The following is a 453,796-nucleotide window of genomic DNA, read 5'->3' as shown; positions in this document are numbered from 1 at the left end:
CCTTCCCGCCGGTCTGCGTCGTCACGATCCAGCGGTTCGGTGCTCCGACGCGGTCGAGGATCTCCTCGACCGCGGGCTGCAGGACCGGGGTCGACTGCGCGGCGAGCTCCCGCTCCACCTGAGCACGTGCGACGTCGAGCGCTGCCGCCGACTCCGCGCTCAGGTCGGTGCGGTCGTGGTGCCGCTTGTTGAGCCCGTACTGCGATGGGCTGTCGCCGCCTGGGCCGGCGCCGTCCCCGGAGGCGGCGTACGTGCCCGCGGCGCCCATCGGTTCTCCGGTCGTGGTGCCGGCCTGCGCGCTGCTCGTCGACGGGGCGCTCGAACCCGTGCTGCTCTCGACCGCGCAGCCCGTCAGCACGATCAGCGCGAGCAGCGCCCCGGTCACCGATGCGGTCGTTCTGTGGTCCCCCATGGGCGGCATCCTGACAGAGCGCGGGGAGAGCACGGGGCTCGTCACCGGATCGTGATGCGGGAGCGTGGCCGCGACATCGCTCCCGGGCAACCCGGGGACGATGAGGGCCACCGCGACGATGACAGGTGACTCCCGGCGCCTGGGTGGTCATCGGCGTCGTCGTGGCATTCTTCGTCATCACCACGATCTTGAATGCGACCGGGGTGTGGTGACTTCGAACAGATCGACAGGATCGGCTTGGCCTCTTACCTGGAGGAGGTCACTAGGATCGCCTAACCGTCGCGGTTCGTTCCGCGAAGAGCGGATCGCCACAGTCTGAAGCCGGTGTAGAGCAATAGGGCGCCGAAGACGATGTTCAGAACCGCGAGCAGGACGTCGAGGTCTGGACGACTCAAGCGCACGATGGACGTCACGATGAAGACGAGCCCGAACACGACCGCACCTGTGCCCAGTACTTTCGCGCTGACGGTGTCCATTCGCCGAAGCTACTGCTTCCGAGCGCCCGGCGAGTGATCGGCTTCCGGACGGCAGCGTTGCCGCGGACGAGGTACTCATCAGCTTTGGACGCGGACGATCCATCCGATGATGTCGCCGCGGTGCGGTCGGCGGTCGGACAGTGACGAAACGCTGTGCTGCTGTCCGCCGTTGGTCTCGGGCACGGAGATGCCACGGCCATCCGGATCGTTGACGAACCGCACCGAGACCTGGTCGATGCGGACGATGGTCCCGCGGAGGTCTCTCCGAATCGCTCGATCCACTTCGGTGAGTTCGTGGGCGTAGAAGTCGAGCTGCAGCGGGACGTTTCGACGCGCTTCGAGGATGCGGTCGACCCACAGCTGGTCCATCGCGGACAACGCCCAGGCGATCTCATCGCCGACCGCTACGACGTAGCAGTCTTCCTCGATCTGCCACTCGGTGAGCCAGACGTCTGTCTCCCCTTCCCTGAGGGCTGGCACCGTGTCCACGGGCGGCACCGGCGGCGTCGGCGTTCGTGGGACAAGTGACGGACGAGTGACTCCCGACGCGGACCCGAAGATCGACTCGTACAGGCGCCGGGGCAGCACGACTCTGTCCGACCGCGGGCGCTCCGGCTCGTCCTCTGGGCGCATGGCGTCAGCCTATGCCTGCCCAACGAACGAAAGCCCGCCCAAGCAGCCGAACCGTCCGGCTGCCGATCGTCGATCGGGACACCGCGACGCCGGGCTGTGTGGCACGGCCGGGCGTTTCGTGGTGCGCCAGCCAGATGCGCGTCAGATCAGCGGCGAACTGCGTGAGGAGACTGGCCTTGAGGCGAGCATCGGCGATCTACCCGGACCACGCTGCGCGGTAACGTGCCTTCGTGCAGAACGTCGAGGGCGAGTGCGTCTGGTGGAGCGATGAAGACGGATGGGGTGCGCTCCGTTCGGACGATGTCGAGTCGGAGGTGTTCGCGCACTTCTCGAACCTGAGCATGGACGGGTGTCACACGCTCCAGCCCGGGGATCGCGTTCGGTTCGACGTCGAGGGGTACCCACCGGGGCAGGACGGCTACTTCTTCCGCGCGCACGACGTCACGCCCGTCTGAGCCGTGCGCAGACGGGTAGACCGTTCCGCGCCGGTGGATCCATGGCCTCCGCAGTCTGCACAAGCTCGGCTCACACGGTGGAGCCTCGCCTTCGGCTTGACCGTCGCGGGTCGCGACGTCGTCACTGAAGACGATGTCGCGGTGGTCGCGATGCCACTTGGTCCGTCGAGGAGCCGATCGGCTGGTGGACGCTCCGCTCAGCGCGCCGCGGCTGCGCGGTCGGCGTAGGCGGCGGCGTACCAGCTGACAGTCGAGTCGCCCGACGTGGGCCCGATGGTGATCGAGTCGGCCGACGTCTCGACGTAGAGGTCTTCGTCGTGGCCGCACTGGACCGAGCGCGCCGCGAGCTTCCTGCCGGTGTCTGCGCCGTCGGCGATGCGACCGCCCCAGACGGCCATACGGATGGTTCCGTGTCCCTGGCAGGTGACGGACACGCGGACGTGTGCGCGCTCGCCGCCGTCTGCGATGCCCAGGGACAGCCGACTCGACGCGTCGTTGGTCCCGGCACCAGCGCCGAGTTCGCCGGGCTGTTCGGCCCACCGATCCTGGACGTTCTCCATCCAGGCTGAAGCGTCGTCGACCGGCGTCGCACGGCCGGAGCAGGCTGTGAGCGACCCCACGATCACGAGCGTCAGCCCGATGACGCAACTCCATCGGCGGCGGCGAAGGCGGTCGTGCACAGACGAGGCATTCATGTCGATCACAGTGTCGTGCACGCCGGCCGCGCCCGCACCCTCCCGTTCTGGCGTCGTACGCTGGGCGAGTGGTGAGCGCGATCGTCCTCGTGATGGCCGAGTAGATGGTCGACGACTCCCCGCTCTGGTTCCGCGGGTCGCGCGAGTGCATCGGGAGCGTTGACGCGGGAGCTCTCGGGCTGAGCAGGCCGCTGCGCGATGACCTCAGGGCGTGGAACGACGTCTTCGATTCCCGCGGGGAGCCCGACTTCGACTGGCCTTCCGGAGCGGTCCGTGACGCTCATCGCGTCGAAGCGTTCGTGCTCGCGAGCCGTGTGCAACTCGAGCTCGGTGACAACGCTCATGTCTGGTGCGGAGCCGGCGGCGGCATCGACACGGTGGCCGAGGCGGGTACTGCCGTCGTGCTGCCGAGTGCACGACCCGGAACCGATGTCGAGTTCTTGCGTGACGGGGAGCGGGACGTCCGGTCGGCACGCGCCGCGGGTACTGGTGATGGCACCGCCAAGGCGATCGTGCACCGGCGTGCCCTCACCGAACGAGTCGGGACGCCGTTCGGTGATGCCGAGACCCGCGCCGTCGGGCTGCGGACGGCGGCGCGCATCCAAGCCGATGTCGGCGTTGGCGCCCAGGTCGCCTTCTTCGCCGGCGCATCGGGGCCGTACCGGCACGACGAGTCCGACTGAACGCACCCCGTACGGCCGGATCGCGCCTCCTGCCCGGTAGCGTCTTCCGCGTGAGCATCCCCGACTTCGACGTCGAGCCCGCCGTCGGGCCGCGGTTCTGGATGGTGCTGCTCGGCGTGGGGAGCGCGGTCACGGGGCTCCTCGCTGTCATCGGTTGCCCGCTGCCCCTGGTCTCGGGGCGAGGCGGCCCGGATCGGCACGCATGGGCTCAGACAGTTCGTTCGGTCCGGGACTGGTTCGCGTACGACGGCTGGCGCATGTCCGGCGCTTCTTGGTTCTACGGCGCCCTGGCGGCCGCGGCGTTGGCCGGCATCCTCGTGCTCCGCAACCCGGCCTGGAGCGGCACCCGGTCGTTGCTCGTCGTCGTCGTCCCAGCCGCCGCGCTGCTCGTGCTCGGCCCCGCGGCGCAGTGGGCGCTCGGGCTGCCGTGGTCGAACTACGGGGCCGGGTCGACCGGCGTGATCGCAGTCGGCATGATCGTCGCGGTCATCGTCGGTGCCGCGATCACGTGGTTGCCCCGAGCCTTCCGGCGGAGCGTCCGCTCCGACGACGACGTGAACCCGCCGCCCAGGGGCGTGCACTGAAGCCCGAGCGGCTGGAGCACCGCATCGTTGCTCCGGCCGCTGTCCCGCCTCAGTAGTCGGGGTCCTGGCGATCCTGGTCCTGCCAGGGCAGCATCCGGCCGGCGACCAGCGACAGCACGCCCCCGAACATGAAGACAAGCAGCACCGCCCACCAGGGGTTGCGTCGTTCGCGCGGCTGCTGTCCGTCCATGCCGTCACGATAGCGGGTCAGTCGGTCGCACCCCGGGGCGGTTCGACGAGCAACCCGACGCGATCGGCCAGGTAGTCGGCGAGCGGGACGGCGGAGCCCGCGGCCGGTGACCAGCGGACGAGCGGCACGTCGTCCTCGACGAAGAGCACCCCGGTCGAGCCGACGAGCGTTCCGTCCAACGCGACCGCCGTGGCGCCGTGGTTGACAGTGTCGCCGGCCGCGAAGTGTCCCTTCGCCGCAGCAGCGCGGTAGGCCCGACGGACCTCGGCCGAGACCGACTGGAATTGCGCTCGGCCTGGATCGGTCACACGGGTGATCGACCCGGTGGCCCAGACCCGACCGCCGGACTCGAGCGACGAACCGATGAGCAGGGCACCGACGCGCCACACACGGCCGAGGGACCGCATGGTCGCTTCGCGGCGGATGCCGAGCACCGCCCTCGGCTGCGCGTACTCGCCGAGCGCTTCGTCCGGTACCCCGGCGGAACGGAGCCGTCGTGCGGCGTCGTCGAGCAGTTCTCTCGCTCGCTGCACTCCGTCGGTCACGTCCACCGAGCCTAGACCGGGGCCTGCCCTGAGCCCCGGGGCGATGCGCTGCGGCGCCCGCGACCGGACGTCGCGCGCCGCCCGCGACTGGACGTCGCGCGCCGCCCGCGACTGGACGTCGCGCGCCGCCCGCGACTGGACGTCGCACGTCGCCCGTGGCCGGTCGTCGAACGTCGCCGGCGGGCGGCCGCGACGGTGCCGATGGTGATCATCACGCCGCCGTACGCCAACAGGACCCCGGCGACGGTCGGGATGAGCCAGCTCCGCGACCCGTTGACGAGCTGGTTGACGACACCGATCTCGGGGATGCTGTACCAGACCACGCCCCGGATCTGCGCGGCGGAGACGGGGTGCGGGTCGGCCTCCGCGTTGTTGTCGCCCTTGAGGACGAAGGTGCGTTCGCCGTTCGACGCCGAGGACACCGAGACCACGCGGTGGCTGATGACGGCCGGCTGGCCGGAGACGATCTGGTAGGTGACGACGTCGCCCACCTCGATGTCGTCGACGGCGGTGGGACGGACGACGAGCAGGGTGCCCGGGGGCAGCGTCGGCTCCATCGACTGGGTCAAGACCGTCAGCGGCATCGAGCCGGTGGCCTTGGGCACCACGATGAGCACGACGGCGAGGGCCGCGACGAGCAGGAGCAGTCCGGTGCTCACGCCGAGGACGACGGCGTGCACGACGGCGCGCGCGCCGGAGCGCTCGGCACGTTCGGGACGGGCGGTCGCGCGGGTCATGCGCCACACCGGATCGCCGCGCCGTTGTTCTGCGTGAAGAGCGTGACCGGGCCGCTGCCAGCGACGGTCGAGGTCGGGTTGCCGCCGCTGTCGAGGACCTTGACGGTCACGGTGAGCGTCCCGGAGGTGCCGGCGCTCGCCGGGACGTCGTTCGGGGCGATGGTGATGAACGCCGAGTAGTCCTGCGCCTTCTGGCCGACCGCGGTGGTGCCGACGAAGGCGCCGTACCAGGTGTCCTTCGGTCGGTTCGCGGCGTCCCAGCGCACCTCGACGTACCAGCCGTCGTGGTCCGTGCAGACCAGAGCGGGACCGGTGTCCGCGGCCGTCGCCGGGGTGGTCAGGGTGAAGCCACCCTGCACGACGCCCGAGGTCCAGCTGCCGCTCGCCACGGTGAGGTTGACGTTCACGGTGGCCGTGGCGGACGCCGGCGCCGACGACTTGGGGGTGCTGCGGGTGCACCAGATGGCCGAGGCACCGGCGGTGAGCTTGGACGTCATGCTCGGCAGCGATGCCCAGGTGCCCGTGACCGATCCGCTGCCGACCGCGGCGCTCGTCGTGCACGCCGCGGTCGCGGCGACGGGCCACGCGACGACGGTGACGGCCTGGGCGAGCGCCGCCGAGCTGCCGGAGACGACGGACACGGTGGTCGTCGCGGTGCCGGCGATCGTGCCCGAGTCGGTGAGCGTGATCGGCTTCGTGACCGACGTCACCGTGGACGAGAAGGTGGTGGTCAGCGCGCTCGTGCCGGTGATCGAGGCGGAGAGCTTGCCGATGGTGACGCTCGAGGCCGTGGTGCCGGACGCGCTCCACAGTGCCCAGGCGGCGCTCGATCCGCCGCCGACGAACACGGCGGTGAGCAGCACGGCGACGACGAGTCGGAGTCGGCGGTTCATGCGGAGACCTGCGTTCCCGTGACGGTGAGGGTGAAGTCGGTGACGGCGCCGGAGACGCTCTGCGGCGCGTCAGCGTCGAGGACCAGCTCGACACAGCCGACGGAGCTCGCACCGGGCTGCAGCGTGAACGAGCTGCTGCCGGTGTCGAAGGCTGCGAGACGGCCGCTCGCGCCGGACAGCCCGGCGGTGCAGGCCGCAGCTGATGACACGTTGGTCAACCGGAGCGTCAGTTCGCCGAGCACGGCTGCCGACGACGCGTTCGTCGCGGAGGCGACGTTCGTGGACGTCGTCGCGACGCGCATCGACAGCGGGATCGAACCGGTGTTCTTCACTGCGAAGGTGCCGGTGACGCCGGTCCCCGGTGCGAGCACGGTCGTCTTCATCGTCGACAGGGTGCCGACGGTGATCGTCGCCGTCGCGGACTTCACGGTCGTGGCAGCGGTGGTGGCGGTGCCGTTCCAGAGGGCGTAGGTCCCGCCGACGCCCAGGAGCGCCGTGGCGACCGCGACGACCAGGGCGAGCGCGACGGGCGGGACCCACCGGTGGCGTCGTGCTGCGCGGTGGCGGCCCGCCGTCGTCGGTGTCCCGGTCATGTGCGTCCCCTGGTGCTCGTGAGCCTCTGCTGGTGCGGACCACACGTGGCCCAGACGGACCACAAGGGGCCCAGACGGGCCACAAGGACCCGGGCGGGCCGCGACCGGCGGATCAGGGGCCGGTCGTGGCTCGCGTCAGTGCGATCGGTGGATCAGGAACCGATCGCGGTCTGGGTGAGCGTGAAGGCCAGGGCGCCGACGTTGATCGACCCGTTCTGTCCGGTGGTCGCCGAGGACGGCAGCGTGATCGTGAAGACGACCTTGACGGTCGAGGTGGACGCCGACGGCGAGACGACGAAGGTGTTCGCGTTCGACGTCGACTGCACCACGGTGGCGCTCGAGGACGTCACGGCGAGGGTCTTCTGCGTCGCGGCGAGGAGTGCGGAGTCGCCGGTGATGGACTGGCTGGCGTAGGTCAGGTTCGCCTTGAGGTCCTGGCCGGTCGCGCCGATGTTCAGCGTCTGCGTGAACTGGAACGTGTTGCCCGGCACCATCAGGGCGGTGCTGGGGTTGATCGCGGTCGAGCGGCCGTTGGTGATGTCCGTCCAAGCGCCGTCGTTGTTCGCGCTGAGGGTCAGCGTGCCGGAGCTCACCGAGGACGCCGCGCTGGAGGCGCTGGCGTTCCAGAGGGCGAAGGTACCTGCTCCACCGAGGAGGAGGGCGATGCCGGCTGCGCCGGCGATGGTGCCGGTGACGATCTTGTGCATGGGGGAGTGGTCCGTTCTGCGCTTCGGGGCGCGCTGAGCACCACCGGCTCGTGATTCGGGTCGTCGTGCCGGTGGGACGGTGTCATCGACCTCGCGGGTGAGGGGTCGCGGCTGACCTTGCCGAGAGCGGTCGCCGGGCTCCGGAGCGCAGATCTGCTGCTCGGGCGGGCTGGACTCGCTCTGGTGACGACGGTACTCGTCCCCCAAAGTGCGGACAAGTGGGAACATGCTTTCGCATGGACCCAAAACGGGGGTGATTTCTGTCCACCCTGTGGAGGACATGTTTGTACCCCGATCATCACCGGAATGCCGGACGTCCCCCGACCGTTGCACCGACCGGAAACGAGGAGGGCCCATGGGCATCGTGCGCTGGCTGTTCGACGCGCAGATCGTCATCGGCGACCAGACGGTGCTCTGGCGCGAGGTGATCGGCAACGTCTTCGGGCTGCTCAGTGCGCTCGGCGGGATGCGCCGCAAGGTCTGGGCCTGGCCCGTCGGGCTGGTCGGCAACGCGCTCCTGTTCACCGTCTTCATGGGCGCACTGTTCGACACCCCGAACCCCGTCAACCTGCTCGGCCAGGCCGGCCGCCAGGTGATGTTCATCATCGTGAGCATCTACGGCTGGTACCGCTGGACCCAACGCCCTGACGACACGTCCACCGTGATCGAACCGCACTGGGCGTCGTGGCGGACCCGCGTCCTGCTGATCGTCGGCATGGTCGGTGGGACCGCCCTGCTCACGCCGGTGTTCCGCGCCCTCGGGTCGTACGAGCCGGTGTGGAGTGACGCGTGGATCTTCGTCGGCTCGCTGCTCGCCACCTACGGCATGGCGAAGGGCTGGGTCGAGTTCTGGCTCATCTGGGTCGCGGTCGACCTGGTCGGTGTCCCGCTCCTGTTCTCGGCCGGGTACTACGCGTCGGGTCTCATGTACGTCTTCTACGGCGTCTTCACGCTGACCGGCTTCTTCGTCTGGGCGAAGCAGCGGGTGAAGCCCCCGGCAGCCCCCGTCACCGTCGGCTGACGACCCGGCTGAACGGCCCGCCCACGCCGAGCCGGTCCACGCCAACCCGGCGTGGATGTGACGGCCCCCGGTCTGGGACGAGACAATGGGGTACCGCACACGATGGGATGGTCGGATGGAACCCCTGCACGGCGAACGCGTCGAGGACGATGAGTCCCTCGCCGAGCGCACCGTCCGCGGAGCGATCCGCGCCTACCGGCTGCACTCCTTCGACGCGGTCGACGCCTCGGTGGTCGCCGAGGTCGCGGGCATCCCGCTCGAGACCGTGGAGCGGTTGTTCCCCGCGTGGGAAGCCCTGTTGCTGGTGACGTACGACCGGTGGACGCAGCTGCGTGGCACCCGTCGGAAGACCCCGCCGGCGTGCACGATCGACCACGTCCGGCTGACCCTGGCCGAGGACGTCGCCGACCCGGGGCTCGTCCGCGTCCTCGCGGGGGTGATCACCGTCGCGAGCTCGGAGTCCGGCTTCGCCGAGCTGTTCCGCAAGCGTTTCGACGAGTACGTCGAGCAGCTCAGCGACGGTCTGCAGCGCGACTTCGACAACGGTACCGAGGAGTCGGCGATCCCGGCGTACCAGGCGGCCACGCAGCTGCTCGCGGTGTACGAGGGACTGCAGATCCAGATGCTCGTCCGGCCACACATCGACGTCATGGTGGAGTTCGACCGGTCGGTCCGGACGCTCCGACAGGGCTGGAAGCAGCACGAGCTGCCGTCGTGGGACCTCGACGCCGACGTTCCCGAGCGCGAGACGCCGCAGCGCCAGCGATCGGCGGAGCACCAGCAGACCGCTCCCGAGCCCGAGCGGGAACCCCAGAGCCGTCCCTAGCGGGAGACCGACCGTCGTCGCCACGACGCGATCTGCCGCAGCGTCACCTTCGACCCGTACTGCGCGACCGAGTGCCGGAACAGGTACTCGGCGAACCAGAGCAGCAGGCCGGCGGCGACGAACACCTCGACGATGCAGACCACCGACTCGACGACGTTCAGCGAGCCGACGGCGTTCCGCACCATGGCGGTGATGGGTGTGAACGTCGGGAAGTACGTGAAGAACGCGGCGACGGGCGACGTCGGCGTGGTCATCACGAAGAACGCCGCGTAGAGCGGGATGATCAGGGCGAAGATCGCCGCGGACTGCAGCGCTGAAGCGTCCTTGATCGACGGCACCGCGGCACCGACGGCGACGAACAGCCCGGACGCCAACAGCACGCCGCCGACGAGCAGCAGCGCACCGACGAGCATGCGCCACGGGTCGATCGTCAGCCCGCCGAGCTGCGAGGCGACGAGTGGCAGGACGGCGAGCATCCCGACCAGCCCCGGGACGACGAACACCCCGACCTGCACGAACCCGACGAGCAGCATCGCGATCACCTTGCCGCGGATCAGGTCGCCGGCGGTGACGGCGGTCAGGATCATCTCGGAGATGCGGTTCTCCTTCTCCTCGACCACGACGGTCACCATGCGTGCCGCGAGCAGGATGACGAGGCCGAAGAAGGCGGCGACGTACAGGAACGGCGGCACGATCGACAGCCAGCCCGGCGCGACCTGCCCGTCGGCGTAGGTCGTGACGTCGGTGGCCGGTGGGGAGCGCAGGAGTTCGACGGTCTGGGGGTCGTCGACGGTCGCGGCGACGCTCTGTTCGAGCACCCGTTCGGCGAGCGAGGAGTAGCCGCCGTTCGCGAACAGGCCGCGGTCGGCGGCGTCGACGGTGATCGGCGAGTTCGAGGGTGACGACGGGAACGAGATGAAGGCGTCGAGCTTCCCGGAACGCACGGCGGCTCGATCCGCGTCCGCGTCGGTGGACGGCGACCCGCCCCACTTCGCCGCGACGGACTCGGACACCAGCCCGGAGTGGTCGACGTAGCGGAACGGGGTCTTCGTGGCCGACGAGCCCGAGACGACCGAGTCGGTGCCGGCCGCCTGTCCGATGCCGACGAGCAGGGACACGATGACGATGACGACCGGCAGCGCGAGCGTGCCGATCCAGAACGCGGGCTTCTTGACCGCGCGGACGAACTCGAACCGGACGACGGTTCCGAGGCGGCTCATGCTGCTGCCCCCGCGGCGGCGAGCGCGTCGTGGCCGTAGACCTGCACGAAGATCTCGTCGAGCGGGATCCGACGCATCTCGAACGCGGTGACGCGGACACCGTCCGCCACCAGCGCGGCGAGGATGTCGGCACCGTCCGGCGCAGCGGCGGACGTCGGCACGAGGTAGGCGACGTGCCCCTCGTGCCGCGCGAGCTTGTAGAGCGGTGAGCGGGGGACCGGTCCGTCGAGACCGACCCGGGCGACGGCGCCGCCGAAGGCGTCCTGCACGTCGGGGATCGACCCGTAGGCGGCAGCGGTGCCGTCCTTGAGCAGCAGGATCCGGTCGCAGAGCCGCTCGACCTCGTCCATGTGGTGGGTCACGAGGACGACGGTCGCACCGTCGGCCTTCCGTTCGTCGACCAGGTCGAGCAGCAGCCGTCGGTTCACGGGGTCGAGGCCCTTCGTGGGTTCGTCGAGGATGAGCAGCCGTGGCCGGTCCATGATCGTGATGCCGAGCTGCACCTTCTGCTGCTGCCCGCCGGAGAGTTTGTCGACGCGGAGCTTGGCGCGGTCGGCCAGGCCCACGCGTGCCAGGTAGTCCATGCTCCAGGCCGTCGCCTCGGGACCCCGGAGCCCGCGGAGGCGTCCGAAGTAGGACATCACGTCGATGACGGATTCCTTGCGGTAGAGCCCTCGCTCTTCGGGCAGGTACCCGATGCCGCCGGTGGCCGGTCGGTACGGCTGGCCGTCGATGGTCAGGGTGCCGGCGGTCGGGGTCGTGATGCCGAGCAGGGCACGGATCGTCGTGGTCTTGCCGGAGCCGTTGCTGCCGAGCAGGCCGAACGTCTCGCCGGCGGCGACGTCGAACGACAGTCCGTCGACCACGTTCCGGTCCCCGAACCGCATGACGAAGTCCTGCACGCTGATGGTCGCCCCGCTCATGCGGCGACCCTACCGGGGCCGGCTGACGTCTCGTGTGCCGGTCGCGGCCCGAGATGGTGACCCCACGGCGGACGGGAGGCACGGTGCCTGCCTGCACCGAGCCTCCCGTCCGTCACCTGGTCGCGTCCACGACGCGCACCCTGCGTCAGGAACGCAACCAGGCCGTCCCCACGCCCGGGAGGGCACCGTCTGCCACCGGTGCCGAGGCGAGCAGCAGCTCGCCGGCGGGGAGTTCGTAGGGGTCGTCACCGAACACCGTCACGCTCGTCCAGCCGTTCGGGCGTCGGAACGCGAGCACGTCGTCGCGGCCGGTCTCGAGCCACTCCAGGTGCTCCTCGGACTGCAGCTGGCCGCGCAGCCCGAGGGCCTTCCGGTACAGGTTCAGGGTCGAGTCGGGGTCGGTGTCCTCGGCCTCGACGCTGGCGTCCGCGAACCACGCCGGCTGCGGCAGGTGCGCGGAGCCGTCGCCGAAGCCGAACGACGGGCCGGACCGGGTCCACGGGATCGGGACACGGCAGCCGTCGCGGCCGACGTCGACGCCGGGGTTCCGGAAGAACGCGGGGTCCTGGCGGTCGGCATCGGGGATGTCGCCGACCTCGTGCAGCCCGAGTTCCTCGCCCTGGTACAGGTAGGCAGAGCCCGGCAGCGCGAGCTCGAGCAGGGTCGCGGCCTGCGCGCGGCGCAGCCCCAACGAGCGGTCGAGGGCGTCCTGCGAACCGCCGGCGAGCAGCCACGCGCCGCCCTGCTTGTCGGGGGAGCCGTTCCGCGCCGGCAGCGCGTAGCGGGTCGCGTGCCGGACGACGTCGTGGTTCGAGAACACCCACGTGGTCGACGAGCCGGACTGCTCGGCCAGACCGAGGTTGAACTCGATGATCTCCTTGAACGACCCGGCGTCGAAGTCGGCCTCGAGCAGGTCGAAGTTGAACGCCTGCCCCAGACCGTCGGCGCTGGCGTACCGGGCGCGGCGGTCGGCGGCCACCCAGGCCTCGGCGACCGCGGTGCGCGCCGGCGTGTACTCGTTGAACACGGTCCGCCACTCGGCGTAGATCTCGTGCACGTCGTCGCGGTCCCACAGCGGGTGCGAGCCGTCCTTCGGGATCTCGGCCAGCTCCGCCCAGGTCGGCAGGGCTCCCGACGGCAGGTCCTTCGCGAGCCCGTGGGCGACGTCGATGCGGAAACCGTCGACGCCACGGTCCGACCAGAAGCGCAGGGTGTGCAGGAAGTCGTCGCGGACCTCGCGGTTCGCCCAGTTCAGGTCGGGCTGCTCCTTGGCGAAGGAGTGCAGGTACCACTGGCCGTCGCCGACCGCGGTCCACGCCGGGCCGCCGAAGATCGAGATCCAGTCGGCCGGCGCCTGTTCGCCGGACGGTCCGGTGCCGTCGCGGAAGACGTACCGGTCGCGCGCGGGGAGCCCTTCGGCGCGGCGAGCGCCTCGCGGAACCACTCGTGCCGGTCGCTCGTGTGGTTCGGCACCACGTCGACGATCACCCGGATGCCGGCGGCGTGCAGCGCCTCGACCATCCGGTCGAAGTCGTCGAGCGTGCCGAGCTTCGGGTCGACGTCGCGGTAGTCGTCGACGTCGTAGCCGCCGTCGGCGAGGGCGGACGGGTAGAACGGGCTGAGCCAGACGGCCTCGACACCGAGCGACGCCAGGTACGGCACGCGCTCGGTGATGCCGGGCAGGTCGCCGATGCCGTCGCCGTTCGCGTCCGCGAAGGACCGCGGGTAGATCTGGTAGACGCTCGCCTGGCGCCACCAGGTCTCGTCGGCGCTGGTGGTGGCGGGCTGGGCGAGGGTGTCGGTCACGACGGGCCTTTCGTGGTTCGTGGGGTTCGTGGTGGTGTCGGTCGGTTCGGTCGTGCCGGCCGGGTCGGTCGTCTTGCTCACTTGATGGCGCCCTGGGTCACACCGGCCATCACCCATCGCTGGGTCACGAGGTAGACGATGATCGCCGGGGCCATCGCCATCAGGTACGAGGCGAACGAGACGTTGTAGTTGTTGCTGAACTGGGTCTGGAACATCTGCTGCAGCACCGGCAGGGTCTGCAACGCCGGGTCCGAGGTGATCAGCGACGGCATCACGAAGTCGTTCCACGACGCCAGGAACGCGAAGATGCCGACGGTGGCGCTCATCGGTGCCAGCAGCGGGAACACGAGCCGCCAGAACACCTGGCCCGTGCTCGCGCCGTCGATGCGGGCGCTCTCCTCGAGCTCGGCCGGGATCGACCGCAGGAACGCGGTGAAGAGCAGCACGCTGAACGACAGCTGGAACATGACGTGCAGCAGCGCGACGCCGAACGGGTTGTCCAGGTGTGCGAGCCCGGTGAGCTTCACCTGCGACAGCGCGAGCACCGGGAACGGCAGGAACATCGCGGCGAGCAGGTAGAAGAACGACCAGCGGAACAGCCGACGGTCCCAGTTCCGGGCGATCGCGAACGCGGTGAACGACGCGAGCAGGATCGTGCCGACGACGGTGATCGCGGCGACGAGCACCGAGACGCCGAACGCCCGCGGGAAGTCGGTGAGCTCCCACGCCTGCACGAAGCCGTCGACGCTGAACGGAGCCGGCAGCGAGAACGCGTTGCCGTCGACGGCCTGGCCGGTCGTCTTGAACGCCATCGTCAGGGTGACGTAGAGCGGCACCAGGATCGAGAGCGCGCAGAGCACGAGGACGACGGTGACGGGCCAGTTGGACCGGCCGCCCCGGCGGCCGGCGGTCCGGTCGGCGTCGACCGATCTGATGCTGCCCGTCTTCGTCGTCCCCGGACGGAGGGGTGTCTGGATGGTCATCAGAGCGCTGCCTTCCCGCGGGTCGCCCGCAGCTGGATCACGGCGATGACGACCGCGATGATGAAGAAGATCGTGGCGTTGGCCATCTGGTAGGCGTAGTCGCCGCCGTTGAAGCCCTTGAAGATCGACATCGCGACGCTCGTGGTCGAGGTGCCGGGGCCACCGTCGGTCAGGCCGACGATGATGTCGTACGAGTTCAGGAAGTTCTTGAACCCGATCACCAGGTTGATCAGGATGTAGCCGGCCGTCAGCGGCGCGGTGATCGAGATCAGCTGACGCCAGGCGCTCGCGCCGTCGAGGGCAGCTGCCTCGTAGACCTCGCCGGGGATGGACAGCACCCCGGCGATGTAGATGAGGAGCGTCGACGGGATCGCCTGCCACGCGGTGACGATCACGATGGCGACCCACGCCAGGTCGGGGTTCGCCAGGATGCTCTGCTCGAGCGGACCGAAGCCGATCGCACCGGCCAGGGCCGGCAGGCTGTTCGCGAACAGGAACGAGAACACGTACGCGATGACGATGCCCGAGATGACCATCGGCAGCACGAACACCGCGCGGAGGGCGATCTTGCCGCGGATCTTCGACGTCAGCGCGATGGCGAGCAGGAACGCGACCGCGTTGACGACGATCACGGTGACGAGCGAGAACCCGAGGGTGAACAGGTACGCCTGCAGGATCGCGGGGTCGGAGAACACCGCGACGTAGTTCGTGAGCCCGATGAAGCGGAACTCACCGAACCCGACGGAGTTCGTGAAGCTGAGCACGATGCCCATCACGGCCGGCAGCGTGATGGCGAGCGTGAAGAGCAGCAGGGTGGGGAGCAGGAAGGCGAGGAAGAGCGGTTCGATCCGCTTCCGCTTGTGGGTGACGGACTGGAGGCCCGGGGCGGCTCCGCCACGTCGGCGGCTGTCCGCCGTCGTGATGGCTTCGGTGGTCGTGGTTGCCATGGGACGTCTCCTTACGCGGCCGTGCGGAGCGCGAGACGCGCCCAGTCGGCGTCGAGGGTGCGGAGCTGGCGCTGCGGGTCGCCTCCGAAGGCGATCGACTGCGCGTAGTTCGCGACCGGGATCTCGGCGGGGATGAGCTGCGACGCACCGAGGTAGAAGGCGGCGTCGTCGTAGTACGACTGCATGCCGGTCAGCGCCGGGTTCGACGCCGGGGAGCGTCCTTCCGGACACCGAAGCCGTTGTTGTCGGCGTTGTACTTGTCGTTGACCTTCGACTGCATCAGGAACGTCAGGAACTCGCGGGCGGCCTCCTGCTTGCGGGACGCCTCCGGGATCCAGAGCGCCAGGTCGACGTTCACCCGCACCTTGTTGTCCGCGGCGTCGTCGGTGACGGGCAGCGGGAAGGTGCCGAGGTCCATGTCCTTGTTCGTCTTGGCGATCTCGCCGAGCGCCCACGGCCCCTGCAGGTACATCGCGGCCTTGCCCTGTGCGAACGCGAGGTTGCCGTCGCCGTACCCGCGGCTGGCGGCACCGTCCTGGTGCCACGCCCGCAGCTGGGTCATGCGTTCCATCGGCGTCCGGAGGTCCTTCTCGAACGACACCGACGAGTCCTTGCCGACGCTCGTGCCCTCGCGTCGCAGTGCGTCGAACGTCTTCGGGGTGTCGATCGCACCACCGACCGTGTAGTCGAACATGCCCTGCGCGATCGTCCAGTTGTCCTTGAACGTCCCGTAGATCGGGGCGATGCCGGCCTGCTGCAGGCGCTCGCAGAGGTCGGCGAACTCGCTCCAGGTCGTCGGCACCTCGAGCCCCTGCTCGGCGAACAGTGCCTTGTTGTAGATCACCGAGGCGGCGGTCACCGAGTACGGCAGCGCGCTCTTGCGGCCCGGGTAGTCGGCGGTCTGCTGCATGAGCGGCCACAGGTCCGGGTTGATCGTGTCGGCCTGCGACAGGTCGGAGAGGTCCGTCAGGGCTCCGTGCTCGACGAACGGCACGACCGAGAAGTTGTAGTTCCAGCAGCCGAGGTCCGGCGGCCGGTTCCGGACGAAGTTCGCGGACATGCTCGAGGTCGAGTCGCGGACGACCCGCACCTTCGACTGGCTGTCGTGGAACTGTGCGATGACGCCGTCGAAGTACCCGATGACCTCGGGCTTCGAGACGTAGAACGTGATGGTCTCCGGCTTGGCGCTCGAGGACCCGATCGGGGCGCACCCGGCGAGCGCGAGGCCCGCTCCGATGCCGCCGGCTCCGAGCAGGAACGAGCGTCGGCTCACCGATGCCGCCGTCCTGGTCGTGGCGTGTGGTTGCACGTCGTCTCCGTCCGTCCGGACCCGGCAGCCCTGCCGTTCCGTCCTGCGATCGGCTCCGATGCCGACTGCGAGACTAAATCTAGCGACAAAATCTAATTACGCAAGGAACTCGTTGCGCGATAAGGTCGCGGCATGCCACCACCCCGTCGAACGAGCGCCGAGACACTGCTCGCGCACGCCTTCGACGCTGGCGCCTTCACCGCGACCGAGGCCATCGACGCCACCGGCCTGACCCGCTCGACCGTGCTGGCCGCGTGCGAGGAACTCGTCCGGCTCGGCTGGCTCCACGAGCTCGACGACGCCCGTGCCGCCGGGGAGTACCGGATCGGTCGGCCCGCCCGGCGCTACGAACTCGACACCGCCGCCGGGGTCGTGGTCGGGGTGGACGCTGGACAGCACCGGGTCACCGCCATCGTCGCCGACCTGCGGGGCGCCGTGCTCGGTCGCGCCGAAGGAGCACTCGGTGAGTCGGGACTCGAGGTCCCCGTCCGGCTCGCAGTCCTCGCCGACACCGTGGACGACGCGCTCGCCGCCGCCGGTGCCGATCGTTCCCGCGTCCTGGTCACCGTCGTCGGCATCCCCGCGCCGGTCGACGCCGGCGGCGCATCGCCGGGCGACGGTGGCTTCTGGGACCGGATGAACCCGGGCTTCGTCGGCGCCGTCCCGCACGGCCGCGTCGTCGTCGAGAACGACGCGAACCTCGCCGCACTCGCCGAGCGGCCGTCCTCGGGGGACGCCTCGTTCGCCGCGCTGCTCTCCGGCGAGCGGTTCGGCAGCGGCCTCGTGGTCGACGGTGTCCTGCTCCGCGGTGCCCACGGCGGCGCTGGGGAGATGCGCGTGCTCGACATCGTCCAGGGGGCGGGTCGTCGGACGGCATCGGCGCGACGGCGCGGACGCTGGTCGCCGAGGCCGTCGCCGCGGGCGAGGTCCGGCCGGGCAGCCCGCTCGCGGTGGACGCCGGCGCCTCCGCCGTGTTCCGCGCAGCGCAGGACGGCGACACCGTGGCGCTGGCGATCGTCGACCGCCTCGGCGACCGACTGGCCCGCGTCTGCGTCCTGCTCGCCAGCCTGCTCGACATCGACCGGGTGGTGGTTGCGGGTGCGATCGCCCAGCCTGCGGTCGCCGTCATCGACCGTGCCCGCGCGCTGCTCGACGGCTGGCACTTCGACCCCGTGCCCGACCTGGTGGCGTCGACGCTCGGGGGCGACGTCGTCGTCATCGGGGCCGTCGCCCACGCGGTGGACGCGGTCCGTGCCGACCCGCTGTCGTTCCCGCTGGGCGGTGTCGATCGGATCAGTACCGACGGTCGAGCGGCAGTTCCCGCTCCCGATCCCAGTCCTCGGTCCACCCGAGCCGGTCGAACAGCGCATCCAGCAGCATCGCGGTGAACCCCCACACCAGGTGGCCGCCGCCGTCGGGGTGCTCGCTGTCCTCCGCATCGACGGTGAAGCCCGGTCCGCGCCACTCCTGACCACCGCGTCGGATCACCGTGACCCCGCGGTTCGCCGGGTCGAGCAGGTCCGCAACCGGCACCCGGAACACCGCGGCCGACTCGCGCTCGTCGACGACCCGGATCGGGGACGGCTCGCGCCACCACCCCAGCACCGGGCGCACCAGGTGGTTCGAGAACGCCAGCGGTACGGCGGGCAGCGTGCCGAGGACCTCGACGCCCGTCGGGTCGAGCCCGGTCTCCTCACGCGCTTCGCGGAGGGCTGCGGCAACGGCGTCGGCATCGCCCGGGTCGATCCGTCCACCGGGGAACGCGACCTCGCCCGGGTGCGCGCGCAGGGTCGTGGCACGGGCGAGCAGCAGGACGTCCAGGTCACGCGGGACGTCGGCGGCGACGGCCGGGCGGTCGCTGGGGGTGCGGTCGAGCGCGCCGAAGAGCATCAGGACGGCGGCGTGCCGCGGGCTGGCCGTGCCGCCCGGTTCGACGAGCGGCTCGGCGTCGCCCCACCCGGTCGCCGCGACCCCCGCCAGTGCCGCCCGTGCGCGCCCGTCGTCCATCACCCGCCCACCCTAGGCGTTGGCCACGAGTCGTCCGGCGATCGGTAGGTTCGACCCATGGCAACCGAACGTGTCGACGAGAGACCCGCCGACGAGCACGATCCCTACGCCCGCCGCCCCGGCTACGTGACGGGCGTCGACGGTCGAACCGACCGGACCACCACGGCGATGGTCGTCGGCATCGTGGCCGGCTTCCTCGCGCGGGTCGTCCTCGGTTTCCTCGGCCTGGCCGAGTGGGCCGCGCTCCTCGGTGGCATCGTGATCGGCCTCGTCGTGTGGCTCGTCCTCCGAGCGCTGCGGCGCCGTGCAGACCGGATCGCGGGTCGGTCGCCGGACGCCGTCCCGCAGGCTCGCGACCGTGCCATCGCCGAAGCGAACGGTGGGCGCCGGTTCTTCATCGCCCCGAACCCGATCGTGGTCATCGTGATGGGCGGGATCTTCGTCGCCGTGGGCGTCGCGCCCCTCGTGTTCGACGGTGCAACGGTTGCCGGGCTCCTGACAGCGGTGCTGGTCATCGCGAGCGGCCTGTGCTTCGTCGTGCAGGGCATCGGCACGCTCGTGGTCCGCCGGCGGGAGCGCAGCGGCCAGTAGCAGCGCGAGTACCCAGCGGACTCCCGGATGCCGTCGGCATCGTGGAAGAACCGAGGACGACTCGAACACGACGAGGGGACACCGTGGACCGCTTCCGAAGGCTGCCGTTGCCGGCGCTGCTGCCCATCCTGTTCGTGGTGCTGTGGTCGGTGTGGTTCGCGACGGGCCTCCTCACCGGCTCCGATGACTTCGCGCCTTTCGAGCGGGCGATCGGTGCGATCGCGTACGCGACGATCGCGACCGCGGGGTTCGGCATCGCGATCGCGGTCCGACGACGTCGAGCAGGCGGCACTGAGACGGCGGTGGGCATCCAGCGCGCCGTCCGGACCGGCGTCCTGCCGGAGTCTGCCGATCCCGTGGTGTGGGCACGCGAGCTCGACTCGACCCGGTGGCGGTACCGCAACAACCGGGTGGTCGTCCCGATCGCGGGCGTGCTGTTCGCAGCGTTCTCGATCTGGGCAGCACTCGTGATCAGCCCGTGGTGGTGGTTGCTGCTGGTGCTGTTCGTGGGGATGTGCGCGTACTCCGTCTGGGAGACCCGACGGGCACTGCGGAACATCGACCACCTGCTGACCACCCTGCGCGGAACCTGGACCGTCCGGCAGTCCAGCAGCCCGTGACCCAGGACGTCCCGCATCCGGAGCGGCGCTGGAACCACAACACGCACTTCCACGCCCGGGTGCTCGATGCCGTGCCGGAGGGGGCGCACACCGCCCTGGACGTCGGGACCGGCGACGGTCTGCTCGCCCGTGACCTGTACGACGCGGGGTTCGACGTCACGGCGATCGACATGGATGCGGACGTCCTGCGCGCCACCCGCACCGCGAACGCCGACACCGGGATCGAGTGGCTGCACGGTGACGTGATGGGACACGACTTCGGTCGGCAGTTCGACGTGGTGGCCTCGGTCGCGACGGTGCACCACCTGCCGGACCTGTCAGCCGGGCTCGCTCGCCTCGCAGACCTCACGGCGCCAGGCGGCACCCTGGTGGTCGTCGGACTCGCGAAGCCCACCCGGCTGCGTGATCACGTCCTCGGGTTGGCTGGTGTCGTGCAGCATCGTTGGTTCTCATGGCGGCGCGGCTACTGGGAACACTCCGCGCCGACGTGCTGGCCACCACCGCACTCGTACGCCCAGGTCCAACACACCGCGCGTGCAGTCCTGATGGGCTCCGAGTACCGCCGACACCCGCTGTGGCGGTACGTGATCACGTGGCGGCGCCCGCGTTGACGCACGGATGACGGGATGGAGTCGGAATGCGCTCGACCAGGCGAATCGTCTGAAACCAGGGCACGGTACCCACCCATGGTCCCGGCGGTCGTACGAGGTGTCCCGCAAGCCGATCTCGGGTTCAGGGACTACTCTCATCGCTTGCGCTGCGCGACCGCACTACGCTCAGCGAGGTGGGCGTGTTCTTGGTCGGGCTGGCAGTGCTCGGCGTCACATGGGGCTGTATCCTCATCCTCTTCCCGAAGCCGATCGCCCGCTTCGCGCGGAAAGTGCAAGGGGAGTTCTGGGGAGGCCAGTTCACTCCGGAACTCACACGATTCGCAGGCTGTGGATTTGTTCTCGGAGGCGTCATCGCAGCTGCCACGCTCGTCGCCGAGTTCCTCAGGCGCTGAGGGGCGGTGGAGCGCCCCGTACCGGATCGGCTAGCGAACAGCGCGCCCCTACACTCTCCCTCGTGAGTAGACGGAGCCCGGGGCCACGCTTCTTCCGACGCCCGAAGCCCTTCGCCGGCGGGGAGGTCTGGATCGTCCAGCACGACGAGTCACCGGACAACACGGTCCTGGGCGTCTTCGCCACAGACGACGAGGCGTACGCCTTCATGGACACGGTCAAGGACGACTACGAGAACGGCGTGATCTGCTCGAGCTTCTCGATTCCGTACCGGTCCACCGATGGCGCCGTTCGGTATCAGGCCATGGACTGAAGTCGGCCTCCGTCGGCCTGTCGGTCACCCTGCGAGCGAGGTCCCAGTGAGCAGAAGACGTCGGGTACCCGTGCGGGACCCGACGTCTTCTGCTCACTCAGCGGCCGAATGCCCACGCAGTGGGCCGAACGCTCACTCCGTGGTGGAGACCCAGTCGATGAGCAGGTTGCCCTGCTCGCCCCAGTTGCCGACCTGGAACATGAAGCGGTGCGGGGTCGTCGGCACGTCGTGGGTGATCGTGTCGAGGACCTTGCCGTCGACGCTGTAGGTGACCGACTCTCCGGGCACCCAGTCCACCGTGTAGGTGTGCCAGTCGCGCCACGAGACGCCGGTGCCGATCTGGACGCGGTCGGCCTCCTTGCCCGGGGTCATCGAGTGGTGGAAGGCCGAGGGGCTGTCCTCGAAGTTGCCCTCGGGGAAGTCGATCTCGCCGTCGGACCAGGTGCCCGACGTCGGCCACAGCATGAACGCCGCGCCGTTGCCGTCGCCACCGGTCGCCTTGGCGCGGACGGAGAACGATCCGCCGACGTGGTCCCAGGCTCCGGCGGAGGAGCCGAACGTGCCGGCCGCCCCCGCTCCGGTGCCGAGGGCGACGTCCATGACGCCGTCGTGCACCGAGACGGTCTTGCTCGGCGCGTAGATGCCGGAGGTGCCGTCGGGGTAGGGCTGCCACGACTGCGGGTAGAGCCGCGAGACGAGGCCGGTGACGGCGTCGGTGGTGAAGTCCTCGACGAACGAGGCGGCCGGCGCAGCGGAGGTGTCGGCGACCTCGTTCTGCGGTTCGGCCGAGGCCTCGGCCTCGGCGTCCGGCTCCGCGGCTTCGGTCGGGGTGGTGTCCTCGATCGGTGCGGCCTCGGCGGTCGGCGCGGGCGTCTCCGTCGGCGTCGCGTCCGACTCCTCGTCGTCCGAGGGGGCCGGGGTCGCAGTGTACGAGGGGGCGGGAGTGGGGGTCACCGGGGCGTGCTGCCCGTGGCGGTGTCCGCCCCAGCCCCACCAGCTGTCAGCGGAGGCGGCGGAGGCGGTGGGGACGCCGAGTGCCAGGCAACCGGCGGTCGCTGCCGCCAGGATCGCGCGACGGCGGCTCATCGGGTGTGCCGTTCGGTGGTGGGGGTGATGGGCGTGGTGGTCGCGGGGGTCGTGCCGCGCATGGGCGTGCACGTGCTTCGGGTCGAGATGTCGGGCTCCTCGTGGTGCTCGGGCGCAGGATGCGGGGAGGGGACGGCGCGCCAGGGGCAGGATGCCGAGGGGTTCGGTGACGCGTCCACGGACATCTTGCATCATTTGTGCCCCGTTCGGGGGTAATCGCCCGAATCGGCACTCGAACGCGCGGTGAACGGCGGGCACACGAGACTCGGGGTGGGCGACCGGACTCGCGGCCGAAGCCGCGGGAACCGTCGCCCACCCCGAGTCTCGGGCCAGCCCGCAGCCTCAGCCGCGCGGCACCGGCTGCAACCGCTGCAGCTGCGTCACGTGCCCGGGCTCGAGCTCGTCGAGCGACGTGACCCCGAGCAGCCGCATCGTGCGCTCGATCTGCTCCGACAGGATCTGGATCATCCGGTCGACGCCGGCCTCGCCGCCCGCCATCAGCCCGTACAGGTACGCGCGGCCGACCATCGTGAACTTCGCACCGAGCGCCACGGCGGCGACGATGTCCGCGCCCGACATGATGCCGGTGTCGAGGTGCACCTCGGTGTCCATGCCGACCTCCTTGACCACGGAGGGCAGCAGGTGGAACGGCACGGGTGCGCGGTCGAGCTGGCGTCCGCCGTGGTTCGACAGCGTGATCCCGTCGACGCCCATGTCCGCCAGACGACGCGCGTCGGCCAGGGACTGCACGCCCTTGACGACGACCTTGCCCTTCCACTGGTCGCGGATCCAGGCGAGGTCCTCGTAGGTGACGGTCGGGTCGAACATGTGGTCGAGGAGCTCCCCGACGGTGCCGGACCACCGGTCGAGCGACGCGAACGCCAGCGGCTCGGTGGTCAGGAAGTCGAACCACCACCACGGCCGCGGGATGGCGTTCAGCACGGTCCGGGCGCTGAGCTGCGGCGGGATCGAGAAGCCGTTGCGCTTGTCACGCAGTCGCGCGCCGGCGACGGGCACGTCCACCGTGACGAGCAGTGTGTCGAACCCGGCCTTCTCGGCGCGGGAGACCAGCGCCATCGACTTCTCGCGGTCCTTCCACATGTACAGCTGGAACCAGTTGCGGCCGTTCGGGTTGGCGTCGCGGACGTCTTCGATCGCCGTGGTGCCCATGGTGGAGAGCGAGAACGGGATGCCCGCGCGTCCCGCTGCCCGGGCCCCGGCGCGCTCGCCCTCGGTCTGCATCATGCGCGTGAACCCGGTGGGGGCGATGCCGAACGGGTACGCGACCGGCGCGCCCAACACCGAACGCGAGGTGTCCACGGACGACACGTCACGCAGGATCGCGGGTGTGAACTCGATGTCCTCGAACGCCTGGCGGGCGCGGGCGAGCGAGATCTCGGCCTCGGCGGCGCCCTCGGTGTAGTCGAACGCGGCCTTCGGCGTGCGGCGGGCGGCGATGTCGCGCAGGTCCCAGATCGTCAGGGCCTGTTCGAGGCGCTGACGCCGACCGGGCAGCGAAGGCTTCTTGAACTGCATGAGCGGCGCGAGGTCACGCACCGTCGGCAGCTGCCGCTTGATCGGTGTCCGCCGGGTCGACGGTGCCCCGGGGGTCGCTGCCGGAGCCCCGGTTGCGGGGTCGACTCGGTGCTGGTCGTCGATCGAGGTCATACAGACATCCTACGTCTCGGAGCGGATTGTGGGGAGGTGTGATCGGCCCGCGGGGTGTACCGGACGGGCTCGACGGTGCGGGCGATCGTTGCGCGCAGAGCCTCGAGCGATGCGCTGCGCAGGCCGCCGAGTCCGGATGCCCGCGCCTGCACCAGGATGTTGCCGAGCGCTGTCGCCTCGACGGGCCCGGCCAGGACGGGCAGCCCGGTGCGGTCGGCCGTCAGCTGGCAGAGCAGTCGGTTCTGCGATCCGCCGCCGACGATGTGCACCTGTCGGACGTCTTTGCTCGTGATGGTGCTGATCGTCGCAAGTGTCTCCGCGTACGCGGCGGCCAGTGACTCGAGGATCGAGCGTACGAACTCGGCCCGCGACGCGGGCGCGCTCAGCCCGTGGTCGCCGCACCAGGCGGCGATGCGCGCGGGCATGTCGCCAGGCGCCGTGAACGACTCGTCGGCGGGGTCGAAGACGGGGACCGGGGCCGTGACGGCCGCGGCGGAGGCGAGCAGGGCCTCCAGGTCGATGCCCTCGCCGTCACGCTCCCAGGTGCGGACGCTCTCGGAGAGCAACCACAGTCCGGACACGTTCTTCAGGAACCGGACGCGGCCGTCGACCCCGCTCTCGTTGGTGCAGTTCGCGTCGCGCGCCGCGTCCGACAGGACGGGTGCGTCGAGCTCGACGCCGACGAGCGACCAGGTGCCGGAGGAGATGTACGCGAAGTCCGGTTCGGTCGCGGGGACCGCGACGACGGCGGAGGCCGTGTCGTGCGAGCCGACGAGCGTGACGGGTGCCTGCCCGCCGACGGCGTCGGCGACGGACGGCAGCAGGGGCCCGAGTCGGTCGCCCGGGTCACGCAGGGTGGGCAGGAGGCCTGCCGGGAGGCCCGCAGCAGCCCGCAACGCCGGGTCCCACCCGCGGGTCGTCGCGTTCAGGACGCCGGTCGTCGACGCGTTCGTACGCTCGGCCGCCTCGACACCGGTGAGCCAGTAGCCGAGCAGGTCGGGGACGAGCAGCGCCCGCTGCGCGAGCTGCAGCGACGGGTCGGCCGCGAACTGGAACATCGTGTTGAAGGCCAGGTGCTGCAGACCGTTCCGGGCGTACAGCTCGGCAGCGTCCATCCGTCGGTGCACACGGTCGACGCCGCCCTCGTGCCGCTCGTCGCGGTAGTGGTACGGCAGGCCGAGCAGCCGACCGTCGCGCAGCAGACCGTAGTCGACCGCCCATGAGTCGATGCCGATGCTGACGATCGCCGGGTGCATGGCGAACGCCTGACGGAGGCCGTCGGTCACCTGTCGGTGGAGCTCGACGACGTCCCAGTGCAGGGCCTCGTGGTCGTGCTCGTGCAGGGTCACGGGGCCGTTCGGGAACCGGGCGACGTGCTCCATCCGGACGCCGTCGGTGTCGACGTGCCCGAGGATCACCCGGCCGCTGGTGGCCCCGAGGTCGACGGCGGCGACGGTGCCACTGTTCGTCATGTCGCTACCTCTCGTGGGACATCAGCGGAGGAACGCCGCGGCGACGCCCGCGTCGACGGGCACGTGCAACCCGGTCGTGTGCGAGAAGTCGTCGGTGCAGATGGCGTAGACGGCGTTCGCGACGTTCTCCGGCACGACCTCGCGCTTGAGGATCGTGCGCTGGGCGTAGAACGCGCCGAGGTCCTGCTCCTCGATGCCGTAGGTCTTCGCACGGTTCGCTCCCCAGCCGCTCGCGAAGATCCCCGAGCCACGGACGACGCCGTCGGGGTTGATCCCGTTGACGCGGACGCCGTGCTCACCGAGCTCCGCCGCCAACAACCGGACCTGGTGCGCCTGGTCGGCCTTGGTCGCCGAGTAGGCGATGTTGTTCGGACCGGCGAACACCGAGTTCTTCGACGAGATGTACACGATGTCGCCGCCGAGGCCCTGCTCGATGAGGACCTTCGCCGCCGCCTTGGACACCAGGAACGACCCCTTCGCCATGACGTCGTGCTGCAGGTCCCAGTCCTGTTCGGTGGTCTCGAGCAGGCCCTTGCTGAGCGACAGTCCGGCGTTGTTGACGACGAGGTCGAGGCCGCCGAAGTGCAGCAGCGTCTGCTGGACCGCTTGGTCGATCGCGCCGGCGTCCGTCACGTTCGCCGCGACGCCGATCGCCTGGTCCGGGCCACCGATCTCGGCTGCGGCTTCCTGCGCCTTCGTCAGGTCGAGGTCGGCGATGACGACCGCGGCGCCCTCGGCAGCCAGGCGCTTCGCGATCGCCTTGCCGATGCCGCTCGCGGCGCCGGTGACCAGGGCGATGCGGGTGGCGAGCTTCTTGGGGGCCGGCATCCGCTGCAGCTTCGCCTCTTCGAGGGCCCAGTACTCGATGCGGAACTTCTCGGCCTCGTCGATGGGGTCGTAGGTGCTCAGCGACTCGGCGCCGCGCATGACGTTGATCGCGTTGATGTAGAACTCCCCGGCGACACGGGCCGTCTGGGCGTCCTTGCCGTACGAGAACATCCCGACGCCGGGCACCAGCACGATGAGCGGGTCGGCGCCGCGGATCGCCGGGCTCGTCTCGTCGGCGTGACGGTCGTAGTAGGCCTGGTAGTCCTCGCGGTACTGCTGGTGCAGCGTCCGCAGCCGCTCGATGGTGTCGTCGATGCTCGCCGAAGCGGGCAGGTCGAGGATGAGCGGCTTCACCTTGGTCCGCAGGAAGTGATCCGGGCAGCTCGTGCCGAGGGCCGCGAGTTCCTCGGCCCGTTCACTCGCCAGGAAGTCGAGCACGACGTCCGAGTCGGTGAAGCGACCCACCACGGGCTTGTCGTGCCCGGCGATGCCGCGGATCGTCGGTGCGAGGGCGGCGGCACGTGCGTGGCGTTCGTCGGTCGGCAGTGCGTCGAAGCCTGCTCGGGTCCCGCCGAACGGGTCGGCCTTCCCGTGTTCCGCGATGTACTGCTCGGCGGTGTCGATGATCCAGCGCGAGTTCGCTTCGGCCTCCTCACTCGTCTCGCCCCAGGCCGTGATCCCGTGGCCGCCGAGGATCGTGCCGATCGCCTGCGGGTTGTCCCGCTTGATCGCGGCGATGTCGAGCCCGAGCTGGAACCCGGGTCGGCGCCACGGTACCCACACCACCGTGTCGCCGAAGATCGTCGACGTCAGGGCCGGTCCGTCCGCCGCCGTCGCGATCGCGATGCCGGCGTCCGGGTGCAGGTGGTCGACGTGCGCGGCGTCGACGAGGGCGTGCATCGCCGTGTCGATCGACGGCGCAGCACCGCCCTTGCCGTGCAGCGTGTAGTCGAACGCTGCGACCATCTCGTCCTCGCGCTCCACCCCCGGGCCTGTGTCTGATGCGTACATGTCCTGGAGGGCACGGACGCGGTCGACGCGCAGGACTGCGAGGCCCGCCGGGGTGAGGGTGCCGAGGTCGCCCCCGGAACCCTTCACCCAGAGCAGCTCGACCGGTTCGCCCGTGACCGGGTCGGTGTCGGTGCCCTTCGCCGAGGTGTTCCCGCCGGCGTAGTTCGTGATCCGCGGATCGGAGCCGAGCGCGTTCGAGCGCGCGATGAGCGCACTGATCGTGGTGTCTGCATCCGTGAGGTGCGTTGCGGGGTCCACCCGAGCCTCCAGTCCTGTGGTCATCTGTCTACGCGCCCCAACCGGCCTGGACGCCGCCGACGCGGTCCTCGGCGATCGACTGCTGGTACCCGGAGTCGAGGTACGCGCGCATCGGGTTCGCCGGCAGGCCGCGTGATTCCCGCCACGCGGCGAGGTCCGCCCGGACGTCGGTCTGGTATGCGTCCATGAAGACCTCGTTCGCGCCGAGGACGTCGTGGGCCTCCTGCGCCGCCGTCAGGGCCACGCGGTCGAGGAGCAGCGCCCAGGCCGTCATCTCCTGCACGTTGAGCACGGAGCGGATCTGACCGGGGATCTTGTCCTCGATGTTGTGGCACTGGTCGAGCATGAACGCGACGTCGTGGTTGTCGTAGCCGCCGCCGCGGATGACCTCGACCAGGATGCGGAACAGCTGGAACGGGTCCGCTGCGCCCACGATCAGGTCGTCGTCGGCGTAGAACCGCGAGTTGAAGTCGAAGCTGCCGAGCTTGCCGAGGCGCAGGAGCTGCATCACGATGAACTCGATGTTCGTGCCGGGGGCGTGGTGGCCGGTGTCGAGGCAGACCATCGCCTTGTCGCCGAGCGCGGCCGTCTGCACGTAGCTCGTGCCCCAGTCCGGCACGTCGGTGTGGTAGAACGACGGCTCGAAGAACTTGTACTCGAGCACCAGGCGCTGGTCGGCACCGAGGCGGTCGTAGATCGTGCTGAGCGACTCGTGCAGGCGGTCCTGGCGGGAGCGCATGTCCTCCTGCCCGGGGTAGTTCGAGCCTTCGGCGAGCCAGATCTTCAGGTCGCGGCTGCCGGTGGCGTCCATCACGTCGATGCAGCGCAGGTGGTGGTCGATCGCCTTCTGCCGGATCGTCTCGTCGACGTGGGTCAGCGCGCCGAACTTGTAGTCGTCGTCCTGGAACGTGTTCGAGTTCACGGTGCCCAGGGAGACGCCGTGCTCTTCGGCGTGCCGCTTGAGGTCGCTGAAGTCGTCGACGAGGTCCCACGGGATGTGCAGTGCCACGGTCGGTGCGAGCCCCGTGTACTCGTGCACCTGGGCGGCGTCGGCGATCTTCTCGTACGGGTCGCGCGGGGTGCCGGGCGTGCTGAACACCTTGAAGCGGGTGCCGGAGTTGCCGAAGGCCCAGCTGGGCAGCTCGATCTGCTGTCGTGCGAGCTGGTCGGCGATGCCGGTGAAGGTCGGGGTCGATGTCATCGTGTCACTTCCTCGTGTGCGATTGAATCGTTTCATACAGTACGGGTCGCGGCGGGCTGCCGCAACCGTGTGGGGTGGTGCTGCGTCGCGCGCCCCGTTGCGGTCTTCGCGCCCCGGAGAGTCGGGGCGCGATGCGCGCACGGGGGCGCGGGACGGGCGCGGGACGGGCGCGGCACGGGGCGCGATACGGGCGCGGGACGGGCGCGGGACGGGCGCGGGCTGCGCGCCCGTTGCGGTCTTCGCGCCCCGAAGAGTCGGGGCGCGAAGACCGCCCGGGGGCGCGACGCCGGGCGAGCGCCGTCAGGCGTCCCACGCGCCCACCGTGACCGGCCATCTTCCGCCCCCGCGCTACGCCGCGGGGACGGCAGCCGGCGCGCGCAGCTCGTGCGAGCCGGCGCCGAGCCGCTGCTCCGCAGCACCCGGCAGGCGCACCACTGCGGTGACGCCCTCGGGCACCACCGCGCGCACGAGCAGCTCGCCGTCGACGAGCTCCCACCGCACCGCGATGTGCCCGTGCACGGAGTCGAGCGACGTCGACGCCCACGTCAGACCGCCGCCCGGCTGGGGTGCGATGAGCACGGAGGAGTACCCCGGCTCGAGCGCCGACAGACCGCCCACCACCCGGTGCATCCAGTCCGCCACGGCACCGAGTGCGTAGTGGTTGAACGAGGTCATCTCACCCGGGTTGATGGTGCCGTCCGGCAGCATCGAGTCCCAACGCTCCCAGACCGTCGTCGCGCCCATCGTCACCGGGTACAGCCACGACGGGCACTCCGTCTGCAGCAGCAGCCGGTACGCGTCGTCGAGGTGGCCGGTCTGCGTCAGCGCGTCGGTGATGAACGGCGTCCCCGCGAAGCCCGTCGAGATCCGGTACCCGGACTGCTCGGCCAGCTCCGCCAGGCGGTCGCCCGCACGGCGCTCGTCGTCCTCGTCGAGGATGCCGAACACGATCGCGAGCGCGTAGACGGTGGTGCAGTCGCTCCGGATGCGGCCGTCGGTCACGTAGTGCTGACGGAACGCGGCCTGGAGGCCCGTGGCGAGCTCCTCGGCTTCCGTCGCCTCCGCCTCGTGGCCCGTCAACCGCGCCGCCTGCGCCACCAGGGTCGCGCTGCGGTACGCGCACGCCGTCGCGACGACGCCCGGGTCGGCCTTCGCCTTGGCCGCGTCCTCCGGCGGGGCGTCCGGGTCGAGCCAGTCGCCGAACTGGAAGACGGTGTCCCACAGGCCCTCGGGGGACAGGTGGCCCTTGATCCGGCGGAGGTGCGCCGTCATCGAGTCGAGCTGCTCCTCGAGCACCGCGGTGTCGCCGTAGGCCTGGTACAGGGTCCACGGCACCCAGACGCCGGCGTCCGACCAGATGGCGGTGGCGTCGGGGGTGCCGAAGTCCTCGGCGGGGGAGTACTTGAGCACGTCCGGCACCACGAACGGGATGACACCGTCGGCGTGCTGCTGCTCGAGCCACACGTCGCGGAGCCAGTCGCCCAGGAACGCGCGGGTGTCGAACAGGTAGGACGCCGTCGGCGCGAACGCCGCGATGTCGCCCGTCCAGCCGAGGCGCTCGTCACGCTGCGGGCAGTCGGTCGGGACGCTCAGGAAGTTGCCCTGCATGCCCCGGATGACGTTGTCGTGGAACGTGTTGAGCAGCTCGTGGCTGGACTCGAACGTGCCCGTCCGGGTCAGGTCGGAGCCGACCTGCACCGCGGTGACGGCCGATCGGAGTTCGTCGAGCGTGCCGGTCCAGCCGTCGACCTGGGCGTACCGGAAGCCGTGGAAGGTGAAGCGGGGCTCGAACACGTCCGGGGTGCCGGAACCGTCGACGCCGCTTCCGCTCAGGGTGAAGTGGTCCGTCGCCTTCGCGGTGCGCAGCGGGCGGGTGCCGAGCTCGTCGTGTTCGAGCACCTCGGCGTGCTTCAGGGTCAGGACGGTGCCGGCGGGCCCGCTCGCGGTCAGGCGGAGCCAGCCGACCAGGTTCACGCCGAAGTCGATCAGCGTCGCGCCGGACGGACTCGTCCAGACCTCGACGAGGGCGATCTCGGCGAGGGCCGGACCGGCGGCACGGTGTCGGCGACGAGTTCGCGCTCGCCGATGTCGACGGTGCGCACGGCGCTGGTGCGTCCCTCGTGGCCGTCGATGCTCGGTGTGGTGACCTCGCCGGGCGTCAGGAAGGAGCCGTCGCGGAGCCGGGCGTCGATGTCCTCGCCGTCGTACAGCTGGTCGGCGGTGATCGCGCTGGACAGGGCCTGCCAGTCCGTGTCGGTGGCGACGAGCTGTTCGTGGCCGTCGGCGAACGTGATGCGGAGCTCGGCGAACCCGGCGGGCTCGTCGGCGTACCAGCCGCCGCCACCGCCCCAGGCGAGCCGACCGGCGGCCCAGCCCTTGCCGAGCACGAGTGCGAGCACGGCGGCGCCACCCGCGGGCGTCTCGGTCAGGTGTGGCGTGACATCGTGCGAGACGACGCGGATGCGCCACTCGTAGCTCGTCCACCCCGGTTCGAGCAGGTGGTCGGAGACGCGTTCGCCACCGAGCCACGCCTCGACGACGCCGAGGGCGCTGACGTCGAGGGTCGCGCTCGTGACGGCGCCGTGGCCGTCGTCGAGGGTGAACTCGCGGCGCAGGATCGGTGCGCTCCCGAGGTCGGCGTCGCTCGTGATGAACGGTGCTGTCCAGGCGGTCATGTGGTGTGTCCTTTCACGCGACCGGTCGTCGTCGACCGGTGCGGGGTCGTGGGACCGGCCGTCCCGTCGAGGTGGGACGACCGGAGGAGGCGAGCCGCGCCTCCAGGCCGGGGTCGGGCGTCAGCCCTTGACGGCGCCGCTGGTCATGCCGGCGACGATCTGTCGGTTGAAGAAGATGTAGAGGATCAGCGGCGGGATCGTGATGAGCAGGACGTCGGTGAACAGCAGGTTGAGCTGGCTGACCGACTGGCTCTGGAACGAGTAGAGCGTCTGCTGCACCGTGGCGTTCTCGGACCCCGGCAGGAAGTACAGCGGGTTCGTGAAGTCGTTGAACACCGTGACGGACTGCACGAGCACGACCGTGATGATGACCGGCTTGAGCAGCGGCAGCACGACGCCGAAGAAGAGACGGATCGGTCCGGCACCGTCGAGGACGGCTGCTTCGTCGAGCTCCTTCGGGATCGTCGCCACGAACGCCCGGAAGAGCAGGATGCAGAACGACAGGCCGAAGGTCGCCTCGATGAGGATCATCCCGCCCATGGTCTTGAACAGGTTGAGCCCCTGCAGCACCCAGATCGTCGGGACGATCGCCGGCGGGACGATGAGGCCCGCCAGGACGAAGAAGTTGATCACGCCGTTCCACTTGCTCGGACGACGCTGCAGCACGTACCCGACCATCGCGGAGAACACGACCATCACGAGCACGCTGCCGACGGTCAGGACCGCGCTGTTCAGGAACGCGCGGACGATCACGCCGTCACCGGATCCGAACACGGCCTGCAGGTTCTGCCAGAGCTGCCACTCGGTCGGCAGGCTGAAGCCGAGCTGGTTCGCCTCGGCCGGGTTCTTCATGGCCTGCAGCAGGACGAAGACGAACGGCACCAGGAACACCACGAAGCTGACGACGATGGCGATCGAGCCGATGATCCACCGGCGGGTCCGGCCCGGTGGCGGTTCCGGCTCGCCGGCGTCGGCGCACGGCCGGCGGTCCGGCGGGGGCTGGTGACGGCGGTCACAGGTCCGCCTCCTTGCGGTTCAGGAGCCACGAGATCGGGACCATGATCGCCGTGACGACCACGAACAAGACCACGTTGCCGGCGGTCGACAGGCCGTAGAACCCGGCCTGGTACTGCTTGTAGATGACGCTCGCGATGACGTCACTGGTGAATCCTGGCCCACCGCCGGTCATCGCCCAGATCAGGTCGAAGGACCGCAGCCCGCCGATCAGCGACAGGATGATGACGGTGCCCATCGCGGGACGCGACAGCGGCAGGGTGATGTTCCGGAAGATCGACCACGCGCTGGCGCCGTCGACCCGTGCGGCCTCGAAGTACTCCTGCGGGATCGCCACGATGCCGGCGATGAAGATGAGCGTCGCGATGCCGACGCCCTTCCAGACGTCCACCGCGGCGACGCTCCACAGGGCGAGGGCCGGGTCGGTCAGCCACCCCGGAGTGGGGAGGCCGACCGAACCCAGCACGCCGTTGATGATCCCGTGGAACGGGTCCATCAGCGCCTTGAACGTGATGCCGATGCCGATCGTCGACGCGAGCACCGGGAAGAACACGACCGCCCGCAGGTAGCCGCGCCCCAGCACGGGCGACGTGAGGAGCAGGGCGAGGGCGAGTCCGATGACCACCTTCGCCGCGCTCGTCACGAAGCCGTACTGGAACGTGTGCACGAACCCGGAGACGAGCTGCGGGTCCTGGAAGAACCGGACGAAGTTGTCGAAACCGATGAAGGTCTGGTCGAACAGCGTCCAGCGGGTGAGGGAGAAGTAGAACCCGGCGAAGGTGGGGACCGCGAAGAACACGACGTACAGCGCGATCGCGGGGATGAAGAACCACGCGGGGTAGAACGAGCGCATCCGCTTGCGCGCGGGACCGGTCCCGCCGGAACCCGCTCGGGTCTTCGCCGGCTCGAGTGCCGTCGTGAGTGTCGCGGTCACCGTGTCACCAGCCCTTGATGCCGAGCTGCTGCGCCTGCTGGACGACGTCGTCGTCGTACTGGTCAGCACCCTTGGCCGCGTTGGTGATGCCCGAGCCGACCTGCACGCAGATCTTCTCGAGGTTCGGGCCCTTGATCGGGGACAGGAACTCGAGCGCCGGGCTCGCCTTGCCGTCGTCCAGGTACTTCTGCAGGTCGTCGATCATCGGGGGCACGTCGTCCGGCAGCGAGCAGGTCGAGATGACGTACGGGCCACCGGGCGTTCCGGTGTCGTTCTGCACCTTGCAGCCGTCGGCCGAGTTCGCGAAGGCGATGAACTTCTTCGCCGCGGCGAGCTCGTCACCCTCGGTGGTCTTCGGGATGTACAGGCCGTTCGGTTCCCAGATGGTCAGGTTCGTGTCGTCGGCGTCCTCGGCCGGCAGCGCGAACAGCTCCGATGTCCTCGACCGCGTCGGGGCTGTCCTGCTGCAGGGTCGAGATCGCGTTCGTCAGCATCGGGTACTGCGCCCCGGTGCCGTCGGCGAGCATCTTCAGGCCGTTCGCCTGCGTGGCCGAGGCGTAGTCCTCGTTGTAGAGGTCCTTGTCCTTGCCCTCGGCGAGGTGGTCGAAGCCGGCGAGTGCGGGGTCCTTGGCGTAGGACTCCTTGTTCGCGGTGTAGTTGTCCGCCCAGTCCTTGTCCTGCGCCGTGATGTTGGCGAAGTCACCGAGCACGAACAGCTGGCTGGTCCAGGTGTCGCCGTACGTCTGGATGATCAGGGCGACCTTGCCGGCGTCCTTGATCTTCTCGCTGTTGCTGATGAACTCGTCCCACGTGGTGGGGACGCTGAGTCCGAGGTCGGCGTAGACCTTCTTGTTGTACATGACGCCGCCGCCGAAGCTCGTTCCGAAGGGTGCGCCGTAGACGCCCTTGTCGGTGCTGACGACCTTGGTGAACTGCTCGTCGACGTCCTTCGTCCAGCTCTCGTCGGACAGGTCCACCAGGGTGTTGTCCGGGTTGAGGGCCTGCATGAGCGAACCGGAGTTGTAGTTGAAGACGTCGGCCATCTCGCCGGTCGACAGCTGGGTCTTCACCAGGTTGTCGCCGTCGGTGCCCTGCGGGCGGGTGTCGAACTTGACCGTGATGTCGGGGTTGGCCTTCTCGAACGCCGTGATGAGCGGCTCAGCGGTGGCTGCGGTCGCGGGTGAGTTGTCGGCCTGGTAGGTGATCTGCACCTTGCCGCCGCCTTCGTCGGCGGAACCGCCGGACGAACACGCCGCGAGCCCGCCGATCAGGACCGTGGCGCCGCCGATGGCGACGAGCCGTTTGACGACGGCGCGCTTGGTGAGCGTCCTCGTGGTCAGGGAACGAGCTGACATTCCTTACCTCCTCGTAAGGCCCGGGGCGGGGTACCCCGGGTGAAACGGACCCGGATCCCGCGTCGTCGTGGGCTCCGGTTGCTGCTGTTTAGAACGTTTCAATCAGGATGGAACCACGTCGATTGAAGCGTGTCAATCGCTGTGCCGATTTCGTTACGGGAACGCGTGTGCCGGGTGCGCGCGGTCCCGAGTCTCGGGGTGCGCGACAGTCCTCGCGCCCCGCAGCCCGCGAACTGTCGCTCACCCCGAGACTCGGCGCCCCCGCCCCAAGACTCGCGCGCTCAGGCCTCGGTACGGCGCGGGTCGCTCGGCGCCGTGGCCCGCGCGGCTGCTGCACCCGCTCGACCGAGGGTGCTCTCGCGGGGGACGAGCTCGCTGCCGAGCACGACGGTGCGGTGGACGTGCATCGGGTCCGTGAGCTCCTCGAGCAGGAGCTCGACGGCAGCCGCGCCCATCTCCGCACCGTGCATGGTCACCGAGGTCAGCGGCACCGCGCCGCCCCACGCCACCGAGTTGTGGTCGCACCCCGACACCGGGATGTCCTCCGGCACGCGGATGCCGGCGGCTCGGAGCTCGGAGACGACCGCCATCGCGAGCAGGTCCGTGACGCCCAGGACGCCGTCGGGCCGTTCGGCGACCGGCATCGCGGCGATGCGCGCGCCGGCGTCGGTGCCGCCGGGTGGGTCGATGTCACCGGCGTCGATGTCGATGAGTTCCACCCCCGGGTGGCCAGCGATCGCCCGGAGCACCCCGGTGCGGCGGAGCGCAACCGGCTGCAGCTCGGCGCGCGCGCTCACGAAGCCGATGCGTCGGCAGCCGCAGGCGATCAAGTGCTCGGTGGCGAGGAACGCCGCCTGTTCGTTGTCGACGACGACGGAGCAGGCGTCGACGGTCTCCGGCGCGAAGTTGACGTAGACGACCGGCCGACCGTGTCGGCGAGTGAGCTCGACCTGATCGCGCGACTCCGTCATCGAGGCGAGCAGGATGCCGGACACCCGAGCGCTCTCGAGGTACGCGAGGTGTTCGCCCTGCGCCTGCAGGTCGTCCTCGCTGCTCGCGATGAGGAGCGTGAAGCCCCGTTTCCGCGCCGCGAGCTGCGCACCGTTGACCATGTCGCTGAACAGCGAGTTCCGCAGCGACATCACGACGAGTCCGATCGAACGACTGCTGCCGGACGCCAGCACCCGGGCATTGCGGTTCGGCGTGTACCCGAGTTCGGCGATCGCGTCGTGCACGCGCGCGGCGGTGGAGTCGGCCACCCGCTCGGGATGGTTCAGGACGTTCGACACCGTCGCCAGCGAGACGCCGGCGCGAGCTGCGACGTGGTGCACGCTCGGCGGGCCGTCGCGCCGGGGGACATGCACCATGATCCGATCGTAGGCCGCAGCAGCTGCCGGTCCGTGCCGCGGGGCCGGGCAGGGTGATGGGCAGGCGCGAGGCGGTCGGCTACGCGTCGGCGACGGAGGACTGCCGGACCACGAGTTCCGGCGTGAACTCGACGTGCTCGAGGTCGATGCCCTGCCCGAGCTCGACCTGCTTCGTCAACAGCTCGATCGCCTGACGCCCGAGGTCTTGCGCGGGCTGGCGCACCGAGGTCAACGGGACGACGGCCGCCTCGGCGAAGGCGATGTCGTCGTAGCCCACGATCGCGATCTCGTCCGGCACCGCGATCGTGCCGCGCATGATGAACGCCTGTTCGAGGCCGACCGCGAGCAGGTCGTTCGCCGCGAACACCGCGTCCGGCCGTTCGGCGCGGGGCCGTGCCTGGAGTTCTTCGCCGATGCGACGCCCTTCGAGCACCGACAGTGACGCGGTCGGTAGGACCTCGAGCTCGATGCCCGCTGCCCGGGCCGCCGACAGTGCCCCGGCGTGCCGGTCGGCCACCTGACGGATGCTGGACGGGCCGCCGACGAACGCGATGCGCGTCCGCCCGATGGCCGCGAGGTGCTCGACCGCGATGCGACCGCCCGCGACGTCGTCCACCGACACCGACGCGAAGTGCTCGTCGTCGGCGCGTCGGTCGACGAGCACGACGGCGGTGCCCTGGTCGCGCAGGCGGGCGAGGCGGGACAGGTCGTCACCGGCGGGGGAGATGAGCAGGCCGGCGACGCGGCGTTCCTCGAACAGGTCGACGTAGGTGCGCTCGCGGTCGGTGGACTCGTCGGAGTTGCCGATCAGGACCGCCAGGCCCTTGTCCATCGCGGCGTCTTCGGCACCGCGCGCGACGTCGGTGAAGAACGGGTTGCCGCCGTCGAGCACGATCAGGCCGACGGTGGAGCTGCGGCCGGCCCGGAGCTGGCGTGCGGAGTCGTTGCGGACGAACCCGAGCGCGGCGATGGCCGACTGCACCCGGTCGACCGTGGTCGGAGTCACCTTGTCGGGGCGGTTCAGGACGTTCGACACCGTGCCCAGGGACACGCCGGCGAGCGCTGCTACCTCTCGCACACTGACCGCCATGTGGCCATCCTGGCATCGCACCTGCGCTTCCGGGCGGTGCGCGCCGTGATCTGTGGAAAACGGCGGACGGGAGGCGCGGTGCGGGCTGGACCCGGGCCTCCCGTCCGGTGGGTGGGCAGGTCCACCGCACGGTGCGAGATTGTGGGTGCGGCCGCGCCCCGTGCGTGCTCCGCTCCGGCGTCGCACCGTGCGTGCTGCGCCGCCACGTGCGAGGTTGGCCGCTCGGTGCGCGCCTGCAGCGCCGCATGGAGCGGGCAACCTCGCACCGAGTGAGCGACCGCGCACCGTGCGGACGCGGGCGCGCCGCGCGCGCACGCGCACGCGGACGCGCACAGCACGGACTTGCCAACGCCCGCCGGGGCGCACTATCGTCTCGCTGTCCCGTTGAAACGATTCACTGACGAACACGCGAACGGAGGACCAATGGCGGTCCGAATCGGAGCCCGGAGCACCACGGGCTGGAAGGCGACCGTCTCGGTCGCCATGTCGAACTACATCGAGTCCGGGTCGATCATCGCGATCGCCACGAGCCTCAGCCTGTGGCAGGCGCAGTTCCACGTCGGCGACCTCGAGGTCGGTCTGCTGGCGAGCCTGTCGGCGAACGCGTTCGGCGCGGCCGCCGGCGCCATCATCGGCGGACCGCTGTGCGACCGCTACGGCCGGAAGTTCATCTACACCTACGACCTGCTGCTGTACATGCTCGGCATCCTGCTCGCGGTCTTCGCCGGCAGCTACGGCATGCTGCTGGTCGGCTTCATCCTGACCGGCATCGCGGTCGGCGCCGGGGTGCCGGCGAGCTGGACCTACATCGCCGAGCAGGCCCCGGCGGACAAGCGCGCCGCCCACGTCGGCACCGCGCAGCTCGCCTGGTCGATCGGCCCGATGGTCGGCTTCGCGTTGGCCATCGCCGCCGCACCCTCGGACTGCTCGGCAGCCGGCTCATCTTCGCGCACCTGTTCGTCGTCGCCGCCGTGGTCTGGTGGCTCCGCCGCGGGCTGCCGGAGTCGGCGATCTGGACGGACGAGCGCGCCGCGACCGGCACCGCGAACTTCTTCCACGGGATCACCCAGCTGTTCAGCCGGCGTCGGAACCTGACGGCGATGCTGTTCCTGTTCGGCGTCTACGCGCTCTGGAACACCGTCGCCGGGCAGGCCGGCATCTTCCAGCCGCGGGTGTACTCGGCCACCGGGGTCACGAGCGTCACCGAGCAGTACGGCCTGCAGATCCTGGTGTGGGGCTGCACCGTCGCCGCCACCTACTTCGGCTTCATGCGCTACGGCGACCGGGTCAGTCGACGGTTGCTGTTCGCCCTCGGCGCGGTGCTGGCGATCGTCGCCTGGGCCGTCCTGATCTACGCACCTGCGAACCTCGGGACGCTGCTGTTCTTCGCCGTGGCGTGGGGCATCTCGTCGGGCATCGGTGCCCAGGCGTTCTACGGCCTCTGGACGAGCGAGCTCTTCGCCACCCGCTACCGGGCCAGTGCGCAGGGCGTGCTCTTCCTCGCCGCGCGGGTCATGGTCGGTCTGCTGAGCATCTGGTTCCCGCTGCTGCTGTCGGACATCGGACTCCGTGCACTCGGTGGACTCATCCTGGGGCTCCTCGCGATGTCGTTCCTGGTCGGCACCATCTGGGCGCCGCGCACGCAGGGCAAGACGCTCGAGGCGATCGAGGCCGAGCGGTACGGCACCGTGACCACCGTCACCGGTACCGTGCGCACCGCCGACGAGCGCGCCGTGCAGGACGCCGAACAGCGTCGCCGCGCCGAGGCCGACCGGTGACCCGCGTCTGCTTCCGACTGCAGGTGCAGGCCGAGCACCTGGACGCCTACCGCGAGCGGCACGCCGCGGTCTGGCCGGCGATGCTCCGGGCGATCGCCACGGCGGGTCGGCGGAACTACTCCCTGTTCCTCGACGACGACGGCCTGCTGATCGGCTACTACGAGACCGACTCGGTGGCCGATGCCGACGCGTCGCTCGCGGCCTCCGAGGTCGCGAGCGCATGGGAGGCGCACATGCAGGACCTGTTCGACGGTGCCACGGGCCGGGCGGACCAGACCGCGCGGGTGCTGCCCGAGGTGTTCAACCTGGAGGACCAGCTCGCCGCCGCCGCCGAGTGAGGAGCGCTGGACACCTCGAACGGGGAGTCGTGCGTCGTCGGTCCGCAGCCCTACGGTGGCGGGATGCGATTCCTGCGTGGCCGAAACCCGTTCCAGTTCGCCCTCGGTGCCCTCGCGATCCTGGGTGCGGTGATCCTCGTCGTGCGGTGGATCACGAGCTTCGTCGCGCCGCACACGTACAGCTACGCCTACATCGCGGGCGCCGGTGTCGCGATCGACCTGCCGTTCATCGTGGTCGTCGAGCTCGTCACGATCCTGTCGTTCGTCGGGTGGCTCGTCGTCGGCGCGCTGCACGGGGGCCGCGGCGCACCGACGGCTGAACACCACGGGTAGCGTCCGGTCCATGGCCGACGTGACCCACGCCGCGGACCTCGGGATCGACCTGTCCGACGGCAAGCCCCAACAGCTCTACCGGTGGTTCCTCGCGAGCATGCTCTTCGGCCGGCCCATCCGGCAGGAGCAGGCGGCGGCGACCTACCGCGTCCTCATCGACCACGGGTTCACCAGCCCGGGGAAGTTCGCGGGCGCCGGACGCGAGCAGCTGCGGAGGGTCCTGGACGAGGGCGGCTACGCGCGGTTCGACTACCAGATGACCGATGCCCTGCACGAGACGATGCACACGCTCGACGCCGACGAGGGCTCCGTGTCGCACCTGGTGAAGACCGCGGCGTCGCGGAAGGACCTGCGCGAGCGACTCGGCGCGCTCAAGGGGATCGGTCCGAAGACGATCGAGATCTTCCTGCGGGACATCCCGGACGCGGTGCTGCCGGACTGACCGCCGGTGCGTGCCCGGGTGACTTCGTGAGCAGAAACGGTCGAGTCTGACGCCCCGACCCGACCGTTTCTGCTCACGAAGCGCCCACGACCCGCCACGAAGCGCCCCCGCCCCGCCCAGCCCACCCATCACCCCCGTGGCTACCGTGGACCGCATGCAGCCGCCCGCAGCAGGAACCCTCCGCGTCCTCCACCTCTCCGACACCCACCTGACCGGCGACGGCGCCCTGCACCAGGGGTCCGTCGACACCACCGCAGCGCTGGACGGCGTGCTCGCCCGCGTCGACGGAGTGCCCGGCATCGGCCTCGTCGTCATCTCCGGCGACGTCTCCGAGGACGGCAGCCCCGAGTCCTACGCCGCCGTCCTCGAGCGGGTCGGCGGATGGGCCGAGCGCCACGGAGCCGCCCTCGTCGCGGTCCCGGGCAACCACGACCTGCGCGAGGGCTTCCGCCAGGTGCTGTCCAACGGCCACGTCCTCGGCGAGGGCGGCCGCCCCGTCATGCACACGATGGAGTACCACCCGCCGACCGTCCCGGTGTGGGGGCAGTCGCTCGTGGCCGGCCGGAGGATCGTCACGGTCGACACGAGCGTGACGGGTGCCGGCTACGGCGAGCTCAGTGACGCCAGCCTCGAACGGCTCCGCACCGCGCTCGCCGGGGACCACGCCCCGCACGGCACGGTCGTCGTCCTGCACCACCCGCCCCTGCCGGCCCCGACCGAGCTGCACGAGGCGCTCCGGCTGCAGAACCCCGAGGCGCTCGCCGACGTGATCCAGGGGTCCGACGTCCGCGTGGTCCTGGGCGGGCACTACCACCACCACTTCGCCGGATCACTGGCCGGCGTCCCGGTCCTCGTCGCTCCCGGGGTCGCGAACGACACGGACGTCACCGGTGCCTACGACGAGGAATCCGCGTACGCCGACAGCGGCGCCCTCGTCGTCGACGTCGCCGAGGACGGCTCCGTCCTGGTCGACGCCGCTGCGCGTCCCGCGCCCCGACGCCGACCCGCTCGCGTTCCACCTCGACGCCGAGACCGTCGCGTCCGTCATCGCGGCAGCCGGCAAGCACTGAGCGGCAGCCGGCAAGCACTGAGCGGCAGCCGGCAAGCACTGAGCGGCAGCCGGCAAGCACTGAGCGGCAGCCGGCAAGCACTGAGCGGCAGCCGGCAAGCACTGAGCGGCAGCCGGCAAGCACTGAGCAGCCAGCAAGCACTGAGCGGCCGGCGTGCAGTGAGCGCGCGACGCGTACCGAGCGCGCGAGGCGCACTGGACGTGCGCGACCGACGGACGGGAGGCCCGTGGCGGCGCCGCCACGGGCCTCCCGTCCGCTCGTCGGTCCCGCCCACGGCCGGTACCCCGCCTGCTCGGGCTGCACGCGGGGAAACCGAGTAGGCCGGAGGCACACGCCAGCGAAGGAGCACCCATGCGGAACGGCAAGGCAGTCCAGTACGACCGGTACGGCGACTTCAGCGTGGTCGAGCTCGTCCCGCAGGAGAAGCCGACGGCTGGCCCCGGCGAGATCGTCGTCGAGATCGTCGCCGCCGGGCTGAACCACATCGAGCGCTTCCTGCGCGAGGGGAAGCTCCGGGACCACATCGAGCTCGAGTTCCCGGCACGGCAGGGCGTCGACTTCGCCGGCATCGTCCGGGCGCGGGGCGACGGCGTGAAGGACCTGCGGGTCGGTGACGAGGTCATGGGGCACGCACCCCAGGGCGGCTCGCACGCGAACTGGATCGCGGTGCCGCGTGGTGCCGTCATCAAGAAGCCCGAGTACGTCGGGTGGGAGGTCGCCGGTGGCCTGTACCTGGCCGGGTGCACGGCGGTGTCGGTGGTGCGATCGCTCCGCCTCGGACCGGACGACACCGTCGTCATCACCGCTGCAGCGGGCGGTGTCGGCCACATCGAGAGCCAGCTGGCGCACGACGCCGGTGCGACCGTGATCACCCTCGGCAGTGCGCGCAACCACGACTACCTGCGGCAGATCGGCACGCTGCCGGTCGTGTACGGCGAGGGCGAGGAGGACCGCATCCGAGCGATCGCGGACGGCCGACCGATCACCGCCTTCATCGACAACCACGGCGAGAGCAACGCCGAGCTCCTGGCGGATCGCCTGGGGGTCGGGGCCGAGCGCTTCGTGTCGTCGGACGAACGCCGCGACATCGAGCTCCGGTTCCTGCGCGCCCCGGCAGAGGACGAGGAGACCCAGGAACTCCTGACCCTGCTGGCGAAGGCCCTGCAGGAACGTCGCTTCCAGGTGCTCATCTCGGGCTTCTACCCGTTCGAGTACATCGTCGAGGCGTACGAGGACCTCGCCGAGATGAAGTCACGCGGCAAGGTCGTCATCGGGATGCAGACGGTCGAGACCGGGGCCCGGCTCGACTGGTACCGCTCCGAGAAGGCCCGCGACCTGCGGGACCGGTACGCGGATGCGCGCGGCTCGGAGGCGGAGACGATGGCGGGCGGCTCAGCGACCCCGGCGAGCTGACGGCGGTCGGGCCCGGCGGTCGGGCACGGCGGTCGGACCCGGCGGTCGGACCCGGCGGTCGGGCCCGGCGGTCGGGCCCGGCGGTCGGGCTCAGCTCAGGATGTCCTTCGAGGCGAACCGGCTGTACGCCAGCGCGCCGAACACGACGACGTAGCCGAGCTGCAGCAGCGCGTTCGACCCGAACGAGTCGAACGCGATCGGGTCGCGGAGCAGGTCGCCGAACCCCAGCCACTGGTGCGAGAACAGGTACGGGTGCAGCCAGTCGAGCTGGGGCAGCTGGTCGAGGACCTGGGAGGCCCCGGCCAGCACCACCGTCGCGGCCATCGCCCCGACCGGCACGTTCGTCAGTGTCGACGCGAACATGCCGATCGCCACGAGTCCGAGCATCGACATCGCCACGTACAGGGCGAGGAGCAGTGCCCGACCGGCGTACGACGCTCCGCCGACCTGGGTGCCGGACAGCAGGGTGACCGGACCGATCGGGAACAGCACGGCACCGATCGCCGCACCGACGAGCACCACGAGCAGCGTCGCTGCCAAGCAGAACGCGACCGCGCCGGCGAACTTGACCAGGATGAACCGCACCCGGCCGGTCGGGGCGACGAGCAGGTAGCGGATGGTGCCGTGGCTGGCCTCGCCCGCGACGGTGTCGCCCGCGACCACGCCGACCGTGAGCGGCAGGAACAGCGGGATCGACACCGTCAACGCGGTGAACGCCACGAACAGGCCGTTGTTGGTGATGTCGCCGAGGAACGCCGGGCCGCCGTCGTCACCGTCGGTCGTCAGCTTCACGGCGACCGCGATCAGGATGGGGACGAGCGCGAGCGCCCCGAGCATCGCCCAGGTCCGGCGGCGGCGGAACACCAGCGCGAGTTCGGAGCCGAGCAGGGCGAAGGGACGCTGGCGGCGCGGTGTCCCGGCATCGGCCTCGGCGTCGGGCAGTGCACGGGCAGTGTCAGGCAGCGACATCGAAGCCCTCTCCGGTGAGCGCGACGAACAGGTCCTCGAGCGTGCCGCCGCCGACCGTCAGCCCACGGACGCGGACGTCGGCGCGGACGAGTTCGGCGGTGATGGTCTCGGGCAGCAGCTCGTGCGGCAGGTCGGCGACCAGGACGTCCGCGCCGCCGTCGTGGCGGGGAACGAGCCCGAGCCGGCTCAGCACGCTGCCGGCCTGCCCGACGTCGGGCGTGCGGACGGTCACGGTGCGCGCCCCGGCCGAACGGAGTTCGTCGAGTTCGCCCTGTGCCACGAGCTTGCCGGTGCGCATCACCGCGGCGTGGGTGCAGACCTGCTCGATCTCGGCGAGCAGGTGACTCGACACGAACACCGTCGTGCCGTCGTCCGCCAGGGACCGGATGAGGTTGCGGACCTCGCGCGTGCCCTGCGGGTCGAGGCCGTTCGTCGGTTCGTCGAGCACCAGCAGGTCGCGCGGGGACAGCAGGGCGTTGGCCAGGCCGAGCCGTTGCTTCATGCCGAGCGAGTACGCGTGCGCCTTCTTGTCCGCCGCGTGCGTCAGGCCGACCCGGTCGAGGGCACTGGCCACGCGGGCCGAGCGGGTGCGCGGGTCCGACGTGGGGTCCGCCGCGTCGAAGCGCTGCAGGTTCGCGCGCCCGGACAGGTACGGGTAGAAGGCCGGCCCCTCGACCAAGGCACCGACGCGCGGCAGCACCTGGTGGAGCGCCTTCGGCATCGACTGGCCGAGCACCTCGATCGTGCCGCCGGTCGCGCTCGACAGCCCGAGGAGCATCCGGATCGTGGTCGTCTTGCCGGAGCCGTTCGGCCCGAGGAACTCGAACACCGCACCGCGCGGCACCGACAGGTCGATGCCGTCGACGGCGCGTTGCTTGCGGAAGACCTTCTGGAGGCCCGTGGTGCGGATCGCGAGGTCCGTGCCCGTGGTCGGACGGGTCGGGTCCACGGCGGCTGGGTCCGTCGTGCGCGCGGGTTCCGGTGTGCTCACTTCGCGGCGGCGACCAGCGACGACACCGGCACGGCGCCGGCGAGGACCCGGCCGTCGTCGGTCAGGTAGACCGACACGAGCGAGGTCTGGACGGCACGGCCGCCGTCGACGGCCTTCGTGAGCTGGCCGAGCAGGCCCGACGCCTCGTCGCCGAGGGACGACTGGTCCACCGTGCGGGCGGGGAGCTCGGCGATCGTGCCCCAGCCCTCGCCCGTGAAGGTCGGCTCGTCACCGTCGTGCGCACCGCGGGCGTGGTCGCCCTTCGCGTGCGTACCGTGCTCGGCGTCGGACAGGTCCTTCTCGGTGACCTTCGCGTTCGACGGGGGCGTGAAGTCGAAGAGCCGCGCGGCCGGGGCGCCGTAGTCGAGGCTCGTGAACCCGACCTGCACCGCGGAGTCGTCCTGCCCGGCGGCCTGGATCGTCGCGCGCAGCGGGAGTCCGGTCTGCTGGTCGACCGCCAGTCGGACGGTGCCGACCAGGGTGTCGGAGGACTTCGGCGTCAGCGTGATCTGCCAGGCGTCGTGACCCGCGACGCTGACCTCGATCGGCTTCGAGACCGTGGTGCTCGGGGTGATGGCGTCGATCGCCTGCTCGGCGATCTCGGTCGGCGTGGTGGTGCCGTCCTGCGGGTCCTTCGCCGAGTCGGAGGGGAGGGTCACGTGGGTGGCCGTGCGCTCCTTCGAGTCCCAGGTCCAGACCTCGGATCCGTTGCGGACCACGTCCTGCTCGGCGAGCTGCTGTGTCAGCTGGACACGCTGCTTGTCGGGGCCGTCGACGTACACGCGGGCGGTGTGCGATGCGGTGAGCAGCCCGAGCACGTCCGAGGCGTCGCCCTCGAGCGAGGAGCCGCCGGAACCGGTCGGCAGTTCGGGGAGTCCGAGGTCGCTCGACTGCGAGAGCTTGCCGGAGTACTGCGCGTCCGAGGACTTCGCGATGCTGGCGATGACGTCGGCCGCGGTCGGGTTCGTCCCCGCGATCGGGTCGTTCGCCGCGTTCGCGATCATCGGGGCGGCGACGGCGCCGGCGACGACCACCGGCGCGATGACTGCTGGCAGCCAGGCTGACTTCTTCATCGGGTTCCCCTCGTGGAGCATCGGAGTCGTGAGTACGGTACGTCCGGCCCCCGACAGGACGCTGGGCGTCGACGGATCGCGATCGTTCGTAGACTCGGGAGGCGACCGACGGCGGTCGTGTGGCGGCGAAGGAGGCGGCATGCGGGCGGTGCTCGGTCTGGACATCGGGACGTCGAGCACGAAGGCGCTGCTGGCCCGGTTCGACGGCACCGTGATCGCCGAGGTGAGCCGCCGACACGACGTCGACCGTCCGGCCCAGGGTCTGGTCGAGATGGATGCGGCCGTGTGGTGGGACGAGTTCACGACGTTGACGCACGAGCTCCTCGCGCTCGTCCCCGATGCCGACGTGCAGGCGGTGGGGGTGAGCGGCATCGGCCCCTGCGTCCTGCTGACCGACGACGCGGGTGATCCGCTGCGCCCGGCGGTCCTGTACGGCGTCGACACCCGGACGGCCGACCTGCTCGACGAGGTCACGGCCGAGCTCGGGGGCGAGGACACGATCCGCGCCCGGTGTGGCTCCGGGCTGAGCACCCAGGCGGCCGGGGCGAAGCTCGCGTGGCTTGCCCGGCACGAGCCCGACGTCTGGGCGAGTGCGGCCCGGTTCACGATGCCGGCGTCCCGCGTGGTCGAGCTGCTGACGGGGGAGTACGTCCTCGACCACCACTCGGCCAGCCAGACCACGCCGCTCTACGACGTCCACGAGAACACCTGGATCGCCGAGTGGTGCGAGCAGCTCGCGCCCGGCATGCCCCTGCCGCGGCTGCTGTGGTCCGGCGACCAGGCGGGCGTGGTGACGCGCGAGGCGGCCGCGGCCACGGGCCTCCCGGTCGGCATCCCCGTGACGGCCGGGACCATCGACGCGTGGGCGGAGGGCGTGAGCGTCGGGGAGTCCGTGCCGGGCCGGATGTTCCTGCAGTACGGCACCACGATGTTCATGATCGCGCCGACCGCCGAGCCGACGCCGGTGCCGGGCATGTGGACGACGGTCGGGACGCACCCGGGGCAACCGAGCGTGTCGGGTGGGATGGCGACCTCCGGGGCGATCACCGACTGGCTGCGTCGGCTGGTCGACGGCGAGTGGCCGACGATGCTCGAAGAGGCTCGGTGCGCCGGGATCGGCGCGAACGGGCTGCTGATGCTGCCGTACTTCGCGGGGGAGCGGACGCCCATCGCCGATCCGGACGCGCGCGGGGTGATCGCCGGGCTGACGGTGCGGCACACGCGTGGGGACATCTACCGGGCGACGCTCGAGGCGACGGCCTACGCGGTGCGGCACAACATCGAGGTGCTGCGTGCGGCCGGGGTCGAGGTCCGCGAGCTCGTCGGGGCCGGCGGCGGGTTGCTCGGACGGCTCTGGCCGACGATCGTGTCGGACGTCACCGGGCTGCGGCAGACAGTGCCGAGCGTGACGATCGGGGCGTGTTACGGCTCGGCGTTCCTGGCGGCGCAGCTCGTGGCCGAAGCGGGCGACCCCGTCGACATCACCGCGTGGAACCCGCCGGCCACCGTCATCGAGCCCGACCCCGTCGCGACGGCGGCCTACGAGCCCGGGTACCGCGACTACCGCGAGCTCTACGAGGCGACGAAGGCCGTCGTGCACCGGCTGGCCGCGCGCAGCTGACCGTTCGACCCCGCGCAACGGACACAGCACCGCGCAGGTGCACGGTGCTGTGTCCGGAACCTGGTTCCGCGGGAGTGCGCTCGCGCCTACGCCGGGGCGTCGACGCCGGCCGGGGCGCTGCCGTCGTACTCGCAGATGGCCTGGACCTTCGACGCGCTGGCGCTGGAGCGGTCGAACTCGTAGCCCAACCACTCGCGAGCCATCCGGCGCGCGACCTCGACGCCGACGACGCGCTGGCCCATGCAGAGGACCTGGGCGTCGTTCGACAGGACCGAACGCTCGACGCTGAACGAGTCGTGCGCCGTGACGGCCCGGATGCCGGGGACCTTGTTCGCCGCGATCGCGACACCGAGTCCGGTGCCGCAGATCAGGATCGCGCGGTCGGCCTCACCGTTCGCCACGAGTCGCGCCGCGTCGACGGCCACGTGCGGGTACGCGGTGTGCCCGTCCGCGTCGACACCGACGTCGACGACCGACGCCACCCGCGGGTCGGCCTGCAGGTCCTGCTTGATGATCTCCTTGTAGTCGAACCCGGCATCGTCCGAGCCGATCACGAGACGGTACGTCATGCGTGTGTTCCTTCCAGTTCGTTCGCACGGGCAGCGAGGACCTCGCCGACCCGCGTGAGGATCATCCCCATCGAGGTGGCACCCGCGTCGGGTGTCCCCAGGCTCTTCTCCGCCAGCGGTCGGGCGCGCCCGACCTTCGGCGTGAGGTCGGCTGTCTTGTCGGCCTCGTCACGAGCGACTTCCGCTGCAGCCTGCCACGCGTCGGTGAGCGAGGAGCCAGCCGACACCGAGGTCCGCAGTGCATCCACGAACGGCAGCAGTGCGTCGAGCAGCGTCTTGTCCCCGCGGGACGCTCCGCCCAGGTGGACGATCGAGTCGGCGAAGGCCTGCGCGGCCTCGACGACGTCGGACGCCTCGTACGCGGAACGGTCGTCGCGCAGCGACCGTCCGAAGGCCTCGAGTGCCGCACCCCACAGGACGCCGGAGGTGCCGCCCGCGAACTCAGCCCACGCGTCACCGGCGCGTCCGAGGACGAAGGCGACCCCTGCCTCCTGGCCGGCCCGGTCGACCGCCTTCCGGGCCGCGCCGATCCCCTTGACCATGCCGCGTCCGTGGTCGCCGTCGCCGGCGACGGCGTCGATGCGGCCGAGCTCCTGCTCGTGCTCCCGCAGGAGCGCGTCGATCGCCTCGATCGCGTCGCGTGCCGTCTGCGCGGCCTGCCGGGAGGCATCACTCGCGTCCGGTACGGCCGTCGCCTCGTCCTCGGCGTCGTCCACGGCGTCGGCCGGCAGCAACGCCGCGATCGGCGCGGCAGCCTTGCGGTAGGCCGGCGTGTAGGTGTCGGCGCGCCACAGGGGGTCGAGCTCGTCGTCGAGCCACTGCAGGGTCAGCGAGCAGCCGCCCATGTCGAGGCTCGTGACGAGTTCGCCGACCTCGGGTTCGACGATCTCCGAGGCCGGCGTCCTGCAGCAGCGGGAGCACGCGTCCCCAGAGCAGGAACAGTTCCTCGTACTTCGTGTCGCCGAGGCCGTTCAGGATCGGGGCGACCCGGGTGCCCGCGCTCGCCGGTCGGTCGGCGAGCAGCCGTTCGACGAGCAGCGCCGCGAGTTCGGTGGCGCGGAGCAGTGGGACGTCCTCGATGCCGGGTTCACCGTGGATGCCGAGCCCGAGTCCGAGGTGGCCGTCGGGCACGGTGAAGAGCGGCTCGGTCGCGCCGGGCATGGTGCACCCGGAGAACGCGACACCGATCGTGCGGGTGGCGGCGTTGCTGGCGTTGCCGAGGCGCTCGACCTCGTCGAGGTCCGCGCCCGCGGCGGCTGCGGCACCCATCGCCTTGAACACCGAGAAGTCCCCGGCGATGCCACGGCGCTTCGACTCCTCGTCGGCGCTCGCGATGTCGTCCGTGACCACGACGATCCGGGTGTCGATGCCCTCGGCACGCAGCCGCTCGGCGGCGAGCCCGAAGTTCATCGTGTCACCGGCGTAGTTGCCGAACGACAGCACGACGCCCTTCCCCTGGTCGGCCGCCTTGGCGACCGAGTACACCTGCGCGGTGGACGGCGAGGTGAAGACGTTGCCGACGACGGCGCCGGTGGCGAACCCCGGGCCGACGATCCCGCAGAACGCGGGGTAGTGGCCGGAACCGCCGCCGACGACCACCGCGACCTGGGGTTCTGCGCCCTCGGTGGGCAGGGTGACGACGCCGCCGTGGACGCCGCGGACGCGGTCGGCGTAGAGCGCGAGCCAGCCAGCGAGCTGGTCCTCGGCGAACTCGTCGGGGGCGTCGTGGATCGTGGTCATGCTGGAGTCCTTCAGTGGGAGGTACGGGTGCCCTGCGGCACCTTGAGGAAGTGGATCATCACGAACGCGCAGGCGTACAGACCGACGAACGTCCAGGTCGCGGCCTGACCGCCACCGCCGAGCGCGAAGACCGCGGCGACCACACCGGTGCCGAGGAACGCCGCACCACCGGCCGCCGTCGTGTACATCGCCATCGCGGCGCCCTTGTGCTCGGGGGCGAGCGCCGGCATGATCGCGCCCATCGGCACGAAGCCGGCGAGCAGGCAACCGAACACGCAACCGGCGACGACGGAGAGCACGTAGCCCCAGTCCGACCCGGCGGGGACGAGCTGCGGGACGTACCACCAGGCGATGAGGCCGAGGGCGGACCCGACGATGCCGAACCACTTGACGGTGCGCTGCCAGCCGATCTTGTCGCCGACCCAGCCGAACAGCGCGTTCACCAGGATGTTCGTCGCGTAGACGCACACGGTCATGAGCAGCCAGCGGCTCTGGCCCCACCCGCGCTCGTTCGCGATCACGGCGGGCAGGACGACGAACATGCCGAACTCGGGCGCGGTGTTGATCAGGCGGACCAGGAAGCCCATCAGGATCTTCGGCCGGGTGACGGTCAGGCGGATGCCGCTCGTCAGCACCTGCAAGGCGCTCTCGCCGGCCGGGGCGATGCGGGAGAACCCGTTCGGCAGCCGGACGCCGAACAGCATGATGAGGAACCCGATCACGACCAGGCCGATCGAGGCGACCATCGCGCCGGTCTCACCGATCGTGCCGCCGCCGAACACCGGGATGGCGCCGATCGCGAAGAGCGAGCCGAGGGTCGGCAGGCCGCCGGTGAAGGCGACGTAGAACCAGCCGACGGCCGACCCGTTCCGCTCGACCGGGGTGGTGATGTTCACCCAGACCAGGAACGCGAACGCGAAGAGCGGGTAGCCGAAGCCGCGGACGGCGTAGGCGACGGCCGCGAACGGCACGCTGCCGATGTTCAGCGCGAGCAGGAACAGCACCTCGAAGACGACCCAGACGGCAAACCCGAGGATCATCACCCGGCGCGGCCCGATCAGGTCGGAGAGGGCGCCGGAGACGTAGCTGCCGATCAGGGCGGCGAGGCTGTAGAAGGTCACGATGGTCGCGACGGTGGCCTCGGGGCTGCCGAGGACCGCGACCATGTGCGGGGTGATGAAGTTCGACTCGACACCGTTCCCGGTCATGAAGACCAGGACGGCGACGAACCCGAGGGCGAGCGGGCGGGGGATCCCCATCCGGTCGAGGCGGCCCTCGGCGCGAGGGTCGTGGGCGCACCGGTGGCGCGCTGTGTCGTCGTTGACATGCTTGCTGACTCCAGGGGTCGGTGGGCTCAGGCCTGCAGGGACGGGAGGATCGAGACCTTGACGCTCGCGCCGGCGGAGTCGCCGACCAGGTCGAGGGCCTCTTGGAACCGCTCGAGCGGGAACTGGTGCGTGCAGATCTCCGACATCGGCAGGGTCTCGGCCTCGAGCAGCTTGATCGCCGCCGGCCAGGTGTGCGGGCCGAGGTGGGCACCCCGGACGTCGAGCTCCTTGTCGTCCGAGATGATCGACCAGTCGACGGAGACGGCGTCCTTGAACACCGAGTACTCGACGAAGGTGCCGAGCTTGCGCAGCAGGTTGAGGCCCTGGGGGACCGCGGACGGGTGGCCGGTCGCCTCGATGTAGACGTCGGCGCCGTACCCGTCGGTGAGCTCCTTGACCCGGGCGACCGCGTCGTCCTCGGCGATGTTGATCGTCAGGTCCGCGCCGACCTTGCGGGCCAGCTCGAGCTTCGCCTCGACCACGTCGAGCGCGATGATCCGGAGCGGGTTCTTCTGTCGAGCACCGGCGATGGCGGAGAGGCCGATCGGCCCGGCGCCGGCGATCACGACGGTGTCGCCGAACTTGATGTCTCCGCGCTCGACGGCGTGGAAGGCGCAGGACAGCGGCTCGGCGAACGCGGCGACCTGACCGGGCAGGGCGCTCGACACCGGGTGGGTCAGGGCCTTGGCGGGGACGAGGACGTACTCGGCCATCGCGCCGTCGTAGCCCTTGAACCCGAACATGTCGTGGACGTTGCACATCCAGTACGCGCCCTCGAGGCAGTAGCGGCACTCCCAGCACGGCACGATCTGCTCGCACGCGATGCGGTCGCCGAGCGAGACCTTCCGCTTCGCCAGGGTGTCGTCGTCGCCGGACACGATCGTGCCGACGAACTCGTGCCCGGGGATGCGGTCCGTCTCGGCCCAGGCGGCGCGGTTCTCGTCACCCCAGAACTTCGCGGCGCCGTGGTAGCACTTCAGGTCGCTCGCGCAGATGCCGACGGCGTCGGTGCGGAGGAGGAGCTCGCCGGGGCCGGGCGTCGGTACGGGGCGTTCCTCGAGCCGGTAGTCGCCCGGGCCGTGGACGACGACGGCTCGCATCGTCGTGGGGATGGTCGTGGTGGCGGTCGTGGCCGCGTTCTCGGTCGTCGTCGACATGCGCTGCTCCTTCGTTGGATGGCTTCGGCGACGACTGTACACCTCGCAGAACGTTTGTCCAGAACACAATTTCTGCTAGGTTCGACCCGACGCAAAGGAGCGAACATGACGACCAGCACCACCACCGACTTCGCCGCGGCCCTGCGCCCGGGCCCGGACACCGTCGACCTGACGAACGACTTCACCGGCCGCACCGCGGTGGTGACCGGCGGCGCGTCCGGCATCGGGAACGCCATCGCTCGGGCTCTCGCCGGACGGGGTGCGCGGGTCGCGATCGTCGACGTCCGTGCCGACGGCGCCACGGCGGCGGCGGCCGGCTGCCGGGCGCGGGCCTCCATGCCGGGTTCGGCTGCGACGTGACGGACGAGACGTCCGTGGCGCGCACCGTCGCCGACGTCGTCGCGCACTTCGGTCGCGTCGACGTGCTCGTCAACTGCGCCGGGATCGCCGCCCTCGCTCCGGCGGACGAGCTGTCCGCCGAGACCTGGTCGAGGACGATCGACGTCAACCTGACCGGCACCTTCCGCGTCGCCCAGGCCGTCGGCCGGCACATGCTCGCCGCCGGGTACGGGCGCGTGGTGAACATCGCCTCGCAAGCCGCGCACGTCGGCATCGACGGGCACGCCGCCTACTGCGCCTCGAAGGCGGGCGTCATCGGCCTCACCCGGGTCCTCGCGCTCGAGTGGGGCGGGCGCGGCGTCACCGTGAACACCGTGTCGCCGACCGTCGTGCTCACCGACCTGGGCCGTGCCGCGTGGGCGAACGAGAACGGCATCCGGCACCAGGACGAGATCCCCACCGGCCGCTTCGCCACCCCCGACGAGATCGCCGCCGCGGTGCTGTTCCTGGCGGGGAGTCGAGCGCGATGGTGAACGGCGCCGACCTCCGGGTGGACGGCGGGTTCACGATCCGCTGACGTGTGCCAGGGATACGATCGGCGCATGTCCGCCGAGAACCCTGCCGCCGAGGGTGCCCGGACCCGGTTCCCGCTCGACACCGTGTACCAGGCGGCGCGGATGTACTACCTCGAGGACGCCACCCAGGTCGAGATCGCTTCGCGCCTCGGTGTCTCGCGTCCGACGGTGTCGCGGCTCGTGGCCGAGGCGCGCAAGGCCGGACTCGTCCGCATCGAGGTCGTCGACCCGTTCCAGGACGAGACCGTCGCGCTCGCCGAACGGCTGCAGGTCGTGCTCGGCATCCGAGCGGTGCACCTGGCCGCCGTCACGCACACCGCCACGCTCGGCGCCGACCTCGCCGCACCCCTCGCCGCTGCGGTCGAGGGCATGGGGCTCGTCCCGGGTGACGCCGTCCTGATGTCGTCGGGCCGCACGGTGTACGACGTCGCACACGCCGGCATGCCGAGCCTGCCCGGCGTGCAGCTCGTCCCGACGGTGGGCGGGCAGGCCGACCCGATGCCGTGGTTCCAGACGAACGAGATCACCCGGACCGCCGCGGAGCACTCCGGAGCGATCCCCGCCTTCCTGTTCGCGCAGGCGCTGCCATCGCCCGCGATGCGCTCCTCCCTCGACGAGGACCCGGCCTTCCAGCACGTCGTCGGGCTCTGGGGTCGGGCGAAGGGTGCGATCCTCGGCATCGGGGCGCCGACCCCGACGCGCGACGCGCTGGCACGGGGCGTCCCCGTCGAGGACGCCGCGTTCGACCACGCTGCTGGTGACGTCTGCCTCAACTTCTACGCCGCGGACGGTTCGCCCATCGAGTTCCCCGGCAGTGACCGGATGGTCCGGACCTCACGCGAGGTCCTGTCCGGTGTGCCGCACGCCGTGGGCGTGGCCGTCGGCGCCGCCAAGGTCGGCAGCATCGTCGGCGCGGTGCGCGGAGGGCTCGTCAACGAGCTGGTGTCGGACGCCGCGACGGCCCGCGCCCTGCTCGACGCGCTCGCCTGAGCGGTCTGCTCGGCGCCTGGCAGGTGCGCGTTCCTTCCCAGAACGGGTGCGGTGGAAAGCGCTTTCGGGCATACCTGGTCGTTTCTTCGGGGCAGGTACGCCCGATTCCGGCAGGTACGCCCGAACCTGGTGCGTGCGCCGCACGTCCCAGAGGTGGTGGACGGGGTCGTGCGCGTAGTACGTCGCGAGGCTCGCGACGGTGAAGGCACTGCCGTCCGACCGCAGCCCGGTGCGCTCGAGCTGGTCGTCACGGACCTCGTCGAACGCCCGCGCTGCCCGGTGTGCGGCCTCGCCGAGCTCCCGGACGACGACGGCCGGGTCCTGCTCGCCGTACTGGTCCTGGACCGCGGTGGCGTCCTGGTCCCAGTTCGGGAACGTCGGGGCGTCCTCGGCGAGCATCAGGGCGAGCCGCTCGGTCATCTTCCGGTGTACGTCGCGCACGTGGGCGCCGTACTCGAGTGCCGACCAGGTGTGGTCGTCGGGACGCTCGCGCACGTCGGCCCGGCCGAGTTCGGTCGGCCACGCGGTCGTGTTCGCGTCGATGATCCCCGGCACGTCGCGGATCGACACCGTGGTGCCGTCGTAGCCGCACTCGGGGCAGGTGCCCTCGATGACCCAGGTCCAGCTCTTCGTCTCGGGTTCGATCGCCATGCGCCGATGTTATGTCCTCGTTACTCAGCCTGGCGGATCCGCAGACGCATGCGGATCGGGCACTCCCCCGTTCGGGTGACACGCCGCTGCCTGAGAATCACCGGCCAATGACATTTCGGTTGCTCGGTAACGTCGCTCGCTGTTCCCGAGCCGGTCTCCACCGGCTCGAGCCGGTCCCTGCCGGCTCGTCACGATCCTCGAGGAGAGACATGGGCTCCGATCCCAGCCACACCCCGACCCGGCCGCACCGACGTCTGCGTGAGAGCGACGTCACCGTGGTCGACAAGAGCATGATGCGCCGCGCGGTGAGCGGCATGGTCGTCGGCAACACGATGGAGTGGTACGACGTCGGTGTCTACGGCTACCTGGCGGTCACGATGGGGAAGGTCTTCCTGCCGACCGCCGAGCCTGCCGTGCAGATCCTGTTCAGTCTCGGTGTCTTCGCTGCGACGTACATCGCCCGGCCGCTCGGCGGCATCGTCTTCGGCCGTCTCGGCGACCGCATCGGGCGCCAGAAGGTGCTCGCGACGACGCTCATCATGATGGCGGCGTCGACGTTCCTCATCGGAGCGCTGCCCGCCTACGCGACGATCGGGGTGTTCGCACCGATCGTGCTGGTCGTGTTGAAGCTGGCGCAGGGGTTCTCCACCGGCGGTGAGTACGCCGGCGCGACGACCTTCGTGACCGAGTACGCCCCGGACCGTCGCCGCGGGTTCTTCGCGAGCATCCTGGACTTCGGCAGCTACCTGGGCTTCGCGCTCGGTGCGACCGTGGTCTCGGTGCTGCAGATCACCCTCGGCGAGGACGCGATGGTGGCCTACGGCTGGCGCTTCCCGTTCCTGGCAGCCGGTGTGATCGGCGTCGTCGCGATCTGGTTCCGTCTGCGCATCGAGGAGTCGCCGGTGTTCCAGGCGACCCAGGCTGCGCAGGAGGCCGCGTCCGAGACCCGTGCGTCCTTCGACGGGGAGCGTCCCGCGAACGTGCTCGTGATGGTCCGGGACCACTGGCGGCCGATCGTCATCGCGATCATGCTCGTCGCGGCGTCGAACACCGTCGGGTACGCCCTGACCTCGTACATGCCGACCTACCTGACCGACTCGCTCGGGTACTCCCCGCTCGACGGCACACTGCTGACGATCCCGGTGCTCCTGCTGCTGGCGGTCATGCTCCCGCTCACCGGCAAGTTGTCCGACAAGCTCGGTCGACGCGTCGTGATGTGGATCGGTGCCGCGACGACCGTGGTGCTCGTGGTGCCGGCGTTCATGCTGATCGGGCACGGTGCGCAGTGGTCCACGCTGGCCGGACTCGGGCTGCTCGCACTGATGACCGCACTGTGGGTGTCGAACCAGGCTGCGTCGCTGCCGGCGCTGTTCCCGACCTCGACGCGGTACGGCGGCATGGGCTTCGCCTACAACATCGCCATCGCGGTCTTCGGTGGGACCACACCCTGATCGTGCAGGCGCTGCTGACCGTGACCGGGGACGAGCTCGCTCCCGCGTACTTCCTGATGGCGATGAGCGTCGTCGGTGCGATCGGCGTCTTCTGCATGAAGGAGTCCTCGCGGCGTCCGCTGCCGGGTTCGATGCCGGCGGTGGAGACCGAGGCCGAAGCGAAGGAACTCGTGCTCACGCAGGACACGAACCCGAACCTGGACCTGGGGGACCTGCCGTTCGCCGCCCAGGACGCTGCTGCCCGGGCCGCGGGCGACGCCGCCGAGGCCGAAGCCGTGCCGGCGCGCTGACCCTGGGGCGCTTGCGGGTCGCTCGACTCGGAACGACGAGGTCGATGTCGTACGACATCGGCCTCGTCGTTCGTTGCACGCGCGGGCTGTTGCACGGGAGTGGGAACGACATCGTGGTCGTCGCACGACGTCGAGGATGTCGTTCGGAGTCGGAGTCGGAGCAGCCGCTCCCGCCTCACTCGTGCCGGTGCTCCGACGCCGGGTCCACCGCCGGCCACACGGGGAACGGGTCCGCCCACCCGCGCCACAGGTCCGGCCCGGCCAGCAGCTCCGGCGGCGTGAGCAGTGCCCCGTCGAGGGCCCGTTCGATCGCCCGCACGTCGAGCCGCTCGCCGACGAACCACAGCGCCTGCCCGATCGGGGCGTCGGCGTCCCACGACGGGTTCGCGGTGGGGTCGAGCGCCAGCATCGCCCCGAAGCTGGACCACGAGCCGACGTGGTCCGGACGTGATGCCAGCCGGAAGAACCCCTTCGAGCGGAGCACTCGGCCCGAGGCCCCGGCGGCCAGGTCCCGCTCGATGACGGCTGCCAGTCGCCCGGGGTGGAACGGCAGCGGCTCCCGGTAGCGCATCGCGACCAGGTCGTCGCGGGCGTCCCGGCCGGTGTCGGCGCCGCTCGACAGGGCGCGCATCCACCCGGCACCCGAGGCCAGGACCCGAGCGGCCCCGCCGTTCGACGCGGGCAGGTCGCGCGCGGTCCGGAGTGCGGGCAGCGCCACGATCACGGCCTGCGGCGCGAGCCGGTGCAGCAGTGCGACCAGTGCGCGACGGCGGCGCAGGGACAGTGGCGCGAGACGGTCGAGCGCGATGACGGTCGCGTACTCGACGAGTGATGCGACCCGGTCGGCGGCCACGAAGGCGTCGTCGACGTCCGACCAGAGCAGGTGGGCGACGTCGTCGGCGCGCAGCACCCCGACCACGTGTCGGAGCACCCGGTCGTCGCCGGTCTCGCTCCGGGCGGCGTTCGCGAGCATCATGCCCACGGCGCGGGCGTCGGAGCCGGGTCGCAGGGTGACGACGAGGCCGTGGTCGGCGTCGGGGCCGCAGGCGCGGTCGAGGTGGTCGGCCCGCTCGGCGACCGCGCGGGCCGCGGCGAACGCACTCCCGTCGACGTGCATCCGGTGCCCGGTGGTGATCCGGGCGGCGACGCGGTCGGCGTCGGCCTCGTGGAGGGCGGTGACGAGGGTGATGGCAGCAGCACGCATGTCGGGTACCCTACCTGAAAACCGTTCTCAACAAGAGAACGCCGACGGAGGAGAACCATGAAGGTCCGCAACTCGCTCAAGGCACTCAAGAAGATCCCCGGCTCGCAGGTCGTCCGTCGCCGCGGCCGGGTCTACGTCATCAACAAGCAGAACCCCCGCTGGAACACCCGCCAGGGCTGACGTCGGCGGTGGTCCGTAGGGTGGATCCATGCGACTGCTGCTCATCCGCCACGGCCAGACCCCCGCGAACGTGAACGGTGTCCTCGACGCCGTGGTGCCCGGACCCGGACTGACCGAGCTCGGCCAGCAGCAGGCGGACGCCCTGCCGGCAGCCCTGGCCGACCGGGGCATCGAGCGGCTCTTCGCCTCGACCATGATCCGGACGCAGGTCACCGCGGCACCCCTGGCGGCGTCGCTCGGGCTCGAGCCCGTCGTGCTGCCCGGTCTGCGTGAGATCGAGGCCGGGGACACCCAGGGCAAGAGCGACACGGTGTCCGTGCAGCTGTACATCTCCACCGTGCACGGCTGGTCCGGCGGGGACCGCACGACCCGGATGCCGGGGGCGGAGAGCGGGCTCGAGTTCTTCGAGCGGTACGACGACGCCGTGCGGCAGATCGAGGCCACCGGCGTCGGCGTGGCGGCGGCGGTGAGTCACGGTGCGGCGATCCGTACCTGGGCGAGCGCGGCCGCCGACAACACCCCGGACCACTTCGGCACCAAGCGCCACCTGGAGAACACCGGCATCGTCGAGCTCGAGGGGTCCTTCGCCGACGGCTGGCACCTGGTCGACTGGGAGGGCGAGCCGATCGGTGGTGACCAGCTCATCGACCGGACCGCGCTGGACCCGACCGGCGAGCGCTACTCGACGCGCGATCGCGACCGGGCGAACGGAACGAGACCAGACGAACGACGGGAGGTGGGCCCCACCCGCCGGTACCGGCGCACCGCGCCAGCGGGGTGACGGCCGAGACGGGAGGGACGGTACCAGCTGGTACCGGGCCTCCCGTCCGGATGCGGTCGCGTCGACTACGCGAGCTGCGACGCCGACGCCTGTGCCGTTGCGGACGTCAGCGGCACGATCACGCGGTGCGCCTCGCGCAGCACGTCGAGCGTGCGCTGGACCTCGTCCGCGCGCTCCTCGGGCGTCCAGTCGAGCGCCCCGGCGAGCACGTCGGCCAGCTCGTCGAGCAGATCGATCGTGACACCGCCGACGAACGCGAGGTTCGTGCGGCGCAGCACCACGTCGACCAGGTGGACGGCCTGCTCGTGCTCGGCGAAGTACGCGACCTCGGCGCGGGTGAGCGACGGGTCGGACTCGAGCGCCTCGACGGGGCCGTCGGTCAGGACGTCCACGACCTCGGCCGCACGGGTGCCGTAGCGCTCCAGCAGACCCTCGACCAGGGACTCGTCCAGACCGTCACGGTGCGAGGTGATCCACAGGGCTCGCTGCGCGTCGGTGGTCGGGAACTCCTTGCCACCGCCGATCGCCATGCCGGTGGTGTCGACCTTGCGGGTCATCCCGAGCTTCGTGGTGGCCTCGGTCGACAGGTGTGCGGCGAGGGCCCGGAACGTCGTCCACTTGCCGCCGACGAGCGACAGCACGGTCGAGTCCGGCAGTCCGGCGATCTGGGTGTCCACGATCCGGTAGTCACGCGACACGAAGCCGGGGGCGGTGTCCTCGTGGCGGGGAGCGGGCGGATGCCGGAGTAGCTGTAGACGATGTGGTCGCGGGTGACGTCGATCTGCGGGAACACGTGCTGCACGAGCCCGAAGAAGTAGTCGATCTCCTCGTCGGTGGTCGTGACCGGCTTCGAGGGGTCGGCGTCGATGTCGGTCGTGCCGATGAGGACCCGGCCCTTGAGCGGGTAGATGAGGACGATGCGTCCGTCGTCGTTCTCGAAGAACAGTTCGCGGCCCTTGGTGGCCTCGAGCAGCTCGTCGTTCTGGACGACGATGTGGGAGCCCTTGGTGCCGCCCATGAACTTCGTCTCGCCGCCGAACGCCTCGTTCGTCAGGTCGGTCCAGGGGCCGGACGCGTTGATGACGACCTCGGCGGAGAACACGAACTCCTCGCCGGTCTCGCGGTCGCGCAACAGCACGCCACCGTCGCGGGTGCCGGCTGCCTCGACGTAGTTCGTCGCGCGGGCGGTCGCGGCGGAACCGGTCCCGGTGCCCGCGGCGATGCCGTCCTTGAGGACGTCGAGGGCCAGGCGCTCGGGCTCGTGCACGCTCGCGTCGTAGTAGGTGCCCGTGTACTTCAGGTCCTTGTTGAGGGCGGGCATGTCCTCGAGCGCGGCCTTCTTGGTGCGGAAGACGTGCTTCGGGACGGAGCCGCCGTCGCGCGAGAAGGAGTCGTAGATCGTCATGCCGATCTTGATGAGCATCGCGCCGCGCTCCTTGGTGGAGCGCTGCTTGTGCGTCAGCATGCGCAGCGGGGCGTTCATGATGCCGGAGAACGTCGAGAAGATCGGCATCGTCGTCTGCAGCGGCTTGACGTAGTGCGGGGCGATGCGGATGAGGCCGTTGCGCTCCTGGACGCTCTCGCGCACCAGGCGGAACTCACCGTTCTCGAGGTAGCGGATGCCGCCGTGGATCATGTGGCTCGACGCAGCGGACGCACCGGAGGCGTAGTCGCCGCGCTCGACCAGGGCGACGTCGACGCCCTGCAGTGCGAGGTCGCGGAACGTGGCGATGCCGTTGATGCCGCCGCCGACGACGAGGACCTGCGCGTTCGGGCGCTCGGTGAGGGCGGTCACCGTGTTCCGGGGCTGTGTCTTCTTCGACATGGTTCGTCGCTTCCTTCGTCGGTTCTCGTGGTCAGGATCGATCGTGCGCCGGTTTGGGAGGTCGGGCAACTCGCGTGCACGAACGTGCAGCACACGTGTCGTGCACTCGGATTCGGGGGCCGGGAGGCACGACAGGGGTTGCAGAGGCCGTGCACGTCCGTGCATGGTTGCGTTCGACAGATCGGAGCACCATGAGCGATGCGGCTCAGCCCATGCGCACGCAGCAGGCGCTGCGCGCCGCCCACCTGTACTACCTGCAGGACCTGACGATGGACGCCATCGCGGACGAACTCGCGACCTCGCGCTCCTCGGTGTCGCGCCTGCTGAAGTACGCCAGGGACACCGGTCTCGTCGACATCCAGATCCGCTCACCCCTCGACCAGGCGGCCGCGCTGAGCCGCAGCATCCGCTCGCGGTTCGGGGTGCACGCGCACGTCGTGCCGGTGCCGGACCACACGAGCGACGTCGACCGCCTGGAACGGGTCGCCCTGTCCGCCGCCCGGATCCTGACGCAGTACGTCGAGTCGAACATGGTGATCGGGATCTCGTGGGGCTCGACGGTGAGCGCGGTCAGCCGGTACCTGGTGCCGAAGACCACGCACGGGTCGACCATCGTGCAGATCAACGGCGCCGCGAACACCCGGACCACGGGCATCGTCTACGCCTCGGAGATCCTGCGGCGGTTCGGCGAGGCGTACGGCGCGTTCGTGCAGCAGTTCCCGGTGCCCGCGTTCTTCGACGACCCCGCCACGAAGGAGGCGCTGTTCCGCGAGCGCTCGATCCGCCGTGTGCTCGACCTGCACGAGCGGATGGACCTGGTCGTGTTCGGTGTGGGCGCCCCGCAGGCCCCGGTGCCGTCGCACGTGTACTCCGGCGGCTACCTCGACCCCGCGGACCGCGACGAGCTGACGAAGGCGCAGGTCGTCGGCGACGTCTCGACGGTGTTCTACCGGGCTGACGGGTCGTGGCGGGACATCGGCGTGAACGCGCGCGCCGGCGGGCCGGACCTCGACACCATCAAGCGCGCTCCGCGTCGGGTGTGCGTCGTCGCGGGCCGCTCGAAGGCGGCGTCGTTGCGGGGTGCGCTGGCGTCCGGGCTCGTCACGGACCTGATCCTGGACGAGAGCGTCGGGCAGGCGATCCTGCAGCCCTGAGTCAGGATGTGACCCGGTTCTGTCGGAGGTGCCGGGTACGGTCTCGGCCATGGTGATCTCGATGGACCGACCGGGCGGCCGGTACTCCCGACGCGTGGTCGGCAGTGACGTCGACCAGGCGCTCGCGTTCTTCGGGCGCGACTACGACTTCCGGGCGCCCACGGTCCGGCGCACCCGCCCGACCGCGCACTGGGACTTCGCCGGCGTCGGCGACGACCGGATGTCGCTGCGGTCGTCGCGGTTCATGGTCGACCTGCGCAGCGAGAGCCAGGTCGACGACGAGTTCCTGGTGGCCTGGATGCGGAGTGGCTCCAGCAGGATCACCTGCGGCGGCGAGACCTGGGCGCTCGAAGCCGGTGTGCCCGTCGTGCTGCCGTTCGCCGAGCCGTACTCCCTGCACCACCGCGACATCGCGCTGAACCTGGTGCACCTGGACCGCGACTTCGTCCGGGCGTTGGTCGGCGAGGACGACTTCGCCTTCGAGCCGATGCAGCGCCCGACGGCTGCGGGGTCGGCCGCGTGGCAGGACGTGGTCCGGACGCACTCGTCGACGTGGCTCGACGTCGACCACGACCTCGACCCGATCGCGCAGCGCGACATCGCCGAGGCCTTCGCGACCGCTGCGATCCGTGCGTTCCCGCAGCGCGACCGCTGGCGCTCGACCGTGGCCGGCGGCGGTCCGGAGCACGGCCGCGTCCGGCGGGCGCTCGACTTCGTGCACGAGCACGCCCGCGAACCCATCGGCACACCCGAGATCGCCGCGGCGGCGGGCTGAGCCCGCGTGGGCTGCAGCAGTCCCTGCGGCGGCACCTCGACCAGACGCCCGGCGACCTGCTGCGCGGGGTGCGGCTCGACGGTGCGCGGGCGGACCTCGTCGGGGGTGCGCGCGACGAGACCTCGGTGGCCGAGATCGCCCGGTCGTGGGGCTTCGGGCACCTCGGGCGGTTCTCGGCGACGTACCGTGCCCGCTTCGGCGAGCTGCCGAGCGAGTCGCTCCGCACGCGCTGACCGCGGTGGGACACCGAGCCGAGGGTCCACCCGGCGGCGGTAGCGTGACGGCATGGACACCGTCGTCACCGCGCTCCGCGCCGCCCTGCAGGACCCCGACGGCACCGTCGTCCGGACCGAACCGGGCGTGCTCGACGCCGCGCGGACCGACAAGTCCGGCTGGATCGCACCCGGCGATCCGGTCGCGGTCGTCGAGGCCCGCACCGTCGAGCACGTGCAGGCCACACTCCGCACCTGCTCGGCCCTGGGCGTCCCCGTCGTCCCGCGCGGCGCCGGCACCGGTCTGGCGGGTGGCGCGAACGGCACCGAGGGCACGGTGGTGCTCAGTGTCGCGCGGATGGACCGCATCGTCGAGGTGTCCGTCGAGGACGAACTCGCCGTCGTCGAACCCGGGGTGCTCAACGGTGCGCTGAACGCCGCCGTCGCCGAGCACGGGCTGCGCTTCGCACCGGACCCGGCGAGTGCGGCGATCGCGAGCGTCGGCGGCAACATCGCCACCAATGCCGGTGGCCTGCGGTGCGTGAAGTACGGCGTCACGCGCGAGGCCGTGCTCGGGCTCGACGTCGTGCTGGCGGACGGGCGGCTCGTGTCGACCGGCCACCGCACCGTCAAGGGGGTGACCGGTCTCGACCTGACGGCGTTGCTCGTCGGGTCCGAGGGCACGCTCGGTGTCATCGTCGGCGCGACGGTCCGACTCGTCCCGATCCCGGCGGGGAGCCCGCGACCCTCGGGGCCGTCTACCCGACCGTGCAGCAGGCCGCCGCCGCGGCAGCGGCCGTGGTGGCGGGAGCGGATCGGCCCTCGACGGTCGAGTTGCTGGACGCTCTGGCCCTCGAGGGGATCGCGGCGTACCTCGGATCCGAGGTGATCGTCGAGACGGTGGGGAGCACCGCGGCGGGCGGGGTCTTCCTGCTCGTGGAGTTCGACGGTCCGGGCGCGACCGAAGCGGCGCTGGGAGCCGTGCCGCGCCTCCAGGCCGAGGGCGGAACCGTGCACCTGGCCGGGTCGGCGGCGGAACGCGAGCGCCTGCTGACGATCCGCCGGTCCTTCCACGCCGCGATGGAGTCGCGCGGTCGGGTGCTCATCGAGGACGTCGCGGTGCCGCGCAGCCGGCTCGCCGAGATGTTCGCCCGCGTGGAGGAGATCGGCCGCGAACACGGCGTCCCGATCCCGACCGTGGCGCACGCCGGTGACGGCAACCTGCACCCGAACTTCGTCTTCGACGGCGACGAGGTGCCTGCTCACGTCTGGGAGGCCGCCGATGCGATGTTCCGGGCGGCGATCGAGCTGGGCGGGACCCTGACCGGCGAGCACGGGGTGGGGGTGTTGAAGCGTCGGTGGATCGGTGACGAGCTCGGGGACGACGTCCTCGAGCTGCAGCGGGGGATCCGACGGGTGTTCGACCCGGCAGGTATCCTGAACCCGGGAAAGGTCTTCTGAGTGGCCGCCCGCCGAATCCGATCGCACGGATGTGCCGCGCATCGTTCGAACATTCGGCCGTAACGTCACCGCAACGAATCCGGCGCTGAATGGTGTGGACGAGAGCACCACCCACGAAGGAGTCTGCGATGCGCATCGGCGTCCCCACCGAGATCAAGAACAACGAGTACCGCGTGGCGGCCACCCCGGCGGGTGTCGCGGAGCTGGCGCTGCACGGCCACCAGGCCCTGGTGCAGGCCGGGGCCGGCACCGGGTCGGCGTTCCCCGACGACGAGTACCGCGCCGCGGGCGCCGAGATCGTCGACACCGCGGACGAGGTCTGGGCGCGCGCCGAGCTGATCCTGAAGGTCAAGGAGCCGGTGGCGTCCGAGTACCCGCTCATCCGTCCGGGCCAGGTGCTCTTCACGTACCTGCACCTGGCGGCCGACCGTCCGCTGACCGATGCACTCATCGACTCCGGGGCCACCGCGATCGCCTACGAGACCGTGCAGCTGCCGGACCGCTCGCTGCCCCTGCTGTCGCCGATGTCCGAGGTCGCCGGGCGGCTGTCCGCCCAGGTCGGCGCCTACAACCTGATGCGCACGAACGGCGGACGCGGGCTGCTGCTCGGTGGGGTGCCCGGAACACCGAAGGGCCGCGTCGTCGTGATCGGCGGTGGCGTCGCGGGGGAGCACGCCGCGACGATGGCGCTCGGGATGGGGGCCGACGTGACGGTCTTCGACATCAGCCTGCCCCGCCTGCGCGCGCTCGATGCCCGGTTCGACGGGCGGATCACGACGCTGCGGTCGTCGGCGCACGCCATCGCTGCAGAACTCAGAGAGGCCGACCTGGTGATCGGATCGGTGCTCATCCCCGGGGCGTCCGCGCCGAAGCTCGTCACCGACGCCATGGTCGCGGACATGCGGCCGGGATCGGTGCTCGTCGACATCGCGATCGACCAGGGCGGCTGCTTCGAGGGCTCGCACCCGACCACCCACGACGAGCCGACGTTCGCGGTGCACGACACCGTGTACTACTGCGTGGCGAACATGCCCGGCGCCGTCCCGCGCACGAGCACGATCTCGCTGACGAACGCGACGCTGCCGTACGCCGTCGCGATCGCCGACCGGGGGTGGGAGGCCGCGCTGGCCGCCGACCCGTCGCTCGCCCTCGGCCTGAACGTGCACGCCGGCCAGGTCACGAACGAGGCCGTGGCGGCTGCGCACGGCTTGCTGGCGTCCGCGCGGTAGAGCCCGAGTCCCGAGACTCGGGCTGGGCGACAGTTCTCGCAGCCGAGCGCCCGAGAAGTGTCGCTCAGCCCGAGACTCGGGCCAGGCCACGCGCGCCGGACCACCCCGCCCGCGCCCGCACGGCGACCGTCACCACCACGACGGCGGCGGCTGCGACCACCGCGGCCACGGCGGTCGGCGTCGACACCAGCGGACCGTCGAGCCGGGCGACCGCCACCCACGCCAGTCCCCAGGCCAGGGAGAGCATCGGCGCGAGGCGACCCCGACCCCACACGGCCAGGAGCAGCCCGACGAGCCCGGCCAGCGCTGCGACGAGCACACCCCAGACGTCCTGCCCGAGGTCGAAGCCCCGGAAGCCCGCTGCCGTCAGCACCGCGGCCGTGTTCGCCGCCGTCGCGACGCACACCCACCCGAGGTAGAGGCCGAACGTGCCGTCGGTGACGATCGCCTCGACGACGCCGGACGGCTTCGTCCGCCGCAGGATCGTGAACGTCCAGACCAACACCGCGAGCAGGGCCACGATGATCGGCTCGCTCGCCCACAGGAACCCGAACTGCACCGACAGGATCCACGCCGCGTTGAGCAGCAGCGACAGGATCGCCGGCACCGCCAGCTTCGCGTGCCGGTCATCGTCCGACGTGCGGAAGAGTTGGCGGATGGCGTAGGCGATGAGGCCGACGTAGACGACGCTCCAGATCGAGAACGCCGGACCGTCCGGCGCGATGGCGGTCGACGACGCAGACAGCGCGCCGCCGGCAGCGTCCTGGATCGGTGTCCCGCCGGCCGCGCCGGACCCGACGAACGCCCCGACCACCGCGACGACGGCACTCACGGCGACCGCGATGCGCTTCCAGATCCTCTTCATGACCGTTCCTTTCGTCAGCATGCTGATCACCTGCACCGTAGGCGGGCGGTCCTGTCGGGTGCGCAGCGTGCGTTCAGCCTGTGGGGGACGGCGGACGGGAGGCCCGTGGCGGGCCCGCCACGGGCCTCCCGTCCGAAAGCCGGTCACCTGCGTACGGTGGTCGCGTGAGCGTCGAGATGAACACCGTGTACGTCGACCGGATCGCCCCGATGGCGAGTCCGTCGCTGGACGACACCTTCCGGATGCTCGACGAGCAGGGCGCGAGCGCGTGCATCGTGCTGTACCAACCGGACGCGCAGGAGCTCGGCGACGTCGCGGTCGCGCTCGGCCTGCACGAGCTCGCGGTCGAGGACTCCGCCGAGGGCACCAGCGACCGAAGCTCGAGCGGTACGGCTCGACGCTCTTCGTGGTCCTCAAGCCCGCGCTCTACAACGACGGGCAGGAAGAGGTGGCGTTCGGTGAGGTGCACGCCTTCGTCGGAGAGGACTTCTTCCTCGTCGTGGTGAAGGCCGACCCGCGCGGCAAGCCGACCGTTCCGCGAGCGCTGCAGCGGATGAGCGGCAAGCCCGGCCTGGTGACGGTCGGACCGCAGGCGCAGCTCTGGGCGCTCATGGACACGATCGTCGACGGCTACGTGCCGGTGATCGACGGGCTGGAAGAGGACATCAACCAGATCGAGGACCAGCTGTTCGCGGGCGAGGCCGGGGTCTCGCGGCGCATCTACGAACTCTTCGGCGAGGTCGTCGACTTCCAGCGTGCGGCCCGCCCGCTCATCCACATCATCGAGAACCTGCACCGCGGCGCCGAGAAGTACCACCTGCCGATCGAGATGCAGCGCCGGTTCCGCGACGTCCTCGACCACGCCATCCGCACGGTGGAGCGGCTGGACACGTTCCGGCAGCTGCTGCAGAACGCGCTGACCGTCGACTCCACCCTGGCGGCACAGAAGCAGAACGACGACACGAAGCGGATCTCCGGCTGGGCGGCGATCCTGTTCGCCCCGACGCTCATCGCCGCCATCTACGGCATGAACTTCACGCACATGCCCGAGCTGACGTGGACCTGGGGCTACCCGCTGTCGATCGTGGGGATGGTCCTGTTCGCCGCGATCCTGTGGGTCGTGTTCAAGGTCAAGCGCTGGTTCTGAGGAAGACTGGGGCCGTGACCTCGTCCGACCTCGTCCACCTGACCGCCGGTGGCGTCTCCCTCGTCCTCGACTGCCGTGACGACGCGCTGCCCGCGGCGGTGCACTGGGGAGCAGCCCTCGGACCACTCGACGACGACGCGCTCGTCGCACTCGCCGACGCGGACGTCGCCCCCGTGGCCCAGAACGAGATGGACGACCCCGTCCGTGTCGCCGTGCTGCCGGAGCCGAACCGCGGGTGGAGCGGACGACCCGGCCTGGCCGGACACCGCGACGGCCACGACTGGTCGCCGGCGTTCACCGTGCGGTCGCTCGACGTGACCGACACGACCGTCACGGCCGAGGCTGCCGACGACACCGCGGGGCTCGCCGTCCGGCTGACGATCGAGGTGCTCGTCTCCGGACTCGTCCGTGCCCGGGCTGCCGTCACGAACACCGCCGACGGCGTCTACACGGTGGACGACCTGACGGTGGCGATGCCGATCCCGTCCGGTGCGCGCGAGGTCCTGGACTTCGCCGGCCGATGGGGCAAGGAACGCACCCCGCAGCGCCGCGAGCTCGTCGTCGGCACCCACCAGCGCGAGAGCCGGAAGGGCCGGACCGGTGCCGACGCCGCGACCGTCCTGACGGTGGGGGAGCCCGGCTTCGGCTTCGCCCGCGGTCAGGTGTGGGGCGTGCACACCGGGTGGAGCGGGAACCACCGGCACCACGCCGAACGCCTGTCGACCGGGCGCCAGGTGATCGGCGGAGGTGAACTGCTGCTGCCGGGCGAGGTCCGGCTCGGCACGGGCGAGACGTACGAGGGGCCGTGGGTGTGGTTCGCCCACGGTGACGGGCTCGACGACCAGGCCCGACGCTTCCACCAGTGGCTCCGCAGCCGGCCGCAGCACCCGACGACCCCGCGGCCGATGACGATCAACGTCTGGGAGGCCGTGTACTTCGACCACGACCTCGCCCGGCTGACCGATCTGGCGGAGCGCGCCGCGGCCCTCGGCGTCGAGCGGTACGTGCTCGACGACGGGTGGTTCCGCGGCCGCCGGAACGACCACCTCGGGCTGGGCGACTGGTACGTCGACGAGGACGTCTGGCCCGACGGTCTGGGCCCGATCGTGGACCGTGTCCGGGCGCTCGGCATGGAGTTCGGCCTGTGGTTCGAACCCGAGATGGTGAACGAGGACAGCGACCTCGCCCGCGCCCACCCGGAGTGGATCATGCAGGCGGACGGCCGACTGCCGATGCGGTCCCGCGACCAGCAGGTGCTCGACCTGGCGATCCCCGAGGCGTACGAGTACGTGCTCGAGCGGATGACGGCGATCATCGGCGAGTACGGCATCGACTCCGTCAAGTGGGACCACAACCGCGACCTGGTGGAGGCCGGGTTCCCCGGTGCCGGCGCGGCGGTGCACGAGCAGACCCTGGCGACGTACCGGCTGATGGCGACCCTGAAGGAGCGCTTCCCGACGCTCGAGATCGAATCGTGCGCGTCGGGCGGCGCACGGGTCGACCTCGGCGTGGTCGAGCACACCGACCGTGTCTGGGTGTCCGACGACATCGACCCCCTCGAGCGGCAGCAGATGCACCGGTGGACGCAGCAGCTCCTGCCCCCGGAACTCCTCGGCGCGCACATCGCGAGCGGCAGGAACCACTCGACGGGCCGCGTGCACGACCTGGCCTTCCGGGCCGGCACCGCGCTCGTCGGGCACCTGGGCATCGAGTGGGACCTCACCGAGGCCACGGCGGAGGAGTCGGCGTCGCTGGCGGAGTGGATCGCGCTGTACAAGGAGCTGCGCGGGCTGCTGCACGGCGGCGACCTGGTGCGCATGGACGAGGTCGACGACTCCCGGCTCGTGTACGGCACGGTCACGCCGGACCGGCAGCAGGCCGTCTTCTTCCTGGCGAGCATCGGGCGGTCCGAGGTGTCCGGCACCGGTCGGGTCACCTTCCGCGACCTCGACCCGGACGCCTCGTACCGCGTCGATCCGATCGTGGTCGGCGACGGGCACGGGATCGTCCGACCGGACTGGTGGAGCGGCGCACGGGTGTTCAGCGGTCGCGTGCTCGGCACGGTCGGCCTGCACCCGCCGCTCATGCCCGCCGACTGCGTGGTCCCGTTCCGTCTGACGGCCGTCTGACGGCAGGTGGGACGACCGGGAGGCCCGGTGCCGGTGATCGGAGCCGCTAGGGTTTTCGACATGCCGCGCTCCGGACACGCGACCCCCGTCTGGGCGCTCAAGCTCGCCGTCGTCACCGCCCTGGTGGGCGTCTCCGGCGGCATCGCCGGCATCGCCGTGTGGCTCGCGTTGCAGCTCATCCAGTTCGTGGCCTTCGGGTACGGCTTCGGGGGGCACCTCGAGGCGGCGGACGCCCCGTCGGCGCTGAACCGGTTCCTCGCGCTCGTGGCCGCCGGTGTCCTGACGGGCGTCGCCTGGTGGGCGCTCCGGCGCTGGGGGCGTCCGATCGTGTCGGTCACCGCGGCGGTCGGCGGCAAGCGGATGCCCGCACTCGCGACCCTGGCGAACGCCGGGGTGCAGATCCTGGCGGTCGGTCTCGGCGCCTCGATCGGCAAGGAGGTCGCCCCGCGCGAGGTCGGCGCCTGGCTCTCCCAGCTCGTCACCCGTCGTGCCGGTCTCACTCCGCGCGAGACGAAGATCCTGGTCGCCTGCGGAGCGGCGGCGGGTCTCGCCGCGGTGTACGACGTCCCGCTCGGCGGTGCGCTGTTCGCCGTCGAGGTCCTGCTCGGCGAGATCAGCTTCGCCACGGCCCTGCCCGCGTTCGCCACGAGTGCCGTCGCCGCGTTCGTCGCCCGGCTCGTGATCCCGGACGAGGTGCTCTACCACGTGCCGGCGATGCACATGTCGCCGTCGCTGCTCGTCTGGGCGATCATCGTCGGGCCGGTCCTCGGCCTGGCCGGCGTCGGGTTCGTGAAGCTCACCAACCGGCTGCAGGGCATCGCGCCCAAGGGCTGGCACCTGCTCGTCGTGCTGCCGGTGGTGTTCGCGATGGTCGGGCTCATCGCGGTGCCGTTCCCCGAGATCCTCGGCAACGGGCGGGCGTTGGGCCTCGTCGCCATGAACGCCTCGCTCGACGACGGCACCGTCGCCGGCCTGGCGCCGATCGTGCTGCTCCTGCTGCTCGGCGTCGTCCGCACGATCACCACGTCGGCCACCATCGGTGCCGGCGCGGTCGGCGGCACCCTGACGCCGTCGATCGCGATCGGTTCGGCGATCGGCGGCGGCCTCGGTGGCGCGTGGCTCCTGCTCTGGCCGGCTGACGGCCCGGGCCTGGCGGCCTTCGCGTTCGTCGGCGCCGCGGCGTTCCTGGCGACCACGATGCGGGCCCCGTTCACGGCGCTCGTCCTGGTGGTCGAGTTCACGCAGGAGGGCACCGACATCCTCATCCCGTCGCTGCTCGCGGTGTCCGGGGCGGTCGCGGTCGGGTACGTCCTGGCACGTCGACGCAGCGCACGGATGGTGTGAACACTTCGTCACGTTCCGGGACAGACGGCGGCTCCGCGGCCTACCATCTGCGGCATGACGGAGCGACGGGCTCCGCACCGAGCTGAGGAGCAGGCCATGGCGGGGTTCGACGACATCACGAAGAAGGCCCAGGACTTCCTGAAGGACAACAAGGTCCAGGACGCCCTGAAGAGCGAGAAGGCCGAGGACATCAGCGACAAGGTCCTCGGGGGCGTCGCCGACGCGGTCAAGAAGGCCACCGGCGGCAAGTACGACGACAAGATCGACGGTGCCCGCGACGCTGCGGACAAGAAGATCGGCAACGAGTAGCCCCACCGTGCGACGGCCCAGGACCCGGCGCGGTCCTGGGCCGTTGCGGTGCCGACTGGACGCCATCGGGAACAACGGCCACCATTGACGGGTTGCTCCGGACAGCAACACCAGGAGGACGAGACGTGACAGTCGTGGCGCCGAACCAGCCGCTCACCGAGGCCGAGGTCGAGACGATCAAGTCGGACTTCCCGATCCTCGCGCAGGACGTGAACGGGCAACCGTTGGCGTACCTGGACTCCGGGGCGACGGCGGAACGCCCGACCCAGGTCCTCGACGCCGAGCGCCGGTTCCTCGAGCACGACAACGCCGCCGTGCACCGCGGCGCGCACACGCTCGCGGCGCTGAGCACCGATGCCTACGAGGACGCCCGTGCCACCGTCGCCGACTTCATCGGCGCTGCCGGTCCGAGCGAGGTCGTCTGGACCGCGAACGCCACCGACGCGCTCAACCTCGTCGCCTACGGCATCGCGAACGCCAGCCGTGGCCGCGGCGGGGTCGACGCCGCCCGCTTCCGCATCGGACCGGGCGACGAGATCCTGGTCACCGAGGCCGAGCACCACGCGAACCTGGTGCCCTGGCAGGAACTCGCCGCGCTCACCGGCGCGACGCTCCGCTGGGTCCCGGTCGCCGACGACGGCACCTGGACCGCCGAGGACGCCGCAGCCCTGATCACCGACCACACCAAGGTCGTCGCGTTCGCGCACGTCTCGAACGTCACCGGCATGGTCGCCCCCGTCGAGCAGATCGTCGGTCTCGCCCACGCCCGTGGCGCACTGGTCGTCCTCGACGCCTGCCAGTCCGCGCCGCACCGGCCGCTCGACGTGCAGCAGCTCGGCGTCGACTTCGCGGCGTTCTCCGGGCACAAGATGCTCGGCCCGAACGGCATCGGCGTGCTCTGGGGCCGCAGTGAGCTGTTGAACGCGTTGCCCCCGTTCCGCACCGGTGGGTCCATGATCACCACCGTGACCATGCAGGCGTCGGAGTTCATGCCGGCGCCCGAGCGGTTCGAGGCCGGCACGCAGCCCGTCTCGCAGGCCGTCGCCCTTGCCGAGGCCGTCCGCTACCTGCAGGGCATCGGCATGGAGCGGGTCCGCGCGCACGAGGAGCACCTCGCCCGGCGCATGCTCGACGGCCTGGCCGCCGTCCCCGGTATCCGCGTGGTCGGTCCACCGGTTGGCGTCCCGCGATCCGGGCCTGGTGTCGTTCGACGTCGACGGCGTGCACGCCCACGACGTGTCGCAGTACCTCGACGCGCAGGGCATCGCCGTCCGCTCGGGGCACCACTGCGCCCAACCCCTGCACCGCCGACTCGGCCTGGTCGCCACCAGCCGCGCGAGCACCTACGTCTACACGACCGAGCACGACGTCGACCGGTTCATCGCGGCCGTCGGCGAGGTCCGCGGCTACTTCGGAGCGACCGCGTGAACGCCCTCGACAGCCTGTACCAGCAGGTCATCCTCGACCACGCGAAGGCCCGGCACGGCGACGGCGACCTGCCCGACGCCGACGCCTCGCACTTCGAGCGCAACCCCACGTGCGGCGACGAGATCACCGTCCGCATCCGCCTCGAACCGGGCACCGACCGCATCGCCGGTCTCGCCTGGCAGGGCGACGGCTGCTCGATCTCGATGGCCTCGGCATCGGTCCTCACCGACATGGCCGTGGGCCGCACGGTCCCGGAGCTCCTCGCACTGACCGACGAGTTCCGCACGATGATGCGCTCCCGCGGCGTCGGCAAGCCCGACGAGGACGTCCTCGAGGACCTCATCGCCTTCCACGGCGTCTCGAAGTTCGTCATGCGGGTCAAGTGCGGCATGCTCGCCTGGGTCGCGGCGGAAGCCGCTGCGCGTGAGGCGACGGCGTCCCGCTGAGCCGGGTGCGGCTCGCGATCGCGACCACGTGACGGCCAGGAGGCCCGGTGCGGGCCCGCCACGCGCCTCCCGTCCGTCGCCGGGAGCGTCTCGAGCGTCCGGAGCGACGAACGGAGGACAGCAGTGATCGTCGAGGTGCGCCGCCCCGGAGGGGCGGAGTCCGACCTGATGGTGCGGACGTACCTGACCGAGGTGGCCTCGCGCTGGTACGGGCGCGACGCAACGCCTGCCGAGGTCGATCTCGCACTGGCCGACGAGCCGTACGACGACCTGGAGGGCGACAGCGGCGTGTTCCTGGTGGCGTCCGACGGTGGACGGCCGATCGCGTGTGCCGGCGCCCGGTTCCTCGGCGACGTGGCGGAGCTCACGAAGGTGTTCACGCTGCCGAGCCATCGTGGGCAGGGCATGGGGTCGGTGCTCCTGCGCCGGCTCGAGGCGGAGTGTCGTGCGCGGGGGATCGCGTCCCTGCGACTGGACACCCGGGCTGCGCTCGCCGAGGCCTGCGCGCTCTACGAACGGCTCGGCTTCGTGCGGGTGGCACCGTTCAACGACGACCCGTACTCGGACCGGTGGTACGCGAAGGTGCTGTAGGCCCGGCTCAGGGGCGGTACTCGTCCCGCGACTTCGTGGATCGGGTGGGTGGCTGGGCCGGGGCGGTGGCACCGCCGGAACCGATGGCGCTCAGTACGGCGGCCAGGTACTGCAGCGTGGTCAGCATCACCCGGCCGATGGATCGCAGGACGTGGCTCATGCGTCGAACCTATCGTTCAGACGTGACGATGCGTCATGAAGACGTCGACGTCGTCCTCGGTGTCCACGACGAAACCGTGCCGTTCGTAGAGCCGGCGCGCGGCGCTGCCCTGGAGGACGTTGAGTCGCGCGGGTCCGGCGTGTGGTTCGTCGAGGACGCTCCGCAGCACCACCGAGCCCACGCCTCGGCCCTGGACGTCCGGCGCGAGGTAGAAGTGCTCGATCCACCGGGTGTCGGCGTCCGGACGCACGGTGATCGAGCCGCGATCACACCCGTCGACCACGACGACCCGGGTGTGCTCGGGCGCGAAGGCATCACGCATCCGCCCGCGGACCCGGACCGCGTCGAAGCGGCCGAGACGCTCCAGGTCTGCACGGAGGACCTGCGCACGCAGCTCCACAAGCCACTCGATGTCCTCGGGGATGCTGTTCCGCAGTGTGACGTCCACCCGTCGAGCCTAGGAGTCGTCGGCGCGGATCCCGTGCTGGTGATCGGCTCGTACGCTGGTCCGATGGATCAGGAAGGTGTCATCGACCTCGTGGCGGCACGCCGCGCCTCGGCCGGGCACCCCATCGTCGTCGGCATCTCGGGGTACTGCGGCTCCGGGAAGTCCACGCTGGCGCGCAGTCTCGCCGGGACGGTGCCGGGCGCGGTGCGGATCCGTGGGGACGACTTCCTCGATCCGGAGCGGTCCCACCGGCGGTCGGCCGACTGGGACGGTGTCGATCGGGAGCGTCTGACGTCGTCCGTCCTCGAACCGCACCGGACGGGACGAGCGAGCACGTTCCAGCGGTTCGACTGGTCGGTCCGAGCGCTCGGTCCCGCGGAGCCACTGCCGACGACGGACGTCGTGGTCGTCGACCTCATCGGCCTCTTTCACCCCGACGCGATGCCGCACATCGACGTGGCGGTCTGGTGCGACGTGGACCTCGACACCGCTGCTCGTCGTGGCATGGCCCGCGACCGCCGGCTCGGACGTGAGCACGACGACCTGTGGCGGGACGTGTGGATCCCCAACGAACGCGACTTCGAAGCGCAGTTCGCCCCGATGGACGGTGCCGTCGCCTACTCTGCAGGGTGACCTGACGAGGACTCACCGCGGCGAGACCGGCCGGAAGGGGCGCTCGACGACATCGCTGTCGACCGTCACCGTGAGCGCCGACCCGGCCGGGACCTCGCGCCACAGACCCGGCAGGGCGGCCAACGGCTCGGACACGACGACGCGCGCGTTGTCGGGGACGTGGGAGAGTCGGCCGATCTCAGGGTAGAGCTGACGTACCGCACCGACGTCGGTACTGACGAACAACGAGTTCGCCATGCCCGCAGTCGCGTACCGCACCGCGGTCAGCGAGTGTCCGTCGGTGAGCCCGATCGTCATCTGCAGGGCCGCGTCGATGCCCGCCTCGCGCGCGAGCGACTCCACGAACCCGGCCATGCGCTCCAGGCCGCCGATCGGGTCCTCCTCGAGCCCGAACGTCAGGGCGAGGTGGAACATGAGCTCCGAGTCGGTGGACCCGAGAATGCACGGGAACAGGTCCTCCCGTACTGCCATGAGGAGTTGCCGCCGCAGCGTCGGGAACTCCGCGATGAAGCCGTTGTGGACGAAGAGCCGTTCGCCGTACCGGAAGGGGTGGCTGTTCGTCTCCTGCACCGCGGTTCCGGTCGCTGCTCGGACGTGTGCAAGGAAGAGACCGCTCGTCACCTCGGCCGCGAGCTCCCGCAGGTTCTCGTCACCCCAGGCGGGCGTGGCGCTCCGGAACAGTGTCGGTCGCGCGCGACGCCCGTACCAGCCGAGGCCGGTGCCGTCGCCGTTCGGCGCCGGCGTCTCGGGGAGTGGAAGCGACTCTGTTCGATCAGTGAGCGCTCGGTGCCGTAGAGCAGCTCGCGCGGCTCGATCGGATCTCCGACGTACCCCAGCCATCGACACATCAGCGTCTCCTCGTCTGCGCTGCCCGCGGCCGTGGGTCAGGCATCGTCGTCATCGGACTCGGACGCCGATCGGGCCGCGGACCCATCGCCGTTCGCCGCGCTCTCGGGGATCGTCCCCGGCACCAGCCTGGGCAGCCGGCTCGACGGCAGGATCGCGAGCGCACTGATCGCCGCGAGTGCGAGGAACCCGAGTCGGAGGGTGCGGAGGCGGACGTCGGTGTTGATCCTGACCGCCGCGTCCACCTGGGCCGCGGTGGCATCGGTCTCGGCGAGCACGGCACGCAGGTCGTCGTTGCTGGTGAAGTTGATGCTGTCGAGATCGACCTGCGACTGCAGCGCAGGGGTGAGCACCGTCTCACGGGCGACGGCCTGTGTCACACCACTGCTGAGCAGGGTGACGAGCACCACGCCGATGAGCGCCGTCCCGACCGCCGAGGCCAGGTTCTGCGCGGTGCCGCGCACGGAACCGACGTCGCCGGCGAGCTGCTTCGGCGACGAGGTGACGAGCACGTTGAACAGGACGGTCACGAGGGCGCCCTGCCCGGTGCCGAACACGATGAGACCGAGGATCGTCGGCACCGTCTCCCAGTCGTTCGTCACGACAAAGGCGAGCCAGAGCAGCGCGACGGTGCTCAGGACGAACCCGAACCGCGCGATGGTCCGCGGACTGAACCGGGGGTAGAACCGGACGACCACGAGCGCGGACACGAACACGGTGAGGTTGAAGGGGAGCATCGCGAGCGACGTGTCCAGCGGCGTCCGGCCCTGCACGATCTGGATGTAGAGGGGGACGCTGAAGTTCACGGCGGCCTCGATGGCGACGATGACGAACAGCGCGGCGATCGTCGCGCGCTCCCGCGACGAGCCGATGACCGAGAGGTTGATCAGGGGCACCCTGCCGGTCCGTGCCCGACGTCGCGTCCACAGGAAGAAGGCCTGGCCGAGGACGACACCGACGACGACGACGATCGGTGCCGGGGACACCCCCGCGACGTCGAACGGTGCGCCGGCGGTGGCCCGGAAGAACCCCCACCCGTTCATGTTGTTGAAGCCGAGGGTGATCCCGACCACGGCGAGCCCGATCAGGACCGCGCCGACCAGGTCGATGCGCACGCGCGGGTTGCCGGCGTCCGACCGGAGCCGGAAGCTCAGCACGAACACGACGACCGCGAGGGCGATGAGGATGGCGAACACCGGACGCCAGCCGATGAACGTGCCGAGCAGACCACCGATGACGAAGGCGCTGACGCCCGAGGCCGCGCGTGCGGAGCCGAGCGACCCGACCGCGGTCGCCTGCTGGGACCCCTCGTAGTTCTCGGCGATCAGCGCGACGAGGCTGGGGACGATGATCGCCGCCGACGCGCCCGCGAGCGCCTGTGCCGTGATCATGACGCCGACGTTCGGCGCGATGGTCATGAGCACCATCGCGACGAGGAACACGCCGATGACGAGCCGGAACACCCGGACCCAACCGAAGCGCTGACCGAGTTTCGCGCCGGTCATCACGAGTGCGGCGACGACCAAGCCGTACGTCACGATCCCGGTGCTCACCGTCGTCGGGGGGACACCGAAGTCCTGCACCATCCCACCCAGGGACACCGGGAGCGCTGCGACGTTGAACGACATCAGGACCTGGGCCAGTGCGAGGGCGACCATCGGAGCCCACGACGCGCGCTTCGTGTCGCCGATGGTCGTGGTGGTCGTGGAGCCGGTCACGGTGTCTCCGATCGGTGCAGGTCGGCCGAGGCGAACAGGTTGAGACCGAGCGTCCGGGACAGCCAGGTGGTGGCGCGGACTCCGCGCACGCTGTTGCCGGCGGGGTCGAGCGGCGGCGAGAAGGTGGCGAGGCCGCCCTTGCCCGGCGCGATCGTCAGGATCCCGCCGCTCACGCCGCTCTTGCCCGGCAGACCGATGTCGTAGAGCCAGCCGCCGGACCGCTCGTACAGCCCGGACGTCGCCATGGCGGCGAGGACGTGCTGGCAGACCTCGGGGTCCACGACCCGCTCCCCGGTCACGGGGTTGACGCCGCCGTCGGCGAGGGTCGCCCCCATCACGGCGAGGTCTTCGGCGGTGACGGCGAGCGAGCACTGCTTCGTGTAGACGTCGGTCGTGGCGAGCGGGTCGAAGGCGAGCCGGTCGTAGCTCTCGAGCAGCCGGGCGATGCTCCGGTTCCGGAGGTTCGTCGCGGCCTCCGACTCGTACACCTCGACGTCGAGGCGCAGCGGTCGACCGGCGAACGCGGAGAGGCCGTCCTGCACCGCCTGCCACTTCGCCGCACTCGTCGCACCCGGCACGAGTGCCGTCGCGGCCAGGGCGCCGGCGTTGACCATGGGGTTCATCGGGCTGCCGCCGTTGAACTCGATCGCCGTGACCGAGTCGAACGGCAGGCCGGTGTTGTTGACGCCGATGAGCTCCGCCGCGCGACGGTGTCCGAGGTCCTGGCAGACGAGGGCGAAGACGAACGCCTTCGAGATCGACTGGACGGAGAACTCCACCCCGGCATCGCCCTCGGTGTGCCGCGCGCCCGTGACCTCGGCGACGCTCAGCCCGAAGAGTCCGGGATCGGCACCCGCGAGCGCCGGGATGTAGTCCGCGACGACCCCGGTGGCATCGGGCGCGAACCGTTGCCGGGCCTCGGCGAGGAGCTCGTCGACGCGGCGGCCGTCCGGCAGGGCGCCGGTCGAGACGAACCGTGTCTCTGCAGGTGTCGGTGCGTCCATCTGCTCGCCTCCGTCCTGCTGGTTGGTCGTGCCGGTCAGGCCGCTCGACCGGCGGTCGTGGCGGATCGGTCAGCGCGTCCGACGGTGACCCCGAGGGCAATCTGCACGATGCCGAACAGGATCAGGAAGCCCGCGATGGCGACGACGGCCAGCGCTGCCCCGATGGACGGCAGGTTGATTACCAACACGCCGATGACGATGCTGAGCACCGCGGCACCGATCGTCAGAGCACGGTTCGTCGGTGTCGGGGCGTAGAGCAGGGTGATGCCCTCGACCAGCCAGGCGAAGCCGATCACGAACGCGATCCACCGCACCCCGACCGGCGGGGCGACGAGCGCCACGATGCCCCCGGCGAGGATCAGCGCACCGAGGACGACCAAGCCGATGCGGCGGCCGGTGCCGATCCCGCGGGCGAACGCACGGACGATCATCGACAGGCCGGACACCAGCAGGTAGATGCCGAACACCCACGCGACCGCGAACAGCGTCGCGTGCGGGAGGCACGAGTGCGGCGACACCGACGAGGACCGCCACGATGCCGACGATCAGCAGCGCGGTCCGTAGTCGTCGATCCCCGCCGACGTCGGTGACGACGTCGTCCTGCAGCGCCATGGTGTCCGCCCTTCCCTGAGAGGATCTGGTCCTGCGCGCTTCTGCGTCAGGGCTACTCCTCGGAACCGCCCGTGTCCGGTGCCCATACGGACGCATCGGTCCGCACGGGGTCGGTGCGGCGCGGCGGACGCGCCGGCCACGTGACGAGCAGCAGCACCGCGAGCGGGCCGAACAGCAGCGTCAGGAGGAACCAGGTCCACGCCGACCGGTTCCGGGTCCGGGCGTACCCACCGGCGAGCATCGCGACGCTGAGCCAGACGCTCGACAGGTACAGGCCGGTGAAGTCCTCGTGCACGCTGTCACCCACCGACCACGCTGAAGGAACCGCGGGACGTCCAGAAGGTCGCGTCGTACTGGACGGTCACGTACGCCGCGAGCGCCTTGAACGTCGCAGACCTCGAGAACTGGTGTGACCGCGTGTTCAGGATGCCTGACGACACGTCCTTCGAGTACACCACGCCGAACCCACCGGAGCCGACGAGCCCGTAGGCGCGGATGTGCTCGGCGGCGCGGAGCTTGCGGACCTGCGAGTTCCCGGTCGCGGTGTAACCGGTTCGCCAGCTGTTCGTGATGCCGTTGCCGATGACGGATCCGTGGCAACCGTGAGCGCGTCCCCGGCCGTTCACGCCGCCGGTCCTCAGCGTGTTGAAGCAGTTCGCTGCGGCGCCGAGGGTTCCGGAGGCCGAGACCGGCGTGCCGATCGACTTGATGAACCGCTCGTCGTCAGGGGTGAGCTCGTCGCCCACCTCGTAGCGCTCCGCGATCTCCCGCAGCCGGATGTCGTTCGGCGGATCGGTCTGGTCGGCCACGGCGTGCGCGGGTGCGGCGATGCCCACCGAGATGAACGCTGCGGTGGCTGCCGCGATCAGCCCGACGCGCAGGACGGTGCGAAGTGAAGTCGTCATGATCTCTCCTCTGTTGGATGACGACGACAGCTTGTGACTCATACAAAAATGTCAATAACCGACACGCTGGAATGCTGAGGTTGAGTACAACATGTTCTACGGGCGATCCGCAGGAGATCACCTCGAGGCGCGGAGTGCGTGCACCATGCTGCGCAACGCCCCTCGCGCCGCCACCTGCTCCTCGTCCGACAATCCGTCGAGCATCCGGACCTCGACACCACGGACGGCCGCGCTCGCCCGCTCGAGGCTCGCGCGGCCGCTCGCCGTCAACCGCGTCGGGAGCGCCTTGCCCACCGGCGCCTCGGAGGCCCGCGTCACGAAGCCGTCCCGTTCCAACGCCTGCAGCAGGACGTTCATCGACTGCCGGGTGACGAAGGCGCCGCGTGCGAGCTCGGAGTTCGACAGTCCGGGCCGCTGTGCCAGCAGTTCGAGGCACGAGTAGTGCGTCATCGTCATGCCGAGCGGGCGCAGCACGGCCTCCATCGCAGCGCGGAGCGCGCTCGCGGCTTCCTTGAGCAGGTACCCGAGTGACGTCTCGAGGTCGATTCCGTCTTGACTCATGTCAGGAGTCTGACATAGATTGCTCCGTGTCAGAAGACTGACACGACACGAAGGAGCACCACATGCCCGTCACCGGCCCAGACTTCATCTCCCTGCAGACCCGCGACCTGACGACGTCGCAGGCGTTCTACGAGCAGTACCTCGGTCTGGTCCGCTCGCAGGCCGGCCCGCCGCACGCCGTCGTCTTCGAGACGACGCCGATCGCGTTCGCGCTGCGGGACGTCGTCCCCGGCACCGACCTCGACGCGGTGTCGCAGCCGGGCATCGGCGCGGCGATCTGGCTGCACGCGACCGACGTGCAGGCCATCCACGACGCCCTGGTGGCCGACGGCCACACCATCGTCGCGGCGCCGATCGACGGCCCGTTCGGTCGGACGTTCACCTTCGCCGACCCGGACGGCTACCAGGTCACGCTGCACGACCGCGCCTGAGCTGCGGCCGTCATGCTTCGTCACGATGCATGACGGACGCAGACCCGCACGTAGCGTCACGGCGTGACCAGCAGCAGCGAGCCCCGGCAGATCCGCTTCAACGCGTTCGACATGAACTGCGTCGCGCACCAGTCCTCCGGGCTGTGGCGGCACCCGCGCGACCGGTCGCGGGACTACCGCGACCTGACGTACTGGACGGACCTGGCGAAGACGCTCGAGGGCGGGGCGTTCGACGGCATCTTCATCGCCGACGTCCTGGGCACGTACGACGTGTACGGAGACTCGAACGAGGCCGCACTCCGCACGGGCTCGCAGGTGCCGGTCAACGACCCGATCCTGCTGGTGTCGGCGATGGCGTCGGTGACCGAGCACCTCGGCTTCGGGATCACGGCGGGTACGGCGTACGAGCACCCGTACCCGTTCGCTCGGCGGATCTCCACGCTCGACCACCTGACCAAGGGACGCGTCGGCTGGAACGTCGTCACCGGGTACCTGCCGAGCGCCGCGCGGAACATGGGGCAGACCGACCAGCTGTCGCACGACGACCGCTACGACGTGGCCGACGAGTACCTCGAGGTGCTCTACAAGCTGTGGGAGGGCTCGTGGGAGGACGACGCGGTCGTCGCCGACCGCGCGTCCGGCGTCTTCACCGACCCGGCGAAGGTGCACCCGATCGAGCACCACGGCAAGCACTTCGACGTGCCGGGCATCCACCTGTCCGAGCCGTCGGTGCAGCGGTCGCCCGTCATCTACCAGGCGGGCGCGTCGCCGCGCGGCATCCGCTTCGCAGCGGAGAACGCCGAAGCCGTCTTCGTGGGCGCACCGACCGTCGAGCAGCTCGCGTCGACCGTCGCGAAGGTCCGTGACGCCCTGGAGGCAGCTGGTCGCGACCGCTACGCCGCTCGCGTCTACACGCTGCTCACCGTGATCACGGACGCCACCGACGAGCTGGCCCAGGCGAAGTACGAGGACTACCTGTCGTACGCGTCGGAGCTCGGTGCGCTGGTGCTCAACTCCGGCTGGATGGGCGTCGACCTGTCGCAGTGGGACCTCGACGAGCCCCTCGGTGACGTCGAGTCGAACGCGATCCAGTCGGCCGCGGCCAACATCGCGGCGGCCACCGGCGAGGACGGCAGCTCGTGGACGATCCGCGACCTCGCCCGGCACACCGCGATCGGCGGCCTCGGGCCGGTCGCCGTCGGCGAGGGCGCGACCATCGCCGACCGGCTGCAGGAGATCCAGGAACGCACCGACGTCGACGGGTTCAACCTGGCGTACGCGGTGACCCCGGGCACGTGGGAGGACGTCATCGAGTTCGTCATCCCCGAACTCCGGGCGCGCGGGGCCTACCCGACCGGCTACGAGCCCGGTTCGCTGCGGCACAAGCTGCACGGGCGCGGTGACCGGCTGCCCGACGAGCACCGTGGGGCGTCGTTCAGGATCGGCAGCAGCGCGGTCGTAGGCTGACCGGGTGATCGAACCGTCCGTGTCCGTGCGTCCAGCGGCCCCGGACGAGGTGTCGGCGTGTGTCGACCTGTGGGTCGCAGCAGTCGCGGCACGGGACGGCGTTCCGGAGTCCGACGCGGTGCGGGCCGCGCGGCGTCGAAGTTCGCCGTGCCGCGGGTCGCCCTGCTCGTCGCTGCCGGAGCGGCCGGTGCGATCGACGGCTTCGCGCTCGTGACGGCGCCGGGGTCCGGGCGTCCGACCGACCCGTCCGACGCCGCCTACCTGTCGCTGCTCGCCGTCCGCCCGGACGTGCAGGCGCGGGGTGTCGGGCGTGCGCTCCTGGCCGCGTCGGTCGACGCGGCGTCGGCGGCGGGACACCCCGCGGTGGTCCTGCACGCACTCGCCGGCAACGAGCGAGCGCTGCGGCTCTACGAAGCCGGCGGGTTCCGGGCGGACGGGGTCGAGTTCCCGCACGCCCTGACGGGCGGGCCGACGCGGACGTACATCGCGACGGCCCCGGCGCGCTGAACGGTCAGACGCGCCACTTCGGTCGCGGGGCGTGGTCCTCGTACGACTGCCGACTCGGGTAGGTGATCAGCTCGATCGTCGATCCCCACGGGGTGCCGACGTAGACGAACCGGTTGCCGAACCCGCCCTCGTTGCCGCCCAGGTCCCGCGGGTCCGAGTACCGCTGGCCGCCCGCCGTCTCGATGTGCGACAGCGCGTGGTCGATGTCGTCGACGTAGAACGCCACGTGCTGCCAGCCGAGGTCGCTCGCGCGGACGGCCGGGCGCTGATCGGGGCCGTGGTACTCGAAGAGCTCGAGTCCCGGACCGTTCGGCAGCGCGAGCATCCGCAGCGCCCCCTGGGCCATGGTCTTCGGGATGCCGAGGCGGCGCTGGACGTCGGGTTCACCGCGGAGCGGTTCGCTCCGGAGGAACCGGTCGTACAGGGGGACGGCGTCGAGTCCCAGGACGAAGAAGTCGGTGGCCTGGTCGATGTCGGGCACGGTGAGGCCGATGTGGTCGATGCCGTGTGCGGTGCTGGGGGTGCCCGTCGGGGTGGTGACGGTTGCAGGACGTGTCGCGGTGGTGCCGGATGGGCGTGGCGCAGTGTGCATGGTGCCGTCTCCCCTGAGTTCGGCTCGGACGTGGATCACCCGAGTAGAACGGCTGCGCGCGGGGGAGGACAAGCGGAGCGCGGGACGCGTGCGGAGAACCGCCGCGATCGTGCGTGATCAGTCGACGGGGGTCCACGCCGGGTAGGTTGCCGAGCGTCCGTCGCCCGACGACCGCCGGGTGACGCGACGCTGCACCCACGGCAGGACGTGCTCGCGGTAGTAGCGGAGTTCCTCGGAGAGTCGGGTGCGACCGGTCTGTTCGGACGCCGGCTCGATCGGTGCCGGTCCGTCCTCGATCGCGTGCAGGGTGAGGTCGGCGACGCGTTGGTGGCCGGTCGAGTTCATGTGCAGTCGGTCGTCGGACCAGAACTCGGCACGGCGCAGGTGTGGATCACGGGACACGTCGACGAAGGGCAGGTCGTACCGGTCGGCGAGGTCGGCGAGGGCGTCCGCCCAGGCGTCACCGCGCGCGTTGATGAGGCGTCCGAGGGGAAGCCGGGCGCTCGGGTCGGCGGGGCTCAGCAGCGCCAACCGGACCCCGCGGCCCAGGACCGTCCTGACCGCTGCCTCGAGCGGGGCGGTGAGGGCGTGGGCGTCGAAGCGTGGCCGCAGCAGGTCGTTGCCGCCCGCGCAGAACGTGATCAGGGTCGGTGCGGGGTCGAGTGCGAGCGCCGCGTCGAGCTGCTCTCCGAGGACCCCGGCGAGCAGGCGCCCGCGGACCGCGAGGTTGGCGTACCGGACGTCTGCGTCGTGCGCACGGGCCATGCCGCTCGCGAGTCGACCGGTCCAGCCGGGGAACGGTACGGCGCCGGCGTCGCCGATGCCCTCCGAGAAGCTGTCGCCGATCGCGACGTAACGGATGGTGTCGGACATGGGGCCATCATCGTGCACATGTCTGTGCACGTTCTGGTGTGGAACGAGCGTTTCAGGAGAGCACTCACGACACACGACCGTTACACGAGGGAAACGGCGGGCGCGAAGAGGCTCCCTAGCTTCTGTGGTGGAGGCGATCACCGCCTCCCCCACCCCACTCCCTCGGAGGACGCCATGGCTACCGATCTCGTGACACCCGTCGCAGCGCCCCACGCCCCCACCACGACCGCCGCACCCGCTGGTGCCGGCGTCGTCAAGCCCGGGTACGACCCGGCCCTCACGAACGAGGACCTCGCCCCGCTGCGCAAGCAGAGCTGGACGAGCTACAACTTCTTCGCCTTCTGGATGTCCGACGTGCACTCGGTCGGCGGCTACGTCACCGCCGGGTCGCTCTTCGCACTCGGCATCGCGAGCTGGCAGGTGCTCATCGCCCTGGTGGTCGGCATCCTGATCGTGCAGGTCTTCGCCAACCTCGTCGCCAAGCCGTCGCAGCGCACCGGCGTGCCCTACCCGGTCATCAACCGTGCGGTGTTCGGGGTGCTCGGGGCGAACGTGCCCGCGATCATCCGCGGGCTGATCGCGATGGCCTGGTACGGCGTGCAGACGTTCCTCGCCGCGCAGTCGCTCAACATCATCTTCCTGAAGTTCATCCCCGCCTCGGCCGGGCTGCTCGACCACTCGTTCCTGGGGCTGTCGGCGCTCGGGTGGATCTCGTACGCCATCCTGTGGGTCGCGCAGGGGGCCCTGTTCTGGATGGGCATGGAGGCCATCAAGAAGTTCATCGACTGGGCGGGCCCGGCGGTGTACGTCGTGATGATCGCGCTGGCGATCTACCTCGTCAGCCAGGCCGGCATCGGCAACATCTCGTTCACGCTGTCGGTGGGGGAGCCGCTCTCGTTCGGTGCGTCGATCCCGGTCATGCTCTCCGCCGTCGCCCTGGTGGTCAGCTACTTCTCCGGCCCGATGCTCAACTTCGGTGACTTCTCGCGCTACGGCAGGTCCTTCGCGGCGGTCAAGCGGGGCAACTTCTGGGGCCTGCCGATCAACTTCCTGTTCTTCTCGGTGCTCACCGTGCTGTGCGCGAGTGCGACCGTGCCGGTGTTCGGCAAGCTCATCACCGACCCGATCGAGACCGTGCAGGCGATCGGCGCCCCGTTCGCGATCCTGCTCGGCGGCCTGACCTTCGTGACGGCGACGGTCGGCATCAACATCGTCGCGAACTTCATCAGCCCCGCGTTCGACTTCTCGAACGTCGCGCCGCGCAGGATCTCGTGGCGAGCCGGCGGCATGATCGCCGCGGTCGGCTCCGTGCTGCTGACCCCGTGGAACTGGTACGGCAACGACCAGGCCATCCTGTACACGCTCGGAGTGCTCGGTGCCCTCATCGGCCCGCTGTTCGGCATCCTGATCGCCGGCTACTACATCGTCGGGAAGCAGCGCATCGCCGTCGACGACATGTACACGAAGGACACCTCGGCCCGGTACTGGTACCGCGGCGGCTTCAACCCGAACGCCATCGGTACCCTCGTCGTCACCGGCGTGGTCTCGGTCGCCAGTGCGGTCCTGCCGCCCGCGCTCGGGATCCTGCCGGGGCTGAACAACTACAGCTGGTTCATCGGCTGCGGCCTGGGACTCGTGGTCTTCTGGGGCCTCGAGCGGGTCCGGCCGAGCATGCCGGAGCTCGCCTCGGACGACCCGACGGTCGACGACGGCGCCGCCGTCGGGCGAGCCTGACACGCCCCGCACCACCAGCGACACCCGCACCGCCCGCACCACCGGAAGGACCCCGATGCGCATCCGCGTCGTCAACCCGAACGCCACCGCCTCGATGACCCGCTCGATCGGCGTCGCCGCCACCGCGGTCGCCGGCCCGGGAACCATCGTCGAGGCGGTGAACCCCACGATGGGCCCGGCGTCGATCGAGAGCCACTACGAAGAGGCGCTCGCGGTGCCGGGGCTCCTCGAGCAGATCGCGCTCGGGGAGCAGGACGGCGTGGACGCCTACGTCGTCGCCTGCTTCGGTGACCCGGGCCTCGACGCCGCGCGGGAGCTCGCCGCCGGGCCGGTCATCGGGATCGCCGAGGCGGGCTTCCACGCAGCGGCGATGCTCGGGCGCCGGTTCGGCGTCGTGACGACCCTGGCGCGGACGACCGGACGGGCCCACGAGCTCGCCGAGCGCTACGGCTTCGCGTCGCTCGTCACCGAGATCCGGGCGTGCGAGGTCGCGGTGCTCGAGCTCGACGACCCCGCTTCGGGCGCACGCGCCCTGGTGATCGAGGAGTGCCGGGCCGTCATCGCCGGCGGAGCCGACGCGGTCGTGCTCGGCTGCGCGGGGATGGCGGACTTCTGCGCCGAGGTCTCGCGGGCGATCGGGGCACCGGTCGTCGACGGCGTCGCCGCGGCGACCGTGCTCGCCGAGTCGCTCGTGCGGCTCGGCTCTCGACGGGGAAGCACGGCGAGTACGCCACCCCGCCGACGAAGGCGATGTCAGGTCTGCTGGGGGGCTTCGAACGCCGGCCGGCGGCGGCCGCGACGGTCGGGGCGGGCGCATGACGGGCCTCCCGGCCGACGGCAGCACCGGGTCCCGCACCGACGTCGACACCGACACCGTCGCGGACCTCGTCCTGCGCGCAGACCGCGCCTGGATCGACGGAGCCTTCCGCCCCGCAGCGGTCGTCGTGCGCGACGGCCGCGTCGACGGCGTCCTGCCGGTCGACGCCGTGGTCCGGACGCTCGACGACCGCACCGTGCCGGACGACCAGGTCCTGCTGCCCGGCCTCGTCGACACCCACGTGCACGTCAACGAACCCGGACGCACCGAGTGGGAGGGCTTCGCGTCCGCGACCCGGGCCGCCGCCCTCGGCGGGGTCACGACCATCATCGACATGCCGCTCAACTCGATCCCCGCGACGACGACGGTCGAGGCGCTCGCCGTGAAGCGGGCGAGTGCCGAGGGGCGGGTCGCCGTCGACGTCGGGTTCTGGGGCGGGGCGGTCCCCGACAACGCCGGCTCGCTCGGCGCGCTGCACGACGCGGGCGTCTTCGGGTTCAAGTGCTTCACCGCGCCGTCCGGGGTCGACGAGTTCCCGCACCTGGACGCCGACCAACTGCGCGCCGCGATCGAGGAGGTCGCCCGGATCGACGCCCTGCTCATCGTGCACGCCGAGGACCCCGAGTTCCTGGTCGACCACGCCGCGCTCGGCGGGCACTACGAGGACTTCCTCGCCACCCGGCCGGTCGACGCCGAGCGGTCCGCCATCGCGCGGGTCATCGACGGCGCACGGGCCACCGGCGCGCGGGTGCACATCCTGCACCTGTCCGACGCCGGAGCGATCCCGATGATCCGCGCCGCGAAGGACGACGGCGTCCGGATCACGGTCGAGACCTGCCCGCACTACCTGTCGTTCGAAGCGGGGTCGATCCCCGACGGCGCGACCGAGTACAAGTGCTGCCCACCGATCCGTGACGACGCGAACCGCGACGCCCTGTGGGCCGGTGTGCTCGACGGCACGATCGACATGATCGTGTCGGACCACTCGCCGTCGACCGCCGACCTCAAGGTCGACGACTGGGGACTCGCCTGGGGCGGGATCGCCGGCCTGCAGGTCGGCTTCCGGGCCGTCTGGACCGAGGCCCTCCGCCGCGGCGTCCCGCTCGAGGCGCTGCTGCCGCTGTTCACGACCGGTCCGGCAGCACTCGTCGGCTTCCCCGACCGCGGGGTCATCGCCCCCGGCGCGCTGGCCCACTTCGCCGTGTTCGACCCGTCCGCCACGGCGGTCATCGACGTGGCCGGCCTCGCACACCGCAACCCGGTCTCCGCGTTCGCCGGCCTGGAGGCCCGTGGCCGCGTGACCGAGACCTGGCTGCGCGGGCGCGTGGTGGCGTCCACCGCGTCCGGCGTCACCGCCGTCGAGGGGCAGCTCGTCGCTGCGCCCGCGACCGCGGATGCCCGGGCCACCGAAACACGTCTGTAACGATCGTTCCGGTACGCTCGTGACCGGAACGGAAGGACCAACCATGCACCCCGTGAACCCGCCAGCCCGCCTCCTCATGGGCCCCGGCCCGATCACCGCCGACCCGCGTGTGCTCCGCGCCCTGTCGACCCCGCTCGTCGGGCAGTACGACCCGTGGATGACCTCCGCCATGACCGACACCCAGGAGCTCTACCGCGGTGTGTTCGGCACCACGAACGACGCCACCGTGCTCGTCGACGGCACCTCGCGCGCCGGGATCGAAGCGGTGCTCGTCTCCTCCTCGCACCCGGAGACCGCGTGCTCGTGCCGGTGTTCGGTCGGTTCGGGTACCTGCTCGCCGAGATCGCCGGCCGTGCCGGTGCCGAGGTCCACACCATCGAGACCGCGTGGGGGCAGGTGTTCACGCCGTCCGCGATCGAGGACGCCATCGTCCGCGTCCGGCCGAAGGTGCTAGCGATCGTGCAGGGCGACACCTCCACCACGATGAACCAGCCGCTCGACGAACTGGGCGCGATCTGCGAGCGGCACGGCGTGCTGTTCTACACCGACGCCACGGCGACCGTCGGCGGCAACCCGCTCGAGGTCGACGCGTGGGGCATCGACGCCGTCAGCGCCGGCCTGCAGAAGTGCCTCGGCGGCCCCTCGGGCAGCGCACCCGTCACCGTCTCGCCGCGTGCGACCGCCGTGCTCGACGAGCGCCGCAGTGTCGAGGCGGGCATCCGCGAACCCGGTGACGACGTCGCCGACGAGCCGATCCGCTCGAACTACCTCGACCTCGCGATGATCCTCGACTACTGGGGTCCACGGCGGCTGAACCACCACACCGAGGCCGCGTCGATGCTCTACGCCGCCAACGAGTGCGCCCGCATCCTGCTCGACGAAGGGCGCGAGCAGGCGATCGCTCGGCACGAACTCGCGGGCCGCGCGATGCTGCAGGGCGTCCAGGCGCTCGGGCTCGGGGTGTTCGGTGACGTCGCACACAAGATGCACAACGTCGTCGCCGTGGAGATCCCGTCCGACGTCGTCGGCGACCAGGTCCGTGGTTCGATGCTCGACGACCACGGCATCGAGATCGGCACCTCGTTCGGACCGCTCCACGGCAAGGTCTGGCGCATCGGCACCATGGGCTACAACGCCCGCAAGGACACCGTCGTGACGACCCTCGCGGCCCTCGAGCACGCGCTCCGCCGGGCGGGGCACGCCGTCCCGCACGGCGGTGGGGTCGACGCGGCCCTCGACGCCTTCGCCGGTGCGCCGGTCGGGGTGCTGGCGTGAGCTCGGCCCCGGTCGTGACCGCCACCGCCCTGGGCACCGCCGACGCCGAGCTCGTGGCGCGCTGGTGCGACGAGCTCTCCCTGGTCACCGAGGAGACCGGTCGGATCACCCGCGTGTACCTGTCGCCCGAGCACGCCCGCGTCAACGGGATCGTCGCCGGGTGGATGCAGGACGCCGGACTCACCACCTGGCAGGACGCCGCCGGCAACCTGCACGGACGGGTCGACGGCGCGACGCCCGACGCCCCCGTGCTGCTGCTCGGCTCGCACCTCGACACCGTGGTGGACGCCGGCCGCTACGACGGGATCGTCGGGGTCCTGATGGCCATCCGCACCGCTGCGCGACTGACGGCCGCGGGACCGTTGCCCGTCGCGCTCGAGGTCATCGCGTTCTCCGACGAAGAGGGGACGCGGTTCGGCAAGGCCCTGCTCGGGTCGTCCGCCGTCGCCGGGGTGTGGGACGAGTCCTGGTGGGACCTGGCGGACGGCGACGGCGTCACCCTGCGCGAGGCCTTCACCCGGTTCGGGCTCGACCCGGCCCGGGTGGGTGACGCAGCGGTCGACCCGACGACGCTCGCCGGGTACCTCGAGGCGCACATCGAACAGGGTCCGTACCTCGAGCAGGCCGGTCAGGCGCTCGGCGTCGTCACGAGCATCGCGAGCGCCCGACGCTTCTCGGTCGAGGCCGTCGGCGAGGCCCGGCACGCGGGCGGGACCCCTACGAGCGCCGCCACGACGCGCTGCTCGCCGCGGCCGAGGCGGCCTCGCCGTCGAACGCATCTGCCGCGCGTCGCACCACGTCGGCACCGTCGGCACGATGACCGTCGAACCGGGCGCGGTGAACGTGGTCCCCGGGCTCGCGCGGTTCTCGGTTGACCTGCGCGGCGAGTTCGACGACGAGCCGCGACGCGGTCTGGGACGAGCTCACGAAGGCGTTCACGGTGATCGGGGAACGGCGCGGGGTCAGCGTCACGCCGACCGAGGTGCACCGGGCACCGGCGGTGTTCTGCGCGCCGCGGCTGATGGACGCCGTCCGCGCCGGCATCGAGTCGACGGGCGAGGCCGCGCCGATTGAGCTGTTCTCGCGAGCTGGACACGACGCCATGTCGCTCGGGCTCGTCACCGACGTCGCGATGCTGTTCCTGCGCAACCCGGACGGCATCAGCCACCACCCGGACGAGTTCGTCTCGACGCCCGACATCGCGCTCGGGCTCGACGCGCTCGCCGTCGCGGTGGAGCGGGTGGCCCGGGCATGAGCACCGCCGGACCGGACGTCCGCGCCCGCATCGACTCCGTCTGGGAGCAGCTCTCGCCCGCCGAACGCCGCGTCGCCGCGATGGTCCGGCACGACCCGGAACTCCTGCTCGTCGGCACCTCGGCCGAACTCGCCGCCGAGTCGGGCACGTCGAAGGCCACGGTGTCCCGACTCGTCCGGTCGCTCGGGTTCCAGGACGCGGCCGAGGTCCGGCAGAACCTGATGTCCGCGCGCGGCTCCGGTCTGCCGTGGGTGGCGGAGGACGCCGCCCACGTCGACCAGCGCGCCGTCGAGGCCCGCAACCTCGACGCGGCCTTCGCCTCGCTGGCCCGTGCCGATCGTCCGCGACTCGCGCGCCGCATCGTCCGCGCCCGTCGCGTGCTCGTGTTCGGGGAGCGTGGCGCCTACCCGGTGGCGCTGCAGCTCCGCGCGCAGCTCGCCCAGGTCCGCTCCGACGTCCGGGTCGGTCCGGCACCGGGGCAGCGGCTCGGCGAAGAGGTCGCCGACCTCGACCGCCGTGACCTCGTGGTCCTGGTGACCGTGCGTCGGCACACGGCCGGGGTCGACCGGATCGTGCGGCACTGCGTGTCGACCGGCGCCGACGTCGTCGTGCTGGGCGACCCGACCGCAGCCGTCATCGCGGCACCGGCGAACACCGCGATCCTGTGCCCGGTCGATTCGCCGGCGGCGTTCGACTCGATGGCGGCCCTGTTCGCGGTCGTCGCGGCCATCGCGAACGACGTGTACGAAGCCTCGGGACCGGCCGGCCGCGCGCGGGTCGACGCGGTGGCGAGTGCCTACGACGCGCTGGGGGAGCTCGCAGCGCCCTGACCGTCGGGGCCGTCGTGGCCGTCGGCGTGCAGCTCGGTGGCGAGCGACGCGTTGCGCTCACGGATGAGCCGCGGCAGGTAGCGCTCGAGGGCGACGACCTCGGCCAGACGACCGAGCGGGCCGAACGGTGCGCGGAACGTGATGGTGTCGACCATGCGCGTGCCGCCGGCCGACGGCTCGAACCGGTGCTCGTGGTGGAAGCGGGCGAACGGCCCACGCACCTGTTCGTCGACGAACCGGTGTGGGGCCTCCAGGCTGGTGATCGCACTCGTCATCCGCCAGACGATCCCGAAGTGCCGCGCACGCCAGGTGACGGACTCGCCCAGGCCGATCGTGCCGGACGTCGTGCCGGCGACGGCGCGCTCGTCGGTCGCGGCCATCGACCGCTCGTGCGCGCCGATGTCGAGCGACAGCGCGAACGCGCGCTCGGGCGGTGCCGCGAGCTCGGTCACCACGCGGAACGTCACCGTCACGACGCGGGCCAGACCGTCGGCGTCGAGCGGTCGTCATCGTGCAGAGCAGCCGCGATGAGCTGGTCGTGGCGTCGTCCGCGGTGGAACACGCCGGACCGGAGCCGTCCCTCGTAGCGGAGCCCGAGCCGCTGCGCGATCGCCGCGGACGGGGCGTTCGCCGCGATCGCCCGCCACTGCACGCGGACGAGCGCGAGTCCGTCGGGCGACGGCGCGAACGCCCACGCCAGGACGGCGGCTGCGGCCTCGGTCACGAAGCCGTGGCCGCGACCGTCCGGGTGCACGGCGTAGCCGACCTCGGCCGCGCCGTCGACGAACCCGAACAGTCCGATCGTCCCGAGCAGCCGGAGGTCGTCGGCTCGCCGGATGCCGAACTCGTAGCGGGAGTCCGTGGACCAGCCCGCGCGCACGACGTCGGTGATCCAGTGGTGCGCCTCGGCGTGGCCGTACGGCACCGGTACCGGTGTGTAGGCGACGACGTCGGGATCGTTCGCGTAGGCGATGACGTCCTCCGCATCGGACGGTTCCGGCACGGAGAGCACCAGGCGATCGGTCCGGAGGGTGACGGGGTCCACGGACCGAGCCTAGCCACGGGGACGTGCGCGGTACCGTCGGGAGCATGACGTTCGACGCGATCCCGTTCCCGGTCATCGACGGCCACAACGACCTGCCCTGGGAGCGCCGCGAGACCCACGACTCCGGGGTCGAGGGCATCGACACCGAGGTCGACTCGCTGCACACCGACTTGCCGAAGCTCCGCGCCGGTGGGGTCGTCGGCCAGTTCTGGTCGGTCTTCGTGCCCGTCGACGAACCGGACCCCGTGCGGACGACGCTGCAACAGATCGACCTGGCGCACCGGATCATCGCGCGGTACCCGGAGTCGCTCGCACTCGCCCGGACGGCGGCCGAGGTGCGGGCGGCGGTCGAGTCCGGCCGGATCGCGTCGCTGCTCGGCGCCGAGGGCGGGCACTCCATCGGCGACGACCTGGCGGTGCTCCGCGACTTCGCCCGACTCGGCGTCCGGTACATGACGCTCACGCACAACGACGACACCCCCTGGGCCGACTCGGCGACGGGCTCGCGTCCGCACGGCGGGCTGACCGACCGCGGCCGACAGGTGGTGGCCGAGATGGAACGGATCGGCATGCTCGTCGACCTGTCCCACACCGCACCGGCGACCATGCGGGACACCCTCGACGTCGCCACGCAGCCCGTCGTCTTCAGCCACTCGTCCACCGTCGCGGTCGACGACCACCCGCGGAACGTGCCGGACGACGTGCTCGCCCGGTTGTCGGACAACGGCGGCATCGTGATGATCACGTTCGTGCCGAAGTTCGTCTCACGCGACTGGGCGGACTGGGAGGACGCCGGCTCGGTGGGGGAACCGCCGCTCGTGGCGGTGTCGGACGTCGCGGACCACGTCGAGCACGCCCGCGACCTCGCCGGCGCAGCACACATCGGCCTCGGCGGGGACTACGACGGCACCCCGGTGCTGCCGCCGGACCTGCGCGACGTGTCCCGGTACCCGGTGCTCGCGGCCGAGCTGCAGCGGCGCGGGTGGGGAGCGGATGACCTGCGGGCGCTCGCCGGGGGCAACGTGCTGCGGGTCCTCGAGGCGACCGACGGGCGGTTCGCGCGGACGGCGTTCGTGCGCTGAGACATCGTCAATAGGTCAACAGCCTGTTGACCGACCGGCATCGAGCGCCGGAGTCAACCGTAGGTAGGGAACTGCGGCCAGCCCTCGGGGCTGTCCTCCCAGTCCTGCTGGCGGCCGTACGCGGTGCGGTCCATGATGTGCGCGACCGGCAGGATGGCCTCGGTCCCACGCGATCCGGTGGCGTACGTCAGGTAGGGCACTCCGTCGCGCAGCAGGTAGTACGAGTAGCCCGGCACCGGACCGTCGTAGTCGTCGTGGTGCAGGGTCCACCCCCAGTCGTCGTGGTAGCTCGTGGCCCCCGACGACACCCACCGGTGCGGCCAGCCGCGCAGCTCCCGCCAGCGCTCGAGCTTCTCGATCGGGGCCTGCGAGACCATGGCGAACGCGATCCCTTCGTCGTCGAGCCGGCCCGTGTTCGCCGGCAGGTTGTCCACCGCCCAGGTGCAGCTCGGGCAGCCGTCGTCCCAGTCGGGCGCGAACATCACGTTCTGCACGAGGAGCAGGTAGCGGCCGTCGAACAGCTCCGAGAGCCGGACCGGGCCGTCGGCGCCCTGGAACTCGTAGTCCTCCACCTGGACCATCGGGAGTCGGCGGCGGGCGGCGGACACCCGGTCGCCGTGCCGGGTGAGTTCCTTCTCGTCGCGGACCTGGGTGGCGAGTGCCTCGTCGAACGCGGCACGATCGACCACGGGCGGTGCGGCCTCGGGTTGCTGCAGCTTGGACATGGCGACCTCCTCGTCGTTGCCCGGCACCGTACGCCCAGGTGGGCCACACGGCAACGGGGGACCGACGCCGTGGACAGGACCACCTGGGGTCCGGTCGCTAGGATCGGGCGCACACCGCGCCTCCAGGAAGAGCGATGCGCGACCTGACCCGATGAGGACGGACCGGATGAGCGGCACGATCTACGACAACATCTCCCAGGCGTTCGGCAACACCCCGCTCGTCAAGCTGAACCGGCTGCCGAAGGCGGGCGGCGCCGAGGTGCTGGCCAAGCTCGAATTCTACAACCCCGGCGCCAGCGTGAAGGACCGCCTCGGCGTCGCGATCATCGACGCGGCCGAGCAGTCCGGCGACCTGCAGCCGGGCGGCACCATCGTCGAGGGGTCGTCGGGCAACACCGGCATCGCCCTCGCGCTCGTCGGTGCGGCCCGCGGGTACAAGGTGATCATCACGATGCCGGAGACGATGAGCGTCGAGCGTCGTGCGGTGATGCGCGCCTACGGTGCCGAGATCGTGCTCACCCCCGGTCCCGAGGGCATGAAGGGCGCGGTCGAACGCGCCACCGCGATCGTCGACGAGACGCCCGGAGCGATCCTCGCCCACCAGTTCGAGACCGCCGCGAACGCCGCGATCCACCGGAAGACCACCGCTGAGGAGATCCTGCGCGACACCGAGGAGCACGTCGACGTGTTCGTCGCCGGCGTCGGGACCGGTGGCACGATCACGGGTGTCGGCCAGGTGCTCAAGGAGCGCGTGCCCGGCGTGCAGATCGTCGCGGTCGAGCCGAAGGACTCCCCGCTCCTGACCGAGGGCAAGGCCGGACCGCACAAGATCGCGGGCATCGGTGCGAACTTCATCCCCGAGGTCCTCGACCAGTCCGTCATCGACGAGGTGTTCGACGTCGAGCTCGACGACGCCCTGCGTGTGGCGCGGGCGCTCGCGACCGACGAGGGCATCCTCGCCGGCATCTCGTCCGGTGCGATCATCCACGCCGCACCTCGAGATCGCCGCACGACCCGAGAACGCCGGCAAGCGCATCGTCGCGATCGTCTGCGACACCGGGGAGCGCTACCTGTCGACGGTGCTCTTCGAGGGACTCACTGCGTGAGTCGTCCCGTCCGACGGGGCGTGCTGCGGACGGTCCGGGAGGACCTGGCCGCGGCACGCCGCGGCGACCCCGCCGCCCGTGGTGACCTCGAGAACGCGATCGTCTACTCCGGGCTGCACGCCATCTGGACCTACCGTGTGACGCACCGGCTCTGGCTCGCCAGGAGCCTGCCCGGAGCTCGGTTCGTCGCACGGGTCATCGGCCAGGCAGCGCGATCGGTGACGGGCATCGAGATCCACCCCGGCGCCCGCATCGGACGACGGTTCTTCATCGACCACGGCATGGGCGTCGTGATCGGGGAGACCGCGGTGATCGGGGACGATGTCGTGCTGTTCCACGGGGTGACCCTGGGTGGGCGCGGCGGCGACCACGGCCCAGGAGCCCGACGGCACCCGGTGGTCGGCGACCGCGTCGTGCTCGGCGCGGGATCGTCCCTGATCGGGGCGATCAGCATCGGGCAGGACTCCGTCGTGGGTGCGAACACCGTGGTGACGAAGGACGTCCCCGCGGGGTCGGTCGTCACCGGGGTCGCCGGGGTCGCCCGCCCGAGGTCCGGGCACGAGGGCGTCCCGACGCTCTGACGGGTGCGCGCCGCAGCCTCCGCGTCAGCTCTTCTCGCAGGCGATGCCGTCCTTGTCGCGGTCGAGTTTCGCGTTCGCCTTGTACAGGGCGTCGTCCTTCTTCACCGTGCCCTTGAGCGCACGGGTCGTGGTCTTGCCGCCGGAGACGACCTTGTTCTTCGTGACGGACTTCTTCGCGATGCCACCCGAGTACACCTTGTGCACCGCCGTGCAGTTGGCGTAGGTCTTCGGGGCGGCCTGCGCGGTGGAGGTCCCACCGACGACGACGGTGGTGGCGAGGACTGCGGTGGCGGCGGCGATGCCGAGGGTACGGATGATGCGCACGGGTTCCCCCTGGAACGAGTGGGTGATCGCCGGAGCGACCGCCGCGTCGGGTACGCGGCGAGCTGATCCTACGATGTGAACGACGCTCATGACATGCCCCCGAACAGGTCCGATCCGCGAGCCGCGGTGTCGGGCGTCTGGGGCATGCTGGGTGCATGGACGGCGCGCAGTTGCACGAGATCGCGAGTCGCACCGCGATGGGCCTGCCCGCGGTGTTCGAGACCGAGCCCTTCGGCGAGGGCGCCGTCGTCTACAAGGTGGTCGACAAGATGTTCGTGATGACGAGCGAGCTCCGGGGGTGCCGATCGTCAACCTGAAGTGCGCGCCGCCGCACGGGGCAGCACTCGTCCGCGACCACGCCGAGATCACACCGGGGTGGCACATGAACAAGCGCCACTGGATCACGCTCGCTCCCGGCGACGGCATCGACGAGACCCTGGTCGAGGACCTCGTCGCGAACGCCTACGACCTGGTCGTCGCCGGGTTGCCCCGCGCGAAGCGGCCCTCGACCCGACGCGCGGCGACTGATCAGGAGCTGGCGGCTGCCGAGGAGCTGGCGGCTGCCGAGGACCGGGCGAGCACCTTCGACACGTCGCGGACGACCTTCGGCGCGAGTCGCTCCCCGGACTCGAGCACCGCACGGGCACGCTCGGGGGTGAGCCCCGCGAAGACCTCGCCGATCGTCACGCCGTGCTCCGGCCGGTACGTCACGACGACCGGGTCGCCTGCTGCCACCGGGCCGGACTTCACGACCCGCAGGTACGCGCCCGGACGGCCTTCCTCGGTGAACCGCCGGACCCACTTGTCGACGCCCATCCGGCGCGCGAACGTGCCGCACGGGATCCGTGGGATCGTCACCTCGAGCTCCAGCGTCTCGCCGATGCGCCACCGCTCGCCCGTCACGGCCCCGGTGACGTCGACACCCGTGGTCCGCAGGTTCTCGCCGAACATGCCCGGCGGGATCTCGCGCTCCAGCGACGCGGCGAAGTACGCGGCGTCCTCGTCGGCGTAGGCGTACACGGCCTGGTCCTCGCCACCGTGGTGCTTCCGGTCGGCCTGGACGTCGGCGTACAGCCCGAGCGGTCGGACCCGGACCCTCCCGTCGACCGGACGCTTGTCGATGGCGGTGACGCCGATCGTGCCGGAGTCGGGCAGGAGGCGGTCGACGCGGCAGACGGCGGTGACGAGCGACATGCCACAACTCTGGCGCAAGTGTGACGAGAAGTGTGACGATCCGCCGTCCTCGCGCGTCCCATCAGCGACCGACCTCGTTCCCAGCCCCGACCAGTAGAAGGAAAGCGTGCACCACCAGTCCCTCGCCGAGCTCGACGACGCGGTCCTCGCCGGCCGGTCGTCCGATGGCGACGTCCGGGCCTTCGAGGTCCTGATCCGCCGCTACACACCGCTCCTGCGCGCCTACGCCCGTCGGACCCTGGGATCGACCGACGAACTCGACGACGTCGTGCAGGAGACCTTCATCACCGCGTGGGACCGCCTGGACCGGCTCGAGGACCACGCCAAGGTGAAGTCCTGGCTGATGCGGATCCTCAGCCGGAAGTGCCTGGACCGCATCCGGGCCCGACGGTTCCACGACGACGTCACCGAACTCGAGGTCGCCGCACCCGCCGACGACGCCCCGGACCGGGTCGCCGAAGCCCGCTCTCGCGAGGAAGCGGCGGAGGCGGCGCTCGCCGAACTGCCCGAAGCCCAACGACGCTGCTGGATCATGAAGGAGGTGCTCGAGTACAGCTACGACGACATCGCCGCCGAACTCGACCTGCCCCCGTCGACGGTCCGCGGACTCCTGTCCCGAGCGAGGAAGAACATGATCCGACTCATGGAGGGATGGCGATGAGCGACCTCGACGCACTCGAACTCGACGACCTCGACGGCCACTCCATCGACGAGCTCGCCGACTACCTGGACGCCGGCATGCAGCCGCCGGACCCCACCATCGACGGCTCACCCGCGTGCCAGAACGCCCTCGCGGCGATCCTGCGGGTGCGGCACGCGTCGCTCGGGTCGCTCGAGGCCGCCGCCCGCGACGAAGCCCCGGCCGACGAGTCGTGGATCGGCGGGGTGCTCGCCAACATCTCGTTGGAGTCCCGCTCCGGACGGGACGTCCCGCTCCGAGCGCAGTCCGAGTCGGAGCGCCCGGTGATGACCGAGGGAGCGATCCGGTCGCTCATCCGCCGGACCGGCGACGGTGTTCCCGGCGTCCTCGTCGCCCGGTGCCGGCTCGACGGCGACGTCACCGAACTCGCCGCACCGGTCCGCGTGGTCGTCGAGGTCGCGATCATGTCCGGCCCGTCGATCGTCGCGACGGCGGACCTGGTCCGCACCGGGGTCGCCCAGGCGCTCGCCGAGCAGACCGACCTGGTCGTCGAGTCGATCGACGTGGTGGTCCGCGACCTGCTCGAACCGCAGCCCGACGCCGACGACCCACACACCGACACCGACACCGACACCGACACCGAGGGGACCCGATGAGCACCACCGACGACACCCTCGCCGCGATCGAACAGGCCGTGGTCGACGTCCCCGGCGTCACCGACCTCTACCGTGCCCGCCCGACCGTGGCCAGCACGGTCAGCGCCGTCCGCGGCATGGCGTCCAGCACGACCCCGCACGCATCGTGGTCGACGACGGCGTCCTGCGGGTCGTCATCGGCACCGACGGACACCGCCCCGCGCCCGAGGTCGCCCGCGCCGTGCACGACGTCGCCCTGACGGCGGCGTCGGCGCACGGCCTGGCGCTCACGCGGGTCGACGTGCGGGTCGCGCGGGTGGGGTGAACCCGGCTCACTGACGGACGGGAGGCCCGTGGCGACACCGCCACGGGCCTCCCGTCCGACCTCCGGTCGCGTCCTCAGCGCACGCGGTGCGTCCCCGGCCGCCGCTCGGCGACCTCGAGCACCACGACGATCGCGGCGACGAGCAGTGCAGTCGCGACGAGGGAGACGTCGGACGCCGCGATCGTCGCGAGGATCGCGACGGCGAGCACGACGACGATCGCGTTCCACCCGGCGGACAGCGACGGCCGGAGTGCGAGCGCCCAGATCGCGAGCACGAACAACGCGACCGGGACGGCCACGGTCGCAGCGACCGTGGCGTGCGACAGGTCGGCCTCGCCGGCGTCCGCGCTGACCGCGACCTCGATCCCGGCCGGCAGCGCACCCGCGGCGGCGAAGACGAAGTAGTGGCCGTAGCCGAACACGAGCGCGCTCGGCAGGTTCCGGATGTGGTCGTGCTGCTCGCGCGAGAAGTAGATCCACCAGAGTCCGGCGACGATGACGAGCCCGGCCGCGGCCAGCACCAGCAGCGACGCGAGGTGGTCGGCCTGGGCGATGCCGTCGATGACCGCGTTCGCCGAGGCGACGAGTCCTTCGCCCAGCACGATGAGGGTGAACAGCGCGTACCGCTCGGCGATGTGGTGCGTGTGCCACGGCGTCGTCTCGCCCGTGCCCTCGGCGATCGGCGGAACGAGGACCTCGAGCAGGACGAGGACGGGGAACGACCACGCCGTCGATCCCTGCGGCAGCGCGAGCATGCCGACCCAGAGCGCCTGCACGACGACGATGCCCACGGCGTACCGGAGTGCGGTGCGACGGTACCGCGAGGACGACACGGCGACGCGGAGCCACTGCGCCACCATCGCCAGGCGCATCACCACGTAGCCGATCACCGGGACCGTGAAGTCGCCCTCGGTCATCGCGGCGTGCACCCCGGCGGCGAGCACGAGCACGCCGGCCATCTGCACGAACGTCGTGATGCGGTACAGCCAGTCGTCGGTGTCGAACGAGGTCGCGAACCAGCTGAAGTTCAGCCACGCCCACCAGATGGCGAAGAACACCATGGCGTACGCCACCACCGCGGAGCTGACGTGCCCCTCGGTCTCGATCTCGTGCAGGTTGGTGGCGGCGAAGCCCACCGCGACGACGAACACCAGGTCGAACAGCAGTTCCAGGGGGCTCGCGGCACGGTGTCCCTCGGCGGGGTCGCGGGGCGCCATCCGGCGCAGTCCGATCGTCGTCACCCGGCATGCCTACAGGACGAACGGCCCCGGGCGGTACCCGAGGCCGTTCGACGTGCAGGTGCGTGGTCCAGCAGACGGCCGGCCCGCGCCGCTCAGTAGAAGTTGCTCGCCTGCGAGTGCGCCCACGCCGAGCACGGGGTGCCGTACGCGGCACTGATGTACTGCAGGCCCCACTTGATCTGGGTCGTGGCGTTGGTCTGCCAGTCGGAGCCGATGGTCGCCATCTTCGAACCGGGCAGCGCCTGCGGGATGCCGGTCGCCCCGCCGTTGGCGTTGACGGCCTGGTAGTCCCAGCCGGACTCCTTGGTCCACAGGTTGTCGAGGCACTGGAACTGGTCGGAGCCCCAGCCGTACTCGGAGGACGCCAGCGAGGTCGCAGTCGCCTTGGCGCCTGCGACGGTGTTGCCCGCCGCCAGCTTCTGGGCGGCTTCCGCTGCTGCTGCGGCGGCCCGCTTCTCGGCGGCGGCCTTCGCGACGGCGGCCGCCTTCGCGTCGACGTCGCGCTTGTCCTGCGCGGCGCTGGCCTGCGCGACGTGCGCGGTCGACTCGACGGTCGACGAGATGCGCGTCGTGAGCGCGGCGCCGGACAGCTCCGGGTAGTCACTGAGCGCGTCGATGTGCTGCTCGAGCGAGGCCGTGTCGGTCTTGGCGTTCGCCGTCGTCATCACGGTCTTCGCGGTCGAGATGGTCGCCGCTGCCTGGGCACGGTCGAGGGCGGTGCCGCGCAGGGCGGGCTGGGCCGTCGCGGACGCGCTCGCGGTACCCGTCGGCATGCCGAGCGCTTCACCGATGGCGGGCTGGGTGCCGATCGTGAGGGCACCGCCGGCGACAGCGAGGACCGCGGCGCCGCCGACGATCAACGTCGCACGGTGTCGGAGCGCGCGGTGGCGGAGGGCGCGGCGCACGCGCCGGCTGGGGGAGTTCAGGGCCTCACGTCGGGTCGAGGCGGTGGTGGTGGGGAGGTCGGGGGTGTGTCCTGGCATCGGTTCCGGTGGTCGGGCGGTTCGTGGTGCGGGACTCCGGGCTGCGCGGCACGTCGGGGCCGGTGAGCGATGCTGCGCGCGTCGAGGTGCGCGGAGCATGGGGGAGTCCGGCGAACCGGGGAGGACCGGACGGTGGTGTGGGGCCCGTCCGTCCGCCGCGACCGGCCCTGGGGAGGCCGCCGTCGGGCGAAGCCGACACGATGACTCGTCAGACTGGACGACGCGTCCAGGATCGCTGGCAGAACCGTCCGTCCACCCATTGGTAACGGTTCGGTAACGGCCCGTTCGGACCTAGAACGTGTGAGGTTCCTGGGTGCGGTCGCCCTGGGCGACGCGCTCGAGGGCATCGAGCGCTCCGGCGATCGCGGTGACGTCGGACTCACCGAGCTCGGCGATGAGCTCCGCGACGATCCCGGTGCGGTCCGAACGTGCCCGTTCGACCGCCGCGATGCCCTCGTCGGTGGCCGACACCATGAAGGCACGGCCGTCCCGGGGGTCGGCTTCGCGCTCGATGAAGCCGCGCTGTTCGAGCTCGGTCAGGATGCGGGTCATCGTGGGCTTCGTGACCACCTCGATCCGCGACAGGTCGCCCGGGCGCAGGGGTCCTTCGCGCTGGATGGTGGCGAGTGCGGACACGATCCCGTACCCGAGCGAGGCCGAGTCCGTCCGTGCGCGCCGGTTGATCCGTCCGACCGCCGCAGCCAGACGTGCGGCGACCTCGGTACGGTCCGTCGATCGAGGACTCATGTGCTGCTCCGGGTGGGCGATCGGGTGGTCGCCAGCGATGCTATCGGCTCGCCGGATCCGCAGTCTGGGAGCGTCGCGCGCGTCGGTCGCGGGTCCGGACGGGGTGTCCGGGAGGCCCGTGGAACGCGGACCGCCCGCCTCGCGTGCGCGAGACGGGCGGGTTCCTGTACGGGGGTACAGCCGGACTCAGTGCTTCTCGCCCGGCAGCTGGTGGATCGCCTCGGTCGCGAGCTCGGCGGCGACGTTGTCGCCGGACTCGGTCGCGGTGCGCAGCCGACGGAAGTCCGCGGTCATCCGGTCCCAGTCGACGAGCTCGTCGAGGTTCGGCAGGCGCAGGCGGAACGCCAGGCCGTCCATGGTGTCGCGGCACACGCGCTGCAGGTTCTCGTTGCCGCACTCGGCGACGTAGAGCGCGAACACGTCGAGCGCGTCGTGGTTGACCGCGGGGACGTCGTGCGACTCGAGCTCGGCGATCGTCGTGTCGATCTGCGTGAGGATCTTCTTCCGAGCGCCGGCACCGAGGCGGGGGACCGCCAGTCGGACGACTCCGCCGAACAGCACCCCGAGGGTCTGCATCGCCTCGATCACCTCGGTGGGCTGGGGTGTCGTGACGCGCGTGTACCGGTTCGGCGCCATCTCGATGAGGCCGGCGCGGGAGAGCTGGCTCAGCGCCTCGCGGATCGGCGTGCGGGAGACGCCGAGCCAGGCGATGAGCTCATCGTCGTTGAGCCGCTCGCCGGGGACGAGCGTGCCGTCCATGATCGCATCGTGGATCTTGTGCCGGACGGTGTCGCGGAGCAGCTGGTGCTCGGTCGGGGCGCTGCGGGGGACCGGCATGCGTTCTCCTTCGATCGGGGCGCGGTCAGTGCACGCGCACCGATCAACGTACCTGATATGAGACCGGCGTTCCGCTCGGCTCAGCGCGTGTCACCGGTCGCCCGCGCGCCCGCGTCCAGCAGCCGGACGGTGACCGGGTCCTCCGCCCCGCCGTACCACCGGTCGAGCACCGCTGCGAAGGGCTCCGGGCTGGTCGCGGCCCGGGCGAACAGCGTCATCGAGGACCGGAGCTTCAGGGCGTCCGTCCCACCGAGCAGCGCCTCGGCCGACGGGGCCGGCGCCGCCGCGGCGACGGTCGCGGCGGTCCGGAGTCGGTCCCCGAGCACCGGGTGTGCGAGGTACGCGCGGGCCTCGGTGAGCCCGCGCACGCCGTAGCGCTCGGCGGTGGCGCTCCGTCCGAGACCGGCGAGCTGCGGGAAGACGAACCACATCCAGTGCGAGGTCTTCCGTCCACGCCGCAGCTCGGCGAGGGCGTCGTCGTGCACGCCGTCCTGCGCCCGCACGAAGCGGTCGAGGCCGTCCTGGGCGGCATCGTCCGTGGCGTGGTCGCTCACCGCACGACCCCGCCCCAGGCGTACCGCACCGTGGTGCCGTCGACGACGAGCAGCGAGTCGGGTGGCCGATCGAACAGCCCCGGCATGCCGACGGCGTCGGGCAGGTCTCCCTCGAGCCGGTCGAGGTGCGCGGCCCGCACGGTGAGCGGCGGGTGCTGTCGCTGCCAGAACAGCGTCTGGGCCAGGTACCGGGCGTGGATGCCGGCGCGGGTGGTGAGTTCGGCGGCCAGTGGCGTGTCGACGACGTCACCGGCGGTGACCCGGATCGAGGCCGCGTGCCGGGGTCTGGCCGTGCCCGAGGGGCGTTCCTGCCGCAGCGACCGCGCCCAGCGCACCGGGTGCAGTGCACGTGCGGGGTGCCGGACCGACCGGTGCGCGACGACCTCGCCGCGGCGGCGCGACCGGGAGTGCGCGAAGGTGTACGGCACGCCGAGCAGCGCGTGTGCGGCCACGATCGCCGGCACGTTTGCGGTGTCCACGGTGCGGTACGCGACCCCGCGCCGGCCCTGGTCGTCCACGGTCAGGACCTCGATGGTGACCTCGGTCATGCGGCCGAGGCGGCCGGCGGAGGGGAACGGCGGCACCCGCGTCTCGTGGAAGACGTAGGCCGTGAGTCCCACCCAGGCGCTGCCGTCGACCACGTCGGGACGTGTTCCCCGCGGGACGAGTCGCGCCAGCGAGCCCGGGTCGTGTCGCCAGTGCGCGAAGACGACGTCGTCCCACGCGTGCTGGGTCACCGGCCGGTGCAGCAGCGGTGCGGCCGCACGGGTCCAGGACGGCTGGGTCACCGCTTCGGTGCGTGCCGACCCACGCGCACGGCCCACAGGACGAGCGGGGCCTGCAGCGGGAGCCGCAGCACGGAGACGAGCCGCATCGCCCGGGTCGACCGCGGGCTGTCGAGCAGGTCGTTCGCCATCTTCACGTTCGCGGGGAAGACCGCGGCGAACAGCGCAGCTGCGGCCCACCCCGAGGCCCGGCGAGTGGCCGGGAACGCGAGTCCGGCGGCGATGCCGAGTTCGGCCACGCCGGACGCGACCGTCGTCAGCCGCGGTGGCAGTGTGTCCGGCACGATCCGGTCGTAGTGGCGCGGCTGCAGGAAGTGGGTGACGCCGGCCCCGCCGAGCAGCACCGCGAGCAGTGTGGCAGTCCGGGTGGCTCGTCTGATCCGCTCACGTCGTCGCATGCCCCCATCGTGCTCGCCCGTCCTCGGAATCAGGTCAGTGCGGTCGCGACGAGGTCGAGGACCGCCGCCGCCACCTCGGCCTTCGTGCCCGACGTCTCGCGGACCACCTCGCCGCCCGGCACCAGGACCTCGATCGCGTTCTCCTCGCGCTCGAACCCGGCCGACCAGCCGACGTGGTTCACGACGAGCAGGTCGGCGGGCTTGCGGGCGATCTTCGCGCGGCCGAGTGCGATGCGGGCGTCGCGGTCGGGTTCGGTCTCGGCGGCGAACCCGACGATGACCTGCCCGGTGCGCCGCGCCGCCACCAGGTCGGCGAGCACGTCGGGGTTCCGCACCAGCTCGAGCGTCATCCGCTCGCCCTGGGCGTCCTTCTTGAGCTTCTCGGCGAGGACCTCGGCCGGCCGGTAGTCGGCGACGGCAGCGGTCATCACGACGACGTCGGCATCGACCGCCGCGGCGTGCACGGCCTCGGCGAGTTCGAGCGCTGACCCCACCGGCACGACGGTCGCGTCGATGCCCGCGGTCAGGCCGGCCTCGACGTTCGCGGCGACGACGGTGACGACGGCACCGCGCGCTGCGGCGTCCGCGGCGATCGCCAGGCCCTGCCGACCGCTCGACCGGTTGCCGACGAAGCGCACCGGGTCGAACGGCTCGCGGGTGCCGCCCGCGCTGACGACCACGCGGACGCCGGACAGGTCGCCCTGCTCGCCACGGGCCCCGGCGCCGGACTGCGTCCCCCCGTCGGTGCCGGCGCGACGCCCTGCCGCCGCACCGGCCGGGCCGTCCAGCACGGCGAGCGCGGCGGCGACGATGTCCTCGGGTTCCGCCATCCGGCCGATGCCGGCGTCGTCGCCCGTCAGAGCGCCGACCACCGGTCCGACCAGGTGCACGCCCCGCTCGCGCAGGACGGCGACGTTGGCCCGGGTCGCGGGGTGCTCCCACATCTGCGGGTGCATCGCCGGCGCGACGACGACCGGGGCGTCGGTGGCGAGCAGCGTCGTGCCGAGCAGGTCGCTCGCCAGGCCGTTCGCCATCCGTGCCAGGGAGTCCGCGGTCGCCGGGGCCACCACGACCAGGTCCGCGCGGCGGCCGAGGGCGACGTGGCGGACCTCGGAGACGTCGTCCCAGACGCTCGTGGTGACGGGGTTGCGGCTGAGCGCCTCGAGCGTCGGCAGCCCGACGAAGCGCAGTGCCCCCTCGGTCGGGACGACGTGCACCTCGTGCCCGCGCTTGACGAGGTCGCGGACCACGCCGACGGCCTTGTAGGCGGCGATGCCCCCGGTGATCCCCACGATGACGGTCAGGGTGCGCTCTGCTGCTGCGTTCACGCCGCTCACGCTACCGGGGGCACGTGCGAGGATCGACGGCATGTGCACCGTCGTCGTCCGCGTCGACCCCGGGTCCGCGTGGCCCGTCACCGTCCTCGCCCTGCGGGACGAGTCACCCGAGCGTCCGTGGGACCCGCCCGCTGCGTGGTGGCCCGATCGCGACCCCGGGGTCCGCGGTGTGCGCGACCGTGCCGCCGGCGGTGCGTGGCTCGCCGCCTCGGACCGCGCCGGACTGGCGGTCGTGCTCAACCGCGGCGAACCGGTGCCGAGTGTCGACGGCACGTGGACGACCCGCGGCGTGGTGCCGGTCGACGCCGTCGCCGACGACCTGTTGCCCGGACACGACGGCACGCTGCCGACCACCCGCGCGTTCAACCTGGTGCGGGCGACCGCCGACGGCGCCGCGGTCCTGACCTGGGACGGCACACGGGTCCGCACGACCGAGCTCGGCCCCGGCGTGCACATGGTGACGCACGGCGAACCGGACGACCCGGCGGCACCGCGCATCGGACGGTGGCTCGAGGCCTTCCGTGCCGCGGACGCCCCGGTCGGGCCACCGGTGCTCGGGCCCTTCGACGAACTCCGGACGGTGGACGCGGGCGACGACGCCGGAGACGGGTGGGGCGGCTGGTTCGGGGTCCTGGCCGAGTCCGCTGCGCTGCCGAGCGACCACCCGGACGCGATCCTCCGCGACGCGCACGAGGCCGAGGGGCACATGACGACACTGTCGATCGTCGCCGCGGCGATCGGTCCGGACCGCACGGTCCTGCAGCACGCCCGCCTGACCGAACCCGGACGGCTGGACGGGTCGGTGGAGCTGCACCGCGCCTGACGCGGGCGGCCCGCCGGACGGACCACGGGCCTCCCGGCCGCGCCCCGAGCCCCGCGCTCAGAGGGGCGGCCGTGTCCCGGTGAGGTCCTCGGCGACGGCCCAGAGCGAGCGGGCGAGGTCGGCGCTCCGTGCCGACCCGGGGATCGAGACGGCGGTCGTCGGTCCGGTCAGACCGAAGGGCCGGCCGGGCCGTAGTAGGCGCCGCCGACCGCGTTCGGGCCGACCACGGCGTAGAGCAGCGGCTCGGTGCCCTGCTCGACCGCCTGGGTGAAGGGGAGCGCGCGGTTGCTGGGCCGCACCGGCTTGGCGCGTCCGAGCGAGCGCCCGGCCGACTGCAGGTTCGTGCGGGTGTAGCCGGGGTGCGCCGCGGTGCTGACGAGGGGGACGTCCGCCTCGACGGTCAGTCGGTGCAGGTGCAGCGCGAGGAGCAGGTCGGCGAGCTTGGACTGGCCGTAGGCACGCCAGCCGTTGTACCCGCGTTCCCACTGCAGGTCGCCGAAGCGGATCCGGCCGGGGATCGCGGCGAGGCTCGACATCGTCGTGACCCGCGGTGTCTCGGCGCGCAGCAGCGACGGCAGCAACAGGTTGGTCAGCGCGAACGGGCCGAGGAAGTTCGTGCCGAACTGCAGCTCGAACCCGTCGACCGTCTCGAAGCGCTTCGGCGGCGCCATGACCCCGGCGTTGTTCACCAGGACGTCGATCGGGCGGTCCTCGCCGACGATGCCGTCGGCGAAGCGGCGCACGCTCGCCAGGTCCGCGAGGTCGAGTTCGCGCACCTCGACGTCGGCGTTCGGGTGGGCTGCGCGGATCTCGGCCGCGGCGGCATCGCCCTTCGCGGTCGTGCGCACGGCGAGCACGACGCTCGCGCCGGCGGCCGCGAGACGGGTCGCGGCTTCCTTCCCGGTGCCACTGTTGGAGCCGGTGACGACGATCCTGCGTCCGGTCTGGTCAGGGAGCTTCGGCATGCGGGCGACCGTACACGCGGGCGCTGGCCGTGCTGGAGGGCCGGCCTGGCCCTGCTGGCCCGATCGTGGTAGTTTGATGCAAACGCATGAAAGTGCGACCAGGAGGAACCATGAGCAACGCATTCGGCACCGACCGCCCCTCGGACGTCCCGCCGCCCGCACCCGAGCGGATCGGCCCCGTGGAGCTCGGCATCGACACCTTCGGCGACGTCACCGAACTCGCCGACGGCAGCCTGAAGTCCGACGCGCAGAGCATCCGCGACGTCGTCCCCCAGGCCGTCCTCGCCGACCAGGTCGGCATCGACTTCATCGGCGTCGGTGAGCACCACCGCGCCGACTTCGTGGTGAGCGCACCCGAGGTCGTCCTCGCCGCGATCGCCGCCTCGACCTCCCGCATCCGGATGGGCTCCGCCGTCACGGTGCTCTCGTCGGACGACCCCGTGCGCGTCTACGAGCGCTTCGCCACCGTCGACGCGATCTCGGACGGCCGCGCCGAGGTCATCCTCGGGCGCGGCTCCTTCACCGAGTCGTTCCCGCTGTTCGGCCACGAGCTGTCCGACTACGAGGTCCTGTTCGAGGAGAAGCTGCAGCTCTGGGCGGCCCTGCGCGGTGGCGACGCCGTCACCTGGTCCGGCACGAAGCGCGCGAGCCTGGTCGACCAGGACGTCTTCCCGAAGCTCGAGCACGGTGCCATCCCCACCTGGATCGGCGTCGGTGGTTCCCCGCAGTCGGTCATCCGTGCGGCGTCGTACGGCCTGCCGCTGTTCCTCGCCATCATCGGCGGGCAGCCGGCGCAGTTCGCCCCGTTCTCGCGGCTGTACCGTCAGGCGCTCGCCCAACTCGACCTGCCGCAGCAGCCCATCGCGATGCACTCGCCGGGCTTCGTCGCGGCGACCGACGAGGAAGCCGCCGAGCGCTACTGGCCGTACCACAAGGCCGTCACCGACCAGCTCGGCCGGGAGCGCGGCTGGCCGCCCCTCGACGTCGCCGGGTACCACGCGGGCCTGTCCGCCGGTGGCTCGCTGTACGTCGGGTCGCCGGAGACCGTGGCGCGGAAGATCGCCCGGAACATGCGGATCCTCGGCGCCTCGCGGTTCGACATGCGGTACGCGACCGGTCGCCTCCCGCACGAGGACATGCTGCGGTCCATCGAGCTCTACGGCACCCGGGTCGCGCCGCGCGTGCGCGAGCTGCTCGCCGAGCCCGTCCCCGTCCCGTAGGCGATCACCCCGGCGGGCCCACCCGCGAAAACGACAGATCGCCGCGGAACGTTCGCGGCGATCTGTCGCTTTGGCGCACCTGTCGGCCGGGAGGCGCGGGCCGGCTCCGTCGGTCCGCCTCACGGGCGCGCCGGGTACGGTCCACGGCATGCCGTCACGTCCCAGCACCCTCCCGTCGAGCGCCGGTTCCGCGGCCGGATCATGGGCGTCGGCACCACGTCGGGCGTCCGGATCGTCGTCGGGATGTGGGACCGCTCGCCCTTCGGGGCGTTCACCGACGTGTTCCTCGAGCTGCCCGACGGCACCAGCGTGCTGCTCGCGCCGGACGAGATCGTCGCCGCCTACGTCTCCGGCACCTACCGGTTCGACACCGTGTCCGTGGTCGACGTGCGGGCGCGACGGACGGCCCGTGGCCTGGAGCTCGACGCCGGCGCGCTGCAGGTGTCGGTCGACGTCGGCACGATCTCACCGCTCGGCCGGGTGCTGCGCGTGGTCCCGAAGCCGATCGCCCGCGACCCGCGGTGGCTCGCCGCGATCGACCCGATCGCCCGGCTCGTCGCTCCCGGATCCGGCACCGCCGGCTCGGCTGGGAACGGCCGCCGCGAGTACTACGGCGTGACCGGGGCGCACGACGTCACCGGCGTGCGCGGGACCTGGGCGGGGAGCCCCTCGGCACCCTGGCGCCGCTCGACCCGCCCGTGGCGTTCGGCTTCGCCTCGATGCCGCGGGTGCCGCAGGTCGTCGACGTCGAGACCACCATCCGCGAGCCCGCCTGACGCGTTCCGTGCGGGTGCACCTTCCGACGATCCACCACCGGATCGACTCGTGGAGTGTCGCTCGTTGCGCATGCATCCGGTGCGTGTGCATGTTCCGACGATGCACGCGGTGATCGTCTGGTGGAGTGTCGCTGTGTGCGGACGCATGGAGTGCGCCGGACCGGGTGCGGGCACTGCGGACCGGCCACCTGCGTGACCGGACGTGTCCGGGGAGTCGGCACGGGCCTCCCGGTCGGGGTGGTGCTGCCGTGTGCCGGACGCGCCCAGCGTCGAGGGGCACACTGGCGGGAACGGTACGGCCCCGCCGGACCCGCGGTCGAACGTCGGGACGGGTGGGGCGCACGACGCAAAGGAGCATCATGACCGACACGCAGACCGACCAGCGCGCCGCCATCTCGGACATCGTCCACGGCGCCCACACGGCCCTGTTGACGACGGTGAGCGAGGACGGCCAGCTGCACGCCCGGCCCCTCGCCGTGCAGGACAAGGCGTTCAACGGGACCCTCCGCTTCCTGGTGCAGGACGGCAGCGAGAAGGTCGACGACATCGCCAGGAACCCGCACGTCAACGTCTCCATCGAGTCGCAGGGCGGCTACCTGTCCATCGCCGGCACCGCCACGGTCACGCAGGACAGCGCCGTGATCGACGAGCTGTGGTCGCCGTTCGCCGAGGCCTGGTTCCCGGACGGTCACGACGACCCCTCGATCCGACTCCTCACCGTGTCGGGTGACTCGGTCGAGTACTGGACGCAGGACACCGGCCCGGTCGGCAGCCTCGTGCAGACGCTCAAGGCCGCACTCGGCAAGCAGAGCCAGCCGGACACCGGGGACCACGGGACCGTCGAGCTCTAGGCGCGGGCGGGGCGGGGCGGCTCGATCTGACTCCGAACGACGGGACCGATGTCGTACGACGTCGATCCCGTCGTTCCGCGTCGGAGCTGTCGTCGTGCCGGGGCCGATGCCGGGGCCGCTGCCGGCGTCGCCGCTACGGGGGCCCGAGCAGCCAGAGCACCGCGACGAGCACCGGCTGCCCGGCCAGCGCCGCGGTGACGAAGGTCCACCGCATCCACGGCTTCGCGACGAGCTCCGGCGAGCCGAACAACGGCGCCAGGGGCATGAGCAGCCGCGGGGTCGAGGCCATCGGCAGCGACACCGCGAAGATGTAGAGCGCGTAGGCGGCCGAGTACAGCACGGTCGTCGACCCGAGCCGCTTCGTCGACCGGCGGAGCAGCCAGATCGGGAACCCGACGAGCAGGAACACCACGATCAGGATCCCGCCGACGCCGAGCCAGCGCCCGGCGATGAGGAACCACGGCGACAGCGGCACGAAGTCCACGCGGCCGATGAAGTTCACCCACCACGACATCTCGGTCTCGAGGTAGGCGTTCGGCGTGCCGGTGACGTGCGACGCGATGACCGGCCACGCGAGGCCCGCCGCCACCATCACGGCACCGGCGGCCACGACCTGCACCTGCTCGCGGAGCGGGAAGGTGTCGAGCACCCGCCCGGTCTCACGACGAGCCCGGACCCACCGCACCAGGGCGATGACCCCGAGCACGAGCGGGACGGCCAACGCACCCGGACGGGTGAAGGCAGCAGCGACCCCGAGCACGGTGAGCAGCCCGTACCGGCGACGCTCCAGGGCGAGCAGTGCGCCGAACGTGAGCGCGAGGAACATGCTCTCCGCGTACCCGACCTGCAACAGGAACGACAGCGGCCCGCACGTGAAGAAGAACACCGCCCACATCGCGGCGGCGTTGCCCGCACGGTCGCGGACCAGGCGGTGCAGCAGGTAGGTCGCCACCAGCCCGGCCAGCACGGAGATGAGCGGGGCACCGACGGTGAACGGCAGCCCGGTCGAGGCGGTGAGCATCCGGATCGTGAACGGGAACGCCGGCAGGAAGGCCCAGGCGTTCTGCGCCACGTTGCCGACGGCGTCGAGCGGCAGCACGTCGGGGTACCCGTGTAGCGAGATCTGCTCGTAGTACTGGCCGTCCCAGGCGGTGAGGAACGCCGTGAAGCCGTGCCCGTTGCCCCAGATGGCGTTGTCCGGCATCGCCCGTCCGATGAGCGGGTACGCGAGTGCCAGCCACAGCGTCGACACGATCCGGCCGCCGGTCCAGACGAGCAGCACGGCCGCCCACGCCGGCAGGGAGGTGACGGTGTCGAGTGCGCGACGCCTTCCGGTCGAGGCAGTCCCGGTGACCGCGCCGTCGAGCCGGCTCATGCGCGTGCTCGGCGCGAGCCCGCGCGCGCTCGGCGGCGTTCGGGCAGGGATGACGGCACCCGGCCAGGGTAGTCGCCCTCCACCTGGGTGGTCGGTGCGGCACCCCGGACGGGAGGCCCGACTCGCGTTCTGCAATGCGGAATGCGCGGGTCGGGTGGTCGGCCCCACCGCGTGGCGTCCGCCTAGCCTGGAGTCTCCGCCGACGACCGACGAACCCCAGGAGCAACCGTGCCGAACCCCACCGCGCCGAAGACCGCCATCGTGACCGACGACGCCCCGAAGCCCGCCGGGCCCTACAGCCAGGGCATCGTCGTTAACGGCTTCATCTACACCGCCGGGTTCGGCCCGCAGGACCCCGCCACGGGTGCGATCGCCGACGACGTGGCCGGTCAGACCGCGCAGGTGCTGGCCAACGTCGCAGCGGTCCTGGCCGAGCACGGTGCCACCCTCGACGACGTCGTGAAGTCCACGGTGCACCTCGAGCACTCCGACCGCGACTTCCCGGCCTTCAACGAGGAGTACGCGAAGCACTTCTCGCAGCCGTACCCGGTCCGCACCACCGTGCAGTCGCACCTGGCGAACATCCTGGTCGAGATCGACGTCGTGGCGGTGCTGCCGAGCGCTTCGTGACGTCGGCGCAGGCTGTGTGAAGCCTCACCGAGGCGCCTCGCCACGCTGGATCACCGACCCCCGGTGCCCGCTGCTCCCTGCTCGTGGTCGATCCGGCCCGAGTGGCGACGCAGCCCGGCCCCGGGGGTCGCGTGCGTCAGGGCGCCCTCGGCCAGCACGGGGACACCGGCGACGAGGACGTCGTCGATGCCCTCGGCCAGGCGCATCGGTTCGTCGTAGGACGACCGCGCCGCGACCCGATCGGGATCGACGACCACGAGGTCGGCGACCGCCCCGACGGCGACCGCGCCACGTCGGCCGAGGCCGAGCCGATCGACTGCGGTGGTGGACAGGTGCCGCGAGGCCTCGAGCCACGTCAGGAGCCCCGTGCGGGCGAAGTCCTGCAGGTAGCGGGCGAACGTGCCGTACGCCCGCGGGTGCGGGTGGGTTCCCACGAAGATGCCGTCGGACCCGGCCGTGTGCCCGGGCAGTCGGAAGAGCGGCGCGAGGTCGTCGGCAGTCCGGGGACGGGGCACGCGCATCACGGCGGTGACCTGCAGTGCCGAGTCGACCAGGACGTCCAGGGCCAGGTCCACCGGATCCGTCCCGGTCGCCTCGGCGGCGTCGGCGAGGGTGCGGCCCTGCAGCGCGTGGAACTCGGCGGCGGGCACGTGCGACAGCGTGATCTGCTCCGCCCAGCCGGTGCCGAGGTCGGCGCGGGACAGCACGCGGTCGAGCACGGCCGCCCGGACCGCGGCACGACCTCGTCGTCGGCGATCGCGTGGGCGAGGTCCTCGGTGCCGGGGCGGGCGAGGGCCGCGGGCAGCAGCAGCATCGACAGGATCGTGCAGCCACGCGAGTACGGGTAGGCGTCGAACGACATCGGGGCGCCCTCGGCCTCGAGCTCGGCCAGCGCGGTCACCGCGAGGTCGACGGGCGCGTGCAGGTGGGAGACGTGTGCGCGGACGCCCGACGCGTGGACGATCTCGGCGATCTCGTCGAGGCCGGCGCGGGCGTTCCCCTCGTAACCGCCGCGCATGTGCGAGACGTACAGCCCGTCGACGGCAGCGACCTCGGTGCAGAGCGCAGCGAGTTCGGCGGTGCCGGCGAACAGGCCGGGGACGTAGTCGAGCCCCGTCGCCAGGCCGACCGCACCGTCCGCGAGGCCGTCGCGCACGAGCTCCCGCATCGCGGCCAGCTGTGCGCTGTCCGCCGGCTCCGGGTCGTCGCCCATGACCTGGTGCCGGACCGTGCCGGCGGGCACGAGCGTCGCGACGTTGATCGGGGTCGTGCCGTCGTAGGTCGTCAGCAGGCCGTCGACCCCGCCACCGCGGTACGTCGGGTGCGGACCGTCGATGGCGGCGAAGGAGGTGTCGGCGTACGAACCGTCGCCCGGTGCCGGCCCGACGCCGTCCTGTCCGGTCACGATCGTGGTCACGCCCTGGCGCAGGAGCGCGAGCTGCACGCCCTCGTCGAACACGAGCGACCCGGCGTGCGAGTGCGCGTCCACGAAGCCCGGCAGCACCAGGCGTCCGTCGCAGTCGATCACGTGCGCGTCGGCAGGGGCGTCCAGGTCGGCACCGACGGCGCGGATGACGGCGTCGGCGACGAGGACGTCGGCGTGCACCGGGGCCCCGTCCGCACCGAGGACCGATCCGCCGCGCAGCAGGACGCCGCCGCTGGTGGGCTGCTCCCCGGTCATCGGTCGAGCGCCGCGACGAGGCGGCCGGCCCGCTCCCGCAGGGCGTCGAGGTCGCCCGAGGTCAGCGCGTCGCCGACGAGGGGTGACCCGAGTCCGACGGCGACCGCACCGGCGGCCAGGTAGTCCGGGGCGTCGTCGACCCCGATGCCCCCGGTCGGGATGACGTCGACGAAGTCGAGCGGTGCCAGGACCTGCTTCAGGAACGCGGGGCCGCCGAGCTGTGCCGCCGGGAAGACCTTCACCGCACGGGCGCCGAGCCGCCACGCGCGGACGATCTCGGTCGGGGTCGCGGCGCCGGGGTACCAGCCGAGGCCACGCTCGTGCGCGCGCTCGCCGAGTTCGGCGTCGAGGTGGGGACTGACGGCGAACGAGGCACCGGCAGCAGCGGCCTCGTCGAGCTGGCGGACGTCGAGCACCGTGCCGACGCCGATGGACGCCGCGGAACCGTACCGCTCGACCGCCCACGCGATGCCCTCGCGCCAGCGCGGGGTGTTCGTGGTGATCTCGATCGCCGTCACGCCGGACTCGACCAGGGTGGCGATGACGTCCTCGACGTGGTCGCCGGTGCCGCCGCGGAGGATCGCGATCGCCGGACCAGCCTGGTGACGGTGCCGTGCGGCGGCGTGCTGTTCGGTGCTCGTGGTGTCGTTCGTCATGCTGCGCTTCCTCGAGTGGTGGTGTTCAGCGGACACGGTGTCGTCGGACACGGCGTCAGCGGTCGACGTGGTCGTGCACGGTGTGGTCGGTGTCCGACGGATCCGGGGCGTGGTGCAACGCGGCCGGGTCCGGTCGGCGCCAGTCGCTCTCGACGGTGCAGGCGAGGGCGCCGGCGTCGGCGGCCCGGTCGAGTGCCTCGGCGGCGTCCGCTCCGCCCAGACTCGCCGCGAGCCAGCCCGCGACGAACGCGTCACCGGCACCCACCGGGTCGACGACGCGCACCGGGGTCGCGGGCCGACGCACGAACACGCCGTCGATCGACGCCACGGCGCCGCGGGAGCCGAGCTTCACGACCGCGCGGCCCCGTGCCAGCGCGGCGAGGTCGTGCGCGAGCGCTTCCTCGTCGTCGTCCTGGTCGTCGCGGCCGAGCACGAGCCGGGCTTCGTCGTCGCCGGCGAACACCACGGCGGACCGTGCTGCGACGGCCCGGTACCGGTCTCGTGCAGCGTCGGCGCCGATGAGCTTCGGCCGGTGGTTGACGTCGAACGACACCGGCACACCGGCGGCGGCCGCCCGGTCGAGCGCTGCGGTCACGGTGTCGTGTGCGGACTCGGAGAGTGCCAGGGTGATCCCGGTGACGTGCACGAGCGCAGCGGTCTCGACGATGCTGCCGGGCAGGTCCGTCGCGGCCAACGCCGAGCCGGCCGAACCACGGCGGTGGTACGTCACCCGGGTACGGCCGTCGAGCAGCCGCTCCTTCATCATGATGCCGGTGGAGCGCTCGGCGTCGGGGACCGCGAGCACGTCGACGCCCTCGCCACCGATGTCGGCGGCCACCCGGTCGCCGGCGGGGTCCGTGCCGACCCGACCGATCCACGTGGCCGGAACCCCGGCGCGGACCAGGCCGATCGCGACGTTGCTCTCGGCTCCGCCGGTGTCCACCCGCATGTGCTCGAGGTCCGGCACTGCGCCGACGTCGCGCCCGGTCAGGAGCAGCATCGTCTCGCCGAACGTCAGCACCGAGCCGGTCACCGCGCACCCCGCGCGAGGGCGAGCTGCGCCGACGAGGACCCCAGCGCGACCGAGATCTCGTGGGCGGTCCGCACGACCCCGTCGCCGAGTTCGCGGACCGCCGCTGCGGGGAACCGGGAGGCCAGCCCGGAGATGCTCATCGCGCCGACCACCTGGTTCGCGTGGTCGAACACCGGGGCGGCGACGCACCGGATGTCGGGCTCGTTCTCGCGGTCGTCGATGCCGTACCCCCGTCCGTGCGTGCGGTCGACCTCGTGCCGCCAGCGGTCGTCGTCGGTGATGGTGTGCTCCGTCATGACCTGGGCCGGTTCGGCGAGCACCCGGTCGAGCAGCTCCGGTTCCCCGAACGCGACGATCGCCTTGCCGGACGCCGTGTTCCGCATCGGCAGGCGGTTCCCGATCCGGGAGCCCATGCGGACGGTGCCGCGGGTCTCGACCTTGTCGACGTAGACGATGTCGGTGCCGTCCGGCACGACGAGGTGGCACGTCAGGCCGGTCTGCTCCGCCGTCCGACGCAGGAACGGCGCCGCGGCGGAGCGCAGGTCGATCCCCTCGAGGTAGCTCTGCCCGAGCAGCAGGGCGCCGAGGCCGAGCGTGAAGCCGGCGTCCGGGGTTCGGCGCAGCAGGTCGTTCTCGAGCATCGGGGCCGTCAGGCGGAGCACCGTCGACTTCGAGGCGCCGAGCTCGGCGGCCAGCACGGACAGGCTGACGGACACCGCGCCGCTGCGGGTCCGGTCGGCGATGCAGTCGAGCAGGCGCAGCCCGCGACGCAGGGACAGTGCGGCGTTCCGGGCAGGACCGTCGCCGTCCGTCGGCACCGGGGCCGCGGTGGTCGCGCGCATCAGAACCACGTCGCGATCGTCCGGAGCACGGTGTCGTCGTCGGCGAGGACGTGCACCTGCCGCCACTTGTCGAACACCGTGCAGGGGTGCGAGATGCCGAACACGACGACGTCGCCGGGCGTCAGCTCGGGGGCACCGTCCGCCATCGCGAGGTAGCAGTGCTGGTCGTCGAGGCGGGTGACGGTGACCGCCCCGGGCGGCGGGACGACCTGTGGGGCGCCCACCGGGCCTCCTGGCAGGGCCGGCCGCACCGACCGCACCACCGGCAGCCCTTCGTCGAAGGAGATGTCGCGCTTGCCCACGGCGACGAACGCGAGCCCGGGCTCCGGGCAGGACGTCACGCGTCCCCAGACCTCGATCGCGGCGACGAGCGAGCCCTCGGCCGGGTGCCGGCCGAACGGCGTGCGCTCGGCGTAGAAGCCGTCGTCGTGGGTCAGGTACGCACCCGACCGCAGCAGCACGTCGAGGTCGTCGGTGCGGGCTGCCACGGCGTCCACGACGGCGTCGAACCAGGCGCTGCCGCCCATGCTGAGGAGCCCGCGACCGTCGACGAGCCCGCGGACGTCCTCGGCGACGTCGAGCACGCCGGCGACGTACTCGCGCGCAGCATCGACGCCGGGCAGTCCGCCCTCGTACCCGGAGACACCGCGGAGCACGAGCCCGGCGTCGTGGGCGAGCAGCGCGAGGGCACGCGCGTCGTCGGGGAGCGGACCCCGGTGCGCCCGCCCGGGAACCCGAGCTCGACCAGGACGTGCAGTTCGCCGGCGACGCTGCCCTGTGCGGTGACGGCGGCGGTGACGCCCGCGGCGGAGTCGACGTAGCAGAGGACGTCGGCGTCCGGGGCGACCGTGCGCCGGGACGCGAGCCAGGCGAGGCCGGCGGGGTCGAGGACCTCGTTCGCGACCAGGATCCGGTGGACGCCGTGCTCCCACGCGACCATCGCCTGCTGGACGGACGCGACCGTCACACCCCACGCTCCGGCGTCGATCTGCCGCGCGGCGAGGTCGGGCGCCATGTGCGTCTTCATGTGCGGCGCGAACAGCAGCCCGTGGCGGTCGACGTAGGCCTGCATGACGGCGGTGTTGTTCGCCAGGGCGGACTCGCGCAGGGTCATCACGGGCAGGTGGGCGTGGTCGAGGACGTGGTGCGGAGTGCCCGTTGCCGGGTCCCAGGCGCCCTTCGTGGTCACGGTCCCGGTCGTCGTGTCGGCGTCGGTCATCGGTGAGCCTCCTGTCGTCGCGCAGCCTCCACGCTCCCGCTCGGCGGACCCGCAGGGCAACGCTGTGGTGCGGATCATTCTGCAATGCACAACACGATCGCGGAACCTCCTGACACGATCCCCCCGCGACCCGGCACCGGGCATAGCCTTTGACGCGACATGGCGACGACGATGACGACACCCAGACGGCGGACGGGCAGCACGGCGGTCGCCGTGCTCGTGGCGGGGACCTTCTTCATGGAGCTCCTCGACGGCACGATCCTGGCGACGGCGGCGCCCGCGATGGGACGCGACCTCGGCGTCGACTCGGCCGCCGTCGGCGTCGCGATCACCGCGTACCTGGTCACCCTGGCGGTGTTCATCCCCGTCTCGGGCTGGCTCACCGACCGGATCGGGTCCCGCACCGTCTTCGCGGGCGCGATCGCGCTCTTCACGATCGCGTCGGCACTCTGCGCGATGTCGACCGGCCTCGTCGACCTGACGCTCTGGCGCATCCTGCAGGGGCTCGGCGGTGCGCTCATGGTGCCCGTCGGCCGCCTCGTGGTGCTCCGGAGCGCCGGCCGCGAGCAGCTCGTCACGGCGATCGCGATCCTCACCTGGCCCGCCCTGGCCGCGCCGATCATCGCCCTGTTCATCGGCGGCGTGCTCGTCGACACCCTGACGTGGCACTGGATCTTCCTGATCAACATCCCGCTCGGCGTCATCGCGTTCGTCGCCGCGCTCGTGCTCGTCCCGCAGGAGCGCGCCGCGCAGCGTGTGCCGTTCGACTGGTTCGGGTCGCTGCTCGCGTGCTTCGGCCTCGGGTCGCTCGTCGTGATGGCGTCGCTGCTCGCGCTCGACGTCATCCCGGTCCTGGCCGTCGTGGTGTCCGGTGTCGTCGGTGCCGTCTGCTGCTGGTTCGCGATCCGGCACTTCCGCCGGGCGCCGCACCCGATCATGGGGCTCGAGGCGTTCCGGCTCGAGACGTTCCGGGTCTCGCACGCCGGCGGCAGCCTGTTCCGCCTGGCGGTCTCCGCGGTGCCGTTCGTGCTCCCGCTGCTGTTCCAGGACGCCTGGGGCTGGAGCGCCGTGCTCGCCGGGTCCGCCGTGCTGTGGGTCTTCGTCGGCAACCTCGGCATCAAGCCGATGACGACGCCGTTCCTGCGCTGGTTCGGCTACCGCCCGGTGATCATCGTGTCGAGCGCGATCGCGGCGCTGACCGTCGTCGCGATGGCCTTCATGACCGAGGACACCCCGTTCTGGCTGCTCGCGGTGCTGCTCGTCGTGAGCGGAGCCGCCCGCTCCGTCGGCTTCACGGCGTACAACACCATCGCCTTCGCCGACGTCGAGCAGGCCGACATGACCCCGGCGAACACGCTCTCGTCGACGCTGCAGCAGACCGCCGCCGGGTTCGGCGTCGCCGTCGCAGCGGTCGTCATCCGCGCGGCCGGCGGGCTCGGTGGCGACGGCCCGTACACCGTCGCGTTCTGGGTGATCGCGGCGCTGCTCGCCGTCGCGTGCGTCGAGGGCATCCTGATGAGCCGCACAGCGGGGACACCGTCCGCCCCGCCCGCCGGGTCCGCGCCTGACCCGGGAGGTTCCGCGCAGCCCACGACTGTCCGTTTCCGTCACGGTCACACGCGCGAAACCCGACAGGCGTTACAGTCTCAGCATCCGTTTGCGAACGCCGAGTACGGTTGCCGCGGCAGGGTGACCCGGACCACCCGGACAGGAAGGCAGCATGGCCGCGCCAGAACAGCAGAGCACGATCGCCACCGACGCAGGCGTGCCGCCCACTGCCCTCCGGGTCGTCAGCTACAACCTCCGCGAGCACACCGCGAACGGTGAACTCGCCGCCCTGGCCGAGGCCTCAGACGCCGACGTCCTCTGCGTGCAGGAGTGCGACAGCAACGACCTGGCCCCGTCGATCGGTGGGCTGTCGCTCGCCGCGTCGACCCGCACGAACCGCCTCGGACTCGCCATCTACAAGCGCGACGACCGCTTCGAGGTGCAGGACTTCAGCATCCACTCGCTGCAGAAGTCCCTGCACGACCGGGTCCTCGCACCCGCGCACGAACGGCTCATCGCGATGCACCTGCGCGACACCGAGGCTGACGCCGAGGTCGTCGTCGCCTCGTTCCACGCCCTCACCGCTGACCGCGACGAACTCCCTGCGTCGCAAGCAGATCGAGGCGGCGCACCAGTTCCTCCGCGAGCTCGCGAAGGACGTCCCCGCGGTCATGGTCGGCGACTTCAACTACCCCTGGTTCCAGACGAACCTGCGCCGGAAGATCGAGCAGGGCGGGTTCGCACTGTCGCTGTCCGACCAGCCGACGTACCTGCGCTACCGCAAGTTCACGGGCCACTTCGACTTCGCCACGAGCGTCGGGCTGCACATCGCCGGCGTCGAGACCCTGCCGGCGGGCATCTCGGACCACCGTCCGATCCTGGTGCGCGCACACTACGAGCACCCCGGAGCGACCGGCACGATCGAGACCGTGGAGTCCCCGGCCGCCTGACCCGCGCGCCCCCGAGCGCGCCCCGCCCGTCCCGCTGCTCCCGAGGTTCCGAAATCTCGGCATCTCGGCGCTCGCAGCGGGCGTTCGTGGAACCTCGGCGGATCGCATGCGGCGAGTCGTGGAACCTCGGCGCCGGACCGAGCCGAGACAGCATCGAGCGGCGCCCAGGCCCCGTCCCACCAGGCCCCGTCCCACCCGGCCCGTCCCCGCCCCGCCCGCCCGGGGCCCGTCCCGGCCCCCGCCCCGCCCGGCCTGCTGCCCCCCGACACTCCGAGATTTCGGAACCTCGGGGGCCCCAGCGGGCGTTCGTGGAACCTCGGCGGAAGGCATGCGGCGAGTAGTGGAACCCCGGCGGACGTGAGCGGCGCGTCGTGGAAGCCCGAGACCGCTCGGCGGACGACGCGGGGTGCGCCCGCAACGCGGAACGCACTGGAGGCCCGGCGCCGGTTCCAGGAACCGGCACCGGGCCTCCAGGCAGTCACGACCACGGCACGTGCCGAGGTCGCAGCACACGCCGCGCGCGGCGCGCCCGCGTCAGCGACGCAGGGTCGCGCGCGCCAGCCGGTTGCCGACGAACTGGCCGAGCTGCACGATGACGACGATCGCCGCCACCGAGACGTACACGATCCACCAGTCGTACCGCTGCGATCCGTAGGTGATCGCGTACTCACCGAGTCCACCGCCGCCGATCAACGCACCCTGCGCCGTCATGTCGACGATGCCGATGTAGATGAACGTGTAGCCGAGGATGAGCGGGCCGAGGCCCTCGGGGATCAGGACGGTCAGCAGGATCGAGATCGGGTGCGCACCCGATGCGCGAGCCGCCTCGACGACGCCGGGGTCGACCGCGAGCAGGTTCTGCTCGACGATGCGCGACACCGCGAAGGCCGCGGCCAGCGAGATCGCGAAGGTCACCGCGGGCACGCCGATCGTGGTCTGCACCACGACGCGCGACAGCGGGGCGATCGCGGCGAGGAAGATCACGAACGGGATCGGCCGGACCAGGTTCACGACGACGTTGATGATCGTGTACGCGGTGCGGTTGCCGAGCAGGTTGCCCGGACGGGTCGCGTAGAGCAGCAGCCCGAGGGCGAGCCCGATGACGCCGGCGATGACGAGTGACACGAGCGACATCACGATGGTGTCGCGCATGGCGGCGAGGAAGACGTCGAACGTGTCGATCACGCTCTGGAACGAGTTGTTCACGCTGCTGCCTCCTCGTCGGTCGTGACGCCGTCGGCGCGCAGGGCGGCGACGGCGCGGTCGATGGCGTCCGGTGCACCAGCACCAGCACCGGCACCGGCACCGGCACCAGTACCGGCAACCCCGCCGGCCGTCAGCTCGTACGTGAGCGAACCGATCCGACGCTCGCGGATCTCACCGACCCCGCCGTAGACGAGCTCGGCGGTGACCCCGGCGGACCGGAACACCGCGTCGATCCGGTTCTGCAGCCCGGCCTCGTCGGTGATCTGCACGGTCACCAGTCGCCCGGGGTGGCGTTCCCGCAGGCGAGCGAGCGTGTCGACCGAGGGGCGGTCGTGCAGCGCGGTACGGACGAACCGCTGCGCAGCACCCGTCTTCGGCGCGGAGAACACGTCGTAGACGTCTCCGACCTCGACGACGCGACCCTGCTCCATCACGGCGACGCGGTCGGCGATCTGGCGGACGGCGTCCATCTCGTGCGTGATGACGATGATCGTGACGCCGAGTTCCTTGTTCACCCGGCGGAGCAGCCCGAGCACCTCGGACGTGGTCTCCGGGTCGAGGGCGCTGGTGGCCTCGTCGGCGAGCAGCAGGTCGGGCGACGCCGCGAGGGCCCGCGCGATGCCGACGCGCTGCTTCTGACCGCCGGACAGCTGCTCCGGGTAGGCGTGGGCGCGCTCGAGGAGGCCGACGAAGTCGAGCAGCTCGGCCACGCGACGGTCCCGCTCGTCCTTCGGCACACCGGCGACCTTGAGCGGGTACGCGACGTTGCCGGCGATGGTGCGGGACCGGAACAGGTTGAACTGCTGGAAGATCATCCCGATGTTGCGACGCGCCAGACGGCGATCCCGCTCGGGGATCGCCGTCAGTTCGCTGCCCGCCACGGTGACCGTCCCGGAGCTGGGCAGCTCGAGGGCGTTCACCAGGCGGACCAGGGTGGACTTGCCGGCACCGGAGTACCCGATGACGCCGAGGACCTCTCCCTGGTGCACGTCCAGGGAGACGTCCTCGACGGCCACCACGGTCTCGCCGGTGTCGGCGCGGCGGTAGTGCTTCGAGACGCCGCGGAGTTCGACGAGGACCGGCACTACTCCGCTGCCGCCTTCGCGTCGGACTCGACCGTGGTGAGCGCCTTCTGCAGCGAGGCGGCGCTCTCGTCGCTCGGGACGGCGTCCGGGTAGTCCTTCGCGAAGACCTTCTGCACGGCCTCGTCCTGGAACAGCTTCGCCAGGTCGAGGTACGTCTTGTTGGTCTTGTCGGCGTCGCGGACGGCGAAGACGTTCACGTACGGGGCGGCGGAGGCGCTCTTCGGGTCGTCCTGGAAGATCGCGTCCTTGGTGTCGAGCCCGGCCGAGGTGGCGTAGTTCACGTTGACGATCGCGCCCTCGACGGAACCCTGCTGCAGGGCGTTCGCGGTCTGCGAGGCGTCGAGCGTCTGCACGTCGACCTTGTGCGAGGTGATGTCGGCCGTGGTCGAGAAGGCGTTGCCGCCGTCCTTGAGCTCGAGCAGGTCAGCGGCCTGCAGGACCAGGAGCGCACGGGCCTCGTTGATGGCGTCGTTCGGGATCGCGACCTTCGCGCCGTCCTCGAAGTCCGCGACGTCGGAGACCTTCGTCGAGTACAGCGGCAGCGGGTAGACGGCCGTCGCGCCGATCGGCTGCAGGTCGTCGTCCGAGGTGACGTTGTAGTTCGCCAGGTACTGGATGTGCTGGAACTGGTTGATGTCGATCTGCTTGTCCTTGAGCGCAGGGTTCGGCAGCGAGTAGTCCGAGAAGTTCTGGAGCTTCACGGTGACGTTGAGCTGCTCCTTGGCGGCCTTCACGTAGGTGTTCCAGTAGGGCAGCGACTTGTCCGAGACACCGATGGTGACGGTCTTCGGCGCAGCGTCACCGGCGGCAGCGCCACCACTGTCGCCACCGGAGCGCACGACTCCGACGATGACGGCGACGACGATCGCCACGACGACGATGACGGCGGCGATGATCCAGCCGATCGGGCGCTTGCCCTTCGGCTTCTCGGGCAGTGCGGGGGCTGCGGACATGCTGGTGCTCCTCGTGGGCCGTGCTGTGCGGGGGAGCCGCGGTGGTCCGCGGCGTGGAGTCGAGTGTGACGGGCGTGCGTCCCCGGTGCGAGTTCCGTTCCGCCGTGTTACATCGCCGTCACGGGGTGCATTGGTTCACTCGGTACGTGCGCAGCATCGAATTCGTCCTCGACGGCCCCTCCGACCGAGCGGTCCGGGCACTCTGGCAGACCCTCGTCGCCGCGGAACTGCCGAGCCTCGGCCACTCGGGGACGAACGACCCGCACGTCACCCTCGTGGCCGGCGAGGCCGTTGCCGTCCCGACGGACCTCGAGGCCGCGGTGCCCGAGGCCCTGCGCGTCGCCGGTCTCCTGCTCTTCCCGGCCGGGCCCGGTCGGCACGTGCTCGGCCTCGGTGTGGTCGTCGACCAGCCACTGGCCCGCTTCCACCACGCGGTCGACGCCGCCGCTCCGGGCTCGGTCGACTCGTCGCTGCCCGGTCGGTGGGCGCCGCACGTCACCCTCGCTCGGCGGATCCGCGACGTCGACCTGCCGGCGGCGCTCCGGGTCCTCGCTGCGGACGCGCCCCTGCCCGAGGTGCTCACCGTGGGCGGTCTCCGGCACTGGGACGGGGATGCGAAGGTGGTCACCCGCCTGCGCTGACGCGCCCTGCGGACCGGCACCGGGCCTCCCGGACGGTGAAGGGCATGCGGGACCTGGTTCCGGGGCGTCGGGTGCGCGGGTGCGCGGGTGCGCGGGTGCGAAGGGGCGCATGGGCGCAGGGGCGTCGGACTGGAGGCGCGGGTCAGGCCCGCAGCACCCGCTCGCCGAACGAGGATGCGAACGTCCGGTCCGGGTCGGCTCGTGCGATCAGCTCACGGACGTCCGCCACCCGCGGGTACAGCTCCGCGATCGCGTCGCCGTCGAGCGAGCTCATCTTGCCCCAGTGCGGTCGCCCGTCGAACGGTGCGAGCCGCGCCTCGAGGTCGGGCAGCAGCGCAGCGACCGCCTCCGGGTGCTTCTGCCAGGTGAACGCGATGCAGAGCACGTCCTCGCCCTGGGTCGGGCTCAACCAGAGGTCGTCGGCCGCCATCGTCCGGAGCTCGCACACGTGCAGGTGCGGCTGGATGCGGTCGGCCAGCCCGCGCAGGGCGTCGAGCGCCGCCGCCGCGTGCCGGAGCGGGACGAAGTGCTCGCTCTGCACCTCGGACCCGTGGCTCGGCACGGACTCGATGGGGAAGTGCGGCAGCCGGTCCCACCAGGGGCCCACCGACCCGTCGCGGGCCGTGTGGTGGCCGTCGCCGGGGGAGCCGGGCAGCCGGGGAGCGCCGAACAGGTCGCCCGGCACGGCGACGTCGTCGGCGCCGTCGGGGACCCGAGACTTCACGAGCGCCTCGCTGATCTCGTCGCCGAAGACCGTGTAGGCGCACACCGAGTACCCGGCTGCGTGGACTGCGGCGACGTGGTCGGTGAACGTGCTCCACGGGAACGGCCCGTACGAGTCCTGCCGCATCCGGTACGTGGGTTCGAGGTCGAGCGTGACCCGGGTCACGACGCCGAACAGCCCGAGGTGCAGGACGGTCCCGGGGAACGCCGGGTCGGTGCGGTCGACGGTCCGGAGCGAGCCGTCGGGACCGAGCAGTTCGAGGGACCGGACCGCGGTGGTCAACGAGCCGAGGGTGGTGCCGGAGCCGTGGGTGCCGGTGGCGACCGCGCCGCCGACGGAGATGTGCGGGAGCGAGCCCATGTTGTGCAGCGCGAACCCCGCGCGGTCGAGGTCGGGGGCGACGACGCCGTAGCGGGTGCCCGCTCCGAGCGTCGCCGTCCGCTGGTCGGGGTCGACGACCAGGTCGGTGGGGATCGCGGTCAGGTCGAGCAGGACGCCAGGGGCGTCGGCGGAGTCGTTGAAGGAGTGCCGGGTGCCGAGCCCGTGCACCCGGGGGAACGTGCGACGACCTCGGCCGCTTCGTCGATCGAGCCCGGTCGGAGTACCTGCTCGGCCGTGTAGGTGACCGTGCCGGACCAGTTCAGTTCGCTCGCCGTCGACCGCATGCCGCCCACGATGCCACGTGGACCCGTGGGCGGCACCGCGGTCAGTGCGCGGGCGGGGGCGTCGGCGCGCCTTCGGGCACCGCCGGACGGGTGACGAAGACCGATGCCAGGATGCCGAACAGCGAGATCACCGCGCCGACCAGGAACGCGGTCTTCACGCCGGAGGCGGTCGCTGCGGCCACGGCGTCCGCACCCGCGCCGGTCGCTGCCGTGGCGGCGCCGATCGTGAGCAGGGTGACGAACAGGGCGGTGCCGGCGGCTCCGGCGAGCTGCTGCGCCGTGCCGAGGACCGCGCTGCCGTGGGAGTAGAGCTTCGGGGGCAGGCCACCGAGCGCCGCCGTGAACAGCGGGGTGAAGGTGAGCGCCAGGCCGATGCTCAGCACGACGTGCGCCCCGAGGACGAACCACACGCTGGTGTCCACGCCGACCGTGGAGAGCGCCCAGAGCACCGCGCTGACGATGATCGAGCCGGGGATGAGCAGTACGCGCGGTCCGCGACGGTCGTAGATGCGTCCGACGATGGGGAGAGGAGCCCCATGAGCAGCCCGCCGGGGAGCAGCAGCAGTCCGACGTTCAGGACCTCGAGCCCGAGGACGCGCTCCAGGTAGATCGGCAGCAGGATGAGCGTGCCGAACATCGCCATGAAGCTCAGCGCCATCGCGACGATCGGGACGGTGAAGCCGCGGGTCTGGAAGGTGCGCAGGTCGAGCAGGGCGCTGTCGGTGCGCTGCAGTCGGGTCTGTCGGACGATGAAGACCGCCAGGGCGACGGCACCGACGACGAGCGCGGTGACCGGGACGAACAGGCCGGTGGTGCCGGCCTCGCCGATGCTGGACAGGCCGTAGACGATCCCACCGAACGCGAACGCGGACAGGATCACCGAGAACACGTCGAGCGGTGCCCGGCGGGGCGTCGAGACGTTGCGGACCTTCACCATGCCGAGGATGAGCGCGGCGATCGCGATCGGCAGGACGAAGCCGAACAGCCAACGCCACGAGAACGCGTTGAGGATGAGCCCGGAGATCGTCGGGCCGATGGCCGGCGCGACCGAGATGACGATCGAGATGTTCCCCATGATGCGGCCACGGTGGGCCGGGTCGACGAGGGTGAGCACCGTCGTCATCAGGAGCGGCATCATGATCGCGGTGCCGCTGGCCTGGACGATGCGGCCGACGAGCAGCAGTGTGAACCCGGGTGCGAGCAGGGCGATCAGGGTGCCGGCCGAGAACAGGCCCATCGCCCAGACGAAGACGGGGCGGGTGTTGAACCGCTGCAGCAGGAACCCGGTGATCGGGATCACGACCGCCATGGTGAGCAGGAAGCCGGTGGTCAGCCACTGCCCGGTCGCCGCACTGATGTCGAGGTCGTCCATCAGCCGCGGCAGCGCCACGCCCATGATCGTCTCGTTGAGGATGACGACGAACGCGGACACGAGCAGCAGCCCGATCACGAGTCGGGTCTCGGCAGCGGTCGGTTGCGAGACGCTTCCCGTGCGGGGGGCGGAATCGACGGCCTGGGTCATGCGGGAGCTCCTGGTGGATCACGTCTGGTGGAACGAGGTGGCGCAGAACGCGCAGACAGGGCAACCGCCTGAGTGGATTCGATTATTCCGCTCCGCACCGACATCCGCAGGTGAACGGTCGGTGTCGGCGGGTCAGTGCAGGATCGCGAACCCGTCGGCGTCGCCGTGCGGCACGACCGGCCGGAGGTCGACGTCCGTCACGGTGGCCGACGGCGGCCCGCTCCGCAGGCACTCCATCAACGTCTCCACCGCGACCGACGGCCCCTCGGCCTCGACCTCGACGGTGCCGTCCCAGAGGTTCCTGGCGTACCCGACGAGGTCGAGCCCGTCGGCCTTCCGTGCCGTCCAGTACCGGAACCCGACCCCCTGGACGGTCCCCGACACCACGGCATGCATCCTCGTCACCGTCGTCATGGTCCTCACCGTATCCACGCGGGGCCTCCCGGAGTTTTCGGCCTCGTGACGATCTGTTTCCGGTTCGTGACGACCCGGAGTCCCTCACGGGCGCAACACACCGCGCAGCGGTGATAGTGTCATCGCAACCCGAACACTTCGAGTCAGATTGACATTAAGGTCCACCATGGACGAAGCAGGCATCCGCGTCGCGGTCTCGACCGTGATCGTCGCGCTGCGCCCGCACCCCGACACCGGGGCACCGGCGCTGTGGATGCCGCTGGTGCGTCGGGTGGCCGAACCGTTCGAGGGGTCGTGGGCGCTGCCCGGCGGCTGGGTGGGCGTGGACGAGGGACTCGAGGACTCCGCCGCAGCCCGCCTGCGCGAGACGACGAACGTCCAGCCCCGCTACCTCGAACAGCTCTACGCGTTCGGCGACGTCGGCCGCTCACCGAGCCGGGTGGTGTCGATCGTGTACTGGGCGCTCGTGCACCCGGACGAGGCGAACGTCGTGCCGGACGACTGGAACGTCCGCTGGTTCCTCGCCGACGAGCACCCGCCGCTCGCCTTCGACCACGACCGGATCGTGGAGTACGCGCTCTGGCGGCTCCGCACCAAGATGTCGTACTCCCGCATCGCCCAGGCCTTCCTGGGGGACCGGTTCACCCTCGCCGAGCTGCGCGGGGTGTACGAGGCGGTGCTCGGGCGCGCGCTCGACCCCGCGAACTTCCGTCGGCAGGTCGAGAAGACCGACGCGATCCTGCCGACCGACGAGACCACGAGCGGGGTCGGCACCGTCCGGCCCGGCTGTACCGCTCGAACCCCGACCTGGCCTACGCGGACAACGGCCCGCTGCAGCAGGGCACACGACCGCAGAACCGATAGGAACCACCGTGTCCATCGCGACGACCATCGACCTCATCTCGAACGGCAAGGCCGGCGGCAGCACCTGCACGCCCGACCTCGCCATGCCCACGTGGGACTTCGACTCCCGGCCCGGGTACGGCCCGGGCTCGTCGATGACCGACGTCATCCCGACGAGCGCACCGCGCCAGGGCGTGCTGCCGGACGAGTACAAGACCGCGCCGACCGACGAGCTGCACGCGCGCATCGAGCGGGCGAAGGCGACGCTCGGCGACCGGGTCGTCGTCCTCGGGCACTTCTACCAGCGGGACGAGGTCGTCCGGCACGCGGACTTCCTCGGTGACTCCTTCCAGCTCGCCAACGCGGCGTTGACGAAGCCCGACGCCGAGGCCATCGTGTTCTGCGGCGTGCACTTCATGGCCGAGACCGCCGACATCCTGGCCCGCGACGACCAGCGCGTCATCCTGCCGAACCTGGCCGCTGGTTGCTCGATGGCGGACATGGCCGACATCGACAGCGTCGAGGCCGCCTGGGCCGAGCTGACCGCCGTCTACGGCACCGAGCCCGACGCCGACGGCCGGGTGCCCGTCATCCCCGTCACCTACATGAACTCCGCTGCCGACCTCAAGGCGTTCTGCGGGCGCAACGGCGGCATCGTCTGCACCAGCTCGAACGCCGCGACGGTGCTCGAGTGGGCGTTCGAGCGCGGGCAGCGCGTGCTGTTCTTCCCCGACCAGCACCTCGGTCGCAACACCGCCAAGGCCATGGGGATCAGCACCGACCTGATGCCGATGTGGAACCCCCGGAAACCCTCGGTGGCAACGAGCAGAGCGACCTCGAGGCGGCGAAGGTCATCCTCTGGCACGGCTTCTGCTCGGTGCACCGCCGCTTCACCGTGGACCAGATCGACCAGGCCCGACGCGAGCACCCCGGTGTCCAGGTCATCGTCCACCCGGAGTGCCCGATGGCCGTCGTCGACGCCGCCGACCACGCCGGCAGCACCGACCTGATCCGGAAGACCGTCGCCGCGGCCACCGAACCGACCACGTTCGCGATCGGCACCGAGATCAACATGGTGAACCGGCTCGCTGCTGAGTACCCGCAGCACACGATCTTCTGCCTCGACCCGGTCGTCTGCCCGTGCTCGACGATGTACCGGATCCACCCGGGCTACCTCGCCTGGGTGCTCGAGGCCCTGGTGCGTGGCGAGGTCCTCAACGAGATCGTCGTCCCCGCCGAGGTCCAGGCCGACGCCAAGGTCGCGCTCGAGCGCATGCTCGCGGCCAAGCCCCGCGGCTGACCCCCGAGCCCGACCCCGAACGACCGAGGGAGACCACCGTGCACGTCGTCATCGTCGGCTCCGGCATCGCCGGACTGACCGCAGCGATCCGTGCCAGCGCCGTCCACGACGTCACGCTGGTGACGAAGGGCGCGCTCGCCGACAGCGCCACCGCGTACGCCCAGGGCGGGGTCGCGGTGGCGCTCGGTGCCGACGACTCGCCGGCGCTGCACCAGGCCGACACCCACGTCGCGGCGGCCGGCAGCGCGGACGTGCGCGCCGTTGAGGTCCTCTGCACCGACGGACCGGCGCGGGTCCGCGACCTGCTCGCCCTCGGTGTGCCGTTCGACCGCTCGACCGACCCGTCGGCACTCGACCGGTACGGCGACGACCTGGCCCGCGGGCGCGAAGCCGCGCACGCACGCTGGCGCGTGGTGCACGCCGACGGCGACGCGACCGGCGCCGCGATCGAGCGCACGCTCATCGACGCGCTGCACCGCCAGCACGTCACGATCCTCGAGCGCACCTGCCTCACCGACCTGGTCGTGCGCGACGGCACCGTCGTCGGCATCGACGTCCTCGACCTGCTCGGCGAAGCCCGACGGATCGACGCCGACACCGTCGTGCTGGCCTCCGGGGAGCGGGACACCTGTACCGCGAGACCACCAACCCGCTCGTGGCGACGGGGGACGGCGTGGCCGCCGCGTGGCGTGCCGGAGCGGTGGTCGCCGACCTGGAGTTCGTCCAGTTCCACCCGACCCGCCTCGCAGTGCCGGACGGCGGGCTCGTCTCCGAGGCTGTCCGCGGCGAGGGAGCCGTCCTCCGTGACGCGCGCGGACGCCGCTTCATGACGTCGGTGCACCCGGACGCCGAGCTGGCACCGCGCGACGTCGTCGCCCGCGGCATCGCCGCCGCCGTCCGCGACCAGGGCGGCGCACCCGTGCTCCTCGACGCCACCGGACTCGGCGCGGACTTCCTGACCGGACGGTTCCCCGGACTCACCCGGGCCACCCGTGCGGCCGGTTTCGACTGGACCCGACAGGGTGTGCCGGTGTCCCCGGCGGCCCACTACTCGATGGGCGGCATCGCCACCGACGCCGAGGGGCGCACCAGCCTGCCGGGGCTGCTGGCCATCGGCGAGGCCGCCTGCACCGGGGTCCACGGAGCGAACCGACTGGCCTCGAACTCCCTGCTCGAGGGACTCGTCTTCGCGGTCCGCGCAGCGGACGCGGTCGCCGGACCCCGGCCCGGCCTGCTCCGCCTGCGGGGGAACGCAGACCTGCGCGTGACCAGCGTTCCCCGAGCGGCGGACGTGATCCGCGCCTCCCGTCAGACCTGGCCGGGAGGCCCCGATCACCGTGACGGGTCCACCGACGTCCGCCAGGCGGTCCAGGCCGTCATGACCGACCGCGTCGGGCTGCTGCGTGACGCGACCGGACTGGCGAGCGCCCGGCGCGAGCTCGACGCGCTCACCGCGCCCGCCACCGGCGGCGTGCGCGAGCACGAGGACCGCGCACTGCTCGACCTGGCACGGCTGGTGGCGCTCGCCGCCGAGACCCGTACCGAGTCCCGCGGCGCCCACGCCCGCACCGACCACCCCGACACCGATCCGGCAGCCCCGGCCTCGTACGCCTGGGTCGCCGAGACGGTCACTCGACACATCGCCGTTCCGCAGGAGGTTCCCGCATGACCATCGACCCCGGCACCATCCCGCCGCACGCCCTGCGCCGCGTCATCGAGACCGCGCTGGAAGAGGACGCGCCCTGGGGCGACGTCACCAGCGAGACGCTCATCCCGGCCGACGCGACCGCGACGGCGACGCTCGCGGCCCGCGAGCCCGGAGTGCTGAGCGGCGGGACCGTCTTCGTGGCGGTCATGCACGCGGTCGACCCGTCGATCCGGGCGGCCCTGCACGCCGACGAGGGGTCCGCGTTCACCGCCGGCGACACGCTCGCCACCGTGACGGGGTCGGCGCGTTCGGTGCTCCGCGCCGAGCGGGTGGCGCTGAACCTGGTGCAGCGCATGTCGGGCATCGCCACCGCCACCGCGGCCCACGTCGCGGCCGCTGCGGGCACCTCGGCGCGGATCGTCGACACCCGGAAGACCACGCCGGGCCTCCGTGCGCTCGAGCGGTACGCCGTGCGCTGCGGCGGCGGGCACAACCACCGCACGTCGCTGTCCGACGCCGTGCTGGCCAAGGACAACCACCTGGCCGTGCTGCTCGCCGGCGGCATCGGCATCGGCGACGCGATCACCGCCGCACGGCAGCGGCTCGGGCACACCGTGCACGTCGAGGTCGAGGTGGACCGCATCGACCAGATCGAGCCCGTCGTCGCGGCGGGCGTCGACACGATCATGCTCGACAACTTCACGCCGGCCGAGCTCTGGACGGGTGTCGGCATCGTCGCGGGTCGTGCGCTCGTCGAGGCGTCGGGCGGGGTGTCCCTCGACACCGTCGCGGCCATCGCCGCGACCGGGGTCGACGTCATCTCGGTGGGGGCGCTCACGCACTCGGCCCGGGCGCTCGACCTCGGGCTCGACATCGCGGTGGCGGCCGGGGACTGACCGTGTTCTACCTGGACCGGGCGGCCACGACCCCGTCCGCCGCGAGGTCCTCGAGGCGATGTGGCCGTACCTGACCGGGGTGTTCGGCAACCCGTCGTCGACGCACGGTGTCGGGGACGAGGCCGCGCGCGGGCTCGCGGCCGCACGGGCCACTGTCGCCGGCGTGCTCGGCTGCCGACCGGCCGAGGTCGTCTTCACCACGGGTGGGACCGAGGGCGCGAACACCGCGGTCAAGGGGATCGCGCTCGCCGCCCCACGCGGACGCCACGTCGTCACCAGCGCGATCGAGCACGAGGCCGTGCTCGAGAGCTGCGCGTACCTGGCACGCTTCCACGGCTTCGACGTCACGGTGCTGCCGGTCACGTCGGACGGCCTGGTCGACCCGTCGGTGCTGCGCGCGGCGCTCCGGCCGGACACGACCCTCGTGTCGATCGCGCACGCCGACAACGAGATCGGCACCGTGCAGGACGTCCCGGCGCTCGCCGCTGAGGCCCACGCGGTCGGCGCGCGCTTCCACACCGACGCCGTGCAGTCCGCGCCGTGGCTGCCGATCGGGCTCGACGTCCTGGGCGTCGACGCACTGTCGCTGTCCGGGCACAAGCTCGGGGCGCCGAAGGGGACCGGTGTGCTCGCGGTCCGGTCGGGGGTGCCCGTCGAACCGTTGCTGCACGGCGGGGGACAGGAGCGGGGCCGACGCTCCGGCACCGAGGACGTCGCCGGCGCGGTGGCGGTCGCGACGGCGCTCGGGCTGGTGGCCGCCGGTGGTGCTGCTGCCTCTGGTGGTGGTGCTGCCTCGGATGCTGCTGCTGCCTCTGGTGGTGCAGCTGCCGCCGCGACGGCCGTCCGTGACGCCGTGCTCGACGGGGTGCTCGCCGCCGTCCCCGGCGCGTTCGTGACCGGGTCGCGCGCGCACCGGCTGCCCGGGCACGCGTCGTTCTGCTTCCCCGGGGTCAACGGCGAGACCGTGCTGCTCGAGCTGGAACGGCGCGACGTCGTGTCCTCGTCGGGCAGCGCCTGCGCCGCTGGCAGCACCGAGGCGTCGCACGTGCTCACCGCGCTCGGGATCCCGGACGAGGTCGCCCGGACCGCGCTCCGACTCACCTTCGACGGTTCCCTCGGTGTCGAGGACGTGCCGGTCGTCGTCGGAGCGGTCGCGGACGCCGTGGCCACGGTCCGCGCACTCGGCTGACACATCGCATCCTGGGTGTACTAGACGTTCTACTCCATGAGTGGGGTCGTGTCCCCCCTTATGCGGACACGGAATCTGCGCCAGAGTGTCCACATGGCAAACGTGATGATGACCCGGACGCGACGGGACGACCGCTTCCGAGCGGTGCAGCTCCTGCCCGCACCGGCGACCCTCGTCGCGCTCGCCCTGGCTGCGCAGCACGACCTCGGCACCGCCCCCCTCGGGCTGATCGCCGCCGTCGGAGCGCTCGCGACCGTCGGGAGCGCCCTGCTCCCCATGATCCGACCCGCCGCCGCTCGACGATCGATGCCCGCACCGATCGAGACGGACCGGTACCGAGAGGACACCGAACACCCTTGAGGTCCGACACCGCCCGGCTCCTCCCGTGACCCGGCCGGTGCCCCAGACCGGATGTCGATACCCCTGATCGACATCCGGAGCGGGGCGCGACGTTCCCCCTGTCGTCGCGTCCCGCCACACACCGCGACCCGCCGTGGGCCGACGTCGACCCCCTGAACGACGTCAGTTCCCCTGCAGCCCACGGCGGGCTCCCGGTGTCTCCCGCTCCCGCTACCGTCGGGGCATGCCCTCGTACCGTGTGACCCTGGCGATCGGCGCACTCGCCGCCGGCACCGCGCCCGACGCCGTCCTGCCCGCTGCGGCCCGGCTGGTCGCCGAGCACGCCGTGGTCGAGGCGCAGGACGTCCGCCTGCTGCGCGGTGTGCCGTGCGCGGTCGTCCGGTTCGAGTCCGACGACGACGCCACGGCAGTGGTCGTGCGCGATGCGACCGTGCACGGCCTTCGCGACGTGGTCGAGATCCGCTCCGACGTCGTCACGCGCCGCGACGGTGCGCGGTGGATCCCGGTGGCGTGACGACTGCGGCCGTGCCTGGTGCGTCCGGCGTGCCGGGTGCGTCCGGCGTGCCCGGGGTGTCCGGCATGCCCGGCCAGACGTAGTCGAGGTCGTCGGGTGCGTCCGGGAACAACTCGCGGTAGTGCTCCGGCGCCTTCTGCACCAACTTCGAGCGGTGTGACGCGTGCAGGGCCTCGTCGTCGTTCCACGGCGGGATCGGGACCTCACCGCGCTCGTACGCCGCCAGGTCCTCCGGGACCCGCCCGAGGTCCAGCAGCGTCTTCTCCCGGCAGGTGTCCACGTGCCCGCGGTCGAGCCAGACGCGGCACGTCGCTTCCTGGTACGCCATCAGCGCCGGACGGTAGCCGCGCCACATCGCGGTGACCGGGTGGTGCTGCCAGCCGTACCCCGGCAGCGTCAGCGCCCGCATCACCTGCAGGGTCTCCACGCGCTGCTTGCCGAGACGCCGGTCGTCGAGGACCTCGGCAGAGGCCCGGAAGTCGGCGTACGGCAAGAACGTCTGCATGCCGCGGGACGGTACCCGCGGGGCCTGGCACCCGACACATGTCGTCACACGCGGACCGCTCCCGTGGCAGGCGTGTGAGCATCGACCGCATGAGTGGAGAACTGGTCGTCGGCGTCAGCGGTAGCCCTTCGGACCCCTCGAGGACGTCCACCCTGGTCGCCGCCACGGTGGCACGCCTCGGGCAGGAGATCGAAGGTGCCCGCACCGAGACCATCGAGATCGGCCCGCTCCTGGCCGACCTCGGTGCCGCGTCCTCGCGTGAGGCGATGTCCGAGCGCACCCGCGCGGCACTCGAGACCGTCGAGGCCGCCGACGTGCTCGTCGTCGGCAGCCCGGCGTTCCGCGCCGCCTACTCGGGCGCGTTCAAGCTGTTCTTCGACTGGATCGGGCAGTACGACCTCGTCGACACTCCGGTCCTGCTGACCGCGACGGGCGGCAGCGACCGTCACGCCCTGCTCGTCGAGCACCAGATGCGCCCGCTGTTCGGCTTCTTCCAGTCGACGACGCTGCCGATCGGGGTGTTCGGCAACGAGCGCGACTTCACCAAGCGCGAAGGTGGCTACGGCATCGGCAACGTCGACCTCGAACTCCGCATCGACCAGGCCGTGCGCCGGGCGATCCCGATCATCCGCGGGGCTTCGCCACGGCCGGCCTGACCGACGTGCGGCGCCCCGCCGACTTCTGACCCTTCTGCGCGTTCCTGGCCGATTCGGGCGTACCTGGTCTGAAGTTCTCACCAGGTACGCCCTATTCGACCTTGTATCGCAAGTGTTGTGGGAAAGAACGCCTACGGAGCGGGGACGGTGACCGTCTCGCCCGACGCCGCCGACCGGCGCGCCGCGTCGAGCACCTCGACCACGTGCACCGCGTCGTCGACGGGCACCGGCACCGGACCGAGCCCGCGGACGGCCCGTGCGAACCGCTCGTAGTAGTCCGTGTAGGAGCTCTGTGCCGACGGGACGTCGACCGTGCCGGACTCCGTCGTGAGGTCCCGGACGAGGGCTCGACTCCCCAGGCCGACCGGTCGTCGGCAGGTGACGCACCCGCCACGGCTGCCTGTGCCTGCACGTCGGTGCTCGTGGCCTCGTACGTGCCGTCGACACCGTCGAGGCGGAGCTGCCGTGCGCCCAGCCACCCGGCCTTGTTCGACGTCAGGACGGACTCGACGCCGGACACGTGCGTCGCTGCGAGCGTGAAGCCGGCGTCGATCTGGCCGTCCTGGTCGCGGCCGAGCGAGCGGGCATCGCGGACGTCGAGCGTGCAGGACACCCGGGCGATCGGTCCGAACAACGACACGGCCTGGTCGACCAGGTGCGAGCCGATGTCGGAGAGCACGCCGCCGCCGATGCCGGTCGCGATGCCGTGCCGCTCGACCAGGTCGAAGCGGGAGCAGAAGCGGAGCGGCGCCCCGACCCGTCCGGCGTCCAGCACACTCCGGAGGGTCGCGAGGTCGGTGTCCCAGCGGCGGTTGTGGAAGGGCGTGATCACGACGCCGGCATCGGCCGCGGCCTGTCGGATCTCGCGCGCCGTGGCCGGGTCCGGGGCGAACGGCTTGTCCGCGACGACGGCGATCCCGGCGGCGATCGCCTGCAGGACGAGTTCGCGGCGGGTGGACGGGGAGTGGTGACGACGACGGCGTCGACGCCCGCGGCGATCAGGTCACCGAGGGAGTCGTGCACGGTGACGCCGGGCAGGTCGGTCGCGAGCTGCTCGTGCTTGGCGGCCGAACGGGCGACGACACCGACGAGGTCGACGCCCGTCGCGTCCAGCAGGAACGGGCGGTGGAACGCCCGCCCTCCGATGCCGTAGCCGACGAGTCCGATGCGTACTTTGTCCATACATATGAACCTAGCGCGTCCGGCCAGCGTTGGGAACGTTCCAACGAGGCGGACGGGAGGCCCGCTGCGGCCCCGCCACGGGCCTCCCGTCCGCCTCGTGCGCACGTGTCGGGCGCGACGTGCGCGACGTGCGCGACGTGCGCGACGTGCGCGACGTGCGCGACGTGCGCGACCGCCGGGTTCCACGACTTGCCGTCCGCGTGACGCCGAGGTTCCACTCCGAGGCGGCAGCGGCGCCGAGGTTCCGAGATCTCGGAACCTCGGCGGGGCGAGAGACGCCGGTGCGACGTGACGGGCGTCAGGCGATGAGCGACGCGACGTGTGCGACCGCCAGGCGGTAGCCGTCGGCGCCCGCGCCGGCGATGACCGCGGTCGCGGCGGTGGCGACGTGGTCGACGTGCCGGAAGGGCTCGCGCTTCCACGTGTTCGACAGGTGCACCTCGACGACGGGGACGGACAGTGCCTCGACCGCGTCGTGCAACGCGACCGAGGTGTGCGCGTAGGCCGCGGGGTTGATCACCACGGCGGCGAAGTCGTCGAGGGCCTCGTGCAGCCATTCGACGAGTTCGCCCTCGCGGTTCGTCTGGCGGAAGTCCGCGTCCAGTTCGTGCACGGCCGCCTCGGTGTGCACGATCGCCTCGAGCTCAGCGAGCGTCACGGTGCCGTACTGCTCCGGGTCGCGCCGCCCGAGGATGTCGAGGTTCGGTCCGTTGAGGACGAGGATTCGCGCCTGGTCGGTCATGGGGCGAGCCTAGCGATCGCGGGCCACGGAGTGCCGCCGGCAGACACATGCCTCGGCTATGTGAACGGTCACAATTCGGTGTAACATCTCCGTCCGGGTCGGCGGAGTTGTCGACTGCAACACACTGACGTGGAGATGTTGAATGGTTCTCGCTGCAGCGAACGAAGGGATCCGGCTCGACTTGGGCTGGGTCGACTACCTGATGATCATCGTGTACTTCGCGGTCGTCATCGGGATCGGGTTCACCGCCCGCAAACAGGTCCGGACGAGCATGGACTTCTTCCTGTCCGGGCGCTCGATGCCGGCGTGGATCACGGGCCTGGCCTTCGTGTCCGCGAACCTCGGTGCGACCGAGATCCTCGGCATGGCCGCCAACGGTGCCCAGATCGGCATGGCGACCCTGCACTACTACCTGGTCGGCGCGGTGCCGGCCATGGTGTTCCTCGGGCTCGTGATGATGCCCTTCTACTACGGTTCCAAGGTCCGGTCGGTGCCGGAGTTCATGCTCCGCCGCTTCGGCAAGGCCCCGCACCTGGTGAACTCGATCGCGTTCGCCGTGTCGAACGTCCTCATCGCGGGCATCAACCTCTACGCCATGGCCATCGTCATCGAGGCGATGCTCGGCTGGCCGGAGTGGCTGGCCATCGTCGTGTCCGCCGGCTTCGTGCTCGTCTACATCACCCTCGGCGGGCTCTCCAGCGCGATCTACAACGAGGTCATGCAGTTCTTCGTGATCATCGCCGGGCTCATCCCGCTGACGATCGTCGGTCTGCACCGCGTCGGCGGCTGGGACGGGCTCAGCAAGGCGATCACCGAGACCCAGGGCGTGCAGCATCTGCAGGCCTGGGCGGGCACCGGCTTCGGTGACGTGACCAACCCGATCGGCGCCAACTGGCTCGCGATCGTGCTCGGTCTGGGCTTCGTCCTCGGATTCGGCTACTGGACCACCAACTTCACCGAGGTGCAGCGCGCGTTCTCGGCGAAGAACATGTCCGCAGCGCGCCGGACCCCGCTCATCGCCGCGATCCCGAAGCTGTTCATCCCGGCCATCGTCGTGATCCCCGGTCTCATCGCCGCGGCGGTCGTCGGCAACCAGTTCGCCGACGGCTCGCTCACCTACAACGACGCGATCCCGAAGCTCATCCAGATGTACCTGCCGACCGGTGTGCTCGGCGTCGCGGTGACCGGTCTGCTCGCGTCGTTCATGGCCGGCATGGCGGCCAACGTCTCGTCGTTCAACACCGTCTTCACCTACGACATCTGGCAGCGCTACATCAAGCCGAACATGCCGGACATCCACTACCTGAAGACCGGTCGTTGGGTCACCGTCGTCGGCGTCCTGGTCGGCATCGCGACCGCGTTCATCGCGGCCCAGGCGTCGAACATCATGACGTACATGCAGACGCTGTTCTCGTTCTTCAACGCGCCGCTGTTCGCCGTCTTCATCCTCGGTCTGCTCTGGAAGCGGATGACCACGCAGGGTGCGCTCTGGGGCTACGTGCTCGGTATCGTCACGCCGACGATCACCTGGATCGCGTACCTCGTGAACCCGGACCTGTTCGCCACCGCGACCGCCGAGACCCTGTACGGCGCGATCATCTCGTTCGTGACCGTCCTGATCGTCGGTTTCATCGTCTCGATGTTCACCACGCCCAAGGACGAGAAGGAGCTCGGCGGTCTGGTCTACGGCATCGGCAAGATCGACCTGCACGGCGACTCCGTGGCGACCGACACCGCCTGGTACCGCTCGCCCGCACTGCTCGGCACCGTCGCACTGATCCTGTGCGTCGTCCTGTACCTGCCGTTCCTCTGATCCGCGAAGGAGATCACCGACCATGAGTGACACCACCACCCCCGGCGCGCTGACCGAGGAGCAGAAAGCCGCCCTCGTCCGCTCGACCCGTCGTCTCGACCTGCGCCGCATCCTCGGCGGCCTGTTCGTGCTCTACGGCGTCATCGTGACGATCGTCGGCATCGTCCACTGGGACAGCGACCCCGAGAAGACCGGCGGCATCCACATCAACCTGTGGGTCGGGCTGTCGATGCTCGTCGGCGGCCTGCTGTTCTTCCTCTGGGACCGCCTGAACCCGGTGCCGGCCGAGGACATCATCGGCCAGGCCGAGGCCGAGGCCGACCAGAAGGCCGCCGGCGAGGGTCGAGCGTCCGCCTGACCCCGGTCGCGCGCCACTGAGCCGACTCGAACGACGACGTCGCTGTCGCACGACAGCGGCTTCGTCGTTCCGGGTCGGTGTTCAGGATCACTTGACGTGGCCCGCGCTGGGCTCGTAAAATTGATATGTCGACCGCGTGCTGCTCGGTCGAAAGTGAGCCCCGGAGAATCCTGCAGCCAGCGCGGGACCGGGGTTTTGCGCTGTCCAGGCTCGTTCACCCCACGCGGACAACGGTGCTGTCGAGCTCGTCGTCGAGGCCCGCCACGTGCGCACCGCAGGCAAGGTCAGCCAGTGCGACCAGTGGTTCATCGACCCCGCAGACGTGCTCGTGTCGCACCGGAACGCCGACTCCTCGTCGTCGAAGGGCATCGAACATCGACCGGTCGCCGTCATCGCGTGCCCTCCCTCGCGATTCGAGGACGAGGAGTGTGACGCCCCGCAACTCGAGCTCCCAGACGAGTCGCTCCAAGCACCGGCGTCGTCGCCGTTCGGCGCGCGCAGCCGCGCCCTCGTAGCGGACGACGACGATCTCGACCGCCCGCTCGGAGGAGGTCGAGCCACGAGAGCCGCTGACCGGGGAGGGCTTCGTACCAGTGCAGCTTCCGCATCCGCCTCGGTGTCGCTGCCCGGACGTCCGCACGTGCCGCTTCGCAGGCGGACGCCGTGATGACCACGGCAGCCATGAAGTACGTCGTGTGGTCGCGTCCGCCGCCCGGCTCCGATTCATCGACGTACGCCCGCATCGGATCAGCATATTGCGTATCAGTTCGTACCGCGACGGAACGGTTGCGCATCGTCGCACCACGGGCCAGGTTGAGCGTGACGAAAGGAACCTCCCCATGGACACGATGGTCTTCATCAACCTGCCCGTCACCGACCTCGACCGTTCGAAGGCGTTCTACGAAGCCCTCGGCTACTCGATCAACCCGATGTTCAGCGACGACACCGCTGCGTGCATCGTCGTCAGCGACACGATCTACGTCATGGCGCTCACCCACGCGAAGTTCGCCGACTTCACCGACAAGACGATCGCCGACGCCGGCACCGTCGAGGTGATCAACTCGCTCACCGCCGGGTCGAAGGACGAGGTGTACCGCATCGTCGATGCCGCCGTCGCGGCCGGCGGGAGCGAGGACCGCGCGCCGATGGACCTCGGCTTCATGTTCCAGCGGAGCTTCACCGACCCGGACGGCCACCGGTGGGAGTACGTGTGGATGGACCCGCAGGCCGCCCAGGACGGCCCGCCGGCCAGTGACCACACGGTCGACAACGAGGGTGTCGGCGGCGCACGCCAGGATGGTGCGATGAGCACCGAGCCCGCAGCCACCGAGCCCGCAGCCACCGAGCCCGCAGCCACCGAGCCCGCAGCCACCGAGCCCGCAGCAGGCGCCCCACTCCGACCTGGTGATCGGCGACGACGGACTCGCCCGGCCGGTGTGGGCATCGACGGACGAGCTGCTCCGCGACTACGACACCGAGTGGGGCATGCCCGTGCGGGACGAGCGCGGGGTGTTCGAGCGGCTGTCACTCGGGCGTTCCAGTCCGGCCTGTCCTGGCGCACGATCCTGGCGAAGCGTCCGGCGTTCCGTGCGGCGTTCGCGGACTTCGACCCCGACACCGTCGGGCTTCGGCGAGGACGACGTCGCCCGGCTGATGGCCGACGCCGGCATCGTCCGGAACCGGGCGAAGATCCTCGCGACCATCACCAACGCGAACGCGACGGTCGCCCTGCGGCAGGACGGCGGGCTGTCCGACTTCGTCTGGTCGTTCCGTCCGGCGACGACGCCCGAGCCCGAGTCGTACGCCCGGGTCCCGACGACCTCCGACGAGTCCGTCGCACTGTCGAAGGCGCTGCGGAAGCGCGGCTTCGCGTTCGTCGGTCCGACCACGATGCACGCCCTGATGGAGGCGCTCGGCATCGTCGACACGCACCTGCTCGGCAGCCACCGGCGCGGGACCTCGGGCGTCTGGAACTGACCCGGACGCCGTCCACGCCGCCAGCGAGCGCACCGGGCTAGGGTCGCGGCATGGAGCACCGACCAGCCGAACCCGCGCGTGCGTCCCGTCCACCCGGTCGACGCCGACGTCGTCGCCGTGCCCGTCGACGTGCCCGCTCCCACGCCGGACGCGGCCGGGGACTCGGCGACGGAGCCGGGCCACGACCCCGCCGAGGTCCGGATCGCCTTCCTGCTCTTCCCGGACCTGACGCAGCTCGACTTCACCGGTCCGGCGCAGGTGCTCTCCCGGGTACCCGGCGCACGCGTCGAGTACGTGGCGGCGACGCTCGATCCGGTGCCGACCGACTGCGGGTTCGCGCTGGTCCCGACGACGACCATCGCCGACGCGGGTCCGGCGGACGTCCTCGTGGTCCCCGGTGGCGACGGTGCCTTCGATGCGATGCTCGACCCAGAGCTCACCGGGTTCGTCCGGCGCGAGGCCGAGCGCGCCACCTGGGTGACGTCGGTCTGCACGGGGGCGTTCGTCCTCGGTGCCGCGGGGCTCCTCGCCGGCAAACGGGCGACCACCCACTGGGCGTCGAAGCCGATGCTCGAGGCGTTCGGTGCGCAGCCGGTCGACGAACGGATCGTCGACGACGCGCGATCGTCACCGCGGCCGGCGTCAGTGCGGGCATCGACATGGCGCTGTGGCTGGCGGCCGAGCTCGCGGGGCAGGCAGCGGCCGAGGCGATCCAGCTGCAGATCGAGTACGACCCGCGGCCGCCGTTCGACGCGGGCTCCGCGGAGCCGCGCCGACGCTGTCGTGGTCGCCCGCGCACGGGCCGCGGCCGAGGCGGCTCGCGGGGACCGCGTCACCCGCGCAGCGGCTGCCGTCCTGCCGTGACGACACAGATGCCCTGACGACACAGATGCCCTGACGAAGCACGCGCCGTGACGACGCGCCCGCAGTGACGACGCGGCAGAGCCCTCAGACCAGCGGCTTCTGCATCTGCGTCGCGGTGACCTCGTACCCGAGCGAGGCGTACAGGTCCTGCGCGCCGGTGTTGTAGCCGAACACGTTGAGCCCGATGCTCGTCGCCCCGTGCTCCGCTGCAGCCCGCTGGCCGAGCTCGAGGCACGTCGGGCGTGTCCGCGACGACGGTGCGGCTTCGTCGATCTCGACGTCGAACACCCACCAGTCGGTCCCGCCCGGAGCGAACGGGCCGATCCAGAGGTACCCGACCGTGGTGTCGTCCTGGTCGAGGACGTCCCACACCAGGTGCCCGTCGGCCGGGGCCCCGCCCGGGAACCACTGGTCGAGCGACTTCTGCTTGTTCGCCTCGGCCTGTTCGCGGGTCTCGCCCGCCTGCATCCGCGACGCCACGTACTCGGCCATGGTCCGGTCGAGCCAGGCCGGGAGGCGCGTGGCCGGCATCTCCTGCAGGCGCGTGTCCGTCATCGGTTGCCCTTGGAACCCCGGCTCGGCTTGCCGCGCATCTTCCCGCGGCCGGGGGTGGGGCCCTTGCCGGTGTTGGACTTCTTGCCGCTTCCGGACTTGCCGCTGCCGGGCGACTTGGCCTTCGCCTTGCCGCCGGCGCTTCCGGCACCCGCTCCGCCCTTGGCGGACCCGCCCTTGCCCGACCCGCCGCCGGCCTTCGAGCCGGCCTGCGTCGCACGCAGGGCCTCTTCGACGTCGCGATCGGTGCCGGTCGGCTGGTTCCGCGAACTGTTGGCGGTGCGTCCGCGCACCACGCCGATGAACTCCTCGGTCGTCTCGGTGGCGTCCTCGTCTCGCCAGACCAGCGCGATCTGCGTGCCGGGGGCGCCGAAGAGCAGGCGCGCGACGAGGTCCTTGCGGCTCGCCGCGCGGAAGAGCGACTGGGGGAGCACGACCACGCCGACGTTCGCCTCGACCAGGTCGAGCGCGGCGGCGATGTCGGCCGGCACCGGACCGGCGTCGACGACGTGCACCTCGGCGTCCTCGAGGTCCACCTCGGCCAGGTCGGCGAGGGGAGTCCTTCGGCATCGCGACCACGGCCGTCTCGGTCCAGAGCGGGATGGCGTTGTGCTGCTCGGAGACGGGCATGCGTGCGAAGACCATGTCGACCTCGCCGTCGAGCGTGTCGTCGACGTCGTCGGACCCGATCGGCCGCAGCCGCAGCTCGATCGAGGGGTGTCGATCCCGCCAGACACGGGCCCACTTGGCCGGGGAGACCCCGGGCACGAATGCGATGGTGAGTGCCGCGGTCATGCAGACGAGCATAGGGGCCGTACTCTAGGGGGCATGGCGCAGGAACAGACCATGAAGCCCGAAACGGCTGCGAAGAAGCTCGGCATCTTGCTGGCGGCCGCTCCGAGTCCTTCCAGGGCGCTCCCGTCACACGGACCGCCTTCGACGAGCTCCGGACCGAACCCCCGACGTGGCTCGAGGACCTCCGACGTGACGGCCCGCACCCGCGTCCCGTCGTGGCGCAGAAGCTCGGCGTCTCCATCTCGGGCCTGACCCGTGCGGGGATCGACGACGCGCTCACCACGGCGGAGATCAAGACGCTGCTCGAGCAGAGCCCGAGTGGCTCGTCCGCGAGCGCGAGACGCAGGCCGCCGTGCACGCGGAGAACGCCCGTGTGAAGCAGGAGCGCGCCGCCAAGGCCGCTTCCCGCGCCGAGGACTGACCCGCCCGGCACCGCGCCGGGCGCAGCTGGAGGACCCGCCGTGCACGAGACCGTCGCCGACGCCATGCTCGTCGTGCCGCAGTTCGCGTCGGTGTGCTGCATCGTCGGCGACCGCTACCGACCGCGCCCCGGCGTGATCGTGCCGGCCGCGGTGATGCTCGTCGCGATGCTCATGCCCGTGGTGCACGCGGGTGCGGTGTGGACGCTCTTGGCGGCGACGCTCCTGCTGTTGCTCGCACCGCTGCCGGTGATGCGCCGACGCCGTGCCGACGGCCGCCGCGCCGAGCCGATGGACGTGCACCGCGCGCTGTCGGCGGTCGTGATGGCCGGCATGCTCCTGATGGGCCACGCGACCGGCGTCGCCGACGGGCACGCGGGACACGGCATCGCGTTGTCCGCGGTGCTCGGTGCCGGCGTGATCGGCTACTGCGCGTTCAGCGGGTGGCTCCTGCGGTACGAGTGGGCGCAGGAGGACCGGCGCGCCGTGCGCAGCGGCGAGGTCTTCGCGATGACGGTCGCCGTCGTCGGCATGACCCTCGCGATGTAGCGCGGGAGCGCCCGTCGGGGCTCAGTCGGTGGTGGCCGACGAGTCGCCCGTGTGCGTGACACGGTCCTTCGCTGCGCGGAGGGTGTCCTTCGGCACCGGCGGCACGCCCCGTCGGAGCCCTCGGAGTCCGACCACGAACAAGATCGCGGTGACGACGGCGAACACGGCGAACGTGATCCCCGTCGCGGCCCAGACCGGCAGCGCCAGGGCCAGGAGTGCCACCACGAGTCCGGCCAGCAGCACGAGCGTGGTCAGTGCGAAGGCCGCCGCGGCGCCGGTGAGCACCAGCCCGGTCTTCGCGCCGTTCGCCCGCTCGCTGATCTCCCGCCGAGCCGAGGCCACCTCGTCACGGACGGCGCGCAGCACGGGTTCCAGCGCCTTCTGCACCAGGCCGGCGGTGACGGTGTCGCGGAAGGACGGCTTGCTGCTGGTCGTGGTGTCGTCGTGGTCCGTGGTGCTCATGGGTCTCCTGTCCGGGACGCGGTGATCGCGTCCACCTGCTGTGACGCGTCCGGTCCGATGATCGTCACGTCGGTGGCGGCGTGCTCGGTCGCTTCCCAGCTTGCGGAGCCGCCGGTGGCGGTGGGCGCGTCGCCGGGAGGCCCGCCCGCGTCGACGACGCAGGACGGGCCTCCCGGGGTGGTCGGGCCGAGGGCCCTACTCGGCGATCTCCTCGAGGTCGTCGATGCCACGGGCCGGCACGCTGCGCGCGCGCGCGCATCGACGGGGCCGCGAGGGCGGCGAGGACGGCGAGGACCGCGACACCGGTGCACGCCCAGAAGCCGATGGTGAAGGCGTCGTCGGTCGGCAGGCCCTGCGGGGTGCTGTGCGAGGTGATGAGCGCCGCGATGACCGCGGTGCCGACGCTCGAGCCGATCGTGCGGACGACGGTGTTGGCGCTGATGGCCTCGCCGGTCTGGTTCGCGGGGACGCTCTCGATGATGGCGTTCGAGCAGGCTGCGAGGGCCAGGCCGATGCCGATGCCGGTCAGGATGCCGGAGACGACGACCTGCCAGAGCTCGCCGTGCGCGATCGCGGGCAGCAGGAACGCGGCGACGATGGCGATCCCGCCGAGCAGCATGGGCGGCTTCGGACCGACCTTGCGCACGAGGATGCCGGCGATCGGCCCGGCGACGATCATCATGGACGGTCGGCAGCAGGAAGAGACCGGCCTGGGTGACGTCCTTGCCGAAGCCGTAGCCCAGTGCGCTCGGCAGCTGCAGCAGGGTGGGCACGAGCACGAAGGTGCCGAACATCGCGAACCCGAAGACGAGCGCGACGACGTGGGCGGTCCAGACGCCGCGGACGGCGAACAGACGGACGTCGATGAGCGGTTCGGCGACACGGAGCTCGACCAGGACGAACGCGACCAGTGCCACGGCGCCGAGGACCAGCAGGCCGATGGTCTTGCCGTCACCCCAGCCCCAGGTCTCGCCCTCGCTGACGGCCAGCAGGATCGACACGAGCGAGACGGCGAGGACGAACGTGCCGACCATGTCGAGGCGGCCGGGCTTGCGGACCGGCGACTCCGGCATGCCGAAGATCGCGCCGAGCAGCGCGATGACGACGAGCACGGCGGGCAGCCAGAACAGCCAGTGCCACGACAGGTGCTCGACGATCGGTCCGGCGGCGACGATGCCGACGCCGGCGCCGATGCCGAAGATCGCGGAGAGCAGACCGATCGTGACGCTGACCTTCTCCTTCGGCAGCTCGTCGCGGACGATGCCGATCGACAGCGGCATCACCGCGCCGGCAGCGCCCTGCAGCGCACGGCCGACGATGAGGACGCCGAGGTTCGGTGCGAGCGCGGCGAGCACGGCGCCGACGAGCAGGATCGACAGCACGACGATCAGGACCTTGCGCTTGCCGATCATGTCGCCGAGGCGGCCGAGGATCGGCGTGAGCACCGACGCGGAGAGCAGGTAGGCGGTGAGCACCCAGCTCGTCGCGCTCGTCGAGGCGCCGAGGTCCTGTCCGATGGTCGACAGCGCCGGCGCGACGAGCGACTGCAGGACCGCGAACGACAGGCCGCCGAGGGACAGGTAGACGATGATCGCCGTGCTGTCCGGCCGGTGCCCGGCGGTGGTGGGGTGCGCCCGTGCGGGGGCTCTGCATGGTGTCGGTCATCGTGCTCCGTGTCTCGGGTGATGTAAACAATTGCTGACTTGACGAGGGTACGCAGTTCTCACGTGATGTCAACACTTGCTTACATCCCGGGTCCGGCCGGTACGCTTCGACCATGAGCAAGGACGCCGCCGCCACCCGACTGCTGCTCGTGCGGGCGGCGCGGCACCGGTTCGCGTTCGACGGGTACAAGGCGACGACGGTGCGGGACATCGCCGCCGACGCCGGGGTCAACGTCGCGCTGATCAACCGCTACTTCGGATCGAAGGAAGGGCTGTTCCGCGCCTGCCTCGACCGGGTGGTGCAGGACCTCGGGGTCGAGCAGCCCGTCGAGCGTGGCCTCGAGCGCGCGCTGGCCGGCCTGGTCTCGCACGTGGTGCGCGCGCCGACCGACGACGACTCCCTCCAGCTCATGCTGCTGCTCCGGTCCTCCGGCGACGACGGTGCCGACGCCATCCGCCGAGAGACCCTCCGCCGGTACGCGGAGCGTCTCGCCACGGCCGTCGGCGGCGAGGTCTCCGAGGAACTGCTCGTCCGGGCCGAGATCGCGCTGTCGGTGGTGCTCGGGATGACGATGCTCCGGCGGTCCACTGCGGTGGAGCCGCTCGCGTCGGCCGACGACGACGTCGTGGCCGGGGCACTCGACGACGCGCTCCGCGCCCTGCTCGCACCGTCGCGGTAGCGTCGAGCCGTGTCCGACCGACCAGCTCGCCGTCCCGACCCCGCCCCGCGCCTCGACGAGGTCGACGAGCGCATCCTCTGGACCCTGGCCGGCGACGCCCGGATCCCGAACAACCGGCTCGCGGCAGCCGTGGGCATCGCGCCGTCGACGTGCCTGACCCGGGTCCGGGCCCTCGAGGACGCCGGGGTGATCCGCGGCTACCGGGCCGAGGTCGACATCGCGCGACTCGGCTTCTCGATCGAGGCGATGGTCTCCGTCCGGGTTCACGCCGCGGCCCGCCACGAACTCCGGGACTTCGCGAAGCGACTGCTCCGGGTGCCCGTCGTGCAGGACGTCTCGTTCCTGGCCGGCGACAAGGACTTCCTCGTGCACATCGCGTGCGAGTCGACCGAGCAGCTGCGGGACTTCGTCGCCGACGAGCTCAGCGGCGACCCGTCGGTGGCGACGACCCAGACGAACATCGTGTTCGAGCGGCTCGTCGCCGACCGGTCCACGCAGGGCCGCTCGTTCGACGAGCTCCGCCGCTGGCGCGCCTGACGCGGCCGCCCACGCAGACGCGCCTGACGCGCCGGTCCGGTCAGCGCTGGCGGGTCATCGGGACGTGCGGGATCCGGTCCTCGAGGTACTCGTCCCCGGAGCGCACGAACCCGAAGCGGGCGTACCACTGCTCGAGGTGCGACTGGGCGCCGAGGGCGATGCTCGCGGAGCGGGACTCGGCGATCGCGGCCTCGATCAGCTGCCCCGACAGGCCCTGCCCGCGGGCGTGCGCCGCCGTGACGACCCGGCCGATGCGTTCGGTGCCGTCGGGTTCGCGCAGGAGCCGGAGCGTGGCGTCCACCGAGCCCTGGCCCGCCCAGAACTGCACCGTGCCGGGCTCGAGGTCACGCCCGTCGATGTCGCCGTAGGCGGCCCCCTGCTCGACGACGAAGACGTCCTGTCGCAGGCGGAGGATCTCGTGCAGCGTGACGATGTCCAGGTTGCGGGTCGGGGCGGAGAAGATCGAGACCACGGACGGCCTTTCCTGAGAATTTCTTCCAGAACGGGGTGCGTTCCGGAACGGACCGGCGTACATTGCCGGTCAACCACTCTACGTGCGCAGCCGAGTTCAGGAGGTGAGCGCATGGACACGACGTCGCGCGCACCCTGGCTCGCGGTGCTCGGGATCGCCCTGCTGGGCGTCGGGACCCTCGCTGCCCTCGTGCTGCTGTCCCTGGCGTTCGGGGCCCGTCCGGCCTCGGCTGCCGAGGCAGCGTCCACTCCGCCCGCCCAGACGCAGCAGCGCGGGCTCGTCAGCGGTGTGGTCGACGGGCTCGGCGAGACCGTGCACGACGTGTCTGGCGGTGTCGGACAGGTCGTCGGCGGCGTCGTGGACCCCGTCCGCAAGGCGGTCGCGTCAGTTCCGAAGCCAGCACCGGCACCCGCACCGGCACCCGCACCGGCACCCGCGCCGGCACCGGCACCCCCGAAGCCGGCCCCGGCAGCCTCGGCACCGCGTCGGCTCCCGTCGCCCCCGCCCCAGCAGCTCCGACCCCCGCAGCTCCGACCCCGCCGCTCCCGCGGTGCCGGCCACGACCGCCCCTGCGGCCGAACCGGCCACGCACCCGGTGCAGGGCGTCGTCGAGCACGTGGGCACCGCCTCCCGGCCCGTCACCGACACCGTCGCGACGGTGCTGCGTCCCGTCACCGGGACCGTGCAGACGGTCACCGACGCGCGACCCGTGACCACGGTCGTCGACACACTCGACCACGTGGTCGGCAGCGCCCCGGTGGTCGGCCCCGTCGTCGGTGACGACACCCTCGGCACGGTCACCGCTCCGGTCACCGGCCTGGTCGACGACACCCTCGGCGGTGTCGGCACGATCGTCGGACAGGTCCCCGACGTCGTCGCGGGCGTGGTCCCGTCGGTCGGTGGCGTCCTGCCAGGAGGCACGGATCCCGTCATCGACGTCCCGCACCTCCGGTCGTCGTCGGCACCACCCCGTCCGGCGTGCCCGGCTCGGCTGTCCCGTCCGCGCGACCGCCGCAGGCTGCCGCCCCGGCGACGACCGCGGCCACGTCGACGGGTGCGGGCGTGACGTCTGCCCCGGACGCCGAGCGCCGGTCGGCCGTGACCGCGCCGTCCACCCTCGTGACCGGATCGCTCGCCGGCCCCCGCGCTGGTGCCGTGCAGGACGCGACCCTGGGCGGCACCGCCCTGCTGGTGCCCGAGCCGGGCGACGGCCACGCGCCGTCCGACGGCCCGGGCGGCGCGGGCGTCCTCGGGGGCAGCGCCACCTCGACTCCCGGCGGCGCCGCAGCCGTCGGCATCGTCGGCTCGACCGACGACATCGTCTCCCTCGCCGCGGGGTCTCGCGGCACGCTCTCCGACGACGCGGTCCCCGCATCCTTCGTCGGCGAGCACGACGTCGCCCCTGACTGAGATCGGTGCGCCTGTCCGCCACGGCAGGCACGCACACACCGACCGCGACCGCGGTCGGCCAACGATCTCGATCAGGGAGTACGACCATGAACAAGTACGTCTCGAGAGGGCTCTGGTTCGCCCTCTTCGTCGGCGGCCTCACGCTCGGAGGGGCGGCAGCGGCGAACGCTGCCACGACCTCCGGGGCGGACGGCGCCGTGTCCGGAACCCAGGTGGTTCCCTCGGTGGACGCTCCGGTGTCCCTCACCGGCAACGCCCTCGGGGTGCTCGGCGACGCGGTGTCGTCGGTGACCGCGCCCGCCGCGGCTCCTGCGGCCCCAGCGGCCGCTCCGGCGCCCGCGCCCGCTCCGGCTCCTGCTCCAGCTCCTGCCCCGGCGCCGACGACCTCGGGCGCTGACGGCACGGCCTCCGGCACCCAGGTGGCGCCGGCCGTGACCGCCCCGGTCTCCGTCGGTGGCAACGCCGTCGCCGTCGGTGGCGACGCGGTGTCGACCCCGGCTGCTGCTCCGGCCCCGGCGGCACCCGCCCCGGCGCAACCGGCCGCTCCCGCCGCTCCCACACCGGTCACCTCGGGCGAGGACGGCACGGTCTCGGGGACCCAGGTCGCCCCGGTCGTGTCGGTCCCGGTGACGGTGTCCGGCAACGGCATCGCAGTCCTCGGGGACGGCGCCGCTGCCGTGTCCGGCCCGGCGACGACGCCGGCACCGGCCGCTCCGGCAGCGGCCGGGCCGAGCACGTCCGGCGACGACGGGCTGCTCTCGGGCACGCAGGTCGGCGGACTGGTCGACGTTCCGGTCACGGTCGGCGGCAACGGCATCGGGCTGCTCGGTGACGGCACCTCGGCGGGCACGACGCCCGCTGCGGGGACCGGCACGGCTGCCGGTCCGGCTCCGGCTGCCGGTGGCACGACGGACGGGTCGAACGGGACTGCCTCGGGCACCCAGGTGTCCCCGGTGGTCGCGGTCCCGATCACGATCGGTGGGAACGGCATCGGCGTCGTCGGCGACGGCACCGCCACCACCCCGGGCACCGGCACCACCCCGGGCAGCACGACCCCGTCGACCGGAGGCTCGACCTCCGGCGACGACGGTCTGCTCTCCGGCACCCAGGTGGTCCCGGTGATCAGCCTGCCGGTCACGATCGGTGGGAACGGCATCGGCGTCCTCGGTGACGGCACCGCCGCCACCCCGGGCAGCACCTCGCCCGGCGACGGCACGGACCCGGGAACGGACCCCGGCACGGACCCCGGGACCGACCCTGGCACGGACCCCGGGACCGACCCCGGCACGGACCCCGGAACCGACCCGGGCACGATCCCCGGTGACGGCACGGATGCCGGGAACGGCACCACGCCCGGCGTCGTGACCACCCCGGCCGGCGCCACCGGCTCGGACGGGCCGACCCGGGCCTCCGCGACGGGTGTGGTGGCCACCGCGGTCGCCGCGACCAGCGGGATCCCGGCCGTCGCGCAGACCGTGGCGGACACGGTCGCCAGTGGCGACGGTGCGACCGAGCTCGCGTACACGGGAGCGACCTCGCCGGTCGTCCCCTCGGGTTCGCGCTCCTGCTGCTCCTCGCCGGAGCGGGGACCCTGGTGCTGCGCACGCGGCACTGACACGAACGGGGCTCGAGGGGCACCGCACCTGCGGTGCCCCTCGTCCCCCTGCCCGCGGCTGGGAGGATCCCGCCAGGCCGCTGTGACCGGACGGTGGCGAACCTGTGCGCAGCCGAAGCGCCTCGACGGCTGGCCAGCAGCGGGGTGACGCCACGATGAGACCGTGTTCCACGACCTGCTGCGCCTCTCCGTCACCAGCCGCGACGTCCTCGTCCCCGTGGACGTCCTCGCGGTGCTGCTCACCGCCTGGGTCGTCACGGCCCCCGTGCTCCGACGCACCCGTGCGCACCCCGTCCGGGCCGTGCTCACCCGGCTCGCGGCGTTGCTCGTCGGCGCCGGAGCCGGGCTCGTCGCGGTCTGGTGGACGGGCGACGTCCAGGACCTGTTCGGCGTCGCGTTCACCCCGGTCACCCGGATGTGGATCGCCTTCGCGTTCGCCGCGGTCGCCCTGCTGCTCGTCGTCCTCGTGCAGGGCGGCTGGACGCTGCGGGTGGTCGCCGTCGGTGCGGCCGCCGCGGTCGCGCTGTCGGCCGGTCTCGGGGTGAACGTGGACTTCGGCTTCTACAAGGACCTCGAGCAGGCGGTCGCGACGAACCCGTACGCGACGCGGTCCCTCACCGTCCAGCAGCACGGTGCGCACGACGGGGCGGTGGTCGACGCCGCGCGCTGGCGGGCTCCGGCGCGCATGCCGCGCGAGGGCGAGACCCTGAGCGTCCGGATCCCCGGCACGGTGTCGCACTTCCGCGCCCGGAAGGCCGTGGTGTGGCTGCCGCCGGCCGCCCGGGTCGCCCACCCGCCGACACTGCCCGTCCTCGTGGCGCTCTCCGGCCAGCCCGGGCAGCCGGCGGACATGTTCCAGACCGGTGACCTCGGCCGGTACCTTGAGCGCTATGCCGACGCCCACCACGGTCTCGCCCCGATCGTCGTCTCCCCGGACCAGCTCGGTGCTCCTGAGCGCAACCCGATGTGCGTCGACTCCCGGCGCCTCGGCCGGAGCGCGACGTACGTGATGACCGACACGGTGCGGTGGATCCGGGAGCACCTGCCGGTCGCGACGGCGCCGAGCGCGTGGGGGATCGTCGGGTTCTCCCAGGGGGCGACGTGCGCGATGCAGTTCTCGACCGCGCACCCGGACGTCTTCGGGTCCGCGCTGGCGATCTCGAGCGAGGCCGGACCGCGGAACGGCACGGTCCAGAACACGATCGCCCTGGGCTTCGGCGGGTCGGCCGCCGCGTACCGCGCAGCGTCGCCGAGCGCGATCATGACCGCGCACGGCCGGTACGGCGACCACCTGACGGTCTTCGGGTTCGGCCAGGACGACGCTCCGTACCGGGCGTCCACCGATGCCCTCCGAGCGGTCGCCGAACGCGTCGGGATGCAGGCGCCGCTCGTGGTGTCACCGGGCTCCGCGCACGACTGGAACACCGTGCGGTACGTCCTGGCACACGGTCTGCCGACGGTCATCGCACACCTCGGGCTCCCCGCGACGACGGGCGCCCTGTGACCCGCACCGGGTGGGGCTGGCGCGGACCACTGCGGGCGGTCCGTCGCCACCCGGTGACGACCGCGATCGTCGTCCTCGTGCTCGCCACCTCGGCCGCCGCGGTCGTCCTCCGCGTGCTGCACGGCGGCGGACCGGTGTCGTACGGCCCGTTCCGGGTGTTCGCGGTGTCGACCGGGGTCGTCGCCCTGCTCGTCACGCTGGCCGGGGTGGTGGTCCTCGTCGGTGCGGCCGAACGGCTGATGGGGTCGTGGCGGACCGTCCTCGCGTTCGTGGTGACGACGACGGTCGGCACCGGGATCGGTGCGCTCAGCGCCTTCGTCGACTCCGACGGGCGCGACGTCGGGTCCTTGCTGCTCGGTCGTGCGACGAGCTTCGACCCGTGGACCGCGATCGTCGGGACGATCGTCACCGCGAGCGCCTTCGCCGGACCCCTGTGGCGACGCCGGATCCGGGTGAACGCGCTCGCCGTGGTGGCTGCGCTGCTGCTGTACGCCGGACACGCCTCGGACCTCTACGCCGTGCTGGCCGCCGGTGCCGGCTGGCTGCTCGGCGAGCTGCTCCGTCGGACGCCGAAGCGCAGCGGCTGGGTACGGAGCTCCCACCGCGAGACCCGGGTGCTGCTCGGCACCGTCGTGCTGGTGTCCGCCGTCGGCCCCGTCATCGCGCTGGTCTCGCGCGCACGGGTCGGCATCCTCGCGCCGATCGCAGCGGTGGTGGGCGCCGGTCCGGTCACGCCGGTGCACGGGTGCCGCGCCGACGGGGTCGCGGGGAGTGCCTCCGCGCGCTGCTCGCGTACCGCGCGACCGACCCGTGGAGCCTCGTCCTCGCTGCCGCACCGCTCCTCGTGCTCGTCGTCGGTGGCCTCGGCCTGTTCCGGGGCAGCCGGTTCGCCGTGTGGCTCGTGGTCGTGGTCGACGTCGTCACGGCGATCGCTGCGGCCGTCACGTACGGCGCGGTGCCGGGACGGATCGAGCAGCTGCGCGGGCCGGAGGACCGGTTCGTCGTCGACGTGTCCATCGCCGCGTCGATCGTCGTCCCGCTCGCGACCGCCGTGGTGCTCGTGCTGCTCCGACGGTCGTTCACCGTGTTGCCGTCCCGCCGCCGGGTCGTCACCTTCGCGGTGACGGTGCTCGCCGCCGCGGGCGTCGTCGTGACCGCGGTCCTGGTCACGGCCGCCTCGTCGCCGCAGCACGTCGAGGACCCCCTGCGCCTGGCCGTGGCCGCGCTCGGTCCGATCGCGCCGGTGACGTTCTGGGACCGGCTCCCGTCGCTGCACCCGATGCTCCGCGTCGTGATCGGTCTGGCCGGTCCGCTGCTCTGGTTCGTCATCGCCTTCGCAGCCGTCCGGCCGACGGGGGCGGTCGAGCCCGAGGCGGACGGTGACCGGACCCACGGCGACCGTGAACGCGCCAGGGCGCTCCTCGAGGCCGGCGGCGGTGACGCGTTCGGGTGGATGACGACCTGGCAGGGCAACGCGTACTGGTTCGCCGCGGACGGCCGTGCCGGTGTCGCCTTCCGCCGGAACGGCCGGGTCGCGGTGACGGTCGGCGGTCCGTTCGGCTGGCCGGACGCCCGCGCCGACGCCATGACGGCGTTCGCGCGGTGGTGCGACGACGTCGGCTGGACGGCCGTCTTCTACGGCATCGGCACGGACACCGCCGACACCCTCACCGCCCAGGGGTGGAGCACGCTGCCGGTCGCCGAGGACGCGGACCTCGACCCGGAGGGTCTGGACGACGAGCGGCAAGCGCAAGCAGGACGTCCGGACGGCGGTGAACAAGGCGAAGCGCGACGGCACGACGGCCACCTGGTCGTCCTGGCAGGAGCTGCCGGGCTCGACCACGCGGCAGATCGAGGCGATCTCCGAGGAGTGGGTGTCCGAGCGGGACCTGCCGGAGATGGGCTTCACGCTCGGCGGCGTCGACGAGATGCGCGACCCGGCGGTCCGCGTCCTCGTCGCGCAGGACGCCGCGGGCACGGTGCTCGCCGTCACCAGCTGGCTCCCCAGCCACCGCGCGGGCCGCGTCGTCGGGTGGACGCTCGACGTCATGCGCCGGACCGGTGCCGCCCCGAACGGCGTGATGGAGTTCCTCGTCGCCAGCGCCGCGGAGCGGATGCGCGAGGACGGTGTCGAGCGGCTCAGCCTGTCGGCGGCGCCGCTCGCACAGGCGGGTGAGAACGCTGCGCCGAGCGATGGCGTGCAGAGCCTGCTGGACCTCGTCGGGGGCGTCCTCGAACCGGTCTACGGGTTCCGCTCGCTGCTCCGGTTCAAGCAGAAGTTCGGCCCGGAGCTGCACCCGCTCGTCCTCGCCTACCCGGACCCGGTGGCGCTGCCGTCGATCGGCCTCGCGGTCGTGCGCGCGTACCTGCCGGACCTGTCGCTGCGGCAGGCGGTCGCGCTCGCGCGCGGACGCGGCTGACCCGGCACCGTCGACGGGGCCGGTGCGGTGGACGCGACCGGGCGGCGGACGGGAGGCGCGGTGCGAGCCCGCCACGGGCCTCCCGGTCGTGCGCCGCGTCGCCCCGTTACGTGCCCCGCGCCGGCCCGACGCGTCCGTCACCGGTCTGGGGTATCGTTCCGACTACGCAAGCGCTCCGGGGTCGGTGTAATTCCGAACCGGTGGTGACAGTCCACGAACTGATGACGGGTGCGAACCCGGCAGAGGTTGACTCGGTGAAACTCCGGGACCGACGGTGAGAGTCCGGATGGGAGGCGCGCTGGCGGACGAGACGACCCACCCTGCGTGGGACGACCCGTCCGTCGATGCCGACGATCGTCGAACACCCCCGGAGTCCCGTTGAGAGGACACCAGTGTTCACCGGCATCATCGAGGAACTCGGCACCGTCACCGCCGTCGAGCAGCACGGCGACTCCGTCGCGCTCACCGTCCGCGGGCCGATCGTGGTCGCGGACGCCAGCCACGGCGACTCCATCGCCACCAGCGGCGTCTGCCTGACCGTCGTCGAGCAGACTCCCGACTCCTTCACCGCCTTCGTCATGAAGCAGACGCTCGACATGAGCGCGCACGGAGCGTTGCGGGTGGGCGACCGCCTGAACCTCGAGCGCGCCGCGTCGGTCGGCGACCGCCTCGGCGGCCACATCGTGCAGGGCCACATCGACGGCACCGCCACCGTGCTCGAGACCGCGGACGGCGACGGCTGGCGCCGGGTGCGGTTCTCGCTCGCGCCGGCGCTCAGCCCGCTCGTCGTCGACAAGGGGTCGATCGCGCTCGACGGCGTCTCGCTCACCGTCAGCGCCGTCTCGTCCGAGGACACCGCGCCGGACGCCGCCTGGTTCGAGGTCAGCCTGATCCCGGAGACGCTCGAGGCCACGACCCTCGGCCTGCGCGTGCCGGGCGACCGGGTGAACGTCGAGACCGACGTGCTCGCGCGGCACGTGCGCCGGATGCTGCGGCTCGACGCCGCCGTCGGCTCGCTCGAGACCGTCGGATCGGAGGCCCGGTGATGGTCGCCGCGGTCCCGCAGACCCTCGGCTCGTCGAGCATCGAGGCCGCGCTCGCGTCGGTCGCGGCCGGCCGCCCGGTGATCGTCGTCGACGACGAGGACCGCGAGAACGAGGGCGACGTCATCCTGTCCGCCGAGCTCGCGACGCCGGAGTGGATCGCCTGGACCGTGGCGCACTCGTCGGGGTTCATCTGCGCGCCCGTGAGCGCCGAGATCGCCGACGCCCTCGACCTGCCGCCGATGGTCCAGCACAACGAGGACGTCCGCGGCACCGCGTACACCGTCACCGTCGACGCAGCCGTCGGGGTCACCACGGGCATCAGCGCCCACGACCGAGCGCGCACGCTGCGGGTCCTCGCCGATCCGACCTCCGTGCGCGACGACCTGCACCGTCCCGGCCACGTCGTCCCCCTGCGGGCACGACCGGGCGGTGTCCGCGAGCGTGCGGGACACACCGAAGCCGCGATCGAGCTCGTCACCGCAGCCGGGCTCCGGCCCGCCGCGGCGATCTGCGAGATCGTCGACGAGGACGGCAGCATGATGCGGCTGCCGGCGCTCGTCGCACTCGGGGCGCGCGAGGGCGTGCCCGTCATCACCATCGCCGCGCTCGTCGAGTGGCTGGACGCGGCAGACCGGACGGCGGCAGCAGCTGCCCTGTCCACGGAAGGAACAGCACGATGAGCGGAGCAGGCGCGGCGGACCGCGACCACGTCGACGGCACCGGGATCCGGGTGGCCATCGTCGCCGGGCAGTGGCACGACACGATCGCGGCGGGCCTCCTCGCCGGGGCGCAGCGCGAGGTCGAACGGCTCGGCGCCACCGCGTCGGTGTTCCCGGTCCCGGGGAGCTTCGAGCTGCCCGTCGTCGCGAAGACCGCCCTCGAGGCCGGGTTCGACGCCGCGGTCGCGCTCGGCGTGATCATCCGCGGCGGCACCCCGCACTTCGAGTACGTGTCCGACGCCGCCACGAGTGGGCTCACCCGCGTGGCGATCGACACCGGCAAGCCCGTCGGGTTCGGCGTGCTCACCCTGGACGACGAGCAGCAGGGCATCGACCGGGCCGGGCTGCCCGGCTCGAAGGAGGACAAGGGCGCCGAGGCCGTGCACGCCGCGGTCGCGACCGCGGTGATGCTGCGCTCGTTGCGCGTGCTCGCGTAGCGCGGCTGGTTCACACGGCGCTCGCACGCAGAACGGCCCCGCACCTCGAGAGGTGCGGGGCCGTTCTGCGTGGCGGAGTTGTTACCGCTTGCCGAACACGTGGATCGGCAGGAAGAAGGAGAGGGTCATCAGGATGAGGCCACCCATGAAGATGAACGCCTGGCCCGAGTCGACCTGGAACGCGAACCCGAACAGGTACATCGACACCAGCAGCAGCAGGATCGAGAAAACAGCGGCGATGACGCGGCCCACGGGATACCTCCGGGTGTCGACGAGTGGAACGTCGCCAAGTCTATCCCCAGGAACGGGGATGGTCGTTCACACGCCGGGCTTCGTCGCGATCAGCCGGTCCACGACGGCGAGGAGCGCCTCCATGTCGACGGTGCTGCGCTTCGGCCGACCGTCGCTCGCGGCACCGAGGGAGGCCTGGTGGTACAGGCCGTCGCCGAGGAGCTTGACCGCCTGAGCGGTGGGCTCGTCGTGCAGCGCGTCGACGAGGGTCACGAGCCACGCGTTCTCGGTGTCGTCGAGGGTCCGGCCCGCTTCTTCGTAGCCGGCCTGCTGCAGGCGGCTCGCGGCGAGGAGCGCGAGGTCGAGCTCGCTGCCGACGAACAGGCAGTTGCGGACGAAGTAGCGGGCGGCACCGTCCTCGGCCTCGGCCATGCGCTCGACGTCGATCGCGGACAGGTCGGAGAGTCGCTCGCACAGCCCCTCGACCAGGGCCGCCTTGGAGCCGAAGTGGTACAGCAGCCCGCCCTTGGAGACACCGGCGCGGGCGGCGACGGCGTCGAGCGTCGCGGGACGTTCGCCGTCTTCGCACACGATGGCGACGAAGCTGTCGAGGACGCGGTCGCGGGCACTGGCCATGGGCACGAGTCTAGGAGGAGTTGTGCACGAGCAGGTGCAGGCGTCGCGGGCCGTCCCGTGACGCCTGCACCCGGCCGGTCGGGGCGCTCGGCCCGTCAGCCCTTCAACGCTCCTGCGGCGATGTTGGCGATGAAGTGGCGCGAGCCGATGATGAACACGCCGATGAGCGGGAACACGCTGATCACGGCGCCGGCCATCACCGCCCCGAGGTCCGTCGCGTTCACCGAGCTCAGTCCGGCCAGGGCCACCTGCAGGGTCTGTCCCTTCGGGTCGATGAGGACGATGAGCGGCCAGACGTAGTCGTTCCAGGCGGTGATGAAGGTGAAGATGCCGAGGAACGCGAGCCCGCCGCGGAGCATCGGGACCGCCACCGACCACCAGGTGCGGAAGAACCCCGCTCCGTCCACCCGGGCCGAGTCGATCACCTCGTTCGGGATCGACGAGGTGGCGAACTGCCGGAGCAGGAAGATACCGAACGCGTTCGCCGCCCCCGGGATGATGAGCGCCTGCAGACCACCGATCCACCCGAGGTTCGCCATGAGCACGAAGCTCGGCACCAGCGACAGGCTGCCCGGCACCAGGAACGTGGCGAGCATGACGGTGAACAGTGTGCGCTTGAACGGGAACTCGTACTTCGCGAAGGCGAACGCGGCGAGCGAGTCGAACAGCATGACCAGGACGGCGGTGCTGCCGGCCACGAGCACGGTGTTCAGGAGTGCCCGCAGCATGTCCACGTTGCTGAAGACGGATGCCACGTTCGCGAGGGCGTTGTCCCCGAACCAGAGCGACGGCGGGTAGCCGAAGATCTCGGCGTTCGTCGACGTCGACATCACGAGGAGCCACCAGAACGGGAAGATCGACAGCAGCACCCCGACGATCAGGCAGAGGTGCGTGACGGCGGTCCCGAGCCAGCCGCGGCGGAACCCGCGGCCACGGTCGTTGCCCGCGGCGCCCGGTCGCCCGAGTGCTGCGGCGGTGTTGGTCGTCGTCGTGGTCGGTGTCGCGGTCATGCGTCGACCCCCTTCGTGCTGGTGCGGACCGTGCGGGCCACGCGGAGTCGTCGTGGGGTCTTCAAGCCGTCGCGTTCACTGAGCAGACGCCAGTTGATGATCGCGAACACCACGGAGAACAGGAACAGCACCCAGGCGATCGCCGAGCCGTACCCGAAGTCGAACTGGTTGAACGCCTGCTCGTACTGGTAGAGCACGATCGTCATGCCGGCCTCGTCGGGGCCGCCCACCGCTTGTCCGTTGAACAGGATCTGCGGCTCCGTGAAGAGCCCGAGCCCACCGATCGTCGACGTGATCAGGGTGAACAGGATCACCGGGCGCAGCAGCGGCACGGTGATGCGCGAGAAGATCTGCCACGCGTTCGCGCCGTCCACCTTCGCGGCGTCGTACAACTCGGTCGAGATGGACTGCAGTCCGGCCAGGTAGATGATCGCGTTGTAGCCCGTCCATCGCCAGATCACCATCACCGAGATGGTGACCTTGATGCCCCAGTACGACGACAGCCACCCGACCGGGTCCGCGCCGAGCGCGCGCAGTGCCGCGTTCACCAGGCCGAAGCCGTCGGAGAACACCGAGCCGAACACGATCGCCATCGCGACCATGCTCGTGACGTTCGGCACGAAGAACGCGACGCGGTAGAAGCCCTTCGCCCGGATGTTGCCGTGCAGCAGGAACGCGAGCACGAGTGCGAGGAACAGCATCGGGATCGTCGACATGACCCAGATGAGGAACGTGTTGCCGACGGCGTTCCAGAACCGCGGGTCGCCGAGCAGGTACTGGTACTGGGCCAGACCGACGAACGCGGGGAGCCGACCCCGTCCCAGTCGGTGAACGACAGCACGATCGAGAACACGATCGGGAACAGCCCGAACACCAGGAAGAGCACGTAGAACGGCGCGATCGCGACGTACTGCGGCCAGAACCGGCGGAACCCGTACCGCTTGCCGGTCGCTGCGGTGGTGATGGAGGACGTCGGTGTCCCGACGACCGCGGGGATGCTCGTCGTCGGGGGCGCCTGCTTGGTGCTCATGCGCGGACCCCCCGCTTGTCGAGGACCCGGTTGGTCTGGTCGACGGCGTCCTGCCAGGCGCGGTCCGGGTCCTTGCCCCCGGCCTCGACGTTCGTGATCTCGGTCGCGAACGCACCGATGAACCGTTCGGAGTTCGAGATGTACGTCACCGGCACGTCCATCGCCGAGGCGTTGAAGAACGCCAGCGGGTCCTGGTCGCCGAAGTAGTCGCCGGGCTTCCGCATGATCCCGTTGTCGAACGACGCCGGGGTGGAGGGGAACAGCTGGATGTCGTTGTACGTGTGCGACTGCACCTCGGGCGAGGTGATCCACTGCGCGAACGCGGCGGCCGCGGCCGGGTCCTTCGAGGTCTTCGGGACGGCGAGGAACGACCCGCCGCTGTTGCCCGGGCGATCCGGTTGCCGGGCGACCCGCCACGTGCCGGCGGCGTCCGGAGCGGTGTCGTGGATGACCTGCGTCCACCACGCGCCCTCGATCTGTCCTGCGACCCGGCCGGACACCCACCCGGCGTTCTGGTCGGTGCCGGACTGCAGGTTGCCGGTGAGGCCGGAACGGACGCAGGCGACGGCGTTCTCCCACGCCTGCCGCACCGAGCTGTCGTCCTGCTCGAAGACCGGCTGGTCGTCGCGGTCGAAGTACCGCGTGGGGCTGGCGTAGATGTACTGGTTGAAGAGCTGGTTGGCGGTGATGACCGTCGCGGCGTCCGCACCCTTCCGGATCTTCGCGCCGAAGGAGCGGAACCCGTCCCACGTCGCGATCGCGTCGGAGACCTCGTCCGGGTCGGTCGGCAGCCCGGCCTTCGCCAGGACGTCCTGCCGGTAGAAGAAGCCGGTCGGTCCGGTGTCGACGGGCCAGAAGCACTGCCGGCCGCTCGGCGTCCGGCCGAGCGCGCTCTTCCAGTCGTAGTACTCGTCCCGCTTCGCCGCGCCGCCGTGGTCGTCGAAGTCGGTGAACAGGTCTTCGTCGGGGAAGTACAGCCAGCAGTTCGAGTTGACCATGAGGACGTCGGGGATGAACGCGTTCCCGGCGAGTGCGGTCCGGAACTTGGTGTCGTACGAGGCACCGCCGATCAGGTCGGGGCGGAGCCGCTTGGACCCCTGCCCGGCGATCCCCCCGGCGGCCTGCCGCAGGAACTTCGGGTCGAGCGACCGGTTCCAGTACCAGAGGACGAGTTCGTCAGGGTCCTTGGAGATGGCGGTGCTCGTGGAGCACCCGGCCAACAAGGCGGTGGTGGCGAGGGCTCCGAGGGCACCTGCGCCGGCGAGGAACCCCGCCTGCTGAGACTGATCGATGGAGATGACGTCACGAAACTACCTGCTCTCGTCGTTGAGATCGGGTTGGACACAGCGATACCGGGTCCCCGGAGCGTTCGACCGTGAACGCTCACGAAGTGGTCCAGAGCATCCTCTGTGAGACACGCCGTGTCAAGCACTTCCGCATTGATCCACCGGGCGTGTGGCACTAGCGTCGTCGTGACCGTGAAGGTTCACGAGACGACAAGGATCCGCATGTCAGCGCAGACCGCGAACACCGCCAGCACCACGACCCCGACGGTCGCCGACCGCCCCGGCTGGGCCGTCCTCGGCCCCGGGGGCATCGCCCGCCGCTTCCTCTCCCAGCTGCCCGCGAGCGGTGGTGCACTCGTGGCTGCCGGCAGCTCGTCCACCGAGCGGGCGCAGACCTTCGCCGACGAAGCCGCGCAGCTCGGGTTCGCCGACGTCTCTGCAGCGACCTACGACGAGGTCCTCGCCGACCCGCGCGTCGACGCCGTGTACGTCTCGACCGTGCACACCGGGCACGCGCGGCTCGTCCTCGCCGCGCTCGAGGCCGGCAAGGCCGTCCTGTGCGAGAAGCCCCTCGCCCCGAACCACGGCACCGCCATGGCGCTCGCCGATGCCGCACGCCAGGCCGGCCTGCCGCTGGTCGAGGCGTTCATGTACCGCTTCCACCCGCAGACCGCCGCACTGCTCGACCTCGTGCAGGACGGCGTGATCGGCGAGGTCACGCACATCGACGCCTCGTTCGCGTTCCGTACCGGTGAGCGGACCGGCCGACTGTTCGACGTCGACACGGCCGGCGGCGGGATCCTCGACGTCGGCGGGTACCCGGTGACGATGGCCGCCGCGATCGTGCAGGCCGCGACCGGTGTCGCCGTCGCCGAGCCGACGGAGCTCACTGCCACCGGCACCCTCGGGCCGACCGGCGTCGACGAGTGGACCGTCGCGCAGCTGACCTACCGCGGCGGCATCACGGCGTCCGTCCGCACCGGCGTCTTCGTGCAGGACGACAACGCCGTCGCGGTGTACGGCACGCGCGGTCGCCTCCTGCTCGCCGACCCTTGGACCCTCGGCGCCGACCCGACGATCGAGGTGCACACCGTCGACGAGGACCCGCGCACGCTGTCCTTCGCCGGCGAGCACCCCTACGCACGTGAGGCCGACGCCACCACCGACGCCCTGCGTGCCGGTGCGGTCGAGGCAGCACAGATGACGATCGACGAGTCGCTCGCGACCGCCCGCACCCTCGACAAGTGGCGCGCCGCGATCGGCCTGCGCTACCCGTTCGAGGCCGAGTCCGCCGACATCCCCACCGTGAGCGGCCGGCCGCTCCGGGTGCAGGACGGCAACCCCATGCAGTACGGCGAGATCCCGGGTGTCGGCAAGCGGCTGTCGCGCCTGGTGATGGGCGTCGACAACCAGCCCGACCTGGCGCACGCCAGCGCGATCTTCGACCTGTTCGTCGAGCAGGGCGGCAACGTGTTCGACACCGGCTACATCTACGGCGGCGGGGTGCTCGAGGGCCGGCTCGGCAAGTGGATCCAGAACCGCGGCGTCCGCGAGGACGTGGTCGTCATCACGAAGGGTGCGCACACGCCGTTCTGTGACCCGGAGTCCCTGACGAAGCAGCTGCTCGAGAGGCCTCGAGCGCCAGGGCACCGACTACGCGGACATCTACATGATGCACCGCGACAACCCGGACATCCCGGTGGGGGAGTTCGTCGACGTCCTCGACGAGCACCGCCGCGCCGGCCGCATCCGCGTGTACGGCGGGTCGAACTGGACGCCGGCACGCTTCGACGAGGCCAACGCCTACGCACGGGCGAACGGCAAGCACGAGTTCGAGGTCCTCAGCAACCACTTCGGCCTGGCCGAGGCCTACGACGTGCCGTGGGACGGCTGCGAGCACGCGACCGACGCCGCGTCGAAGGCGTGGCTCGAGGAGCGTCAGGTCCCGCTGCTGCCGTGGTCGTCGCAGGCCCGTGGCTTCTTCACCGGTCGTGCGACGCCGGAGGACACCAGCGACGCCGAGCTCGTCCGCTGCTACTACAGCGACGAGAACTTCGAGCGGCTCCGTCGCGCGCGGGAGCTCGGCGACCGGTTCGGCGTCCCCGCCACGGCGATCGCCCTGGCGTACGTGCTGAACCAGCCGTTCCCGACGTTCCCGCTCTTCGGACCGCGTACGATCGCGGAAGCCCGATCGTCCATGACGGGCCTCTCCGTCGACCTCACCCCGGAACAGGTGGCATGGCTGGACCTCCGCGACTGACCCAGTCGCCACCGGACGGCCCGCACTCCGGCGGCCGCGCGACGATCATCGACGTCGCCGCGGCCGCCGGGGTGTCCCGGCAGACCGTCACCCGCGCGATGAACGGCATGTCCGGCATCAGCGCGACCACGAAGGAACGGGTGCTCGCCGTCGCGGCGTCGCTCGACTACCGGCCGTCGCGGTTCGGCCGCGGGCTGGTCACCGGCGGGGACCACCAGCTCGGGCTCGTCGTGAACGACCTGCGGAACCCGTACACGCCCCAGCTCGCGTCCGCCGTGTTCCGGCTCGCCGCCGAGCAGGGGTGGAACGTCATGCTCGCCGACGTCGACCTGGCGAGCGACGCCGACCGGATGGTCCAGGCGCTCGGTGCGCAGACCGACGTGGTCATCGGCTACCTCGGCTCGCGCCGGCACCGGTGGAGCGAGCTCCTCGGCAACGTGCCGATGGTCGAGCTCGACCCGTCATCCGACCCGCCCACGGCTGCGGTGTGGATCGACCCCGCCGACGCGATCGAAGCGCTCGCCGATCACCTGGTGGCGACCGGAGTGCGGCACCCGGTCGTGCTCGACAACTCGTCGGCGGACCACACGAGTGCGCGCGGCCTGCTCATGCTCGACGCGCTGCGCCGCCGCGGCTACCTGCCGGAGCTCGTGCACGCGCCGCACGGCACCGCCGAGTGCGGTGCCGACGAGACGGTGCGGATCCTGGCTCGGAAGCGCCGACTCGACGCGATCCTGGCCTTCAACGACGTGATGGCGCTCGGCGTGCTGCAGGCCTGCCGCCGCGCGGGCGTCGACGTCCCCGGTGAGGTCCGGGTCGTCGGCGTCGACGGCCTGCCGCTCGGCGCACTGGTGTCGCCGATGCTGACGACCCTGGCGGTCGATCTCGACGCCGTCGCGCGCGAGGCCCTCACGCTCGCGCTCGGCATGCTCGCCGGTGAGCTGCCGCGGCACGGTGCCGCGGTGCAGCGCACCGTGCGCCACAGCCTGCTGGTCCGCGACTCCGCCTGACGGCGCGCCCCGCCCCGCCCGGCCCGGCCCCGCCCTGCCCCGTCCGGCCCCGCCCCGGTCCTGCCCCCGAGGTTCCGAAATCTCGGCATGTCGGCGCTCAAGCCGCCCGACATCGGAACCCGGGCAGAGTCCACGCGGCGTGTTGTGGAACCCCGGCACCGGAACCCCGGCACCGGACGCAGGTGGTGCCGTCGCTCCAGCCTCCCGCCCTGGGCGGGACCAGCCATCGAACGGGAGGCCCGTGGCGAGCCCGCCACGGGCCTCCCGTCCGCCTGTTGGTTGCATTTGCAACCATAACCGTCCAGACGGTACACTGACGGAGTCCTGACGGGGCGCGTGTCCATCCCGCGTCCCGTCTCGTCTGCCCCACGCACCGCCCGCCGTCGACCAGGTCCGGCTCGAAGTCCCAGGAGTCCGCCGTGTCCGCACTGCTCACCAGCCCCATCGCCACCCGCGTCACCAGCAGCCGCGCCCGACGGTTCCTCGCGCTCGCCGTGCTGATGCTGCCGGTCCTGCTCATCTCGGTGGACAACACCGTGCTGAGCTTCGCGCTGCCGTCGATCAGTCGTGAGCTCAACCCGGACGCCACCACGCAGCTCTGGATCGTCGACGCGTACCCGCTCGTCCTGGCCGGGCTGCTCGTCGTGATGGGCAGCATCGGTGACCGGATCGGCCGCCGTCGGATCCTGGTGATCGGGGCCACCGGCTTCGCGCTGTTCTCCGTCGCCGCGGCCTTCGCGACCGACGCCTGGATGCTCGTCGCCGCACGGATCGCGATGGGGGTGTTCGGCGCGATGCTCATGCCCGCGACGCTCTCGATCATCCGCAACGTCTTCGTCGACGCGGGGGAGCGGCGCATGGCGCTGGCCGTGTGGTCGACCATGTTCGCGGCCGGCAACGCCCTCGGTCCGCTCGTCGGTGGCACGCTGCTCGCGCACTTCCACTGGGGCAGCGTCTTCCTGGTCGCGGTGCCGATCCTCATGCTCATGCTCGTCGGCGTCCCGTTCTGCGTGCCGGAGTCGCGCGACCCGATGCCGGGGCCGGTCGACGTGCCGAGCATGTTCCTGTCCCTCGGTGCGCTGGCGCCGATCGCCTGGGCGATCAAGTCGTTCGTGCACCCGGAGGAGCGCGGGTTCGCGGTCGCGATGCTCGCCGTCGGGGTCGTCTGCGGCATCGCGTTCGTCCGCCGGCAGCTGCGGTCCCGCACGCCGATGCTCGACCTGCGCTTGTTCCGCAGCACGGCGTTCACCGGCAGTGTGCTCATGAACCTGATGGCGATGTTCTCGCTGACCGGCTTCCTGTTCTTCATCGCGCAGCACCTGCAGCTCGTGGCGGGGCTCGACCCGTTCGCCTCCGGCGTCGTGCTGATCCCCGGATCGGTGCTCACGATCGTCGCCGGCCTCGCGGTGGTGCCGGTCGTCGCCCGGGTCGCACCGCGCTGGGTCGTGTCGGTCTCGCTGCTCTTCTCGGCTGCCGCGTACGCCCTCGTGGCGGTCCTCGGGCACCACGCGTCGATCGCCGCACTGGCGTTCGCGTTCGTGCTGCTCGGCATCGGGATCGGCGCATCCGAGACCGTCACGAACGACCTCATCATCTCGACCGCTCCGGCGGACAAGGCCGGTGCCGCGTCCGCGATGTCCGAGACGGCGTACGAGATCGGTGCGGTCCTCGGCACGGCCGTCCTCGGCACGATCCTGGCGACCACCTACCGGGCGCACGTCGTGGTGCCCGGCGGACTGAGCTCGACCGCGCACACCGCTGCGCAGGAGACGCTCGGCGGTGCGGTGTCCGCCGCGTCGTCCCTCGGTGGCGGTGCCGGCCAGGCGCTCCTCGAGTCGGCACGGGCGGCGTTCGACTCCGGCGTGACGATCACGGCCGGCGTCGCCGCGGTGCTCATGGTGATCGCTGCCGCAGGCGCCGTCGTCATGCTCAAGCGCCGCTGACGCGCCGCTTCGTGAGCGGAAATGGTCGGGTTGCGCCACGCGACCCGACCATTTCTGCTCACGAAGTCACCGCCACGGCGCGCCCGGGAGCCGTCGAACCTGTGAATCGTTGACCTCAACCATGGTTCAGGTCATACGTTGGGACATGCCCGCCCAGTGACGGCACACCCCGCACGAAGGAACGACGACGAACACCATGCCCGACGAAGCCCCGGCGAACATCGCCGAAGCGTACAAGTCCGCGTTCCGCGGGCACCCGGCCGGCGTCGCCGTCATCACCGCCGAGGGCCGGACGGTCCGACCGGACTCACCGCCTCGAGCGTCGCGAGTGTCGCGGTGGACCCGCCGGTGCTCGTCTTCTCGCTGTCGACGAACTCCGGGTCCGCCGGGGCCGTGCTCGGCGCCCCGGTCTTCGTCGTGCACCTGGTCGACTCGCTCAGCGTGGCGCTCGCCCGGCGCTTCGCCTCGACGGGCAGCCCGACCGCCGACGACCCGATCTGGGGCACCCTGCCCTCGGGCGACCGCTACCTGCCCAGTGCCGCGAGCGCGTTGCGGTGCCGCCCGCTCTCCACGACCCCGATCGGCAGCTCGACCGTCGTCGTCGCCGAGGTCCTCGACATCGTCGTCGGCCTCGAGCACGGCGAGCCGCTGGTCTACCACAACCGGGAATTCCACTCCCTCACCGATCGTTCCCGGCTCTCGTGAGCCGCGGAATCCCATCCGCAACCCACTGATCGAAAGGACCTCACATGGCTGAGTACACCCTGCCGGAGCTGCCGTACGACTACGCCGCACTCGAGCCGCACATCAGCGGCAAGATCATGCAGCTGCACCACGACAAGCACCACCAGGCCTACGTGACCGGAGCGAACACCGCGCTGCAGCAGCTCGGTGAAGCGCGCGAGTCGGGCAACTTCGGTGCGATCAACAAGCTCGAGAAGGACCTGGCGTTCCACCTCGGTGGCCACGTCAACCACTCGATCTTCTGGACCAACCTCGGCCCGGACACGAAGGTCCCCGAGGGTGAGCTCGCCGCGGCGATCGACGAGTTCTTCGGCTCGTTCGACACCTTCAAGGCGCAGTTCGCTGCCGTCGCGAACGGTATCCAGGGCTCCGGCTGGGCCGTCCTGGCCTGGGACACCGTCGGCCAGAAGCTGACCACGTTCCAGCTGTTCGACCAGCAGGCCAACGTGCCGTTCGGCCTCGTGCCGATCTTCCTGCTCGACATGTGGGAGCACGCCTTCTACCTCGACTACCTCAACGTCAAGGCGGACTACGTGAAGGCCGTCTGGAACATCGTCGACTGGGAGAACGTCGCGGCGCGCTTCGCCAACGCGAAGTCGCAGTCGTTCGTGACGCTCTGATCCACCGACCGCGGGTCGCGTGACGCGACCGACGGACGAACGGGAGGCACGGTGCCAGCTGGCACCGTGCCTCCCGTTCGTGCATCACGCCGCGGTGACTGCCGCTCCGGCGGCGAGCCGGTCGGCGATCGCCCGGAGCGCGGCGTCGGTGTCGGCGCGCTCCCGGTCGACGATCGCGGTCCACTGGGATCCGCGGGCAGTCGTCACGGCGTCGCGTGCGACGCGATCGGCGGCCTCGGCGTCGTAGCCGTGTGCGAGGCACCACGCGGCGACCGCTGCCACGTGGTCCCGGTGCAGACCGCGTTGCCGGACCTGGCCGTCCATCGCCTCGACGCACCCGAGCTCGAAGGTGAGCCGGGCGGCGAGGGCTCGGCGCGGGTCGTCGAGGCGACCGAAGCTGGTCACCAAGTAGTCAGCGAGGGCGGAGCGGTCAGCCGCGGGATCGAGCGCAGCGTGGCAGACCGTGTCGGCCAGGTGCACGACGACGGAGTCGATGAGTGCGTCGCGGGAGCCGAAGTGGTAGACGATCGGGTACGCACTGGTGCCCAGGATGCGACCGAGGCTGCGGACCGAGACGTCCTCGAGCTTGGTGTCCAGCAGGTGCAGGGTGACCTTCTCGAGGATCGCCGGCTTGAGCGTCGGGTCGGGCTTCCGGGGCATGGCATCTCCGTCGGATCGTCAACGGCGGTCACTCGACCTGCCGCGTGGTGGCATGGAGTATGTTACCGGTCGTACGCTCGACGGGCCACCGGTTTGGATGGGCTGTGCGGTCCCGAAAACGGAGCTTTACTCGGTTCCCCGTAGACTGAGGCAGATGTCCATGCCGCAAGAGGCCTCCGTGCCCGTGTCGCAGCCCGAGGGCACCCGTGCCGGACGGGTGGTCGCCGGCCGCCGTCGCGGCGCCGGAAAAGCGGTTCCTGGTCGTCGGCGACGTCCTGGACGGCGTGCTCGTGCAGACCACCGCACACACCGTCGGGGCGCACGACCCCGCCGCCGTGATCCGCCACCGACCGACCGGTGCAGCCGGCAACACCGCCGCCTGGCTCGGCTGGCTCGGTGCCGAGGTGGACCTCGTCGCGCGGGTGGGCGTCGACGACGTCTACCGGCACGAGCGGTCGCTGGAGGACGCCGGTGTCCGTCCGCACCTGCGCTACGACGCGATGACCTCCACCGGGGTCGTGGTGTCGGTGCGCAACGACAGCGGCCGCACGGCGATGTCCGACCCGGCCGCGAGCGGGAAGCTCACGGCTGCCGACGTCCCCGAGGCCGTGGCCCGACGCGCGGACATCGTGCACCTGACCGGGCACGCGATGCTCGGTGGTGGCGCCGACCGCATCGCGTCCCTGGTCGCCCGCGCCCGGACGGGATCGGCCCGGGTGTCGCTCGACCCGTCCTCGGCAGCGATCGTACGGTCGGTCGGTGCCCACGCCTTCCTCGAGTCCCTCGTCGGAGTCGACGTCCTCTTCCCCGGCCGGCAGGAGGCCCTCGAACTGACCGGGACGACCGACCTCGACGACGCGGTGCGGCGACTCACCGAGCACGTGCCGCTCGTGGTGGTCACGGTGGGCGCCGACGGCGTGCTGGTGGGGCGACGCGGACGGAGCGTGCACCGCGTCCCCGCGACGCCGGCCACGGTCGTCGACACGGTCGGCGCCGGTGACGCGTTCGCCGCGGGCTTCGTGCGTGCCTGGGCGACCGATCCCGTGCGCGTCGGAGCGGCTGCACGTGAGGGCACCGCGTGGCGGCCCGAGCACTCGGGTTCGTGGGTGGTCGCCCACCGGTGTGACGGTCGGTCGCCGGCGCAGCCCCGCCGCGGTGCGGCCCGTCGGCGCCCGCCCTGTCAGCGCTCGGCGGGCTCCGCCACGACGGTGAGGGTCTGGACGCGTCCTGCCGCGGCAGGGGCGAGGCGGATCTCGACGCGCAGGCGCCCGCAGGCGCCGGGCAGCCACCACCGCAGGTGCGACGGCGCCGACGACTGCTCGGCGACGGGAGCGGCGGTCAGGTCAGCACCCACCTCCGCCACCGCCGCCGCGATCGCCCGACGGCGTCGGTCGTAGGGGACGTCCATCGCCACGTTCGGCGTGCAGACCGCGTCCGCCACGTCGTCCTGCCAGTCGGCCAGGAGGCCCGTCACGGCAACCTGCGCGGCTCGCGTCGCCCGGATGGTCGGCTCGGCGCCGGGGCGGCGCACCGGTCCGGTCGTCGTGTCGGGGTGCCCGTCGGACGCCGCCGGACGCGTTGCGTTCAGGAGCAGGTCGTGTGCCTGCTGGGCAGCGGCGGAGACCTTCGCCTGCGTGGCGTTCTCGAACGCGACGACACCGAGACCGGTCTGTGCGGACCAGCGCATGTGTGCGGAGAACCCCGGGTAGCCGCCGGAGTGCGAGACGAGTTCGCCGAAGTGGTCGTCCTGCTCGACGAACAGCCCGAAGCCGTACGCCGTGGCGCGTGACGAGCCGGAGACGACGGACGACGGCACGACCCGCATCGCCTGCTGCATGAGCCGGCGGTCGGCGGGGAGACCGGGCCGGGTTCCGGGGCGTCGGAGGACGCCGACCCGAGGTGCGTCGCCCACCGCGCGAGGTCGCGGACGGTGGAGAACAGTCCGCCGATCGACGAGAACGCACCCGGGCCGGTCATCGGCAGGGGCTCCCAGTCGCCGTCGTGCGGGCGGAACCCGGTGACGACCGGTCCCTGCGCCTCGGCCGCGCTGAACACCGTGTGGTCGAGACCGAGCGGTCGGAGCACGGTGTCGCGTGCCGCCTCGGTGAACGGACGGCCGGTGACGACGGCGACGACCCGCCCGAGCAGGGCGTAGCCCAGGTTCGAGTAGGCGAACCGGGTGCCGGGCACCGAGTCGAACAGCAGCCCGCCGCGCAGGACCTCGTCGAGCTCGGCGTCGCTGATCGACTCCTGCCGGTCCGCCCAGGGGTCGTCGGTGGGGAAGCCGGCCGACATGGTCAGCAGCATCCGCACGGTCGGCACGGGGGAGTCCGGTGTGGGCAGGGGTACGGCGCCGAACGCCGGGACGAACGCGGTGATCGGCGCGTCGAGGTCCAGCCGACCGTCGGACACCAGCGTCAGCAGCGTCGCCGCGGTGACGCTCTTGGTGCACGACGCGATCCGGTAGACGGCGTCGGCGTCCGGCCGCTGCCCGTCTCCGCGATCGCCGTGGCCCCCGGAGGCGACGAGGCCGGTCCGGTCGAACACACCCCACGCACTGCTCGGCGCGACGCCACGGTCGACACGGTCACGGAAGAGCGCGTCGACCTGCGCGACGGCGGCGTCCCACGGACTCATGACCGACGCATCTCGGCGTACGCGTCGAGCGCGCGCTGCCGGGTCGCCTTGAGGTCGACCATCGGCTCGGGCCGGAGCTCCTCCGACGGCACCCACCGGTGCACGTACTCGCGGTGCGGGTCGAAGCGCTCGAGCTGCCGGTCGGGGTTGAACACCCGGAAGTAGGGCGCCGCGTCGAAGCCCGACCCGGCGACCCACTGCCAGTTCGCGGCGTTGTTGGCGGAGTCGGCGTCGACGAGGGTGTCCCAGAACCACTGCTCACCCACCCGCCAGTCGACGAGCAGGTTCTTGACGAGGAAACTCGCGGTCGCCAACCGGACGCGGTTGTGCATGGCGCCGGAGTGCCACAGCTCGCGCATGCCGGCGTCGACGAGGTCGAACCCGGTCGTCCCGGTGCGCCACCGGTCGACCTCGGCATCGGGGGCGTCCCGCCACGGGAACGCGTCGAACTCGCGACGCACGTTCACCGTCGTGATGTCCTCGCAGTGGAAGTACTCGTTCCAGTTGAACTCGCGCCAGGCCAGCTGCCGCAGGAAGGCCGAGGCGTTCTGGCGCTGCTCGGGCTCGAGCGCTCCGTGCAGCCGGTGCCACACCTGGTACGGGCTGACCTCGCCCCAGCGCAGGTGCGGGGACAGGTCGCTCGTGGCGGCCATGGCGGGTTCGTCGCGCTGGTCGTAGTCCTCGAGCGCATGGGTGACGAAGTGCTCGAGCCGCTGGTGTGCGCCGTGCTCGCCGGGCTCCCAGGCGTCGCGGAGTCCGCCGGCCCAGTCGGGACGGGTCGGCAGCAGGTCCCACTGGCTCAGGTCGTCGCTCGCGACCCGGGCCGGGGCGGGCAGGTCGCGGGGCTTCGGGAGCGGGTGCCGTGGTTCCGGCATCGCCTGGGCAGCGCGCCAGAACGGGGTGAACACCTTGTACGGCTCGCCCTGTCCGGTGCGGACGGTCCACGGTTCCCAGAGCAGGCTCGCCGCGAAGCTGTGCGCCTCGATGCCGCGGTCGTGCAGGGCGCTCTTGATGCCGGCGTCGACCTCGCGCTCGGCCGGACCGTACCGACGGTTCCAGAACACGGCGTCGGCACCGGTGTCGGCGACGAGGGCGTCGATCACCGCGGCGGCCGCACCCCGTCGCAGCACCAGCCCGCGAGTCACGGTCACGCAGTTCGCCGTCCAGCGCGGTGAGCGAGTGGTGGAGCCACCAGCGGCTCGCCGCGCCCGCGGGACGGATGCCGGGGGATTCGTCGTCGAGGACGTAGACCACCGTGACGTCGCCGCCGTGGTCGATCGCGGCACGCAGTGCGGGGTTGTCGGCCAGCCGCAGGTCGTCGCGGAGCCAGACCAGTGCGCCGGTCACACCGCTGCCGGGTCCGACTCGGAGACCGAGCGCGCGACGGCCCGTCGGCCCGGGGCGGTGCCGACCGCGAGGCGCAGCTTCGTGCAGAGCTCGGTGAGGGTGCGGAGTTCGGCGTCGGACAGTCCGGCGCCGACCTGCTGCGCGATGCTCGCCGCGTGCTGCACGGCCACGTGGCGGTAGACGTCGAACCCGTGCGGGGTGAGCGCCACGATGACGCCGCGGGCATCGGACGGATCCGGCTGCTTCTCGACGATCCCGCGGGCGAGCAGACGATCGACCAGACGACTCACGCTCGGCTGGGTGAGGAGCAGGTGGCCGGTGAGGTCACGCATGCGGCAGCGTCGACCGGGCTGCGTCGACAGGTTGAAGCAGACGTCGTACTCGTTGAAGGAGATCTCGCCGCCGGGGAAGTCCGCGTTGAGGCTCCGCATCACGGTGACCTGGGCGCGGAACAGTGATTCCCAGGCGGCGACGGCGGTCGCCTTCTCGCTGCGGCGTGACTCGCTCACGATGGCGCTCCCCTCTGGTCGGACGGTCCGTCCACACTACCGACGGCCCCCGACAGGCGCGGGTTCGACATGCATGCGCTCCGACATGCACGAGGGCCGGCCGCTCTTCCGAGCGACCGGCCCTCTCCCTTGCACCAAGAGTTTCCTGCAATCACATTCCGCAGGCGGTGCCACGGCAAACACCGTCTGCACGACCGACTGTATAACGAAGCGGTAACGGCGCGCTAGCCTCCCGCTGCGTCGTTCGCTGCGAGTTCACCAAGAGCGACCGATCAGGATCAGAAGAGGTCGGGCGAGGGCGTCGAGGCGTAGCGCACGGCCACGTCGGCGTGCCGGTCGAACCGGTAGCCCACACCGCGGACGGTGCGGACGATCTCCTCGAACGCGCCGAGCTTGGAGCGGAGCCGGCGCACGTGCACGTCGATGGTGCGCTCGTTCGGGGTCTCGTCCTCGCCGTCCGACCACAGGCCGTCGATGATGGCCGAGCGGTCCACGGTCTGGCCCTCGCGCAGCACCAGGAACTGCAGGAGTTCGAACTCCTTGTAGGTCAGGGGCGCTGCGTCGCCGTCGAGCGTGACGCGCTTGCGGGAGATGTCGATGACGACCCCGGTCTCCTCCGGCTCGGGCTTCTCGGCCTGCTTGCGGGCGGCGACCGCGGACCGGTCCTGCAGGGCCAGGCGGACGACGTCGACGTCACGGCCACCGGACTGCTCCGCGGCGACGGCGACGGCCGCGTAGGTCTCCGAGTTCGGCACCAGCTGCGCGGTCAGTGCCTTCAGCTGCTCGACGACGGCTGCGAGCGTCGTGCCGGCCGCTGCCGCCTTCGCCTCGTCGATCCCGACGTAGAGCGCGAAGCCACGGGCCTCGGTGCCCTCCGGCAGGGAGCGGTTGCGCTGCGGTGCGACGACCGGGCTGGTCGGCACGCTCGTCTGCCCGGTCGTGGCCGGCGTCGCGGGACGCGGACGGATCGGGGTGACCGTCCCGAGGTCGGTCGGCGCCGGAGCGGCGGTGCGGAGCGCGGTGCGGGGCTGGGCGATGGTGAGCGACATGGTGGTTCTCCGGGCGATGTGGCCGGTGCGCGTGTGGCGCTGGCGGCGGTGTCGAATGCGTCGACCCGGGTACGGCTGGATGCCGATGTGCCCTGCGGTCCGGCTGCGGACCGGGGCGGACCCGGGGGAACGGGAGACAGACCTCGTGACGTGGTGCGCGTCGCCGACGGTGTCCGTCACCCGGGGATCACACGCTCGCGACCGGGGTGGTGTCGCGGGGGATCCGGCTGGAACGGGTGCCGATCAGGCACACATTCGACAACGCATGACGGCGACCGGCATCATCATGCCGGCAGTCCCCTGGACCTCGGAGAGGACGCGGGTGGACACGGTTGCAGTCATGGGATGAGTATCGGCGGTATACCAAGGCGGTGTCAACCGTCCGAGCAGACGGTGCGTTCCGCGCACCGGTGGCGGTGGACCGGGCTGACGGACGACGGGAGGCCCGTGGCGGTGTCGCCACGGGCCTCCCGTCGATCGTCGGTGACGTCGACTGCCTACTCGGCCAGACCGTAGAGGCGGTCGCCGGCGTCGCCGAGACCGGGCACGATGTACCCGTTCTCGTCGAGCTTCTCGTCGAGGGCACCGAGGACGATCGAGACGTTGCGGTCGCCGACGGCCTCTTCGACCATGGCGAGCCCCTCCGGCGCACCGAGGATGCACACGCAGGTGATCTCCTCGGCGCCGCGGGCGAACAGGAAGTCGATGGCAGCGGCGAGGGTCCCGCCGGTGGCCAGCATCGGGTCGAGCACGAAGCACTGACGGCCGGACAGGTCGTCGGGCAGGCGCTCGGCGTAGGTCTGCGGCTCGAGCGTCTCCTCGTTGCGGGCCATGCCGAGGAACCCGACCTCGGCCGTCGGCACGAGCTTGACCATCCCCTCGAGCATGCCGAGGCCGGCACGCAGGATCGGGACGACGAGCGGACGCGGCTTGGCGATCGAGACGCCCATGGTGTGCGCCACGGGGGTGTCGATGGGCGTCGCGGTGACCCGGACGTTCCGCGTGGCCTCGTACGCGAGGAGCGTGACGAGCTCTTCGGTCAGGGCGCGGAACGTGGGGGAGGGTGTGGTCCGGTCGCGGAGCACCGAGAGCTTGTGGGTGATGAGCGGGTGGTCGGCGACGTGGACTCGCATAGGGTCGAGCCTACCGTGCTGCCGACCACCTGGAGGTCCCGTGGAAGCGCCCGCTGCCCGCCCGTTCGTCCCGGCGATGGAGCGCGCGCTCGACGAGGCCCGGGCCTGCCTGGCGACCGGCGACGTGCCCGTGGGGGCGGTGGTGCTCGACCGCGACGGCGTCGTCGTCGCCGTCGGCCGGAACGAGCGCGAGGCGCTGCAGGACCCGACCGCCCACGCCGAGGTGCTCGCGCTCCGCGCGGCCGCCGCGGTCACGGGGGACTGGCACCTCGACGAGCACACGCTCGTCGTGACCCTCGAGCCGTGCCCGATGTGCGCCGGGGCGATCCTGGCCGCACGTGTGCCGCGGGTCGTGTTCGGCGCCTGGGACCCGAAGGCAGGCGCGACCGGCAGTGTCTACGACATCGCCAGGGACCGCCGACTGCCGCACCGCTCCGAGGTCGTCGGCGGCGTGCTCGAACGCGAGTGCGCCGCGCTGCTCGACGCGTTCTTCAGTCAGCGGCGAGGATGACGATCGCCTCGGTCGGCGGACGCGGACCGGTGCGGAGCACGTCGGGCTCGACGTAGATGACCCGGGCGATCGGCACCGCGGAGCGCACCCGGTGCTCGACCGTGTCGATGCCCGCGGCGACGTCCCCCAGGCGGCGGTCGCCGTCGACGGCGACCTTCACGCCGACCATCAGCTCGTCCGGACCCAGGTACAGGGTCTTGATGTGGATGATCGAGTCGACCTCCGGGCCGTCGAGCACCGCGTGCTTGATCCGCTCGACGTCGGCGGCGGTCGCGCCCTCGCCGACGAGGAGGCTCTTCGTCTCGATGCCCAGGACGACCGCGACGGCGATGAGCAGGGCGGCGATGAAGATCGTGCCGATCGCGTCGAACACGCCGTTGCCGGTGATCGCGGTCAGCCCGACGCCGAAGAGCGCGAACACCAGGCCGAGCAGCGCCGCGGTGTCCTCGAGCATGACGACGGGCAACTCCGGGGCCTTGGCGCGGCGGACGAACTGGACCCAGCTGAGCGTGCCCTTCTGCGGGCGGGCTTCCCGCAGCGCGGTGCGGAGCGAGAAGCCCTCGAGCCCGATCGCGATGACGAGCACGACGAGCGGCAGCCACCAGTTCTCGAGCGGGTGCGGGTGGGCGAGCTTCTCGATGCCCTCGTAGAGCGAGAAGACGCCACCGACGGAGAACAGGATGATCGAGACGACGAAGGCGTAGACGTAGCGCTCGCGGCCGTAGCCGAACGGGTGTTCCTCGTCGGCAGCACGGCGCGCCCGGCGACCACCGAGCAGCAGGAGGAGCTGGTTCGCGGAGTCGGCCAGGGAGTGCACACCCTCGGCCAGCATCGACGCGGACCCGCTGATCGCCGCCGCGACGAACTTCACGATTGCGATGCCGACGTTCGCACCGAGTGCGGCGAGGATCGCCTTCGTGCCTCCTGAAGCGCTCACAGCTGTCCCCTTCTCCCGATCTGGAAGACGATCCTAGGCGAGGCCGGTCGGTAGGGTCGGGAGCATGACGATCGACCTGCCCCGTACCGCTCTTCTCGGCGTCGGCTCCATGTCCGGCTCGGTCCTCGACGGCCTGCTCGCCGCCGGACTCGACCCGGCGACCGTGACCCTCACGACGAAGTCCGAGGCGTCGGCGGCCGCCCACCGGGAGCACGGCCTCGACGCCACCGCGAGCGACACCGACCCCGACGCGAACCGCTCGGCCGTCCGCGGCGCGGCACTCGTCGTCGTCGGTGTGAAGCCGTACGTGATCGCGGACCTGCTCGACGAGGTCGCCGCCGACCTGGAGCCCGGTGCGGTGTTGGTCAGCGTGGCGGTCGGCACCACCACCGCGAGCATGGAGGCGCGGGTGCCGGCCGGGGTCCGCGTCGTCCGAGCGCTGCCGAACACGCCGATCGGCGTCGGCCACGGTGTCACCGGGATCAGCGCCGGGGCCTCGGCGGACGCCGAGGCCGTCGCGCTCGCCTCGTCGGTGTTCACGGCGTCAGGACGGGTGATCGAGGTGCCCGAGGCGCAGCTCGACGCCCTGTCGGCGGTGTCCGGCTCGGGCCCGGCCTACGTCTTCCTGCTCGTCGAGGAGTGGCAGCGATCCGCCGAGGCGCTGGGCTTCAGCCCGGAGCAGGCGGCCACGATGGTGCAGGGCACGCTCCGGGGTGCCGTCGAGCTGCTCGACCGGTCGGATCGCGGACCCGCAGACCTGCGGCGCGCCGTCACGAGCCCGAAGGGCACCACCGAGCGGGCCGTCGCGGTGCTGCAGGACGCCGACCTCGCCGACACCTTCCTGCGCGCGTCGCGTGCGGCGATCGCTCGCGCGGAGGAGATCGCGGCGTCCTAGCCGCGTCCGGGACTACTCGTAGGCGGCGAAGCGCTCCAGGTCCGTCTCGGACCCCGAGACGATGATCACGTCGTTCTCGCCGATGATGCTCTCCGGGGTCGCCGGCACGAACGGGCTGCCCGGCGGCTTGATGCCGAGCACCGTCAGGCCGAACCGCGTGCGGATCACCGTGGTCGCGAGGTCCTTGCCGCGCACCGCCCGCGGCGGGAACATCTTCACCACCGCGAAGTCGTCGTCGAACTCGATGAAGTCGAGCATGCGCCCGGACACCAGGTGCGCCGTGCGCTCGCCGGCCTCGCGCTCCGGGTAGACGACGTGGTTCGCGCCGATGCGGGACAGGATCGTGCCGTGCGACCGGCTGATGGCCTTCGCCCAGATCTGCGGGATGCCGAGGTCGACCAGGTTCGCGGTGATCAGCACGCTCGACTCCAGGTCGCTGCCCGTGCCGACGACCGCGATCGCGAAGTCCTGTGCACCGATCTGGCGCAGGGCGTCGATGTCGGTCGCATCGGCCTGCACGGCGTGCGTGACCCGGTCGGACCACTTCTGCACCAGGCCCGGGTCGGTGTCGACGACCAGCACCTCGCGGTCCTGCCGTTCGAGCTGACCGGCGGTGGCGGCGCCGAACCGGCCGAGGCCGATGACGAGCACGGGTGCGTCGTGACTGATCGCACCCATCGGGTGCGGGGGACGGGTTCGGTCAGCCAACGATCGGCCTCTCCTCGGGACGGCGGAACAGTTGCCGGCTCTGACTCGCGGCCAGGGCTGCGGCGATGGTCACTGTACCGACCCGGCCGAGGAACATGGTGGCGGCCAGGACGTACTTGCCGGACTCGGGCAGGTTCGCGGACACACCCGAGGACAGCCCACTGGTGGAGAACGCCGAGATCACCTCGAACAGGACACGGTCGAGTGAATCGTCCGTGATCTGCAGGAGCACCACGGTCGCCACGGCGACGATCGTCGCCCCCCAGAGCACGATGGCGACCGCGACCCGCAGCACGTCGCTCGGGATGCGGCGCCCGAACGCCTCCATGCTCTGCCGGCCCTGGGCCTCGGCGACCGCGGCGAGGAACAACACGGCGAGCGTCGTGACCTTGATGCCGCCGGCGGTCGAAGCCGACCCGCCGCCGATGAACATGAGCATGTCGGTGACGAGCAGGCTCGACCCGTTCAGCTGGTCGAAGTCGACGAGCGAGAAGCCACCGGACCGGGTCATCGTCGACAGGAAGAGGGCCTGGAACGCGGTCCGGCCGGCTCCTTCCTCGCCGAAGGTCGTCGGGTTCGACGCCTCGAGCGCGGTGTAGACGATCGCGCCGCCGACGAGCAGGACGGCGCTCGTGGCCAGCGTGAGCTTGACGTGGATGGGCCACCGACGCGGCGTGCGGAGCTGCTTCGTCAGGGTGCGGATGACCGGGAAGCCGATCGACCCCGCGACGACACCGATCATCAGGAGCGTCAGGAACCAGTAGTCGTGGGCGAACGGGTCGAGGCCGTCCGCGTTCGGCGAGAAGCCGGTGTTCGTGAACGCCATGGCGGCGTAGTAGAAGGAGTCACCGACCGCGGTCCAGAACGGGATGCCGGCGATCAGCACGGACGGCAGCAGCAGCAGGCCGAGGACGATCTCGATCGACAGGGTGCTCACCGCGACCGTGGCGAGCAGGGTGCCGACCTCGCCGAGGCGGACGGCCTGCCCCTCGGGGACGGCCCCGTGGTGCGTGCGGAGCGGGTTCGAGTCGCCGGCGGCCATCAGCTTCGCGCGGAGCCCGAGCTTGCGGGTCACGAAGAGCCCGAGGATCGACGCGAAGGTCAGGACGCCCACCGCACCGATCTGCGTCCCGATCACCACGAGGACCTTGCCGAACACCGACCAGTGCGTCGCCATGTCGACGGTCGCGAGGCCCGTGACGCAGACCACCGAGGCCGCCGTGAACAGCGCGTCGGAGAAGTGCGTGCCGGTACCGTCGGCCGCCGCCCACGGGGTCATGAACAGTGCCGTGAACACGAAGATGAGGGCGACGAACACCAGGATCGCCAGACGCGACGGCGACGAGCGCAGGACCGTCGCGATCCGTCCGCCGCGTCGTCGGGTGACGGTCACGTGCCGCGGGAGCGGCTCGGTACGGTCGAGCATCGTATGCCTCCGAGGACATGGGCCGGGACGGTTCGTCATGGTACATCCGTGGTGCCCCGGCTAGCCTTGCCCGCATGGCCGACATCTTCTCCGTCGTGGCGGACCCCACGAGGCGCGAGCTGCTCGGGACCCTCCTCGCCGCGTACGGATCGGACGTCACCGGCGGGGAACTCAGCGTCGGGCAACTGGTCGAACGACTGGGCGTCAGCCAGCCGACGGTGTCGAAACACCTCCGGGTCCTGCGCGACATCGGACTCGTCACCAGCCGTGAAGAAGGGCAGCACCGCTTCTACCGGCTCGACCCGGAACCGCTCGTGTCGCTGGAGGACTGGGTCCTGCCCTTCACCGGCGCGGTCGACGCCGACGGCATGCCCGCGACCACGGCCTGGACCCCCGACGGTCAGCCCGTGTCCGTCCGCCGGAACGGTGCTGCCGGCAAGACCACCGTCGAGGTCGGGACCGAGCTCGGGCGTGTCATGGCCGAGGCGTCCTACCGGGCCACCGCGGCGATCTCCGGTGCGCAGCAGGGCTGGGAGCGTGTCGTCGACCGCAGCCGCAAGCGCTTCACGCGCCGCGGCGACGAAGACTGAACCTGGACACCGGGTCGCACGCGCCTCTACAGTTGCCAGTGACCACACAGGTCACACCAAACCCGTGCGCGGATCGCGTGCGAGCCACCGAAGGCGGATCATGACCGGCAGTTTCGACGACGTGCGCTTCCTCACCGTCGCTGAGGTCGCCGAGATGATGCGTGTCTCGAAGATGACCGTGTACCGCATGGTCCACGCCGGTGAGCTCCCCGCCATCCGTTTCGGCCGGTCCTTCCGTGTCCCCGAGTCAGCCGTCGCCGACGTGCTGCGCGGCGGCATCGCAGACGTCGGCTGAGCGCACACCCGTCCGTTCCGGGCGCGTTCGACATCGCGTCAGCCCTCCGGTAGACTCGGCCGGGTTGATTTTCCGCGGTCTCGACGGCCCGGTGTCCGATACATCAGCACAGTCCGAGCGAGGTCCACATGGGTTCTGTCATCAAGAAGCGTCGCAAGCGCATGGCGAAGAAGAAGCACCGCAAGCTGCTTCGCAAGACGCGCCACCAGCGTCGCAACAAGAAGTAGGCCCCGAGCCTGCAGCGTCAAGCCCCGGTTCGCCGGGGCTTTCGCATTCCCCAGGGGACGCGGACCGCGGGCTACGCTGGAGCCATGCCCGCAGTGACGTTCCTGACGAAGCCCGGATGCCACCTCTGCGACGACGCACGGCCCGTGGTCGAACGCGTCGTCGCCGAACACCCCGGCGTGACGCTGCAGGAACGCTCGATCCTCGACGACGACGCCCTCCGCCAGGAGTACGCGGAGGACATCCCCGTCGTGCTGGTCGACGGGAGAGTCCACAGCAACTGGCACGTCGACGCCGACCGGCTCGCACGTGCCCTCGAGAAGGCCGGTTCCCCGCATGATCTCCCACGTCGTCGCCTGGACCCTGCGCGAGGACCTCGACCGCGCCGCGTCCATCGCCCGGATCCGTGAACTCCTGACCGGCCTGACCGGCACCATCGGGTCGATCCGTTCGCTCGAGGTCGTCGAGAACGTCGCCTACCCGGAGAAGAACAGCGACGTCGCCGTCGTCGCGTCGTTCGACGACCTCGCCGGACTCGACGAGTACCAGGTGCATCCGGACCACCAGGCTGCCGCAGCCGAGATCCGTGGACTGGTCACGGGGCGGGCTGCCATCGACTGGCAGCGCTGAGCCGGGCCTCCCGTCCGCCCCCGGCTCTGCGTGCGCTGCGGCGCTGCGAGCAGAAATGGTCGCCTCCCACATCGGGAGGCGACCATTCCTGTTCACCATGTGCGCTCGCGCGGGGCGACGCGTGACGTACCTACGGCGTCAGGCGCGTCGGTCCACGGAAGAGGTACGTGACCTCGCGGATGGACGGCTCGCCCAACATGAGCATGAGCACGCGCGCGAGGCCCATGCCGAACCCACCGTGCGGCGGCACGCCGTAGCGGAAGAAGTCGAGGTACCAGCCGAGCTCCTCGGGGTCGAGGCCCTTCTCGACGGCCTGCGCCTCGAGCACGTCGACGCGGTGCTCGCGCTGCGCGCCCGTGGAGATCTCCGCGCCGTTGAAGATGAGGTCGTAGCTGTTCGTGAGCGACGGGTCGCCGGGCTTCCGCATGTGGTAGTACGGCCGGATCGAGGCGTCGTACTCGGTGACGAACACGAACTCCGAACCGTGGTGCTCCTTCGCCCAGGCGGCGACGCGGCGCTCGCCCTCGGGGTCCAGGTCGCCGTCGGCGCGGACGACGTCGTGTCCGCTCTCGGCCACGATCTTCCGGGCCTCGGCCAGGGTCACGCGGGGGAACAGGGTCGCGGGGACCTGCAGCTCGAAGCCGAAGACCTCCTCGATGTCCTTGCCGTACTTGTCCTTGACCGCGGTGATGCCGGCGACCAGGACCTCTTCGTGCATCGCCATGACGTCTTCGTGGGACTCGATCCACGAGAACTCGGCGTCGACGCTCGTGAACTCGGTCGCGTGACGGCTCGTGAACGAGGGTCCGCGCGGAACGCGTCGGCGATCTCGAACACGGCGCCGAAGCCGGCCGGCTGGGCCATCTGCTTGAAGTTCTGCGGCGACTGCGCCAGGTAGGCGGTCGTCTCGAAGTACTCGAGCTGGAAGAGCTCGGCGCGCGACTCGGACGCCGACGCCATCAGCTTCGGGGTGTGGATCTCGATGTAGTCGCGGTCCACCCAGTAGGTGCGGAACGCGTGCTCCAGGGTCGTCTGGATGCGGAAGATGAGGTTCTGCTTGCGGTTGCGCAGGTCGAGGAAGCGCCAGTCGAGCCGCTTGTCGAGCGACGAGTCGTCGGCGATCGGGGTCTCCGGGATCGCGGCGCTCACCACCTCGAGCGTGCCGACCTTGACCTCGAGCCCGCCGAGCTTGACGCGCTCGTCGTGCTTCAGGGTGCCGGTGGCGTGGATGAAGGTGCCGTGGGCGAGGGCCGAGATCTCGGTGGTGGTGGCGAGCGCGGCCTGGGCGGCGTCGTCACCGTCCTCGGCCTCGCGCGTGGCGGGGTTCACGAGCTGGACGGCGCCGGATTCGTCGCGGAGGACGACGAACTGCACCTTCTTCTGGTCTCGGACGGTCTCGACCCATCCGGCCACGGAGACGGGGCCGTCGGGGAGGGCAGCGAGGTCGGCGATGCGGGTGCGTTCGATCACGGTGGTCGAGTCTAACCGTCTGCGTCCGGCGGCGTCGGTCCGCAGGGTGTTCCCCTCCACAGGGCGGCCCGCTGCCGGCGTCGTCCACAGGTCGGCCGGGAGGCCCGTGGGGCGTCGAGCGGGTCCGTAGCGTTCTCGACGTGGCCGGGTCGCGAGACGAGAGGGGGACCGGGTGGGGACGGGGACGGGGGAACTCGCGACCCGAGCGCCTGCGGCGGTCGCGGTCGTGGCAGCAGCGCTGTGCACGGCGGCGTTCACGCTGCTCGCGGCGTTCGTCGGTGGGCTGTGGGCGGTCATCCGGTGGCGGCGGGACGTCGCGCGCGAGCAGCGGGACCGCTACTGGACGCGGCTGACGGTGGTCTTCGACCTGATCACTGCGAGCGAGGTCGGACGTCGCGAGATCGGACGCAATCTGGCACAGGCGATGTACGACATGCAAAAAGTGCCCGCCGGAGAAGAACCCGCTGCAAGGGTGCTGGCGGAACTGTTCATCGAGAAGAGGAGACCGTGATGACGACTCGTCTGCGTCGTGCTTGGCGAGAACTGGTACGGAAGGAAGCGGCTCCTGCCGAGCGGCCGCACATCGGTCCTGCGCCCGGCGAGAGCATGTGGGACTGGGCGCAACGAGGAGCGATCGACTGGCAGCTGCACGTCGAAGAAGGAGAGCTGAAGCTCGAGCTCGAGCGGCAGCGCATGCGGGCTCGGGTGCTCGCCGAGGACAGCGGGGTGTCAGGGGAGTGAAGCGCGGAGTGACCCCAGGGTGCCGATGAACTCCTCGGCCATGCCGGCGCGCTCGACGAGCTTGGCGTGCCGGGCCCGGGCGTCCTCGAGGTACTCGTCGAGGCGTGCAGCCAGCGCGGGCTCGTCGTCGGGGTCCTTCGCCGCCAGCACATCGACGACCCGCAGCAGATCCGCCATCTCGTCGAGCGTGAACCCGAGCGGCTTCATGCGGCGGATCACGAGCAGCCGGTCCAGGTCCTGCGCGGTGTAGACCTGGAACCCGCCCGTGGTGCGGCCGCTCGGCACGAGCAGCCCGACCTCGTCGTAGTGGCGGATCGTCCGCAGGGACATGCCGGCACGGTCCGCCAGCTCGCCGATGTGCATCGTGTCCGGGGTGTCGGTGGTGCTCACGGTGCACAACTCTACCCTCACGTGAGGGTAGAGTTCCGAGCGATGTCCGTGATCACACATGCGCCGGCGGCCCCGAGCGTCCTCACCGCCCTCCGCTCACCCCGCATGCTGACCCGCGAGGTCCTCGCCGGTGTCGTCACCGCGCTCGCGCTCATCCCCGAGGCGATCTCGTTCTCCGTCGTCGCCGGGGTCGACCCCGCGGTGGGCCTGTTCTCGAGCGTCATCATCGCCGTCGTCATCTCGATCGTCGGCGGCCGTCCGGCGATGGTGTCCGCCGCGGCTGGTTCGGTGGCCCTGGTCATCGCGCCGCTCGTCCGCGAACACGGCATCGAGTACCTCGTGCCCGCGATCGTGCTCGGTGGCGTGTTCCAGCTCGTGCTCGGGTTCCTCGGGGTCGCCCGCCTGATGCGCTTCATCCCGCGCAGCGTCAACGTGGCGTTCGTCAACGCGCTGGCGATCCTCATCTTCACCGCGCAGCTGCCCAACCTGCTCGGCCCCGACGTCCCGTTCGTCGTCTGGCCGCTCACCGCCCTCGGCATCGCGATCATCGTCGGCTTCCCGTTCCTGACCAAGGCCGTCCCGGCGCCGCTCATCGCGGTCGTCGTGATCACCGGCATCACCATGCTCTTCAGTGTCGTCGTCCCCACGGTCGGCGACGAGGGCGAACTGCCCACCGCACTGCCCGGGTTCAACGGCATCCTCACCCCGTTCTCCTTCGAGACGCTGCAGATCATCGCGCCGTACGCGTTCGGCGTCGCGATCGTCGGCCTCATCGAGACCCTGTTGACCGCGCAGCTCGTCGACTCCATCACCGAGACCGGCTCGAGCAAGTGGCGGGAGTCCTGGGGCCAGGGCATCGCCAACATCGCGTCGGCGTTCTTCGGCGGTACGGGTGGTTGCGCGATGATCGGCCAGACGGTCATCAACGTGAAGACCGCGGGCGCACGGACCCGGATCTCGACCTTCGTCGCCGGTGCGTCGGTGCTCGTGCTGACGATCGTGCTGCACGACCTCGTGGCCGAGATCCCGATGGCCGCGCTGACCGCCGTGATGCTCATGGTGTGCGTGGCGACCTTCGACTGGCACAGCATCCGTCCGCGAACCCTGCGGCGGATGCCCCTCGGGGAGACCGCCGTCATGCTGATCACCGTCGTGGTGGTCGTCGTGACCGAGAACCTCGCGACCGGCGTGCTCGTCGGGGTCGTCGTCGCAGCACTGGTCTTCGCTCGCCGGGCGGCGCACGTCGTCACCGTCGTCCGCGAGCCGGTCGACGAGCGCACCGTGCGGTACCGGGTGCGCGGCGCCCTGTTCTTCGCGTCGTCGAACGACCTCGTCACGCGGTTCTCCTACGCCGAGGACCCGGAGCACGTGGTCATCGACCTGTCCGACGCGCACGTCTTCGACGCCTCGACGGTCGCGGCGCTGGACGGCGTCGAGCAGCGGTTCGCCAAGCACGGGTCCACGGTCGAGGTCGTGGGCCTGAACACCGGGTCGGTGGCCATCCACGGGCGGTTGTCGGGCGAGCTCGGCTGAGCGCTTCCGCATCCGGTGAATCGGCTGTGGGGCCGGTGAGCACCGGTGGGCGACCTACACTGGAACCCATGCCCGCCACCCGACTCCACCTCGTCCGGCACGGTGAGGTGCACAACCCCGACCGCGTCCTGTACGGGCGGCTCCCGGGCTTCGGACTGAGTGACCTCGGCAAGCAGATGGCCCTCGCTTCGGCGACCACGTGGAAGGACGCCGGTGTCGACGTGCGCCGGATCGTCGCCTCGCCGCTGCAGCGCACGCAGGAGTCCGCGGCGCCGTGGTCGGCCGCGTACGGGCTCGACGTCACGCTGGACGAGCGCCTCATCGAGCCGACGAACCGTTACGAGGGGCAGCCTCCGGGCTTCACGAAGCGTTCGCTCGGCCGTCCGGCGGAGTGGCCCTGGATCGCGAACCCGTTCCGGCCGAGCTGGGGCGAGGCGTACGAGTCGATCGCGAACCGCATGCTCGCGGCGATGACCACGGCGTGGGAGAGCGTGGACGGCGGCGACGTCGTCCTGGTCAGCCACCAGCTGCCGATCTGGACGGTCCACCGGAAGCTCGCGGGGAGTCGCTCTGGCACGACCCACGCAAGCGCCGCCGCGACCTGTCGAGCATCACGACCGTCGAACGGGTACCCGCCACGTCGACCGGTCGGTTCACCGAGGTCGGGTACACGGATCCCGCGCAGGAGCTGCGCGCGACCGCCATCGACGAAGGAGCAGTGTGAACGGCACGAGCAGTGTGAACGGCACGAGCAGTGTGAACGGCACGCGCAGTGTGAGCGTCATCAGCAAGCGGTTCGCGGTCCTCGCAGCGACGGCGGTCGCCGCGGCGCTCGTCCTGTCCGGGTGCTCGTCGGACAACGGTGGCCTCGCCAAGCAGTACGGCAACGGCACCACCCAGAACTACATCTCCGGCGACGGCGCGGTGACCGAGGTCACCGCCGACAAGCGGTCCGACGCGGTCGACTTCGAGGCGAAGGACTCCGACGGCGACACCGTCTCGTCGAAGGACCTCAAGGGCAAGGTCGTCGTCCTGAACTTCTGGTACGCGAGCTGCCCGCCGTGCCGCGCCGAGGCGAAGTACCTCAACGAGGTGCACGAGTCCTACGCCGGTGCCGACGACGTCGCGTTCATCGGCGTCAACGTCCGCGACGAGGCAGCGACCGCAGCCGCCTTCGAGCGCACGTTCGGCGTCGACTACCCGACCGTCCTCGACCAGAAGACCGGCACGATGCAGCTCGCCCTGTCCGGTCAGATCGCCCCGAACGCCGTGCCGGCCACGATCGTCCTCGACACCAAGGGCCGCGTGGCTGCCCGTGTGCTCGGCGCCGTCGACGGCACGAGCATCCTGAAGACCCTGATCAGCGACGAAGTCGACGCCGGCAAGGCCTCCTGACCCGTGGCCTCCAACCCCTTCGCCGAGGCGATCCTCAGCGGCCAGATGGCCGTTGCGCTGCCCGTGGCGGCGCTCGCGGGACTCGTCTCGTTCCTGTCGCCCTGTGTGCTCCCGCTCGTGCCCGGCTACCTCGGGTACGTCGGTGGGATCGCCGAGGGCGGGCAGCGCCGCGGGCGGGTCGTGCTCGGCGTGCTCCTGTTCATCCTCGGCTTCACGGCGGTCTTCGTCGCGTACACGACGGTGTTCGGCGCGCTCGGGTTCTGGCTCGTGCGCTGGCGCGACCTCATCACGCAGATCCTGGGCGTCGTCGTCATCGCGATGGGGCTGGTGTTCGTCGGCCGGTTCACGTTCATGCAGCGCACCATCAAGCCGAGCTGGACGCCCGCGACCGGACTCGTCGGCGCCCCGCTGCTCGGCATCGTGTTCGGCCTCGGCTGGACCCCGTGCCTCGGCCCGACCCTCGCGGCCATCAACCTGCTCAGCGTGCAGTCGGGCAGTGCCTGGCAGGGCATGTGGCTCGGCGTCGCGTACTGCCTGGGCCTCGGCATCCCGTTCGTCCTCGTCGCCCTCGGGGCCGGCTGGGCGACCGGTGCGATCCGCGCCGTGAAGCGGCACATGCGCACCGTCAACATCATCGGAGGAGCGATCCTGATCGTCATCGGTCTGCTCATGGTCACCGGAATCTGGTCGGCCGTCATGTCGAGCGTCGGGGCGGTGATCCAGAGCTTTGTCCCCGCGGTCTGATCCCGAAACCGAAGCGACGGGCGCCGACACCACGTCGGACCCGCAGCGACCGTCCGACCACGTCGACGGCTCCGGCCCCGGCGACGCCGGCATCAACCAGCCGAAGCTCGGCTTCGTCGGCACCCTCCGGTTCTTCTGGCGACAGCTCACGAGCATGCGCACCGCGCTGTTCCTGCTCATGCTGCTCGCCCTCGCGGCGATCCCGGGCTCGCTCGTGCCGCAGCGCACCGCCGACCCGAACGGTGTCGTCCAGTACAAGGCCGACCACGCGACGCTCTACCCGATCCTCGACAAGCTGCAGGTCTTCGACACCTACACCTCGGTGTGGTTCTCGGCGATCTACCTGCTGCTGTTCGTCTCCCTGATCGGCTGCATCGTGCCGCGCACGAAGCACCACTGGCAGGCGCTCCGGACCCGTCCACCCTGGACCCCGGCCCGCCTGACGCGACTGGCGGGCTTCCGCACCGTGGCGGTGCAGCCCGACGCGATGATCGACGGCACCACCGGGATCGACGCGGCCACGGGCCTCCCGTCCAGCGAGCACGCGGTGACGCGCGCGATGGCGATCCTGAAGCGCTCCGGGTACCGCGTCGAGCGCTTCGGCGACTCGGTGAGCGCGGAGCGCGGCTACCTGCGCGAGACCGGCAACCTGGTGTTCCACGCGGCGCTCGTCGGTGTCTTGCTGGCCGTCGGTGTCGGTGGCGGGTTCGGGTTCACGGGCCAGCGGCTGCTGGTCGAGGGGCAGACGTTCTCGAACGTCCTCGGCTCCTACGACTCGTTCAACCCGGGTCGCTGGTTCCAGCAGACCGACCTCAAGGGCTACAACCTGACGCTCGACAAGTTCGTCACGAAGTACGAGGAGCGCAACCTCGACGCCCTCGGCCAGGCGCTCGACTACTCGGCGACCGTGACGAGCAAGGAGAAGGGCGGCGATTCGACGACCAGCCGTCTGGGCGTGAACGACCCGCTGCACGTGGGCGGCACCAACGTGTACCTGCTCGGCAACGGCTACGCGATGAACGTCACCGTACGCGACGGCGAGGGCAACGTGGCGTTCCAGGACGTCGTGCCGTTCCTGCCCGAGGACGCCAACTACACGTCCACCGGCGTCATCAAGGTGCCGGACGCGCTGCCGGACCAGCTCGGCATGGTCGGGTTCTTCTACCCGACGGCGTCGAAGCTCGCCTCGGGTGCGTACACGAGCGCCTACCCGGACACGCAGAACCCGCTGCTGACGCTGCAGGTCTACACCGGCGACCTCGGCCTCGACAGCGGCGTGCCGCAGAGCGTCTACACGCTCGACACCAAGGGCCTCACGCAGATCGCCGGCCGTCAGTCCGACACGGCGAGCATCGCGCTCGAGCCCGGGCAGACCAAGAAGCTGCCGAACGGTGCCGGGTCGATCACCTTCGACGGCGTCAAGCGCTACGTGTCGCTCGACGTGCACCACGACCCGTCGCAGGCGTGGGTCGCCGCCTTCGCGCTGCTCTCCACACTCGGGCTGCTCACGTCGCTCTTCGTCCCGCGCCGACGCGTGTGGGTGAAGGTCGTCCCCCGCAAGGGCGCAGAGCACGGCGAGTACGACTTGGAGTACGCGGGCCTCGCCCGCGGTGAGGACCTCAACCTCGAACGAGCCGTCGCGGACATCGCACAGCGCCACACGTCGGACCTCGGAGTTAGGATGCCCCAGTGAACGACATGACCACGAACCTCGCGACCTACTCGGTCGTGCTGACGTACTCCGCGATGGCGGTCTACGTCATCGCGTTCATCTCGTTCGCGCTGGACATGGCGAAACGCTCCGGCGAGGTGACGGCCGCGGCGAAGAACGCTGGTGCGGACTCGGACGACGCTGCGGCGACCGCCTCGGTGGGCGCGGCCCGCTCGGCGAAGACCGTCGCCACCGTCCGGGGCGGCACCGTCGTGCTCGAACCGGTCGCGGCACCCCTCGGCGAACGCCGGCGGCTCGACCGGGCGCGGCACGAAGTTCGAGCGCGTCGGCATGGCCATGACCGTGCTCGCCCTGGTGCTGCACGTCGGCTCCGTGGTCCTGCGCGGCATCGCGGCCGACCGTGTGCCGGGGCAACATGTTCGAGTTCTCGCTCACCGGCACGGCGCTCATCACGCTCATCTTCCTGCTCGTGCAGTTCTGGCAGAACCTGAAGTTCCTCGGCGTCTTCATCACCGGGCTGACGATCATCCTGCTCGGCATCGCGACGGTGAACTACTGGGTCCCTGTCGTGCCGCTGCAGCCGGCGCTGCAGTCGTACTGGCTCGTCATCCACGTCTTCGTGGCGATCGCCGGCACCGGGTTCTTCGCGCTCGGTGCGGGACTCGCGGTGGCGCAGCTCGTGCAGACGTACCGCCAGGGCCGGACCGCCTCGGCAAGCTCCGCTTCATGGCGACCCCGCCGGACGCCGACCGCCTCGAGGTCCTGACCTACCGCGTCCTGCTCGTCGGCTTCGTCCTCTGGACCTTCACCCTGATCGCCGGTGCGGTGTGGGCGGAGCGTGCCTGGGGACGGTACTGGGGTTGGGACACCAAAGAGGTCTGGACCTTCATCATCTGGGTCGTCATACGCCGGGTACATCCACGCCCGTGCGACCCGCGGCTGGCGCGGTGCGCGGTCGTCGTGGCTGGCGCTCATCGGCTTCGCTGCCGTGATGTTCAACTTCTCGGTCGTGAACGTCTTCTTCAAGGGCCTGCACAGCTACTCGGGCCTGTGAGCGACGCGCGTCACTGACGCGGTGCTTGGTCGCGACCAGGACCGGACGGGAGGCACGGTGCCAGCTGGTCCGCCGTGCCTCCCGTCCGTCGTCCAGGTCGCGTGCAGGGCCGGGAAGACGGGTCTACGCGGCGGCCAGTACGGCGTGCACCCGCGCCACCCGGGCGAGCCACCACGCCGTGCGCTCCGGCGACGCGGCGTTCCGGTCGAGCAGGTCCGCCGACACCGCGACCCGTCGCACCGGCACGCGGCCCCCGACCGGCAGCAGCGGGTCGGCGGTGACGTCGGACGCGAACATCGCGGCGGTCCCGAGCCCGGCGGCGTACCCCGGGGACATCGCAGCCGCGGCGAGGAACGCGCCCATGCCGAGTCCCACCGAGGTGTCGAGCGCGCTGGAGACCACGCACGGCAACCCGGCCTCGGCGATGACCGTACGCGCCGCGGTGATGCCTCCGAGGGGCTGTGCCTTGACGACGAGGACGTCGGCAGCCCCGGCCCGCGCGACGGCGAGCGGGTCCGCGGCCTTGCGGACACTCTCGTCCGCAGCGATCCGGAGGCCGAGTCCGTCGATCCGTGCCCGCAGCGCGGCGAGCTCCGGCACGGTCCGACAGGGCTGCTCGGCGTACTGCAGGTCGAAGGGGGCAAGCCGTTCGAGCGCCTCGGTGGCCTGGTCGACGCTCCACAGTCCGTTGGCGTCCACCCGGACGGCGGCCGCGGGGCCCATCACCCGTCGGACCTCGGCGACCCGGGCGACGTCGTCGTCGACGGTGGTGCCGGGTTCGGCGACCTTGACCTTCGCGGTGGTGCACCCGGGGTAGCGCGCGAGCAGCGCGGCGACCTGGTCCGGGGCGATCGCCGGCACCGTGGCGTTCACGGGCACGGAGTCGGCGGCGGCCTCGTGCTCGGTCCACCCGAAGTCGATCAGCGCCCCGGAGCCACGCGGCGTCTTCGGCGTCGTCGTGCTCGACGAAGGGCGAGAACTCGGTCCAGCCCGAGGGCCTGCGCGGAGGACGACCGCCTCGCGCGTGGTGATGCCGCGGAACCGCACCCGCATGGGCAGGGCGACCACGTGCGCGTCGGCGGTGAGTTCGGCGAGGTCGGGGAGCACGTCGGCCATCCTCCCACCGCACCCAGGGCACCTGCCGGTTCCTCGGAGGGGGACCGCCAGGGCAGGGCATTAGCATGCATCGGTCGGCCCCGGTCGGCACTGGTCACGACCCGGATCGAACCGTCCGGAACGAGGGAGGCGCGGTGGCGCGGGAACCGCAGCAGCGTGCGCAGCGCCCTGGTCGTGACACCGACGAGTTCGCCCGGCTCATGCAGCAGAACACCGTCGACGTCCGCCAGACGGCCGGGTCGCGGCGCCGCAGCCCGATCGTCGGCAAGATCGCCCTCGGCCTCGCGGTGGTGTCCGCCGCGGTGGACGCCAGCGCCTTCGCGGTCTTCATGGGCGGTGACACCGAGTTCGCGTTCGGGATCTGCTTCGTCGTGGTGTTCCTGACCCTCATCGCGGCGGTGCTCGGCTTCGTCGCCGCCGTCGGTGGCCTCGGCCGGTGGTACGGGGCGATCGGTGTCGTGGTGGCCTTCTTCGCCAACCCGGTGATCCTCATCGTGATCATGGTGTTCGTCGCGCCCGAGGTCCTGACCGGCATGGGCGCCTGACCGGCATGGGCGCCTCGACGACGGCGGTACGCTGGGGGCATGGCTGCTCCCGTCTCCGACCTGTTCGACCCCGACGTCTGGACCGCGGCTCCGATCGCGGAGCAGTTCCGGACATCACGTACCACAAGCACGTCTCGAAGGGGATCGTCCGGGTCGCGTTCGACCGGCCCGAGGTGCGGAACGCCTTCCGTCCGCGCACCGTCGACGAGCTCTACCGGGCGCTCGACGACGCCCGTCAGGACCCCCGCGTCGGCGTCGTCCTGCTGACCGGCAACGGCCCGAGTCCGAAGGACGGCGGCTGGGCGTTCTGCTCCGGCGGCGACCAGCGCATCCGGGGGCGCAGCGGCTACCAGTACGTCGGCGACGAGGGGCACCGCCCGACGGGTGTCGACCCCGCGGCCGCGCAGGCGTCGATGGGACGACTGCAGCATCCTCGAGGTGCAGCGCCTGATCCGCATGATGCCCAAGGTCGTCATCGCCGTGGTCCCCGGCTGGGCCGCCGGCGGCGGGCACTCGCTGCACGCGATCTGCGACCTGACCATCGCCAGCGCCGAGCACGGCAGGTTCAAGCAGACCGATGCCGACGTCGGGTCGTTCGACGGCGGCTACGGCAGCGCCTACTACGCCAAGCAGATCGGCCAGAAGTTCGCGCGCGAGGTCTTCTTCCTCGCACAGGAGTACTCGGCGCAGCGCGCGTACGAGATGGGGGCCGTGAACGCCGTCGTCCCGCACGAGGACCTGGAGCGCGAGGCGATCCGCTGGGGCGAGATCGTCCTCGGCAAGTCCCCCGACGGCGATCCGGATGCTCAAGTACGCGTTCAACGCCGTCGACGACGGGATGGTCGGCCAGCAGGTCTTCGCGGGCGAGGCGACGCGGCTGCCTACGGCACCGACGAGGCCGTCGAGGGCCGCGACTCGTTCCTCGAGAAGCGCGCCCCCGAGTGGACGTCGTTCCCGTGGCACTACTGGAGCCCGGCGGTGCCGGCATGACCCGTCCACTGGTCGCGCTGGGCACGTCGGATCCGCTGGCGGTGCTCCGCGGTCTGGAGGCAGCGCTCGCCGGCGGTCCCGCGCTGCTCCCCGTCGCCGAAGGGCACCGGCGCTGCCGACCCCGCCACCTGCCGACGTCCGGCAGCGGGTCGCCCTGGTGGTCGAGACGAGCGGTTCCACCGGCACCGGCAAGCGCGTGGCCCTCTCGTCCGAGGCCCTCCTCGCCGGTGCCGCAGCGGCGGACGCAGCGCTCGGCGGACCGGGCAGCTGGGTGCTGGCACTGCCACGCACTACATCGCGGGCCTCAACGTCCTGACCCGCTCGATCGCCGCGGGGACGACGCCGGTCGTCGTGGCACCGGGGCACTTCGGTGCCGCGGCGTTCGCGGACGCCGCGGACCAGCTCGTCACCGGTCACAGCGGCCCTGGCTCAGTCGCTCGTCCCCGTGCAGCTCGCCCGCGTGCTCGACGACGACCGCGCGACGGCTGCGTTGGCAGGTTCGACGCGGTCCTCGTCGGCGGGCAGGCGACCCCGGCGGCGCTCCGCGAGCGAGGCGGTCGCCGCGGGCGTGCGCATCGTGACGACCTACGGCGCCAGCGAGACGAGCGGCGGCTGCGTGTACGACGGCGTGCCGTTCGGGACCGTCCGCCCCGCGGTGGACGACGAGCTCCAGTTGTCGGGACCGATGCTCGCCGAGGGGTACCTCGGCGACGACGACCGCACGGCCGCGACGTTCGTCGAGCGCGACGGCCTGCGCTGGTACCGCACGGGTGACGCCGCCACGGTGTCCGACGGCGTGGTCCGGGTGCTCGGACGCCTCGACGACGTGGTGATCTCCGGCGGCGAGAAGGTCCGGCTCGGCGCGGTGGAGCGGCTCGTGCGCGACCTGCTCCGACCAGCACGGCGATCGTCACCCGACGAGGCCTCGGGGAGTGGGGCGAGGTGCCGGTCGTCGTCACCGAGCGACCGCTCGACCTCGACACCGTCCGGTCCCACGTGGGCGACGCCCTCGGCCGCGCCGCCCGTCCGGCCGCGGTGGTGGTGGTCGACCGGCTCCCCGATGCTCGCGTCCGGCAAGCCCGCAACCGGCGGACGATCCAGGACCTGGCGCGCGCGGTAGGTCGGCACCGCGCACGGCACCGCGATGCAGTGCGACGCGGCGCGGATAGGATCGGTGGTCATGGCGCGAACGAAGAACACGACGCGCAAGCAGGGCCGTCGAGCAACCCGGCGAAGGCTGCGGCCCCGGTCCGCTCGAAGCGCCGGGCGACCGCGCGGGACTGGATCGGCGGGGCACGGCTCCGCACCCTGACGCTCGGCGTCGTCCCCGTGGTGCTCGGCACCACCGTGGGCTTCGTCGACAGCGGCACAACGGGCGACTTCGGTGCGTTCCTGGCGCAGGACGGCCACCTCACCATCGCACTGCTCGCCCTGGCGGTGGCACTGTTCCTGCAGATCGGCGTGAACCACAGCAACGACTACCTCCGACGGGGTCCGGGCACCGACGAGTACCGCGTCGGCCCGGCTCGACTGACGGGGGCCGGCCTCGCGAAGCCCGGACGGTGCTGACCGTCGCGCTGACGTTCTTCGGGCTGGCTGCGGTCGCCGGCATCGTCATCGTGGTGCTCACCCAGCTGTGGTGGCTGCTGCGTCGGCGCGCGCCGCCATCGTCGCCGCGTGGTTCTACACCGGCGGCAAGAAGCCCTACGGCTACAACGCGCTCGGCGAGGTCTTCGTCTTCGTGTTCTTCGGCCTCGTCGCCGTGCTCGGCACCCAGTACGTGCTCATCGGCCAGGCCACCTACGAGCGGGTGGGCCGCCGCGGTCGCCGCCGGGTTCTTCGCCTGCGCGGTGCTGATGGTCAACAACATCCGCGACATCGACGAGGACCGTCTCGCCGGCAAGCGCACCCTGGCCGTCGTCGTCGGACGACCGGTGGCGCGGGTGCTGTACGGCCTGTTCCTGCTGCTGCCGTACGTCGTGCTGCTCTGGTTCGTCCTGCTCTACTTCCGCACGGGCTTCACGTACTTCTCGCTGCTGCTGGCCCTGCCGGCACTCGCGATCGGGGTGTCGTCCCGCAAGCCCCGTGAACTCATCACGGCACTGCAGCTGTCGTCGTTCGCGTCGCTGGTCTTCGGCGTGGTGCTCGGCATCACGCTCGCCGTCCAGCCGCGGACTACTCCGCGTCGGCGTCCCGGCGCGCGGCGTGCCGGTCGGCGTCCGACACCGGGCGCACGGTCGGGGCGTCCGCGGCGTCGGTGTCCGCCGCGTCGACGAAGTCGTCCTCGAAGTCGGTGTCCGCATCGCGCTCCGGGCCACCGCGGCGGTTGGCCAGGCTCAGGGCGACCTGCGTCCGAGCCCAGCGCGATGTAGGACACCAGCAGCCCGACGAGGGCGGCGATGATCGTCGCCCAGTACCAGGGCATCGGGGTCAGGAGCAGGAGGAGCACGAGCGCCGCCGCGAAGATGCCGAGCCGGGCCAGGGTGTACAGGAGCCACGCTTTCACCCTGCGAGTCTACGGACGGCCGACCGGCAGGGTCGTCACAGGCTCGCGACCTAGACTCCTGGGCATGGTCCGCTTGTGGTTGATCGTCGTCGTCGCCGCTGTCGCCTTCACGGTGTACGCGGCCATCGACTGCGCGACGATGCCCCGCGAACGTGTCCGATCCCTCAGGCGGGGTGTCTGGATCCTCCTCGTGATCGTCCTCCCCGTCCTCGGTGGGGTGCTCTGGTTCCTGCTCGGCCGCTCGCCGGCGTCCCCGGCACGACCGCCCGGTACCGTGGACCCGAAGACGACCCGGACTTCCTCGGCACCACGCCCGTTCCGGGGGACACCCTCACGGACAAGGACCAGGACGACGCGACCCTCCGAGACCTCGAAGACCAGTTCCACGACCGAGACGACGACGGCCGCACCGATCGCTGACGGTCCCGCCGGATCGGGCAGTCCGGCGACGGACGCTGCCCTGACGCTGCTGCAGGAACTCGTCCGCGCCGGTGTCATCGACGTCGTCGTCAGCCCGGGCTCGCGGTCCCAGGCCCTGGCGCTCGCGGCCGTCGCCCTCGAGCGTGCCGGCGGCCTGACCGTCCACGTCCGGCTCGACGAGCGCACCGCCGGGTTCTTCGCCCTCGGTCTCGCGGTGGAGTCTGGTCGACCGGCCGCGGTCGTGACGACCTCGGGCACCGCCGTCGCCAACCTGCACCCCGCCGTCCTCGAAGCGCACCACTCCGGTGTCCCGATGATCGTGTTGAGCGCCGACCGGCCGGACGAGCTCCGTGGCATCGGCAGCAACCAGACCACCGTCCAGCCGGGGATGTTCGGCGACGCGGTCGCCTTCGTCCGCGACGTCGAGGCACCGTCCGCGCACGGAGCCGGCCCCTCGGTGCGTGCAGCGCTCCGTGACCTGGCCCGTCAGGCCGTCGCCGCGGCCGCCGGACACACCGGGCAACCGGGGCCCGCGCAGCTCAACGTCGCGTTCCGTGAACCCCTGTCCGCCGGCCTCGACGCCGAGCGCGTGCAGGGCGTCCCCGACGACGAGGTGGACACCGCGTTCGCCACCCGTCGTGCGCACGGCGGACTCCCGGTGGCCGAGCTGTCGCCGGACGACGAGCCGGGCACGGTCGTCATCGCCGGGCACGACGCCGGCGAGGACGCCGAGCGCATCGCGTGGGAGCTCGGGGCACCCTCCTCGCCGAGGTCTCCAGCGGCGCACGGTTCGGCCGGAACCTCGTCGTCACCTACCGCGAACTCCTGCGCGACCAGGACTTCGGCGGCGCGGTCCGTCGTGCCGTCGTGCTCGGCCATCCCACCCTGAGTCGTGAGGTCCCAGCGCTCCTGCAGCGGCAGGGGGTCGAGACGTTCGTGGTCCGCGGACACGCGGCCGACCCCTTCGACCCGGCCCGCGCCTCCCGGCCCTCCGACACCACCTTCGTGTCCGACGTCCGCGTGACGGGCCGGACCCGGCCGGAGCACCGTGCGTGGGTCGGCCGCTGGGTCGGTGCGAGCCGGCAGCTGCTCGGCGACGGTGACGCCGGACCCGACCTCGGCGCCAAGCGCTCCCCGGACCGCGCCGAACGCAACAAGTTCCTGCGCGACGAGGTCGCCCTCCGCCGCCGACCCGTCGACCGCGCGATGCTCGCCGACGCCGTGTGGGGCGTGACGTGGCCGCACGACCGGCTCGTGTTCGGTGCCTCGCAGATCATCCGCGTCGCCGACGGGCGCGTGCTCGGCAAGAAGATCCGGGTGCACGCGAACCGTGGGCTCGCCGGCATCGACGGCACCGTGTCGACGGCCCTCGGGATCGCCGCGGCCCTCGAACAGTCGTCGGCGTCGGTCGGCACCACGCGCGTGCTGCTCGGCGACCTGACCCTGCTGCACGACCTCGGGGCGTTCGTCACCGGGACAGAGGAACGTACGCACCGGGTGCAGGTCGTCGTCGGCAACGACCACGGCGGCGCGATCTTCCGTGGGCTCGAGGTGGCACGCACCACCCCACCAGAGGAAATGCGCCGGATGATGTCGACCCCGCAGCACGTCGACCTCGAACGGGTCGTGACCGGCCTCGGCTGGGAGTACCGCCGCGCGGAGACGTGGGGCGACCTCGAGCGGGTGCTCACCGACCCGGCCGAGCGGGTCGTGATCGAGGTCCCGCTGGCCGACTGACGCGGTGAGGGGCCGGCGCAACGCGGTGAGGGGCCGGCGCAACGCGGCGCGGGGCCGGCGCAGCGCGACCGCGGGGCCGCGTGGCCGCCGCGCCGCTCAGGCCAGCGCGTCGGTGACCGGTCGGAACTTCAGGGCGGTCTCGGCGACCTCACGCGCGGGTTCCGACCCCGCGACGACGCCCGCACCCGCCCAGGCCCGGACGGTGCCGTCGTCGTCGATCCGGGCGCTGCGGAGCGCCAGCATCCACTCACCGTCGCCGGTGGCGCTCATCCAGCCCACCGGGCCGGCGTAGCGGCCGCGGTCGACGCCCTCGAGCTCGGCGACGAGCCGGACGGCCACGTCGGTGGGGGTGCCCGCGACGGCGGCCGTCGGGTGCAGGGCGTCGGCGACGTCGAGCGAGGTGGTGTCGGGCGGCAGCGTCGCCTGCACGTCGGTCGCCAGGTGCCACAGGTTCGGCAGCTGCAGCCGGAACGGCTCGGGATCAGCGCGCAACTCGGTGACGAGCGGGCGGAGCGAAGCGAGCAGGCTGTCGATCGCGAACGCGTGTTCCTCGACGTCCTTCGCGCTGGCGGCGAGGGCTTCGGCAGCGGCGCGGTCCGACACCTCGTCGGCACCGCGTGCAGCGCTGCCGGCCAGCACCCGCGCCGTCAACCGGGTGCCGTCGGTGCGGGCGAGGGTCTCGGGGGTCGCGCCGACCAGGCCGTCGACGGCGAACGTGACGCACTGCGGGTAGGCGGCGGCGAGGTCGAGCAGCACGGCACGACGGTCGGCGTCCGCTGGCAGCACGCCGACGAGGTCGCGGGCGAGGACGACCTTCTGCGCGCTCCCGGCGGCGATGCGCCGCACGGCCTCGGCGACGTTCGCGGCGTAGGCGGCCTCGTCGATCCGGCCGGGGCGCAGTGCGACGGAGACGTGCGGTCCGACGTGGGGGACCGGTACCGAGGTCCGTGTGAACGCGAGCGGCTCGGCGCCGACGGTCGTGTCGATCGCCGTGAGCCAGGCCTTGCCGCGCCGACGGCCGATGACGACGCGCGGGACGATCAGGACGCTCTCGTCGGCGGAGTCGTCGGCGAAGGCGAAGGAGCCGAACGCGACCAGGCCCGAGCCGCGCAACTGCACCGGGTCGTCGACGACGGCCGACTCCACGACGGTGCGCCACACCGCGGCGGCATCGCGCATCCGGTCGGGTCCGGTGAACGTGAACCGCAGCGCTTCCCCGATCCCGACGATGCCGTCGCCGTTCCGGACGAAGGCCAGGGGACGGTCGCGCAGGGTGTGGCGGAGGACGGTGCCCGGGTCGTCGAGGATCCGGGTGGAGACCGTCAGCGGGGGCGCCGCCGTGGTGGTTCGGGTCACGACTCCGATGCTACGCGCGGTCGGTCGGACGCCCGGCCGTCCGCCAGTCACGCGAGCCGTTGCTGCGAGTCCGGTGAACGTACGGTCGGGACCTCTAGGATTGGTCGGGTGAGCAGAGCGGACCTGAACAAGCGGCCGGACGAGGTGGCGGCGATGTTCGACGACGTCGCGGCCAAGTACGACCTCACGAACGACATCCTGTCGGCGGGCAACGCACCGCTGTGGCGTGTCGCCACGGTGCGCGCGGTCGACCCCCAGCCCGGCGAGAAGGTCCTCGACATCGCCGCGGGCACCGGGACGAGTGCCGCGGCCTTCGCGAAGAAGGGGCAGAGGTCAGCGCGCTCGACCTCTCCGCCGGCATGATCGCGGTCGGTCGCGAGCGGCACCCAGAGATCACCTTCGTCGAGGGCGACGCCGAGCACCTGCCCTTCGACGACGACACGTTCGACGCCGTCACGATCTCGTTCGGGCTGCGCAACGTGAACGACCCGAAGCAGGCGCTCGCCGAGATGCTGCGGGTCCTCAAGCCCGGTGGCCGCGTGGTCATCTGCGAGTTCTCGACCCCGCCGCGCGCGCTGCTGCGCCTCGGCTACGGCACCTACCTGAAGCGCGTGCTCCCGGGCATCGCGAAGCTCTCGAGCAGCAACCCCGCCGCCTACCGCTACCTCGCCGAGTCGATCGACGCGTGGCCGGACCAGCAGGTCCTCACCCAGTGGCTGCGCGGCGTCGGGTTCTCCGTGGTCGCCTACCGCAACCTCACGGCCGGTATCGTCGCACTGCACCGTGGCCGCAAGCCCGTCGCCGACACGGTGCGCGAGTCCGCGGCCCGTCGTGCGAAGGCACGCCGCGACCACCAGAGCACCGGCGAGCAGCCGCGCGTCGACCCGGCCGACGACTGACCGGTCACCATCCCCCGAAGACGGAGCAGCACTTGAATCCGAGCGTCCCGGTCGCACGTCGCGCGCCGAGCCTCCGCGCCTCGCTGGGCATCGGCGAGCGGTTGTTCGCCACGCCCGCCGACCGCCGCTTCATCGCCGCCGTCGACGACGGTCTCGAGCTCGTCGAGCAGGGACTCGAGGACGCCATGCGGTCCACGGACACCCTCGCCGACACCACGAGCCGCTACCTGCTGTCCGCGGGCGGCAAGCGGATCCGTCCGACGCTGACGCTGCTCATCGCGCAGCTCGGCGACGGGGTGACCGACGCCGTGGTCAAGGCCGCCGTCAGCATCGAGACGACGCACCTGGCGTCGCTCTACCACGACGACGTCATGGACGAAGCGCCCGTCCGCCGCGGGGTCCCCGCAGCGCAGATCACGTACGGCAACAACGTCGCGATCCTGACCGGCGACCTGCTCTTCGCCCGCGCCAGCCTCATCACCGCCGACCTCGGCACCGAGGGCATCCGGATGCAGGCCGAGACCTTCCAGCGCCTCTGCATGGGGCAGCTGCACGAGACCACCGGCCCGCAGCCCGACGACGACCCGGTCGAGCACTACATCCAGGTGCTCAGCGACAAGACCGGCTCGCTCATCGCGACCGCAGCCCGCGCCGGCGTCATGTTCTCCGGTGCCGACCGTGCCTACCTGGACGCCGTCGGGACCTTCGGCGAGAAGGTGGGCGTCGCCTTCCAACTCGTCGACGACGTCATCGACCTGGCACCCGCGACGGACAAGACCGGCAAGATCGCCGGCAACGACCTCCGTGCCGGCGTCGACACGCTGCCGATGCTGCACCTGCGGCGGCACGCGGCGACCGACCCGGCGGCGCAGGACCTCGTCCAGCGCATCGAGCGCGACGTGAACGGCGCCCCGGACGACGCGGTCGGCTCCGTGCCGTACCAGTCGGCCGTCGCCGCACTGCGCGACCACGAGGCGACCGCGTCGACGCGCACGGTCGCGGTCCGCTGGGCCCGCGACGCCGTGGACGCCCTCGCCCCGCTGCCCGACGGCACCGTGAAGCGGGCACTCACCCGCTTCGCCGACTCCGTCGTCGACCGCAGCCGCTGAACACCACCCGCGACCGGACGGCCCCACGGTCGCCGCGCGGGACGCACCACCGGGAGCACCCCACCCGAACGAACTGGAGACGATCAGTGCCCACCCTCCGAATCGCCATCGTCGGCGCCGGACCCGCCGGCATCTACGCCGCGGACATCCTGCTGCGCGAGGCCCACGGACACGACGTGTCGATCGACCTGTTCGAGCAGCTCCCCGCGCCGTACGGACTCGTCCGGTACGGCGTCGCCCCCGACCACCCGCGGATCAAGGGCATCGTCAACGCCCTTCGCGACGTGCTCGACCGCGGTGTCGTCCGGCTGTTCGGCAACGTCCGCTTCGGCGAGGACATCACCCTCGAGGACCTGAAGAAGCACTACAACGCGGTCGTCTTCTCGACGGGCGCGATCAAGGACGCCGACCTGGACGTCCCCGGCGTCGACCTCCAGGGCTCCTACGGTGCCGCCGACTTCGTCAGCTGGTTCGACGGCCACCCCGACGTCCCGCGCACCTGGCCGCTGACGGCGGAGAGCGTCGCGGTGATCGGCGTCGGCAACGTCGCGCTCGACGTCTCCCGCATCCTCGCGAAGCACGCCGACGACCTGCTGCCGACCGAGATCCCGGCGAACGTGTACGAGGGCCTCAAGGCGTCGCCCGTCACGGACGTCCACGTCTTCGGCCGCCGTGGTCCTGCCCAGGTCAAGTTCACGCCGCTCGAGCTCCGCGAGCTCGGCGAGGTCCGTGACGTCGACATGGTCGTCTACGACGAGGACTTCGACCACGACGAGGCGTCGAAGACCGCGATCGCCACGAACAAGCAGGTCATGGTCATCAACCGGGTGCTCGAGCAGTGGCGCACCCGCGAGACCGGCCAGGCGAGCCGGCGGCTGCACCTGCACTTCTACGCGAAGCCGACCGAGTTCGTCGGCGACGAGCAGGGCAACCTCACCGCGATCCGGTACGAGCGCACCCGGCCGAACGGCGAGGGCGGTGTCGAGGGCACGGGCGAGATCCGTGAGATCCCGATCCAGGCGGCCTACCGTGCCGTCGGCTACTTCGGTTCCCCGCTGCCCGGGCTGCCGTTCGACGAGCGCCACGGCGTCATCCCGAACCACGAGGGCCAGGTCCTCGACGACGACAACCAGCAGATCCCGGGCGTCTACGCCACCGGCTGGATCAAGCGCGGCCCGGTCGGTCTCATCGGCCACACGAAGTCCGATGCCATGGAGACCGTGCAGCACATCGTCAACGACCAGGCGAGCTGGTGGACGCCGGAGGACCCTCCGAGGGTGCGATCCCGGCGCTGCTCCGCGAGCGCGGTGTCGAGTACACCGACCTCGCGGGCTGGCACCACCTGGACACCCACGAGCTCGCGCTCGGTGCTGCCGAGGGCCGTGAGCGCATCAAGGTCGTGCCCCGCGACGAGATGATCGACGTGTCCCTCGGTCGCGTCGACGTGCCCACGAACTGACACCGATGACCGACACGCGCCCGTCCCGCGCACCGCGGTGCGGGCGCGTCCGCGTCCGGCGTGCGACTGCAGGGCGTCGACGTCGCGCGGGCCGTCGCGCTGCTCGGCATGATGGCCGCACACATCGGCGGCATCGCGGACCAGCTCGACTGGTCCGATCCCTCGACGTGGTCCGCCGTGGCGCACGGGCGCCCGTCCACGCTGTTCGCCGTCCTCGCCGGCGTCTCGATCGGGCTGACGAGCGGTCGCACGACTCCGCCAGGACCCCGACGATCGGGCGGGTCCGGGCGCGCCTGGCGGTCCGGGCCGCGGCGGTCGTCGCCATCGGCTTCGTGCTCATCGCGTTGGACACCCCCGTCTACGTCATCCTGCCGACGTACGGAGTGCTGTTCCTGCTGGTGATCCCGGTGCTCCGGGTCCGCCCGGCGTGGCTCCTCGCCATCGCGGGCGCCTGCGCCGTGCTGTCGCCGATCGTCGCCGTCGCGACCGCACCGGCCTACGCCGATGCGGGCATGGTCGGACAGCAGCTCGGCCTGGTCTACCCCGTGGTCACCTTCCTGGCGTACGTCCTGGTCGGTCTCGCCGTCGCCCGGTCCGGTCTGGAGGATCGTGGCCGGCAGGTCGTGCTCCTCGCGTCCGGCGCACTGGTCGCCGCCACCGCGTACGTCGTCGGCACGGTCATCGCGCCGCTTCCGTCCGGGGCCGCGTTCGCGTTCCCGGGGGTCCCGTACGCCGCCGAGGGCAGCACGCCGGCCGAGGCCCTCGCCCAGCTCTTCCTGTCACCGCGCGACCACTCGTCGACGACGGTCGACGTGATCGGCACCGCGGGGGTGGCGGTGGCGGTCATCGCGCTCTGCACCCTGCTGTTCGACGGGCGCGGGCGGCTCGCCGAGCGGATCGCGTTCCCGCTCGCCGCCGTCGGGTCGATGCCCCTGACGATCTACTCGGGACACCTCGTGGTGATCGCGATGCTGTCCGAGTACCCGGAGTCGGCCGAGGCGTGGGGTTGGTTCGCCCTCGGCTCGGTCGTGTTCGCGATGGTCTGGCGCCGGTTCCTCGGCCGGGGCCCGCTCGAGCGGGCCGTCGCGGCCCTGGCGTCCACCGTCCCGATGCGCTGAGCGCCCCTGCCGGGCCGAGCCGCGCCTCCCGGTCGTCCGCTACTGCAGCGCTGCCGTGAGCCGCGCGACGTTGTCGAGCACCTTGGACCGGCGCGGACGGTCGACCCACTCGTCGAGCGTCAGCTCGAAGCTGTGCTCCTTGTAGGCGTCCTGCACCTCGCGCAGGGCGTCGACGAAGCGGTGGCCTCGGACCATCACGGAGACCTCGAGGTTCAGGCTGAACGAGCGCATGTCCATGTTGCTCGACCCGATCACCGACACCTCGTCGTCGATGGTGAAGTGCTTGGCGTGCAGGATCGTCGGTGCCCGGTACAGCCAGATCCGCACGCCGGCGCGGAGGAGTCCTCGTAGTACGAGCGCTGCGCGTGCCACGTCATGGCGTGGTCGCCCATCTCGCCGACGAAGAGCTCGACCTCGACGCCGCGTTGGGCGGTCGTCGTGATGGCGTAGAGCATCGAGTCGTCCGGCACGAAGTACGGCGAGGTGATCGACACCTTCTTCTGCGCTGAGTAGAGCAGCGCGTTGAACAGGCGCAGGTTGTTCTCGCCGTCGAACCCGGGCCCGGACGGCACCACCTGGCAGTCGAGGGCGTCGCCGCGGTCGGCCCGCTGGACGGGGTCGCTCTCGCGGAGCAGCAGTTCGTCGGTCTCGCTGTACCAGTCGGTGACGAACAGGGCGTTCAACCCCGCGACGACCGGTCCCTCGAACCGGGCGAACAGGTCCTTGTAGACCATGCCCTTCTCGATGTGCGACTTGATGTCGTACGAGGGGTCGATCAGGTTCTGCGACCCGGTGAACGCGACCGAGCCGTCGATGACCATGATCTTCCGGTGGTTGCGCAGGTCGGGGCGCTGGAACTTCCCCTGCAGCGGCAGCAGCGGGAGCATGAGGTGCCACTCGATGCCGGCGCGGTCCATGAACGCCAGCGTGTCCTTGTACCCGGGGTAACCGCGGCTGGCCCAGTGGTCGAGCAGGAACCGGACGGTGACGCCGCGGGCCTGTGCGCGGGCGAGCGCGTCGAAGAACGGTCGCGTGGTGTCGTCGAGCGTCGCGATGTAGAACTCGACGTGGACGAACTGGCGCGACTGGTCGATCGCCCGGGTCATCTCCGCGATCGACTCCTCGGAGTCGGGGTAGAGCTCCGCCGAGTTGCCGCCGACCAGCGGCATCGCGCCGAGTTCGCGGTTCAGCGTGGTGATGCTCTCGAGCCACAACGGCCACGGGTGGTCACGGCGCACGCGTTCGATGCCCTCGGTCTGCTCGAGGATGTACGCGTTGATCTCGGTCTGCTTCTCACGCCGCGCACGCGGCAGCTTCGTCGACCCGATGACCAGGAAGACGATGAAGCCGATGTAGGGGATGAGGAAGATCGCCAGCAACCAGGCGGTCGCCGTCTGCGGCTTCCGGTTGATCGGGACGTAGATGATCGAGAAGACGCGGATCGCCAGGTCCAGCAGGACGGCCAGGACGGTGATCGCGACGGTGAGCCAGTGCTCCACGGACGTCAGCGGAAGTTGATGTACTGCAACGGGACGTCGAACTCTTCACCCTTGAGGAGCTGGATCGTGTTCTGGAGGTCGTCGCGGCTCTTCGAGGAGACCCGCAGTTCGTCGCCCTGGATCTGGCTCTTCACGGTCTTCGGGGCGTTGGCCCGCAGGAACGCACCGATCTTCTTCGCGACGTCCTGCTCGATGCCGTTCTTGAACTTCACCTCGATGCGGTACTCCTTGCCCGAGGGGTAGGGGTCGCCGGCGTCGAGGCTCTTCAGGCTGATGTTGCGCTTGATCGCCTTGCTCTGCAGGACATCGAGGACGGCCTTCGCGCGCTCTTCCGAGTTCGCCTTGATGAGGACGTCCTCGCCGCTGAAGGCGACCGACGCGTCCGCGCCCTTGAAGTCGTACCGCTGCTCGATCTCCTTGGCCGCCTGGTTGAGGGCGTTCTCCGCCTCCATCTTGTCGACCTTGCTGACCACGTCGAAGGAACTGTCTGCCATGCCGGACAGCCTAACGGCGGACTGGAGGCACGGTTCCGGTCGCGCGGATCGGCTCGCGGTGGTCACGACCACCGTTCCGGATCCGCTATGCTTTTGTGCGCGCCTTCGGTTGGTGATCACACCGGCTGGGTGCGCATGGCAAGTTACCCAAGCGGCCAAAGGGATCTGACTGTAAATCAGCCGGCGTAGCCTTCGGGGGTTCGAATCCCTCACTTGCCACCATCGCGAAGCCCCGTCCGACCCGGACGGGGCTTTCGTCGTCCCTGGCAGGATCGGTGCATGGCATCCGACTGCACACCGTCCCAGTTCGCCGACCTCGCCGAGATGATCGCGCGCGAAGCGGCCACGCTCGCCGCACGACGACGGGCCGAGGGGGTCGAGGTCGCCGACCGGAAGTCGAGCATCGTCGACGTGGTCACGGCGGCGGACCGCGAGGTCGAGGCGCTCATCCGCGCCCGGATCGCCGAGGCCCGGCCGGACGACGCGTTCCACGGCGAGGAGTCCGGCTCGGCGTCGGGGAGTCCGGCATCACCTGGGTCGTCGACCCGATCGACGGCACGGTGAACTACCTGTACGGCAGCGCCGAGTACGGGGTGAGCATCGGCGTCGTGCGGGGCTCCGCCGACCCGACGACGTGGAGCCGATCGCCGGTGTCGTCGTCGCCCCCGCGACCGGGGTGGTGTTCCGTGCCGCCGCCGGACAGGGCGCCACCCGTGACGGCGTCCCCCTGTCCGTTAGTGCTCCGGCCTCGCTCGCCGAGACACTCGTGGCGACGGGCTTCGGGTACACGGCGGACCGTCGCCGCGAGCAGGTGTCCGTGCTCGCCGGGCTGATCGGCGAGGTGCGGGACATCCGACGCGGGGAGCGGCCTCGCTCGACTGCTGCGCGGTCGGTGCCGGGGTCGTCGACGCCTACTACGAGCGCGGGATCAACCCGTGGGACATGGCCGGCGGCTCCGTCGTCGCGCGCGAGGCCGGAGCGACGGTCCGCATCTGGGAGGCCGGCGGCACCCGCTCCTTCCTGTTCGCGAGCCCCGCGGTGGCCGACGACCCGAGGCGCCGCTGCGCGGGCTGGAAGCGGAGGCGCTCGGCGTCTGACGTCCGTCGGTCCCTCGCTCTGGGGTGCCCGGTGGACATGACCACGACTGGCGACGTGCGACGACGTTTGCTACCGTGCTCAGGTCCCGTTATCTGCTCGTTACCAACGAGCGCACCCCTTCCCCGATCAGGATCGCCACCGCACGCATGCCCCACTCCCCACTGACGTCCGTCCCCACCGGTCCCGTCGACGCCGCCACCCCGGTCGTCCACCTGACCCGACGAGCACGGATCGAGGCGGAGCGAGCGGCTGCGAAGGGTGCTCCCGTCACGCAGGACCACGCGCAGGACGTCGCACCCGACCGTGCCGTGGGTCCGTCGTTCGACGAGGTCGTCGGGCTGACCACGCCGTCGTCGGCTGCCGCTCCCGTGTCGCCGATCGACCTCGCACCGGTGTCGCCCGCGCTGCCCGAGTCGGCGGTCCGCCCGGCCTCGCGCATCACGACGCCGCCGGCTCCCACGTCGCCGGACGTCCGCGCCACCGCACCGCGCACCGCGCCCGCCGCGGCCCGGAGCTCGGTGCACCGCAGCCCCGTCGTGTCATCGGCCAGGTCCCGGCGTCCCGTCGGCGGACCGGCCGTGCCGCATCCACTGCAGGTCGACCGCGCCACCCGGCACATCGCGGCCGGCCGCACCGCCGCCGTGCCCGCCGCTGCTCCCGCTGCCCGGAAGCAGGGTGCCTCGTTCCGCCGAGCGGCCTCGCGTGTCACGGCCGTCGGTGCGCTCCTCTTCGTCGCCGGCCTCGTCGTCTCGACGTCGCTGCCCGCCCAGGCGCTCTACGTGCCGGAGACCGGTTCGACCGCGGTCCGGTCGACGGCGAGCGGTGCGACCCAGTCGATGAGCGTCAGTGCCGCAGCCGACGGGTCGACGACCCGCGACCAGTACACGGTGTCGGACGCCACGCAGTACAAGAACGTCGACTCGTCGAGCTTCACCAACGACCCGACCGGCACGATCCAGTGGCCGTTCCTCACCGGCGTCCCGATCACCTCGGGCTTCGGCGGTCGTCAGGTCGCGGGCTGCTCGTTCTGCTCGACGAACCACATGGGTGTCGACTTCGCTCCCGGCGAGGGCACCTCGATCCGGGTCATCGCCGCCGGCACCGTCATCAAGGTCCAGGCGAACGACGGCGGCTTCGGCAACGACGTCTGGGTGGAGCACGACGTCGACGGCAAGCAGTTCGTCAGCGTCTACGGCCACATGGAGGACAACTCCTTCAAGGTGGTCACCGGTCAGCAGATCGAGGTCGGCGACGAGCTCGGCCTCGTGGGCAGCACGGGCAACTCCACGGGCCCGCACCTGCACCTCGAAGTGCACGTCGACGGGGTCCCCGTGGACCCGCTGGCGTGGCTCCAGACCAACGCGAACTAGCGGTCCTGGGCGCGGCACGCCCGGGCGTCTCGTCCGGTTCCGGAGCAGCGTCGGGGTTCTGCTATCCTCGGTGGTGCCGTTCGCGGCACATCGCCCCGATAGCTCAGTGGTAGAGCACCTCCATGGTAAGGAGGGGGTCGTCAGTTCAATCCTGACTCGGGGCTCCGACCCGGTGCGCGTGTCGCTCCGGATCTCTGGCGGGGTAGCTCAGTTGGTTAGAGCACACGACTCATAATCGTGGGGTCGCGGGTTCAAGTCCCGCCCTCGCTACAGCAAGCCCGGCGATCTGTTCGCCGGGCTTTCGTCGTTCCCGGGCTGTTCTGTGCAGTCATGAGACGCCGCCGTCAGGAGACGCGGCCGTCACGAGACGCCGTCGTCCCGGCGAGACGCCTCGACCGTCGCGGCACGCCTCCAGATCCGGCGGCGTCTCGCTTGGTCGGGGGTGTGCCGTGGACACGACGGCGTCTCGGCCAGGAGGCACGTGGCGGACGCGCACCGGGCCTCCCGTCCGCCCTGGGGTCGGTCCTACGGCGCGGAGTGCGACCCGGTGTCGGTCCGCGTCTGCAACACGCCGGCTGCGCGCAGCGCGCGCTCGATCGCCGCGTTCACCTCGTGCCACGCGGCCGTCGCCGGCTCGCGCCGATGCTGCCGCCGGAGACGGCCGTGCCGTGTCCGCTGTGCCGCAGTGTGATCGTGGTGGAGGCCCCGGTGACGGTCGTCGACAACTCGTAGCGGCGGAACTCGCGGGAGGGGTGCACGAGCGCGCCGAGCAGGATCGTCAGCAGCCGGTTGCCGGTCGTCGCGGTGAGGGTCCCACCGGTCGACTCGACGTGGTGTCCCGCCGTGCGGAGCGCCGCGCCGGCGACCTCCATCGCGGTGCACCGGTCGCCCGTGTGCACGGCGAACTCGGTCCTGGTGTCCATCGTTGCTCCCCGTCCCCTGATCCGGTGTCGCGACCGGACCGCCGATTCCCCGAACCGGTCCGGCAAGCCTAGCCGATGCATCCTCAGCATCGACAGGCCCCCGGACGGGCGTCGGTAGACTGCCGACGTGTCAGTGAACCCCGAGCTCGTCGGCAGGACGTTCCCGCCGGCCCTGCCCTACCTGGTCGGTCGCGAGAAGGTGCGCGAGTTCTCGCGCGCGGTGTTCGCGACCAACCCCGTCCACCACGAACCCGACGCGGCCCGCGCCGCCGGGTACGCCGACGTCGTCGCCCCGCCGACCTTCGCGGTCGTCGTGCAGGAAGCCACGCTCGCGCAGCTCCTCGCCGAGCCGGACGCCGGCATCGACTTCTCCCGTGTCGTCCACGGCGAGCAGTCCTTCACCTACGACCGGCCCATCGTGGCCGGCGACGAACTCACCGCGACCCTGACCGTGACGAGCGTCAAGACGCTCGGCGGCAATGCGATGGTCACGGCCCAGAGCACCATGAACGACGCCGCGGGGAGCACGTCGTCACGGCGACGTCGACCCTCGTGGTCCGAGGAGACGACGCATGACCGCCGCACCCGCCACCGCGATCGAGGTCGGCACGGTGGTCGCCGAGCGCGAGGTGCACGTCACCCGCGACTCGCTCGTCCGCTACGCCGGCGCCTCCGGTGACTTCAACCCGATCCACTACCGCGACGACGTCGCGGCCTCGGTCGGTCTGCCCGGCGTGCTCGCGCACGGCATGCTCACGATGGGCCTCGCCGTGCAGCCGGTCTCCGAGTGGCTCGGCGACAGCGGCTGGGTCGCTGGCTACGGCGTCCGCTTCACCCGCCCCGTCGTCGTGGACCCGGAGCAGGGCGCGACCATCGGCATCGTCGCCAAGGTCGGCACCGTCGACGACGACGGCCGACCGAAGCGCATCGACCTCACCGTGACCGCCGGCGGGCAGACCGTGCTCGGCAAGGCGCAGGTCACGGTGGCGTTCCGCTGACCGTGCACGAGCCGGTGCTCGCCGACCTCACGACGCTCGGCGTCGGTGGGGCGGCCGCCCGGCTGCTACGGCCACGACGACCGACGAGCTCGTCGCCCACACGCGCTCCGCGTGGGACGACCACGAGTGGCTGGTCCTCGGCGGCGGCAGCAACGTGCTGGTCGCCGACTCCGGCTTCGACGGCACCGTCGTCCTGGTCCGCACGTCGGGGGTGGACGCCGACGCGGACGCCGACGGCGTCACCGTCCGCGTCGCCGCCGGCGAACCCTGGGACGCGTTCGTCGCCACCACCGTCGCGAACGGTTGGACCGGCCTGGAGGCCCTCAGCGGCATCCCGGGCACCGTCGGCGCCGCCCCCGTGCAGAACATCGGCGCCTACGGGGTCGAGCTCTCCGACGTGCTCACCCGGGTCGAGTTCCTCGATGCGGCCACGGGGAGCGCACGTGGGTGCCCGCGGCCGAGCTGGCGCTCGGCTACCGTACGTCGACCCTCAAGCACGGACGCCGCGGTGTCGTGCTGACGGTCGAGTTCCGGCTCGGCACGGCGGGGAGCACGGCGTGCCGGTGCGGTACGCCCAGCTCGCCGGTTCGCTCGGGGTCGACCTCGGTGCCCTCGTGGAACCCACGACGGTCCGCGACGAGGTCCTGCGTCTGCGCGCCTCGAAGGGCATGGTGCTCGACGCCGACGACCGGGACACCTGGAGTGCCGGGTCGTTCTTCACGAACCCGATCGTGTCCGCGGCCTTCGCCGAGACCCTCCCCGCCGACGCGCCACGGTGGCCGGCCGCGACGACGTCAAGCTCAGCGCCGCCTGGCTCATCGAGCACGCGGGGGTGCACCGTGGCTACGCCGTGCCGGGGTCGCGCGCGGCGATCTCGTCGAAGCACACCCTGGCCCTGACCAACCGTGGCGGCGCGACGGCGGCCCAGGTGGCCGAGCTCGCACGGTACGTGCAGGTCACGGTCCTGAACCGCTTCGGGGTGTCGCTCGTGCCGGAGCCCGTCGTGGTGGGGGACCTGCTCGACTGAGAGCACGAGCACGAGCACGAGCACGAGCACGGGCACGGGCACGACCCGGCCACGGGCCTCCGGAACGCAGAACAGGGCCACCTCGACGAGGCGGCCCGTTCTGCGTTCGGCGGGACTACGCGAAGAACTCCGCCAGGCGGGCCACACCCTCGGCGATGTCGTCGTCGCCGAGCGCGTACGACAGGCGCAGGTAGCCGGACGGACCGAACGCCTCGCCGGGGACGACCGCGACCTCGGCGTGCTCGAGGATCAGGTCGGCCAGCTCGAGGGTCGTCGTCGGGGTCGAGCCCGCCCACTCGCGACCGAGCAGTGCGGTGACGTCGGGGTAGACGTAGAAGGCGCCCTGCGGGGTCGGCGTGACGAAGCCCGGGATCGCGTTGAGCCCGGCGACGATGGCCTGGCGACGGCGGTCGAAGGCCTCGCGCATGGCCGCCACCGGCTCCTGCGGCCCGCTGAGGGCGGCGATCGCGGCGCGCTGGGACACGTTCGACACGTTCGACGACAGGTGCGACTGCAGGTTCGACGCGGCCTTGACCGCGTCGGCCGGGCCGATGAACCAGCCCACGCGCCAGCCGGTCATCGCGTAGGTCTTCGCGACGCCGTTGACCAGGATGGTGGTGTCGGCGAGGGCCGGTACGGCGTCGAGGATGCCGGTGAAGCGGAGTCCGTCGTACACGAGGTCCTGGTAGATCTCGTCGCTGATCACCCAGATGCCGTGCTCGAGTGCCCACTCGCCGATGGCCGTGGTCTGCTCGGCGGTGTACACCGCGCCGGTCGGGTTCGACGGCGAGCAGAACAGCAGCGCCTTCGTCTTCGGGGTGCGCGCGGCCTCGAGCTGCTCGACGGTGACGAGGTAGCCCTGGTCGCTGCCGGCGAAGACCTCGACCGGCTCGCCACCGGCCAGGCGGATGGCCTCGGGGTAGGTGGTCCAGTACGGGGCGGGAGCAGGACCTCGTCGCCGGCGTCGACGATCGTCTGGAACGCCTGGTAGACGGCCTGCTTGCCGCCGTTGGTGACGATCACCCGCGACGGGTCGACGGTGATGCCGGACTCGCGTGCGGTCTTCTCGGCGATGGCCTGCTTCAGCTCCGGCAGCCCGGTCGCCGGCGTGTACCGGTGGTTCTTCGGGTCCTGTGCGGCCTCGACCGCGGCGGCGACCACGTGGTCGGGCGTGGCGAAGTCGGGCTCGCCGGCGGCGAAGGAGATGACGGGTCGGCCCGCGGCCTTCAGGGCCTTGGCCTTCGCGTCGACCTTGAGCGTCGCGGACTCGGCGATCGCCGCGATGCGGGACGCGATGCGCGGCCGATCGGTCGGCGCGGCGGCGGGGTTGCGGTGGACTCGGGGCCGGGGGCTGCGGTGCTCACGGGTGCCAGCCTATCGGCGCGGCACGCCGTGGAGGGGGCCAAGTGGACACCGTGTGACGGACTCCCGTACACTCGACCACCGGAACACGATCGGTGACGGACGTGCTCTGAAGGGCGGTGGCTCAATTGGTAGAGCAGCGGTCTCCAAAACCGCAGGTTGCAGGTTCGAGTCCTGTCCGCCCTGCAAATCTGGAAGGGTAGAAGTTGGCGAGCAAAGACATGGAGACGACGGCGGACGACGTCGTTGCCAAGGCGAAGCAGGACCAGGCCGAGCGCCGGGGTCCGATCGCTGCCATCGTGCTCTTCATCCGTCAGGTGATCGGCGAACTGCGCAAGGTCGTGACGCCGACCCGCAAGGAGCTCTTCAGCTACACGCTGGTCGTGCTCGTCTTCGTCGTCGTGATGATGATCCTGGTGTCGATCCTCGACTTCGTGTTCGGTCTCGGCGTCGGGTACGTCTTCGGCAACGGGCCCACGGCCTGACCCGGACGTCGACTGCCGAGTGCGGCAGTCCACTGGAGTACGGTCGCCCGAGACGGTGCCGATCGTGACCAGGACCGTCCGCCATCCCGACCCGCACCACCGAACGGAAAGAATCGACTGTGTCTGACTACTCCCGCGACGACATCGACCTCGCGACGGCTGCCGAGCAGTCCTCCGAGGTCGAGGAGAACCAGGAAGGCGACGTCGAGACCGGCGAGGAGCGCTCCGCCGAGTCCGCCGAGGAGCGCGCGATCTCCGTCGAGTCCGAGGACGACGAGTCCCTCGGCATCGACGAGGAGCTGACGGCACTGCAGGAGTCCAAGGACCCCGAGGCCGACGCCGTCGTCGAGGACGCCCTCGAGATCGACTCCGCCGACGAGGCCGAGGCCGCCGTCGAGGCGGTCGAGGACGAGGAAGAGATCGAGCTCGAGTCCGAGACCGCCGAAGAGGCGAACGAGACCCTCGCCGCCGACGAAGCGATCGACGCCGAGGACGACGACGCCGAAGAGGCCGAGGTCGACCCGTACGAGGCCTTCAAGGTCGAGCTGCGGATGAAGCCGGGCAAGTGGTACGTCATCCACTCCTACGCGGGCTTCGAGCGCCGCGTGAAGTCGAACATCGAGAACCGCATGGTGTCGATGTCGATGGAGGAGTCGATCTACCAGGTCGAGGTCCCGATGGAGGACGTCGTCGAGATCAAGAACGGGCAGCGCAAGCTGGTCACCCGCGTCCGGATCCCCTCGTACGTGCTCGTCCGCATGGACCTCAACGAGGACTCGTGGTCCGTCGTCCGGCACACCCCCGGTGTCACCGGCTTCGTCGGCAACGCCCACAACCCGACGCCGCTCCGTTTCGACGAGGCGTTCGGCATGCTCAAGTCCCTCGTGCAGGTCGCCGAGGCCGCCCCGACCAAGGGTGGCTCGAAGTCCGGCGGTTCCCTGCAGGCGCAGCCCGCTGCCGAGGTCGACTTCGAGGTCGGCGAGACGATCACCATCAAGGAAGGCTCGTTCGCGGGCCTGCCGGGTTCGATCTCCGAGATCAAGCCGGAGAGCGGCAAGCTCACCGTGCTCGTCTCGCTGTTCGAGCGCGAGACCCCGGTCGAGCTCAGCTTCGACCAGGTCACGAAGCTCTAGTCCAGGTCTCCCCGTTCGGGTAGACTCATCGAGTTTGGGCCCGCACGCCTCGTGCGTGTGGGCCTTCACCGCGGTCCGGAACGGCCGGACCAGCGGGAGAGTGCACGGATCCCCGTGCGTTCGATTCCAGGAGGAAGACAAGTCATGGCACCGAAGAAGAAGGTCACGGGCCTGATCAAGCTGCAGATCAACGCGGGAGCCGCCAACCCGGCCCCGCCGATCGGTCCGGCACTCGGTCAGCACGGCGTCAACATCATGGAGTTCTGCAAGGCGTACAACGCGGCGACCGAGTCGCAGCGTGGCAACGTCGTGCCGGTCGAGATCACCGTCTACGAGGACCGTTCGTTCACGTTCGTCCTCAAGACCCCGCCGGCCGCTGAGCTCATCAAGAAGGCTGCTGGTGTGCAGAAGGGTCCGCGACCCCGCACACGGTCAAGGTCGCGAAGATCTCGATGGACCAGGTCCGTCAGATCGCCGAGACCAAGCAGGCCGACCTGAACGCCAACGACATCGAGCAGGCCGCGAAGATCATCGCCGGCACCGCACGCTCGATGGGCATCACGGTCGAGGCCTAAGCACCGATCGGGCTCCGGCCCACACCCAGACACCTTTCCGTGGGAGAGCCGCGCCGGCTCGTCAACCACGTATCTCGCAAGGAGACCACCATGGCGAAGAAGTCCAAGGCCTACGAAGCCGCGGCCGCGAAGATCGAGGCCGACAAGTTCTACACCCCGACCGAGGCAGTCGCCCTGGCCAAGGAGACCGGTTCTGCGAAGACCGACTCCACGGTCGAGGTCGCGCTGAAGCTCGGCGTCGACCCGCGCAAGGCGGACCAGATGGTCCGCGGCACGGTCATCCTGCCGCACGGCACGGGCAAGACCGCCCGCGTCATCGTGTTCGCGACGGGTGCAGCGGCCGAGGCCGCGATCGCAGCCGGCGCCGACGAGGTCGGTGGCGACGAGCTCATCGCGAAGGTCGCCGAGGGCTACACGTCCTTCGACTCCGCCGTCGCGACGCCCGAGCTCATGGGCAAGGTCGGTCGTCTCGGCAAGGTGCTCGGCCCGCGTGGCCTCATGCCGAACCCGAAGACCGGCACCGTGACGCCGAACGTGGCGCAGGCCGTCAACGACATCAAGGGCGGCAAGATCGAGTTCCGCGTCGACAAGCATGCCAACGTGCACTTCGTCGTCGGCAAGGCCTCGTTCACGCCGGAGCAGCTCGACGAGAACATCTCGACCGCGCTCGAGGAGATCAACCGCCTCAAGCCGAGCTCCTCGAAGGGCCGTTACGTCATGAAGGGCGCCGTCTCGACGACCTTCGGCCCCGGCATCCCGCTGGACGTCAACAGCATCTGATCTCCTGATCAGTCTCGAAGAGGCCCGCACCGGTTCCGGTGCGGGCCTCTTCGCATGTCGGGGCGTGCGTCCCGGTAGCGTGGTCCCGTGCGCACCCTCGTGAACTCGCTCCGGCTCATCGCCGTCATCGCCGTCGTGGTCGCGATCGTCGCCCAGTGGCTCGTCAGCTCCAAGACGGACGTCTACAACCCGTGGAACTTCTTCGGCTACTTCACGATCCAGTCGAACGTCATCATCGCCGTGGCCCTGGCGGTGACCCTCGTCGCCTCGGCCCGCCGCAAGCGTGGGGATCTGCGGGTGAGCCTGCTCCGGGGTGCCGGCACGGTCTACATCGCGACGACCGGGATCGTCTACAACACCCTGCTGACGAACGTCGACGTGTCGGCGAGCGTGCAGTGGTCGAACGACGTGCTGCACAAGGTCATCCCCGCGTACGCGGTGCTCGACTGGCTGCTGTTCTCCGACCGGTCGAAGCTGCTCCTCCGCCACGTCTGGTGGTTCCTGATCTACCCGGCGGTCTGGACGATCGTCATTCTGATCCGGGGCGCGACCGACGGCTGGGTGCCGTACCCGTTCCTCGACCCGGCGCAGGGGTACGGCGTCGTGGCGATCTACTGCGTCGGCGTGGGCGTCTCGATCGGGTTGCTCGGCGTCCTGGTCGTGGGGATGAGCCGGCTGCGACTGGTCAAGGTCTGAGCTGACGGGCTACGAGCGGAAGTCGCGCAGCTTGTCGAGCACCAGGTCGGCGAGCTGCACGAGCCCCCGGATCTGGTCGTCGTCACGGTCGACCCAGCGGCACTCGGGCTCGTCGGCGACGGGGACGAAGCCGTCGTGGCGCTCCCAGACGAACAGGGTGCGATCGGCGCCGAGCACGTACTGCTGCCACCAGATCTGCCGCAGGTAGTGCCGGGGGATGCTCCGCCAGCCCTTCGCGGTGGTCTTGATCTCGGCGAGCACCACGCGTGAGCCCTGGACACCGACACCGTCCGGGGTGGCGAGGTGCGCCCGGTTCGCAGCGGCGTGGAACAGGTGCGCCGAGGGCTGGATGCCGTGCGTGGCCGCGACCCAGGCGGCGATGTGGGGCTCGCGGTCCTTGCCGTGCTCGGTGAACGCGTTGCCGGAGAACCGTGAGCCGTAGCGCTTCTCGGTGACGACGGCCTCGACCGCGTGCAGCGAGGCGAGCCGGGCGACGTCGGTCGCGGTGATGCCCGCGGCGCGGGCGCGGAGCCAGGCGAAGCGGTCCGAGGAGTGCGCGACGATCCGCTCGGTGTGGCCGCGCAGGGCGGTGAACGCGTCGCGCCCCGGGACCGCAGCTGGCGTGGCGGAGGCAGAAGGCGCCTCTCCCCACGAGCTCGGCCCGCCCGCCGCTTCGCGACGCCCGGGTACCGGCTCGCGTGGGCCCAGGCCGGGGTCCAGGTCGCCCCACAGGGTGGGCTGCACGATCGTCACCCGACGATTCTCCCCCCGACCACCGGCAAGACCGAATCCGACGCGCTCACGAGGCGCAGCGCACCCGTCAGGAGACCAGCTCGCGCCCTTCGGCGTAGGCGACCAGCTCGTCGACGCCGGCGGGGGAGAGCGCGTAGCCGATCGCGAGCGCCGCTGCTCCCTGCAGCGCGGCGAGCGACCCCGCACGCGACTGGGCGATGACGAGGTGCTCGGTGGCGAGCGGCATCGACCGCGAGTAGACGACCTCGCGGACGCCGGCGAGCAGGTGCTCCCCGGCCTGCGTGATCGAGCCGCCCAGGACGATCACCGACGGGTTCATGAGCGAGACGCACGTGGCGAGCACCTCGCCGATGTCGCGGCCCGCCTGTCGGACGGCGTAGATCGCGTCGAGGTCGGAGCGGTTCACCAGGTCCAGCACGTCGGCGCCGGTGTGGGCGTCGTGCCCCTTCGCGCGCAGGGCACGGGCGATCGCCGGACCGGACGCCACCGCCTCGAGGCACCCGGTGTTGCCGCAGTGGCAGGGGACGTCGCCGGCGCGGGACACCCGCACGTGGCCGATGTCACCGGCGGTGCCCTGGGCGCCGCGTTGCAGTTCGCCGTCCGACACGATGCCGGACCCGATGCCGGTGGCGACCTTGACGAACAACAGGTGGTCGACGTCGGGCCAGCCGTGCTCCCGTTCGCCGAGGGCCGCGATGTTCACGTCGTTGTCGAGCAGGACGTGCGCCGCGATGTGCTGGCGGAGCCACGACGGCACGTCGAAGCCGTCCCACCCGGGCATGATCGGCGGGTTCGCCGGGCGTCCGGTCGAGAACTCGACCGGACCGGGCACGCCGATGCCGATGGCGATGACGTCCTGTCGGGCACGGCCGACCTCGTCGAGCAGCTCGTCGATGGTGGCGACCAGCCACGACAGGGTCTCCACCGGGCCGGCGGCGATGTCGATGCGTGCTTCACGGGTGGCGAGCGGGGCGGCGACCAGGTCGGTGACGGCGACACGGCCGTGCGAGGCGCCGAGGTCGGCGGCGATCACGAGCCGGGCGCGGGGCTTCAGCGCCACCTGGGCGGGCGGCCGTCCTCCGGTGGAGACGGCGGTGTCGACGGGGCCGACGAGACCGACCTCGATAAGGGAGTCCAGGCGCACGCCGATGGTGGAGCGTGCGAGTCCTGTCAGTGCGGCGAGCTCGGCCCGGGTCCGCGGCACGCCGTCGCGGAGGATCTGGAAGAGCTCGCTCGTCCCGACCGGAGGCGACGCTGCCGTCCGAGTCAAGTCGACCATGGGGGAGTGAAGCACACATCGAACGCGCCACGCAACGAAGTTCGTCGACCTTCCACGAACTTCTGCTTGACCGCCGACAGAAGTGGTCATAGTGTGACGCTCGGTCAGTGACGACCGCACCATCTCGACGAGGAGAACCCCTGGTGACCCAACCGATCTCGGTTCAGCTCTACACCGTCCGCGACGCCCTCTCGGCCGACCTGCCCGGCACGCTCCAGCGCATCGCCGACATCGGCTACACGAACGTCGAGGCCTTCGGCTTCGTCGACAACGCCGACGAACTCGCCGCCGCGCTGCGCGACGCCGGCCTGGCCGCCCCGAGCGGACACGCACGGCTGCTGGACGCCGGCGAGCAGGACCTCGAGCGGATCTTCCACGCGAGCGTCACCGTCGGACTCGGCACCCTGATCGACCCGCACATCGACGAGGCCCGCTGGACCACCCGCGAGGACGTCGAGGCCATCGCCCGCGAACTGAGCGCCCTCGCCCCCCGCGCGGCCGACCACGGCCTGGTGCTCGGCTACCACAACCACGCGTTCGAGTTCTCGAACCGCATCGACGGCGTCAGCGCCTACGAGGTCTTCGCCGACGCGCTCTCCGACGACGTCGTGCTCGAGCTCGACACCTACTGGGTCACGGTCGGCGGTGACGACCCGGTGGCGATCATCGGCAAGTACGGCGACAAGATCGAGTTCCTGCACGTCAAGGACGGCGACGGCTCGCACGACGACGACAAGCAGGTCGCCGTGGGCAACGGCATCATGCCGGTCCGAGAGATCCTCGCCGCCGCCCCCGACGCACTCCACGTCGTCGAGCTCGACGGCCACGAGGGCGACGTCTTCCAGGCGGTCGCCGACTCCTACACGTTCCTCGAGGGGCCCGCGCATGACCGACACCACGGCGTCCACCGCCCTCGACAGCAGCACCCGGACCGGCCGCGTCGGCGTCGGCGTCATCGGCGCCGGGGTCATCTCCGACCAGTACCTGTCGAACCTCACCGTCTTCCCCGACGTCGAGGTCCGCTTCATCGCCGACATCGACCTGCCGCGCGCAGCCGCCCAGGCCGAGAAGTGGGGCGTCGCCGGGTCGGGCACCGTCGAGGAGCTCCTGGCCGACGACGACATCGAGATCGTCGTCAACCTCACGATCCCGGCCGCCCACGTCGAGGTCGCCCTGCAGGTCCTCGCCGCCGGCAAGCACGTGTGGGGCGAGAAGCCCTACGCCCTCGACCGCGAGAGCGCGACCGAACTCCGTGACGCCGCACGTGCCGCGGGCAAGACCGTCAGCGTCGCACCCGACACCTTCCTCGGTGCCGGCCTGCAGACCGCGCTCCGCACCATCCGCGACGGCCGCATCGGCAAGCCGCTCAACGGCCTGACGCTCTTCCAGAGCCCCGGCCCGGAGTCCTGGCACCCGAGCCCCGAGTTCCTCTTCGCGTACGGTGCGGGCCCGCTGTTCGACATCGGCCCGTACTACATCACCACCCTGGTGCAGACGTTCGGTCCGGTGAAGAAGGTCACGGCGACGGCGTCCAAGTCCCGCGCCACGCGCACGATCGGCTCCGGCCCGAAGGCGGGCACCGAGTTCCCGGTCGACGTCCCGACGAACCACTCCGCACTGATCGAGTTCGAGGACGGCGGGAGCGCGCAGAGCGTCTTCTCGTTCGAGTCGGACCGCGGTCGCACGGGCGTCGTCGAGATCGCGGGCGAGACCGGCACCGTCGTGTTCCCGGACCCGAACAACTTCGACGGTGACACCGAGCTGTACGCGCTCGGCGCCGAGGAGCCCGAGACGATCCCCGCGGTCGGCTCCACCTACTCGCGCGGCACCGGCGTGGTCGACCTCGCCCGCTCGCTCCGCGCAGGCGACGAGAACCGGGTCCCCGGTGCACTCGCCTTCCACGTCCTCGACGTGATGGTCTCCATCGCCGAGGCGGCAGAACGTGGCGAGGCGGTGCTCGTCGAGAGCACCGTGTCGCCCTCCCAGACCCTCCCCGAGGGCTGGGACCCCGCGGAGCAGACCCTGGCCTGACCGGCCCGGATCCGCCCCGCACACCACAGCAGCACCCGAAGTTCCATCCCGCACCACCCCTGCACCATCCCTGCACCATCTCAACGACGAGAAAGTAGAGAGTCATGCGCACTGCCATCCGCGCACTGGCCATCACCGCGGCCGCCGCACTCACCGTGACCGGCCTCGCAGCCTGCTCCTCCGGATCGTCCGGTTCTTCCGGCGACTCCAAGACGCTCACCTACTGGGCGTCCAACCAGGGCACGTCGCTCCAGAACGACAAGGAGGTGCTGACCCCCGTCCTCAAGAAGTTCACGAAGGAGACCGGGATCAAGGTCGACCTCCAGGTCATCGGCTGGAACGACCTGCAGACGAAGATCCAGACCGCCGTCACCTCGGGCCAGGGCCCGGACGTCGTCAACATCGGCAACACCTGGGCCACCTCGCTCCAGGCGACCGGTGCGTTCCAGGAGTACGGCGACTCCGAGATGAAGGCGATCGGCGGTGCCGACAAGTTCGGCAAGGTCGCGCTCTCCACCGGTGGCGCCCCTGGCAAGACCGTCACGAGCGTCCCGCTCTACGGCCTCGCGTACGGCCTGTACTACAACAAGTCCATGTTCAAGAACGCCGGCCTCGAGGCACCGACCACGTGGGAAGACCTCACGGCGGACGCCAAGAAGCTCACGACCGGCGGCAAGTACGGCTTCACCATCGCCGGTGGTTCGTACACCGAGAACTCGCACTTCGCGTTCATCACCTCGGCGCAGAACGGCGGCGAGTGGTTTGACAAGGACGGCAAGCCGACCTTCACCGACAAGGCGAACGTCGACGGCATCAAGCGCTACCTCGACCTGATGCAGTCCGACAAGGTGGTCAACACCTCGAACGCGCAGTACGACAACGGCACGCAGGCCGTCTCGGACTTCGCGAACGGCAAGGCCGCGATGATGCTGACGCAGAACAACGCGAACGCGACGATCACCTCGCAGGGCATGACGACGGACGAGTTCGGCGTCGTGCCGTTCCCGACCACCGCTGACGGCGAGGACATCGCGTCGTTCCCGGCCGGCATCAACCTGTCGATCTTCAAGAACACGAAGAACAAGGACGGCGCGCTCAAGTTCGTCAAGTACATGACGAGCGCGGACACGCAGACGACGCTCGACAAGCCGTACTCGGCCCTCCCGGTGCTCGCCGCCGCGGCTGACTCGGTCACCGACGAGCAGACGAAGACGTTCCTCGACATCTACAACAACAAGGCCAAGCCCCTCCCGCTGGTCCCCGCCGAGGACCAGTTCGAATCCACCGTCGGCAAGGCGATGAACGACATGTTCGCCAAGATCGCCACCGGCGGCTCCGTGTCCGACAGCGACATCAAGACCGCGCTGCAGACCGCCCAGGACCAGGTGTCCCAGGCGAACGGCTGATCCACCCAGGAGGCCCGGGGCGCGTCCGCAAGGACGCCCCGGGCCTCCACCCCTCGCGTCCACAGCCGGACGCGCCGGGGCAGGTCGTCACCGGCCCCACAGCCCCAGAGCCGGCCATCCGCCGGCAGTGAGCGTCCCGTCTCACGCACGCCGTGCCTCCCGTCCGCTGCCACGGACCGGGGTGCGAAGCACCCGAACCCCTCCTGCCGAAAGGCCCCCGCCCATGTCCACGACGGTCCTGCCCGATGCGGAGCGCATCGACCTGACGCACACGAAGGGCTCGACGCTGTCGGGCCGTCCGCCAGGTCGCAAGCGCAAGACCAACTGGCTGCCCTACGCGCTCGTCGCGCCGGCCATCCTGTTCGAGCTGCTCATCCACATCGTCCCGATGCTCACCGGCATCTGGATCTCGTTCATCCAGCTCACCAAGTACTTCATCGCCAACTGGGGCGCTGCACCCTTCGCGGGACTGCACAACTACTCGGTCGTCGTCGACTTCGACCAGGCGATCGGCAAGGGCGTCCTGCACTCCTTCCTGATCACCTGTGGCTTCACGGTGCTCGTCGTCGGCCTCTCCTGGACCTTCGGCATGGCCGCCGCGGTCGCGCTGCAGAAGCCGTTCAGGGGCCGCGGGCTGTTCCGCACCCTGTTCCTGGTGCCGTACGCGCTGCCGATGTACGCCGGCATCATCACCTGGAAGTTCATGTTCCAGCGCGACTCCGGCGCGGTGAACCACGTCCTGGTCGACCAGTTGCACCTGTTCAACGGCACCGGCCCGTTCTGGCTGATCGGCTCGAACGCCTTCGTCTCCGTCGTCGTCGTGGCGATCTGGAAGACCTGGCCCTTCGCGTTCCTGATGCTGATGGCCGGCCTGCAGTCCGTGCCGAACGACGTCTACGAGGCCGCCTCGGTCGACGGCGCGAAGCCGTTCCGGCAGTGGCGCTCGATCACGCTGCCGATGGTCCGCCCGGTCAACGTGACGCTCGTGCTCGTGATGTTCCTCTGGACCTTCAACGACTTCAACACGCCGTTCGTGCTGTTCGGCTCGACCGCGCAGCCCCCGGCCGCGGACCTGCTGAGCTTCCACATCTACAACGCGTCCTTCATCACCTGGAACTTCGGCTCCGGTGCCGCGATGAGCGTCCTGCTCCTCATCTTCCTGCTCATCGTCACCGGCATCTACCTCGCCGTGACCAACCGGAGGTCCGTCCGTGCGTGAGACATTCGGCGCCAAGTCCTTCAAGGTCGTGACCCTGGTCATCCTGACCCTGTTCACGGTCGTGCCCCTCTACGTGATGATCACCACGGCCATCAAGCCGCTCGGTGACGTGCAGAACGACTTCACGTGGATCCCGACGAACATCACCATCCAACCGTTCATCGACATGTGGTCGACGGTGCCGCTCGGCAAGTACTTCGTGAACTCGCTCGTGGTCTGCACGGTCGCCACGGTGTTCTCGCTGACCATCGCGACGTTCGCCGCCTACGGTGTCTCGCGGTGGAACTTCAGGGGCAAGAGCACCTTCACCACCGCGGTGCTCTCCACCCAGATGTTCCCCGGCGTGCTGTTCCTGCTCCCGCTGTTCCTCATCTTCACGAACCTCGGGAACTCGCTCGGCATCCAGCTCGTCGGCAGCTGGACCGGCCTGATCATCACGTACCTGACGTTCACACTCCCGTTCTCGATCTGGATGCTCGCCGGCTACTTCGAGACCATCCCGCGTGAGCTCGACGAGGCCGCGATGGTCGACGGTTCCGGCCCGATGGGTGCCCTGTTCCGGGTCATCCTGCCCTCGGCCCGCCCGGGGCTGGTCGCGGTCGGCATCTACTCGTTCATGACGGCCTGGGGCGAGGTGCTCTTCGCCTCGGTCATGACCAACGGCGACGGGCAGACCCTGGCGGTCGGTCTGCAGCAGTACTCGACGCAGACGAACGTGTACTGGAACCAGATCATGGCCGCGTCCCTGGTCGTGTCCATCCCCGTGGTGATCGCGTTCCTCATCGTGCAGCGCCAGTTCGTGGCCGGCTTGACCGCCGGTGCGGTGAAGTAGCCGGTCGCACCCCGGCCCCGAGACTCGGGCTGGGCGACAGTCCTCGTGCCATCGAGCACGAGAGACGTCGCTCAGCCCGAGTCTCGTCGTTCCGGGCAGGATGGGGCGCATGAGTGGAGCGGGCGGGCGGCAACTGCTGCCAGGACAGACCAGCCGGGTGCACGTGTACGACCTCGAGTCGCGGACGAGCCGCCTCGTCTTCGAGTCGTCGTCGCTCCTCGTCGAGGCGCCGAACGTCCTGCACGACGGCACGATCCTGCTGAACGGCGACGGCGACCTGTGGCTGCTGCCGCTCGCCGACGGCGCACAGGTCCTCGACGAGACTGCACTCGTCCCGGTGCCGATGCCCGGTGTGCCCGAGATCAACAACGATCACGTGCTCGATCCCTCGGGCAACTCGGTCGTCGTGAGCGGCCGCGACGGGGACCTGTACCGGGTGCCCGTGCCGGCCGGCGGAGCGGCGGCGACCCTCACCGACGTCACCACTGCGCTGCCGGTCGTCCGGAAGTTCTACCTGCACGGCATCGCCCCGGACGGGGACACCCTCGCGGCGATCGTCGGGGAGCGCACCGAAGCGGGCGTCTGGACCACCGACGTCGCACTCGTCGACCCCGCCACCGGCGAACCGACGTTCCTGACCCGCGACGAGCACCCCGACGACGGCGTCTCGTTCGCGGGCGAGATGCTCGTGTGGAACTCGGAGCGGTTCACGCCGGGCACCGCGCAGCTCGTCGCGCTCTGGCCGGGGGCGACCGACCCGGTCCGGATCACGAACGACGACCGGGTGAACTGGTTCCCGCACGTCTCGCCGGACGGGGAGCACCTGCTCTACCTGTCGTACGAGCCGGGGGTGCAGGGCCACCCGGCCGACCACCGCGTGGAGCTGCGGCTGCTGCCCGGGGTGCTCGTCCGCGGCGCCCGGATGATGCCGGTGCCGGAGACCCTCGTCGTGCTCGACGGTGGCCAGGGCACGGTCAACGTCCCGCCGTGGTCCCCGGACTCCCACTGGTTCGCCTACTGCGACTACCCGGTGGGTCGAGACTCGGTCTGAGCGACAGTCCTCGGGCTCGTGGCCACGAGGACTGTCGCCCACCGCGAGACTCGGGTCACCTCAGACCTCGCGCACCTGGCCCTGCTTGAGGTGCAGGCGACGCTCGGCCCGTTTCGCCACCCACGAGTCGTGCGTGACGATGACGACCGTCAGCCCGCGTTCCTTCCACTGCTTCTCGATGAGCCCCATGATCTCGTCGCGGGTGCCCTCGTCGAGCGCGCCGGTCGGTTCGTCCGCCAGCAGCACGCTCGGGTTCTTCACCAGGGCGCGGGCGATCGCCACGCGCTGCTGCTGCCCGCCGGAGAGCTCGGCCGGCAGGTGCTCCATCCGCTCGCCGAGACCGACCTCGCGGAGCGCCGCCGTGGCCCGCTCGCGGATCTCCGAGCGTGCCCGGTTCGCGAGCGACCCCGCGAACGCCGTCTCGACGTTCTCGAGCGCGGTCAGCGTCGGGATGAGGTTGAAGCTCTGGAACACGAAGCCGATCTCGGTCGCCCGCAGGTCGGTCAGCGCACGGTCGCCGAGCTTCGCCACGTCGCGGTCGCCGCCGAGGTGGATCGAGCCGGCCGTCGGCCGGTCGAGCGCCCCGAGCATCTGCAGCAGCGTCGACTTGCCACCGCCGGTCGGCCCCTGGATCGCCACGAGCTGTCCCTGCGGGATCGTCAGGTCCACGTTCGTCAGCGCGGTGACGGTGCGGTTCTTCTGCTTGTACGTCTTGCTGACGTTGGTCAGTCGGTACATCGGACTGGAGGCGCGGCTCGCCTCCGCCTCGCCGGGTGCGGTGTCGGTGCTGGTCACGGTCACTCCTTCTGGTCGCGTGCTCGGGATCGGTGCGGGTCCGGCGGTCGGCACCGCGCCGGTGGCGGGGCCGGGCATCAGGCCACGCTCCGCAGGGCCTCGGCCGGACGGAGCTTGCTCGCGCGCCAGCCGCCGAGTGCGCCGGCGATGAGGCCACCGAGGATCGCGAGGCCGATCGCCAGCAGGATCACCTCGACGGTCACCGGGGCGTGCAGGACCACGTCGGTCGTCGACGCGGTGCTCGCGCCGCCGCCGAAGCCACCGGCCGGGGCGCCTCCGGTCGTGCCGCTGCCCGCGGCCGCGGTCGCCGCGCCACCGGGCATGCCACCGCCGCCACCCGCGCCGCCGCCGGTCGTGCTCGACGCGCTCGCCGAGATGGTCGGGCTGATGACGTTCACCACGAGGATGCCGATCAGGCCGGCTGCTGCGCCGAGGACGCCGCCGATGAGGCCCTGCACGAGGGACTCCCCGGCGACCTGGCGGGTGATGCGGCCGTTCGACCAGCCGATGGCCTTGAGGGTGCCGAACTCGCGGGTGCGCCGCGTGACGCCGGAGATCGTGAAGAGGATCGCGATGAGGAACGCCGCCGCCAGCACGACGATGGACAGCCAGGTGCCGAGGTTCGAGACGAGGCTCGACGCGGTGCTCAGCGAACCGGAGACGCTCGACGCCAGGTCGGACTCGGTCGAGACCGTGGCGGTGGTGAGCTTCTGCTGCAGGGCGGTCTTGATCGCGCTGACGTCCGACGAGGACTCGGCGGACACGTAGATCGAGGTGACCTTGCCGTCGAGGTCCGCCAGCGCCTGCGCGGTGTCGAGGGGGATGTAGGTGTTCGAGCCGGTCGTCGACGACGAGCCGGTCGAGGTGACGATGCCGATGACCTCGAAGTCGGTGCCGCCGATGTCGACGGTGTCGCCGACCGCCTTCGACTCGCTCTTCGCGTAGGACGCGTCCAGCACGACGACGTCCTTGCCCGCGTCCTTCGCGGTGAACGTGCGGCCCTTGGTGAGTTCGGTGCTGGTCAGCGGGCCGACGGCGTCGCCGGAGACCGGGATGCCGGTGACGGTGAACGAGTCGACGTTGAACGAGCCGCCGCCGAAGCCGCCGCCCTGGCCGGAGTCGCCGCTCGGCGGGCCCTGCTGGGTGGAGCTGTCCGTGCTGCTGCTGTCGGAGCTGCTGGTGTCCGTGCTGCTGCCGTCGGTCGACTGCTGGACCTGCCCCGAGAACGTGCTGTTCTCGAGGGTCAGGACACCGGTCGCCGCCTTCACGCCGTCGGTGCCCGTCACGGTCGTGAGGTTCGCGGCGCTGAGCGTGCTCGTGCCGCGGGCGACGGCGAGCCGTGACTGCGACAGGTCGGTCGAACCGCTGCTGTCGCTGTCGTCACCGCTCTGGCTGCCGAAGTCGAAGCTCGGTCGACCGGAGCCCGACGCGCTCGGGGTCGTCGTCTTCGTGACGGTGATGTCGGTGCCGACGCCGTACACGGACTGCAGGACGCTGGACTGGGCCGCCTTCACGCCGCCCGCGATCGAGGACACGATGACCACGAGGGCGATGGCCAACGCCATGCCGATCGCGATGATGACGGTCTGCTTCTTGCGGTTCGTGAGTTCGCGCCTGAGGTAGGTCAGGAACATGGTTCTCCTCGGTGGTGGCCGGCTGGGGTCACCGGCCGCGCAGAGCGCACGGCGGGGCCGACGGAGGAGAACGTAGGCAGCCGGTCAGTGGCCGCCCCATCGGCAGCCTATGAGCTGTCTAAGGGGCCCTCAGCTCGCGTCGCCGTACTCCCGGCGCAGGTGCTCCGCGTAGCCGCCGGGCGTCCGGCCGGCGAACCGACCGCTCGTCACCACGGGCAGGTCGACCGTCGCGTCGACGCGGAACCCCATCGCGTGCGCCCGCTCGACGAGCCGGACGTCCTCGTGCTCGGGGACGGGGTCGAACCCGCCGAGCGCCAGGTACGCCGATGCCAGCACGCCGAGGTTCGCGCCGTGCACGTGCCCGAGCGCGGCACCGGGCGGGTGCGCCTGCGTCCACCGGGCGAGCACGACCGGGTCCAGGTCGTCCGGGTCGGGGACGACGGCGCCGACGAGCACGTGCGCCCCGGAGCGGAGGGCGTCGGCCTGCTGGACGAGCCAGCCCTCCGGCACCCGCGAGTCCGCGTCGGTGTGGGCGAGCCAGCGGGACGCCGGGTCGGCGGGGTGCTGCCGGAGCGCGTGCGTGGCCCCGATGGTGCGCGCCCGACCGACGCCGACGTGGGCGGTCGCGACGACGTCGACGGGGAAGCGCTCGACGACCGTCGCCGTGTCGTCGGTGCAGCCGTCGAGCACGACGGTCACCGAGACCGCCACGTCGGGGTGCTCCCCGGCGAGTCGGGCGCGGGCGGCGAGCAGGGCGTCGAGGCAGGCGGCGATGCGGTCCTCCTCGTCGTGGGCGGGCAGCACGACGTCGATCCGCGTGACGCCGGAGGGCGCGGTCACGGGACGAGTCCCTCGGCCCGTGCGACCGACACGACGCCGGGGCCGGGCAGGACGCTCAGCACGAAGTCCGGTTCGACGTGGCGGACGAGCGCCGGTCGTGGCCACCGTTCCGCGAGTCGGGCGTCCACCGCGTCACCGCTCGACACCGCCTCGTCGTCGGGGTGGCGCCAGTGGCAGGCGACCAGCACGCCGTCGTCGTCGAGCGACGCCAGCACCCGGTCGATCGTCTCGTCGAGGTCGGCGGGGGACAGGTAGTAGCCCACCTCGGACATCACGACGAGGTCCCACCGACCCGTCGGCCACTCGGCGGGCAGCGAGGCCTGCACGAACCGGGCCCCCGGCGCACGGACGGCAGCCCGGGCCAACGGCGCGGCCGAGATGTCGGTGCCGAGCACGGCGTCGGCCCGTTCGGCGAGCGCTGCAGTGAGGACGCCCGTGGCGCAGCCGAGCTCGAGCGCGGACCGGTACCGCTCGCGGGGAGCGCGGCGAGCGTCACTTCCCGCTTGCGGCGTTCGTACCAGGAGCGCTCGAAGTCCCAGCCCTCCGGCTTCCGCTCGTAGTGCGCGTCGAACGACTCCCGCGAGCGCGACGCCGTCGGCTCGGGCGCGAAGAACCACTCGGTCGACCGCAGGTGGTGCGCGGCGTGCCGGTCGTCGACGATCGCCTCGTCTCCGGCGGCACCGGACAGCGGGCGGACCTGCGAGGCGTAGGCGTCGAGGGCGGCGCGCTTCCGTTCCCGGACGGCGTCGGCCAACGGCAGGCCCCGGGCTCGGTCCCACGGCTGTGCGGACGCGGACGGGTCGTCCCAGTGCCACGCCCAGATCGGGTACGTCAGCAGCGACACCTCGGTGGCATCGGCGGTCACCGCTTCGGCGACCTCACCAGCGATGCGGTGGTCCCGGTGACCGTCCCCGCGCCACGGCGCCACCACGAGCGTCGGCCGCGCGGCGCCGTCGAGCGCTCGCCGCAGGGCGTCGGTGACCTCGTCCCGGTGCTCCCGCGTCCCGCCGTCGGGGATCCCGACCGACGACGCCGTCGCCCCGGGGTGCAGCGTGGCGAGGGCCCGGACGAACTCGTCGTCGCGCACGGTCGCCAGCTCCGGCGCCGTCGTGGTGGGGGAGTCCGGGTGCGAGCGCTCGCCGCGGGTGAGGAGCACGACGTGGGTGGGGAGTCCCGCATCGGCTGCGGTCGCGATGAGCCCGCCGGCACCGAGGGTCTCGTCGTCGGGGTGCGGCGCGAGGACCACCACGGAGCCGATGCCGTCCAGATCGAGGGTGTGGCCGACCGTGTGTCGAGGAACGGCGTCCACGCCGCGGGGTCGGTGCCCGGCTCGCGGTGGTCGAAGCTCACCACGCGACACCGCCGCGTTCCGTCACGATGCGGCCGACCCGGGCGAGGTCACGAGCCCCGTGGTCCTGCAGTACGTAGAGCTCGAGGTCGGCGACCCGTGCCGCGACCGCGGGGTCCGAGGTCAGGGGAGCCGGGCCGACGGTGGCGACGACCCGCTCGCGCACGGCGTCCACCGCTCGGCGCACCCGGGAGCGCACCGTCTGGGCGAGCAGTGGCCAGTCGGCGTCGGGAGCGTCGGGGTCCTCGGACCGGTCGATCCGGGCGGCGGCGTCGGCGAGGGCGTCCTCGGCGTCCGCGAGGTCGAGCACGGTCGCACCGAGGGCGGCCTGCAGCAGTTCGGACTCCGGGTGGGCCGCGGCCAGCGCGCGCAGGATCCGGCCGAGGCCCACCGCACCGCCCCACCAGCACGCGGCGACGCCGATGCCGCCCCACGCGAAGCCCGGTCGCTGCAGGTACCAGCCGGGTGCGCCGACGAGCCGTGCCGTGGCGCCGTCGAAGTCCACCGGGCCGCTCGGCACGTCGGGCATGCCCCGGGCGACCCAGGCCTCGTCGTGCGCGGTGACGCCGTCCTGCCGCAGGTCCACGGCGACGAGGACACGGTCGTCGCCGGTGTGCGCGGTCACCAGCGCGTGCGACAGCGTCGACGCGAGGAGCACCACGGCTTCGTGCCGTTCAGGATCGCCGTGCCGTCGTCCTGGAGCGCGGCCTCGAGGCGGAGTCCCGGGCCCTCGGCGGCGAAGACGCCCCAGGTCGAGTCGGCGGGGACCGGCACGTCGGCCTGCTGCAGGATGCCGAGCGCGTCGAGGTGGGGTTCGACGGTGCGCGCGGTCGCGACGTCACCCGCGGCGACGGCGGCGAGCGTGGCGAGGAACCCGCCGGCGGTCCCCGCGGACAGGAGCGGGGTGGTGGTGGCGAGCGTGCGCGCGGCCGTCAGACGGTCTGCCGGGCTCGAGCCGGGCCTCCCGGCCGTCTCCTCGATCCCCGCGGTGTCGACGTGCCTGGCGGACGGTGGCCAAGCGGAGGATCGCAGCATCCCCCCAACCTACGAAGGAGCGGCCGAGTGCACTCGGAGCGATCCACAGAGCGCGGAGGGGCGGTCCACAGACAGCTCATAGGAATTCCTCGATACTCGAAGACGTGACCATCTCCCAGCCTGCAGCAGCCCCGCGCCTCACGCGTGCCGACGGAACCCCGTTGCGCATCCTGGTCGTCGACGACGAAGCCAGCCTCACCGACCTGTTGTCCATGGCGCTCCGCTACGAGGGCTGGGACGTCAAGAGCGCGAACGGCGGGCAGGACGCCCTGACGACGGCGCGGGAGTTCAAGCCCGACGCGATGGTGCTCGACGTGATGATGCCGGACCTCGACGGTCTGCAGGTGCTCAGCCGGCTGCGGCAGAACAACGACGACACCCCGGTGCTGTTCCTCACCGCGAAGGACTCGGTCGAGGACCGCGTGACCGGGCTCACCGCCGGCGGTGACGACTACGTCACGAAGCCGTTCTCCCTCGAAGAGGTCGTAGCCCGGTTGCGAGGCCTCATCCGTCGCTCGCAGATCTCGATCTCCGAGGCGGGCGACTCCCGCATCGTCGTCGGCGACCTGGTGCTCGACGAGGAGTCGTACGAGGTGCACCGTGCCGGCCGGCCGATCGAGCTGACCGCCACCGAGTTCGAGCTCCTCCGCTTCCTGATGCGCAACCCCCGTCGCGTGCTGTCGAAGGCGCAGATCCTGGACCGCGTGTGGTCGTACGACTTCGGCGGCAAGTCCTCGGTCGTCGAGATCTACATCTCCTACCTGCGCAAGAAGATCGATGCCGGCGAGACCCCGATGATCCACACGGTGCGCGGCGTGGGGTACGTCATCAAGCCCACCTCGTGACCCTCCGGCGTCGGCTCGTCCTGAGCATCGTCGCGCTCGTCGTCGTCGTCAGCGCGGTGATCGGGGCGGTGAGCATCATCGCGCTCTCGTCGATCCAGACGGGTGCGATCGACAAGCAGATCACCAGCGCCACCCACCGTGCGCAGCGCTACCTCGAGCAGAACCAGAGCGGGCAGCCGAGCATCGACCTGTCCCGTCCGTCGGGGCAGGCCGCCGGCACCCTGACCGCCTACTTCGTGGACGGGCAGGTCGTCATCGCGAACGTGCTCGACGACTACGGGCGACCGAGCTCCATCACGCAGTCGAGTGCCGCAGCCCTCGGCCAGGTGCGCGTGGGCGGCGACCCGGAGACGGTCGACCTCGGCTCGGACATCGGGCGCTACCGGCTCACCGCCGTGACCGTCGGTCCCGCCGTCCTGGTCGTCGGACTGCCGATGGCCCCGGTCTACGCCAGCGTGTGGTCGCTGTTCTGGGTGGTCGTCATCGTCGTCGGTACCGCGTTGCTCGCGGCGTCGATCGTCGCCGCCGTCGTGGTCCGGCGTTCGCTGCGCCCCCTCGAGCGCGTCGCCGAGACCGCCTCGACCGTGGCCCGGATGCCCCTCGACCGCAGCGACGCCCTGGACGGCGTCCGCGTGCCCGACACCGACCCCCGTACCGAGGTGGGCCGCGTCGGCAGCGCCTTCAACCGGATGCTCGGACACATCGCAGGCGCCATGCAGGCGCGGGAACGGTCCGAACAGAAGGTCCGGCAGTTCGTCGCGGACGCCTCGCACGAGCTCCGCACGCCGCTCGCCTCGGTGCGCGGGTACGCCGAGCTCACCCGTCGGATGGGCGGTGACCTGCCGAAGGACGTCGTCTACGCCATGAGCCGCATCGAGTCCGAGTCGATCCGGATGACGTCGATGGTCGAGGACCTGCTGCTCCTCGCCCGCCTCGACGAGGGGCGCGAGATCCAGTTCGACGAGGTCGACCTGACCGGCCTCGTGCTCGACGCCGTCAACGACGCCCACGCTGCATCGCCCGAGCACGTCATCGAGATCGACGTGCCGTCCTCGCCCGTCGTGGTCGTCGGGGACGCCGCACGCCTGCACCAGGTGATCGTGAACCTCGTCACCAACGCCAGGACCCACACACCAGAGGGCACCCGCATCACGGTGGGTCTCGCGCCGTCGCCGTCCGGCCCCGGGGTCGACCTCACCGTGCGCGACACCGGCCAGGGCATCGACCCGGAGTTCCTGCCGAAGCTGTTCGAGCGGTTCGCCCGTGCCGACAGCTCCCGGTCGCGCACCGTGGGGTCGACGGGGCTCGGGCTGGCGATCGTGGACGCGGTCGTGCAGGCGCACGGCGGGAGCGTCGAGGTGGCGAGCGTGCCGGGCGACACCGTGTTCACGGTGCACCTGCCGGTGGATCCGTCCGCTGCGTCGGAGTCGGCCGCGTCGGCGTCGGCCGCGTCGGCTGCTGCTGCGGTGTCCGCTGATTGGTCGGGGACGCCCGCTGCGGTGGACGCGACCCACTGACGCTGGGGAGGCGCGGGGCGGGCCCACACCGCGCCTCCAGTCCGGTGTTTGGTGACGCCCACGGCGTCTGGTACAGTTCTCGAAGCCAAAGACCGCCGGATGTCGCCCTGCTCGCAAAGTGATTGTGAACATCGTGACCGAAGGTCCTCACTCGTGAGGCATCCCGCGCAGGTGTTCCGAACCACTCCCACCATCTGGTGAGAGCAGCTCCGAGCCTCTGCGCCGGAGCTTTTTTCGTTCGTGGACCTGGGGCTACCGGCAAGAAACCCCAAGGAGAACCATGGCGAACAAGGAAGCTGCGGTCGCCGAGCTCACGGAGTCCTTCCGTAGCTCGAACGCCGTTCTGCTCACCGAGTACCGCGGTCTCACGGTCGCGCAGCTCAAGGAGCTCCGCAACTCGATCCGTGAGCACGCCACGTACGCCGTGGTGAAGAACACGCTGACCAAGATCGCGGCGAACAACGCCGGCATCTCGTCGTTCGACGACGAGCTCGCCGGTCCGTCCGCTCTCGCCTTCGTCCACGGTGACACCGTCGCCGTCGCGAAGTCGCTGCGTGCATTCGCCAAGGCGAACCCCGAGCTCGTGGTGAAGGGTGGTTACTTCGACGGTAACCCGCTCACCGCGACCGAGGTGGACAAGCTCGCCGACCTCGAGTCCCGTGAAGTTCTGCTCGGCAAGCTCGCCGGCGCCTTCAAGGCCTCGCTGTTCGGTGCTGCGTACCTGTTCCAGGCCCCCTCTCGCAGGCCGTCCGCACCGTGGACGCCCTTCGCGAGAAGCAGGAGTCCGCGGCCTGATCAGGCTCGCGTTCCACAACCACACGTATTACTGAGTAGTAGGAGAAAATCATGGCGAAGCTTTCGCAGGACGAGCTCATCGAGGCCTTCAAGGAGCTCACGCTCATCGAGCTCTCGGACTTCGTGAAGAAGTTCGAAGAGGTCTTCGAGGTCACCGCTGCTGCCCCGGCCGCTGCTGCCGCTCCGGCCGCCGCTGCGCCGGCCGAGGCCGCTGAGGAGAAGACCGAGTTCGACGTCATCCTCAAGTCCGCTGGTGACAAGAAGATCCAGGTCATCAAGGAGGTCCGTGGCCTGACGTCGCTCGGCCTCGGTGAGGCCAAGGCGCTCGTCGAGACCGCCGACGCCAAGATCCTCGAGGGTGCGAACAAGGAGACCGCTGACAAGGCGAAGGCGACCCTCGAGGCCGCTGGCGCCACGATCGAGCTCGCGTAGTCTCGACCGTTCGGTTCACGAAGGCCGCTGCCCCTCGGGGTGGCGGCCTTCGTCGTGCGCGGGGTGCGGTGCGGCGGTGCGGCCCGAGACTCGGCCTGAGCGACTCTTCTCGCGACGAGGAAGCCGAGATCGGTCGCTCATGCCGAGTCTCGGTCTGCAAGGCCCAAGACTCGGGGGATCAGACGATGATCCTGTGCTGGCGGAACAGAGCGTTGAGTCGGTCGGGATCGACGAGATGCCACCAGGTCGGACGGACGACAGTCCGGACGCTGGGTACCGAACGGATCCGGTCCTCTCGGACCTTCTCGTGCCAGACGGCATCACCCGGCGCGCGGCCAGCGAGCATGCCCCGATCGGTGTACTTCTGCTTGCCGTCGAACTCGACGACGACGCCGGTGTCCTCGAACCAGAAGTCGACCCGGTCCACTGCGCCGCTCGCGTGCCGGAACTCGTGCTGCGCGGCCGGACGAGGGAAGCCGAGTTCGACCATCCGCACCGCCGCGAACGACTCTCCGACCGACTCGTGCAGCGGGTCGAGTGCCGCGGCGACGGTTCGGCACCTGACCGATCCGCGTCTGGGGCGCATCGGGAGTGCTGCTTCGAGGTCTCCGACCGCGAGCGTTCCGCTGCGAACCGCGTGGTCGATCGCCACCGCCGCCACGGACGGCTCGAGGGTCGTGGCGAGGTCGACAGCGGTGCGCAGCGCACTGGTGAGGCGCACCCCGGCGAAGGAGGACGGTCTCGTGCCGGTCTCCGGAGGACCAGCGTGCCGCACGAGGTGCGCTCGGTGTTCCGTCTTGCGCGTTGCACCGTCGGTCACGTGTACGCGTTGCGGGGGAGAACCGATCAGTGGCCAGCCGTACGCGATCGCGGCCGTCAGGTGGGAAAAGCAGCGTCGTCGCGGAGCTGCGGCGCCAGAGCGCGTGCGATCAGGAGGTGTTGTTCGATGCGGCTGGCCTCCCGCCAGACCTGCGCGTCGACGTAGACGCCGTCGGTGATCCGGACGAGCTGGCCCGCGCGGTGTCGCCGCTGGAGCAAGCGGGATCCGGTCGGGTCGAGACTCGTCGCTCGGAGAAGGCGCGTTCGTTCGGTTGTCATGGCTGGAGCCTCGCGGCCCGACGTGCGTCAGGTGCTCCGCGCGAGCCGGCCTGTGGAGAGTCCTTCGTGGTGGGGGACTGTGGACGAGACTCGGTGCTGGCTCCGCGATTCTCGCGGTGAACGACATTTCTCGCGTGCCAGAGCTCGAGAAGTGTCGCTCAGGCCGAGTCTCGGGGCGGGGCGGGCGGGTCAGCGCAAGGTGCTGTGACGGCGGCCGTAGGCCAGGTAGATCACGGCGCCGACGACCATCCAGATGCCGAAGGCGATCCACGTCGTGGCGCCGAGGAACACCGCCAGGAGCACGCAGCTCAGGGCGCCGAGGATCGGCACGACGGGGAACAACGGGACGCGGTACGAGCGCTCGAGGTCGGGCTGCGAGCGACGGAGCACGATGACCGACACGTTGACGAGCGCGAACGCCACGAGGGTTCCGATGCTGGTGGCGTCGGCGAGCTCGCCCAGGGGGACCAGGGCGGCGACGATCGTGACCGCGATGCCGATGATCAACGTGTTCGCGATGGGGTGCCGGTGCGTCGGGAGACCCGCCCGAAGACCTTCGGGACCAGACCGTCGCGGGCCATGGTGAGCAGGATCCGGGTCTGGCCGTAGAGCACCGTCAGCACCACGCTGGCGATCGCGATCACCGCGCCGATCGAAAACACCAGTGCGACGAGCGGCTGTCCGGTGACGTCGACGACGATGCGGACGAGCGAGGCCTCGGACGACGAGAAGTCCGTCCACGAACGGGCACCGATCGCGGCGATGGCGACGAGGATGTACAGCGCCGTGATGAGCGCGATCGAACCGATGATCGCCCGGGGGAGGTCGCGGCGCGGGTTCTTCGCCTCTTCGCCGGCGGTGGAGGCGGCGTCGAACCCGATGTACGAGAAGAAGAGCCTGGACGCCGCCGCGGTCACCCCGGCGGCACCCATCGGCGCGAGCGGTTCGAAGTTCTGCGCCTGGAAGGCCGTGAAGGCGACGAGCACGAAGAACACGAGCAGTGCGATCTTCACGACGACCATGACGGTGTTCACCCAGGCGCTCTCGCGGGCACCGGGGATCAGGACGACGGTGGCGAGCAGGACCAGGACGGCCGCCGGCAGGTTCACGACGCCGCCGTCGCCCGGAGGCGCGGACAGTGCCGTCGGCAGGTGCAACCCGAAGACGCGCAGGGTCTCGTCGACGTACTCGCTCGCGCCGACCGCGACCGCGGCCACCGAGACGGCGTACTCGAGGACGAGGCACCACCCGCAGACCCACGCGATGCCCTCGCCCATCGTGGCGTAGGTGTACGAGTAGCTCGACCCCGAGGTCGGGACGGCTCCGGCCATCTCGGCGTAGGACAGTGCCGAGAGCAGGGCCGCGATCCCGGCGACGACGAAGGAGATCCACACGGCCGGACCCGCGAGCGGCACGGCCGTGCCGAGCACCACGAGGATACCGGTACCGAGGGTCGCGCCGACGCTGATCATCGTCAGGTGCCAGACACCGAGCGACCGGCGGAGCGGTTCGCCGTTGACGCCGACGGCCGCCTCGGACTGCAGTTGCTCGATCGGCTTGCGGCGGGCGAGCTGCTGGCGGAGGGACGTGGGACGGGACGGCGCGGACGTCATGGGACCTCGGTGGTGCGGGGGCGGGGACGGCACATGCTCGCACGCCCCCTGAACGGGGTCAAATACGGCCGTCGGACTGCACCGCGGAACGGCGGCCGTCGAGCGAGCGCCGATGTCCGACGGCGGGGATACGGTTGCTGCATGAGCATGGGCGGCGGGATGCGCGGGGGCGGCGGTGGCGGTGGTCCGCGCGGCGGCGGCCGGATCTCCAGCGGTGACTTCCGTGCGCAGAAGGCCGCCAACGCCGAAGCGCCGAAGATCCCGCACCTGGTGAAGCGGATCGCCGGGCTGTTCGTCCCGCACCGACGGTCGATCGTCCTGACGGTCGTCCTCGTGCTGATCGGTGCTGCGATCTCGGTGATCCCGCCGCTGTTGACGCAGCAGGCGTTCGACCGGGGCCTGTTCCCACCGTCCGGCAGCCCCGACGTCCCGGTGCTGGTCGAGCTCGTGTCGGCGATGGTCTTCCTCTGGATCGCGAGCGCCGGGGTGGGCGTCTGGCAGACCTACCTGACGGCGACGGTCGGCAACAAGGTCATGGGCGCCATGCGGATGCGTCTGTTCGGACACCTGCAGCGCATGGAACTCGCGTTCTTCACCCGCACGAAGACCGGTGTCATCCAGTCCCGCCTGCAGAACGACGTCGGCGGCGTCGCGAGCGTGCTGAACAACACGATCTCGTCGGTGCTCGGCAACACCGTCACGGTCATCGCCGCCATCGTCGCGATGCTGCTGCTGAGCTGGCAGATGACCCTGGTCGCGGTCGTGCTGCTCCCGTTGCTCGTCATCGCGCAGCGTCGGGTCGGGCAGGTCCGTGCCCGCATCGCCGGGCAGACACAGGAGTCGCTGTCCGACATGACGGCGATCACGCAAGAAGCACTGAGCGTCTCCGGCATCCTGCTGGCCAAGAGCTTCAACCAGCAGCGCAGTGAGACCCGCCGCTACGGGGACGAGAACCGCAACCAGATCCAGTTGCAGGTCCGCCAGCAGATGTCCGGGCAGTGGTTCTTCGCGATCGTGCAGATCTTCCTGTCGATCATCCCGGCGATCATCTACCTCGTCGCGGCCTGGCTGATCATCGGCGACGTCCCGATCACCGCCGGCACCATCGTCGCGTTCACGACGGTGCAGTCGCGTCTGCTGTTCCCGACGGTCGGACTGCTCCGGGTGGTGCTCGACCTGCAGACCTCCGGAGCGCTGTTCGCCCGCATCTTCGAGTACTTCGACCTGAAACCCGCGATCACGGACTCGCCCACGGCGAAGCCCGTCGACGACACCATGGTCGGTCACGTCGCGTTCGACGACGTGACGTTCACGTACCCAGACGGCGAGGCCGACAAGCCGACGCTCCGCGGGGTCTCGTTCGACCTCCGGCCCGGCCAGTTCGCCGCCTTCGTCGGTCCGTCGGGCGCGGGCAAGACCACCGTGTCGTACCTGGTGCCACGGTTGTACGAGGCGACCGAGGGTTCCGTGCGGTTCGCCGGACAGGACGTCCGCGACCTCGTGCACGAGGACCTCATGCGCCACGTGGGGATCGTCAGCCAGGAGACGTACCTGTTCCACGCGACGATCGGCGACAACCTGCGCTACGCCAAACCGGACGCCACCGACGACGAGGTCGAACGAGCGGCACGGGCGGCGAACATCCACGACACGATCGCCTCGTTCCCGGACGGCTACGACACCGTCGTGGGGGAGCGCGGGTACCGGCTGTCCGGCGGCGAGAAGCAGCGGATCGCGATCGCGCGGGTGCTCCTGAAGGACCTCCCGTGCTCGTGCTCGACGAGGCCACGAGCGCGCTGGACTCGATCTCGGAGCGCGTGGTGCAGACCGCGCTGGACACCGCGGCTGCGGGGCGCACCACCATCTCGATCGCGCACCGGCTGTCGACGATCCGGGACGCCGACGTCATCTTCGTGCTCGACCACGGGCGGATCGTCGAGCAGGGAACGCACGACGAACTCCTCGCGCTCGACGGCACCTACGCGCTCCTGCACCGGCAGCAGAACACCCCGGCAGACGCCGTCGAGCGCTGAGCCGGCCGGCCGGCGCCAGCGCGCACAGACCGACCGGCGCCGACGCACGCGGCGCGTGCGCGGAACGGACAGGTGACCCGACGGCGGACGGGAGGCCCGTGACGGCGCCGCAGCGCGCCTCCCGGCCGACCGCGCCCCGTCTCCAGCCCGCCGTCGCGCGCTCGCCGTCCCCACCCCGCACCGCGACAGATGTCGCGAACGCGACCACCGAGGTCACGAAGCCGCAACGAACGTCGGATACCTGACACGAGTGTTGCTCGCGTGGTAGCTGTGGCTGACGCGCACGCGTGCACCCTGCCCTCCTGAGCGGAGTTCGAAGTGACTGCAGTCCCACCGACGTCCGACACCACCGGCCCCGGTTCCGACCCGATCCCGCCGACCACGACGCCGCAGGCTGGTGGCCCGCGCGTCGTGGAGGACGCACCACGCAGGAAGGGCAAGCTGCGGGCGTTCCTGACGAGCGGCTCGCTGGACATCCAGTCGAAGCTGCTGGTGATGCTGCTCGCGGTGAGCATCATCGCGGCGTTGGTCGTCGGCGTGGTCGGCTACCTGAACGGTCGGGCCTCGCTCGAGAACGCAGCGTTCAACCAGGTGACGTCCTTGCGCGAGGCCCGGATCACGGAGCTGAAGCGGTCGTTCGACCAGTTCACGCAGACGGTCGTCGCCCAGACCCGCAACGAGAGCGTGATCGGCGCGACGAAGGCGTTCTCGGCGGGGTGGGACGACCTGCGGGACCGTCCGGTGTCCGATGCCGACCACACGAAGGTCGACGCCTGGTACGCGGACACCTTCGTCCCGCAGCTGGACGAACGGAGCGGCGGCTCGGCGAATCCCGACCAGTTCGCGCCGACGACCGACCCGCAGGCCTACCTGCAGGCGCGGTACACGGCGCCGTTCGACGACTACGACAAGGCCGCGCAGCTCGACGACGCCGGTGACGGCAGCACATGGTCCGAGGCGCACGCCGAGTACCAGCCGTACTTCCGGCAGGCGGTCGAGTCCGCCGGCTACGAGGACCTGCTCCTCATGGACACCGACGGCGACGTGACGTACTCGACCTACTCGGGGGCGGACCTCGGTTCCAACCTGCGGGACGGCCCGTACCGGGACTCGAACCTGGCGAGCGGGTACGAGCAGGCGCTGCAGCTGACCAGTTCGGACGACTTCGTGGTGACGGACTTCGCCCGGTACGCACCGAGCCTCAACGTCCCGACGCTGTGGGTGATGTCCCCGGTGGGAGAGGACGGCAAGATCATCGGCGTGATGGCCGTGCAGGTGCCGGTGGACCTCATCAACCAGGTCATGACGGGCAACCAGGGCTGGGCCGACGACGGGCTCGGCGACACGGGGAGTCGTACCTGGTGGGGGCGGACCACCTGATGCGGTCCTACCCGCGCCAGCTGCTCGAGCACCCGAAGCAGTACCAGCGCGACGTGATCGCCGCGGGGACCGCACCCGGCACGGCCGCGCGACAGATCGCCGTGAAGGGGTCGGTGCTCCTGCAAGAGGTCAACACCACACCGGTCAGCCGGGCGTTGCAGGGCAAGTCGGGCACGGTGATCTCGACCGACTACCGCGGGAAGGAAGTGCTCGCGGCGTACGCCCCGCTGGAGGTGGACGGCCTGCGCTGGGTGGTCGTGGCGCAGATGGACACCGCCGAGGCCTTCGCCCCGGTGAACGACTTCGCCCGGAACATCGGGTTGTCCCTGGTCGCCATCATCGTCCTGGTGAGCCTGCTGTCGCTGCTGTTGGCGCAGGTCTTCGTCCGACCGATCCGCCGCTTGCAGACCGCGGTGAACCGGGTCAGCAGCGGTGATCTCGGGGTCGAGGTGCAGACGAAGGCCGGTGACGAGATCGGCGACCTCGGACTCGCCTTCAACGACATGAGCCGGAGCCTGCAGGTGAAGCAGGACCTGCTCGACGAGCAGCGGCGGCAGAACGACACCCTGCTCCTGACGCTCATGCCGGAGGAGGTCGCCCGGCGGTACAAGCAGGGCGACGAGACCATCGCCTCGGACCACCAGGACGTCGCGGTGGTCTACGCGGACATCATCGGGTACGACGACTTCGCCGCCGGCCTGACGGCGGAGGAGTCGCTGTCGCTGCTCAACGACCTGTGGCGGGCTCTCGACGAGGCCGCTGGTCGGCACGGCATCGAGCGGGTGCGCACGACGCGCAGCGGCTACCTGGCGAGCTGCGGACTGAGCGTCCCCCGTGTCGACAACGTGCGCCGCGTGGTCGACTGGGCGGAAGAGGCGCAGGGCGCGCTCGAGCGCTTCAACGCCCAGCACGGGTCGAAGGTCGGGCTGCGCGCCGGCATCGACACCGGGCAGGTGACGAGTGGTCTGGTGGGTCGTTCCAGCATCGTCTACGACATGTGGGGCGACGCCGTCAGCCTGGCCTACCGGGTGCAGGGCATCGCGCCGGCGCCCGGTGTCTACGCGACGCAGCGGGTGATCGACAAGCTCGGTGACCGCGGTGGCGTGCAGGACGTCGGGACGGTGCAGACCCAGACCGGTCCGCAGAAGGTCTGGAAGCTCGAGCGGGTGACGTCGTGATCGCCTTCTGGGAGCAGGCGTGGTTCTGGCCGTCGATCGGCGTGATCGTCGGGCTGCCGGTGATGCTCCTGGTGCTCACCGAACTGCAGTCCGCCCTGGAACGGCACCACAACCCGATGCACAAGGTCGTCGGGCTGTTCCGCAACGCGGTCGTCCCGATCATCGCGATCCTGGTGCTGTCGGTGCAGGTGACCGACGCGGTCGACCCCGGCAAGCCGGTCGTGAACCAGGTGATCGGCACGGTGCTGGGGTTCCTGGTCATCGTCTTCGTGCTGAACGGCCTGAACATCGTGCTGTTCACGAACGCACGCGAGGGCAGCTGGCGCGAGAAGATCCCGTCGATCTTCGTCGACATCGCCCGCATCGTGCTCATCGCCCTCGGGCTCGCCCTGGTGTTCAAGATCGTGTGGGGCGCCGACGTCGGCGGCATCTTCACGGCGCTCGGCGTCGGGTCCCTCGTCATCGGCCTCGCGCTGCAGTCCGCCGTCGGCCCGGTCATCGCCGGACTGTTCCTGCTGTTCGAGCAGCCGTTCCGCCTGGGCGACTGGCTCGACACCGGCGGGACGCGCGGCCGGGTGGTCGAGGTGAACTGGCGGTCGGTGCACATCGACACCGGTGCCGGCATCCTGATCATGCCGAACTCGTCGCTCGCCGGCTCGTCGTTCACGAACCTCAGCCGCACCGGCGGCACGTTCCCGGTCACGACCTCCGTCACCTTCACGACGGACGACCCGCCCGCCGCGGTCGTCGCGCTGCTGCAGCGGGTCGCGGCCGGTCTGCCGCAGCGGTACCCCGGCACGCAGCCCGTCGCGGTGCCGGCGGGCGGCGCAGCCTACGACCTGTCGTTCGAGGTGCGCGGCCCGTCGCAGGAAGCGGACGCGCTCGCCCAGTTCCGGATGTGGCTCTGGTACGCGGCGCGTCGCGAGGGACTCGGGCTCGACGGCGACACCACCGACGACTTCGTGACGGACGCCCGTCGCGACGAGGCGCTCGCGGCCATCGCCGCGACGCTGTACCTGAGCGGGGACGACAGCGTCGCGCTCGCCCCGGTCGTGCGCCTGGAGCGCTACGCCGCCGGCGAGGTCATCCACCGGGTGGGGACCGTGCCGGACTCGGTCCGGTTCGTCCTGTCCGGCAGCGTGGACCTCCGGGTCCCGTTCGAGGACGCCGAGTTGCCGGCGACCCGCGTCGAGGCCGGCGACTACGTCGGACAGACGGCGTTGACCCGGGAGGCCCTGCTCACGACCGCAACGGCGCTCACCGAGGTCGCGGTGCTGGTCATCCCCGCCACGGCGCTCGACCAGATCGTCCGGTCCACCCCGGCGCTGGCGCGCGACATGGGCGACGTGATCGACCGTCGACGCGCCGAGGTGTCCGCAGCGGTGTCCGCGCACGTCGCATCCCAGCAGAACGCGGTGACGGCGTCCTAGACTCGGGCCCGTGCGTTACGCGAACTCCGTGGTCGACCTCGTCGGCGACACTCCGCTCGTCAAGCTCAACCGCGTCACCGAGGGGGTGCGCGCGACCGTCCTGGTGAAGGTCGAGTACCTCAACCCCGGTGGGTCGTCGAAGGACCGCATCGCCACGCGGATCATCGACGCGGCCGAGGCCTCCGGCGACCTGCGACCCGGCGGGACGATCGTCGAACCCACCTCGGGCAACACCGGGGTCGGGCTGGCGCTCGTCGCCCAGCAGCGCGGCTACCGGTGCGTGTTCGTGCTGCCGGACAAGGTCGGCGAGGACAAGCGCAACGTCCTGACCGCGTACGGCGCCGAGATCGTCGTCACGCCGACCGCGGTGCCGCCGGAGCACCCGGAGTCGTACTACTCGGTGTCCGACCGGCTCGTCCGCGAGATCCCCGGCGCCTACAAGCCGAACCAGTACGCCAACCCGAACGGCCCGCGCAGCCACTACGAGACCACCGGTCCGGAGATCTGGCGCGACACCGAGCAGCAGATCACCCACTTCGTCGCGGGCGTCGGGACGGGTGGGACCATCTCGGGCACCGGGCGCTACCTGAAGGAGGCGTCCGACGGTCGTGTCCGCATCGTGGGCGCCGACCCCGAGGGCTCGGTCTACTCCGGCGGCACCGGCCGTCCGTACCTGGTCGAAGGCGTGGGCGAGGACTTCTGGCCGACCGCGTACGACCCCGAGGTACCGGACGAGATCATCGCGGTGTCGGACGCCGACTCCTTCGCGATGACCCGGCGCCTGGCGCGGGAAGAGGGCCTGCTCGTGGGCGGGTCCAGCGGGATGGCGGTCGTCGCAGCGCTGCGGGCCGCCCGCGACCTGACCGAGGACGACGTCGTCGTGGTGCTGCTGCCCGACGGCGGTCGCGGCTACCTCGGCAAGATCTTCAACGACCGGTGGATGCGCTCGTACGGCTTCGCCGAGACCGACGAGGCGCGCACCGTCGGGTCGCTCATCGCCGGCAAGGACGGCCGTCTGCCCGACCTGGTGCACGCGCACCCGGCGGACACCGTGCGCGAGGTCGTCGACATCATGACCAAGTACGGGGTGTCCCAGATGCCCGTGCTCAGCGCGGAACCACCGGTCGTCATCGGTGAGGTCATCGGGGCGGTCGCCGAGAAGGACCTGCTCGAACAGGTCTTCACCGGTGCCGCGAAGATGACGGACGCCCTGACCGGCTTCGTGGGCGAGCCACTCCCGTTGATCGGCGTGGGCGAGTCCGTGTCCGCAGCGCGTCGAGCCCTCGAGACGGTGGACGCCCTGCTCGTCGTCGAGGACGGCAAGCCGGTCACGGTCCTGACCCGCCACGATCTCCTGACCTACCTCTCCGAGTAAGGAACGCAGCCAGCATGACCGAGTTCAGCACCCGCGCCGTCCACGCCGGCCAGGAGCCCGACGGCCCCACCGGCGCCGTCATCCCGCCGATCCACCTGACGTCCACCTACGTGCAGGACGGCATCGGCGGGATGCGGAACGGCTACGAGTACTCCCGCGCCGGCAACCCGACGCGCGACTCCCTGCAGACGCTGCTCGCCGACCTGGACGGCGGCGTCGCCGCGTACTCGTTCGCGTCCGGTCTCGCCGCCGAGGACGCCCTGCTCCGGGCGGCGCTCCGTCCCGGGGCCCGCGTCGTGATGGGGAACGACGTGTACGGCGGGACCCACCGTCTGGTCAGCCGACTGCACGTGCCGTGGGGCGTCGAGCTCGTCGTCGTCGACATGAGCGAGCTCGACCAGGTCCGGGCCGCGCTGCAGGGCGCCCCCGAGGACACCGTGCTCTGGGTCGAGACGCCGACCAACCCGCTCATGAAGATCGCCGACATCGCCGGACTCGCGACCCTCGGGCACGAGGCCGGTGCACTCGTCGTCGTGGACAACACCTTCGCATCGCCGTACCTGCAGCAGCCGTTGTCGCTCGGTGCCGACGTCGTCGTGTACTCGACGACGAAGTACCTGGGTGGACACTCCGACGTCGTCGGTGGGGCTGTCGTGCTCGCCGACCAGGAGCTCGCGGCGAAGGTGCAGTTCCTGCAGTTCGGCGCCGGTGCGATCTCGTCGCCGTTCGACGCCTTCCTGACCACCCGCGGCATCAAGACCCTGGCGGTCCGGATGGAGCGGCACTCCACGAACGCGCAGGCCGTCGCCGAGGCGCTCGTCGCCGCGCCGGGCATCGAGCGCGTCTACTACCCGGGCCTCTCCGACCACCCGGGGCACGACGTCGCCGCCCGCCAGATGCGCGGGTTCGGCGGGATGCTGTCCGTCGCACTGTCCGGCGGACCGGACGCGGCCCGGCGCTTCGCGGAGTCCACGGAGCTGTTCGCGCTGGCCGAGTCGCTCGGGGTGTGGAGTCGCTCATCGGGTACCCGAGCGAGATGACCCACGCCTCGGTGAAGGGCACGGAGCTCGCGGTGCCCGAGAACGTGGTGCGGCTGTCCGTCGGCATCGAGGACGCCGGTGACCTGATCGCGGATCTGCAGCAGGCGCTGACGCGCTGACGCGGATCTGCAGCAGGCGCTGACGCGCTGACGCGCATCGCGCGGGGTTCCCGCCCCGCGCCGTCGGCGGTGTCGTCCCCCGCCCCTACGATGAGCGGGTGAGCACCACGGCGACGAGGACGGGCCTGCTGAGCGGGCGGTACGCCCTCGCGACGATCGGCATGGTCGCCATCGTGGGCGTCGCGGCGTTCCAGAACCTGGCGATGACGACGATCATGCCGGTGATCAGTCGCGACCTGGACGGCGAGGCCCTGTACGCCCTGGCCTTCGCGGCACCGCTCGCGGCCGGGGTGCCCGGCATGGTGCTCGCCGGCAACTGGACCGACCGCGCCGGCGGCCGGATCGTCGCCTGGGTCTCCGCGCTGCTGTTCGCCGTCGGGACCGCCGTGGTCATGCTCGCGCCGACGATGGAGGTCTTCCTCGTCGGTCGACTCGTCGAGGGCTTCGGTGCCGGCGCGATCGACGTCGTGCTGTACGTGCTCGTCGCCCGGATCTTCCCCGCCGAGCTGCACGGACCGGTGTTCGCCGGGTTCGCGGCCGCCTGGGTGGTCCCGGCGCTCATCGGCCCGGCGATCGCCGGCATCGTCACCGACACGTGGAACTGGCACTGGGTCTTCGCGGGGGCGCTCGTGATCGCCGTGGGTGCGTTCAGCGTGCTCGTGCCGACACTCGGACGGCTGCAGGCACCGGCGGTCGAGCTGCGGCCGCCGTGGCAGCGGATCCGGATCGGGTGGTCGGTCGCCGCAGCCGTGTCGATCCTGCTGCTGAACGTCGCGCCGGACCTGACCCCGTGGGGGATGGTGGCCGCGGTCGTGGTCGGCCTGGTCGGGACGTGGTTCGCGCTGCGCCCGCTGCTGCCGACCGGCACCTTCCGCGCCGCCGCCGGACTGCCGTCGGTGGTGTTGCTGCGCGGGCTCGTGGCGGCGTCGTTCTTCGGCAGCGAGGCGTACGTGCCGTTCCTGCTGCAGGCGAAGCACGGCCTGTCCGCGTCGGCAGCGGGGCTCGCGCTGACCGTCGCCGCGCTCAGCTGGGCGGCCTCGAGCTGGGCGCACGGTCGGCTGGGGGAGCAGCGCCTGACCGCACGTCGGACCTTCGGTGTCGGACTCGCGCTCGTCCTGGTGAGCCTGCTGGCGGCCTTCGCGGTGGCGACGCTCGACCTGCCGTGGTGGGTGCTCGTCGCCGGCTGGTTCGTCGGCGGCGCGGGCATGGGGGCGATCTACCCGCGGACGTCGATGCTCACCCTGCGGTTCTCGGGCGAGGGTGACGACGGGTTCGCGAGCTCGGCGCTCACCATCGCCGACGCCGCCGGCAGTGTCATCGGCCTGGCGGTCACCGGGCTGCTGTTCACCGCGACCGGGGTGCCGCGGGCTCGGTGTCCTTCCCGCTGGTCTTCGCGGCGATGATCTGCTTCGCTGCACTGGCGGTCGCCGCGGTCCGGCGGCTCGGACCCGTCCCCGCGCCGGTGTCGTCGGCGTCACCGGACCGCGCGGCCGGGTAGCGTGGCAGACCGGACCGAAGAGGAGACTCCCGTGGTGCGCATCGTCGCTGCAGCCGTCGTCCTGACGGCCGCCCTCGCGCTGGCCGGGTGCCAGGGCACGACCTCCGCTGCTCCGACGCCGGTGCAGAGCACGGATCTGACCAGCTCCGACGGCGGGTTCGACAAGCAGGCCGTCATCGGCGTCGTGCTGCTCGACGACGACGCGGCCCTGGGCGAGGACCTGCGGACCGGCCTGGCCGATGCCGGGTTCCGTCCCGACGTCCGGGTCGCACCCGCGTCCGGTGCGGCGGCGTCCCAGCGGACCGCGGTCGCGCAGCTCGTCCGCAAGGGCGCCAAGGCCCTGCTCGTGCACGCGGCTCGGCCGTCCGCGCTCACCGGGGTGATCCAGACCGCGCACGACGCCGGCGTCGTGGTGGTGTCCCTGGGCGATCCGCTGCCGGCGAGCGGTACCGGCGGCGACGGTGTGTCGGCCGACTACCGGGTGCCCGCAGGAGCGGACGACGCAGACCTTGCGGCCACCGCGGTCGAGGTCGTGCAGTCCTTGCAGCGCGGCGAGAAGCCGGAGACCGAACCGAGCGACGGCGACACGACCGACGCCGAGTGAGCCGAGCCGCGCAGCGCGGTGCCACCAGGGCGGTCAGCGCCGCCGCTCCAGGCGGCGCCGGTCCGCGCCGCCGAGCCAGGCGGCTCAGCTCAGCTCAGCTCCACCAGGCCGGGAACGACAGCGTGATCGTCTCGACCAGCGCCTTCCGCGACCGTCGGGGCCCGGCGAGCCACGCCTCGATCGCCCCGACGAAGCCCTGCGCGACGTAGCCGGCGGCCACGTCGTCGAGGAGCTCCGGGCGTCGGTCGGCGTCGAGTTCGCGGATGTGCAGGGCGCTCGACTCGGTGAAGTGGCCCACGAGCAGCCGGTGCAGTGACGCGTCGTTCGGGTCCGGCAGTGCCTTGGCGTAGATGTCGCGGTGGGTGGTCACGTGCTCGACGACCGCGTTGATGCCGCGCCGTGTGATGGTCGCGAGCTCGGCCGCGTCGGCCCCTCGCGTTGCTGCGGCCCGCCGGTCGTCGGCGTCGTCCTGCCGGATGCGGTCGAGCTCCGGCGTGAGCACGTCGGCGAGCAGCGATCCGGGGAGACCGCGTGCGAGTAGAACGTCGCGCGGTTGATTCCGGCGGCTCGGGTGACGTCCGCGACGGTGATCTCGGAGACGGGGCGGTCGGCCGCCAGTCGCAGGATCGCTTCGCGCAGGGCGGCGGTCGTGTGCAGGATCCGGGCATCCACCATGACGCCCACCCCTTCTGATCCGGTTCACCCGGAGGCCCCCGAGCAGTCCGACGGTACCGCATGGCACGGGATCGGCCCGCTGACGGCGGGTGGCAACACGCGGGCAATCCGTGCCGGCGGCGTCGGGAGTGTTCCGTCGGCCCGTAGGATGGTTCCGCGGACGAATCGATTCGATCGACGCCGCGATCACCTCCCCGCCCCTCACCGCCGAAGGACTCCTGCTCGTGACCGCGCCCGCCACCACCGGTTCGCTCCGGGTCGTCCTGCACCCCGGAGACTCCCTCTCCCGTGGGCAGCGACTCGTCTACGTCTTCGTCCTGGGCGCCCTGACGGCGCTCGGGCCGTTCACGATCGACCTGTACCTGCCGGCGTTCCCGGCGATCAAGGAGCAGTTCGGCGTCACCGACGGCGCCGTGCAGCTGACGCTCACGGCGACGACGCTCGGGTTCGCGTTCGGGCAGCTGCTCGTCGGGCCGTGGAGCGACAAGGTCGGCCGCCGGTTGCCGCTCATCATCGCGACGACGGTGCACATCGCCGCGTCGATCGGCGCGGCGACCGCTCCCGACATCGAGCTCCTCGCGGTGTTCCGCGTGCTCCAGGGCATGGGCGCGGCCGCCGGCGGTGTCGTCGCGATGGCCACCGTGCGCGACCTGTTCGGCGGCAAGCCACTCGTCCGGATGCTGTCCCGCCTGGCGATGGTGAACGGACTGGCGCCGATCCTCGCGCCGCTCATCGGCTCGCAGATGCTCCAGTTCACCAGCTGGCGCGGCATCTTCGTCTTCCTCGCCTGCTACGGCCTGGCCGTGGTGATCGCGTCGATCCTGCTCATCGTCGAGACCCTGCCCCCGGCCCGTCGTCGCGAGGCCGGCCACTCCACGATCGGTCAGCGGTACAAGGCGCTGTTCTCCGACCGGATCTTCGTGGGCGTCGCGCTCATCGGGGCGATGGTCTTCAGCGGGTTGTTCTCGTACCTCAGCTCGTCGCCGTTCCTGTTCCAGGGTGTCTACGGACTCGACGCGCAGCAGTACGGACTGCTCTTCGCGGTGAACTCCGTCGGCGTCGTGCTCGGTGTGCAGATCTCCGCGCGGTTGGCGCAGCGCGTCGGGCCGCAGTGGATCCTCGCGTGCTCGACGGCGACCCTGTTCCTGGCGTCGATCGCGATCATCGTGCTCGACCAGCTCGGTGCGGGGCTCGTGGGCGTGCTCGTGCCCCTGTGGTTCTTCATCGCGGCGTGCGGGTTCTCGTTCCCCCTCGTCCAGGTCATCGGCCTGGCTGCGCACGGCAAGGAGGCCGGAACGGCGGCGTCGCTGCTCGGCGCCCTGAACTTCGGCGTCGCCGGCCTGATCTCGCCGATCGTCGGTTGGCTCGGCATCACGACCGCGACCCCGATGGCGATCGTGATGGCCTCGACCGCGGTGATGGCCATCCTGATCCTGTGGTTCGTGGTGCGGCCCCGGACGGTTCCCGAGCTCACGCACTGACGGGTTCTCCACAGCTGCCCGGAACAGCCGGACAGCGGCCCCCGCGCGTCCATAGGCTGTGCCCATGAGTGACGCGGTGGAGCAGGCACGGGCAGCGGCCGAGGCCGCCAAACAGGCAGCGGACGAGGCACGCCGGTTGGCCGACGAAGCCGTGCAGCGGGCCGAGGAGCTCGCGGCCGCGCTCGCGGCACAAGCACAAGCACAAGCACTCACGCCGGACGCCGAACCGGCCGTCGCCGAATCCCCGGCACCCTCCGGACAGGAGGCCCGGCTCGCCCCCGACGCGGAGCCCGCCGCCGCCACCCCACCGGCTCCAGAGCCCACCACCGCTGGACCCACCCCAGCCGTCCCGGACGACGCGCCGGCGGCCCCCGACGCGGCCGTCCCGGCACCGGCGGACGCCCCCGCGGCCGGCACCGCGCCTCCCGGCAGTGGCGGGGGCCCGCTCGGACCGGACGCCGTCGCCGCGATCCGCACCGGCTACACCGTCGAGGGGCAGGCGCTCGAACTCGGTGCCCTGGTGAACGGCGAGGCGCAGCCCGACGTCCAGGTCCGCATCCCGCTCGGCATGCTGAACCGACACGGGCTGGTCGCCGGCGCGACCGGTACCGGCAAGACCCGCACGCTGCAGGTCCTCGCCGAACAGATCGCGGCGAACGGCGTGCCGGTCTTCGCGGCCGACATCAAGGGCGACCTGTCCGGGCTCGCGGTGGTCGGGCAGGGGAACGAGAAGCTGCTCGCGCGCACCGCGGGCATCGGCCAGCAGTGGCAGGGTGTCGCGAGCCAGGCGGAGCTCTTCTCGCTCGGTGGTCAGGGCACGGGCGTGCCGATCCGCGCGACGGTGTCCGGGTTCGGGCCGTTGCTGCTGTCGAAGGTGCTCGGCCTGAACGACACCCAGGAGTCCTCGCTCGGACTGGTGTTCCACTACGCCGAGCAGGCCGGGTTGCCGCTCGTCGACCTGGCCGACCTGCGGAGCGTGCTGACGTTCCTGGTGGGCGACCAGGGCAAGGGTGAACTCGCCGAGCTCGGTGGTCTGTCGAAGCAGACCGCCGGGGTGATCCTGCGCGAGCTCATCACGTTCGCCGACAAGGGTGCCGACCAGTTCTTCGGCGAGCCCGAGATCGACACGCAGGTGTTCCTGCGCACGGCGGCGGACGGCCGGGGATCGTCAGCCTGCTCGAGGTCCCGGGCGTGCAGGACCAGCCCGAGGTCTTCTCGACCTTCCTGATGTGGCTACTGGCCGACCTGTTCAACGAACTGCCGGAGGTCGGCGACCAGGACAAGCCGAAGCTGGTGTTCTTCTTCGACGAGGCACACCTGTTGTTCAGCGGGGCGTCGAAGGACTTCACGGACCAGATCGTGCGGACCGTGCGGTTGATCCGGTCGAAGGGCGTCGGGATCTTCTTCGTGACCCAGACCCCGAAGGACGTGCCGAACGACGTCCTGGCGCAGCTCGGGTCGCGCATCCAGCACCAGCTGCGGGCGCACACCCCCGACGACGCGAAGGCGCTCCGGGCAACGGTGTCGACCTACCCGTCGAGCGACTACGACCTGGGCGAGGTGCTGACCTCCCTCGCGACCGGCGAGGCGATCGTCACCGTCATGAACGAGAAGGGCGCGCCGACGCCGGTCGCGTGGACCCGGTTGCGCGCGCCGCAGGGCTCGATGGACCCGATGCCCGCCGCCGAGATGCAGTCGCGGGTGCAGGCATCACCGTTGCTCGCGACGTACGGCACCCGGGTGGACCCGGACTCGGCGCACGAGATGCTGGCACATCGGATGGAGGCAGCTGCTGCCGAGGCGGCGGCGGCGGACGCGCAGAAGGACGCAGCCCTCGCGGCGGCCGAGGCCGAGAAGGAAACCGCGCGGGCTGCGGCGACCGCGGCCAAGGAGGCCGCGGCGCAGGCCAAGCAGGAGGAACGCGAGCGGGCTGCTGCGCAGAAGGAGTACGAGCGGACGCAGCGCGAGTTCGAGAAGGCCGAGCGGGCTGCGGCGTCGCGGCGTTCGGGCCGGTCGGGGCGGAGCACGCGGACGACGACCTCACGGAAGGCGGACGACCCGCTGTCGGACCTGCTCGGGTCACGGCTCGGCGGCACGATCGCGAAGGAGGTCGTGCAGGGGATCTTCTCGACGCTGCGCCGACGTCGGTGACGTCCAGCAGCGCCGAGCGTCAGCGACCGAGCAGGCCGGTGAACTCGACGACGAGCAGACCCAGGACGACGAGTGCTGCCACGCCGCCGACGAGCAGGTAGGCCGGCCGCTGTTCGTACCAGGCGCGGCTCGACGGGTAGCGCTTCGCGAAGACCCGGGCCGAGACCGGACGTGCCTCTTCCGTCACCTGGACGCCCAGGGCGTCGACGACCTGGGCGAGCCCGTCGTCGCCCCACACGTCGGCACGGATGCGGAACAGGTGGGCGCCCGTCGCGTCGAACGCCACGAGCTCGCGCATGGTGCGGTCGACCGAGCTGCCGTAGGTGGTGGCGAGCACCAGGCTGTGCACACGGTCGCGGGGGATCCGACGGTGCGCGGTGACCACGCCCCGGATCGTCAGGCCGTCGGGGTCGATGCCGATGTACGCCGTGCTCAGTCGGACGAAGACCACTCCCACGAGGACCGCCAGCGCGACGACCACGGTCGCGACCATCGCCCACGTCCGGAACGGGAACGACACCCAGACCAGGGCGACGGCGAGCGGCACGGCCGAGAACACGATGCTCAACGCAGTCGAACGGACGAGGGACCGGCGGGGGCGGAGGACGACGTCGTACACGGTGGCACGCAGGTGCGGCGTCGCTGGCACCGTCATGTCCCCCATGCGCGTCTCCTGAACCCTCGGGTCTCCCGGGCACGCCGAATCGGCCGCCCTGCGAGCGACGCCCCTGCCGCTCGATGCACCGCGGTCGACTCGTCCCGGAGTCGTCCGCTCCGGCAAGCATAGGCGCACGACGGGGACCGGGGACAGCCCGTTCCACCCCGGATCGGCGTTTGACGGCCAGTCCTTGGCGAACAGGGGACAGGTGGGTCCGCCGCGTGGGGGACCAGCCGACGCGACCACGACGCGCGCAGCCCGGAACGACGAAGGCCCCGCACTCGGTGCGGGGCCTTGCTGGCGGAGAATGGGGGATTCGAACCCCCGAGGGCTTGCACCCAACACGCTTTCCAAGCGTGCGCCATAGGCCACTAGGCGAATTCTCCTTGCGCTGTCTCGCGACGGCGACACCCAATGGTACAGGTTCCCGGGGGTGCTCACGACCGTGTGTCGTCGAGGCGGGTGCTCCCAGTTGTCGTGACATGTCCGGCGACTACCCTGGGACGCGTGTCGACCCGCATCTACATCACGTCAGCAGAAGGGCACACGGGCAAGAGCACCGTCGCCCTCGGTGTCCTCGAGACCCTCGCGCGCTCCGTCGGCCGCGTCGGCGTGTTCCGCCCCGTCGCCCGCTCGGTCGCCGAACCCGACTACGTGCTCGAACTGCTGCTGCAGCACACCGCGGTCGGGATCTCGTACGACGACGCCGTGGGGGTCACCTACGACGACGTCCACGCGGATCCGGACGCCGCGCTCGGCACCATCGTGAACCGCTTCGCCCAGGTGGAGCGGCAGTGCGACGCGGTGGTCGTGCTCGGGTCCGACTACACCGACGTCGGCAGCCCGACCGAGCTGTCGTTCAACGCGAAGGTCGCCGCGAACCTCGGCGCCCCGGTGCTCCTCGTCCTCGGTGGTCGTGACGCCGCCGAGCGCGGTGCCCGCACACCCGAGGGGATGGCGCAGGTCGCGGACGTCACGACGAGCGAGCTCCGGGCGGCACACGCGCAGCTGTTCGGCGTCGTCGTGAACCGCGCCGACCCCGAGGCCCTCGCCGCGATCGTGGCGAGTGTCGAGCGGGCCGTGCACGACGACCACCCGGACGTGCCCGTGTGGGCGATCCCGGAGGACCGCGTCCTCGTCGCCCCGACCGTCCGTGCGCTGCTGCAGGCGACCGACGCCACCCTGGTGCGCGGGGACGACGCCCTGCTCGACCGCGAGGCACTCGGCACCGTCGTCGCCGGCATGAGCATGGAGAACGTCCTGCCGCGCCTGATCGAGGGTGGCATCGTCGTGGTCCCCGGTGACCGCAGCGACGTGCTCATCGCGACCCTGCTGGCGAACCAGTCGGACACGTTCCCGAGCCTGGCCGGCGTGATCCTGAACGGCGGGTTCGAGACCGCACCGCAGATCTCCCGGCTGCTCGAGGGGCTGTCGAGCTCGCTGCCGATCGCGCAGAACGACCTGGGCACGTACGACACCGCCCTCCGCATCACGCAGACCCGCGGGCGCCTGGCGGCGGACTCGCCCCGCAAGGCCGACCTCGCGCTCGCCCTGTTCGAGCAGCACGTCGACGCCGAATCCCTGCGCGACCGTCTGCAGCTCACGCCGTCCGGCGTCGTCACGCCGCTCATGTTCGAGCACGGGCTGCTCGACCGGGCACGAGGGTACGGCAAGCACATCGTGCTGCCCGAGGGCGAGGACGACCGCATCCTCCGCGCGGCGTCGACGCTGCTCGCCCGCCAGGTCTGCGAGCTGACGATCCTCGGCGACCCCGCCGCGATCCGCACCCGCGCGACCGAGCTCGGACTCGACCTCGACGCCGCCCAGCTCGTGTCGCCGTTCGACCCCGAGCTCCGCGAACGCTTCGCCGAGGAGTACACCCGGCTCCGCGCACACAAGGGGATGTCGATCGAGCTCGCGCGCGACACCGTGACCGACGTCTCGTACTTCGGCACGATGATGGTCCAGCTCGGACTCGCCGACGGCATGGTCTCCGGCGCGAAGCACACCACCGCGCACACCATCCGGCCGTCCTTCGAGATCATCAAGACCCGTCCGGACACGTCGATCGTGTCGAGCGTGTTCCTGATGGCGCTCGCCGACCGCGTCCTGGTCTACGGCGACTGCGCGGTGATCCCGGACCCGACGAGCGAGCAGCTCGCCGACATCGCGATCTCGTCGGCCGAGACGGCGACCCAGTTCGGCATCGACCCCCGCGTCGCGATGCTCAGCTACTCGACCGGCGACAGCGGCACCGGCGCCGACGTCGACAAGGTCCGTGCCGGAACCGCGTTCGTCCGCGAACGCCGTCCCGACCTGCTCGTCGAGGGCCCGATCCAGTACGACGCCGCAGCCGACCCGACGGTCGCGAGCACGAAGATGCCGGACTCCCCGGTGGCCGGCAAGGCGACCGTCTTCATCTTCCCGGACCTCAACACGGGCAACAACACGTACAAGGCCGTGCAGCGCTCCGCCGGAGCGGTCGCCATCGGGCCCGTCCTGCAGGGACTGCGCAAGCCGATCAACGACCTCTCCCGCGGCGCCCTCGTCAGCGACATCGTGAACACCGTCGCGATCACCGCGATCCAGGCCGGCACCGCGTCCGACGCGGCCTGACCTGCGCGACGCACACCGCGCCTCCCGTCCGGCCGACCAGGCCATGAGCAGAAAGCGACACCACCCGTGACCGCAGCCCTCGTCGTGAACTCCGGATCGAGTTCGTTCAAGTACCAGCTCATCGAACTCGAGGGGAGCGCACGCTCGCCTCCGGGCTCGTGGAGCGCATCGGCGAGTCGGCCGGCGCGTGGAAGCACACCAACGCGCTGACGGGGGAGTCGTCGTCGAACGACGCCGCGTCCGTGCCGGACCACGCCGCCGGGTTCCAAGCGATGATCGACGCGTTCGCCAAGGTCGGTCCGTCGTTCGACGAGCACCCGCCGGCCGTCGTCGGCCACCGCGTCGTGCACGGCGGCACCACCTTCGACCGCGCAACGGTGGTGACGGACGACGTCGAACGACAGATCGAGGCGCTGAACAGCCTCGCGCCGCTGCACAACCCGGCAAACCTCGAGGGGATCCGGGCCGCGAAGCAGGTGTTCTCCGACGTGCCGCACGTCGCCGTGTTCGACACCGCGTTCCACCAGACCATGCCGCCGCACGCGTACACGTACGCGATCCCGGCCGACCTGGCGACGAAGTACTCCATCCGCCGCTACGGCATGCACGGCACGAGCCACAAGTACGTCTCGGAGCAGGCAGCGGTCTTCCTCGACCGCCCGCTGTCCGAGCTGAAGACCATCGTGCTGCACCTGGGCAACGGTGCGTCGGCCGCGGCGATCGACGGCGGGAAGTCGATCGAGACGTCGATGGGCCTCACGCCGCTCGAGGGCCTCGTCATGGGCACCCGCTCCGGCGACCTCGACCCCGCCGTCCTGCTGCACCTGCACCGCGAGGCCGGGCTGTCCTTCGACGAGCTCGACACCATGCTCAACAAGCAGTCCGGGCTGCTCGGCCTCACCGGCAACGGCGACATGCGCGACGTCCAGGACGCCGCCCTCAACGGCGACGAGGTCGCCGAGGCGGCACTCGCCGTGTACCGCCACCGGATCCGCCGATACGTCGGCGCCTACACGGCGCAGCTCGGCGGGCTCGACGCGGTGGTCTTCACCGCCGGCGTCGGCGAGAACAACGCGCTGCTGCGCCGGCGTGTGCTCGCCGGGCTCGAGCACCTGGGCATCGAGATCGACGCGGACCGCAACGAGCTGGGATCCCGGGAGGCCCGGGTCATCTCCACGGACACGTCACGTGTCGCGGTGCTCGTCATCCCGACGAACGAGGAACTGGAGATCGCCCGGCAGTCGGCTGCGGTCGCGCTCTGACGCGGGGCGGGCTGCGCGGTGCGCGCCGGGCTGCGCCGCCGGTTGTCCGCACGGTGCGGCCTGCATGGGCTGGTGCGGGGTTGGTGGCTGGGTGCGCGCTTGTGGCGCGGCACGGAGCGTGCAAGCTCGCACGGGGTGACGAGGTGCGCACGGTGCGGACGGGGCGCGCGCCTCAGGACAAGGCGTCGAGGGCCGCGGGGATCGGCGTGTTGCCGCTCGTGACCTCGAACTGGACTCCGACCGCCGAGTCGTCGAGCAGCGCGTGCAGCACGACCGTGGCGACGTCGGCACGGGGGATCGAGCCGCGCGGGACGGTCCGCCCGACGTCGACCGTTCCCTGCGGCGGGGTGTCGAGCAGGCCTCCGGGACGCACGATCGTCCACCGCAGCCGTCGGGCGCGCAGGTTCGCGTCGGCCTCGGCCTTCGCCCGGAGGTAGACCTGGAACACGGCGGCGTCGTCCTTCGCGGGGACCACCGCGGCCTCCGGGTCGTAGGTGTCCGCCGCCATCGCCGACACCATCACGTAGCGGTCGATGCCGGCGCGCTCCGCGGCGTCCGCGAGCAGGATCGCGCCGTCCCGGTCGACGGTGAGCTTGCGCTCCGCGCCGCTGTTCGGGCCGGCGCCGGCGGCGAAGACCACGGCGTCGACCCCGCGGAGGCGCAGTGCCAGGTCGTCGTCGCCGAGCTGTTCGAGATCCGCGACGATCGCCGTGGCACCCTGCTGCTCCACGTCGGCGACGTGCGCGGGGTTGCGGACGATCGCGACGGCGTCGTGTCCGGCGTCGGTGATCTGGCGGGCGAGGAGCAGTGCGATCTGGCCGTGTCCTCCGGCGATGGCGATCTTCATGTGTCAATCCTGCCCGGTCGCATCCGGTAGAGTTGTCGGCGGCTCCTCACGTGACGCCATCCAGGTGAACTCCCCCAGGGCGGAAACGCAGCAAGGGTAGCCGGGCTCTGGCGGGTGCGTGGGGAGTCTTTTCTGTCTCCGCGCGTCTCCGCATGTCTGTTTCGTAACGGGTTGCGGACAGCAACCTGATCGTGTGTAAAGATCTGCCTCAGGAATCCCCAACCAGGATTCCTGACTCCACCGCCTCACCAGCGGGGGAGATCCGAGGATCAGGTGGCGGGTGCGCTCGCCAGGATGAGAGACACGCATGCGCAGGCACGCGTCGCAGCGCGGTACCCGGGTACCGACCGCAGCGAACAACTGGACACGACGGATCATCGATGCTGGCGACCGAGCTCGACGACGAGCATCGGACGATCGGCGTCTCCTCCTGCGCGGCAGTGTCATCGCCACGGTGACGGCGCTCGTCGCCGCCACCGTGGCGATCCAACCGGCGGCGGCGGCACAGACCGACGTCGCCGAGGGCGAGGGCGTCCTGCTCAGCGGCTCCGGGATCGTCAACGTCGACGACATCGCCCAGCTCGGTGGCGCGTACTCCGCACGCGGGGTGACCACGGGCGGCGGCACCACGAACCAGCCGCTGAACCTCACCGCCCTGAACGCGGTGGGCGTGGACCTGGGCAACGACATCGACCTGCTCGGCACCAACGGCATCCTCACGCTCGGGGTGGACGGGCAGTACGCCACCACCTCGGCATCGGGGGCCACGGCGTCGTCCGGCCTGCTGACCAACGACGGCGGCATCGGGGTCGGCACGGGACTCGGCACCGGAGCCAGCACCCTGAACCTGAACCCGTTGTTCTCGCGGGTGGGCGCGGACACCACGGTGCTGTCGAACGCGCAGCTGCAGATCGGTGCCCTGGCGTCCCGCATCCAGTCCACGCGCGGCGCCACGGTCGGCACCACGACCGACTACCGCATCGCCGGCGCGAACCTGAACCTCACCAGCCCCGCGGTTGCAGGCCTGACGACGTCGCTGCGGACCGACCTGCGCACGCTCTCGAACTCCGTGAACACCACGGTCGGGGCGAACGGCGCGCTGTCCGGCACGACGACGGCGCTGACCGCCGAGCTCCAGCGGCTGCTCCGGTCCACGGCCCTCGGACTCGTCAACCTCAACGGCACGAACGTGACCGCCTCGGTCAACCTCAACCTCGACGGCACGCTCGAGCAGGTGCTCGCACAGCCGCTGACGGACGGCGCGGTGACGATCACGCCGGCGACCGGCGCGATCACCGTCGACCTCGACAAGCTGACGACACTGAACAACCAGCCGGCGAACACCCCGGTGCTGACCGAAGCGGCCGTCAGCTCGATCAACCAGAGCATCACGACGATCCTCGGCACCCAGCTGCCGACGGCGCTGCAGACCGCCGTCGTGAACACGATCAACTCGACCGCGGTGGCCGTGAACGTCACCGCCAACGTCAACGCGGCCGGCGTCCCGCTCACCGCCCTGGCGCTCCGGGCGGACACCACGCTCGGCGCCCTGGCCGGCACCGCCCCGGCGAACGCCACCGTCACCGCGACCGGCGGCCCGCTCGGGCTGACCGTCCTCGGGAACCTGCTCGCCCCCGCCGTGAACTCCATCGTGGTCCCGGCACTGCAGACCATCGTGCGGCCGCTCGTCACCGGCACGGCCCTGACGACCCTCGGCACCACGCTCACCGCGACGACCACCGCGGTGTCCACGCTGCTGCGCCCCGTCGTGCTGCTGCTCCGCCAGGTGGTCGACCTGACCGTGAACGCACAGGACACCACCACCGGCTTCCGCGACGCGCGCGGGTACGACCCGGGGTCGCGCAGCGTGCACGCCCTCCGGCTCTCGGTGCTGCCGGGCGCGAACGTCGCCACCGTCGACCTCGCCACCTCGACCGTCCGCGCGACGGCCATCGCTCCGCCGACCATCACGGCCCCGACGGCGAACCAGCAGTTCAGCGTCCCCTCGGCCTCGTCCACCCGGAGCATCACCGTCAGCGGTGCCGGTGAGCCGGGCGCGACCATCGCCGTGAGCCTCGGCGGCGGACGCACCGGCACGGCCACCGTGGCGGCGAACGGCACGTGGACGACCTCGATCCCGAACGTCCCGGTCGGCGACCACACGGCTACGGCGAACCAGACGGTCAACGGGACGGCGGCGGGCTCCGCGGCCCAGACCTTCTCGGTCGTCGCACAGCAGGCACTGACCATCACGACCCCGACGGCCGGTCAGACCTTCACGACCACCGGGACGACCACGCCGGTGACCCTGACGGGCACGGCGACCGCCAACGCGCGGATCGACGTGGACCTCGGTGGCGGCCGGACGGCGACCACCACGGCGAACGGCAGCGGCGCCTGGAGCGTCACCGTGCCCGGCGTCCCCGTGGGCGACCAGACCGCGAGCGTGACCCAGACGGTCGGCGACACGACCTCGAGCCCCGTCACCCGCGCGTTCCGCGTCGTGGCCGCCGCGGGCCTGACGGTCGACACCCCGACGGCGGACCAGGACTTCCCGCTCGCGGGCGACACCCGCTCCATCCCGTTCTCGGGCAGCGCGCAGCCGGGGGCCCGCGTGGACGTGGACCTCGGCGACGGCCTGACCGCGACCACCACGGCGAACGCCGGCGGCACGTGGTCGACGAGCGTCACCGGCGTCCCCGCGGGTGACCGCACGGCGCAGGTGACCCAGACGGTCGGTGGCACCACGAGCAGCCCGGTCGAGCGCGACTTCACGGTGACGGCGGCTCCGGGGCTGACCATCGACGAACCGGCCGACGGCAGCACGATCACCGTCGCGGACGCGACGTCGACGACCCCGGTCACGGTCTCCGGCTCCGCCGCCCCGAACGCGCGGGTCGCGGTCGGCATCGGCGGCTCGTTCACCACCGCGGTGGACGCGGACGACGACGGCGACTGGACGGCGACCTTCGTGGGCGTCCCGACCGGCGACCGCACGGTCACGGCACGGCAGACCGTCGACGGCACGACCTCGGCGCCGGTGACCTCGACCTTCACCGTCGCGGCCGGTGACCCGATCGCGATCACCTCGCCCGACGACGGTGACGTGGTCACGGTCCTCGACGCGGACACCACGGCCGATCTCGGGCTGACCGGCACGGCCGAGGGCGGAGCCGAGGTCCGGGTCTCGCTCGGTTCCGGGCGCACCGCGACGACCACGGCCGAGGACGACGGCTCGTGGACCGTCACCGTCCAGGACGTCCCGGTCGGTCGGTACACGATCGCGGCGACGCAGACGGTGAACGGCACCACCTCGCCCGCCGTCCGTCAGGTCGTCACCGTGCAGGCGGGCGCTCCGCTCGCCGTGACCGCCCCGGTGCAGGACGCGACCGTCACGGTCGCGACCGACGACTCGGAGGTGGACGTCACGGTGCGGGGGACCGCCCAGCCGGACGCCGACGTCGAGGTCGTCCTGGACGACGGCGACGCGGTCGCCACGACGGCGAACGCGCAGGGCGCCTGGTCGGTGACCCTGTCGGACGTCGGCACGGGCGACCACACCGCCTCGGTCACGCAGACCGTCGGCGGAGCGACCTCGGCGCCGATCGACCGCGACTTCACGGTCGAGGCCGGCGACGCCCTGGTCATCGAGGCTCCGGGCGATGCGCAGGAGATCCCGGCGGGCACCGGCGGACAGGCGAACGTCGTCGTCCGGGGGACCGCCGAGCCGGGCGCGACCGTCGCTGTGACGATCGACGACGCGGACGCCGTCGAGGTGGTCGCGGACACGGCGGGCAACTGGGCGGTCCCGAGCACCCAGCTCGGCATCGGCGACCACACCGTCACCGCGGTCCAGACCGTGAACGGCACCGACGGTCCCGTCGTCACGCGGGACTTCACCGTCGTGCCGGGCAACGCGATCGTGATCGACACCCCGGCGAGCGGCACCCGCTTCGTCGTGGTCGACGACGACGCCACCGCGACGGTCCGGATCACGGGCTCGGCCGAACCGCTGGCCGCCGTCTCCGTCTCGGTCGGACCGGGCACGCAGTTCACCACGACCGCGGACGCCGACGGCGCGTGGGCCGTCGACGCCACGGGACTCGCCCCCACGGGTGTGTACACGGTGACGGCGAGCCAGGAGATCGAGGACGTCGTCACGAGCGCGATCCCGACGACGTTCCAGGTCGTCACGGCGAACGCACTGACCATCACGGCTCCGAGCGCGGACCCGATCACCGTGGCCGGCCCGGACGTCGAGCGCGACGTCACCGTCTCCGGCACCGGTCAGCCCGGAGCCCGGGTCACCGCGTCGACCGACGGCGCGGACGACCAACTGGACACGATCGCGGCCGACGGGACCTGGTCGGTGACGTTCCCGGACCTCGGCGTCGGACCGCACCCCGTGTCGGTGACGCAGACGCTCCCGGGCACCGTGTCCGACCCGCGCACGTCGGCACCGGCCCAGCGCACGATCACGATCGAGGCCGCCGACGCGGTGTCGGTGACCTCGCCCGACGCCGACGACGTCCTGCTCGTGCCGGACGCGGACGCGACGCGTGACGTCGTCGTCTCGGGGACGGCGGAGCCGGACGCGCCGGTCACGGTGCGGCTCGGCGGCAGCACGCAGACCACCACCGCGAACGGCGACGGTGACTGGACGGTCACGTTCGGTGGGGTCGGTGTCGGTACCCCGACGCTCACCGCGACCCAGACCGTTGGCGGGACCACTGCCTCCAGTCCGACCCAGACCGTCACGGTGCGGGTGGGGACGGCCCTGACCATCGCGACCCCCGAGGACGGCGACGTCCTGACGGTCGCGGACGCGGCGGGCACCGCCGACGTCGCGGCGAGCGGCCTCGCGCAGGCCGACGCCGAGGTCACGGTGCGGCTCTCCACCGGCGCGACCCAGACGGTCAGGGCCGACGACGACGGCGCCTGGCGGGCGACGTTCGCGGACGTACCCGTGGGCGACCACCGCGTCACCGCGACCCAGGTCGTCGGCGGCCGGACGTCGTCGCCGGTCACGGCGGCGGTGTCGGTCCGTGCTGGTTCCCCGCTCGTCGTCTCGATGCCCGCCGCTGCCACCACCGTCACGGTCGCCGACGGCGACGCCACCACCGACGTCGACTTCGCCGGCACCGGCCAGCCCGGCGCGACCGTCACGGTCGACCTGGGCGACGGCGGCAGCGCTACGGCACGGGTCGACCAGCAGGGACGGTGGTCGACCACGGTCGACGGCGTGCCGACCGGGTCGTGGACGGCCTCGGTCACGCAGGCGGTCAACGGCACCACGAGCGCCGCGGTCGAACGACCGGTGTCGGTCGTGGCCGCCGCCGCGCTCACGATCCGGCAGCCGGGCGACGACCCGATCACGGTCGCCGACGACGACGCCACGACGACCGTGACGGTCGCCGGCGACGCCGAGCCGGGCTCCACCGTGACGGTCACGGTCGACGACCGCGACCCCGTCGAGGTCACCGCGGGCGACGACGGCTCGTGGACGGTCGACGTCCCCGACCTCGGAGTCGGCGAGCACACCGTCGAGGTGACCCAGACCGTCGACGGCTCCACCTCGACCACGCCGGCCTCGACCACCTTCGAGATCGTGCCGGGCGCCCCCGTCGTGATCGACGAACCGACCGTCGGCCAGGAGTACACGGTCGCCGGTGAGGACGCGACCACCGCCGTCGACGTCAGCGGCACCGCACAGCCCGGAGCGACCGTCGTGGTCGACCTCGGCGGCGGCCGCAGCGAGTCGACCACCACGGACGACGACGGCGCCTGGAGCGTCACCGTCCCCGGGGTGCCGGCCGGCAACCGGACCGTGAGCGTCACCCAGCGCGTGGGCGACACGGAGTCGGCTCCGGTGACGGTCCGCATCCGCGTCCTCGTCGCCGCCCCGATCACGATCGCCACGCCGGCGGACGGTTCGACGGTGCGGGTCGCGCAGCGTGACTCGGTCGTCACCCTCACCGCAGGCGGCGCGGCCGAGCCCGGTGCGCAGGTCCGCGTCACGATCGACGGGGGCGACCCCACGACCGTGACCGCGACCGACGCGGGCACCTGGACCCTCGCGCTGCCCGGCCTGGACGTCGGGGAGCACACGATCCGCGCGACCCAGACGGTCGACGGCTCCACGTCCGAGCAGGTCCGGAGCACCTTCACGGTGGCCCCCGGTGCCGCCCTGACCGTGACCGCCCCGGCCGACGACGCGACCTTCACCGTGCCGGACTCCGACCCGACCGCGACCGTCCCGGTCAGCGGCCAGGGCCAGCCCGGCGCCGACGTCCGGATCGTCCTGGACGACGACGACCCGGTGACGGTTCGGGTCGGGTCCGACGGCCGCTGGTCGACGAGCCTGACCGGCGTGCCGGCTGGTGACCACACCGTGTCGGTCACCCAGGTCGTGAACGGGACCACGTCGTCCCCGGTCGAGCGCGACGTCACAGTGGTGGTCGCCGAGGCGGACGCGATCGTCGTCACGGCTCCGGCCGACGGCACCGCGTACCGCGTGCTCGGCGGACGGACGGACGTCCGCGTTGTCGGCACCGCGGCGCCGAGCGCCGCGGTCTCGGTGCGCATCGACGGCGGCACCGCGGTCACGACGACCGCGGACGACGACGGCGACTGGGCGGTCACCGTGCCGGACGTCCGCACCGGTCCGCACACGATCGCCGCCAGCCAGACGGTCGACGGCGCCACGACGGACGCGCCGGAGGTCGGCTTCCGGGTGACCGCGGCGACCCCGGTCGCCGTGACGAGCCCGACCGACGGACAGGTGGTCCCGACGACCGGGACGACCGCGTCGATCCCGGTGAGCGGCACGGCCGAGCCCGGGGCGACGATCACGGTCGGCATCGACGGACGGACCGCGACGACGACCGCCGGCGACGACGGGTCGTGGACGGTCACGATCGGTGGCGTGCCGGCAGGCGAGCACACGGTGTCGGTGACGCAGACGGTCGGCGGTCGGACCTCCGACCCGGTGACCAGCGCCGTCACCGTCGTGGTCGCCCAGGCGACCGACATCACGATCACCAGCCCGACCCCGGGTCAGCTCATCCCCGCGAGCGGTCCCGGCGACACCGGTTCCTTCACGGTGACCGGGCACGCGACCCCGGGGACGACGGTGACGGTGACCCTGTCGAACGGCCAGGTTCGCACCACGACCGCCGACGCGGACGGCGACTGGAGCGTCACGTTCGACCGCGTGCCCGAGGGTGCGTGGACGATCCGTGCGACCCAGTCCGTGAACGGCACGACGACCGCCGCACCCGAGGTGCCGATCGTCGTCGACGCGGTGGACCCGCTCGCGGTCACGTCGCCCACGCCGGGCGCGCACCAGACGGCCTCGGCCGCCGGGTACGTCGACTGGCTGGTCACCGGCACCGCCGAGCCGGGAGCGACCGTCACGGTCGTCGCCGACGACGGGACACCGGTCACGACGACGGCGGACGAGACCGGCGCCTGGTCGGCGACGGTCCGGCTCGCGGTCGGTCCGCACACCCTCCGGATCACCCAGACGGTGGCGGGTGCGACCTCGGCCGTCCAGACGATCAGCGTCGTGGTGGACGCCGCCACGGTGACGCCGGGTGACCCCGGGAGCCCGGGTGACCCGGGGACGCCCGGAACCCCGGGGAACCCCGGAACGCCCGGAACGCCCGGAACGCCCGGCCTGCCGGGCACGCCCGGTGCGCCCGTCAACCCGGGCAACGGCACGGGTACCGGCACCGGGTCCGGCACCGGCCCCGGCGGACTCGCCTGGACCGGCGCGGAGGTCGCCCCGATCGCCGGGACGGCAGCCGGACTCGTGGTCCTCGGGTTCCTGCTGCTGGGGCTCTCCCGCCTGGCCAGGGGTGCCCGCCGCCGCAGCCGCGGCTGAGCCCGAGCAGCGTCACGCACCGCGCCTCCTGTCCGACCCCGTGTCGGCCGGGAGGCGCGGTGCCGTCCGTGCGCTCGGCCCACCCCGCGCAGGCGGTCCGGTCCAGTGCCCGTGGACCTGTGGAGGGGCACGCAGGTGTCGGTCGTCCCGGCTACCCTGGTCGCGTGGTCACCGCCCTGTATCGCCGTTACCGGCCCGAGAACTTCGCCGAGCTGATCGGGCAGTCGCAGGTCACCGACCTGCTCCGCACGGCGCTCCGCACCAACCGCGTCAACCACGCCTACCTGTTCAGCGGTCCGCGCGGCTGCGGCAAGACGACCTCGGCCCGCATCCTGGCGCGGTGCCTCAACTGCGCCGAGGGGCCGACCGACACTCCGTGCGGCGTCTGCCCGAGCTGTGTCGAGCTCGCCCGTGACGGCAGCGGTTCGCTCGACGTCATCGAGATCGACGCCGCGAGCCACAACGGTGTCGACGACGCGCGCGACCTCCGTGACCGCGCCGTGTTCGCCCCCGCGCGCGACCGCTACAAGATCTTCATCCTCGACGAAGCGCACATGGTCACCCCGCAGGGGTTCAACGCGCTGCTCAAGCTGGTCGAAGAGCCCCCGGAGCACGTCAAGTTCATCTTCGCGACGACCGAGCCGGAGAAGGTCATCGGCACCATCCGGTCGCGTACCCACCACTACCCGTTCCGGCTCGTGCCGCCCGCGGTCATGCTCGAGTACATCGAGCAGCTCTGCACGCAGGAGTCGGTGACGGTCGCACCCGGCGTCCTGCCCCTGGTCGTGCGCGCCGGCGGCGGTTCCGTCCGCGACACCCTGTCCCTGCTCGACCAGCTCATCGCCGGCAGCGAAGACGGCGCGATCGCCTACGAGCGTGCGGTCGCCCTGCTCGGCTACACCGACGCTGCGCTGCTCGACGACGTCGTGGACGCCCTCGCCGTGGCCGACCCGGCCTCGGCCTTCGCTGCGATCGACCGGGTCGTGCAGACCGGTCAGGACCCGCGTCGGTTCGTCGAGGACTTGCTCGAGCGACTGCGCGACCTGATCGTCGTCGCGGCGACGAACGAGAGCGCCGCGGCGGTCCTGCGCGGTGTCTCGCCGGACGAGCTCGACACCATGACCCGGCAGGCCGGTGTCTTCGGTGCCACCGGGTTGTCCCGTGGCGCGGACATCGCGAACAAGGCGCTGACCGACATGACCGGAGCGACCTCGCCCCGGCTGCACCTCGAGCTCATGACGGCGCGCATGCTCGTGCCCGAGGCCGACGACACCCAGCGGGGCGCCCTCGCCCGGGTCGAGCGGCTCGAGCGCCGCGTCGGTGTCGGGGACGCCGGCGGACACCAGGCACCGTCCGGCGCGGTCGCGGCGCAGGGTCCACCCAGCCGGCCGCCACCAGCACGGCGCCCGCACCGGCCCCGTCGTCGGCTGCGGCACCGCGTCGGCAGGAGCCCGCCGCGCAGCAGGGCCCCGCCGTCCAGCAGGCCCCGGCGGCGCAGCAGGCTCCCGCCGCGCAGCAGGCTCCCGCCGCGGCGTCGGCGAACGCGGCTCCGGCGGCGCAGTCCGACGCCGGCAGTGCGGCACGTGACGCCGCAGCCTCCTGGGCCGCAGCCGTCCCGAGCGCTCCCGAGCCTGCTGCTCCGACCATCCCGGCCACCGAGTCCGTCAGCGCCTCGACACCCGTCAGCGCCTCGTCCACGGGCCAGGGCACGACGATCGGTGACGAGCCGGCGGTCCGGACCGTCGGCGCCGTGGGCTTCCAGCAGATGCGCGACGCCTGGCCGCAGATCGTCGAGCACGTGCAGCACGCCAAGCGGTCGGCGTGGTCGGTGGTCGTCACCGCACAGGTGACCGCGCTGCGCGACGACGTGCTGACCCTGACCTTCCCGAGCCAGCAGGACGTCGCCTCGTTCAAGGAGATGTCCGACCCCTCGGCCAGCGTGAGCGAACTGCTCCGCGCCGCGATCATGGACGTCATCGGGCTCCGCGTGAAGTTCGTCGCCCGCGGTCCCGGAGGCCCTGGTCAACAGCGCACCCCGGCCCCCACACAGCAGCCGTCCGCGCCGGCCGGTCGTCCGGCACCGGCGAGCCAGCCCGCTGCGCAGCCGCGGGCGTCGTCGGCGCCGCAGTCCGCCGCGCCCGCTCCGACGTCGGCCCCGGCCTCCGAGGCTGTTGCAGCCACCGGGGATGGTCGAGCCGCCCCTGCCGAGGCCGCCGCCTCCGCAGCGCCCGCCACGACGGCGGCAGCCGAAGCCGCGGCGTCCACGCCGGAGTCCGGTCCCGCCGCCACCGAGCCGGAGCCCCGTCCGGCGCAGGCACCTGCTCCGGCGCAAGCACCCGCTCCGGCGCAGGCACCCGCTCCGGCGTCGGCACCCACTCCCACGGGGGCGCCGGCTGCCGAGCAGGCGCCGGCTGCCGAGCAGGCGCCGGCTCCCGCTGCTGCGTCGGCACCCGCTCCCGCACCGTCCGGCGCACCCGTCACCGACTGGGCGGTCGCGACGATCCCCGCGAGCGACCCCACCGCCGACGCCGTGCCCGAGTCCGTCGAACCCGGCTGGGCGGCCCCTTCGGCACCGCTCCGGCTGCCGCGCCCGTCGCCCCGGCCGAGTCCGTCGACCCGCAGCAGCCCCGGTCCGAGGCACCCGCGCAACCCGCCGGTGCCACCGCACCGCAGGGGGTGCAGCCGACCGACGGTGGACCGCAGGCGGCGTCGTCGGCGGTCGCCGCGCCTCCCGGAGGACCCGTCGTACCGGGCGTGCCCGTCGACGACTACCCGCTGGACGACGAACCGTACGACGACGGCGCGCCGTTCCCGGACCCCGGTCACGGCCGATCCGCCGCAGCACCCGCGCAGGCGCCGGTCGCCCCGCGCGCGCAGACCGCTCCGCCGGCCGCACCGCGGACCGCACCACCGGCACGTCGTGCGCCGGTCGCCGGTCGCTACGGTGAGGCCGTGGTGCGTGAGATCCTCAATGCCCAGTTCATCGAGGAGACCGCTCTCCACCAGGACGGTGCCTGATGTACGACGGGATCGTCCAGGACCTCATCGACGAGTTCGGTCGCCTGCCGGGCATCGGGCCGAAGTCGGCGCAGCGCATCGCCTTCCACATCCTGCAGACCGAGTCGTTCGACCCGTCGCGGCTGTCCGAGCTGCTGGCGGACGTCAAGGAGCGCGTGCGCTTCTGCGAGATCTGCGGCAACGTCACCGAGAACGTCCAGTGCAGCATCTGCCGCGACCCGCGCCGGTCGCCGGCCACGATCTGCGTGGTGGAAGAGGCGAAGGACGTCGCGGCGATCGAACGCACCCGTGAGTTCCGCGGGCTGTACCACGTGCTCGGTGGCGCGATCAGCCCGATCGACGGCATCGGCCCGGACGACCTGCGGATCCAGCAGCTCATGACGCGCCTGGCCGACGGCACGGTCGAAGAGGTCATCATCGCGACCGACCCCAACCTCGAGGGCGAGGCGACGGCGACCTACCTGAGCCGGCTGCTCGTCCCGATGGGCATCCGGACGACCCGGCTGGCCTCGGGCCTGCCGGTCGGCGGCGACCTCGAGTACGCGGACGAGGTCACGCTCGGCCGCGCGTTCGAGGGCCGTCGCGTCGTCGGCGGCTGAGCTCCACGCAGGATCGTTGCGTGTGGGGCGGCTCGCACGCAACATCCTCGAAACACCTACTACCATTGTGAGACCGCGTGACCTCGCGGTGTCGCCGTCTCCGGGAGTACCAGCCAGTGGCCTTGATCGTGCAGAAGTTCGGTGGATCCTCCGTCGCGGACGCCGAGAGCATCAAGCGCGTGGCGAAGCGGATCGTCGAGACGAAGAAGGCCGGCAACGACGTCGTCGTGGCGGTCTCGGCGATGGGCGACACCACCGACGAACTCGTCGACCTGGCGCACTCGGTCACCCCGATCCCCGCCGGCCGTGAGCTCGACATGCTCCTGACCGCGGGGGAGCGCATCTCGATGGCGCTGCTCGCGATGGCGATCAAGAGCCTCGGGGTCGAAGCATCGTCGTACACCGGCAGCCAGGCGGGCATGCTCACCGACGCGCAGCACGGCAAGGCGCGCATCGTCGACGTCACCCCGAAGCGCGTGCGCGAGGCGCTCGACTCCGGCCACGTCGCCATCGTCGCGGGGTTCCAGGGGTTCAACCGCACGACGGGCGAGATCACCACGCTCGGCCGTGGCGGCTCGGACACGACGGCCGTCGCGCTCGCCGCCGCGCTCGACGCCGACGTCTGCGAGATCTACACCGACGTCGACGGCATCTTCACCGCCGACCCTCGTGTCGTGCCGAAGGCGCGCAAGGTCGACCGCATCACGAGCGAGGAGATGCTCGAGCTCGCGGCGTCCGGCGCCAAGGTCCTCTACATCCGTGCCGTCGAGTACGCCCGCCGGCACGGCGTCACCCTGCACGTCCGGTCCTCGTTCAACAACACCGAGGGCACCATCGTCTACAACCCTGCCGAGGGGGAAACCGTGGAAGAACCGATCATCACCGGGATCGCCGGAGACCTCTCCGAGGGGAAGATCACCGTCGTGGGCGTCCCGGACCAGCCGGGCAAGGCCGCCGAGATCTTCACCAACGTCGCGCGTGCCGGGGCGAACATCGACATGATCGTCCAGAACGTGTCGGCGGCGTCGACCGGGCGGACGGACATCTCGTTCACCCTGCCGAAGGACCAGGGCCAGACCGTGCTCACGGCGCTCGAGGTGGCGAAGTCCGACATCGGCTACGAGAGCATCCAGTACGACGACCAGATCGGCAAGCTCGCCCTGGTCGGTGCCGGCATGCGCACCAACGCCGGCGTCTCGGCGAAGCTCTTCCGTGCGCTGCACGACGCGTCGATCAACATCGAGATGATCTCCACCTCGGAGATCCGCATCTCGGTCGTCACCCGCGCCGACACCCTCAACGAGGCGATGCGGGTCGTGCACAGCGCGTTCGACCTCGACGCCGATGCCGAAGCCGTCGTCCACGCCGGCACCGGCCGCTGACCCACGCTGACCCGCTGAACCAGGAGCACCGCATGAGCACCCTCACCGTCGCCGTCGTCGGCGCCACCGGACAGGTCGGCGCCGTGATGCGTCGTCTGCTCGAAGAGCGCGCGTTCCCGGCCGACCAGGTCCGGTTCTTCGCGAGCGCCCGGTCCGCCGGCACGACCCTGCCGTTCCGCGGCGAGCAGATCGTGGTCGAGGACTCCGAGCTGGCCGACCCGTCGGGCATCGACATCGCCCTGTTCTCGGCCGGTGCGACCGCCTCGCGCGCCCTCGCGCCGAAGTTCGCCGCCGCCGGGGCGCTCGTCGTCGACAACTCGAGCGCCTGGCGCATGGACCCCGAGGTCCCCCTCGTCGTGAGCGAGGTCAACCCGCACGCGATCGACCAGGCCCCGAAGGGGATCATCGCGAACCCCAACTGCACCACCATGGCGATCATGCCGGTGCTCAAGGTGCTGGACACCGAGGCCGGGCTCCGCCGTCTGGTCGCGACGACCTACCAGGCCGTCTCCGGCTCCGGGCTCGCCGGCGTCGAGGAGCTGCTCGGCCAGGCGCGTGCCGCCCTCGAGCAGGACACCGCAGCGCTCACCCACGACGGTTCCGCCGTGACGTTCCCCGAGCCGGTCAAGTACGTCCGCCCGATCGCCTTCGACGTCGTGCCGCTCGCCGGCAGCATCGTCGAGGACGGCCTGGGGGAGACCGACGAGGAGAAGAAGCTCCGCAACGAGAGCCGCAAGATCCTCGAGCTCCCCGACCTGCTCGTCGCCGGCACGTGCGTGCGTGTGCCGGTCTTCACCGGCCACTCCATCTCGGTGCACGCCGAGTTCGAGCGTCCGCTGTCGCCCGAGCGTGCGACCGAGATCCTGTCGAGCGCACCCGGCGTGGAGCTGTCGGACGTGCCGACGCCGCTGCAGGCCGCCGGCCAGGACCCCGCGTTCGTCGGCCGCATCCGTGCCGACCAGTCCGCGCCCGAGGGGCGTGGGCTCGCGCTGTTCGTCAGCAACGACAACCTGCGGAAGGGTGCAGCGCTCAACGCGGTGCAGATCGCCGAGGCGATCGTCGCGCGCCGCACCGTCGCCGCGTAGCGGCACGGCTGCGCGGAGCGGCACGGCCGCGCGCAGCGACTCGGTCACCGCGCGCGGCTGACCGGCCTGTCGGTCGACGCCGGTAGGATCGAAGGGTGGCAGTGAAGCAGGTGGACCCGATCGATGTCGTCCTCGTCGGGGGAGGCATCATGAGCGCCACCCTCGGCGCGATCATCCACCGGCTCGAGCCCTCGTGGAAGATCCGCGTGTACGAGCGTCTCGGCGCCGTGGCGCAGGAGTCCTCGAACCCATGGAACAACGCCGGCACCGGGCACTCCGCGCTCTGCGAGTTGAACTACACGCCCGAGCTCGCTGACGGTCGCGTCGAGATCGCGAAGGCCGTCACGGTCAACGAGCAGTTCCAGGTCTCGCGGCAGTTCTGGTCGCACCTGGTCGAGACCGGTACGCTGCCCGACCCGTCGAACTTCATCAACCCGACCCCGCACATCTCCTTCGTCTGGGGTGCGGACAACGTCGAGTACATGCGCAAGCGGTACGAGGCCATGCGGGGGCATCCGCTGTTCGCCGGGATCGAGTTCTCGGACGACCCCGCCCAGATCCGCAAGTGGGCGCCCGCGCTCATCCCCGGTCGCAAGAAGGACCAGCCGATCGCGGCGACCTACTCGGCGGCGGGCTCCGACGTCGACTTCGGGTCGCTCACTCGGCAGCTCTTCGACCAGCTCGAACTCGACGGTCTCGAGTTCGAACCGAACCACCAGGTCAAGAACATCTCGCGGGGCAAGGACTTCGACGGCTGGGCGCTCGACGTCCTGAACGAGGTCGGTCGGTCGACGCAGAAGATCGCCGCGAAGTTCGTCTTCGTCGGTGCCGGTGGTGGGGCCCTGCAGCTGCTGCAGAAGTCCGGCATCCCGGAGATCCGCGGGTACGGCGGCTTCCCGGTCTCCGGCGAGTTCCTGCGCACCGACGATCCCGAAGTCGTGCAGAAGCACGCAGCCAAGGTCTACGGCAAGGCCAGCGTGGGGGCGCCGCCGATGTCGGTGCCGCACCTGGACACCCGCATCGTCGACGGCAACGCGTCGCTGATGTTCGGGCCGTACGCCGGGTTCAGCCCGAAGTTCCTGAAGCAGGGGTCGCTGCTCGACCTGTTCAAGTCGATCCGACCGCACAACCTGCGCCCGATGCTGAGCGTCGCGTTCTCGAACTTCGACCTGGTGCGCTACCTGATCGGCCAGCTGCTCGCCTCGAAGCAGACCAAGTTCGACGCGCTGCGCGACTTCATGCCGAGCGCCGAGCCCGAGAACTGGCACAAGATCATCGCGGGCCAGCGGGTGCAGGTCATCAAGCCGGACAAGGACAGGGGCGGGGTGCTGCAGTTCGGCACCGAGGTCATCACGGCCGCCGACGGTTCGATCGCCGGACTCCTCGGGGCCTCGCCAGGGGCGTCGACCGCGGTGCCGATCATGCTCGGCCTGCTCCGGAAGTGCTTCCCCGACCGTTGGGACGGCTGGCAGGACGCCGTTCACGAGATGGTCCCGACCTACGGGCAGGACCTCGGCGACGACGCCGCCCTGGCCGACGCCACCCTCGAGCGCACGGCGAAGGTGCTCGGCCTGCACCACTGAGCGGCTCCGGCTTGCGGCCCGTTCGAACATGTGTTCGAATGACGGCATGCGGTGGAGTGGACAGGCGATCGATGCCGAGCAGAGCGATGCACTGCCGGGCATGGAGTCGAACAGCGGGTTCGTGCGGAGTGTGACGACGCCCGAGTTCGCGGGCGTCACGTTCCACGAGGTCCTGGCGAAGAGCGCGCTGAACCGGGTGCCGAGCGCCGACGGTTCCGGCACCTACGGGTGGACCATCAACCCGTACCGGGGCTGCAGTCACGCGTGCGTGTACTGCTTCGCACGGCCGACGCACACCTACCTCGAGTTCGACGGCGGGGCCGACTTCGACCAGCAGATCGTCGTGAAGACGAACGTGGCCGACGTCCTGCGGCGTGAGCTCGGCAAGCCCACGTGGGACCGCCACCCGATCGCGCTCGGCACGAACACCGACCCGTACCAGCGTGCCGAGGGTCGGTACCGACTGATGCCCGGGGTGATCCAGGCGTTGGCGGACAGCCGCACACCGTTCAGCATCCTGACGAAGGGCACGCTGCTCCGGCGTGACCTGCCGCTCCTGGCCGAGGCGGCGAAGGTGGTGCCGGTCGACCTCGCGATGTCGATCGCCGTGTACGACGACGACCTGCAGCAGTCGGTGGAGCCCGGCACGCCCACGACGGCTGCGCGGCTCGCCACCGTGCGGGCGATCCGCGACGCCGGGCTCGACTGCGCGGTGTTCCTCATGCCCGTGCTGCCGTACATCACCGACACCCGTGCACACCTCGACGACGCCGTCGGTCGGGCTGCGGCGGCCGGTGCCACGAGCGTCATGTACTCCGCGCTGCACCTGCAGCCGGGCGTGAAGCCGTGGTGGTTCGAGTGGCTCGGACGCGAACGGCCCGACCTGGTGGCGCGCTACCGGGCGATGTACCTCGACAACACCTTCGCGCCGAAGGACTACCGCCGCTGGCTGTCGGCGCGCATCCGACCGATCCTGGCGGCGCACGGCGTCGGCCTCGGACGCGTCGACCCGGCGACGGGGTCGATGGGCTTCTCGGACCCCTCGACGGTGCCGCAGGAACAGTCGATCCCCACGACGTCGCCGCTCAAGCGCGCGGATCCGGGCTTCGACCGCCGTCTGCTCCGACCGGTCGCGACGCAGACGTTGTTCTGAGCAACGAAGGTTGCGCGTTCGGGGGACATCGGACCGTCGTGGGGGCCGGTATCATCGACCGGGTCGCCGAACGGACGCTGTTTCGGGGTACACGGTCAGCACCGAGGTGTTTGATCGTGGGCGGCATTCCCGCCACCCGGAAGGACCCATCTCGTGCTCGGCATCCCCACGCACCTCGCTCCGCGAGTGAACGCGTGGTCGACGGTGCGGGCCTTCCACGCCGGTGCGATCGGATCGCTGGTGGCGGCGGCGATCGCGCTGCTGCTGTACCGGCTGTCCGAGCCCGACGTGCACGTGATCAGTGCGGTCCTGGCGCTCGTCCCGATGCTCGGCATGATCGGTGTGCACGTGCAGTTCGGCACCTGGCGCTCCGCGGTCGCGTTCCTGGTCGTCGGTGGTGTCTGCGCCTGGTGGTTCGCGATGGTCGTGCAGCAGCAGGTCCCGTTGGGCTGGGTCACCTCGTACCTGCTGTCGTTGGCGGTCATCCCGCTCATCCTGGTCGGCGGCGCCGGCGCGGTGCCGAGCCGCGTCGTGCTGTGGTCCTTCCTCGGGTTCCTGACCGGTCGGGTGGCGACGTGGATCGCGGTCGTCCAGGCCGACAGCCCGCCGCGTCCGCTCGTGCTCGCCTGGGTGACGCTCGGCTTCGTGGTCGTCCTGGTGCTGTTCACGAGCCGGAGCACCGGTCGGTCGGAGCGGGTGCAGCCGGAGCTGCTGCGGTCGGCGCGTGAGGAGCACGTCTCCGCGTACCGTGCCGGGGTCGAGGCCGAGGCGGCCGCGATCCTGCACGACACCGTCCTGAACCACCTCAACGCGATCGCTCTGGCGCCCGACGGGCCGATGGACCCGCACCTGGCGCGGACCGTCGAGGCCGACGTCGCCGTCCTGACCGGCAAGGGGTGGCTCGCACCGGCCGCCCGGCAGCGGCCGGGCGCAGCGCTCGACGCGTTCGCCGTCATGGCCGACGAGCACCGTTCCGCCGGTCTCGACGTCACGGTGTCCGGCGACCCGTCCGCACTCGACCGGCTCGACCAGCGCGCCGTCACCGCGCTCGTCCGCGCCGTGGGGCAGTGTCTGGCCAACGTCCACAAGCACGCCGGTGTCGACGCGGCCGAGGTCAGCGTCTTCGACGACGGTGCGTCGTGCACCGTTATGGTGGTCGACGACGGTCGCGGTTTCGACGAGGACTCCACGGGCTCCGACCGGATGGGCCTGCGTGGCTCCGTCCGCGACCGCATCGCTCGGGTGGGTGGCGACGTCCAGATCTGGTCGTCGCCCGGTTCGGGGACGAGCGTGATGATGACGGTGCCGTTCGGACCGGTCACCGCCACGACCGACGCCGTGGCCACCGACCACGTCGGCACCGCGGTCCCCGACGAGGTCGGCGGCGTGCAGGGAGCCGACCGGTGAGCGCCACGACCGAGGCCCGTCGGACCGCGCAACAGTACGACCCGCTCGGCGCCATGGGGTCGCGTCCGCTCGCGATCGGGCTCGGCGCCGCCAGCATCGTCTGGGCACTCCTGGTCTCCGTGTTCGACCGTGACGTCGTGGGCAGCCCCACCCTCAGCGCGCTCACCGTCATCCTGGTCGCGGCGTCGGCAGCGGTCGTGTTCACCGCCTCGAGTCCGTTCCGCGCACCGTTCCCGCGGTGGGCGTTCGTCGCGCACGTCGGGTTGCTCGGGCTGGCGTCGGTGACGAGCGTCGCCGCGCAGTGGGGACCCGACCGCAGCGCCCTGAACGACTTCATGTCGCTCATCACCGCGACCGGCATCGTCATGGTCGCGCCGTACCGGCCCTGGACGGACCTGACCATCGGCGGCACCCTGCTCGCCGTCGTCAACGCGGTGACCTGGGGTGTCGGCGCAGCGACGTTCCCGCACGAGATCCCCGTCGCCGTCGCGGCCTTCCTGGCGGCGGCACCGACGCTGGTGCTGACCGCTGCGTCGGCCGTCTTCGCGTGGACGTTCGCGGGCCTGGCCGAGCGGGTGCAGATCCGGGCCGGTTCCTACTCGGTCGAGCGTGCGGAGCGGGACGGTATCGCGGCGAGCGTGCAGCAGGACCGGTCGACGATCCTCGCCCGCGACGTCGCACCGTTCTTCGCCGAGCTGCGCACGCGCGAGGTCATCACGGACGCCGACCGCGAACGGGCACGACTGATCGCCGACGGCATCCGCCGGGCGATGGTCGCCGACGCGGATCGCACCTGGTTCGAGCAGGCCGTGCGGGTCGAGGGTGGGGACGCCCCGGTGGTCGACGACCCGGACGGGCTCACCGCGATGCTCGACGCCGACCAGCGCTCCGTGGTGCGGACGTTCCTGCGGGCTGCCTTCCGTGCCTCGACCGTCGACCCGGCCGGGTTCCGGGCAACGGTCCGGCGCGCGGACGGGCAGGACGACGCGGCCACCCGCGGCGACCCGGCTCGCACCGACCCGGCTCGCACCGACCCGGCTCGCACCGACCCGGCTCGCACCGACCCGGCCCGCACCGACACCGCCCGCGACGCCCGCGTCCTGCTCGAACTCGACCTCGCCGTGGCCGACTCCGACATCGGGATCCACCGCACCTTCGACCCCTACTTCGCCGTCCTCCGTGTGACGTTCCCCGACCTCGACGTCGCGGTTCGTCCGTCCGCCCTCGCACTAAGGTTCTCCTATGACCAGCACTGACCCGAACAGGCTCTCGGAGGGGTCCCCGTCCCTCCCGAACCCGGGGGCACGACGTGTGCGGTTGGCCATCCTCGACGACCACGAGGTGCTGCTGGACAGCCTGTCGAGCTGGATCGCGGTGAACGCGTTCGACTTCGACCTGGCCCTGACCGCGCACACCTGGCTCGAGATGGTCCACAGCGACAGCTTCCCGACCGACCTGGTGTTCCTCGACTTCCAGCTCAAGGAACCCGTCTCGATCGAGGCCCGTGTCCGCACCTGCCGTGCCGCCGGCGCGAAGGTGATCGTGCTCTCCAGCGTCGACAGCCGCGAGTCCCGCGACCGTGCCCTGGCAGCAGGCGCCGCGGCGTTCCTGTCGAAGTCCCTGCCGATGCGCGAGGTCATGGACGTCGCCCGCGAGATCATGGGCGTCGCACGCGAGACCCCGCAGCCGCGCGAGTGGCGTCCGCTGCCCACCGGCGCGGCCGCACACCAGCGTCCGAAGCTCAGCCACGGCGAGGAAGAAGCGCTGCGGCTGTACGTGTCCGGCTACTCGACCAACGAGGTCGCCGCGCAGATGAACGTGCAGTACGAGACCGCGAAGACCTACCTGCGCCGCGTCCGCGAGAAGTACAGCAAGGTCGGCCGTCCCGCCTCGAAGAAGTCCGACCTCATCCGGCGGGCCGCCGAGGACGGGTTCCTCGCGTAGTGGCGAAGCTCTACTTCCGCTACGGCGCGATGAACAGCGGCAAGAGCACGGGGCTCCTGCAGGCTGCTTACAACTACGAAGAGCGCGGCCACCGGGTCCTGCTCGCGAAGCCCGCCGTGGACACCAAGGGCGACCGTGAGATCGTGTCCCGCCTCGGCGTCACCCGCACCGTCGACCTGGTCTTCGCCCCCGATGCCGACGTCCGGTCCGCGGTCGCCGTGGCCGGCGCCGTCGACCCCGAGTCCGACCGCCTCGACGGTATGGTCCGCGCCGTCAGCTGCGTGCTGGTCGACGAGGCGCAGTTCCTCACCCCGCGCCAGGTCGACGACCTGCTGCGCATCGCGGTCCTCGACGAGATCCCGGTGATCACCTACGGCATCCGCACCGACTTCCGCACCGAGGCGTTCCCGGGAGCGCCCGCCTGCTCGAGGTCGCGCACTCGCTCGAAGAGCTCAAGACGATCTGCCGGTGCGGTCGCAAGGCCGTCTTCAACGCCCGCACGGTCGACGGCCGGTTCGTCTTCGACGGCTCGCAGGTCGCCATCGACGGCGTCGACGTCGCCTACGAGTCGCTCTGCGCCAACTGCTACCTGACGGAGTCCGGCGGCCGGCTCGACGGTGCCTGACCCGCTCTGCCAGGTGACGTCCTGCAGGAGACCGACAGGCGGACGGGAGGCCCGTGGCGGCCCCGCCACGGGCCTCCCGTCCGCTCGTCGGATGCGTCCAGGGCACGTGGAATGCGTGCGCCGCGGCGCGCGTTGGTGACCACATGAGCGACGACACCCTGCACCTGTCCGTCCTGGACCTGGCGACGCGCGAGTACGGCCAGTCCAACACCGAAGCCCTGCAGGGCTCGATCGACATGGCGGTCCACGCCGAGAAGCTCGGCTACGAGCGGTTCTGGGTCGCCGAGCACCACGGCATGCCCGGCATCACCTCGTCGGCCCCCGCGGTCCTGCTGAGCGCCGTCGGCGCGGCCACCTCGACCATCCGCATCGGCTCAGGCGGCGTCATGCTGCCGAACCACGCCCCCTCGTCATCGCCGAGCAGTTCGGCACGCTCCGAGCCCTGTACGGCGACCGCGTCGACCTCGGGCTCGGCCGTGCGCCGGGCACCGACGGCGCGACCGCGATGGCGCTGCGGCGCACCGACCGGCTCGACGTCGACGACTTCCCCGACCGCCTCGCCGACCTGATCGGGTTCTTCACCGGCATGTCCTCGGACAACCCGTTGTCGGGCATCCGGGCGGTGCCGGGCTACGGCGACGTGCCGGAATTCTGGCTGCTCGGGTCCTCCGGGTACAGCGCCCAGGTGGCCGGGGCGCTCGGCGTCTCGTTCGCCTTCGCCCACCACTTCGCGTCGGACAACACCGAGGCGGCGCTCGCGCTCTACCGCGATTCGTTCCGGCCCTCGCGGTTCCGCCAGACGCCGAACGCGCTCATCGGCGTGCAGGTCGTCACGGACGAGGACCCGGCCGTCGTCGACGAGCAGAGTGCTCCCGGGATGATCTCGTTCATCCGGATGCGGCAGGGGCGAAGCCCGAGCCGGTGTCGATGGACGAGGCCCGTGCGTACGAGTTCAACGACCTCGAGCGTCGGTTCATCGCCGCCCGCACCGAGCGCCAGGCCTACGGCACCGCTGATCAGGTGGCGGACAAGATCAACGCGCTCGTGGAGTCCACCGGGGCGAACGGCGTGATCGTCGCTCCGGGTGCTGCGCAGGCGCGGTACCGGCACCAGGCGCTCGACGTCGTGGCGGGGCTGCACGCCGCCGGGCGGCTCGTGCCCGCGGGTGCGGCGGCGGCGGCGTCCGCGTCCGCGGCGGCGTCCGCGTCGGTCTAGGTCGAGGTCGAGGTGGAGTTCGCTTGGTGAGCAGAAATGGTCGGGTCGCCGTCGGGCACCCGACCATTTCTGCTCACCGAGTGGAGCGGAGCCTCAGGTGAGCAGGCCCAGGCGCGTCGCTGCAGCCACGGCGCCGACCCGCGAACCGACGTCGAGCTTGCGGAACACGTTGTAGACGTGCCGCTTGACCGTGCCGATCGCGAGCTGCAGGTCCGCCGCGATCTCGGCGTTGGTGCGTGCGGCCGCCAGGAGCCGCAGGACCTCGAGTTCGCGGTCACTGAGCGGTGATCCGGCACGAGCCTCGGTGACCAGGTCGACCGGGAACGTCACCGGCGCGGCGTCGGCGTGCGCGGCCCGGGCGATGCGGTCGACGAGCTCGCGGCTCGGGGTGTCCTTCGTCACGAAGTCGACCGCGCCGGCGTCGAGCAGCGTCCGGCGCAGGACAGCATCGCGGTGCATCGTGAGCACCACCACGCGGATGTCCGGACGGGTTCGGCGCACCGTGGCGATCGTGGTGCGCGCCGGCGGACCGTCGAGTTCGACGTCGAGGAGCAGGACATCGATGGCGGCAGCCTCGGGGGAGTCGAGGACGTCAGACGGACGCTCGCCGTGTGCGACCACGCGGATCGTGGGGACGGCGGCGAGGATCGTGGCCAGGCCCTCGCGGAACAGTTGGTGGTCGTCGACGATGGCGACGTGCGTGATGGTCACAGCACGCCCCTCGGGATCGTCAGGCGGACGGTGGTGCCGGAACCAGGGGCGCTGTCGACGTCGAGCCGCGCGCCGATGACCGCGGCGCGCTCGCGCATGGTCTGCTGACCGAGGCGCCCATCGGTGTCGGCGGCGGGGTCGAAGCCCGGTCCGTCGTCGGAGACCGTCACGACGAGGGCGGCCGGTGTCCACGCGAAGTGCACCTCGGCGGCGGAGTCCGCAGCGTGCTTCCGCCGGTTCGTGAGCGCCTCGAGCAGGATCGTCAGCGCTTCCTCGGCCTGCCAGTTCGGCAGGTGCTCGGGCGTGCCCGTGGTGTTGAACGACAAGCGGTCGTCGTCGGAGAACAGGTCCCTGGCGTGCCGGGCGAGCGCATCGTCGAGCAGGGCGACGCCGACGCGGGCGTGCAGGCTCACCGCCAGGTCCTGCACGTCACCGAGTGCTCCGCGCAGCAGCCGTGCGGCGTCGTCGAGTTGATCGGCCCGTTCGCCGGCCGGGGATCGGTCAGCAGCACCAGGTCGAGTCGCTGCAGCCCGGCGAGGATGCCGTGCGCCACGCGGTCGTGCAGGTCTCGGGCGATCTGCGTGCGGGAGTCCAGGTGCGCCGTCGTGACACGCTGGCGCAGCGCCTCGGTGTAGGCGACGGCTCCGGCGGGGAACCGGCTCCAGATGCCGGCGTGGAGCGCCCTGGTGGCACGCAGGACCTCGGCGGTGGACTCCGCGCCGACCTCGTCCACGAAGAGCGGCAGGTAGGCGTCGAAGAGCATCTCCGCGGCGAGCATCGCGCCGGCGGGATGCTGGGACTGCTCGGCGTGCAGCGATCCGGTGGCCAGGTGCTCCGGATCGAGGTAGGCATTGCTCACCACGCTGTCCTCGGCACCGGTGGCGTAGCGCTCGTGCGCCTCGGCGATCATCGACGTCACGTTGTCGACGAGGTTCTGCGTGAGGACCGGGTCGTCGGCGAGCTCGGGGAACTGTGCGGCGATCCGTTCGAGGACCGGGCGGAGGTGGTCGGCGGGTGACATCGCTGTCGAGGCTATCCGCGTCGTCGCGGCCGGGGAGCGGCCGCCACGCCATGTGTCGCAAGGTGGAGTGCCGAGCACCGACCACGGAAAGCAGAAGGCCCCGGTTCCGGAGAACCAGGGCCTTCTTCGTACTGTCTCAACACAGTGTCGGGGTGACAGGATTTGAACCTGCGACCTCCTCGTCCCGAACGAGGCGCGCTACCAAACTGCGCCACACCCCGCGGTGTGATCACTCCGTACCGGAGCAACCCGACAATACTATCCGATGATCCAGGGTGCTCACGACCATCCGGCGAACTCCCGGGCGCGTCGGCTCAGGAAGCCCGTGCAGTCAGGGTGACGACGACGGCTTCGGGCCGGCAGGCGAACCGCACCGGCGCGTAGATCGAGGTGCCGAGACCGGCCGAGACCTCGAGCCACGACCAGTGGTTCCGGTGCTCCCACTTGTGCAGTCCGCTGACGTACCGGCGGGGCAGGTCGCTGTTCGTGACGAGCGCACCGACGCCGGGCACCTGGACCTGGCCGCCGTGGGTGTGCCCGGCGAAGATGACGTCGGCGCCCTGGGTGACGAAGGCGTCGAGCACGCGGCGGTAGGGCGCGTGCGTCACACCGATCGCGACGGGAGCGGGTCCGTCCTCGTCCTCGGCCCAGGGAACCTCGCCGCGCATCTCGTCGACGTTCGTGGGGAGCAGGTCGAGGCGGTCCCAGTCGCGGTGGGCGTCCGAGGTGCCGAACAGCTCGAAGCGCGAGCCGCGGAGCTCGACGGCGTGGGCGTGGTCGTTCAGGTCGAGCCACCCGAGGGACTCGAAGAACGCCGTCTGCCGGTCGATGTCGAGCTCGACGGGCTTCGCCCCGCCGTGCATCCGGCTCGGACCGGAGAAGTACTTCAGCGGGTTGCGCGGCGACGGCCCGAAGAAGTCGTTCGACCCGTACGCGAACGCACCGGGCACACCGCGGAACGGCTCCAGCGCGTACTCCACCGCCGCGTTCGCCGTGGGGTGCCCGAGGTTGTCGCCGGTGTTGACGACGAAGTCCGGCTCGACCAGGGACAGGTCGCGCAGCCACTGCTGCTTGTCGGCCTGCCACGGCGCCATGTGGATGTCGGACAGGTGCAGGACGGTCACGTCACGTGACCCCGGCGGGAGGACCGGGACGGTCTCCCACCGGATGCCGAATCGTCGGCGTTCGACCAGGGAACCCCAGGCGAACGAGGCGGCGCCGACGGCCGCTCCGGCCGCGAGGACCCCGAGTGTTGCGCGACCGCGCGTCACTTGCACTCCTTGGGCGCCTTGCCGTCCTTGTCGCCGTAGAGCTTGATCCGCACGTCGGTGTTCTTGTCGGCTGCGGCTCCGATCGCCGGGTCGACGGCTGCGACCTTGCAGGTCTTGTTGCCACCGCCCTTGGCGTAGTCGTCCGTCACGGCAACGTTCCCGAAGCCGGCGTCGTTGAGGGCGGAGCGGGCGTCACCGAGCGAGTCCCCACCGATCTCGGGGACGGTCCCCTGTGAGCCGTCCGACGTGTACACGGTGACGGCGGAGCCCGACGACAGGAGCGAGCCCGCTGCCGGCGAGGTCGTCGTCACGGAGCCCGCCGAGCCGCCGCCGGTCTGCTGCCCGCCGTCGACGTACGAGAAGCCGGCGCCGGAGATGGCGGCACGGGCCTCGTCGGCGCTCTTGCCGCGGACGTCCGGGAGCGCCTTGGCGTTGCCACGGAGCGCGGACGTGTTCGGGTCCGTGAACGGACCCGCCGGGTAGGTCGCGTTGATCGGGGTCATCGCCTGCCGCCACACGTCGGCACGGACGCCGGCGTAGGTGCCGTTCACGCCGTTGCTGTAGTGACGGAGGTTGTTGAGCTTGCCGTCGGTGTTGCCCTGCCAGTACGCCGTGGCGACTCGCGAGCTCGACCCGACGAGCCAGATCTGGTTCGCCGTGTCGGTGGTGCCGGTCTTCGCGAACAGCTGCGTGCCGTCCGGCGTCTGCGCCCCGCGTGCGGTTCCGCTGGTGATCGTGCCCTTCATGGCGTAGACGGCTGCGTGTGCGACCTCGGGGTCGATGGCCTGCTTGCAGTCCTTGGTCTGGCCGCCGAGCTGCTTGCCGGACGGCGCGGTGATCTGGTCGATGGCGATCGGCTTGCAGTAGATCCCGTTGTTGGCGACGGCAGCGTAGGCCGCAGCCATCGTCATCGGGGCGATGTCGTTGGTCCCGAGGACCGCGGACGGGTTGTACTGCAGCTCGCCGCCGTCGGCACGGTGGACGCCGAGGGACTCCGCGGTGTCGCGGATGTCGCAGAGGTCGAGCTTCTGCGCCATGTTGAGGAACGCGAGGTTGATCGATCCGGCGGTCGCAGCGGCCACGGTGTAGTTGCCGCTCTCGCCGGGGCTGTCGTTCTTCGGGTTGTAGTTGCCCGCCGTGATGGGGGCGCCACAAGCGGTCCACCCCGTCGACATGTTGCGTGGAGCGCCGCTCACGACCTCGTTCAGACCGTGTCCGGCCTTGAGCCATGCGAGCAGGGTGAAGAGCTTGTAGGTCGAGCCGGTCTGGAACCCGCCGGAGTTGCCGTACTTGTAGTCCACGCTGTAGTTGATGGACGTCGACGTCGGCGCGGACTTCAGCGACTGGTCGTAGTCCTTGTTCTGCGCCATCGTCACGATGCGGCCGGAGCCGGCCTCGATCGAGTTGAGCGTCGCACCGAGCGCGAGGTTGGTCTCGGCCTTGTTGTCGTAGGTGTTGACGAGCTGCTTCTGCTCGGCGTTGAGGTCGATGTTCAGCGACGTCTGGACCTTGTAGCCGCCGTTCCGCCACGCGGTGTCGCGCGCCTTCTGCGACGAGCCGAGCTGGGACATCTCCTTCACGACCTTGACGGCGTAGTCGCAGAAGAACTGCGAACCGTCGCCGACCGATGCCCGGCAGCCCTGCGACGGCTCGGTCAGGTGGACGTAGTCCTTCGGGCTCGCCGCGATGGCCTGGTCGTACTCGGCCTTCGTCAGGTTCTCCTGCGCGTACATCGACTTGAGGATGACGTTGCGCCGGGCGACGTTGGCCTCGTACTTCTTCGGGTTCGACAGGTTGCGTGCCTCGGGGTACTGCACGATGGCCATGAGCGAGGCGGCTTCGGCCGGGGTCAGCTTCGTCGCGCTCTTGTTGTAGTAGTGCTGCGCGGCGGCCTGCACACCGTAGGTCTGGTCGCCGAAGTAGGCGATGTTCAGGTAGGCGGTGAGGATCTCCTTCTTGGAGTACTTCTTCGCCAGCCCGATCGCGAGCTTCATCTCCTCGAGCTTGCGGGGGATGGTCTGCTCGACGGCCTCGTTGTAGGCCTTCTGCTGTTCCTTCTTGGTGGGGAGGTTCAGCGCTTCGTTCATCTTGATGTTGCGCACGAGCTGCATGGTCAACGTCGACCCACCACCCGACTCGCCGAGCCCGCCGGCGACGCTGCCGACGCCCGCGCGGATGAGTGAGGTCATGTCGACGCCACCGTGGTTGTAGAAGCGCTTGTCCTCGCCGTCGATGGCGGCGTTCTTGAGCTGCTCGCTGATCTGGTCGAACTTCAGTTCCTGCCGGTTCTGGTCGTAGACGGTCGCGAAGTGCACCGACTTGCCGCCCGAGTACGCGTACAGCTCGTTGCGCTGCGGCAGGTCACCGATCTCGATGTACTCCGGCAGGGACTCGAACACACCGATCGTCGACGTCGTCGTGACACCGGCGACCGCGATGGCCGGGGTGACCCCGATCGTGACCAGCAGGCCGGCGAGGGCACTGAACCCGACGAATCCGATGAAGGCGCCGACTGCTGAGACGGGCTTGGTCCGCGAGGCAGACGTCTTCTGGGCAGACATAGGATGCAGCCTAAACGACACCCACGACTGAAAGGCTGGCAAGGAACCGCATGACTCGCTGGGAGTACTTCACCACGCCCCTGATGATCCACAACACCACCGCCATCCTCAACAACTACGGGGACGAGGGCTGGGAGCTGGTCCAGATCGTCACCGGCCCCGAGGGTGGGCTCGTCGCGTACCTCAAGCGCCCGAAGGCCGACGCATGAGCATCGCGGACCGCCTCGCCGAGCTGGGGCTGACCCTCCCGCCGGTCGCCGCACCCGTCGCGGCGTACGTCCCCGCGGTCGTCACCGGCCAGTACGTCTACACGGCCGGCCAGCTGCCGTTCGTCGACGGCGCACTGCCCGTCACCGGCAAGGTCGGGGCGTCGGTCGACGCCGAGACCGCCACCGCGCAGGCCCGTGTGGCAGCCCTCAACGCCCTCGCCGCCGTCGAGTCGGTCGCCGGCTCGCTCGACCGCGTCGCCCGGGTCGTCAAGGTCACCGTGTTCGTCGCGTCGGAGCCGTCCTTCACGGGCCAGCCCGGGGTCGCGAACGGCGCCTCCACGCTGGTCGGCGAGGTCTTCGGCGACGCTGGCGTCCACGCGCGCAGCGCGGTGGGCGTGGCGGTGCTCCCGCTGGACGCTCCTGTCGAGGTCGAGCTGGTGGTGGAGCTCACCGCCTGACGGCAGCGACCGACGGAACGAACGTGAGCAGGGCCTCCAGTCCGAGACGGACGGGAGGCCCTGCTTCCGTTACCGGGACTCCATGAGTTCCGCGATGGTCGCCATGATCGTCGGGTCGGCCAGCGTCGTCGTGTCGCCGATGCGGCGGCCCTCGGCCGCGTCGCGGAGCAGGCGCCGCATGATCTTGCCGGAGCGCGTCTTCGGCAGCTCGGGGACGATGACCACCTGGCGGGGCTTCGCGATCGCACCGATGCGCTTGCCCACCCAGTTGCGGAGTTCGGTCGACGCCGATTCGCGGTCGACGTCGGCGGCGGCTTCGGCGGTCAGGATGACGTACGCGACGACCGCCTGTCCGGTCGTCTCGTCGGCGGCCCCGACGACGGCGGCCTCGGCGACGCCCTCGTGCCCGACCAGTGCGGACTCGATCTCGGCCGTCGACAGGCGGTGGCCCGAGACGTTCATGACGTCGTCGACGCGGCCCTGGATCCAGATGTCGCCCTGGCCGTCGAGCCGTGCACCGTCGCCGGCGAAGTACCGGCCGGGGAACCGCGACCAGTACGTCTCGACGAAGCGGTCCGGGTCGCCCCAGATGCCGCGCGCCATCGACGGCCACGGTTCCGTGATCGTGAGGTAGCCGCTCTCGCCGGGATCGGCGCGGTTGCCGTCGTCGTCGACGATCTCGGCGACGATGCCGGGCAGCGGCGTCTGCGCGGCACCGGGCTTGAGCTTCGTGACGCCGGGCAGGGCGGAGATCATGATCGCGCCGGTCTCGGTCTGCCACCACGTGTCGACGATGGGCGTGCGGTCGTGGCCGATGACCTGGCGGTACCAGTTCCACGCCTCGGGGTTGATGGGTTCGCCGACGCTGCCGAGCAGACGGAGGGTCTCGAGACTGCGGGCCTCGGGGATCTCACGGCCGGCCTTCATCGCCGCACGGACCGCCGTCGGCGCGGTGTACAGGACGGTGACGCCGTAGGAGTCGACGATGTCCCACCAGCGGCCGGGCTTCGGCTCGTCGGGCGTGCCCTCGTAGAGCACCTGCGTCACGCCGTTCGCCAGGGGGCCGTAGACGACGTACGAGTGCCCGGTGATCCAGCCGATGTCGGCGGTGCACCAGTAGACGTCCTTCTCCGGGTGCATGTCGAACACGTTCTTGTGCGTGTACGCGGCCTGGGTCAGGTACCCGCCGGAGGTGTGCACGATCCCCTTCGGCTTCCCGGTCGTGCCCGAGGTGTACAGGATGAAGAGCGGGGTCTCGGCGGGGAACGCCTGCGCCTCGTGGGTGGCGTCCGCCTTCGCCAGTTCGTCGTGCCACCACAGGTCGCGGTCGTTCCAGGCGATCTCGTTGCCGCCGCGCTTGACGACCAGGACGTGCTCGACGCTCTCGGTGCCCTCGCCCTCGAGTGCCTCGTCGACTGCGGGCTTGAGCGCGGAGACCGCGCCGCGCCGCCAACCGCCGTCGGCCGTGACGACGAGCTTCGCGCCGGCGTCCTCGATGCGCGCACGGAGACTCTCGGCGCTGAACCCGCCGAACACGACGGAGTGCACGGCGCCGATGCGGGCGACGGCGAGCATCGTCACGACGGCCTCGGGGATGAGCGGCAGGTAGACGACGACGCGGTCGCCCTGCCCGACACCGAGGTCGGTGAGCATGTTCGCGGCGCGCTGCACGTCGGCGGTGAGTTCGGCGTAGGTGATGCGGCGGGTGTCGCCGGGTGCGCCCTCGAAGTGGATCGCCACCCGGTCGCCGTTGCCCGCGCGGACGTGCCGGTCGAGGCAGTTCTCGGCCACGTTGAGCGTGCCGTCGGCGAACCACTTCGCGAACGGGGCGCCGGACCAGTCGAGGGTCTGCGTGAACGGGGTGCGCCAGTCGAGCAGGCTGCGGGACTGCTCGGCCCAGAAGGCCTCGCGGTCGGCGGCGGCGGCCTCGTGCAGGTCCTCGTGCGCGACGGCGTCGGCGACGAACTCGGGTGTCGGCGGGAAGGTGGCGCCGTCGTCCTCGCGGTGGTCGGTCTGGGTCGGAGTGGACATCGATGTCCTTTCGCGTCGTTGCGTCCTCAGGGTGCGCCACGGAGACTACCCCTCGGCCGGTGCGCTGCGTGGTTCCGTGACGAGCGGCGGCCCGGGTGCGGGCCAGCCGGGCCGCGACGGTGGGGCCGGCGGTGTCCTCGTCGCGGCGGCACGTCGGGCGGGGTCGGCTGTCCCGGTCGCGGCGGCACGCCCGGCGGTCGTGTCGGGGGTTGCCCCGAGGGGCGGATCGTGGGGTACAGTAGTTCCTGCTGGACTCGTTTCCGGCGGCACCGAATCGGATTCCCCCAATCCTTCGGTGTCCAGGCGGCACCAGTTCCCCCAACCGGTGCCGCCTCTTCTTTTGTCCGGGGTCCGGCTCGAGCGGTCAGCGCTCGCCGACCGCCGACGATCGGCGGCGATCCGCACGGGGACGCCGGTCGAGTGGACAGACCGGTACATGCTCACGCATGGAACGGTCGGCGGGCTCGTAGCAATTGCTACTCCGTCTCGGCGCCCGCGATCGACGGGACCTGCTCGTGTGGTCTGCCGTCGCGCCGTGTCGGGTACTCCTCACTGAGTGGGGTACGGCTTTCCGTTTCGGGGACAAATCGGTCCGTTGGTACCATCGGCGCTTACCTCTCCACAGGCTGGTTGTGGCACCGGATGCCGAAAACGGCTCTCCTCCTACGCTCTGGCGTCATGCGCCGTCACCGTGCCACGCCGTCCCTGCCCGGGTCCGGGCCCTTCCTGCCGGGGGCCGGGCCGTCCCTGCCTGGGGCGGGGGCTCTTCCGCCGGGGGTTCTTCCGCCGGGGGCTGCCGCTGCCGCCCTTCGGCGCCGGACGCACGGTGTCGTCGAGTTCGAGGAACTCGCCGGGCTCGTGACGGACGCCCGGGTCACCGACGTCCTGGTCGTCGGCGGCGTCGGCACCTGGATCGACCGTGGTGGCGGACTCGAAACCGCCGCGCCGCGCCTGACCGAGGCGCGCACCCGCGAGCTCGCCACGCGCCTGGTGGCGCTCGGCGGACGCCACGTCGACGAGACCACGCCGTGCGCCGACGTCCGCCACGGCGACGGGATCCGGGTGCACGTCGTGCTCGCCCCGGTCTCGGTGGGCGGCACGGCGATCTCGATCCGGCTCCCACACCCCGCCCGGCCGACCCTCGCCGCGCTCGAGCGCGCCGGCACCTTCGAGCACGTGCCGCGTTCCGTCGTCGAGGACGCCGTGCACCGGCGCCGCAACGTCCTCGTCACCGGCGCAACCGGCAGCGGCAAGACCACCCTGCTCGCCGCGATGCTCGGCGCCGTCCCGGCCGACGAGCGGATCGTCACGGTCGAGGACGTCGCCGAGCTGCGCATCGCCCATCCGCACGTGGTCGCACTCGAAGCGCGGCAGGCGAACGCCGAGGGCGTCGGCGCGCTCGGCCTCGACCGGCTCGTGCGTGAGGCCCTGCGGATGCGCCCGGACCGGATCGTCGTGGGGAGTGCCGCGGTGCCGAGGTCCGCGAGCTCGTGTCCGCGCTGAACACGGGCCACGACGGGGGCGCCGGCACCGTGCACGCCAACGGTGTCGCGGACGTCGCCGCTCGGCTCGAGGCGCTCGGCGCCCTCGCCGGGCTCGGCGTCGAGGCGCTGGCCCGACAAGCGGTCAGCGCGTTCGACCTGGTGCTCCACGTCGAGCGTCGGGCAGGCGGACGACGGCTCGTCGCGGTGGGCGCGTTCCACGTCGGGTCGGACGGGAGGCTCGTGGTGCGCCCGGTGGACGGAGCACCGTGAGCACGGGGTCGCTCCTGGGGCGTCGGGCCCGGCGTCCTGTGCGGTTCGACCCGGCGCGCGTGGCCGGCACCCTCGACCGGGTCGCGACGCTCGTCGCCGCCGGGGTCCCGCCGCCGCGGGCCTGGGAACTCGTCGGCCGGCTCCCCGCAGGGACCGCTCCCGCGTCCGCGGACATCGCCGTCGTCCTGCGGGTCGCGGACCGGACCGGCGCCCCCGTCGCGGAGACGCTCGGGGCCCTCGCCGGAGCGCTCCGCCGATCGGCAGCGTCGGACCGGGCGATCCGGGTCGCCCTCGCCGGCCCGCGCACCAGCGCCCGCGTCGTCCTGGCGCTGCCGTTGTTCGGCCTCGGACTCGGGGCCGCGTGGGGCTCCGGAGCGGTGCAGGTCCTCACGAGCTCGCCGCTCGGCTGGGTCTGCTCGGCGCTCGCGGCCGTGCTCGTCCTGTCCGGGCGTGCCTGGACCGCGCGGCTCGTCCGGTCGGCGACGCCGGACGGACGCGTGCCCGGAGTCGTCCTCGACGCCTGGGCGGTGGCCGTCGCGGGCGGCGGTTCGTGGATCGACGCCGGCGAGGCGGTCCGTCGTGCCGCCGACGGGATCGTCCCGCCGGCTGCCGACGTGGTCCGCCTCCGCGAGGTCCTCGACCTGGCCAGGCGAGCGGGCGTGCCCGCGGCGGGACTGCTGCGCCGCGCCGCCGAGGACGTCCGTGACGACGCTGCTGCCGCAGGCCTTCACCGCGGCCGAGCGCCTGGCCGTCCGACTGGTGCTGCCGCTCGGTGTCTGCATCCTGCCCGCGTTCGTGCTCGTCGGGGTGGTCCCCGTCGTGGTCGGAGTCCTCTCCTCCACCGTCGTCGGTGCGCGATGACCTCTCCACAGATGCCGATCGAGGCCCTGATCGCCCGGTCGCCACGCGCCACGCTGGGATGACCGCAACAGAAGGGACGAACCCATGAGCACCACCTCGAACCGAATCCGTCGGGCCAACCGCGTCGTCGAGCGGCTCCGCGCCGTCGCACAGGACGACCAGGGGTCCGCGACCGCCGAGTACGCGGTCGTCATCCTCGCCGCCGTGGCGTTCGCCGGCGTGCTCGTCGCCGTCATGCGCTCGGGCGAGGTGCAGACCATCCTCACCGAGCTCGTCCGCGGTGCCCTGTCGCTGTGACCACGAGCGGCGCTCCGACCGGGGCTCCGACCGGGGCTCGGTCACGGTCGAGTTCGCGGTCGTGCTGCCCGCCGTCGCGCTCGTCCTCACCCTGCTCGTCGCGGCCGTGCTGGTCGTCGACGGACAGGGACGCCTCCAGTCGGCCGCCGCGGCGGCCGCGCGGGGCGTCGGGCGTGGGGACGACGCCGTCGGACTCGCCGCCGCCGAGCAGATCGCGCCGGGATCCTCCGTCACGATCCGGCGCACCGACGACCTGGTCTGCGTCGACGCCACGCGCGGCAGCACCGGTCCGTTCCTCGGCGCTGCCGCTCCGGGCGACGGCGTGTGCTGCGGCCGGGGGACGCTGACCCCGAGCGCGGTTCGGTGACCGTGCTCGTCGCCGCCGTCCTCGGCGTCGGGGTGCTCGTCGCGTCGTCGGCGCTCGCCGCCGCCGGACACCGCACGCAGGCGGTCCGGGCCGGGGACGCCGCCGACGCCGCCGCGACCTCGGCCGCAGCGACGTCCATCGGACTCCTGACGGGGTCGCCGTGCGACGTCGCCGAGCGGGTCGCACGGGCGAACGGCTCGTCCCTCGTGGCCTGCGACCTCGCTGCCGCGATGGCCCGGGTGCGGGTGGTCGTCGGCTCCGGACCGTTCGCCGTCGGCGCATCCGCGGTCGCCGGTCCGGCGGACGACCACCCCGACCACGGTGTGTATGGTGTGCCTGTCGGCCACCGGTCACCGATGTCCCGGGCGACCCGGACACGTTCGTGTCCAGGGCCGACCAGCACCACGGATCAAGGAGACACGTGCCAGGCACGAAGAAGCTCGTGATCGTCGAGAGCCCTGCGAAGGCGAAGACGATCGCGCAATACCTCGGTGACGGATACGAAGTCCAGGCCTCGGTCGGACACATCCGCGACCTCGTCGAGCCCAAGAACCTGCCGGCCGAGCTCAAGAAGGGCTCCCTCGGCAAGTTCTCGGTGGACGTCGACAACGGCTTCGAGCCGTACTACGTCGTGTCCGACGCCAAGAAGAAGACGGTCGCCGAGCTCAAGCGTGCGCTCAAGGATGCCGACGAGCTCTACCTCGCAACAGATGAAGACCGCGAGGGTGAAGCGATCGCCTGGCACCTGCTCCAGGTCCTCAAGCCGAAGGTCCCCGTCAAGCGGATGGTCTTCCACGAGATCACGAAGGAGGCGATCCAGCGTGCGCAGGAGGCCACCCGTGAGCTCGACACCGCCCTCGTCGACGCGCAGGAGACCCGCCGCATCCTCGACCGCCTCTACGGGTACGAGGTCTCGCCGGTCCTGTGGCGCAAGGTCGCTCCCGGCCTCTCCGCCGGTCGCGTGCAGTCCGCCGCGACCCGGCTCGTGGTCGACCGCGAACGCGAGCGTCTCGCCTTCGTCTCGGCCAACTACTGGGACCTCTCCGCTCGGTTCGAGAAGACGGGGAGTCCTCCTTCTCGGCGCGACTCGCCCGGATCCAGGGCACCCGCGTCGCCTCGGGGCGCGACTTCGACGACCGCGGTGCGCTCAGCGGTGACGTCGTGCGTCTGGACGAGGCCGCAGCCGCCTCGCTGACCACCGTGCTCGAGCGCGCCGGGGACGCCACCGTCCGCAGCGTCGACTCGAAGCCGTACACCCGCCGTCCGGCGGCACCGTTCACCACGTCGACCCTGCAGCAGGAGGCAGCGCGCAAGCTGCGTCTGTCGCCGCGGCAGACGGCGCGTGCGGCGCAGACGCTGTACGAGAACGGGTACATCACCTACATCCGTACCGACTCGGTCTCGCTCTCGAAGCAGGCGATCGACGCGGCCCGCAAGCAGGCGGCCGACCTGTACGGCGCCGCGACCGTGCCGGACAAGCCCCGTCTGTACGCGAGCAAGAGCAAGAACGCGCAAGAGGCGCACGAGGCGATCCGTCCCTCGGGCGACACCTTCCGCACCCCGCAGGAGCTCCAGGGCACGCTCACCGGTGTCGAGTGGCGGCTCTACGACCTCATCTGGAAGCGCACCGTCGCCTCCCAGATGGCGGACGCCAAGGGGTCGACCGCATCGATCGTGCTCGGCATCGCATCGACCGAGTCGGTCGAGGGCATCACGTCGACCGCGAACGGCACGGACGCCGAGTTCACCGCGTCCGGCACCGTCATCACCTTCCGCGGGTTCCTCAGCGCCTACGAAGAAGGCCGCGACGAGGACCGCCACGAGTCGAGCGAGCGTGCCGGTCAGGACGTCGCGCTGCCCGACGTCAAGCAGGGCGAGCACCTCGAGGTGCACGACGTGCTGGCGAAGGGGCACGACACGACGCCGCCGCCGCGCTTCACCGAGGCCAGCCTCATCAAGACGCTGGAAGAGCTCGGGATCGGGCGTCCGTCGACCTACCCGACGATCAGCCCGACGATCATCGACCGCGGCTACGTGTCCCTGCGCGGCACCCAGCTCGTGCCGAACTGGATCGCGTTCAGCGTGGTCCGGCTGCTCGAGGAGTACTTCGGCGAACTGGTGGAGTACGACTTCACCGCCGAGATGGAAGAGGACCTCGACCGGATCGCCCGCGGCGACGCCGACCGGGTCGACTGGCTCAAGGGCTTCTACTTCGGTGGCGGCGACGACGATCAGCGTGGCCTGCGGACCGTCATCGACAACCTCGGCGAGATCGACGCGCGTGAGATCAACTCGGTCGAGCTCGCACCGGGCCTCACCCTGCGGATCGGTCGCTACGGCCCCTACATCGAGGTGCCGAGCGACGACCCGGAGAAGCCGCGTCGCGTCAACGTTCCCGAGGACCTGGCACCCGACGAGCTGACCGTCGAGAAGGCCAAGGAACTCGTCGACGCCCCCGTCATCGGCGACCGCGTCGTGGGCATCAACCCGGACACGGGCAAGGAGGTCCTGGCGAAGGACGGCCGCTTCGGTCCCTACGTCACGGAGCGCACTCCGGAGCCCGAGCCCACCGTCGACCCGAAGACCGGCGAGGTCGTCGACGCCGCAGCCGCCGCCCCGGAGCCCGCAGCGGCCGAGGCCCCCGCCGAGACGACGACCGGCAAGAAGGCCCCGGCGAAGAAGGCCCCGGCGAAGAAGACGACGAAGAAGGCCGCGGCGCCCAAGGAACGGACCGCGTCGCTCTTCAAGTCGATGGACCCGGCGACCGTCGACCTCGAGACCGCGCTGAAGCTCCTCGACCTGCCCCGAGTGGTCGGACAGGACCCGGAGACCGGCAACGACATCACCGCGCAGAACGGTCGCTACGGCCCGTACCTGAAGAAGGGGACGGACACCCGGACGCTCCCGGGCGAGGACGCGATCTTCGACATCGACCTCCCCGGTGCGCTCGAGATCTTCTCGCAGCCGAAGTACGGCGGCAACCGTGCCGCGAGCTCCGCGCTCAAGGAGTTCGAGGCGGACCCCGTGTCCGGCAAGCCGATCAAGATGAAGGACGGCCGGTTCGGCCCCTACGTCACCGACGGCGAGACGAACGCGACGATCCCGAAGGGCGAGGACGTCGAGGCGGTCGACCACGCCCGTGCGGTCCAGCTCATCGCGGACAAGCGCGCTAAGGGCCCCGTCAAGAAGAAGACGCCGGCCCGACGGGCACCGGCGAAGAAGAAGTGACCGGACGGTTCATCACGCTCGAGGGCGGCGACGGCGCGGGCAAGACGACCCAGGCCGAGCTGCTCTCGGCGTGGCTCGTCGAGCACGGCCGCACGGTCCTGCGCACCCGCGAGCCCGGCGGCACCGACCTGGGTCTCCGGATCCGTGAGATCGTGCTGCACGAGCGCGGGCACGTGTCGCCCCGCGCCGAGGCGCTGTTGTACGCGGCAGACCGGGCACACCACGTCGAGACGGTGGTCCGTCCCGCGATCGCCCGTGACGAGGTCGTGCTGCAAGACCGGTACATCGACTCGTCGGTCGCCTACCAGGGCGTCGCGCGCGGTCTGGGCTCCGAGCACATCCGCTCGGTGTCGGAGTGGGCGGCGGACGGCCTGGCGCCGGACCTGACGATCCTGCTCGACCTCGACGTGACGGTCGGACGCGCCCGGGTCGCCGCGGCCCGTGGTGACACGTTCGACCGCCTGGAGTCCGAGGCCGAGGCGTTCCACGAGTCGGTGCGACGAGCGTTCCTGGACATGGCGGCGGCCGAACCCGACCGCTTCCTGGTGGTCGACGCCGGCGGCTCCACCGAGGACGTGCAGCGTGCGATCCGTGCCGCGGTCGCCCCACTCGTCGCGATCGACCCGGCATGACCGTGGTCGCCCGCGTGACGGTGGTCGCCCGCGTGACGGTGGTCGCTGACAGGATGGTCCCGTGAGCGTGTGGGACGGCCTGACCGGGCAGGAAGAAGCAGTCGCCTCCCTCCGGAACGCCGCGGAGTCGACCGACGGCACCGGCGGCATGACGCACTCGTGGCTGATCACGGGTCCCCCCGGGTCCGGACGGTCGAACGTGGCGACGGCGTTCGCGGCGGCCCTCGTGGGCAACGGTCCCGACGACGACCACACTCTGCAGCAGATCACCGCGAAGACCCACCCCGACGTGTCGGTGCTCACGACGCAGCGCGTGATCATCACCATCGACGAGATCCGGCAGCTCGTGACGTCGTCGTACTACTCGCCCTCGGTCGGGCGGTACCGCATCGTCATCATCGAGGACGCCGACCGCATGACGGAACGCACCTCGAACCTGCTGCTCAAGGCGCTGGAAGAACCTCCGGAGCGCACGGTCTGGATCCTCTGCGCCCCGAGTGAAGCGGACCTGCTGCCCACCATCCGGTCGCGCGTCCGCTCCGTCCGCCTCCGGGTCCCCGGGATCGAGTCCGTCGCCGACCTGCTCGTCGCCCGCACCGGCATCGACCGTGCCCTCGCGATGGACGCTGCGCGGCAGGCACAGAGCCACATCGGCATGGCGCAACGCCTGGCGACGAGTGAAGACGCCCGCGATCGTCGACGCCGCACCCTGACGACCGTGCTCGGAGTCCGGAGCGTCGGTGACGCCGTGATGGCCGCTGCCGACCTGCTCGCCGTCGCCGACGAGGACGCCAAGGCCATCACGCAGCAGCGCGACTCCGAGGAGCGCGATGCCGCACTGCGATCGCTCGGCATCGGACCCGGCGGCACGATCCCGCCGGCCCTCCGCTCGCAGCTCCGGCTGCTCGAGGACGACCAGAAGCGCCGTGCGACCCGCAGCCTGCGCGACGGTCTCGACCGCATCCTGGTCGACGTGTCCTCGCTGTACCGCGACCTGCTCCTGCTCGGTCTCGGTGCCCCGGCGGAACCCGTCAACCTGGCGATGCGCGACCACCTCGACCAGGCCCTGCAGTCGGTCACGCCGGCCGCGGCGCTCGAGGTGCTCGACGCGATCGCCCTCGCCAGGCAAAGGATCGCCGCGAACGTGGCGGCGTTGCTCGCGCTCGAGGCGCTGCTCGTCACGATCGCCCGCGTCCGGCACTGACCGTGACGGACTCTCCCCGCGGCGAGTGGGGCATGGGACAATCACGGCATGCCCGACGCTGAACCCGGCCTCCGCGAACGGAAACGCCGCGCCACCCGCCGCGCCATCCAGGCGGCGGCGCTCCGCATCGCGATCGAGGACGGCCTCGGAGCGGTCACCGTGGACGAGATCTCGCGTCGAGCCGACGTCTCACCCCGCACGTTCTTCAACTACTTCCCGAGCAAGGAACAGGCGATCCTCGGGGACGACCCGGAGCTGCCCGACGATCCTGCGCTGCAGGAGTTCGTCGACGGCGGACCGGACGGCGACCTGCTGTCGGACCTCGGTGCACTGCTCGTGCACTCGACGCAGGAGCTCATCGAGGAACGTGGACTCATCGAGGAACGACAGCAGGTGCTCCGGGCGAACCCTGAGCTGTTCAGCCGGCGCATGGAGTCGATGAAGGAGTTCCAGGCCGAGATCCAGGCGGCGGTCGCCCGGCGGCTCGAACGCGAGGACCCCGAGCTCGCTGCGGACCCCGATGCGCTCCGCCGTCGGGCGCGCCTGGCGTCGATCGTGGCGCTCGGTGCGCTCCGGCACGCTTGGTGGGAGTGGTCCGGGTCCGAGGCCGGTTCGCACCTGGTCGACGAGCTCCGCAGGTCCTTCGCCGAGCTCGGCGTGCTCGTTTCGCGTTCACTCGTCTGAGCCTGTATAGTCATTGATCGTGCCGCTCCGGGTTCGGAGCGAGCGCGCCGCCTTAGCTCAGTCGGTAGAGCGATTCACTCGTAATGAATAGGTCGTCGGTTCGATTCCGACAGGCGGCTCAGCACACATCCCCGGTCACGGATCTGCATCAGGTCCTGACCGGGGATTTTTCTGTTGGCGTGAAGCCGCACGCTTCGGCTGCAGGACAGACAGGGGCACGGGGCCCGGGATAGCGTGACGACGTCGCGGGGGTCCCTGCGACGCAAGAACCACATCGCCCAGCCTCCTCCGGCGGACGATCGATGGAGGCACCGTGCTCACCCGTGTGACGATGATCGTCCTCGTGGGTGCGGCGGCAGCGGCACTCGCCGTGAGCGCCGCCGCAGTTCCCGAATCCAGCCGCTCGTCGGCAGCCGCTGCGTCCCAGGGGCAGCAGACGAACGCGACGCCACTGCGGGCGGACGGGCCCGCCGTCCGCCCCGACCCGACGATCGGCCGGGTGCCGACCTTCTCGGTCGACTTCGACACACCGGCGGCGGCGGACGGGCCGTTCGCTGCGACGTACGCGCAGTCGTGGCAGCCGTACCCGGACGGCACCGGTGGACGGTACTGGTCGGGTTCGCAGATCAGCGCGCACGACGGGTACATGGACGTCGCCCTGGACGGCGAGCACGGTGCGGCTGGCACCTTCGGCACCCCGGAGGATGCCTGGTCCCACGTGGGCGGGACGTTCAGCATCCGAGCGCGCGCGACCGGCGGCGCCGACAACGGCGTCGCGGTCATGCTGTGGCCGACGTCGGACGACTGGGGTGATGGCGAGGTCAACTTCCCCGAGGGCAACTTCGACAGCACGCCCCGCGTGTTCCACCACTCGATGGTCCCCGGTCACGAGAAGCGGTTCGACCACTACAACACCCGCGTGTCCTGGAGCTCGTGGCACACGTACACGATGGAGTGGATCCCGGGCCGAGCGGTCAACTACTACCTCGACGGCGAGCTGGTGTACACGGTCGCCCGGAACGTCCCGTCGTCCCCGCACCGCTACATGTTCCAGGTCGGCAACTGGGGTGACCCGGGCCACCTCGAGATCGACTGGGTCCGCACGTACGACCCCCGGTGACGGGTGCGGATCACCGCACGTTCTTCCCCGTTCTGGGGATTCCCGGAAGCGACGTCCATCGGCCACGATCGAGACCGAGCCCACTCCGCGCGTCGAAAGGTCGTCAGGTCGTCATGCTGTTGTCCCTCCTCTACATGAGTGCCGCTGACGAGCCCTTCGACCAGGAACGGCTGGACGCGCTGCTCGAGCACGCCAGGTCACGCAACGCCGCGTCCGGCCTGTCCGGTCTGCTCGTCTACAAGGACGGCCGCTTCATGCAGCTGTTGGAGGGCCCGGAGGACGCCGTGCTCGAGACCTACCAGCGCATCATCGACGACCCTCGCCACACCGACGTCGGCCTGCTCGTCGAGGAGCGCATCCACACGCCGCGCTTCGGCGAGTGGACGATGGCGTTCGACCGCGACGCGGAGACGCCGCTGCCGGACGGGTTCGACGCGTTCCTGGTCGACGGCGACAGCAGTGCGGACACGAGCAAGGCCCGCGCCCTGCTGCGGTGGTTCCGCAACCACCCGCTGGCGGCGCCGGACGCGGCGCTCGGCAAGCACCGCCGCTGAGGGCGTGCGCCGGCCTCAGGGCAGGTAGTACGTCGGGTTCGGCAGCTTGACGCTGCGGTCCGCCGAGCCCCCGAGCAGGTCGCTGTACTGGTCGCCGAAGTTCGCGACCACGTCGTACCGGCCGCCCGATCGTGACTCGATGTGCGCCCGGGTCTGCGACTTGTACTCGACGGTGGTGCACTTCGCCGTGGCGCAGGTGATGTACGACGGCTGCTGCGACGCCCCGACCCCGGTCCACTTCGTGTAGTACGTCTCGGTGCCGCGCGTCGTCGCCGAGAACTGCGGGGAGCCGACGCGCTGCAGGTTGTCGATGGTGGCCTTCTCCTGATCGGCGTTCCGGCCGGTCAGCCCGATGACCGTGCAGCCGGAACGCTGTGCGATCGACACGAGCGAGGTCATCGACGGGGTCGCGGGGAACCGTTCGTCCTGCACCCACTCGTCCTGCAGCGCGGGGTCGAAGACGAAGTGCATGTCCGCGACCTCCATGTCGTACGTCCACAGGGTGGTGTCGTCGGCGTCGAGCACGATCGCGGGGTTGCGGTGCAGCTTGCGGCCGACGGCGCACTGGGCGGCGACGACGGGGGCCTGCCGCCGGACGAGGGACCGCATCTCGCGGATGTAGGGGGAGTCGGTCCGGTTCGCCAGGCCCGTGCCGGGGTCGCCGTAGTAGGTGGCGATGGTCTTCTTGACGGAGTCGATGTTCGGGATGCCCTCACCGGACTGCGTCGCACCGGAGGAGCCGTCGGCCGCCATCGTGAACTGCGTCCGTGGGGACAGCCGGGGCTCGGAGACGCCGGGCAGGTCGGCCGAGGGCAGGGAGTAGGTGGGGTTCGGTAGCTTGAGGGACCGCTCGGCGTACCCGCCCTGCAGGTCGCTCCACTGGTCGCCGATGTTCAGCGTGATGTCGTAGCCGAGGTCCTGCTCGATGTGCTTGCGGGTCAGGGCCTTGTACTCGACGGTCGTGCAGCTCGCGGCGGCGCAGGTCACGTACGACGGCTGCTGCGAGGCGCCCTTGCCGGTCCACTTCGTGAAGAAGTGGTCCTCGGTGAAGGCGGTGTAGCCGACCTTCGACAGGTTCTGCACGGTCGCGGTCTTCTGGTCGTCGTTCCGGCCGGTCAGTCCGAAGACGGTGAAGCCCATCGCGGCGGCGCGGTTGACGAAGCCGACCATGGACGGGGTGGCGGCGAAGCGTTCGTCCTGCACCCACTCGTCCTGCCGTGCGGGGTCGAAGACGAAGTGCATGTCCGCGACCTCCATGTCGTACGTCCACAGGGTGGTGTCGTCGGCGTCGAGGACGATCGCGGGCTTCTCGCCGTGCCGGACGGCACGGTCGTGGATGCGCTGCAGCGACGCTCCCTGGCGGGCGACGATCGATCGCATCTCGCGGATGTAGGGGAGTCGGTCCGGTTCGCCAGGCCCGTGCCGGGGTCGCCGTAGTAGGTGGCGATTGTCTTCTTGACGGAGTCGATGTTCGGGATGCCCTCGCCGCCCTGCGTCGCACCGGACGCGCCGTCGGCAGTCATCGTGAAGTGCGTCCGCGGCGTCAGGCCGGCGTCGGCCGAGGGCCCCGGTCCGTGTCCTGGGTCGCCCCACCCGTGTGCGCTGGCCGGACCGCCGACGAGGGTGGACGTGAGGACGATCGCGGCGCTGGTGGCGACGACGGAGAGGACGGAACGGCGCATGGAAGACCTGCACACCTTCGACTCGGGGAGGAGTGACCCCCGGATGGGGGATCTCGCAGCACGTTAGCTGGCAATCACCCGTGGAGTCCATACCAAAGTGCTGCGGCCAGTCCTGGTAGACATGGCCCCATGACGGTTCGCTGGGGAGTCATCGGCACGGGCGGCATCGCCCGGTCCTTCGTCGGCGACTGCGTCGCCGCGGGCATCGAGTTCACGGCGGTCGGCAGCCGCACCCGCGACGGTGCCGAGGCGTTCGCGGCGGAGTTCGGCATCCCACGGGCGCACGGCTCCTACGAGGACCTCGTCGCCGACGACACGGTCGACGCCGTGTACGTCGCGACCCCGCACGTCCGGCACGCCGAGGACGCCCTGCTCGCGATCCGCGCCGGCAAGCACGTCCTCGTCGAGAAGGCCTTCACGATGACGGCGGCCGAGGCACGGACCGTGGTCGATGCCGCCCGTCGAGCCGGTGTCGCGGTGACCGAAGCGATGTGGACCCGGTTCCTGCCGCAGATGGCGATGATCCGCGAGGTCCTGGCCGAGGGGCGCATCGGCCGGCCGGTGCTCGTCGAGGCGACGCACCACCAGGCCCTGCCCACCGACCCGTCGCACCGGCTGCGCGATCCGGCCCTCGGCGGTGGAGCCCTGCTGGACCTGGGCGTGTACCCGGTGTCCTTCGCCGTCGACGTGCTGGGGGTGCCCACCTCGCTGGTCGCGGCCGGCACGCTGAGCGAGCAGGGCGTCGACACGCAGATGGGCATGGTCCTGACGCACGAGGGCGGCGCGCAGTCGATGGTGCACTTCGGGATGGACGTGCGCAGTCCGAACACCGCCTCGGTCATCGGGGAAGCGGGGCGCATCGACGTCGACTCGACCTGGTACACCCCGACGACCTGGCGGATCCGCGACCGCGACGGTGTCGTGGTCGAGGAGTTCGACGCGCGCGAGGAGCTCGCCGGCTACGGCCACGAGGCGCGCGCGTTCGAGGCGATGGTCACGTCCGGCGTGCACGAGGGCGGTCCGATGGACGCCGAACAGTCGGTCGCGATCATGGCCGTCATGGACGAGGCCCGCCGCCAGGTCGGCGTGCACTACCCCGCGGACGACCCCTCAACAGCGCCCTGATCCGGGCCGCGTCGTCCACATCGGGACGATCCGGCCTGGAGGCTCCTGCCGCAGTTCCGTAGGATCGGTCGCGATGTCCGAGCAGCAGCCCACCCCGCCTTCCGTACTGGAGCGTGTCCGCGCCGCCGTCGCAGCCGCGCGCGCCTCCGCCGTGCGCCGCCCGGTGCCCTGGATCGCCGGTGGGCTCGCAGCCCTGCTCGTGGTCGGTTCGGGCGGGGCCGTCGCGGTCGCCGCCGCGATGACACCGGACACGGGTACGACGGCCGCGCCGGCGACCACGTCGCGCGCGACCTCGACCCCGAGCCGGTCGACCGCCACCACGAAGCGACCGACGAGCACGCCGACACCCACCCCGGACGCCCGCGCCGTGCCGAAGGACCCGGCCGGCCCGTCCGCGCTGCGTACCTGCTCGATCGCCGGTGCGGCGTCGGCGAGCGGTCTCGGCGCGTTCGAGGGGTACGTCATGGACGCGAAGACCGGCGAGGTCCTGTTCTCGAAGGACGGCGACAAGGCCGCCCAGACCGGCAGCGTCATGAAGACCCTGACGACGGCGACGGCGCTCGCGGTGCTCGGCGGCGACCACCGCATCCCGACCACCGTCACGCAGGAGTCCGGCGGGACCATCGCGCTGGTCGGGCACGGCGACGCCACGCTGTCCGCCGGCAACGGCACGGTCTACCCGGGGGCCCCGACGCTCGCGCAGCTCGCCCAGCAGGTCAAGGCGAAGGTCGGCAACACCCCCGTCACCACCATCGTGACCGATGACACGTACTGGAGCGACGCCGACGCGTGGGACCCCACGTGGCCGGTGTCCGAGCGCACCATCGGGTACCAGCCGAAGGTCACGGCGCTCATGGTCGACGGTGACCGGGCGAACCCGGCCGCGGCGACCTCGCCCCGGTCCGAGGACCCGGTCGGCCGTGCGGGCACCGCGTTCCGGACGGCACTGGCGAACGCCGGGGTCGCCGGGGCCGGGTCGGCACAGATCGTCAAGCGCGCCACGACCAGCACGAACACCATCGCGACGGTCTCGTCGCAGCCGGTGTCGACGCTGATCGGGCAGATGATCCCGAACTCGGACAACACCCTCGCCGAGATGCTCGCCCGGGTGTCGTCGAAGGAGTCCGGCTCGAACGGGTCGGCGGCCTCGCTGACCTCGGTGTACCGGTCGGCGCTCGGCTCCTACGGCGTCGACCCGGCCGGCATCGTCATCAAGGACGGCTCGGGCGAGAGCGCCGTCAACGCGGTGTCGCCGAACTTCGTCGCCCACCTCATGGTGCAGGTCGCCGCCGGTGCGAAGGGTCTCGGCACCCTCGCGAACGCCCTGCCCGTGTCGGGCCAGTCCGGCACCCTCGCCAGCCGCTTCACCGGCGCGAACGCCGTCGCCCGCGGCAAGGTGCACGCGAAGACCGGGTGGATCGACAGCGCGAACACTCTCGGCGGGTACATCGACGCCGCGGACGGATCGCGCCTGACCTTCGCGTTCTACGCCATCGGGTCGTCGCGCGCGGCCGCGCTGCCGGCGCTCGACGCGGTGACCGCTGAGGCCTACTCGTGCGGGAGCAAGCTCACCGACTCCTGAGTCACCGGGTGTTGGATGGGCCCATGGCACGGGCTCTCCTCATCGTCGACGTCCAGAACGACTTCACCGAGGGCGGTGCGCTCGGCGTCACCGGGGCGCGGCCCTCGCGGAACGGATCAGCGCGTTCCTCGGCCGGCACGCCGAGGAGTACGACCTGATCGTCGGCTCCCGCGACTGGCACCACGGCGACGACGACAACGGCGGACACTTCGCCGGACCCGAGGGCCCCGACTTCGTCGACACGTGGCCCGTGCACTGCGTGGCCGACACACCGGGCGCCGAGTACCACCCGGAGCTCGACACCGAGCCGATCGACGTCGACGTCTTCAAGGGCCAGGGCACGCCGGACTACTCGGCGTTCCAGGCCCGGACCGAGTCGGGCGTGCCGTTGCCGGAGATCCTGACCGAGCACCGGGTGCACTCCGTCGACATCGTCGGCATCGCCACCGACCACTGCGTCCGGGCCTCGGCCCTCGACGCCCGCGCTGCCGGCATCGACGTCGCGGTCTACGAGGACCTGGTGGCCGGCGTCGACGACGAGCGCAGTGCCCGCGCGCTCGACGACATCCGAGCGGCCGGCGGGCACGTCGACCGCAGCGACATGGACGAGGGGCTCGCGAACCCCGGAGGAGCACAGCTGTGACCGAGACCAACACCGAGACCGACACCGAGACGAGCACCGACACGAGCACCACGACCGGCGACCTCACCACGACCGTGGGCGACGAGCACGTCACCGTGCACGGCGTCCCGACCGGCCTGTTCATCGGCGGGTCCTGGCGCCCGTCGACGAGCGGCGCGACGTTCGCCGTCCGCGACCCCTCGACCGGCGACGTGCTGGCCGAGGTCGCCGACGCCACCCCTGAGGACGGCATCGCCGCGCTCGACGCCGCGGTCGCCGCACAGCAGGAGTGGGCGGCCACCGCACCGCGCCAGCGCTCCGACGTCCTCCGCCGCGCGTTCGACCTGGTCCGCGCGCACGAGGACGACCTGGCCGCCCTGATGACGCTCGAGATGGGCAAGCCCCTGGCCGAGGCCCGCGGCGAGGTGGTCTACGGCGGCGAGTTCCTCCGCTGGTTCTCGGAAGAGGCCGTCCGCATCGGCGGCGACTACCGCACCAACCCCGAGGGCACCGGACGCGCGATCGTCCTGAAGCGTCCGGTCGGCCCGGTCTACGCGATCACCCCGTGGAACTTCCCCCTCGCCATGGCGACCCGCAAGATCGGCCCCGCACTGGCGGCCGGCTGCACGGTCGTCGTGAAGCCGGCGGAGCTCACGCCGCTGACCACGCTGTTCCTGGTCGAGCTGTTCCGCCGTGCCGGGCTGCCGGACGGCGTGCTCAACGTGGTGCCGTCCCTTGACGCCAAGGGCCTGTCCGAGCCGATCATCGCCGACCGCCGCCTCCGCAAGCTCACCTTCACCGGATCGACGCCGGTCGGGTCCGCGCTCCTCAAGCAGGCGGCGGACAACGTGCTCAGGACGAGCATGGAGCTCGGCGGCAACGCCCCCTTGCTGGTGTTCGACGACGCCGACCTCGACGCTGCCGTCACCGCTGCGATGCTCGCGAAGTTCCGGAACGTCGGCGAGGCCTGCACGGCCGCCAACCGGTTCTTCGTGCAGGACGGCATCGCCGACGCGTTCGTGGCCGCCCTCACTGCGAAGGTCGACGCGCTCCGCATCGGCCGGGGCACCGAGGACGGCACGACGATGGGGCCGCTCATCGACGACCGTGCAGTGGACAAGGCTGCCGGACTCGTCGACGACGCGGTCACCCGCGGCGCGCGGCTCGTCACCGGCGGACACCGCGTCGAGCGGCCCGGCACCTACTACGCGCCCACGGTGCTCGACGACGTGCAGCCGGGTTCGGACATCCTGACGACCGAGATCTTCGGACCGGTCGTGTCGATCACGCGCTTCGCGACCGAGGACGAGGGCATCCGGCTCGCCAACGACACCGAGTTCGGGCTCATCGCCTACGCGTTCACGACGGACTTCCCGCGCGGGCAGCGGCTCGCCGAACGCCTGGAGACCGGGATGCTCGGGCTGAACACCGGCGTCGTGTCGAACGCAGCGTTCCCGTTCGGCGGGGTGAAGTCGTCCGGCCTCGGCCGCGAGGGCTCGCACGAGGGCATCGAGGAGTACCTCGAGACCGTGTACGTGCTCACCCCGGACCCGTTCGCCGCCTGAACGGGCCCGACGGCGGGGCTCAGACCAGCAGCTGGTGCTTCGCCAGGTCGCGGTAGAGCGGCGTCGACTCGACGAGCTCGGAGTGCGTGCCGGCGCCGACGACCCGGCCGTGCTCGAGCACGACGATGACGTCGGAGTCCACCACGGTGGACAGCCGGTGCGCGATGACGAGCAGGGTGCGGTCCTCGGCGACGGCGTCGATCGCCAGCCGCATCTTCTGCTCGTTCACGCCGTCGAGCGACGACGTCGACTCGTCGAGCAGCAGGATCGGGGAGCGGCGAGCAGGGCGCGGGCGATGGCCAGCCGCTGACGCTCGCCGCCGGAGAGCATCACGCCGTCCTCGCCGACCTGGGCATCGAGCCCACGCGGGTCACGGTGCAGCACCTCGCCGAGGTTGACCGCCTCGAGCACGCGGACGCAGTCGTCCTCGGTCGCGTCCGGCGAACCGAGCAGCAGGTTTGCTCGGATGGTGCCGGCGAGCACCGGGGCGTCCTGCTCGACGTAGCCGATCTGGGCGCGGAGCTCCTGGCGGTCCATGCCCCGGACGTCGATGCCACCGAGCCGGATGACGCCGTCGGTGGGGTCGTAGAACCGCTCGATCAGGGCGAGGGTCGTCGACTTGCCAGCACCCGACGGGCCCACGAGTGCGACCCGCGAGCCGCGGGGAACACGGAACGACACGTCGTGGAGCACCACGTCGTCGGCCGGACGCTCGTCGGCGAGCCGATCCGGGCCTCCCGGTCGATCCACCGCGCCGGACGCGACGGCGCCGTCCGGACCGGACGCATCCGCTGCAGCCGCGTACCGGAACGTGACGTGCTCGAACGTGATGGCGTCGTCGGAGGCGACCGCGGCGGCGGGGCGCGCAGCGGCGTCGTCCTGCGCCTCGGTCGGCAGGTGCAGGATCTCCTCGATCCGGCCGAGCGCACCGAGCGCCTGGGCGACCGCGACGGCCGCACCCATCGCCTGGCCGAGCGGCATGATCATCATGAAGAGCAGCAGGATGAACGTGATGAGCGTGGCGATGGTGATGGTGCCCGCGGCGACCTGGGCCCCGCCGACGCCGAGCACGGCGATGAACGCCACCTGCATGACGATGCTCGCGACCGGCACGACGAACGCGGACATCTTCGCGATGTCGAGGCCGCGCTGGTAGGCCTCGGTCGCGTGTCCGTCGACCTCGTGCACCTCGCGCTCGGTAGCACCGGCCGCGCGGATGGTGCGGACGGCGCCGATGCCGCGCTCGACGGCCGCGGTCAGGTCGCCGACCTTCTCCTGCGCACGCTTCGACGCGACCCGGATGCGCCGGCTCAGTCCGCCGACGACCACGATCGCGACCAGGACGATGACGACCACGATCACGAGCAGCAGCGGGTCGATGATCGCCATCGCGATGATCGCGCCGATGAAGGTCAGGGCGCCGCCGATCGACTCGATCAGGCCCTGGGTCAGGACGGCGCGCAGGAGCGTGGTGTCGCTGCCGACGCGGGACACCAGGTCGCCGGTGCGACGGGTGTCGAACTCCGAGATCGGCAGGTTGAGGATGCGGGCGATGAGCTTGCGGCGCGTGGAGAGCACGACGCCCTCGCCCGCACGCTGCAGCAGGAAGTGCTGCACACCGTTCAGGACGCCGGCGACCAGGACGAGGCCGACGAGCAGCCAGACGAGCGTGCTGAGCGTGTTGCCCTGCTGCACCGCCGTGACGACCTGGTTGACGAGCAGCGGCTGCGCGAGCGACGCCCCGGCGCCGAGGATGCTCAGCACGATGATGACGACCATCGCCGGCTTGTTCTCGAACAGGTAGGACAACAGGCGGCCGAAGGTGGCGCGGGGGCCGTCGGTCTTCTTGGGGCGCGCGAAGGGGAGACTCATCGTGTTCCTAGTTTCTGCCGTACTTCTTGTGCACTGCCTGTCGGCTGACACCGAGCAGGGTCGCGATCTCCTGCCACGACGCCCCGGCGTTGCGGGCGGCACGGGCAGCGAGCTCTTCGGTCCGGTCGAGTTCACGGCGGAGCTCGCGCACGTTGGCGAGGGCGGAGAACGGGTCGTCCCCGGAGGCTCCGGCCGCGAGGCTCGTGATGGTCGGTCGGTCCATGGCTGTCAACCTACATTGACGTGCCGATAACTGTCAACCTGAGTTGACGGACAGGGTCGCGCCGTGCGGTGGACGCGACGGCGGACGGACGAGGCCCGGTGCCAGCTGGCACCGGGCCTCCCGTCCGTCCGTGGTGACGCCTCAGGCGTCGGTGAAGTCCTTGCTCTTCGTCTCACGGACGAAGAGCAGCGCGACGAGCGTCACGACGGCGGCGATCGTCAGGTACAGCCCGACCAGGAAGATGTTGCCGTCGGCCTGCCACAGCGCCAGGGCGATCGTCGGTGCGAGCGAGGCACCGAGGATCGACGCGACGTTGTACGCGATCGCCGAGCCGGTGTACCGGACGTTCGTCGGGAACAGCTCCGGCAGCAGCGCACCCATCGGCCCGAAGGTCAGCCCCATCAGGGACAGCCCGACGATCAGGAACGTCACCACCGTGATCGGACCCTGCGACGCCGCGAACCAGAACTGGAACGTCAGACCGAACAGCGCGATGCCGATCGTGGTCGGGATGAGGGTCTTCCGGCGCCCGAACTTGTCGGCCAGGATGCCGGCGATCGGGGTGAAGATGCCGAAGAACACGACGCCGATCATGAGCAGCGTCAGGAACTCACCGCGGCTGTAGCCGAGGCCGACCTTCGGGACGAGCGGACCGGCCTCGGCACCGGTGGTGCCGTACGACAGCGTGAACGTGGTCATGAAGTAGAACAGGACGTACGTCGCGACCATGCCGAACGTGCCGACGATGAGCGCCTTCCACGAGGTGCGGAACACCCGGCCCAGCGGGATCTTCGCGACCGTGCCGGACTCCTGCACGCCGCGGAACACCGGCGACTCGACGAGCTTGAAGCGCACGTAGAGCCCGACGATGACCAGGACCGAGGAGAGCAGGAACGGGATGCGCCAGCCCCACGCCTGGAAGTCGGCGTTCGGGGTGCCGTCGGCACCGGCGGGCATCGCGGCGTTGATCGCGATGAACAGGCCGTTCGCGAGCAGGAAGCCGATCGGTGCGCCGAGCTGCGGCATCGAACCGAAGACGCCGCGCTTGCCCTTGGGGGCGTTCTCGGTGGCGAGCAGTGCCGCACCGGACCACTCGCCGCCGAGGCCGACGCCCTGGGCGAAGCGCATCACGGCGAGCAGGACCGGCGCCCACACGCCGATGGTGCTGAAGGTCGGCAGGCAGCCGATCAGGAACGTCGCGGTGCCCATGACGAGCAGCGACGCGACGAGGGTGGTCTTGCGGCCCACCCGGTCACCGAAGTGCCCGAAGATGATCGACCCGATCGGCCGCGCGAAGAAGGCGAGGGCGAACGTCACGAACGACGACAGCTGCGATGCCGTGGGGTCCTCGTTCGGGAAGAACAGCGTCGGGAAGACGAGGACCGCGGCCGTCGCGTAGACGTAGAAGTCGTAGAACTCGATCGAGGTGCCGACGAGGCTGGCGATGACGACGCGCGAGCGCGGGTTGCCTGCTGGTGCCGGAGCTGAGGTCGGGGTTGCTGGTGCCGGTGCGGCGGTCATGGGTGTCGTGTGGTCTTCCGTGGTGCGCGCTCCTGGCAGGGAGCACGGATACCCGAAACGGCGGACACCGATCGGTTCGCGCAGGGTGGCGCGGGCACCGATCGGGTGCGTTCGGTTGGTGGGGGACCGCTTGTGACGGAAGACAACATCGTACGACAGATGTCGCCCACCTGCGAATCAGCCCAGAGTCAGCTGGCGGCTCCTGCGCCGGCGCCCGCCCCGGCTTCCAGGTGTGCGGGCAGCTGGTGCCCCATCCGATCGCGCTTGGTGTCGAGGTACCCGGCGTTCTGCGCCGAGACGCCGACGACCAGCGGCACGAGCGACTCGACGGTGATGCCGTGCTCCTCGAGCTGGCGACGCTTCTCGGGGTTGTTCGAGAGCAGTCGCACGCGGGTGATCCCGAGTTCGGCGAGGATGCCCGCGGCGCCCCCGTACGCACGGGAGTCGGCCGGCAGCCCGAGCGCCAGGTTGGCGTCGAGCGTGTCGAGGCCGTCCTCCTGCAGTCGGTAGGCCTTGAGCTTGTTGATGAGCCCGATGCCGCGCCCTTCCTGCCCGCGCAGGTAGACCACCACTCCGCCCTCGGCAGCGATGGTGTCGAGCGCGGCGTCGAGCTGGGGCCCGCACTCGCACTTCAGCGAGCCGAACGCCTCGCCGGTCAGGCACTCGGAGTGCACGCGGACCAGGGCGCCGTCGGACGGGGCGGACCCGTCGGGCAGCGCGCCGATGATCGCGACGTGCTCCGCGCCGGTCACGAGGTCGCGGTAGGCGCGCATCTGGAACGTGCCGTGGGTGGTGGGGACGTTCGTCGACACCTCGAACTGGACGGGGCTGCCCGGGGTGGAGGAGGTCAGCGCGTCGGTCATGGGGTGCTCCGGTCGTTCGTGGGCCCGTCGTCTCCGAACCCGGGTGCTGCGTCGTGCTGCTGCGGTGTCTGCTGCTGCGCTGTCTGTGGTGGCGCCGTCTGTGGTGGCGATGGCTGCGGCTGCGCTGTCGCGCTGCGTTGCGGTCGGGCTCGGACCAGCAGGTCAGGGCCCAGGCTGGTGGTCGATAGTACGTCCAACCGCCGACGCCCGGACATGCTTCCCACCCCGAGGTCGTCGAGGGCGACCCGGGGTCCGCCGAGCAGGATCGGGGCGACGTACACGAGGTACTCGTCGACGAGCCCGGCGGCGATGAGCGCGGACGCGACGGTGGGGCCGCCCTCGACGAACACCGAGTGCACGCCGTGCCCACGCAGGGCGGCGAGCGACGCGGCGAGGTCGTGCCCCGGCAGCGTCACGAGCCCACGGGGGTGTCGACGGACCGCGGCGTCGTCGGGGACGGCGCGGTCACCGAGCACGACCGCGAGCGGCTGGTCGGCGAGGAGTTCGCCCGCGTCACCCCGAGCGGTCAGGCTCGGGTCGTCGGCGAGCACGGTGCCGGTGCCGACCAGGATCGCGTCGTGCGCGGCACGCTGCTCGTGGACGTGCTGTCGGGCTGCGGCGCCGGTGATCCACTTGCTCGTCCCGTCGGCAGCCGCGGCGCGGCCGTCCAGGCTCGAGGCCCACTTCACGGTCACCCACGGGCGTCCGAGGCGGACCGACAGGAGCCACCGTTCGAGGAACGCCTCGGCCTCGTCGGCGAGCACACCGGACACGACGTCGACCCCGGCGGCGCGGAGTCGGTCGGCGCCGCCGTGCACGTCCGCGCCCGGATCGTCGATCGCGTACACGACACGGGCGACCCCGGCCTCGATCAGGGCGACGGCGCAGGGGCCGGTGCGGCCGGTGTGGTTGCAGGGCTCGAGGGTGACGACGGCCGTCGCGCCGCGGAGCTGTGCCGGATCGACCTTCGCCATCGCGTCGACCTCGGCGTGCGGGGTTCCGGCGCCCTTGTGCCACCCCTCGGCGAGGACGTCGCCGGCGGGGAGAGGATCACGGCGCCGACCCGTGCGTGGTCGCCCACGACGGGCCCGAGCGCCGCGAGTTCGAGCCCGCGGCGCATCGCCCGGACCTCGGTGGGTCGTGCCGTGTCGCTCACGGATCGAGCCTACCGGCGGTGGATCGGTGACGCGTCATCGTCGGGAACGCGGCGTCATGCGGGGACGGGTCACGGGGCGCTGTGTCACGGAGCGTCGGGCCACGGGAGGTCCGATGCGGGCGCGCCGTCGGCCCGGCGCAGGGCGGTCCAGGCGGTCGTCGGTCCGCCGTCGCGTCCGGGGATCCGTGCAGGCCCGGCGCCGGTGAACGAGAACCCGGCGCTGCGTGCGACCGCGGCCGACGCCGTGTTGCCCTCGTAGCACTCCCAGTAGACGTCCGGAGCACCGTCCTCGAACGCCCAGTCCACGACGAGCTCCACCGCATCGTGCATCAACCCGGCACCGCGGGCCGAGGGCGCCAGCCAGAAGCCGAGGTCGCGGCCGGCGGTGCGGTAGCCGATGATCCCTCGAGCCAGGTCGACCCGCGGCGACGGATCGCCCAGGTGTACTCGCGGTCCGACGCCCAGCCGGGTCCGACCAGGGCGTCGACGAAGGTCCGTGCGTCCTGTTCGCGGTACGGCGTGGGGATCGTCGTCCAGCGGACGATGTCCGGATCCTGACAGGCGTCGGTGATCGCCGCGGTGTCCGCCCGGGTCGGGACGTCGAGTCGGACCCGGGCGGACTCCAGCGTGACCGGCAGCACGGTCAGCCGCGCGAGCGCGGGACGAACCCGATCCGGTCGTACACGCGCGCCAGGGTCTCCTGCGCGATGGACTCGGCACGGTCGGCGCCGACGGCGAGCAGTCGGTCGAGCTCCGCCGGGTCGTCGAGCAGCTCGAGCGTGCGGGTGCGTACCGGCTCGAGCTCGGCGACGACGGCGTCGGCGACCGCGCCCTTGAGGTCCCCGTAGCCCTTGCCCGCGAACGATGCCTCGAGCTCGGCGACGGGGTCCGGCTGAAGGCGGACAGGATCGCGAGCAGGTTCGTCACGCCCGGCTTCGCCTGGCGGTCGGAGCGGATCTCGCGCTCGTCGTCGGTGACGGCCGACTTGATCTTCTTCGCGGTGCGCTTCGGGTCGTCGAGCAGCCGGATCAGGCCGCTGTCGGACGCCGCCGACTTGCTCATCTTGCTCGTCGGGTCCTGCAGGTCGTAGATGCGCGCCGTCTCGGTGCCGATCCGGGCCTCGGGCACGACGAACGTGTCGCCGAACCGCGAGTTGAAGCGTCCGGCGAGGTCGCGGGTGAGCTCGACGTGCTGGCGCTGGTCGTCGCCGACCGGCACGACCTTGGTGTCGTACAGCAGGATGTCGGCGGCCATCAGGACCGGGTACGTGAAGAGCCCGACCGACGCGGCCTCGGACCCCTGCCGCGCCGACTTGTCCTTGAACTGTGTCATCCGGCTCGCCTCACCGAACCCGGTGAGGGTGTTGAGCACCCAGGCGAGCTCGGCGTGGGCCGGCACGTGTGACTGCACGAACAGCGTCGACTTCGTCGGGTCGATGCCCGACGCGATGTACTGCGCGGCCGTCGCCCGGGTGCTCGCGCGGAGCTCGGCCGGGTCCTGCGGCGAGGTGATCGCGTGCATGTCGACGACGCAGTAGATGGCGTCGAAGTCGTCCTGCAGGTCGCGCCACTGCATGAGCGCCCCGACGTAGTTGCCGAGGTGCAGCGAGCCGGCGGACGGCTGGATGCCCGAGAAGATGCGGGTCTTGGTCATGGTGGTGTTCCTGTGGGTCAGGTGGAGCGCAAGGAGTGGGGATCAGAGTTCGTAGTCGACGACCACGGGGGCGTGGTCGGACCATCGCTGGTCGTACGCCGCGGCGCGGTCGACCGTGTACTCCGTGACCTTCGCCGCGAGGTCGGGCGTGGCCATCTGGTAGTCGATGCGCCAGCCGGTGTCGTTGTCGAACGCCTGGCCGCGCCAGGACCACCACGTGTACGGCCCCTCGACGTCGCCGGCCTGCGCACGACCGACGTCCACCCAGCCGAGCCCCGGGCCCGTCGAGCCGTCAGCGCCCTCGACCGGTTCGCCGTCGGCACCGAAGAAGCGCGAGAAGTAGGCACGCTCGCGCGGCAGGAAGCCCGCTCGCTTGACGTTGCCCTTCCAGTTCTTGATGTCGCGCTGGTCGTGCCCGACGTTCAGGTCACCGACGACGACGGCGAGCGGATTGTGCGCGCGGAGGGCGGGCAGCCGCTCGGTCATGGCGTCGAGGAACTTCCACTTCTCGTCCTGCTTGGGGGTGTCGACCTCGCCCGAGTGCACGTAGGTGGACACGACCGTGACCGTGGTTCCGCCGATCTCGTAGTCGGCTTCGAGCCAGCGGCCGGCGGAGTCGAACTCGTCCGGTCCGAGGGCGACGCGGTGGATCTGGGCGGAGTGTCGCGAGGCGATGGCCACGCCTGCCCGGCCCTTGGCGGTCGCCGGGTCGTGCACGATGTCCCACTCGTCGCCGAGCAGACCGGCCAGGTCCTCGCTCGACGCACGCACTTCCTGCAGGGCGAGCACGTCGACGTCGCGGGTGGCGAGCCAGTCGCCCATGCCCTTGCGGAAGGCGGCGCGGACGCCGTTCACGTTGACGGATGCGAGGCGCAGGCGTGTCATGCCGACCACCTTATCGGCGGGCGCCGACAGCCCTGGACCGCGCCGGTTCGAGGTTCCACGACTCGCCGCGTGCCGTCCGCCGAGGTTCCACAGACCGACGTGGGGGACGCCGAGATGACGAGATTTCGGAACCCCGGGGCGGGCCAGACGGGCGGGGCAGGCGGGGGCACGGCGGTGGGGCCGCCGCACGACGGACGGGAGGCACGGTGCCAGCTGGCACCGTGCCTCCCGTCCGTCGCAGTGCGGCGTCAGGCCGCGTCGTGGTCCGTCTGCAGGAACTCGACAAGGCTGTCGGCGGTGGTCTCGGCGTCGTCGCCGGTCACGGTGAGGCTGACCTCGTCACCGTTCTCGATGCCCAGACCGAGCAGGGCGAGGATGCTGCCGGCGTTGCCGGACTTGTCGCCCTTGGCGATCGTGACCTGGTGGCCGGAGGCCGTCACGGTCTGGACGAAGAGGGACGCGGGGCGCGCGTGCAGGCCGGACGCGCTGGCGACGGTCACGGTGCGGGTGGCTTCGGACATCGATGTACTCCTGTCGATGGGTGGTGCGCTCATGCTAGCGAGCGCCGGATGGGCGGGTCGGGCGAGCGGTCAGGGTCGACCGGGCCAGAACACCTCGGTGCCGGCGGCCTCGACCTCGCGGACCAGGTCGAGGTTGACGGCGGGGTCGGTGATGATCGTGTCGATGGCGGCGAGGGGTGCGACGCGGCCGAACTCCTCACGGCCGAACTTGGTGTGGTCGGCGAGCAGGATGCTCCGGCGGGCGGACTTGATCATCGCCGACTTCACCGCGGCCTCGGCCATGTTGTGGGTCGTCAGGCCGCGCTCCGGGGTGATCCCGTTGATGCTCACGAAGGCGACGTCGACGCTCACCATGCCGATGAGCTGGTGCGTCCACGTGCCGACGCCGGCCAGGGAGTCGCTGCGGATGTTGCCGCCGAGCAGGTGCAGGTCGATGCCCGGCCGGTTCGCGACGGCCATCGCGACGGGAAGGGAGTGCGTGACGACGGTGAGTCCGCGGTCGGTCGGCAGCATCTCGGCGAGGCAGATGGTGGAGGTGCCGGCGTCGATCATGATCGAGCCGTTCTCCGGCAGCTCCTCGAGCGCGGCCTCGGCGATGACCATCTTCTCGGCCTGGTTGATGCCGCCGCGGTCGCCGACGCCGGGGTGGATCGTGATGCGCTCGACCGGGATCGCGCCGCCGTGGGCGCGTCGGACCAGCCCGCGGCGCTCCAGGCTCGTCAGGTCGCGGCGGATGGTCTCTGGAGTGACCTCGAGCAGCTCGGCGAGGTCCTTGACGTCGACCCGCCCCTGCGCGCGCGCCTGCTCGACGATGCGCTGGTGGCGTTCTGGTGCGTACATCGGACCTCGTCGTCTCCTGGTCGGAACGGAACGGACATGACCGGGCACGAACCTGACGGAACCGAGCCGGAGCGGCTGGCCGCCAGACGCAAACGGGCATCTGTTTCTGCATTTTTATCCCCGGATGTGTTTGTTTGTCAACGCGGATCGGGGTAGTGTGCTGCTCAGCCGCACCGGCGAGGTCCCGTCTCAGCCGTGCGCGCACCGAACGAACACCCCACCGCAAGCGCGTGTGAGATGAAGGAGTCTCGAATGTCCGAACTGCTCGGCACCGGCGTCGGTCGTGGCGTCGCCCACGGCCCCGTGCTCCGCATGGCGGACCCGCTCGGCGAACCGTCGAAGGACGCCCTGACCGGTTCGGCGGACGACGCGAAGCAGGCCGTGCACGACGCACTGGCCGCGGTGGCCGAGGACCTCAACAAGCGCGGACAGCTCGCCGGCGGCGACGCCCAGGCCGTGCTCGAGGCGCAGGCGCTCATGGCGCAAGACCCGACCCTCCTCGACGACGTGCACACGCGCATCGACGGCGGCACCAACCCGGAACGCGCCGTGTACGAGGCGTTCGCGCAGTTCCGCGACCTGCTCGTCGGCATGGGCGGCTACATGGGGGAGCGCGCAGCCGACCTCGACGACGTCGCCCAGCGCATCATCGCGAAGCTCCGCGGCGTGCACGCCCCCGGTGTCCCCGAGTCGGACACCCCGTTCGTCCTCGTCGCCCGTGACCTCGCTCCGGCCGACACCGCACTGCTGGACCTCGACAAGGTCCTCGCGCTGGTCACCCGCGACGGCGGCCCGACCTCGCACACCGCGATCCTCGCCCGCGCCAAGGGCATCACCGCGATCGTCGGCGTCACCGGTGCCGACGACCTGGCCGACGGGCAGCCGATCGTCGTCGACGCCGTCGCCGGCACCGTCGTCACCGAGCCGTCCGAGGCCCTGGTGGCCGACGTCGAGCAGCGCATCGCCGACCGGCTCGCCGCGGCCGCCGCACCGCTCACCGCCGGTGCCCTGGCCGACGGCCACGTCGTGCCCCTGCTCGCGAACCTCGGCAGCCCCGCCGACGCCGCGGGCGCCGTTGCTCTCGGTGCGGAGGGCGTGGGGCTCTTCCGCACCGAGTTCCTCTTCCTCGACTCGCCGAAGGCGCCGACCGTCGACGAGCAGACCGAGTCCTACCGTCAGCTCCTCGCCGCCTTCCCGGGCAAGAAGGTCGTCGTCCGCGCGCTCGACGCCGGTGCCGACAAGCCGCTGCCGTTCCTCACCGACAAGGACGAGGAGAACCCGGCGCTCGGCCGTCGCGGGCTCCGTGCGCTGCGCAACCACCCCGAGGTGCTGCGCGACCAGCTCGTCGCACTGGCCCAGGCGGACGCCGCGACCGAGGCCGACCTCTGGGTCATGGCGCCGATGGTCGCCGACGCCGAGGAGACCGAGTACTTCGTCACCCTGGCCCGCGAGCTCGGCATCCGCACCGCCGGCGTGATGGCCGAGGTGCCTTCGCTCGCCCTGATGGCCGAACAGGTGTTCCAGAACGCGGACTTCGTGTCGATCGGTACGAACGACCTGACCCAGTACACGATGGCCGCCGACCGCATGCTCGGCACCGTCGCGTCGTACCAGGACCCGTGGCACCCCGCCGTCCTGCGCCTCGTCGCGCAGCTCGGAGTGGCCGGTGCCGACGCGGGCAAGCCCGTCGGCATCTGCGGTGAGGCCGCAGCCGACCCGCTGCTCGCCGTCGTGCTCGTCGGCCTCGGCGCCACCACCCTCTCCATGACCCCCGCGGCCCTGGCCGACGTGCGCGCCGAACTCGGTCAGCACACGCTCGAGCAGGCCCGCGAGATGGCCCAGGCGGCACTCGCCGCGTCCACGGCGGCGGCTGCGAAGTCCGCCGCGGCGGCCGCGCACGCCGTCTGAGCCGCACCATCCCCAACACCCCGTCCGCACCAGCAGCAGCTCCACCACACAGAAAGTCACCGCACATGACAACGTCGTCCGTTGCAGCGCCCGACGCACCCGCGAAGTCGCGGGGCGGCGCACGCGTCGCCGTTCAGAAGTTCGGCACGTTCCTCTCCGGCATGGTCATGCCCAACATCGCGATCTTCATCGCGTGGGGCCTGATCACCGCCTTCTTCATCGAGACCGGATGGACCCCGTCGGGATCCTCGGCGGGTTCGGTGAGACGGACGGTGTGGCCAACATCGGTCTCGTCGGCCCGATCCTGACGTACCTGATCCCGCTCGCGATCGCCTTCCAGGGCGGCCGGATGATCTACGAGACCCGCGGCGCCGTCGTCGGCTCGATCATGGCGATGGGTGTCATCCTCGGCGCCAACGGCACGATCATGATCCTCGGCGCGATGATCTGCGGGCCGCTCGGCGCGTACCTCATCAAGCAGATCGACAAGATCTGGGACGGCAAGATCAAGCCGGGCTTCGAGATGCTCGTCAACAACTACGCGGCCGGCATCCTCGGCTTCGGGCTGGCGATGGTCGGGTTCTTCTGGCTCGCCCCGCTGTTCAAGCTCATCGCCGAGGGCCTCGGCGACGCGGTGAACTTCCTCGTCCAGCACTCGCTGCTGCCGCTCGCCAGCGTCATCATCGAGCCGGCCAAGGTGTTCTTCCTGAACAACGCCATCAACCACGGTGTGCTCGACCAGCTCGGCGCCCAGCAGGTGCAGGACTCCGGCAAGTCGATCCTGTTCCTGCTCGAGGCGAACCCCGGCCCCGGTCTGGGCATCCTGCTCGCCTTCACCTTCTTCGGTGTCGGCATCGCCCGCTCGACCGCTCCCGGTGCGATCCTCATCCAGTTCTTCGGTGGCATCCACGAGATCTACTTCCCGTACGTGCTGCAGAAGCCGGTCCTGTTCATCGCCGTCATCCTCGGTGGTGCGACGGGCGTCGGCACGAACGTCCTGTTCGGCTCCGGCCTGGTCGCCCCGGCATCGCCCGGATCGATCTTCGCCGTGCTGACGGCGACGGCGAAGGACAGCTACGTCGGCGTCATCCTGTCGGTCGTCCTGTCCGCAGCGGTCACCTTCGCAGTCGCGTCGTTCTTCCTGCTGGCCAGCCGCAAGCGCGACCTCGCCAACGGCGGCGGCGACATGACCGCAGCGTTCGACAAGATGCAGGCCACCAAGGGCCGCGACGCGAACGCCGCGACCGCAGGGCTCTTCGGCGGCACCGCCCCGGCCAACTCGGAAGAGGCAGCCGCCGCCGGCACCACCGCCACCGCGACGAAGGTCCAGAACCTCGTGTTCGCCTGCGACGCCGGCATGGGGTCGAGCGCCATGGGCGCCAGCGTCCTGCGCAACAAGATCAAGAAGGCGGGCATCGAAGGGGTCACGGTCACCAACAAGGCGATCGCGAACCTGTCCGGTGACGAGGACCTGATCATCACGCAGGAAGAACTGACGGACCGCGCCAAGCAGAAGAACCCGAACGCGCAGCACGTGTCGGTCGGCAACTTCATGAACGCGCCGCAGTACGACCAGGTCGTCGACCAGCTCAAGAACCAGTAACGCCACCACCAGTAACGAAGTGCAGTATCGGAGGGACGGGGACATCCCCGTCCCCTCCGTCACGTCCTCGAACACCAAGGAGAACCACGATGCCCGTCCTGCAGGAGAGCCAGATCCGGATCCACACCGAGGACACCGCGCCGACCAAGTCGGAGGCGATGAAGGAGGCGGCCGAGATCCTCGAAGCTGCGGGCGCGGTCACCGCTGACTACTACCCGGCGATGCTCGAGCGTGAGAAGAGCGTGTCCACGTACATGGGCAACTTCCTCGCCATCCCGCACGGCACGAACGACGCGAAGGACGCCATCAAGTCGTCCGCGCTGTCGTTCATCCGCTACGCCAGCCCGATCGACTGGGACGGCAACCCCGTGCGCTTCGTCGTCGGCATCGCCGGCGTGAACAACGAGCACCTCGACATCCTGTCCAAGATCGCGATCGTGTTCTCCGACGAGGACGAGGTCCAGAAGCTCACCGACGCGGCCGACACCAGCGCGATCCTGTCGATCCTCGGCGAGGTCAACGAGTGAGCACCACCGACCGGGGCACCGCCGTCCACTTCGGTGCCGGCAACATCGGCCGCGGCTTCGTCGGCCTGCTCCTGCACGAAGCGGGCTACGAGGTCGTCTTCGCCGACGTCGCCGCGCCGCTCATCGACGCCCTCGCCGCCGCCGACTCGTACACCGTGCACGAGGTCGGTACCGGCGCCGAGGACCACGAGGTCACGAACTTCCGCGCCCTGAACAGCGCGCAGGACGAGGACGGCGTCGTCGCCGAGATCGCCGCTGCCGCGATCGTGACGTGCGCCGTGGGTCCGAACGTCCTGAAGTTCATCGCCCCGGTCATCGCGCGGGCGCTCCAGCAGCGCGACGCGGACGCCGCACCCATCGCGGTGATGGCGTGCGAGAACGCGCTGAACGCCACGGACCGTCTGCGCGAGTTCATCGTCGACGCGCTCCCGGCCGAGGGCCGTGACGCGGCGCTCGCGAAGGCCGTCTTCGCGAACACCGCCGTCGACCGCATCGTGCCGGCCCAGCCCGAGGGCGCCGGCCTCGACGTCACCGTCGAGACCTACTTCGAGTGGGCCATCGACCGCACGCCGTTCGGCGGCGACGAGCCGGAGATCCCCGGCGCGCACTACGTCGACGGGCTCGCTGCCTCGATCGAGCGGAAGCTCTTCACGGTGAACACCGGGCACGCGACCGTCGCGTACCACGGCTTCGTCGCCGGGGCCGACAAGATCTCCGACGCCATCGCGATCCCCGCCGTGCGCTCCGAGGTCGAGTCCGTCCTGGCCGAGACGAGCGACCTGCTCGTCCGCCGCCACGAACTCGACCCCGAGGTGCACCGCGCCTACGTCCAGGCGATCATCACCCGGTTCGAGAACCCGCACCTGCCCGACACGGTGACACGCGTCGGCCGGCAGCCGCTCCGCAAGCTGTCGCGCGACGAGCGCTTCGTCTCGCCCGCCGCGGCGCTGGCCGAGGACGGCACCGAGCCGACCGCGCTGCTCGACGCGATGGGCGCGGCGCTCCGCTTCGACGTCGCCGACGACGAGCAGAGCGTCGAGCTGCAGGCGCTCCTGGCCTCGGACGCGTCCGATGCCGACGTGGTGACGCAGATCACCGGCCTCGCCGCGGAGCACCCGCTGCACGCAGCGTTCGCGGACCGGGTGCGTGTCGCGCGCGGCTGACGCTCTCGACGTGGCTCGGTGAAGACGGGAGGCCCGGTGCCAGCTGGCACCGGGCCTCCCGTCTTCACGTGGTCACCGCGACGGCCCCACCCGGATGGTGAGTCCGCCGTGGTCCACGGTCAGCCGCACCGCCACCACGGTGCCGAACGGGTCGCCGTCGAGCTGGACCTGCTCGGGCTGGTCCAGCTCGAGGTCGAGGACCCGTGCGCTCGTGTACCGCAGCGTCCGGGTGGCCGGGATGAGCCACGACAGGAACCGGCCGAACCCGGTCCGGTGGAAGAAGCGGTTCAGCGACAGGCCGTAGCCGACGCCGGCCCAGCCGACCGTCCGACCGGGGCGGAACGCGACCGCGTCGAGCACCCCGTCGTCCGGCTTCGCGGCGGGCAGCAGCAGGACACCAGCGGTCAGGGTGCCGCAGTTGCCGACGATGACCGTGTGCGCCTGCATCGTGCGGGTGTCACCGCCGTCGAGTCGGTACCGCAGGTCGACCTGCCGGTTGCCGATGACGGACCGCATGATCGGGTCGGAGTACGCGAGCCACCCGAACCGCTTCTTCAGCCGCGCGTTGGTGTTGGCCGCCATGTTCGCGTCGAGCCCGATGCCGGCCATCACCAGGAAGGCGTGGTGCGTCGTCGTGCCGTGCGGGTCGGTGAGGTCGGCGAACGCGAGGTCGACCCGTCGATCCGTCCCGGTGAAGGCGGCACGGACCGATCCGGCGACGTCGTTCAGCGGGATGCGCAGGTTCCGGGCGTACAGGTTCCCGGTCCCCACGGGGAGCACGGCCAGTGGCACGCCGGAGCCGTGCAGCACCTCGGCCACGACGCGCAGTGTGCCGTCGCCACCGACGACCAGGACGACGTCCGGCGCGGTGGCGAGCGCATCGAGCGCGGCGGCACGGCCGTCGTCGGACGCCGCGGTCTCGAACCACGTCGTGGGATCCCAGCCGTTCCGGCCCGCTTCGGCCGCGACGGTGTTGCGGAGCACCCGTAGGTCGACCTTGGACGGGTTGACGACGATCGCGGCGCGCGGCATGGAAGGACGATACCGAACCGGGATCCGGCTCCGGATCGCACTGATCCTGTCCACCATCGGCTGATCCGGGCGAACCTGGGAGTCCGGAGCGCAGAACGCATGTGATCAGCACACACTCGGGACACGGTGAACGCCGGGCGTCTCCGACGTCCGATCGGCTCTTCGCCATCTCAGGCAGGGGCCTCCGTGGCCAGATCGCCCATCTTCCGTTCCATCGTCGTCGTCAGTACCGGGATCGGGTTGGCCGCGGTACTCGCGCTCGGCGCCTCCTCGGCCGCGTCGGCCGCCACCATCATCGTCGGCCCCGTCGGTCTCGGGACCGCGGCGAGCTACGGCGTCCTCGGTGCCCAGACCGTGACGAACACCGGGCCGACCGTGGTCAACGGTGACCTCGGGTCTCGCCCGGTACCTCGATCACGGGCTTCGGCGGCACCGGCAACGGGACCGTGAACGGTACCGTGCACCAGACCGACGCCGCGGCCGCGCAGGCCCAGTCGGACACCACGACCGCGTACAACGTGGCCGCTTCGCTGACGCCGACACGGACCGGGCTCCAGGAGCTCAACGGGCTCAGCCTCAGCCCGGGCGTCTACAACGGCGACACGCTGCAGCTCGCGAACACCGGCCAGCTGACCCTGGCCGGCAGCGCAGACTCGGTCTGGGTGTTCCAGGCCGCGTCGACCCTGACGATCGGGTCCGGCACGAGGATCGTCATCACCGGTGGCGCCAGTTCGTGCAACGTGTTCTGGCAGGTCGGTAGTTCCGCGACCATCGGTAGCGCCGCCCAGTTCCGGGGCACCGTCCTCGCGGACCAGTCCGTGACGGCGACGACGGGTGCGACGGTCGTGGGCCGACTGCTCGCCCGGAACGCGGCGGTGACGCTCGACGACAACACCATCACCCGTCCGACCAACTGCCCGGCTGCCGGCACGCCGTCCGAGAGCGTCGCACCGACGATCACCTCGGGCACGCCGACCGACGCCACTGCGGGCACGCCGTACTCGTTCCCCGTCACCGCGACGGGCAACCCGGCACCCACGTACTCCGACGGCGGGACCCTGCCCCCGGGCCTCACGATCAACCCGGACACGGGTGTCATCTCCGGGACGCCCACCACGCCGGGCACCACGACGGTGACGATCACGGTCGACAACGGCACGGCACCGCCGGACACCGAGACCTACGTCGTGACCGTCCGCGCACCGGCACCCACGGCGACGCCGACCGCGTCGGCTCCCGCACCCACCGCATCCACGTCGACAGCTCCGGCGGTCCCGGTGGTCGGTGGCGGCGCCACCGGCGGCGGCACGACGGAACTGGCCTTCACCGGCAGCGACCCGACGATCCCGCTCGCCGCGGCGGGCGCGATGCTGCTCGGCGGCATCGCCGTGATGGTGCTCCGTGCACGGACGCTCCGCGCACGGCGTCGGCGGCTCGGGGCGTAACGTCGAGCGCATGACGAAGCACTGGGTGGCTCCACGGTTCGGCGGCAGCGAGGTCCTCGAGTTCGTGGACACCGAGGTCGCCGCACCCGGACCCGGCGAGGTCACCATCGCGGTCCGGGCCGCCGGCATGAACCCCGCCGACACGAAGCACACGCGGCAGGGCGACCTGTCCGACCTGCCAGTGCTCGTCGGCTACGAGGTCGCCGGCGTGCTCACCGCCCTCGGACCGGACACCACCATCGCGTCCGGCGGGGGAGCGGTCGGCGACGAGGTCCTGGCGTTCCGGGTCGCCGGCGGCTGGACGTCGTCCCTCACCGTCCCGGCAGCGGACGTCTTCGCGAAGCCCGTCGGGCTCGACTTCCCCGAGGCGGCGAACCTGCTGCTCGCGGGCACCACCGCCGCGGACATGCTGCGCGTCACCCGTGCCGCGGGCGCGACACCGTGCTGGTGCACGGCGCCTCCGGTGCAGTCGGCGTCAGCCTGCTGCAGCAGCTCCGCCTGCTCGGCGCGCGCGTCATCGGCACCGCCTCCGAGCGCGGTGCGGCCGTCGTGCGACGCTTCGGCGGCGAGTGGGTCGCGTACGGCGAGGGACTGGAGGCACGGGTCCGGTCGCTCGCACCCTCCGGCATCGACGTGGCACTGGACTGCGTGGGCACCGACGAGGCCATCGACGTCTCGCTCGCGGTGGTCGCGGACCGCGACCGGATCGTCACGATCGCGGCACCGGCGCGCGCCGCCGAGGCCGGGTTCGCGGCCGTCGGTGGGGCGCAGCCAGCGAGCAAGGCGTTCCGCGACTCGGTGCGGCAGCGACTGATCGACCTGGCCGGGGCCGGCCAGCTCGAGGTCCCGGTCGCGCGGACCTTCCCGCTCGCCGAGGCGACGGCGGCCGCGGAGTTGCTGGAGTCCGGGCACCCCGGCGGCAAGCTCGCGCTGGTGCCCTGAGCCGGTCGGAGCGCTGTCGCTGTGCTGTCGCTGTGCTGTCCTCCGCTGGGGGGACGCGTCCGGTCGGTGTCGCTGCCAGACTCGTCGGTGATCGCAGTCGGCCCCCGGAAGGAACGAACCAGTGAGTGACCAGTACCCGCCGCAGGATCCGTACGGCCAGCTGCCCGGACCGTACGGGCAGCAGCCCGGACCGTACGGGCAGCAGCCCGGACCGTACGGCCAGCAGCCGACCGGTCAGCGCCAGCCCCGCTGTGGGCACCCTGGTACGGGATCCCGTTCGTGCAGGCGTTCCCGCGGTTCTGGAAGAGGTACGTCCGGTTCGACGGCCGCGCGAGCCAGTCGGAGTTCTGGTTCTGGGCACTCTGGTACGTCATCGGCTCGGCGGCCACCGGCATCGTCGGTGGGTTCTTCAACGTGCTGCCGTTCTTCGACGATGCGTCGAACGGGTTGAGTGGGTTGTGGGCCTTGGCCTGCGCCCTCGGCTTCATCGCGCTGACGGTGCGACGACTGCACGACGTGAACCTGAGCGGGTACTTCGCCTTCCTCTTCATCATCCCGCCACTCGGCGTCCTGTTCTCCCTGATCATCGGTCTGATGGGCTCGAACCCGCAGGGGCAGCGGTACGACGAACCCCACCGCGGGTAGCGAGCGGCGGCCCAGCGACGGTTCTGGTTGACTCGGACCCGACTACCAGCCAACGATCGAGGGGGACACCGTGAGTGACCAGTACCCGCAGAACCCGTCCGGCCAGCAGCCGGGCGGCCAGCCGAACCCGTACAACGGAACGCCGCAGTACGGCCAGCAGCCGGCGACCGGCCCGAACGGCGAGCCGCCGATCTGGGCCCCCTGGTACGGGATCTCCTTCGGCAAGGCCGTCGGACGCTTCTTCAAGAAGTACGCGACCTTCAGCGGCCGCGCGAGCCGCAGCGAGTTCTGGTGGTGGTACCTGGCGAACGCGATCGTCGGCATCGTCCTCGGCATCCTGTACGGCATCGGCTTCGCCACGTCGGAGCGCTCGACGGTGTCGATGTCCACCGCGACCTCGGCGAGCGTCCAGTCGACCGTCACCAGCCCGTCAGCGCTCTTCGTGATCGCCGGCATCCTGCTCGGACTCTGGGGCCTCGCGATCATCATCCCGACGCTCGCCCTCGGCTGGCGACGCCTGCACGACGCGAACCTGCCCGGTGCCCTGTGGATCATCGCGATCTTCGTCGGCATCGTCGGCATCGTGTTCGGCCTGCTGCCCTCGAACCCGCAGGGCGAGCGCTACGACCGACCGACCGGCGCTCGATGAGCAACGACACACCGCAGTGGGGTCAGCCCGGCGGCGACCAGCCGTCGGGGCAGCTCGACCCCGGGCAGCAGCAGCCGGGGTACGGGCAGCAGCAGCCGGGGTACGGGCAGCAGCCTGCCCAGTACGGCCAGCAGCCTGCCCAGTACGGCCAGCAGCCCGGGTACGGCCAGCAGCCCGGTCAGTACGGTCAGTACGGTCAGCAGCCCGGGTACGGCCAGCAGTACGCCGACCCGTACCCGCAGGCCGGCCCGCCGATCCCGGTCGGGCCCGACGGAGCTCCGCCGCTGTGGGCACCCTTCTACGGTGCCGGGTTCCTCGACGCCTTCACCCGGTTCTTCAAGAAGTACGCCCGGTTCGACGGGCGCGCCAGCCGCAGTGAGTACTGGTACTGGGTCCTGGCGAACGCGATCGTCACCGTCGTTCTGTTCGGCGGGTTCTACGCGATCCTGTTCTCGTCCATCGCCGCGAACACCCAGGTCGACGAGTACGGCAACACGGTCGGCTCGTCGGCGCCGTCGCCGTTCGCGTTCGTCCTGCTCGCGCTCTACGGGCTGTGGTGGCTCGCGACGCTCGTGCCGAACCTCGCACTCGGTTGGCGCCGCGTCCACGACGCGAACCTGCCGGGTGCGCTCTGGATCATCGGCTTGTTCGTGAGCATCGCCGCGATCGTGTTCGGCTGCCTCCCGCCGAACCCGGCCGGTGCGCAGTACGACCGTCCCGACCAGGCGTAGCACCACACAACGGCAATCGGCCCGCACTGCGCGAACGCGCGGTGCGGGCCGATCTGCGTCGTGCGCGGAGTCAGACCACGCGGAGTCGAGCCAGTGCACCGTCGACGACGAGGTCGCGGACGGTGACCGTGGGATCGGCGATCTGGAAGCGGAGCGCCCCGCCCGGCTGCTCGAACCACGGTTGCACGAAGCGGACGTTCACCATGAACGGGCGCTCGACCAGGTAGCGGTGGGTCTCCGGGACACCGGCGACGTGCGGCGGCAGCGACCGGCTCGGCAGCGGGGTGTCGAGGGTGCAGCAGGTAGCCGTCCGGACCACCGATGCGGTCGACGGGGACGCCCGCGGGGATCTGGATGGTCAGCCCCTGTTCGCCGGCCTGCGACACCTGCTGCGCCAGCTGCGGGTACGTCGACGCCGCACGGTCACGGAGCCCGTCGAGCTCGTGCCGGGCGATGTCGCGCGGAGCTGGGAACGGCCGGTTCAGGAACCGACGGAGCATCTCGACCGCGTCCTCCTCGCCGCGCGCGGTGGCGAGGCGGCGGGCCGTGCCGTAGTCGACGACCTCGAGCGCGAACTCGTCGGACGCCTCGGCCGGGACCACGCGGAGCGCGCCCTCGACCGGCGGCTCGTGCAGGGTCTCTCCGGGGAGCTGCACGTAGCGGATCGTGTAGCCGAGCTGGTCGAGGATGGGGCGGGTGGCCGCGAACGTCATGGAGCGGAGCCTATCGGTGGAGTCGATGTCGAGTCTTGGACGCCCCCGAGTGTCAGGAGCGACCCCGCATGACGGCCTGCTTGACCTCGGAGATCGCCTTCGTCACCTGGATGCCACGGGGGCAGGCGTCGGTGCAGTTGAAGGTGGTGCGGCAGCGCCAGACCCCTTCCTTGTCGTTGAGGATGTCGAGGCGGACCTCGGCGGCATCGTCACGCGAGTCGAAGATGAAGCGGTGCGCGTTCACGATCGCGGCCGGGCCGAAGTACTGCCCGTCGGTCCAGAACACCGGGCACGACGAGGTGCACGCGGCGCAGAGGATGCACTTCGTGGTGTCGTCGAAGCGTGCGCGGTCGGCCACCGACTGGATGCGCTCCTTGCCCGGGGTGGGCGCCGTCTTCGGCTGCAGGAACGGCTGGACCTCGCGGAAGGACTTGAAGAAGGGCTCCATGTCGACGACGAGGTCCTTCTCGAGCGGCAGGCCCTTGATCGCCTCGACGTAGATCGGCTTCGAGACGTCGAGGTCCTTGATCAGGGTCTTGCACGCCAGCCGGTTCCGCCCGTTGATGCGCATCGCGTCCGAGCCGCAGACGCCGTGGGCGCAGGAGCGGCGGAACGTCAGGGAGCCGTCCTGGTCCCACTTGATCTTGTGCAGGGCGTCGAGGATGCGGTCGGTCGGCAGCATCATGACGTCGAAGTCCTGCCAGCGCGGCTCGTCGTCGACGTCCGGGTCGAAGCGCCGGATGATGAGCGTGACGGAGAAGGACCCGGGAGGCGCGTCGGTGGTGTCGGTCCGGGGTGCGTCGGAGACCAGGGTGTCGGTCATCTCAGTACTTCCTCTCCATCGGCTGGTACCGGGTCACGACGACCGGCTTCCAGTCCAGCGTGATGTGGTCGTCGGCGAGCGACGAGTGCGGGTCGCCCGTCAGGTACGCCATCGTGTGCTGCATGTAGTTCTCGTCGTCGCGCTTCGGGTAGTCGTCGCGCATGTGGCCGCCGCGGCTCTCCTTGCGGTTGCGGGCCGAGTAGACGACCACCTCGGCCAGGTCGAGCAGGAACCCGAGCTCGACGGCCTCGAGCAGGTCGGTGTTGAACCGCTTGCCCTTGTCCTGCACGGAGACCTGCATGAAGCGGTTCCGGAGCGTGTGGATGGTCTCGGTGACGCGGGCGAGGGACTCGTCGGTGCGGAACACCTGGGCGTTCTTGTCCATCTCGTCCTGCAGCTCCTTGCGCAGGACGGCGATGCGCTCGGTACCGGTCGAGGCGCGCAGCTGGTCGAGCATCGCCCGGACGCCGGCAGCGGGGTCTTCGGGCAGCGGGAGGAACTCGGCGGTCTTGACCCACTCGGCGGCGTTGTTGCCCGAGCGCTTGCCGAACACGTTGATGTCGAGGAGCGAGTTCGTGCCGAGGCGGTTCGAGCCGTGCACCGAGACGCAGGCGCACTCGCCGGCGGCGTAGAGGCCGGGGACGACGGTGGTGTTGTCGTAGAGCACCTCTGCGTCGGTGTTCGTCGGGATGCCGCCCATCGCGTAGTGCGCGGTCGGCATCACCGGCACCGGCTCGACGACGGGGTCGACGCCGAGGTAGGTGCGGGCGAACTCCGTGATGTCCGGGAGCTTGGTCTCGAGGACCTCGGCACCGAGGTGCGTGCAGTCGAGCAGGACGTAGTCCTTGTTCGGGCCGGCACCGCGGCCCTCTGCCACCTCTTGCACCATGCACCGGGCGACGATGTCGCGTGGGGCGAGGTCCTTGATGGTGGGGGCGTAGCGCTCCATGAAGCGTTCACCGGAGGCGTTGCGCAGGATCGCACCCTCGCCACGAGCACCCTCGGTCAGCAGGATGCCGAGGCCAGCGAGGCCGGTCGGGTGGAACTGGAAGAACTCCATGTCCTCGAGCGGCAGGCCCGTGCGCCACACGATGCCGACGCCGTCGCCGGTCAGGGTGTGCGCGTTCGAGGTCGTCTTGTACATCTTGCCGAAGCCGCCGGTCGCGAAGATCATCGCCTTGGCGTGGAACACGTGCAGCTCACCCGTGGCGAGCTCGAACGCGACGACGCCGGCCGGCTGCTTGCGCGTGACGCCGTCCTCGCCCACGACGTCGACCATGATGAGGTCGAGCGCGTAGAACTCGTTGTAGAACTCGACGCCGAGCTTGACGCAGTTCTGGAACAGCGTCTGCAGGATCATGTGGCCGGTGCGGTCGGCCGCGTAGCAGGCCCGGCGGACCGGTGCCTTGCCGTGGTCGCGGGTGTGGCCGCCGAAGCGACGCTGGTCGATCTTGCCCTCGGGCGTGCGGTTGAACGGCAGGCCCATGTTCTCGAGGTCGATGACGGCGTCGATGGCTTCCTTCGCCAGGATCTCGGCGGCGTCCTGGTCGACCAGGTAGTCGCCGCCCTTGATCGTGTCGAAGGTGTGCCACTCCCACGAGTCCTCTTCGACGTTCGCGAGGGCCGCGGCCATCCCGCCCTGCGCCGCACCGGTGTGCGAGCGGGTCGGGTAGAGCTTCGAGATGACGGCCGTCTTCGCCTTCGGGCCGGCCTCGATCGCGGCACGCATGCCCGCGCCTCCTGCGCCGATGATGACGATGTCGAACTGGTGGTGGTGCACGGTGGTCTCGGTCACAGGGGTCTTTCCGTAGACGGTGGAAGGCGGTCGGCAGCGGGGACGGTGCTACTGCGCCGGGCAGAAGGAGGGCAGGTCCGCGGCGGCTGCGCCGGCGGGGCACGGGTCGAACGTCCAGCAGACGAGCAGGCCGAGGACGACCAGCACGACGCACGCGATGAGGATCGCGGCGAGGAGCGTCTTCCGGATGCCCGGCTTCGACACGTAGTCGTTGACGATCGTGCGCATGCCGTTCGAGCCGTGGATCAGCGCCAGGACGAGCATGAGGGAGTCCCACACCTGCCAGAACGGGTTGGCCCACTTGCCGGCGACGAAGGCGAAGTCGATCTGCTTGACACCCTCGCCCGCCACCATGTTGACGAAGAGGTGGCCGAAGATCAGCACGACGAGCAGGACGCCCGAGCCGCGCATGTAGATCCAGCCCCACTTCTCCCAGTTGGTGGAGCGGCGGGCGGCCGAGGCGGAACGGGGAGGTTCGACGATCTGCGTGGTCATCAGGTGCCCCTCTAGTTGAAGTCCGCGAAGAGGTTCATGAGCTGGCGGGGCAGGAAGCCCGCGATCGCGATCGCCCACAGGACGATGACGACCCAGAACATGGCCCGCTGGTACTTCGGCCCCTTGGACCAGAAGTCGACGAGGATGATCCGGAGCCCGTTGAACGCGTGGAACACGATGGCCATCACCAGGGCGATCTCGCCGAGGTTCATGATCGGCGTCTTGTACGTGCCGATGACCGCGTTGTACGCCTCGGGTGAGAGGCGCACGAGTGCCGTGTCGAGGATGTGCACGAGCAGGAAGAAGTAGATCGCGACACCGGTGATCCGGTGCAGGACCCACGACCACATGCCGGTCGATCCGCGGTACAGCGTGCCCTCGAGCTTCCGAGAAGCCCGTGGAGCATCGATACGCTTTCCATCGATACGTACGTCGGGGACGGCGGTCGCCGTACCGCCGCCGGTGGGCTCAGCCATGAGCTCGTCCTTCCATAGGACGGGCTCGCCCGATCGGCGAGCCCTTGCCGTTCGTGTTCGTGTGGAACACGACCCATCCTATGCGCGGGTGCTGACCTTCTCGTCCCGACCGGCCCGCAGGCCCCGACCGACGGGCGGCGCGCCGATGTTCCTGGCCGTGTCGTGGTGCCCCAGGAGCTGGTCGCCGACGGCCTCCCACGTGGTGCCCTCGACCCGGAGACGGCCCGCCGATCCCATCCGTTCCGCGAGTGCGCGGTCCTGGTGGAGCCGCAGGACCGCCTGTCGGAGGGCCTGCGGTGCGTCGGTGTCGTAGAGCTCGCCGTCGAGTCCGGGGGCGACCAGGTCGAGCGGACCACCCGACGCCGGCGCGATCACCGGCAGTCCCGAGGCGTGCGCTTCCTGGAGGGTCTGCCCGAAGGTCTCGGCCGGACCGGTGTGCACGAAGAGGTCGAGCGAGGCGTACGCGTCGGCCAGGGCGTCGCCGCGCAACGGTCCGGTGAAGGTGACGTCGAGGTGCCGAAGGCGTCGCTCGAGCAGCGCCTCGGGACGGCCCGCCGCCGGCCACGACGACGCGGATGCCGGGGATCCCGCCGAGCTCGGCGAGCCGTTCGACCTCCTTCTCCGGCGCCAGCCGCCCCACGTAGCCGACGATCGCCTCGCCGTGCGGGGCGATCCGGCGTCGGAGCGCCCGGACGTGGGCGGACTCCCGTCGGGCCGGGTGGAAGAGCTCGGTGTCGACCCCGCGCCCCCAGCGGGCGACGCGGGGGACCCCGTCCTCGGCGAGCATCGCGGCGGTCGCGCTCGACGGCGCGAGCGTCAGCGAGGCGCCGGCGTGGATGCGGCCGAGGATCCTGCGGACCAACGGGACGGTCGCCGTCAAGCCGTTGCGGCGGGCGAAACCGGCCACGTCGGTCTGGAAGACGGCGACGGAGGGGATGCCGAGCCTCCCGGCTGCCGTGATCGCGCGCCCACCCAACAGGAACGGACTCGCGGCGTGGAGCACGTCGGCGCCGGAGGCGGCGAGGATCGTGTCGAGGACGGGGTGGGGGAGTGCGACGGGGAACTGCCGGTACGCGACGGCGGGGATCCGGTGCACGTCGAAGGAGCGGTAGCGCTCGACACTGCTGCGGGACCGGAACTGCGCGAGCCCCGGGGTGTCCGGTGCGATCACGACCGCGCGGTGGCCTCGGCGTTCCAGGTGGTCGAGGACCGCCAGGACACTGGTGGTCACGCCGTTGAGGGTGGGCAGGAAGCTCTCGGTCACGACGGCGACGGTCCGGGGGACGTGCCGCGCTCCACGCTGCGTGCGCTCATGGTGCTGCCCATGCTCCGGGCGTCACGTGACCCCGCGGGGCCGACGACGTGAACGGGGCGGAGGCGACGGGTGAACAACGACGTGCGGGAGCCCGCATGCGGGAATCGTGCGGAGACCACCCAGGATCCGCACGGCAGGACCGGTACGGTGAGCGCGTGGCTGACGCTCTCGAAGACTTCTACGCGATCATCCCCGCAGGGGGCATCGGATCGCGCCTGTGGCCGCTGTCGCGCGCGGACGCACCCAAGTTCCTGCACGACCTGACCGGGTCCGGCACCTCGCTGCTCCGGCAGACCTGGGACCGGCTCGCCCCGCTCGCGGGCGAGCAGCGGATCATGGTCGTGACCGGACGGGCGCACCGCGTCGCCGTCGAGTCGCAGCTGCCCGGCGTCGAGGACCACAACGTGGTGCTCGAGAGCGAGCCGAAGGACTCCACGGCGGCCATCGGCCTCGCCGCGGCGATCCTCGTGCGCCGCGAACCCGACGTCGTCATCGGCTCCTTCGCCGCCGACCACGTCATCGGGGACGCCCGCGGCTTCCGCCGTTCCGTGCGCGAGGCCGTCGCCGTCGCCCGTGCCGGGTACATCACCACCATCGGCATCACGCCGACCGAGCCCGCGATCGGCTTCGGGTACATCCACGCGCACGGCGACACCCTGGACATCGAGGGCGCACCGACCGCGCACGCCGTCCGGTCGTTCGTCGAGAAGCCCGACCTGGACACCGCACGCTCGTACGTCGAACAGGGCACGTACCTGTGGAACGCGGGCATGTTCATCGCCCGCGCCGACGTGCTGCTCGAGGAGATCGGCCGGAACAACCCGACGCTGCTGGCCGGCATCAACGAGCTCGCGGACGCCTGGGACACCTCTGCCCGCGGTGCGGTCGTCGACGCGGTGTGGCCCACGCTCGAGAAGATCGCGATCGACTACACCGTCGCCGAGCCCGCCGCCGCGGCGGGCCGCATGGCGGTCGTCCCCGGCGACTTCGACTGGGACGACGTCGGCGACTTCGCCTCGCTCGCCAAGCTGCAGTCCGGCGGTCGCCCGAACAACCTCGCCGTCCTCGGTGACGGCGCCCGGATCCTGGCCGACTCGTCGAGCGGCATCGTGATCTCGCACAGCCAGCGGCTCATCTCGCTCATCGGGGTCGAGGACATCGTCGTCGTGGACACCCCCGACGCCCTGCTCGTCACCACCAGCGCGAACGCGCAGCGGGTCAAGGGTGTCGTGGATGCTCTCAAGATCAGCGGCCGCGGCGACGTCCTGTAGCGCTCCACCGACAAACCCCTCGAACTGGGGGTCCGAGCGTGACCCCGCGTTACGGGCGCGTTTCGGCGCGGTCGCGATCCCGTAACTGATCCCTCCGGTGCTCAGAACGGGTCCTGTACCGGCCGGGCGGTCGTGTACTGTCGCCACGATCGCCCGGAACGCACGTGGTCCGGGCACGCTCCCCGGAGGAACCCACCCGTGACATCTCGTACCCGACGCGTCGTCCTCAGCGGCTTCGCGCTCCTCGGCACCGCCGCCGTCCTCGCAGGCTGCGCCTCGGCGCCGTCCGACACGACGACCGCCAAGAAGACCGACTTCCGCCCCTGCATGGTCTCCGACGCCGGTGGCTTCGACGACAAGTCGTTCAACCAGCTCGGCTACGAGGGCATGAAGGACGCCGCCAAGGACCTCGGTGCCACCTACAAGGAAGCCGAGTCGAAGGACGCCACCGTCTACGACTCGAACATCCAGCAGCTCATCGGCCAGAACTGCAACCTCGTCGTGACCGTCGGCTTCAACCTCGCCGACGCCACGAAGAAGCAGGCCGCGGCGAACCCCGACACCGACTTCGCGATCATCGACGACAGCTCGATCGACGCGAAGAACGTCAAGCCGATCACGTTCGACACCTCGCAGGCCGCCTTCCTCGCCGGCTACGCAGCGGCGTCCTACTCGAAGACCGGCGTCGTCGGCACCTTCGGTGGCATGCAGATCCCGACCGTCACCATCTTCATGGACGGCTTCGCGGACGGCGTGAAGTACTACAACGAGCAGAAGGACAAGGACGTCCAGGTCAAGGGCTGGAACGTCGACACCGGCAAGGGTTCCTTCACCGGTGGCTTCGAGGCCGGCACGCAGGCCAAGTCGGTCGCGCAGACGCTCCTCGACCAGGACGCCGACGTGATCCTCCCCGTCGGTGGTCCGATCTACCAGTCGGCTGCCGAGGCCATCAAGGACGCCGACAACGGCTCCGTCCTGATCGGTGCGGACAGCGACCTCTACGAGGCCGACCCGCGCTACAAGGACATCGCCTTCACCTCGGTCGAGAAGGGCATGCGCCCGGCCGTGAAGGACGTCGTCGAGCAGGCGGCCGACAAGAAGTTCTCGAAGACCCCGTACGTGGGCACCCTCGAGAACGAGGGCGTCGGCATCGCGCCGTTCCACGACTACGAGTCCAAGGTCGACAAGGGCCTGCAGGGCGAACTGGACGACATCAAGGCCGGCATCATCGACGGCTCGATCAAGGTCAAGACCCAGTCCTGACCCGACGAACGCGGGCGAGGGGCTTCCTCGCCCGCGTTCTCGTGCGCCCGAGCGGTGCACGTGAGACCGTGCGCCCGCGTGGCGCACTCGAGACCGTGCGCCCGCGTGGCGCACTCCGAGACCGTGCGCCCGCGTGGCGCGCGCGAGACAGAAATAGACTCCCGAACATGAAGCTCGAACTCCGCGGCATCACCAAGCGGTTCGGCGCCCTGGTCGCCAACGACCACATCTCGCTCACCGTCGAGCCGGGTGAGGTCCACTGCCTCCTGGGTGAGAACGGCGCCGGCAAGTCCACCCTGATGAACGTCCTCTACGGCCTGTACGACGCCGACGAGGGCCAGATCCTGCTCGACGACGTGGTCCAGGACTTCGACGGCCCCGGTGACGCCATGCGCGCCGGCATCGGCATGGTGCACCAGCACTTCATGCTCGTCCCCGTCTTCACGGTCGCCGAGAACGTCATGCTCGGTCAGGAGCAGACCACCTTCGGGGGCCGGCTCGACCTCGCCGGCGCCCGCAAGCGGGTCAAGGAGATCTCCGACCGCTTCGGGTTCGACGTCGACCCCGACGCCAAGATCGAGGATCTGCCCGTCGGCGTCCAGCAGCGCGTCGAGATCATCAAGGCGCTCTCCCGCGACGCCTCCGTGCTGGTGTTCGACGAGCCGACGGCCGTCCTCACCCCGCAGGAGACCGACGAGCTGATGGGCATCATGCGGCAGCTCCGCGAAGCCGGCACCGCGATCGTCTTCATCACCCACAAGCTCCGCGAGGTCCGCGAGGTCGCCGACCGCATCACGGTGATCCGGCTCGGCAAGGTCGTCGGCGAGGCCTCGCCCGCGGCGACCAACAACGAACTGGCCGCGATGATGGTCGGCCGCGCCGTCTCCCTCGTCGTCGACAAGACGCCGTCGACCGGTGGCGAGGACGCCCTGGTCGTCGAGGGCCTCACCGTCACCGACCCGTCCGGCATCGTGCTCGTCGACGACGTGTCGTTCTCGGTCCGTCGCGGCGAGGTCCTGGCGATCGCCGGGGTGCAGGGCAACGGGCAGACCGAGCTGACCGAGGCGATCCTCGGTCTCGAGCCGGTCCACGCCGGCCGCATCACGCTGGACGGCAAGGAGCTCACCGGCCGCAGCGTCAAGCAGGTGCTCGACGCCGGCGTCGGGTTCGTCCCCGAGGACCGCAAGGAGGACGGCCTGGTCGGCGAGTTCACCATCGCGGAGAACCTCATGCTCGACCGGTCCGACCACGACCAGTTCGTCCGCGCCGGCACCATCCGTGCCGCCGAGCGCGACGCCTTCGCCGACGAGAAGATCGCCGAGTTCGACATCCGCACGCCGGGCCGCGCGACCGCTGCCGGTCGGCTGTCCGGCGGCAACCAGCAGAAGATCGTCCTCGCCCGCGAGCTCAGCCGCGAGCTCCGGCTGTTCGTCGCCGCGCAGCCCACGCGCGGCATCGACGTCGGGTCGATCGAGTTCGTGCACAAGCGCATCGTCGCCACCCGCGACACCGGTGTGCCCGTCATCGTCGTCTCCACCGAGCTCGACGAGGTCGTCGCACTGGCTGACCGCATCGCCGTCATGTACCGCGGCGGCATCGTCGGGATCGTGCCGGCGACCACCCCGCGAGACGTCCTCGGCCTCATGATGGCCGGCGAGATCCCAGAAGGAACGGAGTTGGCCGCATGACCGGTTCGGCCGGCGAGATCCAAGCCACATCCACGACCGGAACGGAGCTGGCAGCGTGACCGCGCAGGACCCAGACAACACGCAGCAGCCGCTCACCGACGACCGTCTGCAGGAGTCCCCGGAGACCCCGCACCTGATGACGGACTCGGCGGACGACACCGAGCGCCGCAACGGCGCCCCCGGCACCGACCGCTGGCACGCCGCGATGCAGAGCATCCTGAACGGCTCCGTGCTCGTCACGGTCCTCGCGGTCGTGCTCGCCCTCGTCGCCTGCGGCATCCTCATCGCCCTGACCGACGAGAACGTCCGCGCCACGGCCGGCTACTTCTTCGCCCGTCCCGCCGACATGCTCCAGGCCATCGGCACCGCGGTCGGCGGCGCCTACGCGTCGCTGTTCCAGGGCTCGGTGGTCAACTTCGGCGCCGCGAGCTTCCAGCAGGCGATCGCTCCGCTCACCCGGTCGATCGACTACGCGGTGCCGCTCGTCGTCGCCGGCCTCGGGATTGCGCTGTCCTTCCGCGCCGGGCTGTTCAACATCGGCGGCCAGGGCCAGATCCTGATGGGGGCCGCTGCCGCCGGCTGGGTCGGGTTCTCGTTCGACGGACCCGCCGCGATCCACATCCCGCTCACGATCGTCGCCGGCATCGTCGGCGGTGCGGTCTGGGGCGGGATCGTCGGTGTTCTCAAGGCGCGCACGGGTGCGAACGAGGTGGTCGTCACGATCATGCTCAACTACGTCGCGCTCTACCTGGTCAGCTACCTGCTCCGGACCCCGGTCTGCTCCAGGCTCCGGGCAGCAGCAACCCGATCTCCCCGGCCACGAAGGACAGCGCGCTCCTGCCGCAGCTCTTCGGCGAGCGGTACGGCGTGGACCTCGGGTTCATCGTCGCGATCATCGCGGTCGTCGTCGTCTGGTGGCTCGTCAACAAGTCGTCGCTCGGCTTCCGGTTCCGCACCATCGGTGAGAACCCCCGCGCCGCCCGCGTCGCCGGCATGAGCGTGCCGGCACTGACGATCTGGGTGATGGTCATCTCCGGTGCCCTCGTCGGCATCGCCGGTGCCTACCAGGTGCAGGGTGCGGTCACGACGGGCTTCACCTCGGGCATCGACGCCGGCATCGGCTTCGACGCGATCACCGTCGCGCTGCTCGGCCGCTCGAAGCCGTGGGGCGTGTTCTGGGCCGCGATCCTGTTCGGCGTGCTGAAGAACGGTGGCTACGCCATGCAGGCCGCCAACGGCATCCCGATCGACATCGTCGGTGTCATCCAGGCCCTCATCGTCCTGTTCATCGCGGCGCCGCCGCTCGTCCGCGCGATCTTCCGGATCCCGCAGCCGGGAGCCCGCCAGCGCACGAAGACGAGCACGAACAGCAAGAAGGCGGTCGCCGCGTGAGCACCCTCAGCCCCACCGCGGCGCCCGCGTCGCCCTGTCCGACCGTCCGGTCGAGACGACCCGCAGCTGGAAGCTCCCGATCGGGTACGCCGTGTTCACGCTGCTCGCGGTCGTGTTCTTCGTCCTGCTCAGCCGCGCCGGCACGACCACCTTCCGGCTCGCGAACGCCGGCGACTTCGTCGCGCTGCCGAACGTCCCGCTGTCGGCGGCACCGACCGGCTACGTCGTGGTCGTGCTCCTGGCGATCGCCACGGTCTACGCCGTCGTCGAGGTCCGCGCCTACCGGCACGTCCCGCTCTGGGTGACGTCGGTCTTCGCGATCGTCTTCGTCGTCGGCTTCCTGACGTGGGCAGCGGCCGGCGCGACGATCCCGCTGCCCGGCCTGCTGGTCGGCGCACTCGGGCTGAGCGTCCCGCTCGTGTTCGGTGCCCTCGGCGGCGTCATCTCCGAGCGGGTCGGCGTGGTGAACATCGCCATCGAGGGCCAGTTCCTCGCGGGTGCGTTCACCTCGGCGCTCATCGCGTCGCTCACCGGCTCCGCGTGGGTCGGGCTCGTCGGCGCGCTCGTCGCCGGTGTGCTCGTCTCGTTCATCCTGGCCGCGTTCAGCATCAAGTACCTCGTCGACCAGGTCATCGTCGGTGTCGTCATCAACGCCCTCATCTCGGGGCTGACCGGCTTCCTGTACTCGCAGGTGCTGTCCCCGAACGAGACCACGCTCAACGTCGGCGTCCGGTTCCCGAAGTTCGAGATCCCGCTGCTCCACCAGATCCCGGTGATCGGTCCGGTGTTCTTCGAGCAGAGCGTCATCGTCTACCTGGCGTACGTGGCCGTCGCGGTCGTCACCTTCGGCCTGTTCAAGACCCGCTGGGGCCTGCGCCTCCGCGCGGTCGGCGAACACCCGCAGGCGGCCGACACGGTGGGCATCAACGTCACGAGCACCCGGTTCTGGAACGTGTCGCTCGCCGGCGCGATCGCCGGCCTCGGTGGTGCGTACTTCACGCTCGACGCGGTCGGACCGTTCACGAAGGACATGACCGCGGGCGCCGGCTACATCGCCCTGGCCGCCGTCATCTTCGGTCGCTGGGACCCGATCAAGGCCACGCTGGCGGCGCTGCTGTTCGGCTTCGCGTCGAACCTGCAGAACACGCTCGGGGCGATCGACTCGCCCGTGCCGAGCGAGTTCCTGCTGATGCTGCCGTACGTGGTGACGATCTTCGCGGTGGCCGGCCTGGTCGGACAGTCGCGTGGCCCGCCGCGTCCGGCAAGCCCTACATCAAGAGCTGACGGCCAGGAGGCACGGCACATGACCGACACGCACGCTGCGGACGACGGCACGGCCGCGTCCACCGACGCGATCGCCTGGACGGACCCGGCCACGGCCCTGCGCGCGGGAGGCGGCGACACCGCCGCCGACGGGGCGGACGCAGCCACGGGCCTCCCGGTCGACGACGTGGACTGGGGCGCCCTCCGCGACGCCGCCACGGCCGCGATGCGGCGCGCCTACGCGCCGTACTCGTCGTTCCCGGTGGGCGCCGCGGCGCTCACCGACGACGGCCGGATCGTCTCCGGCTGCAACGTCGAGAACGCGAGCTACGGGGTGACGCTCTGCGCGGAGTGCTCGCTCGTGTCGCAGCTGCACATGACCGGCGGCGGCAAGCTCGTCGCGTTCACGTGCGTCGACGGCGACGGGCGACCCTCATGCCGTGCGGCCGCTGCCGCCAGCTGCTGTTCGAGCACTCGACCGAGGGCATGCTCCTCGAGACGGTCTCGGGCATCCGCACCATCGACGAGGTCCTGCCCGACGCGTTCGGGCCGCGCACCCTCGCCACCTACCAACAGGAGCACTGATCCCCATGGCCGTCGAGCCGTTCGACACCGTCGACCTCATCCGCACGAAGCGATCCGGCGGCGCTCTGAGCACCGCCGAGGTCGACTGGCTCGTCGACGCGTACACACGCGGCTACGTCGAGGACCCGCAGATGGCCGCGATGGCGATGGCGATCTTCCTGAACGGGATGGAGCGGCGTGAGGTCAAGGACCTCACGCTCGCGATGATCGCGTCGGGGGAGCGGATGTCGTTCGGGCCGCTCGGCAAGACGACCGTCGACAAGCACTCCACCGGTGGGGTCGGCGACAAGATCACGCTGCCGCTCGCACCGCTGGTGGCGTCGTTCGGCGTCGCGGTGCCGCAGCTGTCCGGCCGTGGCCTCGGTCACACGGGCGGGACGCTCGACAAGCTCGAGTCGATCCCCGGGTGGCAGGCGGCGCTGTCGAACGACCGGATGATGGAGATCCTGTCCGACGTCGGTGCGGTCATCTGCGCCGCCGGCTCCGGCCTGGCACCGGCCGACAAGAAGCTGTACGCCCTGCGGGACATCACCGGCACCGTCGAGTGCATCCCGCTCATCGCGTCGAGCATCATGTCGAAGAAGATCGCCGAGGGCACCGGTGCGCTCGTGCTCGACGTGAAGTTCGGTTCCGGTGCGTTCATGCCGACCTACGAAGCGTCGCGCGAGCTCGCGCAGACGATGGTCGACCTCGGGAACGACGCCGGCGTGAAGACCTCGGCGCTGCTCACCGACATGGAGGTCCCGCTCGGGCTGACGATCGGCAACGCGCTCGAGGTGCGGGAGTCGGTCGAGGTGCTGGAGGGCGGCGGTCCGGCCGACGTCGTGGAGCTGACCGTCGCACTGGCCTCGGAGATGCTGACGCTCGCCGGGATGCCGGACGCCGATCCCGCCGCGGCGCTGGCCGACGGTCGCGCGATGGACACCTGGCGCCGGATGATCTCCGCGCAGGGTGGGGACCCCTCCGCCGCGCTGCCGGTCGCCCGCGAGCAGCACGTCGTCACGGCGCCGTCGTCCGGTGTGCTGGCGCAGCAGGACGCCATGCCGTTCGGCGTCTCGGCCTGGCGCCTCGGTGCCGGTCGTGCCCGCGCGCATGACCCGGTGCAGGCCGGGGCGGGCATCGAGCTGCACGTCAAGCCCGGTGACACCGTGACCGAGGGGCAGCCGCTCTGGACGCTGCACACCGACGACGCCTCGCGGATCCCGCGCGCGCTCGAGTCGCTCGAGGGTGCGTGGTCGATCGGCTCGTCCGACGCTGCCGTGGCGGCCCGCGGGCCGATCGTGCGGGAGCGCATCGCGGGCTGAACGCGACCGTCCGACCGACTCGAGGCTCTCTGCACACGTGTGGAGAGCCTCCAGTCTGTGCAGGGGTCTGTTGTGCACAGGTGCCTGCGCGTGGTCGGTGACCACCGATAGCCTGGTCGCATGAGCGCCGACGCCCCGACCTACCGCCTGCCCGACGCCGGAGCGGTCATCAACGACCTGCCGAAGGTCTCGCTGCACGACCACCTCGACGGCGGCCTGCGCCCCGCGACGATCGTCGAGCTGGCTGGTGCTTCGGGTGTGACGCTGCCGACCACCGACCCGTCCGAGCTCGGGCAGTGGTTCGCCGACCAGTCGAACTCGGGCTCGCTCGTCGAGTACCTGAAGACGTTCGACGTCACCACCTCGGTCATGCAGACGGCTCCGCAGCTGACGCGCATCGCCCGTGAGTTCGTCGAGGACCTGGTCGCCGACGGCGTCGTCTACGGCGAGGTCCGGTGGGCCCCGGAACAGCACCTGCAGGGCGGGCTGACGCTCGACGAGACGGTCGAGGCCGTGCAGGCCGGCATCGAGGAAGCGGTCGACGCCGCGGGCGGCAGCATCCGGGTCGGCCAGCTCGTCACCGCGATGCGCCACGCCGACCGCTCGCTCGAGATCGCCGAGCTCGCCGTCCGGCACCGCGACAACGGGGTGGTCGGCTTCGACATCGCCGGTGCCGAAGCCGGGTTCCCCGCCTCGAACCACCGTGCCGCGTTCGACTACCTCGCATCCGAGCTGTTCCCCGTCACCGTCCACGCGGGCGAAGCCGACGGACTCGCCTCGATCCGGTCCGCGCTGGTCGACGGCCGCGCGCTGCGCCTCGGGCACGGCGTCCGGATCTTCGAGGACGTCACCCTCTCCGACGCCGGTGACGGCTCGACGCTGGCCTCCCTCGGCGAGGTCGCCTCGTGGGTCCGCGACCGCGAGATCCCGCTCGAGGTCTCGCCGTCCTCCAACCTGCAGACCGGTGCGATCGCGGCCTGGGGCGACGACCTCGCCGACCACCCCTTCGACGTGCTCTACCAGCTCGGCTTCCGGGTCACGGTGAACACCGACAACCGCCTGATGAGCGGGACCTCGCTGTCGAAGGAGCTCGCACTGCTCGCCGGCACGTTCGGCTACGACCTCGACGACCTGGCGGCGTTCCAGATCAACGCGGCGCTCGGCTCCTTCCTGCCGCTCGAGGACCGCGAGGAGATCATCGCGACCATCACCTCCGGGTACTCGGAGGCCTGACGCATGGGACTGCCGCCGCTGCCGGACGCCGCTGTGCTCCTCGGGGCCACCGCGCCCACCTGGCGTGACGCGATGCGCCTGGCCGGCGGCGCGCTCGTCGCGTCCGGAGCCACGACCGACGAGTACACGGACGCCATGATCGGCATGGTCGAGGAACACGGGCCGTACATCGTGATCTCCCCGGGCCTGGCGTTCGCGCACGCCCGACCGGGTGCCGCGGTCCTGGGCGACGGGCTCGCCGTGGTGACCCTCGAGACACCGGTCGCGTTCGGCCACCCGCACAACGACCCGGTCCGCGTGGTCCTGGGGCTCGCGGTCGCCGGGGTGGGCACGCACCTCGAGTCCATCGGCGAGATCGCGAACCTGTTCAACGACCAGTCCGTCACGGGGCGGATCGCCGACGCGACGACAGCGGACGAGGTCCGCACGATCATGGGGGTGTCCGCGTGAAGATCGTGACCATCTGCGGCGCGGGCATCGGCTCGAGCGGGATCCTCAAGGTGAACGCCGAGAAGGCGTTGTCCGCCCTCGGCCTGCAGGCATCGGTCGTCGCGGCCGACGTGGCCTCGGTGCGCGACGTGTCCGACGACGCCAACGTGATCCTCACCAGCCAGGAGTTCGTCGAGGCGATCGGCGACACCTACGCCGAGGTCATCGTCATCCGGAACCACTTCGACCAGGGCGAGATCACGGCGGCGGTGGACCGGGCGCTCGGCGAGCACTGACGTGGGTGCGGCGGCGGCCGCTGGGGCGGGCGTCCGCCCTTTAGAGTTGGGGCATGAGCACCGAGAACCCGCTGAACGACCCCGCTGCCGACCCGTTCGAGGTCGCGCGGGATGCTGCCGCCGTCATCGCCGCGAAGTCCGGCATCGAGCGGCACGACATCGCCCTGACCCTCGGCTCGGGCTGGGGCAAGGCCGCCGACATCATCGGTGAGACCGTGTCCGAGATCCCGGCGGACCAGGTCCCCGGGTTCAGCGCCTCGGCCGTGCCCGGACACTCCGGCACCATCCGGTCGATCCGCCTCGCCGACGGCCGCCACGCGCTCGTCATCGGCGCACGCACGCACTACTACGAGGGCCACGGCGTCCGCCGGGTCGTGCACAGCGTCCGCACCGCCGCGGCCACGGGTGCCACGGTCATGGTGCTGACGAACGGCGCGGGTGGCATCAAGGAGCACTGGACGCCCGGCACGCCCGTGCTCATCAGCGACCACATCAACCTGACCGCCGACAGCCCGCTCGAGGGGGCGACGTTCATCGACCTCACGGACCTGTACTCGTCCCGGCTGCGTGACGTCGCGCGCTCGGTCGACCCGTCCCTGGACGAGGGCGTCTACACGCAGTTCCGCGGCCCGCACTACGAGACCCCGGCAGAGGTCCAGATGGCCAAGGCCGTCGGCGGGCACATCGTCGGCATGTCCACCGCGCTCGAGGCCATCGCCGCCCGCCAGGCCGGTATGGAGGTCCTCGGGTTCTCCCTCATCACGAACCTCGCCGCCGGCATCCAGAAGACGCCGCTGTCGCACACCGAGGTGCTCGAGGCCGGCAAGCAGGCCGAGCCCGTGATCGCGGACCTGCTCGCCCGCGTGGTGACCGCCCTCGGGCAGCCCGCGTCGTGAAGATCGACCTCGACCACGTGCTCGGGACCGCTCGGTCCTGGCTCGCGCAGGACCCGGATCCGCAGACCCGCGACGAGCTGACCGCCGCGATCGACGCTGCGTCCGACGGCTCCGGTCCGGCCGTGCAGGCCCTGGCCGCGCGGTTCGGCGGCCGGCTGCAGTTCGGCACCGCCGGACTCCGCGCCGAGCTCGGCTACGGCCCGCTCCGCATGAACCGGGTCGTCGTGTCGCAGGCCGCTGCCGGTCTCGCACGCTTCCTGATCGACACCGGCCGGTCACGCAGCGTCGTGATCGGGTACGACGGCCGGGTGAACTCCGACGTCTTCGCGCGCGACTCCGCCGAGGTCATGCGCGGCCTCGGGCTCGAGGTCACGCTGCTGCCGGTCGCCCTGCCCACGCCGGTGCTCGCGTTCGCCGTGAGGCACCTCGACGTCGGCGCCGGGGTGATGGTCACCGCGAGCCACAACCCGCCCCGCGACAACGGGTACAAGGTCTACCTCGGACAGGACGACGACGGGTCGCAGATCGTGCCGCCGGTCGACGGTCGCATCGCGGACGCCATCGACGCCGTCGCGGCGGGGTCGATCACGGACCTGCCCCGGGGCACCGACTACACCGTCGCGTCGTCGGCGCTGCTCGACGCCTACGTGGCCGCCACCGCCGCCATCGTGCCGACCCCGACCCTGGCGCCGCAGGAGCAGCCGACGGTCGTGTACACGGCGATGCACGGTGTCGGGTGGGAGACCGCACGCGCGGTGTTCGCCGCCGCCGGGTTCGCGTCGCCCGCGGTCGTGCCGGAGCAGATCGAGCCGGACGGAGCGTTCCCGACGGTGTCGTTCCCGAACCCGGAAGAGCCCGGCGCGATGGACCTGGCGATCGCTCGCGGGCTCGCCGTCGGCGCAGACCTCGTCATCGCGAACGATCCCGACGCCGACCGGCTCGCGCTCGCGATCCCGGCGGTCGCCGACTCCGGGGACCCGACCTACCGCCGACTGTCGGGCAACGAGGTCGGGTGGCTGCTCGGGTGGCAGGCTGCCGTCCGTGCGTCGGAGACCGGCGCCACTGGCACCCTCGCGGCGTCGATCGTCTCGTCGCCGGCGCTGGCCCGCGTCGCCGCCCGCCACGGTCTGGAGTACCGCGACACCCTGACCGGCTTCAAGTGGGTCTCGCGGGTGCCCGGGCTCCTCTTCGGGTACGAAGAGGCCCTCGGCTACCTGGTGGACCCGTCGGTCGTCCGCGACAAGGACGGCATCTCGGCGGCACTGTCGCTGCTGTCGTTGGCGTCGGACCTCGCCGCTGCCGGATCGTCGATCGCCGGGCAGCTCGACGCCTTCGCCGCCGAGTTCGGGGCGTTCGCGTCCGGGCAGGTCGCGACCCGCGTGGACGACCTGTCCCGCATCGGCGAGATCATGGCGTCGCTGCGGTCCGCGCCGCCGTCGTCGCTCGGCGGCCTGGACGTCCGCACCGTGACGGACTACGTCGACGGGGTGGAGGGCTTCCCGCCGTCCGACATCCTGCGCTACGACCTGACCGGTGACGCGCGCGTGATCGTCCGACCGAGCGGCACCGAGCCCAAGGTCAAGGTCTACATCGACACCGTCGCCGAGACCCCCGCCGAGGCCCAGCGCCTCGTCGACGCCCTCGCGGCGTCGGTCCGCCCCTTGGTCTAGTAGGGCGCTGCCCGCGCGCCCGGCTCGTTCGTGTTGCGCCCCGCTGCGCTCCGCTCGTTCGTGTTGCGCCCCGCTGCGGGCATCGCGCCCCGACTCTTCGGGGCGCGATGCCCGCGACGGGGTGCGCTGCCCCGTGGCTTGTCCACAGATCGCGCAGACCCCGCTCGCGACGGACCGTGCGTCGCGATCATCGGAGCATGGAACACGAACCCATCTCGACCGTCGGCCTCGCGCAGGACCCCGGTCGGGCGTCGGCGATCCGTCGCGCAGCGGATGCCGGCGCCCTCGTCCGGGTGCACCGTGGCACGTACGTCGGGTCGGGCGAGTGGGCCTCGATGACGGAACGCGAGCGACATCGCATGCTCGTGCGGAGTGTGCTCGCCGGCGGGACGGGCTCCGTCGTGGTGTCGCACCGGTCAGCGGTCGCCGTGCTCGGACTGCCGTGGATCGGGGCGTTCGGCGAGCGTGTCACGGTGACCGACCCGTCCCGGGACCGGGGCCAGGTCAAGCGGAGCATCCAGCGCATCGGCAGCGCCGGCCGGCGACCGTCCTCCGTCGAGGTCGACGGTGTACCCGTCACGACGTTGACCGAGACCGCGGTCGACGTCGCCCTTCGCGAACACCCGTGGCGTGCCATCGTCGTGCTCGACGCGGTCCTGCGGCGCGGCGTCGAGCGGGCGACGATCCTCGAAGCGCTCGGGAGTCGCCGTGCTCGCGGGCATCGACGCGCGCGGGAACTGGTCGAGTACGCGGATCCGCTCGCCGAGTCACCGGGGGAGAGCATCACGCGGTGGGGTGCGCACGTGCTCGGCGCACCGGACCCGGTCCTGCAGCAGGAGTTCCGGCACGACGGCCTGCTCCACGACCGGGTGGACCTGTGGTTCGCGGAAGCCGGGGTGATCGTCGAGTTCGACGGCCGGGTGAAGTACGACGACCCGCGGCGAGGACGCACAGCGGCAGACGCCCTGGTCGACGAGAAGCGCCGTGAGGACCGTCTCCGCCGTCGTCGGGGGGTCAACGGATTCGCACGGGTGATGTGGTCGGACGCGATGCCCGCGGGGCAGCTCCCGCGGATCCTGCACGATGCCGGGGTGCCGCTCGGTCCGAACTGGGGTACTGCCTGGCGTCATGCTGCGAGCCGCGCCCTCTGACGGTCATCGCGCCCCGAAGAGTCGGGGCGCGATGACCGCAGCGGGCGCAACCCGAGCTGACGAGCCGCGACGGCCCGCGACGGGCCCGCGACGGGCCCGCGACAGCCCGCGACTCCGCGCGGCCTACGCCAGCTCGAGCAGCACGTGACCGGACGAGACCGTCTGGCCGACCGGGGCGTTCAGCCCGGTGACGACGCCGTCCTTGTGGGCCTGCACGGGCTGCTCCATCTTCATGGCCTCGAGCACGACGAGCAGGTCGCCCTTCACCACGGTGTCACCCTCGGCGACCGCGAGCTTCACGACGGTCGCCTGCATCGGCGACGCAACGGACCCGCCGGACTTCGCGATGCCGCCCTTGACCGCCGACGAGCGGCGCTTCGGGGAGCGGAGGGACCGGCGGGACGACGACCGGCGACACCGGCGGCGGCACCGCCACCGACGATCGACGGCATGGTGACCTCGATGCGCTTGCCCTGCACCTCGACGACGACCGAGTCGCGCGCCGCCGGCTCCGGAAGCGACTCGGGGAGCCGCTCCACGCCGGGATCTCGTTGACGAATTCGGTCTCGATCCACTGCGTGTACACGGAGAACGGCGAGGAGTCGTCCGTCGCGAACGCCGGGTCCGACACGACCGCACGGTGGAAGGGGAGCACGGTCGGCAGGCCGGTGACCTCGAACTCGGCCAGTGCACGACGCGAGCGCTCCAACGCCTCGGCACGGGTGGCGCCGGTGACGATGAGCTTCGCGAGCATCGAGTCGAACGAACCGGACACGACGTCGCCGCTCACGACGCCCGAGTCGACGCGGACACCGGGGCCGGACGGCGCGTTGAAGGCGTGCACGGGGCCGGGCGCGGGGAAGAAGTTCCGGCCCGGGTCCTCGCCGTTGATGCGGAACTCGAACGAGTGACCACGCGCCACGGGGTCGGAGTAGTCGAGCACGCCGCCCTCGGCGATGCGGAACTGCTCGCGCACCAGGTCGATGCCGGTGACCTCTTCGGACACGCAGTGCTCGACCTGCAGGCGGGTGTTGACCTCGAGGAAGGACACCGTGCCGTCGGCGCCGATCAGGAACTCGCAGGTGCCGGCACCGACGTAGCCGACCTCGCGCAGGATCGCCTTCGACGACTCGTACAGTCGCTCCTGCTGCGCGTCCGACAGGTACGGCGCGGGCGCCTCCTCGACGAGCTTCTGGTGCCGGCGCTGCAGCGAGCAGTCACGCGTCGACACGACGACGACGTTGCCGTGCTGGTCGGCGAGGCACTGGGTCTCGACGTGGCGCGGCTTGTCGAGGTACTTCTCGACGAAGCACTCGCCCCGACCGAACGCCGCGATGGCTTCACGCGTCGCCGACTCGAACTGCGAGGCGACCTCGTCGCGCGTCCGTGCGACCTTGAGACCACGGCCACCGCCGCCGAAGGCCGCCTTGATGGCGACCGGCAGGCCGACCTCGTCGGCGAACGCGATGACCTCGGAGGCGTCCTTGACGGGCTCGATGGTGCCGGGGGCGAGCGGCGCGCCGACCTTCTCGGCGACGTGCCGCGCGGAGACCTTGTCGCCGAGGCGCTCGATCGAGTCGGGCGACGGGCCGATCCAGGTCAGTCCGGCGTCGATGACGGCACGGGCGAAGTCGGCGTTCTCGGCAAGGAACCCGTAGCCCGGGTGCACGGCGTCCGCGCCGGACCGTCGGGCGACCGAGATGATCTTGTCGATGACGAGGTAGGTGTCGGCGCTCGTGGTGCCGTTCAGCGCGTAGGCCTCGTCGGCGAGGCGGGCGTGCAGGGCGTCACGGTCCTGGTCGGCGTAGACGGCGACCGATGCCTTGCCTGCGTCGCGGGCCGCGCGGATGATGCGGACGGCGATCTCGCCGCGGTTCGCGATGAGGACCTTGCTGATACGGGGCATGAGACATCAGCGTATTCGTGCAACGGGAGCACGAATTGACTGGCACCCACAAAGAACCGTGCCGAACAAGTGCGGATGTCTACAGTGACCAGAACTCGTGCCAGCGGACACCGAAGCCTCGTAGCAGCATCGACCGCAGCACCGGCAGGGACAGCCCGACCACCGCAGACGGTGCCCCGTCGATTCGCGAGATGTACGCCGCCGCCCGCCCGTCGATGGTGAACGCCCCCGCGACCTCGAGCGGCTCGCCCGTCGCCACGTACGCGTCGATCTCCTCGGCGGACAGGTCGTCGGCGAACGTCAGCACGGCGCTGTCCACGGCGACCACGCGGTCGCCAGCGGCGGCCAGGGCCGACCCGCCTGGAGCGACGTCCCCCAGCTCCGGCACGCCGGCAGGAGACGTCACCAGGCTGCGGACGGGAGGCGCAGGGCGGGCCGCATCCGGGCCTCCCGTCCGTCCCGTGGCCGGGTCCAGGTCGCGGCGCCGGTCGTCGCGTCGTCGATCGATCACGCAGTGCCCACTCCACAGCGTCCCGCCGCCGGCGGCGAGCATCTGCCGCCAGCGTTCCCGGGCCACCGACGGGTCGTGCGGCTTGCCGTACAGGCGCCCGTCGACCTCGAAGGCGGAGTCGCCGCCGAACACGAAGCCGTCGACCGGCGACCCTGCGACGTCGGCGTCCGCGACGGCCGATGCCTTGGCGACGGCCAGCAGCGACACGAGCTCCGGGCCGGTCAGGTCACGGCCGAGCGAGGCGGCGGCAGCGGACGCCGCGGCGTCCTCGTCGACCCCGGGCGACACGAGCACGGGCTCGATCCCGGACTGGGCGAGGAGTGCTCGGCGGGCGGGGGATGTACTCGCGAGGTACAGACGCATGGGACCATCGAACCATGGGTGAATCCGTCGGAACGCTGCTCGAACTCGACGTCACCGGGATCGCCCACGGCGGCATCTCGGTGGCACGACACGAAGGTCGGGTGGTCTTCGTCTCCGACGCGATCCCCGGGGAGCGCGTCGTCGCCCGGGTGACCGAGGACCGGAAGAAGTCGTTCTGGCGCGCCGACACCGTCAGTGTCGTCACCCCGAGCGAGCACCGCGTCGACCACGTCTGGGCCGAGGCCGCGCTCGACCGCGACCCCGAGACGCGCCCGGGCGGTGCCGAGTTCGGCCACATCGCCCTCGCGCACCAGCGCACGCTGAAGCACGACGTGCTCGTCGACTCGTTCTCGCGGTTCGCGCACACCGACCTGGCGTCGGTGCTCGGCACGGACGTCGTCGTCGAGGCCGCACCCGGTGACGACGCCGCGAACGGCCTCGGCTGGCGCACCCGGGTCCGGCTGCACGTCGACGAGCACGGCACCGCCGGCCCGTTCGCCGCACGCTCGCACTCGGTCATCCCCGTCACCAGCCTGCCGCTCGCGAACGACGCCGTGCAGCAGAGCGCGCCGCTCGGCCGTGGCGTGATGCCCGGGTCGTCGGTCATCGACGTGCTGGCACCGAGTGGCTCCGAGGGCGCGCGCCTCGTCATCGACGAGCAGAAGCCCACCGTGGTGACCGAGGTCGTGGGGGAGCGCACCTTCGAGGTGGACGACAACGGCTTCTGGCAGGTGCACCGTGCCGCGGCGTCGGTGCTCACCGAGGCCGTGCAGGACCTGGTCGACCGCGACCGGCTCGACCCCGAGGGCACCCACCTGGACCTGTACGGCGGCGTCGGCCTGCTCGCCGCCGCGCTCGGCGACCTCGTCGGCCCGAAGGCGCGCCTCACGAGCGTCGAGAGCGCCGCACGCGCGACCGAGCACGCGCAGGAGAACCTCGCCGAGTGGCTCGGTGCGCGTGCCGAGACCGGGCGGGTCGACCGCTGGCTCGCGAACACGGTGGCGAACGCCTCGCGCACCGAGCAGGACCGGTTCCGCGCCGGCACGATCGTCCTCGACCCGCCGCGTGCCGGTGCCGGTCGTCAGGTCGTCGAGCAGATCGCGGCCCTGCACCCGTCGCAGGTCGTCTACGTCGCCTGCGACCCGGTCGCGCTCGCCCGCGACGTCGCGACGTTCGCCGACCTGGGGTACAAGCTCGAGGCACTGCGGGCGTTCGACCTGTTCCCGCACACCCACCACATGGAGGCCGTGGCGCGCCTGACACCCGCGCGCTGACGGGCAACCGGGCGGTTTCGTCCGCGTGGCGCGTCCGGTTTCCCCGGACCTGAGTCCAGCCTGGGTATCCTGGGCGCTGATGGCGATCCGGTTTCAGGGGCCGGAGACGCACATCGGAACGAGAGGCCACAGTGGGAGCAGGAACGACAACCGCAGCCGAGACGTCGGGCACGGCCACCAGGCCGGTCCGGGTCGCGATCGTGGACGACCACGAGTCCGTGCGACTCGGGATCCAGGCGGCGTGCCAGAACGAGGGCTTCGAGGTGGTGCTCACCGCCGCGAGCGTGCCCGAGTACGTCCAGAACCTCGACGGGCGCGAGGTCGACGTCGTCGTCCTCGACCTGTCCCTCGGAGACGGCTCGACCGTGACCGAGAACGTCAAGGGCGTGCAGGGGACCGGCTCCGCCGTGCTCGTGCACTCCATCGCGGACCGCGTCGCCAACGTCCGTGAGGCACTCGCAGCAGGTGCTGCCGGTGTCATCCCGAAGTCGTCCGCCACGAAGACGGTGATGGCAGCGGTCGCCACCGTCGCGCGTGGTGACGTGCTGAACAACCTCGAGTGGGCGAGCGCCATCGACGCCGACCGGGACTTCGCGAAGGCCCAGCTCGGCCGGCGCGAGCGCGAGATCCTGCACCTGTACGCCTCGGGCCTGCCGCTCAAGCTGGCGGCGCAGCAACTCGGCATCGGGTACTCCACGGCTCGTGAGTACCTCGACCGCATCCGCGTGAAGTACGTCGAGGTCGGTCGCCCGGCCCCGACGAAGGTCGACCTCCTGCGACGGGCGGTCGAGGACGGCATCCTCCCTGGGCTCGACTCGGGCATCGACCCCGACGGTGACGGTCGCTGAACACGATGGCGAGCGCGGCTGAGCCGGCGTCGCGCCGGGGGACCGGTCGGGGGAGCGTCCCGGGGACCGGTCGGGGGACCGGTCGGCGGTTCGGCCGCGTCGCAGCAGGCTCGAGCCGTGCGCCTGCTGGCGACCCGGTCGGCTTCGGGGACGGAGCGCCCTTCGGTGCCGATCCGTCACGCAGCGTCCGCGCGTCGATCACGCAGGCGTCGGTGGAGCGTGCCTTCGCGATCCTGCTGGCTATGACCGCGGTCGGCCTCGGCATCGTCGACACCCCGGCGGTCCTCGCCCAGCTGCCGTACCTCGACCCGTTCTGGGGTCCGGTCGTCGCGATCGCGCTCGGGGCGTCGTTCGTCCTGGTCGGGGTCTCGGCGTTCGTGCCGCGCGTGGCGCAGTTCGCGCAGATCCTGTGCGCCCTGCTCTTCCTCGTCGCGTTGACCACGTGGCCGCTCACGGTGCAGGACTCGATCCCGTCCACGCAGCAGCCGTGGCCGTGGTGGTTCTGCACCGTCGGCTCGACCGCGGCGGCCATGGGCTTCGCCACCTGGCGGGCCACGATCTACACCGCACTCGTGCCGGCGATCTACGTCGTCCTCCGGCTCACCCCGGTCGGCGGCGACGCCGGGCTCGTCCGTGCGCTGCTCGACGGCGTGTACACGGCGCTGCTCAGCGGTGCGGTGCTCGTCATCGCCGTGGTCCTCCGCCGTGCCGCTTCGTCGGTCGACACGGCGCAGTCGACTGCGGTCCGCCGGTACTCGCACGCCATCCGCGAGCACGCGGTCGAGGTGGAACGCGTGCAGGTCGACGCGATCGTGCACGACAGCGTGCTGACGACGCTGCTCTCCGCCGCGCGGGCCGACACGCTCGAGGCGAAGACCCTCGCCGCCCGCATGGCACGGAACGCCATCGACCACCTCGAGGCCGCAGCGGCCGACGGCCCGGACGACGACACCCCGGTCACGCTCGCCGACCTCCGCACCCGCATCGGCGAGGCGATCGGTGCCCTCGCGGCGCCCGTCCGGCTCGTCCCCGCCCCGGCCGGGTCGGTTCGGCTGCCGGCGTCGGTCGCCGACGCCCTCGCGTCAGCAGCACTGCAGGCGGCCGTGAACAGCGTCCAGCACGCCGGTGGGGCCGACGTCGCCCGGTGGGTCCGCGTCGAGCAGCTCGACGACGGCGTGCACATCGAGGTCGGTGACGGCGGTCGCGGGTTCGACGTCGCGACGATCCCGTCCGAACGACTCGGGGTGCGGCGGTCGATCATCGAGCGCGTCGCCGCCGTCGACGGCCGTGCCGAGGTGCACACCGCCCCGGGTGAGGGCACGCGCATCGAACTGACCTGGTCGCCCGTGACGCCCACGACGACGGGAGCCGCAGCGTGAAGGTCTCCCTGCCCGCGAGCATCGCGCTCGGCCTGGCGTCGCTGTTCTCCCTCTACCACCTGGTCCTCGCCGTCGCGTCGCTGCAGCGCGTGCAGGACGTCGGCCCCGTGATCGCCTGCATGGTCCTCTACGCCGCGGCCACCGGCACCGCGCTGTTCGTGCCCGGCAAGGTCCTGCCGGTCTGGACGGCGTGCTTCTCGCTCGCCACCGCGATCATGATGCCGCTCGTCGCGGCGCCGGTCGTCGACCTGGCGAAGGGTCCGGGGTCCGCCACGTGGTGGATCGCCGCCGTCGGCACCCTGATGGTCGTGCTCGTCGTGCGGGGACGCGGCCCGTTCGCCTGGGCAGGGGTCCTGTTCCTCGCCGTGTACACGGTCGCCTGGGCCGGTCTCGATGCGCTGGGCGCACTCGGGGTGCTCGGCAGCGTGGCCTGGGTGGCGATCGCGACGGTGTTCGCCATCGCCATGAACCGTGCCATCCGGAACACCCGCGAGCTCGTCCGTGCAGAGCAGGAGACCGCCGACTGGCAGGCGGCGCAGGACGCCCACGTCTTCGAACGGCAGTTCCGCCTGAGCCAGACCACGCGGATGGCCCTGCCGATGCTGCAGCGGATCATCGACTCGTGCGGTGACCTCGACGACGCGGACCGGGCAGAGTGCCTGCACCTCGAGCAGGCCATCCGTGACGAGATCCGCGGCCGTTCCCTGCTGTCCGAGGACGTCCGCGACGAGGTCATGCGCCTGCGCCGCCGGGGTGCGACGGTGCAGCTGCACGACGACGGAGGTCTCGACGAGCTCGAGGTCGACGACGTCCGCCGCATCCACGCCCGCATCGCCGAAGCGCTCCGCCAGGCCCGCGAGGCCGACAACGTCATCGTCCGCACCGTCAGCGAGGGGTCCGACTCCGCGGTGACGGTCGTCGGGCTCAAGCTCGACACGGCCGCGAGTGAGTCCGCGGCCCTCGGAGCGGGCATGGAGGACGACGACGGCGACGAGGACGACTCCGTGGCCCTCTGGCTCGAGATCCCGCGGCACGAGCCCGCTTGAGGCGCGCTGCGCCTGCTCGAGCTGGCGCCCGGTGCATGCGCATCGTCGCGCGCGGCGAGACGGAAGCGGCAAGATCGATGTCGTACGACATCGAGGGTGTCGCTCGTGCGCGCGCGCAACTGTTGTGTCCGCGTGCGGACGACTACGTCGACGTCGTACGACGTCGAGGACGTCGTTCCGGGTCCGTGGGACGCGCGCGCGGCGGTGGACGCGGGGCGTGGCGGCCGGGAGGCGCGTGGCGGCGCCGCCACGGGCCTCCCGGCCGCAACGTGGTCGCGCCGGGCTGGCGCCGACGGCTGACGCGACAACACGGACGTCGTACGACGTCGGGGGCGTCGCTCGTGCGCGGGTGCAACTGTTGCCGGCGCCGGGGGACGACACTGTGGACGTCGTACGACGTCGACGATGCCGTTCCGCATCAACGGCCGGCGCGAACGCCCCGGAAACGGGAACGGGCCGGTCGTATCCGACCGGCCCGTTCACGACCCGAGGCTGAGCGACAACCCGAATGTCGCCCTGCCTCGCAGCGGGCGGTGGCGTCGTACCCTAGTCGGCCACCGACCTGCGATGTTCTTCGTTGAAGGACACCGAACACCAGTAACTATGCCAACCCGCAACCCCGGTGTCAGTCGTCATTATGGGGGACAATTTCGGCATTTCCGGTCCTCTTCGGCGATTCGTGTCCCCCGTGCGAGGGGATACCGACCGGGAAGTGCAGCCTGCAACGTCCGCATACTCGGGGATGCCAGGGGTACAGCGAGGTCAGCGGAGCGAACGGCCCCAGGCGCCGGGACCGTGGTCGAGCGGGCGACGCAGGCCGCGGGCCGAGGCCTGCCACCCGGTGCGCGGCTCGTCGACGACCTCGGCGCGACCGGCTGCTGCGGCCTCGTCGGCCTGGCGCTGCAGCACGGCGACGACCGCTGCGAGCTCCTCGGGGGTGGGCTCACCGGAGACCACCCGGACGTCGGCCACCGAGGCGGGCTCGTCCGAGGGGACCGGAGCTGCGTGACGACCCATCAGTGCGCACCCATCAGAGGGGATGTTCCCGTGCTTCTTGGGGGCAGCGTCGCACGCTTGCCACGCAGGGCACGCAGGGCCTTGATGACGGAGACGCGGGTGGCGTGCGGCTGGATGATGCCGTCGAGCTCACCGCGCTCGGCCGCCAGGTACGGCGACGCGACGTTGTAGGTGTACTCGTTCGCGAGCTTCGTGCGGACCGCTGCGACGTCCTCGCCGGACTCCTCAGCGCGCTTGATCTCGGCGCGGTACAGGATGTTGACGGCGCCCTGACCACCCATGACGGCGATCTCGGCGGTCGGCCAGGCGAGGTTGATGTCGGCGCCGAGCTGCTTCGACCCCATCACGATGTACGCGCCGCCGTAGGCCTTGCGCGTGATCACGGTGACGAGCGGGACGGTGGCCTCGGCGTAGGCGTACAGGAGCTTCGCGCCGCGGCGGATGACCCCGGTCCACTCCTGGTCGGTGCCGGGCAGGTAGCCGGGCACGTCCACCAGGGTCAGGATCGGGATGCCGAACGCGTCGCAGAACCGCACGAAGCGGGCTGCCTTCTCGCCGGCGTCGATGTTCAGCGTGCCGGCCATGGCCTGCGGCTGGTTCGCGATGATGCCGACGGTGCGGCCCTCGACCCGGCCGAAGCCGATCAGGATGTTCGGCGCGAAGAGCGGCTGGACCTCGAGGAACTCGCCGTCGTCGACGACGTGCTCGATGATCGTCGTGACGTCGTACGGCTGGTTCGTCGAGTCCGGGATCACGAGGTCGAGCTCGTGGTCGGCGTCGGTGGTCTCGAGCTCGGGGGCGACGTCGTAGGCGGGGGCGTCGGACAGGTTGTTGTCCGGCAGGAACCCGATGAGCGAGCGGGCGTAGTCGAGCGCGTCGGTCTCGTCCTCGGCCAGGTAGTGGGCCACGCCGGAGACCGCGTTGTGGGTCTGCGCGCCGCCGAGCTCCTCGAAGCCGACGTCCTCGCCGGTGACGGTCTTGATGACGTCGGGGCCGGTGACGAACATGTGGCTGGTCTTGTCGACCATGATCACGAAGTCGGTGAGCGCGGGGGAGTAGACCGCGCCGCCGGCCGCCGGGCCCATGATGATCGACAGCTGCGGGATGACGCCGGACGCCTGGGTGTTGAGGCGGAAGATCTCGCCGTACTTGCCGAGCGCGACCACGCCTTCTTGGATCCGGGCCCCGCCGGAGTCGAGGATGCCGATGATCGGCACGCCCGTCTTCAGCGCGTGCTGCATCACCTTGATGATCTTCTCGCCGGCGACCTCGCCGAGCGAACCACCGAAGACGGTGAAGTCCTGCGCGTACACGGCGACGTTGCGGCCGTGGATCGTGCCGACGCCGGTGACGACCGCGTCGCCGTAGGGGCGCTTGGCGTCCATGCCGAACGAGGTGGTGCGGTGGCGGACGAACTCGTCGAACTCCACGAAGGAGTTCTCGTCGAGCAGCTGCTCGATGCGTTCGCGCGCGGTGCCCTTGCCCTTGGCGTGCTGCTTGGCGATCGCGGACTCGCCCGCGGCGGTCACGGCCTCGTGGTACCGCTCGCGGAGGTCGGCCAGTCGGCCTGCCGTCGTCGAGAGATCGGGGGTGTCTCCTGAAGTCACCCGCTCACCCTACCGGCGGCGGGGGCGGGGCCGGTTGGAGGACCCCCACGGTTCCTGCCCGTACATTTGCGTGCATGTCCACATCCCCGTCGTCGTCGTTCCCCGTCACCAGCGAGGCGGTCCGGTCGGCGGGCGCGACCCTCACCGTCCCCGACGAGACCGGCTCGACCAACGCCGACCTGCTCGCCGTGGCACCCGAGCAGCAGCACGGCAGCGTGGTCGCGACCCTCCACCAGACCGCGGGTCGCGGACGCCTCGACCGCACGTGGAGCGCACCGGCCGGCGAGGCGCTGGCCGCGAGCCTGCTCGTGCGCGCCGACCTCGCCGACCACGACCGTGGTTGGCTGCCCTCGTCGCCGGGGCCGCCATGCGTGACGCGATCGCACGGGTGCTGCCCGCCGGCGCCGACGTCGCCGTCAAGTGGCCGAACGACGTCCAGGTCGCGGACGACAAGGTGTGCGGCATCCTCTGCCAGGTCGCCCCCGACGGCAGCATCGTGGTCGGCGCCGGCGTGAACCTCACGATCCCCGCCGACCGCCTGCCGACCCCGACGTCGACGTCGCTGCTCGTGGCCGGCGCGGTCGACGACGCCCCAGCGTTGGCCGACGCGGTCCTGTCCGCCTTCCGGGCAGCCGTCCTGGAGGCGGTGGCCGCCCTGGTCGCCGGTGGTCCCGCCGCCGAGTCGGTCCGGTCCCACGTCCGTGCCGCGTGCGGCACGATCGGACGCCGCATCCGCCTCGAGCTGCCCGACGGCACCGTGGAAGAGGCCGACGCCACCGGCATCGACGACGCGGGCCGCATCACGATCCGGGATCGAGCGGGTGACTCCAGGGGCGTCGCCGTGGGGGACGTCACCCACCTGCGGTATGCATGACGGCATGACCGCCGAGCCGCCGCCCGAACGCGTCGTCGCTCGCCTGCGACCGCACGCTCGTCGGCTCGTGCGCCCGGCGGTGTTCGTCGTGCTGGTCGTGGTCGCCGGCGGGTTCGGGTTCGGTGTGTTCCAGGCGCAGCTGGCGTGGCTGAACGCCGTCGTCGCCGGACTCGTCGTGGTGCTCGTGGTGTTCGGCGGCGCCGTGCCGCTGTTCCGCTGGATGTCCGAGCGGTACGTCGTCACGACCCGGCGGCTCGTCGTCGTGCACGGGCTCGGCACACGCACCCGGCAGGAGCTCCTGCACTCCCGCGGGTACGACGTGACGGTGCGCCGGCGCGGGCTCCAGGGGGTGTTCCGCTCCGGTGACGTCCTGGTGTTCCCGGGAGACGACCCCGCCGTGGTGCTCGCGGACGTCCCGCACGCCGACCTCGTGGTGGCCGTCCTGCACGACCTGGTCGAGGCGTACGAGGCCCGGCGACGCCACCGCGAGCCGGACTGGGACGAGATCGTCGGCGGCCCGGACCGACCGCCGTGGGGCGACGTCCGCGCCTGACGGAGCCACGACACCCGGGGCACCGCGGTGCTGGAACTCCCACGAGAAACCGGTACCTTCTTCGTCGTGCGTATCTCTGTCATCGGCTGCGGGTACCTCGGTGCCGTGCACGCCGCCTCCATGGCCAAGCTCGGACACGAGGTCGTCGCCGTCGACGTCGACCCGACCAAGATCGAGCGGCTCGCTGCCGGCGAAGCCCCTTCTTCGAACCGGGGCTCCCGGAGATCCTGACCGAGGCGCTCGCCTCCGGCCGGATCCGCTTCACCACCGACATGGCCGAGGTCGCCGGTGCCCGCGTGCACTTCCTCGCCGTCGGCACCCCGCAGAGCCCGACCGGTGCCGCGGACATGACCTACGTGAACGCCGCGGTCGCCGCGCTCACGCCGTACCTGTCCGCCGGCGAGTTCGTCGTCGGCAAGTCGACCGTCCCGGTCGGCACGGCCGCTCGCCTCGCCGCCGAGGTGTCCGAGGCCGTGCCCGGGGCGACGCTCGTCTGGAACCCCGAGTTCCTGCGTGAGGGCTTCGCCGTGCAGGACACCATCAGCCCGGACCGCTTCGTCTACGGTGTGCCGGACGGTGACGCCGGGCAGGCCGCCGTCGACGCACTCGACGAGGTCTACGCCGAGGCACTCGCGTCCGGCACCCCCGGCTCGTCGTGAACCTGCCCACCGCCGAGCTCGTCAAGATCAGCGCGAACGCGTTCCTCGCCACGAAGATCTCGTTCATCAACTCGATGGCCGAGATCGCCGAGGTCGCCGGCGCCGACGTCACCGCGCTCGCCGACGCCATCGGTCACGACGCCCGCATCGGCCGCAAGTTCCTGAACGCCGGCCTCGGCTTCGGCGGCGGCTGCCTGCCCAAGGACATCCGGGCGTTCCAGGCGCGGGCGAACGAGCTCGGCGTCGGGGAGTCCCTGGCGTTCCTGGCCGACGTCGACGCCACGAACCTGCGTCGTCGTGCGCACGTCGTCGAGCTGGCGCAGGAGCTGCTCGGCGGTGTCGTGACCGGCAAGCGCGTCGCGGTCCTCGGCCTGGCCTTCAAGCCGAACTCGGACGACGTCCGTGACTCGCCCGCCCTCGACATCGCCGCACGCCTGCACGAGCTCGGCGCCACGGTGTCGGCCTACGACCCCGAGGCCGTCGTCACCGCGCGTCGCGTGCACCCGGAGCTCGACTTCGTCGAGACGGCGGCGGACGCGCTGTCCGGCGCGGACCTGGTCCTCGTGCTGACCGAGTGGACCGAGTTCCGCGAGCTCGACGCGACCACGGTGGCGTCCCTGGTGTCGAGCCCGGTCGTCATCGACGGCCGCAACTGCCTCGACCGCGACGCCTGGACCGCCGCCGGCTTCACGTACCGCGGCATGGGGCGCTAGCCGCGACCGACAGCAGGCCCGGTGCCGGTCCGTGGGACCGGCACCGGGCTCCTGTGCGTCTGCCGCGTCGTCAGCCGATGGCTGCGCGCAGCACCGCCCGGTAGCGCTCGCCGATGCGCTCGGTGGAGAAGTCCGCCGCCGACACGACGGCCTGCTCCTGGTACCTCGCCCGTGCGGCGTCGTCGGTGAGCACGCGGCACAGGGCGTCGCGGAGGGCGTCGACGTCACCGGGGGCGACGAGGACGCCGGACACGTCGTCGTGCACGACGTCCCGGATGCCCGGCAGGTCGCTCGCGACGATCGCGGCGCCGACGGCAGCGGCCTCGAGCAGGGTGACCGGCAGCCCCTCTTGGTCGCCGTTCGCCGCCGGGATCGACGGCACCGCCACGACGGTGGCCGCAGCCAGGGTCTCGAGCACCTCGGTGCGCCCGCGCTGGCCCAGGAACGTCACCGGCAGTCCGGCGGCCTGTTGCTCGAGCTGCGCCCGGTAGGGGCCGTCCCCGACCACGGTGAATCGCCACGGCACGTCGTCGCCGAGTCCCCGGAGCGCCTCGATCAGGTTGCCGAAGCCCTTCTTCTCGACGAGCCGGCCGACCGCCACCACGTGGTGCTCCTGCGCGGCGACGCGGGCGCGGGTGGCGCGGGCCGGACCGAGGTCGACGCCCATCGGGATGACGGTGGAGCGCGCCTCGGGCACGCCCCACTCGGTCAGGCGCTCGCGCATCTCGGAGTTGACGGTGGTGACGTGCGCCGAACGGCCGAAGACCCAGCGCTTCAGGCGGACCAGGGGAGCGGCGCGGAGCGCGTAGATGTCCCCGCCGTGAGTGGTGACGACGATGGGCACGCCCGGGGCCGCCAACGTCGCGACGAGTGCCTGCGGGATCGCCCAGTGCGCGTGGATGACGTCGGGCTTCGCGGAGCGGACCACGCGGCGGATCGCGAACCACTGCGCGAGCACCAGGGCCGGCACCTGCACGATGCGCGAGCGGCGTTCCTTGAGGTTGTCGAGGATGGCGCCGTCGGCCAGGTCCTCGAACGCCTTCGGGAAGTACGGGAACCGCCGGACGCCGACGTCGCCGATGCGTTCGGTGGTGGCACCGCCGGGCACCCGCGGGGTGAGCACCATCGTGTCGAACTCGAGGGCCTCTTGGTGGGCGAGGTCGAGCACGAACGCCGGCACACCGTCGTCCGGGCGGGCCGGGAACGTCGATCCGAGGACGAGCAGGCGGGGGCGGGCAGAGGGGGTGGGGCGGGACATCGTGCCTTTCCGGGGGTCGCGGGGGACGGTCCGGTAGGCTCTCCACCCGTGCGCGTTCTGATCCACAATAGCGATTCGCCCCACAACCGCGGGGACCGGGCGATCCTCGCCGGCAACGTCGAGCTCGTCCGCCGACGGTGGCCCGACGCCGAGATCGTCTCGCTGTCGCAGTACCCCGAGCGGGACGCCGCGTGGTTCGGGATCCGGTTCCTGCCGGTGTCGCCGTACAGCACCGGCATCGGCGACCTGTTCGCCCTGCTGCGTGCCGCGCGCAGCGCCGACGTCGTCCTGTGGGGTGGCGGCGAGATCCTCAAGGACTACACGAACAAGCTCGGCCTCGTGTACTGGTTCGGCAAGATGCTGCTCGTCCGTGCGGTCAACAAGAACCTGGTCGGGGCCTTCCAGGGCATCGGTCCGACCACCGCAGGCGTCAGCAAGCGCCTGATCCGCGCCACCGTCGACCTGTGCCGCTCGTTCGCCGTCCGCGACGACGAGTCCCGCGAGAAGCTCCTGGCGTGGGGCGTGACGACGCCGATCGTGTCGTCCTTCGACCCGGCCGTCGTCGGCACCGTCACGGCGCCGGACGCCGGCGTGCTCGAGCGCCTGGAGCGCACCACGGGCCTCACCGCCGAGCGTCTCGACGGTTCGATCGGGTTCGGCGTCCGCCGCTGGTTCCACTACAAGCGCAGCGGCTGGATCCCGTTCCGCTTCCTGCCGAAGCGCTTCCGCCAGACCGGCGTCGACAGCGACCGCCTCGTCACCTACCGCCAGGCCGTCGCGGACCTGGCCGACCGTGTGATCGACCGCTGGGACGCCGACGTCGTGTTCTACCCGATGCACATGGAGGCCTCGGAGGGCGATGCCGCCTTCGCGCGCGAGGTCATCGCCCTCATGCAGCACGGCGACCGCACCCACGTGGTCGAGGCCGACGAGTTCTCGCCCGCCGAGTACGCCGGCCTGATGTCCCGCAGCCGCCTGTTCCTGGCGAGCCGCCTGCACTCCGCCATCGTCGCGACCATCGCGGGCGTCCCGGCCGCCGTGCTCTACTACGTCGACAAGGGCCGACTGTTCTTCGAGCAGATGGGCCAGCAGGAGTTCTCGAAGCCGATCGAGGCCGCGCTCGAACCCACGTTCGTCGACGACGTCACGGCACAGCTCGAGGCACTCGACGCGAACCGCGACGCGGTCCGCGAGCAGCTCGCCGACGGCGTCGCCCGGATGGCGACCGCCCTCGACGCCGACTTCGCCGAGGCCACCCGCCAGACCCGCTGACGTCCGGCGGGGCTACTCCGTCTTCTTGGCGAACGCGCGGAGGTTCGCGCCGTCCGCGCTGCGGTAGACGTCCTGGTCGCCGGGGAGCGTCCCACTGGCCGCCCACTGCCAGAAGCGCCATCCGGTCGACTTCCAGCTGGCCCCGAGGGTCCCGGGGCCGGAGAAGTCCTTGACCGGGTAGATCGCGACGAACAACGGGTTCTTCGAGAACCGGATGCTGTTGTTCGTGCAGCGCTTCCACCAGTCGGTCGTCGTGTAGATCGCCGGGTAGCGGTGCGTCTTCTTGTAGACGGTCGCCGAGAAGTCCGCGATCCACGACCGCATCTGCGGCCAGCTCTTGCCGTAGCAGACGCCCTGGGCCGCGGTGCCGTACTCGATGTCGAGCAGCGGGGGAGCGTGACGCCGTCGGCCGTCCACTGCCCGCCGTGGGCGAAGAAGTAGTTCGCGGTCGCCGCGCCGCTGGCCTTGCTCGGTTGGGCGTACACGTAGCCGCCGCGGATGAAGCCGGCGTTCTTGGCGTTCCGGTACTGCGACGCGTACGTCGAGCTGACGTACGAGACGCCCTCGGTCGCCTTGATGTAGGCGAAGCGAGCGCCGAGCCCGTAGGCCGCCGTGAAGTCGACGTTCGGCTGCCAGGCACTGACGTCCATGCCGTTGATCTTGCCCGTCGGGCGCTTCGCCGCGGCGGCGACCTTCGTGTTCGTGCCGAGGGGCGTCGGCCCGACGGGCTGGTCGGCGGCTACTCGGGTCTGCCCGGCGTGTGCCGCGATGCCGGCACCCATCACGTGGTTGCCGCTCGCGTCCATCTCGGCGACGGACGGCCCGGTCGCGGTCGTGGTCCCGGTCGCCGTCGTGCTCGCGCTGGTGCCGGCGCTCGGGCTGGTCGAGGCCGTCGCGGTGCCTGCTGTCTCGGACCACGCCGGACCGGCCACCAGGGTCATCGCCCCGGCCACCACCGTTGCCGTGCCCAGGCCGAGGAGTCTTCTGCTGGATCTGCGCATGCGTTCTCGTCTTCCTCGTCGAGATGCGTGGAGCCCTGTCGCCCACGTCGCGTCCGAGCCATGGTAGCCGCCGAGTCGCGGGGCCTGGCCGCTCAGCGCACGCTGGACTCGCGCACCGGCTGGACGGTCTCGACGGTGGGGATCGGTTCCCGCGAGGCGACCTCGGCGGCGGCGTGACGCTGCCGCTGGTTGAGGAAGTTCCGCTCGACCAGCCACCAGAAGCCGACGCAGAGTGCGATCGTCACGGGCACCACGACGACGACCATGACGAGGAACTGCCACTTCGTCGAGAGCCCCAGGGGCAGCAGGAGCAGGTTGCCGAACGCCAGCAAGGGGCTGTGGAAGAGGTAGACCGAGTACGAGACGAGTCCTGCGAGGACGAACGGCCTCCAGGCGAGGAACCGCGAGAACCAGGTGTGGTGGCCCGTGACGGCGGCCACGCCGAGCCACGTGAGGACGATCCCGGAGAGCACGCCGATGGCGATCTCCGACGGCCAGGTCTGCTGCTGGAAGTACAGACGACGCGAGGCGAACATCAGGACCATCGCAGCGGTCGCCGCGACGACGAGGGTGCCGGTCACCCAGCCGGTCCACCGCGGCGCGAGGAACCGGAGCCGTCCCTCGAGGTGCGCGTCGCGGGCCCGTACGGTGATCGCCGCCGCGAGCATGCCGATGGCGAAGAGCCCCACGAACCACGGGTGCATCGAGGCGTACCGGTTCTCGACGCCCATCCAGAGTCCGGCCGCGACGAGGACCGAGGTCGTCACCCATCCGCCGAGCAGGCGCCACATCGGCAGGATGAGCAGCGCCATGAGGAAGTAGATCTGCCACTCGATCGCGACGCTCCACATCGGCCCGTTGATCTTGCCGATGTACGTCGGGAAGAAGTCGTGCACCAGGAACAGGTGCGTCAGGAACGCGCCCCACCCCATCGGGAGCTTCGTGTCCCACTGCGTGCCGTTCGGGTTGTGCATCACCGGTACGAACAGGACCACCACGGCGAAGAGCACGAGCGCCGCCCAGTAGGGCGGGAGGATCCGTCGGGCACGTCGCCAGATGAACTTCCAGAAGCCGCCGGGCACGCGGTAGCCGTCGGAGCGGGTCATCACCGGCAGCATGAGCACGTAGCCGGACAGCACGATGAACAGTGGGACACCGAGGTAGCCCCACCCGATGATCGGACGCATCCACGGCATGTCCGTCTTCGCGGCGTCGGTCAGGCCGGTGAACAGGTACGTGTGGTGGAACACGACGGCGAAGGCTGCGAGTCCTCGAAGCCCGTCGAGGTACGTGAACTCGAGTCGGGCGCTCTCCCGTGGCTGGTTGGGCAACGGCATCCTCGTGTCGGTGTTCGGTCGGTCGTGTCGGCGGCAAGTTTCGCACACACCGGAACGGCTAGCATGACCTGAGCGCAGCAGCACCGGCAGGAGACCCGTTTGTCAGGAACCACCAGCGACGCCCCGGCCCCCGAGGGGAAGCGTCCGCCGTCCTGGCGACGGTTCCTCGTCAAGGCGGTCCCGATCGTCTTCTACGTGCTCCTCGCGGTCTTCCTCGTGCTCTACGTCCGCAGCGTCGACTGGGGCCAGCTCGCCGGCCTGGACTGGCAGTGGTCCTGGGTCGTCGTGGCGACGCTGATCAGCCTCGGGTTCCGCTACTGGGGCGTCGGCATCTGGTTCTACCTGCTGCGACGGCTCGGCGCGACCGGCCTCAAGGGCTCCGGCGTGACGCTCACCTACGTGTACGCGAAGTCCTGGATGGGCCGCTACATCCCCGGGGCCGCGACCTGGATCATCGGCAAGGTCTACTTCGCCTCGAAGCACGGTGTCTCGAAGGCCCGGCTCGGCGTCAGCGGCCTGCTCGAGGGTGCGCTGCAGATCGCCGCCACCCTCGCCCTGGCGCTCGTGCTGCTGCTCATCGACCCCCGCACGCACGCGCTCGACCCGTGGCTCATCGCGCTCATGGTCGCCGCGTTCGTCGGCTGCGTCGTCTGCCTGATCCCGCGGGTCTTCGTCTTCCTGATCGGCATCGCGCTGAAGATCCTGCGCCGCAAGCCGCTCGAGGCCGACGTCCGCCCAAACCTCGGCACGGTGCTCGGCGGCGCCGGGCTGTACGTCGCCGGTGCGATCCTGTCGGGCACCGCGTACTACTTCATCACGCTGGCGGTGTACCCGACGCTCCAGCTCAGTGACGCAGCGTTCGTGATCGGTGCCGCCAGCATGGCCTCGGCGATCAGCATGCTCGCCGTGTTCGCCCCCGGTGGCCTCGGCGTCCGCGAGGGCGTGCAGGCGCTGCTCCTCGCCATCGTGATGCCGGTGCCCATCGCCCTCGTCGTGGTCGTCGTCACCCGCGTCTGGAGCCTGGCGGTCGACGGGCTGTTCCTGCTCTGCGCCGCAGCACCGACCTGGTTCCGCCGCGGCCGCCCGACCGACGACCCGTCCGCGGTGGAGGGCAGCGCCCCCGCCGCGTGACGCCAGGTCACGACGCGGGCACGGCCACCCGACGGTCGGCACGGGCGACCTGGACGACCGACGTGACCAGGCCGACGGCCACCAGCACGACCACGACCACGAGCACCGCTGGCGGCACCGGCCCGATCTCGGAGTAGCGGAGCAGCCCGCGGCCCGTCACCGGGAACAGGGCGGCGTTCCAGAACCACGCCGACGCCACCGCGAACCCGTACACGCCCACGGCGGGCAGCAGGACGGCCAGGGCCACCGCGACCCACGAGCGTGCGCGTCCGGCGGGTACCAGGCGACGCCAGGCCAGGGCGCTCAGCACGATCAGGCACAGGATCGCGGGGAAGTAGTAGCGGCCCTGGGTGGCGGCGACCTCGGTCGTCCGGAGGTACGCGCCCGCGCTCGTCTCGTTCTGGATGCCGATGAGCAGTGCCGGGAACACCGCCAGGCACAGGGCCACCCGCAGGTCCGGGCCACGCCGGAACGCCCAGCCGACCAGGACGACCAGGACGATGATCGTCAGGACGGCGGTGAGCAGGTCGCCCATGCTCACCTGTGCCCGTGCACCGAAGCTGCCCCAGAACGTGCGTGCCAGGGTTCCCCAACTGACGTCGAGGAAGTGTCCCAGGGTCGGGTGCTCGCCCGGTGGGAAGTCCTTCGGCGGCCGCATGGACGCGTAGCCGTTCGGCTGGATCCGGCCGTAGGCGAACCAGTTGTGGACCCACCACCAGGCGCCGATGCCCCCAGAGACGGCCATCGCGACGACGGTGCGCACCACCCGTTGCCGCAGGGACAGCACCCCGGCACCGGCGAAGAGCACGACGACGGCGACGAACGGCACTGCGGGCAGACCAGTCCCCTTGATCCAGACCAGGGCACCGAGGACCGCCGCCAGGGCGATCGTGGTGCGCCACCGGGTGTCGCCGGTCAACAGCCGGGTGGCGAGCCAGACGACGACGCCGGCGACGAGCAGCACGGGGGCGTCGTTCGAGAACGATGACCCGATGGACGCGAGCTCGGGCGTCGCGAACACCGCGAGCCCGCCGACGAGCGCGGCGCGCGGGGAACGGGTCACCCGGCGGACGGATGCCCACGCGAGCAGGGGGAGTGCGGTGACGGCCAGGACGTCGGCGAGTCGGAGCGCGATGAACGCCCGGTCCCAGCGCAGGTCGCCGAAGTCCACGGCCCGGAGCACGGCGGCACCGGCGAGGTAGGCGGTCGGCGGGTGCTGGGTCATCTGGTTCACGGTCGCGGACGGTCCGGGAGCGTTCTGCAGCAGCTCGCTGACGGTCGACCACTGGCTGGACGGCTTCGTGGCCAGCTCGGTCTTCGCGGCCTCGACGGCGTTCGTGACGTGCAACGCACCGGGGCGGCCCAGGCGTCGCCGAGTGCGACGTGCACGGCGGCGTCGATGTGGGCGGTCTCGTCCGGAGCCTGGAAGACCGGGACGACCAGCGCCCAGGCGACGAGCCACAGGCCGAAGGTGGCGGTGACGACCGCGATCGCCACACGCTCCCAGCGAGCGGTGCGGGGTGGCGCGGTGGTCGGGGTGCTGTCGCGGGTGCGGGTGGTGGTCTCGTGGGCCGTCACCCGATCGATCCTAGAGCGCGTCCTGACGTGCGACGTCCGCGGCCGCGGGCACCGTGGCGGTGCGTTCGGGGTGGTACACCCACACCTTGTAGAGCCAGAAGCGGAACACCGTGCCGAGCACGAGGCCGACGATGTTCGCGACGTTGTCGGCGAAGACCGAGGTGAGTCCCATCGCGTAGTGGGACACCCCGAGGCACGCGAGCGCGATGACCATGCCGCCGAGCGAGACGACGACGAACTCGACGCCCTCCCGCGTCGCGACCGCACGGCGCTGCTCACGGAACGTCCAGTACCGGTTGCCCATCCAGTTCACGAAGATGGCGACCACGGTCGAGATGACCTTCGCCCAGAACGGCCCGGAGTGCACGTCGTCGGGGTTCAGGACGGTGATGCGCAGGACGTTGAACACCGTGGTGTCGACGACGAAGCCGACGGCGCCGACCACGCCGAAGCGTGCCAGCTGGGCAATGAGGCGCCGCACGTGCCCTCCAGGATCCGTAGAGTTGTCGCGGGTCGTGCACAGTGCGACCCGAACAGCGATTGTAGACAACGCGTTCACCCCGGTCGGTGTGAACGCCGGAAGGATCACACAGCATGGCGTTGCGCGTCGGGGTCATCGGCGGAGGACAGCTGGCACGGATGATGGTGCCGGCGGCCGTCGAGCTGGGGATCGACATCCGGGTGCTCGCCGAGGGGCCGGGCATGTCGGCCGCGATCGCCGCCACGGCCGAGGGCGACTACCACGACGTCGAGACCGTGCTGGCGTTCGCCCGCGAGGTCGACGTCGTCACGTTCGACCACGAGCACGTGCCGCAGGACGTCCTGCGCGCCCTGGTCGACGCCGGTGTGGCGGTCCGCCCCGGCCCGGGCCCGCTGGCCGTCGCGCAGGACAAGATCACGATGCGCTCGAAGCTCAGCGAACTCGGTCTCCCGGTGCCGGACTGGGCCGCGGTGCACGACCCCGACGAACTCCGCGCGTTCCTCGACGAGCACGGCGGCCGCGCGGTCGTGAAGACGCCCCGCGGTGGCTACGACGGCAAGGGCGTCCGGGTCGTGTCGGACCCCTCGGACGTCGACGACTGGTTCATCGCGGTCGCCGAGGCCGGCGGCGGGCAGGCGCTGCTCGCCGAGGAGCTCGTGCCGTTCACCCGCGAGCTCGCGCAGTCCGTCGCCCGTCGCCCCTCCGGCCAGGTCGTCGCGTGGCCGCTGGTCGAGACCGTGCAGCGCGACGGGGTCTGCGCCGAGGTCATCGCCCCCGCGCCCGACAGCGCCGGACGCATCGCCGACGTGACGGAGTCGATCGCGGTCCGCATCGCCGAGGAGCTCGGGGTCACCGGGGTCCTGGCCGTCGAGTTGTTCCAGACCGCCGACGAGCGCATCCTCATCAACGAACTCGCGATGCGACCGCACAACACCGGCCACTGGACGATCGACGGTGCGACGACGAGCCAGTTCGAGCAGCACCTGCGCGCCGTCCTCGACCTGCCGCTCGGTGCCACCGGGTCGTTCGCCCGGGCCGCCGTGATGGTCAACGTGCTCGGCGGACCGGCCGACGGCGACCTCGCCGCCCGCTACCCGGCCGCGCTCGAGGCGTTCCCCGAGGCGAAGTACCACTTCTACGGCAAGGCACCGCGCCCCGGTCGGAAGATCGGCCACGTCACGGTGATCGGCGACGACGTCGACGACGTCGTCTACCGGGCGCGCGCCGCGGCGGCGCACTTCGACGACTGACACCGGGTCCGTCGACCGGGCGGATGACGGACTGGGCCCACGCCGCCGGTAGCGGAGCGACGCGCCAGCGGTGGTCCGGAGGCCCGTGGCCACGCCGCCACGGGCCTCCCGTCCGTCTGCGGGTCGCGTCCAGGGCGCAGGTGCGTCCCCAGGACTGCCGACACCCGCTCGGGTGGCACCCGCACTGGCGGGTGGTGACCGGCAGCGGCCCGTGTTCCCATGGACCGGTCAGGGGTCGACCGTCCGAGGAGTGTGTCCATGCGCCGCCGTCCGCGCCGTGCTGTCGTCTGCGGCACCGCCGTCGCACTCACCGCCCTCGCCGGCGCGCTGCTGCCGGTGAGCGGCGCGTCCGCTGCCACGTCCGCCACGACGATCCGGTCCGCATCGGCTGCGTCGCTGTACGGTGCCGGTCCGTACCGGTCACCCACGAGCGAAGCAGCCAAGGCGGCCACCGCGCTCGCCGCCGCGGACCCCGCCGGTGCCGCCGCAGCCTCGACGATCGCGCGGTACCCCGTCGCGACCTGGCTCGGCGAGTGGACCCAGGGCGCCCAGTTGACCAAGACGATCAGCGCTGCGGTCACCGGCGCCGACGACTCCGGCACCACCCCGGTGTTCGTGTTGTACGCGATCCCGGACCGGGACTGCGGCGGGTACTCCGCCGGCGGGTTCTCGGAATCCTCCTACGACGCCTGGGTCGACCAGGTGACCGCCGCGCTCACTGGGCACCGCGCCGCCGTGATCGTCGAGCCGGACTCCCTCGCGATGCTCAGCAACGCGAAGTGCAGCACCACGCTCGACGACCAGCGCTACCGGATCCTCTCCCGCACCGTCGCCGGGCTCACCGCCGCCGGGGTGCCCGCGTACCTGGACGCCGGCAACTCGAACTGGGTGCCGCCGGCGACCATGGCGGCCCGGCTGAACAGCGCGGGCGTGCAGCAGGCCCGCGGGTTCTTCACGAACGTCGCCAACTACTACCCGACCGCCCAGGAGCAGGCCTACGCGCAGAAGGTGTCCGCTGCGACCGGTGGCTCGCACTACGTGATCGACACCTCGCGGAACGGACAGGGCTGGCGCGGGACCTGGTGCAACGGTCCCGGCGCCGGACTCGGCACCTCGCCCCGGGTCGTCGCCGACGGCACCGCACTCGACGCCCTGCTGTGGGTGAAGACCCCCGGCGCGAGCGACGGCACCTGCAACGGCGCCCCGGCTGCGGGCAAGTGGTGGTCCGCCTACGCCCAGGCCCTGGTCGCGAACGCCCGCCTCGGAGTCCCCGCGGCCGACCTCGCTCCGCAGGGATCGCTCGACGTGGTCGCCGGCACCGGTGGTGGTGTCCGGGTCCGGGGTTGGGCCTTCGACGAGGACGACCCCACCCAGCCCGTCCGGGTCCGCGCCACGGTCGACGGCGTCGCCGCGGGAGCCGTGACCGCCGGACTCCGCCGCAGCGACGTCGACGCGGCCGCTGGTGTCGGGGCGACCCACGGCTTCGAGGCCGTCGTCCCCGCTGCTGCCGGCGCTCGCCGGGTCTGCGTGACCGCGGTCAACATCGGCGCCGGCTCGGACACCACGCTCGGGTGCGCCACCGTCCGCGCCTTCCGGCACGATCCGTACGGCTCCCTCGAGTCGGTGCAGGCGGTGTCCGGCGGTGTGGCCCTGCGCGGCTGGGCGTTCGACGGCGACGCCGTGACGACCGCGACCTCGGTGGTGGTCAGCGTCGACGGACGGCGGGTGCAGTCGTTGTCAGCGGGCCGGACGCGCGCCGACGTCGACCGGACCTGGGGTGCCGGTGCTGCGCACGGGTTCGCCGGCACGGTGTCCGTCACGGCGGGCAAGCACAAGGTCTGCGCGGTCGCCCGGAACGTGGGGCTCGGGGCGGACCGGCTCGTGGGTGCCTGCCGGACGGTGACGGTCGGGCGGCGCTGACGGTGCGGCGCTGACGGTGCGGCGCTGACGGTGCGGCGTGGCGAGGTCGCTCCGTGCGGGATGATGGGCGGATGCCGCGTGATCTCGTCCGCCGGGCCGCTCGCCGACTGCGCCGAGCCGTCATGGGCGCACCCGCCACCGCACCCGCCGCCACCGCACCCGGGCCGCGAGTCGCCGTGCCCGTGCCCACACCGCTGCCGGTCCTGGGCTACGTCGTCGCGGGCGGCGGCGGCGCGCACCCCGCGTCCGCCCACGTGCGGGTCGTCCGGCGGACCGAACACCTGGCCGCGAGCGGGACCGCGGGGGTCCGGCAGGTCGACCCCGGCGCGTTCGTCGACGGGACGGACACGACCCCGTACACCGCGGTCATCGTCCAGCGGGACAACCTGCCGCGCAACGCGGTGCAGACGTTCCTCGACGTGGCCGCAGCACGGGGGATCCGCGTCGTCGCAGAGGTCGACGACGACTTCTTCACCGACTCCGGACGCGAGCGGTTGTCGCGGGCCGAGTACGACCCGGACCGCCTCGCCTCGATCGATGCACTGGTCCGCGGCGCCGACGTGGTCGTGGTGAGCACGCCGGAACTCGCCGACGTCGTGCGTCCGGTCGCGCGCGAGGTCACGGTGGTACCGAACGCCCTCGACCCCGGACTCTGGACACCCGGATCGACCGAGGACGACGACGAGCGCCCGCACGGCGAGCACCGGGTGCTCTACATGGGCACGCTCACCCACGCGGCCGACCTCGAACTGCTGCGCGACGTCTTCACCGACCTGGCCACCGCCGACGGCACACCGATCCGGCTCGAGGTCATCGGGGTCACCGACGAGGGCGGCGCCGACTGGTTCCGCCGTGTGGAGGTGCCGGACGGCCACTACCCGGCGTTCTCCCGCTGGCTCGTGGCGCACCGCGAGCGTTGGCGGGCCGGCGTCGCGCCCCTCCGCGACGAGGAGTTCAACCGCGCCAAGAGCGACCTGAAGTTCCTGGAGTACACCGCGCTCGGCCTGCCCGCGGTGGTCTCCGACCGGCCTTCGTACGCCGTGGCACGAGCCCACGGCGCCGTCGCGGTGCCGGACGACGTCGGGGCCTGGCGCGATGCGGTGCGCGCCGCCGTCGAGCGCGGGACGGCCGATGACCGGGCCGTCCGGTGGGTCACCGAGGAGCGCACGATCGGCCGCGACGACGACGCCTGGCGGCGCGTGCTGCTCGGCTAGGCTCGTCGCGTGACCGACACCGACGCACCCGTCCAGCCGCTCGTCTCGATCATCATGGGGTCGGACTCCGACTGGCCGACGATGCGTGCCGCGGCCGACATCCTCGCCGAGCTCGGCATCCCGTTCGAGGCGGACGTCGTGTCGGCGCACCGCACGCCCGACAAGATGACCCGGTTCGCCCGCGGCGCCGCCGAGCGTGGCATCCGCGTCGTGATCGCCGGTGCCGGTGGCGCCGCGCACCTGCCGGGCATGGTGGCGTCGATGACCACGCTGCCCGTGATCGGCGTCCCCGTGCAGCTCGCACGGCTCGACGGCCTCGACTCGCTGCTGTCGATCGTGCAGATGCCGGCCGGCATCCCGGTGGCGACGATGGCCATCAACGGTGCCGCGAACGCCGGACTGCTCGCCGCGCGGATCATCGGCACCTCGGAGCCCGCGGTCGCAGCTCGCCTGACCGACTACGCCGACGGCCTCGAGCGACTCGTCGAGGAGAAGGCTGCGCGTCTGCGCGACTCCCTCTAGGGACCCGCACGACGGCGTCTCCGCAGCACACCGCAGCAACACGACGGCGTCTCCGCAGCACACCGCAGGCTGCTGCGCTCCTCCCCAGAACGGGGGACGCAACACGGTGCTGATCAGCACTTTCCCGGCGTGGACGGAACGTTCTGCAACCCCCGCGTACTGGGGATACGTCGGCGCTGTCAACCCCGCGCGCGGGCTGCACTTCGCAACTACGGTGAACGGCGGGTGGTCGAGATCCGGCCACCCGGCACCCACGGGAACGGGTGCGAACCGTCACGTCAGGGAGTGACAGCTCATGCACCAACACGCAACCAAGCGGGCCGCGCTCACCGTCGTGCTCCTCGGCGCCGTGCTCGTCGCAGGACCGTTCGGGTCGGGGACCGCAGCGTCCGCCAGCTCGGCACCGACCGCGGACGTCGGGGCGTTCAAGCTCACCTTCCGCGAGAACTTCAACACCCCTGCGGCCGCCAACGGCGTGTTCGCGAAGACCTACGCGAAGTCGTGGCAGCCCTACCCGGACGGCACCGGGGGGATGTACTACTCGGGCGCGCAGATCAGCGCGCACGACGGGTACATGGACGTGAAGCTGGACGGCAAGCACGGCTCCGCCGGGACCTTCGGCACCCCGACCGGGGCCTGGGGACACAAGGGCGGGAAGTTCATCGTCCGCGCCAAGGCCCTCGGCGGCAACGGGAACGGCGCGGCCTTCATGCTGTGGCCCTCGTCGGACAAGTGGTCGGACGGCGAGATCGACTACCCCGAGGCGAACTTCGACCAGAAGCCGATGCTGCACCACCACTCGATGACGCCCGGGCAAGAGGCCAACGCGACGAGCATGAGCACCGGCGTCACGTGGCGCTCCTGGCACACCTACTCGATCGACTGGGTGCCGGGGAAGTCCGTCAGCTACCGCCTCGACGGCAAGGTGATCAAGAAGATCACGAAGCACGTGCCGAAGACCGCGCACCGCTACATGTTCCAGGTGGGCAACTGGGGCGCCACCGGGCACCTGTGCATCGACTGGGTCGCCACCTACGCCTACAAGGGCTGACGCCCGAGGCGTCAGAGGTCGGCGTGCAGCTGCCAGGTCTCGGCGGCCGAGTCGCTCCAGTCGTACATGCGGGCCCGGTCGGGTCCGGCGACGGCGAGCTGCCCGGCCAGCATGGGGTCGTTGACCACCTGGTAGACCGCCTGCGCGATCCGTTCCGGGTAGGAGTCCCGCGGGCTCCGTGCGACGGTCACGCCGGCGTCCGACGCGACCTCGGCCACGGCGGGGTCGTCGGAGTGGATGACCGGGGTCCCGAAGCTCATCGCCTCGATCACGGGTAGCCCGAACCCCTCGGCGAGGCTCGGGAACACGAACACCGTGGCTCGGTCGTAGACCACGGCGAGGTCGGCGTCGTCGATCCGTCCGAGCACCTTCACCCGGTCGCGGGCGAGCCCGGCGCGTTCGGCGGTGCCGTACACGTCGACGTCGCCCCAGCCGTCCGGGCCGGAGATGACGAGCGGGATGTCGGCGGGGGCGTCGGGGTGCGCGAGCGCCTCGATCAGGGACCCGAGCGCCTTGCGCGGTTCGAGCGTGCCGACGGCCAGTACGTAGCGGTCCGGCAGGCCGAGACGCTCGGCGCGCAGGTCGGCGTCGACGGGCAGCCGCAGCCGACCGCTCGGGGCGCCGCCGATGACCCGGAGTCGGTCGTCGAACCGGTGGATCTCGTTCAGCGCGCTCGCGACCGCGTGGGTGGGCACGACGACGGCATCGGCGTGCTTCCACGCGCGCTTCACCATCGCCTTGTGGAAGTGGACGCCGCGGGGCGTCAGGGTCTCGGGGTTCGTCCACGGCACGGTGTCGTGCACGGTGACGACGGTCTGCCGGCCCGGGTCCTGGAAGCGGTCGTGCTTGACCAGGGGAGCGAGGACGCTCGGCGCGTGCACCATGCCCTTCGCGATGCCACCGACGAAGCCGCCCTGCCACGCGAGCGAGAGTTCACGGCGGGCCAGCGGCAGACGCTGCAGGTCGGACAGACCGGGCAGCAGCGTGCGCAGGTGGGCCATCTCGTCGGAGCCGACCGCCGACACGACCCCGGCCACGTCGCAGCCGGTCGGCGCGTTGGCGACGAGGTGCCGGGCGAGCTCTTCGGCGTACCGCCCGATGCCGCCCGGAACGGGGGCGACGACCTGGTCGACGAGGACGTGGAGGGTGGTCATGGTGCTGGTCTCCTCGTCGTGGTGATGGGGCCGAGGACCGGCCCGGCGCCCGGCTGCCCGACCCTACCAGGGCGGGCGGGCCGGCCCCTGAGCGCCGCCGGCGGGGTGCGGCAGGGGACCGAGACGGAGGCCCGGATCACGTCCGCGATGCGGCGGACGTGATCCGGGCCTCCCGGTCGACTGCCGTGCCTACGCCGTCAACGCTCCTGCGGCCACCGCGGCGCGCAGCGCCTCACGCCAGTCGCGCATCGGCGCGAGGCCGGCGCGCGACCAGCCGTCGTGTCCGAGCACGCTGTACGCCGGGCGCGGCGCCGGACGGACGAACGCCGCGCTGTCCGTCGGCAGGACGCGCTCGGGGTCGAGCCCGAGCGCGGAGTAGATGGCGCGGGTGAAGTCGAACCACGACCCCTGCCCGGCGTTCGTGCCGTGGTAGACGCCAGCGGGGGCGTCCCCGTCGACGAGCTCGACGATCCGCGCGGCGAGGTCGCCGGTCCACGTCGGCTGACCGATCTGGTCGGTGACGACGCTCACGGTGTCGTGCGAGCCGGCCAGCCGGAGCATCGTCGCGGCGAAGTTCGGCCCGTGCGCACCGTAGATCCAGGCGGTGCGCACGACGTACGACGTGTCCGGAGCGATCTCGCGCACGAACGCCTCGCCCGCGGCCTTGGTACGGCCGTAGGCGTTGATCGGGTCGGTCGGCGCGTCCTCGGCGTACGGGGCGGTGCCGTTGCCGTCGAAGACGTAGTCCGTCGACACCGTGACGAGCTTCGCACCGTGGCGGACCGCGGCCTCGGCCAGGAGCTTCGGGCCGGTCGCGTTGACGGCGAAGGCGTCGTCCTCGTGGTCCTCGGCGTCGTCGACCTTCGTGTACGCGGCGGAGTTGATCACGACGTCGTGCCCGGCGACGGCGGCGTCCACCGCGGCCGGGTCGGTGATGTCGAGCTCGGCGCGCGAGCGTGCCGTGACGTCGCGGCCGGCGAGCGCGGCCTGGAGGTCACGGCCGAGCATGCCGGCGGCGCCGGTGATGAGGTACCTGGTCATGCGATCGCTGCGCGCTCCTTGAGCGGCTCCCACCACGAACGGTTGTCGCGGTACCACTGCACGACGTCGGCCAGGCCCTGCTCGAAGGGGACCTGCGGCTCGTAGCCGAGCTCGGCCTGGATCTTCGAGATGTCGACCGAGTAGCGCAGGTCGTGCCCGAGCCGGTCGGCGACGCGGTCGACGTACGACCAGTCCTTGCCGGTGGCGTCGAGCAGCAGCTGCGTGAGCTCCTTGTTGGTGAGCTCGGTGCCGCCACCGATGTTGTAGATCTCGCCGGCGCGGCCGCGGGTCAGGACCATCGCGATGCCGCGGGTGTGGTCGTCGACGTGCAGCCAGTCGCGGATGTTGTTGCCCTCGCCGTAGAGCGGGACGTGCACGTCGTCGATGAGGTTCGTGACGAACAGCGGGATGACCTTCTCGGGGAAGTGGTACGGCCCGTAGTTGTTCGAGCACCGCGTGATCGACAGGTTCAGCCCGTGGGTGCGGTGGTAGCTGCGGGCGAGCAGGTCGCTGCCGGCCTTCGACGCCGAGTACGGCGAGTTCGGTTCGAGCGGGCGCTCCTCGTCCCACGAACCCTCGCTGATGGAGCCGTAGACCTCGTCGGTGGAGACGTGCACGAAGCGCTCGGTGCCGTGGCGGAGCGCGGCGTCGAGCAGACGCTGGGTACCGACGACGTTCGTCTCGACGAAGATGCCGGAGTCGCGGACCGATCGGTCGACGTGGGACTCGGCGGCGAAGTGCACGATCGCGTCGACTGTGGGGACGACCTCGTCGAGCTTCGCGGCGTCGCGGATGTCGCCGTGCACGAAGGTGTAGCGGGGGAGTCCGCGACCGGGGCGAGGTTCGCCTCGTTGCCGGAGTAGGTGAGGGCGTCGTAGACGACGACCTCGGCGCCCTCCAGGCCGGGGTAGGCGTCCTGCAGGGTGCGACGGACGAAGTTCGAGCCGATGAATCCGGCTCCGCCGGTGACGAGGATCTTCACGTGGTCTGGTTCCTTGGCGTTGCCGTTGGCGTTGGATCGACTGCTGATTCTAGGGTGTCGGCCGAACGGTCGTCGGGACCGTCCGTCGCGTCGCCGTCGGGACCGGTGACCGGGCCGTCGCCGGGGTCTGCCGGTCGGCGTCGTCGTCGGCGCCGGACGGACACGGAAACGAGCACCGAGGCCGCGACGGCCACCAGGATCGCGCCGCCGGTGACCAGGCCACCGATCGCTGCGCGGGGGACCGCGTAGTGCAGGCGGACGGTGTGCTGGCCCTTCGGCACCCAGACCGCGCCACCGGCGTTGTCCGCCGTGACGAGGTCGCTGGGTTCGCCGTCCACCGTGGCGCTCCAGCCGGGGCGCAGCACCGAGTCGGCCACGACGAGCCAGCCGCCCGCGGACGCGTCGACGTCCGCCACGGTCTCGTTCGTGTCGCCGTCCTGCAGGTCGACGGTGGCGTCGCCGCCCCCGGCCGTGTGGTCGGGCGTGCGGTTCAGGACGACCGTGTCGTCGGGTAGTGACGGGTCCGCGAGCGTGCGGATCCGGTCGGCGGCCGTGGACACGACCTGCTGGTCCGACGCCCACCGCACCCGATCGAGCGCCGAGTCGCGCTCGTAGACGGTGGCGTCGCCCGTGTGCACGACGGACACGCCGTCGCCGGAGACCGGTCGGGTGATGCTCATCACCGCGTGGCCGTCGTCGTCGGTGCCGATCGGCACGAGCTTGGACTGCCCCGTGATCGTGATGCGGACGTGCCACTTCGTGTCCGCGGGGATGTCCGAGCCGGGCAGGGCGATGTTCCGTCCGCCGCCGAGCGCCGGCACCCAGCTCTCGGTCTTCGCCAGCGTCTTGCCGGTGCCGTCGGCGATCACCGCGACCGTCATGGTCATGCCGCCCTTCGACGTCGTCAGCGCCGGGGGCCGGTGATCGTGATGCCGTTGAGCGGACCGCTGTTCGTCGCCGAGTCGACCGACGGGTTGTCCGCGGTGAGGTCGGACCACTTCGTCTGGGAGTCGCCGTCCTCGGTGGTCCCGGCGAGCGGTGCCGAGGGGTCGGCGACGAGGTACTTCGTCGCGACGCGGTCGAGGATCGGCGACTCGACGAGCGACGGGATCAGGTTGGGCGAGAAGCTCAGGTACGTGGCGGTCGGGTACGTGTCCGGGTCGAGCGACCGCATGAGCTGCTTCCACTCCTTGGTCTGGAACGCGTGCCCCGTGACCGAGCGGATCCCGTAGTACGTGGCCGAGCCGGGCAGCGTGGCACTGCCGGTGGTGGCGTAGCGCTCCTGGTCGGAGACGTTCTGCTGCAGGTACGCGAGCGCCGGCGTCGTCGGGTAGAAGGTCGAGAGCGACGCGATCGGCCACCACTTCTGCGTGGCCGAGATCGCGGGGACGACGACCATCGCGGCGATCGCCACGGCCACCAGGACGTGGACCACGCGCGACCGGAAGAACCAGGCGAGCAGCACGGCGACACCCACGGCGGCGCCGATGATGCCGACCGTCAGGGCCTCGACCTTGGTCTGGTGGACGTACTCGGTCGGGACCGCCTCGAGCGCGAGCATCGTCTGCAGCCCGATGGACAGCGTGAACAGCACGACGAGGACGATCGCGACGATCCGGCCGGTCCGGCGGAGCGGCTCGCGGCACGGAAGCGGGCGAGTTCGTCACGCAGGGTCTCCGGCTCGACGACGCGACCGAAGCCGATGCCGGCGAGTGCCGCTGCGAAGAACCCGACGACCACGCGGGCGCGACCGATCGGGTTGCTGTCGAAGACGGGGAGTTCCCGGGCCGCGGCGAGGATCGGGCCGCCGAGGAACACGAGGACGACGCTGAAGGCCAGCATCGCGGCGACGATCGTCAGGACACCACGGGTGCGACGGCGGGCGAGGACGCCTCGGTCGGCCGACAGCTGGCTCGTGGCCGGACGGATGAGCACCGCGGCGGCGATGAGCACGACCGCGGCGATGCCGATGTAGGAGTACTCCTCGACCGGGTTGCGGTTGCTCCACGCGGCACCGGAGCTGCCGAGGAACGAGACGTCGGGGATCCACGACGTGACCATCGGCCGCGACCCGAGTCCGCTCCCGCCGTGCTGTCCGCGGCCGCCGAAGTCGACGACGTTCGAGGCGCTGATCGCGAAGGGCAGGAGTTGCCACGCCGAGAGCAGCAGGCCGAAGACGATGCCGCCCATGGCGATCAGTCCGCTGAGGACCACGCCCCGCAGCGCACGGTGGGCGACGATCGTGCGGGCCAGGAAGAAGATCCCGCCGACGAAGAGGCCGTAGCCGACCACGGCGGGGAAGCCGCCGAGCAGCATCGAGGCCACGACGGCCCCGACGCCGATGACGTCGCGCGCCCGGAGCTCGACCGCGGCACGGTCGATGGCCCAGAAGAGCAGGGGGATGAACGCGGCGACGCGGGTCTGCGGCCAGTTCGACCACGCCACCATGAAGCCAGACGAGGCGAAGACCAGCGAGGCGATCGGCCAGGCGGCTCGTGGGACGCTCCACCGGCGCAGCAGGAGCGACATGCCGACGGTGACGGCCACGATCTCGAGCAGCTTCACCGCACCCGGCGCGTAGCTGAACGGCAGGATCCACCACGGCAGCGACAGCGGCGACCACGCACCGGAGTTCGGCACCCCGCCGAGTTCGACGCCACCGGCGACGAATGGGTTCCACGCGGCGAACACGCCCTCGTGTGCGCTCCGCACCAGCAGCGTGGTCTGCGGGAACACGCTGTCCAGCGTGTCGCTCGTCAGGATGTTGGTCGACCCCGTGGTGGTCTCGAAGGACTCACCCCACGGCGTGTACCGGTTGAGCAGGCCGGTGTTCAGGAAGGTGCCGTGGCCGATGAGCGCGGGCCCGATCGTGAACACCACGAACGCCACCAGTGCTGCCCATGCGACGATCTCCACCCATCCCTGGGGACGGCGGAGCCAGAGCGCGAAGCGGGTCCGTCGGTCGAGGCGGTCCGCCACGCGCTCAGTCGCCATACCGCTGCAGCTTCTGCAGGTCGAGCTGTTCCTCGGCCAGGGTGCGGTTCAGTCGCGTCAGGTCGGCGACGACCCCGATCACGACCGCCAACAGGGCGGTGATGAGCAGGACCACGCCGAGGATGATCGACTGCAGGTGGTTCCCGCCCGTGTGCATGGCGAGGAGCACCAGGTAGCGGACGAGCGGCCAGGCGCCGAGCGCACCGAGGATCGCGGCGACCCAGGCGAACAGCGCCATCGGGCGGTACATCAGGTACACGCGGGCGATGGCGGACCCGGACTGGAACATGTGCTGCCAGATGTTGCTGAACAGCCGCGACTCGCGGGTCTTCGGGTTCGTCGTGATCGGGATCGAGGCGATCGCCAGACGCTTGTACCCGGCCTGCACGATGGTCTCCATGCAGTAGCTGAAGCGCGTCACGATGTTCAGACGGATGAGCGAGTACTTCGAGTACGCACGGAAGCCGCTCGCCGCGTCGGGCAGGTCGAGTCCGGCTGCGCGCGACGCCACCCAGGAGCCGAAGCGCTGCATGAGCTTCTTGAACCCGGAGAAGTGCTCGATCGTGCGCGTCTGGCGGTCGCCGATGACGATCTCGGCTTCCTGGCGGAGGATCGGCTGCACGAGCTCGGCGATCTGCGCCTGGGGGTACTGGTTGTCGCCGTCGGTGTTCACGACGATGTCGGCGCCGTGGAGCAGGGCGTAGTCCACCCCGTCGCGGAACGACCGGGCGAGACCCATGTTCGTGGTGTGGTGCACGAAGTGCCGCACACCGTGCTCCTTCGCCACCTCGACGGTGCGGTCCGTGCTGCCGTCGTTGATGACGAGGACCTCGATCTCGTCGATGCCGTCGATCCGCCGTGGGATGGAGTCGAGGACGCTCGCGAGGGTGTTCTCCTCGTTGAGGCAGGGGATCTGGATGAAGAGCTTCACGGGTACGCAGTGTCTCGTTTCTGGGTTCCGGCAGGTGCGCGAGGCCAGGACAGCCTATGCGACCGCAGGGATCGGTGCAGGTCCGGCCTGCCGCCGGTGGGCGTCCGGGCGGCTTGGTAGGGTGCAGCAGTGCAGATCCGCGAACTCAAGATCCCCGGCGCGTGGGAGTTCACGCCCGTCCAGCACGGCGACGCACGAGGAGCCTTCCTCGAGGCGTACCGCGCCGACGTCCTCGAAGAGACGGTCGGCCACCCGCTGGACCTCCGCCAGGTGAACATGTCGATCTCGTCGGCCGGCGTCGCCCGCGGGATCCACTACGCCCTCGTCGCCCCGAGCCAGGCGAAGTACGTGACCGCCGTCCGCGGCGCCTTCATCGACTACATCGTCGACATCCGCGTCGGTTCGCCGACGTTCGGGCAGTGGGACTCGGTCCGCATCGACGACGTCGACCGCAAGGCCGTGTACCTGTCCGAGGGCCTCGGTCACGCGATCGTCGCGCTCGAGGACCAGTCGACCGTGAACTACCTGGTCAGCGCGCACTACGACCCCGAGCGCGAGAAGGGGATCACGATCCTCGACCCGACCGTCGGACTCGCGCTGCCGGACGGCATCGGCGACCCGGTGCTGTCCGAGAAGGACACCAGCGCCCCGACGCTCGAAGCGGCCGCGGCCGCCGGTCTGCTGCCGACGTACGAAGAGTGCGTCGCCTACACCGAGTCCCTCCGCACGACGAAGTAACGAAGTAAGGAAGCGATCCCGATGAAGGGCATCATCCTCGCCGGTGGATCCGGCACGCGCCTCTGGCCGATCACCAAGGGCATCAGCAAGCAGCTCATGCCGATCTACGACAAGCCGATGGTCTACTACCCGCTGTCGACGCTCATGATGGCCGGCATCCGCGAAGTGCTCGTCATCACGACGCCGGAGTACAACGAGCAGTTCAAGGCCCTGCTCGGCGACGGCTCCGCCCTCGGCATGGAGATCCACTACGCCGTGCAGCCCTCCCCGGACGGTCTCGCGCAGGCGTTCGTCATCGGCGAGGACTTCATCGGTGACGACAGCGTCGCCCTCGTCCTCGGCGACAACATCTTCCACGGCACCGGCCTCGGCACGAGCCTGAAGAAGAACACCGAGGTCGCGGGTGCGACGATCTTCGCGTACCACGTGGCCGACCCGAAGGCCTACGGCGTCGTCGAGTTCGACGACGACTTCTCGGCCGTCTCCATCGAGGAGAAGCCGGCCGAGCCGAAGTCGAACTACGCCGTCCCCGGTCTGTACTTCTACGACAACAAGGTCATCGAGATCGCGAAGACGATCGAGCCGAGCGCCCGTGGCGAGCTCGAGATCTCGACGGTCAACGAGCGGTACCTCGAAGCCGGCGAGCTCGGCGTCCAGGTCCTCGACCGCGGCACGGCCTGGCTCGACACCGGCACGTTCGAGTCGATGATGCAGGCGTCCGAGTACGTGAAGGTCATCGAGGACCGTCAGGGCTTCAAGATCGGGTGCATCGAGGAGATCGCCTGGCGCAACGGCTGGATCGACGACGCGCAGCTCGCCGAGCTGGCCGCGCCGCTCGTCAAGGGCGGCTACGGCGTCTACCTCCAGCGTCTGCTCGGCTCCTGACCCGCACGTGACCCCGGTCCTGGTTGGTTCGGTCGTCGTCGTCGCGGTACGACGGCGGCCGTCGAGCCCGACCAGGTGTCCCGCCCCGTGCCCGCACCGGCGGCTGCCGTCGTCCGCGTGACCGGCTTCGACGGCCCGCTGCCGCACCTGGACCGCGACGTCACGGTCCTCGTCACGACCCGGTCCGACCGGCACGACGAGGTCGACCGCCTGGTCACCGTCGCCCGTCAGGCCTTCGGCCCCGCTGCCGACGTCCGTGCGGTGAGCTACGTCGCCGACGCTTCGCCGCGTGACCCGTTCGACCGCGGACTGCCGTGGGTGCGCCCGGAACCGGTCGACGGCATCGGCTCGGCGATCAACGCCGGGGTCGCTGCCGGTGTGGGGCGGACGCTGGTGCTGCTCGACACCTCGGTGACGATCGACGCCGAGGGGCTCCTGGCGCTCGCGACGGCCGACTCGGTCGCCCAGGCCCGGGTGCTGCTGCCGGACGGCTCGGTCCGGTCCGGCGCTCGTCTCCTCCGCCCGGGGCCCTGCCGTCGTCGGGGAGCAGCGCCGACGTCGACACCGTGTTCGCGGTGGACCAACCGGTGCTCGCGGTGCCGGGCTCGTCCGTGGTACCGGCACCGTGCCTCCCGGACGAACGCATGACGCTGACGGCCTGGACCCGCGCGGCCGCGGACGTGCACGGCGGGCCGGTGCGCGTGGTCGCGGCGGCGAGCCGTTCGGTGGAGCCCGGCCGCACGGTCGACGCCGCGACCGTCGACGCGTTCAGCGTGTGGCGCGACCGCGCGCCGGAGGCAGAGCGCGTCGTGGCCGGGCCGCCGCTGCCGCCGTGGGGGCACGCCCCGTGTCGCCGACGACTCGATCGGCCGGCGACACCGAGGCCCTCGTCTGGTCGCTGAAGATCGCCGCGCCGGCCGGACCCGGGGGCGACGGCTGGGGCGACGTGCACTTCGCCGCCGAGCTGGCGGGTGCGCTCGAACGGCTCGGACAGCGTGTCCGGATCGACCGGCGCGACGCGCACGTGCGGGACGACGACGCCGCGGACGACGCGACCCTGGTGATCCGTGGGCTCGACCGCGTGCCGCCGAACCCCGCGTCGGTCAACCTGCTCTGGGTGATCAGCCACCCCGACGACGTGGCGGACACCGAGTTGCGGTCGTTCGACCGTGCGTTCGCGGCCGGCCCCGCGTGGGCGGCGGCGGCGTCCGCACGCTCCGGTGTGCCGGTCGCCCCGTTGCTGCAGGCGACGGACCCAGCCGTGTTCCGACCGGTCCCGGCGCAGGGTCCTGACGCCGGTCGCGTCGTGTTCGTCGGGTCGACCCGCGGTGTGGTCCGGCCCTCGTGGCGGACGCCGTGGCGCTCGGCGCGGACCTCCGCGTGCACGGCCCGGGATGGGACGGTCTGGTGCCGGCCGGTTCGCTCGGCGAACCGTCACTGGCGCGCAGCGAGGTGGCGACCGCCTACGCCTCGGCGAGGGTGGTGCTCAACGACCACTGGGACGACATGGCGGCCGGCGGGTTCGTGTCCAACCGGGTGTTCGACGTCCTCGCCGCCGGCGGGGTCGTGGTCACCGACCCGGTGGAGGGGATCGCCGACGTCCTCGACGTCCCGACGCTCGCGGTCGCGCGGGACCGTGGCGACCTGGCGGCGCTGCTCGCGCCGGACCGTGCGTGGCCGTCGGCCGCCGAGCGAGCCCGCGTGGCCGCCCGGGTCGCCGCCGACCACTCGTTCGACGCCCGGGCGCGCGTGCTGCTCGACGCCGCGTCGGCCGGCCTCCGGAAGCTGCGCGGCGCGGACTGATCGTCCGGGAGCGCTGCGGGTCAGTCGACGCTCACGCGTTCGCCAAGGACCCGCGCTCGAGCTCGGCGACGAGCTGGTCGGGGTGTGCGAGGTCCATCGCGCGGGTGTTCACGTAGAGCAGGCGGTCGAACTGCACGAGCAGGCGGACGATGACGTCGTGCTCGAGCGCCACGAACGCCGCAGCCCGGTCGGCGTCGTCACCGAGGATGGCCAGCATGCTGTCGTTCAGGTCCTCCGACGCGGCGATCGCGTCGGCGAGCTCGTCGACGTTCTCCGCCGTGATCCGGACCTGCTCGACCGCGGGTCCGGTCTTCCGGAGGAACCCGATGGCCGTGTACGGGACGGCGTGCGCGAACACGTCGCCCGAGTACAGCTCGTCCGCGTGGATCCGTGTCGAGATGAGGAACTCGCGGCGCAGCACACGCTCGAGCACCCACCGCAGGACGTTCTTGGTGTAGACAGCGACCTGGTACTTCGTGGGGATCCGCGCGTTCACCAGGTTGCGGATGTTGTAGGTGAAGACGTGCAGGGTCGTGCGTACGGGTGCACGCGGCCGGTGGCGAGTTCGACGAACAGCAGGTCGTCGCCGAGCAGCTTGTAGCCGGCCGCCATCAGGGACATCGAGAGCGTCGTCTTGCCGGTGCCGCCGTACGCGGGCAGCAGGAAGCCCTTCTCGGTCGACGCGACCCCGCCCGCGTGCAGGAGCAGGACGTCCTCTTCGAGGAGCTTCGCGTAGACGATCGGCTCGAGCACCTGCGCCTGCAGGTACACACCGATGGCGTTCATGTAGACGCGGTCGACCGGGTGGTGGCGGAACCAGATCGAGACGTGGTCCGTGTCGATGCCCCGGACGATGTACGAGTAGCGGAACAGGCCCTTGAAGCGATCGGTGCGCACGATGTCGCCGGGCTCCGGCTTCGGTGGCCGCTTGGTGACGTGCACGTCGACGCGGAGCGACGCCGTCGTCGTGGTGCCGTCGTCCGAGATGCGCGCGTACTCGTTGTCGAAGTACCGACGCCAGCCGGCGTGCCCCGAGTGGAGGACGACGTCGAGGATGCCGTAGAAGCGGTAGGTCAGTGCGCTGCTGGAGCGCACGCGGTGCAGGGCCATGGTGTCCTTCCGTTCACGGCCCGTTCATCTTACGGGCGTCCGGCGGTCACTCCGGCGACACCGGGGTGATCACTTCCGTGTCACCCAGCGGGCGCGGACGGACAGGCCCGCGTGCAGGACGGCGCGGAGCGGCCAGAGCCACCACGCCCGGTACTTCCGCGACAGGAACCGGTACGCGCTGCGGTGGTGCTCGATCTCCATCCGGCGCCGGTTCGACGACGTCGAGTGCGCCCCGGTGTGCGTGACCACGGCGCTCGGCACGTACACGTTCGCACGACCCGAGCGACCGACGCGCTGGCCCAGGTCGACGTCCTCGAAGTACATGAAGTACGACTCGTCGAAGCCGTCGAGCTGCCGGAACAGGTCGGTGCGGATGAGGAAGCACGCGCCGGACAGCCAACCGGCCTCGCGCTCGACGACCTGCGTGGTCGACCAGTACCGCTGGCTCCACGGGTTGGCGGGCCAGAACCGGGAGAACGCCGCGTGCCCGAGCCCGGTCCGGAGCGACGGCAGCTGGCGGGCGGACGGGTACGTCTCGCCCTGCTCGTCGAGGATCCGCGGTCCGAACGACCCGCCGGACGGCAGCCGGTCGGCGGCGCGCACGAGCTCGTCGACGGAGCCGGGTGCGAGCACGACGTCGGGGTTCGTGACGAGCAGGAACTCGGGGCGGACGTCGGGCAGGACGTCGTCGAGGGCGCTCAGCGCGGCGTCGATGCCCCCGCCGTAGCCGCGGTTGCCCCCGGAGGACACCACGACGGCACCGTAGGACTCGCCGATCGCCCGCAGCGCGTCGATGTCGGTCGAGCCGTTGTCCGCGATCACGACGGCGACCGGCTCCGACGACGCCGCTGCGACGCTCGCCAGGAACGGCCGGATGGTCTCGCCGGTGTTGTAGGTGACCGTCAGCACCGCGACGCGGATCACCGGAGACCCCCGACCGGAGCGACCCCGGCGACGGCCGAGTAGGCCTCGACGTGCACGGCTGCCGTGGCCTCCCACGTGAACGAGGCGGCCCGGGCCAGCGCGGCCGCCCGGTGCGACGCGACGAGCGACGGGTCGTCAAGCAGCCCCGTCATGGCGGACGCCAGTGCGGGGGCGGACGGCTCGGTGTACACGGCTGCGTCACCGCCGACCTCGGGCAGCGACAACCGGCGGGTGGTCAGGACGCACGCGCCGGAGGCCATCGCCTCGACCACCGGCAGGCCGAAGCCCTCACCGAGGGAGGGGTAGACGACGAACTCCGCGCCGCCGAGGTAACCCGCCAGGTCCTCGAGGGAAGGTACCCGGCCTCGATCACGTGGTCATCGGGCTGCAGGGCGTCGAGCCGGGCGATCGCGGACTCGTCCCAGCCCCGGGCACCGGAGAGCACCAGCCACGGCGTGTCGGTGCCCGCCGCCGTCCGCGCGGAGCGCACCGCCGCGTAGGCGTCGAGCAGTGCGGTGACGTTCTTCCGCGGTTCGATTGTGCCGAGGAACGCGATCCAGGGCGCGCCCTCGGGCAGCGTCGCCGCGATCCGGGCGTCCTCGACCTCGGCAGTGGACGGCTCGTGGAACACAGCACGGTCGACGCCGAGCGGTGCGACCCGGACGTCGGCACGGATGCCGCGCACGACCCGTGCGGCCTCGGTCGCGGTGGCCGCACTCGGCACGATGACGACCGGGCGGGAGCGCAGGGACCGACGGCTCCACCAGGTGAAGAACGTGCGCTTCAGGCGGGAGTGCCACTCGGGGTTCGAGAAGAACGTGGCGTCGTGCAGCGTGACGACCGATCCGCCGCGCCACGCGAACGGGAACGTGTAGTGCGGGGAGTGCAGCACCTGCGCGCCGAGGCGACGGCCCAGCGCCGGCAGCCCGGTCTGCTCCCACAGGAACCGGAGCGGCACCGAGTCGGTCCAGCCCGGCGCGGTGTGCACGGTCGCGTGCGGCGCGACGGCTGCGAAGTGCGGAGCGTGCACGGGTCGGACCACCAGGTGGACGTCGAGCGCCGGGTCGGTCAGGTGCGACACGACCCCCTCGACGTAGCGGCCCACACCACCGAGTTCGCGCGGTACCGCGGTCCCGTCGACGAGGACGGTGAGCTGCGGCACGCGTGGGTCCTTCCGGACGGGGACGCCGTGGTCGGGACCGTCGGCGGGGAGTGGGAGTGGGCTCGGGAGAGACCAGGATAGCCCTCCGCGCTCATGCGCCCGGGTCCACGCTGCGGCGCGGGACGGACGCGCGCCGCGACTCGCGGAGCCGCCGCGCGAGGTGCGAGGGGAGCGCCCCGACGACGTCCGCGAACGCTGCCAGGACGAGCCGGGCCTCCCGTCGGGTGGAGGCGGACAGCAGCCCGCGCAGGCCGCGGAAGAGGGTGCGGGCACCGGCACGCAGGACGGTGTCCCACGGTGCGTGCCAGAGTGCGACGACCATCCGGTTCCGCGCGTTGCGGAACAGGAACAGGTCGCTCTGCACCCCGGACGACGCCGAGTGGTCGTGCTCGACGACCGCGTCGGCCGCGTGTTCCACGCGCCAGCCGCGTCGGCGGAGTCGCCACGCGAGTTCGGTGTCCTCGTAGTACATGAAGAGCGACTCGTCGAGCAGGCCGACGTCGTCGAGGGCGCTCCGCCGCAGGGCGGAGGCCCCGCCGGAGAACCCGAAGACATCGACGTCGGCGACCCGGTCGACGGGCGCGAACCAGTCGCGGTCCATGCCGTTGCCGGCGCGGTCGACGCGCACACCGGTCGAGTTCAGGCGCACCTCGCCGTCCGCCGACGGCGTCCAGAGGCGGCCGTCGTGGCCCCGCAGCACGCGCTGGCCGGGTGCGGGCGTCGCGTCGACCGGGAGGCCCGTCCAGCGTCCGGCGAGCACGATGCGGCCCGTCACGGCCGCGACCTCGGGCCCCGCCTGCGCCAGGTGGTCGCGGAGCGCCCGGACGAAGCCCGGCGCCGGGACGGCGTCGTTGTTGAGCAGGACGACGACGTCGGCGTCCGCGTGCCGGATGCCGGTGTTCGCGCCGGCCGCGAACCCGCCGTTGTGCTCCCGCGCGATCACGGTGACACCCGGCAGATCGCGACGGAGCTCGGCGATCGAGTCGTCCGACGACCCGTTGTCGACGACGACCACCTGGTCGGCCGCGCCCTCGGCGAGCACGGCGCGGACGGCCGCGGTCGTCAGGTCCGCGCGTTCCCAGTTGACGACGACGACCGCGGTGCGGGACGCATCGTCGACGGGCGTCAGTCGAGCTCCTCGATCGAGGGCTTCGCGTAGACGCTGCCGACCGCGTCGCCGAACGAGGGGACCTCGAACGAGTCGCACTCGGGCAGGTCGTGCAGGTGCCGGCCGGCCGAGTCCATCATCGAGACGTTGATGAAGTACTTGCCGGTGCCGAAGTTCGTGTCCGCGATCCGCAGGCGGAGCTTCTTGCGGCCGTGCAGCGGCTCGAGGTGGATGCCCATGATGCCGGTCGTGGTGCCGTAGACGACCTGGCCGGACGTGTTGTTGACCTGGACGGCCGCTTCCCAGTCCTCGACGCCGTCGAGGTGCTCGAACTCCATGTCGACCAGCAGGTCGTCGCCGGGGGTGACCCCGTCGCGCGGTCCCTTGCCGTCGGCGTGCACCGACGCCTGCAGCACGGTGCCGCGACCGACCGCGACGTCGGCGCTGAGCTCCCCGGCACGACGTTCCTCGAGCACGTCGCGGAACAGGCTGACGGCACCGATCGGGTCGCCGTCGTGCAGGACCTTGCCCTTGTTCAGGAGCACGACGCGGTCGCACATGTCCTGCACCTGGCTGAGGGAGTGCGTGACGATGATGATCGTCTTGCCCTGCTCCTGGAACGAGCGGATGCGGTCGAGGCACTTGCGCTGGAACGCCTCGTCGCCGACGGCGAGCACCTCGTCGACCAGCAGGACGTCGGGGTCGGTGTGCACGGCCACCGCGAAGGCGAGTCGCACGTACATGCCGGACGAGTAGAACTTCACCTGGGTGTCGATGAAGTCGCCGATGCCCGAGAACGCCAGGATGTCGTCGAAGCGCTCCTCGGTCTCCTTGCGCGTCAGGCCGAGCAGGCTCGCGTTCAGGAAGACGTTCTCGCGGCCGGACAGGTCCGGGTGGAAGCCGGCGCCGAGCTCGAGCAGGGCCGCCAGGCGCCCGCGGCGCGACACCGTGCCGGAGGTCGGCTGGATGATGCCGCCGATCGCCTTGAGCAGGGTCGACTTGCCGGATCCGTTCTGGCCGATCAGCCCGACGGTGGTGCCGGCCTGGATCGACACGGTGACGTCGTCGAGCGCCCAGAAGTCCTGCCGGTGCTTGCGGCCGGCGCGACCGAGCGTGACGATCCGTTCGCGGATGGTGTTGTCCTTGCGGACGACGAAGCGCTTGCGGACGTGGTCGATGACGATGACGTCGGGACGCTCGGCGGTGGCGCCGGACGTCGACGGGGCGACGGGGGTGCTGATGGCCATGGTCTAGAGCTCCTGCGCGAAGTTGCCCTGCAGGCGGGAGAAGACCCGCTGCGCGCCGATGAGGCAGAACAGCCCGATCACGAGGGCGATCCCGAGCCGCATCATCAGGTGCGGCGGGTAGTCGACGGGGGTCGGGTGGATCCAGATCGCGTTCTGGAGTCCGAGCACCGACAGGGTGAGCGGGTTGTTGGTGTAGATCGCCAGCAGCCACTGCACCTTCAGCTCGGCGACGACCATCGAGTACGAGTAGACGATCGGCGACGCCCAGAGGAGCACCATGAGCCCGACGTCGATGACGAACTGCACGTCGCGCAGGTACACGTTGAGCGCCGACAGCACGAGACCGATCGCGGCGCCGTAGACCAGGATCACCAGCAGTGACGGGATGAGGTAGATCAACCCCTCGTGCCAGGGGAAGACCCCGAGCACGATCGTCGCGGCGATGAGGATCGCGAACTGGATGAGGAAGTTGACCAGGGCCGCGCCGACGCTGGCGAGGGGGAAGACCTCGCGCGGCACGTAGACCTTCTTGATCAGCCCGCTGTTGCCGACGATCGACCCGGTCGACCCGGCGACGATCTCACTGAAGAGCGTGTAGGCGGTCAGGCCGGTGAAGACGTAGATGGCGAAGTTGTCGATCGCACGGGACGAGCCGAGGATCTTGCCCATCACGAAGTAGTAGATCATCAGCTGGGTCAGTGGGCGCACGAGCGTCCACACGAACCCGAGTGCCGAGTCCTTGTACCGCGCCTTCAGGTCGCGGCGGATGAGCATCCCGAGCATCTCGCGCTGTCCGAAGACGTCGCGGAGTTCTCGCCAGGTACCTCGGAAAGCGCTCGTCGGAGCGCCGATCACGACGAGGGGCTCCTTGGCGAGCGCCGCCATGCGGGCTTGATCGACCATACGTCTCTTCGTTCGGTGGGGGCGGGACCGGAACAGCATACTCACTGGACCGCTGAGGTCGGGGCGCGCACCGCCTGCCGGACGACACCCGTCGTCCGCCCCCGTGCGGGGGTGAAAGTGCGCGACAACAACCCTCAACCTTCACTTTCGGGTTACCGTTGACGCAACCCGGACCCTTGTCAACAACCACAGGACGGCCCGAAAGCATGCAGCTTGTTCCACGGTCGATCGCTGCGCTCGCGGTGGTCGGTGCTCTCAGTCTCTTCACGGCGGGGTGTTCCGCCGGCGACGATCCCGGCCCCTCGTCGAGCCCCTCGCGCACGGTCAGCCCCTCGCCCAGCGCGACGGGTCCGTCGTCCGTCCCCTCGTCGTCCGCGTCCTCGTCCTCGACTGCGGAGCCGTCCGACGACGACGTGCCCACGGCGTTCCCCGGCAGTGGGCAGACCCCCGAACCCGACACCGACCCCTCGGACTTCCCGGCCACGGCACTCGTGACGTTCTCCGGTTGGGACACCGCCAGCAAGACCCTGCAGGCGGGCGGCCTGGTCTCCGGCACGACGGACACCTCCGGCACGTGCACGTTCGTCGCCACCAAGGGCGGCACCACCCGCACACTGACGAGCAAGGCCGAGGCGAGTGCGTCCTCGGTGAACTGCGCGCAGGTGTCGTTCCCCGCGAGCCAGGTGTCCACCGGGACCTGGTCCATCACCCTCGAGTACTCGGTCGGGTCGAAGTCGACCACGTCCGAACCGATGACGGCGGAGGTGCCGTGATGCGTTCCATCCTGACCGACGGCGATCGACGCCGTCCCCTGCGCTCGGTGCTCGGCATGGTCGCCGCACTCGCCATCGCGGTGAGCGGCCTGACCATCGGCACGATCGTGTCGGAGCGGACCACGACGGAGTCGGCGTCGGCCGCCGTCGCCGCGAACTTCGACCCCGGCAACATCATCAGCGACGCCAACTTCTACAACGGCGGCGCGATGAGCGGGTCGGCGGTGCAGTCGTTCCTGAACAGCGTCGCCCCGAACTGCACGCCGCGGTCCGGTGGCCCCGCCTGCCTGAAGAACTTCACGCAGAACATGAGCGCCATCGGCGCCGTCGCGAACCGGTGCTCGGCGATCCCGGGCGGCAGCAAGTCGGCCGCGACGATCATCGCGCAGGTCGGTGCCGCGTGCGGGATCAGCCAGAAGGTGCTGCTCGTGCTGCTGCAGAAGGAGCAGGGCATCGTCGCGACGAGCTCGCCGACGAGCTACATGTACCTGCACGCCACGGGCTTCGCCTGCCCGGACACCGCTCCGTGCGACCCCGCGTACTACGGCTTCGGCCAGCAGGTGTACGCCGCGGCGTTGCAGTTCAAGCGCTACCAGGCCTCGCCGACGTCGTGGGCGTACCAGGCCGGTCGCAACAACGCGATCCTGTACAACCCCAACGCCGCGTGCGGCCGCAAGACGGTCAACATCAAGAACCAGGCGACCGCAGCCCTGTACATCTACACGCCGTACACCCCGAACAGCGCCGCGATGTCGAACCTCTACGGTTCCGGCGACTCCTGCTCGGCCTACGGCAACCGCAACTTCTGGCGCATGTACACCGACTGGTTCGGATCGCCCACGGGCGGGTCGTCGCCGATCGGGAGCGTCGACTCCCAGAGCGGCGCCGCCGGCGGCACCATCACGGTGCGCGGCTGGACGGCCGACCCGGACTCGACCGAGTCGATCAAGGCGCAGTTCTACGTCGACGGCGTCGGCAAGGCGTCGATCCGCGCCGACACCGTCCGCTCCGACCTGGCCTCGTTGCTCGGCGCGAACAACACGGCGCACGGCTTCCAGACGACGCTCTCGGGCATCGCACCCGGCAAGCACAACGTCTGCGTGTTCGGCATCAACGTCGGCGCGGGTGCGAACACGCTGCTCAACTGCGGGGACGTGACCGTGCCCGCCTCGGCCCCGGTCGGCAGCCTCGAGACCGTCACCGGCGGGACCGGCTCCATCGCCGTCAGCGGGTGGGCGCTCGACCGCGACTCGTCCGCAGCCACCGCGTACAAGGTGCAGGTGGACAGCGTCGGCGCGATCGCCGCGACCGCCGACGTCGTGCGCACCGACATCGCCGCGAAGTACCCGGGCGCCAGCTCCACCGTCGGGTTCTCGAAGACGATCCAGGACGTCGCCGCCGGTTCCCGCACGGTGTCGCTCTGGACCCAGGACAAGCCGGGCGCGACCTGGGTCAAGGTCGCCTCGAAGACGGTGACCGTCACCGCGGCGACCGGGGCCTCCGGTGCGGTGAAGGGTGCCTTCGAGTCGGCCACCGGCGGCGTCCGCTCGGTCGCGCTGAAGGGGTGGGCGATCGACCCGGACACGTTCGCACCGGTCAAGTACAAGATCCACGTCGACGGTGTCGGCGCGGCGGCCGGCAGCGCGAGCGCAGCCCGGAGCGACGTGGCGCAGTCGTACCCGAAGTGGGGCTCCGCGCACGGTCTGACGGCCACCCTCAACGACGTCGAGCCGGGTCGGCACACGGTAACCGTGTGGTGGCAGGACCTGCCGAGCGGCACCTACGTCAGCGCAGGCTCGAAGACCGTGACGGTGGCCGCCCCGCCGTCGTCCGGCGCGACCGGCAAGACCGGTGCCGTCACCGGCGCGTTCGAGAAGGCGACCGCCGGCCCGAACACCGTCGCGCTCACGGGCTGGGCGATCGACCCGGACCGGTACGACCCGGTCAAGTACAAGATCCACCTCGACGGTGTCGGTGCCGCGGCGGGCAGCGCGAACGCGGTCCGCACGGACATCGGCGCCGCCAAGCCCGGCTGGGGGAACGACGTCGGGCTCGCGGTCACGCTGACGGGCGTCAGCGCGGGCAGCCACACGGTCACGGTCTGGTACCAGGACCTGCCCGGCGGCAACTACGTCAGCTTCGGCACCCAGCGGGTGACGGTCCAGGACGCCGTGCCCGCACCGACGGGGAAGACCGGGGCCGTGTACGGCGCCTACGACGCGGCGACCGGCGGCAAGGGCACGGTCGCGGTGAAGGGTTGGGCCATCGACCCCGACACGTTCGACCCCGTCCGGTACAAGATCCACGTCGACGGCGTCGGCGCTGCAGCGGGCAGCGCGAACGCGGTCCGCGCCGACGTCGAGAAGGTCCACCCGGGCTGGGGCGCCGACGTCGGACTCGCGGTCACGCTCAGCGGCGTGAAGCCGGGCAAGCACGCCGTGCGGGTCTGGTACCAGGAGCTCCCGGGCGGCGTCTACAAGGACTTCGGCACGAAGACGGTCACCGTCTCGTAACGGGCCCCCACGCGGACGGGAGGCTCCCCACCGGCACTGCCCGGTGGGGACCCTCCCGTCCGTCTGCGTCGCCGCCTCGGGCGCCCGGCCGGTCCCGTCGCCGGCCCGTGGTCGTCAGGCGCGTCGGCGGCTCGGCGTGGTCAGGCGCGTCGGCGGAGCGCGCGGGCGACTCCGCCGACGCGGTCGAGGGCCCGGAACTCGGCGGAGTGGGTCAGCGTGTCGTACCGGGTCGCGATCGCGTCCCGCTCCGCCTCGGCGTCGTGCTGCGCCTGTTCGGCGTCCTTGCGTGCACGGTCGAGGACGGCGACCGCCTCTTCCGACACGATGAGTCGCCGGTTGATGTCCTCGACCCCCGCGCGGTGCACATCGCGCTCCTGCTCGGTCGCGCGGAGCAGCTCGCGCTGCTGCGCGGCCCAGCGGAGCAGCGGATCGACGGCGCCGGTCCGTCCCGAGGCGTGCGAGGTCGCCGCGTCGAGCAACGGGCCGACCTGCACGGCGCGGGCCGCGTAGGAGTGCCGTTCCAGCACGACGGCGCCCAGCCGCGCGACCAGGGCGTCCCGTTCGGCGGTCGGCATCGCGATCGCACGTTCCAGGGACGGGGCGTCGGTGAAGACGGGGACGTCGGCCAGTCCGAGTTCGTCGAGGCCGAGGGCGCAGGAGGTGACCGGCAGCGCCCCGCACGCCAGTGACTCGTAGAGCCGCGAGTTGAGCGTGCCGAACTCCGCGGCGGGTGCGATGACGTCGTCGACGACGAACGCGGCTGCGCGGTAGACCTCGGGCAGCGCGAAGTACGACACCGCCGGTCGGAGCTCCACACCGGGGGCGGCGTCGACGTGCTCGACGTTCGCGGCGAACCAGACGATCGGCTCGGGCGGGGCGACCTGCTGCAGCACGTCCTGCACACCGCGGCGCGCTCCCCAGAAGTTGACCGTCGTGACGGTGCGGCCGGTCCGCGGCGGCGTCGTCCTCGTCGGCGTCGGTGGTGAAGAGGTCGAGGTCGACGCCGATCGGCACCACCTCGACCGGCACGTCCACCACCCGGGCCAGTTCGTCGCGGGCGATCGTCGACGACGCCCACACCGCGTCGAACTCGGCCAGGTACGGCACCGACGCCCACTGCGCCGTCCAGTTCCGCACCCACGCGACGGTGGCGGTCCTCGCCGGCACGAGACCGGGGACGAACGACTCGATCATGCTGACGAGCACCGTCGTGTCCTCGGGGACGGTCTCGGCCCAGCGCCGGATCGGCCAGACGTCGACGCCCCAGCCCTCGGCCCGGAGCGCCCTGGCCAGACCGAGGGCGACGAACAGGTCGCCCTTGCCCTCGGTCGGGTCGTCGGTCGACACCGCGAAGCGGATCGTGCCCCTGGTCCCCGTCGCGTGGTCGCCGCGGGCGATCTCCTGGTACTCGGCTGCGAGGGGGACGAGGCGGGGGAGGACGGGATCGCGGGGTGCATCACGGTGCCATTGTGCACGAAGCACACCCGACCTCCGCCGAGCGCCGTGCTGCGCCTTGTAGGGTGTTGTCGGTCGCCGGGCACCCCCGACGTCCGGATCACCGAACCGTGCCGCAGGCGCGGCATCAGCTGGAGGAACTCGTCGTGACAGAGCGCAAGCCAGGAGTCGTTTCCGTCGTCCTCGTGAACTACAAGGGCACCGACGACACCCTGACGAGCATCGCCGAGCTCCGCAAGCAGGACTGGCCGCAGGACCGGCTCGAGGTCATCGTCGTCGACAACGGCTCCGGCGCCGAGCACGTCGGGCGGCTGAAGGCCTCGGACCTCGACTTCACCTTCGTCGACTCCGGCCAGAACCTGGGCTTCACCGGCGGCTGCAACCTGGGCGTCGAGCACTCCTCGGGCGAGATCGTGGCGTTCCTGAACAACGACGCCCGCCCGGACACCGGCTGGGTGCGCGAGGCGATGGCCACGTTCGCGTCCGGCGCCGACATCGGTGCCGTGGCGTCGAAGGTCCTCGACTGGGAGGGCGTGAACATCGACTTCACCGAGGCCGCGATGACCTGGTACGGCATGGGCTACAAGCCGTTCGCCGGGTCGCCGGACACCGGCCGGTGGGAGAGCGAGACCGACGTCCTGTTCGGCACCGGTGCCGCGATGTTCATCCGCGCCGAGCTCTTCGAGCAGCTGGGCGGCTTCGACGACCGCTACTTCATGTTCTACGAGGACGTCGACCTCGGGTGGCGCCTCAACCTGCTCGGCTGGCGTTTCCGGTACCAGCCGAAGTCGGTGGCGTTCCACAAGCACCACGCGTCGATGAACAAGTTCGGCGACTTCCGAGAGACCTACCTGCTCGAGCGCAACGCCCTCTTCACGCTCTACAAGAACCTCGGCGACGAGCAGCTCGCCGCGGCCCTGCCCGGGTCGCTGGCGCTCGCGGTCCGCCGTGCCGTGGGCCGTGGCGAGCTCGACTCCACGTCGCTCGACCTGCGGAACCCCGGCGACGACAGCGTCCCGACCGTCCCGGTCCCGAAGACGAGCTTGGCCGGCATCTACGGTGTCGACCAGTTCGTCGAGCAGCTGCCGTCGATGACCGAGTCGCGCCGCGAGATCCAGGCGAGCCGGGTCCGCAGCGACCGCGAGCTCCTCCGCCTGTTCGGCAACCGCGACGAGCCCGCGTACCCGATCGAGAACTACCTGGCCGGCTACGACAAGATCGTGCACTCGCTCGGGGTGCTCGAGGTCGGTGCGCGCCGTCGGATCCTCATCGTCACCGGTGACTCCATCGGCGAGAAGATGGCCGGCCCGGCGATCCGCGCGACCCAGATGGCGAAGCAGCTCGCGAACGAGCACGACGTGCGCGTGATCAGCCTCACCCGCTCGACGCAGATCGACCCGTCGTACGACGTCGTCACCGTCCCGCACCGTCACCCGCGCCAGATGGTCGAGCACGAGGCCTGGGCCGACGTGATCATCGTCCAGGGCCACGCGCTGCGCCTGTTCCCCGTCCTCGAGTCGACGCGCAAGATCCTGGTGGTCGACGTGTACGACCCGCTGCACCTCGAGCAGCTCGAGCAGGGCCGCAGCGACGACGTCGACCAGTGGAACCGGCAGATCCTCGACGCCTCGGACACGCTCAACCACCAGCTCGAACTCGGTGACTACTTCATCTGTGCATCCGAGCGGCAGCGCATGTTCTGGCTCGGGCAGCTCGCGGGCTCCGGTCGGGTGAACGCCCGCACGTACTCCCGCGACCCCGACCTCCGGTCGCTCATCGGTGTCGTGCCGTTCGGCCTGTCCTCGACGCCGCCGGTGCACGACCAGCCGCGGGTCAAGGGAGTCGTGCCGGGCATCGGCAAGAACGACAAGCTCGTCGTCTGGGGCGGTGGCATCTACGACTGGTTCGACCCGATCACGCTGGTGCGGGCGATCGGTCAGCTCGCCGAGCGGAAGCCGACCGTCAAGCTCTTCTTCATGGGCGTGCAGCACCCGAACCCGGACGTGCCCGAGATGGACATCGTCGCGAAGGTCCGTGCCGAGGCCGATGCCCTGGGACTCACCGGCAAGAACGTCTTCTTCAACGACGCGTGGATCCCGTACGAGGAACGTGGCGCCTACCTCCTCGAGGCCGACGCCGGCGTCTCGACGCACTACGAGCACCTCGAGACGACGTTCTCCTTCCGCACCCGGATCCTCGACTACCTGTGGGCGCGTCTGCCCATCGTGACGACCGCCGGTGACTCGTTCGGCGACCTCGTCGCCGCCGAGAAGCTCGGCATCGCCGTGCACGAGCAGGACATCGACACCCTCGCTGCCGCGCTCGAGACGGCTCTGTTCGACAAGAAGGCGCGCGCCGAGTTCATCGGCAACGTCGACCGCATCCGCGAGCAGTTCACGTGGGAGAACGTCCTCGCGCCGCTCGTCGAGTTCTGCCGGAACCCCGTCCGCGCCGCCGACAAGTCGGTGCGGGACACGGTGGCCGTGGCCGAGGCACACCAGATGCGCGTGCGGGTGCCGGAGCGCAAGAAGCTCTCGGGCGTCCGGTACGACGTCGGCCGTGCCGTGCACTACTTCCGGACCGAGGCCCGCGCAGCGTCGCGGGCAAGATCAAGCGGCGCCTGACGAGCCGGTGACGACGACGGACGCCGCGGCCCTCGTCGTCGTGCCGACGTACGACGAGGCCGAGAACATCCGGTCCGTCGTCGCAGCCGTCCTGACGGCCGTGCCCCGCGCACACGTCCTCGTCGTCGACGACGGCAGTCCGGACGGCACGGGGGACATCGTGCGGTCGCTCGCGGCCGACGACCGGCGGGTGCACCTGCTGCAGCGCGCCGGCAAGGCCGGCCTCGGCACCGCCTACGTTGCGGGGTTCCGGTGGGGCCTGGAGCGCGGGTACCCCCTGCTCGTCGAGATGGACGCCGACGGGTCGCACCCTGCCGACCGCCTGCCCGCGCTCATCGACGCCGTGGAGTCCGCGGACGACGTCCTGCTCGCGATCGGGTCGAGGTGGGTGCCCGGTGGGACGGTGGTCGACTGGCCGCTCCGCCGCCGGGTGCTGAGCCGCGGCGCCAACGCGTACGCCCGGCTGGTGCTCGGCCTGGACGTCCGTGACATCACCGCGGGGTTCCGCGTCTACCGCTCCCCGGCCATCGCCCGCATGGACCTCGGGTCGATCGACTCGAAGGGGTACTGCTTCCAGGTCGACATGACCCTGCGGGTGGACGCCCTGGGCGGCCGGGTGGTCGAGGTCCCGATCCGGTTCCGCGACCGCATGCACGGGGTCTCGAAGATGAGCCGGTCGATCGTCCTCGAGGCCATGCTCCGTGTCACGCAGTGGGGCCTGCAGCGCCGGCTGGGTCGTCGCACGCGTCCGTGACCACGTGGCGCGTGCGGGCGCTGCGGTTCAGGGGCGCGGCAGGTGCCGGCGCCACGAGCGCCGCCGGGCGGCGATCACGAGCACCGTCACGAAGACCATCAGGCCCGCGCCGTGCAGCAGGTAGCTCTCCGCCGTGCTCGTGACGGCCAGCAGCACCAGTACAGCGGCCGGCCACACGTACGCCACCCCCGGGAACGTCGTCGCGGTCACCCAGGCCCGCGCGAACGCCAGGAGCGCCGTCACGCCGAGGATGATCGTGCCGGCGAGCCCGATCTGCAGCCAGGCGTCGACGAAGGCGTTGAGCCCTGAGGGGAACCGCATCCCCGCCGGGTCGAGCAGGGTCACGTAGGGCACCACGGCTTCGCGCGGCCAGGTGCCGACCCATCCCCAGCCCTGGATCGGGTAGCGCTCGGTGAGCACGCGGATCTGCGACCACAGGTCGATGCGCGTGGCGGTGCCACCGGCGGCACCGATCTCGGCCAGCAGTCGCCCGCGGGCGAGGACCGCGACGACGAGGGCCAGCAGGACGGCCGCGCCGAGGACACCGTTCACCACCGGGCGCGTCGCGGGTCTGGCGTGCCGGAGTGACCACAGCGCGAGCGCCGTGACGGCCAGGGCGATCATCGCGAGCCCGGTGATGGGGGACTGGACGAGCATCAGGGCGATGACGGCCAGGGCGGTGGAGCCGACGGCCCGCCAGACCGTGACGGAGCGGGTGAGGAACTCGACCACGAAGGTGACGAGCGCCATGGCAGCGATGAAGCCCATGAAGTTGCGGGTGCCGCCGATGCCCTGGATCGGGCCGCCGTAGGCGATGTCGCCGCGGATGCCGAACGCCGGGAACGGGACGTCGAGCACCAGGCCGGAGAGCACCTCGAGGCCGAGGGCGGTCACGAGGAGGATCCGGAACGAATCACCCGAGGCACGGATCACCTGGACCAGGTCGCGCCCGAGCGCCAGGTACAGCCCCAGGCCCATGAAGCACACGGTCGCGACGAGCCCCCGCAGCGCGACCCACGAGTACTCGCTCCAGAGCACGCTCAGCGCGCAGTACCCGACGAACGCCAGCAGGGACAGCGGCAGCACCCCGTGCCACTCGATCCGGTACCGCTGCCCGAGCAGGCTCAGGCCGGCGAGCACGAACAGCGTGACGAGCACCGCCCACGTGCCGGCAGTCCCGACCACGGCCCCGACGGTGGGCTGCCCGAACGCGAACAGCACGATGACCGTCGCGAGCGCCTGGCTGAACCGCCCGCCGGCGGAGAACCCGATCCAGGCGGAGAGGTAGCGGCGCGCGCGCACCCGCTTCGTCAGCCGTCCGTCCGTCACCCCACCATCTTGGTGCACGCACCTCGGTACCGGGCCATCGCGGAGCGTCGATATCGCTGATCCGCGATGAACCGGCTACCGTCGACGGACCATGCAGCGCCCCGCGAGTCCGACCCACCGCCGTCTCGACGGCCTCCGCGTGGCCGCCGCCGCGGTCCTGGTCGGCGTCGCCACGACCGCGCTCGCCTGGTGGCGGCTCGGGCCGACGGCCCGCAGTACCGTGTGGGCGGAGGACGGTGGCCTGTTCCTGCGGGAACGCATCGCCCTCGGCCCCGTCGACTCCCTGCTGCACCCCTACGCCGGGTACCTGCACCTCGTGCCCCGGTTGCTCGTCGACGTCGCCTGGGCCCTGCCCGTCCAGGACTACGCCCGGGCACTGTCCGCCGGGGCCTGCGTCGTCGTCGGCGCGGTGAGCGTCACCGTGTTCCTGCTCGCGCGCGACGTCGTGCCGCAGTGGCCGCTCCGGGCCCTGCTCGCCGCGGTGCCGGCCCTGCTCCCGCTCGCGCCCTACGAGATCAGCGGGAACGCCGCGAACCTGCACTGGTACATGCTCTTCGCCGCCCCCTGGCTGTTCGCGTACCGCGCGCGGACGTGGTGGGCGTCCGGGACGGTCGCCGTCCTGACCGCCTTCGCGGTCCTCACCGAGCTGCAGACCGTGCTGTTCCTGCCGCTCCTGCTCCTCGCGTGGTTCCCCCTGCGGAACGGTCCGGGCGACCGGGCGTGGCCACGCGCGGTCCCGGTGACCATCGTCGCCCTGATCGGCGCCGGTGCGCAGGTGGGAACCGCCCTCACCGACCAGCGATCGCAGCCGCCGGGCAGACCGGCGTTCACCGACGTGGTCGCCGGGTGGCTGCTGCAGCCCGTCGCGGGGACCTGGACACCGGACGTCGGTGCTGCCGTCCGCGCCGTCGTGACCCACGGCTGGGGCGTCGTGCTCGTGCCCGTCCTGTTGGTCGCCGCCACGGTGGTGGTCGCGCTCGTCGTCGGGACGTGGCGCGCACGCTGGGTGATCGTCGCGCTCGCCGCGGTGTCCGGCGGCGTGTGGTGGGCTGCGCTGATCGCCAACGGGGGACAGGGCCAGGCGTGGGCGCACCCGATCCCGGCACTCGCAGCGGTCCCGCCGCTGCGCTACGCCGCGGCGTCGGGCATGCTCCTGCTGGCAGCGGTGGTCGTCGCGGCGAGCGTGCTCCTCGATGCACGTCCGGCGCAGCGGGAGCGCGGCCGACGCGACGTGGGGCGCGGCCGGCAGGCGCCCTCCGCTTCGTCCGCGTGCTGGCGGGCTGGTCCGTGGTCGCCGTCCTGGTCGTCGCGGTGGTGGGCAACCTGGCCCCGGGAGCCACACGACGCAGCGACGGCCCGGTCTGGGCGACGCAGGTCCCCGGCGCGGTCGCGGCGTGCGCGGGCGACCCGACGCGGGACGTCGAGATCCGGAAGGCGCCGTGGACGGCCAAGGTGCCGTGCTCGAGACTGCTCGAGCGGTGACCGCCCGGTGTGCCCGGGTCAGCGAACGGCCGGCAGCCGCCACTCCCGCCGTGCGGGCGGGGTGCGCGGGCCGTCGCCGGCCGACCGGGGTTCCTCGCTGACCAGGACGATGCGGGACTTGATCGCGATGAGCGCGAACAGGACCCAGTTGCCCTGGTACAGCAACCGCGACTCGGCGACGGACTGCACGAGCAGCGCCACGACGACGAGGAGCGGCAGGAGCGACACCGGGTCGAACGACCTGGGGACCCTGCGGCGTCGTACCCGATCCTGGTCGCGGACGACCACGACCGGTCGAGTGTCGTCACGACGTAGAGGGCGAACAGGACCAACCCGATGATGCCGGTCTGCATCCACACGTCGAGGTACGCGTCGTGCGCCTGCAGGTACGTCACGCCCTTGCGGTGTGCGAGGTCGGCGAGCGTCGGGATGTCCGGCCACCAGTACCCGATCCACCCCCAGCCGACGACCGGGTGCTGGCCGATCAGTTCGAGCACGCGCTGCCAGATGTCCCCGCGGCCCGTCGCGTCCGCGCCCTTGCCGAGGAGCTCCGACACGGTCCCGCGTGCTGCGAACGCCCCGACGCCGACGACGACGGCACCGACCAGGGCGAGCAGGTAGCGCGGCGTCCGCTGTTCGGTGGGGACGCGACGGATCCAGAGTGCGACGAACAGTGCGGCGGCGACGACGAGCGCGGCGGCGAGGACCGTCGACGAGCGGGTGAGCACCAGGACCCCACCGGCCACGACCAGCCAGCCGACGGCGCGGTTCCGGCTCATCCGACCCTCGGCGAACTGCAGGGCGATGGCGATCGCGGCGAGCAGGGCGACCATCGCCAGCAGGTTCGCGTTGCCCGGCAGCCCCTGGATGCGGCCGCCGGTCAGCAGCTCGGCGCGGGAGAAGTAGAAGGCGTCGGGGATGTCCCGGTCGCCGTAGTCGGTCCAGACCGGGACGATCGGGTGCCGGACGACGACGGCCACGACCGCCTCGAACAGCAGCGAGCCCATCAGCACCCAGCGGAACGCGAGGCTCATCGCGTCCAGGATCCGACGCCAGGTCAGGGTCGACGCGATCGCGAACGCCATCGCGGCGCAGATCACCTGCGCGGCGATGCTCGCGAGCGTCGCCGGGCGCCAGTGCGACCAGGCGACGGACACCAGGCACCAGGCGAGGAAGAACCAGAGCGCCCACGGCGTCCGGACCAGCGGTGGCTTCGCCCGGACCAGGATCGTCACGCCCCACGCTGCGACGAGGGCCCAGACCGCCGCGGCCCCGAACCAGGTCAGGGTGTTCGGGAAGGCGTCGCCGGCGAACAGGACGAAGAGGAGCGTCGCACCGAACGCGAACGCCTCGCGCTCGGGTACGGTCCCGCGCGAGAGCGGCCAGGTGTTCGTCACGACGTCAGGGTACGTGGTCATCCGCGTCCGTCCTTGCGGAAGGCAGCGAGCGCGCGGGCGATCTCGTCGCCGAGGTACGGCGACAGGGTCGTCGCGAAGGTGTTCGTCAGGTGGGTGCGGTCCCGGTGCACGAGCACGCCGCCGATGACCGCCGGGCAGGTGGTGTCGGTGCAGTAGTACTGCGTCAGGTCGATCACCCGCGCCGTGCCGGGCATCCGGGCGGCGGCCTGCTCCGAGCCGTCGAACAGGCCGAGGCCGAACGAGCGGCTCGAGTCGCACGCGCTCGTCGTCGGGCCCGACATCTGGCCGACGCACGCCACCACGTCGGTCCGAGCGGTCGGGTTGTCGCGGAGCGCCAGGACCGGGATGCCGGCGTCGGCCGCCGCCTGCCACGCCGCCACCATGCCGTCGACGACGGTCTCGTTGTCCGACTGCCCGGGCACCGAGGCGACGGGACCGTTGCCGGTCGAGTGCGTGACGATCACGCCGTCCAGGTCGCCGTGCGCGCGCAGGTACGCCATCGCGTTCTGCTTCCAGGCGGTGCAGTCGTCGACCTGCTTCTCCGTGTTCGCCTTCTGCACCGCGGTGGTGAGGTAGCAGCTCTGGTGCCCGGCGACGTCGATGCGCCAGTTGTTCGCCTTCGCGATCGCCTCGTAGGTGTCCACGAAGACGTTGTTGTGCGAGTCGCCGATCGCGATGAGGTGCTCCGTGTACCCGGTCTTCGGGCCGAGTTCGCAGACGTTGAACGCACTCGAGTCGTTCGACCAGCACGCTCCGCGGTTCGAGTCGTCGTCGAGCGCGTTCGCGGCCGCGGGTACTCGCACGTCCGCCAGGGCGGGGTTCACGCACGGGTCGGACGACGAGATCAGTGCGGCGGCACCGAAGCAGCGCACGTCGCCGGTGCTCAGGCGCTGCTGGAACTCGGCCGCCTGCACCTGCTGGACGTGCAGCGCCGTCAGCGAGGCGGCCCCGAGGGCCACGACGAGCACGGTGCTCAGGGCGCCGTAGAGCGCGACCCGGCGCGGCCGCAGCGCGCGCACCCATCCGGAGAACCGGAGCGGCTCCTCGATGCACAGCGTGGTGACCGAGCCGACGAGCACGGCGCCGACGAGGATCGCGACCTTGTCCTTGGTCGTGAGCTCGTGGCGGAGCACGATCGGCAGGATGACGACGGCAGGCCAGTGCCACAGGTAGACGGCGTACGAGATCCGGCCCAGGAACCCGACGGGGTGATCCTGCCGATGCGCTGCAGCCCCGAGTGCGCGCCGAACAGCACGACGAGCGTCGCCGACACGACCGGCAGCGCGGCGGCGATGCCGGGGAAGGGCGTGGACCCGGTGATCAGCACGAGCGACGCGACGAGCCCGGCCGCGCCGACCCACGCCCCCACGACCCGCACCGACCGAGCCGGTCCGGTGCGCGGCGCCGCCAGCGGGATGGTCGCCGCGAGCCCGCCGAGCGCGAACTCCCACGCCCGGGTCGCCGTCGAGAAGTACGCGACGCCCGAGGCGGTGTGGGTCTGGACGATGCTCCACGCCAGGGACAGGACCACGACGGCGCCGAGGAGCACCTGCGCGACGACGGCGGGGAGACGCCGTCCCGACGTGCACGCCGAGCGACCCACAACGCGAGGAGCAGCAGGAGCGGGAGGGCGATGTAGAACTGCTCCTCGACCGACAGCGACCAGAAGTGCTGGAACGGCGACGCCTGGTTGCCCTGCGCCAGGTAGTCGACCGAGTCGGCGGCCAGCTGCCAGTTCTGCACGTAGACCGTCGACGCGATGAGCTCACGGCCGTACTGGCCCCACAGCGCGCTCGGGACCCACACCAGCACGGCGGTCCCCGTCGCGGCGATCGTGAGGAAGGCCCCGGGGAGCAGCCGCTTCGCCCGCCGCGACCAGAACCCGGCGAGCCCGATCCGGCCGGTGGTGGTCAGCTCACGGAGCAGGTGTCCGGTGATCAGGAAGCCCGAGATCACGAAGAACACGTCGACGCCGACGAAGCCGCCCGGCAGCCGGTCGGGCCACAGGTGGTAGAGCACGACGGCGAGGACCGCGAACGCACGGAGCCCCTGGATGTCCCACCGCGTGGGGTCGGCCGTGCGGCGGGGGAGGAACGCAGGGACCCTCGGGGCGGTGACTCCACCGTGCTTGCAGACATCGCGGAGATTCTAGTGTCGCGGGCCGCGCCGGTAGGCTCTCGCCCATGTTCCTCGGCATCACGAACACCCCCCGCGACTACGCCTGGGGGTCGGTCACCGCGATCCCGGAGCTCCTCGGTCGCACCGTCACCGGCGCCCCGCAGGCAGAGCTCTGGCTCGGCGCGCACCCGGGCAGCCCGAGCGTGGTCGTCAACCCGGCGATGGTCGGCGGTGCCGACACGCTGCTCGACTGGATCGCCGCCGAGCCGCAGGACGCCCTGGGCGGCGACCGCACCGGTTTGCCGTTCCTGCTGAAGGTACTCGCAGCGGCGGCGCCCCTGTCGCTGCAGGCGCACCCGACACCGGAGCAGGCCGAGGCCGGCTTCGCGCGCGAGGAGCGCGAGGGCATCGCGATCGACGACCCGGCGCGCAACTACAAGGACCCCTTCCCGAAGCCCGAGCTCGTCGTCGCCCTGAGCGAGCGGTTCGAGGCCCTGAGTGGCTTCCGCCCGGTGGAGGACACCCTGGCCGAGGTCCGCGTGCTCGACGCCGGCAGCGGTCGGCTCGGCCCGCTCGAGGTGCACCTGCAGCACGGGCTCCAGGACACCGTCCGGTGGCTCGAGACGGCCGACGAGTCCGCGCTCGCCGTCGTGCAGGCCGCGAGCGACCTCGCCCTCGCACTCGACGACGACGTCCTCACCCCGAACACGGCGACGGTCCGCGACCTGGCGACGAGCTGGCCGGGCGACCCCGGCATCGTCGTCTCCCTGCTCATGCACCGGGTGACGCTCACCGCGGGGCAGGCGATGTACCTGCCCGCCGGCAACATCCACGCCTACCTGGACGGCCTCGGCATCGAGCTGATGGCGCCGTCCGACAACGTGCTGCGCGGGGGACTGACGCCGAAGCACGTCGACGTGCCCGAACTCCTGCACGTGCTCGACTTCACGGCGTACCCGGCACCGGTCCTCGAGCCCGAGCGCCTGGCCCCCGGCGTGGACCGCTTCGCGCCGGAGGGCGTCGGCTTCGCGCTGCTGCGGGTCGACGGGGACGGACGACCGGTCGGACTGAGCACCGGCGGCGTGGCCCCGCTGACCGGACCGTCGATCGCGATCTGCACCGAGGGCGTCGTGACGCTCGTCGGCGCGACGTCCGCCACGCTGCTCCGCAAGGGAGAGTCCTGCTTCATCACGCCGGACGAGGGTGACGTCACGGTGGAGGCCGACTCGTCGAACGGCGTGACGTCCACGGTGTTCATCGCCACCGGTCGGTAGTCCGCAGCGACCCGGGCACCGGACCCCGGGCAGCACCGGACCGGCGCGGAGCCGCACGCCCTGGCGCGGTCCCGCACGCCGCCACCGGGGCGCCGCGTCCGTCCGCTAGCGTGGCGACCATGAGTTGGCTGGTCACCGGCGGTGCCGGGTACATCGGGTCCCACGTCGTCCGAGCACTGCGCTCGGCCGGCATCGACACGGTCGCGTTCGACGACCTCTCGAGCGGCTTCCGCGCGTTCGTGCCGGACGACGTGCCGTTCGTCGAGGGCACGATCCTCGACGGCGAGCTCGTCGCCCGCACCCTGCGCGAGCACGACGTCACCGGCGTGGTGCACGTCGCGGGCTTCAAGTACGCCGGCGTCTCGGTCGAGCGTCCGCTGCACACCTACGAGCAGAACGTGACCGGGATGGCCACGCTGCTCCGCGCGATGGCCGAGAACGGCGTCACGAAGGCGGTCTTCTCCTCGAGCGCCGCGGTGTACGGCACCCCGGACGTCGACGTCGTCGTGGAGTCGACCCCGAAGGCGCCCGAATCGCCGTACGGCGAGTCGAAGCTCATCGGCGAGTGGCTGCTGCGCGACATGGAGGTCGCCGCCGGCTTCACGACGACCTCGCTCCGCTACTTCAACGTCGTCGGGTCCGGCGAGCCCGACCTGTACGACGCCAGCCCGCACAACCTGTTCCCGCTCGTGTTCGACGCACTGCTGGCCGGCCGTACGCCCCGCATCAACGGCGACGACTACGCCACCGAGGACGGCACCTGCGTCCGCGACTACATCCACGTCGCCGACCTCGCGCACTCGCACGCCGTCGCGGCGCAGAAGCTCGAGGCGGGCGAGCCGCTCGAGCAGGCCTACAACCTCGGCAGCGGCGACGGTGTGAGCGTCCGGCAGATCATGGACGCCATGGCGAAGGGCACCGGGATCGCCTTCGAGCCGGAGATCGCTCCCCGTCGGCCTGGTGACCCGGCGCGCATCGTGGCCACCGGCGAGGCCGCGACGCGCGACCTGGACTGGGCGATGCGCCACACCCTGGACGAGATGGTCACGAGTGCGTGGGAGGCCCGCCGCAGCGCCTCCTAGTGGCTGAGGACGTGTCAGTTGTCCCCCGAAACCCCGACAGACCGGGTGCGACACGCCCAGACGGGGGACATGACACGCCGAAGCGGTCAGTGCCTTCTATGATCCGCGACTTGACTCAGACGAATGACACCGCTGTAATTACAGGCAACGACTTCAATCGTTGTGGTCCCGTTATCGAGACGTCAGGGGTGATCAGGGTGAACAGTTCCGACTTCCACGCCGGAGTTCCGGAGGACTGGCACGTCGACCCCGTGGCGCTCGGCGTCCCGGGTGTCCGACGGCCGGAGACGGACGACGAGGAGAACCCGCTCGCGTGGCAGGTCGACTCGTTGTGCGCGCAGACCGACCCGGAGGCGTTCTTCCCCGAGAAGGGCGGCTCCACGCGCGAAGCGAAGAAGATCTGCACCTCGTGCGAGGTGCGGGCGCACTGCCTCGAGTACGCGCTCGAGAACGACGAGCGTTTCGGCATCTGGGGTGGCCTGTCCGAGCGCGAGCGCCGCAAGCTCAGGAAGCGTGCCTAGGCACACACCACTTTCCTGGAGGCACGGATCGCCTCCGACGCGCACCGCGCGTTGATGGCCTCCACAGGTTCACGGCGCGCCGCCGTCCGCAGCGGACGCCGTGCCTCCAGACCGTAGAGTGACGCCCGTCATGCAGCCCAGAGTCACCGCGATCCTCGTCGCCGCCAACGGAGCGGCCCACCTCGACCGGACCCTGGACGCACTCGCGGCCCAGACCCGCCACCCGGAGAACCTGGTGGTCGTCGACGTCGGGTCGACCGACGGCTCCACCGCGGGCCTGTCCTTCGGCGGGTCCGCCGAGCTCCTGCGCCTGCCGGCCGGACGCCCCTTCGGCGAGGCCGTCGCGCGCGGGGAGCGCGAGGCTCCGCCCGCCGTCGCGGACGAGCCCGTCGACGAGTGGCTGTGGCTGCTCGGACACGACAACGCACCGTCGCCGACCGCGCTCGCCGACCTGCTCTCCGCCGTCGAGATCGCGCCGTCCGTCGTCGTCGCGGGTCCGAAGCTCGTCGCCGACGACGACCCTTCGCTCATCCGCGCGTTCGGCGAGAGCATGACGCGCTTCGGTCGCTCCATCGGCCTCGTGCAGGACGAGCTCGACCAGGGCCAGCACGACCGGCACACCGACGTGCTCGGCGTCGCCGCTGGCGGCATGCTCGTGCGCCGCTCGGTGTGGACCGAGCTCGCCGGCTTCGACCCGGCGCTGCCCGACGTCGACGCCGCCCTCGACTTCTGCGTCCGGGTCCGCCTGGCCGGGCACCGCGTGGCCGTGGTCCCCGAGGCGAAGGTCACCACCGCCGGTCCGGTCGAGGAGTTCGGCCGCAAGCGCGTCTCCGAGGCCCGCCGTGTCCGCATGCACCGGCAGGCGCAGCTGCACCGCCGGATGACCTACACGCCGGGTGGACTGCTCTGGCTGCACTGGCTCACCCTCGTCCCCTTCGCGGTCGGCCGGGCGATCGGCCACCTCGTCGCCAAGCACCCGGCGGCCGTCGTCCCCGAGCTCGCCGCGGCGTTCGCGGTGGCGTTCGGCGGTGGCACCGGTCGGGCGCGTCGGAACCTCGCCCGCACGAAGAAGCTCGGCTGGGCCGCCGTCGAACCGCTCCGGGTCAGCTGGCGTCGGGTGCACGAGCACCGGACCACCTCGCGGGACGTGGAACTCGCCCGGGTCGAGGACGCACCGATCGCACGGGCGTCGTTCCTCGGCGACGGCGGGATCTGGGTCGTGCTGGCCGCGGCGGTCCTGAGTGTCGTGACGCTCTACCCCCTGCTCGGCTCGCCGGCGCTGACCGGCGGCGGCCTGCTGCCCCTCAGCACGAGCGTCGGGCAGCTCTGGCAGAACGTCGGGTACGGCTGGCACTCGCTCGGCACCGGGTTCACCGGACCCTCCGATCCGTTCGCCGCCGTGCTGGCGGTCCTCGGTTCGATCGTGTTCTGGTCGCCGTCGACGTCCGTCGTGCTCGTGATGCTCGTCGCCTTCCCCGTGTCCGCGCTCGGCGCGTGGTTCGCCGTCCGCAAGGTGACCACCCGCAAGTGGGTGCCGGTGATCGGGGCCGCGCTGTACGCCATCGCGCCCTCGCTCGTCGGCGCGGTCACGACGGGTCACCTCGGTGCCGTCATCGCGCACCTGGTGCTGCCGTGGCTGTTCGTCGCCGTGCTCGAGGCACACCGCTCGTGGGCGTGGGCGTCCGGCGCCTCGCTGCTGTTCGCGGTCGCGGCGGCCTCGGCACCGTCGTTGCTGCCGGTCCTGCTGGTCGGGTGGCTCGTCGCGCTCGTCGTCGGGTGGCGCCGTGCACACCGTCGGGCCTTCATCCCGGTGCCCACCGCGGTGCTCTTCCTGCCGCTCGTCCTCGCCCAGGTCGCCCGCGGCAACGTCCTCGCCGTCTTCGCCGATCCCGGCGTCCCCTCGGCCACCCGGGCGCCGTCCGCGCTGCAGCTGGCCATCGGACAGCCGCTGCCGGACTGGAGCGGGTGGCTGCCCGCAACGTCCGGGCTCGCCGCCGTCGGCACGTGGCTGCCGATCGTGATGGCCGTCTTGGCCGTGCCGATCGCCGCCGCCGCGATCGGCGCGGTGCTCGGACACCGCTGGGCCGTCGCCGGCTCGGCGCTCGTCGTCGCACTGCTCGGCTTCGGCACGGCGTTCGCCGCCACCCACGTGACCGTCACCGGTGTCGGGTCGACCACCACCATCGTGTGGCCGGGCAGCGGCCTGTCGGTGTACTGGCTCGCGATCGTCGTGGCTGCCTGCATCGGGATCGACGTGCTGCCGAAGGCCGCACCGGTCACCGGGCTCGTCGCGACGGTGCTCGCCGGTGTGGCGGTGGCCCCCGCGTTCGCCGCGTTCTACCTCGGCAACGCCGCCATCCAGCCGACCACCGGCCGGGTGCTCAGCGCGTACGTGAACGCCGAGGCCCAGGCGAACCCCGACGTCGGCACGCTGGTCGTGGTGCCGCAGGACGACGGGTCGCTCGCGGTCGCGCTCGAACGCGGACAGGGCGCCACCCTCGACGACCAGTCGACCCTCGACGCCACCGCCCTGCGGTTGAGCGAGTCCGGCGCCCGCCTGACGACGCTCGCCGGCAACCTGGCGAGCCGCAGCGGCTACGACCCACGGCCGGCGCTGCAGGGACTCGGCATCAGCTTCGTCCTGCTCGACGACGCCGGCGACGATCCCGAGGCGCAGACCGTGCACGACCGGGCCGCGGGCGCGATCGGGCAGAACGCCCTCTTCACGAGCATCGGTGAGACCACGAACGGCCAGCTGTTCCACTACGAGGGCGACGTCGACCGGACCACCACCGGGTCCGCCGCGGCCCGCGCCACGCACGTCCTGTACCTGGTCGTGCTCGGTGTGGTGTTCGGGGCGGCCGCGTTGCTCGCCGTGCCGACGGCCCCGCGCCGCCGCCGCGCCACCTCGAACGTCATCGAGGCCGAGGAACCCGCGACCACCTTCGACGAGGAGCGCGACGAATGAGCACCACCACCCGTTCGGTCCGACGCTGGGTCGTCCGCGGCACCGCGACCGCGATCGCCGTCGTCGTCGCTGCCGGCGCCGTCACGGCTGCGCACGCGTACGGCACCGCGGCCGAACCGGGTCGCCCGGCCGGCCGGACCGTCACCCCGGTGCCGGCCGACGCCGAACGCGTCTGCGCCGGCAGCGCGCTGCGGCTGTCCGACGACTCCGGCAACGACGCCACCCAGGCGAGCACCGTCGGGTCGGCCACCGTGGCCACGGCGACGACCGGGTCGACCGTGGAACGGTCCTCACTCGACCCGTCGTCCACCGGCGGCAGCGACCCGCGCCTGCTCACCGCCCCCGCGGGCGACACCACACCGCAGGTCGCCGGCAGCAGCTACCAGAGCGTCTCCAGCGGCGACCTGGTCGGCGCCGGTGCGGCGTCCTGCGACGACCCCTCGCAGTCGACCTGGCTCGTCGGCGGCTCGACCGAGACCGGGCGCACCAGCCTCGTCACCCTGTCGAACCCGACCGACGTGAACGCGACCGTCGACCTGGCGATCTACGACGGCACCGGCACGGTCAGCGCCCCCGGCACGACCGGCATCGTCGTCGCCCCGAACACCCAGAAGGTCGTCCCGTTGTCCGGCTTCGTGTCCGACCAGGGATCGACCGTCGTGCACGTCTCGTCCTCCGGCGGGCAGATCGTGGCCCACATGCAGGAGACCGTCGTGCGCACGCTGACCCCCGGCGGTTACGACATCGTCTCCGGCGGCGCCGCCCCTCACGGTCGCAGGTCATCCCCGGCGTCGTGCTCGCCGGCGCGCAGGAGGCGCAGCGCGGTGACGACACCGCGGACGCCGCCCCCGTCGTCCGGCTGTTCGTCCCCGGTACCCGGTCGGCACGCGTCACGCTCGGCATCAGCACGGCGGACGGCGGCGGCACGACCGTGAACGCCACTGCCGAGCCCGGGGTCGTGACCGACGTCGCGCTCGACGACTTCCCGGACGGCCGGTACTCGTTCACCGTCACGTCGACGCAACCGGTCGTCACCGGTGCCCGGACGACCTCGCCGACGGCCGACGGCAACAGCGACCTCGGCTGGTTCGCCTCGGCCGAGCCCCTGGGCGACCAGGTCATCACCGCGGTGGCACCGGGGGAAGGCGTCCGCCTGAACCTCGTCAACACCACGCGCGAGGACCGTTCGGTCACGATCCGCTCCGGCGACGAGGAGACCACGCTCCAGCTGCTGTCCGGCGTCACCGCGACCCTGCCGGTGCAGACGGCGAAGCAGCTCTCGATCTCCGGGGCCGAGGGCATCGTGGCGGGTGTGACCTACCGCGGGGACGACGGCATCGCCGGGTTCCCGATCCGACCGTCCACCCAGGTGTCCACGCCGGTGCGCGTCTACCCCTGACGACGAGGACGGTGCGCCGCCGCCCGGCGCCGCGTCGTCACCAGTGGCGGTAGCGGTCCGGGGCGAGGTCCCACGGGTCCTTGCCGATCAGCTCGCCGACGGCCCGGAACACGGCCGTCTCGATGATGATCCGCCGGTCCGCGTCGTCCTTCTCGGGGCTGCGGTTCACCCGCTCGACGGGGATCCGGAACACGGTGACCCTGCGGGTGTCGCGGTCGATCCGCCACCGGGGCATCGCGTCGGGCAGGGTGGCATCGGTCGGCATGTCGGCCACCTGGAACACCACGCCCGACAGTTCCTCGGGCCACAGCCCGATCAGGTAGTGGGCGCTGTCGCCGACGATGCGGTCGAAGGCCTCGGCGCGGGTCGTGATCGGCGCGAGTTCGGGACCAGTCACGCTCGACCGCCCGCCGCGTCCGTGCCGGGACCGGCCTCGACCGCGGTCGACGGGAGTGACGAGGCGGGGCTTGCGACGCATCCCCACATCGTACGCGCGCACCGGGTGCTCCCGGGTGCTCCCGGGCGCTCCGCTAGGCTCCATGTCGACATGGACGTGAGGATCTGCAGCAAGGTCGCGTGCGCCGCGAGCGCTTCGGCGACCCTGACCTACGACTACGGAGACTCCATGGTCGTCGTCGGGCCGCTCTCCACGCGGGTCGAACCGCACGGCTACGACCTCTGCGCCCGGCACGCCGCCGGCCTGCGCGTCCCGCGCGGCTGGCAGGTGGTGCGGCGCGAGCCGCTGCAGCGCGAGACCGACTGACGGCTCGCGTCCGCGACGCACCAGCGGCGGTGCACGGGAGGCCCGTGGAACGTGACCGACGTCGGCTGGGGACCCGCGCCTCCCGGCATGGAAGACTGATGGGCATGCCCACCGAAGCCCAGACCGCAGCACCGTACCGCGTCGCCGACCTCTCGCTCGCCGAGGCGGGCCGTCACCAGATCCGCCTCGCCGAGAACGAGATGCCGGGCCTGATGGCCCTGCGCGAGGAGTTCGGGGCGTCGCAGCCGCTGGCCGGCGCGCGCATCGCCGGGTCGCTGCACATGACGGTGCAGACGGCCGTCCTGATCGAGACGCTCGTCGCCCTCGGTGCGCAGGTGCGGTGGGCGAGCTGCAACATCTTCTCCACGCAGGACGAAGCCGCCGCGGCGATCGCGGTCGGCCCGACCGGCACACCGGACGCACCAGCCGGCGTCCCCGTGTTCGCGTGGAAGGGCGAGACGCTCGAGGAGTACTGGTGGTGCACCAGCCGCATCTTCGACTGGACCGCCGAGGCCGCTGCCGCCGGAGCCGACTGGGCCGGTCCGAACCTGATCCTCGACGACGGCGGCGACGCCACGATGCTCGTGCACACCGGTGCCGACGCCGAAGCCGCCGGTGCGGCACCGGTCGCCGGCGCCGACGCGAGTGCCGAGTGGAAGATCGTGCTCGACACCGTCGCGGCGTCGCTCGAGACGTCGTCCGACCGCTGGACCCGCATCGCCGCGGACATCGAGGGCGTCACCGAGGAGACCACCACAGGCGTGCACCGCCTGTACGAGCTGTCGCGCACCGGACACCTGCGGTTCCCCGCGATCAACGTGAACGACTCCGTGACGAAGTCGAAGTTCGACAACAAGTACGGCATCCGCCACTCCCTGCCCGACGGCCTGAACCGTGCGACCGACGTCCTGATGGGCGGCAAGGTCGCGTTCGTGGTCGGGTACGGCGACGTCGGCAAGGGGGCGGCCGAGGCGCTGCGTGGCCAGGGCGCCCGCGTCATCGTGAGCGAGGTCGACCCGATCTGCGCGCTGCAGGCCGCGATGGACGGCTACCAGGTGGCACGTCTCGCCGACGTCATCGAGACTGTCGACATGGTCATCACGTGCACGGGCAACCTCGGCGTCGTGGGCGTCGACGAGATGCTCGGGCTGAAGCACCTGGCGATCGTCGCCAACGTCGGCCACTTCGACAACGAGATCGACATGGCCGGGCTCGAGTCCCTGCCCGGTGTCGAGAAGGTCGAGATCAAGCCGCAGGTGCACGAGTGGCGTCTGCCGACCGGCCGCTCGATCCTGGTGCTGTCCGAGGGGCGGCTGATGAACCTCGGCAACGCCACCGGGCACCCGTCGTTCGTGATGAGCAACTCGTTCACGAACCAGGTCCTGGCGCAGATCGAGCTGCACACCCGTCGTGACGAGTACCCGACGGGGGTCTACGTGCTGCCGAAGCACCTGGACGAGAAGGTCGCGCGCCTGCACCTCGGTGCCCTCGGGGTGGAGTTGACGACGCTGCGCCCGGAGCAGGCGGCGTACATCGGCGTGCCGGTCGAGGGCCCCTTCAAGCCCGAGCACTACCGGTACTGAGCCGGGGCGCGCCGCGCTAGCGCGGGAAGCCCGGGGGCCGCGCCGACGCCGACGCACCCGCTGCGGTGAGCAACCCGACACGGGAGCGCAGCGCCTGCACGTCCCGCCCACGGCGCAGCACGACGACCCCGGCGAGGAACACCTCGGCGGGCACCGGCGGCACCGGGTGGGCGAAGGGTGCGACGTCCGCGGCCAGCGCGCGGGCGGCGGACTCCCGGAGTTCGGGGCGCATCACGGCGGCCCCGCGGAAGAACGCGCCGAGCCGGTTCTCGAGTCGCTGCGGCAGCGCCGAGACGTCCGCGACCGTGGCCCAGGCCGTCAGCTCGGGTGGCAGGACGACCTGCGGGTCGCGCTGCTTCGGCAGCCGCTCGTGCTGCACCACGGTGCCGGCGAGCAGGTCCCCGAGGCGTCGCGGACGACTGCCGAACAAGGCCACGAGCAGTGCCACCGACCCGAACGTCATCCACAGCTCGAACAGCCCGACGAGTGCGCGGGTGAACGCGTGCCGGAATCCGATCGCACCGCCGTCGACCCGGACGACCCGCGTGCCGACGGCGTACCGGCCGACGCTGCGGCCCCGGGTCACCGTCTCGACGGCGGCCGGCACGAGCACGAGCACGGCGACGAACAGGGCGAGGCTCAGCGCGGCACCCCACGCCTCGTCGAGGCCGCTCGGCCACAGCCGGGACACCCCGAACACGAGCAGCAGGTACAGGACGAGCAGGCACACCCCGTCGAGGAGCGCCGACGCCAACCGCAGGACGAGTCCGGCGGGCTGCACGTCGAGCGCGACCGCCTCGCCGACCACGAGCTCGTCGGCGGTCTCGTCCAGGGCGAGCGAGAACCGGGCGTCGGCGAGGTCGCGCGGCGTGCGGGGCTTCGACATGGGATCATTCTGTCGGAAGTCGGCCGACACGAGGGGGAACACGTGGACCTGGACGCCTACGCCGAGGTGCACCGCGACCGGTGGCAGGAGCTCGACCGCCTCGCGCGCGCCCGGCACACCACCGGTGCCGACGTCGACCAGCTCGTCTCCGGCTACCAGGCCGCCGCGACGGACCTCGCTCGCATCCGCGGCGCCGCACCCCGCACCGCGACCGGCGACCGGCTGTCCCTCACGCTGTACCGCGCCCGCCTGCGCTTCACCGGCACCCCGGTCGACCCGCTCACCGCGGTCGCCCTGTTCTTCACCCGGCAGCTGCCCGCGGCGCTGTACCGGATCCGCTGGGTGACGATCTGGGTGGCGCTGGCCACCGTCGCGATCGGCGCGATCGTGGCCGTCTGGATCACGACGACACCGGGGGCGACGGCGACCTTCGGCACGCCGGAGGCGCTCCGCCAGTACGCCACGCAGGACTTCGTCGACTACTACTCCGACCACGGCCTCGGCGCGTTCACGGCCCAGGTGTGGACGAACAACGCCTACATCGCGGCCACCATGGTCGCGTTCGGCATCACGGGCGTCTTCGTGCCGTTCTCGATCATGCAGAACGCCGTCGGGCTCGGGGTCTCCGCGGCGATCATGCACTCGCAGGGACGCCTGGGCGACTTCTTCCTCTACATCGCCCCGCACGGCCAGCTCGAGCTGTACTCGGTGTTCCTCGCCGGCGGGGCGGGCCTGATGATCTTCTGGTCGTGGGTCGCTCCGGGGCCGCACCGGACCCGTGCGCAGGCCCTCGCCGAGGACGGCCGTGCCCTCATCACGATCGCGGTCGGTCTGACGCTGACGCTGCTGCTGTCCGGGCTGGTCGAGGGCATCGTCACCCGTCAGGACTGGCCGTGGCCGGTCAAGATCGGCATCGGGACGATCGCGCTCGCCGCGGTCCTGGCGTACCAGTGGGTGCTCGGCGGTCGCGCGTACCGGGCCGGGGAGCGCGGCGACCTCGACGAGTTCGAGCGCGGCACGTCCGCCCTGGTCGCCGGGTAGCGTCCGTCCGGTTTCAGAGCCGACCGGTCGCCTTCGCGCGCAGGTAGGCGTCGGCCACGAGCGGTGGGACGTCCGCCGGTGCGCCACGGACGACCTCGGCGCCGCTCCGGCGTGCGACGTCGGCGACGCCGTCGGCATCGAGCAGGGTGCGTTCGGCGGCGGCCCGCCGGTACACGTCGCGCTCCGCGCCGGTGGGGAGGCCCGGCACGCGTCCGCCCCGCGCCGTGCGGATCGTCGTGGCCGGGTCCACCCCGCCGCGTGCGGTCCGCTGCACCGCCGGGTCCTCGATGCTCGTCACCACGACGGCGTGCCGCCGGGTGAGCCGGGGCAGCACCGCCAGCAGGTCACCGGAGGCACCGACCGAGTCGAGGCTCGACGCCAGCACGACGAGCGCCCGTGAGGTCGTGATCGAGTCGACGAGCGCCGGCACGGCGGACCAGTCGGTGGCGGCGAGCCCGGGTTCCGCCATCGCGAGGGCCTCGCCGAAGCGCTGGACCACGTCGGTGCGGGTCGCCCCGTGCACACGGTCGTGGACGGTGTCGTCGAGGACCGCCAGGTCGACCCGGTCGCCGGCGGCCGCGGCCAGGGCACCGAGGAGCAGTGCGGACTCGATGAAGGTGTCGAGGCGCGGTTCGTCGGCCACCCGTCCGGCCCCGGCGCGCCCGGCGTCGACGACGACCACGACCCGCCGGTCGCGCTCCGGGCGCCAGGTGCGGACCACGAGGTCCTGTCGTCGGGCGGTCGCTCGCCAGTCGATCGAGCGGACGTCGTCGCCCCGGACGTAGTCGCGCAGCGAGTCGAACTCGGTGCCGTGGCCGCGGAGCTGCAAGGTGGTCTCACCGTCGAGTTCGCGCAACCGGGCCAGCCGTGACGGCAGGTGCCGTCGCGAGCGGAACGGCGGGGTGACGACGAGTTCGCCCGGCGCCGTGACGACCCGCTGGCGGGCGGCGAGACCGAGCGGACCGAACGCTCGGATCGCGACGCCGGCCGTGCGGCGTCGACCGCGGCGGAACGGGGTGAACCGCATGCGGGCGGTCCGTCGTTCGCCCGCGGGCACCGTCATCCGGATCCGGCGCGGGCGGTGTCCGGCCGAGGGCTCCCACATGTCGCGGACGATGCCCCGGAGCACCCGCCCGCCGTCGTTCGCGAGCACGAGCGTGCCGTCGGCGGTGCTGTCCCGACGGGCCAGTCGCGGCATCCGCCGTTCGACCCGCACGCGTGCCAGGTCGGCGGCGAGCAGGACGTCGAGGGCCGCGGCGAGCAGCACGACGACGACCCACGCCAGGCCGGCCCACCCGCTGGCGAGCAGCACGGTGGGCACGACGGCGACGGCGAGGAGCGCGACGAACCGGCCGGAGACCGCCACTAGATCGGCACCCGCACCTGCTCGAGCACCTGCTGGAGCACCCCGTCGGCGCCGACGCCCTCGAGCTCGGCGTCGGCGGCCACCCGGAGCCGGTGGCGCCAGACCGGCAGGGCCATCGCCTGCACGTGGTCGGGTGTGATGGCGTCGTAGCCGGTGAGCCACGCCCACGCCTTCGCAGCGGCGAGCAGCGCCGTCGCACCGCGCGGGCTGACCCCGACCCGGACGGACGGAGCCTGACGGGTGGCACGGGCGAGGTCGACGATGTACGCCAGCACGTCGTCACGCGCACCGACGGCCCGGACGGCGCGCTGCGCGGCGAGGACCTCGTCGACGCCGACCACGGGGGTGATGCCCGCCGACCGGACGTCCCGCGGCACGAAGCCGTCGGCGTGCCGGCGGAGGACCTGCCACTCGACGTCGCGCGGCGGGATGTCGAGCGTCAGCTTCACCAGGAAGCGGTCGAGCTGCGCCTCGGGGAGCGTGTACGTGCCCTCGAACTCGATCGGGTTCATGGTCGCGGCGACGAAGAACGGGTCGGGCAGCAGCCGGGCGTCGCCGTCGACACTGACCTGGCGTTCCTCCATCGCCTCGAGCAGGGCGGACTGGGTCTTCGGGGGTGTGCGGTTCACCTCGTCGGCGAGCAGCACGTTGGTGAAGACGGGGCCCTCGCGGAACGGGAACGTGCCGGTGGAGGCGTCGTACACGAGGGAACCGGTCACGTCGCCGGGCATCAGGTCCGGCGTGAACTGGATCCGCTTCGTGTCGAGGGACATCGCGGCGGCCAGGCTGCGGACGAGCAGGGTCTTGGCGACGCCGGGCACGCCCTCGAGCAGCACGTGCCCCTGCGCCAGGAGTCCGACGATCATGCCGGACACCGCGCCCTCCTGTCCGACGACGGCCTTGGCGACCTCGGCCCGGACCCGCCCGAAGGCGTCGCGGAGCCCGGGGTCGTGCTGGTTCCGGTCGTGCGGGGCGCGGTGACCCGGTGCGGGGTCGTGCTGGTCGGGGGCAGCTGGCAGGTCGGTCACGGTCGTGCTCCTGGTCGGTCGTGGTCGGTGCTGGGACGGTCGCCCGAGGTGGATCGTCGGACGGCCCGTTCGAGGTCGTCGAGTGCCCTCGTGCCGTCGACGAGCGCGCGGTCGTCACGGGTCGGACCGCCGACGAGGACGGCGCCGACGCGGTCGTGCGGGATGCCGGTGGCGCGGGCCGCTGCGCGGACGACGTCGTCGACGTGCGCGGACCGGGGAGTCCGAGCATCCGACCGATCCGGCGCACCGCGGCGACGCGGAGGGTGTCGAGGGCGTGGGTGCGGTCGTGGGTGCGGGCGTACATGCGGGCCCGGCCCTCGGTGGTCTCGGCGGCGCGGACCACGACGGGCATCCGTTCGACGACGAGCGGCCCGAGACGTCGGCCCCGCCACACCGCGGCGGCGACGGCCACCAGGGCGAGCAGCGCGATGCCGCTCGGCACCCACGGCGGTGCGAGCTCGCCGAGGGTCGGGGCGGCGTCGGGGGCGCCGACGGTCGGCGTGTACCAGGTGAGGCGGTCGTCCGAGCCGAGCAGGCCGAGGGCGAGCGCGGCGTTCCCGGCGGTCGTGATCGTGTCGTTGCGGAACGCCGACGTGGTGCCGACGAGGGTGACGTCGCCGCCGGGCGTCGCCGCGCGGACGAGTCCCCAGGCTCGGTCGTCGCCGCTGCCGGACGGCGCGCAGCGGTCCGCGTCGGGGTCGTCCACCGTGTAGCCGTACCCGTCGGTGGACACCCGCGCGGCCGACGCCGCGGCCGGGATCGCACAGGACGCGGTGGACACGGTGTCGCCGCCCTCGGGCGCGGTGGCCGTCGTGACGTCGAGGCCGAACGACGCGAACGGCGTGGAGTCGACGCCCACCAGGACCACGTGCTCGGCGGTGCGGGCGATGCGCTCGGCGACGCCTGGGTCGAGGACGCCGTCGGAGTCGTCGACGAACACCGTGCCACCGTCGATCCCGTCGGCACGGTCGGTCACCCGGACGGAGGTGCCGCGCTGCTCCAGGACCCGGACCAGCGCGGCCGACCCGCTCGCGGTGGTCGAGGCGGGGTCGAGCGGCCGGCGGTCCGGGCGCTCGGCGCCCTGCACCACGGCGGTGAGTACGGCGAGCACGATCCCGACGAGCACGATGGCGATCCAGAAGCCGAACCGGAACCGTCGGCTCTCGCGCTGCTCCGGTCGTGGTGCGGTCGCGCGCGGCACGTCGGTGGCGGTGCTCATGCGGGCACCACGGGCCCCGCGGACCTGGCCGGACGGGCCTGGCGCACGGCCCGCTCGGTGTCGAGGACCCGGCGAGCAGTGGCCTCGTCGGCGTCGAGCCCGAGGTAGCGGACGGCGTCGAAGGCCGTCGCCGCGTCGTCGAGCGCCGGGGCCTCGGCGGGGAAGGGCACGGCTGCGCGGGCGGCGATGGTGCGTGCGGTGGCCCCGGGGACGTCGGGGACCAGGTCGCGCTCGCCGAGGCCGCGGGCGGTCGCACGGAATCCGTCGAGGACCGCCGCCGACCAGTCGCCCCGGCGGATCGCGGACTGTGCGGCCTCGAGCAGTTCGCGGGCGGACCGGAGGTCGTCGTCGTCGAACACCCCGCCGGCGTCGTCCGCGTCGCTGCGTGCACGACGTCGGGGAGCCCGCGGGCCACGACGACGAGCACGACGACGGCGACGAGCACCACGATCGCGATCACCAGGGCCGTGCGTGCCGCGACGGGGAGTCGAGCCCGTCGGCGCGGAGGGACCCGAGCCAGTCCAGGAACGTCCGTGACGCGCGGTCCCACCACGTCACGTGGGCGCCGTCGTACGCGGGCCGGTCGAGTTCGCGTTCGAGCAGGCGGCGGGCCTCGTCGGGGTCGACCGCGGTCATGCGGTCCCGTCCGGCGGGCGGTGCTGCCCCTGCTGCGGCGGGTGTTGCGGCCACGGTTGCTGCTGTCCGGGCCAGGGCTGCTGCGCCTGCTGCTGTCCGGGCCACGCCTGCGGGGGCTGCCCGGGCCACTGCGGCGGCTGCTGCGCCCACGGCTGCTGCTGCCCGGCCCACGGCTGCTGCGGCCACGGCGGTCGGGCGACCGGCGCGGACGGCGCGAACGGGTCGGCCGGCTGCCCGGTGTCGAGGTGCGACGCGATGCGCTGGTCGAGGGCCTCGGTCCGGATCCGCCGGTCGATGGTCAGGAAGGTGACGACCGCCGCGCTCAGCACGTCGGTGACGCACTGCACCGCGATCGCGAGCAGGCTGCCGATGACGATCAGGACGAGGGCGCCCGCACCGATGCCCGAGGACGCGTCGGTCTGCCCGAGCGGGTCGAACACGCCGCCGACGAGCACGGCCCCGATGGTGAGCGGCGCCGTGGCGATCGACGCCGCGACGCCGAACATCACCTGCACGAGCAGCAGGATGCCGAAGGTCCGCCAGAACGCACCTCGGGTGAGCCGCCACGACTGCGCGGCGGCGGCGAAGACCGGTCGGCCCTCGAGCGCGATGGTCGGCACCGTGAAGGCGAAGCGGATGCCGAGCCACGTCAGCACGACGCCGAAGCCGAGCACCATCACGAAGACCGCCAGGACGAACCACCCGGCGCCGGCGTCCCCGGCACCGAGCGCCGCGAAGAGCCCGACGAACACCACGGCGACGATGATCCCGACGACGAGCCCCGCGCCGATCTGCACGAACATCCACCCGACGACCGGCCACCGCCGCCCGGCGAGCAACGCCCAGAGGCCCCGGAAGGTCGCGCGACGGCCGAGCACCCGCTGGCCGGTGTCCGCGGCGACGGGTGCCACCAGGAAGCCGCGACCGAGGTACGCCAGGAACGGCAGGCCGATCGTCAGCAGGATCCACAGCGTCACCGAGCCCGCGACGATCGTGTCACCACCACCGCTGCCGTCGAACGCGGTCATCATCCGCGACTGCAGCGCCTGCTGGCCGAACGTGCTGACGAGGGTGGAGAGCAGCCCGAGCACGCCGCTGAGCAGCACGCTCCAGAGCAGCAGGACGCGGGCGTTGCGGCGGAAGACCGTGAAGGCGCCGCCGAGCACGTCACCGAACCCGAGCGGGCGCAGGGGGATCACCGGACGCGAGCCGGACGGCGGACGACCGCCGGGGGGTCGACCCGGCCCCGGGGCGGGCGGCGGCGGCGCGGAGAACCGGGGCGGGCCTCCCGGCTGTCCCTGCCACGCGCCCTGCTGCCCGGCGCCCTGCTGCCCGGCGCCCTGCTGCCCGGCCCCCTGCTGACCACCGCCAGGCGTCTGCCAATCGGACATGACCTCGGCCCCCTTCGTCGTGTCGGTCCGCGCTGCGACGCGCGGTCCACCTCCATCCTGGCGGAAAACGCCGCGTGACGGGGCCTCGGCTATCGTGTGGGGACACGTGCCGACCCGGCACCACCCGCACGCCACACGGAGTCCACATCACATGACACCGCGCATCCTCGTCGTCGACGACGACCAGGCCCTCGCCGAGATGATCGGCATCGTCCTCCGCTCGGAGGGCTACGAACCCGAGTTCAGCGCCGACGGCAACGACGCCGTCGACGCGTTCCACAGCACGAAGCCGGACCTCGTCCTGCTCGACGTGATGCTCCCGGGCATCGACGGCATCGAGGTCTGCAAGCGCATCCGTGCCGAGAGCGGCACGCCGATCATCATGCTCACCGCCAAGAGCGACACCGCCGACGTCGTCCTCGGGCTCGAGAACGGGGCCGACGACTACGTCGTCAAGCCGTTCAACCCGAAGGAGCTCGTCGCCCGCATCCGCACGCGGCTGCGGCCGAGCGCCACCGACGCCACCGTCCTGCACGTCGGGGACGTGACGGTCGACGTCGCCGGGCACGAGGTCCGCCGCGGTGACACCGTCATCGCGCTCACCCCGCTCGAGTTCGACCTGCTCCGGGCGCTCGCCGAGAAGCCGAACCAGGTCTTCACCCGCGAGATGCTGCTCGAGCAGGTCTGGGGCTACCACTACAAGGCCGACACCCGCCTGGTGAACGTGCACGTCCAGCGCCTGCGCGCGAAGATCGAGCACGACCCGGACAACCCGAAGACCGTCACCACGGTCCGCGGTGTCGGGTACCGGGCCGGAGGAGCCTGACCGCCGTGCCGCCCGCCCCGCCCGCCGGCACCGCTCCCGGCACGGCCACCGTGTCGATCGGGGTGGTCGGCCGCGGCCGACGACGGATGCGCCGCTGGGTCCGTCGCGGCTGGCGGCCCGTCGCCTACGTGTGGCGTCGGTCACTGATGTTCCGCTCGGTCGCCATCACCGTGATGACGACCGGACTGGCGGTCGGGATCATCGGCACCGCCGTGATGGTGAGCATCTCGACGAACGTCTACTCGCAGCGCCGCGACCAGATCGAGTCGGAGTCTGCCCGCGCGACCATCGTCGCGCAGGGGATCTTCGACGCCGCCACCGCGGCCGAGGACAACAACCAGTCGGAGCTCGAGACGCTGCAGAACGAGGCGCAACAGGCGATCCTGTCGAACACGACGAGCCCCGGCGGCACGAGCATCGCGATCGAGCGGAGCCCGGACCAGTCCACCCCGCAGACCCTGCAGACCATCGCGAGCCAGGACTTCCCGGATGCCGTCATCACGGACGCCCTGCGCAAGGAGGTCGGTGCGAACACCGGCAAGCTCAGCCTGCAGCCGGTGCGGCTCGACGACGACGGCCGCCGCGTGCCCGGGCTGGCCGTCGGCTCGACGCTGCAGATCCCGAGCGCCGGCCAGTACGAGCTGTACCTCGTCTACGACCTGTCCGATGCCCAGCAGACCCTCGACTTCGTGTCGCAGACGCTCTCGATCGGCGGCGTCGCGCTCATGGTGCTCATCGCCCTGGTGACGTCGCTCGTGGTCCGGTTGGTCGTCGTCCCGATCCGCGAGGCGGCCGAGACGAGCCGCAAGATCGCCGCCGGACGCCTCGACGAACGCATCCCGGTGCGCGGACAGGACGACCTGGCGACCCTCGCGCGGAGCTTCAACGGCATGGCTGAAGCGGTCAGCCGGCAGATCACCCAGCTCGCCGAGCTCTCCCGCGTGCAGCAGCGCTTCGTGTCCGACGTGTCCCACGAGCTGCGCACGCCGCTCACCACCATCCGGCTCGCCGGCGACATGCTCTTCGACTCGCGGCACGCGTTCGAGCCCTCGGTCGGGCGCTCGGCCGAGCTCCTGCACGCCCAGGTGGAGCGGTTCGAGCTGCTGCTCGCCGACCTGCTCGAGATCTCCCGCTACGACGCGCAGGCCGTGCAGCTCGACACCGAGCCGTCGGTGCCGGCGGCGCTCGCCGCGGACATCGTCGAGGAGTTCCGCCCGCTGGCCGAGCGCGCCGGCATCGACCTGCAGCTCGCCACACCCGGCGGGCACACCACGATGCGGCTCGACGCCAAGCGCGTCCGCCGCATCCTGCGCAACCTGGTCGGCAACGCCATCGAGCACGGTGACGCCAAGCCCGTGCAGGTCGTCGTCGACAGCGACGCCCGCACGGTGGCGATCGCGGTGCGCGACCAGGGCGTCGGCATGCCGCCGGAGGACGCAGCACGGGTGTTCGACCGGTTCTGGCGTGCCGACCCGAGCCGCAAGCGCACCATCGGCGGCACCGGCCTGGGCCTTGCGATCAGCCTGGGCGACGCGAAGCTGCACGGTGGTCGGATCGACGTGTGGTCGCGCCCCGGTCAGGGGTCGACCTTCGTGCTCACCCTGCCCCGCAACGAACAGGTCACCGCCGCGACGTCGGCGATCCCGCTGCCCGAGCTCGACGAGTCGTACGACGGCCCCCGCGCCGTGCGAGAGGAGTCCTGATGCGCCCCCGCCTCCGCCCCCGCTTCCGGCACGTCGTCGCCGCGGCACTGGCGGCCGTCAGCGTACTGGCGCTCACTGCCTGCGCCGCGATCCCCGTCGACGGCGCCGTCCGCACCGGGCAGACGATCAAGGACGAGTCGCTGTCCGGCGTCGACTTCCGGCCGGACAAGCCGATCACCGGCTCCGACCAGACGGCGATCCTGCGCGGGTTCATCGCGGCGGCCACCGGTGCGCAGGACAACTACGCCATCGCCCGGCAGTTCCTCGCATCGGACTTCTCGCAGCAGTGGAACCCGCGGCGGGGCGTCACGATCCGCGACGGCAGCGGCACCGTCGAGCGCGCCGACGACCGCGAGCTGACGTACACGCTCACCGCGAGCGCGACGGTGGACTCCGAGGGGAGTACACCCAGGCGGTCCGCCCGACCTCGTCCACGCTGACGTTCCAGTTCACCCGCGAGGACGGCGAGTGGCGCATCGCCTACGCCCCTGACGGCATCATCCTGTCCCCGGTGAGCTTCGACTCCGTCTTCCAGCAGCACGCCCTGTACTTCTACGACCCGACGTTCCGGTTCCTCGTGCCCGACGAGCGCTGGTTCCTCGCCCGCTCGTCCACCAGCACCCGCATCGCGAGCGCGCTGATGGCCGGTCCCGCCGACTGGCTGAAGGGCGCCGTGGTCTCGTCGTTCCCCGAGGGCACCCAGCTCTCCCTGAACGCGGTCACCATCGACAGCGGCACAGCACTCGTCGACCTGTCCAGCGACGCTCTGCGCGCCAGCACCGTCGACCGCGTCCGGATGCGCGAGCAGCTGAGCAAGTCGCTCGCCTCGGTCGCCACCATCTCGTCGGTGTCGATGACCATCGAGGGCGCGAGCCTGTCCGTCCCGGACTCGAGCGGGGCGAACGCGCAGCAGAACCCGGACGTCGACCCCCGCCCCCTCGTCGACGAGGACGGTGTGGTCGGCTACGCGGCCTCGGGCACCGGCAAGGTCTCGAAGCTCGGCGGCGGCGTCGGCGACACCGTGGCCGGCCTCGACCCGACCTCGATCTCGCTGTCCGCCTCCGGCACCACGGCCGCCGTCGGCAACCGCGACGGTGCCGTCGTCGTCCGCGGCGACGACCACCTGCGCGTCGACGCCCGCGAGGACCTCGTCGCCCCCGCGATCGACGACCTCGGGTTCGTCTGGGTCGGCCAGTCCTCGGACACCCGCCGGATCACCGCCTACGGCCTCGGCGGCGACCCGCACCAGGTCGCGACGTCGTTGCCGCGTGGCGACCTCGTGTCGTTCCAGGTGTCCCGCGACTCGACCCGGGCACTCGCCCTGATCCAGACCGCCGACGGTCCCGGCCTGTACGTGATGGCGATCATCCGCGGGTCCGACCGCTCCCCGACGTCGTTCGGCGCAGCCGTCCGCGTGCAGGCGGCCACCGGCGACGCCGTCGGGGCGACGTGGGTGAGCGACACCGACGTGGCGTCGGTCGGGCAGACCACGGCCGGGCCGAACGTCGTCCGGACCACCATCGGCGGGCAGTCGAGCACCCTGCCGAAGCCCGACGGCCGGGCGACCTCGATCAGCGGCGGGAGCGGTGGTGCGCTGCTCCTCCGGATGTCGAGCGGGTCGGTGTTGCAGTCGACCGGCGGCGGTTGGGACACCACCGGCGTGACCGCGGACGTGCTCGGCGTCCAGCGCTGACGCCGCGGTCACCCCTCCACTCCCACCCCGGCCGGGAGGCCCGTCCACCGTCCGCACCGTCGGCCCACGACCGCCGTTCGGTCGCCACCACACTCGTCGCATGCGTATCGAGGACCCGCTCACCGAGGACCCGCCCACCGAGGACCCGCTCACCGAGGACCCGCTCACCGAGGACCGGTCCACGGTGGACCCGCTCACGCCGTGGCGTGACGCGGCGCTCGCGGTGCTCGGCCTGTTCCTGCCGGTGGAGTGCCTGGGCTGCGGACGCCCGGACCGTGCGCTCTGCCGGGCCTGCCGCGCCGCCCTGGCCGCGCGCCCGCGCCGGGTCCGGCTCGTCGCGGGCGTGCGGCTCGACGCCGCCTTCGAGTACGAGGGACTCGTGCGGACCCTGCTGCTCGAGCTGAAGCTCCGCGGTCGGGTGGACGTCGCACGGCCGCTCGGCGCCCGGTTCGGCTCGCTCGTGCGTGCCGCGCTCGCCGAGGCTCCGGTCGGTGCGGTCGTGCTGCGGATCCCACCGTCACGGGCGGGGGCACGGCGTCGGGGCTTCGACCCCGTGCTGCTGCTGCTCGCCCGCGGCGGCGTCCGTGGCACCGGGAGGCTCCGACGGGCGCGGGTCCGGGGTGGACCGGCGAGCGGGGGACCGGGCCAGAAGGAACGGACGGCGATCGAGCGGGTCGCCGCGACCGTCGGCACGCTGCGGGCGCGCGGGGTCGACGGGCGGGACGTGGTGCTCGTGGACGACGTCGTGACGACCGGCGTCACGATGGCCGAGGGCGTGCGGGCGGTCCGCGCTGCGGGCGGGCGGGTCGTCCGGTGCGTGGCCGTCGCGAGCGTCGAGGACTGACGGCTCGGTGAACACCGGGTGACCGCTGTGCGTCCGGTGGGTGTCCGGCGGACTCGCCGACGCACCGTGACGCGGGACCTGCGGCGGGTCTAGCCTCGCGGCAAGGCGTTCGGGTTCGCCGGATGGAGGCGACGCGCCGAAGCTCGATGGGAGCCGCGACATGGACGTGACGATCACAGGCCGGAACGTCGGGGTCACCGACCGATTCCGCACCTACGTCGAACAGAAGTCCGAGAAGATCGACGTGCTCGCTGACCGTGCGCTCGCCTTCGAGGTGCGCATCAGCCGCCACCACGAGAAGTCGGGCGGCAGCCAGGGCGAGGACCGCATCGAGCTGACGCTCATCGGTCCCGGGCCCCTCGTGCGGGCGGAGTCCGCGGCGTCCGACAAGTACGCCGCCTTCGACCTCGCCTTCGCCCGCATCATGGAACGGCTGCGTCGTGCTCGTGACCGGCGCAAGGTGCACCGCGGTCGTCACCGCCCGACCTCGGTGGCCGAGGCCGCCGGCAGTGGCTTCGACGGCATGGGGGTGGTCCCCGCTGACGGCCGCCTCATCGAGGACGTCGTCACCGGCGCGGTCCCGGTCGTCGACGCCGACGCACCGGAGGACGAGGACGACGAGGTCTACAGCCCCGTGGTCATCCGGCACAAGGTCTTCGAGGCCGCCCCGATGACCGTCGACGACGCCCTGTACTTCATGGAGCTCGTCGGACACGACTTCTACCTGTTCGTGGACGCCGAGACCCACCGCCCGAGCGTCGTCTACCGACGCAAGGGCTGGGACTACGGCGTGATCGGCATCGACGACCAGACCGGTGCCACGGCTTCGGTTGACGCCGAGCCGGCCGCAGCGCTCGCCTGACGCGATCGTTCCGGACACCGTCCGACCCGTGGTGCGCGGTCCGTTCGCGGGCCGCGCACACCGCTGCCCCACACCGGCGCCCCTCACAGCGCACGGCACCGGGGGTTGCTAGCATGACTGGTCGATCGGGCGCGCAGGTCGCGCACGACGACCCCGTAAGGAGCTCACGTGGCAAACGTGCTGGAGAAGGTCCTCCGCATCGGCGAAGGACGCACCGTCCGCCGGCTGAAGGCGTACGCCTCGGCGATCAACGACCTCGAGGACGACTTCTCGAGCCTCACCGACGAGGAACTCCAGGACGAGACGAAGGAACTGCGCGAGCGGTACGCCAACGGCGAGACCCTCGACGACCTGCTCCCCGAGGCGTTCGCCGCCGTGCGGGAAGCGGCGAAGCGCACCCTCGGCATGCGGCACTTCGACGTGCAGCTCATGGGCGGGGCGGCCCTGCACCTCGGCAACATCGCCGAGATGAAGACCGGTGAGGGCAAGACCCTCGTCGCGACCACGGCGGCGTACCTCAACGCGATCCCGTCGCGCGGCGTGCACGTCATCACGGTCAACGACTACCTGGCGTCGTACCAGTCCGAGATCATGGGTCGCGTCTTCCGCGCCCTCGGCATGACGACCGGCTGCATCATCGCCAACCAGACGCCGGCGGAGCGCCGCGAGCAGTACGCCGCGGACATCACGTACGGCACGAACAACGAGTTCGGCTTCGACTACCTGCGCGACAACATGGCGTGGCAGGCCTCCGACATGGTGCAGCGCGGCCACTTCTTCGCCGTCGTCGACGAGGTCGACTCGATCCTCATCGACGAAGCGCGCACGCCGCTCATCATCTCCGGCCCGTCCTCGGGCGAGGCCAACCGGTGGTTCACGGAGTTCGCCTCCATCGCCAAGCGCCTGACCCCGGGTGAGGACTACGAGGTCGACGAGAAGAAGCGCACCGTCGGCGTGCTCGAGCCCGGCATCGAGAAGGTCGAGGACTACCTCGGCATCGACAACCTGTACGAGTCGGCGAACACCCCGCTCATCTCGTTCCTCAACAACTCCATCAAGGCCGTCGCCCTGTTCAAGCGCGACAAGGACTACGTCGTGATGAACGGCGAGGTGCTCATCGTCGACGAGCACACCGGCCGCATCCTGATGGGCCGTCGCTACAACGAGGGCATCCACCAGGCGATTGAGGCGAAGGAGAACGTCGAGGTCAAGGCGGAGAACCAGACCCTCGCCACGGTCACGCTGCAGAACTACTTCCGGCTGTACCAGAAGCTCTCCGGCATGACCGGTACCGCCGAGACCGAAGCGGCCGAGTTCATGTCGACCTACAAGCTCGGCGTGGTCCCGATCCCGACGAACAAGCCGATGCAGCGCATCGACCAGACCGACCTGGTCTACAAGAACGAGAAGTCGAAGTTCGAGCAGGTCGCCGAGGACATCGCCGAGCGCCACGAGCAGGGCCAGCCCGTCCTCGTCGGCACCACGAGCGTCGAGAAGTCCGAGTACCTGTCGAAGCTCCTCGCCAAGAAGGGCGTGAAGCACGAGGTCCTCAACGCGAAGAACCACGCACGTGAAGCCGCGATCGTCGCCCAGGCCGGTCGCCTCGGCGCCGTCACCGTCGCGACGAACATGGCCGGCCGAGGCACCGACATCATGCTCGGTGGCAACTCCGAGTTCCTCGCGGTGCAGGAGATGCACGCCAAGGGGCTGTCGCCGACCGAGACCCCCGACGAGTACGAGGCCGAGTGGGACGAGGTCTTCGCCCGCGTCAAGGCCGAGGTCGAGGTCGAGGGCGACAAGGTCCGCGAGGCCGGTGGGCTCTACGTCCTCGGCACCGAGCGCCACGAGTCGCGCCGCATCGACAACCAGCTGCGCGGTCGTTCCGGCCGTCAGGGTGACCCGGGCGAGAGCCGCTTCTACCTGTCGCTCACCGACGACCTCATGCGCCTGTTCAACTCCGGTGCCGCCGAGAGCCTCATGGGCCGCTCGAACGTGCCGGACGACCTGGCGATCGAGAACAAGCTCGTCGGCCGTGCGATCCGTTCCGCCCAGGCACAGGTCGAGGGCCGGAACGCCGAGATCCGCAAGAACGTCCTGAAGTACGACGACGTCCTGAACCGGCAGCGCGAGGCGATCTACAGCGACCGCCGCCACATCCTCGAGGGCGACGACCTGCACGACCGCGCGCAGTCGTTCCTCAAGGCCGTCATCGACGACGTGATCGACACCCACACCGGCGAGGGGTCGCCGGACGACTGGGACCTCGACGCCATGTGGACCGAGCTCGGCACGCTCTACCCGATCTCGATCTCCATCGACGAGGTCATCACCGAGGCCGGCTCGAAGGGCAAGGCCTCGCGTGACTTCCTCGGCCGTGAGATCCTCTCCGACGCCAAGCTGGCGTACTCCACGCGTGAGGAGCTCCTCGGCGACGAGGCGATGCGCGAGCTCGAGCGTCGTGTCGTCCTGTCGGTGATCGACCGCCGCTGGCGCGACCACCTGTACGAGATGGACTACCTCAAGGACGGCATCGGCCTCCGCGCGATGGCGCAGCGTGACCCGCTCGTCGAGTACCAGCGCGAGGGCTACGCGCTGTTCCAGACGATGATGGGCCAGATCCGCGAGGAGTCGGTCGGCTACCTGTTCAACCTCGAGGTCCAGGTGCAGTCCGACGGCGAGAACGCCGTCATCGAGGCCAAGGGTCTCGGCGAGGACGAGGTCTCCGGCCTCGAGTACTCGGCACCGTCGATCGACGGCGAGGTCGAGGTGCGCGACGAGAAGGGCCGCCTCGAGCAGGCCGCCACAGCGCGTGCGCAGCAGGCCCAGGCCGAGGCCGAGGCGGCTGCCGAGCCCGAGCAGGGCTCCGCGTTCGGCAACGCGGCCACGGCTTCCGGCCAGGCCGCCGCGGCCGGCAACCGCGCCGAGCGTCGTCAGGCGTCGAAGAAGAACTAGCGTCCGGCGCGAGAGCGCATCGTGAGCAGAAATGGTCGGGTCCCGCGTCGGGACCAGACCATTTCTGCTCACCAAGCGCACCACGCGCGCCGACGGCGGACGGGAGGCCCGTGGCGACACCGCCACGGGCCTCCCGTCCGCGCCGCACGGCTACAGGACGCCGATCGCGGTCGCCCGCCACCTGCCGTCCCGCGTCTCCAACCGCATCGCCACGGCGCGTGCATGACTGCGCGTGTGCACGACGACCGTGGCCTCGGCGACGCCGTCCGCCGGCCGGCAGACGAGCACGCTGCCGACCCGCAGCACCGCTCGGCTCCGCGACCGTCGGCGCACCGAGCGGGCGTGCGCGGCCACGGCTGCACGGTGCTGCAGGTGTCGGTGCACGTCGTCGGTGATCCAGCGGGCGATGCTGTCGACCTCGCGGGCCCCGGTCAGGACCTCGGCGACGCACAGTCCCAGGGCGCGTGCGGTGTCCGCTGGGTCCGGTGGACCGCTCGCTGGTTCCTCGACCGGCTCTGGTTCGACGATCGTGAGCGGCGGCGAGTGCGCCGTCGTCGTCGTGTGGTCGATCCGGCGTGCCTGCTCCGCCACCCCTGCCCCTTCCGTTGCTGGTGCGAGCGTATGGGGCGTGCAACATGAGAAATACGAAGCTGTTGGACCTGTGGAGAGGACGACGTTCTCCACAAGTCGGCGCACCTAGACTGGCGGGGTGTCGACCCTCAGTGACCTCGTCCTCGCGCAAGGCCGTTCCTCCGAAGCCGACGTGGAGTGGCTCCACCTGCTCGTGGGGGACTGGCAGCTCCTCGCCGACCTGTCCTTCGCCGACATGGTCCTGTGGGTGCCGACTGCCGAGGACGGCTCGTTCGTCGCCGTGGCGCACGCCCGACCGAGCTCCGCGGCCACGCTGTTCTACCGTGACATCGTCGGCCAGGAGATCCGCGAGGAGTGGCGCGGTCAGGTGACCGAGAGCTTCGCCGGCGCCCGCGTCGTCGACTCGGCCGAGCCCGACTGGTACGAGGACACCCCCACCCGGGTCCGCGCGATCCCGGTCCTCCGGCGCCTCAGTGCCAAGAGCGCGGAGACCACCGAGCGGCCGATCGCCGTCGTCACGCGGCACTCCAACCAGGACGAGATGCGGACGCCGAGCCGCCAGGAACTGAACTTCACCGCGAGTGCGAACGACCTGTTCGGCATGATCGCGACGGGCGACTTCCCGGACCTCGGCGCCCCGGCCGGTCCGCGTCGCGGCGCACCGCGCGCCAGTGACGGCCTGCTGCGCCTCGACACCGCCGGCATCGTGACGTTCGCCAGCCCGAACGGCCTGAGCGCCTTCAACCGGATGGGCTTCGAGGGGGAACTCGAACGGAAGTCCCTCGCCGAGGTCACCACCGAGCTCATCGGCGCGCAGCTCGACGTCGACGAGTCACTGCCCCTCGTCGTCACCGGTCGCGCTCCGTGGCGGGCCGACATCGAGTCGAAGGGCGTGACGGTGTCGCTGCGGTCGATCCCGCTCCGCGACCACGGCGACCGCATCGGTGCGATCGTGCTCTGCCGCGACGTGTCCGAGCTCCGGCACCAGGAGCGCGAGCTCATCACCAAGGACGCGACGATCCGCGAGATCCACCACCGCGTCAAGAACAACCTGCAGACGGTGGCGTCGTTGCTGCGCATCCAGGCCCGCCGGACGCACTCCGACGAGGCACGCACGTCGCTGCAGAACGCGATGCGCCGCGTGGCAGCCATCGCCGTCGTGCACGACACACTGTCGAGCGGCCTGAGCCAGACGGTCGACTTCGACGACGTCTTCGACTCGGTGCTCAAGCTCGTCACCGAGGTCGCCGCGTCGCACAACACCACCGTGCACCCGAAGAAGACCGGCGAGTTCGGGGTGCTGCCGTCCGAGGCTGCCACGCCGCTCGCACTCGGGCTCACCGAGCTCGTCACCAACGCCGTCGAGCACGGGCTGGACGGCCGCGACGGTGAGGTCGAGATCGTCGCCCGCCGGTTCGACGACCACCTGGAGATCGAGGTCCGTGACAACGGCGTGGGCCTGCCCGAGGGGAAGGTCGGCTCGGGTCTCGGCACCCAGATCGTCCGCACGCTCATCCAGGGCGAGCTGGGCGGCACGATCGACTGGCACACCCTGACCGGCAGCGGCACCGAGGTGACGATCACCATCCCGTTCCGCTGGCTGACCGCTCCCGCCTAGCCCCTGCGCTGCGCCGCGCCGCGCCCGCGGGAGTGGCGCGTCGGGTTCGCGCCCGCTCACGGGCATCGCGCCCCGGCTCTTCGGGGCGCAATGCCCCTGCGGGGGCGCACGGGCGCCCCGCTTCGGCGGGGCACCCGCCTCCGCGCCCGCTCGTGAGGTTCCGAGATCTGCGCATCCCGGCGGGCGATCGCGCGTGTTGTGGAACCTCGACGGTCGGCGCGCGGCATGTTGTGGAACCCCGAGGACCAGCGCACGGCGTGCCGCCCCGCCCCGCCCCGGGCCCCCGCGCGCCACGCGCACGACGACGCCCGCCGCCCCCGAAGGGACGACGGGCGTCGGTGCGTCGGTGTGTCAGTGCGCCGAGCGGACCCGGTCAGGAAGCGCGGCGGGCGCGGGCGGCGCGACGCTTCAGCGCACGACGCTCGTCCTCGCTGAGGCCACCCCAGACACCGGAGTCCTGGTTGTTCTCGAGGGCGTACTGCAGGCACATCTCGGTGACCGTGCAGCGCGCACAGACCGACTTGGCCTTCTCGATCTGATCGACGGCGGGCCCGGTGTTCCCGACGGGGAAGAAGAGCTCGGGGTCCGCGGTGAGGCAAGCTGCCTTGTCACGCCAGTCCATGTGTGGTGCTCCTTGATGTCGATGCTCGAACGGCAGGCCGGGGCCGGGGTTCGGGGGATCGGAACGCTGACCATGCATGAGGCATGAGGGGACAACTGTGGGGAGGAGTCCGCTGGAAGCGAGTCTGACGCCCGCGTGACGCTCGGGGGAGGAGCGACGAACCACGGGAGACGCACACCACATCGTGCCGTCCAAACGACCTCGAATATCGTTCCATACTGGTAGGGGCAAATCAAGGGTTCCGATGCTGGAGGATCACTGTGCACGATGACGACCCGACCGCGGTCGACCGTCCTGAGCGACGCTCACGCGCTGATCGGCCTGCTGGTGGTGGTCGGCCTGGAGTTCGCGGCGCTCGTCGTGGTCACGGTCGTCCTGGTCGTCGAGCTGATCGTCGCGCCGGCGTCCAGCCTGGCCTCCGGGATCGCGCTGACGATCCTGTCGGCCGTCGCGGCGCTCTGGCTCGGTGCGCTCCTGAACGGCCTGTGGAAGCGTCGCGCCTGGGTGCGCTCGGGGATCATCGTCTGGCAGGTCCTGCAGGGTGCGATCGCGATCGGCGCGTTCCAGGGTGTCTTCCGTGAGCCGGCGGTCGGCTGGGTCCTGCTGATCCCCGCCCTGCTCGGCATCACGTTCGTGCTGTCGCGGTCGGTGACGGCCGCGCTCGCGCGTCCCGTGGAGTAGACGCGACCGACAGACGGACGGGAGGCGCGGTGCCAGCTGGCACCGCGCCTCCCGTCTCGCTGTGGTCCGGTCCTCAGACCAGGCCGAGCTTCTTCCGCAGGCTCGCCACGTGTCCGGTCGCCTTGACGTTGTAGAGCGGCAGCTGCACGCTGCCGTCCTCGTCGACCACGATCGTGGAGCGGATCGTGCCGGTCACGATCTTGCCGTAGTTGTTCTTCTCGCCCCACGCGGCGTAGGCCTTGTGCACCGCCAGGTCGGGGTCGCTCAGCAGCGGGAACGTGAGTGCCTGCTCGTGCTGGAAGGTCTTGAGCTTCGCCTGCTCGTCCTTCGAGACGCCGAGGACCTCGTAGCCGGCTGCCTGCAGTGACGACATGTTGTCGCGGAAGTCGCAGGCCTCGGTGGTGCAACCGGGGGTGGACGCGGCCGGGTAGAAGTACACGATGACCTTCTTGCCCCGCAGTGCGGCGAGCGAGTGTTCGACGCCGTCCTGGTCCGGCAGCGTGAAGTCGGGGGCGGTGTCGCCGGCGGCGAGACGGTCGGTCATGGTGCTCCTGTTCGCTTGGTGCCCACGAGTGGTCGTGAGCGCGCAGAACCCATGCTATTGTTGATTCCCGTTGCGGCACGGAAGCCGGAACATGCACCTCTAGCTCAATTGGCAGAGCAACTGACTCTTAATCAGTGGGTTCTCGGTTCAAGTCCGAGGGGGTGCACCGCAACCACGAAGGCCCCGACTCATCGAGTCGGGGCCTTCGTGCGTTCCAGGCGAGTGCACGCGTTCCGAACAGGACACGCCCGAGGTGCTTCCCGCGGTCGGATTCAGTCGGCGGCGACGTCGACGATCCGTTCCGCACCGACGACGAGGTCGACGGCGCCGGCGGAGGCCGCTGCGAGGTCCGCGGTCAGGATCGCGAGCGCGTCGGCGGGCACCCAGACCTCGAACGTCGCCGCGCGCCCGTAGGCCGTCGCACCGAGGGTCGCGTGGTGGTGCCGGACCCAGTCGCGCAGGACGTTGTCGAGCCGGCCAGCCTCGGCGTGCAGGGCGTCGAAGTGCACCTGCGTGAGCGCCTCGCGTCGGACGAGCGCGGCGGTGTCGAGGGCCTCGGAGACCGAGGTCGAGTAGGCGCGGACGAGTCCGCCGGCGCCGAGCTTCACGCCGCCGAAGTAGCGCGTCACGACGGCGACCACGTCGGTGAGGTCGCGGCGGCGGAGCACCTCGAGCATCGGCACGCCAGCCGTACCCGACGGTTCTCCGTCGTCCGACGAGCGGGCCTGGTCGCCGAGGGTGCCGGTGACCATCGCGGTGCAGTTGTGCCGGGCGTCCCAGTGGCGGCGTTTCACCTCGGCGATGACCCGCTCGGCGTCCGCGACGTCCGACACGGGGGTGACCGTGGTGATGAACCGCGACTTCGTGATGACGATCTCGTGCTCGACCGGCTCGGCGATCGTCGCGGGGAAGCTGCGGGCCATGCCCACGAGGCTAACGGCGTGCACCGTGTCCGCCGCGCTACGATGTCGTGCACGCACGGCTGGGGAGGAGTCCGACATGGAGACCGGTGATCCGAGGGCGGAGTCCTGGACGCCGCCGAACTCGCACGGCGCATCAACCTGCTGCTCGACTTCGAGGAGTCCCAGCGTGGTGCTCCGGTGCCGTTCGCCTCGATCGAGGAGTACGTCGCCGCCCACGGCGGTTCGCTCTCGCGGGCGAAGTGGACCTACATGCTCTCCGGCGACGGCCGACGCAACCGCGACACCGAGCTCCTGCGGCTGCTCGCCGGGTTCTTCGAGGTCGACGAGCGCTTCCTGCTCGAGGACAGCGACGTCCCCGAGCGCATCGGCGCCCAGCTCGCCCTCGTCCGCTCCCTGCGTTCCGCCCGCGTGAGCGGGTTCGCTGCACGCACCTTCCCCGGCGAGCTCTCACCCGAGGCGCTGCGGCGCATCGCCGAGGTGCTCGAGGAGGAATCACAGCGCGGGAGCGTGGCGTGACCGACCCGCTGCTCGAGTCCTTCTGGGCACGCGGTGCGGTCGAGGGGTGGTCCGACGTCGACCAGGCCGTCGCAGCCGCAGCCGTCGTCGTGGACAAGCCCATCGTCGTCCGCGAAGAGGCGTTCCTGGCGACGGAACCCGTGTGCGGCTTCGTCGCGACGCTCGAGCACGCCCACCTGATCATGATCTCGCCGACCGCGTCGCCGACCTTCCGGGCGTTCGTCATCGGCCACGAGCTCGGCCACGTCCTGCACCGGCACCAGGAGCACGCGCCCCAGTCGGCCTACATCCGCGACGTCATCCCGGACCTGCCCGAGTACAAGGTCGAGCGGGCGCTGGCGCGGGGGATGTTCTCGAACGCGTACGAACACGAGGCCGAGGTCTTCGCCGACGCACTCGCGACGCTCATCCGGCGACACCGCGGCCGCCCGAGCGCCTTCCGCGGGGTCTTCGGGTGATCGTCGCCGTCGTCCAGGCGGTGCTGCTCATCGCCGGGACGATCGCGCTCTTCGTCCTGCAACGCGGGCAGGACCGCACCCTGGCGGTGACCTTCCTGCTGTTCGCCGGCACCATCGTCACGAACGTCGACCCGCTGTACCGGTGGCTCGACCCACTGCTCGGTGGCACCAACGTGGTCACCGTGGTCAGCGACTGCCTGATGGTCGCCGGCACGAGCACGCTGCTCTGGGGCGTGGCGAAGGCGGTCGGGGCAGCCCGGCCGTGGCTCCGGAACGCGATCGTGGTGTCGTGCGCCGCGGTGGTGGTCGTGGTGGTCGTCGCCTTCTCGGTGCTGGACAAGCCCGCCACCACGACGACGTTCATGCTCGACGCCGGGTCGCACCCGGCCGCGACCGTCTACTCGATCGCGCAGACGGTGTACCTCGGGGTGGCGCTCGGCGCGACGGGCCTCATCTGCGTCCTCCGCCTGCGCGAGGCCCGGACGACGACGGACCTGGTCGGGCTGTGGGTCCTCGTGCTCGGCGGCGTGCTCGGGGTCGTCCGGATGGTCGTCGTCGTGGTCATGGACCTGGCGCACGTCACGGGAGACCTCGACCGGATGCGCTCCCTCGCGCTGCCGTACGACGTCACGACGCCCGGCGCCGTGATCTGCGTCTCGACGGGGATGCTGCTGCTCGTCGTCGGACACCGGGTCTCGCGACGTCGGCGCACCCGTCGGGTCGACGCGGCGCTGCGACGTCTCGCGCCGCTGCACGCGCGGATCGGTGCCGACAACGCCTACCCGTCGACCGAGGATCCCGCCACGCGGTTGAGCCGCGCGATCGTCGAGGTCAACGACGGGCTCCGGCGGACGCGTGCGCCGTTGACCGATGCCGAGCGAGCCGTCCTCGCCGAGGCCGAGTCGGCGCTCGACTCCGCGTAGCCCGAAGGGTGGCTCGACGGTCTCCCGACGCCCGTGTAGGGTTTGTAGCAAGTGCTACAGAAAGTGTGGCTCGTCGGTGGGACTCGGCCGCGTTGGGGGCGGCCGAGCACCACCGACACTCGTTGTCTAGACTCGGACGGTGCTCGTCTTCGCCGCAGTCGTCCTGTTCATCGGTGCCGTCTTCAACGTCGTCACCTGGCCGCGCTTCTTCCAGCGCGTCGCGAAGGACACCCGCGCGCGGGACGCCGCGGGCAAGCCGACGACGTTCTACACGGTGCACCTCGTGCTGCTGCTCATCGCGCTCGCCATCGCCGTGGCCGCGGTCGTCGCCGGGATCCTGCTGCTGGTCTGAGCCGTCCGCCGTCCGCCGTCGGGCGTCGCTTCAGCGCTGCTTCAGGGCGGCACGGCAGGATCGTCGCCATGCGTGTCCTGGTGGTCGATGACGAGGTGCGGCTCGCCGACGGCGTCCGTCGCGGCCTCGAGGCCGAGGGGTGGGCGGTCGACATCGCCCACGACGGCGTCGACGGCCTGTGGCACGCCCGGGAGTTCCAGTACGACGCGATCGTCCTCGACCTGATGATGCCGGGGATGAGCGGATGGGCGGTCTGCGCCCAGCTCCGGGCCGACCAGGACTGGACGCCGGTGCTCATGCTCACCGCCAAGGACGGCGAGTGGGACCAGGTCGAGGCCCTCGACGCCGGCGCCGACGACTACGTCACGAAGCCCTTCTCACACCCGGTCCTCGTCGCCCGGCTGCGCGCGCTCGTCCGCCGTGGTGCGCGGGAACGCCCGGCGGTGCTGACCCTCGGCGACCTGGTGGTCGACCCGGCCGCACGGACGGTGACGCGTGCCAGGACCCCCGTCGACCTGGCGAGCCGGGAGTTCGCGGTGCTCGAGTACCTCGCGCGGCGCTCCGGGCAGGTGTGCTCGAAGCGCGAGGTGATCGAGAACGTCTGGGACGTCGACTTCGAGGGCGACCCGAACATCGTCGAGGTGTACGTCGGGCACCTCCGGCGCAAGCTCGACCGGCCGTTCGGACGGACGTCACTCGAGACCGTCCGCGGTGCGGGCTACCGACTGGCGGCCGACGGTGGCTGACCGGGGGACGGGCGCACGCGCCGCTTCCGGTCGGTGCGCGCGCGGACCACGCTCGGCGCCGGCGTGGTCGTGCTCGCCGCCCTGGTCGTCGGTGCCGTGGGGTTCGTCGTGGTGCTCCGCCTGGTGCTGCTCGACGGGGTGCGGACGTCCGCCGAGGCCGGACTCGAACAGGTGTCGTCACGGGTCGAGTCCGACGGTGCCGGTGCGGTGACCGACTACGAGGACGTGCTGGTGCAGGTGGTCGGTGCCGGCGGCTCGGTCCTCGCACACGGTGAGGACGCCGACGCTCCGGCCCTGCCGACCGCCGACGAGTCCCGGTGGTCGCACGACGGCGAACGCTGGTTGCTCGTCGCCGACGACGTCGACCTGCCCGGTGGGGGTGAGGCGACCCTGGTGTACGGCGTCTCCCTCGAGCAGACCGACACGGCCATCCGGACCGCCGTGGTGCTCCTCGCCGTCGGGGTGCCGGTGCTCGTCCTCGTGCTCGGGATCGTGACCTGGTCCGTGACCGGGCGGTCGTTGCGGCCGGTCGAACGGATGCGCACCGAGGTCGAGACGATCCGTGCCGCGCAGCCCGATGCCCGCGTGGTCGTGCCGGACACCGGCGACGAGATCGCCCGGCTCGCGACGACCATGAACGCCATGCTCGACCGGCTCGATCGATCCGCGGCGGGGCAGCGGCAGTTCGTGTCCGACGCCTCGCACGAGCTGCGGTCGCCGATCGCGTCCCTCCGTCAGCACGCCGAGGTCGCCGTCGCGTACCCGGGCCGGACGGACGTCGCCGAGTTCTCCGACGTCGTGCGGTCCGAGGCCGTGCGCCTGCAGGACCTCGTCACCGGGCTGCTCGAGCTGTCACGGCTCGACGAGGGCGGCACGGGTGTCCGTCGTCCCGTGGACCTCGACGACCTCGCCCTCGAGGCCGTCGCGCGGGCGCGGGCCCGGGTGCCGGGTGGGGCGACCGGCGACCGTGCGATCCGGGTCGACGGCTCCGGGATCTCCGCCGCACGCGTGCTCGGCGACGAACGGCTCCTCACCGGCGTGGTCCGGAACCTCGTCGACAACGCCGTCCGGCACGCCACGTCGCGCGTCGCGGTGGCCCTGGTCGAACAGGACGGCACCGCGGTGCTGACCGTGGACGACGACGGCTCCGGGATCCCGGCGGCCGAGCGCGACCGGGTGTTCGAGCGGTTCGTCCGGCTCGACGAGGCCCGCAGCCGCGACGCCGGTGGTGCCGGCCTCGGTCTGGCGATCGTGCGGGACGCCGTCCGGGCGCACGGCGGCGAGGCGACGGTGGCGGACTCGCCGCTCGGCGGGGCGCGGTTCGTCGTGCGCATCGCACTCGGCGGCTGAACAGGCGGCTTCAGGTCTGCTTCAGCACCCCGCCGACATGCTCGTCCCACTGACCTTCCGCACCCAGCTCCAGAAGCCCTCTGCCCGCCACATCGCCGCCCTCGCCGCCCTGCCCGTCGTGGCCGCGCTCGCCCTCACCGGCTGCTCCACCGACGGGTCGTCCGACTCGGCGGCATCGTCCTCGAGCGGGTCGGCCGCGACGGACGCCACCACCGGCACGTCGGGTGGCGCGTCCGCGACCGCCGCCTCGGCCACGTCGAACGACGCCCTGCTGGCCGCCGTCGCGACCGCACGCAAGAGCGTCGGCTCCGGCACCGTCATCTCGGTCGAGCAGGAGCAGCGTGGCAGCGCGTACGAGGTCCTCGTCGTGACGAAGGACGGCACCGAGCACGAGGTGCACACCGACGCCGCCGGCACCGGGGTGACCGGTACCCCGCAGACCGAGACCGCCGACACCGACGACCGTGCCGAGCACGACCGGTTCGTCGCAGCGGCGGACCTCGACGTCAGCAAGGCCGTCAGCGCCTTCGAGGACCTGCACGCCGGGTCGATCACCGAGCTCGGCCTCGACGACCACCTCGGCACGGTGGTCTGGGAGGGTGACGTCGTCGACGGATCCGGCACCAAGCACAGCGTCCGGATCGACGCCGGCTCCGGCGACGTCGTCACCGACCAGGTCGACACCGACGACTGACCCGGCGACCGGCCCGGCGACCGGCCCGGCGACCGGCCCGGCGACCGACCCGGCGACCGGCCCGGCGACCGCCCCGGCCGACGTCGGCGGTCGGCGGTAGACCTGGGGAATCCGACCTGGGCGTCGGCGACCTCGGGAGACACCATGACGGACCAGACCCCTCGCACCTACCCGCAGGGCGTGCCGAGCTGGATCGACGGACGACACCCGGACCCGGACGCCGCCCAGGCGTTCTACGGCGGTCTGTTCGGCTGGGACTTCGAGGAGCGCCTGCCGCCCGGCGCCCCCGGCTCGTACCGGATCGTGAGCATCGACGGACGCGAGGTCGGCGCGATCGCCTCGGGTGACGGGCCGGCGTCGTGGACGACGTACATCGCCGTGGACGACGCCGACGCGGTGGCCGCTCGGGTCGTCGAGCTCGGTGGCACCGCCACTCCGGCGGAGGACGCCGGGCCGGGTGGTGCCGCGGGCCGCAGCGTCGACTGCGTCGATCCGCGCGGTGCGGCGTTCGGACTCTGGCAGGCGCGCGACCGGCTCGGGTCGCAGCACATCAACGCCCCCGGCGGCTGGGTCTTCAGCGACCTCCGCTCGACCGAGCCGGAGCAGGCGATCTCGTTCTACGAGCAGCTGTTCGGCTGGCGGGTCTCCGGCATCGAGGAGGGCCCGAGCGCCATGGTCCGGCTGCCCGGCTACGGGGACCACCTCGCGGCCACCTCCGACCCCGACATCCGCGAACGGCAGGTCGGCGCACCGGAGGGCTTCGCGGACGTCATCGGCGCCCTCGCCCGACTCGACGACGGGCCGGACGACTGGCACGTGTCGTTCAGCGTGGCGGACCGTGACGCCGCCGCCGCACGGGCCGAGGAGCTCGGCGGAGCCGTGCTCGGCACCTGGCAGGGCCCGTGGACGCGTGCGGCTGAGCTGCGGGACCCGCAGGGCGCCACGTTCCGCGTCACGCAGTTCGCCCCGGAGGGCGACGCCTGAGCGCAGCGCCCGTGGACCGTCAGCCGGTGGTGAGCGGCGGTCCGAGCACCTTCTGGATCGCCAGCGCGGCGAGCTGCTCGTCCGAGGTGTCGAGCAGCACGCGGAAGGTCTCCGGCTCAGTGACGAACTCGACGCAGACGGCGTCCTCGTCGCACGGTCCGAGCCGCCACCCCGACACCGCGTCCATCGGCACCGAGACCCGCGCCTCGCGCTCGTAGTCGGTCTCGGCCTCCAGGCGGTCGGGGAACACCCGCAGGCGTCCGTACGCGCCTCGCCAGCTCAGCTGGAGATCGAGGGTGGGGGGAACAGACGCAGGGGAGACAGAGCGGTCCGGCACCCGCCGATCGTACCGACGGGTGCCGAACCCACTGCACTCGACGCGCGACGTGCTGCGCACCGGGGACAGATCAGACGGTGTCGTCGGACCCCTTGTGCTCGCCGCCGTCCTCGCCGTCGCGACGGACCTGGTTCGCCGGGTCACGGACACCGATCGGGTACGGACCGGTGACGCCCTGTCGGAGGGACGCAATGCGCAGGATGCGGTCGCGCTGCAGGAACCAGCCGACGACGAGCAGCGGGATGACGATCACGAGGGACGCGATCGTGTAGGTGCCGACCGGGTAGTCGATCGCCATCAGCACGATGACCGACGCCAGGAACGCCAGGGTGAGCCACGCGGTCACCGGGGCGCCGGGCAGCTTGAAGGACGGCTCCTTCGCCAGTCCCTGCTTCGCCCACGACCGGAGCCGCATCTGACAGAGGATGATCGTGCCCCACGCCGTGATGATGCCGAGGCTCGCGATGTTCAGCGCGATCTCGAACGCCTGGCTCGGGACGAAGTAGTTCAGGACGACGCCGGCGACGGTGAAGCCGGCGGTGAGCAGGATGCCGGCGTACAGCACACCGCCCTTCGACATCTTGGTGGTCCACTTCGGCGCCGAACCGTTCATGCCCATCGAGTGCAGGGCGCGACCGGTCGAGTACAGACCGGCGTTGAGCGACGACAGGGCCGCCGTGAGCACCACGAAGTTCATGATGCCGCCGACGATCGACCCGACCTGCGGGTTGCCGAGCGACGAGAAGAACGTCACGAACGGGCTCTCGCCCTCCTTGTACGCCGTGTACGGCAGGAGCAGGGAGAGCAGGATGATCGACCCGACGTAGAAGACCGCGATGCGGAACACGACGGAGTTGATGGCGCGGGGGATGACCTTCTCGGTGTTCTGCGTCTCACCGGACGCGGTGCCGACGAGCTCGATCGCCGCGTACGCGAACACGACACCCTGGATCACGATGACCGCGGGGAGCAACCCGTTCGGGAACAGTCCGCCGTTGTCGCCCCAGATCGAGAAGCCCGTGCGGACGGCTTCGCCGCCGGCCTCGACCGGGAACGCGAAGACGAGCCAGATGATCGCGACGACGAGGAACGCGACGAGTGCCGCGACCTTGATGAGCGCGAACCAGAACTCGAGTTCGCCGAACACCTTGACCGCGACCATGTTGGCGGCGAGCACGACGATCAGGGCGATCAACGCGAGGAGCCACTGCGGTGCGGCGGTGAACGCGGACCAGTACTGCAGGTAGATCGCGACGGCGGTGGTGTCGACGATCGAGGTCATCGCCCAGTTCAGGAAGTACATCCAGCCGGCGGCGTAGGCGAACTTCTCGCCGTAGAACTCACGCGCGTAGGAGATGAACGACCCCGACGACGGACGGTGCAGCACGAGCTCGCCGAGGGCGCGCAGGATGAAGAACGCGAAGATGCCGCAGATCAGGTAGGTCAGCGCGAGCGCGGGGCCCGCGGTGTGGAGTCGTCCACCCGCACCGAGGAAGAGTCCGGTGCCGATGGCCCCACCGATCGCGATCATCTGCAGCTGCCGGGGCTTCAGACCGTGCTGGTAGCCCTCTTGCTCGTGCGAGAAGTCGTTCGCCGGAGCACGGTTCACGCCCGTGTCGTTCTGCGCTGTCATGCGCGCCAACCTACATGCGGACGGAACCGGGGCGGCACACAAACCTCCGAACGAGCTGATCTGTAACAGGACGGTCACGATCGCGATCCCCATGTGCGTGGGCGACACGCCGACGACGGGGTACAGCGGTGCCGGGATTCCGGCGGACGTCGATTGTGATCGGGGGACAGGAGACCGTTAGGTTTGAACGTCCCCACAGGCCCGACGGCCGGGGGCACGACGACCAGAACGCGTCCGCGGCCAGCAGCGCCGCAGCCGTACGGTCGGCCGGACCGGGACCGCCCCGAGCGTGGTCCCCGCGTGCGTGATCGCTCGCCCTGCGCCGTTGCGCGGGCTCGACGTGGCCGCGCGCACCGTCCCGGACGACCCGTTCGCAACCACACCGTCGCCGCACGTGCGCTCCGTCCGCCGTGGCGACGCGAGGAGCCCAGTTGTCCATCGCACCACCCCAGAGCCGGCACACCCCGTCGCCGGACCCCACCGGCTCGTCCCCGGACCCCACCAGCACGTCGCCGGCGGTCAGCGTCCGCGACGTCTACAAGGTGTTCGGCCGCCGACCCGCCGAGGCCGTCCGCCGCCTCGCCGCCGGTGCCACCCGCGACGAGGTCCGCGAGCAGGGATCCGCCGCGGTCATCGACGCGTCCTTCGACGTCCGACCCGGCGAGATCTTCGTCGTCATGGGGCTGTCCGGCTCCGGCAAGTCGACCCTCATCCGGATGCTCAACGGCCTGCTCGAGCCCACCGCCGGCAGCGTCGAGATCGGCGGCCGCACGGTCACCGGCGCGACGCCGAAGGGGATCCGCGACATCCGCCGGTCCAGCGTGTCGATGGTGTTCCAGCACTTCGCCCTGCTGCCGCACCGCACCGTGCTCGAGAACGTGGCGTACGGGCTCGAGGTGAACGGTGTCGACAAGGCCACTCGGCTCGCGAAGGCCCGTGAGGTCATCGACCTGGTCGGCCTCGACGTCTGGGCCGACGCGAAGCCCGACGAGCTGTCCGGCGGCATGCAGCAGCGCGTCGGCATCGCCCGCGCCCTCGCCGCCGAGACCGACGTCCTGCTCATGGACGAGGCGTTCAGCGCGCTCGACCCGCTGATCCGCCGCGAGATGCAGGAGCAGCTCGTCGACCTGCAGCAGCGGCTCGGCAAGACCATCGTCTTCATCACGCACGACCTCAACGAGGCCATGTTCCTGGGGGACCGCATCGCCGTGATGCGCGACGGCCGGATCGTGCAGATCGGGTCGCCGGAGGACATCCTCACCGACCCGGCGAACGACTACGTCGCCCAGTTCGTGCAGGACGTCGACCGTGCCCGTGTGCTCACCGCCGCGAGCGTCATGGAACCGGCCCGCGCCACCGTCCCGCTGACCGTGGGTCCTCGCGGCGCACTGCGCACCATGCGCGACCTGCAGACGGCCGCGCTCTTCGTCACCGGTCGTGGCCGGAAGCTCGAGGGCTGGGTCCGCGACCGCCACGTGATGCGCCAGGTGAAGGCCGGCGACACGAACCTCGATGCCATCGTGAACACCGAGTACGCACGGGTCGCCCCCGACACGGCGCTGACCGACCTGTTCGAGCTCGCCGTCGAGTCGCCCCTGCCGATCGCCGTCGTCGACGACGAGCAGCGCCTGCTCGGCGTCGTGCCCCGTGTCACCCTGCTGGCCGCGCTCGGCAACGTGCCGACCGCGACGATGCCGATCCCGGTGCTCGAACCGGTCACCCGCATCTCCGACTCCGACATGGACTCGACCCTCGCCGCGACCGGCGAGACGCCTGCCCACACCGGCGAGCCCGCCACCGAAGGAGACCACGCATGATCACCCCCGGTACCAACTCCTTCGGTGACTTCCACCTGCCCCTCGGCACCTGGGTCGCCGCGGTCGTCGACTGGATCACGACCTACCTGTCCGGCTTCTTCGACGTCGTCCGGTACGTGTTCACGTGGATGGACGCGTGGATGGAGTACTTCCTGTCCACCCCGCCGTTCTGGGTCGTCGTCGCGGTCCTCGTCGTGCTCGCGTTCCTGGCGAAGGGCTGGAAGCTCGCGCTCGGCGCTGCCATCGGTCTGCTGTTCATCGTCAGCGTCGGGCAGTGGACGAACGCGATGAACACGCTCGCGCTCGTCGTGGTCGCCGCCGGCCTGGCCGTCGTCCTCAGCATCCCGCTCGGGGTGTGGGCCGCCCGGTCCGACGCCGCGAGCCGGATCATCCGCCCGGTCCTGGACTTCATGCAGACGACCCCGGCGTTCGTCTACCTGATCCCGGCGCTGCTGCTGTTCCGCGTCGGCGTCGTCCCCGGCATCGTCGCGACGATCGTCTTCGCGATGGCCCCCGGCGTCCGGCTCACCGAGCTCGGCATCCGCGGGGTCCCGAGCGAGGTCGTCGAGGCCGGTGCCGCCTTCGGGTCGAGCCCGTGGCGCATCCTCCGTCAGATCCAGCTGCCGTTGGCGAAGGCCAGCATCATGGCCGGCGTCAACCAGGTCATCATGCTGTCGCTGTCGATGGTCGTCATCGCCGGCATGGTCGGCGCCGGCGGCCTCGGCGAGCAGATCGTCGCCTCCCTGAACCGCATCGACGTCGGTCTCGGGGCGGAGGCCGGTCTGTCGGTCGTGGTCCTGGCGATCCTGCTGGACCGCCTGACCGCAGCGCTCGGCGGCGACGCGAGTGGTGCCTCCCGGCCGTGGAAGCGCAAGCGCAAGCCCACCGTGACCGCGACGCCGAACGCGGCGACCGCCCAGACCGCCGCCACCACCGAAGCAGCCCCGGCCGACCGCCGGCGCGAGCCGCAGACGACCAGCGCGTGAGGAAGGACCAGATCATGAAGCGAACCAAGCGAACCAAGCGCACCCTCGCGGCGGCCGTCCTCGCCGTCGCCACCGCCGTCGGCCTGTCCGCCTGCATGCCGCCCGGCTACTACGGGGCCTCCGGCACCGTCGACAACGGTGACCAGAAGTCGATGCACGTCGTCGTCTTCAACGGTTGGGACGAGGACACCGCCGCCAGCTACCTCTGGAAGCACGTGTTGGAGCAGAAGGGCTACGACGTCCAGCTCACGAACTCCGACGTCGCACCCGCCTACACCGGCCTCGCGTCCGGCGACTACGACGTGGTGTTCGACACCTGGCTGCCGAACACGCACAAGGAGTACATGGACACCTACGGCAAGGACCTGACGGACCTCGGCGCCTGGAACGAGCAGGCGTCGCTGGAACTGGCGGTGCCGGAGTACTCGGACATCGACTCGATCGATGAGCTCAAGGCGCACGCGTCCGACTTCGGCAACAAGATCATCGGCATCGAGCCCGCCGCCGGTGAGACGAAGGTCGTGTCCGACCAGGTCATCCCGCAGTACGGCCTGGACGGCATGGACTTCATCACGAGTTCGACGCCGGCGATGCTCGCCGACCTCAAGGCCTCGATCGCAAGAAGGAGGACGTCGTCGTGACGCTGTGGCGTCCGCACTGGGCGTACGACGCCTTCCCGATCAAGGACCTGAAGGACCCGAAGGGTGCGCTCGGCAAGAACGAGGAGATCCACACGATCGCCAAGAAGGACTTCGAGCAGGACTTCCCGCAGGCGTCGAAGTGGATGGAGGACTTCTCGATGGACTCCGACACCCTGTACTCGCTCGAGAACGCGCTCGTGAACAGCGGCGCGAAGGCCAGCGAGTACCCCGCGATCACGGAGAAGTGGGCTTCCGAGCACCAGGACTTCGTCGATTCGCTCACGTCCGGCAAGTAGTCAGCAGGTCGGACAGCAAGTAGTCAGCAGGATCGGACAGGAGGCCCGGTGCGCGTCGTGCGCACCGGGCCTCGGTCGCGCTCGGGGCCGGTTTCCCTGAACGACGCCTGTCGTTTCGTTGCTTGCATGGAGGGATGGACATCCTCCTCCGACTCCTGGTCGCGATCGGGTTCGCCCTCCTCATCACCGCCGTCGCCGCGGTCGTCCTGCACCTGGTGCTGCGGACGATCGCGCGACGGGAACGGTGGGCCGGCGTGCTCTCGCGGCGGGCCAAGCACCCGTTCCGCACCACCCTGCTCGTGGTCCTGCTCTGGATCGCGTTCACCTCGAGCGTCCCGCGCGACGCCGACGCGTACCCGTGGCGCGACGAGGTCGTGCACGGGTTCCTCATCGTCACGATCGCGGTGGGCTGCTGGCTGGCGTGCCAGATCGCGATCTTCCTCGAGGACCTCGGCCTCCACCGGTTCCGCATCGACGTCCCCGACAACCGGCAGGCTCGCCGCATCCGCACGCAGGTCCTCATCATCCGGCGGCTGACCGTCGCCGTGCTCGTCATCATCGCCGTCGGCGCGATCCTGCTCACCTTCGACGGGGTCGAGGCCGCGGGCGCGAGCGTGCTCGCGAGCGCCGGACTCATCTCGGTCGTCGCGGGTCTGGCGGCGCAGTCGACGCTCGGCAACGTCTTCGCGGGCATGCAGCTCGCGTTCTCCGGGTCGATCCGCGTCGACGACGTCGTCGTGGTCGAGCAGCAGTGGGGGAGGATCGAGGAGATCACCCTGACCTACGTGGTCGTGCACCTGTGGGACGACCGGCGCTTCGTGCTGCCGTCGACGTACTTCACGAGCACGCCGTTCGAGAACTGGACGCGCACGAACAGCGAACTGCTCGGTGCCGTCGAGATGGACCTGGACTGGCGGGTCCGGCCGGGGAGATGCGCGAGGAACTCGACCGGATCCTCGACCGCACCGAGCTGTGGGACCGCCGCGTCAAGGTGCTGCAGGTCACCGAGGCCGTGCAGGGTACGTGCGGGTGCGGGTCCTCGCGACGTCGCACGACGCACCGTCGCTGTTCGACCTGCGCTGCTACATCCGCGAGGAACTCGTCGAGTGGATCCAGCGCACCCACCCCGACGCCCTGCCGGTCCAGCGCGTGCTCATGGTCGACGAGACCGCACCGCGGCGGCGCACGGCGTCGACCGCTGCCGACTCGGCGCTGTTCGCGCCGGGGCAGGAGGACCGCGCGGCACTCTTCACCGGCCCGATCCAGACGTCCGACATCCCGCCTGCGGAGCGCTGACGGGCTCCGGACCCGACACGGGACGGACGGGAGGCCCGTGGCGGATCCGCCACGGGCCTCCCGTCCGTCGTGTGGTCGCGATCGCGACCTACGGCTGGCGCGCCTTGACGGCGCGGTCGTCCTCGACGACCGTGCCGATCGCCACGATCGTGGTCGCGATCCACGCGACCCACGTCAGGGCGAGCCGCCAGTCGCGGGGTCCCTGGCGGGTGGTCTGGAGCACGCTGTAGCCGCTGATGAGCGAACTCCACACCGCACCGTTGAACATGAACTTGCGCACAGAGGCCTCCTGTCGTCGTGCTGCCAACGCTACCGGTCAGTACATTGGAGCGCCGCCGGACACCCTGCCCGGCGCACTCGTGGAGGAGCGCCCGTGCGTCAGGCCGTCATCGGAGCAGTGCTGCTCGTCATCGGCGCGGTGTGCGTCGCGCTCGGACTGCTGCCACTCGACGACCTCGGGGTCCTGGCCGAGCGGGTCCTGCCCGTCCTCGGGTTCGTCCTCGGGCTGACGATCGTCGCCGAGCTCGCTGCGGACGCCGGGGTGTTCGACCGACTCGCCGACGTCGCGGCACGTGTCGGCGGCGGACGCACCATCGGGCTGTGGGGCGCGGTCGTCGTCCTCGCCGTGCTCTGCACGGTCTTCCTGTCGATCGACACGACCGCGGTGCTGCTCACCCCGATCGTGATCTCACTGGCGCGCCGGGTCGGGCTGCCGCCGATGCCGTTCGCGCTCACCACCGTCTGGCTCGCGAACACCGCGTCCCTGCTGTTGCCGGTGTCGAACCTGACGAACCTGCTCGCCGTCGACCGGATGGGCCTCGGCGGCCCGCTGCCCTTCGCCGGGCTGATGGCCTGGCCGGCCGTCGCCGGGGTCGTCGTGCCGTGCGCCGTCCTGCTCGTGGTGTTCCGCGGCAAGCTCTTCGGGCGCTACACGCCGGTGTCGGTGCGGCGTCCGTCCGACCCGGTGTCGTTCTGGGCGGCGTCCGGGGTGCTCGTCGCGCTCGTCCTGGCGCTGACCGCAGGGGTGACGGTCTGGATCGCGGCCGTGGCCGGTGCCCTCGTGCTCGTCGTCGTCGCGGCGTTCCGGTCGCCCGCCGAGCTCCGGCCGTCGCGGGTGCCGTGGTCGACGCTGCTGTTCGCCGCCGGTCTCTTCGTCGTGGTCGAGACCCTGCACAGCACCGGGCTCACCGACCCGATCGTGCGGGCGCTCGGCGACGGCACCGGAACAGGGCCGCTCCTGCTGCTCGGCGCCGGGGGAGCGGTGGCGGCGAACGCGATCGACAACCTGCCCGCGTACCTGGTGCTCGAGCCCGCCGCCGGTCACGAGGCCGTGCGGTACGCGGCGCTCCTCATCGGCGTGAACGCCGGGTGCCTGGTGACGCCGTGGGCCTCGCTCGCCACCCTGCTGTGGCAGCGCACGGCTGTCGGCCGAGGGCGTGCACCTGTCGTGGGGCAAGTACATGCTGCTCGGGTGCATCGCGGCTCCGCTGACCGTGGTCGCCGGGGTGCTCGCGCTGGCGATCTGACGCGGGTCGCCGGGGTGCTCGCGCTCTGACCCGCCGCGGCGGTCAGAGCCAGTCGCGGGCCTTGAAGACGCGGTAGAGCACGAGCGACGACGCGACGATGAGCGCGAGCGAGACGTACAGCCCGCTCCACGCACCCTCGCCCGGGAACGTCACGTTCTGCCCGAAGAAGCCGGTGATGGCGGTGGGGATCGCGATGATCGCGGCCCAGCTCGTCACCTTCTTCATCACGGTGTTCTGCCGGTTCGATGCCAGGTTGAGGTTCGTGTCGAGGACACTCGAGACGGCGTCGCGCACCTGCTCGACGGAGTCCGAGATCGACACCAGGTGGTCCTCGACGTCGCGGAAGTACGGCCGGATGCCGTCCGAGATCGTCTCCGCGTCGCCGTGCAGCAGCGACGCGACGCTGTCGCGGGTCGGGACGACGAGCCGCCGCAGCACCCCGAGGGCCTTGCGGAGGCGGAACGACCGGCGTTGGATCTGCTGCTCGCGGGCGTTGCCCCGCTCGAACAGGTCGTCCTCGAGGTCGTCGATCCGTCGCTCGATGTCCTCCACGGTCTCGGTGGCGTGGTCGACGACGGCGTCGAGCAGCGCCCAGACGAGCCACGGCACACCGTGCTCGGCCACGTCGGCGTTCGCGTCGAGCCGGTGCTCCATCGCGGCGGTGTCGACGTCGGCCCCGTGGATGGTGACGAGGGCGTGCTCGGTGACGAACGCCTTCACCTCGTGGGTGACGAGCTCACCGTCCTCGCCGAGACCGCCGACGTCGTAGACCACGAGGAACAGGCTGTCGCGGTACCGGTCGAGCTTCGGGCGCTGGCCCTGCTCGACGGCGTCCTCGACGGCGAGGGCGTGGATGCCGAGCTCCTGCTCGACCTGCACGAGGTCGTCGTGCACCGGGTCGGTGTAGTCGACCCAGACGAAGGTGTCCGCGTCGGCGACGAGGTCCGAGATCCGGTCGACCGGGAAGTCCCGTTCCGCCGCGTCGCCGTTCCGCCACGCCCGTGTCCTGACCATGCGCGTCAGCCTAGTGAGACGGCCGGCCAGGGGATCCCAGGCCGGGCGTCGTCGCGTGCGGTGGTGCGTCAGTAGGCGGAGACGAGCTTCCCGTCCTCGACCTTGAGGTACTGGTTCACGTCGAAGCTGTCCTCACCGTGCTCCGCGTCCCCGGAGTACGAGGTGTAGTCGTACTCGACGACACCGTCCTTCGTGCTCTGCACCACGACCGTGCCCGAACCGGAGGCCTCGACCTCGATCTCCGGCATGGTCGTGACGTCGTAGCGCACCGCACCGTCGGCGTCGTACGGGCCGTACCAGGGGCACCCGCTCAGTGCGCTGAGGTCGGTCTTCTCCGCGCAGCCGTCGATCAGGTCGGACACGTACCGCTCGGCGTCCTGCTGCAGCGCCTTCGTGGCAGTGGGGGTGAAGTCGACGTACCCGGAGGACGTCGCGCCGACCGACACCTGCTCGGTGCCGCCGGTGAAGTACTTCGTCCCGCCGACCTGGACCTCGTAGGTGCCGGGGTAGGCGAGCGAGGTGAACCGGCCGTCGCTGATCTCGCCGATCTCCTTGCCGCCGACCGTGACCGGCGCGCCCTCGAGCACCTCGGACGCGGTCAGGGTGACGGTCTGGGCGAGCGGCTCGGTGACGCGCCACTCGTCCTTCACCAGGAACGCGGTGCCGGTGCGGCGGAGGCTGACCTGGCCGGAGCGGTTCTTGCCGTCCTGGGTGTAGCTGACGGTGGCCACGGCGTTGTCACCGCTCGTCGAGACGCGGCCCACGCGGATGTCCGACGGGCGGTCCTTCGCGCTCTTCAACACCGCGGTGTCGAGCATGGCGGCGTCGGCCGGTACCTCGCTGAGTCGCGCGGCGGTGTCGGCGTCCCCCTTCGCGATGGCCTGGACGTAGGACTTCACGGTCGGGGCCGGACCCCACACGTTGGCCCGGAGCACCCCGGTGGTGACGGCACCCGCGATGACGACGACGACCACGGCGCCACCGGCGATGAGTGAGCGGACCAGGACCTTCTTGGCGCGCGGCGACATCGGAGCGGGTGCGGGAACGCCGCCGCCGACGAAGGGCTGTTCCGGCTGACCGGGGTGGCCGACGCCGGGCGTCGCCGCCCACGCTGCTGCTGCCGGGTCGCCCGCGGGCGCCGCCGACGGGAAGGCCGGGTCGGCCGGCGGGAACGCAGGGTCTGCCGGCGGGAATGCCGGGTCTGCCGGCGGGAACGCCGGGCCGGCCGGCGGGAACGCCGGAGTCGCTGCCGGGAAGGTCGGTGCGGCCGTGGGGCGCGGGTCCGCTCCGACGAGGCGCGAGGTCCGCAGCACCACGCCACCGCCGAGGCGGGGGAGCAGCACGGGCGCGAGGTACCGTGCCACGGCCTCGATCGCGCCGCCCCACAGCGCGAACACGAGCGGCGTCCACGGTGCGATCCCGATCGAACCGGTCCCGCTGACGGCGCTGATGCCCGTCGCCTGGTAGGACACCAGCCCGGTGCCGAGCACGAAGAGCAGGAGTCCGAGGGCGAACCAGACGACCGGTGTCACGACCCAGTCCAGCGTGGTGCGGAACCGGTCGTTGCGGCGGACGGCGAGTGCGAGGCCCGCGACGACCGAGGTCACGACGACGAGCAGGACGACGAGCCAGGTCCAGCCGCCGGCGCCGCCGAAGACCGACGCCGTGCTGCCCGCCGAGCCGAAGCCGGACAGCCCGACGCCGCCGAGGAACCCGAGGGCGGTGAGGCCGACCGCGACGTTGCCGACGAGCACCGGCAGCGCTGCGCCCCACGAGGGCTGTGCGACCAGGGCGACGACGATGACGACGACCGTCACCAGCACGACGAGCACCGTGAGCTGCGACGCCGCGACGCGCAGCGTGCCGAGGACGCGACCGGCGAACACGTTCCGGCCGAGGAGGGCCGACGGGCGTGCGAGCACCGCGGCGAGTGCGCCGATCACGAAGGCGCCGAGGATGCTGCCGAGGCCGACCGCGTGCACGGGGTCGATGGAGGCGCCGGAGACGGCGGGGAACCGGATGGCGAGGATGCCCGCGGCGGCGTTGGTCAGCACCGTGGTCACCAGCCCGGACAGGACGGCGGTCAGCAGGATCGGGGTGCGCCCGAGGCCGCGGGTGCGGATGCGACGGGTGAGCACGACGGCCAGCACGACCTGCGCGGCGAGCACGAGCGCCGGGACGACCGCGAGCGCGCCCGACCCTGATCCGAGGAAGCCGATCGAGCCGGACAGGTGCAGGCGGCCGAGGTCGGCGAGGGCGACGAGCTGGGCGGGGGTGCCGAGCAGGACGCTGACGCCGGACAGCAGCGACTGGACGTCGGGGGTGCTCCCGGCGCCGAGGTCGGTCCCGGTGCCGGTCGACCCCGACCCGACGGAACCGGATCCGGATCCGCCCGCTGCCAGCACGGCGACGGTGAGGAGCAGCGAGATCGCGGCGACCACGTAGGCGGCGACCCAGCCACCGACGGCGGCGAGCACGGCCGCCAGCCAGTCACGGCTGGACACGGACCGCAGCAGGCGACCGAACGCATCCGACGACTGCGGGCCGGGCTGCCCCGGCGGGACGGGCGGGACGGGCGGGTTCGGCGGGTTCTCGCTCATGGCTGGTGGGTCCTCTCCGACCGGGAGGCCGATGCCGCACGCCAGCACCCGTGTCCCCCCGACACGCACCCGCAGCGTAGCGGAACCCGCCGATCCGCCGTGAATCCGCTGTCCGGGCGCTGGTAGGTTCCCACCGTGTCTGCGCCTTCTCGTTCCTCCACCAAGTACGCCTTCGTCGTCGCCTCGAACCGCCTGCCGGTGGACCGGGTCGTCGACCAGGACGGCAACGAGGGATGGCGGCACTCGCCCGGTGGCCTCGTCACCGCCCTCGAGCCCGTGATGCGCGCGAACGACGGGGCCTGGGTCGGCTGGGTCGGCCAGCCCGAGGTCGAGGTCGAGCCGTTCGACAACGAGGGCATCCACATCGTGCCGGTCCCGTTGTCCGACGACGACGTCGAGGAGTACTACGAGGGCTTCAGCAACGACACCCTCTGGCCGCTGTACCACGACGTCATCGAGCACCCGAGCTACCACCGCGACTGGTGGAACGCCTACAAGCGCGTCAACGAGCGCTTCGCGGCCCAGATCGCCGAGATCACCGAGCAGGACGGCATCGTCTGGGTGCAGGACTACCAGCTGCAGCTCGTACCGGCACTGCTCCGGGCCAAGCGTCCCGACCTGACGATCGGCTTCTTCAACCACATCCCGTTCCCGCCGGTCGGCATCTACGCCCAGCTGCCCTGGCGCGCGCAGATCCTGGACGGCCTGCTCGGCGCCGACGTCATCGGCTTCCAGCGCCACGACGATGCGAGCGACTTCCTCCGCGCGGTCCGTCACATCAAGGGCTACACGACGAAGGGGCAGACGATCGACGTCCCCGTCGACGACCCGGACGCGCCGCGCAGCCGCAAGGGGATCACGGTCCGCCACGTCGAGGCCCGGCACTTCCCGATCTCGATCGACGCCGAGGCCTTCGAGGACATCGCGCGCCGTCCCGAGGTGCAGGAGCGTGCCCGCGAGATCCGCGAGAGCCTCG

The 453,796-nt window shown here is 71.4% G+C and carries 409 protein-coding genes, 9 tRNA genes, 1 other RNA gene, 70 pseudogenes and 1 riboswitch (1 of these 490 cut by a window edge); of the genes and pseudogenes, 283 read left to right on the top strand and 206 right to left on the bottom strand.

Annotated features, from left to right (window positions below; translation table 11 throughout):
* Window positions 1-251 precede the first annotated feature (251 nt).
* Entirely contained in the window at window positions 252-467 is a 216-nt protein-coding gene (locus tag ACZZ0J_RS07525) for a hypothetical protein (protein ID WP_463436069.1), read from the top strand.
* A gap of 217 nt (window positions 468-684) precedes the next feature.
* Here ACZZ0J_RS07525 and ACZZ0J_RS07520 read toward each other — a convergent pair whose 3' ends face one another.
* Window positions 685-888, bottom strand: coding sequence for a hypothetical protein (locus ACZZ0J_RS07520; RefSeq protein ID WP_463436067.1), 204 nt, complete (start codon window positions 886-888; stop codon window positions 685-687).
* A gap of 78 nt (window positions 889-966) precedes the next feature.
* Window positions 967-1,377: a DUF6578 domain-containing protein gene (locus ACZZ0J_RS07515; protein ID WP_463436065.1), complete on the bottom strand. Its 411-nt coding sequence runs from the start codon at window positions 1,375-1,377 to the stop codon at window positions 967-969.
* A gap of 374 nt (window positions 1,378-1,751) precedes the next feature.
* Here ACZZ0J_RS07515 and ACZZ0J_RS07510 point away from each other — a divergent pair, with 374 nt between their 5' ends.
* Window positions 1,752-1,976, top strand: a complete 225-nt coding sequence (locus ACZZ0J_RS07510; RefSeq protein ID WP_463436063.1) for a cold-shock protein — start codon at window positions 1,752-1,754, stop codon at window positions 1,974-1,976.
* A gap of 197 nt (window positions 1,977-2,173) precedes the next feature.
* Here the strand turns inward: ACZZ0J_RS07510 and ACZZ0J_RS07505 are convergent, their stop codons facing one another.
* Window positions 2,174-2,596, bottom strand: a complete 423-nt coding sequence (locus ACZZ0J_RS07505) for a hypothetical protein (RefSeq protein WP_463436061.1) — start codon at window positions 2,594-2,596, stop codon at window positions 2,174-2,176.
* A gap of 179 nt (window positions 2,597-2,775) precedes the next feature.
* Between ACZZ0J_RS07505 and ACZZ0J_RS07500 the strand changes: the two genes are divergently transcribed.
* A complete protein-coding gene (locus ACZZ0J_RS07500; RefSeq protein ID WP_463436059.1) occupies window positions 2,776-3,354 on the top strand; it encodes a hypothetical protein in 579 nt (192 codons plus the stop codon).
* Between the two features lie 50 nt (window positions 3,355-3,404).
* Complete coding sequence (locus ACZZ0J_RS07495) at window positions 3,405-3,938, top strand: hypothetical protein (RefSeq protein ID WP_463436057.1); 534 nt, start codon at window positions 3,405-3,407, stop codon at window positions 3,936-3,938.
* A gap of 49 nt (window positions 3,939-3,987) precedes the next feature.
* Here the strand turns inward: ACZZ0J_RS07495 and ACZZ0J_RS07490 are convergent, their stop codons facing one another.
* The 6 genes from ACZZ0J_RS07490 to ACZZ0J_RS07465 form a co-directional block, all read right to left on the bottom strand.
* Window positions 3,988-4,128: a hypothetical protein gene (locus ACZZ0J_RS07490; RefSeq protein WP_165901085.1), complete on the bottom strand. Its 141-nt coding sequence runs from the start codon at window positions 4,126-4,128 to the stop codon at window positions 3,988-3,990.
* A gap of 17 nt (window positions 4,129-4,145) precedes the next feature.
* Window positions 4,146-4,673 (bottom strand): hypothetical protein, encoded by a 528-nt coding sequence (locus ACZZ0J_RS07485; RefSeq protein WP_205462912.1) that lies wholly within the window; start codon window positions 4,671-4,673, stop codon window positions 4,146-4,148.
* 11 nt (window positions 4,674-4,684) lie between these two features.
* Entirely contained in the window at window positions 4,685-5,410 is a 726-nt protein-coding gene (locus tag ACZZ0J_RS07480; RefSeq protein WP_463436052.1) for a signal peptidase I, read from the bottom strand.
* A complete protein-coding gene (locus tag ACZZ0J_RS07475) occupies window positions 5,407-6,303 on the bottom strand; it encodes a hypothetical protein (RefSeq protein ID WP_463436050.1) in 897 nt (298 codons plus the stop codon). The genes ACZZ0J_RS07480 and ACZZ0J_RS07475 overlap by 4 nt, the downstream gene beginning before the upstream one ends.
* Window positions 6,300-6,896 carry a TasA family protein gene (locus ACZZ0J_RS07470; protein ID WP_463436048.1) on the bottom strand — a complete coding sequence of 199 codons (597 nt, stop codon included), beginning with the start codon at window positions 6,894-6,896 and terminating at the stop codon, window positions 6,300-6,302. Before ACZZ0J_RS07470 ends, ACZZ0J_RS07475 begins: the two co-directional genes overlap by 4 nt.
* 152 nt (window positions 6,897-7,048) lie before the next feature.
* The gene (locus ACZZ0J_RS07465) at window positions 7,049-7,603 is read right to left on the bottom strand and encodes an alternate-type signal peptide domain-containing protein (RefSeq protein ID WP_111084438.1); all 555 of its coding nucleotides are present in this window, start codon (window positions 7,601-7,603) and stop codon (window positions 7,049-7,051) included.
* Window positions 7,604-7,958: 355 nt separating this feature from the next.
* On the opposite strand from ACZZ0J_RS07465, the gene pnuC reads away from it, so the two are divergent.
* Both pnuC and ACZZ0J_RS07455 read left to right on the top strand, forming a co-directional pair.
* Entirely contained in the window at window positions 7,959-8,624 is a 666-nt protein-coding gene (pnuC, locus tag ACZZ0J_RS07460; protein WP_463436045.1) for a nicotinamide riboside transporter PnuC, read from the top strand.
* Between the two features lie 115 nt (window positions 8,625-8,739).
* Window positions 8,740-9,450 (top strand): hypothetical protein, encoded by a 711-nt coding sequence (locus tag ACZZ0J_RS07455; protein ID WP_463436043.1) that lies wholly within the window; start codon window positions 8,740-8,742, stop codon window positions 9,448-9,450.
* On the opposite strand, the gene ACZZ0J_RS07450 is transcribed toward ACZZ0J_RS07455, so the two are convergent.
* The 7 genes and pseudogenes from ACZZ0J_RS07450 to ACZZ0J_RS07420 form a co-directional block, all read right to left on the bottom strand.
* Complete coding sequence (locus ACZZ0J_RS07450) at window positions 9,447-10,670, bottom strand: ABC transporter permease (RefSeq protein ID WP_463436041.1); 1,224 nt, start codon at window positions 10,668-10,670, stop codon at window positions 9,447-9,449. The genes ACZZ0J_RS07455 and ACZZ0J_RS07450 overlap by 4 nt on opposite strands.
* Window positions 10,667-11,593 carry an ABC transporter ATP-binding protein gene (locus tag ACZZ0J_RS07445; RefSeq protein WP_463436039.1) on the bottom strand — a complete coding sequence of 309 codons (927 nt, stop codon included), beginning with the start codon at window positions 11,591-11,593 and terminating at the stop codon, window positions 10,667-10,669. The genes ACZZ0J_RS07450 and ACZZ0J_RS07445 overlap by 4 nt, the downstream gene beginning before the upstream one ends.
* Window positions 11,594-11,738: 145 nt before the next feature.
* A pseudogene (locus ACZZ0J_RS07440) lies at window positions 11,739-13,516 on the bottom strand (glycoside hydrolase family 13 protein).
* Complete coding sequence (locus ACZZ0J_RS07435; RefSeq protein ID WP_111084433.1) at window positions 13,477-14,382, bottom strand: carbohydrate ABC transporter permease; 906 nt, start codon at window positions 14,380-14,382, stop codon at window positions 13,477-13,479. Before ACZZ0J_RS07435 ends, ACZZ0J_RS07440 begins: the two are co-directional and overlap by 40 nt.
* On the bottom strand, window positions 14,382-15,329 hold the full coding sequence (locus ACZZ0J_RS07430; protein WP_463436036.1) for a carbohydrate ABC transporter permease: 948 nt from the start codon (window positions 15,327-15,329) through the stop codon (window positions 14,382-14,384). The genes ACZZ0J_RS07435 and ACZZ0J_RS07430 overlap by 1 nt, the downstream gene beginning before the upstream one ends.
* Before the next feature lie 11 nt (window positions 15,330-15,340).
* The gene (locus ACZZ0J_RS07425; protein ID WP_461963242.1) at window positions 15,341-15,514 is read right to left on the bottom strand and encodes a hypothetical protein; all 174 of its coding nucleotides are present in this window, start codon (window positions 15,512-15,514) and stop codon (window positions 15,341-15,343) included.
* 5 nt (window positions 15,515-15,519) lie between these two features.
* The gene (locus ACZZ0J_RS07420) at window positions 15,520-16,638 is read right to left on the bottom strand and encodes an ABC transporter substrate-binding protein (protein WP_463436033.1); all 1,119 of its coding nucleotides are present in this window, start codon (window positions 16,636-16,638) and stop codon (window positions 15,520-15,522) included.
* A gap of 132 nt (window positions 16,639-16,770) precedes the next feature.
* On the opposite strand from ACZZ0J_RS07420, the pseudogene ACZZ0J_RS07415 reads away from it, so the two are divergent.
* Window positions 16,771-17,412: pseudogene (locus ACZZ0J_RS07415) on the top strand (ROK family protein); the annotation flags it as partial.
* Between the two features lie 176 nt (window positions 17,413-17,588).
* Window positions 17,589-18,026 carry an ROK family protein gene (locus tag ACZZ0J_RS07410; protein ID WP_463436031.1) on the top strand — a complete coding sequence of 146 codons (438 nt, stop codon included), beginning with the start codon at window positions 17,589-17,591 and terminating at the stop codon, window positions 18,024-18,026.
* On the opposite strand, the gene ACZZ0J_RS07405 is transcribed toward ACZZ0J_RS07410, so the two are convergent.
* Window positions 17,932-18,645, bottom strand: a complete 714-nt coding sequence (locus tag ACZZ0J_RS07405; protein ID WP_463438154.1) for an NUDIX hydrolase — start codon at window positions 18,643-18,645, stop codon at window positions 17,932-17,934. The genes ACZZ0J_RS07410 and ACZZ0J_RS07405 overlap by 95 nt on opposite strands.
* 57 nt (window positions 18,646-18,702) lie before the next feature.
* On the opposite strand from ACZZ0J_RS07405, the gene ACZZ0J_RS07400 reads away from it, so the two are divergent.
* From ACZZ0J_RS07400 to ACZZ0J_RS07380, 5 genes are all read left to right on the top strand, one after another.
* Window positions 18,703-19,236, top strand: coding sequence for a hypothetical protein (locus tag ACZZ0J_RS07400; RefSeq protein WP_463436029.1), 534 nt, complete (start codon window positions 18,703-18,705; stop codon window positions 19,234-19,236).
* Window positions 19,237-19,319: 83 nt separating this feature from the next.
* Window positions 19,320-19,856 carry a hypothetical protein gene (locus tag ACZZ0J_RS07395; RefSeq protein ID WP_463436027.1) on the top strand — a complete coding sequence of 179 codons (537 nt, stop codon included), beginning with the start codon at window positions 19,320-19,322 and terminating at the stop codon, window positions 19,854-19,856.
* Window positions 19,853-20,467, top strand: a complete 615-nt coding sequence (locus ACZZ0J_RS07390; protein WP_463436025.1) for a class I SAM-dependent methyltransferase — start codon at window positions 19,853-19,855, stop codon at window positions 20,465-20,467. The genes ACZZ0J_RS07395 and ACZZ0J_RS07390 overlap by 4 nt, the downstream gene beginning before the upstream one ends.
* 173 nt (window positions 20,468-20,640) lie before the next feature.
* Window positions 20,641-20,859, top strand: coding sequence for a hypothetical protein (locus tag ACZZ0J_RS07385; protein ID WP_463436023.1), 219 nt, complete (start codon window positions 20,641-20,643; stop codon window positions 20,857-20,859).
* Between the two features lie 62 nt (window positions 20,860-20,921).
* Window positions 20,922-21,170 (top strand): hypothetical protein, encoded by a 249-nt coding sequence (locus ACZZ0J_RS07380; protein ID WP_235035885.1) that lies wholly within the window; start codon window positions 20,922-20,924, stop codon window positions 21,168-21,170.
* A gap of 132 nt (window positions 21,171-21,302) precedes the next feature.
* Here ACZZ0J_RS07380 and ACZZ0J_RS07375 read toward each other — a convergent pair whose 3' ends face one another.
* The 13 genes from ACZZ0J_RS07375 to ACZZ0J_RS07315 form a co-directional block, all read right to left on the bottom strand.
* Complete coding sequence (locus ACZZ0J_RS07375) at window positions 21,303-22,256, bottom strand: glycoside hydrolase family 16 protein (RefSeq protein ID WP_463436021.1); 954 nt, start codon at window positions 22,254-22,256, stop codon at window positions 21,303-21,305.
* 342 nt (window positions 22,257-22,598) lie between these two features.
* The gene (locus ACZZ0J_RS07370) at window positions 22,599-23,792 is read right to left on the bottom strand and encodes an alpha-hydroxy acid oxidase (RefSeq protein ID WP_123672509.1); all 1,194 of its coding nucleotides are present in this window, start codon (window positions 23,790-23,792) and stop codon (window positions 22,599-22,601) included.
* A gap of 128 nt (window positions 23,793-23,920) precedes the next feature.
* The gene (locus tag ACZZ0J_RS07365) at window positions 23,921-25,396 is read right to left on the bottom strand and encodes a rhamnulokinase (protein WP_463436019.1); all 1,476 of its coding nucleotides are present in this window, start codon (window positions 25,394-25,396) and stop codon (window positions 23,921-23,923) included.
* A 21-nt stretch (window positions 25,397-25,417) separates the two neighbouring features.
* Window positions 25,418-27,517, bottom strand: coding sequence for a bifunctional aldolase/short-chain dehydrogenase (locus ACZZ0J_RS07360; protein WP_463436017.1), 2,100 nt, complete (start codon window positions 27,515-27,517; stop codon window positions 25,418-25,420).
* A gap of 4 nt (window positions 27,518-27,521) precedes the next feature.
* Window positions 27,522-28,694 carry an L-rhamnose isomerase gene (gene rhaI / locus ACZZ0J_RS07355; RefSeq protein WP_463436015.1) on the bottom strand — a complete coding sequence of 391 codons (1,173 nt, stop codon included), beginning with the start codon at window positions 28,692-28,694 and terminating at the stop codon, window positions 27,522-27,524.
* A 348-nt stretch (window positions 28,695-29,042) separates the two neighbouring features.
* Complete coding sequence (locus ACZZ0J_RS07350; RefSeq protein WP_463436013.1) at window positions 29,043-30,668, bottom strand: family 78 glycoside hydrolase catalytic domain; 1,626 nt, start codon at window positions 30,666-30,668, stop codon at window positions 29,043-29,045.
* An 11-nt stretch (window positions 30,669-30,679) separates the two neighbouring features.
* Entirely contained in the window at window positions 30,680-31,369 is a 690-nt protein-coding gene (locus ACZZ0J_RS07345) for an alpha-L-rhamnosidase N-terminal domain-containing protein (protein WP_463436011.1), read from the bottom strand.
* Window positions 31,370-31,489: 120 nt separating this feature from the next.
* Window positions 31,490-32,263, bottom strand: a complete 774-nt coding sequence (locus ACZZ0J_RS07340) for a carbohydrate ABC transporter permease (RefSeq protein WP_463436009.1) — start codon at window positions 32,261-32,263, stop codon at window positions 31,490-31,492.
* Window positions 32,264-32,381: 118 nt separating this feature from the next.
* Window positions 32,382-33,317: a carbohydrate ABC transporter permease gene (locus ACZZ0J_RS07335; protein WP_463436007.1), complete on the bottom strand. Its 936-nt coding sequence runs from the start codon at window positions 33,315-33,317 to the stop codon at window positions 32,382-32,384.
* A 4-nt stretch (window positions 33,318-33,321) separates the two neighbouring features.
* The gene (locus ACZZ0J_RS07330; RefSeq protein ID WP_463436005.1) at window positions 33,322-33,597 is read right to left on the bottom strand and encodes a hypothetical protein; all 276 of its coding nucleotides are present in this window, start codon (window positions 33,595-33,597) and stop codon (window positions 33,322-33,324) included.
* A gap of 58 nt (window positions 33,598-33,655) precedes the next feature.
* Complete coding sequence (locus ACZZ0J_RS07325) at window positions 33,656-34,672, bottom strand: ABC transporter substrate-binding protein (protein WP_463436003.1); 1,017 nt, start codon at window positions 34,670-34,672, stop codon at window positions 33,656-33,658.
* A gap of 281 nt (window positions 34,673-34,953) precedes the next feature.
* Window positions 34,954-36,039, bottom strand: coding sequence for a LacI family DNA-binding transcriptional regulator (locus tag ACZZ0J_RS07320; RefSeq protein WP_463436001.1), 1,086 nt, complete (start codon window positions 36,037-36,039; stop codon window positions 34,954-34,956).
* A gap of 79 nt (window positions 36,040-36,118) precedes the next feature.
* Window positions 36,119-37,129, bottom strand: a complete 1,011-nt coding sequence (locus tag ACZZ0J_RS07315) for a LacI family DNA-binding transcriptional regulator (protein WP_463435999.1) — start codon at window positions 37,127-37,129, stop codon at window positions 36,119-36,121.
* Between the two features lie 423 nt (window positions 37,130-37,552).
* Here ACZZ0J_RS07315 and ACZZ0J_RS07310 point away from each other — a divergent pair, with 423 nt between their 5' ends.
* The 7 genes from ACZZ0J_RS07310 to ACZZ0J_RS07280 all read left to right on the top strand — a co-directional run bounded on the left by ACZZ0J_RS07310 (window position 37,553) and on the right by ACZZ0J_RS07280 (window position 42,503).
* Window positions 37,553-38,224 carry an MFS transporter gene (locus tag ACZZ0J_RS07310; RefSeq protein ID WP_463435997.1) on the top strand — a complete coding sequence of 224 codons (672 nt, stop codon included), beginning with the start codon at window positions 37,553-37,555 and terminating at the stop codon, window positions 38,222-38,224.
* Between the two features lie 5 nt (window positions 38,225-38,229).
* Window positions 38,230-38,907, top strand: a complete 678-nt coding sequence (locus tag ACZZ0J_RS07305) for an MFS transporter (protein WP_463438153.1) — start codon at window positions 38,230-38,232, stop codon at window positions 38,905-38,907.
* Window positions 38,904-39,245, top strand: coding sequence for an L-rhamnose mutarotase (locus ACZZ0J_RS07300; RefSeq protein WP_131921832.1), 342 nt, complete (start codon window positions 38,904-38,906; stop codon window positions 39,243-39,245). Before ACZZ0J_RS07305 ends, ACZZ0J_RS07300 begins: the two co-directional genes overlap by 4 nt.
* 63 nt (window positions 39,246-39,308) lie before the next feature.
* Window positions 39,309-39,578, top strand: coding sequence for a hypothetical protein (locus ACZZ0J_RS07295; protein WP_463435994.1), 270 nt, complete (start codon window positions 39,309-39,311; stop codon window positions 39,576-39,578).
* Between the two features lie 10 nt (window positions 39,579-39,588).
* On the top strand, window positions 39,589-40,020 hold the full coding sequence (locus ACZZ0J_RS07290; RefSeq protein WP_463435992.1) for a DNA glycosylase family protein: 432 nt from the start codon (window positions 39,589-39,591) through the stop codon (window positions 40,018-40,020).
* A 154-nt stretch (window positions 40,021-40,174) separates the two neighbouring features.
* Entirely contained in the window at window positions 40,175-41,410 is a 1,236-nt protein-coding gene (locus ACZZ0J_RS07285; RefSeq protein ID WP_463435990.1) for a metallophosphoesterase family protein, read from the top strand.
* Window positions 41,411-41,441: 31 nt separating this feature from the next.
* Entirely contained in the window at window positions 41,442-42,503 is a 1,062-nt protein-coding gene (locus ACZZ0J_RS07280; protein WP_463435988.1) for an NADP-dependent oxidoreductase, read from the top strand.
* 90 nt (window positions 42,504-42,593) lie between these two features.
* Here the strand turns inward: ACZZ0J_RS07280 and ACZZ0J_RS07275 are convergent, their stop codons facing one another.
* Genes ACZZ0J_RS07275 through ACZZ0J_RS07265 form a run of 3 tightly spaced genes read right to left on the bottom strand, consistent with a single transcriptional unit; the run spans window position 42,594 to window position 45,536 of the window.
* On the bottom strand, window positions 42,594-43,472 hold the full coding sequence (locus ACZZ0J_RS07275; protein ID WP_463435986.1) for an ABC transporter permease: 879 nt from the start codon (window positions 43,470-43,472) through the stop codon (window positions 42,594-42,596).
* Complete coding sequence (locus ACZZ0J_RS07270) at window positions 43,459-44,421, bottom strand: ABC transporter ATP-binding protein (protein ID WP_463435984.1); 963 nt, start codon at window positions 44,419-44,421, stop codon at window positions 43,459-43,461. Before ACZZ0J_RS07270 ends, ACZZ0J_RS07275 begins: the two co-directional genes overlap by 14 nt.
* 38 nt (window positions 44,422-44,459) lie before the next feature.
* On the bottom strand, window positions 44,460-45,536 hold the full coding sequence (locus ACZZ0J_RS07265) for a LolA family protein (RefSeq protein WP_463435982.1): 1,077 nt from the start codon (window positions 45,534-45,536) through the stop codon (window positions 44,460-44,462).
* Window positions 45,537-45,675: 139 nt separating this feature from the next.
* On the opposite strand from ACZZ0J_RS07265, the gene ACZZ0J_RS07260 reads away from it, so the two are divergent.
* On the top strand, window positions 45,676-47,157 hold the full coding sequence (locus ACZZ0J_RS07260) for an FGGY-family carbohydrate kinase (protein WP_463435980.1): 1,482 nt from the start codon (window positions 45,676-45,678) through the stop codon (window positions 47,155-47,157).
* Between the two features lie 86 nt (window positions 47,158-47,243).
* Here ACZZ0J_RS07260 and ACZZ0J_RS07255 read toward each other — a convergent pair whose 3' ends face one another.
* The 4 genes and pseudogenes from ACZZ0J_RS07255 to ACZZ0J_RS07240 form a co-directional block, all read right to left on the bottom strand.
* Entirely contained in the window at window positions 47,244-47,726 is a 483-nt protein-coding gene (locus tag ACZZ0J_RS07255) for a ribose-5-phosphate isomerase (RefSeq protein WP_463435978.1), read from the bottom strand.
* Window positions 47,723-49,466 (bottom strand): annotated as a pseudogene (locus ACZZ0J_RS07250) (dihydroxyacetone kinase family protein). The gene ACZZ0J_RS07255 and the pseudogene ACZZ0J_RS07250 overlap by 4 nt, the downstream one beginning before the upstream one ends.
* Before the next feature lie 11 nt (window positions 49,467-49,477).
* Complete coding sequence (locus tag ACZZ0J_RS07245) at window positions 49,478-50,725, bottom strand: RbtT/DalT/CsbX family MFS transporter (protein WP_463435976.1); 1,248 nt, start codon at window positions 50,723-50,725, stop codon at window positions 49,478-49,480.
* Between the two features lie 95 nt (window positions 50,726-50,820).
* Window positions 50,821-51,951: a zinc-binding dehydrogenase gene (locus ACZZ0J_RS07240; RefSeq protein ID WP_123672438.1), complete on the bottom strand. Its 1,131-nt coding sequence runs from the start codon at window positions 51,949-51,951 to the stop codon at window positions 50,821-50,823.
* Between the two features lie 105 nt (window positions 51,952-52,056).
* Between ACZZ0J_RS07240 and ACZZ0J_RS07235 the strand changes: the two genes are divergently transcribed.
* From ACZZ0J_RS07235 to ACZZ0J_RS07225, 3 genes are all read left to right on the top strand, one after another.
* Complete coding sequence (locus tag ACZZ0J_RS07235) at window positions 52,057-52,311, top strand: SDR family NAD(P)-dependent oxidoreductase (protein ID WP_463435973.1); 255 nt, start codon at window positions 52,057-52,059, stop codon at window positions 52,309-52,311.
* Between the two features lie 14 nt (window positions 52,312-52,325).
* Window positions 52,326-52,823: an SDR family oxidoreductase gene (locus ACZZ0J_RS07230; RefSeq protein ID WP_463435971.1), complete on the top strand. Its 498-nt coding sequence runs from the start codon at window positions 52,326-52,328 to the stop codon at window positions 52,821-52,823.
* Window positions 52,824-52,892: 69 nt separating this feature from the next.
* The gene (locus ACZZ0J_RS07225) at window positions 52,893-53,855 is read left to right on the top strand and encodes a sugar-binding transcriptional regulator (RefSeq protein ID WP_194646582.1); all 963 of its coding nucleotides are present in this window, start codon (window positions 52,893-52,895) and stop codon (window positions 53,853-53,855) included.
* A 159-nt stretch (window positions 53,856-54,014) separates the two neighbouring features.
* Here the strand turns inward: ACZZ0J_RS07225 and ACZZ0J_RS07220 are convergent.
* Window positions 54,015-54,506: pseudogene (locus ACZZ0J_RS07220) on the bottom strand (DinB family protein); the annotation flags it as partial.
* Window positions 54,507-54,715: 209 nt separating this feature from the next.
* On the opposite strand from ACZZ0J_RS07220, the pseudogene ACZZ0J_RS07215 reads away from it, so the two are divergent.
* A pseudogene (locus tag ACZZ0J_RS07215) lies at window positions 54,716-56,247 on the top strand (MFS transporter).
* A gap of 175 nt (window positions 56,248-56,422) precedes the next feature.
* Here ACZZ0J_RS07215 and ACZZ0J_RS07210 read toward each other — a convergent pair.
* Complete coding sequence (locus tag ACZZ0J_RS07210; RefSeq protein WP_463435968.1) at window positions 56,423-57,451, bottom strand: CobW C-terminal domain-containing protein; 1,029 nt, start codon at window positions 57,449-57,451, stop codon at window positions 56,423-56,425.
* 57 nt (window positions 57,452-57,508) lie between these two features.
* On the opposite strand from ACZZ0J_RS07210, the gene ykgO reads away from it, so the two are divergent.
* Together ykgO and ACZZ0J_RS07200 are read left to right on the top strand one after the other, a co-directional pair.
* Complete coding sequence (ykgO, locus tag ACZZ0J_RS07205; protein ID WP_022905672.1) at window positions 57,509-57,631, top strand: type B 50S ribosomal protein L36; 123 nt, start codon at window positions 57,509-57,511, stop codon at window positions 57,629-57,631.
* A gap of 28 nt (window positions 57,632-57,659) precedes the next feature.
* Entirely contained in the window at window positions 57,660-58,412 is a 753-nt protein-coding gene (locus ACZZ0J_RS07200) for a histidine phosphatase family protein (RefSeq protein WP_463435964.1), read from the top strand.
* A gap of 65 nt (window positions 58,413-58,477) precedes the next feature.
* Here ACZZ0J_RS07200 and ACZZ0J_RS07195 read toward each other — a convergent pair.
* Window positions 58,478-60,237: pseudogene (locus ACZZ0J_RS07195) on the bottom strand (glycerol-3-phosphate dehydrogenase/oxidase).
* A gap of 191 nt (window positions 60,238-60,428) precedes the next feature.
* On the opposite strand from ACZZ0J_RS07195, the gene ACZZ0J_RS07190 reads away from it, so the two are divergent.
* The 5 genes and pseudogenes from ACZZ0J_RS07190 (at window position 60,429) to ald (ending at window position 65,068) form a co-directional block, all read left to right on the top strand.
* Entirely contained in the window at window positions 60,429-61,391 is a 963-nt protein-coding gene (locus tag ACZZ0J_RS07190; protein WP_165901120.1) for a sugar-binding transcriptional regulator, read from the top strand.
* 49 nt (window positions 61,392-61,440) lie between these two features.
* Window positions 61,441-62,166, top strand: coding sequence for an AraC-like ligand-binding domain-containing protein (locus tag ACZZ0J_RS07185; RefSeq protein WP_463435961.1), 726 nt, complete (start codon window positions 61,441-61,443; stop codon window positions 62,164-62,166).
* A complete protein-coding gene (locus ACZZ0J_RS07180; RefSeq protein WP_463438152.1) occupies window positions 62,163-62,399 on the top strand; it encodes a helix-turn-helix transcriptional regulator in 237 nt (78 codons plus the stop codon). The genes ACZZ0J_RS07185 and ACZZ0J_RS07180 overlap by 4 nt, the downstream gene beginning before the upstream one ends.
* A 52-nt stretch (window positions 62,400-62,451) precedes the next feature.
* Window positions 62,452-63,839 (top strand): annotated as a pseudogene (locus ACZZ0J_RS07175) (FAD-binding oxidoreductase).
* 128 nt (window positions 63,840-63,967) lie between these two features.
* Window positions 63,968-65,068 (top strand): alanine dehydrogenase, encoded by a 1,101-nt coding sequence (ald, locus tag ACZZ0J_RS07170; RefSeq protein WP_463435959.1) that lies wholly within the window; start codon window positions 63,968-63,970, stop codon window positions 65,066-65,068.
* A 64-nt stretch (window positions 65,069-65,132) separates the two neighbouring features.
* Here the strand turns inward: ald and ACZZ0J_RS07165 are convergent, their stop codons facing one another.
* Window positions 65,133-65,933, bottom strand: a complete 801-nt coding sequence (locus tag ACZZ0J_RS07165; RefSeq protein ID WP_463435957.1) for a tryptophan-rich sensory protein — start codon at window positions 65,931-65,933, stop codon at window positions 65,133-65,135.
* A 164-nt stretch (window positions 65,934-66,097) separates the two neighbouring features.
* Between ACZZ0J_RS07165 and ACZZ0J_RS07160 the strand changes: the two genes are divergently transcribed.
* From ACZZ0J_RS07160 to ACZZ0J_RS07125, 8 genes and pseudogenes are all read left to right on the top strand, one after another.
* Complete coding sequence (locus tag ACZZ0J_RS07160) at window positions 66,098-66,439, top strand: hypothetical protein (RefSeq protein ID WP_463435955.1); 342 nt, start codon at window positions 66,098-66,100, stop codon at window positions 66,437-66,439.
* Entirely contained in the window at window positions 66,340-67,080 is a 741-nt protein-coding gene (locus ACZZ0J_RS07155) for a magnesium and cobalt transport protein CorA (protein WP_463435953.1), read from the top strand. Before ACZZ0J_RS07160 ends, ACZZ0J_RS07155 begins: the two co-directional genes overlap by 100 nt.
* Before the next feature lie 14 nt (window positions 67,081-67,094).
* A complete protein-coding gene (locus ACZZ0J_RS07150) occupies window positions 67,095-69,209 on the top strand; it encodes an alpha-galactosidase (protein ID WP_463435951.1) in 2,115 nt (704 codons plus the stop codon).
* Window positions 69,210-69,269: 60 nt separating this feature from the next.
* Window positions 69,270-70,553, top strand: coding sequence for a chloride channel protein (locus tag ACZZ0J_RS07145; protein ID WP_463435949.1), 1,284 nt, complete (start codon window positions 69,270-69,272; stop codon window positions 70,551-70,553).
* A gap of 54 nt (window positions 70,554-70,607) precedes the next feature.
* Window positions 70,608-70,862: an antitoxin gene (locus ACZZ0J_RS07140; protein WP_374102075.1), complete on the top strand. Its 255-nt coding sequence runs from the start codon at window positions 70,608-70,610 to the stop codon at window positions 70,860-70,862.
* Between the two features lie 134 nt (window positions 70,863-70,996).
* Window positions 70,997-72,290, top strand: a pseudogene (locus ACZZ0J_RS07135) (aminotransferase class V-fold PLP-dependent enzyme).
* Window positions 72,287-72,736: a Fe-S cluster assembly sulfur transfer protein SufU gene (sufU, locus tag ACZZ0J_RS07130; RefSeq protein ID WP_463435946.1), complete on the top strand. Its 450-nt coding sequence runs from the start codon at window positions 72,287-72,289 to the stop codon at window positions 72,734-72,736. The pseudogene ACZZ0J_RS07135 and the gene sufU overlap by 4 nt, the downstream one beginning before the upstream one ends.
* 111 nt (window positions 72,737-72,847) lie before the next feature.
* Window positions 72,848-73,327 (top strand): annotated as a pseudogene (locus ACZZ0J_RS07125) (GNAT family N-acetyltransferase); the annotation flags it as partial.
* A gap of 7 nt (window positions 73,328-73,334) precedes the next feature.
* Here the strand turns inward: ACZZ0J_RS07125 and ACZZ0J_RS07120 are convergent.
* Together ACZZ0J_RS07120 and ACZZ0J_RS07115 are read right to left on the bottom strand one after the other, a co-directional pair.
* On the bottom strand, window positions 73,335-73,487 hold the full coding sequence (locus ACZZ0J_RS07120; protein WP_165901367.1) for a hypothetical protein: 153 nt from the start codon (window positions 73,485-73,487) through the stop codon (window positions 73,335-73,337).
* Between the two features lie 16 nt (window positions 73,488-73,503).
* Window positions 73,504-73,935, bottom strand: a complete 432-nt coding sequence (locus ACZZ0J_RS07115) for a GNAT family N-acetyltransferase (RefSeq protein WP_207896132.1) — start codon at window positions 73,933-73,935, stop codon at window positions 73,504-73,506.
* Window positions 73,936-73,998: 63 nt separating this feature from the next.
* Here ACZZ0J_RS07115 and ACZZ0J_RS07110 point away from each other — a divergent pair, with 63 nt between their 5' ends.
* Window positions 73,999-74,568 (top strand): uridine kinase family protein, encoded by a 570-nt coding sequence (locus tag ACZZ0J_RS07110; protein WP_463435943.1) that lies wholly within the window; start codon window positions 73,999-74,001, stop codon window positions 74,566-74,568.
* Window positions 74,569-74,580: 12 nt separating this feature from the next.
* Here the strand turns inward: ACZZ0J_RS07110 and ACZZ0J_RS07105 are convergent, their stop codons facing one another.
* The 7 genes from ACZZ0J_RS07105 to ACZZ0J_RS07075 form a co-directional block, all read right to left on the bottom strand.
* On the bottom strand, window positions 74,581-75,408 hold the full coding sequence (locus ACZZ0J_RS07105; RefSeq protein ID WP_463435941.1) for a class II glutamine amidotransferase: 828 nt from the start codon (window positions 75,406-75,408) through the stop codon (window positions 74,581-74,583).
* A 44-nt stretch (window positions 75,409-75,452) separates the two neighbouring features.
* On the bottom strand, window positions 75,453-77,132 hold the full coding sequence (locus tag ACZZ0J_RS07100; RefSeq protein WP_463435939.1) for an MFS transporter: 1,680 nt from the start codon (window positions 77,130-77,132) through the stop codon (window positions 75,453-75,455).
* Window positions 77,129-78,136 carry a glutaminase A gene (gene glsA, locus ACZZ0J_RS07095; RefSeq protein ID WP_463435937.1) on the bottom strand — a complete coding sequence of 336 codons (1,008 nt, stop codon included), beginning with the start codon at window positions 78,134-78,136 and terminating at the stop codon, window positions 77,129-77,131. Before glsA ends, ACZZ0J_RS07100 begins: the two co-directional genes overlap by 4 nt.
* A gap of 35 nt (window positions 78,137-78,171) precedes the next feature.
* A complete protein-coding gene (locus ACZZ0J_RS07090) occupies window positions 78,172-78,654 on the bottom strand; it encodes an HdeD family acid-resistance protein (protein WP_463435935.1) in 483 nt (160 codons plus the stop codon).
* A gap of 146 nt (window positions 78,655-78,800) precedes the next feature.
* Complete coding sequence (locus ACZZ0J_RS07085; protein ID WP_463435933.1) at window positions 78,801-79,055, bottom strand: hypothetical protein; 255 nt, start codon at window positions 79,053-79,055, stop codon at window positions 78,801-78,803.
* Complete coding sequence (locus tag ACZZ0J_RS07080; protein WP_463435931.1) at window positions 79,048-79,653, bottom strand: hypothetical protein; 606 nt, start codon at window positions 79,651-79,653, stop codon at window positions 79,048-79,050. Before ACZZ0J_RS07080 ends, ACZZ0J_RS07085 begins: the two co-directional genes overlap by 8 nt.
* A 117-nt stretch (window positions 79,654-79,770) precedes the next feature.
* On the bottom strand, window positions 79,771-80,214 hold the full coding sequence (locus ACZZ0J_RS07075; protein WP_463435929.1) for a MarR family winged helix-turn-helix transcriptional regulator: 444 nt from the start codon (window positions 80,212-80,214) through the stop codon (window positions 79,771-79,773).
* Window positions 80,215-80,276: 62 nt separating this feature from the next.
* On the opposite strand from ACZZ0J_RS07075, the gene ACZZ0J_RS07070 reads away from it, so the two are divergent.
* The 3 genes from ACZZ0J_RS07070 (at window position 80,277) to ACZZ0J_RS07060 (ending at window position 82,619) form a co-directional block, all read left to right on the top strand.
* Entirely contained in the window at window positions 80,277-80,645 is a 369-nt protein-coding gene (locus ACZZ0J_RS07070) for a VOC family protein (protein WP_214547953.1), read from the top strand.
* 63 nt (window positions 80,646-80,708) lie between these two features.
* Window positions 80,709-82,112 carry an LLM class flavin-dependent oxidoreductase gene (locus tag ACZZ0J_RS07065; protein ID WP_463435926.1) on the top strand — a complete coding sequence of 468 codons (1,404 nt, stop codon included), beginning with the start codon at window positions 80,709-80,711 and terminating at the stop codon, window positions 82,110-82,112.
* 147 nt (window positions 82,113-82,259) lie between these two features.
* On the top strand, window positions 82,260-82,619 hold the full coding sequence (locus ACZZ0J_RS07060) for a GNAT family N-acetyltransferase (protein ID WP_463435924.1): 360 nt from the start codon (window positions 82,260-82,262) through the stop codon (window positions 82,617-82,619).
* Between the two features lie 4 nt (window positions 82,620-82,623).
* On the opposite strand, the gene ACZZ0J_RS07055 is transcribed toward ACZZ0J_RS07060, so the two are convergent.
* Both ACZZ0J_RS07055 and ACZZ0J_RS07050 read right to left on the bottom strand, forming a co-directional pair.
* On the bottom strand, window positions 82,624-83,211 hold the full coding sequence (locus ACZZ0J_RS07055) for a VOC family protein (protein WP_463435922.1): 588 nt from the start codon (window positions 83,209-83,211) through the stop codon (window positions 82,624-82,626).
* A gap of 117 nt (window positions 83,212-83,328) precedes the next feature.
* Window positions 83,329-84,084 (bottom strand): SGNH/GDSL hydrolase family protein, encoded by a 756-nt coding sequence (locus tag ACZZ0J_RS07050; protein WP_463435920.1) that lies wholly within the window; start codon window positions 84,082-84,084, stop codon window positions 83,329-83,331.
* A gap of 174 nt (window positions 84,085-84,258) precedes the next feature.
* Between ACZZ0J_RS07050 and ACZZ0J_RS07045 the strand changes: the two genes are divergently transcribed.
* From ACZZ0J_RS07045 to ACZZ0J_RS07015, 7 genes and pseudogenes are all read left to right on the top strand, one after another.
* Complete coding sequence (locus ACZZ0J_RS07045) at window positions 84,259-85,818, top strand: NCS1 family nucleobase:cation symporter-1 (protein ID WP_194646545.1); 1,560 nt, start codon at window positions 84,259-84,261, stop codon at window positions 85,816-85,818.
* A gap of 55 nt (window positions 85,819-85,873) precedes the next feature.
* Window positions 85,874-86,437, top strand: a pseudogene (locus ACZZ0J_RS07040) (aspartate/glutamate racemase family protein); the annotation flags it as partial.
* A gap of 196 nt (window positions 86,438-86,633) precedes the next feature.
* Window positions 86,634-88,058: an allantoinase AllB gene (gene allB, locus ACZZ0J_RS07035; RefSeq protein ID WP_463435918.1), complete on the top strand. Its 1,425-nt coding sequence runs from the start codon at window positions 86,634-86,636 to the stop codon at window positions 88,056-88,058.
* A gap of 297 nt (window positions 88,059-88,355) precedes the next feature.
* A complete protein-coding gene (locus tag ACZZ0J_RS07030) occupies window positions 88,356-89,333 on the top strand; it encodes a pyridoxal-phosphate-dependent aminotransferase family protein (protein WP_463435916.1) in 978 nt (325 codons plus the stop codon).
* A complete protein-coding gene (locus ACZZ0J_RS07025; protein ID WP_463435914.1) occupies window positions 89,330-90,208 on the top strand; it encodes a M20/M25/M40 family metallo-hydrolase in 879 nt (292 codons plus the stop codon). The genes ACZZ0J_RS07030 and ACZZ0J_RS07025 overlap by 4 nt, the downstream gene beginning before the upstream one ends.
* Window positions 90,205-90,588 carry a M20/M25/M40 family metallo-hydrolase gene (locus ACZZ0J_RS07020; RefSeq protein ID WP_463435912.1) on the top strand — a complete coding sequence of 128 codons (384 nt, stop codon included), beginning with the start codon at window positions 90,205-90,207 and terminating at the stop codon, window positions 90,586-90,588. The genes ACZZ0J_RS07025 and ACZZ0J_RS07020 overlap by 4 nt, the downstream gene beginning before the upstream one ends.
* Window positions 90,585-91,418 (top strand): MurR/RpiR family transcriptional regulator, encoded by an 834-nt coding sequence (locus ACZZ0J_RS07015; RefSeq protein WP_111084374.1) that lies wholly within the window; start codon window positions 90,585-90,587, stop codon window positions 91,416-91,418. The genes ACZZ0J_RS07020 and ACZZ0J_RS07015 overlap by 4 nt, the downstream gene beginning before the upstream one ends.
* Here ACZZ0J_RS07015 and ACZZ0J_RS07010 read toward each other — a convergent pair.
* Both ACZZ0J_RS07010 and ACZZ0J_RS07005 read right to left on the bottom strand, forming a co-directional pair.
* Window positions 91,385-91,891: an SRPBCC family protein gene (locus ACZZ0J_RS07010; protein ID WP_463435909.1), complete on the bottom strand. Its 507-nt coding sequence runs from the start codon at window positions 91,889-91,891 to the stop codon at window positions 91,385-91,387. The genes ACZZ0J_RS07015 and ACZZ0J_RS07010 overlap by 34 nt on opposite strands.
* On the bottom strand, window positions 91,888-92,463 hold the full coding sequence (locus ACZZ0J_RS07005; protein WP_463435907.1) for a GNAT family N-acetyltransferase: 576 nt from the start codon (window positions 92,461-92,463) through the stop codon (window positions 91,888-91,890). The genes ACZZ0J_RS07010 and ACZZ0J_RS07005 overlap by 4 nt, the downstream gene beginning before the upstream one ends.
* 44 nt (window positions 92,464-92,507) lie before the next feature.
* Here ACZZ0J_RS07005 and ACZZ0J_RS07000 point away from each other — a divergent pair, with 44 nt between their 5' ends.
* Window positions 92,508-93,545: a dipeptidase gene (locus ACZZ0J_RS07000; protein ID WP_463435905.1), complete on the top strand. Its 1,038-nt coding sequence runs from the start codon at window positions 92,508-92,510 to the stop codon at window positions 93,543-93,545.
* A gap of 53 nt (window positions 93,546-93,598) precedes the next feature.
* Here the strand turns inward: ACZZ0J_RS07000 and ACZZ0J_RS06995 are convergent, their stop codons facing one another.
* Window positions 93,599-94,270: a DUF899 family protein gene (locus ACZZ0J_RS06995; RefSeq protein ID WP_463435903.1), complete on the bottom strand. Its 672-nt coding sequence runs from the start codon at window positions 94,268-94,270 to the stop codon at window positions 93,599-93,601.
* A 166-nt stretch (window positions 94,271-94,436) separates the two neighbouring features.
* Between ACZZ0J_RS06995 and cysK the strand changes: the two are divergent.
* Together cysK and epsC are read left to right on the top strand one after the other, a co-directional pair.
* A pseudogene (cysK, locus tag ACZZ0J_RS06990) lies at window positions 94,437-95,376 on the top strand (cysteine synthase A).
* Complete coding sequence (gene epsC, locus ACZZ0J_RS06985; RefSeq protein ID WP_463435901.1) at window positions 95,373-95,957, top strand: serine O-acetyltransferase EpsC; 585 nt, start codon at window positions 95,373-95,375, stop codon at window positions 95,955-95,957. Before cysK ends, epsC begins: the two are co-directional and overlap by 4 nt.
* A gap of 24 nt (window positions 95,958-95,981) precedes the next feature.
* Here epsC and ACZZ0J_RS06980 read toward each other — a convergent pair whose 3' ends face one another.
* On the bottom strand, window positions 95,982-96,281 hold the full coding sequence (locus tag ACZZ0J_RS06980; protein ID WP_323749075.1) for an excalibur calcium-binding domain-containing protein: 300 nt from the start codon (window positions 96,279-96,281) through the stop codon (window positions 95,982-95,984).
* Between the two features lie 155 nt (window positions 96,282-96,436).
* On the opposite strand from ACZZ0J_RS06980, the gene ACZZ0J_RS06975 reads away from it, so the two are divergent.
* The gene (locus ACZZ0J_RS06975) at window positions 96,437-96,598 is read left to right on the top strand and encodes an MmcQ/YjbR family DNA-binding protein (RefSeq protein WP_463435898.1); all 162 of its coding nucleotides are present in this window, start codon (window positions 96,437-96,439) and stop codon (window positions 96,596-96,598) included.
* Window positions 96,580-96,693: pseudogene (locus ACZZ0J_RS06970) on the top strand (MmcQ/YjbR family DNA-binding protein); the annotation flags it as partial. The gene ACZZ0J_RS06975 and the pseudogene ACZZ0J_RS06970, both read left to right, overlap by 19 nt.
* 116 nt (window positions 96,694-96,809) lie before the next feature.
* Here the strand turns inward: ACZZ0J_RS06970 and ACZZ0J_RS06965 are convergent.
* Window positions 96,810-97,475 carry an MOSC domain-containing protein gene (locus ACZZ0J_RS06965; RefSeq protein ID WP_463435896.1) on the bottom strand — a complete coding sequence of 222 codons (666 nt, stop codon included), beginning with the start codon at window positions 97,473-97,475 and terminating at the stop codon, window positions 96,810-96,812.
* A 106-nt stretch (window positions 97,476-97,581) separates the two neighbouring features.
* Here ACZZ0J_RS06965 and ACZZ0J_RS06960 point away from each other — a divergent pair, with 106 nt between their 5' ends.
* From ACZZ0J_RS06960 to ACZZ0J_RS06950, 3 genes are read left to right on the top strand one after another with little or no spacing between them, the layout of a single operon-like run.
* Entirely contained in the window at window positions 97,582-98,136 is a 555-nt protein-coding gene (locus tag ACZZ0J_RS06960; protein WP_194646520.1) for an RNA polymerase sigma factor, read from the top strand.
* Complete coding sequence (locus tag ACZZ0J_RS06955; RefSeq protein WP_463435894.1) at window positions 98,133-98,771, top strand: hypothetical protein; 639 nt, start codon at window positions 98,133-98,135, stop codon at window positions 98,769-98,771. The genes ACZZ0J_RS06960 and ACZZ0J_RS06955 overlap by 4 nt, the downstream gene beginning before the upstream one ends.
* Window positions 98,768-99,010, top strand: coding sequence for a hypothetical protein (locus ACZZ0J_RS06950; RefSeq protein WP_463435892.1), 243 nt, complete (start codon window positions 98,768-98,770; stop codon window positions 99,008-99,010). The genes ACZZ0J_RS06955 and ACZZ0J_RS06950 overlap by 4 nt, the downstream gene beginning before the upstream one ends.
* Window positions 99,011-99,149: 139 nt before the next feature.
* Here ACZZ0J_RS06950 and ACZZ0J_RS06945 read toward each other — a convergent pair whose 3' ends face one another.
* The 8 genes from ACZZ0J_RS06945 to ACZZ0J_RS06910 form a co-directional block, all read right to left on the bottom strand.
* Window positions 99,150-100,316 (bottom strand): low temperature requirement protein A, encoded by a 1,167-nt coding sequence (locus ACZZ0J_RS06945; protein ID WP_463435890.1) that lies wholly within the window; start codon window positions 100,314-100,316, stop codon window positions 99,150-99,152.
* 92 nt (window positions 100,317-100,408) lie between these two features.
* Window positions 100,409-101,299 (bottom strand): aggregation-promoting factor C-terminal-like domain-containing protein, encoded by an 891-nt coding sequence (locus tag ACZZ0J_RS06940; protein WP_463435888.1) that lies wholly within the window; start codon window positions 101,297-101,299, stop codon window positions 100,409-100,411.
* Window positions 101,300-101,590: 291 nt separating this feature from the next.
* Entirely contained in the window at window positions 101,591-102,046 is a 456-nt protein-coding gene (locus tag ACZZ0J_RS06935) for a MarR family winged helix-turn-helix transcriptional regulator (RefSeq protein ID WP_111084361.1), read from the bottom strand.
* Between the two features lie 186 nt (window positions 102,047-102,232).
* Window positions 102,233-102,883: a GntR family transcriptional regulator gene (locus tag ACZZ0J_RS06930; protein WP_463435885.1), complete on the bottom strand. Its 651-nt coding sequence runs from the start codon at window positions 102,881-102,883 to the stop codon at window positions 102,233-102,235.
* Between the two features lie 80 nt (window positions 102,884-102,963).
* Window positions 102,964-103,437, bottom strand: a complete 474-nt coding sequence (locus ACZZ0J_RS06925; protein ID WP_214547969.1) for a DUF1810 domain-containing protein — start codon at window positions 103,435-103,437, stop codon at window positions 102,964-102,966.
* Window positions 103,434-104,225 (bottom strand): YqjF family protein, encoded by a 792-nt coding sequence (locus ACZZ0J_RS06920; protein WP_463435881.1) that lies wholly within the window; start codon window positions 104,223-104,225, stop codon window positions 103,434-103,436. Before ACZZ0J_RS06920 ends, ACZZ0J_RS06925 begins: the two co-directional genes overlap by 4 nt.
* Window positions 104,222-104,620 carry a DoxX family protein gene (locus ACZZ0J_RS06915; protein ID WP_123672409.1) on the bottom strand — a complete coding sequence of 133 codons (399 nt, stop codon included), beginning with the start codon at window positions 104,618-104,620 and terminating at the stop codon, window positions 104,222-104,224. Before ACZZ0J_RS06915 ends, ACZZ0J_RS06920 begins: the two co-directional genes overlap by 4 nt.
* A 29-nt stretch (window positions 104,621-104,649) precedes the next feature.
* Window positions 104,650-105,924 (bottom strand): bifunctional phosphopantothenoylcysteine decarboxylase/phosphopantothenate synthase, encoded by a 1,275-nt coding sequence (locus ACZZ0J_RS06910; protein WP_214547976.1) that lies wholly within the window; start codon window positions 105,922-105,924, stop codon window positions 104,650-104,652.
* 64 nt (window positions 105,925-105,988) lie between these two features.
* Between ACZZ0J_RS06910 and ACZZ0J_RS06905 the strand changes: the two genes are divergently transcribed.
* Window positions 105,989-106,780, top strand: coding sequence for an NRDE family protein (locus tag ACZZ0J_RS06905; protein ID WP_185040916.1), 792 nt, complete (start codon window positions 105,989-105,991; stop codon window positions 106,778-106,780).
* A 167-nt stretch (window positions 106,781-106,947) separates the two neighbouring features.
* Here ACZZ0J_RS06905 and ACZZ0J_RS06900 read toward each other — a convergent pair whose 3' ends face one another.
* A complete protein-coding gene (locus ACZZ0J_RS06900) occupies window positions 106,948-107,745 on the bottom strand; it encodes an SDR family oxidoreductase (RefSeq protein ID WP_463435877.1) in 798 nt (265 codons plus the stop codon).
* A 110-nt stretch (window positions 107,746-107,855) separates the two neighbouring features.
* Here ACZZ0J_RS06900 and ACZZ0J_RS06895 point away from each other — a divergent pair, with 110 nt between their 5' ends.
* The 3 genes from ACZZ0J_RS06895 (at window position 107,856) to ACZZ0J_RS06885 (ending at window position 110,592) form a co-directional block, all read left to right on the top strand.
* A complete protein-coding gene (locus ACZZ0J_RS06895) occupies window positions 107,856-108,965 on the top strand; it encodes an LLM class flavin-dependent oxidoreductase (protein WP_463435875.1) in 1,110 nt (369 codons plus the stop codon).
* A 201-nt stretch (window positions 108,966-109,166) separates the two neighbouring features.
* Window positions 109,167-109,937: a hypothetical protein gene (locus tag ACZZ0J_RS06890; RefSeq protein WP_463435873.1), complete on the top strand. Its 771-nt coding sequence runs from the start codon at window positions 109,167-109,169 to the stop codon at window positions 109,935-109,937.
* A 163-nt stretch (window positions 109,938-110,100) separates the two neighbouring features.
* Entirely contained in the window at window positions 110,101-110,592 is a 492-nt protein-coding gene (locus ACZZ0J_RS06885; RefSeq protein ID WP_463435872.1) for a pyridoxamine 5'-phosphate oxidase family protein, read from the top strand.
* A gap of 133 nt (window positions 110,593-110,725) precedes the next feature.
* On the opposite strand, the gene ACZZ0J_RS06880 is transcribed toward ACZZ0J_RS06885, so the two are convergent.
* Window positions 110,726-111,967 carry a hypothetical protein gene (locus tag ACZZ0J_RS06880; protein ID WP_463435871.1) on the bottom strand — a complete coding sequence of 414 codons (1,242 nt, stop codon included), beginning with the start codon at window positions 111,965-111,967 and terminating at the stop codon, window positions 110,726-110,728.
* A gap of 228 nt (window positions 111,968-112,195) precedes the next feature.
* On the opposite strand from ACZZ0J_RS06880, the gene ACZZ0J_RS06875 reads away from it, so the two are divergent.
* Complete coding sequence (locus ACZZ0J_RS06875) at window positions 112,196-112,597, top strand: RidA family protein (protein WP_463435869.1); 402 nt, start codon at window positions 112,196-112,198, stop codon at window positions 112,595-112,597.
* 50 nt (window positions 112,598-112,647) lie between these two features.
* On the opposite strand, the gene ACZZ0J_RS06870 is transcribed toward ACZZ0J_RS06875, so the two are convergent.
* The 7 genes from ACZZ0J_RS06870 to ACZZ0J_RS06840 are packed head-to-tail and all read right to left on the bottom strand — an operon-like array spanning window position 112,648 to window position 118,028.
* Window positions 112,648-113,172, bottom strand: a complete 525-nt coding sequence (locus tag ACZZ0J_RS06870) for an amidohydrolase family protein (RefSeq protein ID WP_463435867.1) — start codon at window positions 113,170-113,172, stop codon at window positions 112,648-112,650.
* A complete protein-coding gene (locus ACZZ0J_RS06865) occupies window positions 113,118-114,278 on the bottom strand; it encodes an amidohydrolase family protein (protein ID WP_463435866.1) in 1,161 nt (386 codons plus the stop codon). The genes ACZZ0J_RS06870 and ACZZ0J_RS06865 overlap by 55 nt, the downstream gene beginning before the upstream one ends.
* Complete coding sequence (locus ACZZ0J_RS06860; protein ID WP_463435865.1) at window positions 114,275-114,934, bottom strand: bifunctional 4-hydroxy-2-oxoglutarate aldolase/2-dehydro-3-deoxy-phosphogluconate aldolase; 660 nt, start codon at window positions 114,932-114,934, stop codon at window positions 114,275-114,277. The genes ACZZ0J_RS06865 and ACZZ0J_RS06860 overlap by 4 nt, the downstream gene beginning before the upstream one ends.
* A gap of 55 nt (window positions 114,935-114,989) precedes the next feature.
* The gene (locus ACZZ0J_RS06855) at window positions 114,990-115,967 is read right to left on the bottom strand and encodes a sugar kinase (protein ID WP_214548585.1); all 978 of its coding nucleotides are present in this window, start codon (window positions 115,965-115,967) and stop codon (window positions 114,990-114,992) included.
* Window positions 115,964-116,809 (bottom strand): IclR family transcriptional regulator, encoded by an 846-nt coding sequence (locus ACZZ0J_RS06850; protein ID WP_123292034.1) that lies wholly within the window; start codon window positions 116,807-116,809, stop codon window positions 115,964-115,966. The genes ACZZ0J_RS06855 and ACZZ0J_RS06850 overlap by 4 nt, the downstream gene beginning before the upstream one ends.
* Window positions 116,809-117,297, bottom strand: coding sequence for a type III PLP-dependent enzyme domain-containing protein (locus ACZZ0J_RS06845; protein ID WP_463435861.1), 489 nt, complete (start codon window positions 117,295-117,297; stop codon window positions 116,809-116,811). The genes ACZZ0J_RS06850 and ACZZ0J_RS06845 overlap by 1 nt, the downstream gene beginning before the upstream one ends.
* A complete protein-coding gene (locus ACZZ0J_RS06840) occupies window positions 117,243-118,028 on the bottom strand; it encodes a type III PLP-dependent enzyme domain-containing protein (RefSeq protein ID WP_463435859.1) in 786 nt (261 codons plus the stop codon). Before ACZZ0J_RS06840 ends, ACZZ0J_RS06845 begins: the two co-directional genes overlap by 55 nt.
* Window positions 118,029-118,187: 159 nt before the next feature.
* On the opposite strand from ACZZ0J_RS06840, the gene ACZZ0J_RS06835 reads away from it, so the two are divergent.
* Complete coding sequence (locus ACZZ0J_RS06835; RefSeq protein ID WP_463435857.1) at window positions 118,188-119,855, top strand: MFS transporter; 1,668 nt, start codon at window positions 118,188-118,190, stop codon at window positions 119,853-119,855.
* Window positions 119,749-120,526: pseudogene (locus tag ACZZ0J_RS06830) on the top strand (endonuclease/exonuclease/phosphatase family protein). The gene ACZZ0J_RS06835 and the pseudogene ACZZ0J_RS06830 overlap by 107 nt, the downstream one beginning before the upstream one ends.
* A gap of 534 nt (window positions 120,527-121,060) precedes the next feature.
* Here the strand turns inward: ACZZ0J_RS06830 and ACZZ0J_RS06825 are convergent.
* Genes ACZZ0J_RS06825 through ACZZ0J_RS06815 form a run of 3 tightly spaced genes read right to left on the bottom strand, consistent with a single transcriptional unit; the run spans window position 121,061 to window position 123,770 of the window.
* On the bottom strand, window positions 121,061-121,678 hold the full coding sequence (locus tag ACZZ0J_RS06825) for a methionine ABC transporter permease (protein ID WP_111084480.1): 618 nt from the start codon (window positions 121,676-121,678) through the stop codon (window positions 121,061-121,063).
* A gap of 50 nt (window positions 121,679-121,728) precedes the next feature.
* Window positions 121,729-122,817, bottom strand: coding sequence for a methionine ABC transporter ATP-binding protein (locus ACZZ0J_RS06820; RefSeq protein ID WP_463435855.1), 1,089 nt, complete (start codon window positions 122,815-122,817; stop codon window positions 121,729-121,731).
* Entirely contained in the window at window positions 122,817-123,770 is a 954-nt protein-coding gene (locus ACZZ0J_RS06815; RefSeq protein ID WP_463435853.1) for a MetQ/NlpA family ABC transporter substrate-binding protein, read from the bottom strand. Before ACZZ0J_RS06815 ends, ACZZ0J_RS06820 begins: the two co-directional genes overlap by 1 nt.
* Window positions 123,771-123,916: 146 nt before the next feature.
* On the opposite strand from ACZZ0J_RS06815, the gene ACZZ0J_RS06810 reads away from it, so the two are divergent.
* Window positions 123,917-124,411: a 2'-5' RNA ligase family protein gene (locus tag ACZZ0J_RS06810; protein ID WP_463435851.1), complete on the top strand. Its 495-nt coding sequence runs from the start codon at window positions 123,917-123,919 to the stop codon at window positions 124,409-124,411.
* A gap of 142 nt (window positions 124,412-124,553) precedes the next feature.
* On the opposite strand, the gene ACZZ0J_RS06805 is transcribed toward ACZZ0J_RS06810, so the two are convergent.
* The 3 genes and pseudogenes from ACZZ0J_RS06805 to ACZZ0J_RS06795 form a co-directional block, all read right to left on the bottom strand.
* Entirely contained in the window at window positions 124,554-125,684 is a 1,131-nt protein-coding gene (locus tag ACZZ0J_RS06805) for a D-arabinono-1,4-lactone oxidase (RefSeq protein WP_463435849.1), read from the bottom strand.
* 157 nt (window positions 125,685-125,841) lie between these two features.
* Window positions 125,842-127,322 (bottom strand): annotated as a pseudogene (locus tag ACZZ0J_RS06800) (MDR family MFS transporter).
* A 132-nt stretch (window positions 127,323-127,454) separates the two neighbouring features.
* Window positions 127,455-127,736: an acylphosphatase gene (locus tag ACZZ0J_RS06795; RefSeq protein ID WP_228509678.1), complete on the bottom strand. Its 282-nt coding sequence runs from the start codon at window positions 127,734-127,736 to the stop codon at window positions 127,455-127,457.
* A 166-nt stretch (window positions 127,737-127,902) separates the two neighbouring features.
* Here ACZZ0J_RS06795 and ACZZ0J_RS06790 point away from each other — a divergent pair.
* The 7 genes and pseudogenes from ACZZ0J_RS06790 (at window position 127,903) to ACZZ0J_RS06760 (ending at window position 134,376) form a co-directional block, all read left to right on the top strand.
* A pseudogene (locus tag ACZZ0J_RS06790) lies at window positions 127,903-128,600 on the top strand (NUDIX hydrolase).
* An 8-nt stretch (window positions 128,601-128,608) separates the two neighbouring features.
* Window positions 128,609-129,879 (top strand): annotated as a pseudogene (gene nadA / locus ACZZ0J_RS06785) (quinolinate synthase NadA).
* A gap of 38 nt (window positions 129,880-129,917) precedes the next feature.
* Window positions 129,918-131,548 (top strand): annotated as a pseudogene (locus ACZZ0J_RS06780) (L-aspartate oxidase).
* Window positions 131,545-132,423 carry a carboxylating nicotinate-nucleotide diphosphorylase gene (gene nadC / locus ACZZ0J_RS06775; RefSeq protein WP_463435846.1) on the top strand — a complete coding sequence of 293 codons (879 nt, stop codon included), beginning with the start codon at window positions 131,545-131,547 and terminating at the stop codon, window positions 132,421-132,423. The pseudogene ACZZ0J_RS06780 and the gene nadC overlap by 4 nt, the downstream one beginning before the upstream one ends.
* 2 nt (window positions 132,424-132,425) lie before the next feature.
* A pseudogene (locus ACZZ0J_RS06770) lies at window positions 132,426-133,612 on the top strand (cysteine desulfurase family protein).
* Between the two features lie 93 nt (window positions 133,613-133,705).
* On the top strand, window positions 133,706-133,972 hold the full coding sequence (locus tag ACZZ0J_RS06765; RefSeq protein ID WP_131921776.1) for a hypothetical protein: 267 nt from the start codon (window positions 133,706-133,708) through the stop codon (window positions 133,970-133,972).
* Window positions 133,973-134,294: 322 nt separating this feature from the next.
* A tRNA-Ser gene (locus ACZZ0J_RS06760) sits at window positions 134,295-134,376 on the top strand.
* A gap of 69 nt (window positions 134,377-134,445) precedes the next feature.
* On the opposite strand, the gene ACZZ0J_RS06755 is transcribed toward ACZZ0J_RS06760, so the two are convergent.
* A complete protein-coding gene (locus ACZZ0J_RS06755) occupies window positions 134,446-134,991 on the bottom strand; it encodes an MSMEG_6728 family protein (protein ID WP_463435843.1) in 546 nt (181 codons plus the stop codon).
* Between the two features lie 89 nt (window positions 134,992-135,080).
* On the opposite strand from ACZZ0J_RS06755, the gene ACZZ0J_RS06750 reads away from it, so the two are divergent.
* Window positions 135,081-135,647 (top strand): NAD(P)H-dependent oxidoreductase, encoded by a 567-nt coding sequence (locus ACZZ0J_RS06750; protein ID WP_463435841.1) that lies wholly within the window; start codon window positions 135,081-135,083, stop codon window positions 135,645-135,647.
* A 131-nt stretch (window positions 135,648-135,778) separates the two neighbouring features.
* Here ACZZ0J_RS06750 and ACZZ0J_RS06745 read toward each other — a convergent pair whose 3' ends face one another.
* The 3 genes and pseudogenes from ACZZ0J_RS06745 to aroQ all read right to left on the bottom strand — a co-directional run bounded on the left by ACZZ0J_RS06745 (window position 135,779) and on the right by aroQ (window position 137,571).
* Window positions 135,779-136,126 (bottom strand): Gfo/Idh/MocA family oxidoreductase, encoded by a 348-nt coding sequence (locus ACZZ0J_RS06745; protein WP_463438151.1) that lies wholly within the window; start codon window positions 136,124-136,126, stop codon window positions 135,779-135,781.
* Between the two features lie 11 nt (window positions 136,127-136,137).
* Window positions 136,138-136,829: pseudogene (locus ACZZ0J_RS06740) on the bottom strand (Gfo/Idh/MocA family protein); the annotation flags it as partial.
* A 298-nt stretch (window positions 136,830-137,127) separates the two neighbouring features.
* The gene (aroQ, locus tag ACZZ0J_RS06735) at window positions 137,128-137,571 is read right to left on the bottom strand and encodes a type II 3-dehydroquinate dehydratase (protein WP_123313893.1); all 444 of its coding nucleotides are present in this window, start codon (window positions 137,569-137,571) and stop codon (window positions 137,128-137,130) included.
* Between the two features lie 142 nt (window positions 137,572-137,713).
* Between aroQ and ACZZ0J_RS06730 the strand changes: the two genes are divergently transcribed.
* Window positions 137,714-139,384 (top strand): sodium:solute symporter family protein, encoded by a 1,671-nt coding sequence (locus tag ACZZ0J_RS06730; RefSeq protein ID WP_194646473.1) that lies wholly within the window; start codon window positions 137,714-137,716, stop codon window positions 139,382-139,384.
* A 22-nt stretch (window positions 139,385-139,406) separates the two neighbouring features.
* Window positions 139,407-139,742 carry a hypothetical protein gene (locus ACZZ0J_RS06725; protein WP_194646471.1) on the top strand — a complete coding sequence of 112 codons (336 nt, stop codon included), beginning with the start codon at window positions 139,407-139,409 and terminating at the stop codon, window positions 139,740-139,742.
* Window positions 139,743-139,956: 214 nt separating this feature from the next.
* On the opposite strand, the gene ACZZ0J_RS06720 is transcribed toward ACZZ0J_RS06725, so the two are convergent.
* Window positions 139,957-140,211, bottom strand: a complete 255-nt coding sequence (locus tag ACZZ0J_RS06720) for a hypothetical protein (protein WP_463435837.1) — start codon at window positions 140,209-140,211, stop codon at window positions 139,957-139,959.
* Window positions 140,212-140,581: 370 nt separating this feature from the next.
* On the opposite strand from ACZZ0J_RS06720, the pseudogene ACZZ0J_RS06715 reads away from it, so the two are divergent.
* From ACZZ0J_RS06715 to ACZZ0J_RS06705, 3 genes and pseudogenes are all read left to right on the top strand, one after another.
* A pseudogene (locus ACZZ0J_RS06715) lies at window positions 140,582-141,322 on the top strand (VOC family protein); the annotation flags it as partial.
* The gene (locus ACZZ0J_RS06710; protein WP_463438150.1) at window positions 141,228-141,719 is read left to right on the top strand and encodes a DNA-3-methyladenine glycosylase I; all 492 of its coding nucleotides are present in this window, start codon (window positions 141,228-141,230) and stop codon (window positions 141,717-141,719) included. The pseudogene ACZZ0J_RS06715 and the gene ACZZ0J_RS06710, both read left to right, overlap by 95 nt.
* A gap of 78 nt (window positions 141,720-141,797) precedes the next feature.
* Complete coding sequence (locus ACZZ0J_RS06705) at window positions 141,798-142,583, top strand: DJ-1/PfpI family protein (protein WP_463435835.1); 786 nt, start codon at window positions 141,798-141,800, stop codon at window positions 142,581-142,583.
* Between the two features lie 84 nt (window positions 142,584-142,667).
* Here ACZZ0J_RS06705 and ACZZ0J_RS06700 read toward each other — a convergent pair whose 3' ends face one another.
* Both ACZZ0J_RS06700 and ACZZ0J_RS06695 read right to left on the bottom strand, forming a co-directional pair.
* Window positions 142,668-143,138 (bottom strand): N-acetyltransferase family protein, encoded by a 471-nt coding sequence (locus ACZZ0J_RS06700; RefSeq protein WP_463435833.1) that lies wholly within the window; start codon window positions 143,136-143,138, stop codon window positions 142,668-142,670.
* Entirely contained in the window at window positions 143,135-143,671 is a 537-nt protein-coding gene (locus ACZZ0J_RS06695; RefSeq protein ID WP_463435831.1) for a LysR substrate-binding domain-containing protein, read from the bottom strand. The genes ACZZ0J_RS06700 and ACZZ0J_RS06695 overlap by 4 nt, the downstream gene beginning before the upstream one ends.
* Before the next feature lie 310 nt (window positions 143,672-143,981).
* Between ACZZ0J_RS06695 and ACZZ0J_RS06690 the strand changes: the two are divergent.
* Both ACZZ0J_RS06690 and ACZZ0J_RS06685 read left to right on the top strand, forming a co-directional pair.
* Window positions 143,982-144,351, top strand: a pseudogene (locus tag ACZZ0J_RS06690) (DUF5997 family protein).
* Between the two features lie 40 nt (window positions 144,352-144,391).
* Window positions 144,392-144,898, top strand: coding sequence for a hypothetical protein (locus tag ACZZ0J_RS06685; RefSeq protein WP_194646462.1), 507 nt, complete (start codon window positions 144,392-144,394; stop codon window positions 144,896-144,898).
* A gap of 21 nt (window positions 144,899-144,919) precedes the next feature.
* On the opposite strand, the gene ACZZ0J_RS06680 is transcribed toward ACZZ0J_RS06685, so the two are convergent.
* The 3 genes and pseudogenes from ACZZ0J_RS06680 to ACZZ0J_RS06670 all read right to left on the bottom strand — a co-directional run.
* Window positions 144,920-145,360, bottom strand: coding sequence for a phage holin family protein (locus ACZZ0J_RS06680; RefSeq protein WP_463435829.1), 441 nt, complete (start codon window positions 145,358-145,360; stop codon window positions 144,920-144,922).
* 64 nt (window positions 145,361-145,424) lie between these two features.
* On the bottom strand, window positions 145,425-145,979 hold the full coding sequence (locus tag ACZZ0J_RS06675) for an MFS transporter (RefSeq protein ID WP_463438149.1): 555 nt from the start codon (window positions 145,977-145,979) through the stop codon (window positions 145,425-145,427).
* Window positions 145,980-146,217: 238 nt separating this feature from the next.
* Window positions 146,218-146,886: pseudogene (locus tag ACZZ0J_RS06670) on the bottom strand (MFS transporter); the annotation flags it as partial.
* Window positions 146,887-147,137: 251 nt separating this feature from the next.
* Between ACZZ0J_RS06670 and ACZZ0J_RS06665 the strand changes: the two are divergent.
* The gene (locus tag ACZZ0J_RS06665; protein WP_194646457.1) at window positions 147,138-147,704 is read left to right on the top strand and encodes a TetR/AcrR family transcriptional regulator; all 567 of its coding nucleotides are present in this window, start codon (window positions 147,138-147,140) and stop codon (window positions 147,702-147,704) included.
* A gap of 9 nt (window positions 147,705-147,713) precedes the next feature.
* The gene (locus tag ACZZ0J_RS06660) at window positions 147,714-148,241 is read left to right on the top strand and encodes an Lrp/AsnC family transcriptional regulator (RefSeq protein ID WP_123292064.1); all 528 of its coding nucleotides are present in this window, start codon (window positions 147,714-147,716) and stop codon (window positions 148,239-148,241) included.
* Between the two features lie 40 nt (window positions 148,242-148,281).
* On the opposite strand, the gene ACZZ0J_RS06655 is transcribed toward ACZZ0J_RS06660, so the two are convergent.
* Window positions 148,282-148,713, bottom strand: a complete 432-nt coding sequence (locus tag ACZZ0J_RS06655) for a GNAT family N-acetyltransferase (protein ID WP_111084314.1) — start codon at window positions 148,711-148,713, stop codon at window positions 148,282-148,284.
* 550 nt (window positions 148,714-149,263) lie between these two features.
* Here ACZZ0J_RS06655 and ACZZ0J_RS06650 point away from each other — a divergent pair.
* From ACZZ0J_RS06650 to ribH, 10 genes and pseudogenes are all read left to right on the top strand, one after another.
* Complete coding sequence (locus ACZZ0J_RS06650; RefSeq protein ID WP_463435825.1) at window positions 149,264-149,779, top strand: hypothetical protein; 516 nt, start codon at window positions 149,264-149,266, stop codon at window positions 149,777-149,779.
* Complete coding sequence (locus tag ACZZ0J_RS06645) at window positions 149,776-150,123, top strand: hypothetical protein (protein ID WP_463435823.1); 348 nt, start codon at window positions 149,776-149,778, stop codon at window positions 150,121-150,123. The genes ACZZ0J_RS06650 and ACZZ0J_RS06645 overlap by 4 nt, the downstream gene beginning before the upstream one ends.
* An 86-nt stretch (window positions 150,124-150,209) precedes the next feature.
* A complete protein-coding gene (locus tag ACZZ0J_RS06640; protein WP_463435821.1) occupies window positions 150,210-151,886 on the top strand; it encodes a hypothetical protein in 1,677 nt (558 codons plus the stop codon).
* 15 nt (window positions 151,887-151,901) lie between these two features.
* Complete coding sequence (locus ACZZ0J_RS06635; RefSeq protein ID WP_463435819.1) at window positions 151,902-153,242, top strand: alpha/beta hydrolase; 1,341 nt, start codon at window positions 151,902-151,904, stop codon at window positions 153,240-153,242.
* Window positions 153,239-154,366, top strand: coding sequence for a hypothetical protein (locus ACZZ0J_RS06630; RefSeq protein ID WP_463435817.1), 1,128 nt, complete (start codon window positions 153,239-153,241; stop codon window positions 154,364-154,366). Before ACZZ0J_RS06635 ends, ACZZ0J_RS06630 begins: the two co-directional genes overlap by 4 nt.
* A gap of 155 nt (window positions 154,367-154,521) precedes the next feature.
* Window positions 154,522-154,962, top strand: a pseudogene (locus tag ACZZ0J_RS06625) (phosphatidylglycerol lysyltransferase domain-containing protein); the annotation flags it as partial.
* A gap of 25 nt (window positions 154,963-154,987) precedes the next feature.
* Window positions 154,988-155,662 (top strand): annotated as a pseudogene (locus ACZZ0J_RS06620) (bifunctional lysylphosphatidylglycerol flippase/synthetase MprF); the annotation flags it as partial.
* A 167-nt stretch (window positions 155,663-155,829) separates the two neighbouring features.
* Window positions 155,830-155,964, top strand: a riboswitch (FMN riboswitch).
* 90 nt (window positions 155,965-156,054) lie between these two features.
* Window positions 156,055-156,708, top strand: a complete 654-nt coding sequence (locus ACZZ0J_RS06615; protein ID WP_194646448.1) for a riboflavin synthase — start codon at window positions 156,055-156,057, stop codon at window positions 156,706-156,708.
* On the top strand, window positions 156,708-157,388 hold the full coding sequence (gene ribB, locus ACZZ0J_RS06610; RefSeq protein WP_194646446.1) for a 3,4-dihydroxy-2-butanone-4-phosphate synthase: 681 nt from the start codon (window positions 156,708-156,710) through the stop codon (window positions 157,386-157,388). The genes ACZZ0J_RS06615 and ribB overlap by 1 nt, the downstream gene beginning before the upstream one ends.
* Window positions 157,385-157,864 (top strand): 6,7-dimethyl-8-ribityllumazine synthase, encoded by a 480-nt coding sequence (gene ribH, locus ACZZ0J_RS06605; RefSeq protein WP_123338824.1) that lies wholly within the window; start codon window positions 157,385-157,387, stop codon window positions 157,862-157,864. Before ribB ends, ribH begins: the two co-directional genes overlap by 4 nt.
* Window positions 157,865-157,945: 81 nt before the next feature.
* Here ribH and ACZZ0J_RS06600 read toward each other — a convergent pair whose 3' ends face one another.
* The 5 genes from ACZZ0J_RS06600 to ACZZ0J_RS06580 form a co-directional block, all read right to left on the bottom strand.
* On the bottom strand, window positions 157,946-158,116 hold the full coding sequence (locus ACZZ0J_RS06600; RefSeq protein ID WP_159574085.1) for a hypothetical protein: 171 nt from the start codon (window positions 158,114-158,116) through the stop codon (window positions 157,946-157,948).
* A 66-nt stretch (window positions 158,117-158,182) separates the two neighbouring features.
* The gene (locus tag ACZZ0J_RS06595; RefSeq protein ID WP_463435813.1) at window positions 158,183-158,731 is read right to left on the bottom strand and encodes a TetR family transcriptional regulator; all 549 of its coding nucleotides are present in this window, start codon (window positions 158,729-158,731) and stop codon (window positions 158,183-158,185) included.
* A 95-nt stretch (window positions 158,732-158,826) separates the two neighbouring features.
* Window positions 158,827-159,741 (bottom strand): carbohydrate ABC transporter permease, encoded by a 915-nt coding sequence (locus ACZZ0J_RS06590; protein ID WP_111084306.1) that lies wholly within the window; start codon window positions 159,739-159,741, stop codon window positions 158,827-158,829.
* Entirely contained in the window at window positions 159,738-160,457 is a 720-nt protein-coding gene (locus tag ACZZ0J_RS06585; RefSeq protein ID WP_463435811.1) for a carbohydrate ABC transporter permease, read from the bottom strand. Before ACZZ0J_RS06585 ends, ACZZ0J_RS06590 begins: the two co-directional genes overlap by 4 nt.
* A 310-nt stretch (window positions 160,458-160,767) precedes the next feature.
* Window positions 160,768-161,991 (bottom strand): ABC transporter substrate-binding protein, encoded by a 1,224-nt coding sequence (locus tag ACZZ0J_RS06580; RefSeq protein WP_260096173.1) that lies wholly within the window; start codon window positions 161,989-161,991, stop codon window positions 160,768-160,770.
* Between the two features lie 288 nt (window positions 161,992-162,279).
* Between ACZZ0J_RS06580 and ACZZ0J_RS06575 the strand changes: the two are divergent.
* The 5 genes and pseudogenes from ACZZ0J_RS06575 to ACZZ0J_RS06555 all read left to right on the top strand — a co-directional run bounded on the left by ACZZ0J_RS06575 (window position 162,280) and on the right by ACZZ0J_RS06555 (window position 168,634).
* Window positions 162,280-164,317: pseudogene (locus ACZZ0J_RS06575) on the top strand (aldo/keto reductase).
* On the top strand, window positions 164,296-165,327 hold the full coding sequence (locus ACZZ0J_RS06570; RefSeq protein WP_194646440.1) for a LacI family DNA-binding transcriptional regulator: 1,032 nt from the start codon (window positions 164,296-164,298) through the stop codon (window positions 165,325-165,327). Before ACZZ0J_RS06575 ends, ACZZ0J_RS06570 begins: the two are co-directional and overlap by 22 nt.
* 419 nt (window positions 165,328-165,746) lie before the next feature.
* Window positions 165,747-167,270: an MFS transporter gene (locus ACZZ0J_RS06565; RefSeq protein ID WP_463435807.1), complete on the top strand. Its 1,524-nt coding sequence runs from the start codon at window positions 165,747-165,749 to the stop codon at window positions 167,268-167,270.
* A 336-nt stretch (window positions 167,271-167,606) separates the two neighbouring features.
* Window positions 167,607-167,975, top strand: coding sequence for a flavin reductase family protein (locus ACZZ0J_RS06560; protein ID WP_463435805.1), 369 nt, complete (start codon window positions 167,607-167,609; stop codon window positions 167,973-167,975).
* A gap of 44 nt (window positions 167,976-168,019) precedes the next feature.
* Window positions 168,020-168,634, top strand: coding sequence for a superoxide dismutase (locus ACZZ0J_RS06555; RefSeq protein ID WP_111084300.1), 615 nt, complete (start codon window positions 168,020-168,022; stop codon window positions 168,632-168,634).
* Between the two features lie 84 nt (window positions 168,635-168,718).
* On the opposite strand, the gene ACZZ0J_RS06550 is transcribed toward ACZZ0J_RS06555, so the two are convergent.
* On the bottom strand, window positions 168,719-169,294 hold the full coding sequence (locus tag ACZZ0J_RS06550) for a hypothetical protein (protein WP_463435803.1): 576 nt from the start codon (window positions 169,292-169,294) through the stop codon (window positions 168,719-168,721).
* 206 nt (window positions 169,295-169,500) lie between these two features.
* Between ACZZ0J_RS06550 and ACZZ0J_RS06545 the strand changes: the two genes are divergently transcribed.
* On the top strand, window positions 169,501-170,691 hold the full coding sequence (locus ACZZ0J_RS06545) for a carbohydrate kinase family protein (protein WP_463435801.1): 1,191 nt from the start codon (window positions 169,501-169,503) through the stop codon (window positions 170,689-170,691).
* A 187-nt stretch (window positions 170,692-170,878) separates the two neighbouring features.
* Here ACZZ0J_RS06545 and ACZZ0J_RS06540 read toward each other — a convergent pair whose 3' ends face one another.
* The 5 genes and pseudogenes from ACZZ0J_RS06540 to upp form a co-directional block, all read right to left on the bottom strand.
* The gene (locus ACZZ0J_RS06540) at window positions 170,879-171,931 is read right to left on the bottom strand and encodes a serine hydrolase domain-containing protein (protein ID WP_463435799.1); all 1,053 of its coding nucleotides are present in this window, start codon (window positions 171,929-171,931) and stop codon (window positions 170,879-170,881) included.
* A pseudogene (locus ACZZ0J_RS06535) lies at window positions 171,928-173,278 on the bottom strand (cryptochrome/photolyase family protein). The gene ACZZ0J_RS06540 and the pseudogene ACZZ0J_RS06535 overlap by 4 nt, the downstream one beginning before the upstream one ends.
* The gene (locus ACZZ0J_RS06530) at window positions 173,275-173,787 is read right to left on the bottom strand and encodes a MarR family winged helix-turn-helix transcriptional regulator (RefSeq protein ID WP_123672374.1); all 513 of its coding nucleotides are present in this window, start codon (window positions 173,785-173,787) and stop codon (window positions 173,275-173,277) included. The pseudogene ACZZ0J_RS06535 and the gene ACZZ0J_RS06530 overlap by 4 nt, the downstream one beginning before the upstream one ends.
* A gap of 278 nt (window positions 173,788-174,065) precedes the next feature.
* Window positions 174,066-174,836, bottom strand: coding sequence for a winged helix-turn-helix domain-containing protein (locus ACZZ0J_RS06525; RefSeq protein ID WP_123292081.1), 771 nt, complete (start codon window positions 174,834-174,836; stop codon window positions 174,066-174,068).
* 497 nt (window positions 174,837-175,333) lie between these two features.
* Window positions 175,334-175,969 carry a uracil phosphoribosyltransferase gene (gene upp, locus ACZZ0J_RS06520; protein WP_111084293.1) on the bottom strand — a complete coding sequence of 212 codons (636 nt, stop codon included), beginning with the start codon at window positions 175,967-175,969 and terminating at the stop codon, window positions 175,334-175,336.
* Between the two features lie 76 nt (window positions 175,970-176,045).
* Here upp and ACZZ0J_RS06515 point away from each other — a divergent pair, with 76 nt between their 5' ends.
* Complete coding sequence (locus ACZZ0J_RS06515) at window positions 176,046-176,480, top strand: nucleoside deaminase (protein ID WP_123938773.1); 435 nt, start codon at window positions 176,046-176,048, stop codon at window positions 176,478-176,480.
* Here the strand turns inward: ACZZ0J_RS06515 and ACZZ0J_RS06510 are convergent.
* The gene (locus tag ACZZ0J_RS06510) at window positions 176,461-177,417 is read right to left on the bottom strand and encodes a cation diffusion facilitator family transporter (RefSeq protein ID WP_463435795.1); all 957 of its coding nucleotides are present in this window, start codon (window positions 177,415-177,417) and stop codon (window positions 176,461-176,463) included. The genes ACZZ0J_RS06515 and ACZZ0J_RS06510 overlap by 20 nt on opposite strands.
* Window positions 177,418-177,481: 64 nt before the next feature.
* Here ACZZ0J_RS06510 and proC point away from each other — a divergent pair, with 64 nt between their 5' ends.
* Window positions 177,482-178,312, top strand: a complete 831-nt coding sequence (gene proC / locus ACZZ0J_RS06505) for a pyrroline-5-carboxylate reductase (protein WP_463435793.1) — start codon at window positions 177,482-177,484, stop codon at window positions 178,310-178,312.
* A 12-nt stretch (window positions 178,313-178,324) separates the two neighbouring features.
* Here the strand turns inward: proC and ACZZ0J_RS06500 are convergent, their stop codons facing one another.
* Entirely contained in the window at window positions 178,325-178,990 is a 666-nt protein-coding gene (locus tag ACZZ0J_RS06500) for a potassium channel family protein (RefSeq protein WP_111084290.1), read from the bottom strand.
* A 22-nt stretch (window positions 178,991-179,012) separates the two neighbouring features.
* Window positions 179,013-180,446 carry a TrkH family potassium uptake protein gene (locus ACZZ0J_RS06495; protein WP_463435791.1) on the bottom strand — a complete coding sequence of 478 codons (1,434 nt, stop codon included), beginning with the start codon at window positions 180,444-180,446 and terminating at the stop codon, window positions 179,013-179,015.
* A 74-nt stretch (window positions 180,447-180,520) separates the two neighbouring features.
* Here ACZZ0J_RS06495 and ACZZ0J_RS06490 point away from each other — a divergent pair, with 74 nt between their 5' ends.
* The 5 genes from ACZZ0J_RS06490 to ACZZ0J_RS06470 all read left to right on the top strand — a co-directional run bounded on the left by ACZZ0J_RS06490 (window position 180,521) and on the right by ACZZ0J_RS06470 (window position 182,186).
* The gene (locus tag ACZZ0J_RS06490; protein ID WP_123292085.1) at window positions 180,521-181,036 is read left to right on the top strand and encodes an ArsR/SmtB family transcription factor; all 516 of its coding nucleotides are present in this window, start codon (window positions 180,521-180,523) and stop codon (window positions 181,034-181,036) included.
* Window positions 181,037-181,136: 100 nt separating this feature from the next.
* Window positions 181,137-181,331: a helix-turn-helix domain-containing protein gene (locus ACZZ0J_RS06485; RefSeq protein ID WP_022902482.1), complete on the top strand. Its 195-nt coding sequence runs from the start codon at window positions 181,137-181,139 to the stop codon at window positions 181,329-181,331.
* Between the two features lie 128 nt (window positions 181,332-181,459).
* Window positions 181,460-181,558, top strand: coding sequence for a 30S ribosomal protein bS22 (locus tag ACZZ0J_RS06480; protein ID WP_003792170.1), 99 nt, complete (start codon window positions 181,460-181,462; stop codon window positions 181,556-181,558).
* Between the two features lie 84 nt (window positions 181,559-181,642).
* Window positions 181,643-181,966, top strand: a complete 324-nt coding sequence (locus ACZZ0J_RS06475; RefSeq protein WP_463435561.1) for a glutaredoxin family protein — start codon at window positions 181,643-181,645, stop codon at window positions 181,964-181,966.
* On the top strand, window positions 181,893-182,186 hold the full coding sequence (locus ACZZ0J_RS06470) for a Dabb family protein (RefSeq protein WP_123338837.1): 294 nt from the start codon (window positions 181,893-181,895) through the stop codon (window positions 182,184-182,186). Before ACZZ0J_RS06475 ends, ACZZ0J_RS06470 begins: the two co-directional genes overlap by 74 nt.
* 130 nt (window positions 182,187-182,316) lie before the next feature.
* Here ACZZ0J_RS06470 and aspS read toward each other — a convergent pair.
* A pseudogene (gene aspS, locus ACZZ0J_RS06465) lies at window positions 182,317-183,656 on the bottom strand (aspartate--tRNA(Asn) ligase).
* A 226-nt stretch (window positions 183,657-183,882) separates the two neighbouring features.
* Here aspS and ACZZ0J_RS06460 point away from each other — a divergent pair.
* Window positions 183,883-184,167: a hypothetical protein gene (locus ACZZ0J_RS06460; protein WP_194646420.1), complete on the top strand. Its 285-nt coding sequence runs from the start codon at window positions 183,883-183,885 to the stop codon at window positions 184,165-184,167.
* Entirely contained in the window at window positions 184,167-184,397 is a 231-nt protein-coding gene (locus ACZZ0J_RS06455) for a hypothetical protein (RefSeq protein ID WP_148067757.1), read from the top strand. Before ACZZ0J_RS06460 ends, ACZZ0J_RS06455 begins: the two co-directional genes overlap by 1 nt.
* Here ACZZ0J_RS06455 and ACZZ0J_RS06450 read toward each other — a convergent pair.
* Window positions 184,386-184,787, bottom strand: coding sequence for a MerR family transcriptional regulator (locus ACZZ0J_RS06450; protein WP_463435557.1), 402 nt, complete (start codon window positions 184,785-184,787; stop codon window positions 184,386-184,388). The genes ACZZ0J_RS06455 and ACZZ0J_RS06450 overlap by 12 nt on opposite strands.
* A gap of 42 nt (window positions 184,788-184,829) precedes the next feature.
* Between ACZZ0J_RS06450 and ACZZ0J_RS06445 the strand changes: the two genes are divergently transcribed.
* The 5 genes and pseudogenes from ACZZ0J_RS06445 to resB all read left to right on the top strand — a co-directional run bounded on the left by ACZZ0J_RS06445 (window position 184,830) and on the right by resB (window position 190,152).
* A complete protein-coding gene (locus ACZZ0J_RS06445; RefSeq protein WP_194646419.1) occupies window positions 184,830-186,320 on the top strand; it encodes a SulP family inorganic anion transporter in 1,491 nt (496 codons plus the stop codon).
* Window positions 186,321-186,388: 68 nt separating this feature from the next.
* Window positions 186,389-187,044: pseudogene (locus ACZZ0J_RS06440) on the top strand (histidine phosphatase family protein).
* Complete coding sequence (locus tag ACZZ0J_RS06435; protein WP_463435554.1) at window positions 187,041-187,715, top strand: TlpA family protein disulfide reductase; 675 nt, start codon at window positions 187,041-187,043, stop codon at window positions 187,713-187,715. Before ACZZ0J_RS06440 ends, ACZZ0J_RS06435 begins: the two are co-directional and overlap by 4 nt.
* Window positions 187,716-187,760: 45 nt before the next feature.
* Window positions 187,761-188,459 (top strand): cytochrome c biogenesis CcdA family protein, encoded by a 699-nt coding sequence (locus tag ACZZ0J_RS06430; RefSeq protein ID WP_123292336.1) that lies wholly within the window; start codon window positions 187,761-187,763, stop codon window positions 188,457-188,459.
* Window positions 188,443-190,152: a cytochrome c biogenesis protein ResB gene (resB, locus tag ACZZ0J_RS06425; RefSeq protein ID WP_463435552.1), complete on the top strand. Its 1,710-nt coding sequence runs from the start codon at window positions 188,443-188,445 to the stop codon at window positions 190,150-190,152. Before ACZZ0J_RS06430 ends, resB begins: the two co-directional genes overlap by 17 nt.
* A 61-nt stretch (window positions 190,153-190,213) precedes the next feature.
* Here the strand turns inward: resB and ACZZ0J_RS06420 are convergent, their stop codons facing one another.
* Window positions 190,214-190,363: a hypothetical protein gene (locus ACZZ0J_RS06420; RefSeq protein WP_463435550.1), complete on the bottom strand. Its 150-nt coding sequence runs from the start codon at window positions 190,361-190,363 to the stop codon at window positions 190,214-190,216.
* Between the two features lie 183 nt (window positions 190,364-190,546).
* Between ACZZ0J_RS06420 and ccsA (ACZZ0J_RS06415) the strand changes: the two genes are divergently transcribed.
* The gene (ccsA, locus tag ACZZ0J_RS06415; protein WP_463435548.1) at window positions 190,547-190,897 is read left to right on the top strand and encodes a cytochrome c biogenesis protein CcsA; all 351 of its coding nucleotides are present in this window, start codon (window positions 190,547-190,549) and stop codon (window positions 190,895-190,897) included.
* The gene (gene ccsA, locus ACZZ0J_RS06410; RefSeq protein WP_463435546.1) at window positions 190,858-191,202 is read left to right on the top strand and encodes a cytochrome c biogenesis protein CcsA; all 345 of its coding nucleotides are present in this window, start codon (window positions 190,858-190,860) and stop codon (window positions 191,200-191,202) included. Before ccsA (ACZZ0J_RS06415) ends, ccsA (ACZZ0J_RS06410) begins: the two co-directional genes overlap by 40 nt.
* A gap of 106 nt (window positions 191,203-191,308) precedes the next feature.
* Here ccsA (ACZZ0J_RS06410) and ACZZ0J_RS06405 read toward each other — a convergent pair.
* A pseudogene (locus ACZZ0J_RS06405) lies at window positions 191,309-192,301 on the bottom strand (o-succinylbenzoate synthase).
* A gap of 134 nt (window positions 192,302-192,435) precedes the next feature.
* On the opposite strand from ACZZ0J_RS06405, the gene ACZZ0J_RS06400 reads away from it, so the two are divergent.
* From ACZZ0J_RS06400 to ACZZ0J_RS06360, 9 genes and pseudogenes are all read left to right on the top strand, one after another.
* Entirely contained in the window at window positions 192,436-192,846 is a 411-nt protein-coding gene (locus tag ACZZ0J_RS06400) for a hypothetical protein (RefSeq protein WP_463435544.1), read from the top strand.
* 5 nt (window positions 192,847-192,851) lie between these two features.
* A pseudogene (locus ACZZ0J_RS06395) lies at window positions 192,852-193,130 on the top strand (enoyl-CoA hydratase-related protein); the annotation flags it as partial.
* Between the two features lie 154 nt (window positions 193,131-193,284).
* Complete coding sequence (locus ACZZ0J_RS06390) at window positions 193,285-193,836, top strand: enoyl-CoA hydratase-related protein (protein ID WP_463435542.1); 552 nt, start codon at window positions 193,285-193,287, stop codon at window positions 193,834-193,836.
* Window positions 193,837-193,993: 157 nt separating this feature from the next.
* Window positions 193,994-194,152 (top strand): hypothetical protein, encoded by a 159-nt coding sequence (locus ACZZ0J_RS06385; RefSeq protein WP_463435540.1) that lies wholly within the window; start codon window positions 193,994-193,996, stop codon window positions 194,150-194,152.
* A gap of 129 nt (window positions 194,153-194,281) precedes the next feature.
* On the top strand, window positions 194,282-194,956 hold the full coding sequence (locus tag ACZZ0J_RS06380; RefSeq protein WP_463435538.1) for a hypothetical protein: 675 nt from the start codon (window positions 194,282-194,284) through the stop codon (window positions 194,954-194,956).
* Between the two features lie 29 nt (window positions 194,957-194,985).
* On the top strand, window positions 194,986-195,405 hold the full coding sequence (locus tag ACZZ0J_RS06375; protein ID WP_463435536.1) for a hypothetical protein: 420 nt from the start codon (window positions 194,986-194,988) through the stop codon (window positions 195,403-195,405).
* Window positions 195,399-196,208 carry a UbiA family prenyltransferase gene (locus tag ACZZ0J_RS06370; RefSeq protein ID WP_463435534.1) on the top strand — a complete coding sequence of 270 codons (810 nt, stop codon included), beginning with the start codon at window positions 195,399-195,401 and terminating at the stop codon, window positions 196,206-196,208. The genes ACZZ0J_RS06375 and ACZZ0J_RS06370 overlap by 7 nt, the downstream gene beginning before the upstream one ends.
* Before the next feature lie 198 nt (window positions 196,209-196,406).
* A complete protein-coding gene (locus tag ACZZ0J_RS06365; protein ID WP_463435532.1) occupies window positions 196,407-197,651 on the top strand; it encodes a thiamine pyrophosphate-binding protein in 1,245 nt (414 codons plus the stop codon).
* Window positions 197,630-198,499: a thiamine pyrophosphate-binding protein gene (locus ACZZ0J_RS06360; RefSeq protein WP_463435530.1), complete on the top strand. Its 870-nt coding sequence runs from the start codon at window positions 197,630-197,632 to the stop codon at window positions 198,497-198,499. Before ACZZ0J_RS06365 ends, ACZZ0J_RS06360 begins: the two co-directional genes overlap by 22 nt.
* 96 nt (window positions 198,500-198,595) lie before the next feature.
* Here the strand turns inward: ACZZ0J_RS06360 and ACZZ0J_RS06355 are convergent, their stop codons facing one another.
* A complete protein-coding gene (locus ACZZ0J_RS06355; RefSeq protein WP_463435528.1) occupies window positions 198,596-199,855 on the bottom strand; it encodes an isochorismate synthase in 1,260 nt (419 codons plus the stop codon).
* Between the two features lie 153 nt (window positions 199,856-200,008).
* Between ACZZ0J_RS06355 and ACZZ0J_RS06350 the strand changes: the two are divergent.
* From ACZZ0J_RS06350 to ACZZ0J_RS06335, 4 genes and pseudogenes are all read left to right on the top strand, one after another.
* Window positions 200,009-200,754: pseudogene (locus ACZZ0J_RS06350) on the top strand (class I SAM-dependent methyltransferase).
* Window positions 200,755-200,786: 32 nt separating this feature from the next.
* Entirely contained in the window at window positions 200,787-201,863 is a 1,077-nt protein-coding gene (locus ACZZ0J_RS06345; RefSeq protein WP_123338846.1) for a polyprenyl synthetase family protein, read from the top strand.
* Window positions 201,864-201,949: 86 nt separating this feature from the next.
* Window positions 201,950-203,322 (top strand): annotated as a pseudogene (locus ACZZ0J_RS06340) (FAD-dependent oxidoreductase).
* Window positions 203,323-203,489: 167 nt separating this feature from the next.
* A complete protein-coding gene (locus ACZZ0J_RS06335) occupies window positions 203,490-204,440 on the top strand; it encodes a DUF418 domain-containing protein (protein WP_463435526.1) in 951 nt (316 codons plus the stop codon).
* A gap of 39 nt (window positions 204,441-204,479) precedes the next feature.
* Here ACZZ0J_RS06335 and cls read toward each other — a convergent pair.
* A pseudogene (gene cls, locus ACZZ0J_RS06330) lies at window positions 204,480-205,939 on the bottom strand (cardiolipin synthase).
* A gap of 5 nt (window positions 205,940-205,944) precedes the next feature.
* On the bottom strand, window positions 205,945-206,433 hold the full coding sequence (locus ACZZ0J_RS06325; RefSeq protein WP_111084269.1) for a YajQ family cyclic di-GMP-binding protein: 489 nt from the start codon (window positions 206,431-206,433) through the stop codon (window positions 205,945-205,947).
* A gap of 137 nt (window positions 206,434-206,570) precedes the next feature.
* Here ACZZ0J_RS06325 and ACZZ0J_RS06320 point away from each other — a divergent pair.
* From ACZZ0J_RS06320 to ACZZ0J_RS06295, 6 genes and pseudogenes are all read left to right on the top strand, one after another.
* Window positions 206,571-206,655 (top strand) — tRNA-Tyr (locus tag ACZZ0J_RS06320).
* A gap of 57 nt (window positions 206,656-206,712) precedes the next feature.
* Window positions 206,713-206,984: pseudogene (locus ACZZ0J_RS06315) on the top strand (inositol monophosphatase family protein); the annotation flags it as partial.
* An 83-nt stretch (window positions 206,985-207,067) separates the two neighbouring features.
* A pseudogene (locus ACZZ0J_RS06310) lies at window positions 207,068-207,696 on the top strand (inositol monophosphatase family protein).
* Window positions 207,678-208,901: a M23 family metallopeptidase gene (locus ACZZ0J_RS06305; RefSeq protein WP_463435523.1), complete on the top strand. Its 1,224-nt coding sequence runs from the start codon at window positions 207,678-207,680 to the stop codon at window positions 208,899-208,901. Before ACZZ0J_RS06310 ends, ACZZ0J_RS06305 begins: the two are co-directional and overlap by 19 nt.
* 92 nt (window positions 208,902-208,993) lie before the next feature.
* A tRNA-Thr gene (locus ACZZ0J_RS06300) sits at window positions 208,994-209,065 on the top strand.
* Window positions 209,066-209,097: 32 nt separating this feature from the next.
* Window positions 209,098-209,171: transfer RNA gene (locus tag ACZZ0J_RS06295), tRNA-Met, on the top strand.
* A 335-nt stretch (window positions 209,172-209,506) separates the two neighbouring features.
* On the opposite strand, the gene ACZZ0J_RS06290 is transcribed toward ACZZ0J_RS06295, so the two are convergent.
* Window positions 209,507-209,824: a hypothetical protein gene (locus tag ACZZ0J_RS06290; RefSeq protein WP_463435521.1), complete on the bottom strand. Its 318-nt coding sequence runs from the start codon at window positions 209,822-209,824 to the stop codon at window positions 209,507-209,509.
* A 127-nt stretch (window positions 209,825-209,951) separates the two neighbouring features.
* Here ACZZ0J_RS06290 and ACZZ0J_RS06285 point away from each other — a divergent pair.
* The 3 genes and pseudogenes from ACZZ0J_RS06285 (at window position 209,952) to ACZZ0J_RS06275 (ending at window position 211,849) form a co-directional block, all read left to right on the top strand.
* Window positions 209,952-210,400: pseudogene (locus ACZZ0J_RS06285) on the top strand (FAS1-like dehydratase domain-containing protein).
* Window positions 210,397-210,822 carry a MaoC/PaaZ C-terminal domain-containing protein gene (locus tag ACZZ0J_RS06280; protein WP_123292107.1) on the top strand — a complete coding sequence of 142 codons (426 nt, stop codon included), beginning with the start codon at window positions 210,397-210,399 and terminating at the stop codon, window positions 210,820-210,822. The pseudogene ACZZ0J_RS06285 and the gene ACZZ0J_RS06280 overlap by 4 nt, the downstream one beginning before the upstream one ends.
* A 2-nt stretch (window positions 210,823-210,824) precedes the next feature.
* Window positions 210,825-211,849: pseudogene (locus tag ACZZ0J_RS06275) on the top strand (UDP-N-acetylmuramate dehydrogenase).
* A 115-nt stretch (window positions 211,850-211,964) separates the two neighbouring features.
* Here ACZZ0J_RS06275 and ACZZ0J_RS06270 read toward each other — a convergent pair.
* Window positions 211,965-213,145 (bottom strand): annotated as a pseudogene (locus ACZZ0J_RS06270) (pyridoxal phosphate-dependent aminotransferase).
* Window positions 213,146-213,324: 179 nt separating this feature from the next.
* On the opposite strand from ACZZ0J_RS06270, the gene ACZZ0J_RS06265 reads away from it, so the two are divergent.
* The 6 genes and pseudogenes from ACZZ0J_RS06265 (at window position 213,325) to ACZZ0J_RS06240 (ending at window position 216,880) form a co-directional block, all read left to right on the top strand.
* Window positions 213,325-213,397: transfer RNA gene (locus tag ACZZ0J_RS06265), tRNA-Trp, on the top strand.
* Window positions 213,398-213,432: 35 nt separating this feature from the next.
* Window positions 213,433-213,696 carry a preprotein translocase subunit SecE gene (gene secE, locus ACZZ0J_RS06260; RefSeq protein ID WP_463438148.1) on the top strand — a complete coding sequence of 88 codons (264 nt, stop codon included), beginning with the start codon at window positions 213,433-213,435 and terminating at the stop codon, window positions 213,694-213,696.
* 119 nt (window positions 213,697-213,815) lie between these two features.
* Complete coding sequence (nusG, locus tag ACZZ0J_RS06255) at window positions 213,816-214,829, top strand: transcription termination/antitermination protein NusG (protein WP_111084261.1); 1,014 nt, start codon at window positions 213,816-213,818, stop codon at window positions 214,827-214,829.
* A gap of 144 nt (window positions 214,830-214,973) precedes the next feature.
* Window positions 214,974-215,404, top strand: a pseudogene (rplK, locus tag ACZZ0J_RS06250) (50S ribosomal protein L11).
* Between the two features lie 90 nt (window positions 215,405-215,494).
* Window positions 215,495-216,184, top strand: coding sequence for a 50S ribosomal protein L1 (rplA, locus tag ACZZ0J_RS06245; RefSeq protein WP_123292110.1), 690 nt, complete (start codon window positions 215,495-215,497; stop codon window positions 216,182-216,184).
* 87 nt (window positions 216,185-216,271) lie between these two features.
* Window positions 216,272-216,880: a Pr6Pr family membrane protein gene (locus ACZZ0J_RS06240; protein ID WP_123938622.1), complete on the top strand. Its 609-nt coding sequence runs from the start codon at window positions 216,272-216,274 to the stop codon at window positions 216,878-216,880.
* Between the two features lie 9 nt (window positions 216,881-216,889).
* Here ACZZ0J_RS06240 and ACZZ0J_RS06235 read toward each other — a convergent pair whose 3' ends face one another.
* Together ACZZ0J_RS06235 and ACZZ0J_RS06230 are read right to left on the bottom strand one after the other, a co-directional pair.
* Window positions 216,890-217,633 carry a YqaJ viral recombinase family protein gene (locus ACZZ0J_RS06235; RefSeq protein ID WP_463435516.1) on the bottom strand — a complete coding sequence of 248 codons (744 nt, stop codon included), beginning with the start codon at window positions 217,631-217,633 and terminating at the stop codon, window positions 216,890-216,892.
* 67 nt (window positions 217,634-217,700) lie between these two features.
* Window positions 217,701-218,912, bottom strand: coding sequence for an ROK family transcriptional regulator (locus tag ACZZ0J_RS06230; RefSeq protein ID WP_185002799.1), 1,212 nt, complete (start codon window positions 218,910-218,912; stop codon window positions 217,701-217,703).
* A 107-nt stretch (window positions 218,913-219,019) separates the two neighbouring features.
* Here ACZZ0J_RS06230 and ACZZ0J_RS06225 point away from each other — a divergent pair.
* The 6 genes and pseudogenes from ACZZ0J_RS06225 to ACZZ0J_RS06200 form a co-directional block, all read left to right on the top strand.
* Window positions 219,020-219,640: pseudogene (locus tag ACZZ0J_RS06225) on the top strand (sugar phosphate isomerase/epimerase family protein); the annotation flags it as partial.
* Window positions 219,641-219,797: 157 nt separating this feature from the next.
* On the top strand, window positions 219,798-220,943 hold the full coding sequence (locus ACZZ0J_RS06220; protein ID WP_123938624.1) for a Gfo/Idh/MocA family protein: 1,146 nt from the start codon (window positions 219,798-219,800) through the stop codon (window positions 220,941-220,943).
* A gap of 104 nt (window positions 220,944-221,047) precedes the next feature.
* Complete coding sequence (locus tag ACZZ0J_RS06215; RefSeq protein WP_463435512.1) at window positions 221,048-222,349, top strand: ABC transporter substrate-binding protein; 1,302 nt, start codon at window positions 221,048-221,050, stop codon at window positions 222,347-222,349.
* 223 nt (window positions 222,350-222,572) lie between these two features.
* Window positions 222,573-223,568 (top strand): carbohydrate ABC transporter permease, encoded by a 996-nt coding sequence (locus tag ACZZ0J_RS06210; RefSeq protein WP_111084254.1) that lies wholly within the window; start codon window positions 222,573-222,575, stop codon window positions 223,566-223,568.
* Window positions 223,561-224,400 carry a carbohydrate ABC transporter permease gene (locus ACZZ0J_RS06205; protein ID WP_463435508.1) on the top strand — a complete coding sequence of 280 codons (840 nt, stop codon included), beginning with the start codon at window positions 223,561-223,563 and terminating at the stop codon, window positions 224,398-224,400. The genes ACZZ0J_RS06210 and ACZZ0J_RS06205 overlap by 8 nt, the downstream gene beginning before the upstream one ends.
* Window positions 224,401-224,509: 109 nt before the next feature.
* On the top strand, window positions 224,510-225,451 hold the full coding sequence (locus ACZZ0J_RS06200) for a TolB family protein (protein ID WP_463435506.1): 942 nt from the start codon (window positions 224,510-224,512) through the stop codon (window positions 225,449-225,451).
* Window positions 225,452-225,511: 60 nt separating this feature from the next.
* On the opposite strand, the gene ACZZ0J_RS06195 is transcribed toward ACZZ0J_RS06200, so the two are convergent.
* From ACZZ0J_RS06195 to ACZZ0J_RS06165, 7 genes and pseudogenes are all read right to left on the bottom strand, one after another.
* Window positions 225,512-226,189 carry an ABC transporter ATP-binding protein gene (locus ACZZ0J_RS06195; protein ID WP_111084468.1) on the bottom strand — a complete coding sequence of 226 codons (678 nt, stop codon included), beginning with the start codon at window positions 226,187-226,189 and terminating at the stop codon, window positions 225,512-225,514.
* Window positions 226,190-226,323: 134 nt separating this feature from the next.
* Window positions 226,324-227,880 (bottom strand): ABC transporter permease, encoded by a 1,557-nt coding sequence (locus tag ACZZ0J_RS06190; RefSeq protein WP_194646392.1) that lies wholly within the window; start codon window positions 227,878-227,880, stop codon window positions 226,324-226,326.
* A gap of 129 nt (window positions 227,881-228,009) precedes the next feature.
* The gene (locus ACZZ0J_RS06185) at window positions 228,010-228,720 is read right to left on the bottom strand and encodes a glycosyltransferase family 2 protein (RefSeq protein ID WP_185094242.1); all 711 of its coding nucleotides are present in this window, start codon (window positions 228,718-228,720) and stop codon (window positions 228,010-228,012) included.
* Window positions 228,717-229,337, bottom strand: a complete 621-nt coding sequence (locus ACZZ0J_RS06180; RefSeq protein WP_463435502.1) for a class I SAM-dependent DNA methyltransferase — start codon at window positions 229,335-229,337, stop codon at window positions 228,717-228,719. Before ACZZ0J_RS06180 ends, ACZZ0J_RS06185 begins: the two co-directional genes overlap by 4 nt.
* Window positions 229,338-229,645: 308 nt before the next feature.
* Window positions 229,646-229,966, bottom strand: a pseudogene (locus ACZZ0J_RS06175) (PIG-L deacetylase family protein); the annotation flags it as partial.
* 100 nt (window positions 229,967-230,066) lie between these two features.
* A complete protein-coding gene (locus tag ACZZ0J_RS06170; RefSeq protein WP_463435500.1) occupies window positions 230,067-230,693 on the bottom strand; it encodes a hypothetical protein in 627 nt (208 codons plus the stop codon).
* On the bottom strand, window positions 230,690-231,103 hold the full coding sequence (locus ACZZ0J_RS06165; RefSeq protein WP_463435498.1) for a hypothetical protein: 414 nt from the start codon (window positions 231,101-231,103) through the stop codon (window positions 230,690-230,692). The genes ACZZ0J_RS06170 and ACZZ0J_RS06165 overlap by 4 nt, the downstream gene beginning before the upstream one ends.
* A gap of 104 nt (window positions 231,104-231,207) precedes the next feature.
* Here ACZZ0J_RS06165 and ACZZ0J_RS06160 point away from each other — a divergent pair, with 104 nt between their 5' ends.
* From ACZZ0J_RS06160 to rplL, 4 genes and pseudogenes are all read left to right on the top strand, one after another.
* The gene (locus ACZZ0J_RS06160) at window positions 231,208-231,948 is read left to right on the top strand and encodes a response regulator transcription factor (protein ID WP_017888661.1); all 741 of its coding nucleotides are present in this window, start codon (window positions 231,208-231,210) and stop codon (window positions 231,946-231,948) included.
* Entirely contained in the window at window positions 231,945-233,465 is a 1,521-nt protein-coding gene (locus ACZZ0J_RS06155; RefSeq protein WP_463435495.1) for a HAMP domain-containing sensor histidine kinase, read from the top strand. Before ACZZ0J_RS06160 ends, ACZZ0J_RS06155 begins: the two co-directional genes overlap by 4 nt.
* Before the next feature lie 280 nt (window positions 233,466-233,745).
* Window positions 233,746-234,260: pseudogene (gene rplJ, locus ACZZ0J_RS06150) on the top strand (50S ribosomal protein L10).
* Window positions 234,261-234,311: 51 nt separating this feature from the next.
* Complete coding sequence (rplL, locus tag ACZZ0J_RS06145) at window positions 234,312-234,692, top strand: 50S ribosomal protein L7/L12 (protein ID WP_017888664.1); 381 nt, start codon at window positions 234,312-234,314, stop codon at window positions 234,690-234,692.
* Between the two features lie 178 nt (window positions 234,693-234,870).
* Here the strand turns inward: rplL and ACZZ0J_RS06140 are convergent, their stop codons facing one another.
* The 3 genes and pseudogenes from ACZZ0J_RS06140 to ACZZ0J_RS06130 all read right to left on the bottom strand — a co-directional run bounded on the left by ACZZ0J_RS06140 (window position 234,871) and on the right by ACZZ0J_RS06130 (window position 237,403).
* Entirely contained in the window at window positions 234,871-235,512 is a 642-nt protein-coding gene (locus ACZZ0J_RS06140; RefSeq protein WP_463435491.1) for a hypothetical protein, read from the bottom strand.
* Window positions 235,513-235,568: 56 nt separating this feature from the next.
* Complete coding sequence (locus ACZZ0J_RS06135; protein WP_463435490.1) at window positions 235,569-235,730, bottom strand: hypothetical protein; 162 nt, start codon at window positions 235,728-235,730, stop codon at window positions 235,569-235,571.
* 249 nt (window positions 235,731-235,979) lie between these two features.
* Window positions 235,980-237,403 (bottom strand): annotated as a pseudogene (locus ACZZ0J_RS06130) (amino acid permease).
* Between the two features lie 159 nt (window positions 237,404-237,562).
* Between ACZZ0J_RS06130 and ACZZ0J_RS06125 the strand changes: the two are divergent.
* The 8 genes and pseudogenes from ACZZ0J_RS06125 (at window position 237,563) to ACZZ0J_RS06090 (ending at window position 248,060) form a co-directional block, all read left to right on the top strand.
* Window positions 237,563-239,436, top strand: a pseudogene (locus ACZZ0J_RS06125) (ABC transporter ATP-binding protein).
* A 318-nt stretch (window positions 239,437-239,754) separates the two neighbouring features.
* The gene (locus tag ACZZ0J_RS06120; protein WP_463435488.1) at window positions 239,755-240,816 is read left to right on the top strand and encodes a PDC sensor domain-containing protein; all 1,062 of its coding nucleotides are present in this window, start codon (window positions 239,755-239,757) and stop codon (window positions 240,814-240,816) included.
* Window positions 240,816-241,994 (top strand): adenylate/guanylate cyclase domain-containing protein, encoded by a 1,179-nt coding sequence (locus ACZZ0J_RS06115; RefSeq protein WP_463435486.1) that lies wholly within the window; start codon window positions 240,816-240,818, stop codon window positions 241,992-241,994. Before ACZZ0J_RS06120 ends, ACZZ0J_RS06115 begins: the two co-directional genes overlap by 1 nt.
* Window positions 241,991-243,424, top strand: a complete 1,434-nt coding sequence (locus ACZZ0J_RS06110) for a mechanosensitive ion channel domain-containing protein (protein ID WP_194646384.1) — start codon at window positions 241,991-241,993, stop codon at window positions 243,422-243,424. The genes ACZZ0J_RS06115 and ACZZ0J_RS06110 overlap by 4 nt, the downstream gene beginning before the upstream one ends.
* 10 nt (window positions 243,425-243,434) lie before the next feature.
* Window positions 243,435-244,799 (top strand): cystathionine beta-synthase, encoded by a 1,365-nt coding sequence (locus tag ACZZ0J_RS06105; RefSeq protein ID WP_463435483.1) that lies wholly within the window; start codon window positions 243,435-243,437, stop codon window positions 244,797-244,799.
* A gap of 14 nt (window positions 244,800-244,813) precedes the next feature.
* Window positions 244,814-245,958 (top strand): annotated as a pseudogene (locus tag ACZZ0J_RS06100) (cystathionine gamma-synthase).
* 98 nt (window positions 245,959-246,056) lie between these two features.
* On the top strand, window positions 246,057-247,361 hold the full coding sequence (locus ACZZ0J_RS06095; RefSeq protein ID WP_463435481.1) for an MFS transporter: 1,305 nt from the start codon (window positions 246,057-246,059) through the stop codon (window positions 247,359-247,361).
* 126 nt (window positions 247,362-247,487) lie between these two features.
* Window positions 247,488-248,060 (top strand): substrate-binding domain-containing protein, encoded by a 573-nt coding sequence (locus tag ACZZ0J_RS06090; RefSeq protein ID WP_194646380.1) that lies wholly within the window; start codon window positions 247,488-247,490, stop codon window positions 248,058-248,060.
* Between the two features lie 94 nt (window positions 248,061-248,154).
* Here ACZZ0J_RS06090 and ACZZ0J_RS06085 read toward each other — a convergent pair whose 3' ends face one another.
* Together ACZZ0J_RS06085 and ACZZ0J_RS06080 are read right to left on the bottom strand one after the other, a co-directional pair.
* Complete coding sequence (locus ACZZ0J_RS06085; protein ID WP_463438243.1) at window positions 248,155-248,562, bottom strand: hypothetical protein; 408 nt, start codon at window positions 248,560-248,562, stop codon at window positions 248,155-248,157.
* 41 nt (window positions 248,563-248,603) lie between these two features.
* Window positions 248,604-248,735 (bottom strand): annotated as a pseudogene (locus tag ACZZ0J_RS06080) (hypothetical protein); the annotation flags it as partial.
* A 224-nt stretch (window positions 248,736-248,959) separates the two neighbouring features.
* Between ACZZ0J_RS06080 and ACZZ0J_RS06075 the strand changes: the two are divergent.
* Together ACZZ0J_RS06075 and ACZZ0J_RS06070 are read left to right on the top strand one after the other, a co-directional pair.
* Complete coding sequence (locus ACZZ0J_RS06075) at window positions 248,960-250,216, top strand: multidrug effflux MFS transporter (protein WP_463435479.1); 1,257 nt, start codon at window positions 248,960-248,962, stop codon at window positions 250,214-250,216.
* Window positions 250,217-250,280: 64 nt separating this feature from the next.
* Window positions 250,281-252,367, top strand: a pseudogene (locus ACZZ0J_RS06070) (helicase HerA-like domain-containing protein).
* Window positions 252,368-252,386: 19 nt separating this feature from the next.
* Here ACZZ0J_RS06070 and ACZZ0J_RS06065 read toward each other — a convergent pair.
* Window positions 252,387-253,031 (bottom strand): hypothetical protein, encoded by a 645-nt coding sequence (locus ACZZ0J_RS06065; RefSeq protein WP_123292133.1) that lies wholly within the window; start codon window positions 253,029-253,031, stop codon window positions 252,387-252,389.
* A gap of 292 nt (window positions 253,032-253,323) precedes the next feature.
* Window positions 253,324-253,411, bottom strand: a tRNA-Ser gene (locus ACZZ0J_RS06060).
* A gap of 121 nt (window positions 253,412-253,532) precedes the next feature.
* On the opposite strand from ACZZ0J_RS06060, the gene pta reads away from it, so the two are divergent.
* Together pta and ACZZ0J_RS06050 are read left to right on the top strand one after the other, a co-directional pair.
* Complete coding sequence (gene pta / locus ACZZ0J_RS06055; RefSeq protein WP_123292134.1) at window positions 253,533-255,641, top strand: phosphate acetyltransferase; 2,109 nt, start codon at window positions 253,533-253,535, stop codon at window positions 255,639-255,641.
* A 66-nt stretch (window positions 255,642-255,707) separates the two neighbouring features.
* Window positions 255,708-256,903, top strand: a pseudogene (locus ACZZ0J_RS06050) (acetate/propionate family kinase).
* A 172-nt stretch (window positions 256,904-257,075) separates the two neighbouring features.
* Here ACZZ0J_RS06050 and ACZZ0J_RS06045 read toward each other — a convergent pair.
* On the bottom strand, window positions 257,076-257,750 hold the full coding sequence (locus tag ACZZ0J_RS06045; RefSeq protein ID WP_131845678.1) for an SDR family oxidoreductase: 675 nt from the start codon (window positions 257,748-257,750) through the stop codon (window positions 257,076-257,078).
* A 37-nt stretch (window positions 257,751-257,787) separates the two neighbouring features.
* Between ACZZ0J_RS06045 and ffs the strand changes: the two genes are divergently transcribed.
* The 3 genes from ffs (at window position 257,788) to ACZZ0J_RS06030 (ending at window position 267,485) form a co-directional block, all read left to right on the top strand.
* Window positions 257,788-257,884, top strand: an RNA gene (gene ffs / locus ACZZ0J_RS06040) — signal recognition particle sRNA small type.
* 173 nt (window positions 257,885-258,057) lie between these two features.
* Complete coding sequence (locus tag ACZZ0J_RS06035) at window positions 258,058-265,635, top strand: choice-of-anchor G family protein (RefSeq protein ID WP_463435476.1); 7,578 nt, start codon at window positions 258,058-258,060, stop codon at window positions 265,633-265,635.
* Between the two features lie 164 nt (window positions 265,636-265,799).
* A complete protein-coding gene (locus tag ACZZ0J_RS06030; RefSeq protein ID WP_463435474.1) occupies window positions 265,800-267,485 on the top strand; it encodes a DNA polymerase III subunit gamma and tau in 1,686 nt (561 codons plus the stop codon).
* 172 nt (window positions 267,486-267,657) lie between these two features.
* Here the strand turns inward: ACZZ0J_RS06030 and ACZZ0J_RS06025 are convergent, their stop codons facing one another.
* Entirely contained in the window at window positions 267,658-268,155 is a 498-nt protein-coding gene (locus tag ACZZ0J_RS06025) for a hypothetical protein (RefSeq protein WP_463435472.1), read from the bottom strand.
* A gap of 234 nt (window positions 268,156-268,389) precedes the next feature.
* Here ACZZ0J_RS06025 and ACZZ0J_RS06020 point away from each other — a divergent pair, with 234 nt between their 5' ends.
* The 12 genes and pseudogenes from ACZZ0J_RS06020 to ACZZ0J_RS05965 all read left to right on the top strand — a co-directional run bounded on the left by ACZZ0J_RS06020 (window position 268,390) and on the right by ACZZ0J_RS05965 (window position 279,646).
* The gene (locus tag ACZZ0J_RS06020) at window positions 268,390-268,653 is read left to right on the top strand and encodes a hypothetical protein (RefSeq protein WP_463435470.1); all 264 of its coding nucleotides are present in this window, start codon (window positions 268,390-268,392) and stop codon (window positions 268,651-268,653) included.
* On the top strand, window positions 268,653-269,252 hold the full coding sequence (gene recR / locus ACZZ0J_RS06015; RefSeq protein WP_111084231.1) for a recombination mediator RecR: 600 nt from the start codon (window positions 268,653-268,655) through the stop codon (window positions 269,250-269,252). The genes ACZZ0J_RS06020 and recR overlap by 1 nt, the downstream gene beginning before the upstream one ends.
* A 116-nt stretch (window positions 269,253-269,368) precedes the next feature.
* Window positions 269,369-270,634 (top strand): aspartate kinase, encoded by a 1,266-nt coding sequence (locus ACZZ0J_RS06010; RefSeq protein WP_194646376.1) that lies wholly within the window; start codon window positions 269,369-269,371, stop codon window positions 270,632-270,634.
* Window positions 270,635-270,666: 32 nt separating this feature from the next.
* Entirely contained in the window at window positions 270,667-271,719 is a 1,053-nt protein-coding gene (locus tag ACZZ0J_RS06005; RefSeq protein ID WP_123292140.1) for an aspartate-semialdehyde dehydrogenase, read from the top strand.
* A gap of 95 nt (window positions 271,720-271,814) precedes the next feature.
* Window positions 271,815-273,302: a malate:quinone oxidoreductase gene (locus tag ACZZ0J_RS06000; RefSeq protein WP_463435467.1), complete on the top strand. Its 1,488-nt coding sequence runs from the start codon at window positions 271,815-271,817 to the stop codon at window positions 273,300-273,302.
* A gap of 46 nt (window positions 273,303-273,348) precedes the next feature.
* Window positions 273,349-274,455, top strand: coding sequence for an Rv2578c family radical SAM protein (locus ACZZ0J_RS05995; RefSeq protein WP_463435466.1), 1,107 nt, complete (start codon window positions 273,349-273,351; stop codon window positions 274,453-274,455).
* Window positions 274,456-274,608: 153 nt separating this feature from the next.
* Window positions 274,609-275,862, top strand: coding sequence for a sensor histidine kinase (locus ACZZ0J_RS05990; RefSeq protein WP_463435464.1), 1,254 nt, complete (start codon window positions 274,609-274,611; stop codon window positions 275,860-275,862).
* The gene (locus ACZZ0J_RS05985; protein WP_463435462.1) at window positions 275,859-277,118 is read left to right on the top strand and encodes a hypothetical protein; all 1,260 of its coding nucleotides are present in this window, start codon (window positions 275,859-275,861) and stop codon (window positions 277,116-277,118) included. The genes ACZZ0J_RS05990 and ACZZ0J_RS05985 overlap by 4 nt, the downstream gene beginning before the upstream one ends.
* 55 nt (window positions 277,119-277,173) lie before the next feature.
* Window positions 277,174-277,806: a response regulator transcription factor gene (locus ACZZ0J_RS05980; protein WP_111084224.1), complete on the top strand. Its 633-nt coding sequence runs from the start codon at window positions 277,174-277,176 to the stop codon at window positions 277,804-277,806.
* Window positions 277,806-278,431: pseudogene (locus tag ACZZ0J_RS05975) on the top strand (thymidine kinase). Before ACZZ0J_RS05980 ends, ACZZ0J_RS05975 begins: the two are co-directional and overlap by 1 nt.
* 143 nt (window positions 278,432-278,574) lie before the next feature.
* Window positions 278,575-279,503 (top strand): annotated as a pseudogene (locus ACZZ0J_RS05970) (LLM class flavin-dependent oxidoreductase).
* Window positions 279,452-279,646: a hypothetical protein gene (locus tag ACZZ0J_RS05965; protein WP_463435461.1), complete on the top strand. Its 195-nt coding sequence runs from the start codon at window positions 279,452-279,454 to the stop codon at window positions 279,644-279,646. The pseudogene ACZZ0J_RS05970 and the gene ACZZ0J_RS05965 overlap by 52 nt, the downstream one beginning before the upstream one ends.
* Window positions 279,647-279,739: 93 nt before the next feature.
* Here the strand turns inward: ACZZ0J_RS05965 and ACZZ0J_RS05960 are convergent, their stop codons facing one another.
* The 6 genes from ACZZ0J_RS05960 to ACZZ0J_RS05935 all read right to left on the bottom strand — a co-directional run bounded on the left by ACZZ0J_RS05960 (window position 279,740) and on the right by ACZZ0J_RS05935 (window position 285,210).
* On the bottom strand, window positions 279,740-280,357 hold the full coding sequence (locus tag ACZZ0J_RS05960; protein ID WP_463435459.1) for a response regulator transcription factor: 618 nt from the start codon (window positions 280,355-280,357) through the stop codon (window positions 279,740-279,742).
* Window positions 280,354-280,770: a sensor histidine kinase gene (locus ACZZ0J_RS05955; RefSeq protein ID WP_463435457.1), complete on the bottom strand. Its 417-nt coding sequence runs from the start codon at window positions 280,768-280,770 to the stop codon at window positions 280,354-280,356. The genes ACZZ0J_RS05960 and ACZZ0J_RS05955 overlap by 4 nt, the downstream gene beginning before the upstream one ends.
* Complete coding sequence (locus tag ACZZ0J_RS05950; RefSeq protein WP_463435455.1) at window positions 280,767-281,378, bottom strand: hypothetical protein; 612 nt, start codon at window positions 281,376-281,378, stop codon at window positions 280,767-280,769. Before ACZZ0J_RS05950 ends, ACZZ0J_RS05955 begins: the two co-directional genes overlap by 4 nt.
* Before the next feature lie 147 nt (window positions 281,379-281,525).
* Window positions 281,526-281,599, bottom strand: a tRNA-Pro gene (locus tag ACZZ0J_RS05945).
* A 93-nt stretch (window positions 281,600-281,692) separates the two neighbouring features.
* Window positions 281,693-282,649, bottom strand: coding sequence for a metallophosphoesterase (locus tag ACZZ0J_RS05940; RefSeq protein ID WP_463435452.1), 957 nt, complete (start codon window positions 282,647-282,649; stop codon window positions 281,693-281,695).
* A complete protein-coding gene (locus ACZZ0J_RS05935; RefSeq protein ID WP_159573153.1) occupies window positions 282,646-285,210 on the bottom strand; it encodes a transglycosylase domain-containing protein in 2,565 nt (854 codons plus the stop codon). The genes ACZZ0J_RS05940 and ACZZ0J_RS05935 overlap by 4 nt, the downstream gene beginning before the upstream one ends.
* A 50-nt stretch (window positions 285,211-285,260) precedes the next feature.
* Between ACZZ0J_RS05935 and ACZZ0J_RS05930 the strand changes: the two genes are divergently transcribed.
* A complete protein-coding gene (locus ACZZ0J_RS05930) occupies window positions 285,261-285,419 on the top strand; it encodes a DUF4177 domain-containing protein (RefSeq protein WP_017888699.1) in 159 nt (52 codons plus the stop codon).
* A complete protein-coding gene (locus ACZZ0J_RS05925; RefSeq protein WP_123338890.1) occupies window positions 285,416-285,877 on the top strand; it encodes a RidA family protein in 462 nt (153 codons plus the stop codon). The genes ACZZ0J_RS05930 and ACZZ0J_RS05925 overlap by 4 nt, the downstream gene beginning before the upstream one ends.
* Before the next feature lie 69 nt (window positions 285,878-285,946).
* Here the strand turns inward: ACZZ0J_RS05925 and acs are convergent, their stop codons facing one another.
* Window positions 285,947-287,908 carry an acetate--CoA ligase gene (gene acs, locus ACZZ0J_RS05920; RefSeq protein WP_214546264.1) on the bottom strand — a complete coding sequence of 654 codons (1,962 nt, stop codon included), beginning with the start codon at window positions 287,906-287,908 and terminating at the stop codon, window positions 285,947-285,949.
* 642 nt (window positions 287,909-288,550) lie between these two features.
* Between acs and ACZZ0J_RS05915 the strand changes: the two are divergent.
* The 12 genes and pseudogenes from ACZZ0J_RS05915 (at window position 288,551) to ACZZ0J_RS05860 (ending at window position 298,609) form a co-directional block, all read left to right on the top strand.
* Window positions 288,551-289,662, top strand: a pseudogene (locus ACZZ0J_RS05915) (CpaF family protein).
* A 59-nt stretch (window positions 289,663-289,721) separates the two neighbouring features.
* On the top strand, window positions 289,722-290,585 hold the full coding sequence (locus tag ACZZ0J_RS05910; protein ID WP_463435437.1) for a type II secretion system F family protein: 864 nt from the start codon (window positions 289,722-289,724) through the stop codon (window positions 290,583-290,585).
* Between the two features lie 22 nt (window positions 290,586-290,607).
* Entirely contained in the window at window positions 290,608-290,820 is a 213-nt protein-coding gene (locus tag ACZZ0J_RS05905) for a DUF4244 domain-containing protein (RefSeq protein ID WP_159573157.1), read from the top strand.
* Entirely contained in the window at window positions 290,804-291,187 is a 384-nt protein-coding gene (locus ACZZ0J_RS05900) for a TadE family type IV pilus minor pilin (protein ID WP_463435435.1), read from the top strand. The genes ACZZ0J_RS05905 and ACZZ0J_RS05900 overlap by 17 nt, the downstream gene beginning before the upstream one ends.
* Window positions 291,184-291,633 (top strand): hypothetical protein, encoded by a 450-nt coding sequence (locus ACZZ0J_RS05895; RefSeq protein WP_463435433.1) that lies wholly within the window; start codon window positions 291,184-291,186, stop codon window positions 291,631-291,633. Before ACZZ0J_RS05900 ends, ACZZ0J_RS05895 begins: the two co-directional genes overlap by 4 nt.
* A pseudogene (gene topA, locus ACZZ0J_RS05890) lies at window positions 291,609-294,415 on the top strand (type I DNA topoisomerase). Before ACZZ0J_RS05895 ends, topA begins: the two are co-directional and overlap by 25 nt.
* Window positions 294,412-295,047: a dTMP kinase gene (gene tmk / locus ACZZ0J_RS05885; RefSeq protein WP_159573160.1), complete on the top strand. Its 636-nt coding sequence runs from the start codon at window positions 294,412-294,414 to the stop codon at window positions 295,045-295,047. The pseudogene topA and the gene tmk overlap by 4 nt, the downstream one beginning before the upstream one ends.
* A gap of 61 nt (window positions 295,048-295,108) precedes the next feature.
* Complete coding sequence (locus tag ACZZ0J_RS05880; protein ID WP_463435430.1) at window positions 295,109-296,251, top strand: DNA polymerase III subunit delta'; 1,143 nt, start codon at window positions 295,109-295,111, stop codon at window positions 296,249-296,251.
* Window positions 296,252-296,299: 48 nt separating this feature from the next.
* A complete protein-coding gene (locus ACZZ0J_RS05875) occupies window positions 296,300-296,935 on the top strand; it encodes a TetR/AcrR family transcriptional regulator (protein WP_463435428.1) in 636 nt (211 codons plus the stop codon).
* Between the two features lie 46 nt (window positions 296,936-296,981).
* Window positions 296,982-297,054 (top strand) — tRNA-Thr (locus ACZZ0J_RS05870).
* A 194-nt stretch (window positions 297,055-297,248) separates the two neighbouring features.
* Entirely contained in the window at window positions 297,249-298,055 is an 807-nt protein-coding gene (locus tag ACZZ0J_RS05865; protein WP_159573048.1) for a glycoside hydrolase family 16 protein, read from the top strand.
* Between the two features lie 113 nt (window positions 298,056-298,168).
* Window positions 298,169-298,609: a BLUF domain-containing protein gene (locus ACZZ0J_RS05860; protein WP_123338900.1), complete on the top strand. Its 441-nt coding sequence runs from the start codon at window positions 298,169-298,171 to the stop codon at window positions 298,607-298,609.
* Window positions 298,610-298,624: 15 nt separating this feature from the next.
* Here ACZZ0J_RS05860 and ACZZ0J_RS05855 read toward each other — a convergent pair whose 3' ends face one another.
* Window positions 298,625-299,989: an HAD family acid phosphatase gene (locus tag ACZZ0J_RS05855; RefSeq protein WP_463435424.1), complete on the bottom strand. Its 1,365-nt coding sequence runs from the start codon at window positions 299,987-299,989 to the stop codon at window positions 298,625-298,627.
* A 431-nt stretch (window positions 299,990-300,420) separates the two neighbouring features.
* On the opposite strand from ACZZ0J_RS05855, the gene ACZZ0J_RS05850 reads away from it, so the two are divergent.
* The 4 genes and pseudogenes from ACZZ0J_RS05850 (at window position 300,421) to ACZZ0J_RS05835 (ending at window position 305,185) form a co-directional block, all read left to right on the top strand.
* Window positions 300,421-301,416, top strand: coding sequence for a Gfo/Idh/MocA family protein (locus ACZZ0J_RS05850; protein ID WP_463435422.1), 996 nt, complete (start codon window positions 300,421-300,423; stop codon window positions 301,414-301,416).
* Window positions 301,417-301,489: 73 nt separating this feature from the next.
* Entirely contained in the window at window positions 301,490-302,998 is a 1,509-nt protein-coding gene (gene dacB, locus ACZZ0J_RS05845; protein ID WP_463435420.1) for a D-alanyl-D-alanine carboxypeptidase/D-alanyl-D-alanine endopeptidase, read from the top strand.
* Between the two features lie 23 nt (window positions 302,999-303,021).
* Window positions 303,022-303,641: pseudogene (locus ACZZ0J_RS05840) on the top strand (isochorismatase family protein).
* A 74-nt stretch (window positions 303,642-303,715) separates the two neighbouring features.
* Window positions 303,716-305,185, top strand: a complete 1,470-nt coding sequence (locus ACZZ0J_RS05835) for an NAD-dependent succinate-semialdehyde dehydrogenase (RefSeq protein ID WP_463438147.1) — start codon at window positions 303,716-303,718, stop codon at window positions 305,183-305,185.
* Window positions 305,186-305,204: 19 nt separating this feature from the next.
* Here ACZZ0J_RS05835 and ACZZ0J_RS05830 read toward each other — a convergent pair.
* The 11 genes and pseudogenes from ACZZ0J_RS05830 to ACZZ0J_RS05780 all read right to left on the bottom strand — a co-directional run bounded on the left by ACZZ0J_RS05830 (window position 305,205) and on the right by ACZZ0J_RS05780 (window position 314,719).
* Window positions 305,205-307,057: pseudogene (locus ACZZ0J_RS05830) on the bottom strand (ABC transporter ATP-binding protein).
* Window positions 307,058-307,064: 7 nt separating this feature from the next.
* Window positions 307,065-307,280, bottom strand: coding sequence for a helix-turn-helix domain-containing protein (locus tag ACZZ0J_RS05825; protein WP_123292166.1), 216 nt, complete (start codon window positions 307,278-307,280; stop codon window positions 307,065-307,067).
* 141 nt (window positions 307,281-307,421) lie between these two features.
* The gene (locus ACZZ0J_RS05820; RefSeq protein ID WP_131881370.1) at window positions 307,422-308,801 is read right to left on the bottom strand and encodes an MFS transporter; all 1,380 of its coding nucleotides are present in this window, start codon (window positions 308,799-308,801) and stop codon (window positions 307,422-307,424) included.
* Between the two features lie 188 nt (window positions 308,802-308,989).
* A pseudogene (gene ribA / locus ACZZ0J_RS05815) lies at window positions 308,990-309,631 on the bottom strand (GTP cyclohydrolase II); the annotation flags it as partial.
* A 29-nt stretch (window positions 309,632-309,660) separates the two neighbouring features.
* Window positions 309,661-310,784, bottom strand: a pseudogene (gene ribD / locus ACZZ0J_RS05810) (bifunctional diaminohydroxyphosphoribosylaminopyrimidine deaminase/5-amino-6-(5-phosphoribosylamino)uracil reductase RibD).
* A 120-nt stretch (window positions 310,785-310,904) separates the two neighbouring features.
* On the bottom strand, window positions 310,905-311,219 hold the full coding sequence (locus tag ACZZ0J_RS05805) for a GNAT family N-acetyltransferase (protein ID WP_463438146.1): 315 nt from the start codon (window positions 311,217-311,219) through the stop codon (window positions 310,905-310,907).
* A complete protein-coding gene (locus ACZZ0J_RS05800; protein ID WP_463435416.1) occupies window positions 311,150-311,461 on the bottom strand; it encodes a GNAT family N-acetyltransferase in 312 nt (103 codons plus the stop codon). The genes ACZZ0J_RS05805 and ACZZ0J_RS05800 overlap by 70 nt, the downstream gene beginning before the upstream one ends.
* Before the next feature lie 2 nt (window positions 311,462-311,463).
* Window positions 311,464-312,473, bottom strand: a pseudogene (gene trpS / locus ACZZ0J_RS05795) (tryptophan--tRNA ligase).
* Between the two features lie 42 nt (window positions 312,474-312,515).
* Window positions 312,516-313,358 (bottom strand): exodeoxyribonuclease III, encoded by an 843-nt coding sequence (locus ACZZ0J_RS05790; RefSeq protein ID WP_123292347.1) that lies wholly within the window; start codon window positions 313,356-313,358, stop codon window positions 312,516-312,518.
* A 248-nt stretch (window positions 313,359-313,606) separates the two neighbouring features.
* Window positions 313,607-313,879 (bottom strand): HPr family phosphocarrier protein, encoded by a 273-nt coding sequence (locus ACZZ0J_RS05785; RefSeq protein ID WP_111086640.1) that lies wholly within the window; start codon window positions 313,877-313,879, stop codon window positions 313,607-313,609.
* Window positions 313,880-313,948: 69 nt separating this feature from the next.
* Complete coding sequence (locus ACZZ0J_RS05780; RefSeq protein WP_111086639.1) at window positions 313,949-314,719, bottom strand: DeoR/GlpR family DNA-binding transcription regulator; 771 nt, start codon at window positions 314,717-314,719, stop codon at window positions 313,949-313,951.
* Between the two features lie 252 nt (window positions 314,720-314,971).
* Here ACZZ0J_RS05780 and ptsP point away from each other — a divergent pair, with 252 nt between their 5' ends.
* The 5 genes from ptsP to ACZZ0J_RS05755 all read left to right on the top strand — a co-directional run bounded on the left by ptsP (window position 314,972) and on the right by ACZZ0J_RS05755 (window position 319,920).
* Entirely contained in the window at window positions 314,972-316,627 is a 1,656-nt protein-coding gene (ptsP, locus tag ACZZ0J_RS05775; protein WP_463435412.1) for a phosphoenolpyruvate--protein phosphotransferase, read from the top strand.
* Window positions 316,628-316,692: 65 nt separating this feature from the next.
* Window positions 316,693-316,935: a hypothetical protein gene (locus ACZZ0J_RS05770; protein ID WP_463435410.1), complete on the top strand. Its 243-nt coding sequence runs from the start codon at window positions 316,693-316,695 to the stop codon at window positions 316,933-316,935.
* Complete coding sequence (locus ACZZ0J_RS05765) at window positions 316,857-318,230, top strand: PTS mannitol transporter subunit IICB (RefSeq protein ID WP_463435408.1); 1,374 nt, start codon at window positions 316,857-316,859, stop codon at window positions 318,228-318,230. The genes ACZZ0J_RS05770 and ACZZ0J_RS05765 overlap by 79 nt, the downstream gene beginning before the upstream one ends.
* Window positions 318,231-318,319: 89 nt before the next feature.
* Window positions 318,320-318,757, top strand: coding sequence for a PTS sugar transporter subunit IIA (locus tag ACZZ0J_RS05760; RefSeq protein WP_027466426.1), 438 nt, complete (start codon window positions 318,320-318,322; stop codon window positions 318,755-318,757).
* A complete protein-coding gene (locus ACZZ0J_RS05755) occupies window positions 318,754-319,920 on the top strand; it encodes a mannitol-1-phosphate 5-dehydrogenase (RefSeq protein WP_463435405.1) in 1,167 nt (388 codons plus the stop codon). Before ACZZ0J_RS05760 ends, ACZZ0J_RS05755 begins: the two co-directional genes overlap by 4 nt.
* Before the next feature lie 72 nt (window positions 319,921-319,992).
* Here ACZZ0J_RS05755 and ACZZ0J_RS05750 read toward each other — a convergent pair whose 3' ends face one another.
* The gene (locus ACZZ0J_RS05750; RefSeq protein WP_463435403.1) at window positions 319,993-320,952 is read right to left on the bottom strand and encodes a diacylglycerol/lipid kinase family protein; all 960 of its coding nucleotides are present in this window, start codon (window positions 320,950-320,952) and stop codon (window positions 319,993-319,995) included.
* A 186-nt stretch (window positions 320,953-321,138) separates the two neighbouring features.
* Here ACZZ0J_RS05750 and ACZZ0J_RS05745 point away from each other — a divergent pair, with 186 nt between their 5' ends.
* From ACZZ0J_RS05745 to ACZZ0J_RS05715, 7 genes and pseudogenes are all read left to right on the top strand, one after another.
* Window positions 321,139-321,402 (top strand): hypothetical protein, encoded by a 264-nt coding sequence (locus ACZZ0J_RS05745; protein ID WP_463435401.1) that lies wholly within the window; start codon window positions 321,139-321,141, stop codon window positions 321,400-321,402.
* A complete protein-coding gene (locus ACZZ0J_RS05740; protein WP_463435399.1) occupies window positions 321,399-322,397 on the top strand; it encodes an ice-binding family protein in 999 nt (332 codons plus the stop codon). The genes ACZZ0J_RS05745 and ACZZ0J_RS05740 overlap by 4 nt, the downstream gene beginning before the upstream one ends.
* 10 nt (window positions 322,398-322,407) lie before the next feature.
* Window positions 322,408-322,674: pseudogene (locus ACZZ0J_RS05735) on the top strand (alcohol dehydrogenase catalytic domain-containing protein); the annotation flags it as partial.
* Between the two features lie 170 nt (window positions 322,675-322,844).
* Window positions 322,845-323,339 carry a zinc-binding dehydrogenase gene (locus ACZZ0J_RS05730; RefSeq protein ID WP_463435398.1) on the top strand — a complete coding sequence of 165 codons (495 nt, stop codon included), beginning with the start codon at window positions 322,845-322,847 and terminating at the stop codon, window positions 323,337-323,339.
* 279 nt (window positions 323,340-323,618) lie between these two features.
* Window positions 323,619-323,984, top strand: a complete 366-nt coding sequence (locus ACZZ0J_RS05725) for a DUF805 domain-containing protein (RefSeq protein ID WP_463435397.1) — start codon at window positions 323,619-323,621, stop codon at window positions 323,982-323,984.
* 70 nt (window positions 323,985-324,054) lie between these two features.
* Window positions 324,055-324,633: a DUF805 domain-containing protein gene (locus tag ACZZ0J_RS05720; RefSeq protein WP_123292176.1), complete on the top strand. Its 579-nt coding sequence runs from the start codon at window positions 324,055-324,057 to the stop codon at window positions 324,631-324,633.
* Window positions 324,630-325,364: a DUF805 domain-containing protein gene (locus tag ACZZ0J_RS05715; RefSeq protein ID WP_463435395.1), complete on the top strand. Its 735-nt coding sequence runs from the start codon at window positions 324,630-324,632 to the stop codon at window positions 325,362-325,364. Before ACZZ0J_RS05720 ends, ACZZ0J_RS05715 begins: the two co-directional genes overlap by 4 nt.
* A gap of 70 nt (window positions 325,365-325,434) precedes the next feature.
* On the opposite strand, the gene ACZZ0J_RS05710 is transcribed toward ACZZ0J_RS05715, so the two are convergent.
* A complete protein-coding gene (locus ACZZ0J_RS05710) occupies window positions 325,435-325,683 on the bottom strand; it encodes a TNT domain-containing protein (RefSeq protein WP_463435393.1) in 249 nt (82 codons plus the stop codon).
* Between ACZZ0J_RS05710 and ACZZ0J_RS05705 the strand changes: the two genes are divergently transcribed.
* Complete coding sequence (locus tag ACZZ0J_RS05705) at window positions 325,658-326,149, top strand: hypothetical protein (RefSeq protein ID WP_463435391.1); 492 nt, start codon at window positions 325,658-325,660, stop codon at window positions 326,147-326,149. The genes ACZZ0J_RS05710 and ACZZ0J_RS05705 overlap by 26 nt on opposite strands.
* Here ACZZ0J_RS05705 and ACZZ0J_RS05700 read toward each other — a convergent pair.
* The 6 genes and pseudogenes from ACZZ0J_RS05700 to ACZZ0J_RS05675 all read right to left on the bottom strand — a co-directional run.
* On the bottom strand, window positions 326,130-326,900 hold the full coding sequence (locus tag ACZZ0J_RS05700; protein ID WP_463435389.1) for a succinate dehydrogenase iron-sulfur subunit: 771 nt from the start codon (window positions 326,898-326,900) through the stop codon (window positions 326,130-326,132). The genes ACZZ0J_RS05705 and ACZZ0J_RS05700 overlap by 20 nt on opposite strands.
* 1 nt (window position 326,901) lies before the next feature.
* On the bottom strand, window positions 326,902-328,695 hold the full coding sequence (gene sdhA, locus ACZZ0J_RS05695; protein WP_463435387.1) for a succinate dehydrogenase flavoprotein subunit: 1,794 nt from the start codon (window positions 328,693-328,695) through the stop codon (window positions 326,902-326,904).
* 48 nt (window positions 328,696-328,743) lie between these two features.
* Window positions 328,744-329,190 (bottom strand): succinate dehydrogenase, hydrophobic membrane anchor protein, encoded by a 447-nt coding sequence (gene sdhD / locus ACZZ0J_RS05690; protein WP_463435385.1) that lies wholly within the window; start codon window positions 329,188-329,190, stop codon window positions 328,744-328,746.
* An 11-nt stretch (window positions 329,191-329,201) separates the two neighbouring features.
* The gene (gene sdhC / locus ACZZ0J_RS05685; RefSeq protein WP_111086627.1) at window positions 329,202-329,666 is read right to left on the bottom strand and encodes a succinate dehydrogenase, cytochrome b556 subunit; all 465 of its coding nucleotides are present in this window, start codon (window positions 329,664-329,666) and stop codon (window positions 329,202-329,204) included.
* A gap of 78 nt (window positions 329,667-329,744) precedes the next feature.
* The gene (locus tag ACZZ0J_RS05680) at window positions 329,745-330,203 is read right to left on the bottom strand and encodes a glycosyltransferase (RefSeq protein ID WP_463438145.1); all 459 of its coding nucleotides are present in this window, start codon (window positions 330,201-330,203) and stop codon (window positions 329,745-329,747) included.
* A 250-nt stretch (window positions 330,204-330,453) separates the two neighbouring features.
* Window positions 330,454-330,897, bottom strand: a pseudogene (locus ACZZ0J_RS05675) (glycosyltransferase); the annotation flags it as partial.
* A gap of 239 nt (window positions 330,898-331,136) precedes the next feature.
* On the opposite strand from ACZZ0J_RS05675, the gene ACZZ0J_RS05670 reads away from it, so the two are divergent.
* The 13 genes and pseudogenes from ACZZ0J_RS05670 (at window position 331,137) to ACZZ0J_RS05610 (ending at window position 345,422) form a co-directional block, all read left to right on the top strand.
* Entirely contained in the window at window positions 331,137-332,252 is a 1,116-nt protein-coding gene (locus ACZZ0J_RS05670) for a mannose-1-phosphate guanylyltransferase (protein WP_123672266.1), read from the top strand.
* Between the two features lie 198 nt (window positions 332,253-332,450).
* On the top strand, window positions 332,451-333,515 hold the full coding sequence (locus ACZZ0J_RS05665) for a BMP family lipoprotein (protein WP_123292183.1): 1,065 nt from the start codon (window positions 332,451-332,453) through the stop codon (window positions 333,513-333,515).
* Window positions 333,516-333,682: 167 nt separating this feature from the next.
* On the top strand, window positions 333,683-335,203 hold the full coding sequence (locus tag ACZZ0J_RS05660; protein WP_132100097.1) for an ABC transporter ATP-binding protein: 1,521 nt from the start codon (window positions 333,683-333,685) through the stop codon (window positions 335,201-335,203).
* A gap of 55 nt (window positions 335,204-335,258) precedes the next feature.
* Window positions 335,259-336,595 (top strand): annotated as a pseudogene (locus tag ACZZ0J_RS05655) (ABC transporter permease).
* Window positions 336,596-336,629: 34 nt separating this feature from the next.
* Window positions 336,630-337,879: pseudogene (locus ACZZ0J_RS05650) on the top strand (ABC transporter permease).
* Window positions 337,880-338,084: 205 nt separating this feature from the next.
* Window positions 338,085-338,443: pseudogene (locus ACZZ0J_RS05645) on the top strand (cytidine deaminase).
* Window positions 338,444-338,448: 5 nt separating this feature from the next.
* Window positions 338,449-339,747, top strand: coding sequence for a thymidine phosphorylase (locus tag ACZZ0J_RS05640; protein WP_463435380.1), 1,299 nt, complete (start codon window positions 338,449-338,451; stop codon window positions 339,745-339,747).
* Window positions 339,748-339,867: 120 nt separating this feature from the next.
* On the top strand, window positions 339,868-340,980 hold the full coding sequence (locus ACZZ0J_RS05635) for an adenosine deaminase (RefSeq protein WP_463435378.1): 1,113 nt from the start codon (window positions 339,868-339,870) through the stop codon (window positions 340,978-340,980).
* 3 nt (window positions 340,981-340,983) lie between these two features.
* Window positions 340,984-341,430 (top strand): PTS sugar transporter subunit IIA, encoded by a 447-nt coding sequence (locus ACZZ0J_RS05630; protein WP_463435376.1) that lies wholly within the window; start codon window positions 340,984-340,986, stop codon window positions 341,428-341,430.
* Window positions 341,427-341,705: a PTS sugar transporter subunit IIB gene (locus tag ACZZ0J_RS05625; RefSeq protein ID WP_123292189.1), complete on the top strand. Its 279-nt coding sequence runs from the start codon at window positions 341,427-341,429 to the stop codon at window positions 341,703-341,705. The genes ACZZ0J_RS05630 and ACZZ0J_RS05625 overlap by 4 nt, the downstream gene beginning before the upstream one ends.
* 53 nt (window positions 341,706-341,758) lie before the next feature.
* On the top strand, window positions 341,759-342,601 hold the full coding sequence (locus ACZZ0J_RS05620; RefSeq protein WP_463435373.1) for a purine-nucleoside phosphorylase: 843 nt from the start codon (window positions 341,759-341,761) through the stop codon (window positions 342,599-342,601).
* Window positions 342,598-344,271, top strand: a complete 1,674-nt coding sequence (locus tag ACZZ0J_RS05615; RefSeq protein ID WP_463435371.1) for a phospho-sugar mutase — start codon at window positions 342,598-342,600, stop codon at window positions 344,269-344,271. The genes ACZZ0J_RS05620 and ACZZ0J_RS05615 overlap by 4 nt, the downstream gene beginning before the upstream one ends.
* A gap of 197 nt (window positions 344,272-344,468) precedes the next feature.
* Window positions 344,469-345,422 (top strand): hypothetical protein, encoded by a 954-nt coding sequence (locus tag ACZZ0J_RS05610; RefSeq protein ID WP_463435369.1) that lies wholly within the window; start codon window positions 344,469-344,471, stop codon window positions 345,420-345,422.
* 123 nt (window positions 345,423-345,545) lie between these two features.
* Here ACZZ0J_RS05610 and ACZZ0J_RS05605 read toward each other — a convergent pair.
* A pseudogene (locus ACZZ0J_RS05605) lies at window positions 345,546-347,328 on the bottom strand (acetyl/propionyl/methylcrotonyl-CoA carboxylase subunit alpha).
* A 79-nt stretch (window positions 347,329-347,407) separates the two neighbouring features.
* Window positions 347,408-348,202 carry a Maf family protein gene (locus tag ACZZ0J_RS05600; protein WP_463435367.1) on the bottom strand — a complete coding sequence of 265 codons (795 nt, stop codon included), beginning with the start codon at window positions 348,200-348,202 and terminating at the stop codon, window positions 347,408-347,410.
* A gap of 14 nt (window positions 348,203-348,216) precedes the next feature.
* On the opposite strand from ACZZ0J_RS05600, the gene ACZZ0J_RS05595 reads away from it, so the two are divergent.
* The 4 genes from ACZZ0J_RS05595 to ACZZ0J_RS05580 all read left to right on the top strand — a co-directional run bounded on the left by ACZZ0J_RS05595 (window position 348,217) and on the right by ACZZ0J_RS05580 (window position 352,749).
* Window positions 348,217-349,476 carry a class I SAM-dependent RNA methyltransferase gene (locus ACZZ0J_RS05595; RefSeq protein WP_463435365.1) on the top strand — a complete coding sequence of 420 codons (1,260 nt, stop codon included), beginning with the start codon at window positions 348,217-348,219 and terminating at the stop codon, window positions 349,474-349,476.
* 131 nt (window positions 349,477-349,607) lie between these two features.
* Window positions 349,608-350,324, top strand: a complete 717-nt coding sequence (locus ACZZ0J_RS05590) for a response regulator transcription factor (RefSeq protein WP_111086608.1) — start codon at window positions 349,608-349,610, stop codon at window positions 350,322-350,324.
* 242 nt (window positions 350,325-350,566) lie between these two features.
* Entirely contained in the window at window positions 350,567-351,703 is a 1,137-nt protein-coding gene (locus tag ACZZ0J_RS05585; protein ID WP_463435362.1) for a sensor histidine kinase, read from the top strand.
* On the top strand, window positions 351,700-352,749 hold the full coding sequence (locus ACZZ0J_RS05580; RefSeq protein ID WP_463435360.1) for a hypothetical protein: 1,050 nt from the start codon (window positions 351,700-351,702) through the stop codon (window positions 352,747-352,749). Before ACZZ0J_RS05585 ends, ACZZ0J_RS05580 begins: the two co-directional genes overlap by 4 nt.
* 762 nt (window positions 352,750-353,511) lie before the next feature.
* Here ACZZ0J_RS05580 and ACZZ0J_RS05575 read toward each other — a convergent pair.
* A complete protein-coding gene (locus ACZZ0J_RS05575) occupies window positions 353,512-353,766 on the bottom strand; it encodes an acyl-CoA carboxylase subunit epsilon (protein ID WP_123292197.1) in 255 nt (84 codons plus the stop codon).
* Complete coding sequence (locus ACZZ0J_RS05570; protein ID WP_463435357.1) at window positions 353,766-355,373, bottom strand: acyl-CoA carboxylase subunit beta; 1,608 nt, start codon at window positions 355,371-355,373, stop codon at window positions 353,766-353,768. The genes ACZZ0J_RS05575 and ACZZ0J_RS05570 overlap by 1 nt, the downstream gene beginning before the upstream one ends.
* Window positions 355,374-355,447: 74 nt before the next feature.
* On the opposite strand from ACZZ0J_RS05570, the pseudogene ACZZ0J_RS05565 reads away from it, so the two are divergent.
* The 5 genes and pseudogenes from ACZZ0J_RS05565 to ACZZ0J_RS05545 all read left to right on the top strand — a co-directional run.
* Window positions 355,448-355,684, top strand: a pseudogene (locus tag ACZZ0J_RS05565) (biotin--[acetyl-CoA-carboxylase] ligase); the annotation flags it as partial.
* A gap of 29 nt (window positions 355,685-355,713) precedes the next feature.
* Window positions 355,714-356,247 (top strand): biotin--[acetyl-CoA-carboxylase] ligase, encoded by a 534-nt coding sequence (locus ACZZ0J_RS05560; RefSeq protein WP_463435355.1) that lies wholly within the window; start codon window positions 355,714-355,716, stop codon window positions 356,245-356,247.
* Window positions 356,248-356,251: 4 nt separating this feature from the next.
* Window positions 356,252-356,800, top strand: a complete 549-nt coding sequence (locus ACZZ0J_RS05555) for a PH domain-containing protein (RefSeq protein WP_123292200.1) — start codon at window positions 356,252-356,254, stop codon at window positions 356,798-356,800.
* 120 nt (window positions 356,801-356,920) lie between these two features.
* Window positions 356,921-357,459, top strand: a pseudogene (locus tag ACZZ0J_RS05550) (hypothetical protein).
* Window positions 357,456-358,172, top strand: a complete 717-nt coding sequence (locus tag ACZZ0J_RS05545; protein ID WP_463435351.1) for a nucleotide sugar dehydrogenase — start codon at window positions 357,456-357,458, stop codon at window positions 358,170-358,172. Before ACZZ0J_RS05550 ends, ACZZ0J_RS05545 begins: the two are co-directional and overlap by 4 nt.
* 70 nt (window positions 358,173-358,242) lie before the next feature.
* Here ACZZ0J_RS05545 and ACZZ0J_RS05540 read toward each other — a convergent pair whose 3' ends face one another.
* Window positions 358,243-359,430 carry a glycosyltransferase family 4 protein gene (locus ACZZ0J_RS05540; protein WP_463435349.1) on the bottom strand — a complete coding sequence of 396 codons (1,188 nt, stop codon included), beginning with the start codon at window positions 359,428-359,430 and terminating at the stop codon, window positions 358,243-358,245.
* 48 nt (window positions 359,431-359,478) lie between these two features.
* Between ACZZ0J_RS05540 and ACZZ0J_RS05535 the strand changes: the two genes are divergently transcribed.
* Window positions 359,479-360,702, top strand: a complete 1,224-nt coding sequence (locus ACZZ0J_RS05535) for a polysaccharide pyruvyl transferase family protein (protein ID WP_159573676.1) — start codon at window positions 359,479-359,481, stop codon at window positions 360,700-360,702.
* 12 nt (window positions 360,703-360,714) lie between these two features.
* On the opposite strand, the pseudogene ACZZ0J_RS05530 reads toward ACZZ0J_RS05535, so the two are convergent.
* Window positions 360,715-361,352: pseudogene (locus tag ACZZ0J_RS05530) on the bottom strand (GH25 family lysozyme).
* On the opposite strand from ACZZ0J_RS05530, the gene ACZZ0J_RS05525 reads away from it, so the two are divergent.
* A complete protein-coding gene (locus ACZZ0J_RS05525; protein WP_463438242.1) occupies window positions 361,351-361,770 on the top strand; it encodes a hypothetical protein in 420 nt (139 codons plus the stop codon). The pseudogene ACZZ0J_RS05530 and the gene ACZZ0J_RS05525 overlap by 2 nt on opposite strands.
* A 25-nt stretch (window positions 361,771-361,795) precedes the next feature.
* Here ACZZ0J_RS05525 and ACZZ0J_RS05520 read toward each other — a convergent pair whose 3' ends face one another.
* Window positions 361,796-363,034: an acyltransferase family protein gene (locus tag ACZZ0J_RS05520; RefSeq protein ID WP_159573674.1), complete on the bottom strand. Its 1,239-nt coding sequence runs from the start codon at window positions 363,032-363,034 to the stop codon at window positions 361,796-361,798.
* Window positions 363,035-363,139: 105 nt separating this feature from the next.
* Here ACZZ0J_RS05520 and ACZZ0J_RS05515 point away from each other — a divergent pair, with 105 nt between their 5' ends.
* Window positions 363,140-364,171 carry a lysylphosphatidylglycerol synthase domain-containing protein gene (locus ACZZ0J_RS05515; protein ID WP_463435348.1) on the top strand — a complete coding sequence of 344 codons (1,032 nt, stop codon included), beginning with the start codon at window positions 363,140-363,142 and terminating at the stop codon, window positions 364,169-364,171.
* A gap of 7 nt (window positions 364,172-364,178) precedes the next feature.
* Here the strand turns inward: ACZZ0J_RS05515 and ACZZ0J_RS05510 are convergent, their stop codons facing one another.
* From ACZZ0J_RS05510 to ACZZ0J_RS05500, 3 genes are read right to left on the bottom strand one after another with little or no spacing between them, the layout of a single operon-like run.
* Window positions 364,179-365,396 (bottom strand): hypothetical protein, encoded by a 1,218-nt coding sequence (locus ACZZ0J_RS05510; RefSeq protein WP_463435347.1) that lies wholly within the window; start codon window positions 365,394-365,396, stop codon window positions 364,179-364,181.
* Window positions 365,397-365,401: 5 nt separating this feature from the next.
* Complete coding sequence (locus tag ACZZ0J_RS05505) at window positions 365,402-365,749, bottom strand: hypothetical protein (protein ID WP_463435346.1); 348 nt, start codon at window positions 365,747-365,749, stop codon at window positions 365,402-365,404.
* Between the two features lie 10 nt (window positions 365,750-365,759).
* Window positions 365,760-366,230, bottom strand: a complete 471-nt coding sequence (locus tag ACZZ0J_RS05500) for a GtrA family protein (RefSeq protein WP_159573671.1) — start codon at window positions 366,228-366,230, stop codon at window positions 365,760-365,762.
* A gap of 113 nt (window positions 366,231-366,343) precedes the next feature.
* Here ACZZ0J_RS05500 and ACZZ0J_RS05495 point away from each other — a divergent pair, with 113 nt between their 5' ends.
* The 5 genes from ACZZ0J_RS05495 (at window position 366,344) to ACZZ0J_RS05475 (ending at window position 372,187) form a co-directional block, all read left to right on the top strand.
* Entirely contained in the window at window positions 366,344-367,480 is a 1,137-nt protein-coding gene (locus ACZZ0J_RS05495) for a 5-(carboxyamino)imidazole ribonucleotide synthase (protein ID WP_159573670.1), read from the top strand.
* Between the two features lie 258 nt (window positions 367,481-367,738).
* Entirely contained in the window at window positions 367,739-369,400 is a 1,662-nt protein-coding gene (locus ACZZ0J_RS05490; RefSeq protein WP_463435343.1) for a glycoside hydrolase family 6 protein, read from the top strand.
* A 71-nt stretch (window positions 369,401-369,471) separates the two neighbouring features.
* Entirely contained in the window at window positions 369,472-370,614 is a 1,143-nt protein-coding gene (locus ACZZ0J_RS05485; RefSeq protein WP_463435341.1) for a glycosyltransferase family protein, read from the top strand.
* Between the two features lie 54 nt (window positions 370,615-370,668).
* Window positions 370,669-371,136, top strand: coding sequence for a 5-(carboxyamino)imidazole ribonucleotide mutase (gene purE / locus ACZZ0J_RS05480; protein ID WP_228505476.1), 468 nt, complete (start codon window positions 370,669-370,671; stop codon window positions 371,134-371,136).
* 295 nt (window positions 371,137-371,431) lie between these two features.
* The gene (locus tag ACZZ0J_RS05475; protein ID WP_463435339.1) at window positions 371,432-372,187 is read left to right on the top strand and encodes a glycoside hydrolase family 16 protein; all 756 of its coding nucleotides are present in this window, start codon (window positions 371,432-371,434) and stop codon (window positions 372,185-372,187) included.
* A gap of 11 nt (window positions 372,188-372,198) precedes the next feature.
* Here the strand turns inward: ACZZ0J_RS05475 and ACZZ0J_RS05470 are convergent, their stop codons facing one another.
* The 7 genes and pseudogenes from ACZZ0J_RS05470 to ACZZ0J_RS05440 form a co-directional block, all read right to left on the bottom strand.
* A complete protein-coding gene (locus tag ACZZ0J_RS05470) occupies window positions 372,199-373,341 on the bottom strand; it encodes a glycosyltransferase family 4 protein (RefSeq protein WP_159573666.1) in 1,143 nt (380 codons plus the stop codon).
* A 189-nt stretch (window positions 373,342-373,530) separates the two neighbouring features.
* Complete coding sequence (gene rfbD / locus ACZZ0J_RS05465) at window positions 373,531-374,382, bottom strand: dTDP-4-dehydrorhamnose reductase (protein ID WP_463435336.1); 852 nt, start codon at window positions 374,380-374,382, stop codon at window positions 373,531-373,533.
* Window positions 374,379-375,364: pseudogene (gene rfbB / locus ACZZ0J_RS05460) on the bottom strand (dTDP-glucose 4,6-dehydratase). The gene rfbD and the pseudogene rfbB overlap by 4 nt, the downstream one beginning before the upstream one ends.
* Entirely contained in the window at window positions 375,361-376,251 is an 891-nt protein-coding gene (locus ACZZ0J_RS05455) for a hypothetical protein (RefSeq protein ID WP_463435334.1), read from the bottom strand. Before ACZZ0J_RS05455 ends, rfbB begins: the two are co-directional and overlap by 4 nt.
* 17 nt (window positions 376,252-376,268) lie before the next feature.
* Entirely contained in the window at window positions 376,269-376,958 is a 690-nt protein-coding gene (locus ACZZ0J_RS05450) for a hypothetical protein (protein ID WP_463435332.1), read from the bottom strand.
* Window positions 376,865-378,343 (bottom strand): hypothetical protein, encoded by a 1,479-nt coding sequence (locus ACZZ0J_RS05445; RefSeq protein ID WP_463435330.1) that lies wholly within the window; start codon window positions 378,341-378,343, stop codon window positions 376,865-376,867. The genes ACZZ0J_RS05450 and ACZZ0J_RS05445 overlap by 94 nt, the downstream gene beginning before the upstream one ends.
* Before the next feature lie 4 nt (window positions 378,344-378,347).
* The gene (locus ACZZ0J_RS05440; protein ID WP_463435328.1) at window positions 378,348-379,289 is read right to left on the bottom strand and encodes a glycosyltransferase family 2 protein; all 942 of its coding nucleotides are present in this window, start codon (window positions 379,287-379,289) and stop codon (window positions 378,348-378,350) included.
* 129 nt (window positions 379,290-379,418) lie between these two features.
* Between ACZZ0J_RS05440 and ACZZ0J_RS05435 the strand changes: the two genes are divergently transcribed.
* From ACZZ0J_RS05435 to ACZZ0J_RS05415, 5 genes are all read left to right on the top strand, one after another.
* The gene (locus ACZZ0J_RS05435) at window positions 379,419-380,027 is read left to right on the top strand and encodes a dTDP-4-dehydrorhamnose 3,5-epimerase family protein (RefSeq protein ID WP_159573662.1); all 609 of its coding nucleotides are present in this window, start codon (window positions 379,419-379,421) and stop codon (window positions 380,025-380,027) included.
* 21 nt (window positions 380,028-380,048) lie between these two features.
* Window positions 380,049-380,912, top strand: coding sequence for a glucose-1-phosphate thymidylyltransferase RfbA (gene rfbA / locus ACZZ0J_RS05430; RefSeq protein ID WP_463435325.1), 864 nt, complete (start codon window positions 380,049-380,051; stop codon window positions 380,910-380,912).
* A gap of 117 nt (window positions 380,913-381,029) precedes the next feature.
* Window positions 381,030-381,560 (top strand): hypothetical protein, encoded by a 531-nt coding sequence (locus ACZZ0J_RS05425; RefSeq protein WP_463435323.1) that lies wholly within the window; start codon window positions 381,030-381,032, stop codon window positions 381,558-381,560.
* Window positions 381,557-381,814, top strand: coding sequence for a hypothetical protein (locus ACZZ0J_RS05420; RefSeq protein ID WP_463435321.1), 258 nt, complete (start codon window positions 381,557-381,559; stop codon window positions 381,812-381,814). Before ACZZ0J_RS05425 ends, ACZZ0J_RS05420 begins: the two co-directional genes overlap by 4 nt.
* A 442-nt stretch (window positions 381,815-382,256) precedes the next feature.
* A complete protein-coding gene (locus ACZZ0J_RS05415) occupies window positions 382,257-382,715 on the top strand; it encodes a glycosyltransferase family protein (RefSeq protein ID WP_463435319.1) in 459 nt (152 codons plus the stop codon).
* 31 nt (window positions 382,716-382,746) lie between these two features.
* Here the strand turns inward: ACZZ0J_RS05415 and ACZZ0J_RS05410 are convergent, their stop codons facing one another.
* The 8 genes from ACZZ0J_RS05410 to ACZZ0J_RS05375 form a co-directional block, all read right to left on the bottom strand.
* Window positions 382,747-383,211, bottom strand: coding sequence for a hypothetical protein (locus ACZZ0J_RS05410; protein ID WP_333925684.1), 465 nt, complete (start codon window positions 383,209-383,211; stop codon window positions 382,747-382,749).
* On the bottom strand, window positions 383,208-383,825 hold the full coding sequence (locus tag ACZZ0J_RS05405) for a hypothetical protein (protein ID WP_463435316.1): 618 nt from the start codon (window positions 383,823-383,825) through the stop codon (window positions 383,208-383,210). The genes ACZZ0J_RS05410 and ACZZ0J_RS05405 overlap by 4 nt, the downstream gene beginning before the upstream one ends.
* A gap of 69 nt (window positions 383,826-383,894) precedes the next feature.
* Window positions 383,895-384,749: a glycosyltransferase family 2 protein gene (locus tag ACZZ0J_RS05400; RefSeq protein ID WP_194646316.1), complete on the bottom strand. Its 855-nt coding sequence runs from the start codon at window positions 384,747-384,749 to the stop codon at window positions 383,895-383,897.
* On the bottom strand, window positions 384,746-385,090 hold the full coding sequence (locus ACZZ0J_RS05395; RefSeq protein WP_463438144.1) for a glycosyltransferase: 345 nt from the start codon (window positions 385,088-385,090) through the stop codon (window positions 384,746-384,748). The genes ACZZ0J_RS05400 and ACZZ0J_RS05395 overlap by 4 nt, the downstream gene beginning before the upstream one ends.
* Complete coding sequence (locus tag ACZZ0J_RS05390; protein WP_463435314.1) at window positions 384,985-385,911, bottom strand: glycosyltransferase; 927 nt, start codon at window positions 385,909-385,911, stop codon at window positions 384,985-384,987. The genes ACZZ0J_RS05395 and ACZZ0J_RS05390 overlap by 106 nt, the downstream gene beginning before the upstream one ends.
* A 91-nt stretch (window positions 385,912-386,002) precedes the next feature.
* Window positions 386,003-387,118 carry a glycosyltransferase gene (locus ACZZ0J_RS05385; protein WP_463435312.1) on the bottom strand — a complete coding sequence of 372 codons (1,116 nt, stop codon included), beginning with the start codon at window positions 387,116-387,118 and terminating at the stop codon, window positions 386,003-386,005.
* Window positions 387,037-388,266: an ABC transporter ATP-binding protein gene (locus ACZZ0J_RS05380; RefSeq protein ID WP_123338962.1), complete on the bottom strand. Its 1,230-nt coding sequence runs from the start codon at window positions 388,264-388,266 to the stop codon at window positions 387,037-387,039. The genes ACZZ0J_RS05385 and ACZZ0J_RS05380 overlap by 82 nt, the downstream gene beginning before the upstream one ends.
* A 3-nt stretch (window positions 388,267-388,269) precedes the next feature.
* A complete protein-coding gene (locus ACZZ0J_RS05375; protein ID WP_159573655.1) occupies window positions 388,270-389,169 on the bottom strand; it encodes an ABC transporter permease in 900 nt (299 codons plus the stop codon).
* A gap of 413 nt (window positions 389,170-389,582) precedes the next feature.
* On the opposite strand from ACZZ0J_RS05375, the gene ACZZ0J_RS05370 reads away from it, so the two are divergent.
* Window positions 389,583-389,942, top strand: coding sequence for a hypothetical protein (locus ACZZ0J_RS05370; RefSeq protein ID WP_463435309.1), 360 nt, complete (start codon window positions 389,583-389,585; stop codon window positions 389,940-389,942).
* Window positions 389,942-392,455: a hypothetical protein gene (locus tag ACZZ0J_RS05365; RefSeq protein WP_463435307.1), complete on the top strand. Its 2,514-nt coding sequence runs from the start codon at window positions 389,942-389,944 to the stop codon at window positions 392,453-392,455. Before ACZZ0J_RS05370 ends, ACZZ0J_RS05365 begins: the two co-directional genes overlap by 1 nt.
* Before the next feature lie 140 nt (window positions 392,456-392,595).
* On the opposite strand, the gene ACZZ0J_RS05360 is transcribed toward ACZZ0J_RS05365, so the two are convergent.
* Window positions 392,596-393,357: a glycosyltransferase family protein gene (locus tag ACZZ0J_RS05360; protein ID WP_463435305.1), complete on the bottom strand. Its 762-nt coding sequence runs from the start codon at window positions 393,355-393,357 to the stop codon at window positions 392,596-392,598.
* A gap of 699 nt (window positions 393,358-394,056) precedes the next feature.
* On the opposite strand from ACZZ0J_RS05360, the gene ACZZ0J_RS05355 reads away from it, so the two are divergent.
* Both ACZZ0J_RS05355 and ACZZ0J_RS05350 read left to right on the top strand, forming a co-directional pair.
* Entirely contained in the window at window positions 394,057-396,534 is a 2,478-nt protein-coding gene (locus tag ACZZ0J_RS05355; protein WP_463435303.1) for a glycosyltransferase, read from the top strand.
* A 7-nt stretch (window positions 396,535-396,541) separates the two neighbouring features.
* Window positions 396,542-397,288, top strand: coding sequence for a polyprenol monophosphomannose synthase (locus tag ACZZ0J_RS05350; protein WP_159573833.1), 747 nt, complete (start codon window positions 396,542-396,544; stop codon window positions 397,286-397,288).
* Window positions 397,289-397,315: 27 nt separating this feature from the next.
* On the opposite strand, the gene ACZZ0J_RS05345 is transcribed toward ACZZ0J_RS05350, so the two are convergent.
* The 5 genes from ACZZ0J_RS05345 to ACZZ0J_RS05325 all read right to left on the bottom strand — a co-directional run bounded on the left by ACZZ0J_RS05345 (window position 397,316) and on the right by ACZZ0J_RS05325 (window position 403,572).
* Window positions 397,316-398,617, bottom strand: a complete 1,302-nt coding sequence (locus ACZZ0J_RS05345; RefSeq protein ID WP_463435301.1) for an exopolysaccharide production protein — start codon at window positions 398,615-398,617, stop codon at window positions 397,316-397,318.
* 507 nt (window positions 398,618-399,124) lie between these two features.
* On the bottom strand, window positions 399,125-399,259 hold the full coding sequence (locus ACZZ0J_RS05340; protein ID WP_463435299.1) for a hypothetical protein: 135 nt from the start codon (window positions 399,257-399,259) through the stop codon (window positions 399,125-399,127).
* 185 nt (window positions 399,260-399,444) lie between these two features.
* On the bottom strand, window positions 399,445-401,517 hold the full coding sequence (locus tag ACZZ0J_RS05335; RefSeq protein ID WP_463435297.1) for an O-antigen ligase family protein: 2,073 nt from the start codon (window positions 401,515-401,517) through the stop codon (window positions 399,445-399,447).
* Complete coding sequence (locus ACZZ0J_RS05330) at window positions 401,514-402,650, bottom strand: SGNH hydrolase domain-containing protein (RefSeq protein ID WP_463435296.1); 1,137 nt, start codon at window positions 402,648-402,650, stop codon at window positions 401,514-401,516. Before ACZZ0J_RS05330 ends, ACZZ0J_RS05335 begins: the two co-directional genes overlap by 4 nt.
* A 187-nt stretch (window positions 402,651-402,837) precedes the next feature.
* The gene (locus tag ACZZ0J_RS05325; protein ID WP_463438143.1) at window positions 402,838-403,572 is read right to left on the bottom strand and encodes an acyltransferase family protein; all 735 of its coding nucleotides are present in this window, start codon (window positions 403,570-403,572) and stop codon (window positions 402,838-402,840) included.
* 128 nt (window positions 403,573-403,700) lie between these two features.
* Between ACZZ0J_RS05325 and manA the strand changes: the two genes are divergently transcribed.
* The 5 genes and pseudogenes from manA (at window position 403,701) to ACZZ0J_RS05300 (ending at window position 410,879) form a co-directional block, all read left to right on the top strand.
* Window positions 403,701-404,909: a mannose-6-phosphate isomerase, class I gene (manA, locus tag ACZZ0J_RS05320; protein ID WP_463435294.1), complete on the top strand. Its 1,209-nt coding sequence runs from the start codon at window positions 403,701-403,703 to the stop codon at window positions 404,907-404,909.
* A 119-nt stretch (window positions 404,910-405,028) separates the two neighbouring features.
* Window positions 405,029-405,991, top strand: coding sequence for a UDP-glucose 4-epimerase GalE (galE, locus tag ACZZ0J_RS05315; protein ID WP_159573839.1), 963 nt, complete (start codon window positions 405,029-405,031; stop codon window positions 405,989-405,991).
* 188 nt (window positions 405,992-406,179) lie between these two features.
* Window positions 406,180-406,512 carry a WhiB family transcriptional regulator gene (locus ACZZ0J_RS05310; RefSeq protein WP_374102056.1) on the top strand — a complete coding sequence of 111 codons (333 nt, stop codon included), beginning with the start codon at window positions 406,180-406,182 and terminating at the stop codon, window positions 406,510-406,512.
* A gap of 130 nt (window positions 406,513-406,642) precedes the next feature.
* Entirely contained in the window at window positions 406,643-409,480 is a 2,838-nt protein-coding gene (locus ACZZ0J_RS05305; RefSeq protein ID WP_463435290.1) for a glycosyltransferase family 2 protein, read from the top strand.
* Window positions 409,477-410,879, top strand: a pseudogene (locus tag ACZZ0J_RS05300) (DUF5719 family protein). The gene ACZZ0J_RS05305 and the pseudogene ACZZ0J_RS05300 overlap by 4 nt, the downstream one beginning before the upstream one ends.
* 37 nt (window positions 410,880-410,916) lie before the next feature.
* Here the strand turns inward: ACZZ0J_RS05300 and ACZZ0J_RS05295 are convergent.
* Window positions 410,917-411,276 carry a metallopeptidase family protein gene (locus ACZZ0J_RS05295; protein ID WP_463435288.1) on the bottom strand — a complete coding sequence of 120 codons (360 nt, stop codon included), beginning with the start codon at window positions 411,274-411,276 and terminating at the stop codon, window positions 410,917-410,919.
* Between the two features lie 150 nt (window positions 411,277-411,426).
* Between ACZZ0J_RS05295 and ACZZ0J_RS05290 the strand changes: the two genes are divergently transcribed.
* Together ACZZ0J_RS05290 and ahcY are read left to right on the top strand one after the other, a co-directional pair.
* On the top strand, window positions 411,427-411,642 hold the full coding sequence (locus ACZZ0J_RS05290) for a DUF3499 family protein (RefSeq protein WP_111085977.1): 216 nt from the start codon (window positions 411,427-411,429) through the stop codon (window positions 411,640-411,642).
* Between the two features lie 104 nt (window positions 411,643-411,746).
* On the top strand, window positions 411,747-413,225 hold the full coding sequence (ahcY, locus tag ACZZ0J_RS05285; protein WP_463435285.1) for an adenosylhomocysteinase: 1,479 nt from the start codon (window positions 411,747-411,749) through the stop codon (window positions 413,223-413,225).
* 16 nt (window positions 413,226-413,241) lie between these two features.
* Here ahcY and ACZZ0J_RS05280 read toward each other — a convergent pair whose 3' ends face one another.
* The gene (locus ACZZ0J_RS05280) at window positions 413,242-414,111 is read right to left on the bottom strand and encodes an RDD family protein (protein WP_463435283.1); all 870 of its coding nucleotides are present in this window, start codon (window positions 414,109-414,111) and stop codon (window positions 413,242-413,244) included.
* Window positions 414,112-414,153: 42 nt separating this feature from the next.
* Between ACZZ0J_RS05280 and ACZZ0J_RS05275 the strand changes: the two genes are divergently transcribed.
* Window positions 414,154-415,152, top strand: coding sequence for a stage II sporulation protein M (locus tag ACZZ0J_RS05275; RefSeq protein WP_131845594.1), 999 nt, complete (start codon window positions 414,154-414,156; stop codon window positions 415,150-415,152).
* A gap of 13 nt (window positions 415,153-415,165) precedes the next feature.
* Here ACZZ0J_RS05275 and ACZZ0J_RS05270 read toward each other — a convergent pair whose 3' ends face one another.
* The 6 genes and pseudogenes from ACZZ0J_RS05270 to ACZZ0J_RS05245 all read right to left on the bottom strand — a co-directional run bounded on the left by ACZZ0J_RS05270 (window position 415,166) and on the right by ACZZ0J_RS05245 (window position 420,792).
* Window positions 415,166-416,518: a DUF58 domain-containing protein gene (locus ACZZ0J_RS05270; RefSeq protein WP_463435279.1), complete on the bottom strand. Its 1,353-nt coding sequence runs from the start codon at window positions 416,516-416,518 to the stop codon at window positions 415,166-415,168.
* On the bottom strand, window positions 416,518-417,546 hold the full coding sequence (locus ACZZ0J_RS05265; RefSeq protein WP_235036026.1) for an AAA family ATPase: 1,029 nt from the start codon (window positions 417,544-417,546) through the stop codon (window positions 416,518-416,520). Before ACZZ0J_RS05265 ends, ACZZ0J_RS05270 begins: the two co-directional genes overlap by 1 nt.
* Before the next feature lie 589 nt (window positions 417,547-418,135).
* Window positions 418,136-418,765 (bottom strand): annotated as a pseudogene (locus tag ACZZ0J_RS05260) (DUF4350 domain-containing protein); the annotation flags it as partial.
* The gene (locus tag ACZZ0J_RS05255; RefSeq protein ID WP_463435276.1) at window positions 418,762-419,124 is read right to left on the bottom strand and encodes a DUF4129 domain-containing protein; all 363 of its coding nucleotides are present in this window, start codon (window positions 419,122-419,124) and stop codon (window positions 418,762-418,764) included. The pseudogene ACZZ0J_RS05260 and the gene ACZZ0J_RS05255, both read right to left, overlap by 4 nt.
* A gap of 97 nt (window positions 419,125-419,221) precedes the next feature.
* Entirely contained in the window at window positions 419,222-419,401 is a 180-nt protein-coding gene (locus ACZZ0J_RS05250; RefSeq protein WP_463435274.1) for a hypothetical protein, read from the bottom strand.
* Window positions 419,398-420,792 (bottom strand): glycerophosphoryl diester phosphodiesterase membrane domain-containing protein, encoded by a 1,395-nt coding sequence (locus ACZZ0J_RS05245; RefSeq protein WP_463435272.1) that lies wholly within the window; start codon window positions 420,790-420,792, stop codon window positions 419,398-419,400. The genes ACZZ0J_RS05250 and ACZZ0J_RS05245 overlap by 4 nt, the downstream gene beginning before the upstream one ends.
* A gap of 151 nt (window positions 420,793-420,943) precedes the next feature.
* On the opposite strand from ACZZ0J_RS05245, the gene mtrA reads away from it, so the two are divergent.
* The 7 genes from mtrA to secA all read left to right on the top strand — a co-directional run bounded on the left by mtrA (window position 420,944) and on the right by secA (window position 429,672).
* Window positions 420,944-421,618: an MtrAB system response regulator MtrA gene (gene mtrA, locus ACZZ0J_RS05240; RefSeq protein ID WP_123292246.1), complete on the top strand. Its 675-nt coding sequence runs from the start codon at window positions 420,944-420,946 to the stop codon at window positions 421,616-421,618.
* 5 nt (window positions 421,619-421,623) lie between these two features.
* Window positions 421,624-423,321 carry an MtrAB system histidine kinase MtrB gene (mtrB, locus tag ACZZ0J_RS05235; RefSeq protein WP_463435270.1) on the top strand — a complete coding sequence of 566 codons (1,698 nt, stop codon included), beginning with the start codon at window positions 421,624-421,626 and terminating at the stop codon, window positions 423,319-423,321.
* Window positions 423,321-423,761, top strand: coding sequence for a hypothetical protein (locus ACZZ0J_RS05230; protein ID WP_463435268.1), 441 nt, complete (start codon window positions 423,321-423,323; stop codon window positions 423,759-423,761). The genes mtrB and ACZZ0J_RS05230 overlap by 1 nt, the downstream gene beginning before the upstream one ends.
* A gap of 71 nt (window positions 423,762-423,832) precedes the next feature.
* The gene (locus ACZZ0J_RS05225; protein WP_463435266.1) at window positions 423,833-425,014 is read left to right on the top strand and encodes a GerMN domain-containing protein; all 1,182 of its coding nucleotides are present in this window, start codon (window positions 423,833-423,835) and stop codon (window positions 425,012-425,014) included.
* A 100-nt stretch (window positions 425,015-425,114) separates the two neighbouring features.
* Window positions 425,115-425,858: a ComF family protein gene (locus ACZZ0J_RS05220; protein WP_463435264.1), complete on the top strand. Its 744-nt coding sequence runs from the start codon at window positions 425,115-425,117 to the stop codon at window positions 425,856-425,858.
* Window positions 425,859-426,018: 160 nt separating this feature from the next.
* The gene (gene hpf / locus ACZZ0J_RS05215) at window positions 426,019-426,720 is read left to right on the top strand and encodes a ribosome hibernation-promoting factor, HPF/YfiA family (RefSeq protein WP_463435262.1); all 702 of its coding nucleotides are present in this window, start codon (window positions 426,019-426,021) and stop codon (window positions 426,718-426,720) included.
* Window positions 426,721-426,888: 168 nt separating this feature from the next.
* Entirely contained in the window at window positions 426,889-429,672 is a 2,784-nt protein-coding gene (secA, locus tag ACZZ0J_RS05210; protein WP_194646295.1) for a preprotein translocase subunit SecA, read from the top strand.
* 150 nt (window positions 429,673-429,822) lie between these two features.
* On the opposite strand, the gene ACZZ0J_RS05205 is transcribed toward secA, so the two are convergent.
* Window positions 429,823-430,263, bottom strand: coding sequence for an Rv3235 family protein (locus tag ACZZ0J_RS05205; protein ID WP_194646294.1), 441 nt, complete (start codon window positions 430,261-430,263; stop codon window positions 429,823-429,825).
* A 118-nt stretch (window positions 430,264-430,381) separates the two neighbouring features.
* Between ACZZ0J_RS05205 and ACZZ0J_RS05200 the strand changes: the two genes are divergently transcribed.
* Complete coding sequence (locus tag ACZZ0J_RS05200) at window positions 430,382-431,881, top strand: sensor histidine kinase (protein ID WP_111085963.1); 1,500 nt, start codon at window positions 430,382-430,384, stop codon at window positions 431,879-431,881.
* A gap of 373 nt (window positions 431,882-432,254) precedes the next feature.
* On the opposite strand, the gene ACZZ0J_RS05195 is transcribed toward ACZZ0J_RS05200, so the two are convergent.
* A complete protein-coding gene (locus ACZZ0J_RS05195; RefSeq protein WP_017888820.1) occupies window positions 432,255-432,503 on the bottom strand; it encodes a WhiB family transcriptional regulator in 249 nt (82 codons plus the stop codon).
* Window positions 432,504-432,770: 267 nt separating this feature from the next.
* Between ACZZ0J_RS05195 and ACZZ0J_RS05190 the strand changes: the two genes are divergently transcribed.
* A complete protein-coding gene (locus ACZZ0J_RS05190) occupies window positions 432,771-433,184 on the top strand; it encodes a hypothetical protein (RefSeq protein ID WP_463435239.1) in 414 nt (137 codons plus the stop codon).
* A gap of 73 nt (window positions 433,185-433,257) precedes the next feature.
* On the opposite strand, the gene bcp is transcribed toward ACZZ0J_RS05190, so the two are convergent.
* Window positions 433,258-433,728: a thioredoxin-dependent thiol peroxidase gene (bcp, locus tag ACZZ0J_RS05185; RefSeq protein WP_123672221.1), complete on the bottom strand. Its 471-nt coding sequence runs from the start codon at window positions 433,726-433,728 to the stop codon at window positions 433,258-433,260.
* Between the two features lie 93 nt (window positions 433,729-433,821).
* On the opposite strand from bcp, the gene ACZZ0J_RS05180 reads away from it, so the two are divergent.
* Window positions 433,822-433,894: transfer RNA gene (locus tag ACZZ0J_RS05180), tRNA-Lys, on the top strand.
* Window positions 433,895-434,000: 106 nt separating this feature from the next.
* Here ACZZ0J_RS05180 and ACZZ0J_RS05175 read toward each other — a convergent pair.
* Window positions 434,001-434,651: a YigZ family protein gene (locus ACZZ0J_RS05175; RefSeq protein ID WP_463435237.1), complete on the bottom strand. Its 651-nt coding sequence runs from the start codon at window positions 434,649-434,651 to the stop codon at window positions 434,001-434,003.
* Window positions 434,652-434,828: 177 nt separating this feature from the next.
* Here ACZZ0J_RS05175 and ACZZ0J_RS05170 point away from each other — a divergent pair, with 177 nt between their 5' ends.
* The 8 genes from ACZZ0J_RS05170 to ACZZ0J_RS05135 all read left to right on the top strand — a co-directional run bounded on the left by ACZZ0J_RS05170 (window position 434,829) and on the right by ACZZ0J_RS05135 (window position 440,674).
* Entirely contained in the window at window positions 434,829-435,167 is a 339-nt protein-coding gene (locus ACZZ0J_RS05170; protein WP_463435235.1) for a hypothetical protein, read from the top strand.
* Window positions 435,164-435,625 (top strand): ImmA/IrrE family metallo-endopeptidase, encoded by a 462-nt coding sequence (locus ACZZ0J_RS05165; RefSeq protein WP_111085958.1) that lies wholly within the window; start codon window positions 435,164-435,166, stop codon window positions 435,623-435,625. The genes ACZZ0J_RS05170 and ACZZ0J_RS05165 overlap by 4 nt, the downstream gene beginning before the upstream one ends.
* Window positions 435,622-436,548, top strand: a complete 927-nt coding sequence (locus ACZZ0J_RS05160) for a hypothetical protein (RefSeq protein ID WP_463435233.1) — start codon at window positions 435,622-435,624, stop codon at window positions 436,546-436,548. The genes ACZZ0J_RS05165 and ACZZ0J_RS05160 overlap by 4 nt, the downstream gene beginning before the upstream one ends.
* 139 nt (window positions 436,549-436,687) lie before the next feature.
* The gene (locus ACZZ0J_RS05155; protein ID WP_111085956.1) at window positions 436,688-436,900 is read left to right on the top strand and encodes an SCO4848 family membrane protein; all 213 of its coding nucleotides are present in this window, start codon (window positions 436,688-436,690) and stop codon (window positions 436,898-436,900) included.
* Between the two features lie 68 nt (window positions 436,901-436,968).
* Window positions 436,969-437,646 carry a response regulator transcription factor gene (locus ACZZ0J_RS05150; protein ID WP_463435231.1) on the top strand — a complete coding sequence of 226 codons (678 nt, stop codon included), beginning with the start codon at window positions 436,969-436,971 and terminating at the stop codon, window positions 437,644-437,646.
* Between the two features lie 33 nt (window positions 437,647-437,679).
* Window positions 437,680-438,996 carry a sensor histidine kinase gene (locus ACZZ0J_RS05145; protein WP_463435229.1) on the top strand — a complete coding sequence of 439 codons (1,317 nt, stop codon included), beginning with the start codon at window positions 437,680-437,682 and terminating at the stop codon, window positions 438,994-438,996.
* 37 nt (window positions 438,997-439,033) lie between these two features.
* Window positions 439,034-439,690 carry a PepSY domain-containing protein gene (locus ACZZ0J_RS05140; RefSeq protein WP_463435227.1) on the top strand — a complete coding sequence of 219 codons (657 nt, stop codon included), beginning with the start codon at window positions 439,034-439,036 and terminating at the stop codon, window positions 439,688-439,690.
* A 144-nt stretch (window positions 439,691-439,834) separates the two neighbouring features.
* Complete coding sequence (locus ACZZ0J_RS05135) at window positions 439,835-440,674, top strand: VOC family protein (RefSeq protein WP_463435225.1); 840 nt, start codon at window positions 439,835-439,837, stop codon at window positions 440,672-440,674.
* Window positions 440,675-440,693: 19 nt separating this feature from the next.
* Here ACZZ0J_RS05135 and ACZZ0J_RS05130 read toward each other — a convergent pair whose 3' ends face one another.
* Window positions 440,694-441,011 (bottom strand): hypothetical protein, encoded by a 318-nt coding sequence (locus ACZZ0J_RS05130; protein WP_463435224.1) that lies wholly within the window; start codon window positions 441,009-441,011, stop codon window positions 440,694-440,696.
* Between the two features lie 70 nt (window positions 441,012-441,081).
* A complete protein-coding gene (locus tag ACZZ0J_RS05125) occupies window positions 441,082-442,644 on the bottom strand; it encodes an amino acid permease (protein ID WP_463435222.1) in 1,563 nt (520 codons plus the stop codon).
* A gap of 542 nt (window positions 442,645-443,186) precedes the next feature.
* Between ACZZ0J_RS05125 and ACZZ0J_RS05120 the strand changes: the two genes are divergently transcribed.
* The 5 genes and pseudogenes from ACZZ0J_RS05120 to ACZZ0J_RS05100 all read left to right on the top strand — a co-directional run bounded on the left by ACZZ0J_RS05120 (window position 443,187) and on the right by ACZZ0J_RS05100 (window position 449,235).
* Entirely contained in the window at window positions 443,187-444,461 is a 1,275-nt protein-coding gene (locus ACZZ0J_RS05120) for a quaternary amine ABC transporter ATP-binding protein (RefSeq protein ID WP_463438142.1), read from the top strand.
* Complete coding sequence (locus ACZZ0J_RS05115; protein ID WP_131881483.1) at window positions 444,458-445,447, top strand: ABC transporter permease; 990 nt, start codon at window positions 444,458-444,460, stop codon at window positions 445,445-445,447. Before ACZZ0J_RS05120 ends, ACZZ0J_RS05115 begins: the two co-directional genes overlap by 4 nt.
* Window positions 445,448-445,461: 14 nt before the next feature.
* Window positions 445,462-446,384 (top strand): annotated as a pseudogene (locus tag ACZZ0J_RS05110) (glycine betaine ABC transporter substrate-binding protein).
* Between the two features lie 134 nt (window positions 446,385-446,518).
* Window positions 446,519-447,910, top strand: a complete 1,392-nt coding sequence (locus ACZZ0J_RS05105) for a mechanosensitive ion channel family protein (RefSeq protein WP_463435218.1) — start codon at window positions 446,519-446,521, stop codon at window positions 447,908-447,910.
* A 143-nt stretch (window positions 447,911-448,053) separates the two neighbouring features.
* A complete protein-coding gene (locus tag ACZZ0J_RS05100) occupies window positions 448,054-449,235 on the top strand; it encodes an ArsB/NhaD family transporter (protein WP_463435216.1) in 1,182 nt (393 codons plus the stop codon).
* A 13-nt stretch (window positions 449,236-449,248) separates the two neighbouring features.
* Here the strand turns inward: ACZZ0J_RS05100 and ACZZ0J_RS05095 are convergent, their stop codons facing one another.
* Both ACZZ0J_RS05095 and ACZZ0J_RS05090 read right to left on the bottom strand, forming a co-directional pair.
* Complete coding sequence (locus ACZZ0J_RS05095) at window positions 449,249-450,220, bottom strand: magnesium transporter CorA family protein (protein ID WP_463435214.1); 972 nt, start codon at window positions 450,218-450,220, stop codon at window positions 449,249-449,251.
* 68 nt (window positions 450,221-450,288) lie between these two features.
* Complete coding sequence (locus ACZZ0J_RS05090) at window positions 450,289-452,820, bottom strand: hypothetical protein (protein ID WP_463435212.1); 2,532 nt, start codon at window positions 452,818-452,820, stop codon at window positions 450,289-450,291.
* 135 nt (window positions 452,821-452,955) lie between these two features.
* Between ACZZ0J_RS05090 and otsA the strand changes: the two genes are divergently transcribed.
* Window positions 452,956-453,796, top strand: the 5' portion of a protein-coding gene (gene otsA / locus ACZZ0J_RS05085) for an alpha,alpha-trehalose-phosphate synthase (UDP-forming) (protein ID WP_123292265.1). The gene runs 752 nt beyond the window's last position; the window shows 841 of its 1,593 coding nt (coding positions 1-841); it begins with the start codon at window positions 452,956-452,958; its stop codon lies off the right edge, out of view.

Source organism: Curtobacterium sp. AC272, from assembly GCF_979258155.1.
The sequence above is the reverse complement of the archived record's forward strand: the minus strand, read 5'-3'. Positions and strand labels throughout refer to the sequence as shown.

Bases quoted from the DNA above. Each gene is read 5' to 3' on its own strand.
- ACZZ0J_RS07520 (WP_463436067.1), bottom strand. From the start codon at position 888: ATGGACACCGTCAGCGCGAAAGTACTGGGCACAGGTGCGGTCGTGTTC.
- ACZZ0J_RS07500 (WP_463436059.1), top strand. From the start codon at position 2,776: ATGGTCGACGACTCCCCGCTCTGGTTCCGCGGGTCGCGCGAGTGCATC.
- ACZZ0J_RS07490 (WP_165901085.1), bottom strand. From the start codon at position 4,128: ATGGACGGACAGCAGCCGCGCGAACGACGCAACCCCTGGTGGGCGGTG.
- ACZZ0J_RS07480 (WP_463436052.1), bottom strand. From the start codon at position 5,410: ATGACCCGCGCGACCGCCCGTCCCGAACGTGCCGAGCGCTCCGGCGCG.
- ACZZ0J_RS07475 (WP_463436050.1), bottom strand. From the start codon at position 6,303: ATGAACCGCCGACTCCGACTCGTCGTCGCCGTGCTGCTCACCGCCGTG.
- ACZZ0J_RS07470 (WP_463436048.1), bottom strand. From the start codon at position 6,896: ATGACCGGGACACCGACGACGGCGGGCCGCCACCGCGCAGCACGACGC.
- ACZZ0J_RS07465 (WP_111084438.1), bottom strand. From the start codon at position 7,603: ATGCACAAGATCGTCACCGGCACCATCGCCGGCGCAGCCGGCATCGCC.
- pnuC (WP_463436045.1), top strand. From the start codon at position 7,959: ATGGGCATCGTGCGCTGGCTGTTCGACGCGCAGATCGTCATCGGCGAC.
- ACZZ0J_RS07455 (WP_463436043.1), top strand. From the start codon at position 8,740: ATGGAACCCCTGCACGGCGAACGCGTCGAGGACGATGAGTCCCTCGCC.
- ACZZ0J_RS07450 (WP_463436041.1), bottom strand. From the start codon at position 10,670: ATGAGCCGCCTCGGAACCGTCGTCCGGTTCGAGTTCGTCCGCGCGGTC.
- ACZZ0J_RS07445 (WP_463436039.1), bottom strand. From the start codon at position 11,593: ATGAGCGGGGCGACCATCAGCGTGCAGGACTTCGTCATGCGGTTCGGG.
- ACZZ0J_RS07435 (WP_111084433.1), bottom strand. From the start codon at position 14,382: ATGACCATCCAGACACCCCTCCGTCCGGGGACGACGAAGACGGGCAGC.
- ACZZ0J_RS07430 (WP_463436036.1), bottom strand. From the start codon at position 15,329: ATGGCAACCACGACCACCGAAGCCATCACGACGGCGGACAGCCGCCGA.
- ACZZ0J_RS07425 (WP_461963242.1), bottom strand. From the start codon at position 15,514: ATGCAGTCGTACTACGACGACGCCGCCTTCTACCTCGGTGCGTCGCAG.
- ACZZ0J_RS07405 (WP_463438154.1), bottom strand. From the start codon at position 18,645: ATGGACGACGGGCGCGCACGGGCGGCACTGGCGGGGGTCGCGGCGACC.
- ACZZ0J_RS07400 (WP_463436029.1), top strand. From the start codon at position 18,703: ATGGCAACCGAACGTGTCGACGAGAGACCCGCCGACGAGCACGATCCC.
- ACZZ0J_RS07375 (WP_463436021.1), bottom strand. From the start codon at position 22,256: ATGAGCCGCCGTCGCGCGATCCTGGCGGCAGCGACCGCCGGTTGCCTG.
- ACZZ0J_RS07370 (WP_123672509.1), bottom strand. From the start codon at position 23,792: ATGCAGTTCAAGAAGCCTTCGCTGCCCGGTCGGCGTCAGCGCCTCGAA.
- ACZZ0J_RS07365 (WP_463436019.1), bottom strand. From the start codon at position 25,396: ATGACGAACAGTGGCACCGTCGCCGCCGTCGACCTCGGGGCCACCAGC.
- ACZZ0J_RS07360 (WP_463436017.1), bottom strand. From the start codon at position 27,517: ATGACCACAGGACTGGAGGCTCGGGTGGACCCCGCAACGCACCTCACG.
- rhaI (WP_463436015.1), bottom strand. From the start codon at position 28,694: ATGACATCGACCCCGACCTTCACCGGCATCGCCGACCAGCTCGCACGA.
- ACZZ0J_RS07345 (WP_463436011.1), bottom strand. From the start codon at position 31,369: ATGACCGCCTGGACAGCACCGTTCATCACGAGCGACGCCGACCTCGGG.
- ACZZ0J_RS07325 (WP_463436003.1), bottom strand. From the start codon at position 34,672: ATGTCAGCTCGTTCCCTGACCACGAGGACGCTCACCAAGCGCGCCGTC.
- ACZZ0J_RS07320 (WP_463436001.1), bottom strand. From the start codon at position 36,039: ATGGTGCATGTCCCCCGGCGCGACGGCCCGCCGAGCGTGCACCACGTC.
- ACZZ0J_RS07315 (WP_463435999.1), bottom strand. From the start codon at position 37,129: ATGGCGGTCAGTGTGCGAGAGGTAGCAGCGCTCGCCGGCGTGTCCCTG.
- ACZZ0J_RS07310 (WP_463435997.1), top strand. From the start codon at position 37,553: ATGGCGGTCCGAATCGGAGCCCGGAGCACCACGGGCTGGAAGGCGACC.
- ACZZ0J_RS07305 (WP_463438153.1), top strand. From the start codon at position 38,230: ATGCTGTTCCTGTTCGGCGTCTACGCGCTCTGGAACACCGTCGCCGGG.
- ACZZ0J_RS07295 (WP_463435994.1), top strand. From the start codon at position 39,309: ATGCGATTCCTGCGTGGCCGAAACCCGTTCCAGTTCGCCCTCGGTGCC.
- ACZZ0J_RS07290 (WP_463435992.1), top strand. From the start codon at position 39,589: ATGGCCGACGTGACCCACGCCGCGGACCTCGGGATCGACCTGTCCGAC.
- ACZZ0J_RS07285 (WP_463435990.1), top strand. From the start codon at position 40,175: ATGCAGCCGCCCGCAGCAGGAACCCTCCGCGTCCTCCACCTCTCCGAC.
- ACZZ0J_RS07280 (WP_463435988.1), top strand. From the start codon at position 41,442: ATGCGGAACGGCAAGGCAGTCCAGTACGACCGGTACGGCGACTTCAGC.
- ACZZ0J_RS07275 (WP_463435986.1), bottom strand. From the start codon at position 43,472: ATGTCGCTGCCTGACACTGCCCGTGCACTGCCCGACGCCGAGGCCGAT.
- ACZZ0J_RS07265 (WP_463435982.1), bottom strand. From the start codon at position 45,536: ATGAAGAAGTCAGCCTGGCTGCCAGCAGTCATCGCGCCGGTGGTCGTC.
- ACZZ0J_RS07260 (WP_463435980.1), top strand. From the start codon at position 45,676: ATGCGGGCGGTGCTCGGTCTGGACATCGGGACGTCGAGCACGAAGGCG.
- ACZZ0J_RS07255 (WP_463435978.1), bottom strand. From the start codon at position 47,726: ATGACGTACCGTCTCGTGATCGGCTCGGACGATGCCGGGTTCGACTAC.
- ACZZ0J_RS07245 (WP_463435976.1), bottom strand. From the start codon at position 50,725: ATGGGGATCCCCCGCCCGCTCGCCCTCGGGTTCGTCGCCGTCCTGGTC.
- ACZZ0J_RS07240 (WP_123672438.1), bottom strand. From the start codon at position 51,951: ATGTCGACGACGACCGAGAACGCGGCCACGACCGCCACCACGACCATC.
- ACZZ0J_RS07235 (WP_463435973.1), top strand. From the start codon at position 52,057: ATGACGACCAGCACCACCACCGACTTCGCCGCGGCCCTGCGCCCGGGC.
- ACZZ0J_RS07225 (WP_194646582.1), top strand. From the start codon at position 52,893: ATGTCCGCCGAGAACCCTGCCGCCGAGGGTGCCCGGACCCGGTTCCCG.
- ACZZ0J_RS07210 (WP_463435968.1), bottom strand. From the start codon at position 57,451: ATGCGTGCTGCTGCCATCACCCTCGTCACCGCCCTCCACGAGGCCGAC.
- ykgO (WP_022905672.1), top strand. From the start codon at position 57,509: ATGAAGGTCCGCAACTCGCTCAAGGCACTCAAGAAGATCCCCGGCTCG.
- ACZZ0J_RS07200 (WP_463435964.1), top strand. From the start codon at position 57,660: ATGCGACTGCTGCTCATCCGCCACGGCCAGACCCCCGCGAACGTGAAC.
- ACZZ0J_RS07190 (WP_165901120.1), top strand. From the start codon at position 60,429: ATGAGCGATGCGGCTCAGCCCATGCGCACGCAGCAGGCGCTGCGCGCC.
- ACZZ0J_RS07185 (WP_463435961.1), top strand. From the start codon at position 61,441: ATGGTGATCTCGATGGACCGACCGGGCGGCCGGTACTCCCGACGCGTG.
- ald (WP_463435959.1), top strand. From the start codon at position 63,968: ATGCGCATCGGCGTCCCCACCGAGATCAAGAACAACGAGTACCGCGTG.
- ACZZ0J_RS07165 (WP_463435957.1), bottom strand. From the start codon at position 65,933: ATGAAGAGGATCTGGAAGCGCATCGCGGTCGCCGTGAGTGCCGTCGTC.
- ACZZ0J_RS07145 (WP_463435949.1), top strand. From the start codon at position 69,270: ATGCCGCGCTCCGGACACGCGACCCCCGTCTGGGCGCTCAAGCTCGCC.
- ACZZ0J_RS07140 (WP_374102075.1), top strand. From the start codon at position 70,608: ATGACGGAGCGACGGGCTCCGCACCGAGCTGAGGAGCAGGCCATGGCG.
- ACZZ0J_RS07120 (WP_165901367.1), bottom strand. From the start codon at position 73,487: ATGAGCCACGTCCTGCGATCCATCGGCCGGGTGATGCTGACCACGCTG.
- ACZZ0J_RS07110 (WP_463435943.1), top strand. From the start codon at position 73,999: ATGGATCAGGAAGGTGTCATCGACCTCGTGGCGGCACGCCGCGCCTCG.
- ACZZ0J_RS07105 (WP_463435941.1), bottom strand. From the start codon at position 75,408: ATGGCTGGGGTACGTCGGAGATCCGATCGAGCCGCGCGAGCTGCTCTA.
- glsA (WP_463435937.1), bottom strand. From the start codon at position 78,136: ATGGACGCACCGACACCTGCAGAGACACGGTTCGTCTCGACCGGCGCC.
- ACZZ0J_RS07080 (WP_463435931.1), bottom strand. From the start codon at position 79,653: ATGACGACTTCACTTCGCACCGTCCTGCGCGTCGGGCTGATCGCGGCA.
- ACZZ0J_RS07075 (WP_463435929.1), bottom strand. From the start codon at position 80,214: ATGAGTCAAGACGGAATCGACCTCGAGACGTCACTCGGGTACCTGCTC.
- ACZZ0J_RS07070 (WP_214547953.1), top strand. From the start codon at position 80,277: ATGCCCGTCACCGGCCCAGACTTCATCTCCCTGCAGACCCGCGACCTG.
- ACZZ0J_RS07055 (WP_463435922.1), bottom strand. From the start codon at position 83,211: ATGCACACTGCGCCACGCCCATCCGGCACCACCGCGACACGTCCTGCA.
- ACZZ0J_RS07050 (WP_463435920.1), bottom strand. From the start codon at position 84,084: ATGTCCGACACCATCCGTTACGTCGCGATCGGCGACAGCTTCTCGGAG.
- ACZZ0J_RS07045 (WP_194646545.1), top strand. From the start codon at position 84,259: ATGGCTACCGATCTCGTGACACCCGTCGCAGCGCCCCACGCCCCCACC.
- allB (WP_463435918.1), top strand. From the start codon at position 86,634: ATGACGGGCCTCCCGGCCGACGGCAGCACCGGGTCCCGCACCGACGTC.
- ACZZ0J_RS07015 (WP_111084374.1), top strand. From the start codon at position 90,585: ATGAGCACCGCCGGACCGGACGTCCGCGCCCGCATCGACTCCGTCTGG.
- ACZZ0J_RS07000 (WP_463435905.1), top strand. From the start codon at position 92,508: ATGACGTTCGACGCGATCCCGTTCCCGGTCATCGACGGCCACAACGAC.
- ACZZ0J_RS06995 (WP_463435903.1), bottom strand. From the start codon at position 94,270: ATGTCCAAGCTGCAGCAACCCGAGGCCGCACCGCCCGTGGTCGATCGT.
- ACZZ0J_RS06975 (WP_463435898.1), top strand. From the start codon at position 96,437: ATGGACGGCGCGCAGTTGCACGAGATCGCGAGTCGCACCGCGATGGGC.
- ACZZ0J_RS06965 (WP_463435896.1), bottom strand. From the start codon at position 97,475: ATGTCGCTCGTCACCGCCGTCTGCCGCGTCGACCGCCTCCTGCCCGAC.
- ACZZ0J_RS06955 (WP_463435894.1), top strand. From the start codon at position 98,133: ATGAGCGACCTCGACGCACTCGAACTCGACGACCTCGACGGCCACTCC.
- ACZZ0J_RS06950 (WP_463435892.1), top strand. From the start codon at position 98,768: ATGAGCACCACCGACGACACCCTCGCCGCGATCGAACAGGCCGTGGTC.
- ACZZ0J_RS06940 (WP_463435888.1), bottom strand. From the start codon at position 101,299: ATGCCAGGACACACCCCCGACCTCCCCACCACCACCGCCTCGACCCGA.
- ACZZ0J_RS06935 (WP_111084361.1), bottom strand. From the start codon at position 102,046: ATGAGTCCTCGATCGACGGACCGTACCGAGGTCGCCGCACGTCTGGCT.
- ACZZ0J_RS06930 (WP_463435885.1), bottom strand. From the start codon at position 102,883: ATGCCGGTCCCCCGCAGCGCCCCGACCGAGCACCAGCTGCTCCGCGAC.
- ACZZ0J_RS06915 (WP_123672409.1), bottom strand. From the start codon at position 104,620: ATGCGACGACGTGAGCGGATCAGACGAGCCACCCGGACTGCCACACTG.
- ACZZ0J_RS06905 (WP_185040916.1), top strand. From the start codon at position 105,989: ATGTGCACCGTCGTCGTCCGCGTCGACCCCGGGTCCGCGTGGCCCGTC.
- ACZZ0J_RS06900 (WP_463435877.1), bottom strand. From the start codon at position 107,745: ATGCCGAAGCTCCCTGACCAGACCGGACGCAGGATCGTCGTCACCGGC.
- ACZZ0J_RS06895 (WP_463435875.1), top strand. From the start codon at position 107,856: ATGAGCAACGCATTCGGCACCGACCGCCCCTCGGACGTCCCGCCGCCC.
- ACZZ0J_RS06890 (WP_463435873.1), top strand. From the start codon at position 109,167: ATGGGCGTCGGCACCACGTCGGGCGTCCGGATCGTCGTCGGGATGTGG.
- ACZZ0J_RS06885 (WP_463435872.1), top strand. From the start codon at position 110,101: ATGACCGACACGCAGACCGACCAGCGCGCCGCCATCTCGGACATCGTC.
- ACZZ0J_RS06880 (WP_463435871.1), bottom strand. From the start codon at position 111,967: ATGAGCCGGCTCGACGGCGCGGTCACCGGGACTGCCTCGACCGGAAGG.
- ACZZ0J_RS06865 (WP_463435866.1), bottom strand. From the start codon at position 114,278: ATGACCGGGGAGCAGCCCACCAGCGGCGGCGTCCTGCTGCGCGGCGGA.
- ACZZ0J_RS06860 (WP_463435865.1), bottom strand. From the start codon at position 114,934: ATGACGAACGACACCACGAGCACCGAACAGCACGCCGCCGCACGGCAC.
- ACZZ0J_RS06850 (WP_123292034.1), bottom strand. From the start codon at position 116,809: ATGCGCGCGACCACCGCGGCCCCGGTGCCGACGGACGGCGACGGTCCT.
- ACZZ0J_RS06840 (WP_463435859.1), bottom strand. From the start codon at position 118,028: ATGACCGACGCCGACACGACGACCGGGACCGTGACCACGAAGGGCGCC.
- ACZZ0J_RS06835 (WP_463435857.1), top strand. From the start codon at position 118,188: ATGGCGACGACGATGACGACACCCAGACGGCGGACGGGCAGCACGGCG.
- ACZZ0J_RS06825 (WP_111084480.1), bottom strand. From the start codon at position 121,678: ATGCGCGACACCATCGTGATGTCGCTCGTGTCACTCGTCATCGCCGGC.
- ACZZ0J_RS06815 (WP_463435853.1), bottom strand. From the start codon at position 123,770: ATGTCCGCAGCCCCCGCACTGCCCGAGAAGCCGAAGGGCAAGCGCCCG.
- ACZZ0J_RS06795 (WP_228509678.1), bottom strand. From the start codon at position 127,736: ATGACGACGGTGACGAGGATGCATGCCGTGGTGTCGGGGACCGTCCAG.
- nadC (WP_463435846.1), top strand. From the start codon at position 131,545: ATGACCATCGACCCCGGCACCATCCCGCCGCACGCCCTGCGCCGCGTC.
- ACZZ0J_RS06765 (WP_131921776.1), top strand. From the start codon at position 133,706: ATGGCAAACGTGATGATGACCCGGACGCGACGGGACGACCGCTTCCGA.
- ACZZ0J_RS06755 (WP_463435843.1), bottom strand. From the start codon at position 134,991: ATGCAGACGTTCTTGCCGTACGCCGACTTCCGGGCCTCTGCCGAGGTC.
- ACZZ0J_RS06750 (WP_463435841.1), top strand. From the start codon at position 135,081: ATGAGTGGAGAACTGGTCGTCGGCGTCAGCGGTAGCCCTTCGGACCCC.
- aroQ (WP_123313893.1), bottom strand. From the start codon at position 137,571: ATGACCGACCAGGCGCGAATCCTCGTCCTCAACGGACCGAACCTCGAC.
- ACZZ0J_RS06730 (WP_194646473.1), top strand. From the start codon at position 137,714: ATGGTTCTCGCTGCAGCGAACGAAGGGATCCGGCTCGACTTGGGCTGG.
- ACZZ0J_RS06725 (WP_194646471.1), top strand. From the start codon at position 139,407: ATGAGTGACACCACCACCCCCGGCGCGCTGACCGAGGAGCAGAAAGCC.
- ACZZ0J_RS06710 (WP_463438150.1), top strand. From the start codon at position 141,228: ATGCCCGTGCGGGACGAGCGCGGGGTGTTCGAGCGGCTGTCACTCGGG.
- ACZZ0J_RS06700 (WP_463435833.1), bottom strand. From the start codon at position 143,138: ATGACGGACACGCGCCTGCAGGAGATGCCGGCCACGCGCCTCCCGGCC.
- ACZZ0J_RS06680 (WP_463435829.1), bottom strand. From the start codon at position 145,360: ATGAGCACCACGGACCACGACGACACCACGACCAGCAGCAAGCCGTCC.
- ACZZ0J_RS06675 (WP_463438149.1), bottom strand. From the start codon at position 145,979: ATGCTGCTCGGCGGGATCGCCATCGTCGCCGCGTTCCTGCTGCCCGCG.
- ACZZ0J_RS06665 (WP_194646457.1), top strand. From the start codon at position 147,138: ATGAGCAAGGACGCCGCCGCCACCCGACTGCTGCTCGTGCGGGCGGCG.
- ACZZ0J_RS06640 (WP_463435821.1), top strand. From the start codon at position 150,210: ATGAACAAGTACGTCTCGAGAGGGCTCTGGTTCGCCCTCTTCGTCGGC.
- ribB (WP_194646446.1), top strand. From the start codon at position 156,708: ATGGTCGCCGCGGTCCCGCAGACCCTCGGCTCGTCGAGCATCGAGGCC.
- ribH (WP_123338824.1), top strand. From the start codon at position 157,385: ATGAGCGGAGCAGGCGCGGCGGACCGCGACCACGTCGACGGCACCGGG.
- ACZZ0J_RS06595 (WP_463435813.1), bottom strand. From the start codon at position 158,731: ATGGCCAGTGCCCGCGACCGCGTCCTCGACAGCTTCGTCGCCATCGTG.
- ACZZ0J_RS06590 (WP_111084306.1), bottom strand. From the start codon at position 159,741: ATGACCGCGACACCGACCACGACGACGACCAACACCGCCGCAGCACTC.
- ACZZ0J_RS06585 (WP_463435811.1), bottom strand. From the start codon at position 160,457: ATGTCGACGATCCCGATGCTGTTCCTCGCACTCGTGCTCGCGTTCCTG.
- ACZZ0J_RS06570 (WP_194646440.1), top strand. From the start codon at position 164,296: ATGGCTGGACCTCCGCGACTGACCCAGTCGCCACCGGACGGCCCGCAC.
- ACZZ0J_RS06555 (WP_111084300.1), top strand. From the start codon at position 168,020: ATGGCTGAGTACACCCTGCCGGAGCTGCCGTACGACTACGCCGCACTC.
- ACZZ0J_RS06550 (WP_463435803.1), bottom strand. From the start codon at position 169,294: ATGCCCCGGAAGCCCGACCCGACGCTCAAGCCGGCGATCCTCGAGAAG.
- ACZZ0J_RS06540 (WP_463435799.1), bottom strand. From the start codon at position 171,931: ATGAGTCCGTGGGACGCCGCCGTCGCGCAGGTCGACGCGCTCTTCCGT.
- ACZZ0J_RS06525 (WP_123292081.1), bottom strand. From the start codon at position 174,836: ATGTCGCTCACCATCGCCCAGCCCCGCACCGCGCTCCGCACCGCCGCT.
- upp (WP_111084293.1), bottom strand. From the start codon at position 175,969: ATGCGAGTCCACGTCGCCGACCACCCGCTCATCACCCACAAGCTCTCG.
- ACZZ0J_RS06515 (WP_123938773.1), top strand. From the start codon at position 176,046: ATGGAGCGCGCGCTCGACGAGGCCCGGGCCTGCCTGGCGACCGGCGAC.
- proC (WP_463435793.1), top strand. From the start codon at position 177,482: ATGACGATCGACCTGCCCCGTACCGCTCTTCTCGGCGTCGGCTCCATG.
- ACZZ0J_RS06500 (WP_111084290.1), bottom strand. From the start codon at position 178,990: ATGGGTGCGATCAGTCACGACGCACCCGTGCTCGTCATCGGCCTCGGC.
- ACZZ0J_RS06495 (WP_463435791.1), bottom strand. From the start codon at position 180,446: ATGCTCGACCGTACCGAGCCGCTCCCGCGGCACGTGACCGTCACCCGA.
- ACZZ0J_RS06490 (WP_123292085.1), top strand. From the start codon at position 180,521: ATGGCCGACATCTTCTCCGTCGTGGCGGACCCCACGAGGCGCGAGCTG.
- ACZZ0J_RS06485 (WP_022902482.1), top strand. From the start codon at position 181,137: ATGACCGGCAGTTTCGACGACGTGCGCTTCCTCACCGTCGCTGAGGTC.
- ACZZ0J_RS06480 (WP_003792170.1), top strand. From the start codon at position 181,460: ATGGGTTCTGTCATCAAGAAGCGTCGCAAGCGCATGGCGAAGAAGAAG.
- ACZZ0J_RS06475 (WP_463435561.1), top strand. From the start codon at position 181,643: ATGCCCGCAGTGACGTTCCTGACGAAGCCCGGATGCCACCTCTGCGAC.
- ACZZ0J_RS06470 (WP_123338837.1), top strand. From the start codon at position 181,893: ATGATCTCCCACGTCGTCGCCTGGACCCTGCGCGAGGACCTCGACCGC.
- ACZZ0J_RS06455 (WP_148067757.1), top strand. From the start codon at position 184,167: ATGACGACTCGTCTGCGTCGTGCTTGGCGAGAACTGGTACGGAAGGAA.
- ACZZ0J_RS06445 (WP_194646419.1), top strand. From the start codon at position 184,830: ATGTCCGTGATCACACATGCGCCGGCGGCCCCGAGCGTCCTCACCGCC.
- ACZZ0J_RS06430 (WP_123292336.1), top strand. From the start codon at position 187,761: ATGGCCGTTGCGCTGCCCGTGGCGGCGCTCGCGGGACTCGTCTCGTTC.
- ccsA (WP_463435548.1), top strand. From the start codon at position 190,547: ATGTTCGAGTTCTCGCTCACCGGCACGGCGCTCATCACGCTCATCTTC.
- ccsA (WP_463435546.1), top strand. From the start codon at position 190,858: ATGGCGACCCCGCCGGACGCCGACCGCCTCGAGGTCCTGACCTACCGC.
- ACZZ0J_RS06365 (WP_463435532.1), top strand. From the start codon at position 196,407: ATGGTCCGCTTGTGGTTGATCGTCGTCGTCGCCGCTGTCGCCTTCACG.
- ACZZ0J_RS06325 (WP_111084269.1), bottom strand. From the start codon at position 206,433: ATGGCAGACAGTTCCTTCGACGTGGTCAGCAAGGTCGACAAGATGGAG.
- ACZZ0J_RS06305 (WP_463435523.1), top strand. From the start codon at position 207,678: ATGCCCCACTCCCCACTGACGTCCGTCCCCACCGGTCCCGTCGACGCC.
- ACZZ0J_RS06290 (WP_463435521.1), bottom strand. From the start codon at position 209,824: ATGGACACCAGGACCGAGTTCGCCGTGCACACGGGCGACCGGTGCACC.
- ACZZ0J_RS06280 (WP_123292107.1), top strand. From the start codon at position 210,397: ATGACCGCCGCACCCGCCACCGCGATCGAGGTCGGCACGGTGGTCGCC.
- secE (WP_463438148.1), top strand. From the start codon at position 213,433: ATGGAGACGACGGCGGACGACGTCGTTGCCAAGGCGAAGCAGGACCAG.
- rplA (WP_123292110.1), top strand. From the start codon at position 215,495: ATGGCGAAGAAGTCCAAGGCCTACGAAGCCGCGGCCGCGAAGATCGAG.
- ACZZ0J_RS06230 (WP_185002799.1), bottom strand. From the start codon at position 218,912: ATGGTCGACTTGACTCGGACGGCAGCGTCGCCTCCGGTCGGGACGAGC.
- ACZZ0J_RS06220 (WP_123938624.1), top strand. From the start codon at position 219,798: ATGACCGACACCACGGCGTCCACCGCCCTCGACAGCAGCACCCGGACC.
- ACZZ0J_RS06215 (WP_463435512.1), top strand. From the start codon at position 221,048: ATGCGCACTGCCATCCGCGCACTGGCCATCACCGCGGCCGCCGCACTC.
- ACZZ0J_RS06210 (WP_111084254.1), top strand. From the start codon at position 222,573: ATGTCCACGACGGTCCTGCCCGATGCGGAGCGCATCGACCTGACGCAC.
- ACZZ0J_RS06200 (WP_463435506.1), top strand. From the start codon at position 224,510: ATGAGTGGAGCGGGCGGGCGGCAACTGCTGCCAGGACAGACCAGCCGG.
- ACZZ0J_RS06195 (WP_111084468.1), bottom strand. From the start codon at position 226,189: ATGTACCGACTGACCAACGTCAGCAAGACGTACAAGCAGAAGAACCGC.
- ACZZ0J_RS06190 (WP_194646392.1), bottom strand. From the start codon at position 227,880: ATGTTCCTGACCTACCTCAGGCGCGAACTCACGAACCGCAAGAAGCAG.
- ACZZ0J_RS06165 (WP_463435498.1), bottom strand. From the start codon at position 231,103: ATGCTGCGATCCTCCGCTTGGCCACCGTCCGCCAGGCACGTCGACACC.
- rplL (WP_017888664.1), top strand. From the start codon at position 234,312: ATGGCGAAGCTTTCGCAGGACGAGCTCATCGAGGCCTTCAAGGAGCTC.
- ACZZ0J_RS06115 (WP_463435486.1), top strand. From the start codon at position 240,816: ATGCGGTCCTACCCGCGCCAGCTGCTCGAGCACCCGAAGCAGTACCAG.
- ACZZ0J_RS06065 (WP_123292133.1), bottom strand. From the start codon at position 253,031: ATGGGGGACATGACGGTGCCAGCGACGCCGCACCTGCGTGCCACCGTG.
- ACZZ0J_RS06045 (WP_131845678.1), bottom strand. From the start codon at position 257,750: ATGAAGATCGCCATCGCCGGAGGACACGGCCAGATCGCACTGCTCCTC.
- ACZZ0J_RS06035 (WP_463435476.1), top strand. From the start codon at position 258,058: ATGCGCAGGCACGCGTCGCAGCGCGGTACCCGGGTACCGACCGCAGCG.
- recR (WP_111084231.1), top strand. From the start codon at position 268,653: ATGTACGACGGGATCGTCCAGGACCTCATCGACGAGTTCGGTCGCCTG.
- ACZZ0J_RS06005 (WP_123292140.1), top strand. From the start codon at position 270,667: ATGAGCACCCTCACCGTCGCCGTCGTCGGCGCCACCGGACAGGTCGGC.
- ACZZ0J_RS05995 (WP_463435466.1), top strand. From the start codon at position 273,349: ATGCGGTGGAGTGGACAGGCGATCGATGCCGAGCAGAGCGATGCACTG.
- ACZZ0J_RS05950 (WP_463435455.1), bottom strand. From the start codon at position 281,378: ATGTCACCCGCCGACCACCTCCGCCCGGTCCTCGAACGGATCGCCGCA.
- ACZZ0J_RS05935 (WP_159573153.1), bottom strand. From the start codon at position 285,210: ATGTCTGCCCAGAAGACGTCTGCCTCGCGGACCAAGCCCGTCTCAGCA.
- ACZZ0J_RS05930 (WP_017888699.1), top strand. From the start codon at position 285,261: ATGACTCGCTGGGAGTACTTCACCACGCCCCTGATGATCCACAACACC.
- ACZZ0J_RS05925 (WP_123338890.1), top strand. From the start codon at position 285,416: ATGAGCATCGCGGACCGCCTCGCCGAGCTGGGGCTGACCCTCCCGCCG.
- acs (WP_214546264.1), bottom strand. From the start codon at position 287,908: ATGTCCACTCCGACCCAGACCGACCACCGCGAGGACGACGGCGCCACC.
- ACZZ0J_RS05905 (WP_159573157.1), top strand. From the start codon at position 290,608: ATGAGCACCACCTCGAACCGAATCCGTCGGGCCAACCGCGTCGTCGAG.
- ACZZ0J_RS05875 (WP_463435428.1), top strand. From the start codon at position 296,300: ATGCCCGACGCTGAACCCGGCCTCCGCGAACGGAAACGCCGCGCCACC.
- ACZZ0J_RS05860 (WP_123338900.1), top strand. From the start codon at position 298,169: ATGCTGTTGTCCCTCCTCTACATGAGTGCCGCTGACGAGCCCTTCGAC.
- ACZZ0J_RS05855 (WP_463435424.1), bottom strand. From the start codon at position 299,989: ATGCGATCGATCGTCGCCCGCCAGGGAGCGTCGCTGCAGCGCATCCAC.
- ACZZ0J_RS05850 (WP_463435422.1), top strand. From the start codon at position 300,421: ATGACGGTTCGCTGGGGAGTCATCGGCACGGGCGGCATCGCCCGGTCC.
- dacB (WP_463435420.1), top strand. From the start codon at position 301,490: ATGTCCGAGCAGCAGCCCACCCCGCCTTCCGTACTGGAGCGTGTCCGC.
- ACZZ0J_RS05825 (WP_123292166.1), bottom strand. From the start codon at position 307,280: ATGGACCGACCGACCATCACGAGCCTCGCGGCCGGAGCCTCCGGGGAC.
- ACZZ0J_RS05820 (WP_131881370.1), bottom strand. From the start codon at position 308,801: ATGACCGCCGCACCGGCACCAGCAACCCCGACCTCAGCTCCGGCACCA.
- ACZZ0J_RS05790 (WP_123292347.1), bottom strand. From the start codon at position 313,358: ATGACACGCCTGCGCCTCGCATCCGTCAACGTGAACGGCGTCCGCGCC.
- ACZZ0J_RS05785 (WP_111086640.1), bottom strand. From the start codon at position 313,879: ATGTCCGAAGCCACCCGCACCGTGACCGTCGCCAGCGCGTCCGGCCTG.
- ACZZ0J_RS05780 (WP_111086639.1), bottom strand. From the start codon at position 314,719: ATGTACGCACCAGAACGCCACCAGCGCATCGTCGAGCAGGCGCGCGCG.
- ptsP (WP_463435412.1), top strand. From the start codon at position 314,972: ATGTCCGAACTGCTCGGCACCGGCGTCGGTCGTGGCGTCGCCCACGGC.
- ACZZ0J_RS05770 (WP_463435410.1), top strand. From the start codon at position 316,693: ATGACAACGTCGTCCGTTGCAGCGCCCGACGCACCCGCGAAGTCGCGG.
- ACZZ0J_RS05765 (WP_463435408.1), top strand. From the start codon at position 316,857: ATGGACCCCGTCGGGATCCTCGGCGGGTTCGGTGAGACGGACGGTGTG.
- ACZZ0J_RS05760 (WP_027466426.1), top strand. From the start codon at position 318,320: ATGCCCGTCCTGCAGGAGAGCCAGATCCGGATCCACACCGAGGACACC.
- ACZZ0J_RS05750 (WP_463435403.1), bottom strand. From the start codon at position 320,952: ATGCCGCGCGCCGCGATCGTCGTCAACCCGTCCAAGGTCGACCTACGG.
- ACZZ0J_RS05715 (WP_463435395.1), top strand. From the start codon at position 324,630: ATGAGCAACGACACACCGCAGTGGGGTCAGCCCGGCGGCGACCAGCCG.
- ACZZ0J_RS05700 (WP_463435389.1), bottom strand. From the start codon at position 326,900: ATGACCGACACCCTGGTCTCCGACGCACCCCGGACCGACACCACCGAC.
- sdhD (WP_463435385.1), bottom strand. From the start codon at position 329,190: ATGACCACGCAGATCGTCGAACCTCCCCGTTCCGCCTCGGCCGCCCGC.
- sdhC (WP_111086627.1), bottom strand. From the start codon at position 329,666: ATGGCTGAGCCCACCGGCGGCGGTACGGCGACCGCCGTCCCCGACGTA.
- ACZZ0J_RS05660 (WP_132100097.1), top strand. From the start codon at position 333,683: ATGAAGCTCGAACTCCGCGGCATCACCAAGCGGTTCGGCGCCCTGGTC.
- ACZZ0J_RS05640 (WP_463435380.1), top strand. From the start codon at position 338,449: ATGGCCGTCGAGCCGTTCGACACCGTCGACCTCATCCGCACGAAGCGA.
- ACZZ0J_RS05635 (WP_463435378.1), top strand. From the start codon at position 339,868: ATGAGCGCCGACGCCCCGACCTACCGCCTGCCCGACGCCGGAGCGGTC.
- ACZZ0J_RS05630 (WP_463435376.1), top strand. From the start codon at position 340,984: ATGGGACTGCCGCCGCTGCCGGACGCCGCTGTGCTCCTCGGGGCCACC.
- ACZZ0J_RS05620 (WP_463435373.1), top strand. From the start codon at position 341,759: ATGAGCACCGAGAACCCGCTGAACGACCCCGCTGCCGACCCGTTCGAG.
- ACZZ0J_RS05610 (WP_463435369.1), top strand. From the start codon at position 344,469: ATGGAACACGAACCCATCTCGACCGTCGGCCTCGCGCAGGACCCCGGT.
- ACZZ0J_RS05600 (WP_463435367.1), bottom strand. From the start codon at position 348,202: ATGCGTCTGTACCTCGCGAGTACATCCCCCGCCCGCCGAGCACTCCTC.
- ACZZ0J_RS05595 (WP_463435365.1), top strand. From the start codon at position 348,217: ATGGGTGAATCCGTCGGAACGCTGCTCGAACTCGACGTCACCGGGATC.
- ACZZ0J_RS05585 (WP_463435362.1), top strand. From the start codon at position 350,567: ATGACCGCGGTCGGCCTCGGCATCGTCGACACCCCGGCGGTCCTCGCC.
- ACZZ0J_RS05575 (WP_123292197.1), bottom strand. From the start codon at position 353,766: ATGGGTCGTCACGCAGCTCCGGTCCCCTCGGACGAGCCCGCCTCGGTG.
- ACZZ0J_RS05555 (WP_123292200.1), top strand. From the start codon at position 356,252: ATGACCGCCGAGCCGCCGCCCGAACGCGTCGTCGCTCGCCTGCGACCG.
- ACZZ0J_RS05540 (WP_463435349.1), bottom strand. From the start codon at position 359,430: ATGTCCCGCCCCACCCCCTCTGCCCGCCCCCGCCTGCTCGTCCTCGGA.
- ACZZ0J_RS05525 (WP_463438242.1), top strand. From the start codon at position 361,351: ATGCCGTTGATCTTGCCCGTCGGGCGCTTCGCCGCGGCGGCGACCTTC.
- ACZZ0J_RS05510 (WP_463435347.1), bottom strand. From the start codon at position 365,396: ATGACCCAGCACCCGCCGACCGCCTACCTCGCCGGTGCCGCCGTGCTC.
- ACZZ0J_RS05495 (WP_159573670.1), top strand. From the start codon at position 366,344: ATGGCGTTGCGCGTCGGGGTCATCGGCGGAGGACAGCTGGCACGGATG.
- ACZZ0J_RS05490 (WP_463435343.1), top strand. From the start codon at position 367,739: ATGCGCCGCCGTCCGCGCCGTGCTGTCGTCTGCGGCACCGCCGTCGCA.
- ACZZ0J_RS05485 (WP_463435341.1), top strand. From the start codon at position 369,472: ATGCCGCGTGATCTCGTCCGCCGGGCCGCTCGCCGACTGCGCCGAGCC.
- purE (WP_228505476.1), top strand. From the start codon at position 370,669: ATGGGGTCGGACTCCGACTGGCCGACGATGCGTGCCGCGGCCGACATC.
- ACZZ0J_RS05475 (WP_463435339.1), top strand. From the start codon at position 371,432: ATGCACCAACACGCAACCAAGCGGGCCGCGCTCACCGTCGTGCTCCTC.
- ACZZ0J_RS05470 (WP_159573666.1), bottom strand. From the start codon at position 373,341: ATGACCACCCTCCACGTCCTCGTCGACCAGGTCGTCGCCCCCGTTCCG.
- rfbD (WP_463435336.1), bottom strand. From the start codon at position 374,382: ATGACCAGGTACCTCATCACCGGCGCCGCCGGCATGCTCGGCCGTGAC.
- ACZZ0J_RS05455 (WP_463435334.1), bottom strand. From the start codon at position 376,251: ATGACCATGACGGTCGCGGTGATCGCCGACGGCACCGGCAAGACGCTG.
- rfbA (WP_463435325.1), top strand. From the start codon at position 380,049: ATGAAGGGCATCATCCTCGCCGGTGGATCCGGCACGCGCCTCTGGCCG.
- ACZZ0J_RS05420 (WP_463435321.1), top strand. From the start codon at position 381,557: ATGACGCTGACGGCCTGGACCCGCGCGGCCGCGGACGTGCACGGCGGG.
- ACZZ0J_RS05405 (WP_463435316.1), bottom strand. From the start codon at position 383,825: ATGGCCCTGCACCGCGTGCGCTCCAGCAGCGCACTGACCTACCGCTTC.
- ACZZ0J_RS05380 (WP_123338962.1), bottom strand. From the start codon at position 388,266: ATGGCCATCAGCACCCCCGTCGCCCCGTCGACGTCCGGCGCCACCGCC.
- ACZZ0J_RS05375 (WP_159573655.1), bottom strand. From the start codon at position 389,169: ATGGTCGATCAAGCCCGCATGGCGGCGCTCGCCAAGGAGCCCCTCGTC.
- ACZZ0J_RS05365 (WP_463435307.1), top strand. From the start codon at position 389,942: ATGCGTTCCATCCTGACCGACGGCGATCGACGCCGTCCCCTGCGCTCG.
- ACZZ0J_RS05335 (WP_463435297.1), bottom strand. From the start codon at position 401,517: ATGACCACGTACCCTGACGTCGTGACGAACACCTGGCCGCTCTCGCGC.
- manA (WP_463435294.1), top strand. From the start codon at position 403,701: ATGTTCCTCGGCATCACGAACACCCCCCGCGACTACGCCTGGGGGTCG.
- galE (WP_159573839.1), top strand. From the start codon at position 405,029: ATGAGTTGGCTGGTCACCGGCGGTGCCGGGTACATCGGGTCCCACGTC.
- ACZZ0J_RS05305 (WP_463435290.1), top strand. From the start codon at position 406,643: ATGCAGCCCAGAGTCACCGCGATCCTCGTCGCCGCCAACGGAGCGGCC.
- ACZZ0J_RS05290 (WP_111085977.1), top strand. From the start codon at position 411,427: ATGGACGTGAGGATCTGCAGCAAGGTCGCGTGCGCCGCGAGCGCTTCG.
- ahcY (WP_463435285.1), top strand. From the start codon at position 411,747: ATGCCCACCGAAGCCCAGACCGCAGCACCGTACCGCGTCGCCGACCTC.
- ACZZ0J_RS05280 (WP_463435283.1), bottom strand. From the start codon at position 414,111: ATGTCGAAGCCCCGCACGCCGCGCGACCTCGCCGACGCCCGGTTCTCG.
- ACZZ0J_RS05250 (WP_463435274.1), bottom strand. From the start codon at position 419,401: ATGACCGCGGTCGACCCCGACGAGGCCCGCCGCCTGCTCGAACGCGAA.
- ACZZ0J_RS05245 (WP_463435272.1), bottom strand. From the start codon at position 420,792: ATGTCCGATTGGCAGACGCCTGGCGGTGGTCAGCAGGGGGCCGGGCAG.
- mtrA (WP_123292246.1), top strand. From the start codon at position 420,944: ATGACACCGCGCATCCTCGTCGTCGACGACGACCAGGCCCTCGCCGAG.
- ACZZ0J_RS05230 (WP_463435268.1), top strand. From the start codon at position 423,321: ATGCGCCCCCGCCTCCGCCCCCGCTTCCGGCACGTCGTCGCCGCGGCA.
- ACZZ0J_RS05220 (WP_463435264.1), top strand. From the start codon at position 425,115: ATGCGTATCGAGGACCCGCTCACCGAGGACCCGCCCACCGAGGACCCG.
- hpf (WP_463435262.1), top strand. From the start codon at position 426,019: ATGGACGTGACGATCACAGGCCGGAACGTCGGGGTCACCGACCGATTC.
- ACZZ0J_RS05195 (WP_017888820.1), bottom strand. From the start codon at position 432,503: ATGGACTGGCGTGACAAGGCAGCTTGCCTCACCGCGGACCCCGAGCTC.
- ACZZ0J_RS05190 (WP_463435239.1), top strand. From the start codon at position 432,771: ATGACGACCCGACCGCGGTCGACCGTCCTGAGCGACGCTCACGCGCTG.
- bcp (WP_123672221.1), bottom strand. From the start codon at position 433,728: ATGACCGACCGTCTCGCCGCCGGCGACACCGCCCCCGACTTCACGCTG.
- ACZZ0J_RS05175 (WP_463435237.1), bottom strand. From the start codon at position 434,651: ATGGCCCGCAGCTTCCCCGCGACGATCGCCGAGCCGGTCGAGCACGAG.
- ACZZ0J_RS05150 (WP_463435231.1), top strand. From the start codon at position 436,969: ATGCGTGTCCTGGTGGTCGATGACGAGGTGCGGCTCGCCGACGGCGTC.
- ACZZ0J_RS05140 (WP_463435227.1), top strand. From the start codon at position 439,034: ATGCTCGTCCCACTGACCTTCCGCACCCAGCTCCAGAAGCCCTCTGCC.
- ACZZ0J_RS05135 (WP_463435225.1), top strand. From the start codon at position 439,835: ATGACGGACCAGACCCCTCGCACCTACCCGCAGGGCGTGCCGAGCTGG.
- ACZZ0J_RS05125 (WP_463435222.1), bottom strand. From the start codon at position 442,644: ATGACAGCGCAGAACGACACGGGCGTGAACCGTGCTCCGGCGAACGAC.
- ACZZ0J_RS05115 (WP_131881483.1), top strand. From the start codon at position 444,458: ATGATCACCCCCGGTACCAACTCCTTCGGTGACTTCCACCTGCCCCTC.
- ACZZ0J_RS05105 (WP_463435218.1), top strand. From the start codon at position 446,519: ATGGACATCCTCCTCCGACTCCTGGTCGCGATCGGGTTCGCCCTCCTC.
- ACZZ0J_RS05095 (WP_463435214.1), bottom strand. From the start codon at position 450,220: ATGGTCAGGACACGGGCGTGGCGGAACGGCGACGCGGCGGAACGGGAC.
- ACZZ0J_RS05090 (WP_463435212.1), bottom strand. From the start codon at position 452,820: ATGAGCGAGAACCCGCCGAACCCGCCCGTCCCGCCCGTCCCGCCGGGG.